The organism is Aminipila butyrica, from assembly GCF_010669305.1.
GTDB classification, from domain to species: domain Bacteria; phylum Bacillota; class Clostridia; order Peptostreptococcales; family Anaerovoracaceae; genus Aminipila; species Aminipila butyrica.
On the sequence record NZ_CP048649.1, the window covers coordinates 2,822,126 to 3,283,498 of the forward strand.

Consider the following 461,373-nt stretch of genomic DNA (forward strand, 5'->3'; position numbering starts at 1 on the left):
CAATCTGTGCCACTATATACGGCACAACTTTTTTCTTATCAAATCCGCCAAATGCAGCTAATGCGATAGTGACCGCTGGATTTAGGTGAGCCCCGCTTATGCCGGCAACTATGTAAATGGCTAGAGAGATTGCAACTCCCCAACAGGCAGCCATCCAGGGATAATTAATATCGCTCAAGCCCAGAACTAAAACTGCTACGGAACCAATACCTATCACTAAAAAGAAAAATGTACCAAACCATTCCGCCAGGCATTGAGCCCCTAATGAATCCTTTTTCATTTAAGCTCTCCTCCTTTACCATACAGGGGAAGTAACAGATAGCGGATTTTGTCCCATACCTCTTAATACACTTAACCCAACTTCTCTGGCTTCCAATACAGCTTGTCTCACCGCTCCTGCATCGCCTGTAAAAGTAACAATAATTTCACTAGAGAAGCAAGTACCTTGTGAAGGGCTTGCATAAGTTACAATGTCAACATTTGCGGTCTTGAGTGCCACATCCGCCATTAGCATACCAACGGCAGCCGGCGCGCCTACTGTGATGCCGAAGGCCTTGCCTACCGGCGCACTAAATGCTTTTTCCAATGCGAAGCTTGCTCTTGCCGTATAGTGCAATTCGATGTGTCCAGCATCACAGCCATACACATTTCCAAAATTCTCTTCTAATTCACCGAGCATAATTTCTACCGCTCTTCTTGAATCAGATACATCCTCTGAAGCAAAAATAATGGTACTCCCATGCCCTGCACCCCCCTTTGTATCTCTGGCAAATTCAACTGAGGCGATAATCGAGTTGGTGGCTTTTACTGCTGTGTCCGCAGACATAACGTGGGGAGCACCACCGGTTCTGGAACTTACGATTCCAATAGATCTGTACTTCGGATCCAACTTAATCCTTTCACGCAAATTTGCATCTAAATTTGCAATAACCAGTCCAACTGTATCCCCTATGCCAGCTCCTACAAATTCCGTCAGGCTGCAGGTACCACTATTCCCTGTCGGCCCAGCGGTACTGCTGCCATTTGTTTCTACAGCTTCCATAATCTTTTTTAAAAGATCGCTTTCCATACTTTTACCTCCACTTAAATTTGTAATTTTGGATAATCTAGCGTTTAGGCTTAGTTTACTCCACAATAAAAAGTATTTATTTCATAAAATTCACGAGTAATAGAAATAATACCACTCAGGAAATTGTACTTTTTCCACCTCAAAATTTTCCATAAGCCTGACGATTCCTTATCTGTAAGGGATTTTAGAAATAAGTTAACAGAAAATTTACAATTGTAAATACCTGTCCATTTGTTATATGATAGCACTATAACAATAATTATTCGTCTATACACGTTCAGTATAGGAGGTATCGATATGCAAGACTTCATCGGTAAATCATTGGAAGATATTCTTGATAAAGACGAATTTATGGCCGTTCAGGATGAACTGTCAAATTTACTTCAATTCTCCGTAATTACAGTAAATACAGGAGGGATTCCGATTGGACATTGGAATAATTTTACTGATTTTTGTCGCCTTATTCGCAGTTCTGAAAAGGGATATAAAAACTGCATAGAGTGTGACCGGGTAGCAAGTCTTCAAGCCGTCAAGCTAGGTGTCCCCCAAAGTTATATATGTCACTGTGGTCTTAGAGATTGTGCTGCTCCCATCATTGTTGAAGGGCAGCATCTAGGCAGTGTACTTGGCGGACAAGCCGTCACTTCCGAAGAAGAAAGAAATAACATTGATGTTGATAGGCTTTCTGAGCAATTTAGCATTTCTAAGGAAAAGTTAAATGACGCCATTGCCAAGCTGGAAGTTGTTTCCGAAGAGTATCTGCAAAGATGTATGAAGTTTTATAGTTTCATGGGGACATATCTGGCGGAAATAAGCATAAAAAAACTTACCCAGGAATCCTTGGCTAAGGAAACTAGTGAAAACTTTAAATTACTTCAATTAGTTAAAGAGCAGGAACTAAAGCGCATGAAAGCTCAAATGAATCCCCATTTTTTGTTTAATGCCCTTAATTCCATTGCTAGAACGGCATTACTTGAAAACGCCCCTAAAGCAGAGCAACTAATCTATGAACTGTCAGACTATCTTAGATATACCATTAAAAATGTAGAAGAAATGCCAACGATTCAACTGGAACTTGATAATTTGATGCATTATATTGCCATCCAAAATACTAGATTTGGAAACCGCATCTCTTTTTCTATTACAATTGATCCGCATATACTTGAATATAAAATTCCTTCTATGACTTTACAACCTCTTGTGGAAAATGCCATTGTACACGGAGTGGAATTACTAAAGGAAGGCGGAAAGATTACTATTACAGGCAAGAAAAAAGCAAAAGAATCGAACATTTATTTTTCAATTATGGATAATGGTGTTGGATTTCCGAATCACATCCTGCAATTATTTAATAGTAATTTAGATAAGAATGATAATACCTTGGGTTTAGGTTTATTAAATACTCATGCAAGAATTCAACAGAAATTTGGATTTGAATATGGATTAACTATTGAGAGTGAGCCCTTTGTCTCCAATTGTGTAACCATTAAGATTCCTTGTATCACATAAAAATAAATAAAAAGGTGGGTGCTCATGATGTATAAACTTTTAATTGCTGAAGATGAAGAGTTAGAAAGAATAGCGCTGAAGAAGATTATTGAGTCTAACTTTTCCAATATTAACGTTGTTAATTCTGCTAAAAATGGAGAAGAAGCAGTCAACCTGGCTCGGACCTATATGCCGGATATTCTCTTGATTGATATTCGTATGCCCGTAAAAAATGGTATTGAAGCGCATAAACAAATAATAAAATTTCATCCTACTATTAAAACCATTATTATTACTGCTCATAGTGAGTTTGTTTACGCACAAGAAGCTATTAAATACAATGTTTACGATTTCTTGCTAAAGCCGGTTTCGCCAAGCGTCATATGTAACTGCATTCAATCTATTATTTCTTCGACTGATAAAATTACTACGACTGTTGAAACACCTTTTAGTCAGGAGATTATTAATCAATGTCTCAATATCATTGAATTAAATTACTTGAATGACTTAAGTTTAGCCGATATCGCACAGCAGGTTCATTTAAGTGAGAAGTATTTTAGTAGATATTTTAAATGTAAAACGGGTCATACCTTTACGCAATATGTTCAAATGCTCAAAATTAATCGGGCAAAAACACTTTTGCTTAATCCTAATATGCCGATTTTTCGAATTGCAATGGATTTAAAATTTTCTGATTCTGCTTATTTTACAAAAGTATTTTTTAAACATGAAGGGCTCACACCAAGACAGTACCGACAGCAATACGTATCTAATAAGTTATAAGTCTATTTGTTTCCCCCTAATTCACCTATATTACTTAAATCTATAAGAAAAAAAATAGGGCCGCCTTGCATGAGGCGGCCCTATTAAGGCGTAATTATTTAAACATCTCTCCAGCAATCTGAGCTGCCAGCTTAGCGTTATTGAATACCAGCTGAATGTTGGCGTCCAAACTTTCCCCGCCGGTAATCTCCTTAATCTTAGCCAGCAGGAATGGTGTGGTCTCTTTACCCTTGATACCCTTTTCTTTAGCTTCTTCCACTGCTTCTTCAATACACTTATTGATGTAAGCTGAATCCATAGCATATTCCTGTGGAATCGGGTTAGTCACCAACATGCCACCTTTCATCTCTAAATCCAGTTTGGCTGTCCAAGCATCTGCGATCTCCTTCGGTGTCTCCATGCGATAGTCCACGTCAAAGGCACTGTCTCTGGTGTAGAATGCCGGCAGCGTCTTTGTCTGATAGCCAATCACCGGAACCCCCTTCGTTTCCAGGTATTCCAAAGTCAGGCCCAAATCCAAAATAGACTTAGCTCCTGCGCAGACAACCATTACTGGCGTCATCCCCAGCTCTTCCAGGTCAGCCGAAATGTCCATAGTTACCTCTGCTCCTCGGTGAACACCGCCGATTCCTCCTGTGGCAAAGACTTTAACGCCTGCCATAGCTGCTAGAATCATCGTTGTCGCTACAGTAGTCGCACCATCTTTCTTTGCTGCCACCAGCACAGGCACGTCTCTCCGACTAGCTTTGGTCACTTCCAGGCCTTTCTTACCTAAGTAATCAATTTCCTCTGGGGTGATGCCCACCTTCAAGCGTCCCTCTATGATAGCGATCGTAGCCGGAACGGCTCCTTGATCACGGATAATCTTTTCCACTTGCAAAGCCGTTTCCACATTTTGAGGATAAGGCATGCCATGAGAAATAATAGTAGATTCCAGCGCTACCACTGGCTTACCTGCCGCTAAAGCCTCCTGCACCTCAGGGGCTACATCTAAATGTTTGTTCCATGTATTCATTCGCTTAGACCTTCCTTTTCTTTTTGTTTTTCTTAAACAATTTGTTATTTTAAGTTGTATTCCATGTAATCGTTTCCTTGGAAATCCCTCCAGGTGAACCGGTTGCCTTCCAACAACATATAGCTCTGAGGGCTATTTTCTTTCGGTATGGACACGGAACCTGGATTCATGTAAATATAGTCAATCTGACCGCCTTCTCCATAGCCTACACATTTAGGAACATGGGTATGCCCATTGAGAAGGATGTCTCCCTTATTCAATGGGGGCAGATTGTCTGGATTGAACTGGTGACCGTGGGTAGCGTATAACATCCGACGACCCAGATAGAGGATGAAATAATCGGCTAATACTGGAAAATTCAGTACCATCTGGTCCACCTCTGCCTCACAGTTTCCCCGAACACAGAGGATTTCCCGGCTCATGCTGTTGAGCATGGCGATGACCTTTTTCGGGTCGTAGTCCCGCGGCAAATCATTTCGGGGGCCATGGTAGAGTATATCTCCCAACAGCAATAACTTTTCTGCCCCTTCTTCTCTGTAGGCTTCTACTAGTTTCTGACAGTAGTAAGCCGAGCCGTGTATGTCCGATGCGATCATTATTTTCATACAAATCCTCCTTCGCATTTCACTATCAATCCATATCCCGGAGTTCATTTTACCACAAAATGCGCTGAGTTGCACTCCTTCCATTACAAAAATCTATTTTGTTGCAAAAAAAGTGACTGTAAGGTGCTCTTCGCTTCTATATGCTGGTCTTTAGGCTCTAGTTTTTTGATATCTCCTATAGAGAAATCCTGCTGTGGGATAGACGGGTCTGTTCAAAAACAAGTTTGCAATCGGTATTGAACTTATCTTCAAAAAAGAGAAGGCCCGTAAAGTCTTTCGACTTTCGGGGCCTTCTCTTTTTATTGTAGTGAAATTGCCATGAAACAATTAACTGACAATCACCTATTTTTGTTTTCAGCTAGAGCTTACTCGATAACGGAAGCTACAACGCCGGAACCTACTGTTCTTCCACCTTCACGAATAGCGAACCGCAGTCCTTCTTCGATAGCGATTGGTGTGATCAGTGTGATGGTCATCTGGATGTTATCTCCAGGCATGCACATCTCTGTTCCTTCTGGTAACTGTAAATCTCCTGTTACGTCTGTTGTTCTGAAATAGAACTGTGGTCTGTATCCGTTGAAGAATGGAGTGTGTCTTCCACCTTCTTCCTTCTTCAGTACATATACCTCAGAAGTGAACTTTGTGTGTGGGTGGATTGTTCCTGGTGCGCACAGTACCTGGCCTCTTTCGATTTCAGTTCTCTGTACTCCTCTCAGCAACGCTCCGATGTTATCTCCTGTTTCAGCCTGATCTAACAGCTTTCTGAACATTTCGATACCTGTTACAACTACTTTTCTTCTCTCTTCTGTCAGTCCGATGATTTCTACTTCATCGCCTACCTTCAGCATTCCTCGCTCTACTCTTCCTGTTGCTACTGTACCACGTCCTGTGATAGAGAATACGTCTTCTACCGGCATGATGAACGGCTTGTCGTTGTCTCTCTCTGGCTCTGGAATGTAGGAGTCTACTGCTTCAAACAGTTCTACAATCTTGTCTCCCCATGGTCCTTCTGGATTTTCTAATGCACCCAGTGCGGATCCTCTGATGATTGGTGTATCATCTCCTGGGAATTCGTATTCGTCAAGAAGCTCTCTCACTTCCATTTCTACTAAGTCTAACAGTTCTTCGTCGTCTACCATGTCACACTTGTTTAAGAATACCAGGATATACGGTACGCCTACCTGTCTGGACAGCAGAATGTGCTCTCTTGTCTGTGGCATTGGTCCGTCTGTTGCTGCACAAACCAGGATTGCTCCATCCATCTGTGCTGCTCCTGTGATCATGTTCTTTACATAGTCAGCATGTCCCGGACAGTCTACGTGTGCGTAGTGTCTGTTCGGTGTTTCATATTCTACGTGAGAAGTAGAGATCGTGATACCTCTCTCTCTTTCTTCTGGCGCCTTGTCGATCATATCAAAGTCAACCTTCTGACCTAAACCATATCTCTGGTTTAATGTCTTTGTGATGGCTGCTGTAAGTGTCGTCTTACCGTGGTCTACGTGACCTATCGTTCCGATATTTACATGTGGCTTTGTTCTCTCAAATTTCTGCTTTGCCATTTTATATATTCTCCTTTATACAAATCTAATCAATTAGATAACCGTATTATTTGTTGATCTTTTCAATCAAGCTGTCAGGCAACTTTTCAAAGTGGTCCATCTGCATAACATATACACCACGGCCCTGAGTCTTGGAACGCAGGTCTGTTGCATAACCGAACATTTCTGAAAGCGGAACGAAACCTCTAACAGCAACGGCTCCGTTGTTCATGTCAGAACCTTCGATTCTTCCTCTTCTGGAGCTAATGTCGCCGATTACGTCGCCCATGTAGTCTTCCGGAACGGTAACTTCAACTTTGAAGATTGGTTCCAGAAGCACCGGCTTCGCTTTCTTGCAACCTTCTCTGAATGCCATGGAAGCGGCAATCTTGAAGGCCATTTCGGAGGAGTCGACTTCGTGGTAAGAACCGTCGTACAGTTCAACGCCCACGTCTACTACATTGTATCCAGCTAGTGGACCAGTCTGCATCGCTTCCTTGACACCTTCTTCAATCTTAGGAATATATTCTCTAGGAATGGAACCGCCCACGATGGCATTTTTAAATTCAAAGCCTTCGCCTGGTTGTCTCGGATAAACACGAATCTTAACGTGACCGTACTGGCCTCGTCCACCTGACTGCTTCGCATACTTGTGATCAATGTCAGCCAGCTGAGTGATGGTCTCCTTATAGGATACCTGTGGCTTACCAACATTCGCTTCAACCTTGAACTCTCTCAGCAATCTGTCTACAATGATTTCCAAATGAAGCTCACCCATGCCGGCGATAATAGTCTGTCCGGTTTCCGTATTGGTGTATGTCTTAAAAGTTGGATCTTCTTCAGCCAGCTTAGCTAAAGCAATACCCATCTTTTCCTGACCAGCCTTAGTCTTTGGCTCGATAGCGATTTCAATAACTGGATCCGGGAATTCCATGGATTCCAGAATGATTTCGTGCTTTTCATCACAGATAGTATCACCTGTGGTGGTATCTTTGAAGCCTACAGCCGCAGCAATATCACCGGAGTAAACCTGATCGATTTCCTCTCTCTTGTTGGCGTGCATCTGTAAGATTCGGCCGATTCTTTCCTTCTTGCCCTTTGTGGAGTTGTATACATAGGAACCAGACGTAACGGTACCGGAATACACTCTAAAGAAGGCCAGCTTTCCAACAAACGGGTCTGCCATAATCTTGAAAGCCAAAGCGGAGAACGGTGCTTTATCGTCAGCCGGTCTTTCAGCTTCTTCTTCAGTTTCAGGAATGATACCCTTGATTGGCGGAATATCCACCGGAGATGGCATGTAATCGATTACTGCATCAAGCATCATCTGAACGCCCTTGTTTCTGTAAGCAGAGCCACAGGTTACAGGAATCATCAGCCCCTCAATGGTGGCTTTCCGGATGGTATCCTTAATTTCCTGCTTTGTCAGCTCTTCTCCCTCTAAGAATTTCATGGTCAGTTCTTCATCGCATTCGGCAACGGCTTCAATCATCTTTTCCCGCCATTCGTTTGCCTGTTCCAGCATATCTGCCGGAATGTCTGTAATGTCAAACTCCTTACCCAAGTCATCCTTATATATCTCTGCTTTCATCTCTACTAAGTCGATAATTCCAATGAAACTATCTTCAACACCGATCGGTAACTGAATAGGAACTGCGTTCGCTTTCAATCTATCCTTAACCATATCAACAACTCGGAGAAAATTGGCTCCTAAAATGTCCATCTTGTTGATGAAAATCATTCTAGGAACACCGTACTTATCAGCCTGTCTCCAAACAGTTTCAGACTGAGGCTCTACGCCGCCCTTGGCGCACAGAACAGTTACAGCTCCGTCCAGAACTCTCAGAGAGCGTTCTACTTCCACTGTAAAGTCTACGTGTCCCGGTGTGTCGATAATATTGATTCTATGACCTTTCCATTGTGCCGTAGTAGCAGCAGAGGTTATTGTGATACCGCGTTCCTGCTCCTGCTCCATCCAGTCCATAGTAGCGCCGCCTTCATGAGTCTCCCCAATCTTGTGCGTTTTTCCTGTATAGAACAATATCCGTTCTGTTGTGGTGGTCTTACCAGCGTCAATATGCGCCATAATACCAATGTTTCTTGTTTTTTCTAACGTAAAAGCTCTAGGCATAATAACCCTCCCTTCTGCTATTCTTTGTTATTATTTATTTAAGAAATTACCATCTGTAATGTGCAAATGCCTTATTAGCCTCTGCCATCTTGTGGGTATCTTCCTTCTTCTTTACTGATCCGCCTGTACCGTTAGCAGCATCCATCAGCTCTTTGGCCAGTCTTTCGTACATGGTCTTTTCGCCTCTGGCTCTAGTGTACTTCGTCAACCATCTCAAACCCAGTGTCTGGCGTCTTTCAGCCCGAACTTCAATTGGAACCTGGTAGTTGGCACCGCCCACTCTTCTCGCTTTAACTTCTACAACCGGCATGATGTTGTTCATTGCTTTTTCAAATACTTCAATGGCTTCTTCCCCAGTCTGCTCCTTAATCATATCAAAAGCATTGTATACGATAGCCTGGGCTACGCCCTTCTTTCCGTCTAACATGATGCTGTTGATTAGCTTTGCGATGACTAAGTTTCCGTAAACCGGATCTGGAAGTACTTCTCTCTTTGGTGTATTACCTTTTCTTGGCACTTCTCTTCCCTCCTTGCTTGTTAATTTTCTGTTCTGCTGCGTTGCTCTCAGTCGCTGCGGTACTGGCGTACGTTTATGGTACGCTCCGTTCCTCGCTCCTTCGGCGCCTTGCATAACAAAAAATCACCCTGCGCCCCTTGCGGCGGCGCTTCATAAAACTTCGCTTCTTCGCAACTTCTATATTGCAAAAAGTTACTCTGCCTCTGCCCTCATTTCAGACAGGACAGTTCGCATGATCGGTACTCGACATTTTTACAAATGCCGTGGCGCACTTGATATATCTTTAAAAATAAATACATACTATTAACGCTATATCATGGCCTATTTAATCCGATTCTTACTTCTTTGCCTTTGGTCTCTTTGCACCGTACTTGGAACGAGCCTGTAATCTGTTGTTTACACCAGCAGTATCCAGCGTTCCTCGAACGATGTGGTAACGTACACCCGGAAGGTCTTTGATTCTTCCGCCTCTGATCAGTACCACACTGTGCTCCTGAAGGTTATGGCCAATACCTGGAATGTAAGCAGTTACTTCGATACCGTTTGTCAGACGTACTCTGGCAACCTTTCTCAAGGCTGAGTTCGGCTTCTTTGGTGTCACGGTCTTCACGGAAGTGCAAACGCCTCTCTTCTGAGGGGCAGCGATGTCTGTAGGCACTCTCTTAATAGAGTTTAATCCCTTCAGCAACGCCGGTGAGTTGGACTTCTTAACTACGGATTTTCTACCTTCACGTACTAATTGGTTAATAGTAGGCATTATTTTCTCCTTTCTTAAACACTTTAAACTTGTGCACTTAAGTATTCTTCCCTAAATGCACAAGTTTATTCGTAAATTCTATATTCTAAATCCCAATATTTCACAAATTTCTCGTAAAAATGAGTCTCAGAACCGAAAAATATTTTATCACATTTACAGATTTCATGTCAAGTTAATTATTCTGTATCCTCTAACTCCACAATCTCTGCTCCTGCAAAGTCAGTATCCACTACGGATTCCATATCTGCCAGATCTTCGAAGTCTTCTTCTTCATCTTCATCGTTATCTCTAGCAAAAGATTCCATTAACTCGGTGTTCACGCCGTAATCCAGGTCAATGCCCTTATACCGCTTCATGCCCGTACCTGCCGGTATGAGCTTACCGATGATAACATTTTCTTTCAGGCCCAGCAAGCCATCCTTCTTACCCTTGATCGCTGCATCTGTGAGAACTCTGGTGGTCTCCTGGAAAGATGCCGCTGACAGGAAGGAATTGGTAGCCAGGGAAGCCTTGGTGATACCCAGCAGCACGCGCTTGCCGTAAGCCGGCTCACCGCCATTTGCAACAGCCGCCGCATTTGCTTCGTCAATCTCAAATAAGCTGTACAGTCCGCCCGGAAGCAGTGAAGTATCTCCCGCTTCTTCAATCTTGCACTTAGACAACATCTGACTGACGATAACTTCTACATGCTTATCATTGATGTCTACACCCTGCTGCTTATATACCCGCTGTACTTCCTTCAGCAAGTACTGGTATACCCCTTCGACACCGTTTAACCGCAGAATGTCGTGTGGGTTCAACGGGCCCTTTGTGATGGAACCACCGGCCAGAATGTAATCACCTTCTCGCACATTGATTCTAGCACCGTACGGAACCACATAGGCCAATTCTTCTTCGCCGCGAATCTTGACTTCTGTCTTGTTATCTTTTCTGGTCTCAATGGAGATGACCGTACCGTCAGCCTCGCAGATTTCAGCCAGACCTTTCGGCTTTCTAGCTTCGAAAAGCTCCTCAACTCTCGGCAGACCCTGGGTAATATCGCTTCCCGCTACACCACCCGTATGGAAGGTTCTCATGGTCAGCTGTGTACCCGGTTCACCGATGGACTGAGCTGCTGTAATACCTACGGCTTCGCCGATGTTCACGGTTTCGCCAGTAGCCAGGTTTCTGCCGTAACACTTAGCGCAAATGCCAGAGGTGCTGTGGCAAGTCATAACGGAGCGGATAGCCACTGCCTCGATGCCGCAGTTCTCAATATGTTCTGCCGCCGCTTCGGAAATTTCTTCATTCTGCTCTACAATCAACGCTCCTGTATTTGGATCGTAAATGTCTGTCAGAGAAATTCTGCCGACGATACGCAGCTTCAGCGCTTCGATGACTTCTTTGCCGTCGGTGAAGGCCCGAACTTCGATACCTTCATCTGTACCGCAGTCTACTTCCCGAACGATTACGTTATGGGATACGTCTACCAAACGCCTGGTCAAGTATCCGGAGTCCGCAGTTCGCAGGGCAGTATCCGCCAGACCCTTTCGGGCACCGTTAGTAGAAATGAAGTATTCCAATACAGACAGTCCCTCACGGAAGTTAGCCTTGATAGGAATTTCAATCGTCTTACCGGAAGCGTTAGCCATCAGGCCTCGCATACCACCTACCTGCTTAATCTGGTTCTTACTTCCTCGAGCTCCGGAATGAGCCATGATAAACAAGTTATTCAAGGTTCCCAGAGAGTTCATCAGTGCATCGGCGATATCATCGGTAGCTTTATTCCAAATGCTGATAACTTTTTCATACCGCTCCTGGTTGGATACCAATCCGGCTCGATAAGCTTTTTCGTATTTGTCTACCTGCTCTCCTGCCTTAGCTAGGATTGCCGGCTTTTCATCTGGAATCTCCATGTCGGAAATGCTGATGGTTACAGCTCCCTTAGTAGAATAGTGGAAGCCCATGTCCTTGATGGCATCTAGCATAATCGCTGTTCCCGTGTTGCCGTGTACCCGGTAGCACTTGTCGATGATTTGACCCAGCTTTTTCTTGTCACACAAGAAATCTACTTCTAAGGAGTGTCTGTCACTCTTTCTGTCCACATAACCTAAATCCTGTGGAATATTAGCGTTGAAAATAAACCGGCCTACAGTAGATTCTACCAGCTTGCCTCTGCTATCTTCTTCGTCGCAGTATCTTCTCACCTTAACTCTGGCATGAAGTCCCACTACGCCGTTCTGATACGCCATCATCATTTCATCAAAGTCTGTAAATACTTTACCGTCACCCTTTTCAGCTTCCGTGCTCCGGTCGTCTATTCCTGGATGTGTCAGGTAATAGCTTCCCAAAATCATATCCTGAGTAGGTGTTGTAATCGGAGAGCCGTCCTTCGGCGCCAAAATATTGTTGACAGACAGCATGAGGAATCTGGCTTCTGCCTGAGCCTCAACAGATAACGGCACATGTACAGCCATCTGGTCTCCGTCAAAGTCTGCGTTGAAGGCCGTACATACCAGCGGGTGAAGCTTGATGGCTTTACCTTCTACCAGCACCGGCTCAAAAGCCTGGATTCCCAGTCTATGCAGGGTCGGAGCACGGTTCAGCATAACCGGATGCTCCTTGATAACGCTTTCTAAAACGTCCCAAACCTCCGGCTTCACCTTTTCCACCATTCGCTTAGCGCTCTTAATGTTATGAGCATGACCGTTCTGCACCAATTTCTTCATGATAAATGGCTTGAACAGCTCTAATGCCATCTTCTTTGGCAATCCGCACTGGTAGAACCGAAGTTCCGGTCCTACAACGATTACGGAACGTCCTGAGTAGTCTACACGCTTACCCAGCAAGTTCTGCCGGAATCGTCCCTGCTTTCCCTTCAGCATATCGGAAAGAGACTTCAGCGGTCTGGAACCAGGTCCCGTCACCGGACGGCCTCTTCTGCCGTTGTCGATAAGAGCGTCTACCGCTTCTTGAAGCATACGCTTTTCGTTTCGGACAATGATATCTGGTGCGCCCAACTCCAGAAGCCGCTTCAAACGGTTATTTCGGTTGATTACTCTTCTATATAAGTCGTTTAAGTCGGAGGTAGCAAAACGGCCACCATCCAACTGTACCATCGGTCTCAAATCCGGTGGAATAACTGGAATCACTTCCAGAATCATCCATTCCGGTTTGTTATTGGAGATTCTTAAGGCCTCAATAACTTCCAGTCGTCTGACAATTCGAATCTTTTTCTGTCCAGAAGCATCTTTCAGCTTTTTCCGCAAATCTTCCGCCAAATCCGGCAGGTCGATCTGCGCCAGCAAATCCCGAATAGCCTCTGCACCCATACCAGCCTTAAAGGCACTTCCATATCTTTCTTTGGCTTCTCTGTACTGCTGCTCCGTCAAAATCTCCTTGTAGCCGAAACTGGTGTCTCCTGGGTCGGTCACAATGTAAGCCGCAAAGTACAGCACCTTTTCCAGATTTCTAGGGGAAATATCCAGCACCAGGCCAATCCGGCTAGGAATGCCCTTAAAATACCAGATATGGGAGACTGGAGCCGCTAGGGCGATATGGCCCATGCGCTCTCTTCTCACCTTTGCCTTGGTCACTTCTACACCACAGCGGTCGCAGACAATGCCCTTATAACGGATGCGCTTGTACTTACCGCAGTGGCATTCCCAATCCTTAGTAGGTCCAAAAATCCGTTCACAGAATAATCCCTCTTTTTCCGGCTTCAAGGTCCGGTAATTGATGGTTTCTGGCTTTTTCACCTCGCCGTGTGACCAGCTGAGGATTTTGTCTGTAGAAGCCAAATTAATCTGTAGGGCTTCAAAATTATTTAATTCGTAGGTGTTATTATCGCTCAAGGAGTCCCTCCCCCTTTCTATAACTCATCATCAAGATCGTGGCTCTCTTCACTGTTTTCAAGATCCGTTATGTCGAAATCGTCATCCTCTTCCTCATCATCTTCTGCCTCTTCGCCGTCGTCCAAGAAATCTTCTTCAAAAGATTCCGTCTCTTCTCCGTCGTCTAAGTCGATGATATTCTCTAAGCTGGATATTCCCTCCAGCTCGGTGGATTCTCTAATCTCAATTTCTTCATCCGTTTCTGTGAGGACCTTCACGTCCAGACCTAAACTCTGCATTTCCTTAATCAGAACCTTAAAGGATTCTGGAATGCCCGGCTCAGGAATGTTTTCGCCCTTTACAATGGCTTCGTAAGTCTTTACACGACCTACCACGTCATCGGACTTCACTGTCAAGATTTCTTGCAGCACATGAGCAGCACCATAGGCCTCTAGAGCCCATACTTCCATCTCTCCGAAACGCTGTCCGCCGAACTGAGCTTTACCGCCCAGAGGCTGCTGTGTTACCAGGGAGTAAGGACCGGTACTTCTGGCGTGAATCTTGTCATCAACCAGATGGTGCAGTTTCAGCATATACATATAGCCTACTGTTACCGGATTGTCGAATGGCATACCAGAGCGGCCATCTCGCAGAGTCAGCTTTCCGGTTTCCGGATATCCGCATTCCTTCAGCAGGTTGATGATATCCCACTCGTTCGCTCCGTCAAATACTGGTGTGGCAATATACCAATCTTTGAAATTAGCAGCCAGCCCCAAGTGGACCTCCAATACCTGCCCAACGTTCATTCGAGAAGGTACGCCCAGCGGGTTCAACATAACCTGCAAAGGCTCGCCGTTTTCCATAAACGGCATATCCTCTTCCGGCAGAATCCGGGAGATAACACCCTTGTTACCGTGACGGCCGGCCATCTTGTCGCCTACGCTAATCTTTCTCTTCGTAATAATGTAGCAGCGCACTAGTTTATTCACTCCTGGAGGTAGCTCATCGCCGTTCTCCCGGGAGAAAATTTTAACGTCAACTACGATACCCGTCTCGCCGTGAGGCACCTTCAGGGACGTGTCTCGCACCTCTCTGGCCTTTTCACCGAAGATCGCCCGCAGCAACCGCTCTTCTGCCGTCAGTTCTGTTTCACCCTTTGGTGTCACCTTTCCCACCAGGATATCTCCCGGCTGAACCTCGGCACCGATACGGATAATGCCTTCTTCATCCAAATCTCGCAGTGCTTCCTCGCTGACATTCGGAATATCTCTCGTAATTTCCTCAGGCCCCAGCTTTGTATCTCTGGCTTCTGACTCATATTCCTCAATGTGGAGGGTAGTCAGCTTATCTTCCATAACCAAGCGCTCGTTAAGAATGATTGCATCCTCGTAATTGTAGCCTTCCCAAGTCATGAAGCCGATGAGCAGGTTCCTGCCCAAAGCAATCTCACCCAGGTCAGTGGACGGACCATCTGCGATGATCTCACCCTTTTCAATGTGCTCTCCATGGTTGACAATCGGTCGCTGATTGATACAAGTGCTCTGGTTGGCTCGCTTAAACTTCAGCATGGTGTAATGGTCCGTACCCGTTCCATCGTCCCGCTTAATGCGAATCTTCGTCGCATCTACGTATTCCACTGTACCAGCATTCTTGGCCAGAATGACTACACCGGAATCCCGAGCAGCCTTATATTCCATACCAGTACCTACATACGGTGCATCCGGAATCAAAAGAGGTACCGCCTGCCGCTGCATGTTGGATCCCATCAGGGCTCGGTTGGCGTCATCGTTTTCCAAGAATGGAATCATCGCTGTCGCTACGGATACAACCTGTTTCGGGGATACGTCCATGTAGTCGATCAGTTCTCTTGGAACCAAATCGATATCGCCGCCTACCCCTCTGGAGGCAACTTTATTGTTTACAAAATGGCTTTCAGAATCCAGCGGCTCATTTGCCTGAGCAATAATCAGCATTTCTTCTTCGTCAGCCGTCAAATATTCGATGTAATCCTTTACCACGCCGGTGGCTTTGTCTACCGGTCGGTAAGGCGCTTCTATAAAGCCGTATTCGTTGATCTTTCCATAGGTAGTCAGGGAACCAATCAAGCCGATGTTCGGACCTTCCGGTGTTTCAATTGGACACATTCTACCATAATGAGAATGGTGTACGTCTCGAACTTCGAAGCCAGCTCGCTCTCTGGACAATCCACCAGGTCCCAGGGCAGACAGTCTTCTCTTGTGAGTCAACTCCGCCAACGGATTAGTCTGGTCCATGAACTGAGACAGCTGGGAGCTTCCGAAGAACTCCTTGATAGCGGCAGTTACCGGACGGATGTTCATCAGCGCCTGTGGTGTCGTCACCTCAATGTCCTGAATGGTCATACGTTCCTTTACCACTCGCTCCATACGAGCCAAGCCGATACGGAACTGGTTTTGCAGCAGTTCTCCAACCGTTCTCAGTCTTCGATTGCCTAAATGGTCGATATCGTCCACCGCACCGATGCCAAAGTTCAAGTTGAGAATATAGCTGACAGAGGCGATAATATCATCTATAATAATGTGCTTTGGTGATAAATCATGTTTTCTCAAAACCAAAGCTTCCTTTATTTCCTCGTCCGTAGAGCATTCTGAAAGAATCTCCATCAGAACAGGGTAATAAACCTTTTCTTCAACCTTAATTCCAGACAAGTCAAAGTCTACGTAGGCTTTCAGCTCTACGAAACGGTTACCAATGATCTTGGTTACGTGATCCTCATCGTTCTTTCCGTAGGCGAAAATCTCCTTTACGCCGGCGTTTTCAATCTGGAATCCCAATTCTCTAGAAATCTTCTGACCTTTTTCTGCCAGAATCTCACCAGTATTTGGGTCAAACACGTCTTCAGCTGCTACTGCGCCAATAATCCGATTGGACAGCCCCAGCTTCTTATTGTACTTATACCGACCTACCTTTGCCAAGTCATACCGCTTCGGGTCAAAGAAGAGCGCATCTAAGAAAGACTTAGCGCTTTCTACTGTTGGCGGCTCGCCAGGTCGAAGTTTTTTATAAATTTCCTTGAGACCATCTTCGTAATTATCCGTCGGGTCCTTGTCCAAGGATTTGCGCAGTCTCGGGTCCTCACCAAAAATAGCTACAATCTCCTCGTCGGAGCCAAAGCCCAAAGCTCGCAGCAACGTAGTCACCGGTTGTTTTCTGGTTCGGTCCACTCGAACAGAGATAATTTCATTGGAATCCGTCTCGTATTCCAGCCAAGCTCCACGGTTCGGAATGATAGTGGTGGAATAGAGCTTATTGTTGGACTTATCCACAGTCACATCATAATACGGTCCAGGAGAACGTACTAACTGCGTTACCACGACTCTCTCCGCACCGTTATATATAAAGGTACCTTTTTCTGTCATCAGTGGGAAGTCACCCATGAACACTTCCTGTTCCTTCACTTCCCCAGTCTCTTTATTAATCAGTCGAACTTTTACTTTTAATGGAGCTGCATATGTTACGTCACGTTCCTTGCACTCTTCCTGCCCATACTTCGGTGGATCGCTTAAGGAATAATCGATAAATTCCAAGACTAAATTTCCTGCATAATCCTTGATGGGGGAAATGTCTTCAAAAACTTCGTATAGACCTTCTCTGATGAACCAGTCATAAGATTCGGTCTGAATTTCGATAAGATTAGGCATTTCAGCTACCTCATGGATCTTTGAGAAGCTCATGCGCTGTTTTCTACCTACTGTAACGGGTGTTAGCATATTCATCACTCCTTATATCATGGCCTCTCCGGAGAGAAACCACTCAAACTCAGATTCGTTAACTCCATGAACGCTTCTTATTTAAACATTCTTACCTACAGCACGTTCAGGATTCCCTATACAAATAACATTGTATGGCAGTCTACTATACTATCACAATCTGAAAATACAGTCAAGCTATTTTTTCTAGTTTCTTCAATTTTATTATGAACTTTCCAAACATATTTTATACGATTTTGGGCAGACTCTATAAAATTCTTTGCTGAATTTGTCTTTTTAGTAATATCACTGCCCTGTCCATATAGCAAATGGAGACGGTACATTTCTGTAGCCGTCTCCATTTTAGTCGCTTTTGTTTGGTAAATCTTATTTGATTTCTACAGCAGCGCCTACTTCTTCTAACTGCTTCTTCAGAGCTTCGGCTTCTGCCTTTTCGATGCCTTCCTTTAAGTTGGAAGGAGCTCCGTCTACTAATTCCTTTGCTTCCTTCAGACCCAGGCCAGTCAGTTCTCTAACAACCTTGATAACCTTGATCTTTTCTGCGCCAGCGCTAGTCAGTACAACAGTGAACTCAGTCTGCTCTTCAGCAGCCTCAGCAGCTCCGCCTGCACCTGCAACTGCTACTGGAGCTGCTGCGGATACGCCGAATTCTTCTTCACATGCTTTAACTAACTCATTTAATTCTAAAACTGTCATCGCTTTGATAGCTTCGATAATCTGTTCCTTGTTCATATTCATTCTCCTTTTATTTCTATTTCTCCGCCTTCAGGCGGTCTCTTTTAATTTTTCAAGCCCTTTTCCGCTGCTCAAGCAGTGAAAAAGAAACGTCTACGTGTTTTACGCCTCAGCTTCTGCCTTGGCATCTGCAATCGCCTGGAAAGTACGAACTGCCTTGGATACAGGGGACTGGATGCTTCCCATGAACTTGGCAATCAGTTCTTCTCTTGCCGGCAGGGAAGCGATAGCTTCGATGCCCTGAGCATCAAAGAACTTTCCTTCTACTACGCCAGCCTTAAAGGCCATCTTCTTGTATTCTTTAATCACGCCATTGATAACTCTGGCTGGAGCAACTGCATCCTCGTAGCTGATGGCTACGGCACTAGGTCCCTCCAATACTTCAGCAAGACCTTCATACTGAGTGCCCTGGATAGCCCGCTTTACAAGAGTATTCTTGTAAATAGTGTAATCCACGTTGGCAGCACGAAGCTTCTTTCTCATAGCATCCGCCTGAGCAACAGTAGTTCCGATGTAATCGATAACTACGGCTGACTGAGCTCGTTCCAGCTTATCCTTTATCTCGTCAATGATCAGTTGTTTTTCTTTCTGTGCTTCTATTGACATATACGACTCCTTTCTCCATCCGCCTGCAGGCCGATGATAGTGATTCACAGGGTACGCCATAAAAAATCCCTGCCAGGCGCAGACCCGGCAAGGACAATATATTTATATTGTACCTCGGCGGGAAATTAAGCATGTGCACCCGCTGTCTACGGTGATAATTCGATTTAATTGTTCTGGTTGCTACTAGTTAGAAAGCTTCATCGGATTCAGCTTGATGCCAGGGCCCATGGTTGAAGCAACTGTTACGCTTCTCAGGTACTGACCTTTTGCTGCTGCCGGCTTTGCCTTTACTACTGCTTCCAGTAAAGCTTTGAAGTTGTCTTCCAGCTTTTCTGCTCCGAAAGAAGCCTTACCGATTGGTGTGTGGATGATATTCGTCTTATCCAGACGGTATTCCACTTTACCAGCCTTAATTTCTTCCAGCGCCTTATTGATATCCATAGTTACCGTTCCAGACTTCGGGTTTGGCATCAGTCCCTTAGGACCCAGAACCTTACCAAGTCTACCAACGACACCCATCATATCCGGAGTGGCTACTACTACATCGAAGTCAAACCAGTTTTCAGTCTGAATCTTCTGAGCCAGTTCCTCTGCACCTACGTAATCTGCACCTGCTGCCTCTGCTTCCTGTGCCTTCGGACCCTTGGCGAATACCAGGACCTTCTTGGTCTTACCAGTTCCGTGAGGAAGCACGATAGCGCCTCTTACCTGCTGATCTGCATGTCTTCCGTCAACGCCCAGCTTAATGTGGACTTCAACAGTCTCGTCGAACTTCGCCTTGGATGTCTTCAAAATCAAATCCATAGCCTCGTTCACTTCATATAAATTTGTCTTATCAACTAATTTAGCTGATTCTTTGTACGCTTTGCCTCTCTTTGGCATATTTCTACCTCCTCGTGGTACAAACGACCTGTCGCCTTAAGCAACGTGGTCTCCCATCCTGTCTTAACCTTCTATAACGATACCCATGCTTCTTGCAGTACCCTTGACCATAGATGCTGCTGCATCCAAATCTGCTGCGTTTAAGTCTGGCATCTTAATCTTCGCAATCTCACGAACCTGCTCTTCTGTTAAAGTAGCTACTTTCTTCTTGTTCGGTTCGCCAGACGCTGCTGTTAAACCGGCTGCCTTCTTTAACAATACTGCTGCAGGAGGAGTCTTTGTGATGAATGTAAATGATCTGTCTGCATAAACGGTGATTACAACTGGAATAACCATTCCTGGCTGATCCTGGGTTCTAGCGTTGAACTGCTTACAGAAGTCCATGATATTCACGCCCTTCTGACCTAATGCCGGACCTACTGGAGGTGCTGGTGTTGCATTACCTGCTGCAATCTGTAATTTAATCAGACCTTCAACCTTCTTTGCCATATTCGTTCTCCTTTCCTTTAGATTTTATCTACTTGTCCAAATTCCAGCTCTACCGGGGTGTCTCTGCCAAACATAGAAATTCTCACCTTTAGGGTTTCCTTTTCTATATTGACTTCTTCCACTACGCCCATAAAGCTTTCAAATGGGCCATTGATAACTTTTACATTGTCGCCTGCTTCTACGTCAATCTCCACGTGGACCTTTTCGATTCCCATGCGTCGCACTTCTTCGTTAGTCAGTGGAATAGGCTCTGTGCCGTGTCCGACAAATCCAGTAACTCCTTGAGTATTTCTCACCAAGTACCAAGACTCGTTGGTAACGATCATCTTCACCAGAACATAGCCCGGAAAAATCTTTCTGGTCTTTACCTTGCGCTGTCCATTTTTCACTTCCACGCTGTCTTCCGTAGGAACAATGATATCCAAAACTAAATCCTGCATACCTCTGTTCTCGACAATCTTCTCAATATTTACTTTAACCTTGTTTTCATGCCCGGAATAAGTATGGACTACATACCACTTAGCAGGGCTGTCGGAACTATTCACGTAACCCTGATTTTCGTCATATGCGATACCCGAACTGGAAGAAACCTTCTGAACTTCAGCTACTGCTTCTTCTTGTTCCAGTTCTCCCTTATCTAGGTCTAAGTTGTTTTCTACATCTGACATCTTATACCCTCTGTTCTACTTTAAAGAAATGCCCAGAATGGCTTTCAGCGCTGCAAGAACGCCTAAGTCTACCAGCCAAAATCCAACTGCAAAAAACGCACAAGTAAATAGTACGACTACGGTGTAGGAACCCAATTCTTTCTTGGTAGGCCATATAACCTTTTTCATTTCGGTCCGGATGCCTTTGAAATATTCTCCTATACCAACTCTTTGTTTTTTAGGAGCAGCTACCGGCTTATTCTTAGCCTTTTCGTTTTCCATATTACTCACTCCTTATTTTGTTTCCTTATGAAGAGTGTGCTTCTTGCAGAATTTGCAATACTTATCTAACTCGATACGATCTGGGTCGTTTCTCTTGTTCTTCATAGTACTGTAATTTCTCTGTTTGCACTCTGTACATGCTAATGTAATTTTGACTCTTACTCCTGCTGCCACTTTATCCACCTCCTATTTGTGCTATCTGCTTTCAACGTAAATTCAGAGCACTCTCTCAGGCTCCGTATCTTCTCATATTTTGTGATCAGACCGCGCATATTTCCACATGATATACTCAGGTCATATCATACCAAATATCATAAAGTTGCTTATTAAGGATATCATCTGCTCTTGTCCATGTCAAGTTTTTTTTCCATTTCCTTAAAGGTCAATTTCCTCCGGGTCTTCCTCGTTGGTAAGCAGATACCACTCGGAATCTACAAAATCACCTTCGGCGATCTGACTGACAGGCATCTTCATATACTTGCCTGTAGCCTCTACCGCCACCGTGCCATCGGGCAGCAGAAGCTGGCCTTCTCCTTCAAAGATCTTTCTAGTGTTTCTAGTCATCCGGGCGATCCCCTTCAGGTTGGCCTCTGTGGGTACCGGCTTTTTATATTTCAGGTTTAATTCTACCGTTACCCCCCAGCAATCCGGCTCCTGGATACATACGGTCCGGCCGATAAGCTCATCTAATACCGCAGCTGATAAGCCTCCGTGGGTCCGCCCCGGATAACTCTGGTGCCAATCCTCTGTACGAAAAGTGCAGGTCAGATGTCCATCCTCCGTCTCGTAGAATCTGGTGTTTAAGCTGAGCTTGTTCTCTGTTCCGCAGACCACGCAGCGAGCACTGTTATTCTGCTTTTTTATCACCTTGTATCTCATGTTCTCTTACCTTCGTTTCCTCCATTTGAAAAGGGCGAACCGCCGGTCCTCCCTTTGTTCATCGTCTATTTACATTTTATACGAATTCAGCATTAAAATCCAGGCTAATTTAAGATTCATCTCCAATTATTTTCCAGTCCTCTCCGCCCTAGCTACTCTTTCAGCAGGTAGACCAGATTGCGGTCGTTAGAAAACTGAACCAAATTATATAAAAATAGAACATCTGTTATCTGCTTGTCTTCTGCCAGCTTCAGCAGACTTTCCTTGTAATACCGGGGATCCGCCACGTAAATTTCGTCAAAGTGAGCGGTTAGAAAAGGAACAAAGCAGTTGGCGTAGGAATCTTTGATTACCAACATTCTCCGCCCATTGTGAGCCGTTCCCGCGACGGTAGTTAAAGGATTATTTCCGCTGAGGAAGTAGGCGTACTTGTCCTTGGTGCTCAGATAGCTGGCATCATACAGGCTGTCAAACTGTTTTTCGCCTTCCGCGGTCTGAATAACCATCGCCGGCGAGGTTTCTTCTTCTGGTGCCAGTGTCTCTATGCGATCCGGCTGAACCGGATACCCTGCTGCCTTGGAATAGGTGGTGCCGTAGAAGTCCTTCGCCACCGTCTCCGCTTTCAGGTCTGCACGCTTCAAGGGCTCTAGCTGAACCGTTTCAGCCCAAGCCCGATAGGCATAATAAGCGCCTAAGGTGGTCCAGTGGTGGTCAGTCCGGTAATACAGATATTCGCCTTTATGCGCAGTCAGCTGAGAGGTGGGGTCCGTCAGTTGATTGCCGAAATCCGCAGCCAGCTGCTGCAATAAAACTTCCTGATTGGAAGTCGGAGCATACTGAGGCAGCAAATCCCGGTAGACGACTTCTCCGGTAGGGGCAATCAGCAGGGAGAAGTTCAGCGGGCGGCCTGCCTCCGCCAGCTTTTTTTCAAAGGCTGCCACATAGCCTTCATTCTTTTTCAGTTGCTTTTGATCCAAACTCTCTATCGGAAAGAGATAACCTTCCGCACCAAAATAGACGCTGCCGTTATCTTTCTTTCCCATGGTCATATCTGTACGGTTTTTTAGCTTAACCCACTCGTCCCGGACAGCCATGTGATCGGAAGCATACGCCTCAAAAGCCTTCATATATTGGCCTGAGGCTACTGCTGACAAAGACCAGGCCGGAAGCCCCTGCAAATTCCGATTCTCATTGCCGGAAAAAACCCGATCCGGTTCCAGCAGACACCAAAACAGAAATCCCATCAAAATCAGCACAAAACCAATGCCAGTCACCACATCCCTCTTACGGTCCATATACCCCTCCTATGGGCATCCCTATAAACAATCTGTCAAAGGGCTTAAAATCGAAAATATAAAAACGCTTTGTATGTAGATGCCACCACATAGGCGAAACTCACGAGGAATAACAACAGCAATGCTATATTCTCCACCAGAATCATCCCCCAGGACCGATCACACCCCTTCCTGTTCAGACACCGATGCCACAGCCGGGCAGGAAAGTTTGTAGCGCCTATCGCACATGCACCCAGCAGAAGCAGATTACTGCTCAGCAGATACCAGGTGCGGCAATCTGCCAGCCCAGCCCCCGACAGCCCCGCCATACTGGCTCCATAGCTGCCCAGCCAGCCCATATCCTCCGCTGCGAAAATGACCCAACTGACAGTCACTAATCCCATGGTATACAAGCTGGCCACTCCGCTGCCTAAATGAGGATGGCGCTCTCTGAAGCCTTCCAGGGCTTGCCCTATCACCAGCTTTTCTGCCACCAGAATGACAGCAAAATACAGTCCCCAAAGGACAAAGTTCCAGCTGGCTCCATGCCAGAGCCCTGTCAATCCCCAGACAATCAAAATGTTCAGCATCTGCCGCCCATTCCCCTGCCGGTTGCCCCCCAAAGGGATGTACACATATTCCTTGAACCAGCTGCCCAAAGAAATGTGCCATCTGCGCCAAAACTCAGTCACCGATTTAGATACATACGGATAATTAAAGTTTTCTAAAAAGGTAAACCCAAACATACGTCCCAGGCCAATAGCCATGTCAGAGTACCCGGAAAAATCAAAATAAATCTGCATGGTAAAGGCTAAGGCTCCTAGCCAGGCAGTGGCCACCGGCAATTCCCCCGGGCCAGAACCACTGATGGTCCCCCATAGCAGCCCCATGTTATCTGCCAGCAGCACTTTTTTCCCCAAGCCGACGGTAAACCGCCGGACACCAGAAGCAAATAAAGCCAAGTCAGCGGGACGATGAATCAATTGCTCCTCAATGGTCTGAATGCGCACGATAGGGCCCGCCACCAACTGCGGGAACATGGCCACATACGTACCAAAGGCAATGAGATCCCGCTGAGGCTTTACTTTGCCCCGATATAAATCGATGGTATAGGACACCAACTGAAAGGTGTAAAAAGAAATACCCACCGGCAGAGGCAATTCCAAAACCGATAGGTGGGTAGTAAATACCAAATTTATATTCTCTATTAAGAAATCGCTGTACTTGAAAAACCCCAGGATGCCTAAGTTTACCACCGCACTCACCGCAAAGATGCCTTTGGTTGCAGCGGTGCGCCCTCTCAGCCTCAGACTGCTGTCCAGCCAACGGCTGAGGCCATAATTAAACAAGATCGAAAAGATCATCAGAAAGACGTAAATCGGCTCTCCCCAGGCATAAAAAATCAGACTTGCCAGCAGTAAAACCGGGTTCTTCCAGGAGGCCGGGGCCAGGAAATGCAGGCAAATAACCACCGGCAGAAAATAAATCAAAAACGAAATGCTGCTAAAAACCATTGTCCGCCCCTAAGTCCTTCCCTTTTCCTATAACTCCTGTGCGCCATAGCCGTCTAACAGCTTTTTTGCCGCCTCTTTATCGTCACACACCACTAAGATGACCGTGTTGCCATAACTTTCTAAAATCGGATCTGACAGCTTGTCCAGTTCCCCCGGTACATAATTTTCAAAGCCCTCTTTCTGAGCCTGAATTCGATCCTCACAAGCCTGTAATACGTCTTCCACCTTGCCATCAGCCGCCTGAATAACGGCAACCTCTTCCGCAGTAGCCCCTGTGCTGGAATAAAGCACGGCTTCTGGAGCAATCTCCTCGCTTAAGTTATACAAGCTATAAAAAATCTCTCCGTCCACTTGACTTATGGAATCTTTAAACACTGTATTTTCTACTATGTACGCTGCCAGAGCCGACGGTTCCGCCTGCTCTAGAGCAGAGACATTCCCCGTTGTTTCCTTCGCCCCGCCGCAGCCTGCCAGCCCGGTCATCAATCCCAGCGCCATCATTACCATCACACTTTTCTTCCACTTTTTCATCGTCTCTTTCCCTCCATTATTAGATTAAACCTGCCAGACATTCCGCCCACACTTTGCAATAGGCGGCATTTAAATGAACCCCATCCGTAGTCGACTCCGGTATCAGATACCCTTCCTGATTGACCAGAGCTGCTGCCGGATTAACAAACTGCACGCCCTTATCCTGCGCCAGCTTAATGATGTTTTCGTTGTACCAGTAGACCTGTGCGTTGTTATGTACCTTATCACTGTCGTTTTTAGCCTTGGACACCGGCAACACCGCTTGCAAGTAGATCGTGGCTTCCGGCTGCCGCTGGCGAATCTCGTCAATCAACTGCCCGTAGTCGGCTAAAAAGGTCTCTATATGATTCCAGCCTAGTTCGTTGAGACCTACGCCTACAATCACTTTTTTATAAGAAGCTTTCTCCAGCATATCGTATACCGAGACAGCCTGCCCGCTTATGGTCACCTGCTTGCCCTCCACGATTTTATCGATGGTCATGGCCTTCATGCAGAAATAAGAAGCATTTTTTACCCCAGAATACAACTTAAAGCCTTCCACTCTGGAATCGCCAATAATCAAGGTATCGTTGTAAGCCGCATACAGTTGGTCTGGAGACAGTTCTTCTGGCACAACCACCGTCTTACTGCCATCGCTGGTTCCCTGAACGACGGGACTGCCGCTGTCGGATTCCGGCGTCGACTCTGGAGAATGATTCGCCCCTTTTCCCTCTTTTTCTCCTTCAACCTCTTCCTTTTTCTGATCTGAATTCGACGGATCTGCCGTTGAGTTATCGACCTGCTCTTTTTCCGAGGACTGCCCTACCGTCAAATTTCCCGAAGAATCTTGTTCATTCATCGTTGTCTTGAAGTAGGCTGTCATCGCCCAAACGCCACAGAAAACGAAAAGAATCAGCAAAATAAAGCTGATCATGAGAAATAATTGAAACCTTCTTTTATTTGTTATCTTTACCAAAGCCGCTGTTCACCCACCTAAAATCTATACTAAATTGCCCATAATTAACCATTTTTTCGGATTGATTTGTTTCATTCTTCATATATTCTAAATCCAAAGACGAAAAAAGGCAATGGGAATTTACCCATTGCCTAAAATTTCTTTTTTATGCCTATACGCTTACTCGATAACGGAAGCTACAACGCCGGAACCTACTGTTCTTCCACCTTCACGAATAGCGAACCGCAGTCCTTCTTCGATAGCGATTGGTGTGATCAGTGTAATGGTCATCTGGATGTTATCTCCAGGCATGCACATCTCTGTTCCTTCTGGTAACTGTAAATCTCCTGTTACGTCTGTTGTTCTGAAATAGAACTGTGGTCTGTATCCGTTGAAGAATGGAGTGTGTCTTCCACCTTCTTCCTTCTTCAGTACATATACCTCAGAAGTGAACTTTGTGTGTGGGTGGATTGTTCCTGGTGCGCACAGTACCTGGCCTCTTTCGATTTCAGTTCTCTGTACTCCTCTCAGCAGTGCTCCGATGTTATCTCCTGTTTCAGCCTGATCTAACAGCTTTCTGAACATTTCGATACCTGTTACAACTACTTTTCTTCTCTCTTCTGTCAGTCCGATGATTTCTACTTCATCGCCTACCTTCAGCATTCCCCGCTCTACTCTTCCTGTTGCTACTGTACCACGTCCTGTGATAGAGAATACGTCTTCTACCGGCATGATGAACGGCTTGTCGTTGTCTCTCTCTGGCTCTGGAATGTAGGAGTCTACTGCTTCAAACAGTTCTACAATCTTGTCTCCCCATGGACCTTCTGGGTTTTCTAATGCGCCCAGTGCGGATCCTCTGATGATTGGTGTGTCATCTCCTGGGAATTCATATTCGTCAAGAAGTTCTCTTACTTCCATTTCTACTAAGTCAAGCAGCTCTTCGTCGTCTACCATATCGCACTTGTTTAAGAATACCAGGATATACGGTACGCCTACCTGTCTGGACAGCAGAATGTGCTCTCTTGTCTGTGGCATTGGTCCGTCTGTTGCTGCACAAACCAGGATTGCTCCATCCATCTGTGCTGCTCCTGTGATCATGTTCTTTACATAGTCAGCATGTCCCGGGCAGTCTACGTGTGCGTAGTGTCTGTTCGGTGTTTCATATTCTACGTGAGAAGTAGAGATCGTGATACCTCTCTCTCTTTCTTCTGGCGCCTTGTCGATCATATCAAAGTCAACCTTCTGACCTAAACCATATCTCTGGTTTAATGTCTTTGTGATGGCTGCTGTAAGTGTCGTCTTACCGTGGTCTACGTGACCTATCGTTCCGATATTTACATGTGGCTTTGTTCTCTCAAATTTCTGCTTTGCCATTTTTGTTTTTCCTCCCCTTTGCATTCACTTGCAAATATTTTCTTTTTAAAATTGGAGCTGTTGAGCAGGCTTGAACTGCCGAACCTCTTCCTTACCAAGGAAGTGCTCTACCTACTGAGCTACAACAGCACGTTATTGACATTTTACAACAGACAATGGACTTAGTCAATAGGTGAATTTACATGTTTTTGTAAGTTTTCTTCCCACCCTTGATTTTTCATTCTTTTCCAGGGACGGATCTGCAACAAAGCAAAAGGAGAGTGTCAACTCCCCCGTAGCCAAACAGCCTGTTGAACTCTCCTTTTTGAACGACTGTTTTATGCTTGTCCACCCACTGCTGTCTGGTCTCTTCTCTACCCAAGCAGCGCGGGGTGCGCAGGCAAGGTGTCAGTCCACCTAACATTTGGTGCTATTCTTACATTCACTTATAATAATACAACAGGACAGGTATAAAACAAGTTCAAACCATGTACTATTTTTTCTCTTTCTTCGACCTATTTTGCAGGATTCGCTCTATTTAGCCCGGCTTATTTAGGCAGCGGGACAGCCTATCTCTTTTCACCCTCCACGCAAGTGTTCTTCTAATTTTTTCCTTATACGCTGGATGGCATTGTCAATGGACTTGGGTGGTTTATTCAGCAGCTTGCCAATCTCACTATAATTTTTCCCTTGAAGAAATTCTACCAGCACTCGGCTTTCCATCTGGCTAAAAAGGCTTTTACCCTCGCTTTCCAGGCCGGCCATCTTTTCCTTCATGAGCAGGATGGTCTCCGGATCTGCTTCGGAGCCAGAGCACAACGTATCTGCCAGACGAATGTCCTCCCGTTCATCCATCACCCGGTTCTCAATCGAAATAGAAGTATTCAAGGGGGAATACTTCATACGAGCTGCCTGCTTGACGGCAGAAAGAATCTGCCGATTAATACAGAGCTCCGCATAGGTGCGAAAGCTGGCATTGCGGTCGTTACGGTAGCTGCGGATGGCCTTAAAAAGCCCTAGCATCCCTTCTTGTATCACGTCCTCTGCATCAGCCCCCGCCACAAAATATAGCCGGGACTTACCTCTGATAACGGTCTTATACTTGCGAATCAGGGTTTCTTCTGCCAGCTGGTCCCCCGCTTGAGCCAGTGCCGCCAGCTCTTCGTCACTAAGCTCCTCGCCGATGTGGTTACACTCGTCCTGCATCTCTCTGTTTTCTTACCTCACACATTAAAATGGCAGCGGCGTTAGACGCGTTTAGAGACGTAATCTTTCCCACCATGGGAATTGATACGGCAAAGTCGCACTTTTCTCTCACCAGCCGGCTGATGCCGGCCCCTTCACTGCCTATGACGATAGCTGCCGGGCCTTTCAGGTCTGTCTTATAATACGTTTCTCCATCCATGTGGCAGGCATAAACCCACACGCCCTTTTCCTTCAAACTTTCGATGGTCTGAGCAATATTGGATACCTTGGCACAAGCCATATATTCCACCGCTCCAGCAGAAGCCTTCGCTACGACATCAGTAATGCCTACTGCCCGCCGTTTGGGAATAATAATGCCGTGAACCCCGCAGGCCTCCCCAGTCCGCATGATAGCCCCCAGGTTATGAGGATCTTCCAGGTTGTCCAAAATCATTATAAAAGGCGGTTCTTGCCGCTCCTTAGCAATATCCAAGATGTCCTCTACGTCACAGTAACTGTAGGAAGACACATAGGCTACCACCCCTTGGTGAGGTTGTCCCTCTGCCAAGCGATCCAAAGTGACCTTATCCACCAGAGTCATCGGGATGTGCTTTTCCTTGGCCATGCCGACAATCTTTTTAATCGAGCCTTCGGCTCCTTTTGCCACCAGCAGCTTTTCCATCTCCCGCTCATTTCGCAGAGCCTCTATCACCGGATTTCTACCCAAGATGATATTTTTATCGTTCTGTTCTGTTTCCAAACTATTCCCTCTCTATTTTCTCCTGTACTCTGTAAATTGATAGGTCAATCCTTGATATTCTTGGACGGGGCCTTCCCATACCAGCTCTAATTCCTGGCACTGGTCCAAGTTTCTAAAGTAGCGGTCTGCCGGAAAGGCTCGCTGAATTTTCGTCACAAAGTACGTATCACAACAGTCAAACAATTCCTCGTAAACCCTAGCCCCTCCGACGATATATACATCCTCTGAGTTATAAGCTTCCAAGGCCTGAAAAAGCTCCTCTAAACTGTGGTATACAGGGCAGCCTGGCTGATAGTCTTTATCCGAAGAAATCACTAGATTAGTCCGCCCAGGCAAAGGCTTCGCCTGAGGCAGAGACTCCAAGGTCTTCCGGCCCATGACCACCACCTTCCCCAGCGTCGTCTCCTTAAAATATTTTAAATCTCCTGGGATGTGAGCTAATAAGCCATTATCCCGGCCTATTCCCCAGTTTTCATCTACAGCTACGATTATTTTCATGGAGCGTTCTCCTCTTCTTTCAACCATCCATAGGTCTATGTTCAATTCCGATACCCTGACAAACGGACTTGCGTCGCTCTTTATATGGCAATAGGAATATTCTTAATCTGCGGGTTCTTCTGATAATTTTCAATCCGAATGTCCTCTACCGTAAAATCATAAAAATTCTTAATCTCTGGATTCAACGAAAAAGTCGGTGCCGGGAACTGCGGCCGCTGAATCATCTCCTCAATGACCGGTACGTGCCTGTCATAAATGTGGGCGTCCGCAATGACGTGAACCAGCTCTCCCACCTCAAAACCACACACCTGGGCCAACATGTGAACCAAAATGGAATACTGAGTTACATTCCAGTTATTAGCAGCCAAAATGTCCTGAGACCGCTGGTGCAGAACGGCATTAAGCTTTTTTCCAGTTACATTGAAGGTCACACTGTAAGCGCAAGGTTCCAGGTTCATCTCTGATAAATCTTGAAAATTAAAGATGTTGGTCAGAATCCGCCGGGAATAAGGCGTATTTTTTAGCTGCCAAATCACGTTGTCTACCTGGTCCATTTCTCCTTGGGCAAATTTATATTTCTTCCCCAGCTGATAGCCGTAGGCCTTGCCGATGGTTCCTTCTTCATCTGCCCACTCATCCCAGATGTGGCTGTTCAAATCGGCAATCCGATTAGACTTTCTCTGCCAAATCCAGAGAAGCTCGTCAAAGGCCGACTTAAGGGCAGTCGGCCGCAGGGTCAATGCTGGAAATTCCTCTTGTAAATTGTATCGGTTGACGATACCAAACTGCTTGATGGTATGAGCCGGTGTTCCGTCCTCCCACCTGGCCCGCACGAGCTGTCCTTCCGAAGAATAGCCGTTTTCTAATATGTCTTTGCACATATTTATAAATAATCCATCTGCTTTGCTCATGGTTCCGCCTTTCTCTCACACAGAATACCTGTCTTTCGCTTCTGCTTCCATTGATCATTCTATAACTTTTTTCGAACTTGGTTGATTTCTGCCTTGTCAATCAGCTCCATAGCCTGAGAAATCACTTCTTCTAATCGCTGCCTGTCCTCGGACAGATAGAGGTAACCAATCAGCGCCTCAAAGGCAGTGGCCAATTTGTAGGTCACCGGGTCAGCATGTTGGGGTTTGGAAGTAATTTTCCGGTTTCGGGCTCGCTTAACTAAGGAGAGCTCATGGTCAGGTAAGGATTCCATCATCTTCTTTACCGCTAAAGCCTGTCCTTCTGCTCGAACGAATTTTACTGCTAGTTTATTCTGCTTATTTACGTCTACCGAATTTTGCTCCAGCACGTACTTCCGCACGTAGACCTCATACACCGCATCCCCTATGTAGGCCAAGGCGGTGGTATTCATCTTCTTCACGTCCATTGCGCACCGCCTTGTCTATTCCTTTATAATCTGGACGCCCTGTGGCGTGTCCTTCAAGATAATACCCCGGGCCTTCAGCAAATCACGAATCTCATCGGACCGGGCGAAATCTTTGGCCTTTCTAGCCGCCTGTCGTTCCTCTACCAGTGCCTGAACCTCCGGGTCGATGCTGTCGTCATCTTCTTGCTGAAGCAGGCCCAGAACGCCAGTCAGCTCCGACAAGACCTTCCCCGCCTCAAGGGCAAACTCTTTAGAAGCACCGTCCTTTACAGCGGTATTAATATGAGTAATTAACTCAAACACAGCGGTGATGGCATCTGCGGTATTTAAATCATCTTCCATAGCCCGGATAAAGTCCTGCCGATAACGGTCAAAGTTTGCTGCCGCTTCTTGTTCCGCCTGGGTTGTCGTTTCACTGCCGTGCTCCGCCAGATATTTTAAGTTCGCTTTGGCATTTTCCATTCTGGCCAAACCGTTTTTTGCCTGTTCCATCAGCGTATCGCTAAAGTTAATGGGACTTCTATAGTGGCCGGACAGCAGGAAAAATCGCATGACTTCACCGCTGTAATTAGCCAAAATATCTCGGACGGTGAAAAAGTTTCCCTTAGACTTGGACATCTTTTCGTTGTCAATGGTAATATAACCGTTATGCATCCAGTAATTCGCAAAAGGGTGTCCATTGTGAGCTTCCGACTGAGCGATTTCATTCTCATGATGGGGGAAAGCCAAATCCTGTCCGCCTGCATGAATATCGATAGTCTCTCCCAGGAATTTTTTTGACATAGCGGAGCATTCGATATGCCAGCCAGGCCGACCCATGCCCCACGGAGATTCCCAAGCGATTTCATCCTCTGTTTTTCTGGCCTTCCACAGAGCGAAGTCCAACGGATCTTGCTTCTTCTCACCAACTTCAATTCGTGCTCCCGATTCTAAATCCTCAATATTCTGTTTGGACAGCTTACCGTAATCTGGAAACCTTCTGGTGCTGTAGTACACATCTCCTTCTGTCTCGTAGGCATAACCTTTTTGAATCAAGTCATCTACAAAAGAGATAATGTCCTCCATGGTCTCCGTAACCTTAGGATGCACGGTGGCCTTCTTTACGTTTAAGGCTGCTGCATCCTTGTAATATTCTTCAATGTATTTCTCACTGACCTGGCTGGCGCTGACGCCTTCTTCCCGAGCTTTATTAATAATTTTATCATCTACATCCGTGAAGTTCTGAACAAACTTCACCTTTTCACCGCGATATTCCAAATACCGTCTCAAGGTGTCAAAGACGACGAAAGGCCGGGCATTTCCTATGTGGAAATAGTTGTATACCGTAGGTCCGCAGACGTAAATCTTGATTTCATCTTTATCAATAGGAACAAACTCTTCTTTCTTCCTGGTCAGGGTATTATATATTTTCATTGCGCGCTCCTTTTCATACAAATATAGGGCAGGTAAACCTGCCCTAAAATTATACAATAATCTTATTTACTTGTATACCCAATTTGAACCGAATTCAAACAAGTATTGAGGAAACCTCTGACAAACTTTATAAATAATTTAGCGGATTTTGGGATACGCCGTTGATACGTACCTCAAAGTGAAGAACATTGCCGGTAGCATTTCCCGTGCTGCCCACCGTGCCCAAGGTCTGACCCTTAGTTACCTTCTGACCTGCAGTTACGGACATGCTGTTACAATGTGCGTAATAGGTCTGGAGGCCGCCGCCATGGTCTACCTTGACGATATTGCCATAAGAACCGGAATATCCAGCATAGATAACTACGCCATCAGCTGCCGCACCAAACGGTGTGCCTGCTGGATTTCTCAAATCAATCCCCTCATGACGTCTGCTGCCTCGGCTGGCACCATAAGTGGAGGAAACCTCCATGTGGGACATCGGAGACCACAGTATGCCACTGCTGGCCTTGCCGGAGCTGGCCGTTAAAGCCGGAACCGCAGCGGTCCCTTTCAAAGACACCTGATTCTGAGGTTCTGTGGTAACCTGCTCGCTAAGCACATTGGAAGCGACGATTACACCATTCTGTTTGATTACCTGGGAGGTTACGTTCTTGCTTCCTGACACTCCAGCTGTCTTTACCTTGGACTGACCCCTGTAAAGCGTGTTGCTGTCTTCGTAAACCGTCTCATATGGAATGCTTTCCGCTCCCACCAAAGTTTCTGTAGTGGTGATGGCAACGAAAGGTTTTGCGTCGTATAAATTAACAGTGGAACCAATCTGTAAACTAGAAGAAGTAATCCCCGGATTCATTTTTTCCAAATCCTCCACGGATATGCTGCTCTTCACGGCGATATCCCATACGGTGTCGCCGCCCTGAACCACATAGGTCTTCGGGGTAGTCGTTCCTTTTATAATATAAGCGATGGCGTCTGGTACGCTCATAACCCAAGCCGGATCTCCTCCTACCGCTTCCGCATCGTAAGGATCCCAACCGATTTCCTTGTCAAAGACTACCGTCGCGTTAGGATCGGTAGAACCATTTAGATAGTACGTCTTTAGTCCTTCAAATACTGCTTTTGCATCCTCTTCGGTGTTTACTGCCAGAACCGTCTTATCGCCGATTCTCACGAGCCACTGGATGTCGTTGGCTGCCTTTTCCTTATTGAGCGTATTCTGCTGGATAGCTGCCGTCTTTCCCAAGTGAGTGGCCGTGCCCAAATCAGACAGGGGACTAAAGGAAAGAATAGCGGCAATAGCTATAACGCCTACGGCTCCGCCGGCAATAATCTTTTGCTTTCGGGAAAAGTTTTTTGTCATCTCCCTAGCCTTCTCTAAAGTACACTTATCTTTCATAGCATTCATCGCTTGTTTTACTTTTTCATTCATACTCTAAATTCCTTTTTCGCTACTACATGGCGATTGTTTTTTCACGATCCCCTTTCATAAAGAGATACCTCGTATATTTAGTATGTTTCATATATTCCATCTCTATAGCATATTATTTTTTGCTACTCCGATATGTTACAGGATTGTTACAGCAAAGTCAACCCCTCCTACTCTTATTTCACAGAAACTTCAAATAAAAAACCCTTAAGTTCCTTGGAAATCCAGGGAATTTAAGGGTTCTTAAAATTTTCCAGTTAAGTTTTTAACAAATTATTCAGTCAATGAATATATTACAAACTTGTAACAATACCCGTATTTATTTGCGGTAGAAGACTGCTAGCCTACTCCACATCTTCCACGGTAACCGTTTTCATAACCTGGTTTTCCAGAGGCTTGTCAGAACCGTCTCTCTTAACTGCCACGATTTTATCAGCTGTCTCCAGGCCTTCGGTAATCTGTCCAAAAGCGGCATACTGCCCATCCAGGTGAGGGGAATCTGCCACCATAACAAAAAACTGCGAACCGGCAGAGTCTGGATTCATGGCTCTGGCCATGGATAGAACGCCCTTCGTATGCTTCAAATCGTTCTTAAAGCCATTAGCTGTGAATTCACCCTTGATCGTGTGGCCTGGGCCACCCATACCGGTTCCTGTCGGGTCTCCCCCCTGAATCATAAAGCCCGGAATGACCCGGTGAAAGATCAGGCCGTTATAAAACCCATCTTTCGCTAAAGTCTCAAAGTTTTTTACCGTCTCCGGTGCAATTTCCGGAAACAATTCCCCCTTCATTACGTCACCGTTTTCCATCTCAATGGTCACTACTTTTTTCATGCGATTTTCTCCTCTTCCTTCTTTATATTGATTTTCTTCATCTATAATACCCTGCTGCTATCGCAGCTTAAAGCTATCATATGTACGGTCCCGTTTTTTTAAAACCGACAGTACCTCTTTTTCCAATTGACCTTCAAACTTCTCTAGGCCAAAGAAATAGTCCATAAACTCCCAAATTTCTTCCCGCAGAGAATCCGGATAGATGTTCTCTAAGGTCCTCAACTCTTCTCGGGAAATATACCGAACTTCTTTCATGACCTGTTCTTGTCCTAACAGCTCTGGATCGTATCCCAGCGCCAAAGAACCGCCGCAGTTCTTGGCTAGAAAAAAGTTCACAAACCGCTGACCCCGGGCCTCGGAAACCTCTTCTACGTGCCAAATCAATTTCTCAATAGCCACGTCTAGTCCGGTCTCTTCCTTCACCTCTCGGACAGCGGCCTGCCGAGAATCTTCCCCATCCTCGATGGCTCCTCCCGGCAGCATCCAAATGTCCCTGTTCTCGTGGCGCTGCCTTACCATCAGCATCCGCCTATCCTGGTCAAATATGACCACGCGCACTCCACCAGCCCACATCCTGTACTCCTATCCGGAGAATCGACCCCATTTTATCAAGGTCTACTGCTCCTATCTTTCTTCGGCAACAATTTTAATAGCTCGGGCGATGGCTTCCTCCGTGGAAATCTCCTCTTTTTCACTTTCCCGTCGGAGCTTGTATTCCACCTGGCCTTGGGCAGCTCCCCGGCCCACCGTAACGCGTACCGGAATGCCGAGTAAATCTGCATCTTTAAACTTTACCCCAGGCCGCTCTTTTCTATCATCCAAAAGAACCTCAACCCTGGCCTGCAACAACTGCTGATAGATGTGTTCTGCCACTTCAGCCTGAATCTCATCTTCTGGGTTAACAAGCGTAATCACTACTTGGTATGGTGCTACCGACATCGGCCAAATAATACCGTTTTCATCGTGATGCTGCTCGACGATGGCCGCCAGTGTACGAGTAACACCGATGCCATAACAGCCCATGACGATTAGCTGATCTTGCTGGTTTTCATCTTTATAATAAGCTCCCATGGCCTCACTGTACTTGGTGCCCAGCTTAAACACCTGGCCCACCTCGATGCCACGAGCATGCTTCACAGCTGCTCCGCACACTGGGCAGGGGTCTCCTGCCTGAAGCAGCTTAATGTCTGCTACAATATCCGCCTGATAATCCCGTCCGTAGTTGACATTTTTCAAGTGGTAATCTGTTTTGCAGGCTCCTGCACACAGATTTTTCAAACCCGGAATTTCACTGTCTACTACGATTTTGCAGTCATGAAGACCGATTGGTCCTGTAAATCCGCCCACACAGTCAGTGGCTGCCGCCATCTTGTTTTCGTCAGCGAAAGCAATGGCGTGCTCCGGAATATTCAGTGCATTGACCAACTTAATCAGATTTAGCTCCCGGTCTCCTCGAATGAAGGCAGCTACATAGCCGTTTTCCTCGCCCTCATCATCGTAGGTAACAAAGAGCAGGGCTTTGAGAGTCTGCTTCTGATCCAGCCCCAGAAAATTGGCTACATCTTCAATGGTCTTTGTATTCGGTGTATGAACCTCCTCCATCGGCAACTGGGCTTCTGTGGACGGCACGGCATCAGCACACAGGGCCTTTTCCGTAGTTGCCGCCATATGGCAGCTTTCACAGTAAGCGATTTCGCTTTCTCCAACTTCCGATAAAGCAGTAAATTCGTGGGAGTTGCTGCCACCGATGGCGCCTGTATCTGCCTCTACCGGCCGGAAGGTCAGGCCGCAGCGAGTGAAAATCTCCCCATAGGCATCATACATATCCTGATAGCTCTTATCCAAGTCTTCATAGGATTTATCAAAGGAATAAGCGTCCTTCATGATAAACTCCCGGCTTCGCATCAGGCCGAACCGAGGACGGGCTTCGTCCCGATACTTAGTCTGAATCTGGTATAGATTCAGCGGCAGCTGTCGATGGGAGCTGACGTCATTGCGGACAACATCTGTAAAAATCTCTTCGTGGGTAGGTCCCAGGCAGAAATCTCTACCGTTTCGATCTTTTAACCGCCACAGCTCTGGTCCATACTTGGACCATCTGCCAGACTCCATCCACAGCTCTGCCGGCTGCACAGCGGACATCAGAATTTCCTGGCCGCCCTTGGCATCCATCTCCTGCCGGATAATTTCTTCAATCTTTCGCAGGGAACGCCAGCCTAGAGGCATAAAGCCATAGACCCCGGATACCAGTTTCTTAATCATCCCTGCCCGCAGCAGCAGGATGTGACTGGCAATTTCCGCCTCATTCGGCACCTCCCGCAAGGTTTTTACATGCATTTTTGATAATTTCATATGCTACTCGATCTCCTTCAATTTTTGTTCAATATGCACACAGCTTCTGAAGCCATGCCTTCCTTTCGTCCGGCAAAGCCCAATTTTTCTGTTGTCGTCGCTTTTATATTCACTTTATTATGACTTATTTTTAAAGTTTCAGCAATATTTATTTTCATCTGTGGAATAAAGGGAGCCATTTTCGGCTCCTGTGCCATGAGGGTCGCATCGATGTTCCCCACCTGATAGCCTTCTTGTTCCAGCAGCTGGCCAACTTCTTCCAGCAGCTTTATGCTGGAAATGCCTTTGTAGCGCTGGTCTGTATCTGGGAAATGGCGGCCAATATCCCCCAAGGCTGCCGCCCCTAATAAAGCATCCATGATAGCATGAACCAGTACATCTGCATCAGAATGACCTGCCAGCCCCAATTCATAAGGAACCTCCACCCCGCCTAAAATCAACCTTCTGTCTTTCTCTAATCGGTGTACATCGTACCCGATTCCTGCTCTTGTTTCCATGGGCATATCCTCTTTCGTGGTAATCTTAATGTTGGCATAGTCCCCCTCTACCAAGCAGACTGGAAATCCTGTTCGCTCCACCAACACGGAATCGTCCGTGCCATAAAACTTTTCTGCAAAAGCTTTCTCATAAGCATCCAGCAGCTGCTGCCGCCCAAAGGCCTGGGGGGTCTGAATACTCCGCAGACTCTGCCGTTCCAGGGTGCTTTCTACTAGCTCCCAGTCGGCCTTTTCTAGCGTTTTTTCCGTCTCTATGGTGCTTTTCACCGTCTTGACGGTGTCCTTCAAGGCCACTGCCGCCACAGCAGAGCCCTTTTCTACAGCCGTATGAACAATCCGTCGAATCAGGTCCTGAGACACAAAAGGCCTGGCAGCATCGTGAACTAACACCAAATCCATCTCCGTTGGCAGGGCCCGCAGCCCCTGGTACACCGAATCCTGCCGCTGATCCCCTCCAGGGATAATGGCCCGAACCTTTTCCATGCCAGCCAGCAGCTCTTCTGCCACCTCCACATAGTCCTGGGCCGCAACGACAAAAATGCCGTCAACATACGAATTCTGGCTGAAGGCCAAAACCGTCTCAACAAGCACCGGCTTACCCTGTATTCTTAAAAATTGTTTTGGAACGCCGCTGCCCATCCGTGTTCCGAATCCAGCAGCGGCTATAATCACAGCGATCTTTTTATTTTCATACATAAACTTCTATCTCTTTGGTTTTGCAAATATCATGCGGCCTGCGGAAGTTTGCAGGACACTGGTCACCGTTACCGAGATGTTCTGGCCGATATACCGTCTGCCTTCCTCTACCACGATCATGGTGCCGTCGTCCAAATAGGCCACCGCTTGATTGCTCTCCTTGCCTTCCTTGACCAGAAAGAGCTTCATATCTTCTCCTGGCAGCACCACCGGCTTTAAGGTGTTAGCCAGCTCATTAATATTCAGCACTTTTACACCCTTGATGCCCGCTACCTTATTCAGGTTAAAGTCGTTGGTCACTACTTTTCCATTCATAATCTGTGCCAGCTTCAACAGCTTTACATCCACCTCTGGAATTTCGTCCAAGGACTTTTCCGCCGTGGTGTTATAAATCTCAATACCATAGTCTTCCTGAATCTTATGGAGAATATCCAGTCCTCTGCGGCCTCGGTTTCGCTTCAAGCCATCAGAGGAATCAGCAATGTGCTGGAGTTCCAGAAGTACAAATTCCGGAATGACGATATTTCCTTCGATAAAGCCCGTCTTCATGATGTCCGATATGCGCCCATCGATGATGACACTGGTATCTAAAATCTTGGGGGACGCCTCCGCCAGCTTGTTTTTTGACTTTTGTGACTGACCCCCACGTCCTTTAGCTATCACCGCAAGGGCTCCCGTAATGTCTTTAAACCGCTTGGTGGCGATAATAACGCCCAGATAACCCATAATTAAATAAGTGATAACGGTGAGGATCGTCCCCATGTAAAAAAATTGAATGGTGGCATAAATCTGACTCACCAAAAAAGCGATAATCAGACCTACGATTAATCCAAAAGTTCCTGACAGGATGTCATTGGTTGACACCCCCTGCAGATCCGATTCGATTCCCTTGGCCACCTTGACGCTGTGCTTGCCTAAGCTAGGCGTCATTCTAAAAAATATAATTCCAAAAATAACAGTAGAACATAGTGCGGCTCCCGCCAGCTGTGTTTCTGTGAGAATACTCTCCAAATTCGTCCCCGTTAAGGCATATAAAAACTCAGCTAATAAGAACACGCCATAGCCTACTAAAGCGCCTATTACAGAAAATATACTCCTCAATAATTTCTTGATCAATAGTTTTCACCTCCTTTCTCCCCTCTTGCCTCTTTGTTAAAAGAGATTGCTAAACCCCCGACATGCTCTCAAGGCAAAATTATATCGCCTGGTCAATCATGTCGTTGGCCTCCCCCTGACCAATATCCTTTACCAGAATAATCTCGCTAAGCAAAATCTGCCTGGCGTTGGTCAGCAGCTTCTTTTCTCCTGTAGACAGTTTCTTCAGCCTGTCCATGCGGACCAGGTTTCGCACGACCTCTGCTACCTCCAGCACGTTTCCAGACTTCAGCTTCTCCATATTCTCCCGGTTCCGCCGATTCCAATTGCTAGGCATAGTGGTAGATGCTTCCTGCAAAATGTTCAGGACTTCTGTCAGTTCCTCTTCAGAAATAATTTCACGTACACCGATGTTGCCGCTGGCCTCCACCGGAATCATTACCTTCATGTCTCCACAAGGCAGTTTTAAGATGTAGTATTTTCGGATTTCCCCCAAAATTTTCTTTTCTTCTATTTTCTCAATAACTCCTGCCCCGTGCATGGGATATACGACCTTATCTCCTACGATATACATAACATTCCCTCCATTATATAATTCTAGTATATAATGGAGATTGATTCTCTGTCAAGCATACAAATTTTTAATCTTATCACAATGTTTTTTTCATGTCAACCACAAAATAGTGAATTCTATCGCAAATTTTGCAGACTTCTCTCCCGCCAAACAGAACATGCCAATACTCCTTATCATAATCCCTAGGGTTGTCTACATATACATAGAATTAAAGGAGGTAGACAAACTTATGAACTTAGCAAAATTACAGGAGGAAACGCCACGCCATCAAATGCCCTCAGGGCTTACAGAAGATGAAGTGAAATTTTCTCGTGAAAAGCACGGCAGGAATTGTATTACCCAAAAAAAGCGGCAAGGATTTTGGCGTAGCTTCATAGCCAGTTTTGGTGATCCCGTGATTAAAATTCTTCTAGCCGCTCTCGCCGTCAATGTTCTCTTTATTGCCCAGCATGCAAATTGGTTTGAATCCGTCGGCATTGCTTTAGCCATATTGCTTGCCACCCTGGTCTCCACACTTTCGGAATACGGAAGTGAATCTGCTTTTGAAAAGCTCCAAGAGGAAGCCAGCAAGATTCAATGCCGCGTTCAGCGTGCGTCAGGATTGCAAGAAATACCTGTAGATGAAATTGTTGTAGGTGACTTGATACTGCTTCAGGCTGGAGACCGCGTGCCCGCAGATGGGCGCATGTCGCAGGGCCAGCTGGAAGTTGACCAATCCGCCCTCAACGGGGAAAGCAAAGAAGCAAAGAAGCGTCCGGTTCCACTAGGTATCCACGATCCGGTGGAGAACAGCTTTTTAAACCCTGCTTTGGTTTTTTCTGGTACAGTAGTATGTGCCGGTGAAGGGATTATGGAAGTCACTCATGTAGGTGATCACACCTTTTATGGCCACATCGGTACTGAAATTCAGGAAGAAACCCGAGAAAGCCCTCTTCGTCACCGCCTAAACGGGCTGGCTGCCGATATTGGCAAATTTGGTTATATTGCTGCTACCATTTCTGTTCTGGCCTACTTATTTAACAGCATCGTTATCGATAACGGTTTTGACTTGGCTAGAATCAATGACATGCTCTCTTCTTGGCACTTCATGCTGCCCCTGTTGATTCAGGCCTGCACGCTGGGGGTAACCGTGGTGGTCATGGCGGTACCAGAGGGTCTGCCGATGATGATTACAGTAGTTTTGTCAGCTAACATGCGGCGCATGCTCAAAGATCACGTTTTAGTACGGAAACTAATCGGCATTGAAACCGCAGGCAGCCTAAACATCCTCTTTTCTGACAAGACCGGAACCCTCACCAGCGGCAAGCTGGAGGTTGTGCAATTTGCAGACGGAACAGGCCGGCTGCGGAGTCGAGAACAGCTGACACGACAGTCCACAGCCCTATGCGGCATCTTAAAAGACTCTATTCAATACAACTGTGCCGCTGCCTTGGAAAAACAACGAGCCATCGGCGGTAATGCAACAGACCGAGCAGTAATGGAATTTGCCGGGCAGCTTTCAGGGGGGCACGATCATCTGGAGAAGTTTACCTTGTTGCCTTTTTCCAGTCAAGATAAAATGATGATAACAGCTGTTTCGAAAGGCTGGAACGCAATTCTAGTAAAAGGAGCGCCAGAAAAAATATTGCCTCATTGCACCCATTACTACGATGAAACAGGTGAAGCGTGCGTCTTTACCAGCCGCTTTGCCGTGGAACGCATGCTGAAAGACTTCACAGAAAAAGCCATGCGGGTCATCGTCATCGCTGTAGCACCTCCGAAAACCCATACACCAGCTCAGCTGAAAGACTTAACGCTGGTGGGCTTGCTTGCCATTCGTGACGACATTCGCCCTCAGACCCTGAGCGGCGTTGCTCAAGTCCAGCGTGCAGGTGTGCAGACGGTTATGATTACCGGAGACTCTGCGGCCACCGCTACCGCTATCGCCAAGGAGCTAGGTCTGATTCAAAGTCCTGCCCATTTAGTCATCACCTCTGACCAGCTAAAAACCATGTCGGACGAAAAGCTGACAGAAATCCTGCCAGACATTCGCGTCATCGCCCGAGCACTGCCCTCTGATAAGAGCCGCCTGGTGCGAGTTGCCCAAGGCCGGGGATTTGTAGTAGGCATGACCGGTGATGGAGTCAACGATGCCCCTGCCCTAAAACTAGCCGATATTGGCTTTTCCATGGGCAGCGGAACAGAGGTAGCAAAAGAAGCCAGCGACATAGTCATCATGGACAACCGCTTTGATTCCATTGCCAAAGCCATCTGCTACGGCCGAACCATTTTTAAGAGTATCAGAAAGTTCATCATCTATCAGATGAGCACCTGTTTCTGTGCCGTGGGGGTAACCATCATCGGCCCTCTTATCAATGTAGACTTTCCCATCACCGTCATACAAATGCTTTGGATTAACATGGTGATGGATACCCTGTCTGGATTAGCTTTCAGCGGTGAAAAAGCCAGACAAGAATACATGGATGAGGCTCCTAAAAGCCGCAGCGAGGCTATTATCAATCCGTACATGAAAAACCAGATTGCCGTCAGCAGCATATACGCCATCATCTTGTGCCTGGCTTTCCTCAAAAGCTCTTACTTCAGCATGATGGACTCCCAGAGCCACTTATATAGTCTAACTGCTTTTTTTGCTCTGTTTATGTTCTGCACTATTTTCAGAAGTTTTAACGCCAGGACTCATAATTTTAATATTTTTTCTGGAATTTGTTCTAATTTATCTTTTCTCTGGATTATGGGGCTAATTACCTTGGCACAAATGGTTATTCTGTATTATGGCGGGTCCATTTTCCGTACCATCCCCCTCAGCCTTAAGGATTTAATTACTGTTGTATTGCTGGCTTTTACTGTCATTCCAGTAGACTTACTGCGTAAATACTGCATCCGTCACAGCAAATATCCCCAGAGCACCTAGCGTTCTCTGTCCAGTTCAACATAAAAGGTACTGCCTTCGCCTTCCTTGCTCTCTACCCCATAGCGACCGCCGTGGAGCTGCATGATTTCCTTGACAATGGAAAGACCCAGACCAGTTCCCCTTGTAGCCCGCACATGATGGGTACTGGTCTTGTAATACCGCTCCCAAATCTGATTGATTTCTTCCGGGGAAATGCCCATGCCGTGATCTGACACTTCGCAGCGGACGGTGTTTCCCTGAGAAGTGATACGAATATCTACCTCTTTGTCTGCCCCACAGTATTTCACCCCGTTGTTCAACAGATTGGCCAAAACCCGCTTGATCTTATTTTCATCGGCGTTGACCATAGCCGGCTCAGCAGGAACCTCCAGATTAAACTTATATCCGTCTCGGCTCTCATAAACCCCAAGGGAATTAATAATGCTTTGAGCCGCCTCCGCCAAATCAAAATCGCTTTTTTCCAAAGGCGTTACATTCGTCTGAAGCTGAGACAAGTCCAGCAGGTCGCTGACCAATAGATTCAACCGATCGGCTTCCTCAATAATAACTTCCAGATGAGCCCGCCGCTTTTCCGGATTGTCTCCTGACAAGTCCCGAATCATTTCCGCATAGGACTTAACCATGGTTAAGGGGGTCCTCAGGTCGTGAGACACATTGGCGATTAGATCCTTTCGCAGCTCATCGGTCTTTTTCAGTTCTGCCGAAGTCATGTTGAGGGTTTCCGACAACTGAATAATCTCGGTGTAGTGGCCTCCCTCAAAAGGCACCCCATACTCACCCGCTGCCAGCCGTTCCGCCGATTTAGTAATGCTGCGGATAGGCTTGGATATCCGATTAGATAAGTAGATAGACAAACTAAAGGCGATGCTCAGGGAGATGATGGTCACATAAATTAACTGATTCCTCAAAATACCCACAGTAGAGTCCACGGGAAACAGCGGAGAGAAAATGTAAAGAATGACCTTGCTGTCCGCCGTCCTTTCCAAAAAACTAGCATAAGCCAGAGTCTTGCGGTCGCCGTTACCCGGCCCTTTCTCTGGTATTATTACCGAGGCGCTCTGCTGATTATCCTGAAAAAGGAGTTTTCTCACGGTGCTCATCTCTGGCAAATACATATAAATCGGCATCCGTCCCGATTCATTGCCCGGGGAAAAGAGAATGGCATCGTCTGTTTCAATTTGAATGTACATATCGTTGGAGATAGACAAGGATCGGATGGTATCCACAAAGTCCTCTGTACCGTATTTCTCAGCGATAACCGTGGCGATACGGTTGGTCTCCGTAATCTTCATTTCCTGATAATACGTGTTGAGAAAGAAGATTTGCAGCAGCCATAAGAGGGACAGCAGCAGTGCCGCAAAAAGGACGAAGTAAGCCCACAGCTTATAGTTTATGCTGTTTTTATCAAAATGTATCTTTCGCAGTAACCGTGCTTTCATAAATAACTATGCCTCAAATTTATACCCTACCCCTCGCAATGTAACGATAAAGTCTCTGTATGGTCCCAAATTATTTCTTAGATTCTTGATATGGGTATCGATGGTCCGGTCATCGCCGAAGAAATCGTATCCCCAAATATCGGACAGCAGCTTGTCCCGGGACAGAGCCAAGTTACTGTTTTTAGCTAAATAAAATAGCAGGTCATACTCCTTTGGAGTCAGTTCCACCTTCTCCCCGTCTACTTGAACAGTTCTGGCTGGAATGTTGATGGACAAGCCGCTGAAATTGAGTACATCCTGCTCTACCGCCTGCACAGCGGCTTTTCTGGCCAGCACAGCATGTACCCTGGCCATGAGCTCCTTGGGACTGAACGGTTTGACTACATAGTCATCCACCCCCAGCTCAAAGCCAAACAGTTTATCGTATTCTTCCCCTCTGGCCGACAGCATAATTACTGGCGTATCCTTAAACTTTCTCAGCTCTTTACAGGTGGAAAATCCATCCAGCTTAGGCATCATTACATCCAGGATAATTAAGTCGTAATCGTTCAGCTTGCATAGGCCGATGGCCTCCATGCCGTCTGCCGCTTCGTCTACCTGATAATTGTTAAATTCTGCATATTCTTTGATGACCTCTCTTATTTTTATTTCGTCATCCACAACTAATAATTTACTCATAACGTACCTCATCCTATGATTGTTTTTTACACCTTCGCTCTCATGATACCTATCTTAACGGGCAAAGGTGACAGATTTGTGATAAAAGCAAATATATTCTATGTAATTTTACCATATCTCTTGTCGGAATTGATTAAGTTTTTATTGTTTATTTTTTGTCTTAATGCTAAAATAATTTTATTCTGGATTGTTTTTTTAACTAAATTGTGTAAGGAATGGGAGATAAACATGAACACTGAATTAAAAGAGAAATTTGGTCTCTTTACCGCCATCGCTTTGGTGGTTGGCATCGTTATCGGCAGCGGAGTCTTTTTCAAGGCGGAAAAAGTTCTCAACGCCACCGGCGGCGACCTGCCGCTAGGAATTCTAGCCTGGATTATCGGCGGTCTAATCATGATTGCCTGTGCCTACACCTTTGCTGTGATGGCCACCAGGTACCAGTATGTAAACGGAATTGTAGATTATGCAGAGGCAGCCATGGGCAGCACCTACGGCTATTATGTGGGCTGGTTTATGGCCCTGATTTATTATCCTACCCTCACCTCGGTCCTAGCCTGGGTATCCGCCCGCTACACTTGCGTGCTTTTCGGCTTTGATATTACCGGGGGAGCTTGTATGACCATTTCATGCTTCTTTTTAATTGCCAGCTTTGCTCTGAATACCTTATCTCCAGTAATCTCTGGTAAGTTTCAGGTAGCGACCACTATCATCAAGCTGATTCCTTTATTCCTCATGGCTATCATCGGCACCATCTTTGGTCTAAAGAGCGGCATGACGACGTATAACTTCACTACGGTAGTAACTCCGGTGGATACGTCTCAAGGTCTATTTACCGCTGTAGTAGCCACCGCTTTCGCCTATGAAGGCTGGATTGTGGCCACCAGTATTAATGCCGAGCTGAAAGATGCCAAGAAGAATCTACCTATCGCTTTAGTCTGCGGCACATTCATTATTATGGCTGTGTACATCTTGTATTATGTGGGACTAGCTGGTACGGTTACCAACGAAGTAATGATGGCCGGCGGTGAAGCCGGAGCCAAGCTGGCTTTTGAAAATCTATTTACCAGCGTTGGCGGCACCTTAATTTTCGTCTTCGTCATTATCTCTTGCTTGGGTACGCTGAATGGCCTTATGCTAGGCTGTACCAGAGGCATTTACTCGGTGGCTTCCCGAAAGCAAGGACCGGCTCCGGAAATCCTCGGACAGGTGGATCCGGTTACCAATATGCCAGTAAACTCTTCTGTAGTTGGTCTGTTGTTATGTGGCTTCTGGCTGGTATTCTTCTTCGGAGCAAACTTAGCCGATCCGAAATGGTTTGGATTTTTCAACTTTGATTCGTCGGAACTTCCTATTGTTTCCATCTATGGGCTTTACATTCCAATCTTTGTGATGTTGATGAAAAAGGAGAAAGACCTGTCTCCTTTCAAGCGATTCTTCATGCCAGCCTTGGCACTATTGGGCTGCGTATTCATGATTATAGCTGCTTGTTTCTCTCACGGATGGTCCGTTCCAGCCTATTTAATCGTCTTTGCTCTGTTCATGCTGGTAGGAGGCTTTTTCCGCAGAAAAAGAGAAACAGCCTAAGACGGCTATTAAACACAATTGATTTTTTACCCTGAAAAGCAGAAGCCCATTATTTACCACCAGCAATATAAATGGTAAATAATGGGCTCTATTTTTTTTAAATCAGAAATAGTTCGGTGGCTCTCAGCTGCTCATGTCATCAATCAATGCGTCTAATTCCTCCAAAGGAAACGGCCTATAATAATAGTAGCCCTGAAAGACATCACACCCTGACGATTCTAATAGCTTAACATTTTCTGCGGTTTCTACCCCTTCACAAACAATAGTTGTATTCAGCCCTTTTACAAGCTTTATCAGACCAATTAACAAATGCTCTTCCTCTTCCGCCGCGTCTTTTTTCATAAAAGCCCGATCAAATTTAATTTCGTCAAAATTCATCGGGTACAATGCCTTCAAAGAGGAATAGCCGCTGCCAAAGTCATCCATAGAAACCCGATAGCCTTTTGCGTACAAGCAGTCGATAAACCGCTCCGCAGAGTGGATTTCTTTTATGTATGCGCTTTCTGTCAGTTCAAAGGTAATCAGCGAAGTGGGGATGGGGTATTGTTCATGAAGCGCATTTATCCGTTCCATAAAATCTTCCAGCATGGAAAGGTGCACACGAGATACGTTGACGGACATTGGCAGGCTTGCTTTATTCTTTAACTGCCGATTGTAAAGATACTCAAATACCTTCTCATAAACATAGAAATCCAGATTAATGATGTCGCCCGATTGCTCCAATATAGGCACAAAAGTATCTGGTGAAAGAAACATCCCATCTCCTCTCTGCCAGCGGACCAGAGCTTCCGCTCCACAAACCTTCTTATCCCCACAAGAGACCTTAGGCTGTACATAAATCTGAAATTCTTGATTCTCCAGGGCTCGTTGAAAGGAATTTACAATGTCGCTGTGCAGCTTCATGGCCTGATTGAGTTTTTCAGAATAAACGACGATGTGGTTGAAAGCCGATTTGGAATTTTTACGGGCGCAGTCCGCGTTGTTTAGCATAGATTCCACCGATTCGGAAATATCTGAAATGAAATAAATGCCACTGTTTACAATAAAGCGGCTGCCTCGATAAGCTTGATCTACCATGGAAGAAAATTGTATATTCCAGTTACGAATCCTTTCTACAGCTTGTTCTTCTGAAAGCTGTGACAAATCCGCTAAAAAGGCAAAATTATCCGAATATAATCGGTAGGAACATAAGCAAAAAGGCTGCTGATTTAATTCCAGGGCAAACTGACGCAGCAGATGATCCCCTTCTTTGTGACCATACAAATCATTAAAATAGCGAAAGTTATGAACATCAGAGCAAACAAGCGCTAGCCGTGAATTGCTATTGTAAATTTGCAGCACTTTTTCAACAGTAGAAACAAAGGTATCATGACCAAAGGTTCCAGTTAAATCGTTCTTTTCTGCGGCATTCACTCGGTCTGCATCCAGTATTTTACTGATTTGATTTGTCTTCATAAGTTCTCCGGATTTAATCATTTTTTTATTTTCGTACATCCTTTTATCCGCTTCTTTAAGAAGCTCATCCATCAAGTAATAGTGTTCTCTGGTACTGATTGCATAACCACATGCATAACTGATGCGGATGCTGCTGGACCGATTATTTCTCTCTGTCTCCTTGCTGATGCGCTCAAAGAAGTTCAACATGCCCTTCTCTTCACAGTTCTGTATAATCACGATAAACTCATCCCCGCCGAACCGCCCAAGAAAATACTTTTTTTCAGCTGTCTGGCGAAGCAAAGCAACAAATTGCTGAATAAGCCGATCACCTTCTTCATGCCCATAAAAATCGTTGACCTTTTTCAGGTTGTTTAAGTCAAACATGGCCAGCCCGATATCCAATGTACTCTCCCGGCAATCCAAGATGCTCATCTGCTCTACACAAGCATGTTTATTCATAATCCCAGTGATGTCCGTATAAGCATTCCTCTTCTGTACGCGATCAAGGCTCTCTTTGACAAAGATTACAGTCATGGCAGAAGTCCCCAGGAACAGCGTAATAATCTGTCCGTAATAATACACCTTATGTTCTCCCATGGAGATATTGAAGGATAGGGACTCTTTCGATAGGATATAAATCTGGACGATACAGATAAAGGCTATAATGACAGCGTTGATATATGGTAATACAATCGTAGATTTATTTCTCATAGCAGACTCCTTCATTTTAAGATGATCTTTCTTCCAAATTCCTCACCAATGCCAATTCGAGAGCCCTTCACATTTAATAAAATATAGTCATTGAATCGGGATACGACTACAACCACCGTATCGGGAATAATCCCTAGTCCCTCCAAAAAATGTCTTTCTTTCTCTCCCCCTGCAATCCGGGCAATGATATATGGAACACCCACTTTAGCTAATGATAATGGCATAAAGACCTCCAACTAATTGTATATATTATAACAGCGGTTAGCATTAACTAACCGCTGTTATAATATACCATGTTTGTTTTCATTGGTCAAGAAATCTTTGGACAGGCCGAAATCACCAGCCTGAAGCCTGTCTTCCTATTTGCCGGAAAAGGCGGCGATGGCCTCCCGAATGTGAGAGACCCCTACCAGCTGCACCTTCTGAGGCGGCTCCTTGATGGCTTGCGCATTCTTTTTAGGCAGTATAATTCGCGAGAACCCCATGCGGCTGGCCTCTTTAATAATCTTCTCACAGTTCTGTACCGAGCGCAAATCTCCCGTCAAACCGATTTCTCCCAAGGCCAGAGTTCGATGGGAAGCGGCCATCCCCTTATAGGAAGAATAGATTGCCAGCACCGCTGCTAAATCAGTAGAAGTGCCCTCCGGTCTTAATCCTCCCACCACGTTTACATACACATCCTGGTTAATCAGAGATAGCCCTGCCTTTCGCTCCAGCACCGCTAGCAGCATATTCAGCCGATTATTGTCAATCCCGATGGCCGTTCTGCGGGCAAATCCAATGTTGGTTGGGGCCGTCAGGGCCTGAATTTCTAAGATCAAAGGCCGGGTGCCCTCGTATACTGCCGTAGCAATGGCCCCCTCAGCACCATCCTCCATGCCTTCCAGAAAAGTCTTGGATAAGTTCTCGATTTCCACCAAACCCTCCTCCATCATTTCAAAGGCACCAATTTCGCTGGTGTTACCAAAACGGTTTTTAAAGCACCGCAATATGCGCAGCTCTTGATTACGCTCTCCCGTAAAATTCAGTACGCAGTCCACCAGATGTTCTACAATCTTTGGTCCTGCCAAGTCCCCAGACTTGGTCACGTGAGCTACAATGAAGATGGGGATATTTTTGACCTTACCCATCTTCATCAGCTCATTTCCGCAGGCTCGAACCTGGGATACACTGCCGGGTGCGGACTCCAGCTCCGCCGAATACATGGTCTGAATGGAGTCAATGATGATAAACTCTGGTTTCAGCTCCTCCGTAATCTGGATAATGTTCTCCATGTTTGTTTCCGCCAGAATAAACAGGTTGCTGAGATTGCCTTTGCAAACCCGGTCCCCCCGCATCTTAATCTGTTCTTCAGATTCCTCCCCGGATACATAGAGTACCCGCCCGTATCTTTCTGCAATATTGGAGGCCGCTTGAATGATGATAGTGGATTTTCCAATACCCGGTTCTCCAGATATAAGGGTTAAAGAACCTTTCACCAGGCCCCCTCCCAGCACGCGATTTAGTTCCCCGATACCCGTATCAACTCTGGAAAAATTACCAGACTGAACCTCCGAAAGGGGAGCCGCCTTTACGCGAGGGCGACTGATGCCGCTGCCGCTATCCTCAACAACAGTTCGGCTCCTGCTGTCCCGACGGCTGTCCACCGGAAGGACCTTTTCTTCTGCCATGGCGTTCCAGGCACCGCAAATGCACTGACCCATCCATTTGGGCGATTCATAGCCACATTCCTGGCAAACGTATACTGTTTTCGCTTTTTTCATCTTGCACCTTCTCTATCTTTAGAAGTTCTTTTCCTTCTGAACTTACTCTTCTTTTTCTCAATTCTCGAATTCCATCTATACCAGATTCATTCCTTATAAGTATACCTCAGCCCCTGACGAAAACCAACGAAAAAGGAGCAATTTCTTGCTCCTTTTTCTATGATATAGCCTTAGGACTCGGTTTCTTGTTTATGCTTAGCAATAATCTTTTCTGCCATGTGCATCGGTACCTCTTCATACCGTTCAAATCGCTGGGTAAAGGATCCTCTAGCCTGAGTCATCGCCCGCAAGGACACGGAATAGTCGAAAATCTCCGCTTGGGGTGCTTCTGCCAACAGCTTCTGACCGCCGCCCTGCACCGGTTCCATACCTAATATCTTTCCTCTTCTCTTGTTCATGTCTCCCATGACATCACCCATGTATTCATCTGGCACAGTAATCTCCAGATGCATAACTGGCTCCAACAGACAAGGCTTAGCTTCCACGATACCTTTTTTGAAGGCCAGGGAGGCGGCAATCTTAAAGGACATTTCGTTGGAATCCACATCGTGGTAAGAACCATCATAAAATACAGCTTTAACATTTACTACCCGGCAGCCGGCCAGAGGGCCCTTTTGCATGGACTCCTGCAAGCCCTTTTCTACCGCAGGCACATAGTTCTTCGGTACGGAGCCGCCAAACAGCGCTTCCGAGAACTCAAATTCCTGATCCGATGGGGAGAATCGGATGTGCACATCACCATATTGCCCTGCTCCGCCAGACTGCTTCTTATGCTTACCCTGTACGTCCGATTGGCCTTTAATGGTCTCCCGATACGCAATCTTCTGCGGTACTGTCCTTACAGAAACACCAAATCGGTCTTTCAGCTTGGCGATAATGATGCTCAACTGGATCTCACCCTGGCCCCCTAGAAGGGTCTGGTGGGTTTCCGTATTTCTGCTGATAATGAAAGATGGATCTTCCTCTCTCAGCTTGTTCAGCCCCGTACCCATTTTTTCCTCATCGCCCTTTTCAGCTGCCTCAATAGCGATGAAATACGTAGGCTCCGGATAATCCAGCGGAAGATAGCGGATGATATCGCTCTTATCGCAAAGGGTATCTCCCGACAAGGTATACTGCAATTTTGCCACGGCTACGATGTCTCCGGCCTCCGCGTAATTCAATTCCAGCTGGTTTTTTCCTCGCAGGAAGAAAAGCTTGCCCAGTTTCTCCGCCCGACCTGTCCGCTCGTTGAGGACTTCTGTTCCAGAATTAATCTTACCCGTAACAACCTTCATAATGGAAATCTTACCCACAAATGGGTCTACGATGGTCTTAAATACAAAGGCAGACATGGGAGCATCTACCACTGAAAGTCGTTCAATATGCTCATTCTGATCATTAAATCCGAAATATGGACCGTGCTCCAGCGGCGTAGGTACGTATGTAATCAGCAGATCCAAAAGACCTTCAATGCCGTGACCCAGGGAGAAAGCGGAGGAACACACTGGTACGATAACCCCATCGGCGATGCCCCGTCTCAGCCCTGTGCGAATCTCTTCATCTGTAAAGTCGTCTCCGTTAAAATACTTGTCCATGAGGCTCTCATCCGTCATGGCGATCGCTTCTTTTAAGCCTTCGTCAATCTCCGCAGAGAGCGGCCAACTAAAAGGGATTAATGTATCTCCAAACTTTGCTTTCAATTCATCAAATGTTTTATAAAAATCAAACTCATCCTTATCTCGCTTATTTATAACAATAAATCTTGGTTTCTTATAGCGTTCGCAAGCCTTCCAGGCCTGCTCGGTACCTACCTGAATCCCGGAACCTGCATCAACCAGAATTACAGCGGCTTCCGCAGCTCGAAGTGCCGCATTGACTTCACCGATAAAGTCTAAGTAGCCCGGCGTATCGATAAAGTTAATCTTGCTGTCTTTCCATTCGACCGGAACTACCGACGTATTAATGGAATACCCTTTTTCGATTTCCATCTTATCGTAGTCGGATACGGTGTTTCCATCTTCAACTTTGCCCAGCCGGTTGATGACGCCGGTTTCCAGCAGCGCTGATTCCAGCAGCGTGGTCTTACCGCAGCCGCCGTGTCCAACAAGTGCAACGTTCCTGATCGTATCGCTCGTATAGCCCTTCATAAATAAGTCCTCCCCAAAATTATTTTTTGATAATGAGTCATCTTGTATACATTCATTACCAGTTCATTATACCATTAGAGACTATATATGGCAAATAAAAATCGTCAGAATATTTGATTTATCTGACGATTTTGCTGTAAGCCTTGCAAGCAATGAGCTCTGGGCTTTTATTCTTTTTTGCGTAACACCTATGCGTCTCTGGTCAGTTCTCCCCGGATATCCGTCTCCATAAGCAGCTTGATTTCCCGCTCTTCCTGATGCCGACTGAGCAAGTAGTAAAGCTTGGTGACGGCAGCCTCCACGGTCATATCGAAGCCGCACAGAGCCCCGGCCTCCGCCAGATTCTTGCTGGTTTCGTATTTGCCGATGGTGGCTGTGCCCCGGTGGCATTGAGTGCAGACGATGATGTAGGTCCCGTTCTCCTTAGCCTTCTGGAGCATCCGCAGCATGGAATCATCATTCTGAGGAATGTTGCCAGCGCCAAAGGCTTCAATGACAATACCTTTAAGCTTATCCGTCATGATGTTTTCAAAGATTTCAAATTGAATCCCCGGAAAGATTTTCAGCACGGCAATCTGGTTATTGGTAAACGGGCAGAAATTCAGCTCTCTGGCCTCCCGGCGGATTTGCTTCTGATTGATGGTAATATTAACCCCAGCCTCAGCTAAAGGTTCGTAGTTGGGGGAATCGAAAGCAATCATGGTATCCGAGCTGACCTTCGTAGAACGGTTGCCCCGTATGAGCTTGCCGCCGAAATAGATGCAAACCTCCGGTATCCCATAATCTGCTGCGATCATCATCGAGGTAATCAGATTCTCCCGGGCATCATTGCGCACTTTGCATAGAGGAATCTGCGAACCGGTAAGAATTACCGGCTTAGACAAGCCTTGAAGCATAAAAGACAAGGCAGAAGCCGTGTAAGCCATGGTATCCGTCCCGTGCATGACCACAAAACCATCGTAGTCAAAATACCGCTCCCGGATATCCGCCCCAATCTGATTCCAGTTGTCTACCGTGATGTTGGAAGAATCCAACAAAGGGCTGTACTCAATCAAATCGTAATCCGGGATTTCTGGGTCTTTCAGTTCCTGCATGCTCCCCAGAGTCTTTTTCATGTAACCGGGAGCCGGAGCATACCCGTAAGCCGTTTCCTCCATACCGATGGTGCCCCCGGTATAAATAATGCAGATTTTTTTCTTCACCGCTGTTCTCTCCTTAGAATTCAGCCGTCTTCGGCGTTCTCGGGAACGGCAGAACGTCCCGGATGTTGCTCATGCCGGTAACGTACATAATAATCCGCTCAAAGCCCAAACCATATCCGGCATGCTTCACGCCGCCGTACTTTCTTAAATCCATATACCACCAGTAATCCGCTTCGTCCAGGTTCATTTCCTTCATGCGGGCACAGAGCACATCATATCGCTCTTCCCTCTGACTGCCGCCAATGATTTCACCGACTCCTGGTACCAGCAGGTCGCAGGCAGCCACGGTCTTGCCGTCGTCGTTAATGCGCATATAGAAGGCCTTGATATCCTTTGGATAATCGGTAACGAACACGGGCTTTTTAAAGATTTCTTCCGTGATGTAGCGTTCGTGCTCCGTCTGCAAATCGATTCCCCACTGAACCGGATACTGAAATTCCTTACCGGATTTCAGCAGCAGGTCCACCGCTTCCGTATAGGTGACGCGGACGAAATCATTGCTGACGATGTTATTCAACCGATCGATCAGGCCCTTATCTACAAAGCTGTTAAAGAACTCCATCTCTTCTGGTGCATGCTCTAACACGTAGTTAATGATATATTTAATCATATCCTCTGCCAAATCCATGTTGTCCGCCAGATCGGCAAAAGCCACTTCCGGTTCAATCATCCAGAATTCGGAAGCATGTCTGGCGGTGTTGGAATTTTCCGCTCTAAAGGTTGGGCCAAAGGTGTACACATTGCGGAAAGCCATGGCGAAAGTCTCCGCCTCCAGCTGTCCGCTTACAGTAAGGCTGGTTTCTTTACCAAAAAAGTCCTGGCTGTAGTCAATATTTCCGTCTTCTCCCTTGGGCAGATTTTCCAAATCCAAGGTGGTGATGTGGAACATCTCTCCAGCACCTTCCGCATCGCTGCCGGTAACGATAGGCGTATGCACATAGACAAAGTGCTGATCTTGGAAGAACTGATGAATAGCATAAGCCACCAAAGACCGTACCCGGAATACAGCTGAAAAGGTATTGCTTCGTGGCCGCAGATGAGCAATTTCCCGCAGGAATTCCAGGCTATGCCGCTTTTTTTGCAGGGGGTAGTCCGCTTCTGATCCAGCCTCAATCACTACTTCCGCCGCCTTCAGCTCAAAAGGCTGCTTGGCTTCCGGTGTCAGGACCAGCGTGCCTCGAACCATCAAAGCTGCCGCTATAGGGGCCTTGGCAATTGCATCAAAATTATTAATCATATCCTGCTCGTATACCACTTGAACGGATTTAAAAAAGGAGCCGTCATTCAGCTCGATAAATCCAAATTTATTGGAACTTCTGTTCGTTCGCACCCAGCCCCGCAAGGTAACTTCCTGTCCAGCATAGGTTTCTGTCTCTCTGTAAAGCTCTCTTATCGTCGTATCTTTTCCCATCTTTACCAACTCCTCGATTTTTCTTTCTGCCCAAAAGGCTATATGCATTTATTGTATAGGAAAATACCCCCTTATGCAAGGGCTATCCTTTGAAAAGTATCTTGACAATCAAATTCAATGGAAAATAGCCCCTTGCGCAAGGGGCTATCTTCTATTATTTGTGTATCTGTCAAATTTATGTGGGTTTTATCTTCAATTTTCAAAAGTTTTATTAAATCCCAAACAGCTGCAATACCAGCCAACTGGATGCGTAGAAGGTCATGAACTGAACACCAGTGTGAACGCCGAAGAACTTGTTCAGAATTCCTCCAAAAATACCAATGGTGAGGGAAACGAGAATCCCCACCAGTCCAGCTTCATAGAAGGAAAGAACAATAATCAAGCCCATAAACATGCAGATAATGGCTTCTTGGCTGATATTTTTCAGAACCATGACACTAGCTTTTCTGGCGTAGTTCATGGAAAACGGATAGGCCACCAAGTACGCTACCAAGATACTGATAAATCCGAAAAGCATAAACTGAGACGGAGTCATCAGGGTATGCAGGTTGTTCACTGGATCGCTGGAAAAGATAGGTGCTGCGTTAAACAGCGGTCCTGCCGGTCCCAGTGCTACCGGGCTCAAAGGAATACCAAAGGCCACCAAGGGGATAACGACTTCTGCTATGTAGGTAGATTCCGTTACCGCATTCATTACCGACAAAGTCGTGGTTAGTCTCTGATACGTGCCTTTAACCTTGGAAGATATGATTTCTCCAGCCATTACCGTCATACCTACCGGGCTGAAGGTAAAAGTCAGAGAAGAAATACCTGCACCGAGGAGCGTAAATCCGGTCTGTTTCGGTGAAAGGATTTTTAAAGGGTTTGGGAAATACCCTTTCCAAGACTTCAGCTCCGGTGCCAGCCAGAATTCCCGAGGTGCTTTTCGAAGAAGCATCTGCCGGGTGACTGGTGAAAGCAGCGTCACGATGTCAGCAAACATGGGGCCAATAGCGATGCCCAAGAAAATACTAATGGATACTGAGTGTTCTGCTGCCACAGCCATCTTAATCAGCCCTTGCAGAAATACGGCAAAAGGAATTAAGACAAAGATACTAGCCCACTTCCCTTTTGATGTATAGGCAATAATCAAGGCAGCGATGATAAAGATAATGGGTGCCCAGGCCTTTACCAAGTCGCCGAAAGGTGCCAGCAGGGTCGCAAAGCCAATGGATACGGGTAGTGCAATAACGGCACCGACAATGGCACCGGATATCATCTTTCGCAGCGCCATGTGCGGCACGCCCAGCCTCCGCAAGACATTGGCATGCTCTAGCAGCGGAACGGCCATGGTATCCCCTGGTACACCCATAAGGGCTGTAGGAATGGCGTGGGTCATGTGCTTTGATACCGCGGCAGCCATAAAGAATCCAAAGATAGCCACCGGGGGAAAGCCCAATAGGATAATCAATAGAGTCAAAGGGGCTATAGTAGCCGTCTCATCCGTACCAGAGATTAAACCCATAAAGGAAAAGATAATACCGCCCAGCAGAGCGCCCCCCACGCCCCACATGAGATCGTGAATCAACATCGCGTCCATTTACACGTCCTCCTTTCCCGATTGGCTTTCGCCCGCAAACAGCTCATAGATCTTTAAGCTCTTCATCTCTTCCACAATGCAGCTTTCCGCTTTCTGCAAATATTCCCGTTCTTTATCCCGATCCAGTCCCAGTTCCTCCAGAACCTGAAGCTGATCCTCTTCTGCAAAGTGCTTTTCGTTGAGAATTCTTTTCGGTTTGAACAGCTTGGCAGATATGGCTGCACTGATTAGAGATCCTAAAATCCCCACCAGCAGGGCATAAGCCTTTATCAGGTTAGGGGCTACCCCATCCAGGCTCGTCTGCATAAAATGCCAGGCCGTACTGAACAGAGTCAGACTTACGACGATGCCAATGACCGCAGCAATGGCTAAATGACGGATGTCTACTGTATCACCCCATACGTCTGCATAGAAGTATTTTTTCTCTTCCATGGCTTCTTCCTCCTGTCCTTTATTTGGTATATTCTTTCAACAGCTCTTGGGCATATTCCAATCTTACCTTTTTCTCCTTTACCATCTTATCTACAATCTTATCCAGGATGTCTCCTTTTGCTCCGGTTACAGAAGCCAGATTTCTAGCATGGAGAGACATATGGCCCCGCTGAATACCTTCTGTGGCCAGCGCCTTAATGGCTGCCAGGTTCTGGGCCAAGCCTACGGAAGCAATAATTTCTCCCAGCTCCGCAGCACTCTTTACCCCCAGCATTTTTACCGCTACTTGAGCCGTCGGGTGAATCTTCGTAGCACCACCTACCAAGCCTACAGCCATAGGCAGTTCAATGGTTCCCACTAAATCTCCGTTCTGATCTTTTTCCCAAGTAGTTAACGACGTGTACTGCCCAGAGCGGGAAGCATACGCATGTGCTCCCGATTCGATGGCTCTGGTATCGTTTCCCGTCGCCAAGACCACCGGTACGATGCCGTTCATAATGCCCTTATTGTGCGTAGCCGCCCGGTATGGGTCTGCTGCCGCAAAGGCGTAGGCGGTAATAATCTGATTCACCACGTCTTCGCCTCCGATGGCCTCCTTCTTAATATGTACACGGGAACGAGCCAGACGGTGCACAGCCAAATTAGACAGAATCCTCAGGTGTACCGTCCCGCCGGAGACTTCCTCCAGGAATGGAGCTACCGCCTCAGCCATGGTGTTTACGGCATTGGCGCCCATAGCATCTAAGGTATTCACATGGAGGTGCACTACGACCATGTGGCCTACAGCACTGTTAATAATCCGCACATCCAAATCCTGCATGCCGCCGCCGTGCTGAACTAAGATGGGGTCCTTCTCATTACAGATTTCTATAATCTTCGCCTTATTCTCATAGATACGAATTTTAGCGGCATTGGGATCCGGCACGTCTAAAATCTGCACCTGAGCAATCATCACAGAACCAGAATTGCTGGCAAAGAAGCCTCCGCCATCTCGAGCCATCTTGGCAGCATTGCTGGCCGCAGCCACCACCGATGGTTCCTCTGTCACCATGGGAATCACGTAGTCCTTGCCATTTATCATGAAGTTTAATGCTACGCCCATGGGCAGCTGGAAGGTACCGATGACGTTTTCAATCATATGGTCTGCCTTATCCATATCCAGTGCTCCGGGCTGGCTGATAACCTCCTGGTCTGCCTGGGAAATTCCTGAAAATTCACTTACTTCTGCCAATCTCTCTGCCGGGGATAATTTATAAAATCCTGAATAACTGCTGGTTTTCATGGTATTCTCCTCTCATCTCACAACTCGTTGGTTAACGATTATTCCTCTGTATCAATTTTCATTCTCATAAAAGCTGAGCCCATAGATTTGCCCAAGGAATCCAACCGCAGAGAATGGGTAGCCCCGCCGCCCAAGGCGTGCTTCATGACAAAATTGAAGCCATGGAGGCTATCCACCTCATAGCGAGTAATTTCACCCTGTACCATATCTCCAAAGTGGGATTTCACCCGTTCCACGGTTAATATCCGCTTTAAGAACTCATAATCCTTGGGATCCCGCGCATACACACAAATGTTGCTGGTGTCCCCCTTGTCTCCAGATCTGCCGTGAGCTAACTGGTTTAAATATACCTGTGCCATTTATTTCACCTCCAGAATATTCGATTTCAGCTCTACGACGCTTCTCGGAATAAAGGTCGGCCACAAACCGATAACTTCTTGCACCTTAGCCCGTCCGCCGAAGAAACTTGCTCCGGGAGGACCGTTCAGCTGCAATGGAGAAATCTCCGGTACTAACTTCATCGCTTCTGATTTCTCCAGAGTCCGCACAGCGATTCGCAAGACCACCTCATTCATGTTCTTTACCAGTTCAGGGTCCATGCTGGCCACCCCTAAGTGCAGTGCATTCAGACCTAAGTAATCAATGCGAATTTCTTCTGCCTTTAAGCCTTTGCGCTTCATCTTCTTCATCAGGATATCTGCTGCATACTGCGCCTTCTCGTAAGCATCCGGCCAAGCAAAACTTAGATACGTCTCTACCTTGTAGCCGGCATGATAGCCAATACTCAGCTTCAAATTATCGGGCCTGGTCTTGCCCTTGATATTGCCCACTTTAACCCGATTGTCGCCGGATTGAGTCAGGGTTGCATGGCTGATATCCACGTTTACGTCCGGTGTAATGTAGTTGGCTGGGTCGTGAACCTCATACAGGAATTGCTCCTTGCAGCTCTGCTCGCTGATCAAGCCGCCGCAATCCTCCGCCTTGGTGATAAACATCTCCTGCTCTGTCAGCTCCGCAATCGGAAAGCCCAGTTCATCCATTCTTGGAACAGCTCTCCAATCATAGTCAAAGTTGCCGCCCGCTCCCTGGCCGCCGCATTCCAGCAGATGACCAGCCATAATGCCCCGGGCCAGATTATCATAATCGTCGGCAGCCCAGCCAAATTCGTGCTTTAACGGAGCTAAAAACAAGGCCGAATCTGCAGCTCTGCCTGTGACCACAATGTCTGCCCCCTGTTCCAGACACGCCACAATGGGCTCGTGTCCAAAGTAGACGTTGGCATTTAGTATTTTGTCTTCAATCTCTGAAAAATCGCCGTCGTGATCGATATTTTTAAAATCCAGACCCTGCGCCTTCAGCGCTGGTATCCGGTCCTTCATGTCGTCGCCCACAACGTAACCAATCTTATATCCAGAAAGGCCTTGATCCATAGCAGTCTGTTCAATAGCCTTGACGGCTCCGGTGATGTTCATGCCTCCGGCATTTGAAATAATCTTGATGCCCTTTTCATAACCTTCCTTACCGATGATTCTTACTAAATCGATAAAGTCTCTTGCATATCCGGCTTCTGGATTCCGATTCTTCTGCCTCTGCATGATGGATAAGGTCAGTTCTGCCAGATAATCACAGGCCATATAATTCAAATTGCCCTTTTTTATCATATGGATGGCGGCATCGTTGCTGTCTCCCCAGAAACCCTGACCGCCTCCTATACGAATTTTTTTACCGTCCATAACGTATCCTCCTTCTCTATGCTTTTTATTAAAGCAATATCCATGCCAAAGGTATAAACGGTTGAAATATCACTCTTTTTTCTGGTCTCTTTCATTTTCTGCACTTTTATTTACAAAAAAGGTGCCATAATTAGCACCTTTTCTGAACATTTTGCTTATTTTTTCGCCTTTTAATAGTGCCATTTTTGTCACTTAAGTGTCTTTTTCGCTACCATTGATTCCATACTCTTTTAATTTTCTATAAAAAGTCCGCTTGCTAACCTCTAATTCCTTCATAGCCCGAACCTTGCTTCCCCGATTCTGAGCGATAGCCTCTATAAGAATCTTTTTCTCCAAGGCCCCTAGTGCTTCTCGCAAAGGACCTCCCTGATAGCTCTGACCGACGGGCTGAACAGATGCACCAGCAAGCTCCATTACCTCAGCCCCGGCAGCTTCTTCGCTCCCCACAAGCTGCTTCATGTGAGGCGGCAGATGGCTGATACCGAACAGCTCTCCACTGCACATAATAACCGCATATTCCATGCAGTTCTTCAATTCACGTACGTTTCCCGGCCAACTGTAGGTATGAAGAAAGGTCAAGACTTCATGAGAAAAAGTCAGCTTTTTTTCATATCGTCGGTTGTATACCTGTAGAAAGTGGTTAGCCAAGAGACCGATATCCTCCCGCCGCTCCTTTAAGGACGGCACATCAATCTCCACAATATTTAGGCGAAAATACAAATCCTGACGAAAGGTTTTTTCTTGAATCATCTGCTCTAAGGGTTGATTGGTGGCGGCAATCAACCGCACATTTACCGGGATGTTCCGCTGGCGGCCAATCTTTTCAATTTCTCCCGCCTGTAGTACCCGCAGCAGCTTGGCCTGCATGGCCATGGGCATGTCCCCAATCTCGTCCAGAAATAAAGTTCCGCCGTTGGCCAGCTCAAACTTGCCCATCTTACCTCCGGCTTTAGCTCCTGTAAAAGAGCCTTCTTCGTAACCAAACAGTTCGCTTTCGATGAGGTTCTCCGGGATAGCCGCACAGTTGACCAGAATCATCGGCTTGGTCTTTCTCCCGCTGTTCTCGTGAATAATTTTAGCAATCATCTCTTTTCCTGCGCCGTTTTCTCCCTTAATCAACACAGAAGCCTCTGTCTTGGCCACAATAAGAGCCTGAGATACGGTTTTCATAAAGGCGGGACTTTTGCCGATGATTTCCAGCCGTGACATCTGTTCTTGGGCCTCTGCCTGCCGTTGATAGTTTAAAGCGATTTCATTGGCTTTAGCAACTGCCTCTCCCAATTTTACTTCCACGGTGGTGTCCTGAAAAATAGACACCACACCCAGAAACTCGCTCCCCCTCTCCAGCGGATAAATTCTGGCAGAAACGTACTTATCCAGCGTTTTAATATACTGTTTTTCCTGGAATACTGGAATCTTCTTTTCCAGCACATTGATAATCTCCGCTCCTGGCTCTACTTGGCGAATATCTCGGCCGATGAGCCTCCCCAGGGAAACCCCCAGTATTTTAGAATAGGAACTATTCAGATAAAATATCCGCCCGTGGCGATCAATGGCAATGACCGCCTCCTGAAATCGGTCCATAATTTCAGCCAGCATCCAGCTGGCTGACATGGACAGCAGGTACAGCAGCAGGTCCTTCTCCACCTGACCCACCTTCTGCCCCGCCGCATCTGTCACGCCAATCACCGGAGCATAGGATTTCAGTTCCTCCAATGTCAACTCTTGAAGACAGGTATCCATGCACAAGCTTTTTCCCCTCTTATCCGAATTTATGTTGTGGTCCTTTCCTGGTCCACTGTCCTCTCCAGCCTTCCAGACGTTCATCAGGTCTCCTAGTCGCATCGGTTCAGCCCTCCTTTTCCGCTCCGTAATCAGCCTTATACTTCCTTCATATTATAACACCTTTTATTTTTACTCTTTTCATTTTCTATATTGTAGCATTGATTGTTCTGCATTTCATCCGTAACTTTACCTTCTTTTAGTTCTAACTCAACAAATAAAATCTACTTATTCATATTTAAACTTAAAAAAATATGCTAAATTAGTGAGTGAAAACATCATTTTTTACGAATATATAGGTAAAGGGATTTTATATAAAGACAACATAATTAGCAATATTAGAAAGGGAGGACCCAATGAATGAAGATCAGCAGTTGATTTCACTTATCCGAGACAATCCCCAAGAGGGGTTGTCTAAAGCAATTGAGTTATACGGGGGAACTTTAAAATGGATTATCATAAAAATCCTCGGCAATTCCAGTCCCCAGGACGTGGAAGAATGTATGTCGGACGTCTTTGTCAAGCTATGGCAAAATATTGACTCTTTTAAAATAGAAAGAAAGGTACCCTTAAAAAGTTATTTGTTCGGCATAACCAGGTATACAGCCATCGACTATAGCAGAAAGAATAGCACTCAGATGGAATTTATACCCATTGAAGAAAGCGAGATCGGCGTATCCATTGACTTTACCGACGAATTAACCAAGGAACATAACTGTCAGATTCTCCAGGAAGCCATCGACGAACTGCCAGAGCCAGACAAAAAAATATTTATTCACCGCTACTACCTTCACCAACAGATCAATGCCATTGCTTCGCGGCTTTCTCTCAGCCCTAAAACAGTGGAAAATAAATTGTATCGCGGTAAACAGAAGCTGCGTCAATCGTTAATCGAAAGGGGAATTGTTCTATGAGCAAATTAGAAGATATGATGAAATACTATAATCTCAAAGAGGAAGACTTATTGGGTAGCGAAGCACTTTCGGAGGAAGAACGTGCACAGATTCTTGAAAAAACACTATTGAAGGCAGGTCTTACCCCAGAGCTAGAAGCCGATACTGCCTCACTCCCTACTTCGGACATCCCATTAAAGCCCAAGAAGCCTTACCGCAAGCGCTTTGCCCTGCTGACAGCAGCCTGCATCACTGTGCTTGCTTTAGGGGCTGTGTCCTTTGCCGCCACGTCCTTAAACAGCACGTTCTTAAACTTCTTCCATCCTCAAACTCAGGAAGAGACCGACCTGCTAAACGGCTTAGGGACAATCATCGATCAACAGGTGACCAACAATGGCCTCACCATCCACATAAAAGAAGCCTTGGGAGACCACAATGCCGTCTACGTGCTCTTTGACCTCATCGCCGCAGAAGGAACAGTGCTGGATCAAGAACAATATACCTTTGTTCTCCAAAACATCTCTCTTGAACAGGATTGGAGTTCCATAGGCCCTCATGGCGCTGGCTACAGTATTCAGGAAATGGAAGATCCGGATCCCACGGACAATATAAAGCCCATGATTTTATCCTTTTCTTCCAGTCAGAAGATCAGCGGTAAAAAAATGACCTTTGACTTCAAAGACTTTTCTACCTATAAGACCGGGGATGAACTGGAAAACCGTCCGGAAATGACCGAACCCGGTACTCCAGGGGATGAAAATGATATTTATAACATTCTGATTCCAGGGGAATGGAAGATTGAATTTCCTTTGAATTATCAGGATACTACGGTGGCTTATAAATTGAATGAAGCGCTGAAATATAAGGATATCTCCTTTACGCTGAAAGAGGTTCGCCTCTCACCAATATCCATCAGCATGAGTTTAGTTACATCTCAGGACATAAGCAGCGATCGGCTTCATGAGACTCCGCTGCTCCTCCACCTGAAGGACGGCACAACCATTGATACCCAGCAGTGCAGCCGAGGGACCAGCTCTGATACCTTTAGAACGGTCATCGATGCTCAGTTTGATGAAATCATCAATCCGACGGAAATCCAATCCATTGAGTATTGTGGAACGGTCCTTCCTATAAAATTTTAAACTTTCAACTTGTAAAAAAGGCGATCGGGGCACAAACTCTGGCCGCCTTTTTATATTTGCAAAATCCATAAAAGAAGGTTAGGAACAGAATTTCTTGATTGAGCTGTTTCGGAAACCAGCCGACAGCAAAGAACTATTTTACAGGCGAAAATAATTTATGCTATACTACAGGAGTGCTACCGGAAACACGGTAGGCAGTTATGCCCTTGCGAGAGGGTGATGCTTATGTCCACAACGGAAACGATAGCCTTACTGGCTTTACTGGTTAATGTTGTATTAGTTACATATACAATCACAAAAGAAAGGACGAGGTAATCCCTTTCCTTTCTTTTCTCTATATTGCAACTTATAAAAGCTATTTATATAGCTTTGTTTCTTTTTCGAATATATTCTTCAAATTGCGTTGTCATAATTTCATCTTTAAGTTGTTTTACTTTTGTTATTTCATCCAGATATACAACTTGATTTGCTTCAATGCCATCAGCATAATATAATTGCCCATTTTTATTCAACCTCAAAATATTATCATCAAATAATTTATGATGATTCTCGCAAAGCCAAAGTCCATTTTCTCCATTTGTAGCGTGAGTCAATTTTTCATCAAACGACAATAATACTTCTTTCTTTATTTCCGCCACAGGCCAAATATGAGCGCCTTGAATTATAGAAGGTATTTCGCAATTACAAAATGTACAATGTTTTTCTCCAAGTTTTCGACCCAAATTATATATATAGCTTGGAGACCTAAGGCTGTTATTTTCTTCAAATACTTTCTTCTCTAATGTTCTATCTGTTGCTACAATTTCTATAGCACCCATTGAACGAATAACATTTAAACTTGCTTCTGGTAATTCCTTTAAATCCCCTTCTAATATCTCATACAAGGTAATCGTATGCTCTTTTTTTCTAAGCATTGATAATGCATAACATATCATACTTGTTTCATATTTATTAGCGCCATACGTTTTGCCATATATATCAATTTGCAGAGGGCCACTCTTTGTAATATAAGTTGAATTATTACTTCTATTTTTCCCTGTGTTTATTCTTCTATTAAACATAATATCCTCAACCGAGGTATATGCACCTATTTTTGCAGAAAGAACCGCATCTGCATTCAAGAATTGACACCCTACCGTATGCATAAGTCGATACATTAAAATTTGGTAATCCGTTTCTGCATTTCCCTTCACATTTAAGAAGTAATAAAACAACCTTTTATTAGGATGCGGATTAGAATAATAAATATTAAATGCAGTCGGTACACTCTGAACACTTGAATTTCTGCCACCAATCTCTTTTTCAGAAAAAGTAATGTAATCTACACTATCCTTATACTGCATAATTGCCATACGACCTTTATTATACGATTTCGGAAGAAATTCATCTGAATATTCATTATCTACATATTCATATGTGAACTCATCCATATTAGCAATCCGATGACAAACATCTTTCAATATATCTGGTGTAGCTATATCACTGAAATACACACCAGTTTGCTTAGATTTTTGCAGATTCTTTTTTATTACAAAATGAGGTTTTTCTCTATAAATCATAATTAGTAATCAGCACTTCCTTTCGTCTACTTCCTGAAATACCTAATATATCTCCTAACGCTGTCAATCGGTAATTATTATTTTTAATCCAAGTTAAAACATCTTCGTTTCTTTGCCCTTTATGTTCAACAACATAGGATAACATAAATTTAATATTTTTTTCATTTAGAATATCTAAGTTCGTTAATAGGCTTCTTTCCAACTCTTTACTCCATCCATTAAATCCTCTTTTGCCATCATTATAAGTACCCGTTGTCATTTGATATGGTGGGTCTAAGTATACGAATGCTCTATCATCTAAATCATGTATTATTTCTTGGTAATCATCGCTGAGAAATATTATATTTTTTTCTTTTATTTCTCTTGAAAAGCTAATCATTTTTTCTAAAACTTTATCATTGAACCATCGCATTCCTACTGGATTATTAAATTCATGTCGACTATTAAATCTTATCTGTTGCTGATATCCATATAAAATTATTGTAAACAGTAACCGGGGATCTCTCTTTTTAATTGGCAGTAAGTTATAATATTTTCTCGCACTAATGTATGCATCCGCATTCGCTTTTTGCAACCCAAATTTTTTTATTATTTTTTTCATATAAATCAAATATTGATAAGTATCGTATTCTTTAAAAGAGCGTATGATTTCTTCAACAAAATAATTTATATCATTATAGAGGATTGTATCTGCAATACTATTTATACCAACATTGAATCCACCACCAAATATATCTGCAAATACATCAATACCAGCGGGTATTCTATTTCTTATATCAGTAACAATTCTCCCTTTACTTCCAACATAATTCAAAGGAGATTCAAAGAACACTTCTTTTTTTCCCTTCATTTCAACATAAAACAGATATTCAAAATGTTCTTTTTTATTTTGAGATTTCCAATTCTGATATTTTTTATATGAAATATCTATGCATTCATAAGTTTCTGGTTTCCCATATCTTTTCATTGATGCTTCAATAAAATCTTTTGACATAAAACCATCATTGTTATAACTCAAAATCACATATTTAGCCGTAGTTTTCGCCATAATTCTATCAAACAATATATTTGCTTTATATTCTTTTGACCAATCCGAACGCATTGGAGCAGTACTTCTTGAACCAGTTATTAGGCTTATTTCTGGTTGGTCATTCAATATCAGTGTTTCTAACAAATGATATTGTGTTCCATATTGATTTTGTGTATATGGTGGGTCTAAATACAAAATATCACATTTTACATCATTTATAATTTCCTCTATTTTTGAATTATAACTCATAAAGGACTTAATTGCATAACCTTTCGTATCAACCTTACTAAATATAATGTCATTTAATGCTCTTGAATCCCATTTCTTCAAAAATGCACCGTAGACCCCTGCTGTATTCGATACCGAAGAAACAGATTCAATTAAACAAGCTAACAAATAATAATATTCATTTTGAGTTAGCAGTTCATCGTTCCACCATTCCTCTATTTGAAATCTAAAATAATCGATTCTTCCTGCATTTTCCAAAGTAAAATACATTCTATCACATAACGCTGGACAATAGTTTTTATAATTAAACCCTTTAACCATTTCTTCGTTATTATTCAAATATTTAAATGGGTCAAATCCTAATTTTTCAAAGGTACATTCTATTGAACATATCCTTCCTTGGGCATATACTGTCGACCACTTTAAATTGTCGTTTATTATTATTCCGAAATACTTTTTAAAATAATCTGCAACAGTACCTGTACCACAAAACGCATCAAAAAAAATCATCTCTCTATCCAATAATCCTTTTTTCTGCAAAAGATTCTCTATATCTTGTAAAATGGATTCCTTATTACCTAAGTATCTCATTAATAATTCCTCACTCCTTGGCTTCTGGAAATTTTCCATACTACTATCAATAATGCATCAAAATATTTTATATTTTCAATATTTAATGTTTTATATAAATAAAAACACCTCGCTCTCAATGATTGAGGTGTTTTCACTTTGAACGTGTTCTCTTCATTTGTTCGTAAATCGGTCGTAAATCTTGCCCTATTCACTTGAAATCCTTGTAAAATAAAATACTATTTTTCAATCGGTTTCATGGTCGGGAAGAGCATAACATCTCTTATCGACGGTGCATCCGTAATCAGCATGATTATCCGGTCGATACCGATGCCCAATCCGCCTGTCGGAGGTAATCCTACCTCTAACGCGTTAACGAAGTCTTCGTCCATCGGATGTGCTTCATCGTCTGAACCATCGTCCAACTGAGCTTGCTGCTCCTTAAACCGCTCATACTGGTCGATTGGGTCGTTCAGCTCGGAGAAGGCGTTGCATACTTCCCAGCCGTTGATATAGCCTTCAAAACGTCTGGTAATCCTCGGATCATTGGCATCTCTCTTCGCCAGAGGAGAGATTTCTACCGGATGTCCCACGATAAATACGGGGCCGTCTAAATACTCCGGTACATCCTCACAAAATTCTTCAAACATCTCTGCCAGAATCTTGCCTCTAGTCATCTTCTTCACTTCATCCTTGTCCATACCCTGCTTAATAGCCGCGTCTCTGGCCTCTTCATCCGTGTTGATGACCGCAAAGTCCACTCCGGTAATTTCCTTGATGGCATCGGCCATGTTCAGCCGTCTCCACGGCGGGGTTAAGTCAAAACTCTTGCCCTGATATTCGATAACCATGCTTCCGGTAGCGGCCAAAGCTGCCTTGGAAATCACCTGCTCCGTTACATCCATCATGTCTTCCATGTTGCCGTAAGCCATATAGCATTCCATGGAGGTATACTCTGGATTGTGATTCCGGTCCATGCCCTCATTTCGAAACATCTTGCCCATCTCGTATACCCGGTCCAAGCCGCCAACAATCAGTCTCTTCAAGAATAACTCGTTGGAAATACGCATTTTCATGTCTAAATCCAACGTGTTGTGATGGGTAGCAAAAGGCCGCGCATTCGCCCCTCCTGCAATGGTGGTTAAAATCGGGGTATCTACTTCCAGGAAACCAAAGTCATCCTCCAACACTTTCTTGATGGTGTGACTAATCTTGGAACGCTGGATAAACGTATTTCTTACTTCCGGATTGACAATCAGGTCCACGTACCGCTGGCGATACCGCTGATCCTGATCCTTTAAGCCGTGGAACTTGTTCGGCAGCACCTGCAGAGACTTGGACAGCAGCACGAGTCGGGCTACCTTGATAGAAATCTCCCCATGGCGGGTCTTAAATACTTCGCCTTCAATGCCTACGATATCACCAATATCATAAGTCAGGAATATCTGATATTCCTCATCCGTAATGGCATCCTGTCTTACGTAAGCTTGAATCCTGCCCTGCTTATCCTGGATATCAATAAAAGAGGCTTTCCCCATGTGACGATTCGCCATCATACGTCCAGCCAAGGAAACGGCTTTTCCTTCCATTTCTTCAAAGTTTTCCTTGATGTCCATACTGAAAGCAGTTATATCCCAGCTTTCGACTAAAAACGGATTCCTACCCATGTCCTGAAGTTTTTTCAACTTCTCTCTCCGAATCATCCGCTGTTCGTTCAGTTTTTCCTCTGAAAGCTCTTCTTCTACTTCTGGGTTTACATTTCTGTTTTCTTCTGTACTCATCATATACCTCTTACCTCTTCTATACCTGTTGAAGCCTGGCAGTCAGGCTGCGTTTACACCATCTCTATTATTTATTGCCTAGAGGGCTTATTTATATATGTCTAAAATTTCATAATGTCTCAAACCGTCTGGCACCTGGATTTCTACGATGGCTCCCAGCTTCTGACGCATAAGGGCTCTGCCTACTGCTGATTCATTGGAAATCTTCCCTTCAAAAGGATCTGCCTCGGCGGAACCAACAATGACATATTCCGCTTCCATACCAGTCTCTTGAACTTTAATCTTGACTTTTAGACCAACATTGACGAAATCTTTTGGCATTTCGTTTTCATCTATAATCTTCGCTTTACGGATCATCGTCTCCAGTTTATGGATTCGTTCTTCCAGTTCCGCCTGCTCATTTTTCGCTGCATCATATTCCGCATTTTCAGATAAGTCGCCGTAAGAAATCGCTTCTTTCAGCCTTTCTGAAACTTCTTTACGTCTCACAGACACCAGTTCTTCATGCTCTGCCACAATTTTCTCGTAGCCTTCCTTGGTTAGCAATATTTCTTCTGCCATCTTTCCAATCTCCTTTCGACTCCTGTCGTATCGTAACATTATACTCTTTTACTCCTGCAAAGTCAACAAATATGACCTTCCGTTTCCATGGTTTGCGCCTGTACTAATTGTTCAGAAGACTTCTCTAACAACTTAAAAATTATCGTGCCGACTATTCCCGCCAATATGGAAGCGGCAATAATCCCTATTTTCGCTGTAGACAACGCCAGCTCCTCTGAAAAGGATAGAGATGTAATGAATAAGGACATGGTGAAACCGATACCCCCAAGAACACTGGCCCCATAAAGATGTTTCATGGTTACTTGGGAAGGCAGCTTGGCAACTTTCAATTTTATGAGCACATAGGACATGCCGAATATACCGACTTGTTTCCCCACAAAGAGGCCGAAGATAATGCCTAGGCTAACAGGTGAAGCTATAAGCTCCAGCAACTGATTAAAATCAATAGCAACACCGGCATTGGCTAAAGCGAACACTGGCATAATCAGAAAGGCAGACCACGGCCCTAACGCCTGTTCAAGCCTATGCAGCAAGGACGTGCGGTATTCCTCTATGTCTTTCCCCACTGGCAAGGACATGCCCAACAGCACGCCGGCAATGGTTGCATGTATCCCAGACTTCAACAGGCAAACCCACAAAATGATACCCAGAAGCAAATAAGCAGGTAGAAAAGTAACCTTCAAGCGATTGATCACTAATAGGAGAATAATAGCAATTAAACCCGCTACCAGGGCACTCCAGGAAAGTTGACTGGTATAAAAAATAGCAATGACGACTATTGCTCCTAAATCATCAATAATGGCAAAAGCCATCAGAAAGATTACGATTCCTCTAGGCGCTTTTCTGGCTGACAGAGATAGTATGCCTAAAGCAAAAGCAATATCCGTTGCCATGGGAATGCCCCATCCGGCAGCCGTTGGCTCCCGATAATTAAATAGCGCATATATGATGGCTGGGACAATCATCCCACCTATGGCAGCAGCGAAAGGCAAGATGGCCTTTTTTAAAGATTTCAACTCCCCAATCGCCAGTTCACGCTTTATTTCCATGCCCACTACCAGGAAAAATATAGCCATCAATCCGTCGTTAACCCAGTGGAGAACCGACATAGACAAGGAAAACTCTTTATACCCAACCCTTATTGTGCTATGAATGATGTGATTATATGCCTCTGCTACATATGAATTGGCTATTATCATGGCGATAATTGTACAGAGCAGAAGCAGGATGCCCCCCGCTGAATCGCTTTTAAAAAAGCGATTTACTGCAAGGGAAACATGATTATTTGTTCTCATTATAATGTCCTTTCTGTATTTTCATTCGGTGATGATAGTTCGTATATTTTGCAAAAGTTTTCTATTATTGTCTCCCTCCTTTTAATTTTCAACAAAAAAACTGCTTCCAACGAATCTAGGTGCTTCCCCCTAAGCTACCTAAAATACTTGAAAACAGTTTTCTGTCCAACCGATAAATGTTATTCTATTAATAGTTTTCTTTTCTAACCTCAAAGTAACTCTGTGGATGCGCACAAACCGGACACACCTGAGGGGCTTTTTTGCCCATTACCAGATGGCCGCAGTTTCGACATTCCCACATCGTTTCATCCGATTTTTCAAAGACTTTCTGCATGTCAACATTGTTAAGAAGTGCCCTGTATCTTTCCTCATGGTGCTTCTCAATCTCTGCAACCATTCTAAACTGTGCTGCAAGGGCTGTAAATCCTTCTTCTTCTGCCTCTTTGGCAAATCCATCATACATATCGGTCCACTCGTAATTTTCTCCCTCAGCTGCATGAAGCAGGTTGGCTGCTGTGTCTCCCAGTTCTCCCAGCGCCTTAAACCACATTTTTGCATGTTCTTTTTCATTGTTTGCTGTAGCTTCAAAGATGGCAGCAATCTGGTCATACCCTTCCTTTTTGGCAACTGACGCAAAATAAGTATATTTATTTCTTGCCTGAGATTCACCTGCAAATGCAGCTGCTAAATTTTTTTCTGTTTTTGTTCCTTTAATATTCATCTTGTTCTCTCCTTTTCTTTTATTATTTAATTTAGATTTTTTAACTGGTTAATAACTTTTAAACTTCTTCCGGGACCATTTGGCTTTTACATTCATTACAAATATACTTCAAGTTCAATTCATATGCCAAAATTTCAATATCTATTTGTTTTGCCAAATATGCCTTTAAATCTGGCACTGATACATCGGATAGTTTTCCGCAGTTCGCACAAATAAGGTGCTCATGAGGGCTCACGGATTTGTCATATCGATCAGGGGAATCTGGCATGCTGATTCGTCTTATTTCCCCGTCCGCCGTCATCAGGCCTAAATTGCGATAAACGGTTCCCATGGCAATGGAAGGCTGCTCTTTCTTTGCTTTCATGAAAATTTCTTCTGCTGTCATATGCTCCGAAGAGTCCTTTATTATTTCAAAAATTAGATTTCTGTGTTTCCCCAAATAAGCACCTCCTTATTTATAATAGGAATAGTTCTTAATATTATTTTATACAGCTTATATGTTTTTGTCAAGCGTAATCTATCAATATTAAAAATTTTTTTCAACTAAAAAGGACGTCAATCAAGATTGAAGGATTGACGTCCTCAAGACTTTTCATTATTTTTCTGACCTAACTCACGAAGGGCAGCGGAAGCGAGTTAACCCAACTGCTTTAACAGCTGATTGATTTCTTCAAAAGTTTTCTTCTGATTGATTTCTGCCCGCAGATGGGCCGAGCCTTTTATCCCTTTCAAATACCAGGAAATATGTTTTCTCATTTCCCGTACCCCGACATATTCGCCTTTTTCCGCCATCACATAAGCGCAATGCTGATCAATGACCGCCAGCCGCTCTGCTGTAGAAGGAGGTTCTGGCTTCTCCTGCCCTTCCCAAAGAGCTAGAGCTTCCCGGAAAATCCACGGATTGCCCTGAGCTCCCCGAGCAATCATCACCATATCACAACCCGTCTGATTCAGCATGCGAATAGCCTCCTCCCCAGAAAACACATCCCCATTGCCGATGACTGGCACAGACACGGCCTGCTTAATCTGCGCAATCATCGACCAATCTGCCTTCCCGGTATAATACTGCTCCCGAGTGCGCCCATGAACAGCTACTGCGGCGGCGCCGGCAGCTTCTGCTGCCCGGGCCACCTCTACACCATTGATGGAATTCTCATCAAAGCCAATGCGAATCTTCACGGTCACAGGCTTCTTTGCCTCGGCAACTGTTGCTTGAACCAGTCGGTACACCAAATCCGGGTCCTTCAGCAAAGCCGAGCCTTCCCCGTTTTTGACGATTTTCGGAACGGGACACCCCATATTGATATCCAACAGTACATTAGGACGGTCTGCCAGTTCCCTGGCTGCATAGGCCAAGATGTCCGGCTCACTGCCAAAGAGCTGATAAGCCACCGGCTCCTCGTCTTCATAGGTCTGCAACAGACGATCTGTATTCTTATCCTTATAAAAAAGTCCTTTACCGCTGACCATCTCCGAATAAACCATGGCTGCTCCCATCTGCCTACAGATACGCCGAAAAGAAGAATCCGTCACCCCTGCCAGCGGGGCCAGCAAAAAAGGGTTTTCCAGCTTTATTGTTCCGATGGCAATCTCTCTCATGCCTACACCTTCGTCCTTTCTTTAAAAAGGCTGTCTTACCCTTATAAGACAGCCTTTTTATTATCTATATATTATTCAGCCTTTTCTTTCTTATGGCATTTGTTCTTCTCATAGATCATCTGCAATCCCTCCAGGGTCAGCATTTTGTCTACATAGTCGATGCAGTCGATTCCCTGTTCGATTAAACTAGCCAGTCCGCCTGTAGCGACCACGGTGGCTTTTTTATGCTCAGGAGACAGGGCTTCCACTTCCTCTTTCATCTTTTTAGTGATGTAATCCACCATGCCCATGTGACCGTACACCAGACCGGATTGCATACTCTCGATGGTATTTTTGCAGATTACGTGGCCAGGCTCTTCCAGTTCTACTTTAGGCAGCTTCGCTGTCTTTTCAAAAAGAGCATCCGAAGCAATCTTTACGCCCGGAGCAATCGTTCCTCCTACATATTCGGCCTTCTCTGTCACCGCACAAAATGTAGTAGCCGTACCAAAGTCGATAATCACCAGCGGTCCTCCGTACTTCGCATACGCAGCCACCGCATTGACAATCCGGTCTGCCCCCACCTGTTTAGGATTATCGTACTTAACGATAAGACCCGTCTTGATGCCGGGGCCGATAACGATAGCCCGCTTGTTAAAATATTTCATCGATAGGTGTTGAAGGGTATACAGCACCGAAGGAACAACGGTAGAAATGATCACGTCCTTTACTTCCCGGGTATCCAAACCCTCATAGGTAAATAGTTGGTTAATGACCATACCGTACTCGTCGGCACTCTTGTTGTTGTCTGTCTCCAAGCGCCAGTTCTGAATCAGGGTTCCTCCCTTGAATACACCTAAAACAATATTGGTATTTCCTACGTCAAATGCTAGTAGCATGGTTTGTCTCCTTTGCTCATGCGAGAATAGTCCGGTCTCCCTCAGCTGAAGCTCTTTTGATCGTTTCCGTATCCTATGGGGTCTCAGCAGGATAACCATGGCTTTTTCTTGGTAAAAATTTAACTAACCTAGTATACCCTTTAAGCATTTGGATTTCAATCTATTTTTGCAAAATTCTTTGCCACATGAGATGCACTGGCTCTGCATATAGTGTAAGGGGGCGTTTGTGCCGCCAGAAAGGAGACTTTTTCATTGGACAAAAGGTTGATTGAAGTCTTGCAGACTTACATACGCACAGAGCTGTTGGATGCCGCTTTTTACCGGGAATTAGCGCTTATGGCCCCAGATGAAGCCCAGCGGGATTTTATTTTGCAAATAGCTGCCGACGAACAAAGCCACGCAGATGATTTTAAAATCCTTTACCGACAGTTGACCGGAGAAAATTACCATCCAGATCTCCCTCCTGTTCGCCTGGAAGGTCCCTATAACCAAATTCTACGGGACCGAGTAGTAGATGAAATTAGCGACTACCAAAAATACATGTACGAGCAGCAGGAATACTTCTACGAAAGTTCACTGCGGGAGGCCTTTCTTCGAGCTGCCGTAGACGAAAACGTCCACGCGGTTCGCCTGCTGGAACTGGCCGGTACCCAAACACCATAGCCATTCCTATAAAAGGTCTGTCCTTTTGAAACCTGCCACTCATTACGGCCGCTTTGCACAAGACCAGGTATCTTTCCCAAAGAAGGATGCCTGGTCTTTTCGCTATCTTTATTCTTCTATTTTAAATTAACTAACACGTCCTGAGCCTTGACGGAATCACCTGCTGACACCAGAACCGATTCCACCACACCGTTCTTAGGCGCCGTAATCTCATTCTCCATCTTCATGGCTTCCAGAATCAGCAAAACCTGTCCCGCATCTACGCTCTGTCCGGGTTCCACCTTGACAGCCAGCACCGTTCCCGGCATAGGTGCCGTTACCGATCCCGCACCTATTGCTCCAGAGGCTTTTGCTTTTGCTCCTGCTACAGCAGCCGCTGTAACGGCTGTAGCTGCCAGCTTAGGTGCGGAGGCTGTCGTTGAGGCTTCTGCAAGGGCCGATTTCTTTACCGCTGCCGGTGCCGGTTTCCCTGCGGGTGCAGAGGCTGCTGTTGAAGAAGCGCCTACCGCCTCTACCTCTACTTCGTAGACCGTTCCGTTGACCGTTATATTATATTTTTTCATTTGAACCTCTCCTTCTACAACCTGCCCTCAGGAAGGACAGACCTCTTTCCATCAATAGACCTTTCTGCTGTTGAGGCAGTCGGTAATGCCTGCTTGACCCCAAGGGTTATCCGGCAGTCTAGTTATCCGGCGAACGACAAAACCGCCTTCTGCTCCGCCCCACTCCTCTTCATAAGCGGATATGGCCGCAGCAATAACCGCCGTCAGCTCCTGATCTTTCAGCTGCTTTTCCGTTGTTGCTCCCATGTGCTCACCTCCTATTATAGCGGAATATTTCCATGCTTTTTGGCAGGCAGGGACTGGCGCTTAGACTTTAGCATATCGAAACCGCTGATAATCCGCTGGCGAGCAGTAGCCGGTTCGATGATATCGTCCACGTAGCCCATTTCTGCCGCCCGATACGGGTTATTAAACATCTCTTCGTATTGGGTAATCATTTCCTCTCGCTTGGCTCGAGGATCCTCCGCATTCTTAATTTCTTTCTTAAAGACGATGTTTGCTGCTCCGGCTGCACCCATAACGGCAATCTGTGCAGATGGCCAAGCCAGTACCAAATCTGCGCCCAGTTCCTTATTGCACATGCCGATATAGGCACCGCCATAAGCTTTTCGCAAAATCATGGTAATCTTCGGCACCGTCGCCTCACAATAGGCGTACAGCATTTTTGCCCCATGGCGGATGATACCACCAAATTCCTGGTTCTTGCCTGGCAAGAAGCCCGGCACATCCTCAATGGTCAGCAGTGGAATGTTAAAGGCATCGCATCGACGGATAAACCGAGCCGCTTTATCCGAAGCATTGATGTCCAGACATCCGGCTCCCACATGGGGTTGATTCGCAATAACGCCTACTGTCGTACCGTCCAGACGGATAAAGCAGGTGATAATATTTTTAGCATAAAGAGACATCACATCGAAGTAGCGACCATCGTCAGCTAGGTCCTGGATGATCTCATACATGTCGTAAGCCTTGTTGGGATTTTCCGGAATAATCTCATTGAATGTTGGAATCAATCGATTGGCCGAGTCCGTCGTCTCATAGACAGGCGCCTTCTCCAGATTGTTAGACGGCATGTAGGACAGCAGTTCCCGAACCTCCAGTAAGGTCTCTCTATCATCGGCACCAATAAAGTGGGCTACACCGCTGACAGAGTTGTGGGTCATGGCCCCGCCCAGAGTCTCCGCTGTAATATCTTCTCCCGTCACCGTCTTGATGACCTGAGGGCCAGTGATAAACATCTGGCTGGTCTGGTCCACCATGAAGATAAAGTCGGTAATGGCCGGGGAATAAACGGCTCCGCCGGCGCAAGGACCCATGATTACTGAAATCTGAGGAATAACTCCGGAGGAAATAGTATTGTTGTAAAAGATTTTTCCGAAACCGGACAGGGCATTAACCCCCTCCTGAATCCGGGCTCCGCCAGAATCGTTCAACCCCACGATAGGCGCTCCCATCTTCAAGGCCATCTCCTGAACCTTAACAATCTTTTCTGCATGGTATTCACCCAAAGAGCCTCCCAATACAGTAAAATCCTGAGCATAAGCAAAGACCAGCCGCCCATCTACCATGCCATATCCAGTAACGACTCCGTCTCCTGGGGCTTTTTTCCCTGCCAAGTCAAAATTGTGACTTCGGTGGGAAACGAACACGTCCATTTCCACAAAGCTGCCTTCATCGAAGAGAACGTCCAGCCGTTCCCGGGCCGTCAGCTTTCCGCTGGCATGCTGAATATCAATTTTAGCCTGTCCGCCACCCATGGCGATTTCCGCCTTGAATTGCAACAGTTCTTCAAGTTTGTTCATATATACCTCCTAACCAAAAGTAGGCTTTCTTCCTGTGTAATAAACAGTTCTGCATGAAATTAAATATATCTTATATTGGGATTTTTTGCAATAGGCTTTAATCCTTATACAGTAAGTCCGCCATTTCGATTAATTTCTCGGCCTGCTTTGAGGAAATCCGACAGTCCTCTGGCAAGAGAATCAGCAGGCCATTTTCTTCTATGTAGGTTCTTCCGGATACCTGGGCGATCAGCTCCCCGCCTCCCATGGTTTTTTCTCTGTATAGGGAAATGGGAACTGACAGCTTGCTGTTAGCCACGCCCCGGTGCAAGTAGTTGCCGTAGACCTGAGATATGGTCTTCTGCCCGTTCATAACCATGTACACGTATTTGGCCTTGTCCATGGTCACCGAATCTGCTCCCAACTGAGACAACGTCTCTGCCAGAGGTACGATGACGTTGCCGCTGGTGGACCGCTGGGCTGCCAGCAGTTCGTCCCCTACCCAATAGCTGCCATTCTGTCCTTCATTATAATAATAGTAATTTCCAGCCTTGGCGATGAAGGCTTGAGCCAGCAGCTCCCGGACTTGAACGTCCTTGTTGTTCTTATCAGCTTCTGCCAGAACGTCCTTCAACTTCGGCAGCTCTTTTAACTCTTTCAGCCGGTAGTCGTATTTTGTATCCAATACGCGCAGCTGGCCTTTGTTCTTGGTCACCGTGTAGGTCATGGTGTAAAAAGGCTGAGGGGCTTTGGCCGCAGCTTTGGATTTTGTGTCCCAGAGTTCGATGGTCAGCTGGTGGCCTTGAGATGGTGAGTCCTCCAGTTCTGCCAGTTGTGTTTCCAAGTCTTGGCCATCCAGTTTATAGGACAGCGCTTTATCGGTCAGATTGCCGTGAATGGGGATTTCTCGCAGTTGGCTGTCAGGCAGTTCCATGTCAGTCAACTTGATTGGAGCCCCTTTGCTGTCCTCCTGAGTCAAATAGTAGTCTGCCCCCCAGCCTGCCACCTCCGCAGGTATTAAATCGCTGGAGTAAACTCCGTAAGCTCCCTTGGCAAACTGCTCCTGAGCCTCCTCTATGGTATCCACCGGATGCGTGTAAACCGTCACGCCATCCCTGGACAGTTTTTCTGGCAACCCCTTAATCCAGTAATTTTTATCTATGGTCACCGCATAAACACCTTTGTCCTGAACGAAGTTCAGCAATTTGCTGTAGTTTATCGTATTTTGCATATATAGCGTAAAGATAATATCTTCATATCCGAGCGCCGCCACCGAATCAAATTCATTGTAATCATAAATCTGAGGAATGATCCGCTTTATGTACTGTGGATAGGTTTCAGCGATTTTGGTCAACAGCTTGACGTTGTCTTCCTTGGTGTCGGTAATAATCTGAACCTGAGGGTTTTCATCCAGGATTTTAGTCAACTTGTCAAAAGTCAGGGCCTCAAAGCGCCCGTATATCAGCTGGTTGTTGAATTCCCTCAGAGATAAAGGTTTATCAAACTTCCGTCCCAGGTAAGTGGTCACCGTTCTGTCCCAGTCATGAAGCATGATAATCTTACCATCAGAGGAAAACTCCAAATCCAGCTCAATCCATTTAAATCCATTTTGAATAGCCAATTTCATGGCGTCTACGGAACTGGAAGTAGGAAATCCCTCTACGGTTCCCGCCCCGTGGGCAATTAACTTCTCATAGGGCCGCAGCGCCTTTTCTGTTTGGCTGGATTCCGAATTAGAATCCTTTTTCGGCCCGTCCAGCTGCTGCTCGCCGGCTGCTGCTTGCCCTAACGATAAAGTAGTAGCTATTGCCACGGCAACAGCTACTACAAGGGTGTTCTTTATATATTTTCTTAATGATATCTTCATCTGTTTCCTGTTCCTATTTGATGAATCCTCAGCGGATTCCTCTTCTATCAGTGGACTACCCGTTCCAGCCTTTTCAGGGCCAAAGCGATGGTCAAGCCAGGGATAACCCGGTTTCCCGTTATTTCCACGTCTAGCACTTCGTTTATCTTCTTCAGCCGATATTGAACGGTATTGGTATGTATGCCCATGAACTCTGATGTTTTGGCGCTGTTCATACCTGCGTCCAGCACAAAGGTCTCCAAGGTCTCCAACAGCTGTCGGCCCTTGTTTTCCTTGGCCTCCTTAAACGGCTCTAAAAGCTCAATGTAATTCTTTTTGACATATCCGCCTTGAAGCTGAATGTTGATGCAATTACTTACCAGTGCCAGCTCGTACTTGGTAAACACGCGCTTGTATGGAAAGACGTTCTGTACAAAGCCCCAAGATTCACTGATCAGCCGATAGGCGTCCGCCGCGCCCTCGATTCCATCTACACCAGTAACGTGGAAAATCCGCACGGTCTTTTCCTCTTTCAGTTTATTAAACAGACTGATACAGCTGGCCCGCTTGGCCGACTTCATCTCTTCCGCCTGACCCTTGCGGTTGAGAATCATACCGTAGGTTTCTTCTCCCTCAGTAATTTTCATGATGCCTAAATCTTCGTCCTTTTCAAAATTCATCAGGATCTTATAGCCCTCTTCGTTTTCAATGCCTCTGGCAAAAAAGACACTCAGAAGGTTGTCACTCTCGATGCCTGCCTCCTCCTTCAAGGTATAGGCCAGACTTTTATTTCCCCGGCGCAGGGCCTTAATAAACTCCGCCCGAGCATCCCTTTCTGGCGTGTACTTCCACATCCCCATAGCCAGTTCTATAATCTCCGCCAGCTTGGTAATTTCTCCCGCCGAATAGGAATCTTCGTTGTCCACGATAAACATAAAATACTTTTCACCGCTGATCATCACCGGTCCCCAATAGGTGAGTACCCCGTTCACGTCAATCATGGTGTAAACTGCTGAACGCTCCACATCCCGCTCCCGACCCAAGTTAATGGCATCCTGGATGGTAGCCTTGTGCCGGGTCTCAATAGAGAGAATCGGGTTAAAATCTTCGCTGAGAAGTATCAACTGAAAATCGTTGTTGATAGCTGCCTCTCGGACTGCTGACTGAAAATTGCTGTGCTTCTCAAAGTTCAACAGGTGGAAGATGGTATTGCTAATCAGCCGATTGCCAAAATTATCCCCAAAAAGGATGTTCTCCATAACCTGCTTAATCACATCTGCATATTTGATATCCAGATCGTCTGGCATGACGATGATAGGCAGACCCACCCGGTCCGCCGTAGCCAGCACATCCGATTTCAGTTCTAATTCCGGAGAGCGGACGTAGAACAGGACCAAGGCTGCGGTACCCGCCTCAGACAGCGTGCGGATAATTTCAATCTGCTGATGTTCATCGGCTCTGGTGTTGAAGAAGCCCGACAGAACCATCTCACTGTCATGGGCGAAATGGTTGCGCACCTGCTCCACCTGGGTGGTCTCCAAAACGGACACGGTACGAACCCGGCGCTCCAGCTTCTTGGTGCCAGCTACTATTCGTGCATTTTTAAAAATCTCTAAAGCAAGACAATCATTTACTGTAACCTTCATATTCTTTACCTATACCTATTTCTTCTCTTCGTCCTGGGAATCCTGGCCGCTTTTATCCTTCTGCTGGTCCTGATTATCCTGGTCGTCTTGGTTCTCCGAATCGTGCTCTGTCTGCTCTGGTAACCCCTCTGCTGCCGCCTCATCCCGCATATAATCGGTATCAAAAGCTGCCAGCAAAGCTCGCTCCCGTTCTTCCTCTTCTTTCAGCAGCCGCTCTGTTTCTGCTGCTTCCTCAGCGTTAGCCAATTTCTTGACTTCTTCCTTTTCCCGGACATGAGCCAGCAACTCTTCGGAGGTATATTTTCCGGTGTACAGGTTTTCAAACTGTTCGCCGTCCAGTGTCTCAATCTCCAGCAGGGTTTTAGCCACCACGTGGAGCTTATCCATGTTGTCCGTCAGGAGGCGTTCTGCCTCTTCAAAGCAATCTTCGATAATGGCACGGATTTCGGCATCAATCTCCTTCGCAATCGCTTCGGAATAATTCTTTTTAGTTTGATAGTCGTTACCCAAGAATACTTCGTCGGTGGAACTGTAATTAATCGGTCCCAGCTTTTCACTGAATCCATATTTGGTCACCATGTCTCTGGCAATCTCTGTCGCCCGCATGATATCGTTGCTGGCTCCGGTGCTGATGTCATCCAAGGTAAGCTTTTCAGCTACCCGGCCGCCCAGCAAGTGGACAATCTGCTCCCGCATGGTAATCTTCGTGCCGTAAGAACGATCTTCTTTAGGCAGAATCATCGTAAATCCACCAGCTCGGCCTCTTGGAATAATGGTAATTTGATGAACTGGGTCCGTCTTTGGCAGGGAGCGAGCGACGATGGCGTGTCCAGCTTCGTGATAGGCTGTCAATTTGCGTTCGTCCTCATTGATAACCCGGCTCTTTTTCTCTGGCCCAGCGATAACCTTGGTAATAGCCTCTTCAATTTCATCCATTCGGATTTTTCTGCCATTTCTTCTGGCTGCCAGCAAGGCTGCCTCGTTCAGCAGGTTCTCAATGTCTGCCGGAGTAAAGCCTGGCGTTCTTCTGGCCATCACCTTCGGATTCACCGATTCATCTAACGGTTTGTTCCTGGAATGAACGGTAAATATCGCCTCCCGGCCTTTGATATCAGGAACACCAATGACAACCTGACGGTCAAATCGGCCTGGTCTCAGCAAGGCCGGGTCTAAAATGTCTGGTCGGTTAGTCGCCGCCAAAATGATGATACCAGTGTTTTCTCCAAACCCGTCCATCTCTACCAGCAGCTGATTCAATGTCTGTTCTCGTTCATCGTGTCCGCCGCCGATACCAGCACCCCGCTTTCGGCCTACTGCATCAATCTCATCGATAAAGATAATGCAAGGGGAACTCTTCTTGGCCTGCTCAAACAGGTCTCGAACACGAGAAGCACCCACACCCACGAACATTTCTACAAAGTCGGAGCCGCTGATGCTGAAAAACGGTACGCCTGCCTCACCAGCAGTAGCTTTAGACAAGTAGGTCTTACCCGTTCCCGGAGGGCCCACCAATAAAATCCCCTTGGGAATTCTGGCACCTAAATCCCGGTATTTCTTCGGATTCCGCAGGAAGTCAACGACTTCTGCCAATTCCTCTTTTTCTTCATCCAGTCCTGCTACTTCTTTGTAGGTGACCTTCTTTAATTCATCATCCTTATGCATCCTGGCTCGGCTTTTACCGAAGGACATGACCTTTCCGCCGCCGCCACTCTGATTCATCATGATGAACCAGAAGAAAACCAAGGCTAGAATCATGATTAAAGTCGGCAGCATAGAGATGTACCAAGGCGTAGCCTTTGGCTTATCGCTGTTGTAGATGATACCCTTTTCAATCTGCGGGTAGATGTAATTTTCATCAATCATGCTGATATCCATAATGGACGGCGCATAAGAAATAATCTTATCGCCATTTTTCAGCGTAGCCCGAACAGTACCATCGGTAATGTTGACCTCTTTCACATTCTCCTTTTGGAGCTGGGTCACAAAATTTGAAAAGTCTACGGTCTTTACTTCATTTTCCTGAGGTATCCCCTGGTAAGCCCAGGCCATGACCAGTACGATGACGAAAATCGCCACATAGATCCCCATATTTTTTGCTAATTTTTTCAACGGTCTAAATTCCCCCCATATATTTTGTTTATTTGTCTGTAATCTTACCCATGAATTGTGTGTTGCTAACAATTTTGATGGAATTTCACAACACAGTTTAATTATTTTATCATAATTTTTCTAAATATTCAAGCAGAACTATGTCCTTTGTGTCCCTGTCCAGCTTGTAATTTTCACTCATTCTGCCCCGCTTCATGCCAGTGGTATGTCCGCTTACATCATCACCCACAATCCAGATAACTTCATCACCAATGCAGACCATGGGAACTTGGTCCCGACACTCTTTGTAAACTTTCTCATCCACAAAGATATCCTGAAGCTTCTTGCGGCCTTTCATGCCCAAAGGCGCAATCCAATCACCCTGTCGTCGAGTCCGAACCTGAAGCATAATCTGAATTTCTTCGATTAATTTTTGCTGAAAATCTTTCTCTGCCTCTTCCTGCTTTGGACTTGCTTCAATGCGGTCGAAGTACGGAGTATCTCCGCTCCAGATTTTTTCCAGCAGCTTGCTCAAGTCCAACGCCGCAAATCGCCTCGTGCCATTCTTAGATATGTCTTTTAAGCTTCCCTCATTCTTTACTATTCTTATCCTCAGCCGAGATTTTAATTCAGCCTTTGACACATATCCCAAGGTAATGGGATCATTTTTGAAAAAACGCACCTCGCCATAAGAAACCGCTGCGCCATATCCCTTCGGAAAATCCGCGCTGGCTGAGTCGCTGCCGCCACCAATAATCCGATCCACCGCTTCCAGATGGGCTGCCGTAATGCCTTGATCTAATCCAATCGTTTCAAAAGCCTTCTTCACGACCCGATGGCGGATAGCCGGGTGCATCTCCTGCAAATGAGTTAAGCTAAAAGAAATAGCTTGTATTTCCTGGTCTCCTTCCTGACCGGATTGAATCTGATTTGCCCTCCCTTGATTCGAACCAGCTGCCACTACCGCCGCCTGCTCCATGGCCTCTGTAACTTGCAAATCAAAGTAGGCCTTATCATCTTTGGCGATTTTACTCAAGCGGTTGAGACCCTCCACCAACTGACTGTTAAACTCCCGCTCCAGCAGAGGAATGACCTGCAAGCGAATCTTATTCCGGGTATACACTGGCTGGCTGTTCGTTCGATCCACCCGAGGCTCCAGCTGATGCTCCTGGCAGTAGGCTTCAATCTCCCCTCTGGCTACGTCCAGCAGCGGACGGATAATCCGAGTTCCCAACTCACCGGCCCGGCTGTACTCGATGCCTGCCAAGCCATCCGTGCCAGTTCCGCGGATAATGCGCATAAGCAGTGTCTCCGCCTGATCGTTGAGGTTATGCGCCACCGCAATACCAATTTGTGACGGTTCATATCGTTTATTGTCGATCAGCTGTTTCGCCACCGCATAAAAAGAACCGTAGCGCACCAGCCGTCCCGCTTCCTCCCCACTGATTCCTTTTTCTTCAGCTATAGCTTGACAGTCGTGAACAAAGCTTTCACAAACGATTCCCTGCCGCCTGCACAAGTCTTCTACATAGGCCTGATCCTCCTCTGCCTCCCCCGGCCGGAATTTATGGTTTACATGGACGACGGAAAGGGTGAATTCCAAGTCCTCCCGTAGACTCATCAGTACATGAAAAAGGCACACCGAATCAGGGCCTCCAGAAAGACCCAGGATGATGTGCTGACCTTTTTCTATTAAGTTTTTATCTAAAATTGTTTTTCTTATTTTGTTCTCTATCATATCTCGTAGTATACCACAAAAGGTTACTGGTTCGCAATCTGCTCCACTAAATCATTTAGATAAACCCAACGATCCATCTTTTCCGTCAGCTCTGCCTCCAGCCGTTCTTTTTCCGCGGTCAGGTTTTGCAGCTTGACATAATCGCTGGTCTCTCCAGCCATCTGCTGCTGAATCTCCTGAACAGACTGCTCCAGCCGTTCAATATCGCTGTCGATGTTCTCCAGATCCCGCTGCTCGCGGTAAGATAGTTTCAGTTTTTTAGGTCGGTCAGCCTCAGCCCCTGCTGAAGGCTTCTTTCCGCCGCTGTTGGTTTGAACTTCCACTACCTGCTGTGCCCGAGCTTCTGCTTCCTCCAGCTGGCGAATTTCCGTCCAGTCGGTGTAGCCGCCGGGGTAATGACCGATTCGGCCCTCGCCTTCGTAGACGAAAGATCGAATGGCAATGCGGTCCACAAAATACCGATCGTGGGACACCAGAATGACCGCTCCAGCAAAGCTGTCCAAATAATCCTCCAGAATGGTCAGGGTGTCAATATCCAAGTCGTTGGTGGGCTCATCCAAAAGCAGCACATTAGGCGCCCGCATTAGGATTGCCAATAGATATAACCTCCGCCGTTCACCACCAGACAACTTATTTATTTTCACAGAATGAATATTTCGTGGGAATAAAAACCGTTCCAGCATTTGGGCGGCCGTAACCGTCCCTTCGGCGGTCTCCACATTGTAGGCGATACTCTGAACGTAATCGATAATTCGCAGAGAAATATCCATCCCTTCGCTCTCCTGAGAAAAATAACCGAACTTTACGGTTTCCCCTACCTCAATAGTCCCGCTGTCTGGATTCTCTTGGCCCATAATTAACCGCAGTAAGGTAGACTTTCCGCTGCCGTTTTCCCCCAAAATAGCAATGCGGTCATTTCGCAGGACGGTATAGGTAAAATCCTGGAGAAGCACTTTATTGCCGTAAGCTTTGCTTACCTGATGAATCTCCACTACCTTCCGACCCAGCCTGCTGGATAAGGAACTCAGTTGAACCTGCCCTGCCTCAGCAGATGGTGCGTTTTTTTCCAATTCTTCAAACCGCTGAATCCGCCCCTTTGCTTTCGTGCTCCTGGCCTGAGCTCCACGCCGTATCCATTCCAGCTCCCGCTTATAAAGAGTTCTCCGCTTGCGCTCCGTAGCCAGTTCCATCTCTTCCCTAGCCGCCTTATTTTCCAGATAGGCGGAATAGTCTCCCTCGTGGCGGTACAGCTTACCCTCATTTAATTCCAAGATGCGGTTAGATACCCGATCCAAAAAATATCGATCATGGGTCACCATGAAAATGGCCCCTTTAAAGTTTTTCAGATATCGTTCCAACCATTCAATGATTTGGCTGTCCAGATGGTTGGTAGGCTCGTCTAAAATCAACAAGTCCATATCCGTCACCAGTACAGCAGCCATCGCTACCCGCTTTTTTTCCCCTCCGGATAAATGTTTTACTGGTACCTCCAGATCATTGAGCCCCAAATCCATAAGCATGGCTCTGCATTGGTAGTCATCTACTTCCTGGCCATTCTGCCTGAGGGTGGCTTCCACTTGCTCGAGAATAGTGTTTTCTGAATCAAACACCGGCATCTGGGGCAGATAGCCGATTTTCACGCCTCTGGTCCTAGTCACCGTGCCCGTATCAGCTTCTTCCAGACCCGCGGTAATCCGCAGCAAGGTAGATTTCCCCGTTCCGTTTACCCCGATAAATCCAATTTTGTCTCCAGCATGTATACTGAAGGAGAGATCCGTCAACAAGGGCTTTTCTGTATAAGATTTTGAAATATTTGCAGCATTCAATAAAATCATGTGTTTTCCTCTTTATGTCTTCCTTTTCATCTTTTCTAGTTTACAGGAATGTCTGGTCATTTGCAAGGATTCACCTTTAGTTTTATGCCCTTTATAAGCTTTGTATTTAACAGAGTGTTTTCTGGAAAGCCTAGAAACACAAGCATTGGCACAACCCTAGGCATGCAGCGCAGCATTTTGTCGATTTATAGTATAATTATATACTTTTCTGTCGATTTGTAGTATATTGTATAATGGTACACAAAATAGCAAGAGAAAGTAATTTGGGTAATAATTATACAGAAGGAGACCATCTATGTTCTATAGCAAAGAAAATAAACACTCAACCAAAACCTCTTTGCCCGGCAAAGAAAACAAAAAAATCATTCAGATTTTTAAGCAAATCTTTCATACAGCCACATTAATCAGCAGTTTTGACTTAAAGCTTTCTTTTTTCTCCAATCAGGTTAAGGGAGCTGCCAGCAATTTGAATACAATCTCTTGTCAATCTGCGTCAGCAGCAAATGAAATCACCTCCTCCGTCACGGAAGTGGTGGCCGCAAATGAATCCCTCTCCCATTCCTTGCAGCAAATTACGCAGGATGCGAAAGCCCTGAATAAAAACACCTTGGCTAGCAATGAACTTCTGGAAAATGTCAGTCTTGAGAACCAAGGCTTGATTGCTTTTTCAAAGGAAATGCAAAATAGCATGGTTCAACTTGCCGGGGTTGTTTCTAAAGTCAATCAGGTTATCGCTGGAATTAATCAGATTTCATCACAAACCAAGCTGCTGTCTTTAAATGCTTCCATTGAGGCAGCCCGTGCAGGAGAAGCGGGGAAAGGCTTTAGTGTGGTAGCCGGGGAAATTAAACTTCTTTCCGAATCCACCGGTGAACTTACCGCCAATATTGACAGTCTTCTTGAGGAAATGCAAGAGATGGTGAATAAAAACCAATCTGACGTGGACCAGGCCATCCAGTCCATCAGCAATGCGGGCAAGCACGTAGATTCGGTCGTGACAATGATGCAGACCAATGTGCAGTATGTAGAGCATATTGCAAACAGTATTTCTGGTGCTGCTGCTTCCAGTGAACAGGTAAACACTGCTCTTCAGCAATCTTCTGCCTCACTGGAAACCGTTAACTTTGACTTGCAGTCTATCGCCTCTTCAGCGGCGGAATTAGATATCATCAGCCATTCCATCAACGATATATCCCTGTCGGTAAAAACTATTGAGGATGAGATCACTGGGCTGGCAGCTGAATCGGGCAAACTGGTTACCAACGGGCACTATCCTCTTTCCAATGAGGATTTCATTCACACCATAAAGGCCGCCATCCAAGCCCATATCCAATGGGTTGAAACAGTTTCTAAAATGACCTCTGCCATGAAGGTTTCCCCTATCCAGACCGATGAACACAAGTGTGGATTTGGCCATTTTTATTTCGCAGTAAGACCCTCTACTCCACGGTTATCCGGCTTGTGGGACAGCATTGATGCTTATCATCATGATCTTCACCAGCTGGGAGAAAAGATTATTCACCAAATTGATGAGAATAATCAACCAGATGCGATTCAATCTACACAAAAAGCTCAAAAGCTATCCGAGCAAATCATTGATCTTTTTGATAAAATTATTTTAGAAGTTCAAGATATGAGCCGCAACAATCAACAAGTTTTTTAAAGTCAATATTCCTGGAGGTGAAAGATTATGATTCGGCAAGCAACAGAAGAAGATTTCTCAGCCATCCTAGACATATATCAGCGAGCCCGGCAGTTTATGCGCGAGACAGGCAATCCGACGCAATGGGGCGATAATCATCCGGCTAAGGATCTGCTGGAGGATGATATCCATCAAGGCCAGCTGTATGTCTTCTTGGAAGAGGATGACATACATGGTGTCTTCGCCTTTATCCTAGGAGAGGACTCTACCTATACCAATATCGAGCAGGGCTCCTGGAAATCTGCGGCGCCCTATGGCACCATCCACCGAATTGCCGCCAGTGGCCTAATCAAAGGTGTTTTCGATCAGTGTATCACCTACTGCAAGACCCAGTGCGCCCATCTACGCATCGACACCCACTTTGATAACCAGGTCATGCAGCATCTAATCGTGAAAAATGGCTTTGAAAAGCGCGGAATCATTTACGTGGAGGATGGCTCGCCTCGGCTGGCTTATGAATATGAAGGCAATGCGGACAATAAAAAAAATGACTTCTTCAAGTAAGAGGTCATTTTTTATTATGAGTGTATTCATTTTGAGATAAATCCACAAGAGATTTGTTCCATATCAACAATTTATCATCCCCATTCATTAAATAAACCTTGTTGATGGGAGATGTGTCCAGACTCACTACCAATGAGAATCCACCATTTTTATGTAATAGGTTTGGCAAAGACTTTTTAATCTCTACATACAAAGAATCTCCATCCGTTTTAAAGGTATGCCCCCTATAAACCGATGAGCTAGATATGAATTCACCAGAAATGGTGACAGACTCATCCTTTACTAAAACCTTTTTTATTGACACTTCATCAAGTGATGCAGGACTTGTTTGAACTAGTATAGATATAATTGCACCTATAAATACCACTATAATAATTGTCGTGAAAACAAGAAAATTTTTCAATTATTATCACTACTCCTTTTTACTAGCTCAACAATGCATGTGCCTTACAAATAGGAAAGTACGAACACCTCAAAGGCAAACACAATATATATTAAAAACCATACTTCATGTTTTAAAACAAAAGGCATCTTACTATTTCTAACCCATGCAAAGCCATTTTTAATGATAGCAAATTTCTGCATGGCTCTAAAAATCAAATACCCCAGCCCTGCTCCAATGGTATTCATGAGTAAGTCATCAACATCTGTTATTCTCATATTAAATATTTGACTTATCTCTATTGTTAATGAAAAGATAAAACCAGTAAAGGCTACCTTCTTCAGGGTACGCTGATTTTCCCAAAGGATTGAACATAACAAGCCAAAGGGTGAAAATAAAACGATGTTTGTAACATATGGAAATACATCCGTCGTTAGAGAATTAAAAGGAATGAAGTTAAAGGTTTCCGGATGTATCTCAAAGCCAATGTAAAGAATACGTGCCAGAGAGGAAAAGGTAGTAAATTCAAGCATAAATATAATCAAATATACAAAAATCAAATCACCAAATATGTGCGCCTTTGGAATCTTTAAATTGCATCTCCTTGCATAAAACAACAGAATCATAACAAAAGGAAGAATAAACAATAAGCACTTTAGGAACGCTTCGATAGCAGAGAATAGATTCCCATAAATTATTCCAAACATTGCGCCTTACCTTGCTTTTTTAATCGAAAGACCTTCCTATATCTTTTCAAGCAGAAGAACCCGTATATACCTAAAACAAACTGAAAGTATTTGGTCGTATCATAAAGAATCGCGGGGAGCATTCCTACTGCGACGTAATAGTAATAAATCTTATAAAAAGACAAGAGAAACAAAATAGTAATCGAAATGATGTTTTGCTTAACATTTGAACGAAGTCTTATATCATTCATTAAAAATAAACCGAATATCATTCCTAGCGCAATATTACCAAGTAATTCAATCACAATAATCATCCACATCGGTAAAAAGAAATATGGAATTAAATCACGAAGAGCAATGTGGAGTAGATAAACGCCGATAACAGCAACTATTTTATAAATCAATATTTTAAATATTTCTATTATTTGTTTTTGATGCATAGCCAAACCTCGTTGAAATATTTCGTTAAACGATATTAAAACCTTTTTAACTGGCAATTTGAGATAAGATATCCTGCAACCATACTAGATATGCGAAATATAAAAACCCCAAGATATGTAGCGGATAAAAAAAATAGAAAAGCCATTTACAAGATTTACCTTTTCCCCATTGTACATCAAAATAGGCATTAAGGCAATAATCATCATACATTGAAAAACTATAGAAGGGAAATGCCCTTCCCCTATTGCCGGTGTAGGAATTCCTAATATTACTTCTATTTAATTAGTTCCTTTGCAGCTGATTTTTCTCCCTCCTATAATAATGCCTTCGAGGCCCGTTCCCTTACTACTTGTTCCGGCAAGTTTTCTAAACTCAATGATGTCATCTACTAAATGAACTGCGGATAATTTATGCGGTGTAAATATAATTTGGGCATATTCAATAAATACAATATAGCCAAAAGACGAAAATGTAAATATTTATAAAATTTATATTTTCGTCTTTTAAATTTATTTCTTGTTTATTTTTTTTAATATTATTTTATTGCATCTCAACACCAAAGAGGAATAATTACATTTTTATCTAATCAGTATTGACAACTATTCCAAGTGTCTCTTCTTAAAAATCATAAGTTACTGAATCTACAGTAATTGTATCAGAACTTGCATTTCTTATATATAAGAGTGTATTTCCTACCCAACCTAAATTATATTTCAATTTTCCATACCATGTTCCTTTTGTGGCTTTAAATTTGCCCATTATTTCAGAATTACTGTCTTCAACGAGCCTAGCTTCCCCTTGTAATCCAGTCACTTTTCCAACAGAGCAGCTTGCATACATAGTAATTGGACTAGCTGAATAGTAAACAGGCTCTGCTGTAATTAATGCACCATAACCATTTTTTAAAGTTACACTAGTATTAAACTGCCAATCGGCTCTTGTTCTTGGAACTATATTTCCATTTTCATCAAAAATGATTACATTTCGCATATCAATTGTTGTAATTTTTCCATCATGAATCATTATTATTTTGCCTTTTTGCATTTCAACTTCAGAACCAGCATCTGAATCTGCAAAAGATGCCATTGGCATACATGTAATAGTTAAAATTATTGCTAACATAGCAATAAAGTTTTTCCTAATGTTCATAGTTCTTCCTTTCTAATATAACACTATTTTATAACTACACCTTCTATTATAATTGGATCAGAGGACACGCAGTGTAAATAGAAGCTATAATCCCCTGGTGTTGATGCCTTAAAAGTAATCTTTTTATATTTATTAATTCTAAACTGCTCAATGGATGTTTCTTGTTTATTTAAACAATATCCGAATATTAGACTCCCTGGGCTATTAAAATAGTCTTCGTCAGCATAAATTTCAATTTCTAAAGTGTCCCCTTTTTCCAAATGCCAAGAACTAGATTTAAAATTTAAGTAGTAGGCTTTATCATTATTATCTAATATGTGAGGTAATGAAACATCATCCTCTATAGTAAAAGTATCTGTTGTCGGCCCACTAATACTTGAATCTGTTGTTTGTGGTATAATCGTCTTACTTTCTTCATCTGTTATAAACGTCAAACTATTACTATAATCTTCTCTTTCTGTTTCTTTATCAGATATTAACTGGTTTATTAAATCGCGATTCGCTTCAAGCTTTTGGTCGATTTCTTTTTGTGATAAACCTGCATTGATTTTAAAGAAAAGGAAGCATAAGAGTAGTAGAATAAAAATAGAAAAGAAAATTATAACTATTAATTTTTTTATATTCATTTTAAACATGTTACGTCCTTCCTAATACGCAATCTCGCATATAACTTGTTTTTTCTTGACACTTAAATTATATAAATATTGTTACCTCCAGATTTGTATATGAATCTTTGATTACCATTATCTTTTATTATGTATTCATTTTTTTAATTATATGGTAATATTTAATATGATTATATAATAGTATAATTAGTTGTATTTTGTCAATACATCATTATATATATTGACATTATTATTAACATAATTTATAGTATTTTATATTCTACTACGATTTTATGGAGGCTCTTTTATAAATTCAAATTCCTTCGTGCTGACAAAAAATGAACAGGGTTTATTACCAATGATAAGAGTCCGGACTCAATATCGCACTTGTTTGTGCCTGAGCGAATCGAAAGGGATGATAAAAATTATGAAAAAAATGCTCATTATCTTACTTTTAATTATATTCCTTACTTTTTATGGATGTACAGCTAACGAAAAAGTGATTTTAAAAGGCAGCTACCAAAGTGAAGTAAAAGAATCTGACAATGTAGTTTTACTGTCATTTCAAGAAGATGACAGTAGTTTTGTAGAATATATAGATAATAGGGAAGTTGATAAAGGAACATATGAAAAAATCAAAGATAATATATATAAAATTAAAAGCGATAAACAAGATTTTGAAATTACATTAGATAAAAATAACTCCTTTGAAATCATAATTAAAAAACTTAATGACGGCAACCCGATACGAATAGAAAATGTTGGAGATATACCGGTAAGTTTCACAGCAGAATTTAATGATACTAATCAATACAAAACTTTGCTAGATAGTGATTGAGGCTGAATAACAATCCACATAAAACAAATGAATGTTACGAGAAGTGAAGTAGTACTTTTCCCTACCCCTACTCTAATGTTAGCGTACATTTTGGTAATCCTTTTAGCCCTGACTACTAATGCGCTATCACTATTTTTTCTACATAAACAGTATACTTTGTTTGCCCTTTAAAGCAATAAATGAGTAAAAAGATATCTTCAAGTAAGCGACTTTTCGAATTATAGAGAAAATATCCTGGTACGACTCAAAGATGCCTAGTACCAGGATATTTTATTTTATTGTATTCTCTCACCAACTCTAGACGAAGAAAATACTTAGGTTGGAAAACATCTCTACACAAAGTAGCGCACTTGATTTAACAAAACATCAGTTATAATAATACTTTGATATTTTAGTCTTTATTTTTTCTATGCTTGTCTATAAAAATATAGACAAGCATACCAATCAACAATACTGGCATAAATGAAAGTATTTTAGTAACATCAAATAAATTTAGGTTTCTTTCATCCAAATATGACATAAAACCGATAATAAAAATAACTAACAAAACTTCCTCAATATAATTCTTGCTCATACTCTATTTCCTATTTCATAGGATATATTTCCCTATGAAATATATCCTTCTTGCGTTCTATAAATTTTACTCCTACAAATAATGTAATTTTACTCTCTAGAATCTAGGACACAATCATAGATATTAATGCTATTGATTTTAATTGATAGCGAGTCAAATTTTTTGACATCTTTTTTACCTAAAGCCGTCAAAGGCTAAGTAAAATTCTACACTATTCTTTGTATCAGAGACTTCTGTGTTAGGCTTGCTTCGCTTATATTATTTTTTAGAAAATTTATTTGCCATTCCGGCAATTTTTGTTCCTTTAGGCAGCAGACGCAATTCTTCATCAGTAATTGCCTTTGTCATAAGAATCATTGTGCTGTAGACCACTATGCCAAGTATAATGGCAATTATAGTGGAAAACGTATTCCCTAAATATCCATATGAAATATGGTAGCTGAACCAAGCTACTGCTCCCATTGCAAGGGTTGATGCAATAGGTTTCACATATGTCAGCACCACATCAAATGATACACCCGACAAACGTTTCACCGCACAGATATTTAATATTGATGCTACAATATATGCAGTCACTGTTCCTATAGCGGCTCCCTTTACATTAATTTCATAAAATCCCGTAAGGATATACGTCAGTATAACTTTAACGATAGCTCCAATAAAGAGATTTCTCACAGGTATCATTGGTTTTCCCAATCCCTGTAAGGCTCCCGTCAAGGTCTGAACAGTGGAGAGAAAAATGATCCCAAAAGCCATGACAAAAAGGCAGGATGCCGCTCCAACTGCACTAGCCTTTTGGAATGGATAAAGCAATACCATAATTGGCTCGGATAAAGTCATCATCCCAAATGCGCATGGAAGACCGACAAGCATAGCTATCCTAAAGCTTAATTTCAGATTGTAGTGCAAAAAAGTAGTGTCTTTTTGCTGATAAGCCACGGTTATAGCTGGAACTAAGCTCATCGCTACAGCCTGTGTAAACACTTGCGGCAAGCCGATCAAAGAGCCTGCAAATCCAGTAAGCTGCCCATATAGGGCCTTTGCTTCTCCATTGCTCCAGCCTGCATCCTGTAATCTCCCTAAAACCATAACTGAATCGATAGCATTCATAATCGGCATAATTGAAGCACCAATAGCAACAGGGATTACAATGAGAAGAATTTTACGCAAAATAGAGGTTGCAGACTCTGCTTTTCCACGATATCTGGTGCGCCGAATATCTCCCCATAGCTTCTTTCTTGCTAGGAAATATAAAATTATCATACATCCAAAGCCGCCAACAGCCCCTGCGGTAGCTCCAAATGAGGCACCTGCAGCGGCAAAGGCCTTTCCTTTATGCAAGAGTATATATGCAAGACTAAGTCCAGCAACAACCCGAAATAATTGTTCTGTTACTTGAGAAACCGCTGTTGGATGCATATCCTGCCTGCCTTGAAAATAGCCTCGATAAGCAGCCATTATTGGAACAAAAATCAGTGCTGGAGCGATGGCTATAAGCGAATATTCTACTTGCTCTAAATTTACCAACTGAGCAATCTTCTCAGCTCCGAAAAATAGAGCGGCGGCAGACAGAACGCCTACGCAAAGCAACCAGATTAAAGATATACGAAATATGCGATGAGCTTCATAATAGCGGCCTACAGCAACGCGTTCTGACACCATCTGCGAAATCGCAATTGGAATGCCCGCTGTGGACAAAGTCAAAAACAAAACATAAAAGGCATAGGACATTTGATAATATGCCATGCCCTCTGTCCCAATAAGATTTCCCAAGGGAATACGGAAAAATGCCCCCATCAGTTTAATAAGCACCCCTGCACTGCCAAGAACGACAGCACCTTGCACAAAAGATTTTCTCTTCATTCTAATTTAAGTCCTCCAAAATAGCTTCCTCCTTTTTCATTCTACCTTGAAACTATCCAAGCTGTTGTCACAAAACGGAAAAAGGTTGCACACAGGTAGATTCGCAAATCATCTGTGCGCAACTCCTTATTGAAAATACCACATTATGTAATCCCCGCCTAAGTCCTATCTTCTTTTCTCCTCTGGACTTTCACTTCTTCTTGCCATTTAAAAACCTCCTGGCTGCTATATTTAGCTTACATCAACCAAGAGATTTACCAAACTTTGAAACGGTCTCACAGGTAATAGCAATTATTATATAGAGAAATATTTTAAATGTCTCTATATATAAACGGAGCAGGACTGATAGCCATCTTTTCATTCCTTTGTACCAGCATGTTGCTGACATAAGTCCAATCTATGTCACTAAGATTTTTTTAAAATTACCTTACCATATATATTATTTTATCCGTTCCTTTCTTAAAATCTGTTTCCATAGTTATATAGCTTTTATTTTGAATTGCCCTTCCCAAAGTAAAAACATGCCGCTCTCCCAAATTTTCAATAAGTTTTGTTTCTGTCTGCTTTTCTATATTTATGCCCCATATTGCTCCTGCCTTATTATCATTCAAATAAACTATATTATCAGCTATATCAAAAGAAAAAACACTTATATTGTCTATATCTAATTCGGTCAAAATATTCTTACCTAAATCGTAAACATATATTTGTTCCATTATGTTTTCACCTTTTTTTATAGTAAACACTAAATACTTATCATTAGCAGCAGGAAATACAACAGGCTTATCGGATTGAATTTGATATAAAGTCTTCATTGATTTTATATCAAAAACTTGAATAACCTTTTTATTATCCTGCAAAGTCGTAAATGCAGTTATTCCATCGTTTACTAGTGCACGATTAAACATGGATGTGTTATTAATCTTATCACTGAGTAAATCCATTTTATTATTACTTATGTCATATACATATAAGGTAGTATTTTTACTGGCAGTTTCATACCACGTTAAAAAATCCCCATCTGTAGCCAAAAGTATTGGGCCTATATCGTCTGATAAAGTTTTAATAATTTCTATTTGGTCAGTTTCTAAATCATATTTTTGAATTTCCCTCTTCCCATTATGATCCAAAACCCAAAATAATGCTTTGTTAACCGCAAGTAACTCATTGAGTTGCATTCCCTTCTTATCAGATATTTCATAAATTAGTTTCTCATGATCAGCTTCTGAATCATATTCATATATTTTTGTTTTGACATCTGCATTACTCATATTCAACGGAATGGATTTCTGATAATAGATTTTCCTTCCTATCGCTGTTATGCACCCTGTATCCTCCGTCGTTAGATCGATTTCATGCTCTATAATGGTAATTTCTTTGTTTAAAGATTCGTCTTCTATATGTCTTGACATTTGTACATTTTCGTAATTAAAAGAATTGATTTTTGAATAATAAGATGTTTGCTTTTCATTCTGCCCGCAACTATTAAACACTATAATTAAAAGAAGCGTAAATATACAAAAAATAGTCTTGTGCATCATCTTCCTCCATATTTATGAGAAGAGGAAATACCCCCTCTTCTCACTTTAACTAGGTAACCTTTATTATAATGCTGCTGAGATTAGATAGCGCTCTGTTGCGCTGACAGCATCATGAGCTTGCGACATGGGAACTTCATGTGCTCCATAATAAGCGTCATCCCTATTAGTATCATGAAGCGTAACCGTTGTATATTTGCTATCATCTGCTACAATTGCAATATAATGTCCTGTATTATGTCCGTTATAGTAATCCAGATATTTCGTTTTAGCATGTAGGATTGGTGCCTTATCCTTGGCAACACTGTCTTCAATAGATACCATAAAATCCCAGGAATCCAAACGACTTCCTTTTTTATATGCATATCCACTAGTATAGGTATTTAGTACGTCGACCATTTTATATACCATTGTTCCATCTGATGAGTTTGAACCCATTGCTGTTTCTAATGTGGCCATTTTTTTTGCATTTGTACTTCCCTTTACATATCCATTCCAACCAGCTATTGCAATTAATGCTGATGCAGGCCCACAATTCCAAGTTTTCGATTGTTTAAAAATAACAGGATTTGACACGGACCATTTACTACTGGTGTTGGCAGCTAAACTATTTATACCAATACTATTAGATAAATCCTTATTAACAAGATTTTTTTCACGATTTATCCTGTTATCTATTATTGTTTGAATCATTTCTTCTGCTCCTGATGGATTTTCAGCATTTTGCATTAGATATTGTTCGTCATTTTCATATTCTTCTCGTACACTTTCTTCAATTCTTGCTCTTGTATCATCTATGCTCTCGCCTTCCATATCTGTCTTTATTTCTTTAATTTTTTCTGAAAGTACATCTTTGTCTACGCTATATTCTTCAAAACTAGTATTTCCTTTAACTGTAAGGGCTTCTGTATCGCATGTTACTGGAATTGGTGTGTCACTGCTAGCTGATACAATAATTTGATTGGATCCAGTTATTACTGCAACTAATAAAAATAGTATTAATGTTTTTTTCATTCTTCATTTCTCCCTTTTATTTATACATCATAAAATTTATACTTCCTGATTGCAAATTGTGCTCGCTAATCTCCATCCCAATGAAATCTTATCTAAAACATTAAAAATCACCCCCTGATATGATGTAGTCATAGCCCAGAGAACTATGCAAATCATCAATATTCTATATCTCAACCGGATATGGGACAGTCTCCAAAAGCTTCTTTTCCGGCATTGACGCTTAAATAAATTTAATTTTTACGTATATTTATTACTCTTAGAATTTGTCTCCAACATAATGTATTTTCTTTATTGGTCAGGACGAAAGGCGGAAGCCTCTTAAGGCACTCACTTCGTCTGGCAATAAAGGTTATCCTTTTTTCAATCAGCAAAAGTTAAAACTGTTTTATTGAATCCTATTGACAGCAACTCGCTGGCCCTTATATATTCTTTTTTCATATTATACAGTAATATAAATTATAACTAAATAATAATACAATCTCCTACAATTTGTCAATACATTATTTTATAATATGATATATATTGACATCATTATCAGCATAATTTATACTATTTTATATAAAACTACGATTTTAGGGAGGCTTTTTATGAATTCTACTTCTTTTACGCTAACGAAAAATGAACAGGAAATTATGGAACTTTTATGGTCGGAAAACCAGCCATTATCACGTTCTCAAATTATAGAATTATCAACCGAACGAACCTGGAAAGCTAGCTCCATTCATATATTGCTTAATCAACTATTAAAAAAGGGGGCAATTAAGGTGGACGGCTTTGTTAAGACAGGGAAAAATTACGGACGTACTTTTTCTGCTGCTGTTACCCCTGAAGAATATCAGATTATTCATTTCAAAAGCAGCAAATCTTATCTTCATTCTAAATCGGCTGCTATTGTTAACTTGGTGTCAAGCCTGGTGGAAGAAGAGGATATGGATGCTGAGACACTTAGCCGTTTAGAGGCTATACTAGAGGCAAAAAAGGAGAGTAAAAGGAAATAGAAATGGGTATTACAGTTTTCTCTTTCATGATGTCAGTCATTTGGTTTAACATATTTATTGCGATGATTTCTTTTATACGGTTACGCAGCAGTTTTATTCTTAATTTTAGCCTCGCACCTTTGCTTTTTTTAGTTGCTACATGTTTTTTTCGCTTGCTTTGCTCTTTTGAACTTCCCATTACATTTGTTATACATTCGGTGTGGATTTTTCCAACTATTATCGATTTTTTAACTATCTCTAGGTTCTCTATCTGGAATAATGGAATTGATCTTTCTTTATTAAATCTACTTATGATTTTGTGGGCATTAGGAAGTATATATTTTTTACAGGTATATATGCGACAATCTATTCAGTTAATGAAAATTATACGTACTGGAGAAGAAACACAGGATAAACAACTTCTTTCCTGCCTAAAGCAGATTCAGGAAACAGCACAACAGAACACTAAAGTAAAGTTTATTCGGGCCTCGTGGATTACCGTTCCCATGGTTACAGGTTTTTTTAAACCTACCATTTTTTTGCCCGATATTTCCTTTACAGATGCAGAGCTACAAAGCATACTGTTACATGAATGGAACCATTTTTTAAATAAAGATACTTGGATTAAGCTATACATGTGCTTAATCAGTATAATATTCTGGTGGAATCCCTTTATCTATATTTTAAAAGTAAATTTGAATCATATATTAGAAATCCGTTGTGACTTAAAGCTTACTAATCAGATGAGTGATGACAACCGATTAGAATATTTAAAAAGTATTACAAAAATTATTAAATTCCAGCTGAGCCTAAAAGAAAATTCTGAATACGACAAACTTCCTACTATGTCCTTTTTAGTAAGTACGAATAATATGAAAAAAATTGAACAAAGATTTATGCTGGTCTTGGATAATCAACCTACAAAAAAGAGAAAAGTTTCTTCGATTTTGGTATATGTTACGATTTTTCTGCTTTTTTTGGTTTCATATATGTTTGTTCTTCAACCGGCATATGAACCTACAGTTGAAGCCGGATATGAGCAATCTTTTTCCATCTCAGCAGAAAATGCATACATAAAAAATAACAGCGATGGTACTTATTCATTATACGTTAACAATCAGTATCAATTTAATATTACCGATATTTCTGAAGAACCATTTCTATCACTACCTATCAAGCAATAATTTATTGAACAAGGAGGAATTTATTTATGAAACGCAAAAAAGTTTTTGCCTATCTAATAGTTGGTCTACTTCTCTCTTCTGCAAACTGTATTTTAAATGAAAACAATATGGTCTACGCCTCTTCATTAGAGTTAAATACGCCCACTGAAAATAGTAAAATTATTTCTCTTCGCGCCGCTGAAACAGAATGGCGCTTTCGGACAGTAAACGGAAAAGGGCAAAAACGTTTATGGTCTATCACATACAACAAGTGGTTGACGGACTGGGAATGGGTAAAGTAAGCATTCATAAAAAAAATGGTTGTTGCATTTTAGTGCAACAGCCACTTTTTTACTACGTAAAATGATGCCTTAGATTAATTGCTCTACTTCCTGTCATACCCCAAGTAATACATCGCATTGGCCATCAAGCCATTTGTCGCATGATTGTAATAGCGGAAGGTAGGCACAATGCCGAACAACACGGCATCGTAATCCGGGTTTTCATCGTGCACCACGGCGTAAGCTCCAGCAATCTGCTGAGGCTGATTCCAGAATCCGGCCTTGTACATATCTGCTCCCGTTCCATAGCTGGCACTTACGGCCATTCCGCCCTTATGCTGGTGGTTGATAGCCGCCACCCAAAGAGGCTTAAAGGCAAAGACAGTCTCGTCTTTACCATAGCCATAACCGATGGGGTCTTGACTTCTTACATCAACGGTGCAGATGCCGTTTTCCGCCGTCTGATACTCATCTCCTCCAATATGGCCCATGACTACGCCCAACTTGCTCGTTTCCTCACTCAACTGGGCTCCGGCATAACCGGCGCCAATGTAATCGTGGCTTCGGGCGAAGTCGATGAGACTGGCGATTCCCCTAGCATCCAGTGACCATGTAGTACCAGAAGCGTCGTAGCTATCCGTCCATAATCCTTGGCTTCCGGATAAGACCAAAGCTTCAAAACCGTTTTTCTCCAGATCATAACCCTGATTTACCGCTTGATAGGAAATAGCCGTCACATCAAAGCCTAACTCCTTCATCGCCATGTAGGTACCGCCATCTTCCTCTACCACAGCCGTCTTTTTCAGTAACACTGGCTGCAAGGTAGCTTTGGTGGCACCGATGCCGGACACCTGAATCAGATGCTGACCCACCAGCTCCTTCAACCGCTGATCTACCCCTTTCTGAACTGGAATAATAAAGGTCCCTGCGGGATAGATTCCCGCCATATCCTTAGACCGGTATACACGAAATCCCTCTTTTACCAAGGTATTGGCGGCAAGATAAGCCTGATCGTTCTCTACTGGCAGCGCATAATTGACTCCAGCTCCCTCGCTATAGCTTCCCACCGGCAGATTTACATCTGCCACATTCTGGGTATCGGCTTGAAAGACAGCCTGTACGGCGGGTGCGTCAAAGCCGTTTAAGAGAGGAAACGAATAGGCCGAGATGTCGTACATCTTGTTGGCCAGTTTGGTCACGTCTTCTCCTTCCCACAACATGGTATTAGCCAGCCCTCGAAGTCCTTGATTCATGGGCACAATAAAAGTTCCCGTCGGATAGTTCACGCCCCCCGCCGTAAAGGAAGCCGAAGCCTGCGTGACAGTAATGCCGTTGTTCAGCAAATGCTGAACCATCCGATAGGCTTCATAGACATCTTTCTGCTGATCTTGGTTCACTGGAATTACATAGGCATAAGGGAAGTCCACATCTTTCTCCACATCTATGCCTTGGACCCCTCTTTTATAGATTTCAAATTGATTTTTCATCAGTTGGGGCTTATTTGCCACCGCATATTCCAAAGCGCCATAACAGGCAGCAAAATCAGCATTGATGCTTTCCTGATCGGCAAACTTAATCTCCAGCGTATGACTCACGGTGCCAAAATACATAAAATATTGCGGAGTGAAAATCGGCGGATAATCATCCCATCCGTCTTCCCAGATTTCCGCAGGAATATCCACATCCCAACCGGTGGTTTCAGTTATTGCTGTAGCCATGTATTTTGCGTGAGGCAGCAAACTGGCTGCTAACAGGTCGTATTCATAATTGGGATTATGGGGAATGGTGCAAGGCTCTAGTAAGATATTATCCGACCCCATGAATCCGTGGAGATCTAACATTGTTGTGGGATACCAAGCGGTGGCCACGTTTTTGACTACTGCTTGTGTCTCTGGCTGGCTTTGGGTGATATAATCTCGGTTTAAGTCGATGCCCGCCCCATTCTCTCTGCCTCCAGAAGCTCTTCCGTCTGGATTCTGAACTACATTAATCAGGACCACACAGTTTTTTAAAATCTGCTGAACCGACGTACTCTTGTCAGTGGTGAGCTTCTCGATCAGAGCTAACACGCCATCAACTCCAGGTGTCTCATTGCCATGAATAGAGGCGTTGAAAAAGACTGGGATCTTGTAATCCCCGGTTTTACTGATGTAGTCTATGGCAGCCTGCGGCTGCTGAACTGCCTCTTTCATAAAATCCTGATATTTTTGCAGCCTTTTCATGCCTTCCTTATCGGTGAGTGTGACCAAATAGAGATCTCGTCCTTGATGACTCTGACCAATGATTTGATAGTCCATCGTGCCGCCACTCTTACTTTTCAACTCTGCCAGCTTGTCCCCAATTTGAGAATAAAGAATCTGATTCCTAGGCAGTGGTTTTTCATAGACAGCCCCTTCATTGGTAGTTATCACGGTGGCAGTAGCTGCTGATCCAAATCCCGCTGATTTTACCGATGCTGCCGTGCCATAACTGAGAATTGTACTGCTGACCAGAATCCCCAAGGCCAGCGCACCGGCCCACAGCCGGAATGATCTGCTTCTCTTCATAGACATCCACACTCCTTTTTTCCCTTATTCTACCATACTACAAGCCTTTGTTGATGTTTTTCTAAGGATTTACATATCTTACTCTAAAACGGCGGTAACCACCGTCATATCATCCCGTTCTCGTATGCCATAGGCTTCCACTGCCCGGTTCATAATCAAGTCGGAAATAGTCTGTGGGTCGGAAGATTTGATAGCACGAATGACATCTTTTAGCCAATCCATCTCCAAATCCTGCCGATTGGCATCGGATACCCCATCAGAGATCATAATAATCTGGTCTCCTGCCCGCAAACGCAGATTGATGAAATCCACATGCAGACCATCAACGATGCCCATAGGCAATGCTGCCATCTTCACCACCGCCACTTTATCCCCTCGCTTGATGAAGGTTGCCGCCGCTCCAATTTTAAAGAGCCGCAATTTTCCTCCCATGCGGTCAATCAAGGCTAGGTCTACAGTAGAAAAAATTTCTTGCCCTTCTTGCTGGAGCAAAATGTTGTTGACGGTCTTTAATGCCAGCTTCACATCGAATCCAGAGCCGATTAAATCCATTAGCGTAGACACAGCCAACGTGCTCTCTGCTGAGGCGGCCTGCCCTTTACCCATGCCGTCGCTGATAAGGATGCCAAATTCCTCTCCTGAAATATCCTTATATTGAAAACTGTCCCCGGAGATTCCTGCTACCTGGCCGTAAGAAGCATGTCCTGCCCGAACTCGAAACTTAGGCTGCGGTTCAATCCAGGAAGTTCCTCGGTTCAAGGATTCAATTTCTCCTCTTAGGCTTTCCGTCACCTGAGCCATGCCCCGAAACTGATAGGCAATGATGGCCCGATTGCTCCTGGCGTTGCCGTACAGGTTGGCCAACCGATCGTAAGTTCGATAATGCTTGTCCAGAACCTTCACAATCTGCTGCTTATTCTCCAGATCCTCATGACCTTGGTCTTTGCTAATAGCTGAAAGTACTCCCTTGACTTCTAACAGATACCTTCGGGGAATCAACGCCAAAATAGCCGAAGCTGCCAGGGGCTCATAAGGAGGCAGGGATAGTTCCGGATAAGCCGTGATCATGCCTAACACCAAACAGGCGCCGCTAAAACAGATGGCACCCATGAAGCGGCTTTCCTGAGAAAATACCCCGGCGGTAAACCCCCCGGCCAGAAAGACCATCACCACCGAAGGGGAAAGTCCTGTACAGAGGACCAACGTTATAGCTGAGCCGGCCCCGGCGATAAGTCCAGCCCCGATGCCTCCAGCATAACCGCCCAGCAGCGTGACAAACAAAGCCCCAATCAGCGGCAAAGATAGTTTAGTCGGATCCAAAGCCCACAGGCCTGTCCCGCTTAGCAGCAGAACCCCTACGGAGGCAGCAGCACCTACCGCCTTTTCCACTCCAAGCTCACTCCGCTGACCCACATGAATTTCTCGATGACGAACCAGCTTTACAAAAGAGAAAAAACTATTAAATACGAAGATGAGCACGAAAATGAGCATGACTTCTGTCAGCAAAGTAAAAATGCTCAGCCGATAAGACATGTGCTGTAGTATGTAGTAGGCGCAGTTGCAAGTGACCGTTAAGATACCGGCGATAACGCCCCGTGCAGGTAATTCAATCCGTCGATTGCGGAAAAGTGCAAAGGCCGCTGCACATAGCACCATAGCCGTCATATCCCCATAAAACAAATAGTTACTTCCATAATAAGTAATGCTCCCTAAAACCATTGGCAGCAGCAAATATAAATTTAACCGATTACGGTACATGAGCACCGTCACCAGCGCTATTCCGCAGGGAAACATGCTGTTTAAAACGACAACCCTGCACACCAGAAAGGACATCACCGCTAGTCCAGAAATTTGCACCAACCCTGCGGCAACCTTTTCCCGTGATCTTACCATTTCCATTACGACACCCCCGATATTTTTCCATCATTTGTCCAATATTCCCGTATTGTTCCATTATAGCCAGAGGGGGTTGGTAAAATTTGTCCGAACCTGTAGTGGATGCCCGGAAATGTTCTATTTTTTCTGCGGGTTTTCTTCCCGCTCCTCGGAATTTCTCCCCGCTGCGCAAAAAAAGACTTGTTTCCAAGTCTTTTTTCTCGAAACAAGTCTTTGTCTGACAGGCCATTTATACGTTATGTGACATATTTTCCTGCTCCACCTATTCTGACTGATTAAGGGTGTTTAAAAGCAGGGCGGCGGTTTCGGCATGGGTCAGCACCGCACTTCCGTTAAAGCGGCCCTTCGTGTCCCCCTTCATGATGCCCAGCGCATAAGCGGCCGAAGCATACCCCAAGTATTCCTGGGCAACCTTGTCTGTGTACATGTTCTTAAACACAGCAGACTGCTTTGCCAGCTTGTCGATGCCGAGATAACGGGCGACAAACTTAGCGGCCTCTTGTCTGGTAATATTAGCTTTAGCATTGATCTCCGCCTTGGTGATAATCTTCCGATCTAAAAGCATCTTGTAAAAATCTTCATCATCGGCATAGTAGCTCTGTTCCGGGGAATAGAGATAGCGGAAAAATTCAACCTGAGTAGTGGCTGCTTTTGGTGCGAAGGTATCACCCTCCAGGTAATATCCATTATTCTTCAACTGTAAAATGATACTTTCAGCCCAATTTCCAGCAATGTCGGTGTAGGTTTTGTCCTGAACAGAATCTTTGTAGGCTTCTCCCCTATAATCTAGCCGAGTGCCTTTGAACGCGTCCAGGATAAAATTGCCTTCTTTCTGGAAGTCGTAAACCAAAACAACCTTGCCCTCGGCATCTTTCTTGTAAACTAAATTGAAGTCCCCAAGCTGATCAGCCACTTCCAGGGCCTTCTTCTGTTGAATGGCTCCTTCTAGTGCCGGGAATTCAGCCTTATCATACCAAGTCATGGAATAGGAAAGAAGCTTGCCGGTAGCCTTATCCACAGAAATGGAAATCTGATTGGAATCAAAATTCACCGCTCCTACTTGTCTGGTATAGGTAAAGGTATAAGAACCGTAACGACTATCCATCGTGTTTTCGTTAGTCCAAGTTACTTGGCTCTGCTTGTCGGCAGCTACCTTGTTCAAGTAGCCTTCAGCAATCCCCTTAGCCTTTTCTAGTCCGACGTCATTTTTAGATTCACTGTCAGAGCTGGAACTGAAACTAATTAGGGTTCCCGTCTTTCCATCTAAGATAACAAAATCTTTCTCATAATTTAAATACCACAGGTATTCTTGATTTGGGCCCCAATCCTGCCGCAGGCTGGTGGACTGGAGTTTCTGACTGCCAATGGTGCCGACCAAAGCTCTGGCGGTGCGGTCTGCCTGAGTTTTATCCAGCAGGTTTTGAGTCCGTTGAATCTCTTTGAGCTCCTCTTCCGTATACTTAATCTGATCGGCAGCACCATCCGCCTTCATGGATTCTGCCCCGGCATTTTTCGTGCCATAGCGGTATAAGGTATAGTTTTGGTACAGTTTGATGACCTTGCCGCTATTGGCATCGATAGCCCGATTCGTGTTATCCGTCTCATAGGCTGCGAAAACTTTTAACTTCTTTTTCGTATAGTCGTAGTTGGACAGGTATTTTAATTTTGGCCCGAGTTCTGTCAGGTAGATTTGCTCTGCCTGGCTCTTATCCAGTGCCGGATCTTTGGACGGGTAGTCTGCGACAGCTAAATCTTTAGCCTCTGCGTTAAGATTATAGCTGCTCAGCGTGCCGGTATACTTATTGATACCGATGTTGGTATAGATAAAGTCGCAAGGCAGACCGTTGACATACATTCGGTACATAAAGTTATAGTCTCTGGAATAGGTGTCAGCGGAACTGTCCTCCAGCTTGAAGGTACCTGCTGCACTGGGCAGAAGTTTAGGCAAATAGCCATCTGCTACCTTCTGAGCCTGTTCCTTGGTCACTTTTGCCAGACCGTTAGACTGAAACTCCGGTACAAAGTAATATAAGGCCGTAATCACACCCTGGTCGGTAACCGTAGCTGATGCACTAGAGCTGTCCTCCTTGTCAGACCAGCTCAGCTGTATGCTGCTTCCTTCTTCGGCATCTTCATCGTAATAATAACTAAACTCACTCATGGTATCTGGTATCTCCACCACCGTTTTCACCGCTGCAATGGCATTTTTCAGCTGAGTGCTGTCACTGGTCCCGGCATACGCCGGTGTAGCAGTGGATATGGATACCGCTGATGCCAGCAGTGTAAATGCCATCACGGCACATAATAATTTTTTCATGATTCCCTCCTGTGTTCCCTCCTGCAAAATTATTGTTCTACCATTATGACAGCAGTGGTTTCAATTTTGTTCCATATTTTAGTTACATTTCTCTAACTATTTTTTATTTATTTTATATTAAAGAAGCGCTTGGCGTTTTCACAGGTAATCCGTGCAACTTCTTCATAAGATATCTCCTTGATTTCAGCCACTTTTCTAGCCGTATATTCCACGTAAGGAGTCATGTTCCTCTTGCCTCGAAAAGGCTCCGGAGTCAAGTAGGGCGCATCTGTTTCGACCAAAAGAAACGTCAGAGGTACAGCCTTCACTACTTCTACAGCCTTGCGGGCATTCTTATAGGTGATTGGCCCAGCTATAGACAGCGTAGCTCCCAGCTTTACATACTGCTGACCTAGTTCCTTACTGCCGGAATAGCAGTGGAGCAATACTCGGGCATCAGGCAGCAGCTGGCCTTCTGGTCCGGGCCTTCTAGGAAACCAGCTCATACGCTCCTGGGAAAAAGCCCCCTCTTCTTTGAGGATATTCATCACCAGCTCATCTGCTTCCCGAGAATGAATAATAATAGGCAGCTTTAACTCATTAGCCAACCGGATTTGCTGGCGGAACCATTCCACCTGAATATCTCGCTCAGAAAAATCATAATGAAAGTCCAAGCCGATTTCGCCTATAGCCATAACCTTCTCTTTTTTTGTCAAACCTTTGATAAGAGCCAACTGAGCTGCATCCATGTGCTTGGTATCGTGAGGGTGGCAGCCTACTGCTGCATAGCACCAGGGATAACGTTCTGCATGGCTGGCTGCTAAAGCTGAACTGGCCAAGTCAAAGCCCACGTCCATAACATAATCGACTTCAGAGGCCTCAATTTTTTCCGCCAACTCTCTTCTGTCCTCTTCGCTAAGATCCTCGTTGTTCAAATGTGTATGTGAATCAAATAACATCTCTTTCTGTTCCTTTCTGAGGCTCCCCTGATGGGACACCTTTCTTCCAATCTTATCACATTTCTCCCCTTCTGTCCTCCCTCTTTTCCCCTTATCATCCCACTAATACCGCCCCTGAGCCGCGGGCTTTCTAAAAATCAACCACCGTTGTACAACGCAGCTGAACAGAAACAGTGTCAGCTCCACCACCACTTTAGCCTCTAACTGGTTGGGAATCCATGTGGCCACCAGATAAGACAGCAAGAGGGTGTTACAGATGAGAATTACCACCGCCAGGGCTGCATATTGAGCGGCTGTTTTGACTACCTGACCTTGATCTTTAAAGACAAACTTTCGGTTGATGGAATAATTTACCCCAGCACTGATCACCCGAGCAAGAATATTGCTTATGCTCACGCTTAAATGAACGGGCATCCCCTTAGTAATGACCAGCAGCAGCGCATACAACACATAGTCCACCAGAAATCCAATACCGGAGGAAAAACTGAACTTGAAAATTTCACGGTATATCTGATAAGAGTCTCGAAGCGGATGGAAGTGGCTGCCCACATTGTCATCTAAGTAAATAGTCTCTATCGGTTCTTCCCAAATTGTTCGCTCCGCCCGGCTCCAATAGAGCAGCATGTTCATCTCATACTCATATCGGCTGCCTTCGATGTTCAGCAGAACAGGCAAGTCCTTGCTGTCGAAGGCGCGAAGGCCTGTCTGCGTATCTCCTACTCTCCTTTTTAGTGACAGGGCGACCACCTGTGCCGTCAACGAATTACCGATGCGACTCTTTAGCGGAACTTTTCCTGCAAACCTTCGGCTACCCAGAGTTAACGCCCCCGGATGATTCCGCTGGGCCTCTGCCACTGCTGTAATATCCTCCAGCTGATGCTGCCCATCGGCGTCGGCAGTCACCACGACAGCTTCTCGCGCCATGGCTTGAATGGCTTTAAAAGCTGTTTTCAATGCACAGCCTTTGCCTTGGTTGCTCTCGTGCCGAATAACGATCGCATATTTCTCTGCTTCTGCAAACAGCCGCTGGTAATCCGGCCCGCTGCCGTCATCCACCACCAAGGTTGTAAACTCTCCCCGAGCTGAGACTTGTTTTAGCAGCTCAACCATCCGTTCATCTGGCTCATATGCAGGAATTACTAAAAATATTGTTTCTTTCCCTTGCACCTCTTCACCCCCATTGTTTCTTTCTTCTCTCTTTCGTAAACTGGAAAATATCAAGGAAAGTCTCCCATTTTAATTTAAACCTTAAAAGTGAAGAATTTATTACATAATTATGACAATAGTATAACATTTTTTTTACTTTATTATTATTGATATCTGTCACTAATGCGTATAAAATGAATACGCTAAACCGCTACCCTTCCATATAAAACGCCTGAACCCCACGGAGGCAGAAAAGAGGATGTTATGAAAAGTATCGTAGTCTTTTATTCCCTAGAGGGAAATTGTAAGCTGATTGGTCAAACCATAGCCAAAGCCACCGGCGCCGATGTGCTGGAATTAAAGTTAGAAAAGCCCGTACCAGACAAGGGTCCGCTTAAATATATATCTGGCGGTCACAGTGCCTTGAAAAAAATGACCCCCAAGCTGGCCGAACCTGTTCCCAACCTGTCGGACTACGAGCTGATTTTTGTGGGAGCGCCTGTCTGGGCCGGCACATTTGCCCCTGCCCTGCGAACCTTTGCCGCAAAGGCTCATCTAGAAAACAAGCTGATGTGTTTCTTCACCTGCTGCGGAGGAGGGTCTACTGAGAAATGTTTGGCAGACATGAAGGCCTTGTTTGAGGGAAATACTTTTCTGTCAGAAATTCAGTTCGTCAATCCCGCTTCTAAAAATCGGGAAGCCTGTATATTGAAAACTCAGAGTTGGATAGAAAATTTATCTGTTACTTTAAGCCCACAAGAGGGTAATTAAATAGGGAAATAATATTTTATCTACTTTTTCCAGCAAATAAAGGAGAAGACACCTATGTTTAAACAATTAAAAATTAAGGCAAAATTAGTACTATTTTTCGGCTTATTGATTCTAATTACCATTTTAGTTCAGGGTATCATCTCCTACGTGGAGCTGAGCAAAGCGCACAACTCCTCCATCCAAGCAGAGGAGCAGAAATTTGACACCACCATACAGACCAGTGTGGATACCGTCATCAGCGCGCTGTCGGTGAACCATCAGCAATATCTGGACGGAAAGATTACCCAGGAGCAGGAGATGATTCAGGCTGCCTCTATTGTTCGGGATACCCGCTATAATGGTGGGGACGGTTACTTTTGGGCTGACTTGAAAGACGGCACCTGTCAAGTGCACATGAATCCCGACTATGAGGGAACGATGCGCTGGAATAACACCGACCCCGAAGGCACTTACTTCATCCAGAACCTGATTGCGGCTGGAGATCAGAAAGGCGGCGGTTTCTCGGAATTTTATTTTACCAAACCCAACGAAGAGGGCAACTTTAAAAAGCGGGCATTTACAGAACTTTACGAGCCTTACGGCTGGTATATCAGCACCGGCAATTATTATGATGATATCGAAAAAACCATCGGTCAGTTTCAGCGGGCAAAGGTAATTTCAGAAATCGTCATCCTGATTTCCTCCCTGCTGATTGGCGTTCTAGGCATGATTAGCATGTACATCATGGCTGGGCGAATCTCCAAGCATTTAAAAGTGGTTACAGATCGTCTGAGCCTGCTAGGCCGAGGGGATCTTCATACCCCTGTACCGGAGGTCAACACCGGCGACGAACTAGAAACCCTAGCCCTGGCCACTAAAGATACCATCGGACACCTGGGTCTAGCAATCTACCACATTGACACCACCATGAAAGACTTTTCTAAAGGAAATTACATATTGGCTGATACAGAAGATTATGTGGGTGACTTGTCCGAGATTTATCAGTCTATCAAAGACTTCTCCTTGCAGATTTCCTATACCTTATCTCAGATTGACATGGCTTCTTCTGAGGTAGCCCTGGGCTCCGAACAGGTATCCAACGCCGCTCAGACCCTGGCACAAGGTTCTTCCGAACAATCCGGCTCGGTTCAGGAGCTCCAGACCTACGTGCAAAACATGGCTGCTCAGATTAACCAAACCGTAGAAAATACCGAAAAGGCGAAGCAGATTACCCTGGAAGCCAGTGCCACCACGGCTCAGGGACAAAAACAAATTGAAAAAATGATTGAATCGATGGAAGAAATCAGCCAAGCTTCTGCGGAGATTGGTAAAATCATTAAGAATATCGACGACATCGCGTTTCAAACCAACATCCTGGCCCTGAACGCCGCGGTGGAAGCCGCTCGGGCTGGAGAAGCCGGAAAAGGCTTTGCTGTCGTAGCCGACGAAGTCCGAAACCTGGCCAGCAAGTCCGCTGAAAGTGCAAAAAATACAGCAGAACTTATTGCCCGGTCTCAGTCTGCCATTGCCAACGGCTCTGCCATCGTCTCCGATACGGCGCAGTCTTTGGAAAATATTATCCTGGATTCAGAAAAGTCCGCAGATGTAATCCAGTATATCGTTGACGAAACCATGGAACAGAAGCAGTCTATCGTTCAGGTTACTGCCGGCCTTACCCAAGTCTCTGACGTGGTAGAGGTTAACAGTGCTACTGCCGAGGAAAGCGCCGCCATCAGTGAAGAACTGTCGGGGCAGGCTCAAATGCTGAAAGATCTCATCAGCCGCTTTCAATATCAGAATCCGACCAATTAATTTGGTTCGGTCGAAATCGAATTAGCTTGGCACCGAAAAACATGCAAAAATATTTTACTATTTTAATGTAACGAATTACCTCCAAAGCAGATATATGTTTAGGAGGTAATTTTATGTCTAGTAACATCCAATATGTAGATTCTGTACAGGCTGCGTTAAAAAAAATATAGGCTAGGAGGTAATGATGTGTGGGAGATGGATGAAATCTACAAGGAGTATGCCGATTTGATTTATAAATATCTGTTTTCGCTATCGCTCAATACTCATACGGCAGAAGAATTGACACAAGAGGCCTTTTACCGCGCCATATTATCCATAGATACATATAATGGCAGCTGTAAAATGTCTACGTGGCTCTGCCAGATTGCAAAACACTTATGGTATCAAGAATTGGAGAAAAACCGCCGAAGAAAAACGGAGGTGCTGGATGATTCACTGCCGGATGGGTCGCCATCAATTGAGTCAACTGTGCTAGCTCAGCAGGATAAATTGAGTATTTATCACCTGCTCCACAGCCTGCCTGATCCCATGCGAGAAGTGATGTATCTGCGGCTTTCAGGAGAGCTTAGTTACAAAGAAATTGGCGAAGTCTTAAATCAGTCTGAGACATGGGCACGAGTAACCTTTTACCGGGGCAAGAAAACTTTAATGGAGGGATTAGAATGAAAAATACATTGAATTGTCCTGTCGTTCGGGATCTGCTTCCTTTGTATGCTGAAAAGCTGACCAGCGAAGAGAGCAATGCCGCAATTCGGCAACATTTAGACGAATGTGAAAATTGCAGAAAAGACCTTGAAAGAATACAGCAACCGATTGACTGCCCCACCATGCCAAATACCGAAATAGACTATATGCGAAAAGCAAAACGTTCCCTTAAAGGAAGGTCTTATATTTTGGCTGGCGTGATTGCTGCTTCCTGCCTGGCGCTGCTTAGTATTTTTCTCCGTTTATTTATTATTGGCACCCCTGTATTTATTGAAGAGGCCGCCATCAATTATCAGTGGAATTACGATGCTGACAAGGCAGTATACTCCATACATGGCAGCCTTCAACAAACAAACACCAGTGCCAGAATTAACGTCTATGAGGATAAAGAAAACAATCAGATAAAGGTTAAACTGTATGAGGTTATACCTTCTGTCTTCTTCAACAGTAATCAGCTTTCGGCCAACATTTCTTGGAACGGCGAAAAAGACATTGTTTGGCAGGGAAAAGACAGGCAGCAGATTATCGCCAGCAGTCAATACCTGCCTCTGTCCATTACTCAATTTAAAGAGGGGCATTACACAAATATCATCGATGCCTTTGATATGAAAGGAGCTGCAAGGATTCAACAGCTATATGACCATGCCGCCGAGGTTTCCAGCAAGCAGCTGGCTGCTTTTGATGAGGCCAGCCATAGCCAATACCTGATTATCAGCATCCCCCCGACCAGTGGAACCTATTCCGTATGGATTAAAGCAGATGATGCCTTGCCAAAACAGGAATTAGATGACCGTATTTTTCTCTATCAAGAAGATGGGCAGTATTATTTCTACCAGCAGGGGCAGCCTTTGAAAAAACTATCTCCGGAAAACCTCCGGGGACTGTTGGATTATATAGACAAGAAAAAGCCGTAGGATTTTAAACCCCTACGGCTTTTCTTAAAGTTGTAAATATCGTTATATTTTTTCTTATTTTAATTAACCGAGTTGCCGTCCTCTGCTTCTGTAGTGACAAACTCCAGTCGCTCACCGTTGTCGGCAAATAGCAGCATGCCTCTGGACTCCATGCCTCGAAGTGCTCTTGGCTTCAAGTTAGCAACTACAACTACTTTTTTGCCCACACAATCCTCTGGCTTGAAATGCTCTGCTACGCCAGAAATGACCTGGCGAATCTCTGTACCCAGCTTGACCTTAAACACTAGCAGCTTGTCCGCCTTCGGATGTTTCTCTGCTTCAAGAATAGTTCCTACCCTCAGGTCAATCTTATCGAAATCTTCAAACTGAATTTCCGGCTTCAGTTCAAGTGGGACATTCTCCGGTTCTCCGCTCTTTTGTAAAGTCTCCAGCTCTGCCAATTCCTTTTCGATATCCAGCCGAGGGAAAATAGCTTCCCCCTTCTTTACCTGTTCTCCGTTCATCTGCTCAAATTGGAAAGCGTCTTCCCAGATAGGATCAGCAAACCACAGGCCCATCTGCTTGCGAATCTCCTTAGATGTAGTGTGCATGAAAGGATAAATCAATACCGATACAATGCGGATAGTCTCTGAGAGATTATGGAGCACGGTACACAAGCGATCTTTACCTTCTTCATCCTTAGCCAAAACCCAAGGGGCATTTTCATCGATATACTTGTTCGCTCGGCGAACCACCACCCAAATCTCTTCCAAGGCTTGGTTGAACTGGAATTTATCCATATGGTCGGCCACTTTCTGCGCGGCACCTGTAGCGATGTGTTTTAAGTCTGCATCGGTAGCCAGTCCCTCCGTGCCCGCCGTGCAATTTTCGTCTCCGCACACGCCAAAAGTACCGCAGAGTGCTGGCGGAACCTTACCGTCATTATATTTTTCAATCATAGACACGGTTCTGGATACCAGGTTGCCCAAGTCATTAGCCAAATCGTAATTCATCCGTTTCAGCATAACCTCATTGGTAAAAACACCGTCTTGTCCGAAGGTGTATTCCCGCAGCAGAAAATACTTCAACGCATCGACCCCATACCGCTCGATAAGCTTCACCGGGTCTACTACATTCCCTTTGGACTTAGACATTTTGCCGCCTTCCAGCAGCAGCCAGCCGTGGCCCAAAACCTTCTTCGGCAGCGGCACATCCATGGACATCAGCATAGCCGGCCAGATCACCGAGTGGAAACGCACGATTTCCTTGCCTACCAGATGAACGTCCGCAGGCCAATATTTATCATACAGTGACGTATCATCACTGCCGTAACCCAAAGCTGTAATATAGTTAGAAAGTGCATCCAGCCACACATAAATCACGTGCCTTTCATCAATAGGTACCGGAATCCCCCAGTCAAAAGTGGACCGAGAAATACACAAATCTTCCAGACCCTGTTTGACAAAAGCAATCATCTCATTTCGTCTGGTATCCGGCTGTAAAAATTCTGGATTGTTTTCAAATAAATCTAATAAGCGATCCTGATACTTGGAGAGTTTGAAGAAATAAGCCTCCTCCTTGGCCGGCTGAACAGGGCGGCCGCAGTCAGGACATTTCCCGTCTACCAGCTGACTCTCTGTCCAGAAGGATTCACAAGGGGTGCAGTAAAGTCCTTCGTATTCCCCTTTATAAATGTCGCCCTTCTCATAAATCTGCTTAAATATCTTCTGCACCCGTTTTACATGGCGAGGTTCCGTGGTGCGGATAAAGTCGTCATAGGAAATCTCCATGGTCTTCCACAGATCCTTGATGCCGCCTACAATGCGGTCTACATACTGCTGAGGTGTTACGCCTTCCTTGTTGGCCACAGTCTGAATTTTCTGTCCGTGCTCGTCCGTACCGGTTAAAAACCGCACGTCATAGCCCTGAAGCCGCTTAAAGCGGGCCATAGCATCGGCCATTACCGTACAGTAGGTGTGCCCAATATGCAAATTGGAGCTGGGATAATAAATAGGCGTTGTGATGTAATAGGTGCCTTTTGTCGTTGTCATATCGCAAATTCCTTCCTTATATTTATCTATCTGGCTAACATGCTGTCCAGTTCTTTATCGCTAGTACTTTCTCCGCTCTAAAAACTCTTCGATTACAGCAATGGTATCTTCCAAGCCAATATAACCGCTGTCCAGCGTCAAGTGGTAGTTTAGCACATCTCCCCACTTTCTGCCGGTGTGGTAAGCGTAATAATTGGTTCTAGCCTTGTCAATCTTCTTAATTTCGTTTTCTACCGTTGTTTCATCCATACCATATTCTTGAACCGCTCGCTGAATCCGGTTGTGCATCTCCGCACAGATGAAGATCTTGCTGGCTTCGTTCATATCCCGTAAAATGTAGTCCGCACAGCGCCCGACGATGACACAAGGACCTTCCTCTGCAATCTGTCGGATGACATTTACCTGAGCCAGAAAAAACTTGTCATTCAAGGAAAGGCCGTCAACACCGGCATCTCCGTTGCCGCCCAGACTGGTAGCCAGCGTATATAAAAAGCTGTTTTTTGCTCTCATCTCAGCATTTTCAATCAGGTCTTTAGAAAAGCCAGTCTCTTCTGCAATCCGGTCAATGAGTGCCTTATCGTAAAAAGGTACATCCATATCCTCTGCCAATTTCTGTCCGATTATTCTTCCGCCGCTTCCATAAGTACGGCTGATGGTAACAATTCTCTTTTTCATTCAGCACCTCCGCAAATAGTCATCTGCCCGTGTCCTCTTTCGATTTCGCTGCTGTATGCCTATCACTATATTTAAGATAATTATTTATTTTATCACAAATTGGCAATGAAAACCACAGTCAAATGAGAATTTTAGCCTTTAGCATGGAATGCTTCTGTTATTTTGTCTCATTCTTTGCTTAAAGATTCAGCTTCTATTGTAAACCTTTTTTATTTTTAAGGTTGACATTGTTCGTCCTAGCTTTTATACTGGGGTATATTGTTAAACTAAACGAGGTGAATTTCATGCATTATACGAAAACAACAAAACTTATTCTCTGTGCGGTCTTTGCCGCCATAACGGGCATTTGCTCGGGCATCATCATCCCCCTGCCCTTCACACCAGTGCCTATTACCCTGGCTACGTTAGCGGTCATGTTGACCGGCTCTCTCCTGGGCAGTCGATACGGCTCCCTCAGCATGATTGTCTACTTGCTGTTAGGCGCTTTTGGCGCTCCAGTATTCAAGGGCTATACGGGCGGGTTCGGCAATCTGGTAGGTCCTACAGGGGGTTATCTGCTGGGTTATCTTTTGACAGCTTTCCTCACAGGCCTTATAATAGAGAAGTTGAATAAGAAAAATAATCTGTACATCCATGCTGCAGCTATGGCTATCGGTCTTTCAACCTGTTATCTGCTGGGCACCGCCTGGTTTATGTTTTCCACCAACACAGACCTATGGACGGCGTTGGTTTCCTGCGTGCTGCCGTTTTTGCTGGCAGATGCACTGAAAATTACCGCAGGTGCACTGCTGACAGTAAAGCTGAGAGCCGCTCTGGACCGCTGATAGTAGTGGGTGTTTGCTGTAATAGGAGGAACATATGTCTGTGAAAGAGGAGATTATACGGGTCTTAGAGATGAACAAGGGGGAAAGCCTGTCCGGAGAAGCGTTGGCCAGCCAGCTGGGGGTCTCCAGATCGGCTGTTTGGAAGGCCATGCAGCATCTCCGCCAGGAGGGCTATCCCATCGAAGCGGTTACCAACAAAGGCTATGCCCTAAGGGATTCCAGCGATCTCCTGTCTGAGCAGGGTATCCGTCTCTATTTAGGGGAAACGGCAGCCCAACTGCCTCTGTACGTCTATAAGACGGTAGATTCCACCAACTCTGCTGCCAAAAGACTGGCCATGGAAGAGCCGGTCTCAGGAGCTCTGGTGGCTGCCAACGAGCAGACGAAAGGACGAGGCCGTTTGGGCCGGGACTTTTACTCCCCGGCATCTTCCGGCATTTATCTAACGCTGCTGTTGAAGCCGTCTTTTGATCTGTCTAAGTCGGTGCTGACCACCACAGCTGCTTCTGTGGCTGTGTGCCGGGCCATTCAGAAGGTCTCCGGTGCCGAGGCACAAATCAAATGGGTCAACGATGTCTATCTGGACGGGAAGAAGATTTGCGGTATCCTCACCGAGGCGATTACGGACTTTGAATCGGGTGCTATCGACTACATCGCTACCGGTATCGGCATCAACTGTCAGCTGCCGCCGGAGGGCTTTCCGGAGGAACTGCGCCAAAAGGCCGGTGTCCTGCCGGCATCCGTCTCCCGCAATCAGCTGGCAGCAGAGGTAGTCAATGAGCTGTTGGCAGTTTACCAGCAGTTGGAAAGCCGCAGCTTTCTCGAGGAATACAAAAGCCGCTCCCTTGTACTGGGCCGGGAGATTGATGTCATCAAGCATTACAGCAGTCAAGCCGGCCAAGGCCAGCCTCCCCAGTCTGTTCATGCCTTAGCTTTGGATATCGACCGGGATGGAGGCCTGCTGGTAGAATACGAAAACGGAACCCGAGAAGTGCTGAATACCGGAGAAATCAGTATAAGACTATAAAGATAAAGATGAATATACCTAAAACTAAAAGGCGGCTCATTCTTCTGTGAATGAGCCGCTTTATTCTTGAGATGATTTATGAATTTTTTTTCTGTTGTCTGCCAACTCCGAAGCGAATTACCTTTTTAGGGCAGCTATCCACACATTCCAGACAAGCGATACATTCTGTATGATCCATATTGCCTTTCCGCACCATCTCCTGAACTCCTATGCTCATCGGGCACTTTTTATCGCATTGCCCACAAGAAATGCAGGCATTGCTGTCCGCTTTTAATCGAAACCGAGGAATATGCAATAAGTCTGCGGTCTTCTCCCCTATTACCATAAAAGGCGCCATCCAGCAAATACTGTGACACATGCCCCTCTTCCCTGTGACAAGAGAAAAAAAGTAAATAATGCTGGCTACACCAGCATACACCAAAAGTCCGGCAAGTCCTCCGTTAAACATCTTGAAGAAATGTACTTCCAGCGGGCCATTTTTTATCCAGAGAAAAACCACAACGGAAAACCAGATACCCCATATGATATACTTCGATCGAATTTTAAACCGGCCAAACCAGGGTCTGCTGTTGGCATAGCCAGCCATATCCTGAACAGCTCCGCCTGGACAAAGCCATCCGCAATATAACCGACTGCCTACTATGGAGCTTAAAAACAGAAAAGCAAACATGACCCCACTGCCGCTAATAACGCCCATCCTGGCCGACACAATAATAATGTATGGCGATAGGAAGATAAAAGTGATGGGAAATAAGACTGCACTGTATGCAAGCATCCCTTTGCGGATTTTCTGTCTCATGGTTTACCAACCTTTCTTTCATAAATAATCTTTTTTGCCTCTAAGGCCCATTCCTTCATCGCTGTATACAAATATTTTCCGCTCAGCGCAGTCAGTTCCTTGTAGGTATGATCTTGCTCCTGCTCTTTCAGCTTGTCAAAATACAAGAGGAATTTATCCATCTCAAGAATACTTTCTTCATTCCTTCTGATGAAATCATCCAAATGTTTTAGGATCACCTGCGGCTCTGTACTTTCTCCAAAAGAAACCTTAATAAGAATCTCATAGCGAAGTTTTTCTACATCAGGTGCTTCTGCCAGCCATTGGGCCAAGAGCGTTCTGCCCGCTTCAGTAATGCCATACTGTTTCTGTCCTCTCCCATTGCTATGCTCTGGACTCTCTATGATTTCTGCCAGCCCTTCGCCCACCAGATGTTTCAGCGTCGGATAGATCTGCCCATAGCTTTCCTGCCAGAAGTGACTGTGCTCATATTCTATCGCCTTCTTCATGGTGTATCCGGTTTGCTGTCCATGGGCTAATAGGCCCAAAATAATATATTTTGTTTTTCCCGTATTTTCTCTCATAAGCTTCCTCTTTCGTCTTACCATACTCTCGCATTACATATCTTTATGATATATCATTATAATATATTACTTCAACATATATTTCAATCTTTTTTATTAAAAATTTGCAACTTTTATAGGACCACGCTTCGGTCTCTCGAGCAATAGCGTTTTCCCCCTTATTTGGCAATAAAAAAAGCGAGGCTGCAATTGTAAACAGTCTCACTTTTTAATGGAAGGGCTGGAATTACTCCTTATTTTCATAGGTGTAGATGCCCAGTCGGTTATTTGTTAAATATAAAAATGGCGTTAAAAGTCTTCTGAACCCTGGTAGCAAATATTTCAATTCATCGGTAAAGTTAATTAGCCCGATTTGCTTCATTTGAGGGCAGAGATGAACGATTTCTTTTCCATCTTTTACTCCCCACTGAAATTGCGCATTCATGTTCTTCACGGTGTCATGCTTACTGCCTTTATTAACAAGCATTTTATAGAGCAAATCAAAGTGCGCCTCAAAACTTTCAAAGCCATTTGTCAGGATCTCCAAAAAGTCTTTGATTTCTTTTTCTTTCAGATACATCAACATTCCCTCTGAAAGAATAAGAACTTCTCTCCCCTCTGCCTTCACGTCTTTTGGCCATGTTGGGTCTAAAGCCGACTTGGCTATGTTTTTTACTCTGCTGTTTTCTTCAAAAAACAGGGCTCGCTGTTCCATTACTTCTGGGAAGTCCAAATTGTACCATGTAATTTTGCCGTTATCTACACGTGAAAATCTCGTATCCAGGCCACAACCCACAGAAACAATCACACAATCAGGGTTTACTTCAATAAATTTCTTCACTTCCCGGTCCATTATTTTAGCCCTTGCCAAAACCCCATAATAAGACATCCATCCATTATCAAATTTTGAAAAATCATACTCAATATTCTTTACCATTTCCACGGCCTTTTTATCATTTATGACAGGCGTTTCACTCATGGCATCCTTTGCCCTAACGTAAAGGGTTATAAGTAATGTTTCCATCACTCCGTCAAGCTTTATTTGCATCGAACTCCCTCCTGCATCCAATCCTTTTTTTAACCAGCATTTATTTATGATATGGCAGTATCGTTAGCTATAGCTAACTGTTTTTCTCAAGCATACTCAGTATTTTTAAATTTGTCAAGTAAAAGGATATGACACAACGGTTAAATACTTTCCGGCATGGTTGCTGGTTTTGGCTTCTAACTAAAGGAAAAATGCTGGATTTTCAACATTCCAGCGTTCAGAAGATGTCTCTTTTAGATTTTTCGATTACAAGCGGATATTATTTTTACCCGCTGATTTTTTATTTTAGTGCAATGTAAATATTAATCTCGGCCACACCGTTATCATTGCTCAAATACTCTTCAAAATCACCAGAAAAACTTCGGTCTAAAGGCATGTCCCAGATTTTTCCCCAGGCCTCCGACACAGCCTTTACCACATCACCTTTCACATGAAATACTGCGTATTGTCCAGCGGAAATTCGTTTTTCAGTCAGCTTTGGGTTACTGTTTTCCAACACCTCGCAGCCAACGGTTACATCATAGGACGTTTCATCATAATCAGAATAAAGTCCGATACAATACGTATTCGCTTTATTCTCTATGGACTCCCAGATACCCTCAGCCATAAACTTCTGCCATAAGCCACCGATGATTTTAACGCAATCGGGATCATCATTACCGGTCCTTGCACAGGTGCCGACTACAATTTTCTCTTTCAATGTAACAACTTCATAATTCATTCGGATTACCTCTTTTCATATTTTGAGAATATCCATAGTATAACCCCACTAATATGACAACAGAATGTCATGTTATAAATAATTCTGTAAGGAATTTTGCAGCCTGCATTTCATCTGGGAAGCAGCCTCATCTGGGGAAAGAATGGTGCAGTACTCACCAAAGGAGGCGGCATAAGCACAAATCGTTCCCATATCGGGTAGAAAAAGCTCACATATAAAATCACCATTGTCCGTTAATTCATACTGGCTAATTTCATCATAAACCCGAAAGGCCATCTCTTGCGAAATTCGCAGCCTTGTCTTTACAAAGCACGCACAATCAAGCTGTTGATCTTCTAGCACATTAGCGGGAGCATTCAACTCAAAACCCACTGGTGTGATAGCAAGCTCCGTGATTCTTCTCAGTTTAAAAAAGCGATAATCCTTGCGCAGAGTGCAGAACCCGTAAAGATACCACGCTGCTCCTTTAAACACCATTTTCAGCGGCAGAACCTCCCGCAGCAACTTTTCAGCCTTTCCGCTTGCATAAAGAAAGGTGACGGCATATTTTTCAATGATGGCATTTTTCAGCATAGAAAAATACGCTCCATCCTTTTCAAAATAGCCCCATGACGAAAAATCAACTTCAATCCAATCCGCATTTTGTCCGCCCAGCATACAGCTAAGCTTATCCAGTGCTGTCTTGTTGCTCGCCAGATTTACGGCAGCAAACGCTCTCATAGAAGAAAGAATTTCGCTCTTTTCGGCCTCTGTGAGGAATGTTTTATTGAGGATAAAGTCTGGCAAAAGAGATATGCCGCCCCCCTTGCCCTTCCTCATGTAAATCGGTACACCTGCCTGAGAAAGCGCTTCTACATCCCGGTATATGGTTCTCACCGACACCTCAAAGCGCTCAGCAAACTCCACTGCGGTCACGGTAGGTTTCTCCAAAAGTATATATATCAGCTCAAAAAAACGATTTATCTGCATGAAATCCTCCTGCTACATGAGACATGCTTTGCCATATTATAATGCTTATTCCGATAATCTCCTATTATTATATCACGCATTTTTTGTTTTCGAGAACAGCAGGAGGTAAAAATTCTCTCCCAGCTCAAAATAGTCCATCTTGCTGAAGCCGTGCTGTAAGAATTCTTCCTCGACTTGTTCGGAGCTTATCCGGTGTTCAATCGGCGGCCCCATAGGAGTCTGCTTTTTATGAAATTCAATGATTGCCACAATCCCGTCACTGGTAAGAATCCGTTTTATTTCATCCAGCATGTCCTCCGGCTCACTCAGTTCATGTAAAACGGTGCAAAGGAGCACCCTCTGACAACAAGCGGAAGGAATCTCCCGAATATCTTTTTTCAGTATAATGTTTTCTGTGTTTCGTTCATGTTTTTTATTTTGCAATATAGCCAGCATTTCCGGAGATATTTCTACTGCGTAGACGTTGGCTTTAGTCCGTTCAGCCGCCTCAAAGGAAAAAATTCCAGTCCCAGCTCCGATATCACCAAAAGAATCTCCTGCCTTTAAACCAATCCGCCTCAGCGTATTGGCCGGATTTAATTCGTCAATCCGTTTAGGATTGTCTAGTTTATGATTCGTCATATTATCCTCCTTCATCTTTGACATTCTGCAAAACTTGTTCTTATTACTCCAGCTGATTCGTTTTTCGTACAGGACATGACAGCGCACTTATATCTTCCATCGGGGTTGCTGAATTTTTTCTCATTAGATAGATTGCGGCGGCAGCAGTCAGTGCATAAAGAGTCGTCATAATTAATACAATGATATCCGTATTCAGATCTAAGTCGTTTCTCATAACTTGATAGCTTCCTAACAAACCAAAGAAAATAAAAGCAGCAGCAGATATAAGCTTTATTTTTCGCTCTGGTATCTTCTTACATAAAACAACTCCGACGATAATTCCGATACCATCCGCGATTAACATGCCCATGGTCGTACCCAACAGTATCCAAATCGGGCTCGTAGGAAAACGTGTAGCCAGAGCGACTGTAGTCAACTGCGTTTTGTCCCCCATTTCCGCAATAAAGAACGCGATAGCGACCGTGGCGATAGCGCCGAATTTTGTTGTCCGATTTTCTTCGCCTTCTAGTTTATCCCCTCGAATCGTCCATAAGCCGAAAAAGATAAAAGATAGTACCGCAATTCCTTGAATCCAAACTTGAGCCGCAGAAAACCGCGTCAGCAGATGCCCAACCCCTACAGCCAATGCGTGATTTAAGATGGTTGCCACAAACACGCCGATCAGCACTTTGGTCGCCTTATACTTTGTTGCAAAGGCCATTGCCAAAAGCTGTGTTTTGTCACCCATCTCGGCCAAAACCACCGCACCCAATGAAAAAATTAATGCTGTTAAACCCATTTTCTTGTCCTCCAATTTGTGAAAATATTTACACATTGAAAAAACTCAGGCATAACCTTCACGGCTACACCTGAGTTAAAGACAAAATCCATTGAGAGATGATACGATGTCATGTATAGCCATTAAAGTTATACATGAGTCTCGTTATTTAAGACAAGCCAGACTGCAATCAGTCAGTATGTTGACTTGCCACGCACATTGTGCGTCAACTACTCCCTCACGAGTTTTTCAATTGTTCTAACCAATATATCACAGACTTGTTTACCTGTCAACCAAGATATGCAAGCCCTCATGGTAAAATGGCAGATTTCAAAGCATTATCGGCTTCCTCCACCGCCGCCGCCTGAAAACCCTCCACCGCCGCCGAAACCGGCAGCACCGCCAGTTCCGTTTGTATTTGGTGTTGTACTGCTTGAAATATGATTTGTCATAGCCATAAAGTACATCATCCGGTAAGAATTATAGCCGTACATACCTGCGAAAGTATCAAAGTAGACTGGATCAAGCGCTTTCATTTTATTTAACACCTGCTCACCCACTCCAAATAAAGCGGCAAACACCAGATAATCGCCCCACAGCTTTCTTGTAGCAGTATTGTCTTCCTTTAGCTTATGCATTTCTGCCAAATACTTCTGGAATCCCAACACTTTAACGGCCCGGTCAAACCCCGAGGCCGTAAATCGGAGAACACCTTTTTTATCCGCTTCCGCCACATGCCAATTGATTAATTCTTTTTCACCTGCTCGTTTCACATCTTCCGCCCATATTGTAAGCTTCTCATGCAACCTTTCCGCAGCTTCTTCTATATGGGAGTTCCAAAGAATTTCATCCGAATCTGCCTCTCTGATTAGAAGATCATACAAGGTTCTCTCCAATTCCTCGGCAGGCTTTTTCTCCGGATGAAAAACAATGACCTCCTCCGTTTTTGATTTGCCTTTATGGTTATTTGTTTGCCGCTCCTCGAGGCTGATAGCACCTGCCTCTTGCCAACGGACAAGATAGGCACCCATCAGCTTGTCACTGGCAATTCCTTTGCGCAGCAAACCCATTGCAGCATATACCGCTGAAATACTGCCCCCGAAAGGAATTGACCAGGTGCTTTCTAGCTGCTTCTTTCCGCCTAGCTTTGCCGTGGTACCGTCTGCCAGCTTATATCGCGAAAAAAAGAAAGCAGTCAAGATACCAGCTACAGCAATTACAACCCCTAACCCCGCAAGAAATACATAAGCAATCGTATTCGAGTTATCATTATCTGCGGATTTTTGCAGATTTTCAAAAGACATCTCTGCGGTGGCGGCCAGCGGGAATAATCCCTTGTCAAAACGGCAGAGCAGCTTCACCGAGTCCCCGCCATCTAAAGGTTCCGAGGAAAAAGCCGTGAGACTGCCATCCCCTGCAATATTTACGGTTCCCGGAAAGTCATATCCCCAGATACGGGCGTTCTTTTCTGTCAAGGCAGTATCTGCTGCCCGTATTTTAACAGAAAAAGCCTCTGGCGCACTTGAAAGATCTCCTAGAAATTGATGATAAAATCCAGCGTAGTCGCCGTAATTCTTCACCAAGCCTTCTACCACATACTGAATGGTGTATTGATGGTCCCCATAGCTGCCAATCCCCCAGCAAAGTTCATACCCCTCGGAGGTTTTCAATATGCCACAGGTATTGGCCTTTTCTTCTCTAGAAAGGTCTGTATTCCAGTTATCCAGCGTTCTGTATTGCTTTCCCGACTCATCCTTGACAACCAGAGAGTGAACGCTCATCCCTTCCATGTTGTTCAGTGCCTTATAATACTCTGTTCCACTGGACACACCGCGTACCGTCCACATCTCTGTTATAACCGCAGAACCATCACCTTGCACAATAACATCAATATCAATGGCCGGTATCGCGTCTTCCGCTGCAAATGCGGAATTCGCACTTATAAGAAACACTACTGTGAAAAATACAGAAAGTATTAATTGCCGTTTCGATTTATATTTCATAAGTCACTCCTATCTCCTTCCGGACAAAATCGCCACAATCAGCTCTATAGAAATCAAATTTATTTGTCCAAATTCGAATTTACTGTAAGGCTTATCCATAAGACTTGCCTGATTCTGCAATATAGGATTCCCTATATTGGCCTTTTCTAACTATAAATAATCTCAAATCCTAATTTTAATGAACATCGTACAATGAAAGAAGCCAATTACATTCTGTAATCAGCTTCTTTCGACACGCTCTTTGTATGGGTCAGTCAGTAGATATCATATGGAACATGTCTATTTTTTCAGGGCTGGTAGGGATGCTTGTCCGCAAGGAATTCGCAAATCCTTGCCCAAATTTGCTGTGTTTCAATATATTGCTGGTAATGTTTTTTTACATTCCTATGGTAATGTTCCAGTTCTTTAGAAATATTGCTAAACTCCTCCCGCTCAAAATAGGCACATACTTTAGGAAGTGTAGCAGCAAGGTGTTCACGCATCTCTTCAATCTTCTCTTCATAACATTCTCGCTGTGTAATATACAGCAGAAGGGGTTTATATCGAATCCAACCAATACAAGCAAGATAAAAGCGGGTAGCAATCGCTGCTGAGTCCGCTTGAATATACTTTAACTTAATGGGAAGCACGCCATCCATCAGATGATTATAAGTGGAAAACCCGTCATGGAAAGTATAGCAGGGTACGCGCAACACTTTCCGTTGGCTTAAGCAAGTACTCAAAAAAGTATCTTCACCTCGCGCACCAGGTGGGTTGTAAAATGGGCTTACCCTGTCTGGTTTGGTTAGATTAATACACAAATTTGCGCCGGATATAAATTTTGTATTATTTATCTCCTGCACTTCTTCTACTTCATTACTCACTAAAATTTTCGTATCTGCATAAGTAACGCCACCGTTTTTCATTACCGAGTGCACATTATCCCAATTGATAATATCGTTGCTTATTGCTTCAATAAACAGACGAAAATCCTGTTCTGTCATAATATCATTAAACTCAATATACGGAATGGGCGAGACATACCCGCAGTGATGTCCATTTGTGATATCTGCCTCTTCAATATTTTGCAAATGAGTCGCCAGCACATGCTGACCACCCCATATAGCAGAAGAATGAGTATTGGTAACAGCCATTGGATATTCGTCATCATCCAGAAAGACAAGATAATCCATATTATTTTTCAGGGCAGTATACAGCACTATATTACGTTTTGCCGCATAGCCTCTTCCAAAAACTAATCGACCTTCTTCCTGATTAATAACATTTTCCTGTATCAGATAATCAATTTCTGCTTGAATTGCCGATTTGCCAATAAAATAAGTGTCATCAATCAAATCCAACAATTTCGCACTGACATTAGTATAGTCTTTAGCTTTTGTGTTCGAATACTTCAAATCATATGCAGCCAATAGGTTTAAACGTATGTTTCTTTCTTTTGTCAATCCGCTTTCGCGCCAGTTATAGATATTAGTTTTCAATATTCGCTGAAAACTTTTACGTCCTGTTGCAAACCCAATTCCCACATTGATTTCCTTGTCCTGTTGCAAGATACCAGCTCCTTTCTCTTTAAAATTACATATCTTTTATGTAACAATAGACCTCCCGCTATTGACACAAAATGTCCAATTAAACTTTTTTACAAATAAATTATACCACAAAACAGGGACAAAGTCGATTCTCCCCCCGGTTAGCCTAAGTATACGATAACCCTTTGAAGGAAAATGTCAGGCTGGCTTTCCATAAAAATAGCAGGCTTTAAAGAAAGCCTGCTAAGCTGGCGGCACAGACGCTTCTGCCCAGCTCTTTAACGTAGATAACTCTTACATCTGTTCCGTATATTCTGGCCAAGACTTCTTCTTGTAACACCTCTTCGGCGGCGCCAATTTGAAGGCCACCATGATAATCCAAAATGCCGATCTTGCCCCCTAAAAGAAAGGCATGATCTGGCGAATGCGTTGTCATAATAACGCTATAACCGCGCTGGGTTAACGTCTTTATCAGTTTAAGTATCCGAATCTGATTGCCATAGTCTAAGTACGCTGTCGGTTCATCAAAAACAATTAATTCGGCCTCCTGGGCGATGGCTCGGGCAATGGTTACCAGTTGTCTTTCGCCTCCGCTTAATTTGGTATAAGGCTTCTCGGCCAGTTCCATGCTGTCTAGCTGAACCAACGCTGCTTTTGCAATATCATAATCTGCTTTTGTGGGTTTTTGAAACATCCCTAAATGGGGAGAACGACCCATTACAACAAAGTCCAAGGAGGTAAATTCATAAGTTGGAATATGCACTTGCGGTACATAAGCAATAGTTTTGGCTACTTGTTTCAAATCCATACCGCACATAAGCTGGTCTTTTAACCAAAGCTCTCCTCTTGTGGGTTTCAGCAGGTTTGTAATGCAATTTAGCAAGGTTGATTTCCCCGCACCATTCGGTCCTAGGATGGTAAGAAAACTGCCTTTATCTAACTCAAAATTAACATCTGAAAGAATTTTCTTTTTGTTTTCATAAGAAAATTCAACACCTTTAACCCTCAATATCATCGTAAATCTTTCCTTTGTTTTAGTAATAAGTAAAAGTAAAAAGGTGCGCCAATTAGTCCCGTTAAAATGCCCAGTGGTATTTCTGAGCTGCTGCTGACCCTTGCTATCGTATCTATGGCAACCATAAAGATGGCGCCTAAGATTGCAGCTACAGGAATTAGCTTTACATTATCGGGCCCCACAATCATTCTTCCCAAATGGGGAAGTACCAGTCCAATCCAGCCGATAGTTCCACTTATGCACACGGCACTAGCCGTCAATAAGGTGGAACAGATTATCAACACACCTCTCAAAAAAGTGGTGTCCATACCCAGGGTCTTAGCCTCTCTTTCTCCCAAAGATAAAATGTTAATCCGCCATCTAAGCAGATATAAAATACTTGCAGCTACCAGAATAATTGGGGTTACTACATATATTTCTTTGGATGTCACTTGAGCTAAGCTTCCCAGCTGCCAGTAAACAATTGATGCCAGTTGTGTCTCCGGGTCAGCCACATATTTAATCAGTCCCATAATGGAATTCATCATTCCGCCGACGATGATTCCTGAAAGTACAAGCATCATCATGGAATTGTTCTTTAATATTTTGGGGATGGTTGTGGTCAACATAACGGCTAAGAATCCGCCTAAAAAGGCACAAATCTGTATCAGCCCATTTCCGCCTCCCCCTAAGATTGCACAGGACGCTCCAATACAGGCCCCCGCAGATACCCCTAAAATATCCGGAGAAACCAAGGGATTTTGAAAAATCCCTTGGTATGAAGTTCCCGACAGAGCCAGGGCTCCGCCTACCAAGATTGCCGCCATGATTCGCGGAAGCCGTAAGGTAAAAATAATACTCTCGCACTGATCCGTCCAGGTCTGATGAATCGGAATCAGCTGAGCGAGCAAAATGTTTATCACCTGTAAGGGCATGATATGGTATCGGCCGATGCTGACCGACAACACGACGATTAAACCTAAAAGGGCACACAACATGATGATGAGCAGCGGATAAGGCCATTTCTGTTTTTTCTTATACATCCATTCACCTATCCTACTGGCTTTGTTTATTTGCATCTTCACTTAAAATTAGAGCCATGTCCTTTGCCGATAATTTATAATTAAAATAATCTTTATAATATGCCGTCAATTCTGTTTCCACGTCCTCATCGTTAAAAATATCCGGCTGAATAATCTGTGCCATCCATTTCATCATCAAAGGAGTTTCTACACCTGGTGCATCCCAGCGATATATACCTAAAGGTGTTTTATATACCTTCTTATTTTTTACTGCCGAAATGCTACTCCAATCCTGGCCCGGAATGGTGTTTTTATATAAATCTTCCGGCTCAAATTCATCAAAATTACTTAAAAAAATGATTTCTGGATCCCAGGCTAGAATTTCTTCCATGGTGGCATTACTCTTCACTTGAGACGCAACGTTATCTGCTCCTGCCAGCTCTAAGGCTTCTCGCATAAAGTTATCATTTCCCTGGATTTTTAATTGAGCATCTCGCAAATATAAAACTCTCGGTTTATCTGCCGTCTTTACGGCTTCTTGTTTCGCTTTCATATATTCATAGGTTTTCGTATAGGAATCAATAAATTGCTGGGCTCGTTCTTCCTTTCCCAATAATTCTCCAATGATTTTCATACTGGTCTGCAATTCATCAATGGTTTCATTTTTTATCATAATCGGGGCGATTCCAACTTCCTTTAGCTGAGCAGCTTCCGCCTCCTGATAATCCCAAATAATCATGACCTCTACACCATTCTTTGCCGTCTCTTCCATATTAATCGACAAATCACTGCCTATGCATGCCGTTGAAATATTACCATATTCCGGGTCCATGCTTTCCAGAAAATGACCCTTATATGCTTGCATGGCAGATGGGTTCATCGCACTTAAACGTGCGGAAGAATTATCAATACAATATATAACCGATGCCCAAGGAATGGGCACCACTCCTATTTTTTTTACCTCCATAGGAACTTCAACTTGATTGCCTGCCGCATCCACAATTACACGGGTCTGCACTTTATCTTCTGCCTTTAAATCGCTGTTTCCACAGCCATTTAACCCCACAAGCAAACAAATGCTTAAAACCACTAAAAATAATTTACTAAATCCTTTTTTCACGTTAATTCCTCCTGCTATTTCCTTTAAATAATTCAACAAATAGTTATAATCGCCGTACCCCAGCAGGTTACCATTCCAGTTGTCCATCTTGTTTTCCTCTCATGACACACAAAAACTCCGCATCTTTCGGATACGGAGTTTTATTTTTCTTATTTTAGACTTGAATCTATTCCAAGTATGAAACGATAAAACAAAGCCAAATTCAACTTTCCCAATAATCCGTCAGGTCGTTAATTCAAAACTATCGAAGTATCCTGGCTTAGATTCTCTGTACGCTGCAATGACTTCCCAGAATGATATTCCAGTGTCAATATTCTTTATCAGTTGCAACGACTCCTCTTCACAGTGGCGGTACCGCATCGGATTTTCACCGATTTCCATACAATAGCTCTATCTATTTTTTTCATTGTATCATAAGACAACAGAACATACAATCCAGCCCACAATAGACATTCTCCATTGTGGGCTATCAATTTTTTTGATAATATAATACTTACATAAGAAGAAGAAACCCCAAGAGAGGAGTATTTTATGACATTACAATCCATGAAATATATAATAGAAACGGCTAATCATCAGTCTTTTTCAGAAGCTGCTAAAGTGCTATTTATTTCTCAGTCCACTTTATCCACCGCAATAAAAGAAATGGAAAAAAATCTAGGTATCATTTTATTTTATCGCAACAATCGAGGTGTCACACTGACTGCGGACGGAGAAGATTTCTTAAAATATGCCAAAGAAATTGTTTATCAATCCGAGCAGCTGGAACAGCGGTATCGCTATCGAAAATATCTGCCCATGCGCTTTTCTGTTTCAACACAACGCCTTCCATTTGCCGTACGGTCCTTTACACAATTAATGAATACCTTAGACTTAGAGTCCTACGATATCGCCATTCGAGAATGCCCGACCTACTCCGTCATCCAGGATGTTGCTAACCGCCGAAGCGAACTGGGTATTCTTTCTATCCATCATACTCACCTTCGTTCCATCAAAAAGGTACTTGCCAGCTGTAAGCTCTGCTTTAATGAAATCCATCAGTTAAAACCTTATGTCTTTATTAATGCTTCCCATCCTCTTGCTTCTAAAAAAAGTATTTCTGTGGAAGCGCTGGAACCCTATCCATTTGTCACCTATGATCAAGAAATTGACATATCCCATTTTACGGAGGAAATGCTTTTCTACAAACTGTTGAATAGAAATATACATGTGAGCGACCGCTGCACTAAAATTGCACTGGTTCGCAATGGCACGTGCTTTAGCATTGGTCCCGATTTAACCAACAGCAATGCCGATATATTTCATAAAGGTCTGGGCGAAATAGTAGCAATTCCCTTAAAAGACTTTCCCCACCCCTTACACCTTGGATATATTTCTTTACTTTCTGAGCCCTTAAGCTTATTATCTAAAGAGTACCTAAAATATTTAGAAGCCGATATAAAAGCAATCGCCGGACTATAATATGTAGAAATCATCACATGACGTTCTAGTCCGCAACATTAAGGGGATGGATATGTTTAAGGGATTAAAAATATGGCTGGGGCTATGGGCAGTTCTAGCACTTATCGCTATGTATACAGGGCTGGATACCACGACCTCTGTGATTTTTTCTTATGAAAAAATGTGAGGCAATGTACTTCTTTTCACGCCAGCCTGCGCTATTTTATTTATCAGCATCCTTTTTCAATGGTTAAGCTTTCTCTTCAAGAAACTGCTTGTACCAGGGGTGATTTCTGCTGCCGGTTATTTTCTTGTATTGGTTGTCTTTCTCCCCTATACGCCTTTATCTTGTATTCTCTTAGGCTTTCTCGCAAGCCCCGTAGGCCTTTTTCATTATGCGGTCTCGGTTCACTTCTTAGGTCAAATTTATGAAATTTGACGTTGGACTGACAGCTTTTGAAACAATCTTTTGCTCCCCTTCTCCGTCTTTATCCAACCGATATAGGCCAGCAGATTCCTCTGGATTATCCCTGCTGGAAATATAGGTATCAAGTGCATTCCTTGCAGGATTAGAAGCAGAGTCTGGCTTTTGCTGTTCCGTACTCTTCTTCTCAGAAGCAGCTTCTGCTTTTAGCTGCTGAATCTGCTTGTTCAACTCTTCAATCCTCTTTTGCAAATTGGCATATTCTTCGCTCTGCTGTGCTGCAAAAGGATTTTTCTCCTCCTCTCGCTGTTTTTCAAGCTTGCTTCTTTCCTTCTCTAGTTTTTTAATCTGCTGTTCTGTATCTCTGGTATCACCTCCCGTGACATTTGGGCTGATGCCTGCCGCATTTGGATATCGAGGTGAAACGGCTCCCATACTGCTGATATTCATCGTAAATTCTCCTTTGTTTTTAAAGATACTCTGAATATATCTGCTATGTTAGTGCATTTCAATGGCTTTGTAATCAGATGTCGTCTGGTTGTCGTGGAATGACAAAAAGGATATTTAAGCGAAACATTTGTAAGTTTTTTTCTATACGCACCGTACCTTGATATTTTTTTACCACCGCTTTTATACTCTCTAGTCCAATCCCAGAACCTTTGGTAGGCATCATCTTATCTGTACGGCTATTTTCAATCTCAATCAGAAAGAATCCACTTTTTTGTACAGCCGAAAGCGTCAGATATCTATTAGATTGCACTACAGAGCTGCACGCATTTATGGCATTATCCACCGCATTTGAAAATACAATACACAAGTCCAAAGCATCTAGGAGATTACCCCCAGGAATTTTTACAGTGCAATTCACATCGATACCCTTCTGGCGAGCTAACCCTAATTTATTTGTCAATAACATATCTAAAGCAATATTTCCAGTTTGACAAGGAAAAGAAAGTTGGTCAGAAAAGCTCGTCAACTTACCTAGGTATTCTAAAGCATTTTGGCTTTCTCCTTCTTTTAAAAATCCACCCAATACGGTCCAATGTCCTTTTAGATCATGGCGAAATGCCCGAGTCTGTTCATAACGCAGTTGCATCTCTTGAATAGAAATGGCCTGAGTGTGCACCTGTTGCTCCAAAAGTGCGTTCCGCATTTGCAGTTCAAAGCCTTCTGACAATTTCTTATAGGCAAAAAGAACGGCAAATAAACAGAAGTATGCAGCGATTTGAATGCCTAACATGGTCCAGTCATTCACATTAGGAAAAATTCTGGTTCCCTCTGGGTTGATGACAACCATGTTGCCATATGCTGCAAAGACGTGCTGCATGACAAGAAGCACGAAAAAAATCGGCAACAGAAGAACCAAAACATACTGTAACAGAAAGATTCGTCTGCCATTCAGCCACGTTAAAACCAGTCGATAAGAAAAGAACACAACTACCATGACACTCAGACCACTAGCGGCCATCAGTATACTGGTATAGGAAAACAAGGTTGTAAAAACAATGCTCAACAAAGATTGAAAGATGCCGTTTGAAACCTGCATGATGCAAATTGCTAATACAGTTGTAATGGCAGATAAGGCTGGCTGGCATTTTAAGACTAGCCATCCAAATAAAAAGAGGGCCGCCAATTCAAAGGCTGTAGCCATCGGAAAAGAAAACTGAAAATGCATTTCAGTCACCGCCAAGGAGTAAATAATCAGCACATAGCCTGCATGATGACACCACGTTGCTGTGCAACTTGTAAATTTGCTGAAAAAGGAGATTTCCAACCAAGCCAGGCAAGCATTTAATATACAAAAGAAAAAAATAAAATCCAGCCAGCCGCTGAATAGTTCAGTTATCTGCATTTTATTTGTCCCCTTTCTTCATATACGTCAACATGGCTTCCATAAACTCCTGTTGGCGTAGCCTTGAAACCGGCAGATTCTCTCCATTACTTAACTTCGCCAAACCTTTTTCATAACCGCAGACAGCCCGGAGGTTTACCAGATAACTGCGATGACAGCAGAAGAAGTCGGGGGTCAGTTTCTTCTCTAATTCTTTCATTTTGAAATAATAGTCAATCACTTCCTGCTTGGTGTGAACAAAAATTTTTCTGTTAATGGCTTCACAATACAAAATGTCAACAAAGGGGATGGATTTGCACCATGTGCCCTTTTGGACAGTCAAAATAGAGCTTTGTTGATTTTGAATGGAGCGAAGAAGACGGTCTAGCGTGGCTCTAAAACGACAATCATCTAAAGGTTTTAATAAAAAACCGGATGCTTCCACGGAAAAAGCATCATAGACATATTCTTTAAGAATAGAAACAAAAACAAAAAAGCTTTCGGAGCCGGACTGTCTTAATCTTCTTGCGGCTTCCATACCGTTCATCCCTGTCATCTGTATATCAAGAAAAACGATATCAAAACTTTCATCACTTGAAAGCAAGTCTTCTCCACTAGAAAAGGAGCGTATTTGAGCCCTCTGGTGCTTCTCATCCATATAAGTGATGAGCTTATCTTTTAATTCGCCTATCATATTGCTATCGTCATCACATATTGCTATTCTAATCAAAATACACCCCTCGCTTATATTGCGTAATACACCATTTTAAGAATACCTTTGCTGTAACTGAAATTCAAGTGGAATGTAGTGAACTGTCATTTTATTGATTTCAACTGTATGGCCTGGGAACATCCGCAAAATTCCGCCACCTAAAAAGCAGTCTCCCTTCAACTTTAAGGCGACTGCTTTCTCTTCCTATTGATCTAAAATAAAATGCTTTTATCTTCGCTTTTCTTTTTTTAAAATGCCTGATAAGACACTGGCTTTCCATCTTCCATGCGAAGGGTATAGCCGTGACCAGGATCGGGTATCCACTTATAAAAGTGTTTATCCTCCTCTGGAAAACAGTCAGCCATGACCTCGGCAATAACGCCTCCGTGACAAACTACCACGGAGTGGGCTTCCTTGCCAGAATGGCGTGTAGAAAGTTCCTTTAACTGATGCAAATCGCCCAGTTTCTTAAATCCCTGAAGTACCCGGCTTTGAAAGACCTGCCTGCTCTCTCCGTTCGGAGGGCCTAGCTCCCCTGTCTCATCACTAATCCACTGCTGATATTCCGGGAGCTCCTTCAATTCCTCATAGGTAAACCGCTCATAATCCCCAAAGGAAATTTCTCGCAGTTCTTCTAGCACTCCGTGCTCCTGCTCCCCAAAAATAATCTGAAAGGTCTCCTCCGTTCGGAGCATGCCTGTGGTATAAAAGTCTGCTCCATCGACTCTCGGATAAATGCTGTCAGCCTTTAAGGCAGCCAGCAATTCCTTCCCTTCTTCCAGCAACGGTAGGTCTGATTGCCCATAATACCACCGTTTTACATTCCCCTCTGTAGTGCCATGGCGAATGATGTGAATGTAGGAAACCCGTTGCGCCGGTTTGGTCATGGCTGGCGCAGCCACTCCTTTCAGCACTTGTGGCAGACCGCAGAAAATCCGCGTCACCCGCTGAGCCTGACCGCATAGATAAATCAGCGCCCGGCCATTCATCTCTCGCCAAGCCCGCAGGGTCTTGTCCATAGGGACTACCCCTTGAGAGATGTCCGCACAGATCAGAATCTTATCCTTCAGTGCCTGCTCATGCTCCCGCAAATACTGACTAGCCTCCAAGCCCTGGGCTGTACAAGCATAAGTAAATTCCTCCAGCCCGTAAATCACCTTTTTAGAAAAGTCCAGTTCCACTGTGTCACTTTCTCTGCTGCAATAAAAAATTTCGTCTTCCTTTATATGAAATTGATTTTTGACGTAGTCCAGTTTGCCCTGGTATACACCACCAACGATTATCTCCATTTGTAGACTCCTCCTTTTGTTACCTGCCTGATTTGAATTTCTCTGTCTCCTGTCAACTCTCTGCTTATAAAACAGCTAACGTTAGTAAACCTGCACATTCAGCTATTGTCAGGGCATAGCCAGATATGTCACCGCTCATGCCCCCCAGCTGCCGTCTGCCATGACCCATCATCAGGTGATGAACGATGACAGTAATGCCGGCAGCAATGGCTGCTGTCAGCCCTTGCTTTAGCAAAAATGCCGGCAACAGAATCGCCGCTGCTATCATCAGGTTCAGCACAATACCATACTTCCTGTTGATCTGCTGGTCGTAGCTGGCCTTGTACTGGCTGTGACCGATCGGTACGAAGTTTAGTACCCCATAACCGGAGCATGCCCTGGATACCAAGGGTATGACCACCAACCCGGTCAATTTCCAGGAAACGTCCTCCATGGGTCCAGCTGCCGGATCCACCGCACACCAAGCAGCAGCGAAAGATAGGAGAAACAGAATGGCCACACTAATCACGGAAAAAGCGCCCACATGGGAATCTTTCAAAATCCGCTGACGTTCCGCCAAATCTCTCCGAGATAGAATGGCATCACAGCAGTCCATGAACCCATCCAAGTGAATAAATCCGCTAATGATAAACGGATAAATTGCCAGTACTGCCGCCTGCAAAGGCAGAGGGATTCCCACCAGAGCCATGACCCAATACAAGCCGTACCACAAGCCCCCCATCAAAAGGCCAATCAGTGGAAAAAAGACCAGCTGCAAACGCCTCAACTCATTGTCCCACCACTTGCAAGGGCAGGGCACCGCAAAAAAATTACCCCAAGCCATAAAAAAAGCCGTTAAATACTTCATCAAATACTCCTTGTCATCTGCTAAAACGTCTTATATTCCACCACATTACCAAAAGACACCTCCATGACCCGCTGGCAAGCCTCTGCCAAGGTTCGGTCAATGAGAGCCAAACTTTTTCGATAGGTTTCTGTCAAAGGATCGTAAGCAGCTGCCTCCCCATATATATAATCCGAAACGAAGACGGTATTACCTGTGCGCCGAGCAAACTCTCGCAGTTCCTCCGCAACCCGAATTCCGGCATCCAAATCCATGCTTCCGTCTGCTTTGAACATCTCATTAGACAGAAGCGCCGTCACGCTGTCCAAAAGAAATACACCTGCCGGATTTGCTTTCTCTTCAGCCCCGCTCTGACAAGGTTTCTCTAGGAGCTGTCCCTCTGACACTGGCTTCAAGCAGCACAGAATGTTCTCACTCTGTTCCAGGGTGGTAAAGCCCCACCCTTCCCGCTCACTGATATGCCGATCAATCCGCTTTAAATCTTCCTCATCCGTTGGCCTCATAGTGGCCAGATAGTACGACACCTTATCCTGTTCCTTGGCCATCTCTCTGGCGATGGTCTGGGCGTACATCGACTTGCCATTCTTACAGCCGCCGCTGATAAAAACATTCATGTTTCTGTTCTCCTACTCTCGTTTAGTCCCGCGTATGCTCTATAGCTTTCATTGTATCATAAATATCTCCAGGTTATAATGCCTTTGTGAGAATCTCCACCGCATACTCGACAAACTTTCTCACAGACGGAGATGCATTATTCAGGGAAGGAAGTGCAATCCCCATCTTAATCACATAAGGCGGCTCTGTGGGCAATGCGATAATATCTTTTCGCCAATCTTGTATGCTTATTTCATTCATTAAGCTGACCCCCAGCCCTTTACCCACCATAGCAATAGCTGTAAAAGAATCAAAGGTGGAAAGGTAAATATCTGGTGTAATTTGAAATTGATCTAAGATTTCAAAAACATCATAATCCTCGCCATGCTCCGGCATAATAAACCGCTCATGCCGAAAGGCTTCAATCGGAAAAACTGTCTCCCCTGCTAATGGGTGATTTTGAGGTAAAACAGCCAACATTCGATCCTCCATCAGCGGAATCCAATCATAATTCATCGGCTGTGAATCGTTAAAAAAGGCTACATCGGCAATCTTCGCATCAAGATACCCCATAATTCCTTGCTGGGTCCCTTCAAGAAGCTTAATCCGGATACCTGGGTATTTCTTGCAGAATCCGCTTATCAACTCGGGCATCCATACGGCCGCCAAGCAATGATAAGAAGCGACGTTTATATTTCCAATAGCCAACCCTTTCATATCCGCCGATAGCTGAAATAACCGACTTTCTTGAAGGAGCAGTTCTCGTATGATGGGCAGCAGCATGCTCCCTTCTTGTGTAAGGGTAACCCCTTTTTTGCCACGCTGTAATAGTATGATATCAAGTTCCTCTTCCAGTGCCTTTACCAGCTGGCTTACTCCAGATGGTGTATAACCTAACGTGTCGGCTGCTTTTTTCAAGCTGCCGGTATCTGCTGCTGTAAGAAACGCTTTATATCTTGAAGTGTCCATCACACCCGTCCTTTCCTTAAGTAAAACTTAACATAAGACCAACAAACTGTAGTTTTACTTTTCAATACCCCTATTTTATAATATCAATAGCTGTAATGCAAATATAAGATCCGCTTCATCTCTATTGAAGCAGGACTTTGCTGTAGACAGCCTGCATGTAGGGTAGTTCTATTGTATCGCAAGGACCCCTATGTTATAATAAACGCGCGATGATTTGTATTTTCATAGGCAGCGTTGCTGTAAGGAAGCGGTTATTGAATCATACGGCGGCTTTGCTTGTATGATATAAGACCACTCCTATTTATTTAGTAAAGGAAGTGTAATATGAATAGCAAAATAAGAGCTAATATTCTATTGCTGTTGACGGCCCTGATATGGGGTTCCGCTTTCGTTGCACAGATCAAGGGTATGGATAATCTAGGGCCATTCTCTTTTGCCTGTGTGCGAAATCTGGTAGGAGCAGTCTTTCTCATTCCGGTCATATTCATGCTGGATAAGCTGGAAGAAAAGAACCGTCCACAGGTACCATTAGCAGAGAAAACAGAAGAAGAAAAAAAGGCAGAACGAAAAGTGCTGATTACCGGCGGTATTTGCTGTGGCCTGGCCTTATTTGTGGCTGGTTCCTTGCAGCAAGTAGGGCTTATGTACACTACCGCAGGAAAGGGCGGCTTTATCACAGCCCTTTACATAGTTATCGTTCCCCTTTTAGGACTTTTCCTAAAAAAGAAAGTCCGTCCAGTGATTTGGGCTTGTGTAGCTGTGGCTGCTCTGGGTCTTTATCTGTTGTGCATCAAGGAAGGCTTTACCATTGGCAAGGGAGACTTGTTGATTCTCCTCTGTTCCCTTGGATTTTCAATGCACATTCTAATCATCGACCACTTTTCCCCAAAGACAGACGGCGTGCGCATGTCCTGTATCCAGTTCTTTGTAGTAGCCTTTCTGTCGGGCATCGTCATGTTTGCCATAGAAACGCCTACTGTTAACAATATCCTCATCTCCTGGATGCCAATTGTGTATTCCGGCGTACTCTCCTCTGGCGTAGCTTATACCTTGCAGATTGTGGCACAAAAAGATACGGACCCGACCGTAGCATCCCTGCTCCTCAGTCTGGAATCCGTATTTGCTGTTCTTGCTGGTATGATTGTACTCCACGAGGTCCTGTCGGGCCGTGAAATTCTGGGCTGCATCCTGATGTTTGCTGCCATCATTGTAGCACAGCTTCCTTCCAAGGAAGAGCGCTTGACTCAAACAAATGCACTCTGATAAAAGAGTTTGTTTCATCTTTATAGAATATTAATATAATCACGTAGGGGGATATCTTTCGCAAAGATATCTCCTTTTGCTTCATCACAGTTGCAATCCATCAGAAACGCCAGCTGAGACTGCTCGCTCACCCCGGTGACAATGGAGCCCGCCTGAAAAGATTGGACCATACCCAGGATGGAACGAATCATGGCTGCCGGGAAGTCCTGGGTCAATAAGCTCGGTCCAAACTTGATATAATCTGCCGGAAGCTGACTCATCTTCCCTAAAGACAAGGTTCTTCCCTGATATTCTCCAATGATGCAGCTAGACCCCATCTCATGGATGCTGTCGATAAGCTGTCTTAACAGGGATGACTTCTCATACAGCAATTCTTCCGTCACCTCAAAAGAGAGCAGTTCTCCCGGAATATTGTATCGTTCTTTAATCCGCTTAAATTTATCTATAAATTCCTCCACATTAAAATGGCTCCAATGAAGGGTAATAGATATAGGCATGCAATCTCTTCCCTTGTCCAGATGCTCCCTTAACAGCCGGCAAACCTCCTCAAATATGAAGGTGTCTAAGCGCATAACCAATCCACGCCGTTCAAAAACACTCAAGTACTGTTCCGGCATCAGCGGCCCTTTCTCCGGATGAATCCACACGGCATAAGCATCTCCATTACAAAGAGACCTCTTTTTCAACTGGTAACGCGGGGCGACGAAAATCTTAAATTCACTGTTTCTGAAAGCTCGATACATGGTCGTCTCCAGCTTTTTCTCAAAGATAATCTTTTCCAACAATTCCCCATCATAATAGGAAACAACTACGTTTTCCAGATTCTTTCCATTTTGCTCTTTTAGCGCTAAAGCTGTCCGCCGCTTAATCAAGCCCAAATCCATGGTCACATCTCTGATGACGCAAACGCCAAACTCCAATTTAAAGCTGGTCTCTATAATGCACTTGCCCATCTGAACCAGTCTTTTCTCCAACTGCTCCTTTCCCTCATACTTCATGAGAATCATCATGTGCTCTGCATAATAACGGCAGAGCAGCTCGTCACCATCAATCCGCTGAGCGATACCCAGAAACATCGTGCGAATCAGTTCATTTCCTCGGATGTGCCCATATCGTTCACTGTATTGCCCAAAATCCCGCAGATTCGTGTCCACCAGTACATACTGACATTGGACCTGTTTCACCAATTCCTTGGCCTGAAGATCAAAGTAATAACTGTTCATGCCTCCAGTCACATCGTCCACATAGGCCAGTTCCGCCAAGCCTGCCTTTTCTCCCTGAATCCGTCTAGACTGATAGCGGAATACAGACAACAAGAGCAGCAAACAGGCTCCCCAGGCAAGCCCAGCGAACAGCAGCTTTAGCTCCTCTGTACGTAACGTCTCCCCCTTTACCAAACTAATTAGATATAAGTCCTCAATCGGCAGCGGCATGTATGCGCCAAACCGACGCTGACCGTCCTCTACAAAATCAAAGGTCCCCGACTGCTTATCCGTCAAATGGTCAATTAAAACGGCTTGATTGTATGCCGGATTCAGCTCCAGCGAAGGTTGACTTAAATATTCAAAAAAGTTTTTTTGAGATTTCAGCTCAGGAATTTCCCCTCTTTTGCCCCAAAGGATATTGCCCGTTTGATCTACGATAACCAAATCCTGACCTTCCAAGTCTCCTGCCGTAAAGATGGAATTGCATAGCTTGTGCAAATCTAAGATGGTCACCAAGGAGTTGTAGCTATGACCTTCAAATTTTAATTCTTTCATTGGTATTTTATAACTGATAAAAGCTTTGCTATTAAAATAATCTGAAGCAACAAAAATACCTTCCGACCGGCTATAACTAAAGCTGGTCACTCCTCCTGATCCAGCTACTTTAGCCCCTTCCTGGTTGGATAAAACCCGACCCGCCGAATCGGCAAAGAAGATGCTTTCATATCCATATTCCATCTGCTCATCCATCAGGTATTGGAGACTTTGCTTCTTATCCAGCTGACCGCCTACAGTAGAAAGGAGATTTTTCAAAGTAAATAAATTGTGAGAAATGTCCTCCAGTTCCCCCTCAATAAACTGATTGGCGTTTTGACAATCCTGTAGGGTGGCATCAGCTACCTTGATAAGCCGCTGGTGGTAAAGGTTATAGAAGAAAAGCAAAGAAACTGTCATGCACAGCAGGCAAATAGCTATTGTAATAACCCGATACCTGCTCATGCGCCTCATGTGCAATTCTTTTCGATGGTCAAACTTGATGCCAAAATTATCTACAAACGGTTTTGGCGGCCTCTTTCTCTCTTTTTTCCGTATATCCTCTAACTGCTCCACCCGTTTATGAGAGACATCCTCCATGACAATTTTGATGATGTTGCTATCTTTGCTCTCCAGCAGCTTTATTTCGCACTTAAGAAATTTGTAATCCTCTCCGTCAAACAGCATACAGCACTCAAAGGTCTCGCTGCCTTTACCAGTCACCAGCATGTCTTGAAAGAACTCCATCGAAAAGTATTTTTGCAGCTGTGCCACATCGTTGTCCCGTCCACCATATTCTACAAAATACTGAAAATATTGGCTGGCATCGTATGTGCGACCTTCTCTTCCATCCTTTATCAGAACTACGGTCATACTGTCTATATCTACTTCAAGGGTCAAGAAAAACCTTTCCGCCGCTTTGAAAACCATACCAACTTCTCCTTGCTACTAATCGTGCTGCTATTCAGCTTAATCACAAATATTGTCGAATTATGGTTCTTTCTGTAAAATTATTCCATAATCCACATCAGTATCAATATAGCATTGAAACGTTGAAAAGTCAAGCTTTTGTTGGCAAGGCATTAAGTATAACTGAGGAAATAAATTCAAATAATTTGCATAATTTTGTCTATTAAAGAAGCTTCTCAAAAACAACAAAACGGCGGTTTAATTAACCGCCGCCGCTAAAGAAATGGATGGCAACTAGTTGAGTCGCCAAGACTTTCATATTTTTTTATAGACAGTTCCCGTTGGGTATCCTGTACCGCATCGTAGAGGATGTCCTTAATCAGCCCATTGGAATTATACGCGTGAACCAGCGTTTCTATGTAAAACGGGGTGGGCTGGGCCGGCTGGCTGCGCCGTTCCTCTGGCATAACATAAACCAAGGCCTCCAGAGTCTCCCGTCGGAACTTCACCTGAACCTGCTCCTTCACATACCGACCAGAAATCTTTCCCGCTAAGTCCATCGCTCGCTCACAGTGCTTTGTAATATACCACAAAACTACTGGCAAAGTCCCCCCTGAACAAGGCTCAATGTTAATCACGCCTTTATTTTTTCCTCTGAATGTCAGCTTATAATCTTCCAGCACGCCTACTCCCAGCAGCTTTGCAAAAGGACATATACGAAACCGCTTATACACGTCCATATTGCTGCCGAAAGCAGCATAAAGCTTATAGCTTCGTTTCATTTTTATCCCCCCCTTACACGAATACTTGCTTAAAAAACTCTTCCTTCTCGAATTGACTGAATATTCTAACTTTTCATTTATTATAATTCCTTTATAGGAAACATGAAACTCCCTTTTTTAAGCATTTTTCTTACTTTTTCTTTTAATTTCGACATTTGCTTGTTTTTCTACATTTAATATAGCTTTTATACATATGGTGAAATTCGTGCTTCGGGTCCTTGCTCTAAGTGTTTCATTTTATACATACCCCTAAATGCTCCAATCAAAACAACATATTTCAAGGAAAAATCATTATACCGCGGTCTTTTCTATCTGGTAGGAACTACTTCCATCCAATATCCGTCTGGATCAGCAATAAAGTAAATGCCCAGATCCTGATTTTCAAAGCAGATGATGCCCATCTCTTTATGCTTGCTATAGGCCGCTTCATAATCATCTACCTGAAAGCCTATATGCGACTCATTGTCACCTAAGTTGTAAGGCTCTTTCCGGTCCCTGTACCAAGTTAATTCCAGAAGCATCGGTTCTTGTGTGCCTTGCCCTTCTTGTGCTCCTAAAAACACGATAGAAAAAGAGCCGTCAGGAGCCTCTATCGTGCGAATAACCTTTAAGCCTAAAGCTTCCTCATAAAATTTCAATGATTTATCCAGATTTAAAACGGTAATACAGCTGTGATATGCTTTAAATTTCATTTTTTTGTTCTCCTTTTCTTTTTTTATTTTCCTATTTTATCATGAATTGGTTATATGTCAAATTGCAGGACCAACTGTTTCTGGCAAGCTCAGCCGGTACTTTTAACCAGTATGAAAAATTATTGTTTCACAGATACTATGTCCATGGAAGAGAATTTTGCAAGAAAAAAACAGAATAATTTAATGGAAGAATCCGTCAGAGACGCTCAGCCTCTCCGATCCTTTATCATATTTACTATAGGATTTTTAGGTTATGGTATTATTGAAGTGCTCTTTCGAGGATATACCCACTGGTCCATGTTGGTCACCGGAGGGGCCTGCCTGTTAACCCTCTGCTATTTAAACGACACTTATCGGGAGGCACCAATTTTGTTGAAGGCCCTGGTTGGTTCCTTGGTCATCACCGCCTATGAGCTAGCGGTAGGCCTAATCGTCAATCGGTTCTTTCATTTTAATGTATGGGATTACTCCAACCAGCCCTTTGACTTTTTAGGGCAAATCTGCCCCCTTTTTACTTTTTTGTGGTTTTTGCTGTGTCTGCCACTGTTGGCTGGAGCCCGATTTTTCTCTCAGAAGAACTGACAGCTACCTCCTCAAAGTGGCTGTATTGCTTTATTACAGCAAAATTTTACCTCAGCAAATCAAATAAAAAGAATTGTCTGAATTTTATTTAACCAAACAAGTATGCACAATTTTATTTGTTTTTGCATCCAAAATTTCTTTACTTTTCTGTAGAAAACAGGTACAATGGAAGGTATCTGAATAGAATATTGAGGAGGAAATTATCATGAGGAAGTTATCATTATTATTAGTATTGATTTTGGTCGTTTCAGCGGCCCTTGTCGGCTGCGGTTCCAAGGGATCGGACGGCGATGGGTCCACAGGTGTTACGGGAGTGACCATCACCGGAGACGTCATCAAAGTCGGCGTGTTCGAACCTACTACCGGTGAGAATGGCGGCGGCGGTATGCAGGAAGTCCTGGGTGCCCGCTACGCCAACCAGTTGATGCCGACCGTAGATATCAACGGCACTACTTATAAGATTCAATTAGAGGAAGTAGACAACCAGTCGGATAAGGCTGCTGCGGTTACTGCTGCTCAGTCCCTGATTAGTAAAGGGGTTGTCGCTGTTATCGGTTCCTACGGTTCTGGCGTATCTATCGCTGCCGGAGATACCTTTGCAGGAGCTGGCGTTCCGGCCATAGGTGCTTCTTGCACCAACCCACAGGTAACTTTAGGAAATGATTTCTACTTTAGAGCCTGCTTCCTGGACCCATTCCAGGGTACGGTTATGGCTTCTTATGCTACTGATTCGAAATATAAGACTGCCGCTGTAATCAGTCAGAATGGCGACGACTATTCCACAGGCCTGGCTGGCTATTTCAAGCAAGCGTTTGAAGCACAGGGAGGCACAATCGTTGCCGACGAAACGTACCAGACTAATGAATCAGACTTCAATGCAATCCTGACAAAGATTAAGTCCGCAAATCCAGACTGCATCTTTATCCCATCATCCATCAATACGGCTACGCTGATTCTGCCGCAGGTGGCTTCAAACGGAATTACCGCGCAGGTACTGGCTGGCGACACGTGGGAAAATGCAGCCATCATCTCTAAGGATGCCGTAGGTGTGGCACTGTCCACCTTCTTTGATGAAAACGATGTCAGCAATCCAGTTTCTGCGGAGTTTGTAAAAGGCTTCAAAGGATACTTGAACTCAGATCCGAAGAATATTACTTACAACGCTAACAGTGACACCGTAGCTGCAGTATCTGCGCTGGGCTATGATTGTTACACTGCTATTTACGAAGCGTTGAAGAGCCTGGACGGTACCGAAGGTGATTTGACTTCCGTAGCCATCCGCGATGCGCTGACGAAGGTAAGCTTTGACGGAGTAACAGGACACATTGCTTTCGATGAAAACGGGGATGCCATTAAGGATACCGCTTACATCAAGACAATAGACCAAGAGTCCTTGACCAGTAAGGAATTCAAGTTTGTTAAAACCCAGACAGTGAAATAATGGATTATTTCCAATTTCAGTTGTAGCTTTTTTCACAAAAATTAATCTGACAAAACAAATGCGGCAGGGAGGCAGAAGCGTGTCTTCCACCGCTTTGTTTCTTTATTAGGAGGCTTTTAAAACCATGACAGCAACAGCTTTTTTTTCATACTGCCTAGCGGGGCTATCCATTGGCAGTATCTATGCGCTGATTGCCATCGGCTATACCATGGTGTATGGAATACTCAGGCTCATCAATTTTGCTCACGGAGATATATTTATGATGGCCGCATACTTCATGATTTTTGCTATGGTAGATCATAACATTCCTTGGTACATATCCATGGTTATCATGATCGTCAGCACCGTACTTTTAGGGGTGGTCATCGAAAAACTGGCCTATAAACCTCTGCGAAGCGCCCCGAGAATGTCTATTATGATCTCGGCTATCGGCGTTTCCTATCTGCTTCAAAATCTAGCTACGTACCTGTTTTCCGCTTTGCCGAAGCAGTACCCATCTATTCCGATTTTGAACCAGACTATCACCTTGGGTAGTGTTTCCACCTCCCTGGTAACCTTTATCACACCGATTATCACCATCATCTTTGTTGTGCTGTTGATGCTTCTAATCAAATATACCAAGATTGGTATGGCCATGCGAGCCGTATCCAAGGATTTTGAAGCAGCACAATTGATGGGTATTAAAATCAACAGTGTTATCAGCTTTACCTTTATCATCGGCTGTTTTCTAGCCGCATTAGGTTCCATGCTGTATTTTACACCGAGACCATCCGTTTTCCCTTTGGCGGGTTCCCTGCCAGGCCTCAAGTGCTTCATCGCAGCGGTGTTCGGCGGCATCGGCAGTATCCCGGGAGCTGTTGTGGGCGGCTTCATCATCGGTTTCTCGGAAACCTTTATCAAGGCAGCCGGTTATTCGGAGTTCAGCGATGTGTTTACATTTGTCTTATTGATTGTCGTCCTCATGTTCAAACCGACTGGTTTGTTCGGTGAAAATTTAGCAGAGAAGGTGTAATTATGACAAAAAATCAAAAAAATATTTGCTCTATAATTGCCTTACTGGTGCTGGCTGGACTGATTTTTTCAGTGAACGAATTTGCTTCTCAGTCTTCCATGCTCCGCACAATTCTGCAATTAGGCGCGATCTATGCCTTAGCCTCCGTATCTATGAATCTGCTCAACGGGTTTACCGGACTCTTCTCACTGGGTCAAGCCGGATTTATGGCGATAGGAGCCTATGCTTTTGCTATATTTACCATTCCAGTCAAGAACAAGCCTATGGTCTATTACCTCTACGGCATATCTGACGGACTGGCTAATGTGGAACTGCCTAGCTGGCTGGGATTAATTCTGGCTGGTCTGATAGCTGCCTTGCTGGCAGCCCTCATCGGCGCTCCCGTCCTTCGATTGAAAAGCGACTACTTCGCCATCGCAACTCTGGGTTTTTCAGAAATTGTGCGAATACTAGTGGCCAGTTCGCCTTTCAACACCATTACCAACGGTTCCTTGGGCCTGAAGCTCATACCGGGATACAGTTCCTACTACACGCCATTTATTATCGTGTTCATCTGTATCGTCATTATTGTTCTGCTGATTAAGAGCTCTTATGGACGGGCGTTCAAAGCGATTCGAGAAGATGAAATCGCCGCTGAAGCCATGGGTATTAACCTGGCTAAGCATAAACAGCTTTCGTTCATCATCAGTTCCTTCTTCGCCGGGATAGCTGGAGCCCTGCTGGCCATGTACCTGGGTGCCATCACGTCCACCACCTTCCCGATTATGTTGACCTACAATATTTTGTTAATTGTCGTTATCGGCGGTATGGGCAGTGTTACAGGAAGTATCATTTCAGCATTTTTAGTAACCGCTGCCAAGGAATGGTGGCTGCGGTTCCTGGACCAGACCATGATTATTGCCGGAATCCAAGTTCCTTTCCTCCGGACCGGATTTCGTATGGTGGTCTTCTCCATCATTCTTATGGTAGTTGTCCTCTTCTGGAGACGTGGGATCATGGGTCAAAAGGAATTTTCCTGGGACGGTATTTACCGGTTCTTTACCCGAAAATCCCGCAAAGGAGGTGCTGTCAATGAGTAAGGAGAATCTGCTGCGGGTTTCTGATGCCACAATGCAGTTCGGCGGAGTTGTCGCCCTCAACAATCTAGACTTAGAGGTTAATAAGGGCGAAATTATCGGTCTCATCGGCCCTAACGGCGCAGGCAAGACTACCGCGTTCAACGTGATTACCGGCGTTTATGCGCCTACCAATGGAGAAATCAGCTTCGACGGTGAAGTGATTGCTACCAACTATCCTCATGGTAAGATGAAAACCCTCTATTCCGGCCAAAACGCTGGCAAATATACGAAAACGGTCATGCCTACACCGGATAAGATTACTAAAAAAGGCATTGCCCGAACATTCCAAAACATTCGCTTATTCAAGGATCTGACGGTGTTTGAAAACGTACTTATCGCCAAGCATCTGAACATCAAGGCCAACGTATTCTCTGCCACCTTCCTGCTCAATCGCAAGGAAGAAGCCAGAATGCGGGAAGAAACCATGGAGCTTCTGCGAATACTGGATTTGGAAAAAAATAAGGATGATATCGCCTGCTCCCTGCCCTACGGCAAGCAGCGCCACCTGGAAATCGCCAGAGCTCTGGCCACCAAACCAAAGCTGCTGCTTTTAGACGAACCCGCAGCTGGTATGAACCCACAGGAATCAGACGACTTGATGCGTTTCGTTTCCCGTATCAGAGATGATTTCCAGTTATCCATTCTCACCATCGAGCACCATATGCAGTTCGTTATGGGTATCTGTGATCGGATTTATGTGCTGGACTACGGTACCTTGATTGCACAAGGTATTCCATCAGAAATTCAAAATAACCCGAAGGTTATCGAGGCGTATTTGGGGGTAGACGAATAATGTTAAAAATAGAAAATTTACATGTGTTTTATGGCGGTATTCACGCCCTCCGAGGCATCAGTCTAGAAGTTCCCGATAAAAAGATTATCTCCCTCATAGGGGCCAATGGTGCCGGCAAAAGTACCACCTTGAAAGCCATCATGGGCCTGGTAAACCGGGCGGAAGGCTCTGTCTCCTTCAACGATAAAAATATCACCACCATGCAGACCAAGGACATCGTAGGCAGCGGCATCGTGCTCTGTCCCGAAGGCCGACGGGTCTTCCCAGACTTGACGATTGCCGAAAATCTTACCTTAGGTGCCTACCTGCGCAAAGATAAGGACCAGATTAAAAAGGATCGTCAATGGGTATATGAGCTGTTTCCCCGGCTTTTGGAGCGGGAATGGCAGCTGGCGGGCACCCTTTCTGGCGGTGAGCAGCAAATGCTGGCCGTCGGCCGGGCAATTATGAGCAAGCCAAAACTCCTCATGCTGGATGAACCTTCTTTGGGGCTGGCCCCTCTGGTAGTTAAGGATATCTTTTCTATCATCCGTCAGATTAACGCTGCTGGTGTCAACATCTTGCTTATTGAGCAAAACGCGAAAGCCGCACTGGAGATTGCCGACTACGCATACGTCATGGAGACCGGCAGCATCACCTTGGCTGGAACAGGCAAAGAGCTGTTGGCCAGCGATGCTGTGAAAAAAGCATATTTGGGCGAATAAACGATTTGCTCATTACCATGGAGCCAGGCAAGCCTGTCTGGCACATTCTCTCAATATTCTTATTCAAAATACCAACCGAAAAAATCGGTTGGTATTTTTTTGTGAAAACTGGCATGAACTTATGTAAAAAAGCATTTGATATGGTAGAATACGCTTATAAAAGCTTTGGGCTTGAGATTTTACTTGATTTATTTCATCCTACTATAAATTCACCGAAACAGGAGGATATCTGTATGGACGATTACCACAAGCTGACGACAAAGGCCGAGGAACTGAAACAGACATTAAGCAAAGAAAACGACAGGGATCCAGAAGGGATAACAGACATGCAACGGGCTTCTGCCGCAGAGGGAACAGCTTCAAATGCAGACGTGACAGGGACACCGAAGGAGCATCCACTGCGGAAAGGCATTTCCTATATCTTAGCCTCTTCTCTCGGGTTTAGCATTATCCCCATTCTAGCCTCCTTAGGCTTCTCGGCTAACGCTTCACCTGTTACCATGCTATTTTACCGGTTTCTCATTGCTGGAATCGTGTTTTTTACTTACTGCTTTATTCGGCAGCGATCATTTCTGCGGCAGAGCCGAAAAAATACAGTCCAGCTGGTAACGGCAGCAATCATCTACTCCATTCAGTGCATCTTATTTTTTTCCGCCTTTCAATACATACCGGCAGCCTTAGGGGAAGTAATTTTTTATATCTACCCTGTCTTCGTAGCTGCCTTATCCGTTCTCTTTCTTAAAGAACGGATGACCCGATACCGAGTTGTGGGCATTCTTACAGCATTACTGGGCATTTTCGTGGTCTTATATGCCCCAGCAGGCGGCTTGCACCTAAGAGGTGTGCTGCTGGTGTTGCTGGCCGCACTGGCCAGTTCCTGCTATTTTATCTTTAATAAGAAGTTCACCTCGGAAATCAGTGCTCCTGTGCTGATGACCTATGTATGCTTTACTTGCAGCTTTCTTTATCTGATCTACAGCTTGTTCACTGGAGAATTTACCGTACCTACGGAAGGAAAGGTCTGGCTGTATATCTTGCTGCTGGCGCTCTGGTCCACTTGCGTCGGCCTCTTCTGTCTGATGCAGGGGCTTAAACTGCTCAGTGCGGGGATCGTCTCTCTGCTCAGCCTCGCAGAACCCATCTTCACCATCCTGCTTTCGTTCTTGATTTTTGGCACAGCCCTGACACCTTCTCAGCTGCTGGGCTCCGGATTAGTCCTCGTTGCCATTTATATCTATGAAAAGAATTAAACGCTTCATTCTGTCCTATCGACGTCTAGGCTATGCTCTATATAAGAAAAGACGAGCTCTTCTCTTCCTACCGAGAACTCGTCTTTTTGTTTTAAGTACTTTATCATATTTGATAAGAAAAGGTTGCCTCCATTTCAAGCAATCGAACGTTACCCCTTCCAGATACTACAGCTTGCTGATATCCAACTGCTCATAGGCTGCCAGAAACGGCCTTAGCTTCTCCGCAATCTGCTTACAGCCCCCCGGCTGATTCGATTCAATGTTCAAAGGCATAATCGGATCATGAAGGGATTTCCGCAGCAGACACCAGCCGTCTCCGTGGCTTTGGTTGAAATTAATGCGCACACCTTCATAGTTCGGTTCCACCAGACTCATGCCGCAGTGGCAAAGAACACAGCTCCCTTCTTCCACCGCCTCAATTTCTCCATCAGCCTTGCGCTGGGCACAGTCTGACATAGAAGACCATTGGCGCAGCTCCTGCAAAATCCGATCTCCGTATGGACCGAAATCCTCACACGTAATAGGCAGCCGTATCTCTATGGCCTCAACTGGCTCTTCCAGCCGATTAATCAAGCTATCTAACGTTTTCCCCTCAGCAGCCAGTTGCGCTGCCTTGATGACAATCTTGGTAGCCAAATAGGCTCCATCATCTAAGAAATGGTTTTCTTTTAAAGCGGCATGGCCCGACGTCTCGATAGCTAGCTGGCTATCGATTCCTTCCTCATTGAGCCGGACAGCTTCATTAATTACGTTCTTGTATCCCCGCTTAAACCGCTTGTGTTTCAGCCCCAGCTCTTGTTCCAGAAAGACTGTCAGCTGATCACTGGTAATACTATCCGTGACCACCGTCGTCCCCGGATAGGTTTCTGCTACCAGCGCAGCAGCCATGGCAACAATACCATTTCGACTGATTTCCCGTCCCTGGTGATCCACCGCAGAGGAGCGGTCTACATCCGTGTCAAAAATCAGCCCCAAGTCGGACTGAGTCTCCAGCACCTGCTGGGAGATGGCGGCCATGGCGGCTTTGTCCTCCGGATTCGGTGCATGGTTAGGAAAGGTGCCGTCCGGCTCTAAAAACTGGCTGGCGGAAATATCTGCCCCCAGAGGAGCCAGGACCTGCTTGGCATAGAAGCCACCACCGCCGTTGCCGGCATCTACAACAATTTTCAGCCCTTTTAAAGGCTTTTCATAATCTAGACAGCTATTTACCCCCGCCTTGATTTTGTCCCGCAGAAATCGGCTGTAAACGCCCATGAGCCCTTGTTCTGACCGCTTCCAATCCTGCTCCGCCACCGGATCTCCCAAGGCTGCCAAGAACGCTTCCCCCTCCGCCCAGGCAATAATTTTCCCGATATCGTTCTTGTCCAAGCCGCCACCCCGATGAAAGTATTTAAATCCATTGCGGTTAAAAGGCAGGTGACTGGCAGTTATCATAATCGCCCCATGACAGGCAAACTCGGGAAAAACCGTGCTCATAAACATCGCCGGTGTAGAAGCCAGGCCGCAAGGTATCACCGTAGCCCCATGACGAGCTAGGCCTCGGATTACTGCTTCCAGCAGCATCTCTCCGGATATCCGAGGATCCCGTCCCACTGCCACCTTTAACTCACCGGGCTTCTTCCCCGTCTTTTCAGAAAGCCACAGCAGAAAGGCTGCCGACAGACGTTCCGCCTCTTCCGCCCCCAGATTAGGTACTTCTCCCGCTATTCCCTCCAGCGCAATGCCTCGAATGTCACTCCCATTTTGCAGCTTTTTATAATCACGTTTCATTCAACCTTCTCCTTTTCAATTCATAGAGTTCATTATAACATTCCCCACAAGGCTGCGCAAGGTAGCCCCAGGGGGATTTAAGCTGATTATCAATTTGACTGATTGGAACGCAAAAAATATTTAGTCAAGTACTTGACATCATTGCAAATTCGTAGTATTCTAATTTCAGTCAGGTACTTTACTAAAATGTTTTAAAGGAGAAAACTCTATGAATACAATAAAAGAAACGATTGATGAACAACTGCAACAGTTGCAAATGCTAATGCACCGCACTTGGTTCAGCCACTTCGCCGGTGCAGGAAAATCCCGCAACCCCCACCGAGGACAAGGACGGATATTGGCACTCCTCAAATTAAAGCCTCAAATTAGTCAGAAAGAGTTGACCTATTTACTGAACATGAGCAAGCAAGCTGTCGCTGAGTTGATTGCTAAGCTGGAAAGAAACGGATATATCACCCGTGAACCTTCCGAAGAAGATAAACGTGTTATGACTATCCGGTTGACAGAAGAAGGCGCGAAAGCTGCTGATCATGTAGATGACGCCGCCTCTGAGACGGTGAAGATTCTAGACTGCTTCAATGAGGAAGAGCTAATCACTTTCAGCGAATATCTGGGGCGCATTATCCAACAGTATGAAGAACAATTCCCGGATGAAGACTTTGAACAACGGCGGCGGCACATAGAAGCGTTCATGGCGCTTCACGGCGGCGGTTTCAGGCATGGATGCAAGTCCGATTTTGACGGGCAGGAACATGAACATGAGCACAGACACAGACAAGAGCATAGGCATGGGCATGGATTCGGACACGGACACAAACACGGTTTTGACCGGCACGGCCATGACAACTGCGAAGATTTCAAGGGGTGCGGACATCATCATGAGAAAACGGAGGAATCCCCTGCTGAGAAAAAACAATCGGATGAGGAGCATGAAAACCGATGCAAGAACACATGAAAGTACGCGAATCTGCGGAAAATTACTTAAAGACAATCCTGCTATTGCAAAGTGAACTTGGCGAAGTTCGTTCAATTGATGTGGCCAATGCTCTTGGCGTATCCAAGCCTAGTGTCAGCAATGCCATCAAAAAACTTCGCCGGGAAGGACTTGTGGTCATGGCAGAAAACTACAATCTCTTGCTGACAGAAGATGGCTTTAAATATGCTACTACTATATTTGAGCGTCATCAAATCATCGAAAAGTTTTTAACAGACAATCTTGGAATTGATAGAAAAACTGCGCATAAAGATTCCTGCCACATGGAGCATCTCTTAAGTCCGGAGACTTTGAGCAAAATTAAGGAAAATTACGAAGGAAATAAAATGGGTGCATCGCCGCTTTGACGATGCACCCATTTTTTGCTATTTATAATTAAACCCCTTTATTTACGTCCGATCCCCTGTTTTTATTCCATGTCCTTCACAAAACTATCTGCCACCATAGTCTGTCCTCCCTGTAAGACTACCGGCAAATCCATCTTCTCTACTTGGTCTAAAGCCTTTAAATCTTTTGTTTGATGCGTGAACTGAAAAGCATCGCTGCCAACGGTCAGCTGAATTTCCATATCGTTTTTAGTTAAAACAATAGGCTTTTCGTTGGAAGTCCACTTCACCTGATATCCTTTTGCCTCCGCCGCTGCTCTCAAAGAAACGTAGGCGGGAGCAGCCTGTTCTGGTGCGGCTTCCTCTAGCAGAATGACATTCTCTGGTGTGGTCTGAGCCGGAATACTCCGGGTGGATACCGTATAAAGAACGACACAAGTCTTATTTGCTATATCCTCTGCCGTATACAACCGCTTGCTGCCTTTCGTATCCAAAACCTTCGTTTTCTCAGACAAATTCAACTTCAATGTATTATCCTGATTTACCAAGGAATCATCATAAACGGAAACATTCAGTGAACTGCTGTCACTGCGGACGATAAAGGCCGTCACATGCCCCGTCTGAGCCGGAATACTCAACGTAACGGCTGCATTAGCTGGCAAAATGGCAGTCAGCCTCATATCTTTCTTCAAGTCCTGAACCGCAATCTGCTTTCCAGAAGCCTGATCAAACACAAAGAGGTCCGCTTTCACAAAGAAAATCATCCCCATGTTGTCGTTTTTAATTTGAATGCGATAGGCTTCGCCCTGGTCCGTTATCTGCTCAATAATGCCTTCTTCCACTACAAACTGTTGCTCCTGCTGCTGCACTTCCTGCACGTCATTCCCCCCGTCAGCCAAAACTGGTCCGGCCTGGACTCCCGTGTCTGCAAAAGCGGCTGTAGATGTAATCAGTGTCAGGCACAAAGCCCCTGTCAGTATCTTTAAAATAGCTTTCTTTTTCATTTCTTCTCCTTTTCCTGTGCTGCGTCCCAAAGGGGTACTCGCTGCTTCAATGACCTCTTTTCTTTTATTAGACGGCAAGCTACCAGAAAAAGTTCCCATTAAGCTGAATATTTCCCCTGCGTCTTTTATACGCCTTAAAAAATAGAGGGCAGCAGGAACGCAGAAACACAAAAGCCTGTCTTCCCGGCAGCCCTTGCAGGCATCCTCAAAAGACAGGCTCTCGTGTGTGAAAAGAGTTCTCTGCGCCTTACATTAGGCTGCAGATGGTGTTAGAAAATTCAATAGGGTCATCAATTGGCATTCCCTCGATGAGCAGAGCCTGGTTGTACAACAGCTTGGCGTAAGCCTTTACCTTCTCTGGGTCCTGTCCAAAAGCGGTTTTCAGTGACGCAAAGACCTTATGGTTGGCGTTAATCTCCAGCACCTTTTCTGCTGAAACCTTGTCGCTGTTAGCAGGAATCGCATTGAGCACCTTTTCCATCTCAATAGAAAGATCTCCATTGCTGGTCAGGCACACCGGATGGCTCTTCAGCCGCTGAGATACCCGAACCTCTGAAACCTTGCCTTCCAGGGCTTCCTTCATGGCTGCAAATAAATCCTTATTTTCCTCTGCTTGCTTTTCCAGAGCCTCTTTTTCTTCGGCGGTCTCTTCGATACCCAAATCATCACTGGAAACGGATTTAAAGGACTTTTCTTCTACCGCCCCGATAATTTTGATAGCAAATTCGTCGATTTCATCTGTGCAGTATAGGATCTCATACCCCTTATCCTTCAGCATTTCAGTCTGAGGCTGCTTATCCAGCTTCTCTCGGCTTTCGCCGCAAGCATAATAAATATATTTCTGGTCCTCTTTCATTCGGGACACGTACTCTGCAAAGGTCACCAGTTTCTTTTCCGAAGAGGAATAGAACATGAGCAATTCCTGCACCGCATCCTTGTGCATGCCAAACTCATTGTACGCACCAAATTTCAGCTGCATGCCAAAGTTCTCAAAGAAGGTCTCATACTTCTCCCGATCGGTGTGAAGCATATCTAATAGTTCAGCTTTAATCTTCTTCTCCAGCCGAACGGCAATCGCTTTTAACTGCCTATCGTGCTGTAACAACTCTCTGGAGATATTCAGGGACAAATCCTGTGAGTCCACCAGCCCTCTGACAAAACTGAAATAATCCGGTAGAAGATCGGCACACTTTTCCATGATTAAAACACCGCTGGAATAAAGCTGCAAGCCCTTTTCGTACTCCTTGGTGTAATAATTGTATGGCGTCCGAGCTGGAATATACATCAGCGCATTATAGGTCGACACGCCCTCGACATTGGTGTGAATCACCTTAGCCGGTTCTTCAAAATCGAAGAATTTTTCTTTATAAAATTGGTTGTAATCTTCCTCTGTAATAGTGCCTTTGCTCTTCTTCCAAATAGGCACCATGCTGTTCAAGGTTTCATCTTCTCTGTAGGTTTCGTATTCCGGCGTATAATCCTTATCCGCCTTCTGCTCTTCGCTTGCTTCCTTCATTCGATGCTTTTCCGCATTCATCTTGATAGGGTAGCGGATATAATCTGAGTATTTTTTAATCAGACCTTTCACCTTGTATTCTTCCAGGAACTCCCCGTACTTTTCATCTTCTGTATCTTCTTTGATATACAGGATAATTTCCGTTCCTGGGTTCTCTTTTTCGCATGGCTCTATGCTGTAGCCCTCTGCTCCAGTAGATTCCCATAGATGTGCCTGCTCTTGTCCATAGGCCTTGCTGACTACCTGAATCTTAGACGCAACCATAAAGGCCGAATAAAAGCCCACGCCAAATTGACCGATAATATCAATTTCTTCCTTGGCATCCATCTTATCTGCATTTTCTTCTTTAAATTGCAGCGATCCACTTTTCGCTATGGTGCCCAGATTGTTCTCCATTTCCTCTTTGGACATACCGATACCGTTATCGCTTATGGTTAAGGTGCGAGCTTCCTTATCCACCGCCAGCCGGATATAAAAATCATCTCTGGAGATACCTGTGTTCTCTGTTAAAGCCAGGTAGTAGAGTTTGTCGATGGCATCGCTGGCATTGGAGATTAGCTCTCTCAGGAATATTTCCTTGTGTGTGTAAATTGAATGAATCATCAAGTCCAACAGCCGCTTGGATTCTGCTTTAAATTGTTTCTTTTCCATATACAATTCCCTCTTTCTCTTTTATGTGATGCAATATTGCTGTATGTAAATACGTTATCAGCCTGTTTGGCACTCACTATATACGAGTGCTAACAAATATAATATACATTGCTTGTCACAAAAAATCAAGAGAAAAAGGGAAAAAAATATATAATGGATTTATCAAATAATACAAAATTTATATGGACGTTAACAATAAAAAAAGAAAACCATATTTTTAGAAAACAAAAGACCCAAGATTGCAATAATCTTGGGTCTTTTCCGTAAGCTTAAAATTAACGCTTGGAGAACTGAGATGCTCTTCTTGCCTTCTTTAAACCGTACTTCTTTCTTTCCTTCATACGAGGGTCTCTCGTTAAGAATCCTGCTGCTTTCAGCAGTGCTCTGAACGCTTCTTTGTCTGCTACGCACAGTGCTCTGGAGATACCATGTCTCAAAGCACCTGCCTGACCAGTGAAACCGCCACCGTTTACAGTAGCAATTACGTCAAACTTGCCTTCGCAGCCAGCCACCTCGAAAGGCCGTCTAACTTCTCTTTTAACAATTTCCATTCCGAAATATTCTTCCAGCGGCTTCTTGTTTACGATGATCTCACCTTTTCCAGGGATTAATCGAACTCTAGCAACTGAGGACTTTCTTCTTCCGGTTCCCTGATATTGAATCTTTGCCATTGTCTATTCCTCCCTTTCCTAAAATTCCCAAACTTCTGGCTTCTGAGCTGCATGATCGTGCTGTGTACCTGCATAAACCTTCAGTTTTTTGTACATCTGTCTGCCAAGCTTGCCGTTTGGCATCATGCCTTTTACAGCATGTCTGATTATTTCGTCTGGCTTCTTTGCCTGTAACTTTTCAAAAGTGATCTCACGAAGACCGCCTGGATATCCAGTATGTCTCTTATAAATCTTTTCTTTTCTCTTCTTACCTGTTACTTCTACCTTCTCTGCATTAATTACGATTACATAGTCTCCGCAATCAACGTGTGGTGTGTAGATTGGCTTTTTCTTACCTCTAAGAATAGCAGCAACTTCGGATGCAAGTCTACCAAGAGTCTTACCCTCAGCATCAATTACATACCACTTATGCTCTACTTCATGAGGCTTCGCGATAAATGATTTCATTTTTCCCTCCTCACCTACTAAAATTGGCACCTGCCAATCACTTTCGGCAACTTTACTATAACGTTGCGGGCCACGGCCGGTCTTTCCCAGCCTGCACCCTGTATGAAAAAGCCCTAAACGGATCTTTGACATTCTTTTCCGGCACCGTGTAACACACAATGCAGAATTAGTTTACACTTTTTGAGGGTTTAAGTCAATAAAAACTTCTATTTTCTTTTGGCCACTTCCACAATTTCCATGAACTTTTTCATGATATAACCGAAGTTCTCTTTTACATGAGGCAGCTTGCACTGACTGCAATCTTTAATGTTGTCTTCTGTATATCTAAAATTGCCCCCGCACTTGTCTCCCAGAGCATAGAGCGGGCAGTAGCAGAACAGGCAGTTGAACTCCTCCGGCTTACTGGTGGGATGACAGGGAAAATATTCACATTTGCTGTGATTAAAAAAGGAATATTGCTTGCCCACCCAATGAGGCTGCTCTTCCTGTCCACCCTTCACTTCTTTATTTTGATCTTCCATCGTTACTCCTCCTCTATATTCATGCATTTCCTATTCATAGATTTACCGGCCTGGAAATCAGCAGTGTTTCTGACAATTTAAGTCGCTCTCCTTTTTCCAAGGTATTCATCATACGCACCTCTCCTGGCTCCTCAATTCGCCGCAGCAGCTTCTCCCGCTGGAGCTTCCGCTGAAGCTGTCTGGCCGTGCCCATCCCTCCGTCATAAATTGCCACATTGCCGCCGATAACCTTGGCAATAATCTCTTTTATAAAGGGGTAATGGGTGCAGCCCAGTACCACAGCCTCCGTATTGTTCCGAAGGTTTGGTGGTAAAAGCTGTAATAAAAAGTTCTCCAACGGGTCTCCACTGAGAATCCCGTCTTCCACGAACTCCATCAGTCCGCCACAAGGTACTGGAATAATTGTAGCATATTCCTCGTACTTCTTCATCAGATTTTGAAACTTTCTCTCGGCCAAAGTCATAGGTGTGGCCATAACCAAAACCTTCCCCCCCTCATGATTCAAGGCCGCCGGTTTTAAGGCTGGCTCCACCCCAATGATGGGAAAGTCCTTATACTTGTTTCGCAGATATTCTGCTGCTGCACTGGTAGCCGTATTGCAGGCGATAACCACCGCCTTGGCCCCTTGCTCTATCAGAAATTTTACATTTTTTTCTGTCAGCTGCCGCACTTCTTCTGTGGTTCTTATTCCGTAGGGAGCGTTCTTTGAATCCCCAAAATAGATGTAGTTTTCATAAGGCATCATTCTGATGGCTTCATTTAACACGCTAATGCCTCCAACGCCCGAATCCAAGAAGGCAACCGGTTTATCATATTTTTCTATCATACTAGTCATACCTGTATCCCAATTTTAATTCTCTGTTTATTATTCCACTTACATTGCCAAAAATATCCGCCTATCCTGCTAAATCTCTGACTAAAATTCTTAGCGAACATATTACCATCATATACTTTATTCTCACAAATTTCACTAATAACTCTCATTTTTTATAAAAATTTTAGCAATAGAATAGAATAAAAGCGCAGCTATGGACTTTGCCCCTAGCTGCGCTTTTATTGTTTCAATTATTCTACTTCAATATATCGTTCATTCTCTGGAACATGGCTGCAACCTCAGCCCTTGTGGTAGTATCCTTAGGCGCCAGTTTACCGTCCTTTCCGTTGATGATGCCATTTCCTACGGCCCATGCCATCGACTCATTCGCATAAGAGGAAATCTGTGCATGATCACCAAATCCGCTCAGTTGTCCCGATTTGCTTACATCGATTTTCTTATACTGTGCATATCTGTACAGTATGCTTGCAAGCTGTTCTCTCGTCAGATCCCCCGAAGGGTTAAAGGCGTTTTCTCCGATTCCAGAGACAATGCTGTTACCACTCGCCCAGTTTACGGCTCCCTCATAATATTGGCCCGACTTCACATCGGCAAAGCCCGCTGCCGAGGCCTTAGGCTCGCCCTCCAGCCTGTAAAGCATGGTTACAACCATGGCCCGATTGGTCTTCTGGTTCGCTCCAAAACTATTTTCACTTACGCCATTCATAATGCCCTTATCCATAACGAACTGCACGGCCTCAGCAAACCAGCTGCTCTTCTTCACATCGGAGAATTTAGCTGTTGCCGATTTATCTGCCGCTGTTTCATTTCCTGGATTTACAGCCGGCTTCTCTTCCTTTACCGTGTTGTCCACCGCTTTACTTGAAGAAGAGGAATGCTTCTTGCCTCCACTTGGTATGCCTGTGCCGCCAACCATATCTATCGAATAGGAAGGCAGCTTGTTTTCTGTCAATACGGAAGGTATAAATATTTCTTCATCCGAAGGGTGATCTGCTATAAATCTTCGCAGCTCGGTAAGAATGGTCTTTGCATAGCCAAAGGCCTCCTCCGACACAGCTTTTCCCAACGCTGTCGCTTTTGTTTCTGCTAGGGCTGGACTGTAGACGTAAATGCGCTTCATCGAGTCATCTACGTTTTGCTGTTGTTCAATGAGCCTGTTCTGGTAATTCTTCCAGAACAGTTTTACATTTTCACCATATCGGTCTCGGTCATTGTCACACAAATCATTTATAGCTGCACATACCCAGTACATGGAGGTATCATCAGGAAAGTCTGTATCATCCAGTACGTCTTCTATATCAGCTGCATTCGGCAGGTATTCTGTCTTGTAAATCCCCGAAGTATCTGTCAGCAGATTTGAATAGAACGGAAGATATATGGAAAATTCGGCTCTGGACATGGCCTGCCACTGGATGACGGACAGTGCGTCCGGCATACTCTGCCTTATCTCAAATATATGACACTCAGCCTGCCGCTCATTTCCGATGGAATAAGTAGCCGATCCCTTGTTATGATCATACTCGGAGCCTTCACCCCTGTAAGCTAAAAACCGCAGGACCTCATAGGTATTGACCCTTTTGTCGGCAGTGAACCGCATCGGCGTATACACCGGGTCGATATACATGCCCTCTACACCTTTTCGTTCCTTTGTGCCCACCTCTATATCTGCGGCAAGTGCTGGATTGAGATAGTTCACACCTTGCCAGTATCGCACATACTGGCCTGCTCCGTGATCTCTGGTCGTGTATGTAGAGCCAATGTCAATCTTGTGAATGTCCCCAAGGGCAATCTCTGGATTTTCCGTCAGCTGGGAGGAAACCAGGAATTCGTGCTCAAAGGGAAGGCTGATTAAATCCTTGGAGGCCACCACGTTCTGTGTGTCATTTACATCTAATTCCACCGTTCCCAGCATGTTGGGATTGATGGCAACTTCATTTGCTTTCATCCGGACCGCTGCATACTGGTGTCCTGACAGGATTTCAAAATCCCATACCTCGTTTTTATCACTAATGCTCAGCTGATTACATTCCCCTGCACCGTACTGGTCCAGAATAGCTGCCAGCTTTTCCACACCGTCCTTTGCTGTCTTAGCCTGCATAAGAACAACCTGGGCTAGTGAAATTTCATGCAGCGCACCTTCCTTCTCCTCATAATACACAATCGGATCAGAATCCATAACATCATCATTACAATCAGTTGACACCGTTGCACTTACGGCAACGCCTTTTTCATTGACACCTGCCTCACCATAAGCTTCTGCAAGGATTTTCTCCCCATCCATCACGGTCTCGCCTGCTTCCACCGAGTCGCGCATGATGGTATATCGGTAGGTGTGTGCAGGATACGGCATGGAGAACCCATACTCATCCTTATACAGTTCCCCTGAGGCATGATCTGCGGCAGGTATTATCTCAAATACCTTATCGTAGAGCTTGCCTATGTCCTCAGAACGTCCCACATAAGCAGAACCATTCTCGGAAAAATCACTTCCCACGTATACCCCCGTACAGGCAAACGCCGTTGAAGCACCAGTGAAAAGCATAGCCGCCGTCAAGGACAGCGAAATTCCTCCTCTTAGGAGTTTTCCCCATTTTCTACAATAGTTCCTTTTCATTTTTCCTCCTCATATTGTTCTGTAATACTAAAGCACTGCTTTTAAAATAACAGAATTATTACAATTGTCAAACTAAATATTTTGCAATAAATTACTTTTTATGGGTTTTATTACATGTTATTCTCATATAAATTAATTTTGTATACAAAAAAAGTTGTTTTTTTTCAGATTCGAATGAAAAAACATACCCGATTTGCTAATTTTATTTATTTTTTTGAATTTACCATCTATTTAAATTTCTCAGACAAGTCATACTATTTTGCTGTGCCCCCACTATTTCTCGTTAATATACTGTCCATGCCATGCTCCCCACAAGTTCTCTATAAACAAATTATCTATCCATAGTAAAGCATCTCTCAATGCCTAACGAGGAAATTTATTCTCATAATATATTTGCCCTATAAATTTGGCTAGTAATCTTTATTGTTTGTATTTTTAGGAATATAGTTTTCTCTGTCGCGTGACATTCTCCGTTTCTCCTCTGTTTCATCACTAAATCTTTGCAATGGTAAAATATACTTTTCTCATTAGTAAACATGTAAATCGGAGGTAAAATCATGAAAAAAATTACTGTCTTTTTATTAATTGGTTCCTTAGCTGCTGCGGTGAGTTTAACCGGCTGTGGCTCCGCTGCCGGCACTACGGAGACAGACGGCACAACGCCCGCTGCGGTAGAAACGCAAAGGGAACAAGGGCTTCAATACGGTCAGATTAAATCCATTAGTGGTGATACCGTGACCATAGCCTTAGGTACTATGGCTGATGTGCGTCCCCCAGAAGGCAGAAATGGACAGCTGGAGAAGGATCAAACTACTACGCCTGCCCTTCAGGCCGACAGCGAAAGCACCCAATCCGACAGCGGAGACCAGCAGCGGCCAGCAAAGCCCGACGGTGAAGCTCCCGCAGACGGACAAACTCCACCAGATGGTGCAAACGGTGGCAAACGCCCCGATGGCCAGACTCCACCGGACGATGACACGGCTGGATTGACCGGTAAGAGTAACATCACTCTCACGGATGAAACACTGACGATTACTCTTACGGATGAAACTACCATCGGCTACATGAACGGCAGTACCTCTACAGCCGCCATTTCTGAACTGTCCGTAGGCACCACCATAGCAGTCAGCCTAGACGAAGATGGTAAAACCGCCACCCAAATTCTTATCATCAAATAAACAAAGAGCTGCATACAGATTACAAACTAAGCTGCTAGCAACAAATGGCCATAGGCTCCCGGAAAGGGCAGCCTATGGCCATTTGTTGCTATTATTTTCAGGAAGCAAGCCGCCTGGTTTTGTTATTCGTGAATATCCTTCTCTTTCTCAAGCAGGTACTTTGCTAAAATAATCCCTCCTATATAGAAGAAAAATATAGCCAGTAGTATAGGCGTTACGCCATCTATTAATTTTCCATCCGCGATAAAAGAGGTAACTCCTACTCGAGTATAAGCATTAAATGAAACAACTACATCCAATACGCCCAGCCCTATAAAAAGAAAGGCCTGTATTAGCGGAAATTTCGTTTTATTACTTAAGTAGGCATTTTTCAAAACGGTACATGTAACAAAATATAAAGTTGGTATCACTATAATTACAAAAGCTTGTATCATGGGAGATGCCGATGTATGGTCTGTTGAAATCCATCCATTTATCAGAACAAGAGTAAAAGTAATAAATAAAGATTGATAGGCTATTTTCTGCCTCGTGATGATCTGGTACTCATCAAAATTCTCTTTTTCCATATTAATTCTCCTCTCCAAATAATTCATCAAGGGTTTTCCCAAGGATTTTGCAAATTGCCCTGCAAAGTTTTATCGTTGGATTATACTCTCCCTGCTCAATAGCATTCATTGTTTGGCGGGAAATGCCAACCGCTTCGGCAAGTGCCTTTTGTGTCATATCTAATTCGGCTCTTGCAATTTTTATTTTAATATTTCGTGCCATTTCCTTACCTCCAACATTATAATAATATATATTTTAATTAATGTCAAATATATATTACATTTATTAAAACAAAAGAAGGCTCCTCCAGGATTCCTACGGATAGTCTCCGTGCTCCCGGCTGGGCCTTCTTCTTTCATTCTATTTTACCTTTTTTAATTCGTTAGTTCTCTGCCTATTCAAACGGCACAACAGCGCCATCGTACTTATTGTTGATGAACTCTTTGATTTCATCAGACTTCAGCACGTCCACCAGAGCCTTAACTCCTTCGTTATTCTCATTGCCTTCCTTAATAGCAATAATGTTTACATAATTCTTTGCCGCTTCGGAATCAGAGGTCTCGTAAGCCACCGCATCTGCCTTCACGGAGAAGCCTGCTTCTAGAGCATAGTTACCATTCAGGGTTACAAAAGCTACTTCACCGATTACTCGGGATAGCTGTGCTGCTTCCAACTCTTGAATCTTTACGCCGTATGGGTTATCTTTAATGTCGTTTACAGTAGCACTCAGACCAGCGCCTTCTTTTAAGGTGATGACACCGTTATCCTGAAGCAGCAGCAATGCTCTGGCTTCGTTAGTCGTATCGTTTGGAACCGCTATTACATCGCCCTTTTTCAGATCTGCCAAGTTCTTCTTCGTACCTGGATAAATACCAAATGGCTCATAGTGAATGTCTCCTGCATTTACCAAGTGGGTACCCTTCTGAGTATTAAAGTCATTCATGTAGGTGATATGCTGGAAATAGTTGGCATCAAAATCGCCGCTTTCCACTACATCGTTAGGCTGTACGTAATCATTAAAGACAGTTACCTGCAAATCCCAACCCTGCTTTGCCAGGATAGTTTTAGCTTCTTCCAGAATCTCTGCGTGAGGAGTCGCCGAAGCCGCTACCGTGATGGGCTTCAATTCTGCCACTTCTCCATTATCCTTATCCGTTTCCTTTGCACCGCAGCCTGCCAGCAGTCCTACTGCCAGAACAGCTGTCAAAGCGCCTGCTAAAATTTTCTTCTTCATAATAAATCCTCCTTCATTTTTTCTATTTTCTTTTATCTAAGCGGCTGGCCACTTTCATGCCTACCGTTTGGAACACTTGTACGAGAAAGACCAACAGAACTACTGTCACCAGCATGATGTCGCTTTCATACCTATAATACCCATATCTCACGGCAATATCCCCCAATCCACCGCCGCCTACGATTCCCGCCATAGCGGAATACCCTAAGATGGTCCCAGTGACGATGGTGGCCCCTACCGCAATGGAAGTTCTAGCTTCTACTAGTAATACCCGGGTGATGATGGAAAAGGTCCCGGCTCCCATGGACAAGGCTGCTTCCACCACCCCAGAATCCACCTCTTTTAGTGAAGACTCCACCATTCTAGCAATAAAGGGAACTGCTGCTACCACTAGGGGCACGATAGTGGCTGTCGAGCCATAGCTCTGACCTAATAAAAAACGAGTAACTGGAATAAGCAAAATCAGCAGAATCAAAAATGGAACACTCCGCACTACGTTGGACACCAGGTCCAGAGCCTTATATAGTTGTCCGTTAGGTTGCAGACCGTCCTTATCAGAAATAACCAAGAGGATACCCATAGGCAGCCCAAAGAGATATCCCAGCAAAGTGGAACCCAGAGTCATGTAGATGGTTTCCCCTGCTCCTCGAATCAGCATGTTAATTACTTCACTACTCCACATCCTCTGTCACCTCCTCTATTTCCAGTCCCCGTTGGGACAGGTACTCTTTCATTTGCCGCTGGACCTCTGGATCTTCTGGCACCCCCAGAATCATTTCTCCCTTGGCTACCCCTCCTACGTTCTTTGTATCTGCCTTGAGGATGTTTACCGGAGTGCCGAACTTCAAGACCATATTGCCAATAACCGGTTCAAAAGCCGAATTCTCCGAAAAGACGATACGAATTTTTCCAGTCTTTTCTAACAAATTCTTCTGTCGCTTTTCCCCTGGCCAGCTGTCGTCTTCTCGCTGACCGATAATCAGCTCTCTGGCTTTCTTAGACTTCGGGTGGTTAAAGATATCCACCATAGCTCCCTGTTCGATAATCTCACCCTTTTCCACAATAGCCACATGGGTGCAGATTTTCCTCACCACAGCCATCTCGTGGGTGATAATGACAATGGTGATACCATACCGACGATTAATTTCCTGAAGCAGATCCAGGATGGATTCAGTGGTCTGAGGGTCCAAGGCACTAGTCGCCTCGTCACACAACAGAATCTTCGGATTCACCGCCAAAGCCCTGGCGATGGCCACCCGCTGCTTCTGTCCACCCGACAATTGAGCGGGGTAAGCGTTGGCTTTATCGCTGAGACCTACGGTCTGAAGCAGTTCCTGTGCCCGCCGCCGGGCTTCTGCTTTTTTCACCCCCTGAATCAGCAGGGGAAAGGCGATATTATCTAGAACCTTTTTCTGCATGAGCAGGTTAAAGTGTTGGAAAATCATCGAGATTTCCCTCCGCTTCAACCGCAGTTGAGCCTCCGACAGTTCCCCCAAGTCTTCCCCTTCAATAAGCACATTGCCACTAGTTGGCCGCTCGAGATAGTTGAGGCAGCGGACCAAGGTACTCTTGCCCGCCCCCGACATGCCGATAATTCCGAAAATCTCTCCCCGTTGAATCTCTAGGTCGATATCCTTCAAGGCTTCCATCTCCACCCCCTTAGAACGAAACACCTTGGAGACTTTTTTCACTTCTATTACAGGATTCATCTTGCTTCTCCTTCAATAATAACCATAAATTAAAATTTTTTATCATTCAAAGATTGATAAAATTTCTGTATAGCACCTACCAAATTTACAGAGCAAATGTTTTATAGGTGCTATACAGAAAAATAGGGCAGATACACGCATGTACCTGCCCTATATAATCTATACACATCAGCCCAGAATTATAAGTCAGATAATCAGACGCACACGTAAACTTTCCATGATGCCGCACATGTCCATACACATGTAGCCATAGAAGCTCATCATTCCGGTTCTTCTGTTCTGACCGTTTGTAGCGTCCATGATTTCTCCTCCTTGTTATTTTGAATTTCATACTATTCCCGTAGGTTAATATGACTATAGCACGTAACTGGTTGATTGTCAACTATTTCTTGTCTTAAATCTGAAACTGAGAAGCTACTTCCTGCAAACTGTTGGCCTGCTTGGACAGTTCGTCGCTGGCAGCAGAACTTTCCTCTGCGGAAGCCGCATTGGTCTGAACCACAAAACTAATCTGCTCTACGCCGTCCAAGGTCTGCTTTAACGCTTCAGCCTGGCCTACAGATGCCTCCGATATCTGCTCAATCATGTTCACCGTATGAGATACCCCGGTCATAACCTGATTCAACATTTCACCTGTCTGATTGGCTAGGTCGGTACCATTAGCTACAGCACGAACAGTCTCTTCAATCAGGTGGGTAGTATCCTTCGCCGCCTCTGCGGACTTACTGGCCAGGTTTCGCACTTCATCTGCTACAACCGCAAAGCCCTTTCCGGCTTCTCCTGCTCTGGCAGCTTCTACCGCAGCGTTCAGAGCCAGAATGTTAGTCTGGAAGGCGATATCTTCAATGACTTTGATGATCTTACCGATTTCCGTAGATTTCTCATTAATTTCATCGATAGCTACCATCATCTCTTTCATCTGTGCATTACTCTGGTCGGCGGTATTTCCTACCAGCCGAACCTGATCGGCCGCTTCTACCGCATTCTTCGCATTGGTATTAACCCGATCAGACAACTCATGTATCGTAGCCGTCAGCTCTTCCGTGGTACTAGCCTGGTTGGCTGCCCCTTGCGCCATAGTCTGAGAAGCACTGGCAATTTCGCTGGAGCCGCTGGCTACTCGCTGGGAGGTAGCCGCCATTTGGCCGATGGTGTCTTTAAACACATCAGATACCTGATTCAGTGAACGCTTTATCTTGGCAAATTCACCGTCGTAAGCCTGGTTCAGCGTGATGTTCAGTCGTCCTTCAGCAAATTCATCTAACGAAGCAGAAATCTCATCTATATAATCAATGTACTGCCGCAGCCGTATCAGCAAGTCCCGCATGGAATCCGCCAATCGGCCGATCTCATCTTGGGTAGCAACATCCACTTCTGCATTCAAGTTACCTCGAGCCAGCTCATCTGTTACAGCCGTAAGCTTTTTTAAAGGAGCGACGATGCGCTGAGTTACGACAATCATAGTCAAAAATAAGATAATTATTGCGGCCACGTAGACAATAACAATATTCCGCTGGATAGCCTTGGTTGTCTGCATGAAATCTTTTTCCGGTATGATGTAGAGCACTTTCCAGTTTGCATGCTCCGTAGTCTTCACTACGCCAAAGCTAGCCTTGCCATTGTCGTCCATTTTAATCACCTTGCCAGAAGGATTCTTTGTTTCGTCCACCATACTCTGACTAAGGCCAACTTCACTAATATTCTTCAACAAAAGATTCTCATCTTTGCTGGATAAAATGGAATCAGTATTGGAAACTAACATTTTATATGCATCTTTATAGGTGGTTTTGGATTGAAGAACCCTATTACTCAGTTCATCAATAGTCACATCAAAAGCTGCTACACCGATAATCTTGGTATCGGTAGTGTCATATAAAGGCACTGCTACGGTGATAATCATGTTGCCCGTATCTGAATCTTGATATGGCTCCGAAATGATGTAACCAGCATCAATCTTCTCTTGTGTATCAAAAATATAGTCCCGGTCATAAAGACTAAAGCTGTCATCTGGTATCCATCCAGAGCCGTCCAAGCCTAAATTGGTATCTGCTGTCACGGCAAAAACAGATAGTATTTCATCCTCGTTGTGTTCGGTAATGTACTTGAAGGTCTCGAAGCAGTCTGCAAAAGCAGGGCTGGCCTTCATTTCTTCAATGCTCGTAGAGTTAGTCAGCAGATCTTTCAGCTCTTTATTGATAGCTACCTGCTGCACTAAAGCAATATACTCACTAAAATACTTATCGATTTCAGAGGTAACCGCTTCTGTAGATAGTTCAGAGATGCTCTGTTCATTGGCAATAGATGTTTTAACCACCGTATTGACTGTCACAAGGGCGGAAATCACCATGGCTAGGATTGCCACGCCTCCTATGGTCACCATGATTTTTGTCTTAAGACTTTTCATTTCTCTTTCATGCTCCTTTCACACTGGTACATTTGTACCCCCATGTAAATTCTAGGTAAATAAAATTCAGCTATTTCCTATACTAGCACCACATGGGTCAAAAATCCAGCAAAAGAACCCTCAAAGTCTCAATTTTTTGGGTTCTTTTGTATAGTTTACATATTTTATTGAATTTTTTGCATTTTATTGTCGTTTCTTGCTGTCGAATAATAAATCTACCTTTTTATAGGCGAAATTGTTGGGCCACATCTTTTAGGTTATTTGCCTGCTTGGACAACTCATCGCTGGCAGCAGAACTCTCCTCTGCCGTGGCCGCATTGGTCTGCACAACAAATCCAATTTGTTCCACTCCTTCCAGAGTTTGCTTTAAAGCTTTTGCCTGACCTACCGATGCCGAGGATATCTCATCAATTAAATTCACGGTCTGAGAAACCCCTTCGATAACCTGACCCAGCATTTCACCGGTCTGATTAGCAATCTGTGTACCGTTGGATACTGCCCTCACTGTCTCTTCAATCAGGCGAGTGGTATCCTTGGCTGCCTCTGCGGACTTGCTGGCCAAGTTTCGCACTTCGTCTGCTACTACGGCGAAGCCTTTTCCGGCTTCCCCTGCTCGTGCGGCTTCCACCGCAGCGTTTAGGGCTAGAATGTTAGTCTGGAAGGCAATGTCTTCAATGACTTTAATAATTTTGCCAATCTCCGTAGATTTTTCATTGATGTCAGCAATAGCGATAATCATTTCCCGCATTTGCTCGTTGCTCTGGTCGGCTGTCCCGCCCACCATCTTCACCTGCTCTGAGGCGTTAATGGCATAATCGGCGTTTTTACTAACTCGCTCGGACAGCTCATTGATGGTGGCAGTCAACTCTTGCGTTGTGCTAGCCTGATTCGCTGCTCCCTGTGCCAGCTGCTGGGAAGCGTTGGCGATTTCGCCTGACCCACTGGCCACTCGTTCAGAGGTCTCGATGATCTGCCCGATAGTGCCCTTAAACACACTGGACACCTGCTCCAGCGAAGTTTTCAGCTTAGCAAATTCTCCGTCATAAGCTTGTTTCAAAGAGATATCCAGATGTCCCTCTGCAAATTCATCTAAGGAATAAGATACCTCGTCTATGTAATCAATATATTGCTTCAGCCTCAATACCAGACAGCGCATGGAGTCCGCCAGCTTGCCCGTTTCATCCTGGGTGTTGATGTCAACATCCGCCTCCAGATTCCCTCCGGCCAGTTCATCGGTAACCTTTTGCAGTTTGCGCAGCGGTGCTACAATGCTGTTGGAAACTATGGCAATTACCGCAAATAATAAAATAATAGCAACTGTGTAAACAATAATGATGTTTCTCTGGGTGGCGTTGGCGGTTTTCATAAACTCACTATCCGAGACTCCCAGTACGACCTTCCAATTTGCTTCTCTGGTCGACATAGCTACGCCAAAGTATTTATCTCCATTGTCCTCAAAGTTGATAACCTGTCCCGAGGGCTTACCAATCTCCTTGACCATGTTGTCACTGAGGCCAATATCACTTATGTTCTTTAAGAGCATCTCTTCATCTTTGGAAGCTAGGATAGCTCCTGTTCCTGAGATTAAAAAGGTATATGCTCCATCTTTTGAATATCCGTTCTCTACATTTAGTACCATATCACTCAACGCATCTATACCCACGTCGATGCCGGCAATACCGATGACATTGTTCCCGGACATATCATAGATTGGAGCGGAAACCGTAATCACCATGGCTCCGGTAGCTACATCCTGGTAAGGCTCCGTAATCATAAAACCTTTTTCTAAATCTGCGGCATCTTTAAACCAGAAATCCTTTCCGCTTAAGTCATATCCCGGATCGGCCAGCCATACGTCTCCGTCAAAAGCTAAATCCGTTTTGCTGGAAGCAATGAAAGCAGATAAAATGTATTCAGTGTCTGCCATCATAATTTCATGCAGGGTCTTGTACGTGTCCTGATAGGTAGGTAATTGGGCATAAGATTCCCTGGATGTGACATCGATCAACACGTGCTTTACGTTGCTGTCTACCGCCATTTGCTGTGCAATTGTAATATACTTTGTGAAATACTCATCGATGTTCTGGGTTACGGTCTTTGTGGTAAGCTCCGAAACACGGCGCTCATTGCTTATCACCGTGTCCAACACCGTGTTTACAGTAACTAGGGCAGAGATAATCATTGCGACGACTGAAACTCCTCCAATTATTACCATAATCTTAGTTCTGATACTTTTCATGGCTAACTCCTTTTCTTCAAACGAATAAAAATAAGCAAATAATTTTTCTCTAACCTTACTGCTTCATTGAATCCCAGATTTTTAAGGAATTTATCACTTGCTGCTGTCGTTTTTGTAGACAGGGGTGTCAAGTTATAAAGAAATCCATTTTATTTTATAATTTTAACACTATTCAGACAACAAATAAAGAGGCTCCGCAAAATAATTTTTTTCTCGTTTATAAATATAGCACCAAGCTGTAAAACAACTTGGTGCCATATTTATAACCATTCTATAATTGTAGATATTTATTGCGGCCCGGCTAAAAGGATGACCTTCTTCATGGATACCTTATAGTAGACCACGATGCTGATTAAACTGAGAATCCAGGAAATCCAGTAAGTATAATAAACCACTAGAAGATTCTGCCCCAGTAAGTGGGCGGAAACAGGCAGAAAAATTACCCGAAATACGCACATAAAGAGAATATTGATAATCATAGGCATGATGGAATTGCCTGTCCCGGAAATAACACCGATAAAAACTCTCGCTGCTCCCAGCGTGAAATATAGTGGCACCATATAATATACCATATTGCAGGCGTAATCAATTACTGCCTCCGACTTGGTAAAAACGCTGAAGCAGGGCTCTGCACAAAGGATTACCAGTAATTCTAAGGCTATAGTGAAACCACAGCTGAGAATCAACCCGGCCTTGACACCTCCCAAAATCCGCTCTGGCTTTCTGGCTCCGAAGTTTTGCCCGGTAAAGGTCATGACTGCCAACCCGAAGCTTAACAACGGCAGGATAATAAAACCGTCCAGCCTGGAAAAAGCACTCCAAGCCGCCATTACGTCCGAGCCCAGACTGTTAATGTGGCTTTGAACCACTACATTGGAAAAGTTAATGACCACGCTTTGCATACCAATCGGCAGTCCCAATAGGGCCATGCGCTGAAACAGGTGCCAACCGTTCTCCTTCTCCTCCTGCTGAATCTGCTCTGTCTCCGGCAAACCGGCAGGTTGCCCTGCCAAAGGCCCCTCTCCAAAAGTTGCACCAGCTTCTGCGGTTTCTTCCGGTTCTGTCCCTTGCAGCTGGCTCATCTTCCGCCGAATAGCCAGAAAGACCAACACGGCCGCCATAGCCTGAGCCAAACAGGTGGCGATAGCCGTTCCTTCCACGTCCATACCCAGGACTTTAATAAACAATACATCCAGTACCACATTGACCACGCAAGCCACGCTCAGAAACCGCAACGGAGTCTTGGAATCCCCCATGGCCTGCATGCTGGCTGCTCCCATGTTATACATCAACATCGGCAGCATCCCTACAAAGCAGAAGGTCAAAAAGGCATTTGCTTGGCGAAAAACGTCTGCGGGGGTATCCATCCACTGCAAAAACAGGGGGGAGCACAGCAGGCCCACCACGGAGCACAGTAAACCAAAGCATACGGTAAACACCGCCGCCGTCCTAATGGTCTGATTCAGCTTCTTATAATCCCCTGCGCCCACGTATTGTGCTAAAATAATGCCCGCCCCGTTGGCCATACCCGTAAAGAAATTTACCATCAAAATCGTAATGGAGGAAGCCGTCCCTACCGCAGCCAGGGCGGTACTGCCAATCCACTGCCCCACGATGATGGAGTCTGTTATGTAATAGACCTGCTGTAACAGATTTCCCAATAACAGCGGCATGGCAAAAAAGAAAAGCTGCCTAAAAATATTACCCTCTGTCAGATTCTGAGCCGACAGTTTATTGCCAATTCTTGCAGACATCGATCCACTCCACATAGTTAGAATATTTTTCTATTTCCGAAAGGCTCAGCTCAATGGCGCTGTTGCTGCTGCCGCAGGCCGGAAACACCGTGTCAAATCGCTTTAGTGATTCGTCTAGGTAGACAGTGACGCCGTCGTTTATACCGAAAGGGCAAACTCCGCCGATAGCGTGCCCAATCATTTCCTCCACCTCATTGGGCTCCAACATCTTCGCTTTGGTGTGAAACATTCCCTTATATTTGCTGTTGTCAATTCGCGCATCTCCTGCGGTAACAATAAGGATAGGTTCCTCCATCAGTTTAAAAGACATGGTCTTGGCGATTCGTTCCGGTTTGCATCCTGCTGCCGCTGCGGCCAACTCTACTGTAGCACTGGACACGTCAAATTCTATGATACGGTCTTCCATATTAAACTTCTTAAAATACTCCCTGCACCTTTCTATAGCCATTTCTTCCTCCCTGTTCTTTTTAAATTTCTTTCTCCTGCTTACAAATTTTCCTCTTCATTCTATCACCCCTATACAAAAAAAGAAACCATGGTTATGGATGAAAACACCAAACCATGATTTCTTCTTGCAGATTTAAAGGGCTCTACTTAATAATATCTGTAACGGTATACCCGGCCTGCTCTACTGCCGATTTCAGCGCATCCGTGGATATGGTAGAGGGAATCTCCACCTTTGCTTCTTTGTGATCCAAGTTAACCTCCGCACTGGCTCCCTTAAAGGATTCCAGTGCTTCCTTCACGTGCTTTACGCAGTTTTGGCACATCATACCTTCGATTTTTAGTGTTACCATCTGATTCTCCTCCTGCTCTTCTATCTTTTTTAATTCTATAGCTTTCTTCTGGACCGCTTCTTCGGCCCTATATGAATTATTATTCCCAGGGTTTCCCCCTTTAAACATTTTCAGTCGCAGGGCATTGCTCACTACGAATACGCTGCTAAAACTCATGGCGGCCGCTGCAAACATAGGGCTCAACCGCAGGCCAAAGGCCGGATACAGCAGTCCCGCCGCTAGCGGAATACCCAAGCAGTTGTAAAAAAAGGCCCAAAACAAATTCTGCTTTATATTGCGGATCACCGCTCGGCTTAAGCGGATGGCCGTCACCACATCCAGCAAATCATTTTTCATTAAAATAATGTCTGCGCTTTCCATGGCAATGTCCGTGCCCGCACCGATGGCCATACCCACGTCAGCTCGGACTAGGGCTGGCGCATCGTTGATACCATCCCCTACCATAGCCACCTTTTTCCCTTGGGCTTGCAACCCGGCTAAAACCTTTTCCTTTTCCTGAGGCAGTACTTCGGCAATAACCTGGTTCAACGGCAGGCTTCTGCCGATGCCTTCTGCTGTCTTTTGATTGTCGCCGGTCAACATGGTGACTTCCATGTTCAAATCTCGCAGTGCCTGGATGGCCTCTCTGCTGGTAGCCTTGACTACATCCGCTACGGCTATAAGGCCAATCAGCCGACTGCTGGAAGCGAACATCATTGGCGTTTTCCCTTCCATGGCTAACTGGTCGATTTGTTCCTGATTGTCTGCCAGCTCTATGCCGTTTTCTTTCATTAATTTTTGATTGCCGGCGAAATAAACTTGCTCTCCCAAGGCCCCCCGGACACCTTTACCGGATATGGACTGGAAGTCCGCCACCTGATTTATTACAATGCCCTTCTGGGAACCATAATCTAGAATTGCTTCTGCCAAAGGGTGCTCACTTTTAGCTTCTAGGCTGCAAGCAATCTCCAGCAGTGCTTCTGGTGTGCCCCCCAAGGCGATTACGTCAGTGACCACAGGCCGCCCCTCGGTAATGGTTCCAGTCTTATCGAGCACCACAGAATCCAAGCTGTGGGCCAATTCCAAGGCTTCTCCCGATTTAATCAAAATACCGTGCTCTGCTCCCTTGCCGGTGCCCACCATGATAGCCACCGGAGTAGCCAAGCCCAAGGCACAAGGACAGGAAATGACCAATACCGATATTGCCATGGAAAGCGCGAATTCAAAATCCGCACCGGCCAACAGCCATACCAAGGCTGTAAGCAAGGCGATGGCCATGACCACTGGCACGAAAACGCCAGCTATTTTATCCGCCAGCTTAGCAATAGGTGCCTTTGTGGAACTGGCCTCCTCCACCAGGCGAATAATCTGTGAAAAAGTCGTGTCGGCGCCCACTTTAGTGGCTTCGATCTTTACAAATCCAGATTTGTTCGTTGTCGCAGCAATAACACTCATGCCGATTTCCTTGTATACCGGCAAGCTTTCGCCTGTAATGGCGGATTCATCAATACTGGTACTTCCCTCCCGTATAATTCCGTCCACCGGAATACTGCTGCCCGGCTTTACCACCACGGTCTCCCCTGCAAGAACCTCCTCTACAGGTACTTGGACCTCCCTGCCTTCTCGCTCCACCAGTGCGGTCTTCGGCGCTAAATCCATGAGCTTGGTCAGGGCTTCGCTGGTCTTTCCTTTTGACCGAGCTTCCAGCAGCTTCCCCAAAGTAATCAGGGTCAGAATCGTAGCCGCTGATTCAAAGTACAGGTCACTGCTGTAAGCCATAACCACATCCATGTTTTCCGCACCCAAACCATAGCTCATCCGATAGATGGCAAAAATCCCGTAAACCAATGCTGCCGAAGAGCCTACTGCAATGAGGCTGTCCATATTGGGGGCTCCATGGGCCAAGGTGCGGAACCCTTTGATAAAGTACTGCCGATTGGCGTAAACAATAGGCAAACACAGTAAAAACTGAGTAAAAGCAAAAGACACGGCATTTTCGTGGCCGTGAAGAAATCCCGGTAAGGGCAGTGAAATCATGTGTCCCATGGATATGTACATCAGGGGAATCAGAAATCCTAAAGAAAGGACAAAGCGTCCTTTCATTTCTCGCACCTGCTCTTCCATAGGGTTAGACGGAGTCCCTCCTGCAAGTTCTCCACGTGCTGAAGGGGCTTCATCTGCTGCGAGACTCTGACGGTTGGTGGTTTGCGCCAGTGCTGCTCCATATCCAGCCTGCTCCACCCTGTGGATGATATCTGACCGGGATAAATCTTTTTCTTCATATTCTACTTGCATGCTATTTGTTAATAAATTAACACTAACCTGTTTGACTCCCTCCAGCTTGCCTACGCTTTTCTCTACTCTGGACGAACAGGCTGAGCAAGTCATCCCTGTCACATTAAATTTTTCTTTCAACGATTTCACCTCCTGTCGGTCTTCTCTGATTTATTTTATAGAATACAGCCTGCTTCCAGCTGTTTTTATTCGCTCTCTGCTCATTTTATAATTTTACCTAACATCCCAATCAGTTCATCCACCTTTTCTTCTCGCTCTCTGGCTGTATCCGCATTGTTCACACAAAACTTCAAGTGAGCGGATAATACCTCCCGATTAACCGTATTTAAAATAGCTGCTGTAGCCATAAGCTGCTGAGAAATATCTATGCAGTATCGGTCTTCCTCTACCATTTTGATAATGCCATCCATTTGGCCTCTGGCTGTCTTTAAAAGCTTCAAAACTTTTTTTTCTTCTGCTTTCATCTGGCAATCTCCTTTCACCGTCTTCTGGCTGTCTTCCCGCTTCCTTTGAAAAAGGCAGGTATCTTGCCGAGCTTTTATACACCCCACCGGGGTGTAGTTATACGATAATATAAAAAAAGTCTCCTGTCAAGAGACTTTCTTTGATTTTATTTCTGCTGCTCTTCCATATAATCCATGTATTCATGTCCCCATGTTTCTAAGCTATCTAAAACGACCTGAAACCGCTGTCCGATCGAACTGAGGGAATATTCCACCTTAGGCGGCAGCTGCTGATATTCTTTGCGAACCACTAACCCGTTACCCTCTAATCCTTTCAGTTGTTTGGACAACGTAGCCTGAGTCAAATGCGGCAGACGCCGCTGCAATTCGTTGAAGCGCACAGGTCCGTTACTCAAGTGATATAAAATCAACAGAGACCATTTTCCCGTCAATACCTTTTGCGATGTCACATAGGGGCAGATGCCGAATAATTCTGTATCTTCTTTCATATTTCTCTCCTTTCCATGCCGTTTTTTCAATTTCAGTATCCTATTTGATACCAGTATACAAAATAATCGTACTTGTATATTGTACAATAATTTATATAATTAAACCATAAATATTTTATCATACCTAAGAGAAAGGAACAATCCTATGGAAAAAGTATTAAATTATTTGTGAGAAAATCCATTTTTTATTGCTACCTGTGATGGAGATCAGCCTCGAGTACGGCCTTTCGGTGCCGTATCTGAATTGGACGGACGGATTTATATTATCACCAACAACCAGAAAAAATGCTATCAGCAGATGATGGCCAATCCTAAAGTAGAAATCAGCGCAATGGGAAAGGATGGCACCTGGATCCGTTTGGAATGCCAAGTCGTTCGAGATGAACGCGTAGAAGCTAAGGAACAGATGCTGAAAGAAAATGAGATGCTCCGCAGCATGTATTTCCCAGAAGACGGCATCATGGAAGTCCTCTATATAAAGGATGCTACTGCTACTTTTTGTTCTTTTACCGGGGAGCCGGAAACAATCCGCTTCTAGGCCCACCTTCCCACTATTTAAAGAAACAAAATCCTTGCTAAAAAAGATATAAAGACTAAAACAGCACCTCGATTCAGACAGATATCCGTCTGCCAGTCTTCCAAGGTGCTGTTTTTTATTATGTAGGAAATATCGCTGCCCATACAGCTGTAACAGGCCGCAAAGAAATCCCTTACTTTATTTAAATATTTTAATAGTACCCGTATCATTCAAGTGCCTCAACAAAGACAAGGTGATAGGGAACCCGAAAAGACCAATGATTCCAAACAAGTTGGCACCAATAAACATGCATAGCAGCGTGGCTATCGGATGAAGCCCTAGCTGGCTGCCCACAATTTTAGGTTCAATAATATTGCGAACGATGGTGATAAAGAGGTATAGGATGAACAATCCCACCGCCACCTGATAATTGCCCTGCAAGCAGCTGATTAAAGTCCAAGGAATCATGATGCCTCCAGTGCCCAGCACTGGCAGGATATCAAACACAGCCACCATCATGGCAATGAGGACAGCGTTGTTGATGCCGATTATGGATAAACCAGCAAACAGCTCCAAAAAGGTGATTGTCACAATCAGCGCATAGGAACGAATAACCACAAACAGCGTGCCAATCACATAGCGCTTAATGCTCACAATAATTTTCTGCCCTTTAACCGGAAATTGTTTCAAAATGAAAGCGGAGAGAATGTCGTAGTCCGCCGCAATGAAAAAAGTAGAAATTACCATAATCAAAGTCTTGATAAAAAAGGCCGGCAGAGAAGAGGCGATGTTGGAGATGGCTCCAATCAAAGATAGTGACATGTTGGTCACATTGGACCCCAAAGAGTTCACCAGCTGGTCAAAATCTGTATTGAACTTTTCCACCAGCACAGGTGCTCTGTCTGATACAACCTTTTCCAGTCCGTGCAGACCGTTGAGCAAAAAAGGCTCCAGCTGCTGCTTATAGAGCACTGGGAGCTGCATGACTAAATCCGTAGCCGTGGCAATCAGCTTGACTCCCAGCAACACAAGCAGCAGACCGATGGTACAGTAAAACAAGGTTACCAGCGCAATAGAAATCCAGCGGACTGGTATCCTGGTCAAAGCTGACAGTTTTTTAGCTGGGGTCTTTAGCAAATAAGCTATGCCAAAAGCAAACAGAAACGGACTGATCAAATTAAATACATATTTCAGAGAAATATATACCAGTAAGGCGATCAGCATTATATAAACGACATTTACAATAAATGATTTTTTTCTCGTGTATTGAGATTCCATATTTCCTCCAGCAAAATTCAAACTATGCCCATGGTTAAACTGCTTTTATTCTATCATATTCTCCAATTATTATAAAGATTCCTTTCTAAAAAATTGCAGATTTTTTAACATTTAAGCAATTTATTTCGACAAATTCCCCCTGTCTCAAGAGGCTTACAAAAATTAGCTCCACATTAGTCCCTCACTCTACGGACCGTAGATTGATTGAAGAGCCCTTTTCCCTTATGATAAAAGTATGCATATGAACACGGCCCTGTGCCCAGTAAAAAAAAGAGGTAAAAATAGATGAATACATTATCAAAAAAAGAACGACGCAAGCAGTACAACACCCGTCAAGTGATTGGCGGAATCTATGTTATTCGCTGTCAGGGAAATGGCCGCACTTGGCTCAAATCTACATCTGACCTGAAAGGTGAGCAAAATCGTTTTCAATTCGCCCTTTCCAACAATTCCTCTCCCACGCCAGCTATGCTGCGGGAATGGAACCAGTATGGAGCGAAATCCTTTTCCTTGCAAGTCTTGGAGGCGTTAGAAAAGAAAGATACACAGACAGATCGGGAGTTTGCTGATGATGTGCAGGCGCTGCTGGAACTGTGGAAAGAGAAAGAGCAAATGGAAATCCAGTAGACATAACGTAAGCCAGTCCCGCTCATTTGCCGGGACTGGCTTAGTTTTTACTTTTTGATTTAGTTTTATTTACTTTTTAAGTCACGGAACGACGGCTGCTCCTGCGGGGTCTTTTTCGCACAGAGACTGCGCACATAATATTTCTTATTCTCCCGAAATGGCCAAATCCAATATTTTTCATAAGGCTCATAGGCCTGGGCCCAGCAGCGCAAGTCTTGATAGCCTTGTCTTGCCCCAGCTACTCCTCCCCCTTGGAGGAATAATTCATCAATTTGAGCATACTCCTCCTGAGCCAGTAAACCGCCGATGATCTCTTCGTAAGCCAACAGCCCGCTGCGGTCCGATAATTCCGCGCTGTCACAGTAAGCAAACAGCCACCCATCCTCGGCGACCAGCTTAGTCAGGCAGCGGTTGTAGATTTCTGCCAGCCGGTCAGCCATTGATGCTGCTTCCCCCATCAAGGCAGACGTGTAATCGGGATTGGCCGCGGCCAGTTCTGCGTAAGGAACAATCAATTGTGAGTGAACAGCTCCAGAAATTACTAAATCGTAAGCGGGCTGCTCCAGTTGGTGAATCCACTCCGGGTCGGCCTCAGCCAACTGCTGCCGTATTTGAGCCAAAATTTGCTCCGCTGGGCGTTTTTCCTTCATCTGCCCCTCTATGTGACGAAGGAAAGCCTCTTGATAAAAACCAGTGAATTCCAGTCCGCCCTGTAGGTGAATTTGCTGGCGTTCCTGGCTGGTTAGCTGTTGACGCTCCAGAGCCCGCTCCATGCTTCCGGTATCATAATCCATCAGGGTCAACGTATCCACCCTCTTCAACAGAAATTTCAGGTCCAGATCTTCGCAGCGGCCCGCGCCTAAAACGGCGGCATGCTGAAGGCTCCCCCTGGCAAAGACTTTAGCTGCCAGGATGGCGCTGATTGTATTTCGGTGATGTTCCCATCTCTTCCATCGCTGGGAACAGTGCTGATCCGCATTATACGTTTCATAAATATCTAATATCATCTATCTATCCTCTATCTGACTTTCAACCATTGTCTGACTCATATCCACATACCAACACTTGCCGCTCATCCTTCTTGCAGCTCTGCCACAAGCCCGACTACAAAATTTGCTGACCTACTGGCTGCTTCTGCAAAATTGGCCTCGAAATTTGCCAATCCATTGTGTTCCTCTGTATCCGTAATACTCCGAACCGCCATAAAAGGAACCTGATTTACATAACACACATGAGCTATCGCCCCAGTCTCCATATCTGCACAGAGAGGTTCAAAGGTGTCATTAATAGCCGGACGCTCCTTGTCCACAATGAACTGTTCTCCTGTAGCCATGCGCCCAAAGTGAATTTTCTGCAAAAAAGTGCCGCTAGCTGCTACCTTTCTGGCTGCTTGCAACATTCTCCCGTCCACTTGAAAGTAAGGTTTGTCCGAGTCCATAAAGGGGTGTAGCTTCACTAGATTTAACAAATTCACATCGTGGTAGCAGATGTCGGTAGATACCACGGTCTCCAACAATTTCACTTGACTGGCCATACCCCCAGCCGTTCCGGAGTTAATAATCCCCTCCACTTGATACACATTCACCAAAATTTGAGCTGCAATGGCCGCATTTACCTTACATACACCCGAAACCACAGCAACCACAGGCTGGTCAGCCAATTCTCCTTCCAAGAACTCGATGCCAGCCCTCAGATGCCGGCTCTTTTCCTTAAAATATCTTTCATATGGCGCCCATTCCTCTTCACACGGACAAATTAGTCCAAGCAACTTCATCCACTGATACCGCCTTTCTTTCATCCTCTTCTTTCCGTATATGTAATAAAAAAATGAATCTTATAAATTGGTTCATTCGTATTATAGTTAAATTGTTAAGAGATGGCAAGAGGCGGACAAATAGAAAACTGTATAATAAGGTTTAAAAAACAAAAAATATCAGCAGGCATGATTCCCAAATCGAAATAAAAAGCAACTATTTCTCTAATGTATTTGTAAAAGGGAAAGGATAACAACTATGTATTGGTTCAGCAATTTAGATTTTAAATCGGTGCAGCTCGACATGGCTGCCAAGACACTGGAGGTCATCACGGTAATCGCTCTGGTTGGCTCCATCTTCTATGATTTGTTTTAACGATTGAAAGGACCGTTAGCGATTGGCTGATGATCCTTTTTTATTCTCTAATTTTCTGTTCTATCCCCAGGGCTCTTTAGGAAAACTCAAAGTACTGCTATAACCCGTCCGTCTGTTTGCTGATGTTGTCGGCCGCCTCATGGAAAGTCAAAAGAAGTTGACGATAATGTTCATACTGTTTTTTTCGAGCAGCCAATTCCAATGATAAATTTTCTTCCTCTTCGGCGATGTTATCCAAAATTTTAACAATCTCATGCTGTATGGGCAGAGACGGCAGCGGAATGCCCATCTTACTGTAATACCCTGCCCACAGATTGCTCTTTTCATCTCCCCTGCGTTCAATTCGCTTCATCATGTAATACAGATATCGAAAATCTGCCATCGCCTTGTCCTTAGCAGTCAAAAGCTTCATAGCCGGAGATTCCACCTTAAAGTTAAATTCTACCCAACGAAAAGCACCGCTGTTATCATCAAAGAGAACCACGGGTTCTGCCGGGGATGCCTGGAACACCCCTGTTTTCTCGCCAGTATATCCTAAAATAAAGGAGGTTCCCGCTTCCAGAACTGGCGTAAAAAACTCATCCTGGTATTCCTTGCTTTCTACCATACAGGTTTCAGACGGTTCACAGACCATCACGTCTCCCAGCTCCACCATATCCACCCCCTGGGGACATAGCTCCTGGATTAGTATTCTCAATCTGCTCATTGTTGTGTGCCTCCTGTCGATGCCGCCTCTAGCATCCTCTTATTCATGTTCTCCATTGTAACACACAAAGTTCTTTTCTGAAATGGCTATAAAAGGTCTCATGGGGTGTCTTTTTGTCCATTATTACCATATGTTTCCTTTCAAAGTCAAAAAGTGTCAGGTCTTAAAACTTTTAATCCCTGACACTTTCACGGTCGGCTATATTATTCTTGATGGAGCGGCCCATAGCCCCTCTTTTTCCCTGGAGCTCTTAGCAGCTGCCGCCGCTATTCTCAACAGCAGGTGTAATAATTAGTCACGATGTAATCAAAAATCAGCTTCGCTGCCACGGTGCTGGTCATATTTCGATAATCCGTCATGGGATTGACCTCTACAATATCGAAAACGTCCACATATGGCGCTACTTCCTTAACAAATTTAAACAGTTGCCAAGTACTGATGCCTCCTGGCTCGTTGGCTCCGGACCCTGGTGCGAAAGCCGAATCCAGTACATCGATATCCAATGTAAAATAGATCTTGTCTACGCCCTCAGAAGCCCATTCCACAGCCTTTTTAGCCACTTGTGCCGCTCCCTCTTCAAAAAAAGCGTCCGGGGTGATAACATGCAGGTTATTTTCTTTTATAAAGTGGTAATGCTCGGCATAATTATAGCCCCGGATGCCAATTTGAACGATATTGTTGCCATCTACTCGTTCCAGCTCTGCTGCCCGGCGAATCTCACTGCTGCCAGAAAACTTTCCCTGCACCGCCGAATCCTCTACCAGGTCCAAATGGGTGTCCAAGTGAATAATACCCATCTTGCCTTCTGTGTGCTCATAGAGAGAACGGATGCCCGGCCAAGTCACCGAATGGTCTCCCCCTAAAAGAATCGGAGAAAACCCTGCGTCGATGACTTGGTCAATCTGCTGCTTCATCTCCTCCCCACTCTTTTCGTGGTCGTAACGACTGATGGACAGGTTGCCGAAATCTCGAATCTCTACCTTTGACATATCCACTAACCTGTTTTTTTCCGTATCGAAGATTTCATTGTCTCGGATTCGATTTAATATCCACTTGAGGGATTGACGAATTTGATCAGGGGCATATCTTGCTCCTGGCCAGCCCAAACCCGCCGAGGTATCGTAATCCAGTCCCAGAATTCCAAACTTGTTTTTTTTACTTTCCTTTAACATCTTGCTCCTCCTATTTCTTGTCATAATTTATTTATAAGAACCTGTTAAAGTGGCTCTTCTAAGGAATTTATCTCTTTATTCTGCATTCTCATGTATACAAAGAATGGAATGCCGGCTAGCATAAGAATGAAGCCCCACATAACCGCATTCGCCCCTATTCCATAAATCGCATAAAGCGTATAGGCAAAGGCCAGCAGAGACATAGAACTGCTCTTGACGAAGATAAACAGATTGAACTGGCTGGACCGCTTAGCCAGTAGAATGATCTCTCCAGCTGCGCTGAAGGCATAGGCCGGCAGAAAAGCCAGGGTACCAATCAGCACCATAAAGTTGTAAGCCGAGCGAAGGCTGCCCGCCGCATTGAGAATCAAAAGAATGTTGGCTGCCACAGCGCTGATTACCAAGGCATTGACTGGGGTATGGGTCTTTGGGCTGATCTTGCTAAAGACTTTTGGAAATAAGTTTTCCTGCCCAGCCGACAAAGCAATTCGTCCAGTGATGAGAATCCATCCAGAAGTAGCACCCAGGGTAGCAATGATAGCTCCCATGGCTACAAAGCCGCCGCCCCAAGCTGACCCAGTGGCAATGTTAATAACTTCTGCTAATGGTGCGGTAGAATTGGCCAATTGGGTTTGACTGATAGCTCCCATGGCAAAGACGTTGATGCCCATGTAGATGATGGCCGTACCCACGATGCCTAGTAACGTAGCTCTCTTCACGTTTTTTTGCGGATTCTTGATATCCCCTGCCGCCACGCTGGCTGAATCCAGGCCCAAAAAAGCCCACAGGGTGATGCCCACCGCCACGGAAATCGTGTTGGCTCCCTCCAGCTCTGGCGCCGATGCACTGGCAAAATTAGCCGAGTCAAAGTGCAGGGCTGCAATGATAATGAAGATAATCAGAGGGATAATCTTACAGACCGTGGTGATTAGCCCTACAATGCCCACTTGCTTAGAGCCCTTGATGTTAATCCAGGTGAAAAACCACAAGGTCAGCGTGGAGGCTCCAAAAGCCAGCAGCTTGCTCTCTCGGAGGACTGGTACGAAAAAAGACAGATAGCTTAAAAATCCGGTGATGACTGCCGCATCACAAATCCAGGCCCCAATCCAATAGGTCCAGGCGATGAGAAAAGCGGCAAAGCTGCCGAAAGACTTTCTCGCGTAAAAAACTGGACCCCCGGTGGCGGGATACTTTTCTCCCAGCCTGGCGAATACCAGGGCCACGATGATGGAGCCGATGGAGGTGATGACCCAAGCGATCATAGTAGATTTTGGATTTGATGCGCTGGCCAGAGTCTGAGGCGTCATGTAGATGCCGGAGCCGATCATGTTTCCCACCACAATGGATATGGCAGCAGCAAGTCCAATTTCCTTTTTTAGCTCTACTTTGTTGTCGGAATGGTTTAAGTTTTCGCTACTCATTTGCATGGTCTCCTTTTCATAAATTTGTTACTCTATATAAGAGCAATAAACGTGCCAACTTTGAACGCCTTGGAATTTCACAAACACCCATTTAAACTGTATAAAAACTGTACAAAAATTCGTCACTCAATCCTTGCTCTAAAGGCAGTAAAGGTATAAAATAAAAACAATAGCGGGAAGTGACCAAATATAGTACAGTATGTATGAAATCCCATCACATATATGGAATCCTATCCTAGGAGGTGTAGTCATGTACGAGCAGGCTCTATCAGAAATGCGAAATTCCTTGAAAAATACCGATTTGATCATCGTCATCGATACCCAGGGAACCGTTATGTATTATAATGATTTCAACGATATCTACAACGAGGCAGGCAATCAGGACAATATCGGCAAATCCATATTCCAACTCTATCCCTGGCTGACAAAAGAAAACAGCACTATATTTAAAGTTATTGAATCCGGAGAGCCCCTGGTCAACCAGTTTCAGGCCATCAAAACCACCGACAATAAGCCGGTGTCGGCTATCAATTCAGTATTCCCCTTAATCAGCGGAAACAAACTCCTAGGTGCTATCGAAATCTCTTCCAACATCGACGGCAGCAAGCAGCCAAATAAAAATAAGCGCAATTATGCTATCTTTAATGCCAAATATGACTTCGACAATATTATTACAGAAAGCACCAGCATGAAAGAACTGATACTGCGCATGAAAAATATGGCCAAATCTAATTCCAGCGTCTTAATATACGGAGAGACTGGCACGGGAAAGGAAATTGCTGCCCACGCCATCCACAACGCCAGCCGTCGCTGGGATAAACCCTTTGTAACCCAAAACTGCGCGGCCATTCCCAGCACAATCATCGAAAGTATCCTCTTTGGCTCCGTCAAAGGCAGCTTTACTGGCGCCGAAGACAAAGCCGGGCTGTTTGAAACAGCCAACGGCGGCACCATCTACCTAGACGAAATTAACTCTATGCCGCTGGAGATGCAATCCAAGCTCCTGCGGACCCTGGAAGACCGAAAAATCCGTCGAGTAGGCGATAACAAAGACCTAGACGTGGATATACGAATTATTGCCTCCACCAACGAAAAGCCCCAAGATCTCCTATCGCAAAATAAGTTCCGCCCTGATCTCTTCTATCGACTTAGCGTAGTCACGGTGGAATTACCGCCTCTGCGGGAGCGGCCAGAGGACATTGACCCTCTGTGCCAGTACTTCATTCAATACTACAACAACCTTTTTCACAAGCAGGTTCAGGGCATCACTCCCGAACTAAAATCCCTCCTTACCCGATATCAATGGCCGGGCAACGTGCGGGAATTAAAGAATTGTATAGAAAGTGCCTATAACTTCGCGGATCAAGACTGGCTGGATATCCCCCACATGCCGCCTTACATTTTGCAAGCCTTGAGGGATAACGGACAGACTACACTTCATGATGAAAAAGGCCTGTCCCATCTGCTGGAGGAATACGAGGCAGCGCTCATTGGCAGAGCCTTACATGCCAATAAGTATAACATTATTAAGACTGCAAAAGAACTTAAACTGCCTCGGCAAACCCTGTATTACAAGTTGAAAAAATATGGACTGATGAAGGGAGAAATCTGATAATCTTCCGCGGCGAGATCATCTCAGCCTTGGTGATTGGCCCATTATTGTTCAGCAAATTCTAAACAACTATATAAAAGTTAATTTTGAAAAATCTCAGTAATACTGCTGAGATTTTTTTAATATATCGAATTGACAAATGCAGAATTAAGTTATATATTGATAATTGATATATCAAGTAACGATATATCAATTATTTACTTAAACAATTGGACTAAACAGTAAAAGATATCGGGAATAGACAAGGGCATTAGGGGGAGGCGTGAATGAAGCATATTTTCAGGAGCTTTAATTTTGGAACACTTGAGTATAAAGAAGCAGAAAGCTTTTTGAACCAGATGGCAGAAAAAGGCTATGAATTTAAAAGTACGGGAAAAGGATGGCTTCGGAATATAGCCATATTTGAAAAAAGTGAGCGAGCAAAAAAAATGAAGTATGTCATTGATGTAGCCAAGAGAACGGAATGGGAAAAAAGTGAATATTACCAGTTCTATAAAGATTCAGGATGGGAAAAAGTTGATTGCTTTAATAAGAGACTCTACATATTCGCTGCGCAAAAAGACAATGCGGTGCCCTTATATACGGATGACGCCTCTGAGAGAAACATGCTGAGAAAAGCCGTGGTGAATAATGGCGAATTGCTCAATCATTCCTTTCAGCTTCTTTGTATGCTGATCATCTTGAAAGCTTTGTTTTTCATAAAGAATCGAGAAGAAGCACTTTATTATGGTTTTTACGCAACTCTTTTTCTTTGCTGCTTGACCGGAGTATATTATGTATTGCACATAACAGCTAAATTGATATATCGGGTAAGCGGATGGCAAGTAAATAGCAATGCTATAGGAAAGAAAATGGCGCAGTTACTGCGAGTTTCCTGCGACTTGTTCGGGAGTGCTTTTCTTGCGTCTTTAGTCCTGGCCGCCTTTTATGTTATCTGGAAAAGAGGCTTTTTCCCAAACAGCTTTGGAGAAATAAGCTTGGAATTTGTGCAGACCCTGATATTTATAGGTTCTGTTCCGGTGATATTGGTAACCACTTACCTGCTGGCCCTGCACCCTGAAAGAGAACAACTTAAAGTATTAAATTATATTGGCGCATTTATGTTTTTTTGGGGATTGATCGGCTTCTTTTCCTATATCCTTTAAAAATATTATCATAAAATAATTATGAATTTGTGGAGGCAAAAATGGCAAGAGAACAATTAAAAACGTTAACAGAACCCATGTATTACGTTCTTCTTTCCCTCATCAAGGAAAATCATGGCTATGGAATCATGCAGATGATACGGGAACTGACAGAGGAAAGAGTTACGGTCGGAGCGGGAACACTATATACCCTTTTAGGAAGATTTGAAAAAGAAGAAATCATTGTTCAAGTTGCGGAAGAAAACCGCAGAAAGATTTACAAGTTATCCGAAAAAGGAGAAAACATCTTAAAAGAAGAATTGGAGCGATTAAATAAGATGGTCTGTGATGGCCAAAAGTTTATGGAGGCTGACGGACAAAGACCAGAACCTCCAGAGGATAAAACAGGAAATGGGATTTCAATCCCCATCAGTGAAACAGACCACCAACAGGAAAGTATTCCGTCCTCAGAAGAACAGCCATCAAAGGATAGTAAAAACCCGTTACGTGACGGAGAAACGGAAAATGGTTTCGGAAGTGGTGGATTCAGAAAAGGAGTATTGATTCCTACCTGATGAAAAATAAAAATTTCTCCTGTATATGACATATAGTCGTCATATTAGGTATGGTACTATTTTAAAAAACATTAGGAGGTTTTTAAATTATGTTAAATTATGATAACTTTTTTTTGCCAGTTGACAACATGGAAAGCGCTATAAGATACTACTCTGAAACCCTTGGCCTAAAAGTAAAATTTAATTTTGCCGACATTGGAATGGTTGCTTTTAGTGTAGGAAATGAAGAACCAGCCATCATTTTAAAGGATACAAAAAAATATATTGATACTAAACCAACAATATGGTTCGTAGTAGACGATGTTTTGGTAGAATACAATAAATTGAAAACCAAAGGAGTGAAATTCTTAACCGAACCTTTCAAAATTCACACAGGCATGGCTGTTGAATTTGAAGATGAATTTGGCAATAGGCTAGGTATCACGGATTATACAAAAGAGAATGATCCGAGAGCTGAAAAATAAGGATGGCTCTACCAAGCGTCCTTTCTGTCGCTTTAAATCCCCTTGACCCACCACAACCAAAAAGAGACGTACTACCTTCTCGGTAATACGTCTTATCGCCCCTTTTGGATTATTGTAAGTTTTTCATCTGCTTTAGACAGAATAATTTTGTAATCATCATAAAAATAATAAGTATTGAATAAGTCTTCTTCTGAAAACCCTTCCTTATACTTAAATGGGATAGATTCTTTAATTTGAAGAATGCCATGCTGCTTATCAACTGTGTATTGCTCTGACAGTGCAATCGGGTCAGTATCAATAATTTTCTCCAAACTCTTAGGCAGGTCGATAGCAACGTTTAAGTCTTTAACTTCTTTTCCGTAATTCTTTAAACTCAGATCAATATTTATGGTATTGCCATCTGGTTCATTGGAAAAAGAATAGTCACTTTCTACTACATCAATTGACTTAAGTCCACTACTTAACACATAATATGGTATTTTTATTACATCCATTGCTTTGAAGGTAAACGGCACTAGTATGAAAAACATGACAAGAAATATTGTGATCTTACCGCTTTTAAAGTAGTTGCTCTTCACGATTTCCTTATAGCTCCACAATAACAGAACAAGAGGAAGTACTCCATTTAAATACAACCTTGATCCTGGACTCAATTTTATTGCTGGTATTAATAAATCAAATATAGCCTTATCTTGATGTGGCAGTTTCATCGCACAAAAGGCAGTAATTAAAACCACTACAACAGCTCTAAGATATCTCTGAACACCGTTCTCCAATTTGTCTTCCCCCGATTTATGCTTTATAAAAAACTTAATGAATGAATCAAATGTAAAAGCACCTGTAAATATCCACTCGTATTTTTGTTATCTGCGGTATTTCTGTACTACTTCTATTTAAACAGGGTTTTACAGTATTTTCAATGCTCTGAGGAAAATTTTATCAAATTTGTTTTTGATTCTGTGGGAAAGCACTTGCTCAGAACCGTCTCTCCAAAAACAAGAAAAATGTTGGGATAATTTTATTTACCCCAACATTTATTATAGATCCGTATATTCCCCAAACCATTCTCTCATTTATCCTTCTGTTCCAACTTTCTCACAGAAGAAATCAAAGTATCTGATTATAGCATATAGTCACACGTGCCATCTTGATTTTTTTGTATTTTTACAGTTTGGCCAATTTTAATTTCCTGATTAGGATTATAGCCGCTTAGGCGGACAGGAAAGCGTAAGCCATCCTCCTGTTCCAAGATGGCAGCAACATACGGAACATCCTTGTTAAATTCACCAAAAGATGTATATAAAACGCTGAATGTATAAATTCTCGTGTTATTCATAGTCTTTACTCCAATCTTATTTGTTTTTACAACTACAAACCCTTAAAAATATTGATGATTGCAGTTGCCGCAGTACCACCTAGATTATGTGTTAGTCCGATATCATTCTTCTTTAACTGACGCTTTCCTGCATCACCTCGTAACTGTGTAACAACCTCAAATATCTGGCTGATGCCGGTTGCTCCGATGGGATGTCCTTTTGCCTTTAAACCTCCGCTTACGTTAATTGGTTTGCTTCCTTCTATGGATATACCACCTTCTGCAACCAAATCTCCTCCATGTCCCGGTTCCGCAAATCCCAAATCTTCTATATTAATAATCTGGGTGATTGTAAAACAATCATGAACTTCTGCAAAATCAATATCTGCCGGCTTTAAATTCGCTTGTGTATAAGCCTGCTTCGCCGCCTCTTTTGCCGCTGCAAAGCTGGTCATGGTTTTCTTTGAAAAAAGTGTTAAGGTATCCCCTGCATGTCCAGATCCTATCACTTCAACAACTCTATTTTGAGAAATTTGTTTTGCCCGTTCCGTCGTAGTCAATACTAAAAATGCTGCGCCATCCGTAATAAGTGAACAATCAAATAAGCTTAGAGGGCTGGCAATGGTATCCGCAGCAAGAACTTTATTTAAGTCTAACTCTTTCGGCATCTGCGCATCCGGATTTAATGTTGCATTATGATGCGCATTTACTGCACACATTGCCATTTCCTTTTTTACATTCCGATGTTCATAAAAATATCTGTTTGCAATCATTGCGAAATTTGCAGGGAACGTATATCCTTGCATGGCTTCCAGATTGTAATCCATGGCAGATGCAATGGATTCAGTTACTTGCGGAGTAGCCTGATGGGTCATTTTTTCTGCGCCTCCAACCAAAACCGTATCATACATGCCACTTGCTACTGCAATTAATGCACTTCTAAAAGCCAGTCCTCCTGATGCACAGGCTCCCTCCATTCGTATGGCAGGAATGTGACCTAAGCCAAGAGTTTCAGAAACAAGCGCACCCATATGCCCCTGGCCTGTAAGCTGCTGACCGACAAAATTGCCAAAAAAGATTGCTTGTATCTCTTTTTTTTCTACCCCTGCATCTTTTATCGCCGTATTCCCTGCCTCAGAAATCATCTCTCTAAGGGTTCTGTTTGGGAAGTTTCCCATTTTTGTTTCACCGATTCCGATGATTGATACTGAACGCATAATTTTTGCCTCCTATCATCGTGACATCTCACGAAGGTCTTTGCTAATAATTAAATTTGCTCCTGTCTTTTGTATGACTTCTTCAACACTTACACCAGGTGCTACTTCTTTCAAACATAAACCTTCCTTTGTGACCTCAATATAGGCAAGTTCTGTAATGATTGTATTTACTACACCATATCCGGTCAAAGGAAAAGTACACTTTTCTAATATTTTAGGGGTTCCGTCCTTTGCACAATGCTCCGTCGCTACAATGACTCGCTCTGCACCCTCAACCAAATCCATTGCACCGCCCATACCTGCAACTTTTCCACCTGGAATCATCCAATTGGCAATGCTTCCTTCTGCGTCCACCTGCATAGTACCCAGAACTGTAATTTTCAGATGTTTTCCTCTTATTAAACCAAAAGCAGTACAGCTGTCTACCACACATCCTGCCGCAGTAATGGAGATTGGCTGTTCACCTGCATCGGTGCAAAATGGGTCAACGGGCAAATCCGGATTCGCTTTTTCAAACCCTACAATACCATTTTCTGAGCAAAGATGCACTTGCACATCTTCAGGGATATAGTTAACTGCCAAAGTAGGAAGCCCCGCTCCTAAATTTACAATATCTCCATCACGAAATTCTTTTGCGACTCTGCTTGCAATCTGCTGTTTACTGTTCATTTTTTTCTCCCTGTACAAGAATATTGACAACCACTCCAGGCACATGGATTTCAGACGGATGAAAACTGCCCGCAGGTTCAATTTTTTGGTTTACTTCCACAATCACCAGATCTGCTGCAAAGCACATCACGGTAGCAAAAGATCTCTGGGTCAAATGAAAAATTAAATTTCCGGCTTCATCAGCCCGATCCGCTTCTATAATTGCTACATTTCCTCTGATTGGTTCATGATACAGCCAATCCTTTCCCTTTAACGTTACACGCTCTGCCATTGTCTCTTCTACAATTGTATTTAATCCGGTCCTGGTCAGTACGCCTCCTAAGCCATATCCTCCACAACGTATCCGCTCTGCTAAGGTTCCCTGAGGACAAAGCTCCAATTCCATTTTTCCTTCTTCAGCAAGCTGTGGTGCAATTGGCAGCCTTCCACACCAAGAACAAACTAATTTCTTGGTTTGGCCACTGGCGACTAATCGGCCCACTCCTTTTTCTACCGTATTACCATCGTTATTGACAATAGTAAGACTTTTTTGACCCTGTCGAATCAATTCATCAACAATTAATTTTGGCGTTCCATTTCCATAAAACCCCCCAGCTAAAATGCTGTCTCCATCTTTGATAAAGGAAACTGCTTCTGTTAGACTCTTTATTTTAGACAATCACGTCACACTCCTCAAGAATAAGTCCTGCAATAAGAAAAATCCATGCTATTGGCTTACTGCAGGACAATTGGTTATATTGCTCAGAAATTTAAGCTTATTATGCTTCTATCGCTTCCTCTTTCTGATCCTGTTTTCGAAACGTCTCTGGCAAGAAAAATGCCAACAGCCCTCCGCATAAATAAATACATCCAGCAACGGTAATTGCTCCTTTTAGTCCGATTACAGCTCCTAATGCACCCAGTGTAAAAGGTGCTAAAGCAGAAAGCATACGCCCAAAATTAAAAGTGAAACCATATGCTAAGCTTCTTATTCTTGCAGGGTACATTTCCGGATACCAGGTGGTAAATAGACCTGGATAGGTAAATAGTAACATCATAATTATGCTACCAATATAAAGCATACTTAAACTTTGCTGTGCAACATAGAATGGCAGCCAGCATCCTCCGGCAATCATGATAATCATCATTGCTTTCTTTCTTCCAATTTTATCGGCCAGTAAACCCACACAAGGTCCTCCAGCGATTAATCCGATTTGTCCGGTGGCTATGATTCCAGCGGCAACAAGTGCGGAGATTCCTCTTTCCTGAATGAGCATAGTTGGCAGCCAATACATGTATCCCCAAAAGCCCATCTGTGCTGCAAATGCCACGATAGTACCTAAAATTGTCTTTTTGCGGTGTTCAGCAGAAAATAATTCTCCAATGTCCTGCATAAATGTGCTGTTCTTTTTCGCTCCGGAAATAATTCCTTCCTTCTTGTCCTGCTGTAATTTCAACCAGACAGGAGACTCTGGAACAAAAATAAGTACATAAACCGCTGCAACCAGTCCAATTAGCGCAAAGAAAAACAAAGATCTCCATCCATATACCGGCAGCATCACTTTTACCAATGTAGATGCCATCACAATCCCAAATCCAGAAGAGGTCATGACAATGGTCGTCGCTCTTGCTCTTATGGCTGCAGGCCAGGTTTCAGACATATAGGTTCCAACCGTTATAATTACTCCTCCAAGGCACACTCCGGCTAAAAATCTTAAGAGTAAGATATGGATATAAGTCGTTGAAAATCCAATGGCTGCTGTTAGAATACTGAATCCGATCAGGGAAAATAGTAATGATGTTTTTCTTCCTTTATGGTCCGAAATCCATCCCGTTATCAAAATGCTGATACCACACCCAACCAGAGTAAGGGTTCCCAGCATACCTGCCTGCGAGAGGGATAAATCAAATTCTTTTGTAATAAAGGTAAGGATGAGGGATAATATTGTTAAATCATAAAAATCAAATAGGTTTCCGCAGAAGCAACCAACAGCGGTATGGTATTTTGCTCTGGGATTGGTTTTAATTAATTTATCCATAATAGATCTCCATTTCATGGGGAAAATTTAAAATTTGAAAAGCTGTTTGCAGTGAAAACTTCTATTTCTTCAATGTTTCTTTAACAATTTGCTCTACACGGAACTCTGAAATCAAGTTCTTAATCAGCATTGATTCTTCTTTTACAGCCAGAAGAATTTGTTGAATTTGTTCTTCAGTTGCTTCCAGATTCATTTTTTGTACGAACCTCTTTATCATATTTCTGCCAGCACCTTTTCCATAAACGGTTGTGAATGGTGGTTGTCCAACTAACTCTGGTCTGAATGGCAGGAAGCAGTTTTCATTCCCATCTACAGCTAATCTAGATAGCGCTTCTACGATAATTCCGGAGCCCATCATGAAAGTTTCTTCCCCCGTGACCGGTTTCTTTCCACCAACAGGTTTCTTTGTAATCTCGCCAATCTTTTTGCTTAGCGGGTATAGGCTCGCCAAATTAATTCCTGATTTGATGCCCATGTTTACTTCCAGATTTAAAGCAACCTCATCAATTGCAGCATTACCTGCACGTTCACCTAGATTGTTAAATCCAACCTGCACTCGTTTTGCACCTGCTGCTACTGCTGCTAAGGTACTTGCCGTTGCAAGACCATAATCATTATGGAAGTGACATGATATGATGGTATCCGGACCTGCCCACTCTCTGTATTTCTTTATCATATAATGGGTAGTCCAAGGAAGTGTGTAGCCAAAAGTATCTGCATAACAAATATCTTCTGCACCGGCTTCTGCCAAAGCTCTCACCCATTTTTCTACGACACTGATATCTTCCACTTTTCCAATATCCCACGGGCAAGCGGTAACTGTCATACCGTGATCGTGTGCAACCTTAATCGTATCCACAAAGGACTGGATGATTTCATCCACACTTTTATAATTCATGGTTCCTGCCGTAATCATATTTCCCGCGCCCTCAAGAAAGATGTGCTGAGCATGAGTTTTGATTGCCAGTTCCATGTCTATTGTTCTTGGACGAACCAGAGCGGAAACTTTAGCGTGCTTTAACATATTGTTAGAAACCAACTCGTTGACAACCCACTCATCGTCCTTGGAAACGGCTGGGAAAAATTCTATAAAATCCACTCCCAGCTTATCCAATTCGATTGCGATTGCAATCTGCTCCTCCTTACGCATAACGCATCCCGGCGTCTGATTTCCTTCTCGAAGTGTTAAATCATAAATGGATACCGCTGTAGGCATATCAACCATTTTTTTTACATCTTCTAAAAAGTTAAAATCTCCAAGGCAATAGTTTTCGTTTTTAATAATCATTCTTCTATCTTCCTTTCTTGTTAGGGATTCAATAAAATATCCCTGTTACAAATACAAAAGGCAAAATCTATGCCAATACATTTTAAATTCTGATAAAAAACAAATTACTACTTTTTAAAATTGTGATTTTCATTGCAATATAAAGGTTTTGAATTTGATTTTTAATTTTTTAAAATTTTTATATTTTTGTTTTTTATAAGAGAGGCTATTCTGTTTGCATTTCAAATGACAAATTTATAATTTTAACAATAAAAAACGTGTTAGGCAACCAAGACATGTCTTGTTTTCCCAACACAGCTTCCGTTCCCCATTTCACAAGCTTCTCCTGTTCTGAGACCCGAATTTGTAACGAAGCCCTTACACTTCCCTTTATGCGTTTTATCTCTTAAGCCCCTTAAAGCCACACAATCACTATGCTTGAGGCCATAATTCAGCTTGGCATGTTTTTTGCTCAATATTATTTACTGATACCAAGTTATCAATCAATTACGTTGGAAGGAGACTATTATGAATTACGGTCGAATTATTACGAAAAATCTGCTTAAGTACTATGAGGTAGCACCTGATGTTTTTGCTGCAATCACCCCAAATAGAGGCTTATGCTGGTCGAATGCTGGATTTATCAACAAAGGAAAAGGTCTTGTTTATGACACCTTTTTTGATTTAAATCATGCCGCAGAATTAAAGGCCTTTTGTACAGATCTACAGGGACATGGCCCTCAATATGTAGTAAATTCTCATTATAACTGCGATCATACATGGGGCAACCAGGTGTTTTCCGATTCAGTAATCATCATGCATAAAAACGCCGTTCAAGAAAGACTAAGCGAGGACCCCAAAATGTGGGATCGCATTATTCGTGAAGGTCATAAGGGCGGAGTAGGTGAACAATGGATTCAGAACCAAATAAAAGGGTTTGATTTAACAGGCGTAAAATGGCAGGACCCAGATATACTCATTGAAGCAAATACCAAAATCATGCTGGATGATATGGAAGTTGATATTATTAATGTTGCACCGTCCCATTCTGAAAGTGATTTGCTGCTTTGGCTTCCGAAAGAAAAAGTAGTTTACTGCGGCGATGTAGTATTTGGCGGAGCAATTGCTTATTCTGCAGAGGGAATGAAATTATGGTCAAAGGCACTTGACTTTATTGTGGATGAGCTGAAACCAGAAATAGTGATTCCTGGTCATGGCGGAATCTGCGGTATTGAATTTGTCAAAGAGTGCAAGGATTATTTCTCAACGGTAATGTCAGAATTTGAAAAGCATTATGAAGATGACTTGTCTCCATTAGAGATTGCTAAAAAATGTGATATTTCCGAATTCTTACATTGGCTGCAGCCTTATCGCCTCTTTATTAATATTCTGGCACTTACCAATGATCGCCGGGGATTGCCTACTCCAGCCGATTGGAACTACTTTGCGGCTGAAATGTCCAATCTAAAGGCTTTCCAAGATCAAAAATACGGTGTCATTCCTTGGGATCCGATGTCCTCCTGGGCGGAGTAATCAACTATCCTAAATAAATTCCATATAACCCCTCATCATATATCCTATACCTTACAGAACAGAATTTATTTTGCTCTGTAAGGTTATCTTTAATATCTGATGTAAAAATCCAACTCCTTACATTGAAGCAGCAAATAATACAAGTTGCTTTTTTTAATTTGAGATTATATGATTGGAGATAGCAGATATATCTATATAAAAGTTGTATTCATAGGTAAGTTTCTATACTTAGGATGGAGTGATTTTTTGGATAATAATTTGAATTTGGAACAGGCAAAGCAATTCATTAATTCGATTGTCATGGCAGTGGTGGATCGTGACGGGAAATATACCTTTGTCAGCGATGGCTGGGTTAAAGTAATCGGAATTCCTGCAGAGCATGTAATCTCTAAGTATTCCTGGCACATATTGCCGGATACCCATACCAAACAAGTGCTAAAGACCGGCAAACCTTTAGTAGCAAAATCGGTCTTCAGTACCAATGGTTCCCCTTTATTTACGAATTACATTCCCATATACGATGAAAATGGTGCGGTTAACGGATGTTACTTGTTTGCTTCTTTAATAGGAATGGAGGATGCCCGCGATACAGCACAAGAAATTATCCGCTTGTCCAATCAAGTTGATTATTATAAAGACGAGCTTTCCAAAGAACGTGGGGCCAAGTACCGCATTGACCAGATTATTGGCCAAAGCCCTCTCATTAAAGAAATGAAAAATCAAATTATTGCAGCCTCCCGCTCCTCTTCTACCGTATTGATTGAAGGAGAAACAGGAACTGGAAAAGAACTGGTCGCACACTCTGTCCATGCATTAAGCAGCCGTAGAGCCGGGAACTTTATCCGAGTAAATTGTTCCGCCATTCCAATCGAACTAATGGAATCCGAATTCTTTGGATATAAAGGAGGATCCTTTACCGGGGCCAACCGTGGTGGCAAAGTAGGCCGATTTGAATTGGCCAACGAAGGAAGTATCTTTTTCGACGAAATCAATGCACTATCCCCGGTTATCCAGCCAAAGTTCCTGCGTGTTCTGCAAGAAAGAGAAATCGACCCAATCGGCGGCGGACAAAGTATCCCTATTGATGTACGGGTTATCGCTGCCTCAAATGCTCCCCTGGAGCAACTTGTAGAATCCGGGAACTTTCGTCAGGACCTTTATTATCGGCTGAATGTAATAAAAATTACCATTCCTCCTTTAAGAGAAAGAAAAGAAGACATCCCTCTTATTGCAGAATATTTATTGAAACAGTTAAATTGCGAACTCTCCATGATGATTACCGGCTTTGATCCAACCGCTATGGAATTGTTAATGCAATATGACTGGCCTGGCAACATCCGTGAGCTGCGTAATTCTATTGAATCTGCCATGAATAAGACCGGCGATTTCGCATTGCAGGCTGCTGATTTTGACAGGCTATCTGAGCGTGGCTTTCAAAAAATTAAAAACCGGGCCTTGATTTCAAAAAGCTTTAACTTGAAGCAATCAAAGGAAAGCCTCGAGTATGATATGATTTGCGCCGCACTAAAGCATACTGGCGGAAATCGTTCCAATGCCGCAAAATTGCTAGGTATTTCCCGCCCTGTTTTATATGAAAAAATCGAAAAATTAGGAATTGCAAGTGAAGAAGGGAAACAACGCAATTAATCCGGCTTGTACGCCATAGCTGATATAATTAAAAACTCAAAAGCTATGGACAATAAAAATATTTGCATTACTGCCCTTACTTCTCCACTATTCTCAGCAATAAGGGAAAGAAAGAAGACCCTGAAAGGAGCCAGATTTGGCTCTTCTCAAGGTCTATTTCTTTATTTTCTATCTTTTCATTCAGGTTGGTTCACTTTGCCCCCTAGAGGAGGATGGGGTTTGCCCTTTGACATTTTTGTTTATTCCATTTCTATCGTCGCAGGCGGTTTACCCGTACAATCGTAGAACACCCGGTTTACCCCGGCTACTTCGTTTACAATTCGCGTCGTCACCTTGCCCAACACTTCCCACGGAATCTCTGCGGACTCCGCCGTCATGAAATCCGTCGTCGTCACGGCCCGGAGCACTACTGCGTAATCGTAAGTACGGAAATCGCCCATTACGCCTACCGACCGCATATTGGTCAGTGCCGCAAAATACTGGTTGATATCCTTATCCACGCCCGCCTTGGCGATTTCTTCCCGCCAGATAAAATCTGCTTCCTGAACAATCTTCACCTTCTCAGCAGTCACCTCACCGATAATTCGGATGCCAAGACCCGGACCCGGAAACGGCTGCCGGTATACTAAATATTCTGGAATACCCAGTTCCAGACCCGCCTTGCGAACCTCGTCCTTAAACAACATGCGGAGAGGCTCAACGATTTCCTTGAAATCCACGTGATCCGGGAGACCGCCCACGTTGTGATGGGACTTGATTACCGCCGACTTGCCAAGACCGCTTTCGATTACATCTGGATAGATGGTTCCCTGAACCAGAAAATCAACAGCACCAATCTTCTTTGCTTCTTCTTCAAACACCCGAATAAACTCTGCTCCGATGATCTTTCGCTTCTGCTCCGGTTCCTCTACGCCAGCCAGCTGCTTGTAAAACCGCTCCTGGGCCTTTACGCGGACAAAGTTCAAATCGTAATGTCCTTTCGGTCCGAATACAGCCTCCACCTCGTCGCCTTCATCCTTTCGAAGCAGGCCGTGGTCCACGAACACACAAGTCAGCTGCTTGCCCACTGCTTTAGACAACAACACAGCTGCTACAGAAGAATCCACTCCGCCGGAAAGGGCGCAAAGCACTTTTCCTGTTCCAACCTTTTCCTTGATGGACTTAATTGTTTCCTCTACGAAAGAATCCATCTTCCAATCTCCCTTACAGCCGCAGACATCTTTCACGAAAGCCTCCAGCATCTTAGTGCCTTCTACCGTGTGATTTACCTCTGGATGGTGCTGCATGGCATAAAAACCCTTTTCCGGGCACTGCATGGCTGCAATTGGACAGCTATCGGTAGATGCCACTACCTGGAAACCCTCCGGTGCCTTTGAGATATAGTCCGTATGACTCATCCAGACCACAGTCTTTTCTGCAACATTCTTAAAAAGCACGGAATCCTTGTTGACGGTCAGCTCTGTCTTGCCATATTCAGAAACGGGCGCAGTTTCCACCTTTCCCCCCAACTGATGTGCCAAAAGCTGAGCACCGTAGCAAAGGCCTAAAATAGGAATCCCCAGCTTATATAATTCCTCTGGACACTGAGGGGAATCCTCCCCATAAACGCTATTCGGTCCGCCGGTAAAAATAATCCCTTTTGGTGCCAGCTCTTTAATCTTTTCCAGACTCACTGTATACGGATGAACCTCGCAATACACATTGCATTCCCGTACCCGCCTTGCGATTAGCTGATTATACTGGCCGCCAAAGTCTAGTACAATAATCTTTTCCTGTTGCATCTTTCTCCTCTTTCTCTATTTCCGGGAATCTTTTCACAATCCCTTTACTTGGATCAGGTATAGGGAACCCCTATACCTGATATATACAAATCATACTCTACCGAGCAAATACTGCTGCCATACAGCTGAAACACAGCAATTACGTGCTCCCATCATCGCAGAAGAATGCTCCGTCTCTGCAACCCCATTTGCGTGCTCTGCCCGCTTCAAGGCTTGCTCTCAGCTAGCCTTTTTTATCGAACAGAACTGTTGTCGGTGTTCTTCAAGATAACGTCGTGTGCTCCGCCTTCCACGATGCTGGTAGCTGAAACCAAGGTAATCTTCGAATCCCGCTGCAATTCTGGAATAGACAGGGATCCGCAGTTACACATGGTGGATTTCACCTTGTTTAAAGAAAGGGTCACGTTGTCTTTAAGACTTCCGGCATATGGCACATAGGAATCCACGCCTTCTTCAAATTTCAACTTGCTGTCGCCGCCCAAATCATACCGCTGCCAGTTCCGAGCTCGATTGGACCCTTCGCCCCAGTATTCCTTTACATACGTACCATTGACCATCAACTTGTTGGTCGGTGATTCATCAAATCTGGAGAAATACCGGCCCAGCATGATAAAATCTGAACCCATGGCCAGGGCCAGGGTCATGTGGTAATCGTAAACGATGCCGCCGTCAGAGCAGATTGGAATGTAAATACCTGTCTCTTCAAAATATTTGTTCCGAGCCTCTGCCACGTCGATGGTAGCAGTAGCCTGTCCGCGGCCAATACCCTTTTGTTCTCTGGTAATGCAGATAGACCCGCCGCCGATACCGATTTTAATAAAGTCCGCCCCGGCTTCTGCCAAGTAGCGGAAACCCTCGCCATCCACCACATTGCCAGCACCGATTTTCACGGTATCGCCGTATTTAGCCCGTACAAAGGCAATGGTCTCCTTCTGCCATTCCGAGAAACCCTCCGAAGAGTCGATGCACAGCACGTCTGCTCCGGCTTCTACCAGAGCTGGAATCCGCTCTTCAAAGTCTCTGGTATTCACGCCAGCGCCTACCACATACCGCTTGTGGTCGTCCAGCAACTCATTTGGATTGTCCTTATGAGAATCGTAGTCCTTGCGGAATACGAAGTGAGTCAGCCGCTGATTCTTATCGATGATTGGCAAAGCGTTCAGTTTGTGATCCCATAGCATATCGTTAGCCTCGGACAAGGTGCATCCTTCCTCCGCGTAAATCAATGCAGAAAATGGAGTCATGAATTCCGAGATCTTAGTGGTTGGGCTTAATCTGCTCACCCGGTAATCTCTGCTGGTGACAATGCCCTGAATCTTACCGGCTGCCGTACCGTCGTCCGTAATAGCAATGGTGGAATGTCCGCTTCGCGCTTTCAATTCCAGTACATCTGCCAGGGTCTGATCTGGTCGCAGGTTCGAATCGCTGGTTACAAAACCGGCCTTATGGCTCTTCACTTTACGGACCATAGCCACCTGACTTTCAATGGACTGAGAACCGAATATAAAGGAGACTCCGCCTTCCTTTGCTAAGGCCACAGCCATCCTGTCGTCAGATACCGACTGCATGATGGCAGACACCAACGGAATATTCATGGTAATTGCCGGTTCCTCCCCTTTTTTGAACTTGACGATGGGAGTCCGCAGGCTCACGTTGTCCGGTGTGCAATTCTTATCAGAATACCCCGGTATCAACAGATATTCGTTAAATGTTCTCGATGGTTCGTCAAAATAATGTGCCATTCTAAATCTCCTTCTCTACATACTCTTCGAGGGTCAGTCCCTCATCGAAAATTTCCTTTGCCGCTGTTTTACCTACGTAACGGATATGCCACGGCTCGTACACATACCCGGTAATGTCCTCTTTTCCCTTGGGAAAGCGGATGATAAAGCCAAACTTATAGGCGTTGTCATTGAGCCACTTTCCTTCTGGGGTATCAATGTAATCTCTGGTCAGCTGATACTGCACAGACGGCGAGCTGACATCTGCGGCCAACCCAGTCTGATGTTCACTTTTCCCCGGCTGAGCACTAAAGGTGTCTGCTTCTGCTTGTCCATGAGTTTTCACGTAATTGCTATACAAGGTCTCTTGAAAACCGTACGAGCGGTAAGCCGTGGTAACGATGATTTCGTACCCCTCTGCTGCCGCTGCCTCGGATAGTTCATGGAAAGCATCTGCGGCCTTTGCCCGTAAATAACGTCCCTGCTCCGGCCTGTCTGGTGCAAAATATTTGACTGCTGTCAAATCCTCCGGTTTATAATCCCGGCTTACTGAATTTTCCTTATTAACCAGAAGAAAAAGTCCTTGCTCCAGGTCTTTCTTTAATGCTGCCCTTCTTTTCACACTTTCCGAAGATTCTACCACTACCGGAGGCTTTCCATTCTCGGAACCCTTCGGTGAATCGTTTGCTTGCTTGGAACCTTCTCCGCCCAGCCCAAAGAAAGACCCCTCCTTCAGATGCCCGACTGCATACCCGCCTAAAAGCAGAAGTGCTACCAGTGCCACAGATAGATAGATGATCCTTTTTTGCCTTTTCAATTTTGTTTTCCGCCTTTGACTGTGATAATAATAGAAGTTTAATTATTAATTGTATAACAAATTCCGGCTTTTTTCAACAGCTAACTTCCATTCTCTCCTTTATAGTTCGCTCTACCCAAACAAGGCCGGCTGTGATACAATAAATTTATATGATTGAGGAATATTATCACCAGTTTTCTTACGAAAGATGCCATTTGTTGCAAAGTTGCCTGGGGAGGACGTTATGAGCCAAGAAAAAAATCTCTTACACCTATGTGAAAATTGCCTGCAAGGGCTGCACGCTGTCATGGACACAGCTAAACCTCAGAGCGCTAATCCCTTGTTGAATCAAAAGCTCTTTTTGCTGGAAACCGCCTTGTCGGAATTTCAAAAAAAGCATATTGATTTTGAACAAATCTGCGACCGCCTGAGCGACGCACTTTATATAACCGATAAAGACGGAACTGCCACTTACGCCAATGTAGCCTACCAAAATCTTCGTCATTTGATAACGTCATCACTGGAGGAAAAAAGCTACCTGGAGATCAACAACCCACAGCTTGGTTCCGATACTTATACCGCCCAAGTTCTGGCCCAGGTCCTCCAAAGTGGAAAGCCTGCCCAAATTCAGATTTCTTTATCCAAAGCAAATCAAACTGCTTACATATCTGCAAGCCCTATTTTTGACGAACTGGGTGTGCTCCAATACGCTGCCGCCCAAGGCTGCCTTCTTCCTGCTGCACAAACTGCTTCCAGCCTTCAAAATACAGGCGTTACGGCATCCATATCTCATGAGAAAGCCTCCACAGATCAAACCGGACAAGCACCTTACACCCCTTACCTGGAGAGGTCCGACTATAGTCTAAAAAAGTCTGTAGAGAATTTTGAACGAGAGATTCTTTTGGATACGATTGCCCAGTACGGCTCCAAGCGGAAAGCTGCTGCTGCCTTAAAAATGGACCATTCTACCTTAATAAAAAAATGTCAACGCTACGGGATTTAACTCAAAAGAAGAAAAAAGCTGGGGTAACACCCAGCTTTATTTTTAAAACATCTTATGTTCCTGATAAAAGGCCTTCAATTCTGCCTTCCGATCTTTTTCCAAAAAGATCTTCTTTACCCCTTGCAAAGCACCTTCTAAAGCCAGCAGCCGATGAATACAGGCCGATTCATCGATTTCCTGTATCTTTAGCCAGGCTTGTTCCGCCCCCAGCTCCTGCAACTCTTCTATGCTCTCGATGCCCACATCTATCAGCTGGCGTTCCACTTCCTTACCAATATTGGGCAGCTTGGACAATTCTCCCATGGGCTCTTCACTCCTCTTTTATTTTCGGTTGCCTGACATGGCCAGACCACTAAAACCTTCCACTATATCCATACGACCTGATTTCGTCCGTTCCCCTTCGCCTTGTAAAGCATCTGATCTGCTATCGCGGTGAAAGCCTCTACCGAATCTCTCGGCGAAGGGACGATGGTGCTGCCGCCGATGCTGATGGTCACCTTAATCTCCTGCTCCTGCCCCGGCTCTTCGCAAGGCTTAACGATATGGTTATTGGCTACCGCCAGGCAGGTTCCCTGAATGATATTGGTTACCCGGTCCTTCGGTTCTCCTACTAAAATCAGGTAGAATTCTTCTCCTCCCATGCGAGCCACATAGTTATTATCTTCTGGCAAAGCCTTTTTCATAACATTAGCCACACTGTTGAGCACTCGGTCACCTTCCTGGTGTCCATACGTGTCATTGACCCGTTTGAAGAAATCAATATCCGCAATGCCCAGAGAAAAGGGCAACTTATTGTCAATGCAATGCTTCCACTGTCTGCTGATGTAATCTAAACAGTGCTTTCTCGTATATAACCCCGTCAGTACATCAATGTACATCTGAGTCTCCAGCATTTTTCTATACTTAAACATGTTGATGTGGGTGCGCACTCTGGCACAGACCACATTGGCAGAAAAAGGTTTACGGATATAGTCTACAGCCCCGCAGAAAAAAGCCTTTTCTTCTGTGAGCGTATCGTCCACACCGGTAAGGAATACCACCGGAAGCTGCTGCGTCTCTTTAGAAGACTGCAATCGCTCCATGACTTCAAACCCGTTCAGTCCCGGCATCTCAATGTCCAGCAGAATGAGGGAAGGCTGCATATCTCTGGCAATTTCAATGCCCTTTTTCCCCTCACTGGCGTATATGATGTTGTACTCCTTTTGCAATATTCCTTTCAGTAACTGAATATTAAACAAACTATCATCAATGATTAGTATGGTTTCCACCTTTATACCTGCCTTTATTTTTTGCTGTTTATCCTTTTAATGTACCACACTCAGGAGGGTATTTCAATAAGATATTGGCAAGTGTCCGTACACCTGTCGTACATTTGAGAGCTACGCTCTGGAAATTTATCGGTATGAGGTATTTTGTTCGATATAAAAAACTTTTCATATAAAAGTTAATATTTTCTACCCTAGCACAAAAAAATGGCCTGTAACCAGACCATCTTTTTATTTGACTATTTTCTTTTCTAAGGTTATTGCAGTTGGACTGCAATACGCCTTCATTTCCTTTACCTGATGAGTGAAGTCTGCTCGGCTTACATCATGCCTGGCATACCGCCGCCCATTGGAGGCATAGGTGGTTCATCTTTCTTGATGTCCACAATGCCAGCTTCTGTAGTCAGTAGCATAGCAGATGCGGAGGACGCATTCTGCAATGCAGAACGGGTTACCTTAGCCGGATCTACAATCCCAGCTTCCATCATATCTACATATTCTTCTGTAGAAGCATTGAAGCCTACACCTGCTTTATTGTTCTTCACTTCTGCCACGATGACAGAACCTTCAAATCCAGCATTCTCAGCGATTTGACGAACTGGCTCTTCCAAAGCCCGCATGATGATAGCAGCGCCTGTCTTTTCGTCGCCAGACAATGTCTCTACGTACTTCTGAACAGCCGGAATAGCATTCACTAGAGCTACACCGCCGCCGGCTACAATACCTTCTTCTACGGCTGCCTTCGTTGCGTTCAACGCATCTTCAATGCGAAGCTTTCTTTCCTTCAGCTCTGTTTCTGTCGCTGCACCTACCTGAATAACGGCTACGCCGCCTGCCAGCTTGGCCAGTCTTTCCTGGAGCTTTTCTTTATCAAATTCGGAAGTGGATTCTTCATACTGGTGCTTAATCTGTTTGATGCGGTTCTGAATCTCTGTTGCATCGCCAGCGCCATCCACAATAACCGTATTTTCCTTTGTTACTTTCACGGAAGCGGCTGTTCCCAGCATATCTAAAGTAGCTTCCTTCAAATCGTAGCCCACTTCTTCAGAAATCACTGTACCACCAGTCAGGGCAGCGATGTCTTCCATCATGGCCTTTCTTCTGTCACCGAAGCCCGGAGCCTTTACTGCTACGCAGTCGAAAGTCCCTCTCAGCTTATTCACTACCAAAGTAGCCAGCGCTTCGCCGTCTACATCTTCTGCAATGATTAAAAGTCTTCTGCCCTGCTGAACAATCTGCTCTAAGATTGGTAAAATTTCCTGGATATTAGAAATCTTCTTGTCTGTCAGCAGGATGTACGGGTTCTGCATGTTAGCTTCCATCTTTTCTGTATCGTTTACCATGTAGGCGGAGAGGTATCCTCTGTCAAACTGCATACCTTCTACTACTTCCAAAGTCGTACCCATGGACTTGGATTCTTCCACGGTGATAACACCGTCCTTGCCAACCTTTTCCATGGCCTCTGCGATCAGTTCACCAATGTTAGCATCTGCCGCGGAAACAGAAGCTACCTGAGCAATGCTGCCCTTGCTTTCAACAGTCTTGGAGATATTCTTAATTTCATCTACGGCTACATCTACGGCACCCTGAATACCCTTCTTGAGGATCATTGGGTTTGCACCGGCTGCCACGTTTTTAAAGCCTTCTTTGATAATAATCTGAGCCAGCAGGGTAGCTGTAGTCGTACCGTCTCCAGCCACGTCATTGGTCTTGGTAGCAACTTCCTTTACCAGCTGTGCACCCATGTTCTCTACGGCATCTTCCAGTTCGATTTCTCTGGCGATAGTTACACCGTCGTTAGTAATCAGCGGGGAGCCAAACTTCTTTTCAATCAGCACATTTCTGCCCTTAGGTCCCAGCGTAATCTTCACTGTATCAGCCAGCTGATCTACACCTGACTGCAATTTTCTTCTAGCGTCTTCTCCGTAATGTAATTCCTTAGCCATCTTTATTACCCCTTTCTTATTTTACAACTGCCAAAATGTCTTTCTGACCCATGATGATGTATTCTTCACCTTCATACTTAATCTCTGTACCTGCGTACTTAGCGAATACCACCTTATCGCCGGCCTTCACTTCCATCTTTTCTTCTTCTGTTCCAGGGCCTACAGCGATTACCTCAGCAATCTGAGGCTGTTCCTTAGCCTGACCGGCCAGCACGATGCCGCTTTTTGTCTTCTCTTCGGCTTCAACCATCTTAATCACTACTCTAGCGCCCAGCGGCTTGATTCCAAAACTCATTTTCTATACCTCCCGTTTGATATCTATAAAATTTATGTTTTACAATTTGTTAGCACTCATCATTCCTGAGTGCTAATTATATTTTAAACGAATCTTTTGCAAAGTCAATAGTTTTTTTGATTTTATAGGCAAAAAGTGTAAATAGCAGAGCAGAAAAAAGCACAACGAGTCTATTCACGTTGTGCACATAATAATATTTATGTAATCTTATCAAAATAAGCTCTCTAGTCCTATGAAGAGCCACGGCAGAAAGATAGCAGGAATTAAATTGGCGACCTTAATTTCTTTGACCTCCATGAAGTTAAACCCGATTGCGGCAATGAGCAGACTGCCCACTGCTGACATCTCTGTGATAATCTCCTCGGTCAGCCAATCCCTCATATAGGTGGCACCCAAAGTAATAGCGCCCTCGTAGAGCAGTACCGGCAGGGCAGAAAAGGCCACCCCTGCCCCCATCTGAGAAGCAAAGACGATAGCAATAATCCCGTCCAAGATTGCTTTGGCGAAAAGCATTTCGTGATCTCCTTGCAACCCACTTTCCAGGGCGCCAACGATAGCCATAGAACCGGTGCAAAAGAGAATGGAGGCTGATACAAAGCCTTTGGCAAAGCCTCCTTCAGAAAACCCTAACCGCTTTTCCACCCATAGACCAAACCGATTCATCTGCCGATCGATATTCATCGCTTCCCCAAGGACAGCACCCAGGACCAAACTGAGAATGAGAACCATCACTCGCTGATTTTCTAAAGCTCCAGAAATACCAATGTAAATCAAGGCTAGTGCCACAGCTTTCATCACTAGGTTTTCAAACCGTTCCGGCACGCCCTTTATGACGTAAGTTCCCCCCAGCCCGCATAAAATGATGGCAGCGGCGTTCACAATGGGTCCAAGCATATGTATATCAACTCCTTGTCTATTTGTTCTCTTCCTGCCTAATATGATAGAAGAGATATTGCTGCGCCACACCGCCGTGGCTGCCGAAGTGACTGGCCGCGTAGGCGTTCATAGCTTTTAAATCCTTTTCCTCCATCCCGTACAGCCGACTCATGACCCGGCGAACCCACACGTCGATAGGGAAACTCTCGTGTTTGCCTAATCCGAATAGAAGGATACAGTTGGCCACCTTAGGACCCACCCCGCATAAGTTGGTCAGGTATTGATATGCCTGTTCCAGCTCTGCTTCGGCCAGCCTGTCCAAGGTAAGGATTTCGGTTTTTCCCACAGCTATAGCCCGGTCCGCCGCTACCTGACGAGCTGTTTCAATAATGTATTTTGCCCGGTACCCCAATTTAATAGAGGCCAAGTCCGTTTCTGTGAGCCGCGCCAGCGTTTGCGCCGTGGGGAAAGAAAAATAGTCTTTGCCCCGAAAGCTGCCGGCTGGCTGCCCAAACTGACTACACAAGCCTTGGATACACTTTTTTATTCGTGGAATATTGTTATTCTGTGAGATAATAAAGGAGACTACAGTTTCCCACGGCTCCTGCCGCAGGATTCGGATGCCCGGTCCAGATTGGATGGCTCGGCCCATGATTTCGTCCTGATCCGCCAAAGCCTCTTTAATCCGCCCATAATCCCGGTTTAAATCCAAATAGTCCTGCCAATAGGAAGTAAATTCGCTTTCCTCGACGTTTTCCACGGTCAACCGTCCGGCCGCGCCCCCTTCTTCGTAGGGCTCAAAACAAATATTGACCGGCCGCCCGAAGGCGATTCCGGTATAGCTGCCGTCTGCCTCCCGTTCCCAGCGGAAGCACTGACCGCAGTCAAATATATGATCGGTATTAAAATCTCTAATGTTTTCTCGAACTACCATTCGCTTTTCTCTCCTCCCCTCTCCAACTGGCCACAGGAAATTTGCTTGCATTTCGACTCTACACCAGCCCCCTCACCTCTACATCCACCGAGTGGATGTGAAAGGCCGTCATGGCGGCTACGTGCTCCGCAATTTCCCGCTGAAGTTCTCTGGCACATTCCATGACCTGATTGCCATACTTCATGTTGACCAGTACAGTCAAGCTTACCCCTGTTTTTGTGTTCTGCGTCAGCACACGCAGGACAGAATGTACCCCCTTGTTTTTTCGTCCCAGATAGTAGACAATATCGTTGACCACCTTGTCAGAAATAAAAAATTCTCCCAGATAGCTGTACGTCGGCCGCACCACAGACCGTTCCTGAAAATTATCTTTGCTGCCGAAGCCAAAGCCTCTTATCATACGGATGGGATGAAGGAAGTACCCGGAAAAGTCCATCTTCAGCTGCCCTGCGGGTGCCGGAATTACGTGCTTACCCAACTCCACCCGCTGTTTTCGAGCTGCCTTTCTCTGCGCCTCTGTGGTGATGTCCTCAATGAAAATCCATTCCTCAATCTCCGGCAATTCCAGTCGCTCCGCAATCTTCTTCACCATTCCCGTGGAAGTACCTAAGATTAACAGCTTCTCTGGGTTTACCTCACGGATTTTCTCCGCTACGGAAGCCCGGTGCTCTTCATCTGTGAAAAGAGCCGTCTTGATGGCTCCAATCTTCGTAGACTGTCTTTTAGCTGATTGGCCTTGCAAAATCCGGCTTTCATATATGAAAAGGCCATCGTCGATGATGGCAGAAATGTCTTTTTTCCCGCAGAGGGACATGGCTTGATAGCTCTTTCCCGTTCCGCTTTTTCCTACAAGAGAATAAACTTTCATCTTTACTTCTCCTTTTCCTTTTGCTATAATCTATATAGCTTTTAAGCACTAAAAAATAAGGAGGATCATACCATGGCTTACAAAATTACAGATGCTTGCATCAACTGCGGAGCTTGCGAACCAGAATGTCCAGTAGAAGCTATTTCTGAAGAGAGCAACGCTAGAGTTATCAATGCAGATACTTGTATTGACTGTGGCGCATGTGCCAATGTGTGCCCTGTTGATTGCATTTTAGAAGGTTAATTTAGTACAAGTTCTACTATAACCAATAACCGTTTCCAAGGAAACGGTTATTTTCTTTTTTCTATGATATTTTAATGGGTTTAGGATTCAACCCGTTCATGGTGATTCCGATTAATGTGGTAAGCCAGAGAATGCAGACCGTCACTTAGGTGAACATTTTCTACCGCTACCGATTCCGGCATCTCCAAATCTACTGCCGCAAAATTCCAGATACCCTTCACACCAGCAAAGGCCATCTTGTCTGCCACCTCTTGGGCGGCATCCTTCGTCGTGCAGATGATACCGATATCCACTTTATTTTCTTCGATATAAGCCACCAGTTCTTCACAGTCCCGTACGTCGATGTCATTAATCTTGATACCGATTAGCTTTGGATTGACTTCAAACAGGGAATAAACCACGAAACCGGCCTTGTAATAAGACGTGTGATTAGCGATGGCCTGGCCCAGATTGCCTGCTCCTACGATGACCATCTTATATTCCTTGTCCAGCCCCAAGATGCTGCTGATCTCGTTGTACAGGGCCTCTACATTGTAACCGTAGCCCTGCTGGCCGAAGCCGCCAAAATTGTTCAAGTCCTGCCTGATTTGAGAAGCGGTATAGCCAATCAAATCACTTAATTCTCGGGAAGAGATCTTGTCCACACCCTTTTTGTGAAGCTCATTGAGGTATCTTCTGTATCGGGGCAAACGCTTGATGACTGCATTTGATATTTTTGAACCTTTTTTCATATACGCACGATTTCCTTCTCACTCGACTTCCAGCCATTTGGCGCAACTAAAAGACTTCCTTATACTCCAACCCGCCCTTTATCTTTTAAGTACGGATAAGTGCTGAATAACGAAAACCCGCATCTTGCGGGCTTTCATCTGACAACTAGTTCAGTTTTTCTTCAACATACTTTACGATGTCGCCCACAGACTGGAACTTTTCTGCGTCTTCGTCGGGAACTTCGATATCGAATTCATCTTCGATAGCCATGATGATTTCCACAGCATCCAGTGAATCTGCTTCCAAATCCTTCATCAGATGAGTTTCCAGAGAAACCTGTGCTTCATCTACGCTCAGCTGTTCCATGATAATTTCCTTTATCTTGTCAAATGTCATTTAATTAACCTCCACACTTTAGAAACTATATATCTCTATAGATTTCATTTCGTTTTTTTTATGTCCTATTGACTAAAATTCATTATAATTTACTGTTATAGGATATGCAAGTGCATTTTAAAAAAATTTGTATAAAATTTAACATAATCCGGCGCAATTTTCAAACAACTTGGCCGTTTTCGCTGCTATTCTTCCTGTAATTCCAACCAACTATCGTAGGTCTCTGTCAGCTTGTTCTTGCAGTTTTCGCTCTTGTCGTGGTATTCCGCCAGCAACAGGTGATCGCTGAATATTTCTTCTTTGCACATTTCTGCCTCTAAGTCAGCAATTTCCTTTTCCAGGGCCGCAATTTCGTCTTCCAGCCGCTTCTGCTCCCGCTCTCGCCTTCTAGCCTTGGCCTCCAGTTCTTTGTTGATTCTCCGCTGTTCGCTGGCGCTCAAATTAGCTCCTGCATCCAGGTTCTCTTCCCCACTTCCTGCATTCTCCATGTTTTGAGCTCCAGCACTTCCCTGGGTTGTGCTCAACTGGTTCAGATACTTTTTGCCCGATTCAATTTCCTGCTTTTTTTCCATGTAATAGTCGTAGGATCCCAAGTAATCCATGGCTCCTTCTGTCTCCAGTTCCAGAATCCTAGTGGGAATCTTGTTTAGGAAGTACCGGTCATGGGATACAACGATAACGGTGCCGGGAAAATCAAGCAGGGCATCTTCAAAGACTTCTTTGGAATTGATGTCTAAGTGGTTGGTGGGTTCATCCAATACCAGCACGTTGGACCCTGACAGCATGAGTTTCAGCAGGGACAGCCGGGCTTTCTCCCCGCCGCTGAGAGTGCCTACGTTGAGAAAGACACTTTCGTTGCGGAAAAGAAATCGACCCAAAAGGCTGCGCATTTCCGTATCCGTATACAGTCGGTAGGAATCTTTCATTTCGTCGAAGACGGTGTTGGCGGGATTTAGGTTCTGCTGCTCCTGATCGTAGTACCCGAAGATTACGTTGTGACCGATTTTTAGTCGTCCGCCATCGGCATCCTGCTCCCCCATAAGGATTTTCAGCAGTGTGGTCTTGCCCACGCCGTTAGCACCAACAATACAAATGCGCTCTCCCCGCTTAATATCCAGGTCTACTCCTCGAAAAAGTTCTTTCCGCCGCTGGCCGTAGCCAAACCCCTTTTCCAGTCCCTCAGCAAAGAGCACGTCGTTGCCGCTTTTAAACTCCTGCTTAAAGTGAATTTTCATCTTGCCGGCCAAGGCTTCTGGCTTTTCTACCAGTTCCAGCCTCTCCAGCCGCTTTTCCCTAGACTGCGCCCGCTTTGCCAGCTTTTCTGTGCCATGCTGCTTAAATCGGCGGATAATTTCCTCCTGACGGGCAATTTCTTTCTGCTGCCCGTCATACTTCCGCAGTTCTTCTTCTCGCCGCTGGCGCTTTTTCTCTGCGTAGGTGGAATATCCTCCCTGGTATGTATACAGCTTGTGGTTTTCTACCTCAAAGATGCGGTTTACCGTCTGATCTAAGAAGTACCGGTCATGAGAAATCAGCACAATGGTGCCGCTGTACGATTTTAGATACTGCTCCAGCCATTTCAAGGTTCCAATATCCAAGTGGTTGGTCGGTTCGTCTAGGAATAGCAAATCCGGCTTTTTCAGCAACAGGCAGGCCAAAGCCAGTCGCGTCTTCTCGCCGCCGCTGAGCATGGAAATCTTTTTGTCGTAGAAGTTTTCCGTAAATGCCATGCTATTTAATATGCCTGTTATTTCGCTTTTATAACTATATCCGTTGCTTCGGTTATAAGCTTCCATCAGCTCGTCGTACCGATGCAGCAATTTTTCTACATTTTCACCTTTAGAAGACTTTTCCGATATCTCATGAGATAAAGCCGCCATTTCCGCTTCCATGTCCGCCACATGGCTGAAAATAGCGGTGACCTCTTCCATAAGGGTATTGTCTGTGTTAAAATTGGCACTCTGCTTTAAGTAGCCTACCGTGGTATTGGCAGAAATAAAGATATTTCCGCTATCGTAAGGCATCTCTCCGCAGAGAATATTCAGCAGCGTGGTCTTTCCCGCACCATTATTGCCTACGATACCTATTCGATCTCCCTGATTCACATGGAAGGAGACGTCTTTCAGTATTATGTCAACTCCGTAGGACTTTGCAATATTCGTTGCCGAAAGTATAATCATCTTATATCTCCATTACTTGTACTCATTTCATTTACTCTTGCAGCGCTGTCAAGGGAAGATTTGGATAAGCGTCCAGAGTCAGATCACTAACAAAGCCTCCTTTATATTTGTAATAAGCTGCACAGGCAATCATGGCTGCATTGTCCGTACAGAGCACCGGTGCAGGTCGATACAGTTGGATGCCGTTTTTCCGGCACTGTTCCTCCAGCATCTCTCGCAGCTTGCTGTTGGCAGCCACACCCCCGGCCAGAACCAACTTATCTTTTTTCATCGTTTTAGCCGCCGTCACTGCCTTTTTCACAATTACGTCCAGCACCGCCTGCTGAAAGCTGGCGGCTACATCAGCCTGATTGACCTCTCGTCCCGCCTGCTTTTCCGAATTTAAGTAGTTCAACACCCCGGTCTTAATACCGCTGAAGCTGAAATCATAACTATCTTTTTCCAAAAATACCCGCTTAAAAGGAACGGCCTGAGGATTGCCCTCTCGGGCCAGCTTGTCGATTCGAGGCCCACCTGGATATCCCAGGCCCAGCACTCTAGCCACCTTGTCAAAGGCCTCCCCTACCGCATCATCTCTCGTACCACCCAGAACCTGAAATCCATTGTAGTCTCGCACTTCCACAATGTTCGTGTGGCCGCCGGAAACGACCAAGGCCATAAAAGGCGGCTCCAATTCCGGATATTCTATGTAATTGGCACTGATGTGCCCCTGTATATGGTGCACCCCCACCAGCGGAATATCCTTGGCGAAGGCATAAGCCTTGGCCGAAGCCAGTCCAATGAGCAGCGCTCCCACCAAACCGGGGCCGCAAGTAACACCAATCAAATCCACCTGATCTAAGGTAACTCCTGCCTGATTCAACGCCTCTTCCGTCACCTGATTGATATTCTCCAGGTGATGCCTGGAAGCGATTTCCGGCACTACCCCCCCAAAGACCTGATGCACCTTGATTTGGGAAGAAATCACATTAGAGAGAACCTGGCGTCCCTCCAAAAGGAGGGCCACCGAGGTCTCATCACAGCTGGATTCAATTCCCATGGTTAAAAATTTTCCGTCTTTCATTCCATTCTCCCGACCGTTGAATCCCCCGGACGATGCAGCGGTCGTCCGCAGATAAGTGTCTGCAATTTTCACAGGACATGTAATCCGACATGTTAAACATGTTGAAATCATGTCGTCTCTCAAAGCGGCTGCAATGAGACACAGGATTGGTCATATCATCGTAATAATCATCGCTTTCGCTGTGATAGCGACCGCTGACGTTTTTGTTATCTCCATAATATCGGATCATGTACCTACCTCCGGCATACTATTTTTTCTCCCGCCTTATTTTCCAAGAAACCTCTGGAAGAATAGTATTAGTATGTCAAAGGCTGGCGCTTTTATTCACGGCCCCGCCACATGATAACAGCGTTTTCGCCGTTATCATGATAATAACCCTTGCGGATGCCCGCTGGCTTAAAATCCAATTCCGTATACAACTTCTGAGCCGGCAGATTGGATTCCCGCACTTCTAGAGTGAAGCTGGTCAGGCCGTTTTCTTCCGCCACCTCCATAAGCGACGTCACCAAAGCCCGCCCAATGCCTTTTCGCCGGTATTCCGGAGCTACTGCCACGTTCGTGATGTGGCCCTCGTCCAAAATGGCCCAAAGTCCAGCATAGCCTACCAGCCGACCCTCAATCTCAGCAGCAATGTAAAAAGCCCGCTGATTTAATTTCAGCTCATAAGCAAAAGATTCTTCGCTCCAAGGGTCTGCAAAGCAAACTCGGTCCAATCCGGCCATCTCCTGAACATCGTCCTCTTGAGCAGATCGGATAATCAATTGACTCATGTCATTCACCGCTTTCCATCTGAACGTTTACTGGAAGGTTCTGAGCTTCTTGCCGCTTCCTCTCTGCTTCGGCCTCTTCCAGCTTCCGTTCTGCCTCTGCCTTTCTCATGTAATTCGGTGTCAGTGCCTGCGGGGAACAGACTTCCCCTTTTTTATATAATTCCAGGGCCAATTTGGCAACAGAAGACGCATTTTGATAGCGAATTCCTGGTTCTGCAAACTTGACTCGTATATTGCTATTTAACGATGAATTTTGCCATTGCTCGATTTGAGCCGCATAGGCTTCGACACCATCTCCAAAGAAAGTAATCTCTGCCGACTGAGCTCCCAGCACTTCTTGCAAATTCTCCAGCAGCTGAGCCAGCAGGCAAGCACTGCCCTTCACGACCTCTACCGGGGTTCCATCTTCTCTCCACCGATAGGCACCACCATAAACCTGCCCTCTCCTAGCGTTGAAAATGGGGCAGTAAATACCTTTTTGTCGCTCCCCATTATAAAGAAAAGTCTCTAGTGTGGGGACTCCAATGCAGGGTAATTCTAAAGCCTGAGCCAATGCCCGAGCGGTGGACACGCCGATACGAATACCCGTAAAAGAACCGGGCCCCTGAGAGGCTGCAATCGCTGTCAAATTGTTTATCTGCAATTTACTTTTTTCGAGGATCTCTCCCACCATGGGCATTAAAACCTGCAAATGATTCAGCGTTTCCGAAGAACGGACTTCGAAAATCTGCCCTTGTTCATCGATTACCGCTACGGATGCCGACGCCCCCGTAGTCTCAATAGCTAATATATTCATTCTGCCGCCTCCAGTCCTTCTATGTCGTAAATTCGCTCCCCTTCCTGAGAGCCATACGCAATACGAATCACAATGGCCTCCTCCGGCAACAGCTCTAAAATCAAATCTGCCCATTCCACCACAGATACGCCCTGTCCGAAAAAGTATTCTTCATAGCCGATCTCAAAGAGCTCATCGGGATCGCTGACCCGGTACACGTCAAAATGGTACAGTGGCAGTCGACCTTGGTGATACTCCTGTACAATAGTAAAGGTAGGGCTGGTGATGGCCTCCTGGATACCCAAACCCTGGGCAATATATTTAGTCAGAGCCGTCTTACCAGTGCCCAAGTCTCCGATGAGGGCCACCAGGCTGCCGGGACGTAATCGGTCCGCCAGTTTCAAGCCGAATTCTTTTGTCTCTTGTTCGTTTTTTATCACTAATTTATTCATACCTTTTATTGTACCACAAGATAGACACTAATAAAATACAAAAAGCCTCTGGCCGTGGTTTTGCAGGATAGCTTTTCATCTAATACACACTAAATAAAAAGCCGCCAACAAAAGCCGGCGGTCTTCCTATACACTATAGTTACAAAATAGGGGCAAAACATTTCCCCCATTTCGGCCTTTACAAAGAAGCCTTGATATTTATCCGCTGAGTCTCCTGCTCCCAAGTAACGTCTGCTCCAATGCTTTCAGCAATAAACCGAACGGGAACCATAACCCGGCTGTTTAAATTTCTGGCTGGTACGTCCAAGAAGATTTCTTCTGGTGCTCTGCCATCGTCAAAAATATTGACAACGGCCTTGTCTTCTCCAACCTTCAATTGTATGATTCTACTATTATTCTGCAACGTCGCCGTGTTCGTTGAAGCATCCCAATCTACATTATAATCCAATGCTTCAGCAATTCCTCGCAGGGGAGCCAGTGTTCGGTTATTATCCAGAACTGGTTCTTGGTCCAGATAAAGCCATTTATTATTCACATACACGTTGATCTTTCGAGACTGTTTGATGGGACTTTCAATGGTTAGCTCCTTATTATCGGCAGTATAGGCTGTCGCATATCCATTTGTAAACCCCTGGGTAGCCGTATATTGACAAGGAATAACCAGATTTCCGCTCCGATCAATATAGCCCCATTTTCCATCTTTCAATACTTCTGCTAAGCCTTCCGAATAATCCTCAACGTTATCATAAATCAATCCGGTTATCGGATTGCCTGCCCCATCAATAATACCGTATTTACCGGCTTTCCCAAGACGACCTCTGTCTCCACTAAATCCCCCGATAAAATCATACACTGGAGGCACCAAGACTTTTCCATCGATGCCGATATATCCCCCGATTCCGTATAATTGTTTTTCAGCAGCAACAACGCCAGAAGTATTGCTGGCTGTATTCCAGAAAGTAGCATACTCAAAGGCCGTGAGGATATTGCCATGCCAGTCGATGACCCCGTATTTATCATTGCTCATCGCCCCAATTCCGCGAAAACTTGAAAAAGGATCGTAAAGTAATTTCTGATATCCCCTAGAAGCAAGCTTTCCGTCCTGATCCATAAGGTACATCAGCCCATCTTTTGTCGCAATCCCTTTTTCTCCATCAAAGTAGCTCACCGAAGTAAAGCTGGAATCAAAGGTTTTTATCTTCTCCCCTTTGGTATTGATTGCAAAAATGGTGTTTCCCTCTTGCAGAGTACCAATCCCATTGGTAAAGTCAGAAGCTTCTTTGTATCGGCATTCTGCCAGCACCTTTCCTTCTTCATCAATATAGCCGTATTTATAATCAGGGGTACCTAAATACATGATAACCTTCCGAACGCCATCATAGGAGGGGCCTACGGAATCATAAGTTTCGGCTCCAGTCTCTGCGGATACGCTGATACTGGACAGGATTAATAAAAGGGATATGGATAAACATATTCTTTTTTTCATAGCGCTCTCCTCTTTTTTATTTTAGATTGTCTTACATCCGCGCTCAAGGCCAATCCTCATTCCTCTTCGGAACTATTCACCGGGCGATAAGGCGCAATCCTAAGAAAAGAGGCCATCCAGAAGCTATTTTTTTGAAATTAATTATATCATATTTTCAACTATTTTTACATATTTTTTATCCAAAATCAAGCAATTTTAAGATATGATTTCAGCACCCAAATGATTGATGAATTCTATGTCATGGGTAATAACAATCACAATTTTTCCTTGCGCGGCTAAACCCTGAATCATATGACTGACTCTTTCCATGTTATCTAAGTCAAGGCCGCTTGTGGGTTCATCAAAAATAAGAATACTTTTCTGACATAAACAGCCATCCACAACCGCTAATCGTTGCTTTTGCCCCCCAGATAGGGCCATTGGGTGCATTTCGGCAAAGGAGTCTAATTGCATTTGCGCTAGTACACTCATAGCGGCTTCACCCGCAACATCATTTCCCAGTTTTGCCTCTGATAAAACGCTTTCTGCAAACAACTGATGATTTACATCCTGCATAATCAAAAAGCTATTTTGGCGCAGAGCTTTTGCGGTCATCGGTTTCCCATTCAAATAGATGTTGCCATGTTTGCAGGAACGCAATCCGCACAGCACCTGTGCCAATGTAGTTTTACCGGCTCCGTTTCGGCCAACAATCGCGATTGCTTTTCCCTTTGGCGCATAAAAGGAAAGGTCCTTCCACAGCAGCTTTTGATTTCGTTTTATTTGCACATTATTGATTCTCAGACCACTGTTATCAGGCTCTCCATTTTCAGCAGTCAAAAGGGTCACCGGTTGTATCGAGCGAAGCCCATAGTTAGCGCGCTCCTTTGTGCCAAGTGCACTGAATTGCTTATTTGTCCATTCCCTGACGATTTTACCATTCTCCATATAAACAGCACGATCCAATAATTCCGCCAAATACCATACACGATGCTCGGCAATAATGACGGTTTTCCCCGCCCGCTTTAGCTGACGGAGTAGTGTTTTCAAACGGTGAATTTCCTCCTGATCCAGATTAGCCGAGGGCTCATCCAACACGTAGACATCAGGGTTTCCCATATAAGCAGAGGCAATGGCAATTTTCTGCTTTTCCCCTCCTGATAACTCAAAAACGCTTTTGTTCACCAGACTTTCAAGTCTATATTCCATAAGCACATGCTCCAAACGAGATGCCATCTGCTCCTGCGGCAGTCCCATATTCTCGATTCCAAAGACCAGTTCACTTGTTGTATCTAAATTAAAAAACTGTGTCTTCGGATTTTGAAAGACAGAACCTACCGATAGAGAAGTCTTCCATATTGGCTGCTCTGTAATATCCTGTTTGTCAATATAGACATGCCCTGACAACATTCCCTCTGTCTGTGAAGGAATTATGCCATTAAGCAGTTTTGTCAAAGTAGTTTTTCCGCAGCCACTCTTTCCACAAAGTAAAACGAACTCTCCTTTGGAGACATTTAACGAGCAGGCACAAAGACTTGGTTTTTCGCTCCCCTCATAGCAATAAGAGACTTTTTTTAATCGCACCATTTTCTCACCCCCGAATTATTGTAAATGCCGTCAGTCCACCAAAATACAGTAATGCCAGCGCATCTCTCAAGCGGAACTTAATTGTTATATAGGAAGTTTTAGATGCAGGATTCTCAATCCCCCGGGTAACCGCAGACCTTGCTAACTCTTCACCTGTGTTAACGGCACTCATCAATAGTGGAACATAGAGGCTTTCAACCTTCTGTTCCAAGCGCTTGATATTGCGAAGACGCATAGCTCCCCAGATTGCAAGGGTATCATCCTTTAGGGCGGGAAAGTATCTGGCAGAAACCACAGCTGCTATGGAAACAGGCAACGGAACATGCATCCTGCGAAAGGCTTCTAATAATACTCTTACTGGCGTAGTACCCACAAAAAGGGCCACCATGGCACTGCATGGCAGTATCATTTTGAAGTAAATAAAAATAGATAAAATACTAGCGAGCGTAACATGTACTCTTGGGATCAAAAGTAGTTGTATCGCGAAGAGAAAGGCATAGCTAACCAGCAGATTAACCATTGCCTTTCTCATATCAAACAACCACATGCAAATAAAAATGCTGCCCATTAAAATCCATTCCGTGTATACTTCTGGATGTGAAAACACAATAACTACTGACAAAACAATTAAAATCATGCCGATTCGTGGATCAAAACCCTTGTGCTTTATCCGATTCATTTCGTCCCCATGGCAATGCCTGCCTTTATAAAATGCTTCTTCATCAGCTTAAATCCAAATAGTCCACCTATTATAGCTCCAATGGCAATACTCGCTATGATAAGCAGAATAGTTGAAGTGGAGACCAACTGGTCAAGGGCCGCAAGGTAATCGGCATTCATCCCGAAATTTGCGGAATATTCCAGGAAAGCAGCTTTATTGACCCAAAGTTGATAGAAATCACCGATAAAGCCAAAGGAAAAAATCACATAGGACAACAGAATCCAGGACTCCTTTTGAAATCTGCCACATCTTAAACATATTTCAGCTAAAAAGCCTGCAATGATTCCGGAGATCAGTATGTATATGGATGCCATTGTAAAAATAACTCCGGTAATTAAACTAATAATAAAAATGGGACCGGTATGTCTGGTCTTTGCTACAATTAGCATATAAACCGGACCGATGAAAAGCGCATCTAAAGCGTGAGAGGCAAACCATGCAACCGGAAAAATCCCCCCCAGAATCATAAATATAAATCGGATAGCGACACACACCACCCCTAAAACCGACGCCATAACAATGTCTTTTGTTGTTAATTTGCTGCGTAATTCACTACTCACTTCTATATCCTCCTGTACTATTTGTTTGTTGAAATGACAAATTCTTAAAAATTATTTGAGCATCATCTTTCTGCCACCAACGGTTATCTTATGCTAACATTTAAAGGATATTATCATATTTCAAGAAGGTTTTCTATGCTTGTTTAAGTTATTTAGGTTCATATAGCAACCAATGTTTGCGTTGACAGCCCCACAGGCCTAATCTATAATGAACTAAAATAAACGGAGATTTTACAGCAGTAAAGGTTATTCTTATGCAAGCAATTATGAATGATATTTTAACGAAAAGCAGCTCACTTCCTGGGGTGACCCTTAGAAAAGGCCCAGACAGCAATGAACTCATCTTGCATACAGCAAATGGAGAGGGAAGGATGGTTTTTTATACTCTTTTTTCCGGAATACATTTAGCTTATATTAATGTTGAAGCTTTAAGCTGGCCCGAATCAGACACAAATGCTGAGTGTAAACCTTTACTGATTAATTATTGTGTCAGTGGACGAAGTGAATTGCTCTTAGTAGATAATACCTATATCTATATGAAGGGAAAGGATTTATCGGTTAGCAAACAAACCGCACAAAAAGAATACATTTTTCCAACCAAAAATTACGAAGGTCTAAAAATGTACTTTGATTTAGATTTAATTGATAAGGAGAGTAAAGACCTATTGCAATCTTTTGATATTGATATGAGAAAGCTTGAGCAGATTTATTGCAGAAATGGAAAAACCTATATTGTAGAAGGGACTAATAGAGTTGAAGGCATTCTCAAACGAATCTGGGATCTATCCGAACACCCCTCGATTTTTCATATGCGAATGTATGTGTTAGAATTAATCGATCTCTTGCTTAAAGACCCATTATATTCTTTAAGGCCTTGTACTTTTTATACAGGAGTTCAAGTTGAAATTGCAAAAAAAGCAGAAAACATTTTAATCACTAATTTGCATAAACATTATCCCATAAAAAAATTAGCAGAACGATTTTCAATCAGTGAAACAAGTTTGAAAAATTATTTTAGAGGCGTTTACGGGCAAAATATTTCAGTATATCTGCGTGAGTATCGAATGAATAAGGGCGCTCAACTCTTAGCTGAAACACAAAAACCAATTTCTGAAATATCCGCACAAATAGGATATACCAATCAAGGCAAATTCGCCGCGTTATTTAAACAGCAGTTTAATATGACACCACTAGAATATCGACGTGTAAAGCGATTAGAGAAGATTTAAGTTGTTTATAAGATGTTTTTGCTAGCAAACAGCCGCCTGTAGGCGGCTGTTTGCTTAATATGCTGGAATCTAAGAGACCGCTGCAACCTATCGGTGCAAAAAACCAGAGATACGCTTGTACAGGAAAAAGGTTATCACGGCGTTCAGCCCTGCCTTTACGACGTTGAAGCCGACAATGAAACCCATCACATCTTTGACTGCACTCACCGGCCAGCCGGTGAAAATAGGCGTAATAACCAGGTTAGCGCCCACCATGACCACCGTCATAACAAGGACCCCCACGGTCAGCGCAAGGGCTGCTTCTTTCTTGCCCTTTCGTCCTCGGTAAATAAACCCGGATGCCAACACGAAAGACCCTGTAGCCAACGTGTGCATGATGATGCCGTATATACCGCTGCCTGCACTGACCGTAGTGCCCTGAAGCACCGCCGTGACTACGGTCAGCAGAAGGCCTGCCATAGGGCCAAAGGCAAAAGTGCCGATGAAGATGGGGATGTCTGCCGGATCGTATTCCATAAAGGCTACCGCTGGGAATATGGGAAAATGTACAAGATATACTAAGACCACGGAAATGGCTACCAGCATACCCATTTTAGCTAATTTTACGGTTTTGTTTTGTGCTGTCATTTAAGTTCTCCTTTTCTTTCCAGTCGGGGTTCTCGCCGGACACATGAAAGCCCATACAAAAAACCCTGAGACTGCTCTCAGGGTTTGCTAAACTGAAATAGATGTCCATCCAAAGGACAAACCTGTTTCTTTCATCCGGACTATACCGTCGGTATGGGAATCTAACCCATTCTGCCTGTTGGCTCGCGGACTTGTAGCTCTTGCGCTCATTACCGCCGGTGAGGACTTACACCTCCCCCTGAAACATTCTTTATTATATTTTATTTGTTAAACAACAACATTATATACTTACTGCGCCAATCTGTAAATAGCATCCGCAAAAATTTTCGCATTTAGCACCAACTTGTCTACTTCCACGTACTCATTGGCTTGGTGGGACAAATCCAAATCACCAGGGAATACGCTGCCGAAAGCGACCAGATTTTCTGCGGCTCGTGCGTAAGTACCTCCACCGATGACCAGTGGCTCTCCTGTTTGATCTCCAGTGTGTTCCCGGTAGACTGCCATCAAGGTTTGAAGCAGCCAATCCTCCTTAGCTCGGTAGAGAGGCGGCTGGTGCTTCAGCTTAACAATGCCCATATTATATTGGTTAACTAGCGGCATCATGGCCTCATAGACCACTTCATCACTATAGGTCACCGGATAGCGGATATTAATTGTCAAAATCAAGGCTTCGCCGTCCAAGTCTACCTTACCTACATTGAATATCAGCTTTCCCGACTCGTGATCAGACAGGCCGCAGTCCATAGCGGTCCCGTCTAGTTCAAACCCGATATGCTGACGGTAAAACTGCACAAATTCATTTACATCATCGTTGATTATGTCAATTCGGCCTAAAAAATCTAACAGCAGCGAAATGGCGTTGAGGCCTTTCTCCGGCTCTGCTCCATGAGCCGATACTCCGCAGGCGGCGATTTCCAAGCTCTTTCCCACGCCCTTACAAGTCAGCTTGCCTCCATAAGCGGGCTTCCCTTCCTGCTCGCATTGCTCCGCCCGATATTTGGCCGCCAATTCTCGAACCTTATCGTAAGCCCCTGGCTTCTCCGAGCGAATAACAGCCCTGGCGTAATCTGCTACCGAGTTGGCCGCCGTGCCGCCGCTGAGGCTCCGAAGCTGGATTCCCTTGCCTACAGTCTTGCCAATCTTCTTGGCTAGCTGAAAGACCAGAATACCCTTTTCCCCTTGTATGGCGGGATAATCTGCATCCGGTGTAAACCCCAGGTCCGGGGCTTTTTCCTTCGACAGGTAATATTCCATGCCCTTCCAATTCGTTTCTTCATCCAAGCCAATGATTAGCCGGACCTTTTTTTCCGGCACAAAACCGCTTTCCTTTAAAGCTTTCATGGCATAATAAGCAGCTACCATCGGTCCCTTATTATCGAGGGCCCCTCTGCCATAAATCTTTCCACCGTCAAGAACCCCGCCGTAAGGGTCATAATCCCAGCCGGAACCTTCTGGCACTACGTCCAAATGACCCAAAATGCCCAACACTTGGTCACTGGTGCCGACAATCTGGCCTTCCTCGTCCAGCATATACCCGCCGAATTCCAAATGGCCGCCATAGTTATCCACGTTTTCCACCTCAAAGCCATCGGCCTGAGCCTTCTTCAACAGATACTGAAAGGCTTCGGCTACGCCGATTCCAAATGGCGCTCCTTCAACAGGCTGGTCCTCCACGCTTTTAATGGCGATTAACTCCTGCAAGGTTTTCACCATATCATCTCTTGATTCTTCAATTATTTTTAAGTAGTCCATTGGCATCCTCCAACGCCGCCTCTGCCCGGGATAAGTGCCCAGAAGCTTTCAAAGTCTCATTGTCTTGCAATTTCTCATCTAGCGGAATAATCTCATAGACCGGCTTATCTCCCAGGTGATATTTTTCTACCCAGGTAGGAACAGCACTCATGGAAATCTCTGTAATCTTCTTTTCAGACTTCATGTACTTCAGTTTCACCTGAGCCATCATACCTTCTTCTGTATAGCGGTTATCTAGCGTCTCCGTCCGCTGGTTGGAAATAAAGTTACCCATGCTGTAAAAAACAGGAACAGTTTTGCCGGTCTCCGCATTTTTCAGGTATTCCATCTCCTGAAGCACGTGAGGATGGGAGGCAAAAATGACGTCTACATCCATCTGATCCACTGTTTTCTGGGCCATGGATTTCTGCCATTGGTTAGCCGCCGTCTGATATTCCTCTCCCCAGTGGTAATAAATCAGTACGATGTCTGCCCCAGCAGCTCGAGCTTGGCCACAGACTTCCTTAATCTGCTCCAGGTCCTCGTCCAAGGTTTGATAATTAAAGGAATTAATCAGGGCTGCATCCGTATCTGATATCGCCCGCCCATTTATACCAGTTGTGCTTCCGCCGGTAGGCGTCTCAAAAGTATAAGGAATTACCGCTACCTGAAGACCTTTGACCTCAGTCATGGCATAGCGAAGTTCCTGCTGATCCAGCCGGCTGCCGGCGGTGACGAACCCTTTAGCTCGCAACACCTCCAGAGTCCGCTTCATCCCAGCCCCGCCCCGGTCCATCATGTGATTGTTGGAGGTAATGGCTACATCAAAACCTGCATCTTTCAACGCGTCTGCCAGCTCGTCCGGTGCACAGAACTGTGGGTATCCGGAATAAGGCGGACCGGCAAAAGTGGTCTCTAGGTTGCACAAAGCCAAGTCTGCCTGGCTGATGTAGTCCTTTACATATTTATAATTGTTGGTATAATCATATCTCCCCGTCTGCTGGTTATATTGACCTTCCAGCTGCGGCTTGTGTACCATCACATCTCCTACGGCCAAGATGCTCAAGTCAATGGGCAGCTCCTGCTCCTGCTGAACAGGGCTCTCCTGCCCGTTCCCCCCTGCTGTTCCCCCGCTGCACCCACTAAAAAGCAGTGGAAATGCCACTAGACACCCCACTGCGATCCAAGTCCATAGGAGAAGCGCTGTCTTTCTTTGTTTTCTTTCAGCGTTTTCCATCATAATCCTCTACTATACGTTTTCCACTCCGGCGATTTCTGGGTAAGATTCCTTTAGCAGCCGTTCAACTACAGCCTTTAAGGTCATCGTAGCCCCTGGGCAGCCGGCACAGTGTCCCTGCAAACGAACCTTAACGATATTCTCCGGGGTTAACTCTACAAACTCAATATCTCCGCCGTCTCTCTGCAAGTAAGGACGAATATTTTCTAAAGCATCTTTAATTTTATCTTCCATATTGTATTTCTCCTTTTTTCTGCTTTTCTGGGTTGTTATTATTTTACCACAAAATCAATGGATTCAACACTAAATATTTCTTTTTTCCTTTTCGCTACTCAACTATTTTGTTCAAGTTCCGTGAAGCTAGTATAAGCTAACGATAGCCGGTTCCATCGTGTAGGCAGATATAGCTTGCCCATTTACGATTTTTTTCACTACCACGGATTTAATAGGATCTCCATTCATGTCAAAGGTGATGGTTCCAGATGCTCCTGGGAATTCCCTGGTACTAGCAATGGTCTTGCGCAGGGCTTCTCCATCTAAAGCTGTACCAGCCTTGTTCAAAGAATCCACGGCAATCATGTAAGCATCAAAACCTAAGGCCGCTGAACTATCTGGAACAGCATCCTGCCCATATTTTGCCTTGTACGCTTTTTTGAAATTGTCCGACATGATAGTCGTGCTGGTGTTGGGATCGAAAATCGTGGAGAAAGACACACCCTCTGCTGCCTCTTTTCCAGCCAGCTCAATCAGCTTCTGGGAATCCCACTGGTCGGTGCCTAAGAATAAAGCGGTAACCCCGACTTTCTTCGCTTCCTTTAAGATTTCCGCAGCCGCCTCCAGCTTTACCGGCAGAAAGACCACTTGAGCGCCCGATTCCTTAATCTTTCGCAGATTGGCTTCCAATTTGTCCTGTTGGTCCATATCATAGTCGCTGGAGACGACTACCGCATTGGCGTTGCCTGTCATCTGGATAAACTTGTCCGAAAAAGTCTGCGATACGGCGATAGCGTAATCATCATTCTCCGGCCTCATGATGGCCGCGGTGCTCACCCCCAGAGATTCCACTGCGTATTTAGCCAATACCACGCCTTGGAAGGAGTCCAACAAGCAGACCCTAAAGTAAAAAGGGTTATAGCTGGTCACCAGGGGGTTGGTGTTGGTAATGGCAATAGCCGGCAGCTGGGCCGCCTCGAAAATCTTCACTGCCGCCAGAGAATTAGCGCTGCCGTAGCTGCCCAAGACAATGGATACCCGCTTGTCCACCATCTCCCGGGCCACGCTCTCTGCCACATTAATATCCGATTTATTATCTCCGTAAACTAACTCTACCTCCTTACCCAAAGCTTTGGGAAACATGGCGTGGGCTAGTTCAATGCCTCGCGTCTCCATTTCACCCATTTCCTTGTCTTTCCCGCTCAAGGGTTCAAAGATGCCAATTCGTACGGTGGATTCCGGCTCCTTCTCTTTATCAATAAAGGTCCCTTTAAAGTTGTCAAAGGTAGCACAGCCTGCCAGATTTAATGCCAGAACTAAAGCCGCCGCTGCCAAAACCGTCTGTTTCACTTTACCGGGACGCCTTGCTTTGTTGTATATTTTAGCTTCATCAGATTTCTTCGTCATAGTCGTTCTCCCTTTTCACCCTCAATCCATTCCTGGCAAGCACTTTACAGAGGTTTCTCCTCTTGTCTCATCCAGTAATAGAACATTCCCATCATACCAAATTCCAGGCCTTTTTTCAAGTCGTTTGCACTGCTCCGCTCTATTCCCTTCTATTCTGGCCTAAACCCGCTTGTAAGCAAGCTTTAAGCAGCTTCTTTGCTTATTGCTTTACCCCGATGCTCCCCTGTCTTTAAGGCGGGGTTTGCTATAAAAGCTTAAAAAATATGTTTAGTTTGTTTATTTCAAGGTATAAATGAAGTATAATGAATACAATAACGTACAGCTCCTGCAAGCTTGTTTTACCAGCCTTGCGGGTAAGCTGGCGAAAAGTAATGTTGAAAATGGAGGATGAAATTATGAAATGGACTTGTTCAGTTTGCGGTTACACTCACGAAGGTGCTGAGGCACCAGAAAAATGTCCACAGTGCGGCGTTCCTGCTGAGAAATTTATCAAGGTAGAGGATGGCGCCAGAGAATGGGCTGACCAGCATGTAGTAGGCGTAGCGAAGGGTGTTGATCCTGAAATCATCGAAGGTCTTCGTGCGAACTTTACTGGTGAATGTACCGAAGTAGGCATGTATCTGGCTATGGCTAGAGTGGCTCATCGAGAAGGCTATCCAGAGATTGGTCTGTACTGGGAAAAGGCTGCCTGGGAAGAAGCGGAGCACGCAGCTAAGTTTGCAGAGCTTCTGGGTGAAGTAGTTACTGATTCCACAAAGAAGAATCTGGAGATGCGTATTGAAGCCGAAAACGGTGCTTGTGCAGGGAAGAAGATGCTGGCAGCGAAGGCGAAAGAACAGAACTTAGATGCCATCCATGATACCGTACATGAAATGGCCAAGGATGAAGCTAGGCACGGCTGTGCATTTGAAGGACTTTACAACAGATATTTTAAATAAGAGAAATCCGAACATATTAAGCCCCTTGCTAGCAGGAGATATCCTGTTGGCAAGGGGGTTTCGTATTTTTACATAAATCAATTTTAGAAAACATCTTATAAAATATAGCCTTCTTCCTTTTCACTATCGCCTTTCATATAAACTGCCTGTATACTTCTAGCTGGTGCAGGTGTAAAATATTATATACTTTATCTGACAAAAGGAGAAATAACATGTCAAAGAAAAAAGATTCCTCTAATTCTGGATTAGCTATTGGCTTAAGTTTCGGTCTGATAGCTGGTTTACTTTTTAATAATCTAGCATTAGGCCTGTCTTTAGGGTTAGTCTTTGGCTTATCATTTGGTAAAATTTTCACTAAATAATCTTAATAAATTGCCGTCATCTGTACCTGATTTTGTAGAGATTCTCCTTGATTTTCCGTTCAAGACAAGACCTCCCGCTTGCTTTCTATCTTAAATAGATTCCTGGAGCAGTGCCAGCATATGCGGGCACAATTGTTAAACAAAAAAGGCTGCCCACTAAAAGCCCGACTTCTGCGTTTCATTGACTTATGAATGGTATTATGTTAGCCTTAGATGAACACCATGATAAAATCTATTTTATTGAAGGAGAAGCCATTACTATGCCCCAGATTTTTGATGAACACGGGCGGGAAAAGCTCCGGGTACAAATGCTTGAAAATGGATTTGAGCTAATTAAGCGTTTCGGTCTGAAAAAAACCTCTGTAAAAGATATTACAACAGCATCCGGCATTGCCACAGGCACATTTTATAATTTCTTTAAAACAAAAGAAGAATTTGTTTATCAAATTATTCTGCATAAACGGGAGCAATCAAAAGCCAGCTTTCAGGCGCTAATTGATCAGAGCGACATGCTGGACAGAGCGGCCTTTCGGCAATTATTACAGACTATTTTCTTTGCCGACAACAATATCTTTGAATATTTAAAGCCGGAAGAAGTAGCCATGCTATATGCCCGCTGGCCAGAAAATTACATGAAAAAAGAAGGCACTGCCGAACAGACAACGATGTGGATATTAAACCATGTTTCCCATAAAAAAATGATTGTGACTGGAAAGTCTTTGCGAATTTCTGCAAAGCCGTGTCACTCATTCGATATGGCAAAGAAAACCTCTACCATGAGGCTTATGATGAAATGATGGAGCATATCATCAACATGGTTCTAGATTATGTGATAGGAGAAGAATCTTGAATCTGGTGCTCTACAGCCTTATAAAGTAAATAAAAATTCCCTGTAAATTAGATCAGTTAAAAATAACTGCCCATTTTACGGGGAATTTTTTAATTCTACCCAGATGTTTCTAGTTTCTCACCCCAGTTATGCCGCTGCCATCACAAGAAACAACAGCGCAATTGCGGAAACCATAACCCAAAATGGATCCTACAATCACATCGCTGTCTGCCTGAATCGTACCGCTGGCTTGGCAGTTTACAAGGTGCATAGCCGAGGAAGCAGGATAGTATTTATTGTAATTCGGACCGCAGAAGCCGCTGCCCACGATACCGCCGATACGGTTGGCCCCTGCCCCTGCCTGAAGTGTCAAGCCAGTTACCTCACAGTCTTTAATCAGCGTAAAGTTCTCGGCATTGCCATCAGCAGCCGCTGCTCCTTCATTAACAATACCGGCATAGCCCAACAAACCACCAATCATGATTGCATTGGCACCAACCTTAATTGTAACATTTTCTGCTTTGCAGTTGATTACCTTATCACTTTCAAACGCACAGCCGGCCAGGCCACCGATGCCGCTGACTCCCATTGTGATGCCTTCATCGTGCATCGCTTCCGTTGCCGTAACTGTACCGGTGACAGTGCAATTGGACAGACTGCCGCCCTCCAGACCACCACCTAAAATGCCTGCGCCGCTTCCCCCCGCAGAAGTTAAGAGCACATCCGCCTCTACGGTGCAGTTTTTCATATTGGTATTTTGGGCACTACCAACAAGACCTGCCGCATAAAAGCTGCCGGCAACTTTGTTTTTGCCTGAAATGGAGATATCCTTAATCGTAATCCCGCTTTCAGCAGAAGGCATCGACATCCCTACAAGCGCACCGGTACAAGACCCTGTAGAAAAAATGGTTGCATTCTTTATTTTCAGGTTCTGGATAGAAGCCTCCCCTGCCAATCCGCCGAACAAACCAGTCCCGCTCATATCACGCTGGCCCACCTCTTCCCGGTTAATGGTTAAATTTGAAATTGTATAACCGCCGCCGTCAAAGCTGCCGGTAAAAGCCTCCTCCGGAATAGCACTGACATCCCCATTATCGGGGTCCCTTGGTACATATGCACCAATAGGAATCCAATTGTATCCGGTCAAATCGATGTTGTCTATCAAGACAAAATGCTTGTCCAAATAATTGTGAACACGAGCTAACTGTTCCTTGGTAGCAATTTGCCAAGGATTTTCTTTTGAGCCGTCCCCCTCAGCAAAAGCGTCAGCAGCAGCCAATACAGCGGTTACTGTCGGGCCCGTATAAGTCCCCGCCGACTCTGATTCCAGTGTTTGAACCGCATCTACCTCTGCCAAGATTACAGCTTTTGCCGCATCCCCTGCCCCTACTTGATTACCTGCACCGGTTATCCCGCTGCCATCACACGAAACAACAATACAGTTGCGGAAGGCATAACCCAAGATGGAACCTACGATAACATCGCTATCAGCTTGAATGGTACCAGTAGCCTGACAATCCACAAGGTGCATTGCAGAGGAAGCAGGATAGAAACTATTGTAATTCGGTCCGCAGAAGCCGCTGCCCACAATGCCGCCGATGCGATTGGCACCGGCACCTGCCTGAATCTCCAAGCCGGTTACCTCACATTCTTTAATCAGAGTAAAGCCCTCGCCATTGCCATCAGCGGCTAATACGCCCTCATTGACAATACCGGCATATCCTAATAACCCACCTATCATGATTGCATTAGCGCCAACTTTAATCGTAACATCCTCTGCCCGGCAGTTAATGACCTCCTCGCTTTCAAAAGCGCAGCCAGCCAGACCTCCGATACCGCTAACCCCCATTGTTGTACCTTTGTAATTCATGGCTTCGGTTGCTGTAACCGTACCCGTCACTATGCAGTTGGACAGGTTGCCACCTTCCAAGCCGCCCCCCAGAAGTCCGGCTCCGCTTCCTCCCGCAGAAGTTAAAGTGACGTCAGCCTCTACGGCGCAATCCTCCATATTGGTATCTTGAGCACTGCCAAGAAGACCTGCTACATAAAAACTGCCGGCGATTTTGTTGTTCCCCGATAGATTGATATTCTGAATAGCCTCCTCGTTATCCTCAGCAGACATGGACATGCCGACAAGGGCCCCCGTACAAGATCCGGAGGAAAAAATCTCTACATCTTCAAGATTTAAATCATAGATGGAAAAGTCATCTGCCGTTCCGCCAAACAAGCCAGTGCCAGACATGTCTCGTTGCTCCAGGTCGTCCCGGTTAATGGTTAAATTAGAAATTGTATGACCGCCGCCGTCAAAACTCCCTGTAAAGGCCACCTCCAACGTCGCGCTGACATCTCCCGCATCTGGATCCTTCGGCACATATTTGCCGATAGGAACCCAATTATATCCATCCAAGTCGATATCTCCAGTCAACAGAAAGTGTCCATCCAAATGCTCTTGCATCAAGGCCAGTTCTTCTGCCGTATCAATCTCCCAAGGACTTCCGCTTGATCCATCTCCGCCGCCATCAAACGATGCTGCGACCTCTATCTGCTTTGTTACATCTGGACCAGTATACACTTCCGTGGAATCCTCTTCCACGGTCTGAACAGAGTCCACCTTTGCCAGAATTACTGCTATCGCCGCATCTATCGCCCCAACTTGGTTGCTCACATCGAGCTTGTTACTGGAGCTGCCTTTGGACTTGCCGCTCGATTTGCTGCTGACAGGAGTCGTTGCTGGAGCAGTAGCACTACCGTTAGTGGTGACAGTGCCTGTCCCTGTTATCGCAGAAACTTTCCCTTCCCCTTTTGTGGTCATATCTACAGAGGTAGCCAGTTTATCTACATTTGCATCCTTTGCTACTTCTAAGCTGGTTCCTTTAGCCGTGCTTGTCACTTCTACGGTCTTCACGGTACCAGTTACCGCCAGCTCGGAGTTAGGCGCCGCATTCACTAAGGTAGTAACAGTCCCTGCTACTGACACCTTCGCACCTTCTGCTGCCTGCGCGACGTTAATCGTTGTTACCGACGCTTCTTTTGCTACGGTTAGATTCGCAGCCTCTATCGTAATACTTAAAGTAGTAATACTGGCCTTTTGTACTACCACCGGTACATCTGAGACCGCAACTACCAGCGCCCCCACCTTACCTTCTACCAATACATTCTTTTTGCCATCATTGACCACGATTTGACTTACCGTTGAATCTTCTGAGGCTGCAACCCGTACATTGCCATCGACTTTGGCAATCACCAGATTTTCAATTGAACTATTTCCTGTAATGCTGACAGAATTGATGCCGCCGCCTCTGACAATGGTCTTCCCCGTAACCTTAACATTATCAAGAGTAATCTCTCCGCTGCCGACACCATCACCAAGGATTAAGTCCCCATTAACGATAAGGTTCTTTAAGGTAACATCTGGTACATTAACCATCACATTGCCCGCAGCTACTACTTCCGTAAGTGTTCCAGCCGTGTTAATATACTGCTTAACCATGTTGTCCATGATTTTTGCAAATTCCGCTCTTGTAATATAGTCTGTTGGCTTGATCAAGCCGTTCGTTCCTGAAAGTACTCCTTTTTCCACAAGTGCACTGATACTTGGTGCTGCCCATGTCGCAATACTGCTTTTATCCTTAAAGGAAGTTAAAGCTGTACTCGATCCATCAGCGGCTTCCATTTTGAAGGCCCTTGTTAAAATAGTAAAGGCTTCCTGTCTGGTGATTTTATCGTTTGGTCTCATCGTTGCAGCAAGCTTCATGGTTCCCATATGGACAGCTTTTGCCATATCTCCCGCATACCAGGCCCCAGATCCCACGTCGCTTACGCCGTTTAAATCCGTTGTTTCTTCTGCCCCAAAGGCTCTATTTACTACGGCAGCCATTTCTGCTCTGCTCAATGTACCTCTTGGCTTAATATGTAATCCGTCTGTTTGTGGATAGCCTTTCAGCAGGCCATTTGCTACTGCATTGGAAAGGGCCTCTGTAGACCAATCCTTTGGCATATCTGCAAAGGTAGCCTCTTGAACATCCGCAGCAACTGCCGTTTCTGCATCAGCAAAAACTATAGTGGGCGTATAACAAAAGGCCACGGCAAAAGCCAAAAAAGCTGCCAAGAATCTTTTTGTTCTTTTCATGTTTTTCTCCTTTAAGTATATGATTTAATGAATATATAAAGATATTTGTTCATGCAAACATCATCATGTTAGCATAAGCTAACCATACTGTCAATCTATTTCTTTGTTTACATACCTTTCTGTCTGGGTATAAATCTTTTGTAAAACAATGGAAAATTCCCCTTGCCATGGATATTTTTCATGGGTATAATAAACTCTATAGATTATATTCGGCATTGCCGCAAGGGAGCGTTCATTAAATCATGCTATAGCATAGCTTACATGGTACAATGATAACAAAAGTATGTAAAATAACACATTGCACAAAGGAGAGTACGAATATGAAATACACTTGGAGCAGCGATTTAGAAACAGGAAACAACACGATTGACCAACAGCACAAACAGCTAATTACCGCCATAAACGATTTGCTGGATGCCTGTTCACAGGGAAGAGGCAGAGATGCCTTAAAAGAGACCACGAAATTTTTATATGATTATACGGCAAAGCACTTTGCTGACGAGGAACGTTTACAGCTAGCCAGTCAGTATCCAGATTACATAAACCACAAGCAGTATCACGAGGGCTTCAAAAAAGTAGTAGCGGAAATCGTCGATCAGCTAGACAAAGAAGGACCGACTCTGGCCTTGGTTAGCAAGGTTAACACCAGCATTGGAGGATGGCTGCTCAATCACATCAAAAAAGAAGATGTAAAAGTTGCCGCTCACATCCAATCTAAGCAGTAAGACTAAATAGTTATCAACACTATACCGCCTGAGCATCACCTAAACTTGGGCGGTATTTTTGTGCGCTAGAAAGCTTAAAAATTATTCTGCAAACCCACTTTTATTGGCAAATATAATATGATATGATTTAGGAGATATAAAAGATTTTTATTTGGCGAAAGGTATGGAGTACCGCCCGCTGCAACTGCTGATTTTATTAAATAACGAAAGGAAATTTCTATGAGCACAAATGTGACAAGGTACCCTCTGCTGGAGGTGGATTTAAAAAAGTTCAGAGAAAACATTGATTGTATGACTAAACTTTGTCAGGACAAAGGCATTGATGTGGCCGGCGTAATAAAAGGATTTCACGCTATCCCCGAGATGGTGAAGGAATTTGACAAATCTGCTTGCAAATACATCGCCAGCTCTCGGATGGAGCAGATTATCGATGCCAAAGAAGACGGTTGTGAAAAGCCCTTTTTTCTGATTCGACTGCCCATGCTCAGCGAGGTAGCCGACCTGGTAAAATACGTGGATTACAGCTTGAATAGCGAACGGACCGTATTGGACAAGATTAACGAAGAATGCCAAAAACAGGGAAAGCGCCATGGAGTTGTTCTGATGGTAGACTTAGGCGATTTGCGGGAAGGCTTCTGGGATGAAACCGAGTTGATTGATACCGCCCGTTATGTGGACAGTCAGCTGGACGCCATAGATTTACTAGGCATTGGCACGAATCTTGGCTGCTATGGCTCCATCAAGGCCACGCCAGAAAAGATGAACGATCTGATTTGTCTGGCAGAAAAAATTGAAGCAGTTATTGGTCGGCGGTTGGATATCATTTCTGGCGGCGGCACCACTTCTGCCATCATGGTCTTTGATGACACCATGCCAGAACGTATCAACCACTTGCGGATTGGCGAAGGCATCATTCTGGCTCACGATTATGAATCCCTCTTCGGCGTGAAGGCGGATTTTCTAAATCAAGATGTTTTTACCCTGAAAGCTCAGATTATTGAAGTCAAAGACAAACCGAGCTATCCTGTAGGCGAGCTGTCATTTGACGCCTTTGGCCATGTTCAGACCTATGAGGATCGTGGTATCCGTCGACGAGCCTTAGCGGCTTTAGGCAAGGTAGACTTCGGCGATCCAGAGATGCTAATTCCGAAAAATGATAAACTGGAGATTCTGGGTGCCAGCAGCGATCACCTCATCTTAGATGTGGAAAACTGCAAGGATGACATCAACGTAGGCGACATCGTGGAATTTGACCTGTGCTATGCCACCATGGTATACCTGACCAGCTCTAAGAACGTGCATATCGTTGCCAAATAATCATATAAAAGTGACCACCAAAAAGGGCTGCCTCATGCAGCCCTTTTCTTATTATTTCGTTGTTTCCACTGTTTATCCTCTTATAGTTTACTGTTTATTATATTCTGTAAACCGCTTAATCTTCTTCGAGGTACTTTTTTCAAACTCTTCCTTGCGCAAGACTACTCGCTTTATTTTCTTAAAATATGGAGAGGTTTCATTAAGTTGGTCTACTTCCCGCCACAGCAGCTCTTCCACCATATCGTCTGTATACCCTCCGCCTAAGCTAAGGGCGACCTCCTCTTCATCAATGCGAATAGCAGCTACAATCACGGTATCCAGCCCATCCTCTGATTCGCGGTCATAAACCAAGGATTCCAGCACATAAGGGATATTGCTCAGATAATATTCCAGCTCTTCCGGGTAGACGTTCTTGCCGTTCTTGGTAATGATGACGTTCTTCTTTCGCCCAGTGATATAGGCGTAGCCCTCCTTATCCATGTAGCCCAGGTCTCCCGTGTAAAACCAGCCGTCTTTCAAGACTTCCGCCGTCGCCTGAGGCATGTTGTAATACCCCAGCATGATGTTGCTGCCTTTTAAGCAGATTTCACCGATTCCTTCCTCGTTCATATCCTCTATCTTCATATCAAAGTTAGGTAAAGCCCGTCCAATAGAGGCGGATCTAGCTGCCCGATCGGGATTTAAAGCACCAATCGGCGCACATTCCGTCAAGCCGTACCCTTGTATAGCCATGATACCGAAGTCCTGCAAGCCTTCCAGTATATCTGGATTGATGGCTGCACCTCCGCAGACCATCAGCCGCATACGGCCCCCGAAGATGGCCCGAATGTCCTTTAAAAATACCTTTCCTAAATCTATGCCCACCCGTTTGGTCGCTCGATTTGCCTTGATAATCCGCTTCAACAGGGTTTCTTTCCCTTGTTTGCGTACATTCTGCCAAATTTTCCGGTATAAATTCTCAAATAAAATCGGCACACCCAAAAATACAGTCGGCTTTATTTCTGCCAGGTTCTTGGTCATGTATTTTAACCCTTCGCAGTGAGCAATGGCTGCACCCTTGTATAGCGGCAGTAAAAAGCCGCAGGTACATTCGTAAGTGTGATGGATGGGCAGGATAGAGAAAAAAGTGTCCTCAGCCCTGATATTCATTACTGTAGGTGCAGACATGAGGTCGTCCACAATATTCCGATGGCATAGCATGACCCCTTTGGAAACCCCCGTGGTTCCCGACGTAAACAGCAGGATGCTCATAGCCTCCTCGTCAATAACCGCGTCTAGAAAGGCTCGGCTGCCTTCGTCAATAGCTTCTTGGCCCTCCCGCAGCAGCTCTTTCAGAGAAAGGATACCATAGCCGCTGGTTTCTGACTCTAAGTTTACCAGCATCTTCACCAGAGTCTCCCCGCTGTCTTGCATCTCCTTAAATATCCGCTCGAATTTAGCATCAAAAAACACACAGCTCACCTCTGCATTAACCACCAGCTGCATCAGCTCATTGGCGTTCAATTCCTTATCCAATGGAACTACCACACCGGTACCGCCAACTGCCGCTAAATAAGAGATAGACCATTCATAACTGTTCTCTCCGATGATGGCGATGCGCTTGTCCTTCATCCCTCTGGCCAGCAAAGCCGTCCCTAACGCATTGACATGATTCAGCGTTTCCTTGTAGGTAATCGGCTCATACGCTCCCCCTTTGACTTTTTTAACCCAAAAAGCCGTATTGTCTGGATACAGCGCCGTACTGGATTCCAACATCTGCTTGATATTGCAGATAGGCCTGCTATCCTTGTAGCGGATATGAGGGTCTTTGCTCTCGTTGATTTGTCTGATAAATTCTTCCGCGTGTATCATAGTTGCTTTCACTCCTCTATATTGGACTGGTTAAATCGCTTAATCTTTCTGGTGGTGGTTTTCTCGAATTCCGTCTCCCTTATGCCAAAACGCTTCACTCTTTTATATAAAGGCATCTCCTCATTGATCTTGTCGATTTCTTTTTTAATAAATGTTCTTAACTCTGCTGTAGATAAATTGCCAGCAGCCTCTTTGATGGCCTCTCCATCCAGATAAACCTCCGCCTTAACCACCGTATCTCCCGACTTTTCGTCTGCCACTCCGTGGACTAACGCCTCTTGGATAAATTCACTCTGGGTCAGGTAGAATTCCACCTCTTCCGGAAATATATTCTTACCATTTTTGGTAACTATAACACTCTTTTTTCTTCCACAGACATACAGAAAGCCTTCCCGGTCGAAATATCCGTAATCGCCTGTGTGAAGCCACCCGTCAATCAGCACCTTGTCGGTCTCTTCCGGGTCATTATAATAGCCCAACATAACAGAATCTCCTCGGCAGATGATTTCTCCTACGCCGCTCTTGTCCTTGTCAATAATCTGAATGTCCGTTCCAGGCATCGGCAGGCCTACTGCCGCCGGTTTACTGTATCGGTCCTTGTTGACAGCGATAATCGGTGCATTTTCCGTCATGCCATAACCCTGAATCATGGGAATGCCCATGGCCTGGAAGCTCTCAATGACGTTGGGATCGATAGCTGCCCCTCCGGCGATAAAGAGATTCATATGATTCCCCATAGCTGTATGGACATCTTTAAAAATCCCCTTAATCAGTTGCGGATGATTGTACAGCTTCAACCGTCGGGAAACCGCCATCATCTTTTTCATCTTACCCAGCTTTCCGGAGGTCTGCGCCTGCTTCATCAGCTTCTTATGCATCGATTCAAAGACTAACGGTACGCCCAGCATTACACCAGCCGGAGCCTCTCCCATATTCTTCAAAATGTGTTTCAACCCTTCACAGATGGCCACGGTCATTCCTTGATAAATGCCGGTGAAAATATGGCAGGTCAACTCGTAGGAATGGTGCATCGGCAGCACGGAAAGGCCAAAATCTTCGCAAGGAATAGCCACATACTTAGACATGTTGTAAACATTAGCTGAAATATTCTTGTGAGACAGCATAACACCCTTAGCCATACCTGTCGTTCCCGAGGTAAATAACAAAGAGCACATGGCTTCCCGGTCAATCTCCGCATCGACAAAGGCTCGCTCCCCTTCAGCCAGCCGCTCACCACCTTGGTCAATTAAGTGACCCATCTCTAAAACGCCGCTTTCCGCCGTCTCTCCCATACAAATCTGATATGGAATGGCAAACGACAGATGCGCTACCGTTTCCATGACTTGCCGCTCCATCTTCTTCGAATAAACGATGGCACTGACTTCTGCCCGCTCCAACAGATTGCTCATCTCCTGAGGAGGCAGTTCCCGGTCCAGAGGCACAATCACCCCCGTGCCGTTGGTCACCGCCAGATACGTAACGACCCATTCATAACTGTTTTCCCCTACCACAGCCACTTTTTTGCCTTTAAGGCCCATGTGAATCAGTTCTGTCCCCAATCCATCAATATCCGCTTTAAATTTCTTATATTTAATAGGGGTGTATTCTCCGCCCGGTACAAGCTTCACTAGGTAAGCGTCCTTTTCGGCAAATAGCTCCGCACTGGAATCCACCATGTCTTTCAAGTCACTGATTTCTCTAAATTCATATAAGACATCCCTATATTTTTTATCGTTCATTACATTCCCCCACTTCGCTAGAAGCCCTTTTCGCTTATTATCTTATTCATTGTAACACATTTTCTGTGCGGTTACTATTTTTTGTTGCAGCCCGTCCTCAGAAGTTAAAAAGGAGCCATTTATCAAATATTATTTGACTGATGACTCCTTTTTATATCCTCTTCTTCAAATTAAATCTGAAAAAGTCTTTTGTGATTATTTGTTTTCCATGAAGTTTTTAATCATCTGTGCGATTTCTGCTCTTGTTGCCTGTCCTTTTGGATCCAGAATATTGCTTCCTTTTCCCTTAATAATATTTTTATTTAAAGCCCAAGCTACCCCATCCTTCGCCCAGGATGAGATTTCTCCGGAATCCGTCATTTTTTCTGCTGCCCCTGGATTCCCTTCTACATTCATTTTCTTAAATGAAGCATAGTTGTAGAGCATCACGGCAACCTGCTCCCTGGTCAGATTTGTTTCCGGCATAAAGGCATTCGTACTCATGCCCTTGACAATTTTTTGCTGAGAGGCCCAAATAACTGGTGCCCCATACCAAGCCTGTCCATCCACATCTGCGAAGGGACTTTCTGCCTTCATCTCTGGCTTGCCCTCTGCATTGTAGAGGATCGTGGTCAGCATAGCTCTGGTGGTTTTATCACTTGGTTTAAACGCTGTAGTGCTGACCCCCTTCATGAGGTTGTTTTTTACCGCATAAGACACCGCTTCTGCATACCAAGCATCAGCGGATACGTCGGTAAAAGTCATCGTCTCTTCATATCCTACTGCATAATAAGAAAAATGGTCGGTGGTAAATTCAACCCGTTCATTTTTATACTTGGAATCTGCCATCTTTGTCATCGTGCCATCGCTGCTGATATAATAAGCAGCTACACCTTCCGGTTTCTCATTTGCCTGAAGCTTATACGGCATAGAAATTGTGATCTTTCCGTCAAATTGCGTGAGGCTTTCGTTTCCAGACTGCATAGTGAAGTCGAAGACAGGGCGGCTGCCAATCCGTTCCTCTATGCTATTCTTCTTTTCCTGCGAGAGTTTTTCATTGCTGGTCATGAATTTTTGTGCGTTTGTTTTCTCTGCTGCAACCTTTATATCGCCTTTGAGATTTCCTGCAATTTGCTTTAACGTCTTGCTGTCCAGGCTTATATTAGCCAGCGGCGTATTTACCTGAACTTCATCCACTTTCTTGCCAAGTTCTGTCACCGCTGATTTTGCGATAACGGTTTCCACCTTTACCGCTTTCGTATCAGCCTTCACTTCAATGGCAATGCTCTTAAGCAAGTCTTTTTTGCTTTCGGCTACTTTATTCAACAGATCTTTTATAGCCGAAGAAATATCCTTATCTGCTATAGTCGCATTGGCTACCCCATTGGCATTTGTCTTGGCCTCTGCTTCGACTTTGCCTACAGCCGTACTAGTTTTTTCTTCCGTTATAGGTTTCGCAGAACTTCCCCCCATGGCTTCGATAGCGCCGGGGTCCTTTGTCCAGTCATTGGTATAATACCAAACAATTTTATCTCCATTGCTCAAGGTATACGCCTTTAAGCCTACATTTGGAAGGGTTCCATTCACCTTATATAACCAGCCTGAATCAGGGCCATTGGTGAATTCAGCTAAGGTTGTCCCATTTTTATGCGTAATGGATGAAACATAATTCTTATTTGCTCCAACGTAAGTAAAGCCTGCATCATCTAGAACCTTTACAAAAGCATGATATACTTTTGAATCCTCTTTCAGGGTAACCGAAGTGGTCGGTATCCAGGTTCCCTTGTCCCCTTTCATGGTAAAGGAGACTGTGATATCCTTCCCCTCTTCAGGGCCTGCCGGCACGTCGTCGTCTCCTACAATGGTTCCGTTGGCGTAAGCTGCCGTTTTAACACCCTTGCTGAAATCGTATACACTGTAGTCCTTTCCCGAATCCATCACATTCAAGGTTGAAATTAACCCCAGCAGCCCCTGATAAGTAGACATTTCATTCAAGGTATTCTTATCTTTGTACCCGAAACCCTTGTTGTCGTCGGTTTTATAAAGAAGCAGTCCATCCAGAAGACTGTTGTCCCCTTTTATAAAGCGGCTGTCGCTGGCTGGATTAATCCCCAGCTGCGCCAAAGTAATCATAACCATGGCATCGGAGTTGGCATTGCCGAAGCTTCCGTTTTCTCCTTGCAGGGCCGACAACTTGGTGACTGCCGTATCCAAGACAGCTTTTACATCCGCCTGATTATAGTATGGCGTCAGTCCCTGCATCATCATAGCTGGATAATCTACCACAATGGTCCAATTTGAATCCTGCTTCAATTCCTCCAGCAAATATTTAATGTGCTCCGCTTCCTGCTGCGCTGTATTATAATTGCCCTGTCTGAATGCAGTCAGTACATACGGAGCTATCGTCCTATAGTTTTTGTTTTGTACATCATTAATAGATATAGCCTTTAACTTTTCAACTGCACTAATCTTAGAATGATTTACCGTCCAAAGATTGGTCGCATCATATCCCAGCGCACTTAATCCGTTTATAACGTTGGCCTGAGTGTTGGCATTTCGTATAGAATCGGTATCTCCTTCTACAGAGTAGGCAATCATTTTGTTGACAAAGGCCTGCTTTGCTTCTTTGGAGAGCATATTTTCCGTGTCTGGCTGGTAGTCTTTATACGCTTCCATACCTAAGACATGCCAGAAAGTACCGCTGTCAGCTTTCCCCCACCACGCTGCGTCCTTGGCTGCATATTGAGAGGTAATTGCCTTCGTCAGCGCAAGTGCTTCTGCTTTTAACCCTGCCGCAGCATCAGAATCAGCCAGAACTGTGACGTCGAAACTCTTGCTGACGCTCATGTTATCTTTAAATAGAGTTACCGTTAATTTGCCGACAGCATCTTCTGCTCCAATCGGGCGAGACACCTTAGCTCGGAGGGTATTGACTGTAATAGCCGGATTGTCAGTAGACCAAGTCACCTTAATGCCACTGTCTCCATATCCACTCTTTTTATCAAAATCATACAGATGCAGATCATCCATTACTGCCGTTAAATCTGCCGCCACTCCACTATCTTTTCCATTATGATATGCTGTTATTTTTTCGCTTCCAATGGAGCTTAAAGCTGCATTCAATGTATTCTTAATCGCTTCTTTTTCTTCATCTGTAAGAGGGTTTACTACAACAGTAATGACCTTGGTCATGTTGCCCTCTGGCATAACTCCTGGTGGCAACGTGCCCATGAAACTGTCGTATTCTGTATTATAACCAAATGTGCCCGTAAGTTTGACGGTAGTCTTCGTCTGAGGCCGAATAATTTCCGTCTTATACACAGCATTATAGTTGGTTTCTGAACTTGAAATGGTATAGCTAGGAACTTTAACTATGTCTGGATGATCGGAACTCCATGTAGCGCTAATTTCTGCCATCGAATAGAGGTCTTCGTCCACATCCAATTCATTAGGTAAAAGTAGTGGCAATCGCACATCACCATCGGTGAGATTCTCTCCTTTTATTTGCTCAAATTCCACCTGATTCATGGTCTCTGCCATGTATTCCTGCTTGTTTTTCAGATGAGTCGGAACGGTGACTCTGACGGTGTGCTGCTGAGTCTGCCCCCCTATGGACAGTCCAAACACCACATCCTCCGTCACAGCACTACTTCCATAAGTAATTTTCCCGTCAGCATTGATAGCGCTGTTAGCTGAGCTGTCGATAGAAATACGGATTTCCGGATTTTTTACTACTGCAATAGCTTTCGTCAACAAACTAGTATCCAGTTCCTTTGAATCGGTATAATAGCCTTGCTTGTATTGACTGTCAAATCCATCATATTCCATCGGTACAAGTGCTTCAGAGGTTAACTTGGATTTGGCCTTATTCAGGCTTTCCACAGCTTCATCATCCGTCAAAGCCGGTACCTGCACAGTAAATTCTTTACTCTCACTTACACCGCCACAGGATATGTCAGCAGTGAGTTTAACCATATGTGCCTGAGAATCTCTGATAATCTGTCCATCAGCGGTAATAACCGATGGGGTATCCGACCGCCAACTGATAACTGTTTTTCCACTAGTGCCTCGAGTAACTAATGTCAGTTCACCGCCTAATAAGGTCCCATCTGGATTCAGCCCATCCACAACCAAATCCGTTTTGTCCTGCGATACTGCTGCCTGCTTTTCCTCTTCTGTCATAGCACCGGACACAATAACTTTACACCAAGCTGGATATAAAGTCTTGCCCTCACAAGTGTCGCCCGACAAGATGAAGAAGGTTCCATCTTCTGTGAAATGCAAGGTAAAGCTGCCATCGTCTTTAGTCTGCACAGTGGAGACAATCTTGTCGCCAGATAATTTACCATCCTTATCCATCACCCCAACTGGCACACCGGCTGCCGGTGGAGTATCTTTCTGCTCATGTCCAGGGGCTTTCAAGAGACTTAGAGTAAGCGTTCCATCTTCTGTAACTTCCTCAGCAGTGAAACTGCCATCTTTGTAAAAATTAGCGGTAGCACTTCCATCCCAGTTTCCGTAGTTGTACAGATATACAATGTCGCCATCTTTTAATGTAGCTTCATTGGCATAGCCATCACTATATTCCCCATTGATATAATGACCAAAATAGGTATTTTGCCCATTTCCATGTCCGAAAAGCTTGGTCAGTCCGCTATTCATATAATTATTTGCGGTAGCGGTCGTGAATGCCTCCCCATACTTTTGCTCATGGGCTGTTACTGCTGCATCTAAGACCGTTGGCACTTTCGATGCCTCTCCTATGCTGAATCGCGCAGCCTCTCCTGCCTTTACTGTCATCTCAACAGGCTGAACCTCAAATGTTCCATCATAAGCAAAGGCAAGCTGAATTGTTGCACTGTCTTTTTCTGGATCTGGTGTTCCCCCTGTCCCTTTGACAGTATAAGTAGCATTAACTTCATTTTTATAAAAATCTTTAAATGCTTTATAAAGTTCTTTATTCTCAGAAGTAGCACTGTCTGCCGCTCCATATTTTCCCCAATACCGCCCCAATTGTGGGTCCGTCAACCAGGCAGTGATGGTGACTTGCTTATCTTGCGGTACACTTCCTACCAACTTAAGCGTCTCATGTGCAATGGTTTTGTCCTGACTAGACTTAAATGTCCGGACACCCCCGCTGTAAACCTTCATGGGATCATAGCCCGGGAACTCATCCGCAATCAGATATCTGCCAGTAGGAACTGTATTATCAGAATTGAATATTAACTTCTCATTCTGCAAAGTAACCTTACGAAACGGCGCAAGGCTTTCGGTTATATTGTCAGCTGTATTCTTTGTCCCCTGAAGCAAAGCGGCCCCATAATCAGCCTTTGCCTGAGTCATCAGTTTTGTTGCCTCTGCAATAGCGTTGTCCAGCTCCTGTTGTTCCCATGGCGCAATCTGGAAAGCCAGCGTCTTACTGGCACTGATACTTTTATCGTTCACCTTGCTCATAGTTACGGTTATCTGAACCGTTGCTACGCTTTGTCCCGGTAACGGGCGATACACGTTGATAATCGGATAAGACGCAACGGAATATTGGGAATCCGCAACCGTGGCTGTAAAATCGTAATTACGCCCTGTACTGCTTTCCGAATTCGGATCGGTGATGTCTGTAGCGAATTCCAACCCCGAAGCTTCATCGAACCAGTCTCTAGAATGAGTGGGTACCTTTACATCCCCATGAACCGGATCTGTAAGCTTTTCTCCTGTTGAAACCAGAGTCAGACAATCCGCTGGATAATGCTTGTCCAGCATAGCCTGCATCTTCTGCTGCTCCGAGAGAGACGTGCCGTCACCCTTTACCTTAAGATTGATAGTCTTTGTGGCAATAATAATAATGTCTCCGCCCTTCGGACTCTGAGCAGAAACCGTAAGGACAACCGATTGATCTTCTGCCTGGCGTTTTACTGTAGCCGCCAGTGGATTATCGCTACCTAATTCTCCTTTAGCAATTTGAATCACACTAGTATCGCTGCTGCTCCAAGTAAGGTTAGCCAGCAACGTATTTTGGTTATCCCTCTTGCGTACCGGTAAACTTAACGAAGACGTAACCTCCTGAGAATCGGTGTTGCTTTCTTTGATGCTGTCCCAGGTAATCGTATCCAGCACCGCCTCCGTAAGCCAGTTTTTGACCTTTCCTTCATCCCAGTCCAGTCGAGCCCTTTTAGTAACCTCTTGACTGGCATTTCCTTTAGAGAAATTCAACTTAATGTCGTCAACAAACACATATGGTGTATTATAACCAAGCAAAGATGGCTGCTGATAAAAATAGGTAATATCTCCGTTGGCTGCAATACTACCAACATCGGCTTTTCCAGGTGTTCCCGGACTTGTAAGGGTCACAGTAATACCAGTAATCCCTTTCTTTTCTAAAAGGCGATTAACATAGGAAATTAGATTTGTATCAACTCCATTTTCAGGAACCAAAAGACTCATTGGAAGACTTTGTATTGCTGCCGCTACAGCTTCTGCATCAGCATTTCCGCTTTTAGCCGCTACTGTAAAGGCAAAAGCTTTTGTGTCCTCCACGCCGTTTTTAGATATAGTCGCCGTCAGGGTAACCTTTGTCTCCTTATTAGGTGGATTGAGCACACCACTATCAGAAAGAACAGCCGCCGTGTCAGAACTCCAAGAAATGAAAGTACCGTTTATACCTGTTAATGGAAGCGTAAGATTCTCTGTTACTGGCTCTGATGTATTTAGAGTTAGTGCTGCAACAGCTCCGGCTACGGCTTCTTCATCAGTCATCTCCGGAGGCACCTCAGATTGCTGCCACTGATGTACCGGATATTCCCCATCTACACCTACAAACTTAGCATCCTCAGGCGGATTGCTGCCATTAATTAAATCGACAAAATCACTAGATTGTATTTCGGCAGCACTTTTGGAAGCATTTGTTACAGGAACCGCATCGGCTTCAATATTTCCAATCCCTTTCTCCGCCGAGCTATCTAACCAGTAGCAGTCACTAACCGTGTCCTTCCCTGACGTAAAAAATCCAACTAAAGAGCCTACGTTGCCAGTTCCTATAATACGTCCCGTATTATAGCTGTTCTTTAAGGTAATACCATTATAGGTATACCCTAAAAGGCCTCCCGCAAATTTTGCTGCCGTGCTGATATCTCCGCTATTATAGCAGTAGCTCACCTCTGCATATTGGGCATACCCAATAATGCCGCCGGTCTGCTGTTTCCCTGACACCGAGCCTGCATTAAAAGACCCTGATATCTTAGCACTGGCTTTCGTACCACCTACCAGTCCGCCTACCGTGCCCCCGTCTGTAGCAATAATATCAGTATAATTGGCACAATTCACAATCTGACTGCCTGCACCGGCGCAGCCCACCAAGCCGCCCGTATAAGTTGCTCCGCTGGCTTGGGTGTAAATACTTCCTTCTACAGACAGATTTTTCACGGTGCCATTAGTTCCTAGGTTCCCAATAACCCCGAGATATTTACCATCATCTTTATAAGACTCCGGCCTAGTGTCGATACAAAGTCCACTTACAGTATGCCCCTGTCCGTCAAAGGTTCCTGTGTAAGCGTTGCTGCTGCTACCGATTGGCTTCCATTGGTTACTATCGTTTCCGTCTAGCTCAATATCGTCTTCAAGAACAGCACATGCTCCTGGCTTTGTACCAACCGTTTCTGCAAACCAAACCAGCTCCTCAGCGGTTCGGATAAGGTAAGGGCTCCCAGGTGATCCATCCCCTTCTGCTGGAGCACTGGCTGTACTGACAAGGATTTCACTGTCGTCATCTGCATAGGCATGTAACGTGCCGTATCCCGGCATAGAAAATCCTGTAAAAATCATGGCCAGAGTCAACAACAGAGCTAGAAATTTACTTGCTTTATTCGTTTCAAAAAACATTGCTTTTTCTTCTCCTTCTCTTATTTTTATCTATGTCATCGCTAATTGCGTTATTCTGATAAGAAGATAAAACCTTTATTCTTTTCCACGGTAAATCAAGGGCCTAGGCCATGCTGCTGACTGATTTTTCTGCATACAAAAAGACTGTAGTACCAACATACTACAGTCCGTTTTTCCTGCATATAAAAACAATGATGTATCGCACATGGATATATATCCCATAAGTATAACCGATTTCCCGCGGAATACTGCGCTTTCGCTTCATGCAGGTCTTCTGGCTCACGAATCCGTGCTTTTTCTAACCTTCCCAAGATTTTCTCAGTGGCATGACAGAAAAGCTTCTCGTTTACAGCGGCGGGACCGCGCAGGTCTTTCACCTGCTTCCCTCTTAGCCATTCCAATTCAACATTTAAGTGAATCAAAACGGAACATGAAACAATTATTAAATTATTGTCAAGTTCTTCACACATTGAAATACTATCACTAAGCGGACTTTGTGTCAATAGCACCGTTGTCGATTTATGTAGAATCTGCTTGTAAAACACCTCTTCAACTGCTACGAGTTGAAGAGGTATTTATAACCGAATCACTTAATCCCACAAAATAAGTATGCTCCGTGCTCCACGCAGTAATCCCGGTTTGCAGGTCATGCTCCGTGCCTTGTAAACGTCGTACGTTTAATCCATCAGACTGTCTAGCCGCTGGAACATAGCTGCAACTTCAGCCCTCGTGGCAGTTCCCTTCGGATCCAATTGACCGCTTGACTTGCCATTCATCAAACCGGTTCCAATCGCCCAGGTGACGGCCTCCTTTGCATAAGCGGAAATTTGTCCTTGATCATGGAAGGATGCCAGATTACCTTTTCCAGTTGTATCCAGCTTCTTATACCCTGCATATCGGTATAAAATAGAAGCAAGCTGCTCTCTGGTGATAGCCTTGCTTGGCTGGAATTGACCATTTTCATATCCGGTTACCAGACCATTGCCATTGGCCCAAGCGACTGGCTCACTGTACCACACGCCTCCTGCTACATCAGGAAAAGCTGCAGTACCTCCCGCTGGCTGTCCTTCCAGCCGGTAAAGCATGGTCACAATCATAGCTCGGTCGGTCTGCATATTCGGCCCGAAGGTCTGACTATCCATTCCCTTCATGATACCTTTTTGCAGCACATAGTCTACGGAAGCATGGAACCAGCTGGAAGCAGAAACGTCTTTAAACGTCCAGTTAGCCTTGTTCTCTGTGGATGTGTCTCCACTCTGCTTAAAAGTAGCTTTAATACTGTGTACAGCTGTCACACTATTAAATTTATAGGTACTTACCGCACCAACACTCTTCCCATCCACTGTTACATCCGCTATGACATATCCCTTGTCTGCTTTGATGGAAAAGTTCTGATTACTTCCCTTTGCTACACTGGCAGAGGCTGGACTAATAGTGCCGCCCTTTCCCGCAGATACCGTGATTTTGTAAGTTTGATTTGTACTAGTATTTTTACTGCCGCTTTTTCCACTGCTTTCGGCGTATCCGGTTATTTCAGTCAATGCTCCCGGCAAACTGTCATAGATGGCATTAGATAACAATCTGAACTGGTGGGTATTATGGGCCTTATTCGTAATGTGGCTGGCAAATGCAGTGATTTTCGCATTTCCTGCCTGATCCTGCATGATGTAGGTTTTACCCTTAACCTCTTGGTGGTTCGGCCACCAGCCTGCCACATAGAAGTCTGCCTGTTCACTGATAGTCCCCAGTACCTTGGCCGTAGCCGGTGCACTTTCAATCCAGGAACCTGTATTATTGTATAGAATGTCCTTCTCATTGTATCGACCGGTGATTACGCTGTCCGTATTCAGGTCTGCTCGCAGGACTCCTTCGTAATAGTCGTCAAAGCCACCCATCTTAAACCCTGGCAAGAGGCCGCTGTTTTGCAGCGCAGACATGCCATATGCGCCTACGGCCACATAGGAGGTCCCGCCCTGGATGGCCTGCTTCATATCTGAAGTCATGCTGTAGCTGCTGTCATCAGCAATAACGTCAGCTCCCCCATAAGTATCCTCCGGCAGAAGTTGGAATCCAAGGCCCTGAAGCACATAGCGCATTTCGTCACCTACAGCCGCTATATTCGACTGCCTCAGAGATTTTACAGATGCCTTTCCCTTAAATGGAGACAATTCCAAGAAGTATTTATCCTTGATAGCCTCCACATCTTTCTTATCTACAATAAAGTCTCCCTTGTTAAAACCCTCCCCTGCGGAATAAGTCATGGCTACGGGAAGATTGTTTTTCAACAATTCATTAACCGCCTTTACGGCATCATTATTCGTATTTTTAATTACCAGCTGCACAGTCCCCGATGGAATCGCCATAGCTGGCACTCTTACCTGTTCTACTGCAACAGTCTTGCCCTCAAAGGCTCCCGCTGTGCGCACCTCATATTTATCGAATCCCCTCAGCTGCGGGAAGCACATAGTCACTTCCGCATACATAGCAGCAAAGTCAGAGAAATCGGATCCGTCGTATAGTACGCAGTTGGCCAGACCTCGCTTAGCCTGGTGCATAGATACCAAAAAACTTCCTGCCGGATAAGTCGTCGAACCGATTTGCACGGCCTCGGAGGTCTTCTCCACCCGTATTCCATTATTTATGAGGAACTCGGCCATTTCATAGGCTGCCAATGGATTCTTCTGTAACTCTCCTGAAACCGGGAGCACATAATATTCTGGGAAGAAATTATTATTTTGTTCTCTCTGCCTTCCGACAGCCTCCCCAGCAGCATTAATCAGCCAGCTGTCTACTTTAGGCGAATCTTCATTCTCTACACCTCGTCGGTAGATTTCCAGCTGGTTGCTAAATAACTGCTTTCTGTTTTCTAAAGCATAGTTCAAGGAACCCAGGCCTGCATATAGAAAGGCGTTATTAGATTCCTGATTCAACTCTGGCACCTCTATGGTGTGCCCCAGTGCTCCGTGCATCTGTGCTAATACCGCCGCATACATAGGTGCCCCATCATCCCAACCATCTTTGTAATCATCTAATGGAATGATGTAGTGGTCATATTTAGTGTTGGCAATGCCGGATTTCCCCATGGCGTTAGCATGTGGAATGGCCCCAGCCATCAACAGATCATATTCAAAGTTTGGATCGTGAGGCGGCGTACACGGCTCAATTAAGAAATCCGCTACGAAGCCGTGAAAGTCGTTACAAATCATTGGTGACCACTTAGCCAGAGCCTGGAACACCGCTTCAGTCTCCACCTGGGTCTGATAAGTCACATCCCGGTTAGGATCAAAGCCTGAGGCTGTCTCTCTGGTGTTGTAATGTCGGCCATCCGGATTGTTGTTCAGGCTGAACACGATGATAAACTGATCCAGCAGTTCCTGTACATCCAGCGTGAATTCGTCCGTGTCGCCGGTCTCGTACTGGCCAATCTTTCCCCCCGCATCCTTCTCTGTTTTGCTGGCACTTTCAAAAGTGATTTCATTAGCTCGGGATAACTTTCTCAGCAAGTCCAACTGCGCATCTACGCCGTTGGCTTCGTCTGAATGGATGTTGTTAAACCAGATGACCGGCTTATATCCATCTGCCGTCCCTGCCTCTATCTTCGCTAGAAAGTCCCCCGGACTATTCAGCATCATTGGCAAAGTCTGGCTAAAATATTTATCAATGTCGCTTTCTTCTCTAGACAGAATAACAAATGGAATATCCCTGCCTTCAGCAGACTTGCCCAAAGGCGCGTATTCTAGATAGCGATCCTCTCTGGCCGTGCGAATGATATTCTCCACTTCAGGCTTGATATCCAGTTGCTGATGATAGGAATCAAAAGCATTGTAAGTCATGGAAGTCTCCACCTGTCTGCCTGATTTAGAATCGGTCACCGCCAAGTCGTACTGACCCAACAGTTCTGTATAAATTCGCCGTGGATAAGGCCGGAGGGATAAGTTCTCTGTGCCAAAAGGCAAATTGAACTCAAGAGAAGCCACAATGCGGTCGCCTTCCACTTTCGGCTCTTCAGCAAAAGTTATAAATGGAATCTCGGTTTCCTCTTTTGTGCTACGTCCATCCCGGCCTTCACACTTGATGACTTTCCACTGCTCGAAAGCCTTGCCTCCAAAAGTCCATTCTAAATCCGCTAGGTCAGGCAGTTGGGTGAATTCCACAGATACCTCAACCTTACCTTTTTCCGACATGGACAGACGGTCTGTATTGACTACGATGCTGTCTTCCGCTAAGTTTGGATTTATTTCATCCAGCAGGTGAATCAGCAGCGTGGTATAAGTATATAATCGATCTTCCATTCGCTCTGGATAATTTTCATCCATAAACTCCATGGAGTCTCGCTTGGTGTGCATAATCTCGCCGAATTTTTTAGTTTCTCGGTCCCCTTCGGAATAAGTACCGTCCTCTTGGAGCAAATCCCAGTTGGTGCTTTCAAAGTACAGCCACGGCAAACCTAGCTTTCGGAACGGTGCGTGGTCACTCCAATCTCCTGTCGTTCCCTTGGGGTATGCTTCGTTGAGGCCCTGTTGGGTCACCACATCGAGATCTAACCTGTCGGCTAAATCCAAAGCCTGTCTGCATAACCAACTATCTTTTCCCAGACTCCCGTAAGCATACATCTTATCACCAAACAAGACGGTGTCCAGGTTGATCATGGCTATAGTATTATCAATGTCTGTGTCGTCCATCTTATTCGCATAATAGGTGGAGCCCTTCAATCCCACCTCCTCAGCTCCAAAAGCGACAAAGCGGATGGTGTAGTCTGTTTCCACACCCTTTAAAGCTTCTGCCGCCGCCAGCATTACGGATACGCCAGAAGCATTATCGCTGGCGCCCTTAGCCGTATTCACGGAATCGTAATGCGCTCCTACAATAACCTCCTCAGCTGATTTCCCCTGCTTTATAGCTACCAGGTTACTGGAATCCCCTTCCTTGACGACGATGCCACTTTTATTCGTCACCTCCCAATGGAAAGGCTGAACTTCAACCGCATAACCCGCAGCTTGCAAAGTGTCTTTTATATAATCTCCCGCAGCCTTTTCTGCATCAGATCCTGCCAGCCTAGGACCGATGGTCTGAGACAGTTCCGTCAGATGACGATACATGACGGACTCCTTCGTCCGATCCACCACCAGCTCCTGGTTGATAATAGCCGCCGGACTGATTACAGCAGCCTCATTGGTAATCGCAGGCGGACTGATTAATTCTTCTTCCGATGGCGTACCTAAATCTCCCGGCACTTCTTCACCGTTGTCTACCGCAGTCCCCTCCGTACCACTGTTCAGACCCTTTTCTGATGCCTTATCCTCATCTCCTTCTGAATTCGGGACACTGCTCTCCTCCCCACCAGAAAGACTACCCTCATCGGCCGCAGATACCCCCGCTCCCGGCGGCTGTCCAGAATCAACTCCCGTATCCCCTGCAAAAGCCATGGGAACAGACGAAGTCAGCATCACAGCCGCTGCAAGCAAGGCTGCTAATTTCTTTTTTAACATGAATGGTTCCTCCTGTTATTTTTCTATTTTATTCATCATCGGCAGCTGCCTTCGGCAAAACTTACCCATGTTGAGCAAAACCCCTTTAATACGGTCATTGGCGGCCGCACCCCTTTATCTTTTGGGGAAACACACACACTTTAACAAATTTGATTTGGTTTATCGCCTCTTGTACAGACTTCTGCCATCCATTTTCCAGCCTCCCTCTTCAAGCCTGCACACTAGCACCATTTCTCTGATTTTTTGACCTATGTCCAGCAAACATTGAGCCAGCCCCCGGGCTTCCTCTTTTTGCACCTCAATCCATTGAACCTCTATCAACAAACCTATATCCACGTCAAAGCTAGAATGAGTCTTGTATACCTCTAGAGAAAAATGGTTTTGGAAGGACCAGTCCAAGCAGCTGTACATTCTTTCCGTATCCCCTTGACAATAGGCTTTATAAAAATCTTCTATAAGGTGCCTTATGCGCTGCTGCTGGATTTGCTGAACCTTAAACAGATTGTCCATATGACTATATGCCTCCTTTCATTCTTTCATGCGCAAAAGTTTGTACCTCTTGCCAAGCTCGTCCATCGTTGCCCTTGTCTCCCCTGCAAACTCCAATTTTCGAAAAAGTAAGTTTCATTTTTTTATTTATTAAGAAAATATTTTTTATAAACTCTATGATTATCCGAAAAAATTCATACAAATAAATCTTCGCATTCTTTTTTAAAAATCCCATGGCTCCCAATACCTCCACAGCAAATCCCAGCGAATATTGCTGATTAAAATAGAAACCGCCGTTATTTGCCCACAAAAAAACATAGGCGTGGTAGATGCCTATGTTTATACTTTCCCATAATATATTTTCTGTATACCAACTTAACGAAAACGATTATCCGCCTGGGGACTACCCTTTTTAAACATCTGCCTGTCCAGACCCTATTGTCAACCGTCCTCTCCTTCCACAGACTCGAGCCTGCTGACCCGGTCATTCCAGACGCACCAGAGGCTGATTGAGACAATAACGACTACCGCCCCAATCAAGGCGAAGAAGCCAGGAGCTTCTCCCGTAAAGAGAACAACCCACACGGGATTTAACAGGGGCTCAATGGCCCCAATCAAATTACAAGCCAGGGCTGACCCATTTTTCATGGCCAAACCAAACAACACATAAGGAATACCCAGCTGAAATATTCCCAAGGCCAACAGGCTAAACACCACCGTACCATTGACGGGCGTTTCTGTGAGAAACACTGCAGGCAGACCGATAGCCGCCGTAAACAACTGCCCCAGTAAAATACCCGTCATGCGAGTCTCTTCATCAACTTGCCCCACCACTAAGTAAGCGCAAGCCACCATCAAACCATCCAAAATAGCAAAGCAGTTTCCCAGCATGCCTCCTGGGGTTAACTGGTCAAAGAAAAACAGAGAAATACCTGCCAAGGTCATACCTACCACCACTAGGTCTCCTCTTCGGCATTTCTTATGCAGAAAGACTGCCGATAAGATAAGAATAAAAACTGGCGATACAAACTGTAAAACAATAGCATTGGCGGCAGTGGTCAGCTTATTAGCAATAACAAAACTAAAAAATATCCCGCTCATAAATAGACCAGAAGCAAAAGCCCCTGGAACAAACTTCAAGGAAATCCCTCTATGACGAATATAGCTGTACACAATCAAGGCGGCGATGGCGCTGCGAACTCCTGCAATGGCAAAAGGATTCCAAGGCACTAACTTGATAAAGATCCCTCCGATGCTCCACAGAGAAGCACAGATCACCATATATAGGATAGACTCCCTCTGCTCTGCCTTCGTTGGTCCAGGCTTTCCTGCTGGACTTTTTAATTCTGCACCGTTTGATGCAGCTGTTGCGGTGTTCATAGCTTCTGTGCCTCCATTTCATAATCTCTTCCATTATAGCGGAATCACACTTATTTTTCTTCTCTTTTTTATCTTTTTTTTATTTATGTTATGATTTGGCATTCACTGTAATATTAGATTTGATGTTTTAATTCATGCCTTTGCCTGCTGCAGGTACAGAACAAATTTTGAGCACAAAAAAACCGCCATTGCGGTATTTTTGTTTACTGTCGAGCTTTGCCGACATTCATGCGCCTGCATGTAAGGGCTGTCTGTTTCAAGCTGTCAATGGGTGAGGCCCATCCTTGTAGCATATTATGACGTGACGATGACAGACAGTAATAGGATGACTGCCTACTGGCGTCTTTCCTTTTCTGTCATGTCAACAGTCACGTCACGTGAAAGAGAAAAATTATTAACTTTAGTGTATACCATCCCCTACTCCAGCGTGGGACATTTTATAGCGTTTTTTATGGATTTTATCCCTAATTTCCCTGCCTCAATCAGCCGCAAGATTTTATTGCCTGTATAGGAAATTTTGGTATTTACAGACAAGCAAATTAGGAGTATAATTAATTTTAGGCTTAAATTTATTTAGATTATAATTTAAGGCCAGACAGATGCAGGCATAGTTTAGTGGTAAAATATTAGCTTCCCAAGCTGAGGTTGCGAGTTCGATTCTCGCTGCCTGCTCCAAAAAAAACGTACAGTTTTCAATACTGTACGTTTTTTATTGCACATTTAGTCAACTATTACTTAGGCAATAATCTACTCTTATCTCTACCCCGCTAGGAACAAAAGGTGCTAAAATGAAAATACACTATAAGCGACTGTGAACACTTTAGAATCATAAGGGTAGAAAAATTAGTAGTTCTTAGATAGCCTCTCAATGTGGTAATTTAAGATCAGGTTCAATATTTATAGTGTACTTAAAAGTAAAGCTTTCTTTATTTTCCATAGCCCAATTAAACATAGCCTCAATAACAGGATTTAAGCTGCGCCCTAGTGGAGTAAGCGTGTATTCCACCCTTGGAGGTACTTCTGGATAAACTTTTCTAGTTATAAAGCCATCGTTCTCTAAAGCACGAAGCTGTTTTGCAAGCATTTTCTGGTTGATATTAGTGATTGAACGAAATATTTCGTTGAACCTTTTTGTTCCTTTAAACAGTTGACAAAGGATAAGTATCTTCCACTTATCCCCTAATAAGGCAAGAGTAAGTTCAACCGGGTAATTTATTATTTCTTTTTCCATATCTATGTCTCCTCAATTATATCAATAGTTACCTTTAGGTTAGTAAATAACCAAAAATCAGTACTTGAACAAAGTTTAGCTGTTGAGTATTATATATTAATAATACTGTAAATTCAAATGTTTCTATGGAGGTTTAAGGTTTTATGCGCAAGCAATTAAGTATAATTTTTTTTAGTGCTACCGGCGGCACCGCAAAAATTGTCAAAAGTATCACAGCTGGAATCGGTGGTAACTATGAGGAATATAATATTACTTTACCAGCTAACCGGGAGAAAGGAATTACTTTTGATGCTAGTGATTTAGTAATAATTGGTGTGCCTGTATATGCAGGCAGGGTACCAGACTTCTTAATTGATTTTTTTGCCAATGTAAAAGGAAATCATACACCTGCGGTTTTTATTGCCGTATATGGGAATCGAGATTATGATGATGCTCTTATTGAGTTGAAAGATACTTTTGAGCGTAATGGTTTTATCGGAATAGCTGCTGGCGCGTTTATTGCAGAACATTCAAATACTTTAAAGGTAGGAACAAACAGACCTGATAGCAAGGACTTAGACGCAGCAAAACAATTTGGTGCTGATATCAAAATTAAATTCGAGGATTCAGATGCTATTTTACAATCACCCAAGCTTATTGTAAAAGGAAATATCCCGTACAAGGAAAGAATGTCTGCACCTCCAATAGCTCCTGACACAAGTGGTGATTGTATCAATTGTGGCATATGTGCAAAGCACTGTCCAAAGGGAGCAATCAGCCTTTATAATTTTAAAGAGGTAGAGGCTGCAAATTGTGTACGTTGCTGCAGCTGCATTAAAAAATGTCCTGTACAGGCAAAGTCTATTCATCACGAGGTATTTAATAAAATTACTAGGGCATTAATTGATAGCTTTAGCACAATTAGGCATGAACCGGAATACTTTTTATAAAACTTTTTAGTTGATTTACTTATTTAAAAATGATAAAATAAATTTACTTGTCAGAGGACTTGTAATCATAAATTGATTATTGAAGTGGGATAAGACTTAAAAAGGTCTTATCCCACTTTTGTTTTTTAATTAAAATTTCTAAGTTTTTATTCTTAGAAATTTAAATTGATGCTCACAGAAGGCATTCAAGGCTTTGAAATCAAAGGAGAAAAACATGTATATTGAAACCACTCGGATTATCCTCCGAAATTTTGAGAAAAAAGATGTAGAGGGATTATATGAATATCTTGCTGAACCACCTGTAAATTGTTTTTACAGTGAAAAAGTAAATTCTTACGAAGAAGCAGCAAAAAAATTAGAGGAAAAACAAAACGAAGGTATTTATGGGAATTGTTATGCTATTTGTTTGCGCGAATCAGACTTTATTATTGGTGAAGTGTTTGCAAAGAAAGAATCTCCAGACACTTATAGTGTAGGTTGGAACTTTAATTTAAATTATGGTGGAAAAGGGTATGCGACAGAAGCAGTGAAGGAAATCTTTAACTATCTCTTTGAAAGCGATGCAAGAAGAATTTATGCCTATACAGAAGACAATAATATCCCATCGCAAAAGCTTTGTGAACGACTGGGCATGAGGAAAGAGGGATTGTTTCTAGAGTTTATATCCTTCATAAATAATTCAGATGGAATGCCACATTATGAAAATACTTATCAGTATGCTATTTTAAAAAAAGAATGGGACCTTTTAAATTAGAACATTGTGGAAATGCCCTTAACCTGATTTGAAAAAATAAATTGAAATCAGCCATAAAAAATGTTATGCTATCAAGAGATAGCCTCAAAAGTATAATCTTCACTACTTATAGATAGATAACTACATTATGATTGAAAATAATATATTGAAGAGCTTATTTTATAAGCTCTTTTTTAGTGATAAAGAAAGGTAATTATATGATAAAAGTTGAGAACGTATCCTTTTCATTTCCGCAAAAGGATTTATTTCATAATATTTCATTTACATTAGAAGAAGGCCAGCATTGTGCCTTTATCGGAGCAAGTGGAAGTGGAAAAAGCACATTAATAGAGATCATCATAGATCCAGAAAAATACCTGTTCGATGGAAAGCTCGAGATAGCTCCCCATTGCAGAATTGGGTATGTAAGTCAATTATCCCAACTAGACCAACAAGGTGAATTGACTGTTTTTGAATATATAGGAAAAGAATTTCTCCAGCTGCAAGGTGAAATTGCCTCTATTTGTACCGAAATGGAAACGTCATCGGATATTGACTCTTTACTAGAAAAGTACCAGCAAGCTTTGGACGCTTTTCAGGCAATTGGTGGGGATGACTTTGAAAGCAACATCAATAAGAAACTAAATTTAGCAAACCTAAACCATCATCGAGATTTAATGATATCTAAGCTTAGCGGAGGAGAATTTAAACTCATTCAAGTGATTAAGGAAATGCTAACGGGTTCCGATTTGATGATTATGGATGAACCTGATGTGTTTTTAGACTTTGAGAACCTTAATGCACTTAAAAATTTAATTAATTCGCATAAAGGAATCTTGTTAATTGCTACTCACAGTAGATATTTATTGCACCATTGTTTTAATAAAGTTTTACACCTGGAAAACAAGGAACTTCAAGAGTTTAATGGAAGATATATTGATTATAACTTTTCATTACTGCAAAGTAAAATTGAGTTACAGGAGCTGTCTATGGCTGATACAGAAGAAATCGAGAGAAATGAGGTATTAATCGATAGACTAAGAGCTAATGCAACCTATAATTCTGAAGCCTCTAGAGGAAAAGCTCTAAATGCTCGAGTTAAAATTCAAGAAAGACTAGAAGCTCGCAGAATTAAATTACCATTTGTGGATATCAAACAACCGGAAATTAATTTTACTATCGAGAAGGAAATGGAAGAAACCATTGCTTTAAAGGTCAAGGATTACAGCGTTGCCTTTGATGATATCCTTTTAGAAAAGGTTAACTTTGAGATTGAATCCACCGATAAGGTCGCTCTTATCGGTCCAAATGGTACAGGCAAAACCACTTTATTGCGAGAAATTTTTAAAAACAACCATCCTTCTATTGAAATAAATAGTGATATTAGCGTGTCTTATTTATCTCAACTGCAAGGCGAAATGATAAATGAGGACAATACCATCCTGGAAGAGTTCTTCGAGACAGGCTTTAAAACAGAGCAAGAGATTATGTCATACGTTTCGAGCTATGGGTTTAGCGAGGAAATAGTTAGGCAAAAAATAGGCTCTTTGTCTGGGGGAGAAAAAAACCTACTCCAAATCGCTAAAATTTCTGTTAGAAAAGCCAACATATTATTGCTTGATGAGCCCACCAGTCATTTAGATACCTATTCTCAATTGGCACTGGAAAAAGCCATCGAGAGCTATAAGGGCGCAATTTTAATGATCTCTCATGATTATTATACGATAGCAAACTGCATGGACTATGTTTTAATCATTGAAAATAAAACCGTTCGGAAAATGAATATTCGAAAATTTAGGAAGCTAATTTATGCGAGCCATTTCAACAAAGATTATTTAGAAATAGAGCAAAAGAGAAAAGCTTTAGAGATGAACATACAGTTGGCTTTAAACGATAATAATTTTGTGCTGGCAAAGACCACTTCTGAAGAGTTAGAAGCCCTAATTAAGCTATCTTAAACACACTAAAAATGGGCCTCTCAAGAGGCCCATTTTCTTCTATTCATCTAATTTTCTCATCCTGCCACGCAGTTTATAGCAATGCCTGCTGGTGTAACTAAGAATGGGTTTTCTGGCTTGATGGTGGTTAATCCCGTCTCCTTCTCGAAGATCTGTTCAATGCCAGTCAGACAACAGGTACCACCACAGAGGTACAGGGTGTCCATTTGCTTCGGGTCTACATACTTCTTCACAATAGAAGCCATTTTTTCCACCACCGCCTTGACGATAGGCAGAATCTCCCGATGCTTGCTGTAATCCTGCTTGATAACTTCTGCTTCTGCGAAGGTTATATGGTAATTTCCTGCTAAGACCAGAGATACGTGGGTACCGCCTGTCGGCTCATCCTCAATCTGTACCACCTTCCGATCTCGCAGAATAGCCAGACCTGTTGTACCGCCGCCGATATCCACCACCACGCCGTTTTCGATCTGGTAGATGGAATTGGCTGCCGTAGGCTCGTCCAACACGTTAGTCACTTCAAATCCTGCGCCCTCGGCTACATAAGAGTGGGTCTTCATGCTAGACTCGGTTCCTGCCGGCATGGCAATAGCACAATTAATCAGCTCTCTGCCCCCTAACCGCTTTTCCAGCTTGGCCTTCAGTTCCCGAACGATAGCTAAAGCCCCCGTATAGTCTACCACAATACCGTCTCGCAGCACGGATGCCGCCTGCTTTTCACAGGCAATAGGATTGTCCTCTTCATCCAGAACTACCAACACGATAAAGGCTGTTCCCAGGTCCAGCCCCACCTTCAGCTTGCTTCCTACCGGCTTAAAAGTCTCTTTTTCAGAAGCCTCGATTCTCCTCATGTATTCATTTACTCGCTCTAAATCCATCATATCTTTTTTACTCTTCCTCCTGCTACTATCCTATTCTTATCTGATGCTGCTGCCGACTGAAAGTCTCTCTTATCCGGCCGTTCCCTTCCTCTGGAAATTAGCACTTCTTATAATTTTTCTCCGCCCATTTTGCCGCATAAGGACAGGTAAACTTAGGGGTCTTATGGGACCGCTCAATCTCCTCTACCGCCATCTGGACCAACTTACCTGCGATACCCTGGCCCTTCAGGGAATCATCCACCACCGTATGAGTGATATTAGCTATGTTTCCCTCCTCGTAGGGAAATAGAATTTCAGCAAGGACCTTCCCCTGCTGATTAGCATGGTAAATTCGATTGGATTGATATTTAAAAATCATCGCCCTTTTCATATGTTGTGTCCATACTTAGGCACACCATATATCTCCTTTCTCGACTACTTCTATTCTCCTAGTTAATAGCTACTACAGATAATCTATGTATCTTATAGTATACCACAACTTTCCTCTTCTTCCTAGTAAAAAAAGCCTCCGCTTTAGCTCACATCTGCTGGCTTCTATCCCATCAAGCGGGCAGAAAAGGACCACCATCAAGCTTCTCTGCCGGATAGTGGTCCCTGCCTGTATCAGGCTTCCTGCGCCTAGTTGTATTTTGGCTTTCTGTTGAACGCATTGACGATCAGCAGCAGTACTACAGCTCCTGCACAGGCCACCAACAGGCTCCATAAATTAAACCCGGTGATGCCGATACCGCCGACTAAATTCATAATCAGGCCGCCGACAAAACCGCCGATGATACCCACCATGATATTCATGAGGGCTCCCATTTCCTTATTATTGCCCGTGACCATACTGGCAATCCAGCCAGCTAATGCGCCTATGATAATCCAGCCTATAATGCCCATATTATCACCTCCTTTGTCCTTAGTATTGACAAAAAAAGGGTTCTCATACATAAAACCCGCTGTTCTCTTCGGTGAACCTGTCAAAACAACCAAAAAGAGCTGCTTCCCACAGGCACTGGTGAAGGTTACCCATGAGAATCAGCTCTGTTAATTAGGCCTGATGCCTATATGAAAGGAGTTATTTTGCTATGCTAAATCCTGCCAGTTTGCCGGATATACAAAATATGCATATCTAGTGCTGTCAGGGGTGCTGAAATGAATGTGGCTGTTCTTTGGAATAAGGATAATATCTCCCTTATTTCCGCGAATCACATTGCCGCCGTCGACTTTGATATCCAAGGTACCGTCAATGACGTAGTCAAACTCATCGTAAGTCAGAGTCCACTCAAAATCTGCTCCATTATCCAGTTCCATGATGCCTGCACCCATTCTCGGTGCCTCATCTAAGGAAACGATATCCTTTAAGCGCACATCTTCTCTGCCGTCAAAACCTTCGGTTTTAACAGTATCCGTGCGAACTACCAAAATACCGCTGTTCTTATCAGTCTGTTTTACAAAGTCGTCTCCGCCCTTTGCTTTGGACTGCTTTAACAGCTCCTCTATAATGGCTTTTATTAAATCTTCACTGATATTCATTGTTTCTCCTCCTTTTTACAAAATGTTATTCTGCACTATCATCAACAACTTCAATCTTGCTCAGCAGCTTAGGTGCCAGCACGTTGGCTAAGATTAAAGCAGTAATACCGGCTACCAGCTTACCTACAACTACTGGGAAGATCATATCTGGGTTGTTACCTGCGGTAAAGCCAAGGTGGTCACCAAATACAAAAGCTGCTGATACAGCAAAAGCAACGTTTAACAGTTTTGCCTTTGGATTCATATCACCCATGATATTGAACATCGCAATGTTATTTGCTAAAGTAGCTACCATACCGGCTGAACCAGATTCGTTCATGCCCAAAGTACCACCGATTTTTTCCAGAGCAGTTCCGAAGGTCTTTGTAATCCATTTAACCATCGGGAAAGCACCCACTAATACGCAAGCAATCTGTCCGCAAACCAGAAGACCAGATTCTAAGCCGTTTACACCGCCATTTTTGTCTGGGTCTACCATGATGTCAAACAGCGGGAACATGATGCCAGTCTCATACTGGAAGATAGCGATAGCGGTAAAAATAGTAATGATAACAGTAACTGCTGTTCCGAACTTGTTGAAGCCGTTAATCATGCTGGCCGGCTTGAACCACAGACCTAAAACGATAAGACCGGCTACAATAATAACTGGAATCAAGTTGATTAAAATAGTAAGCATGCTGATCTTGTATGGAGTCATGTTCATAACCAGACCACCAGCGATACAGCCAATTGGAATCGTGATCAGACCAGCCAGGATACCGGCTGCCAGATACGGTCTGTCCTTCTTTTTAATGATGGACAGCGCTACCGGAATGGTAAATACAATCGTAGGACCCATCATCGAGCCTAAAATCAATCCGGCGAAGTTGCCCATGGTCTCATTTTCCGCCAACTGCATAGCCAGCGGATATCCGCCCATGTCGCAAGCCAGCAAAGTAGTGGCAAACATGGCTGGATCTGCTCCAACCAGCGTATAAATCGGTGCAATGATTGGCTTTAATAAGATGGATAATACCGGAGCCGCTGCTACAACACCAGCCATTGCAATGGCCAAAGGACCCATAGCCATGAAACCTTCGTCAAACTGTTCGCCATACCCCAGCTTATTGCCGCGGATTTTATCAATGGCGCCTATCAGCATGAAGATGGTCATGATTGTTATGATAACTGAGTTTACTGTTAAATTTTCAACATACGCCTGCAGACTATTCGTCAGCACCGATACATCGAAAGCATTGATTAATTCATCAAACATCTCTTTCCTCCTATCTGTTATGTCCGGCAGAGCTACAAAACATGCTCGTGGATTTCTTTATCATCTACAATTCCTACAACTGTAGCATCTACCGGTATAGCGGTATTCCCTACTGCGCTCCTAGCTGAGCTTCCTGAAACGTACAGGACAGTTTCTCCCACTCCAGCTCCAATTACGTCTGCAGCCACGATGGGCGTCTGATATCGATCCTCATGTAAAAGGTCGATGGGAACCAGAATCATCAGTTTTAACCCTGATAAGCTTTCATCCTTTCTGGTAGCCCATATATTTCCGATCACCTTTGCCACTTTCATCTGCGTCCACCCTCTCTTCCTGCAAAGCCCGAAGCCTTAGTATTGAAACCTTCATCAGCCTTTTATAAATGAAATACCTTTCTGTTCTGCATATTCCCTGGCCAGATCTGTAATAATGGTCTTCGCCTCTATGTAAATCTTTGCAATTCCATGTTGGCAAGCCTGTCGAAGATCCTGCTCCGTGAGAATCTTCTTCGTGCATTTCATTTCACTGGCAATCTCACTGCTGTCAGTTGCCGTCTTTTCCTCCATCACTTCTGGTTCCTTGGCACAAGACCTGCTTTCCTCTGAGACAGGCGTGCCCATAATTAAACTTTCCAGCTGCCCGCAGCTGCAAAAGCGAACTCCTGCATTTTTCAGATAGTCTACCTTCTGCAACATCATGCTGTAGTAAAGTTTAGGAGCCGTCTCCCGATATTCATACAGCTCCAGTTCCTCTTCTGGGATAATCAGCTGCTTGCCCATGAGGATGGCCTGAATGACCAACTCGGTGAAAGGCGTGTCACCAATCCCCTGAGCCACTTTAGCTAAAGAAGTATTGCTGAAATTTCTCAGCACAATCATTTCCACAGATTCCAAGTCACAAGCGTAGTTTGAATCGGCTGCACAAACCACGTCAAACTTCTGTTTGATGGAATCTTTTTCGAAGAATGGGAGACAAAGCTCATCATGGCTTTCTGAAAGAATCAGCAGTTTAGGTTTTTGGCAACTCTCTCCTTCTGAGCATCCCAGAAGCTCTGCCAGCTGAATGCCTCCCTCCATATCGGAAAGCCGTTCTGCTACCTTTGCTGCGATCTGCTCCACTAAATCATTGAGTTCCATTTACGTCCTCCTTTCTGGCTGACTTCTTTAAGCCTGTCTGCCGCACCCCACACCCGAAAGTCGCGTCTTCGGCAGACAGGTTTTCTGCAAATTTACGAACTATACTGACCAGCCAGCCATTTGCACATCATCACGTGAAGAGCGCTGGACAGCCGATTCAGTTCCTGAACAATATCGCTTCTGATGCACTTTCCGTTCTGATAATATGCTGTCACCGCTGCCACCTCTACTTCCCGGATAGCTGCTCTCAATTGATTCAAAAGCGCATAAGCTGTACCCATGGTGTAGTTTGGCATAATCATCTGCTTGATTCCGAAGAACTTCATCGGATCGTGAGAACGGTCGTGAAGTTCTTTACTCGTCAGCCCCAAAACCAATCCGGCTTCCAACTCTTGATCCAGCACATCACAGCGCATGATGTTCTGCATGGCCAACAGCACACTATTCAAGTCTTCCACCACTTTCAAAGATGCTCCTAAATCCACCATTCTAGCTTGATCTAAGATAATCTGACTCTGAATGGAATCCAACTTGCCTCGAAATAGAATCCTTGGATGGCATTTTGCAACCAACAGATTTCCCGACAGCTGGCACATGTGTTCCGGTTTTTTTACATAGAATGCACCTGTTTCGTAGTCGATATACTTGGGTGTCCAATCCTCTGCTGGCGGGTTTGCCGCCGTCTCTTGAACCGCAGGACCTACTTTTTTTTCTGGCTCCGACGGCACTGGGGGTTCTTTGACAATTTTGATTTTACGCTGCTGTAAATATTCCCGCCCTGCCGGGGATAGGAGCACGCCTTCTGGAACACAGTAGTATTCCGGCGTATGACTTCGGAGCTCATCCCGCAGAGAAGTTTCTGTTATGACCTTCAACGCGTTCACCTCCCGCCTTTACTTTTCATAAAAATGGCTATTTCCCTGCGGGAAGAATTGCTTCTACTTCATTGTGCGGTCTTGGTATCACGTGGACGGAAATCAACTCGCCTACCCGCTCTGCTGCCGCTGCTCCCGCATCAGTAGCTGCCTTTACAGCACCTACATCTCCTCTGACCATGACAGTCACCAGACCGCCTCCGACAAATTCTTTGCCAATCAAAGTTACGTTGGCTGCTTTTACCATCGCATCAGCTGCCTCGATGGAGCCTACCAGGCCCTTTGTCTCTATCATGCCTAAAGCTTGCATTTGCATAGTCCTTGTCCTCCTTATTTTGTTTCTGGAAGTATGGCTTCTACTTCGTTATGCGGTCTAGGGATTACGTGAACAGAAATCAACTCGCCTACCCGCTGAGCTGCCGCTGCTCCTGCATCAGTAGCTGCCTTTACCGCACCTACATCTCCTCTGACCATAACGGTTACCAAACCGCCTCCGACGAATTCCTTACCGATTAATGTCACGTTGGCTGCCTTTACCATAGCGTCGGCTGCCTCGATGGAGCCTACCAGCCCCTTTGTTTCAATCATACCTAATGCCTGCATCGTTAACATTTATTTTCCTCCCTGCTCGATCGCTTTCAAGGATGATTTCTCCTTATTGGCGATCTTCTTCGCTAAATTTGCAGATTGCCTGAATCAACTGATCCTTCTTTGCAAATTTGATTTCATTTTTTGTCATGGTGCCCATATGCAGCTTCCTGGCGATATTTCTCAGTTCGCCTACGGTCTTATCTTCCAGCGCATCTCTGCTTAGGACTGCGGGAGATGCTGGGTCGCCCTCTTCTGGAAAAGCGGATTCCGCTTGTACGTTCAGCTCCTGTTGTGGCACTTCTGGCTCCAGCTTAGCTTCTGTTTCCTGATCCACCGCCTGTATGAGTTCCAAGCTTGCGGCGGTCTCCGCTGGAGCAGCTTCCGGTTCCGCAATCGGCTCTGGGACTTCTGCCTCAGCTTCTGGCTGCGCTGTTACCACTTTTGTGGCTTCCGAGCCTCCTGCCGGAGGGGCCGTCATGTCAAACACCTCTTTGGCAGGTCTCGGAATAACGTGAATGGAAATCACTCTGCCAACTCGCTGGGCAGCAGCAGCGGAAGCGTCCATGGCTGCTTTGACAGCTCCCACGTCCCCGGTCACCATAACAGTCACCAGACCGCCCTTAACCTTTGTCACACTTTGAAGCGATACGTTAGCCGCTTTCAGCGCACTGTCCAACGCCTCTACTGCACACAGATAGCCATAGACCTCGATCATTCCTAATGCTTCCATAGCTTACATCCTTCCCCTCTTATACAAGAGGATTGTCTGCAACAAATTCTACCGCTGCGGCAAACGCTTCGCAAGCAGCTTTGCAGGCCGACTGGCTTCCAGTCAGCAATGCACCACCGAAGTTGGTCTCTGATGGCGGAGCATACAGCACGCACATAGTTACGTCTGCGGCCTTCATCGCTGCATCTACCGCATACATGGCTTCCAGCGGAGGTGCGATTAGATACGCCAGGGCTTCGCCTTCTGGAATACCTGCGCCCTCTGACAGATAGGAACCTGTTCTGGAAATACAGTGTGCATAATACACGATGGTATCATCTTCATTAGCAGAAATAAAGTGTGCAGAGTTTTCAATAAAATCTACACAAGCCTTCAACCCACTTTTCACTTCTGCCGGGTTTGGTCCTGCTAAAATGCCGATAATTTCACCAGCCAGCTTCGTGTTGGCATTGGCAGCACCACCGTAAAAACTTTTCGCATAAACTACTTGTACAGCTGCGGCCTTGGTTGCTTCATCTAACGCAGTATACGTCACATCATCACAGTCTACCGTAATCAAGCCCAGGGACCTCTGCTCTGGTGTTAAGTTCAACTGAGCAGCCAATTCAGGGTTTACATTAGGAATAATCTTTGTTGACAGTACTGTGGATATCAAAGGATCTCTTTTCATCTTCCATAACCTCCTTCATTACAGCTTCAAATTTGTTCCGCTGGCCTTCTTTTCAAGCATAAGCTTGATAATGTCAGCAATGTGGGCGCCCGCCTCTACCGGCATGGTCCCTGATCTATGAATATTTGATACGACAGTTCTTCTGGCTTCTGGCATACCTACAGTTGCCTTGTAAGCAATATATGCGCTCATGGATTCTGCGGTAATTAAGCCCGGTCTCTCACCAATCAGTGTGCAAGTCACTTCTGCCCCTGTCAGTTCAGAGATTTCATCCATAACAGCAACACGGCCATATTTTACGAAGAATGGGGTACCCGTCTCAATACCTGAGCTCTGAAGTCCCTGCAAGATAGCTGGCAGCAGGTCCTTTACATTGGCTGCCACCGATGCAGAAGACAGGCCGTCTGCCACATAAATCTGCACCGTTGGATTCTTCTTGCACTTTTCCTTTATGGTCTGTACATCTTCCGGAGCCAGCTTTCTGCCTAAGTCTGGTCTGGTCAGGTAGGTGTCCTTGCTGTCGCACTGCGTGTGTACGGTAAATAAGTTCATGCTCTCTACAAACTCTTCATCTACATCGCTAAATACGGCATCTTGTGCTGCGGAGTGGGCTGCTCTAAACTGAAGCAGCGGATCTGTTTTATATCTGGCCCCCGCTTTGCCAATGCCCAGCCGACAAGGTGCATACTGCTTTAATTCCAAATATTCCTCACCGTGCTGCGGATTCTTTACTAAATACTGAGTACGGATGTCTACCTGTGTTACATCTGGAATGCATCCATCCTCTATAGCTGGGCCGCTCTGTACCTCGGCTGTCTGTACTGCCGGGCTGTTGGCCAATTTCATATCTTGAATTACCTGCTCTATAAGCTGTTTTAAATCTAACTGTTCCATGTTGAGACCCCCTTCCTACTTTCTCATAAATACTGAAGCATCTCCTGCAAGCGGAGTCAGTTTTCCATTTTCTGAAAAGCCCATCTTTTCCAGCCACATATCAAATTCTTTGATTGGACGAAGGCCAAATACTTCTCTCAGTGCAGCAGCTTCGTGGTAACCAGTGCACTGATACATCAGCATGCAGTCGTCTCCCTGAGGAACACCCATGATGTAGTTGCAGCCTGCGGCAACCAGCAGCGTAGCCAGGTTTTCGATATCATTCTGGTCAGCCTTCATGTGGTTGGTATAGCAAGCGTCGCAGCCCATCGGGATACCTGTTAGCTTACCCATGAAGTGATCTTCCAGACCAGCACGGATAACCTGCTTTGAATCGTATAAGTATTCCGGTCCGATAAATCCTACTACCGTGTTTACCAGGAATGGATTATACTTCTTGGCAAACCCATAGCAACGAGCTTCCATGGTTACCTGGTCCCAGCCGTGGTGGGCATCGGAAGACAGCTCAGAACCTTGTCCTGTTTCAAAATACATCACGTTTGGTCCAGTGGAGGTTCCTCTCTTCAACATCATGTCCTGGCCTTCCTGCAGCATGGCAGCGGTTAGACCAAAAGCCTCATTTCCTTTCTGAGAACCAGCGATAGACTGGAACATCAGGTCAATCGGTGCGTTGAATTTATCTGCGGCCTCTGTCTGAGTAGTCACGTGAGCCAACACGCAGATTTGAGTAGGTACTTCCCATTTATTCTTAAATTCGTCAAAACTCTTGAGTATTCTAGCAACACTCTCCGCAGAATCGTCTACCGGATTCAGACCGATTACAGCATCACCACAGCCTAAACTGAGGCCTTCCATAACGGAAGCCATGATGCCCTTCGGGTCGTCCGTAGTGTGATTTGGCTGTAAACGGGCGGAAAAAGTACCCGGCAAACCGATTGTAGTATTGCAGTGTGCAGATATGCGGATTTTCTTTGCCCCATAAATCAGGTCCAGGTTGCTCATCAGCTTGCATACAGCAGCAACAATTTCACTGGTAATCCCTCTGGATGCCCGGCTGATCATTAGAGATGTAGTCTTTTCATCCAGAATCCATTCCCGGAATTCGGCAACGGTCATATGCTTAAACTCATTGTAAATGGTTTCGTTGACTCCATCCTGAATAATTCGGGTTACTTCATCCTCCTCATATGGGACTGCTGGGTTGTTGCGGATTTCCTCCAGTGTTATGTGTGATAATACCACCTTTGCTGCCACCCGTTCCTCTGCGGATTCAGCGGCGACTCCGGCCAGATTGTCTCCAGATCTCTCTTCGTTTGCCTTGGCCATCACTTCTCTGAGGGACTTAAACTCATAGTTGTGTCCAAATAGCTTTGTTCTTAGTATCATTCCCTTTCACCTTTTCTTTCCTTTCCTTATTTATTGATAACTCCGAGCGGAGTGATCTATGAATTAAAGATCAATGTCTTGACCACTACCGGCAGAACGTATCCACCTCCTACCGGTTCTCCGATATCAATGTAATCGCCCGTCTTGCTGCGAACACCATCGATACAGATAACATCTTTTTGCTTGTTCAGTCCGATATTAAGAGCATTGCCCAAGGCCTTGCCCACATCAAACTCCAACACTACAATCAGTGGGAAAGATTCCTTAATCAAATCTGCCGCACCTTCAATGATGGCCCCAGCCAACGCCTGTATCTTTTCAAAGCCGTCATAAGGTCTGCCCGACAGGGCAATCGCCACTGGCTCTTTCCTGCCCTCCTGCTGGTAGATTGGCAGCTGTGCCTTGATGGCTGCCTGCACCGACTGAGGGGTTTCCTCATCTATTCTAGACAGTTTCAGCACCGGAACATTCTTAATCGGCAACTGATCCCGCTGGTAGAAAATGGTGCTCCCGCTGATTTCTGTCGTATGGGTTCCTGCCCCTACTACCGTAGCTCGAATCGTCTCTTCCGAACGGTAGCAATCCAAAGAATCCAGCAGGCCGCTCTCTGCGATGGCCTGCCCCAGCAGGATTCCTATGTCTCCGTATCGGAATACATCCTCTTCTGTGGGTTCATATACATAGTTGGCTACCCCGCCGGAGAAAGTCAAAGCATCGATAGCAATATCCTCTGCCAGCCCTTTGCCCTGGTTCGTGTACAGATTTCTATGATAATTGGACGCTGGAGCCAAGTGCAGACACGCCTTTAGTTCCTCTGCCATCAACTTGCACACTGCTTTCAAGGCTGACGGGTTCGCCGGGTCTCCTTCTCGGATGCTGATGCCGTTTGCAGCGGCCAGCTCCTGGGTCTTCTTGTATATATAAGAAATCCTGCCGTTTTCCACCTTGATCAGGCGGCCGCCGATATCCAGGCAAGTAACGCCTTGCAGGCTGCCCTTGCGGAATACGGCAATATTGGTTGTGCCTCCACCGATGTCCAGATTGGCTACCACGTTGCGATGCTCTTCGCTGAACACATCCGTCCCTGCCCCCCGGCCGGACAAAACCGATTCTAGATCTGGGCCTGCCGTAGCTACGACGAAATCTCCCGCTAAATCGCTGAGGCTGTTCAGCACCAGATTGGCATTTTGCTTTCTGGCTGTTTCCCCGGTGATGATAACCGCACCGGTGCTGACTTCTTCTGGCTTCACGCCCGCCTTCTCGTATTCTGAACGGATGATGGCACTGACCCGCTCTCCGTCAATCTCGGTATTAGAGATTAGAGGGGTAAAATAAATATCACTGCAATAGATGACTTCTTTGTCCACAATCTCCACCCGGGGGACCATGTAACCTGCCGCCTTATTTTCTATAGTCAGCTTACTGAAAATTAACTGAGTGGTGGATGTTCCGATGTCGATACCAACGCTAATTACCGTTTCCTTCACCTTATTTCCTCCCTCCTTCTTACAAAAAAAGCAGCTTAGACACAGATAAAAAATATCTGCACCTAAGCTGCGTCGCTTGGCAATAGGGATAATGTTACGTCACATTATCGATTGTATTGGTTATTTTATCTTTAAAATCAAAGGCGATGCAAGTCCCTAAATCGCTGGACCGTACATGAATGGTGCCTTTCAACTTATCTTTTACGATGGAAAAAACAATGCTCAATCCCAAACTGTCTTCTCTTATGGTATTAATGTCAAATCCCTTGCCATTATCGGAAACTGAAATGTGGGAATAAATCCCTCTTTTCTCAATCTTGATGATGATTTCTCCTTTTTCCCGCCCATCATCAAAGGCGTACTGCAAGGAGTTGTGCAGCAACTCGCTGACCACTAGTGCCACCGAGGTGGAAATCTCCGAATCCACTTGAAATCCGTCTCCTTTTATAGCCACAGTCACATCCATGGAAGGCTCCAGAAAGTACCTCAGCGTACTGTCTTTAATGTTTTCCAGCACCTCTCGAAGATTGACTTGATCTACCCCTACCTTAGCCAGCAGTTCATGGGTGCTGGCGATAGCCAAGACCCGACTCATGCTCTCCTCCAGGACCTTTTTAGCCCCTGGGTTCTTTGCCCGTCGTCCCTGTAAGCGAAGCAGGCTAGCAATCATCTGTAAACTGTTCTTTACTCGGTGATGAATCTCTTTGACAGCCACCGATTTTAAGATGATTTCCTTTTCCTTCTCTCGAAGGGTGGTAATGTCCTGTATCATGACGGCGAAATCTACATTATTGTTCTTAAGAGCTATCTGTTTTACCATTAAGGTCAAATCTGACGTGTTGACTTCGATACCAGAATAATTTGCATCCTGGTCAAACCACTCCAGATTAGAGCCGTGTAGCGCAACAACCCGATAAGCTCGTCCTAGGATATCCGTGGTATAACCTAATCTTGAATACAAGTCGTAGGCAATCTTATTCCGATAGCTGACGTAGCCGTCCATATCCACTAGGATTAAAGCTTCGTCAATACATTCCGCCAGCCATAGGCTTTCATCTGTAAGCCGAGTTAACATGCTGGCAATCTTTTCATAACTCTGATTGCTGAAACGAATTCGATCCCGCATTTCATCGTTTTCATCGGCATGTTTTTCTTCGATGAGTACGCCGATCACCCGACCTTCAAACCAGATAGGTTCTACAGTCTGAATCACGTGGGCCTGCTCCTGTGTAACCGCCTTCATCTGTTTGGTCGGCAGCCCCAGCTTAAAGGTTCTGGCTACCGCAGGCTCATTTTGCGGCTCTGCCAACAATCCCACCACCGTCTTCTTGTACGAGGAAGGGACATTTTGCGGCTTAGCCTCCGCCACAACAATGGCCGTGGCATCGTCAGTTGTGAGACAATCTATGAAAAAATCCGCATCTGCTAGGTTGGCCATGGTCTGGAGGCCGACCTCTATTTTCTTGATCAGCTCAATTTCTTCATCTGTCAGATTGGTGTACGTCTTACATAAGTTTTCAATAGTATCCGGCATATCTCTGCTTCCTTTAGGCTAATATAATCTCTGCAATGCGCTTCATGGAGACCTTTTTTTCCTTGCTCAGATTTTTTATATACTCGTAAGCTTCGTTTTCTGTCATTCGCATGGATACCATCAACTGGCCTTTGGCCTTTTCAATGATAGTACGATTTTCCAAACGCTCTGTAATAGCTTCACATTGCTGCCTAATCTGATATACTTCCCGGCTTCTAGCTAAAGCAATCTCAATATTGGGTACTAATGCTCTTTCATCGATGGGCTTCACGATATAACCAGAAGCGCCAATCTTAGCAGCTCGGCTGATAAACTCTTCATCGCTGTAAGCGGTGAGCAGAATCACCGTTCCTGCCGTCCGTTCCTCGGTGATAACTTTGGCTGCTGACAGGCCATCCAGCAAAGGCATCTTGATGTCCAGTATGACTACATCCGGATTAATTCTTTTGCACATCTCAATGGCATCAAATCCTTCCGTCGCTTCTCCTGCCACACTGTATCCGGCATCCAACAGCATCTCCTTCAAATCCATCCTCGTGATCGGCTCATCTTCAGCGATGACAATCCGAATATCTTTTCTTCCCTTTTCCTTCATGTGCAACTCCCGGCAGGCTCCGCTGTACGTTCAGCATCTCATTGCCTGCTTTCATTATGATCGACTAATCTCCGCCCGAGCAAACCCCATTTTATCACAGAGCATGCTCATCACGTCCCGGATGCCCGCCTCTACAGCAGACACATCCCCCAGGATGACCAGCGATCCATTGAAACGATCCACAAACCCGATTGAAATATTGGCGGCCTTCGATGCAACATCCGCTGCAATCATGGCGCCTTCACTTGGAGTAATAGTTAATATGCCAATGGCCCCTTCATTTTGAATCATTCCCAGCTTCGGATACAAATCCTTGATGGGATTGGCAATGACATGAGCCAGCGTGACCTGTTTGCCAGGAACAAATTCCTGGATAATACGTTGTTTGTTGTCCTCCAATGCCTCACTTCCTTTCAGCACGGATTTTTAATTGGCTTGACTGATTCGACAAAAAAAGCACCTAAACAACTCTATGTGTCCAGACGCTACTTCGCAATCCTATGTTTCCAAGCCCTACACTACGCCGCATAGTGCTCTTACAAACTATGTGTTAATCATACCTAATTTCCTCAGTTCTGTCAATAATATTATTAAATTTTTCTATGGATTTATTTCTTTGAAAATTATGACAAATTCATTTAGCGCTTCTTGTCTATTTTTCCCTCAACCAATCCTTTAGCTGATCCATTCCTTCTCCGGTCATGCTGCTCACCCAAAAACGGGTAGATGCTCCCGCCTGTTCCAGATATAAGTCTGCCCGCCGAACCTGCTCGGGGCTGGCTTCGTCAATTTTGGTAACAATTCCCATCACAGGTTTGCCGAAGAACATGCTCCCAAAATTAGGTGCAAACATGGTGCTCTCATCTACTGCCGACTGCACCAAAGCGATAATATCTACATCGGCAGCCGTCACAGATAATGCTCCGTAAAAGCCCCGCTGTTCCATATATTCCCCTGGCGTATCGATAAACTGACCCTCTACCACCTGTACGGTTTGGGTTTTGTGATAACTCAACTGCTGATCGGTCATATATTGCGTTAAGGTGGTCTTTCCCGCCTGAGATCGGCCAACCAGTATGATTCGTTGCTTTCTGTCTTCCATCTTTGTCCCTCCCGTAGAAATGACAAAAATGTATCACAAAAAAATGCCCTTGTCAATCCGTGGACTAGACAAAGGCACTTTTTATACGTAAATTGAATTGGGCTCCGCCCCCAAAAACGTTCTTATTTTTTAGCTTGGACAAAAGACACAAAAGCTTCTGCCTGTGCTTCTAAAAACGGTTTACTGGAGGTAAGGGCCAGCTTGCCCTGCTCGTCCAGCTGCTGCATAGCACTAGGAACCGTCAACCTTGGCATGTTCATCACCTGCATATTTAAGAAGCTGATGAGCGTCACCAGATGATCCTGCGCAATAGCGGTGCCGGACATGCCCAGAGAAATACCGCTGATCGCTGCCGGTTTTCCAGCCAGCACCTGAGGCTCACTCTGACTGATTGGTCTGGACAACCAGTCAATAAGGTTTTTCAGCACACCTGAAAAATAATGATTGTATTCCGGTGTAAAGAACCAGATACCATCTGCGGCCTTAACCTTTTCACGAACTCTGCTCACTGCCTCAGGTGCAGGAAACTCAATGTCCTGATTCATCATAGGCACATCAGCAAAATCCAAGATTTCTAACTCTGCCTGCTGACCTAGCGCTGCCTGAGCTGCCAAGGCCAACTGCCGATTGAAAGACTCTTTTCTAAGAGATCCAACAATAGCTAAAATTTTTACTTTTTCCATATTCTTTCCCCTTTCTGTCTATGCCTCCTCTGAAGGCTTTGGAAGAAGTGGTTTCATGCTGGCTGCACTGATGCCCATGGTGGACAGGTTGTGGAGCAGCGCAGAAGTAGCCGGCGTAATGATGCCGCCCATTCCCAGGAGCAGCAAGCTGGTATTAAAACCCAGTATCGCTCCATAATTATAGTTAATTCGCCGCATCATGTTCATGCTTAACCGGCGGAGGGTCACCAATTCACCTAAATGAGAAGCCAATAAGGTAATATCCGCTACCTCTTTGGCAATATCAGAAGAATCCTTCATAGACACCGATACGTCTGCTGCTGCCAAAGCTGGGGAGTCGTTGATGCCGTCTCCTACCATGATGACTCTGTGGCCGGCCTGTTTAAGGCTTTCCACAATAGCCGCCTTATCTTCCGGCAGAATCTGAGCATAATAGCTGTCGATACCCAACTCCTGCGCCACTTTATTGGCCGCTTTTTCGCTATCTCCAGTCAGCATAATAATCTGCTCGATTCCCAGTTCCCTCAGGCTGCCCAGGATTTCCTTCGTACCGCCCCGCACAGGGTCCTCGATGCAAAGAAATCCGGCCAACTGGCCTCCAATGGCCAGATAGACCACGGAATTGTCATCGCTTTCCTGGTGAATAAGTTTCTTGTCTTCTTCTGTCAATGGCACCTGCTCGTCTTCAAAAATGAAATGATAGCTGCCGATCAGCGTTCGCTTGCCGTGAAGGGACGTAGCAATCCCATGCGCCACCAAATATTCTACCTCGGCATGTTCCTCTTCGTGATTAAGATTTTCCTCCTGTGCTTTGCGAACGATAGCTCTGGCTACGCTGTGAGGGAAATGCTCTTCCATACAGGCGGCTGTCCGCAGAACTTCTTCCCTAGTATAGCTTCCGCAGGGGATGACCTTTTCCACTTGAGGGCTGGCTACAGTTAGGGTACCCGTTTTATCAAAAATAATAATATCCGCCTTCGCATAAGCCTCTAAATGCTTACCGCCCTTGACTACAATTTTATGGGAAGAAGCTTCCCTCATAGCCGAAATAATGGTAATCGGTGTAGATAGCTTCAAGGCACAGGAATAATCTACCATCAGTACGGAAATAGCCTTTGTCAGGTTTCTGGTCAGTAAGAAGGTCAAGCCCGACAGCAGAAAACTGAATGGTACGATAGCATCCGCTAGGGTTTCTGCCTTTCCTTGAATCTTGGCTTTTAAACTTTCCGAGTGATGAATCAAATCGATGATTTTGTTAATCCGGGTCTCGTTGCTGAGTGCTGTCACCCGGATAACCAGGGAACCTTCCTCCACTACTGTGCCGGCAAAAACTGTAGAATCTTCATTCTTTCTCACTGCCAGCGGCTCTCCCGTCATGGAAGACTCGTTGACCATAGCTTCTCCATCGCAAACGGTGCCATCGATTGGAATCATGGAACCGGTGCGCACTAAGATTTGATCCCCCAGCTTTAAATCTGAAATGGCCACAGGCCTCAACGTGCTGCCCTCTTGCAGCCAGGCGAAATCTACATTGATTCGCAGACTTTCTGTCAGTTCGTTGCTAGCTTTCTTGCGGGTATAGTCCTCTAAAAGATCCGACAAGGATAACAGGAACATGATAGAAGCTGCCGTATTGGTATCCCGCTGAACCAGAGATACCGCTATGGAAGTAGCCTCCAACACCTTCACATCCAGCTTGCCCTTTTCCAGACTGCGCAACCCCAGCTTCATGAACTTGTAGGCTCGCAGCAGAGTAAGGGCCGTGCGGATGGGGGCTGGTACCAGCCACTTCATCAGATAGCGCCTTCCTACCATGACCGCCAGCTTACGCTGGAAATCTGTGGTAATATCTCGGGCCTGATTCCGCTCACCCTGAGGCACCAGAACCAGCTCTCTGGCTTTCAAAGCAGTCAGCTGCTCCAGAACCCGAGCCCGTTTTTCTTTTTCGTAGAGTACCAGAATGCTGCCATTGGCGACAGAGGCTTCCGCAGAATAGACAAAATTCAAATCCTCTAACGTTTTGACAATGCTATAACTTTCATCTTTGCTAAAGGCATCCCGACCGCAGCGGACCCGGATGCGCCCTGGCAAGTCATGGACAATCTTAAATCTCATTCTTCTGCTCTGCCTGTGCTTCTGCCTCTTCGTTCTCTATTTCGCCTTCTGCTTCCATTCTAGCCTCATAGCACAGATCTTCCGCATCCTCCTTTAGGTTCTGGAAACCGACCTTCACATCCTTCTGTACTTTCATGCCCTGGGCCATAGCCGTAACGCAGGCCTTTCTCATCCCAGCACTCTTAAAAAGCAGCTTTCCAGCAATGGCTACAGCAACGCCTCCTGCAAAAAAATATGCGTTTTGACAATTCATACAATTCATTTTATTTGACATATTCCTATCCTCTTTCTTTCTTATTTTTTGTACTGGCTACGCCGTTAGCACAATCTAACTGAATTTTATCACGATTTTCCAGCTTCTTCAAGCGGGAAAAGGGATAAACCGACAAAATACCTCAGCAAAATTTAACCTTTACTGGGTGAGGCTCACAGCTGTCTTAACCCAGATATCAATTCTTCAAACCATTTTCCTCTTTTTCTGCTTGGAGCAATTCCAAGAATATATGCACGATATCCGGATCAAACTGAGTCCCCGCATTTCGCTCCAGTTCGCAGACTGCCTCCAGACGGTTCAGGGCCTTCCGATAGACCCTGTCATTCGTCATCGCATCAAAGGCATCCGTTACTGCTAATATCCTGCAAGCCAAAGGAATGCTTTCGCCCTGGATGCCTCGTGGGTAGCCGGTTCCATCCCAGCGCTCGTGATGGGCCAGAATCAGTTCAGAAACAGTGGCCAGCTCCGGAGTAGCCTGAGCGATTCGATAGCCGATTTCTGGGTGCCTCTTCATCTCCTGCCATTCTGTCTCGTTCAAGGCCCCTGGCTTTTTTAGAATGTCCGGATCAATGCTGACCTTTCCGATGTCGTGAAGTAACGCCAGCACAGACAACTCGTTTAGCTCTTTAGAGGAAAGCTGAAAGCGTTTGCCAATGGAATAACAATATTCCTCCATCCGCTTAGAATGCTCCTCTGTTTCGTTGCTCTTTTCGTAGAGGGTTGCCAACAGCGTATTAATGATGCCGTTGCGATAACTTTTGCCGTCCAGCAGTTTTTGATGATACATGTATTCCTCTGCTTTGCTCAGCGTTGCCTCTACCCTGCCTTCTGTGGTGCAATGAACGGCACAGCCCAGAGACAGGCTTACATTCAAGTCACTGCCCTCTATGGACACTTGAGCATTTTTAAGCTTGTCAAGAATTTCCTCTGCCCGCTTTAAACCAGTCTGGGGCATAAAGATAATAAACTCGTCACCGCCCCAGCGGGCCACCATATCCTTCTGTTTACAGCTCCGTCGCAGCAGCTTGGCTACGCTGCGAAGCAGCATATCTCCAGACTGATGCCCAAAAACATCATTCGTAATCTTCAGTCCATTTATATCCCCCATAATAATTGCTAGGGGCAGATTTTCCTGATTATTCAGCTCGTTCATCATCCCTTCAACATAACGCCTGTTATATAGTCCGGTCAGGGGGTCTCGATAGCTTAGAAATTCAATCTGCTTATTGTACTGTTTCTCACTGCTGACGTCCCGGAAAACCATAACCGCTCCGGCAGGACTATCGCTGTCCAAGGAAAGGGGTGCTGTACGGTCAGCAATAGGGATGCACTTGCCCTGATGGCTAATCAGTTCCGCATCATCATCCAACTCTACCACACATCCAGTCTGGAGGACCTTTTGAATGGGGCTCTCTACAGGTAAGCCGGTCTCCTCACTCTGAAGAATAATCACCTCGGAAAAATGGCAGCCTACTGCTTGCTCTCTTTTCCAACCGGTAAGCTCCTCCCCTACATGATTCAGGCTGGTAATAATACCATTCTGGTCGGTAACCACCACGCCATCGCCGATGGACCGCAGTGTAATTTCCAGCAAGTCTCGCTCCTGCAACATTTGGCTTCGATAAGCCTCCCGGCCGGTAACATCAAAACCAAGTGCGTGCATCAGCTGTCGATCTTGATGAAAAAAAGAACTGGCATAGAAATCCAACAGCCGCACTTCACCACTTTTCAACCGGGAAGGCAGGGATTCATAATACTGGTAGCCCATCAGCTCTCTGTGAAAACGCTCCTCTAGCTTCTGAGGCGGCAGCAGGCTGATGTGCCGCAGCTGCCGGCTGCACAGTTCTTCCTTAGAGTAGCCATAAAATTGGCAGGCTGCCCGATTGGCGTTTACAATCTCGCCTGAAAAAGGATCATAAATCAACTGCATAGCCTGATGTTGGTCAAACATGACCTTTAACCACTGGGTAAGCTCCTCATTTTCCTTTTGTATCTTTGTTATATCCGTCGCATCTTTATTGAAAAGCAGCAGGTAGCCGATGCCCTCCTGACTAAAGCTAGGAATCATTTCAATTTCCCACATCCGCTTTTGTCCTTGCAAAGCTACAATGTGCACGTAGTGCGCCGGCCTTCCTGAATTTAAACAGTCATCATAAAGCTGGCGAAAATTAGCATAGTCCGCTGGGCCGAACACCTCCCCCGGAGTCAAGCCTTCAATTTTGGCAAAACCAGTAGCCTCTTGATGCCGCTGGTTGTCCCGTACATAATAATACTCGCCGTCCCGCTTCTCCAGCATAGCCACTGCATCGCGGCTGCTGTCAAAAATAGCATCCAACATGCCGCCCCAACCGATAGACTTCTGCTGATTTAAGCGGATAGCCTCTGGAGTCGCCTCCTTTAAAAAGATGGTGAAATGATTGTCTTCTGCCGGAATAACAGAAATCGACAGATATCGTTTCAACTCCTTCATATAGTGAATCATCTCCTGAGTCCGACCTGACTGCATCACACTGGCATAAAAAGAAAGCCAGTATTGCCTAGTCTCTTCTTTACCGACCAGGACCTCTGATGCCTTTTTGTTTAAAAGTTCAGTTCTTTTCCAACCTGATAACTTTTCGAAAGCCGGATTGAGATCTAAAAACACGTAGTCAACAGCCATCTGATTGCTGTTGAGCAACAATTTAAAATACCCAATTCCAAAAGGAAGAATGTCTAGCATATTCTGTGTATACTTGTCCTGCATACTCTCTGCTCCTTCTGTTTTCTTTCTATTGAGCAAATATTTTCCCCATTTGCCACTCTTCTAATACGCTTATATTAATTATATACCAGAATCCTTCGTAATTCCACCCAATATTAGGGAGGGATGAGAGAATTCAGCGAGACAAAAAGGTGTGGCTTCTTCCATGAGATTTCATTGCAGATTTCTTATTTTTCTATTAAAACGATTGACAAAATAAACAACAGGATTTAAAATAACATCGTTATCCGATAACATAGTTATTTTAAAAAGGAGTTTTTTATGCGCCCATTTAATGAAAAGCTGGCCGCCGATTTATTGAAGGCGGGAAAGCAAGAATTTATGACTCATGGTTTTTTAGGGGCAAACATGAGGAATATCGCCTCGGCAGCTAAAGTGACCACCGGCGCACTCTATCGATATTATAGCGATAAAGAAGCTTTATTTATCGAACTAGTGGATGAGCCTGCACGAGTTTTTGCTGACCGCTATCGGGAACGCCAGATGTCATTTGCTGCTCAACCATTGGAAAGCCAATTAAAGAGAATGCCAGAGATTACTGATCGGGAATCAGACTGGATGATGGCCTATCTCTACGATCATTTTGATGCCTTTAAACTGATTGCCTGTTGTTCTGCCGGGACTCGCTATGCTTATTATATTGATACCCTAATTGAAATCGAATCCGAAGCCGGGCGGCAGCTCATAGCCCGGATGAGCGAAGCTGGATTTCCGGCACAGGATATGGACGATGGACTCATCCATATTTTATCCGGAACCCTGTTTAATGGTATGTTTGAGACCATACAGCATGATATGCCGCGAGAGAAAGCCATGGAGTATATGAACAGTTTGAGAGATTTTTATTCGGCAGGATGGTTTAAGGTTTTGGGGCTCTCGGGAGACTAGAGGCTCCCTTTCTTTTGCACAAAAGTTAGCCATAGCTAACATAAATATAGTAAGGAGATGTTTTTATGAAAGAAAAAAAAGTTCCTTCCCCTTTCGCAACGCTTTGGGGTTGGGCCGAACTGTATCACACAAGCCTTTACAGCTCTGTGGTCTTGGCCATACTGGGTGTGGGCTGCAATATGCTTGCGTATTTTTGTGTAGCCGCAATAATCCGACTGTTACTGGCGGGCGCTAATATAAACGCGTGCTGGCCATGGTGCGGGCTAATGCTGGCGGGCTACGTGGGAAAGGCTCTATTTTTAGCTCGCTCTACTGCACTCTCCCATACCGCAACCTACCACACCCTGCGGGATCTGCGCAAGTGCTTACTAAGCAAACTTTCCAGAGTGCCTATGGGAACCATCCTAGGGACTCCATCTGGTCAATATAAGACCACAATTGTAGACAGAGTGGAAGGTATGGAGCCTACACTTGCCCATCTGATTCCAGAAATGACGTCCAACCTGCTGGTGCCTCTGGCGATTACCGTTTACATTTTTATGCTGGACTGGCGAATGGGTCTTGCTTCGCTGGTCACCCCGGTTCTGGGGCTGTTCATTGTGGCTCAGAGCGGAAAAACTTATGGGGCCCGTTGGCAGGGGGCGGTAGAAACCGGTCGTCGTATGACGAACGCCATTGTGGAGTATGTCGGTGGTATTCAGGTGGTCAAGGCCTTCAGCCAAAGCGCAGGCTCTTATAAAAAATACGCCCGCGCAGTGGAAGACAACGCGCAATATTTCGTGGATTGGATGCATGCCAACCAGAAGTACATGGCTTCCTGGCAAAGCATCTTGCCTGCCGTGCTGGTCACCGTGCTGCCCACAGGCCTTCTTCTATGGAATGGCGGCAGCCTTGCAGCCGGAAACTTCCTAACGATTATTGTCCTCTCACTAGGACTTACCGGACCACTAATCGCTGCCATGAGCTTTGTGGATGAATTGGCCGTTGTGGGAACAAACGTAGGCGAAATTACCAAAATTCTAGACGCCCCAGAGCTAAATCGGCCAGAACAGCCTGTCCCAATAGCTGGCAATGCTGTACAGCTGAAAGGGGTTTCCTTTACTTACGGAAAAACAGATGCAGAAGTCATCCACGATATCAGTTTAGACATTCCCCCTGGAACCGTCACGGCACTGGTAGGACCCTCTGGCTCCGGCAAATCTACCATGGCCAAGCTGATTGCCGGATTCTGGGATGTGACAGCCGGCACCATTACATTGGGAGGAATTAATTTAAAAGAAATTCCCTTAGCGCAGCTTAATCAACAGATTGCCTATGTCTCACAGGACAACTACCTTTTTGACCGAACCATTCGCGAAAATATTCGCATGGGCCGTCCGGAAGCCACCGATGCGGAGGTGGAGGCCGTATCGAAAGCTGCGGGATGCGATAGCTTTATTCGAGCATTAGCTCATGGATACGATACCCTCTGCGGCAGCGGTGGCGGACATCTTTCTGGCGGGGAGAAACAGCGCATTTCTATTGCACGGGCCATGCTCAAAGATGCACCGATTGTGATTTTAGATGAAGCAACCGCCAGCATAGACCCTGAAAATGAGGCTCTCATTCAGCGAGCGATTTCAGCCTTAACAAAAGGTAAGACACTCATCGTTATTGCTCACCATCTGGGCACCATTGTCAATGCAGACAATATCGTTGTCGTAGATAAAGGCCGAATCGCGGCCCAAGGCAAACAAGCGGAGTTACAGGAAAGCTGCCCGTTATATGCGCTGATGTGGCAAGCATACCTGGGCAGCCGGGATGCGGCCTGAAAGGAGAAATTGCTATGTTTGGTATTTTAAAAAAGATAATTGACTTTGCTGGCGCCAAGCGGAATCTGCTAAAAAAGGCGATGGCTGTCTCCTTTCTGGGAGCCCTCTTTGCCGCCCTCCAATTTATATCGCTGATGCTAGCACTGGATATAGTAGTGAGCAGCACAGAAACTCCAGTTTGGATGGTTACTGCAATTATGCTGATATCCATTGTCGGACGTATCGCCTGCGCCTACTATTCCACCAATGCCGAAACAGATACGGGCTTTCATATGGTGGCCGAAAAACGAATTCATATCGGAGATCGGCTGCGGTACATCCCCATGGGCTATTTTAATGATAACAGCCTAGGAAATATTACGGCTGTGGTCACCACTACACTGGGCGATGTAGAAAACAGTGCTGCTCGCTGCCTAGTACTGGTGATTGGGGGCTTCCTTAACACCCTTGCCCTGTGTTTAATGCTGCTGTTTGCTGACTGGCGGCTGGGACTGGTATCTATGGCAGGTCTCCTCTGCTATCTTGCCGTAACAGAGGCGTCCCAGCGTTCCTCCGCCAAAACGGGTCCAGAGCGCCAGCGGATTCAAGAATCTCTGGTGGAAAAGGTTCTAGAGTATGTGCAAGGAATGATGGTAGTAAAAGCATACGGACTAGAAAAAGACAGCAGCCAAGGGGTATTCCAGACCATAGACGACAGCTGTCGGAAAGCGCTGGCCCTGGTGCACACATCTACCCCATGGGCTGCAATCCGGCAGATTGCAGTACGGATATTCAGCGTAGCCCTTGCTGGAGCCTCTCTTATTTTTTATGGGGACGGCACCTTGCCGCTGGCCCGGTGTCTGCTTATGCTGATTGCATCGTTCTTAATCTATGCGGAGTTGGAAAGTGCCGGTAATATGTCCGACCAGCTTCAGATGCTAGGGGCTTCTATGGATAAGGCCAATTCTATTGATAACACCCCAACGATGGACATCGACGGCAAGGCGCTAGCACCCGCCAGCACAGATATTGAATTTCAAAACGTACACTTTTCCTATGGTGACCGAGCTATCCTCAATGGAATCAGCCTTGCCATCCCGGAGAAATCCACTACCGCCATTGTAGGTCCCTCAGGCGGCGGCAAAACCACCCTGTGCAATCTCATCGCCCGATTTTGGGATGTGGACAGCGGTGCAATTCTTTTAGGCGGCGGCGATGTACGGGAATACAAATTGGACAGCCTGATGAAAAACATTTCTATGGTGTTCCAAAACGTCTATTTATTTAATGATACGATTGAAAACAATATCAAGTTCGGACGTCCAAACGCAACGCATGAGCAGGTGGTGGCAGCTGCTAAACAGGCCTGTTGTCACGATTTTATTACTGCACTGCCAGATGCCTATGACACCGTCCTAGACGAAGGCGGCAGCACCCTCTCTGGGGGTGAAAAGCAGCGCATATCCATCGCCAGAGCTATTCTCAAGAACGCACCGATTATTATTTTAGACGAAGCAACTGCCAGTGTAGACCCGGAAAACGAAGCAGAACTGCAAACAGCCATCCAAGCGCTGACCCATGACAAAACGATTATTATGATTGCACACAGACTTAAAACTGTCCGCAATGCTGATCAGATTCTAGTATTAAATGGCGGGCATATTGTGCAAAGGGGGACCCATGAGGAACTGATAAATCAAGCTGGACTATATGCAAACTTCATCGGAATGAGGGAGGAAGCGGCCAATTGGAAAGTTTCTTAGCCAGCGTTTCTTGTTTCTTTTCTTACATGGGTTTCACAAATCTAAGGCCATAATAAAAAACAGCGCCGTTGAAATAAATTTTTTCAACGGCGCTGCTTTGTTCTTTTAAAATTCTACTAGATGCTTACTATTCTGAAGCTTCTACCTGTATTTGAAGGATGATATCCGGTAGATTGTACCCCGTAGTTCCTGTAATCCTAACCGTCACACTCTCCCCAATTTTTTCAGTAAAATGAGACCCCGCTGGGATGACCAATACCTTTGATCCAGAAGAAGGCTTTATCAAGCCAGTTACTTCGACCTCATCGACAAAGACCTTTCCTACATAATAATAAGAGGAGGTTCCCTCTGATAAATTAATTTTTAGCTTCCCATCTTCCCAAACTTCCTGCTTGTTAAAATCATCGGAACTCTTGCCATAAATAGTGATATTGCTCAACTGCTTCGTGTAATATCCGTCTGCATAGATTTTAATGGTATACCCAGTTCCGGCGCTCACATAAAGAAGCCCTTTTAGTTTGCTGGCTGAAATAGTGATATTGCCGTCTTCAATGGTTAGCTCGGATGCTTCCAAAGAAGAAAAATAAGTTTTGCCAATCTCAACTTTAGTTACTGCATCTGCCCAATTCCCGTCGTTGGAAGTTAATACCAGTTCCTTGGTCAAAGCCACTTCCTGCGGCAGAGTCACTTCAGGGGCCTGATTGATAGCACTAATGTTAAAAGTTGTTTTATAATCTGCATAACCTGTGGCTGTAATCACCACATCACACTGCCCCGCCGGGAAGTTGCTCTTGTCAAGAGCAACTGGATTGCTCGAGGTAGAGAAGTCTGTACCCTTATTCAGAACCGTTCCATCTATTTTAATCGTCTGGATGGAAGAGCGGTAACTGTAATCTGAAATATTTAGTACAACTCCTGCTTCAGCAGCTTCCAATGTCACATTAGGCACTGCCTTTACAAAAGTGATTGGCATAGAAGCAGCTAGATATCCTTCTGCATAAATTTTCAGCGTATAGCTTCCAGCCGTCGCACTAGTCTTTGCTGCAAAGGTCACATTGCCTTCCTCTGAGGCCACAATATCCGAAGCGGCATAAGTTATAGAGGTATAGGTATCTGTTAATTTTGCTGAGGTAACCTTTTTAGCCCAATTGCTATCTGTCGACGCGATGGTAAACGTTTGCTTTTCCAACGGGCTGATTGGAGCGCTCAGCGTTGGCACGTCCTGTGCATCGGTGTTCACCGAGAAACTATAATCGGCATATCCCTCTGCTTTCAGCACAACCGCATAAGCCTTTTTATCAGGAAAAGCTGTTGCTGGAATGGTCAGCTTGCCGCTTCCTTTTTCTACAGAAACCGTGTTACCGTTTACGGTGACAGCGATTTTTCCAAGATACGTACTGCTTGAAACTGCAACGACAAGGCTGCCATCACTCTGGAGTTCAGAAGTCACAGTCCCCGGTACAGCGGCAACCAATTCAAGTGCCATCGTCAGGTCGCTGTAACCTGTAGCCTTAATAATTAAGGTTCCCTTACCTGTAGTGGAAGGCGCCGCGGCCGTTAACTTGCCTTCGGACTTCGTCAGCGTCAGACTGCGGTCCGATCCGCTGTCAGGTCTGAAAATTGCAGAAGCAATTGCCTCTCTCCATGGGCTGTCATCCGTAAATGTCAGAGCGATGTTACCGCCGGACAGTACACGGTTTTGCTCCAGCTGTGTCACCGGAGGCTGCTTGATGGCACTAAGGTTAAAGTTTGTTGTGTAATCGCCATACCCCGTTGCATAAATAGCAATAGCTGCGTCTCCCTGCGGAAATTTGCTCTTGCTTAGTGAAATAGGGTTACTTCCTGTGGAGAAATCGGTATCTTTCACCAGTGTCGTATTGCCCACTTGAATGGTCTGAATTGCTGTACGATAGCTGTAATCTGAAACATTTAACAGCACATTATCTCCAGATACTTCAAAGAGAGTCCCCTGGGGAACAGCCTTGACAAAGGTTATATTCACAGACGTGTTAAGGTATCCATCTGCATAAATTTTTAAGGTATAGTTTCCGGACGAAGCCATGGACTTTGCTGCAAACGTAACATTACCATCTTGTACACTAATATCTGCCGCTTTTGTATATTGCACGTAAGGCGTGGTGCTATAGTACAAGGTCGCCCCCGTAATCTTATTTGCCCAGTCGCTGTTTTCTGAAGTAACCGTGAAGGCTTGCTTCTCAAACGGCTTAACCGGCGCAGTTACAGTAGGTGTCGTCTGTATATCCGTATTTACAGAAAAGGCATAGTCCGCATAGCCCTCAGCCTGTAAAATGACTTCATACATCTTCTTCGTCAGGAAAGCACTTGACGGAATGGTCAGTTTGTTGGTGCCTTTCGTCACATTAATGGTATTGCCTTCCACAAGAACAGAAACTTTACCCAGATAGGTACTATTAGACACTGCAACGGAAACACTTCCGTCTCCTTGAATTTCTGAAGTCACGGTCCCCGGAACCTCTGTAGTCAATTCAATAGGAACAAGAACATCTCGATAGCCTTCTGCCTTAATAATAAGCGAACCCTTGCCAGTCGTATAGGTAGGCGCCTTCATGGTCAGCTTGCCAGCTGTAGCTGTATCTGGGGTTAGCTTACTGTCCGTAGTGCTATTGTCTGGCCGGTAAACCACCGATGTGATGTGTTCACGCCAACTACTGTCATCGGTGAAGTTGAGAACAATATTGCCGCCAGATAGCACACGGTTCTGCTCTAGCTGAACTTCCGGAGCATACACACGCTGTTTATGTCCTTCTGGGATATCAATAGTGCGAATAAAGTCTGAATAACCGTCTGCACTGATGGTCACAACAGCCTTCATACCGCCATTAAAATACTCAGATGGAATAATCATGGTGTATGGCGATAAAGTAGTTATGGTAAACATTGATACTGGATAGGCTGTCCCGTTAATGGTGACTGTCTTAAGCTTACTCTTTGACAAATATGTACTGTCAGAGGAAGTTAAGACCACACTGCCATCCTGTTCATAGGTCAGCACGTTGCTTGACGGCATCCCTCGCACAATTTGCACCGGCAGAGAGACATCTCCATATCCTCGAGCCTTAAATAAAAGGGTATAATTGCCCTCTGTACTTAAATAGTTAAAAGTCTTATTGATAATAGTAACGGTCTTATTTTCATCTCCAATGGTGCGATTGTAATCTGTCGTAATATCGCGTTGAACACCGGCGCTATCTATCCAGAATACCTTTTGAATATTAGCAAACCAGCCATCTACCGCAGCTTCAGAGCGAAGGATAATATCCGATCCTCTCACAATACCACCCTGATAGGCCGTGCTTCCGTCTTGCAGCTGCTCCCTGTTTAGGGTAAATACAGGAGCTTCACTCTTGTCTGCATTTGTAATGGTGAATTGGAACACGGTATCCGGATGTCCAAGGCGCTTGAGACGCAGTTCATGCTGTCCGGCGGCGAGATCATCCGTATAATAAGAAAGGGCTTTGCCGTTCTGTGTGTATTTGGTTGCATCATCCTTTCCACCAGCCTTAGGAATCAGGCGCCCGTCAATCCAAACTGCGCTAAACTCCCCGGGGGTGTTGATTGAATTTTTCATCCGGCTTTCTACCAAAATGACCGCACCTTGAGCAACCTCCCTGTTTTCAGAAAGGAGTGTATCGGTATCCTGGTTTTTGGCTGTAGCATCAACCATCCAGTCAGACAGGTCTTCTACTGGGATGTTAAGTACAGCATCCTCATAACCATGGGCCATAACCGTAATGGTGTTATCTCCGATACGGAACTTTTGGCTTAGACGAATAATGAACTCTTCTGTATTTTTAGCACTGCTGCCTTTTAGGAAGCTGGTTTCTCCATTGATTACCGTGGAACTTGCATGATTGCCTGTTTCACCGGAAATCAAACCGGTACCGTTTACGGTAATTGCATATACCTCATTAGCCCAGTCCTTATTATTTTCAAAGTTTATTTTAATGCGATTGTTTTTATTGGCCTTGTCATTGTTATAAGTCTCATCCAGTGACAGAGCCGGAGCCGCCTTAGCATCGGCATCGCTGACAAGGAATCCCTTACCAAATTCACCGGTTTCTAAAATATACTTAACACGGTAAGGCGGTATGCTCGGTGCAGTCTCCGCTAATTCCTTTATAAAAGCATTCCAGCTAAACTCAGGCGAATCAGCAGCCTCATTGGCCACAGTACTATAGGGAACATATAAAACCTTGCCTTCGTTTAAGGTCACTTTAACTACACTCTTATCGATTGGATAAGTAATATCCGTTTTGCTGTTACCGAGCAATGTGGTTTTATACCCCTCTTGCCACGTTTGCAAAATCTTTGTAATGGATGTATTTTTTAGTCCTTGTGCATCCATAATCACGCAATCTGCCAGCAGGCTGAAGTCCATAGCCGTAGTGATATCCACCGGCAGGTTGTCATACATGTTGTAGGTGGCTTGGCTTACGGCGTCAACAGTGGCTCCCGTGATGACATCTGGCTTTTCGGCGTTATTCTCCGTCAAATAAAAGTCCCAGATATTCATCTTTGCCTTACCATACACGTCAATAGACATAGCCGAAGCGGTAGACAGAGAAGACAAAGTCATTGCAGCCACAAGGACAGTCGATAATATTATTTTTTTCAACAGTGTTTACCCCTTTCTTAGTTTTTTACAGACAGACCAAGCCCATTCAGGGTGATGATCATATATTCTTTGTCACGGACAAGCTTGAGCTCTTGGTCAGCCCCATTGTTATCCAGCAAAACTTTTATAATCAAACGGTTTTGTGTCGGCAATGATACAACTTTGGTCACATCCTTCTCTATCTCCTTTTTTACGCCATTGATATAATACGTGTATACATCAAAGTCGTTGCCTGTACCCATAGCATCCAAGTTCAATGAGATTGTCGCATATCTTAAGAAATCCACATCAACAATCCCGGTCTGGCTAACTCCAACCCAATCTCCAGAAGTCTTTGTCATGTTGTCTGGATTTTCATTTCCATTCCCGTTGTTTCCATTGTTGCCATTATTCCCGCTGCTGCCACCACTAGAACCTCCACTGCCTCCGGTACTAGTAGCTGTTTTTTCTCCTACGGTGGCCACCGTGCCTCCGGGTACAGCCGTATCGCCAGCTGCGGTTCCCGTTACGCCCTTGGCTACACTGACCACTGCTCCAGGCACCGTGATGCTGGCGTTATTCGCCTGTACCCGGACCTGTTGAAGTTTTCCTAATCCAGAAGCCTTGACGTTTTCTCCTTCAATGCTCAACGTACCAATTACCGCACCAGTACCCACATTAATTTGTGCCCCTGCCCCCGTATCTGCTACCATGGCATTTGTCACCGTTCCACTTCGCTGCTCCAGACGCACGGGTGCAGTTAACGTCAGTTCGGAAACATTTGCATCCAGGATAAGATCGCTTTTAACCCGAAGTTGACTGATATCTGTGGTATTCTCTGAGAAAATACGCACAGTATGATTTATGTTATGTACAACAACTTCGCCTTTAATGTCAGATCCCACCAGTTTTACTGTATTCGAGCCACCGCCTCGCACCACAAGACGACCAGAAATGTGAACGTTTTCCAGCGTAACATCTCCATTACCAATGCCATCGGCTAAAATCAGGTCACCAGAAACAGTGGTGTTTCGAATGATTGTATCTGGCTTAGATACAACCATATTTCCATCAATCGTACCAGCCTCGTTAGCAGCAGCTTCTCCAACAAAGGTATCTGCCAAATTGCTCATAACTTGTGCAAACTCAGCACGTGTAATGGTCTTAGCTGGCAGAAGCTTTCCCTCTGCACCTCCCACATAACCAGCCTGAACCATAGCGGCTATACTGCCGCGGGCCCAAGAGGCTACCGTGCTGCCATCCGTAAATTTGTTTAGTTCTGTAACATCTCCCGCTTGTATCTCAAACACTCGGGCGAGCACAGTAAAAGCCTCCTCACGAGTAATGGCACGGTCCGGGTTCATCTTCCCATCACTTCCCGTAAAGGCCTCCATTTGAAGCGATTTAGCCATATCACTATAGTACCATTTACTTTGTGCCACATCACTGTACCCTGACAGGGATGCCTCCTTCGCCGCTCCAAAAGTACGGTTGATAATTGCTGCCATCTCAGCGCGTGTCAAGGCACGCTCCGGATAGACTTTCCCCTCATAAGGTGTAAGGAGGCCATTTTCAAGGGCCTTCTCAACTGCTGGTTTGGACCAGTTTTCCGGTAAATCAGTTGCGCGCTCTGCCGCAAAGACTCCGCTTTGCATTCCGGCAGCAACAAGTACCGTTAAAAGAATAAAACCTGCTCTTTTCATTTCGTCTCCCTTCCATGTCGATTATTAGAAGCCAACTAATTTTTGTTAGCTCATGCTAACCAATGATGTAAAATAATGGTTAGCTGAGGCTAACCATTTTAAGCATTATATCGTCATTTTTCGACAAAGTCAATGCAATTTATGGCAAGAAAGTTTACAAAAATTTTATATAAAAGACTTGACATCAGCCTTATTCTTACATATTTAATAATTAGCTTGACATTTGACGCTTATTCACGTACACTAAGTATAATTCTAAATGTATTAATTGATTATCATAGATTTAAGTCAATTTCCATTTCGACTTACAAATCTATGTTTTTTTTGCACCAGAATAATATTTTTTAAGGAGGTATCTGCATGAATTATGGTACTGTAAAATGGTTTAACGAGAGTAAAGGTTTTGGTTTCATTTCAAATGACGACGGCGGCGAAGACATTTTTGTTCACTTCTCCTCTATTCAGGGTGAAGGATTCAAGTCCTTGTCCGAAGGTCAGAAAGTGACTTATGACACGGAAGCTGATCCTAGAGATTCCAAAAAGATGCGTGCAATCAACGTTCGCACAGTCTAGCAATAAAAAACCGTTCCTGCATAGGAACGGTTTTTTATTGCTGTTTTCGCTCGGATATAGCTCATCGGCCTTTTGGTCCCGCTCTGAGGAACAGACTGGCTGTTTTATGTTTTTTAGGCTTGTAACCTGCTTGCGGAGGCTTTGTGCATATCACCATCACACTTGTAAGCAAAAGCATCACTATTAAGGATAACAGGGACAAGATGCGGCTTCCGGCTTCGGATGTATTCATAAAGGTTCCCGTATCAAAGCCTATGACTGTCAAGCCTGACAAAATTGGATACAGACTGCGCATGGCGACATTTTTTATAAACATGGCACTATATCCAAAAATAAAGGATACCATCACGCCGCCCATGAAAATTCCCGGCTTCCGGCTTGTAAACGCAAGGATGGGCAAAATAGCCATGTAAGTGAAAAATGCAATCCCTACCGTCTGAAAAAGCCCAGTGAATAAAACGGCAATATTCAATCCCGAAATACCGGCAAACACCCCCACAACCAACGTTACAGCATAGCTATAAACCCCAAACAAAATGCTTAAGATGCCCATTGCCAGCAGTTTTCCCCATAATAATCGCTGAAAGCTTATCGGCACAGGCAAGATATTTTTTAAGGTATTATCGGTGTATTCCCGATGGATTAGATATCCCCCTATCAATGTAAAAATAACAGGCATGAAAATGGTTGCACTATTCCATATGGTGCTGCTGAAAAGCGCCGAAAAGTCAAACACTTCTACGGTGGTCTCTGGAATGGCCACGGCTTGGGTGAAGATAGACAAAACGGCCGGAAGGGTCATTCCAATGAGACCAATCATCAAAATATGGAATCTTTTCAATTTTAAAAACTCGGTTTTTATAATAGGAAGCATAAAAGTTTCCTCCTTTCATTAAACTTCTCTGCGCCGATAAATACGTGCCATGAAGAAGATACAAACGGCCGCTTCCGCTAAAAGCACTCCAAAGCATACGGGTGAGGACACAAAATATTGACTGAAACGGTTGTAAAACTCTGTTTGGATTTCTCCAATCGGCGTGTAAAATTGATACAGCCATCGAAAAATGATCGGCACGGGCATAAGGGTTCCTGCATTAATGCCGAGAGGCTGCATGATAACTGTATTGCTAAAATGCAGGGCATAATTTAGCAGCGTGTAAAAGAACACAATAATCACCGAAAGGATATAACTTTTATTAAACCAGACAACCAGCGCAATACAAGGCAAGGCCGCCGCCCACATGAGTACCGCCGTTGAGGCGGTGAGCAAAAGTTGAAAAGCAAAATGGTTGAGAGGGATATTCTGCACAACGGCAAGGACTGTACTGACTGCAAAGCCCGTTAATTGAAATGAAACAGAGAAAATCAACAAAACCAATAACTTTACAACCACCAGCTGGGTTGTTGATATCGGTATGCAAAGGAGATTTTTTAAGGTATCATTGTCCTGTTCCACAAAAAAAAGATTTACTGCCAAGATAATCAGCAAGGGCATCAAAAGTAAGAAAGCATTATCTTCTCTGACCCCGGACTGAATGCTGGCAAAGTCGGAATCTGACAGCAGCACAGCATTGAATAGCGGAAAAATAAAAGCAGCCACAATACCAAAGAAAAATAGTTTCTTCCTTTTAAACTTTTTTAATTCACTGAGAAGCAGGTTACGCAATGCCCTCACCTCCAGTTATGCGCTTAAAGTAATCCTCTAGGGTATCTTCACAGGTGTGAACTTCGGATACCTCCAATCCGCTTTCCATCAAGCCGCGATTAAGGGCAGATACAACCAAATTGTTATCATATAGGCGCAAACTATAATCATTTTCTATTACAAAATTTTTTAACCCAAAGTTCCTCTCCAAGACTCTGGCCGCCTGAGCAGTGTCGGAAACTATCAAATGAATGTATTTTTTATTTTTCTCTTCCAACTCAGCAAGGCTTTCTTCTTCCACCAACATACCCTGATCAATGATACCAATGTCATCTACCAGCAACGAAATTTCTGAAAGAATATGACTGGAGATTAAAATGGTTTTCCCTTTTACATCGCAGAGTTCCCGAATAAATGAACGGACTTCGGCAATACCAATTGGATCAAGTCCATTGATGGGTTCATCCAAAATCAACAGCTCCGGATCGTGCATAATAGCAAGAGCAATCGCTAAACGCTGTTTCATACCCAGCGAATATTGGGCAAATAACTTTTTATCCCCATAGGCAAGCCCCACAACTGCCAGAGCATCCTTGACAGCCGAACGCCTGGAAACCCCTCTCAGTTGGGCAAAGATTTTCAGGTTTTCCGTCCCGGTCAGATTCGGATAAAATCCTGGTGCTTCAATTAAACTACCGATGCGGGGTAGAATTTTCTTTTCATTTCCCTGAATATTTTTGCCAAAAATTTGAACCTCGCCAAAGGTCGGCTTCGTCAGATTTAAGAGCATTTTCATGGTGGTGGTTTTGCCTGCACCATTTCTGCCGAGCAAACCATAGATACGACCTTTTTTTACATGGATGTTCAAGTTGGAAACACTTTTTTGATCCCCATATTGTTTGGTAAGATTTTTTGTTTCAATAATAAAATCACTCAAATTAAGACCCCCCTTTTCTTTATAGTTCTAGTCTATCCTATCAAGCTTGCATAAACCTTGCCGCAACCTTGCATTAACCTTGCCATTTACAAAAACAAACCCCTGCCGCCAGACAGGGATTCTCTCAATTATTCAAGGAAAACGAAATGTTAAAAATTGTATACTTATTTCGTTCACTTTCTACCGTGATGCGGCCATTCATTTTTTCTACCATCTGCCGGACAATGGCCAACCCTAATCCACTTCCCTTGTTCGACCGTCCTTTGTCACATTTATATAACCGCTCAAATAGGTGTTGCAGATCTGCTTTGTCTATGCCGATACCATTGTCCTCTATTACGATCTCGATTTCAGATTCTTTCTGGGACATATGCATTTTCATTTGTGTCGCCTGGCTATGATTGATAACATTCTGCACTACATTATTAATGATGCGCGCATATCCATCTACATCCACGTTTGCCAGCAACGGTTTTTCTGGAAGCTCGATTTCATAATCCAACATTTTCTCTTCAAAAATAGGGACCCAGTCTTTCAAAATATGGCGGGTTAGCTCTGAAAGCTCTACCGGTTCTATGGATAAAGAAAACTCACTGGAATTCAGTTTAAACCAGTCAAATAAAATATCAATATAGTCTTTCAAGTCATGGGCTTTTCTCCTGGCAATCTCCAGGTAATCCCCCCGATCCTTTCCCATGAGCTCTTCTCTATGAATTGCATCCAAGTATCCCAGCAGCGTAGTAAGGGGAGTTCTTAGATCATGGGAAAGACTGGTCATAAGCTGACGATTGGTTTCGTCCGCCGCTCGCAGCTGTGAAAGCTGTTCCTCGTAGCCATAAACAATCCCATTCATTTTAAAAGAAAGCTCTGCTGTCAACTCGTTGTCTGCCACAAGAATCTTTCGATTTCCATTTCCTCCCTGGATATCATTCAGTGCCTCTGTCATGTTCTGAAGCTGTCGTTTTACAGCAATCAGTTTTGTGAAGCACACCATGCCAAACAAGAGCGCGAGGCATAATAATAGGCCTAAAAGCACATTCAAAAGCATTCCTTACACCTCCTTGTTAAAACGATAACCGATCCCTTTGACCGTTTGGATATAAAGCGGTGTACTGGATTCCTCTTCAATCTTTTTACGCAGGCGGCTAATAATGGCCATAATGTTGCTATCATCATAGACATATGGCTCCCCCCAAACTTCCTCGTAAATCTGCTGTTTTGTTAATATTTTCCCCTGATTTTTAGCGCAAAATAATAACAAATCAAATTCTTTCGGCGGCAATTCAAAGGTATCATGTTGGGTGGTGACACTTCGATTGTCAAAATCTATTGTCAGCCCTTTGTACACAAGGGGCTGTGAGTAATTGTCTGCTAAATTAAAGCGTGTAGCTCTGCGTATCAAGGAGAGAATCCGAGCAATCAGTTCTTCCATATCAAAGGGTTTTGTTAAATAGTCATCTGCACCAGAACGCAGACCTTGCACTTTTGACATGCTGTCATCTTTGGAAGTCAACATAAGAATGGGGATGTTGCTTTGCGCCCGGATTTTCTCCAGAGTCTGAAACCCATCTATTCCTGGCATCATCACATCTAAAAGAATCAGCTGGTAATTGTCTTTTTCAAGGAGTTCCAGCCCTTTTGTCCCGGAATGGCAGTAATCGGCATTTATTCTCTCTTTTGCTACACTTTGCCTGATTAAGGCGCATAACTCTTTGTCATCATCTATCACTAAAATATGATAATCCAAGTTCCCCCTCCTCCTATTGTCTTCTTTTTTATCAAATGAAAATAAACTTATTTTCTGTGTTCTCTTAGTCTGTTGCCTGTATCCATGCCTTTCAGTGTATACATCGAAATAAATAAAATCAATAGACTAAATCTTAACTTTATCAATCTGTATCATCTTCTCAGGTTTAGATGCTTTTGTGTTATACTATAATAAAGTCTGAAGGAGCCCGCCTCTATTTAATTTCAGTTTATATTGGATTGCTACACTGCCTCGGTTATGTGGTTAACCCCAGAAAGGAGCCTTATAGTGAATAAGATTTTAGTTGTTGACGATGACCCGCATTTTCGTGAGTTGGTCAAGGTAGTTTTGCGGGAAGAGGGCTTTATCCTATATGAGGCCAGCGATGGTCTGGACGCCCTTTCTAAATTGGAAACCATAAAAGTTGATTTAGCTATTCTCGATGTAATGATGCCCAATATGGACGGGTTTGAGCTGTGCCGGGAACTTCGGGAATATTACGATATTCCCTTGCTCATGCTGACAGCAAAGGGAGAAACTTCACAGAAAGTAAAAGGCTTTCAGCTCGGAACAGATGATTATTTGGTGAAACCTTTTGAACCGATGGAATTGGTGGTCAGGGTCAAGGCCTTGTTAAAACGCTATCAGATCATCGCTTCTCAACGGGTGCAAATCGGGAGATTGGTGATGAACCAAAAGAATTATGAAGTAACTGCCGGTCAAGAGAAAATTACACTACCCCTTAAAGAATTTGAGCTTTTGTTCAAATTAGCCGGGCAACCCGGACGGACCTTCTCTCGTGATACGCTGATTGAAGATATATGGGGCTATGATTTTGAAGGAAACGAACGGACTCTGGATGTGCATATCAACCGTTTGCGCCAGCGTTTCCCAGAGGAAAAATGTGCTTTTAGAATCACAACCATCCGAGGCTTGGGCTATCGCTTGGAGGTGGATTTATGAAAAAAAATAAGCTTGTCGGCTTTGCAGAAGACACGATTTCAGAGTTGTCCGGGCTAATCATCTGCTTTGCTATTGCTTTTACCACTACCGTTACTGTGGGCTTTATAATGGTTTTACTTTCAGGGCGGGAAATAACAGATGACATGGTTTCCCCTTTTTATGTGTTTGCTTTTGCGGCGTGGATATTAACGTATTGGTTAGCCAAAAAAAATAAAAAAATCAGGTCATTATTTGGGATTGAGTTTAACTCCAAAATAATAAATATCCGCAAGATTGCCTTAGTTTTAATGATCATTGGGATTCTGCTGATTTGTTTTGCCGTTGCCCATGGGCTCACCAGTATCAGCTACGGAATCATTCGGTTTATGCCAGAAGCCCAAACCACTCGTGAGTTTTGGAGTCTTAACATCCTACTCTGGGTGCTCCTTTTGTTTCTGGTCAAAAAGTTCCTATGGGCCAAGCTGCCTTTTGGTAACCGATTTATCAGCAGAAGGGAAATTGTTCAGGGCGTAGCCATAACGGTTGTAAGCGCGGCGGTCATTTTGGGGGGATTGGTTGTTGCTTACTTTTTGGCTTTTGTTCTGTACGCTCTTTTTATGGGGCAAGGCGTGCCAGATGAGGCTCCCCCATTTTTTCATCTTCTTTGGTATTACTCCTGTATACTGGTCTTTTTCTTGCTTCGTTGGTATCTCAAGCATTCTAGTTTTACAAGCAATATTCGTTTGCTCTCTGAGGTGATGGACACATTGGAACGCATCGCCAAGGGTGATTTTAGCGTTCAGCTCAATCACAGCCTGAAAGAAGATGAACCTTTTGCAAAATTAGTTAAGGGTGTCAACGAGATGGCCTTGAATTTGAAGCAGACGGAAAATATGCGACAGGAGTTTATCTCTAACGTGTCCCACGAAATACAATCTCCCCTTGCTTCAATCAAAGGGTTTACCCATGTACTTCACCATGATGAATTAACACCGGAAGAACGAAAACATTACCTGGATATTATTGAAACTGAAATAATGCGGTTATCCAGATTAAGTGAGAACCTGCTAAAACTTGCTGCCTTGGATTCGGACAGCGTAAAATTTCAACCCCAACCATATCGGTTAGATAAACAGCTTCGATCCTTAATCCTAAGCTGTGAACCACAATGGGTCGAAAAAAAGATTAATATGACGGCCTTTCTTGACAGTGTAACCGTCACAGCGGATGAGGATATGATGAGCCAAGTGTGGGTAAACCTCATTCATAACAGTATTAAGTTTACACCGGAGGGTGGAAGTATACAGGTGGATTTACACCAGCTGGAAAATATTGTGGAATGTAAAATATCTGACACCGGCATTGGGATTGACACGGAGGCGCAGCAACATATTTTTGAACGATTTTACAAAGCGGACAAATCAAGGGAACGCACGAAAAAAGGAAGCGGTCTGGGACTTTCCATCGTAAAAAAAACGGTGGAAACCCACGGCGGCAAAATCACCGTGCAAAGCGAGCCAGGAGCAGGAACATCCTTTACAGTATCCCTGCCCCTATAGGTATACCGTGTTTCTTCACACAGATAAAAAATAATTTTATCTTTTAGGTAAAATTGTTTTTTATTTTTTGATTTAAATTCAATTTACACGACATCGGTATGATGGTTTTACAACAATAGAAGTATCGCTTTTATCTTATAAATAAAATCTGGAGATGATTGGAATGAAACGACTGTATGGCCTCGATAACACTGCAAAGCTCTATCCTGCGGTGACCAAGAATGCAAACACTTGTGTTTTTCGTCTTTCGGCAATATTGACCGAAAACGTTGACCACCACGCACTTCAGCAAGCTGCTGAAATAACAATCAAACGCTTCCACACAATGGCCGTCAAATTAAAACAAGGATTTTTTTGGGTTTACCTTTATGAAAATAGCAATCCGCTGGTAGTACAAAAAGAATCCAATTATCCTTGTGGGCCGATTATGGGAATCAAAGAAAACAATGAGTACTTATTTAAAATCATGTATCTGGACCGCCGAATTACCTTGGAGTGTTTCCACACGCTTACAGATGGCATGGGCGCGATGGAATTTTTAAAATCGTTAGTATATCAATACTTACTCCTAATTGGAAAAGATGTTCAGGATGAGGGAATAATCCTGCTGCCAGAAAGTGTACCGGATCAACAGGAGGAAGAGGATGGTTGTTTAAGGTATTATCAGAAACACGTCAAAAAATCAAAATTTGAGACACGAAAAGCCCGTGCCATTAAGGGAACCGTTCTTGCAAACCCTAGGACGAATGTCATTCATGGTGTCATCTCTAGTTTACCTCTTAAGAATTATGTACACCATCAAGGAACCACCATAACAGGGTATTTGACCACGGTATTCGCCCAAGCGATTTCTTCATCCGCTTCTCAGCAGGGTCAAAGCCATCACCCTATTCGGATTGGTATACCTGTTAACCTGCGGGGGCTGTTCCCGTCAAAAACCCTGAGAAATTTTGTTTCGCAAATCAGTGTAAGTCTTCCGGCAGCTTCTGAACAAACCTTTGATGAACAGATGAATTCTGTAACTACACAAATGAAATCTTCTATAACAAAAGAAAATTTATCCGGCAGGATAAATACCTTTGTGGGATATGAAAAAATGCTGGCTGGACGGATTCTGCCCTGGTTCATAAAAAAAGCAGCAATCGATTTTGTATCAAAACGATCGAACCGGGCGACAACTGCTCTCTTGAGCAACCTGGGGAATATCAAGCTGCCCCAGTCGATGGCACAATATATTGACATGATAGAGGTGGTTCCCTCTCCTAAAAAAGCGGCCTCTATTACCTGTGGTATCTGTTCCGTGGGGGGTAAATTAAATATTTCTTTTGCCAGCAATATCGTTGAATCCGATGTAATAGAACTTTTTTTCCATTTGATTTCCGAGCAAACAGGACTGGACGTTGAAATCTACTCCAATGGCTGGATTGAAACCGATACGCTGCCAGCAGACGGCAGAATCCGCTATCCGGCTTACGCGGCGGCAGAGACTAAGCCTCCCCAAATAAGCTTTAAACCTCCGTCCCGCTTGCTGCACGAGTTAATTCCTATACGGTGGATATAAATACTAAGAAAACTGAAAATAGGAGGACCTCAAAGGGGCCTCCTATTTTTAAATCGTTAAATACATTTCTCGTCTTAATCTACTTAGTCGTTCATATTTTCAATCGCCTGTGCAAAGTCGGCTTTCAAATCCGCAATGTCCTCCAACCCTACGCTGATACGAATCAAATCATCGTAAACACCCGCATTTTGCTTCTGTTTCTCTGAAGCATGTAGGTAAATCGTAGAGGCCGGATGAATGACCAGTGTGCGGACGTCTCCGATATTGGTGGCGATACGAGCATATTTCAGGCTGTTGATCAGTCTGAAGGCTTTTTCCTTAGTCCCCGTACAAACCGTCAGAATTGCGCCGCCCATCCCCTTTTCCATCTGGCCGTCAATCAACGGTTTATATGGGCTTGCGTTTAGTCCCGGATAATTTACACACTGGATGGCCTGAAATTTTGATAGGAATTCCGCCAGATTCAAAGCGTTTTCACAAAGCCTTTTCATTCGTATTCCCAGAGTCTCCAATCCGATACAATTGAGGTAGGCGTTCTGGGGGGCCAAACAGGCCCCAAAATTTCGCCAGATGTCCTGCCTCAGCCGGGCGGTGTAGGCAAATTGCCCCATTGCTCTGTATTTTGCAAGAGGAATGAACTTTTCAACATTCCATTTAAATTTCCCACCATCCACAATAACACCGGAAATAGCGTCTCCGCTTCCGTTTATGTATTTAGAGGAAGAATGGATTACGATGTGGGCTCCGTGCTCAAGGGGCCGAATCAGGGCTGGCGTCGCGGTGGTGCTGTCAATGATTAGCGGAATATTATTCGCTTCTGCAACATCCGCCAGTGCCCGAATGTTCACTACATCAAGGCGGGGATTGCCGATTAGTTCGGTAAAAATCACCCTGGTTTTGTCGGTGATATTTTTTCCCGCTTCCTTCGCTGTCATATGCTCTAAAAAGCGAGTGGTGATGCCAAAGAACTCCAGGTCTTTAAGCAGATCCAGCGTGCCGCCGAAAAGCCCGCTTCCAGAGAGGATTTCATCCCCACTTTGCAGGATATTCAAAAGGGCCATGGATACCGCTGCCATGCCGGATGCACAAGAAACCGCATCCACACCGCCTTCAATTTGAGCCATCCGCTTTTCAAAGGCAAGAGTCGTCGGATTGGAAATACGCGTGTAGGCAAACCCTGGTGATTTGCCTGCGAATACGCTTTCCAGCTTTTCCGCGGATTCATGAGCAAAGGCTGAAGCCTGATAAATGGGTGGCAAGGTGGAGCCTGTCGGCTCAAGAGGATGTGACGTCCCTTGCAGAAGCCTCGTATTTAATCCCATTCCTTGCTCCTTGTCTGGCCGGGAGACTTGACTTGACTCCCGTTCTGCCGTTTTATTTGCCTGTTGAATGATGCCACAGGCTGCTGTGGTGTGAGCTATCCGATCAATCAGAATCAGCTCACCCAGTGCCTTATGTACAGCAAATTCCGCAAAAGGAATATGTAGTGGTACAGTAATATCACACAAAGCGATTTCATTCTTACGCAAGCTCTGGATTGGAAGATGTGCTCCACTGTTGATATCGACCTTGTATTGAATGCTGCTCACAATACAGGTATGCACCTTCGTGCCGATTTTAATCCAATATTCTTTTCCCACGGTCAGCGGGCTCTCATCCATCCACAGCAAAAAGGAGGAAAAGCTGTTCCCAACCCTCAGCCTTGCACCCTTTTCAAGCACACATCCCCGGGAAACATCTACCTCCCGGTCCAGCTGTATGGTGGCTGGCTGTCCAGCAGAAGCCCATTCAGCCATCCTGTCTGCCACCAGGATGCTTTTCACTACTGCGGTCTCGCCGCTGGGCCAGGCAGTAATTTCATCGCCAGTATGAACGCTGCCCGCTTCAATCTGACCCTGAAAACCCCGAAAGGTATGATCCGGACGGCACACTCGCTGGACAGGCATGTAAAACCCCGGCTCTGGCAGATTTCCGGCAATATCTACAGTTTCCAGATGCTGCAGCAAGGTTGGACCCTGGTACCAAGACATGTTTGCCGAGGGTTTTGTTACATTGTCGCCCTCGGTAGCCGATATTGGAATTATCATTACATTTTCCAGAGATAATTCCTCACGCAGTTGGGATATCTCCACAGATATGCGATCAACGTGTTCCTTTTCATATCCCACCAAATCCATCTTATTGACTGCAAATATAAAGTGCTTAATTCCCATCAGTGCGCAGATTCTTGCGTGACGCCGAGTCTGTAATAGCACCCCTTGAGATGCGTTCAAAAGAATTACCGCCAAATCGGCAAAGGAAGCCCCTACCGCCATATTGCGGGTGTATTCCTCATGCCCCGGCGTGTCAGCCACAATAAAGCTGCGGGCTTCTGTGGTAAAATAGCGGTAGGCCACATCAATGGTGATGCCCTGTTCCCGCTCAGCCATCAACCCATCCAGCAGCAGAGAGTAGTCAATTTCGCCGCCCCGGCTGCCCACCTGACTGTCTAGGACGAGAGCCTGCTCCTGATCCGCATACAGAAGCTTTGAATCGTATAGAATATGCCCGATCAAAGTGGATTTTCCATCGTCCACACTGCCGCAGGTAATAAATTTTAAAAGTCCATTTTCTACTTTGCTCATTAAAAATATCCCTCTCTCTTTCGGCGCTCCATGCTGCCTGCAGCTTCCTTGTCAATCACGCGGCTGGTGCGCTCACTTGTCGCCGCCGCCAAAGTTTCGGTGATGACCTCATCCAGCGTCTCTGCATGGGACTCCACTCCCCCGGTAAGTGGATAGCAGCCCAGCGTACGGAAGCGTACTTTTTTGAGCTCCGGCTTTTCTCCTGGCAGCAATCTCATCCGGTCGTCGTCCACCATGATCAGGTTGCCGTCTCGGTATACAACGGGGCGCTCCTTTGCAAAGTAGAGCGGTACGATGTCGATTTCTTCCTGCTGAATATATTGCCAGATATCCTTTTCCGTCCAGTTGGAAATCGGGAACACCCGCATACTTTCCCCCTTATAAAGCTGGGTATTGTAAAGCTTCCACATCTCCGGCCGCTGATTTTTTGGGTCCCATGCGTGATGCTCGTTGCGGAAGGAGAAGATCCGTTCTTTAGCACGGGATTTTTCCTCGTCTCGCCGTCCTCCACCGAAAGCTGCCGTAAACTGATAGGTCGTCAGTGCTTCCTTGAGAGCCTGAGTTTTCATAATATCGGTATATGCGGCCCCATGGTCAAACGGATTAATGCCCTGGGCAATGGCTTCCTCGTTCCGATAAACCAACATATTAATTCCCAATTCCTTCGCCCGTCTGTCTCGGAACTCTATCATCTCGCGAAACTTCCAGCTTGTATCAATATGTAAAAACGGGAAAGGCGGCTTTTCAGGATAAAAAGCCTTCAAAGCCAGATGCAGCATAACCGAGGAATCTTTGCCGATGGAATAGAGCATGACCGGCTTCTCACACTCGGCGGCTACTTCCCGAAAGATATAAATCGCTTCGGCTTCCAGTTTATTTAAATGTGTCAACACTTCTTCACTTCTCCTAACATGTCATATTTTCAAAACCAGGGAAATCGTTATACTATTTTTTCTTTTGGCAGGGCCAGCTGCAACTTAAATTTAAAATAGTATAAAAGGCCCCTAATATTTATTGGAATCTCTGCCATCTACCGTAATGGTCTCCAGCTTCCCGTCAGTTTTTTTCACGGTCCAGTGAAGCAGCTGTTTTTCACGCCGAACGGTCAACTTACCTCCGAGACCATTTAAATCCCCACCGAGATAAAAGCAAATCGCTTCACAGGGACATTCCTTAATACAGGACGTGCAGCCCCAACAGCGTTCAGGGTACTTTATATGCGCTTTGCCATCGGCCGTCAATCGAATTAAAGTTCCGGGGCATACCGTGGTACACTTCCCACAGCCGATACAGCTTTCCCGCAGGATCTCAATACTCATCTCTGCTGCCCTCCTTATCTGCTCCTTTAGGGGGCCTTTTCCCCAACCTCTTATTGGAGTCTTTATCTGGCGCCGGATTCAGCGAACGGTAAAGAATGTGAAGCCTTCCTGCTTTATCCTGCCTGGAATTAACAAATTTCAGCCACTCATCACTTTTTTCTGGATAGTCCAGATGCTCGGCGAAGGTATGCCAACGGGTTTCCTTCCGTGCCTTCAGATGAGCAATCACCGATTTGCATAAGGTCAAGCGTTCCCGGAGCTCCAATATATATACCAGTTCCTGCATGTCTTCTGCTGGCAGAGAAACCAGCTGACGTTCCAACTCACGAATTTTGGCTGCCGCCTTTTTCAGTGAGAGTTCATCGTAACGATAAGACTGACTGATGCCGCCGGCGTATTCATCCATGACCTCCTGCATCTGCTGCTCCAGGTTATCGCTTGTCGGTGACATCTCTTTACTGTTTAAGAAATCCTCCAGCCATTGTTTTTTTACTTCTATTGCCTTTCTGTCCAGGAGGAAACCGACAGGGCTTGCCGCTGAATCTAAGCCACTCGTCGGCTCCAAAACAGCCCTTTTACCTGTGGGCGCCTGCGTATATTTTAAGGCGGCCTTGGCGGCGATCTCTCCTTCCACAAAGGCACCGGTGACATATTTCTGTGGGCAGCCGCCTGCCACATCCCCTGCTGCGAACAAGCCTCTAATCGTTGTCTCCCGGCAGACATCTACCCAATATCCGCTGGCGGTGTGCCCTCCTACGATATAGGGCTCAGTGCCCTCAATTTCTACATTTTGTACGCTGGGCGTCAATCCGCTTTCCAGCCATCTCAGGGTTTGGCTGGGTGCCATGTTAAGATAGGCCTTCTGCAAATCCTGGTCCTGCTCCTTGGTAATGCCCACCGTGCGGAGATAGCAGGGCCCTCGGCCTTCCAGGTTTTCAGTCACCGTCCCATGCACCCGCTGGGAGGTGGTGATTCCATATCTCTGCTCATATACCTCACCTCTGCTGTTAATCTGTTTTGCGCCTACCCCCTGGGCCAGTGTGCCTGTGGGAGCAATGGTATCCTTGCATCTTAAGGCAATAAATCGCATCTCAAAAGTGGTCATTTCTGCCCCCGCCCGAATGCCCATGGCATAACCGGCTCCAGTGTTAAAGGGCGGATACCACATTTTATGCCGGGAAAAACCGGGGTGGTTTGGCTTATACAGCCCAGAAGCACCGCCGGTAGCGCACAGCACCGCCTTTGCCGAGAGGACATACAGTATGGGTTCATCCACGCTTATACCATACGCACCGAGAACCCGGTTGTCTTTCACGATGTACTCAAATACATTAACACGGTTTAAAACCGTAATCTGCTCTTGTTCGGAAACTGCCTCCGCCAGAATAGGTTTGATGTTTTCACCGTTGATTTTAATGTTACGGTTTCCCCGGGTTACATATTTTCCCTGTTCATCCTTTAGAATGGTAAGGCCAAGCTTTTCCAATTTTTTCGCTGTACGATTAAGCCCTTCTGCCATGGTAAGAAGTAAATCCTCCCGCACAATTTCCTGGGCATCCACTCGGGCATACTCCACATAATCTTGAGGGGATTTCCCCGGAACAATGTAAGCATTGATGGCGTTAACACCGGCAGCCAAGCATCCGCTCCGTTTAATATCTGCCTTTTCAGCGATCAGCACACTTCCCGCCGAGTGCTCGCAAAAGGTCAGTGCTGAGTAGCATCCTGCCGTACCTCCGCCGATGATTAAAAAATCTGTATTAAGGTATTCTGTCTTTAGAAACATGTTATTTCCTACTTATCATACAATTTTAGTATAGTATAGTATCACTATTAGAGAAAATCTAGTGTAATTTACGCAAACGTTATACCCCTTTCGTGCTGATTTCATCACAGTTTAATCGCGCAAACGTTATACATTTAATTTTGTAAACAGAAGCGATTTCACTTGTAAAAGTCATCAATTCGTTGTAATATTACAAAAACCACATAAACATATATGAATACTATGATATAGAAAAGAGGACCCACAGATGACATTGAAAGAAATTGCGGTGCTTGCAGGGGTATCGGTTTCCACTGTTTCGCGGATCATCAATTCTCCTGATGACAGCTTTGCTCGAAAAGAGGTGCGGGAAAGAGTCTGGGCGATTATTAAAGAGACTGGCTACGTTCCCAATCAAAGTGCCCGAGCGCTGAAACTAAAACAGAACCGTTCTGCCTCCAGCAATCCCTATACCTTAACCTGCATCTTAGGCAGAACAAAAACCCTGGAAGATAATCCATTTTTTGCTCAGGTAGCCCGGTCCATAGAGCAACAGGCATTAAACCTAGGCTGCTGCGTATGCCACAGCTATTCGATCTTTGATGTCGATAGTGCCGGCCTGCAGCTTCGCACAAATACTCCAGAAACCGACGGTGCAATTGTCTTAGGCCGGTTCAGTGCTGAAGCCATGAGCTATATTGATAAGCACTACAGGAACAAGGTGTATGTCGGCCGAAACGTGATGGATTGCAATTGGGATCAAGTAATTTGCGATGGCTACAGTGCGACGAAGATTGCGCTGGAGTATCTGATTTCCTGCGGGCATAAACGAATTGGTTACCTTGGAGAATCTGTCAATGAAGTCCGATACCAAGCTTTTTCAGATATGGTGACTAAGCACGGACTGGATTCTGACGGAAACTTGGTCTGTCGGTGTCAGCAGAACGGCGACGGTGGCTATATGGGCGCGGACAAAATGATTAAACAGGCAAAGCCACTTCCCACGGCCATCTTCTGTGCCACGGATATTACAGCCATTGCCGCGGTCCGCAGATTCAGCGAAGAAGGAATCAAAATTCCCAGCCAGCTTTCAGTGATCAGTATGGACAACATCGAACTTTCCGCCTATGTCTCTCCCATGCTGACCACGGTGGAAATGCCCATTGTAGAACTTGGTAACATCGCGGTGCAAACACTGCTAGATCGAATCAACAAGCGCCACAGGCTGCCGATGAAAATCTTTCTGCCCAATAAGCTGATGATTCGAGAGAGTGTGGTAAAATATCCTGCTTCTACTTAAAACAGCCCCTTTCCGCTGCCTTCTCCGCATATTCTACATATAAGCAAGAGAACTTAAAGGTTCGTGTCTTCCCTTGGGAATTCACGAACCTTTTTATCAGATGACAATGGTATTGTCACTTTTCAATGACGCGTTTTCCACCAACAATACCTCTTCATCATTATAGAGATATAGCCGATAAATCAAGACGTTGACCTTATCTCCTACTGCCAATGCTTCATCCTCAAGAGAACGGTACGCTATAAGTTTTTTATCACCAATATTTAGATGTAGTTCAAAATTATTTCCTCGAAAGAAAATGTCTTCAATGATGCCCTGCTCCGAGGCATGGGGATAAATCACCTTATTAACCTTTGATACGCTGATAAATTCAGGGCGTATTACTGCACTGTCGTACTTCTCATGGCGTTTAAATCCATGAAGCTCACCATAGTTTTCAATGGTCAAGGACTCCCCGATAAACCTGGCAGCAAAGGGGGAAGAAGGATTTTTATAAATTTCCACCGGAGTACCAATCTGCTCGATGCGTCCACGGTTGGTAATGATGATTTCATCCGCAATCTCTACCGCCTCGTCCTGATCGTGGGTAACAAAGATGCTGGTGATGCCCACCTTATTGATGGTTTCACGAAGCCATGTACGCAGCTCCTTTCTAACCTTTGCATCAATTGCAGCAAAAGGCTCGTCAAGAAGCAGCAGATGTGGATTGGGGGCCAGGGCCCGGGCGAAAGCAACCCGCTGTTTCTGTCCCCCCGAAAGCTGATGTGGCCGCCGTTGTTCCAGCCCTTCAAGCTGGGTCAACCGAACCAATTCATTAACCCGCTGGCGTATGTATGCTTTATCCTTTTTCTGCACCTCAAGACCAAAAGCGATATTATCGAATACGGTCATATAACGGAAAAGAGCGTAATTTTGAAATACAAAGCCAATTCCCCGCTGACTGGCCGGAATATCGTTCACCCGTTTTCCGTCGATGAGAATATCCCCGCTATCGGGGTTCTCCAACCCTGCAAGCATGCGAAGGATAGTGGTTTTGCCGCTGCCAGAAGGGCCAAGAAGTCCAATCAGTTTCCCCTTTTGGATGGAAAAACTCACATTATCTGATGCCTGATACCCACCAAATTTTTTATTAATGCCTTTTAATTCAACATACATAACATCACCCTTCCTTGCTCTTAACACGACGCTCGACAATGAAGCGCAAAATCAGAATAATCACCGCAAATACCACTAATATGGAAGAAACCGCAAATGCCGCCGTGAGATTAAATTCGTTAAACAAGATCTCCACGTGCAAGGGCAGTGTGTTGGTTTTCCCTCTCAAATGGCCTGACACAACAGAAACTGCACCAAATTCCCCCAGTGCACGGGCAGTGCACAGAATCACACCGTAGAGCAGACTCCATTTGATATGTGGAAAAGTAATCTTGCGAAAAATTCGAAACCCATTGGCTCCCATCAATGCGGCGGCTTCTTCCTCATCGCTGCCCTGGGCCTGCATCAGCGGAATCAATTCACGAGAAACAAAAGGAAATGTCACAAAAATTGTGGCCAGTACAATTCCGGGGACGGCAAAGACTATTTTGGCTCCCAACGCCTCTACCAGGGGATTAGCCCAGCCAATGCGCCCAAAAACCAGTATAAACACGAGACCAGCAATGATAGGCGAGATGGAAAAGGGAATATCAATCAACGTCGTCAAGGCCTGCTTGCCCCGGAATCGAAACTTGGTGATTGCCCAGGCCGCAAATAGCCCAAACACGGTATTAATCACAACCGTGATAGACGTAGCAAAAAGAGTAAGTTCCATGGCTTTGACGGCATAATCATCGGTAATTGCTGCCCCAAAGGTCTCCCAGCCCTGCCTAAGAGCGTAAACCAACACCGTAATCAGCGGCAAGATCAGCATGACAACCAGAAAGGCTATGCCTAAACCAATCAACACGATTTGAACGATTTTACTTTTCAAACTACGACCCCCTTGCTACTTTGTTTATTGCTGCCTGGAGTACATTGATTCCAAACAATATCACGAATGCAAATAGAATCATCACCAGGGCAATTGACGTTGCAGCAGCATAGTTAAACTGCTCTAGCTTACTCATGATAATCAACGGCGTTATCTGCGTTTTGTAGGGGATATTCCCTGCAATAAACACGACACTCCCATATTCACCGATAGCCCGTGCAAAAGCCAGACCGAAGCCAGTTAACGCCGCCGGCAAGATCTCTGGTAAAATGACTTTACAAAAGATACGGAATCTACTGGCACCCAACACCGTAGCCGCTTCCTCAAACTGTGGGTCAAGCTTTTCCAGTACAGGCTGGATTGACCGCACAACAAAAGGAATGCCGATAAAGACCATGGCGATAGTGATTCCTATGGTAGTATAGGAAATCTTTACATCGATTTTATCAAACAGGGCGCCGATCCAGCCCTTGTCAGAATACAACGTAGTAAGGGCGATACCTGCAACTGCGGTGGGCAAAGCGAAGGGCAATTCAATCAAGCCATCCAGCAAGCTTTTCAAGGGGAATTGGTAACGTGTTAAAATCCAAGCTAGAAGAATCCCAAAACTGACATTGATGACAGCCGCAATTAACGCACAAGAAAAGCTGACTTTATAAGTGGCCATAGTCTGCTCATCTGTAATATTCTGCCAGAAACCTGCAAAAGTTGTATCCGAAAGAGTGAGCAGTACCGAGCATAAAGGGATAAGTACAATCAGACTGAGCATCGTAATGGTGATGCCCATGGAAAGTCCGAATCCCGGAATTACTGTATTATTTCTTTTTCTTTTATTTTTCAGGCTGAGCATATGCACATCCCCCAATATCATTCTCTCATTTCAATTGCCGTGGCTGACTAGAACTGCAAAATGCAATTTGCCGAACACGCCAATGATTGTTCAAGGAATTATTTGCTATAAATCTGGTCAAAAATGGCCCCGTCTGCGAAAAACTTCTCCGTTGCGGCCGTCCAGCCGCCAAATTCGTCGTCGATATTAACCAGGGTGACCTTGAGATCAAATACATCGCTGAATTCCTTCAGGATGTCTGGATTGGAAGGCCGATAATAATTCTTCCCTTCCAGCCGCTGTGCTTCGTCGGAATAAAGGTACTCCAGGTACGCCTTTGACACTTCCTCCGTTCCGTGCTTTTCAACATTGGCATCGACAATCGCCACGGAAGGCTGCGCTAAAATACTCAGGCTGGGTGTAATGATTTCAAATTCACCCGGATGCTCCTTGATGGCTAGAAAAGCTTCATTTTCCCATGCGAGAAGCACATCCCCCTGACCGTTTTCAACAAACGTGGTGGTCGCCCCTCGTGCTCCGGAATCCAGAACTGTCACGTTGGCATAAAGCTTCTTTAAGAACAGCTTGCTCTTTGCTTCATCCCCTCCGTAGAGCTTATCGGCAAACGCCCAGGCCGCCAGGAAATTCCATCTAGCCCCTCCAGAAGTTTTAGGGTCTGGTGTGATCACTTCGATACCAGGTTTCACAATATCGGACCAGTCATTCAGCTTCTTGGGATTGTCTTTGCGAACCAGGAAGACGATGGTAGAGGTGTACGGAGCACTATTCTTGGAGAATTCCTGCACCCAGCCGTCATTGATTAATCCAGCCTTGCGCACTTCATCCACATCCCCTTCCAGAGCCAAAGTCACCACATCGGCTTCGTTGCCTTCAATCACCGAGCGAGCCTGTTTCCCCGATCCACCGTGGGATTGTGTAATCTCCACCTCTTGACCTTTTGTCTCTTTCCAATAATCTTGAAAAAGCTTATTGTACTGCTCGTAAAGCTCGCGGGTTGGATCATAAGATACGTTTGTGATTTCGACCTTGGCCAGTGCTTTCCCGTCGGCATTTCCGTCTTCATTTGCGCCAGGACTGCCATTTCCTACACAACCAGTGAAAACTCCTGTCATCAGCGCAAGACTCAATGTTGCAGCCAGCAGTTTTTTGGCAGACAAAGATTTGTTTTTCATAGATAATACCCTCATTTCTTTTATATTTTTTGTTTCTATATTATGAGAAAAGCCTCTGAGAGGCATTCTTCGCTCACCTACGTTCGCATTTAAGCTGTAGCTTTTCTTGATATTCTGGTCATATCACATTCCTTCATTTCATATGACCAGTTGGGCAAATTCATATTATTCCTGTATGTTTAGTATGAAATACATCATATAAAAAAATCTATTCACTTGCAACAGTAAATTTGTAAATCGTTTGCGTGCCGCTACAGAGCCTTTACTACTCGTTCGTCTTCAGTGTCATGCTTTTCTTTTAAATAAATATCTTAACTAACAACAAAAGAAGCATAGTTCAACCTATGCTTCTTTCCAACTGTAGCCAAGCTTTTTCTTGTCTACCCTTTTTTCTTTGTCTGATAATCTTTTATTCTTAAAATCTACGAGGCCTGGACTTCATGGAGGCGAGAGAATATACCGCCTCTGCCAATCAACTCATCATGTGTCCCCATCTCTGCAATACCCGTTCCCTCCAGCACAACAATCAAATCAGCATCCCGCGTCGTAGAAAGCCGATGGGCAATCACCAATGTCGTTCGCTCCTTTGAAATCTCGTCTAAAGCCGCCTGAATCTCCCTCTCTGTTTTTGTATCCAAAGCAGAAGTCGCTTCATCTAAAATTAAAATAGGAGAATCCCTTAAAATTGCACGAGCAATAGCAAGCCGCTGTTTTTGTCCGCCAGACAGTAAGATGCCGCGTTCGCCAATAATCGTATCATAGCCCCTTTCCATTTTCTCAATGAAATCATGAGCATTTGCTGCTTTTGCTGCCGCAATAACATCTTCTCTTGTAGCATCTTTCCAACCATACACAATGTTTTCATATACGGTACCATTAAAAAGAAAGGTATCTTGAAGAACCATGGAGATGTTATCCCGTAAGCTGGAGAGGGTCACTTCCCGAATATCAACTCCATCAATTAGAACCGCCCCCTCTTGAGGGTCATAAAACCGATTAATTAAGTTGGCAATGGTACTCTTACCGACACCTGTTGTCCCAACCAAAGCCACCGTTTGCCCTGCATGAATGGTAAGGTTTATATTTTCCATTACCGGAATTTCTTCCTGATAAGCAAAAGAGAGGTCTTTCAGCACGATTTCACCTTGGACTTGCTGAAATATTTTTGCATTCTTTTTTTCTTTTACTTCTGGGATTTCATCAAGAACATCAAATACCCTGCGGCATCCCGCCCCCGCTTCTCCTGCCTTTTCTACAAGACCAGAAAAACTCTTTACCGGCCCATAAAACATCGAAAGGTACATGATAAATCCAACAATATCCGCAATGCTCACCTCTTCAATTCCCACTAAATAGCCACCATAAACGACTACAATCACCGTTCCCAGCGCCGTGACAAAGGCCAGCAATGGATAGGTTGTTTCAAAAAAGAAACTTGCGCGGAGATAGGCTAAACTGTGGCGTAAAGAAAGCTCTGCCACTTTGCGTTCTTCATGGCTTTGCTGGTTAAAGATTTGAATTTCCTTGATGCCCGAAAGGTTATCCTGTACAGTCCCTGCAAGTTCTCCTCTAACCCTGGAATTTTCTTTCCAGGTTGGCGACACATGACGGCTCTGCCAAAGGGTAATCCCCAGTAGAAAAGGAATCGTAATCAAACTCATCAAGGCAAGTTTTGCGTTAATCGTAAACAGCAAAGCTCCCACGCCAATAAAGGTCAGAATATTTACCAGAAAATCTGGGATCACGTGGGCTAAAAGCACTTCTGCATCCAGGGCATCATTCACTACACGACCGGTCAAGTCCCCTGTTCTGCTTTTATGGAAATATCGCAGGCTCATATGCTGTAACTTCCCGTAGAGCCGCTTGCGCAGATCTGCCACATAATGAAGAGCCGCATAATGATTCAGATATCCTGCCGCAGAGTTGCCTGCCGCTTGAAGCGCCGTAGCACCTAGAAGAAAAAGACCGATACGCAAGGTTTGTGTTTGAAAATCGCTGCTTCCTTCCGTGGCCAGTGCCGTTAATTCTCTTAATGCCCACGGAGTATAAAATCCGGCTACCGTGGATACCACGAGGGCACAAACCGCAAGAATCAGATAAATCCAGTACGTTCTTGCCTCTCGAAATATCCTCAGTGCAGTTTTCATACAGCCATCGCCTCCTTTACAGAAAAGCTTTTTGTATGTAAGAGGTCATAGGTCAAGCATACCGGTCGTCCGGTTCTTGGATCTCTGACAATTTCAGCATCAATGGAGAAAGCCTCCTTTAATACAGGGGGGACCATTACGTCCTCCGGGCTGCCATGCTGAATCATTTTTCCGCCGCGCACGGCAATCATGTAATCAGAAAAACGGGCTGCCAAATTCAAGTCATGTAAAACCATGGCAATGGTGCATTCCTGGCTGCGGTTCAGTTCGTGAAGCAGCTCCAGCACTTCAAGCTGATGGGCTAAATCGAGATAAGTTGTGGGCTCGTCAAGCAAAATTAAATCCGTCTGCTGAGCAAGTGCCATGGCAATCCACACTCTTTGCCGCTGCCCGCCAGACAGCGTATCCACTTCCCGATGCTCTAAATCCATAAGTTTGGTTACCGATATAGCCCATTGCACAATTTTTTTGTCTTCAGCGGTCAACTTTCCAAATCCCTTTTGGTGGGGGAATCTTCCATATGCAACCAGCTCACTTACCGTCAAGCCGCTGGGCGCACTAGGTGTCTGCGGTAAGATTGCCATCTTTTTAGCGATTTCCTTTGTAGAAAGTGTTGAAATATCTTCTCCGCTCAAATATACCATGCCATTCTTCGGTTTAAGAATGCGCCCAACCGCTTTTAATATAGTAGACTTTCCACATCCGTTGGGCCCAATGATGGAAGTAATTTTTTTATGAGGAATGGCTAAATTTAAATTTTCTACAATCACGGCATCATCGTAGGCAATGTCTAAATCTTTTGTTTCAATACTGTTCATATTGCCCTCCTTAATTTGCTTTCGCCAATAGATATAAAAAGTATGGTGTACTCAACACTGTAATTACAATGCCCGTAGGTACATCTGCTCCCAGACTGATAGTTCTTGTCAGTGTATCTGCAAACAGTACAACAATTGCACCACAAAGGGCAGATGCAGGGAGTAGAAGTTTATGATTTGGCCCCACTAATTTTCTTGCCATATGGGGAGAAATCATGCCTACAAAGAAAAAGTTTCCTCCTAGGGATACACTTCCCGAAGAAAGTGCTACAGCTGCTACAGATAAACCTATAAATTCAGGTTTTACTGCCACCCCAAGTCCGGCGGCCGTTTCATTGCCGAGGTTTAGCGTATTTAAGATATGTGCTTTATAAAATACATATCCGCATAAAATCAACGTCCATGGAATCAAAACAGCAAGATACTGCCATTCATCGCCCCATAAACTGCCTGCACTCCATCGCTGGATGAAATCCATCTGATTCTGATCCAGCTTGAGGGTAAGCAGCGTGGTTAGGGCTCCATATCCACTTCCCAGAGCAACACCCATTAAAATCAATCCAGTAGGAGAGATGTCTTTGCCCTTTCGGTAAGAAAGCAGAAAAATCAAGCCAGCGGCAGTCATTCCACCGAAAAAAGAAAGTAATGGCATTAAGCTAGCAGAAGAGGCTGTCTTTGCAGAAAACAATATAACAAAAATGAGCACGAATAAACCGGAGCCAGAGCTGATGCCTAACGTACCAGGACTTGCCATATCGTTTCGAAGCAGGCTCTGCATAATGCAGCCAGAAATGCCCATTCCAACACCAACAAGGATAGCTAAGATAATGCGCGGAAGGCGAAATTCATAAATAATCAAATTTTGTTTTGCGGTACCTTTTCCTAAGATAACATCCCAGACTTCCAACGGAGTAAGATTCATCTTGCCTGAGTTCATGCTGATTACGGCAACTACTACCACCATGACAGCCATGACTAGCAAAAGAAACATTCCGTGATTTAGGGAGTAACGCTGTTTTTTCATTCAAATTCCCTCCTTTGCTTCCTTGCAAGGTAGAGAAAATACGGTACACCGATTACAGCAAAAATAATGCCAATTGGGGTCTCATAGGGCTTGTTGATTAATCTTCCTACTAGATCTGCAAAAACGGTGAGTACGGCGCCATAAAGTCCAGACGCTGGAATGATATACCGATAATCTACACCGACCAGATACCGCACAATATGGGGAGTAATCAGTCCAACAAAGCCAACCGGCCCAACAATAATGACAGAGATTCCTGTAAGCAGCAAGACAATCAGTGTAGAAATCCCTTTGACAAAGCGAGTTTTTAAGCCCAATCCTGTTGCTACCTCGTCCCCCAGGCTCAATACAGTAACTGAAGGCGAGAGCCCAATGGCTGTCAACACACCTACTGCGAAAAGCGGCAAAATCATCAAAAGTTCGCTCCATTTAGCACCTGCCGTTCCGCCTGCGGTCCAATAGGCCAGCGCATGGCCCAGATGGTACTTTATAGAAATGTACTGACTGAATGCGCCAAAGAGCATAGAAATAGAAATCCCTGCCAGAACAAGGCGCTGGGGTGTCATCCCGCTTTTGCCAAAAGACGCAATGAAATAGGTTATGGCAGTGGTTACTGCCGCGCCGATACAGGCAAACAGCATGGTTTGTCCATACGTGCGGGCCGGTAAAAATGCCATACACAAGGCCATAGCGAAAGTGGCACCGGAACTGATTCCCATCAATCCAGAGTCAGCAAGGGGGTTGCGCGTCGTTCCCTGCATAATGGCTCCGCAAATTGCCAGGCTGCACCCCACAATGAGGTCAGCGGCAGTTCGGGGAAGGCGAAGGGTTTGAATAATCTGATGTTCTGTCAAGTTTGGATCAAATCGAAAAATTGCCTCCCAAGCGGTAGAAAGCCGCATCTCAGCAGCACCAAAGGAAATAGATGCAGCGGATAGGAAAATTAAAAGTCCAAATCCAAGAAGCATATAAAGAGTAAAGCCAGCGGAGCCTTTGCGCCGCTGCTTCATGGATAAAAGTTTCATAGAAGTCTGTTCCTTTCCGGGGAAGCGTTCCAGTTACTCTGGCATAGCTAACATCGCATCTAGAAGATACTCCAGTTGTACACTAGAAGAATAAATATCGATATCGTAAAATAATGTAAAATCAATTGGAATCGTTCTGCCATTCTTTACTGCGGGAAGAGAATCCCAAATAGGGTTTCCATTCAGTTGATTGGTTTCTCCTGACAGGATTAAATAGTCTCCTGCATAATCTGGGATTACTTCCATGGAGACTTCTCGGTACTGATCCTTTGCAATAATCTCATTTTGAACAATCTCTGGAGCTTTAAATCCCAGGTGGCTGTAAATCAAGTCCCCGCCGCGGCCCCATTTGTCCCCAAACACCCACAGTCCTCCGTTTGCATCTTTCTCAAAAATGCTTACGGTTTTATCTAAAATCCCTTTTTCCTGTAGTGTTTCTTTTGCTTGGTTGAGTTGTTCCTCAAACTTTTCGATGGCCTCTTCCGCCTCCTGCTGGCGGTTTAGTACCTCCCCTAAGAAAGTCACCCGTTCTTCCATTGATAATTCTGTAAACGGAAGTAATACTGTAGGCGCAATCTTGGAAGCGACATCATACTGCTCCTGGTTCACCACTATAATTAAATCCGGATCATAAGATAAAATTTCTTCTGCTTCAAATTTACGCCAAACCGGTAAACCTTCCACTTCTTTTTCATATGCGGTTCCTACAACGTCATAAGTTGCCACGGGCTTCACCCCAAGGGCTAAGACATCCCCCATGCAATAAGTAACAAGAATCCGCTGCGGATCTGCTGGTAGTTCTACCTCTCCATGTGCAGTCTTTACCATTCTCGTTTCACCGCCAGTTTGTACTTCTGTATCGCATGCAGAAAAGACAAGCCCAATGACCAGCACCAGGAGAAATATTGCGATATATTTTTTTTTCCTAAACATGAAAATTACTTCCTCTCACTCTATTCTGACATGCTCTTAATGGCAGACACCGTATAATCCAGTTGTGCCGTTAAGCTAGCTACATCAGAATAATAGAACAAACCTTGGTATATTGCTGGAATTTCTGCAATTCGGCCTTCTGCAACTGCCGGAATGCTCTTCCAGATGTCGGTCTTTGCATATTCAGACTCTTTGCCTTCCTGCTGAAACCATAAAATATAGTCTCCAAAATATTCATGGGCAACCTCATAGCTTAACGTCCCTCTACCGTTTCCAGATTCTGCAATCAGACTCTCCAGCTTTGCTGGTTTTTTCAACCCAAGATAATTGTAAACTAAAGTACCGCCTCTGGAACCCGTCTCATATGCGATCCCGTTCCAATCACCGGATGGCCCCCAGTCTTCCATAATACTAAAGGTCTTTCCCTGGTACTTTTCACCGTTTAGTTCTGCTTTTGCTGCTGCCAGTTTCTCTTCAAAATTTGCAATTAAAGCTTCCGCTTCTTTCTCTTTGCCTGTAGCCTCACCAATGATCTGTAGACGCTCAATGGAGCTTACCCCTTCTTCTGGGATAACCAATACGGGTGCAATTTTACCAAACTTCTCAAAATCCTCTGCTTGGTATGTAATAATTAAATCAGGCTCTACTGCCATAATATCTTCTGCTGCCCAACTTTTCATTTTTGCCGCAGAAGAAAACTTTTCATAAAAAGGCATGGTTTCTTGCTCCCAAGCACTGTATCCAACTACATTTAAATCCAAAGAAAGCACATCTCCTATGTACCAGTTTACAACTACACGCTGGGGCTCTTTGGGAACCTCAAGGTCTCCCATCACTGTACTGATTGTGTGCATATCTGACGTTTCAGGCCCTTCTACGGCTGAGCCGCCGCATCCTGTCAGTACAAATAAAAGTAAACACAAAACACAAAATATGGATACATGTTTCTTCATATCAATTCTCCTTAAAATTATATGGTCTCTTCTCCTCAGAAAAGTAAGCGCTTACTTTCTTTCCATCTCCGAAGTTAGTCTAAGCTAACTCTTTGAAATACTAACATGAAAAAATTTATCTGTCAATATAGCCTACGCCTATTAACAAGAAGTGGTATTTTCTTATTATCCCTTAAATCCTAGTTTTCTGAATTGACATATGACTTTTATCACCATTTACTTTAATATATATGGAGTATAACTAAATCAAATTGGAGTATTATATTCTTGTTATTTTTTCTTTTTCAAGGTATAATTTGCCGATACATAATTTAGAAAGGGAGCAATCATGCGATGAATCAATATCAAACCGCCTCATGGGGTGCCATGGCGAAAAAATATAATTTAAATCAGCGCACTTACGGTCAGGGAACGGGGTATGACTTCCCCCCTCACTGGTCGAATGGATGGATTGTTGAATCATGCCCCGCAGAAGGCTTGTTCGTCTCCAGCGCCTGGTTTACGCCCGAAAAAAAAATTGTCCACACTGTGGACATAAAGAAGCCATGTTTATGGATTTTCTGCATAGACTGCGGAGACCTGATTTATTCCCAGCAAGGAAAATCAGCAGTGACCTTTACACCAATTACTCACGTGTTGATTAACCCCCAACGACCATTTCATTTGACCTTCCCTTCAGGAATTCATACTTGCTTTACCAGCGTTTTAGTATTTGATGATTTTTTACAGCCTTTTTTGCAATCAAAAACAACCCCGCCTAAAATCAGCATCGAAGATGCAAAATCGTGGGAAACAGAGCATTATAATACGCCGAATACCATGCTGATATTAGAGCAGATTCGCTGGGCATTGCGCAATGCAGATATGCCGCTGCTTGCTTATGAAGGGATGGTACTTCACTTGCTGTGCTCCATCGCCCGGAACTATCCTGCCGTTCCCGATCGAAGAAGTAATCGCCGAAACTACGTAACATGGGAAAATGAACAAAAAATTTATGCGGTTAAATTAAAAATTGACGAGAATATTCTTCAAGTTCCACCGATGGAAGAATTGGTAAAAACAGCCGGCATGAGCGAGAGCAAGCTACGGCTTAGTTTTAAAAACACCTATCAGATTCCCCTTTATGATTATATCCGCAGAGAAAAAATGAAACGAGCCATGCAGCTCTTATCCGCAGACCATCTTAGTATTCGCGATATTTCGGAGAGATGCGGCTACAAGAATGCAGCCAAATTTTCAGCTGCATTTCAAGATGTTCACGGGATGACTCCAAGTGAATTCAGAAAAGCTTTTAATTTGTGAATTTACACACACCAATTCTTACAAGCATACAATAAATAAGCGGAACGATAAAGGCCAACATGGTCACTATTTATTGTTGCGTATCAAGCCCGACCGCCCTATATAGAGTATAAAGTATTTACGCTAAAAAACATTTACTTTGGGAGGGATATCTTTGTCCAATATTGAAAGTCGCGTGTCAGAGCTGCTCTCAATGAAGCTTGACACGCTTGTTTTCTCCATGTATGAGGAAACCCTAGATGAAAACGAAAAAACTCGTCTTGATCCGTTGTCCATTCCCCAGTTTACCGAAGATTTGCTCATTCCCGATGTTTTTGATCCTGTGACAGAATGGAAATGCGGTCATGCAACGCATTCCTACGCCGTGGATATCAGTGAATTTAAACAGCAGGTCCTCCCCACCGGAATGCCCCAAACCCCCGTTTATGGTTATGGCGGCGTAGTTAAAGACCGTGAAACGGGCGAATGTGTATATAAACGATCCTCGCCGGGTCCGACCTTTGAAGCGGTACGCGGTCAGACTATACAGGTGCAATATATCAACCGCCTTGTCCGCCCCCATATGCTGGCTGTGGATCCGACGCTCCATTGGGCAAACCCTAATAACATGCCAATGGAACCGCCAAAACCGTGGCCTCTCTTTCCACCGGGATTTCCCAAGGCGCAGGCCCCGATTCCAACGGTCACACACCTACACGGCGGCGAAAACCCCGCTATTTATGATGGGCATCCCGACGCATGGTTTACGTCAGGAGAGGAGCGAGGCAGTGCCTTTGTGACAACAAAAATGATCTATGAGAATACCCAGCCGCCCGCCACTTTGTGGTATCACGATCATGCGATGGGAATCACACGGCTGAACGTCGTTGCCGGGCTTGCTGGCTTTTATTTGCTACGTGATCCTGCCGACCCGTGGGACTCGCCACAAGCACCTTTTGGCTCTCCTCTGCCTCATGGCAAATATGAAATTCCGCTTGTTTTACAGGACCGTATATTTAATACCGATGGTTCCGTCTATTATCCACAGGAAGGGGTTGCTCCTTCTGTCCATCCGTATTGGGTGCCGGGTTATATCGGTGATTGCCTCCTGGTAAATGGGAAAGTGTGGCCCCGTCTCTCAGTTGAACGCAAACGGTATCGCTTCCGGCTGCTTAACGGTTCAAATGAACGTGTATATAATCTAAGCTTTTCAACAGGTATGACCTTTTGGGCCATCGGAAGTGACAGTGGCTATCTGGAGCGTCCTGTCGAGTTAACCTCGCTGCTCATTGCTCCTGGTGAACGTTATGACTTGGTGGTGGATTTTTCATTCTGCCAGCCGGGTGAACAAATCTTTTTAAGAAATGATGCGCGAGCACCTTACCCTGCCGGTGATCCGGTGGAGGAGGCTACAACAGCCCGTGTGATGCGTTTTGATATCGGCACAGAGCCATGCCTGACGGGGCCACGCTTCTGTCTCCCGTCTTATTTGCAGCAGATTCCGCCGCTCCGGCAGGATAGTCCAGCTCGATTAATTGTTCTCAATGCCCAGGAATACGGGAGCACGGTTCTGATGATGACTCTCAACGGACTTCCGTGGATGGCCCCTGTGACGGAAACTCCTCGCGTTGGCTCCACCGAAGACTGGTTTATCATTAACCTTTTAGGCGGTGCTCACCCCATTCATCTTCACCTCGTACCATTTCAAATTATTTCGCGACAAGCAATTGATGCGGATGCCTACCAGAAAAAATGGCAGGAGCTAAACGGAACCCCTCCGATTATGAACGCGCCGCTCGCCGTTCCGTTTGAGCCTTATCTCACGGGTCCGCCTATGCCTCCAGCACCTCAAGAGTCTGCTTGGAAAGATACCGTGCTTGTAAACGTCAATGAGGTGCTGCATTTTCGGATACGCTTTGCCCCTCAGAGCGTATCTCCTTGTGCGGCAAGGCCTGGGGTTAATCTCTTCCCGTTTAATCCTAGCGCAGCACCAGGTTATGTCTGGCACTGTCATATCCTGGACCATGAGGATAATGAGATGATGCGCCCACTGCAAATTCTTCCCTAAGGCAAAAACCATATTAGATTTGTTGCCTTAAAGAAAACCCAAAGGACCGTCGATAAATATCGACGGTCCTTTTAATAAACTATCTGGATTTTTGTGGATACCAGCTCTGAACTACACTTACAAACAACTCGCTCCGCTGATATAGGGAAACGGTCCAGGTTTCAGCTTCCCAGTCTATATCACTGCCACTCTCTGATGATGGCTCTCCCAGCTTTTCTACAATCTGGCTGTCAAGCGAACTATAAAGCCCTTGGATATCGCTTTCTTCGCCAAGATATTGAGCCATCAAATCTGGAACAAAGGATTGTGTCACGCTATCCAATCTGTCGTTTTCAGCTCAGATCCGACAAGCTTATAATTCCATAAAAAAGAAACATTGAATCTTCAACCTTTCAATGCAAGCCACGTCAAATCTGGATATCATACTATTATCAGATGAGGATTTGAACTATTACTGCTTCAAACAATATAATCAAAAATTCAAATAATTATGGTTCTTCAAACAGTGGGCTATGGGCAGAATGCTCAAAGGTGTAAAACCCCTTAAGTGGAGTCTTGAGCTGAACATAATACTCTTTTTGCACCATCTTTTGGTTACTACGCGTGACATATTCCGTTACGGCAATCACGTCCTGCACAAACTGATCAGTAGTGTAGGCATTCGCCTTGCAGTCAGATGAGTAGGAGAGAGCGGTTTCGTAATAATTCCAATAGCAAACAGTAAAAATGCCCTCCAATCCGGTATCTATTTCTCCAGCCAAAAAGTAGTCTGGAATACCTGGCTCTCCAGACAGAAACAACAGTACGGTATTTATATTGTCTTTTCCTTTTAGAAACGCCCCCAGTAAGCGGTATTCCACTAGTATCACGATATAGTCTTGGCTTTCCACTACCGGGCGGGAATATAACCATGATGCCCACAAACAGGGCAAAAATCAGCAGGGTAACCCACACGCTTCGTTTCCTCCTTTGTCCGGATTTTAGTATAGATAAACAAAAATTCATGTATAGGTTCAAATCCTTATACATGACTTTAACTTGTATCATTAGGTCAAAAAAGATGTACTGGTAGTATATTTTAATCTGGTTAGAGCCTATTGTTGGAATTCATATGATGATCTCACTCATCGCTTACTTATTGATATGCTTCTCTCCCCACTGATACATAAGGTCAAGGATAGGAATAAGTGTTTTGCCTTCATTAGTCAATGAGTATTCAACTTTGGGGGGTACTTCATTATACTGCTCCCGATGAATTAACTTGCTTGTTTCCAGCTCCTTCAACTGTTTGCTCAATGTTTTATGTGCAATTGGCTGTAATTCTTCTCTCAATTTATTGTATCGTATTACTTTTGCCTTATAAATTTCCCATAAGATAATCCATTTCCATTTGCCCTCTACGACTGACATTGTGTAGTACATGGGGCATTTCCCATACTTGCTTTCAAAATCTATCATAAGAACCTCCTTACTAACCAAAAGTTTAGTATATAACAAATATGTGCGTACTTGTTTGTTTTTCCATAAGCATATATAATCTGAATTGCAAAGTCAAGGTTAATATTAGGAGGATAATTTGATGAAAGTTATAGCGATAAACGGAAGCCCCAGAAAAACCCAGAATACAGCAACTTTGCTCGAAAAAGCTCTTGAAGGTGCGAAATCGCAAGGAGCTGAAACAGAGTTAATTCATCTTTACGACTTGGAGTATAAAGGATGCGTCAGTTGTTTTGCCTGCAAACTTAAAGACGGAAAAAGCTACGGGAAATGTGCCTATCGTGATGGACTGACAATGGTATTAAAGAAAATTGAGAAGGTAGATGCTATCATCCTCGGATCACCAATTTATTTTGAATCTGTTACAGGAGAGATGCGATCATTTTTGGAACGTCTGATGTTTCCTTATCAGACATATACCGAAGGATATAGAAGTATATTTGGTCGAAAGATACACACCGGTTTCATTTACACTATGAATGTAACTTCGGAGCAAATGGATAAATCAAGTTACATGCAGGGATTGCAGTTTGCAGAAGCGGATTTAAAACGTGTATTCGGCCATTTTGAAGCCTTGATAGTAAATGATACCTATCAGTTTGATGATTACTCAAAATATGTGGTTACTACCTTCAACGGTAATGAAAAAGCCAAAGTAAAGGAAAAGCAATTCCCTGAACACTGCAACAAAGCATTTAATTTAGGCCTCAGATTTGCTCAACAAGAAGAGTTGTTATAAGGATCGCAGACCGAAGATAAATGTAAATTATCGACCTATTGTAGCAAAACTACACAAAAGAGGAACCAGACCCGAAGGTTTGATTCCTCTTTTCATTTGGTCGGGACGACAGGATTCGAACCTGCGGCCTATTACTCCCGAAGCAATCGCGCTACCAAGCTGCGCCACGTCCCGCGGGAAAATGGAGCTACTGACAAGAATCGAACTTGCGACCTGCACGTTACGAATGTGCTGCTCTACCGACTGAGCTACAGTAGCCTAATTGACGCAACCTTCGCATCAACATCATATATTCTACTATATTTTTTTCTATTATGCAATAGTTCTCACAGCTCCCTCAAAATTTTTTTGTAGGACAGGATGTGTTCCTATTGTTTTGGTTAAGTAATATATTGCGATTGTTCATCATAATTTTAACAAGATATCCATGTATCAATGTAACAGGCCACATCCGTCTCTGCTATACCAAAAACTTAGAAAGGAGCACATGATTACACTGGTTTTTCTATGTGTACATCATATCAGGTATCTAAATGAAAACACAAGAAATCAAATTAAAAGAAATCTTAAAACAACGAGGGATTGACATGAGGGATATTGATAGCCAGCTGGAAGGCAACATTCCCGAAGCAAAAGAAAGCTCCCAGCGCCTTATGGAAACGTATTATACCCTAAAAGTGTCTGCCGATATGGAGGCAGCTTACTGGTACAACAGAACCTGGTGGGAAAATGATGGAGATCTCATTGAAGTCAGACGAGCCAAGGCAGTAGCGGCATGTTTGTCCCATATGACACCTACCATTCAACCTTATGAAAAGCTTGTCATGAATAAAACAAAATACGTCAGAGGTGGATTTCCTTTTCCTTGGACCACAGCCAGCTTCTTTAATGCGCAGGCGGAAGCGTTAATGGCGGAGGTTGATGCTCCGGCAGAAAGCGAAGCTGATGCAGTCAGCGTAGTTGGCGCAGGCGGAGGAAATGTAACAGAAAGTTATGGAGACGTAATTTCCATTGCTAAAAAATTTGGTATGCGCAAGGAAGATATACCGGTCCTTGTAAAAACCTCCCGCCCTTGGGCTGGCATTTCAGTGGAAGAATTAAGCGATAAATATTCGAAAATGACCCCTGGATATGAACAGTACCGTCAAATTATGGACAGTGTCATCTGCATGTTTGATTCCTTTGCCATCACACAAGGGAGGGAAGTAATCAATTATTATCTGCCCCTTCAATATGGCTTTGACCGGATTATTGAATTATGTGATGAAAAAATTTCTGAGCTCATGGGTGAAGCTGGCGATGATGGGGATTTTGGCATGAGCAAAGCGTATTACTATGTAGCTATGAAAGAAATTACCAAAGGATTAAGCACTTGGTGTGATAATTATTCAAAACAGGCCAAATATTTAGCGTCCATTGAAAAAGAAGAAGAATTAAGAATAAATTATGAAAAAATCGCTGAAGTTATGCATCATGTTGCCCATAAGAAGCCGGACAGTTTCTGGGAGGCCATTCAAATGACACTTTGCTGTCATTTAGGGGTTACGAATGAAGATGCCATGTCCGGTTTATCCATCGGTAGGCTTGGCCAAATTTTGCAGCCCTATTATGATAAAGATATTCGTGAAGGTATCATGAATGACGAAGAGATTATCGAACTGCTTGAACTATACAGAATCAAGATTACCTGCATTGAATGTTTTGCTTCGGCCGGTGTCTCTGGTGGAGTTCTTTCTGGTAATACTTTTAACAATCTTTCTCTGGGAGGTTTAAATTACGATGGCCTCACCGCAGTGACGCCTTTGGAATATTTAATCGTGGAAGCCGGTATGCGGAATAGAACTCCTCAGCCTACTTTAAGTGTGTTGTTCGATGAAAAAACACCAGAAGATTTCCTGATGAAAACCGCAGCCTGTACCAAACTAGGCCTTGGGTATCCGGCCTGGATGAACAATCAGGTTGGTATAAACTTTATGTTGAGTAATTATGGACCAGAGGGAATGGATCTTCATGATGCCCGAGCCTGGTGTCTAGGCGGCTGCCTGGAGTCTGCACCGGGTTGTTTTCAGCCCCTTGACTACGATGGAAAGGTTACCATGATTCCAGGAGGTGCGTCACCTAGCTGCTCTACTGGCATTCATTTTATTGCATTACCAAAAATATTAGAGCTAGTTTTGACCAACGGGTTGGATAAAAGAACCGGCAAACAAGTCTATCCTCCGCATAATTTGAAACTCGATTCATATGAAACCGTAATAAAGCAATGGAAAAGATATCTTGAACGGACTACTGATGTGTTGAATCGCTGCAACAATATTCAGATGGATATTTGGCGCAAGCACGCTATGCCAGTTGTCAACTCCTTACTGAAACCTGACTGTTTTGCCAAAGGCCGGCATATGGGAACACTGGGAGCTCGCTACAATGCCTCAGCTAACTTTGAATCCTGCGGTACCATAACTCTTATCAATTCATTAAGCGCTTTAAAGAAAATTGTTTTCGACGATCGACAGTTTACTGTTGGGGAAATGACAGAAGCCTTACTGGATAACTTTGGTTTTAAGACGGCTTATGACACCGGCGTATTTTCACCAGATTTCAGAGAAAGTACGGAAAACAGTGAGAAGTATGAAGAAATCTTTGCGGCCAGCTTAAATGCTCCTAAATATGGTAATGCCGATCCATATGCGGATGCTATTTTAAAGAATTACGAAAATTATATGTACAATATGCTTCGCACATTTAAATCCTATTACGGCAAACCTTTATATCTATGTCAGATCTCTGTATCAACACATGGCCCTCAAGGCTTTATTACCTTGGCCACAGCCGACGGAAGACTAGCTGGAACAACGTATGCAGATGGGTCCTTATCTGCGGCAGCAGGAACGGATAAGAACGGCCTATATGCCATTTTTGAATCAGCAACGGTTTACGATCACTCTCTGCATCAAAATTCTCAGATGAATTTAAAGCTTCATCCAAGCGCAGTAAAAGGAATGAACGGAACGCGAAAGCTATTGGACGTTATACGGGCCTATATGCGTAAGGGCGGATTCCATGTCCAATTTAATGTCGTTGATTCTAACACCTTGCGGAATGCCCAGAGCACACCGGAAAAATATAGAGATCTAATGGTACGGGTGGCCGGCTTTACCCAATACTGGTGTGAAATCGGCAAACCAATTCAAGATGAAGTTATTTTTAGAACGCAATATGAAGAAGCGTAAGAATAATCGCCCAAAAGGAGATAAATGTGATGAGACATTATGATTGTAAAAATTATATCAATCTAGACTGTGAGAAAGGCATGTGTGCGTTAAATAAAGGGATTTTGCCCATTGACGGGGAAGGCAGCAAGGTCTGTCCTCAGTTCACACCAGCAGAAAAATGCGGCAACTGCAAGCAATTCATTAATCCGGATAAGTATGGTATCGGAACGTGCACCGGTCTGCAAAAAGAAAACTGGGCCTATGCTACGTGTGGGGCTTCCACCTGCCCTGGTTATAAATCTGTGTAAATCCTATGAATGAAAAAGGTATTTTATTTGACATCCAAAGCTTTTGTGTTCATGATGGTCCAGGATGCAGAACCACTGTATTTTTTTCGGGCTGCCCCCTTTCCTGTAAATGGTGTGCAAATCCGGAAAGCTGGAAGATGCAAAAACAGCTTCTGTTTGCCGATACCGTATGCAAATGGGAAAAGGGCTGCAGGGCATGCAAAACGGTATGCCCTCATGGCTCAATTCAATTTACCGATAATGGCAAACCTGAAATCAACAGGGATATCTGCAAACACTGCACGACCTTTGAGTGTACCGATATTTGCCCTAATAATGCCTTACGGAAGTGCGGTAAAGAATATACAGTGGATGAATTGATGGATATTCTGCGCCGGGACTTTAATAACTGGGGTTGTGAAGGCGGTGTAACATTTTCTGGCGGAGAGCCGTTACTACATCATCCATTTCTCCTAGAAGTATTAAAAAGGTGTTATACCTTGCAAATCAATACCGCAATTGAAACCTGCGCTTATGCAGAGCCGGAAATATTTTTAGAAATTATGAAATACATTCATTTTGCTTTTATTGATGTTAAAAATATGGATCAAGAAAAACATCTAGAAGGCACAGGATTCTCTAATGATTTAATACTTTCAAATATTGAACTGCTTAAAAAATCCGGCTGGAACGGCCGATTGGTTTTAAGGCAGCCAACCATAGCAGGATACAATGACAGTCAAGAAAATGCTCGCAAGCTAATGGAATTCATGGTAAAAAATGAATTATATGAAATTAATCTACTGAAATTTCACAAACTTGGCCTGTCTAAATGGAATCAATTAGGAAAGCCATGTGCATATCATGCACATGGCTATGTGACGGATGAAAAGATGCAATCTCTCCAAGCCTTCTATTTAGATCATGATATCGCCTGTTACGTTGGTGATCATACATCTTTTTAACAGGCCCTTAGAATTTTAGTCTCTAAACACCTGATTTCCCGCTGCAAAAAAACGAATCATCTCGGCGGTCAGGGCAATCTTCTCCTCGTTGATGGGAATATCCTCCCTGGCGAACCAGGTGCCCTCCGCCAATTCTCCATCCTCTAGCGTGACGGCATTGTCCCCGTCCAGCCGAGCAAAGAAGCCTACTAACAGGGTGTCGGAGAAAGACCAGGGTTGACTCTTATAGTAGGTAATATCCTTAACTTTCAGACCTACCTCCTCCATGACCTCCCGATGCACAGTGGCCTCCAGGCTTTCCCCCACTTCACTAAACCCAGCAATCAAAGCATACTTCTTGTAGGCCCTGCCTGCATATCGGGTCATCAGCAGCTTATCACCATCGACGATGCCCACGATGATGGCCGGAGATATTCTAGGATATTCTGTAATATTACAGTTTTCACAAACCATACATCGCTCGTTCTCGCTGTAATGCAAGGGCTTTCCGCAGCGTCCGCAGTGCCGATGGTTCACCAGCCAGCGATTTATCTGTGCCGCCGTAATCCCTGCAAAGCCTCGTTCCATCTCTTCCAGGGAACGAAAGGCCTCCTGAGCATACCAGCTCAGCACCATTTCTGGTCCAGCCTCCAAGTCTTCTTTTCCTAACTCTTCCGCTCTTAGGTTTACAGAAAAATATTTATAGTCATCTATAGAAAACAAGTAGTTGGCCCGCTCTTTCCATCCGGAGACCTTTTCCTCCTGCTTCCAATCTGTCAAGGCAGCTACCTCCCCAAAGGTAAGAAATTCTGCCGCATTCTCCTGCCCTTCTGGATGTTTCATTAGGACGGCATCTTCGTAAAATAACAAGGCATAGTCGTTGTCTGCCGCTTTTCTATTTCTATAGGTAATATCAAATTTATGTGGTTCAATATCCTGTATCATCTGACTGCCTTCTTTCTCTTACATGGTATAAAAATCTTGGGCTCGAATTTGCAACTCCACCCCATCACGGATGATGTAACCCCGAGCTACCTTTTCCAGCACTCTGTCCTTTCGCAGTCCATCAAAGGTCCGCAGCAGATGCCGATAACTGGTGCCCAACAGTTCTGCCACCTCCGTGAGATTTTCGTTAAACAAGCCCTCTTCACTGGTCATCAGCACGTAAGAACATAGTCGAGTCTCCAGCGGAAGCAAAATATTAATCGCACCGTTTCTGGCGCACCGATCCAGCTTTCGAGCCAGATGTGCCCCTACAAAATTCATAAAGGTGACGTTCTTTCGCAGTCGTTCTCCGCCGTAACTCATGGGAATGCCCATGCAGGTGACTTCGGTCAAGGCCTGAACATTGGTGGTGCAGACCCCGTCGGTCATCAACTCAATATCCCCTAAGATGCCCGATTTGGTGTAAAAAGCCAGCAATAGAGATTTGCCATTGCTGACGTTAATAAAAGTCTTCGCCTTGCCGCTAATCATAAACAAGAGGTATTCCATAGGAAAGCCCTCTCGGCAAAGATACTGCCCTTTTTCAAACTTTAATACCCGCACATCTCCGGTCTCAAAATCCGATAAGCCGTACTTCTGCAATTCACTTTTCATCGTCACTGTTAAACTGCTGTTTGACATAATTATCGCTCCTTTCCACCTGTTCCAAACTCTGCTTTGCCCACATATTTTTCTTCAATTATGACATATGTCATATGTAAATTCAAGAGTTTTTGTTATCCTATAGAAAATATCGCCCAAAGCGATATGGATAGAATAAAAAAAGCTGCCGCTTACTCGCAAGGGGAAAGGAAACGCAATATGTATTATTTTTTATCGGTGCTGGCCGGCGCTATTATCGCTGTCATGATTGCTGTCAATGGCGTACTGACTGCTCACTGCAACATTTACGTTGCTACAGTGATCATCCATGTGATGGGCCTGATTATGATCTCTCTCATCCTCATTCGCCACCGGGAAAATCCCATGCCTTGGAAGAATAAGAAACTGCCACTTTTGCTCTACTCCGGGGGGCTGGTGGGTGTGGCTACCACTGTTTTCAACAATATGGCCTTTGGAAAAATCAGCATGTCAGCGATTTTAGCCATCGTCCTGCTGGGTCAAAGCGTCACGTCTATCGTCATCGATCATTTTGGCTGGCTGGATATGCCGCATCAATCCTTTAATAAGAAAAAACTTATCGGCTTATCCTTTATCGTTTTAGGGATCGGCCTGATTATGTTTCTATAATGTCAACCTAAAAGAGAAACTGCCACTATGATCTCTATCCTCATAAATTCAGAAAATAGGAGAAATATGTTATGCTTACTGCAATTATCGTTTCATTTTTGGCCGGCGTGACTGTAGTGGTCTCCAGAACCACCAACGCTCGGCTGGCTGCCGAAACCAGCCTGCTGAAGAGCACTTTTTACAACTACGTAATAGGTCTTACCTGCTCTCTTCTGGTACTGTTCTTTCTGCATCTCTTTATATCTGCCCAGTTCTCGGGGCTTTCCCTGCCTTTGCAGCCTTGGAGCCAGCTTTGGATTTACTTGGGTGGAGCCATGGGTGTATGCACGGTGAGCATTTCCAATGCAGTGGTTACTCGGATTTCCTCCTTCTACGTGACCTTACTCATGTTCGTCGGTCAAGTCTTCGCTGGAATCCTTTTGGATGTAATCATCAGTCATACCCTCTCCCTGGGAATCCTTCTGGGAGGCACCTGTGTAGCTATCGGCCTGGTAATAAACCTGTGGATTGATAAGCGGCAACAAGCAAAGAAATTTATTTCCTCCCGTGTCTAATGGAAACAAGCCTTACTTTACCACCCGGTAAGCACAGCCTTCAAAAGCCACATCAAACTTGCAGACACTCTTATACATACAGTAGGTACACGCCGTCTCATTGCCAGACTTGCCCGGAGATACATCTACTCGCCCCTCCCCCAACTGGCTGCACAGCTCGGTAATCTTCTGATCTACCGCCTGCTGCAATTCGGCGAATTCCTCACTGGTGAGAAGCTTATCTTTTCCGGTACCTACGATGGCCCCGTCCTTATTCCGACGAACCGGCACGATATCCGAACTGCCTTCGAACTCTCCGGCGATGCTGTCCAGCACAGCCGGCTCATCCACCAGGATTCCATCCAGCTTAAAAGACTTTCTAAATTCTGCTTGTACCTTCTTTTGCAAAGCCTGACTATCCCAATCACTGGCATCGAAAATTGGCTCATCCAGCTTAAAGTAGAAGGCCCCCGCAGGACGATGCTCCGATAAGGATCTCTCATTCTCCCCCCTAGCAGAACCAGCTTCCTGCTTTCCTGCTTCTGCTCCCGGGTCTCCCAACGCAGCCTTCAAATACAGCATTAATTGCAGCCGCCAGCCCGCCTTGGCCTCCTGGAGGTCAAATTTTTCATTGCCCGATTTATAGTCAATAATCTTTACATACTCCCCTGGCAGCATGTCCACTCGGTCAATCTTCCCCTCGATGAGAACGCTTCCCAAGGCAGTCTTCACCTGAATAGGTGGGAACGACTTTCTGGAGGCCTGGCCAAACTCTGCTTCAAAAAATACCTCCTGAATCTTCCCCTGCTGAACGTGCTCCACCAAAATCCAAGCCGCATCGGTACACACCCGCTTCATGCGGCCAGCCTTGTAGCTCTCCTCATTACCGCCGTACAGCAAGCCTTCTTTGTACTGAGCGCCCTCCCCTTCCATAAAGTCGGCTACAAAAGCCCCACATTCTGCCGGGGTCATGGTCATCCACTTTGAATCTGGATTAGTGATGGGTATACCTTTCTCTGTCAGATGCTCCGACAGCCGCATGAGGCACAGGTGATAGATGTCCCCCATCTCCCGGCCTGCAATTTCAAATACCCGCTTTTCCTCCGGCCGCAGTCCATAAGATAAAAAGTGCGCAAAGGGACATCTTGCAAATTTCTCCAGCCTAGAAGGGCTAAGGGATAGCTCCCGCCGCTCGTCTCTCTTGTAAAGTTGCTCCGCTAAAGCCGTATTCATGCGTTCCTCTCGGATTTTAAAGAATAAGCCCTCTTCTACCTGCCTTAAGGAGTCTCCCTCATTAAGCCGATACCAATCCAGTGCCGCTTTAAAACAGTCCCTGACTGGCTCTCCTTCGAGATTCTTTCGCAGGGCTTCCGTCAGATGCTTTACGCCGTTATTGCGGGATTCCAGCAACAACAGTGGATTTCTTTGACTGATGATATCTCTGCGAATCTCCACCTGCGGAAAAATGGCAGTCAGTTTATTAAATACAGTAGAAGGCTTCAACTCTCTGCCGTCGTTATCCGACACTGCGTAGCTGACGAACAAATAGCGCTCTGGTTTAGCCAGCGTCCGATACAGTGCCATCTTTTCTTCCATGGCCCGCAGCTCATCCAGTTTGCACATTTCTACTGAACGGTTATAGAGTGCCATCTTCTCATCGTCGTTTAAAATGCCGTCTCCGCTGACCGCAGAAGGCAGAATACCATCATTAGCACCTACCACCACCAAGGCTTGAATCTGCCCGGTTCTGGTCCGCTGCATCGTTCCCACGATGATTTCATCTATGGTAGCCGGGAGCATCCCCAATTCTACCGATTCAAAGCCTGCACGCAGCACCGTCTCTAACTGGTCCAAGCTCAACCGCTCACTGCCGAGAACGGTCACCAGCTGATCATAAAGTTCCATGAGAATCTTCCAGATTTGCGTCATCTCAAAAGCCTGTTCATAGTACCCTTTCTGATTCTGCTCCTCCATCATCCGCTGGATGTGCTCCGGAACTTGGAGGTGATTTTTTAAGTAATCGTAGAAGACAGCAATTTTTTCCTTGACGGTCTCTGCTGTTTTTAAAGGCTCTGAAAAGGCGACCATAGCTTCCACTATCTGCTGCCTGGCCTGATTAATCTCTTGGAATTCTTCTGGCAGGTAATCCCCTGCCCCCTTGGCAAAGGGCTTCTTCCACATGCTGCCCCGTATTTTAAACTTGTAGGCGTAATTCTCCAGCTGCTCTGCCTGATCTTGAGAGAGGCCCATCAGTCCAGTCTTGATTAAGCCCACGACAGTATCTGCGTTCAATCGGCCTCTGGCCATCTGCATCAGATAAACATGGAGACTGATAACAGGGTTATGAAGTATACTTCTCTTTCGGTCCATAAAAGGGTGCAGTCCATATTCCTGAAAAACTCGGCTAAGAATGGAGCCTCGCACCTCTAAATCATTACAGATGACGGCGATATCCCTGTAGCGCAATCCCTCTTCCCGCAACAGCCGCAGAATATAGGCTGCTGCCGTTTCCGCTTCGGCATAAGGGTTAGCTGCCCGGACCAAGGTAACGGCTTCCGCCTTCTTCGTCCATTTGCGAGCGGGTATGGCAAACAGTTCGGTTTCAATAGCAGACAGTTCGGGGGCCGCTGGCTGTCTGAAGTAATCTGTTTCCCTAATTTGCTGGGTGGTATAGGGTTTAGAGAGCCCTTCCGACAGTTGCTCCAGCTTGCGAATCATCGCTCCGGTCAGCTCAAAAATCTCACTGTCCCGATCCCCCTGACTGTAGGTTAAGACTACGTTTACGTGGATAGCCCGAGCAATCAGCTCCCCTATAAGGTCCAGATTTTGAGGCGCGAAATAATCGAATCCGTAGACCCATATTTCGCAGTGCTGAATCATCTTCGAATCCTTTATCCGCTGGATGCAGTGCTGTAAATAGTCTTCTGTATCAATAAAGCTGCCTGCTATAGACTGTTCATATCTTTCGTAAATCAGCTGTACATCTTTTAGCTTTTCTTTCAATATTGATTTTTCTTCTAATTTATTTAGAATTTCAGGTAGTGCTTCTGGCGGCGTATTATACTGCTTCATCTCCGAAATCAAATCGTTCATCAAGTCAATAAAGGCCGCCTTATTCTCCAGTCCTCTGAATACCTGCAAATGGTCTTTTTCCTCAGCGATAATCTTAGACAGCAGCATATGACGTCCATACTTGTCCAACCGAGAAACCTTTTCACCTCCTACCTCCTGGAGAACCCGCAGTCCTAACCGGGAAGGGCTAATAACCTCCAGGTCCATAAGTCCCTGAACCCCCAGACATTGAAAAGCGTTTCGCTCCGCCTGGAGGGTAAACTGGTCTGGCACCAACACCAAAGTCCGTCCTTGAACCCGCCCGAATATAAATTTATCCTTATCAATATGTTCTCTTCCATAATAAATATTCAGCATCTCTTACGCCACTTCCTCTTCTTTCCTGGGGTTTGCAGTTGCTACTGTTGCTAGCCTGTCCAAGCTGTGCGGCTTGCTGACAGACGCATGCAAGTAAATCACCACTCTTCGATTTGTAGATTTCTACTGCTGCCAGCCTGTCCAAGCTGTATTGCGGTTTGCCGACAGACTCATGCAAGGAAATCACAAATCTTTGATTTGTAGATTTCTACTGCTGCCAGCCTGTCCAAGCTGCATTGCGGTTTGCCGACAGACTCATGCAAGGAAATCACAAATCTCTGATTTGTAGATTTCTACTGCTGTCAGCCTGTCCAAGCTGTATTGCGGCTTGCTGACAGACTCATGCAAGGAAATCACAAATCTCTGATTTGTAGATTTCTACTGCTGTCAGCCTGTCCAAGCTGTATTGCGGCTTGCTGACAGACTCATGCAAGGAAATCACAAATCTCTGATTTGTAGATTTCTACTGCTGCCAGCCTGTCCAAGCTGTATTGCGGCTTGCCGACAGACTCATGCAAGGAAATCACAAATCTTTGATTTGTAGATTTCTACTGCTAAGTATATCAAATCCCCTGACCTTTAGCCACCGCCACCATAAAAAAAAAGTCCCGGTAAGAAACGCTTAGCGTTTCACCTGGACTTTTTCTATATTTTTTAATTCTCTTCTGCTTCGGTCCCCGTCAAGTCATCAAAGACATCTTTGACCTTAACGATTCGGTCCACTAAATGGGCATTGCTGCCGCAGAATACCAACCCGTTTTCCGCATCACCGTTAGCTGCCGCAATCAGGGCTTCTGTAATGCAGTAAGGCGCCACTTTAGGATTGCAGGCTGACATACAGCCGTTGCAACGCTCAATGGGCCGCTTTTCTTCCCATTCCGCTACTTCTTTAACGAATTTGTTGCGGATAGCCCGGCCCGGCATGCCTACAGGGCTTTTAATAATGGCGATATCACTTTTTTGACAGTCCACATAAGCCTGCTTGAAGCTGTCCGGTGCATCACACTCTTCTGTGGCCACAAACCGGGTTCCTACCTGAACCCCATCGGCTCCGTAGGACAGTGCAGTCTGTACATCCTCCCGAGAAAAGATGCCGCCGCCTACGATAAGCTTACATTCAGGAATGCTGGCAATCTCTGCCTTAATCTCCATCAACGTCTTATAAAAGTTTTCATCGGCAATCTCTAGCTGCTCTTCTTTATATCCCAGGTGTCCGCCAGCCTTCGGGCCTTCAAAGACGAAAGCATCTGGCATGCGGTTGTGTTTCTTGGCCCAGCTGCGGATAATCAGTGCTGCGGCTCTGGCAGAGGATACGATAGGAATCAGTTTGATATCTTTCCCCTTTACCATGCCTGGCAGCGCCGTCGGCAGTCCTGCTCCCGAGATGATAACTTTTGCGCCCGCTTCCACCGCCGCCTTGACGATTTCCTCATAATTTCTGGCCACGCACATCATGTTGATGCCAATAGGACCAGCTCCTGGCACTCCCTTTACCGCTTCCACCGCCCGCTCTACCTGACGTCGAATAGCCCGCACATTTGCTGACAGCGGATCCGTATAAAAGTCTGTCTCCATGTAACCAGGCTGCGCAGCAGATATAACCCCTACGCCGCCGCATTTGGCTACTGCCGATGCCAGCTTCCACATGGAAATGCCGATGCCCATGCCTCCCTGAAAGATGGGTATAGGTATGCTCAACCCATTCAAATTCATTGATTTAAGTTCCATAGCTCCCTCGCTTCTGACCGGCTTGATGAGCTGCATTCTGAAAAAGTCCCGCAAGCCTTCTAACGACTTGAGAAGAACCTCTACTTCAGCATCTGTCATGTTCGCCGTAATATCTTCAATCATATTATGATGGAAAGCCTGATGCTCTGCCACCACATCTTTCCCCGTCTGGGTCAGCCCAATCTTTACAATCCGCCTGTCCTCCGGGATTCTGCACCGCTCTACGTAGCCTTTTTTCACCAGCTTGTTCACGGCCACGGTCAAGGTGCTGACGCTAATCTTTAAAGCGCCTGCCACCTGAGTCATAGTTTTCAGCTTTCCGGCGCCAATAGCCTCCAAGGTATGAATCTCCGTCATGGAAAGATCAATGTTGCTCGATTCCTTGATGGACTGCTCCTCTACCTTGAGTACGCTGTTCATAAGACTGACCAGTATTTCATTTAGCTTTGTATTTCTTTCCACCATCTGCTCCTTGTTCCTCAGCCTATGGCAAAAGTGATTTCACACTTACACGCCACTTTATCCCCTAAAAAGGCCGTAGCTACACCTTTTCCGGTGCTGCTGCGCAGGCGGTCCAACTCTACGTGCAGTCGGAGCGTATCTCCCGGTACCACTTTATGACGGAAGCGAGCATCCTTGATCCCCCCGAAATAGGCAATCTTTCCCCGATGTTCCGGCATAGAAAGGATGGCTACCGCCCCAGCCTGGGCCAGTGCTTCTATAATCAGTACCCCTGGCATAACCTTCTCCTGAGGAAAATGCCCTGCAAAATAATATTCCTTCTCATCTACGTGTTTGATGGCAGTAATGCTCTTGCCTTCCTCCATCTCTTCCACTTCATCGATCAGCAGAAATGGATCCCGGTGTGGCAAGACCTCCATGATCTGCTCGCGGTTCATCAACATATTTTTTGTTCCTTTCCAAGGTTATATCCATTATTTTTCAAACTTTTTAAAGAGAACGGTGCCGTTGTGACCGCCAAATCCTAGGGAATTAGACAGTACAAAGTTCAGTTCCTTTGCCCGGCCTACATTTGGTACATAGTCCAAATCCAGCAGCTCGTCTGGCACCTGGTAATTGATGGTCGGTGGAATAAAGTTATCCACCAGGGCCTTGGCACAGATAACCGCTTCAATGGCTCCTGCCGCTCCCAGCAAATGTCCAGTCATACTCTTGGTGGAGCTGACAGGCACCTTAGTATCTTCTCCAAAGACCAACTTGATGGCCTTTGTCTCAAACTCATCGTTATATGGTGTTCCCGTACCGTGGGCATTAATATAGTCCACCTCTGCCGGCTGGATGCCCGCCTCGTCGATAGCCATCTTCATAGCAGCTGCTCCACCTTCTCCGGTAGGCGATGGTGAAGTCACGTGATAGGCGTCACTCGTTGTACCGTAACCCACCACTTCTCCGTAAATCTTGGCATTTCTGGCCAGCGCGTGCTCCAACTCCTCCAACACTAAGAAACCAGAGCCTTCACCCATAACGAAGCCATCCCGCTCCTTATCAAAGGGAATGGAAGCCCTGTCTTTATCCTTTTTCGTGGATAAAGCAGTCATGTTAGCAAAGCCTGCAAAACATACTGGTGAAAAAGATGCTTCTGCACCGCCTGCCAGCATAACATCTGCGTAACCGTGCTTAATGTAGCGGAAAGCTTCCCCCACACTATGAGTACCAGCAGAACAGGCAGTTACGATGCCGATGCTAGTGCCTTTAGCCTGTACGGCGATGGAGACATTTCCCGCCATAATATTGGGAATAACCATTGGCACCAGCAGCGCCGATACACGGGAATATCCCTTTTCTTCACCTTTTAAGGCAGCCTTTCTGGCTTCCTCCTCCAGAGTCATGATGCCACCGATACCGGTTCCGGCCATAACCCCAAATCGGTATGGATCTACATTTTCGCCGCTGACAATGCCGCTGTCAGCCATGGCCTCCTTAGCTGCGGTCAGTCCAAACTGAGAATACCGATCCAGGCGCTTAGCCGCCCGTTTGTCTTCATACTCAAAGTTTTTCACTTCACCGCCCATGATGGCTTTCTGATAAGTGGTATCAAAAAGGGTAATCTGATCAATGCCATTTTTTCCGTTTTTGATGCCTTCCCAAAACTCCGGTGCATTGTTGCCCACTGGTGTAATGGCACCTAGTCCGGTTATCACTACTCTTTTCATAAATTCCTCCAAAATTTAATTATATCTGTTCAGCAAAATCACTTTTATTAAATGCTCATACCGCCATCTATACAAATGGTCTGTGCCGTCACATAGGCAGACAAGTCGCTAGCCAAAAATAAGGCAACGTTGGCTACATCTTCCGGTGTCCCCATCCGGCCCAAGCTGATAACTTCATTCATCTTGGACTTCTGGCTGTCGTTTAATTCATCGGTCATATCTGTTTCAATAAAACCGGGTGCAATGGCGTTAACCCGGATATTTCTCCGACCCAGTTCCTTAGCAGCTGACATGGTCATGCCAACCACTCCAGCTTTAGAAGCCGCATAGTTCACCTGACCTGGATTACCTTTTAGCCCCACGATCGAGGATAGGTTGATGATATTCCCTGACCGTTGCTTGATCATCACTCCGCTGGCGGCCTTTAGGAAGTAGAAGGAGCCCTTGAGGTTCGTATCAATAACGCTATCAAAATCCTCACTCTTCATTTGAAGCATCAGTTTGTCTTTGGTAATACCCGCATTGTTGACCAGAATATCCAGTGTCCCAAAGTCCGCCTTAGCCTTTGCTACCGCTTCTACTGCAAATTCCGCATTGGCCACATCGCCTTTGAGAATTTCTACCTTCGTGCCGTATTTAGCCAACTCATCCTGGGTCTTTTCTGCTGCCGCATCATTGCTGCGGTAGCACAGAAGCACATTAGCGCCGTTTTTGCAGAAAAGCTCTGCAATGGCTCGCCCGATACCACGGACTCCTCCTGTAATAATGGCATTTTTTCCTTTTAACATGTTTTCCTCCAGCTATTTATACATAGGCCCATTCCCGAGCCGTCTTCTATTTATTTAGGAAGCCTTTCAGCCTCTTTTTTACTTATTTTCAAGCAATGTATTTACTGTATTTTTCAAGCTTTCTGTATCCTGAATATTTAGCGTCATCATCTCCGGTTTAATCTTTTTTACAATACCGCAGAGGGTCGTGCCAGGTCCCATTTCAATAAGACAATCCACCCCATCGGCAGCCATATGTTCGATGATTTCCTGCCAGTAGACCGGGCTCATGGCCTGTCTGCCCATGAGATCTGCAATAAAGCGGCCTGTGGCCTCTTCATCCAGCCCTTCCGCCCCTTTCATCATGTCCTCTGCCGTCACGTTAGAATAAACTTTCTTGCTTGGGGCTTTTAGTCCGCACTCCTCCAGAAGCCCCCGCAGCTTTTCCGCTGCCGGCTTCATCATCTGGCTATGGAAAGCGGTGCCCACACTGAGGGGAATGACTTTTATTTTTCTGCTCTTCGCTTCTATCTTGAAACGCTCCAGAGATTCCTTGTCTCCAGCCACTACAGTCTGCACTGGGGAATTGAAATTGACTCCCTGAAGGATACCATCTCCTCTTACGGCTTCCACACAATCCAAGATGGCCTGTCGCTCACCAAAAGCTGCGGCCATACTGCCCTGCTGGCTGCCTTCACTGTCTAATCCGGCTTCGTTCATCCAGGTACCTCTTTTGGTGACAATATCCATACCTTTATGAATGTCATCGATGGTTCCAGCTGCCGTCAAAGCGGCGTATTCCCCCAGACTGAATCCTGCCAGGCCAACAATCTCCAAATCTGCCTGTATAGAGGGGCTTGCTTTCTCTAACTCTTCAAAGAATGCGGCATAGGCGGCCATGGTCACTGTATATACACAAGGCTGGGTAATATGGGTCTGACGAAGCATCTCCTTCGTCCCTTCGAAGCACCAATCCTTTACCTGTTCTCCTGCCAAATCTAAGACCTCTCTGGCCTTTTGAGAATGATCGTACAGTCCCTTTCCCATGCCAGGGTACTGAGCTCCCTGTCCAGCAAAAATCAACCCAATTTTCATCTCTCTCCTACCTCCTAAAACAGCGATGCTCTGTCTGCATAAATCGCTGCTGCCTCTGCAAACATCTCACGAATCATTTCTGCGGCTGGCTGCTCTTTCCGCACCATTCCCGCGATCTGTCCAGACATGACAGAACCCCGCTCTATATCACCAGCAAACACCGCTGCACTTAAAGCGCCGATGCCGACCTGGTCGATGGCTGCTTGAGCCTCCTCCCCGGTACTGGCCTTTTCAATCGCCAGAATTTCTCTGGCCAGCTTATTCTTAATCACCCGCACCGGATGTCCCGTAGATCTTCCCGTCGCACAGGTATCTGTATCTCTAGCTTTGATGATGGCATCCTTGTAATTCTGGGAAACAATACATTCACTGGCCACCACGAAGCGGGTGCCAACCTGAACGCCTCTAGCACCTAGCATATAGGCTGCTGCCACTCCTCTGCCATCTGCAATACCTCCGGCAGCAAGTACCGGAATGGATACAGCATCTACGACCTGAGGGGTCAATGCCATCGTGGCAATTTCCCCAATATGGCCTCCAGCTTCTGTGCCTTCAGCAATGACGGCGTCAGCTCCGGCTCGTTCCACCCGGATGGCCAAAGCAACCGAAGCAACTACCGGAATCACCTTGATACCAGCTTCTTTCAGCGTTTTCATATACTTGCCCGGATTGCCTGCGCCTGTGGTCACTACTGGAACCTTTTCTGCACAAACTACCTGAATCAACTCTTCAATGTTCGGCATGAGCAGCATCAAATTTACGCCAAAAGGTTTATCGGTCAGTTTCCGTACCGTTCGGATCTCGTTTCTCAGCCAGTCCGCATCGTATCCGCCGCTGGCGATGATACCCAGGCCCCCGCCATTGCTCACCGCTGCGGCCAGGGAGCTCTCTGCAATTCTGGCCATAGCTCCCTGTATAATTGGATATTCTGTTCCTAAGATCTGACATACGTCATTCATATATTTTCCTCCCAATTTGTCTATACTTCAAAAATCACTGCTCCCGCGCTGAGGCCTCCGCCAAAGCCCATAAGCATGACTTTATCTCCCTTTTTTAGTTTATCCGCATTCATGATATCGTATAAGGCCATAGGTACGCTGGCAGCTGACACATTGCCGGTCTCTCCTAGGCTGATCTGAAACTTTTCCAGGGGCTGGCGAAACCGCTTGGCCGCTGAGGAGATAATCCGCAAATTTGCCTGATGCGGAACGAAATAGTCAATATCGTTCGCCGTCAGCCCGGCTAATTCCAAAGATTGCTCCATGACCTCACCGATAGCGTTTACAGCAAATTTAAAGACCTGGCTGCCTTGCATGGATAAAACCTGTCTTTCCGGGTTATCCCGGCTTTCATCTGTAAATGGCGTGGCCAAATATTCTATGCCACAGGTCAACGAGTCTGTTAAATCATCGTAATTCTTCACGTAAGAAGACAAGATACCGGTCTCTGAAGGGTTACATTCCAGCAAAGCTGCCCCAGCTCCGTCTCCGAAAAGGATACAAGTACTCCGATCTGTCCAGTCCACAATTCGGCTCAGCCGTTCTACGCCGATGACCAGGGCTTTCTGAATCACATTCGTTCGTACAGGATTGCCCGTCCCAGCCATGCCGCCTTTAATCAGCGCCTCAGCAATCCACAGCCCATAAATAAATCCGCTGCAAGCTGTATTGATATCAAAGGCTACCGCATTCTCTAAGCCTAATTTTCGCTTGACCAAAGCTCCCATGGAGGGCACTAGTTTATCTGGTGTGACGGTAGCTACTATTACCAGCCCAATCTGGTCGTAGTCCTCGCCTTCCAAGGCCAGTCTGCCCGCAGCGGCAGCCAAATCCAAAGCCGATTCGTCGGTGGCTACACGACGCTCCTGGATGCCAGTCCTCGCCACAATCCATTCGTTGTCCGTCTCTACAAACTGAGTCAAATCCTCATTCTTCACAATCCGCTCTGGCAGAGCTTTACCAACCTTTTTTATAGTTATTCCCAATGCAGCCTCCCTTTTATTATTTGAAATTTATTTTGATTATCAAATTATTTTATTATATTATATTTAGATTCATATAAAAAGTCAAGCAGACTTGTTTTTCATGGAAAACCCGCTGCTCTATTTAAGAAAATTTTAAGAAAAGTTCACAAATATTTCATGGACTTTCCACCCCATTTATGAAACAATATACCTTGGGAGATTAGGAGGGATTAAACATGAAAATATTAATAACCACCGACTGGTACAAGCCAGTCATCAACGGAGTAGTTACTTCCGTCATCAATTTAAAATCCGAACTGGAAAAGGCCGGCCACGAGGTGCGAGTCTTGACTCTGTCTCCAGACGGTCGTCAGCATTTCCAGGATGATATATATTATCTGAAATCATTTCGCGTGAAAATTTACCCACAGGCCAGAGCGACCTATAATTTTCACAGTAAATACCTTCCGGAGATCCTTCAATGGCAGCCGGACATCATCCATTCCCAGTGTGAATGGGTCTCTTTTTATTTTGCTAAATATCTGGCTCTAAAATTGAATATTCCCATTGTACACACATATCACACTATCTATGAGGATTATACCCATTACATCCTGCGAAGTAAGCGTCTCAGTAAGAGTATCGTGCTCTTTGGCTCCAATCGGGCCATCAATGCTACAGACTATGTAATTGCTCCCACCAATAAGGCTCGGGACCTGCTGCTCTCCTACGGCATCAATAATCCCATCTTTACCGTTCCTACCGGTATCGATCTAAACAAATATAAACCTCGGATTTCAGAAGAGCGGCGCCAAGAGCTGCTGGCGGCCTGTGGCATCAGCCCAGACAAGACCGTGCTGGTCAGCATCGGGCGGCTGGCTCTGGAAAAGAACGTGGATGAGCTGCTGGATAACATGAAAATATTAATTCAGTCTCATCCAGAGATGGTCCTGCTGATTGTCGGGGGCGGTCCTTACGAAGACGCGCTGCGGGAACTGGTTGTCCACATGAATTTGGAGGACCATGTGATATTCACTGGTATGGTCTCCCCTCAGGTGGTACCGGAATATTTCCAGCTGGGCAAACTGTTCGTCTGCGCCTCTCAGAGCGAAGCTCAAGGCCTTACTTATATTGAAGCCCTGGCCAGCGGGATTCCCCTGCTATGCAAATACGACCCTTGCTTGGAAAATGTCCTTACTGAGGGCAAAAATGGCTTCTACTTTGACAACTCTCAGGAATTCATCCACAAGTTGCTGCTGACCCTGGAAGACCCGCGACGGTATCGAATGCTGTGCCATAATGCGGAACGAGTAGCTGAAAGTTACTCTAAAGAAGCCTTTGGCCGACGCGTTCTCAAAGTTTACGAAACGGCAATCCGCATGTTTCCCGGCCACCATTTGCTGCCCATCCGCCTGATTCCTGCCCTACGGCGTCACGCATAAAAGGCATACAAGGGACATTTCCTTGAATGATTGACAGCGAAGTCCCTTTCTAAAGTTAAACAACAGGCACCATTCAGATGGATATGCTGTTCATAGACAGCAGCCTTCACCTGTCTGGTGCCTGTTTTCTTCGCTGGGCTAGTTTACAGCTAACACCCTAAAATCTCCAATACGTCTTCTGCCTTCTGAATCACATAATCTGGCTTAAAGATGCCTTCTTGCTCTTTGTCGTAGATAGCAACTGCCCAATCTACCAGCACAGAGGTCACACCTGCATTGTTGGCGCAGCCGATATCGAACTTGCTGTCTCCCACCATCAATGCTTCCTCGGGTTTAGCGCTTAGCTTTTTCAAGGCGATTTGAGCTGGCTCTGGGTCTGGTTTATGTCTGGTACAGTCCTCTACGGTGACGATAGCATCCAGGATCTGATCCAAGCCATATTTCTGCAAGCCTTCCATGGTGGTGGGCTTCAGGCGAGAAGTAACTACTGCCGTCTTATAACCTTTTTGGTGCAGGTCCTTTATCAGTTCCAGCATCCCCGGAAAAGGCGAGATGGCATCAGCAAATCGGCCTGTCTGATAATTGCGGTAGATGTCAATCGCGTCTTCCAAAGGGAAATCGGGGAAAAAGTCCACCATGCTTTTAGCCAAGGTCTCTCCAAAGGTCCGGTGGATGACCTGCGGATCAGCCTCCTGTCCAGTGATAGCCTTAAAGGTATGCTGCCAAGACCCTAAAATCAGGTCGTTGGTATTCATAACCGTCCCGTCAAAATCGAATAATATCGTGTTGATTTGTTTCGTATCTTTCTTTATGTTCTCGTTCATATCCTTCTCCCTAACTTCATATCTCTGTTATCTTATCACAATTTACCCAGGGATACAAGCAAGGCCACATCCGAAGTATGCCAGCTGCCTGTCCAGCGTCTTCCTGTAATATACAACAAAGCGACATGGCCTTTATGGTCATGTCGCTTGCTATAGGAATATTTTTTATCCGTTACTCGTCCGCCGCTCCGGCAGCCAACTGGCTCCGGTTTAGAGCCATTTCTTCCCCGGTAACGGCTCCACTGCTGCTATCTGATTTAGTGGCTTGGGCTGCTTCCGCTGCGGCTACCTCTGCTGCCCGCCTTGCTAATTCCGTATTCTTCTGAATCGCTGTGATGCTCCCCTCGTCTACCAAATCGTTCAGCTCATCTTCCGTATAAGAAGATAATACGGGTGTCGTCGTCGTTTCATCCGCTTCATCTGTTTCTCCGGCCGCACTGGTGCTTAGGTCCGAAGCTGCCGTCTGAATCGTTTCAACTTGACTTGCGTTCTTCTGTAGGGATTGAGCCATTCCCTCTTCACTGATTTCAATGGTATCGTACTGAGGAGGTCTGGTCTTTACCTCAGCGGTATCAGAAATCTGCTGCTGGGATTCGGTGATAGCGGCAACGTCTCCTGATGCTCCCGCTTCTTTTGTTTCCGCACTTCTTACACTATTTTCCCGGCTGTAGGCCAGCTCTCGTTCCTGCCTGGCATAGTCTGTTATGCTGCTTCCCAAGGATTCAATCATATTATCCCTTCTTTCTCTTCACTTTCGTAAACTGCAACAGGTCCTTTTCCTCAGTATATCCCACCTAGGGAGAAATTGGTAGTACCTACACCTATTTCACATACAAATTTCACCAAAAGCACAAACTGCAAGGAGCAACACGTTTGCTGCCGATCTTTTATGTGAAAAACAACAAATTAAAAACAGCTCTGGCTCTACCATCACAGGCAAAGCCAAAGCTGTCTTCTACTTCTTCTTATATTTTCATGGTCAAGGATATCTTTTGCCGCTGGTGATCCACGCCGAGAATCCGCACCTTCACCGTGTCTCCTACAGAAACTGCATCCATGGGATGCTTGATAAATTTATTGCTGATCTCTGAGATGTGCACCAGACCGTCATTTTTCACGCCGATATCTACAAAGGCTCCGAAATCCACCACATTGCGGACGGTGCCCATAAGCTCCATGCCCGCTTTCAAATCCTCAAAGCTTCTAACATCATTGCGGAATACTACCGCCGGTGCGTCCTCACGAGGGTCCCTGGCTGGCTTCTTGATTTCGTCCACGATGTCCTTCAAGGTAAGAACGCCAATGCCGGCTTCCTCCGCCAATTTTTCCAGGCTTTTGCTCAGCCCCTTCTTCGGATCTTCCTTCTTCGTTTCCTTCAGCACCGCCAGAGCGGCTAAGCCTTTTGTTCCTGGCTCCACCTTTGCCGCCTTTTTCACCGTGGGATAGACTTGACAAATTTTCTCTTCAATGTCTTGAACGCCCCCCTGTCGAATCTGCTCCCCTTCAATACCCAGCTTAGCCAACACCAAGTTGGCAGCTTCATAAGATTCCGGGTGAACGGAAGTAGAATCCAGGGGATTCTTGCCTTCGGTTATGCGCATGAACCCGGCACACTGCTTATAGGTTTTTTCCCCCAGCTTAGCGACTTTCAACAATTCTCTTCTGCTGGAGAACTGGCCGATTTCTTCTCGATACGCCACAATGTTCTTGGCGATGGAACCGTTGATGCCAGCAATATAGGAAAGCAAGGAAGGGGAAGCGGTATTCAAATCCACACCTACCCGGTTCACACAGTCCTCTACCACGTTGGTCAAAGCTCCGTCCAGCAGGTTCTGATCAATATCATGCTGGTACTGACCTACGCCGATGCTCTTAGGGGAAATCTTCACCAACTCTGCCAGCGGGTCCTGAAGCCGTCTGCCCAGAGACATCGCCCCTCTGGTCGTCACGTCCAAATCCGGATATTCCTCTGTCGCCAGCTTGGAAGCCGAGTAGACCGATGCCCCCGCCTCATTGACGATGGTGTATTGAATGTCATAGTCGTTCTTGTTGAGGAATTCTGCCACCACTTCTTCCGTCTCTCTGGAAGCGGTGCCGTTGCCGATGACAATGGTGTTAATCTGATGCTTGTCAATCAGTTTCTTTAAGACGGCTTCTGTACCCTTCACGTCCTTTCGCGGCTCTGTGGGATAGACTGTAGTATAGGCTAGCAGCTTGCCGGTTTCGTTTAATACCGCCACCTTGCAGCCTGTCCGATAACCTGGGTCGATACTGATGATCCGAGTGCCCTTTACCGGGGGCACCATCAACAGCTTTTCCGTATTTTTAGCGAAGACCTTAACCGCATCGAGCTCTGCCCGTTCCGTCAACAGGTTGCGCATTTCCCTCTCCATAGAAGGAGCCATCAGCCGCTTGTACGCGTCTATAATAGTTTCCCGCAACTTCTCCGTAAAAATCGACCGCTCGTTGGTGATGACTTCTTTTTCCAGCAGCTGCTGGAGCTCTTCGATTGGAGCAACAACCTTTACCTTGAGTTTCTTTTCCTTTTCACCCCGATTAATAGCCAGCACCCGGTGGTTAGGAATTTTAGCAAGGCTTTCCTGGTGCCCATAGTACATATCATAGACGGTTTTTTCTTCTGAATCCACCGCCTCTGTTGCCATGAGGCCGGACTTCTGGGTCTTTTCCCGAACCATAGCCGTCAGTTCCGGATGGTCTGCTACCATTTCTGCAATGATATCCAGGGCTCCCTGAATGGCCTGTTCCGCCGTTTCCACGCCCTTCTCTTCATCGATATAAGGAGCGGCTAAATCCGCCATCGCTCCCTCTTCCAGCTTCTGTTCATAGAAAATCAGCGCGAGGGGCTCCAGTCCCTTCTCTCTGGCCTTAGAAGCCCTGGTAGCCTTTTTTTGCTTGTACGGCTTATACAGGTCTTCTACCCGCTGCAAGACTTCCGCTTTTTCAATCGCGGCCTGCAAGTCCTCCGTCAGTTTGCCCTGTTCCTGAATGAGACGGAGAACTTCTTCCTTTCTGCCTTCCAGGTTTCTCAGATAAGTAAGTCGCTCGTCCATGTCCCGCAGCGTTACATCGGAAAGATCTCCCGTAACTTCTTTTCGGTAGCGGGCAATAAACGGAATGGTATTGCCTTCATCAATGAGCTGAACGGTATTTTCCACCTGAGATAGCTTGACAGAAAATTCCTGCGCTAATTTTTCAATTATGTTCATTTCTTTTCCCTTAATTTCCTTTTCTTACGGTTTGAGCTTTAATTTCTCATTGATAAAATAATCAATTTCTCCGTCCATGACTGCCTGCACATTGCCTACCTCTGCACCCGTCCGATGGTCCTTTACCATGGTGTAAGGTTGAAACACATAGGATCGAATCTGACTGCCCCAAGTATTCTGGGAAAAGTCCCCCTTCAGTTCCCGCAGGTTATCCTTGTGCTCTTGCTCCGCCAGCTCCGTCAGTTTCGCCTTAAGCAGTTTCATCGCCATATCCTTGTTCTGATGCTGACTGCGTTCATTCTGGCAAGTAACGACGATGTTGGTAGGCAAGTGGGTGATGCGAATAGCAGAATCCGTCTTGTTTACGTGCTGACCGCCGGCCCCGCTGGAGCGATAGGTATCAATCCGCAAATCCTCCGGATCAATGTCCACATGAATATCCTCATCCAGCTCAGGCATAACCTCCAATAGGGCAAAAGAAGTCTGCCTCTTCCCCTGGGAGTTAAAAGGGGAAATCCGCACCAGTCGGTGAACACCCCGCTCATTTTTCAAATATCCGTAGGCGTTTTCTCCCTCTACGATAACCGTAGCACTTTTAATACCTGCCTCCGTGTCATCTTGCAAGTCGATAACCTTCGTCTTGTAACCCTTTTTTTCTGACCAGCGTGTATACATTCGCAGAAGCATCTCTGCCCAATCCATGGCATCGACACCGCCTGTGCCTGCGTGAATGGTAAAGATGGCACTGCTGCGGTCATATTCCCCGGTTAAGAGGGTATTTAGCCGCATGCTTTCCAGCGTTGATTTATATTGCTCATAGGCTTCGCGAATTTCCGCTGCAATCTGGGCATTTTCTTCGCCGGTAGAATGGGCTTCGCTTTCCTCGGCCATTTCAATGAGAACCTGAATATCTTCTAAATCCTGTTCCAGTCCCTCATACCCATTTATTTTATTTTCTAAAGACTTCTTTTCCTTCAATAGCTTTTGGGCAGCCTCCCGGTCTTCCCAAAAGCCTTCTACTTGAGTCTTAATATCAATTTCTTCCAGTCTGCTCTTCAACCCAGCCAGGTCAAAGAGAGTCACCTACTTCCATCAAATTTGCCTTGGACTCAGGCAGTTCATATTTGATCTGATCTAACTCAACCATCTCACACATCCTTCCTTTCTTGGTAATTTCTTTATATTATAGTCAGATTACGACTCTTTGTTCATGCAGCAGTTCTTATATTTTTTGCCGCTGCCACACGGACAAGGGTCATTTCTGCCAATTTTCTCCTCTGTTCTACGGATTGGCTCATGGTGCTGCTCTCGGTCCGGTACCTCCGTTTCATCTGGCAGGCCACTAGAGATTCCGCTGGCCACCCCTTCTCCCTGGTACTCGTCTTTTCTGCCCTCGCCGGCCTCCATCACTTTCTTTCTCTCCGCATTGGTTTGGACGGTTACATTATAGCAGAACTTAACCGTATCTTCCTTGATAGCCTGAATCATCAGCTCGAACATATCGAAGCCTTCGTTGGAATAAGCTGCTGCCGGATCCTGCTGGCCCAAAGCCCGCAGATTAATACCATTTCGCAGCTGATCCATATCGTCGATGTGATCCATCCACTTATTGTCTACTACCCGAATAAGAATCATCCGCTCCAGCTCACGCATGCGCTCTTCGCCGATTTCCGCTTCCTTCTCCTCGTAGAGTTTTTCAAAGACCTCATAAGCATCATTTTTCAGCTGCTCTGCTGTCAGCTGGTGAACATCCTCTTCTTTGTACGGCAGATTTTCATCAAAGCGGGCGCACAGTTTTTTCAAATTCTTGCCCAGGGTGTCTAAATCCCATTCTTCCGCATAGCGGGAAGCTACCGTAATCGGATCTACCTGCTCATCGATAAGCTCCTGGGTCATGTTACGAATGTAACTCCGCAAATCTTCCCCGAAAAGAACCCGCCGTCTTTCCTCGTAAATAATCTGGCGCTGCTTGTTCATCACGTTATCGTATTGCAACACGTATTTTCGGATATAGAAATTCTTGCCTTCTACCTTTTTCTGAGCCGCCTCAATCCGCTTAGTCAGCATACCTGCCTCGATGGCTTCATCTTCTTCCACGCCCAGTTTTTCCACCAGTCCCTGGATTTTCTCACCACCAAACAAGCGCATCAACTCATCCTCTAAAGAAAGGAAGAACTGAGTGCAACCTGGATCTCCCTGACGACCTGCACGGCCTCGCAGCTGGTTGTCAATACGCCGGGATTCATGGCGCTCTGTACCAATGATACAAAGACCGCCCAACTCCCGCACCTGCTGCTGTTCATCGGAACGTTCTGTCTTATATTGTTCATTCAACTGATTGAATGTGGTTCTAGCCTGTATCAGTTCCGGGTCCTCTGTGGACACGAAGGAGGTAGAGAAAGAGATGGCTTCATCGCTGAAACCTTGCCGCTTCATCTCGCGCTTCGCTTCAAATTCTGGGTTTCCGCCCAGCAGAATATCTGTACCTCGACCAGCCATGTTGGTAGCAATGGTTACTGCGCCCAGACGTCCGGCTTCTGCAACAATCTCTGCTTCCTTTTCGTGCTGCTTGGCGTTTAAGACGTTATGCTTCACGCCTCGCCGTTTTAGCATGTCGCTGATTAATTCTGACCGCTCAATAGAGATGGTACCTACCAGCACTGGCTGTCCAGTGGCGTGAACTTCCGCAATCCGCTCTGCGATAGCCTTAAACTTGCCTCGCTCCTTGGCATAGATGGAGTCCTGCAAATCCATTCTGGCAATCTGCCGGTTAGTAGGAATCACCACAACGTCCATGTTATAGATTTCCCGGAATTCATCCTCTTCCGTCTTGGCCGTACCGGTCATACCAGACAACTTTTTGTACATACGGAAATAGTTTTGCAGGGTTATGGTAGCCAGGGTCTTGGACTCTGATCGAACCAGCAGCCCTTCCTTGGCTTCAATAGCCTGGTGCAGTCCGTTACTGTACCGTCGTCCAAACATGAGACGGCCGGTAAACTCGTCAACGATAACGATCTCACCATCCTTGACGATGTAGTCCACATCCCGCTTCATGAGGTTGCGGGCTTTTAGGGCCTGCAATACATGGTGGTTAATTTCCATGTTCTCTGGATCAGAAAAGTTTTCGATGCCGAATTCCCGCTCGCACTTGGCTACACCTTCTTCTGTAAGTGCCACCGTCTTATCCTTTTCTTCTATCGTAAAGTCTTCTTCGTTGCGCAGACGAATGACGAATTTATCAGCGATACCGTACAGGTCGGTGGATTTGTCCCCTTGCCCAGAAATAATCAGCGGTGTTCTAGCTTCGTCGATGAGAATGGAGTCCACCTCATCCACGATAGCATAGTTTAATTCCTCCCGCTGAGACATCTCTTCCCGGTAGGTAACCATGTTGTCCCGCAAGTAGTCAAAACCAAACTCGTTGTTGGTTCCATAGGTAATATCGGCATCATAAGCTGCCTTTCTAGCTGTTCCCGTTACCTCGTGGATGACACAGCCCACAGTCAAGCCCAAGAAGGTGTACAACTTACCCATCCATTCCATGTCTCGCTTGGCCAGATAGTCATTGACTGTAACAACGTGAACACCTTCGCCGCTCAAAGCATTTAAATAGGCCGCTAGAGTAGCCACCAGGGTCTTACCTTCACCAGTTTTCATTTCGGCAATACGGCCCTGGTGCAGAACCACGCCGCCGATGAGCTGTACACGAAAGTGCTTCATGCCTAAGCTTCGCACGGCACCTTCCCGGCACACAGCAAACGCTTCCGGCAAAATGTCATCCAGCGTCTCGCCTTTTTGCACTCTCTCCTTGAACTCCGCCGTTTTTTCTTTCAGCTGCTGGTCCGTCAAGGCCTGCATCTGTTCGTCTAAAGCCTCAATCTTGTCCACTATTTTCTCAACTTTTTTAACTTCTTTTACATTTAGATCTCCAAAGATCTTTTCCATCAATCCCATTATTTTAGTCCTTCTACCCTTTCTGTTTCTTGAGGCGTCACCACCACATTTATTTCTAAGGCCCGTTTTCCATCGGCCTTGGTCACTTTAACTTTTAGATTCTCATATTCAAAGGCGTCTCCTACCTCTGGCAGCTTGTCCAGATTCACGACTACCCAGCCATTAGCTGTCGTCACGTCCATTTCCTGATATTCCAGCTCAAAAAAGTCAAACATCTTTTCCACGCTGGCACCGCCAAAAACTTTATAGCTTCCATCGTATAGCTGAATGATTTCTTGGGACGCTGTGCCGTCGTGTTCATCAAAGATTTCGCCGACCAGCTCTTCAATGATGTCCTCCATGGTGACAATGCCTTCGGTTCCCCCATATTCATCCACTACAATAGCGATATGGGTTTTGGCCTTTTGCATCTTTTTCAGCAAGGCGGCAATTCTGACAGAGCCTGGGGTAAATACTACCGGTGTCACATAGTCTGCAATCTCTCTTTTTTGGCCAATAACAAAGTTGTGAAAATCCTTTTGGTTGAGCACCCCCACAATCTTGTCCATATTTTCTTCATAGACCGGCAGCCGGGAAAATCCCGTCTCCAGAAAAATTCGACCTACCTCGTCCTTTTCTTCGTCTACCTCGATGGCTTCCACATCCACTCGAGGAGTCAATACGTCGTAAGCCTCTAGTTCATTAAATTCAATGGCATTTTGAATCAGCTCGCTTCTGTCCACATCGATGCTGCCTTCGGTTTCTGCTTCTTCTACAATATTAATCAGCTGATCCTCAGTTATCGGTCGCTCCTCGTGAACCTTAAACGCCCTGCGCATAAGCCGTTTCCACTGTAAAAACAGTAGATTTAGCGGATTTAAAATGGTCACCAGCAAGCGGAGCAGTGGCACAGAAAACATGGCCATCTTTTCTGGCGATTCCTTGGCCGCAGTCCGGGGCGTAATCTCCCCAAACAATAAAATCAGTACGGTAATCCCCACAATGGAGAGCACCCCGCCCAGAATGCCATACAGTTCAGTCAGCAACAAGGCACCTATAGCGGCCATAGCCGCATTGGTAATCGTTCGTCCCACTAAAACAGTGGTCAGAAGTTTATCTTCATTTTCTTCCATCCTCAGGACATGCTTGGCTTTTTTGCTGCCGGAACCGGTCAGGTTTTTCAGCTGCGTCCGGTTTAGCGATGTAAAAGCTTCTTCCGCTCCCGAAAAATAGGCGGACAAAAGGATTAATCCCCCCAAGGCCGCTATTGAAGTAAAAATACTTCCTTCCATTTATACCTCCTGTATAAACTATCTGTCCTTCGTGTTTATGCACGCTTCTTCGTTTTTGTATACCATAGCATAATATTATACCCTATTTATAAGAAAAAGAAAAGAGGGCAATGCCCTCTATCACCTAATTTTCACTTAATAGTCTGAAAATTTATCCTTATTTGTTTATATTTTCTACATCTTGCTCAAATCATAAGGGGTCTCCTGGTAAACATAGTAGTTTAGCCAGTTAGTAAAGAGCATACTGGCGTGCCCCCGCCAGCGCATAACCACGTCCTTGCCGGGCTGCTCGTCCTTAAAATAATTCTTCGGTACCTGTACGGAGCCGCCTTTCCGCACATCCCGGTAATATTCTAAGCCCAAGGTTTCCCGGTCATACTCCTGATGGCCAATGACGAAAATCTGCCTGCCGTTGTCGGTGGCCAGTATGTGCGGTCCGGCCTCCTCAGATTCCGCTAAAATGCGAATCTCGTCATGGGCCTCCAGCTCCGACCGTAAAACCTGTGTATATCGAGAATGGGGAGCCCAAAATACGTCATCAAAGCCTCTGACCAACGGGGTGTGAGGCCGAAGGACCTTATGCTCAAAGACCCCAAAGATTTTCTCCTTTAAAGGCTTCTTCTGAATGCCGTAATGGTAATATAAGCCTGCTTGCGCTCCCCAGCAGATGAACATGCTGCTGTATACATGAGTCTTGGCGTATTCCATGATGGCGCACAGTTCCTCCCAATAGTCCACCTCTTCAAATTCCAAGGTTTCCACTGGGGCGCCTGTAAGAATCATGCCGTCAAACCGCTCCTCGCGAATCTCCTCGAAAGTTTTGTAGAACATCTCTAGATATTCCTCTAGCACGTTTTTGGCATCATGGGTACCCATGCGAACCAGGGTCAGTTCTACTTGCAACGGTGAATTGGCCAGTACTCGGGCCAATTGAGTCTCTGTTGCCGCTTTATCTGGCATGAGGTTTACCATCAATATCCGCAGCGGCCGAATATCCTGGCTGGTAGCGGCTCCATCGTGCATCACAAAGATATTTTCCTTTTGCAGCAGATCTCCTGCTGGCAATTTGTCTGGTATAATCAGTGGCATAAGGTTCCACCCCTTTCTTTAAGCAGGTTGCACACGGGGCCTGCCCCAATTCCAGTTGAAAAAGCAGCAGACCTTCAGGCCCGCTGCTGTGTGCCTCAAGCCTCCGCTTTTTCCACGAAGGCGTTGTAAATTGCCTGGATGGCTTGATTGAAATGTTTGGTCTCCACACCGACGATGATGTTCATTTCGCTAGAACCCTGGTCAATCATCCGCACATTAACTCCGGACTCGGCCAAAGCCGTAAATAAGGTGGCGGATACCCCCAACCGCTTGGACATCCCTGCCCCTACGGTAGCAATTAAGGACATATCGTCGAAAACCTCGATGCTGTCCGGATCCAGTTTCCGCTTGATTTCCTCGATGACCTCATCCAGTTTTCCATCAATGCTATGATCCGAAACGACAATAGATAAGGTGTCGATGCCACTCGGCATGTGCTCGATGGAAATATTGTAATCCTCCAGAATACTGCTGAGCCGACGGATAAAGCCGCTTTCTTGGCTGAGCCCATTCTTGTAGATGGCAATAACCGAAAAGTCCTTGCTTCCGGCAATGCCAGTAATAATCTGCCCTTTCTGGATGTTAACCTCGGCGTCAATGGTCGTACCCGGGTCTGTGGGCCGGTTGGTATTGCGGATATTAATTGGAATACCCGCTACTCTGGCCGGATAAATTGCATCCTCATGAAGGACAGAAGCTCCCATATAAGAAAGTTCTCTCAATTCTTTATAGGATATCCGGCTAATTGGCCGGGGATTTTTCACGACTCGAGGGTCAGCCATGAGAAAGCCTGATACATCCGTCCAGTTTTCATACACATCCGCCCCTACCGCTCTGGCTACAATAGCACCAGTAATATCAGAACCGCCTCTGGAAAAAGTCTTAATCTTTCCGCTTGGATAGGTTCCATAAAAGCCTGGCAATACCGCCCGCTCATGCTTTTTCAACACCTCTCCCAGCACCTTATTTGTCTCTTCTTCTAAGAAGCGTCCCTTCTCGTCAAAGAGAATCAGTCCCGCAGTGTCCACGAAGTCATAACCCAGCATGGCCGCCGTCATCAGGGCATTCAAGTATTCGCCCCTGCTGGCAATATAATCGGAAGAAGCCCCTTCCTGAAGATTTCTTTTAATCTCATCAAATTCCTTTAACAAATCTACCTCTACGCCCAAGTTGATTTCCATGGCCATATACCGGTCACAGATAACCTGGAAGACCTGCTCATAGGGCAGATTGTGTTCAATGTGAGTCTTGCACAGATATAAAAGGTCTGTAATCTTGTTGTCTTGATCGTATCGTTTTCCGGGAGCAGATACTACCACATACCTTCTCTCTTGATCCGCTTCAATGATCTCTTTCGTCTTTGTCAGCTGTATGGCATCAGCCACAGATGAGCCGCCAAACTTTGCAACTTTGATTCCCACCGGAAAATTCCTCCTCTATCCTCTATACATTGGTTCGTTCTATATCCTATTCACAATTTTTTGCAGTGCTAAAACTCAGCCCGGTCAAAATTTAGTTTTTGTATACTTTTTTTATTATACGCAGATTTTTTGTGAATTGCAACAATTTTTGATTTTTTTTTGTGACCAAACAACAAAAGCCGTCCCGTAGATGGGGACGGCTTTTTCAGTCTTCTGTTTTACAGACCAGCTTCCTGTTTCAAGATAGCTGCCTTGTCCGTTTTTTCCCAAGGCACATCGATATCAACCCGTCCAAAGTGGCCGTAAGCTGCTACCTGCCTGTAAATTGGTCTTCTGAGATCCAAATCTCGGATGATCGCAGCAGGTCTCAAATCAAAGTGCTTGTTTACCAGCTCTGTAATCTGCTCATCGGAAATTTTGCCAGTGCCAAAGGTATCTACCAGAACAGATACCGGCTTCGCCACACCAATGGCGTAGGCCAGTTCCAGTTCGCACTTATCTGCCAAGCCAGCCGCTACAATGTTCTTTGCCACGTATCTAGCTGCATAAGTAGCAGAACGGTCTACCTTTGTAGGATCTTTACCGCTGAAAGCACCGCCGCCGTGACGAGCGTACCCGCCATAGGTATCAACAATGATCTTTCTTCCTGTCAATCCGGAATCTCCGTGAGGACCGCCGATAACAAACCGTCCCGTAGGGTTTACAAAATACTTTGTTTCGTCATCCAACAATTCTGCCGGAATCACAGGCTTGATAACCTTTTCCAGCAAGTCTGCCCGAATCTGCTCCTGCGTAGCCTCTGGATCGTGCTGCGTGGAAATTAAAACCGTATCCACCCGCTTTACCTTGTCTCCATCGTATTCCACGGTGACCTGAGTCTTGCCATCCGGTCTCAGATAGGCAAGGGTGCCATCCTTACGAACCTTCGTCAGCTGTAAAGCCAGCTTATGAGCCAGAGAAATCGGCATTGGCATCAGCTCCGGCGTCTCGTTGCAGGCAAAGCCGAACATAATACCTTGGTCTCCCGCTCCGGTCTCTTCAATCGCATCGTTTAAGGCACCTTCTTTGTATTCCAGCGCTTTATCCACACCCATGGCGATATCGCCAGACTGCTCATCAATGGCGGTTAAAACGGCGCAGGTGTTTCCATCAAATCCGTATTCGCCTTTGTCATAGCCGATATCACAAATGACACCTCGAACAATCTTTGGAATGTCAATGTAGCAATTTGTGGTAATCTCTCCCATAACCATGGCATAGCCAGTAGTGGTGGTGCTCTCAGCAGCTACTCGTCCATAAGGATCTTGAGCGTAAATCGCATCTAGAATTGCATCAGAAATCTGGTCGCAAATTTTATCTGGATGTCCTTCTGTTACAGATTCGGAAGTAAATAATCTTTTCATGATATACCGTCCTTTCTTCTTTTCTAAAAATAACTTGCAATGAATTTTTTTGTTCAAAAACTAAAATAACCTCTTAGGAAAGAGGTCTGATTTTTCATATTGACAATCTTTCCTCATCTTTCAGAATACCACTTCTGTAGGATTTAGCACCTTTTATATTGATCTGCTTGCGCATCCAAGTACACAGGTTGCTGGGCATCGTCGGGCCTATTCCCTCCGCCGCTCTTGATAAGGGGTTATTTAAGAAACGACCGGCACTTGTACCTTTCGCCTCAATTGTTGTTTTCTTATTATATTATATCTAGAAATAGCATATTGTCAATATATAACCTTTTGGGGTATACTAAATTTATATTAGTAAAGAAAAGGATAGGTAATCTTGGAGAGAAAATTTAAAGTTATCAGAGGCGGTATGGATTCTCCTCTGCACAGCAGTAAACAGTTTATCAGCGCATATGTCACCGACACGCGGCTGATGGGCGTCACCGGCCTTTATATACATTGGGGGATTGAGGATGAAAGCCTGAGTTCAGATTTTCATCAATTTTTTTACTTTGACGCCGAAGAGTACGGCTTTGAAACCTATAAAAGCATCATGGGCAATGATATTGAAGAAATTACTGTCATCGAAAGTGCCCTGCTGGGCGGTTTGGGGGGGAAAAAGGTCAAGCTTACAGAAAAGGAAGCCTGCTACCTGGTTCAGGAATACGCCCGGACCAATTTTCGGTTGGCTATTTCTCTGCCAAAAGGCCGGGAGGAATACGACTTTATCCTGCAAAAGGACATTACCCTCAGTGCAAAGGAAAAAAGCGCGCTGATGAAAAAGATGTGCGATCCCATTCATTCGGAAAATCAGCTAATCAATTATTTCTTAATGCGCTGCTTCGGACGGGATTTAGAAGCGGCCGCCTTCCTTACGGACGGCACAGCCTCTCTGGAGGCGTACAGCAGTTATCCCATCTCCACCCTGTGCAAAAACACCATCGATGTCTGTGACGGGGAAGCTGGCACCTATCTATGCGAGTCTCTCATTGAAAGTGGGAGCAACTACCGGATTGTTATCTCCGAAGTGGCCTTAGATGGGTTAACCATCACCAGTCTGACCAAGCGATCGGATTTCAAGGTCACCGCTGCGGAAGCAGCCATGATGCTGTCACGGCCGGAGTTTATCACCGTTTATGACCTGGCCACTGACAATGATGAGTTCATCGACGGCTGCCTGGCGGAAATTACCACCAACGCTATGATGACGGTTCACGAAAACGGCCGGTTGTTTCTAGCCTTTAATAAGAATAACGCCCATGTAGATCAAGCGGTCTTCCGGCTCAACGAAGATGTTTATGGGATGTTCTACATCTCTGATTTCGGTCAGATGATTATCGCCAGCTATCAGGTATCCAGTATTCAATCCTTGGAACTAGATCTTCGCAAGAGCAACCTGCGGAACTACCTGAACATGACGTCCAAGTACGAGTTCAAAGAACCAGTTCTCTATGAATTTATCCAGAGCGACTTCGACGACTTTGAGGATTTCCTGGAGTTCATCCGGGAATAACGAATGGTCGATACAGCCGACATATCTTTTCCTATAACAAAGGCTCTTAAAAGAAACCCCTTCCGGGTTTCCTTTAAGAGCCTTTTCGTTTTCTGACCTTTTTTCTGTCTCTATTCCAGCCCTTAGCCCCGCCCTGGATGCTGCCGATCGATTAAGATAATCTCTGCACTGATACCTCTCATGGTGGAACGTACGCTGAGAGCCTCAGAAGTGGTGATAGCGCTGAATTCTACATCAGGTAAGGTAGACCAACTACTAATCAAAGTTTCTCGCTTGCTGGCCACTCCTGGCGCCCGTAGGCCCTCCTGATAAGCCGTGACAATGTTATTCTGAGAAATCTTATAGCGGCTTACATGAAAATCCCCTGACAAGCCTTGACATTTAATCAGGAACTCGCCTTCTTCTTCATATTGGGAACAAATCTCATGGATCTTCTCTCGATTCTCTGCACCCTCCAGCTCTTTGCGAATAAAGTCGTTGATGTTGTATACGAGAATACTGATGCTGTTGATGTCCGCTGCCTTACCACTACTGGTGGTAATAATGTAATTAACACCGGAGACCAACACGGTCTCCTTTAAACTCTTCATCAAGTTATAGGGCCTGGCGATTGGTTTCATATCGTCCCGCTCCAATAACTGACACATGAACAGGTCTTCCTTATCCTGCTGTTCCAAAGCCAGCTGAATATCTAGAGAAACAATCACCGGATCTGGCTTCTTTCCTTTGATATATTCGCTATATACGCCCTTGGTCTGCTTGCGGATAGCCTCCTCGATTTCCTGAGGTGAACAGCGCACATACCTAGCCATGCTTTTACGCACATGAGGCTTGTCCCCACATTTTTTCCGGTATTCCTGAGGGTGCATATCGAACCACGTCTTAAAGTGCTTGATGTAATACCGCACGGCAGAAAAACCCATCTCTTCAGAGATGGCACCAATCTTTTTATTGGTGCCCAGCAGCAGCTTCTCTGACTCCTCTACCCGGATGAAACTGAGCAAGTCCTGAAAACTTAAGCCAGTAGCCTCCTTGATTACATGGGACAAATAGTAAATACTTAGCCGCTCCCGCTCGGCAATCTCGTTAAGCGTCAGCTTTCTGGTATAATTTTCGTACATGTAATCTGTAATCCGTCTCAGCCGTCCCGCCAGTACCTTGTTTGCCTTGTTTTTTGTCTCACTGGTAAACTTGCCGTCCTCCGCGATGAAGTATTGGAAATCGGACAACAAACAGGCCAAAAGGTTGTGGGTGCTCTCAATGACCTTGTGCTCGTATCCATAACCCTTTTCAATGACTTCCATCATGATACGGCCCAAGATATTCCGCAGCACATCTAGACTTTCTTCATCATCGTGCATGTCTGTTACGAAGAAGTTATTTTTCAAATCGCCATAATAATTGGAGAAGTAAGCCAGATCCATCTGCAGCATCATGACCATGTTATCCTCTTCAGTACGGCTGAAGCTGTGAATCTCTCGGTCGTTTAAAATAAAAATGTCCCCCTGTTTCAGCAGGTAGTTGTAATAACCGTTTTTCACATTGATTGAACCATCTAACACATAGAGCACTTCCAAATCGTCATGAAAGTGAGTGGGATATTCCTCAATATGAGCAGTGATGACATTGATGGGTAATTCCTCTCTAAAGTGGCTTTTTTCTTTTAACATGTGTACCTCCAAAAAATCTCGTTCATGTGTCCAGAATCTCCTCATTATATAAACCATCGCTTACCTGTTCGAAACATTTTTCAACAGCCCGCCAATTGGAGTATTTATGGGCTTACCACAGTTTTCCACACCTAAATTCAAAATTGTATACAATTTTATACACGGAGTGTTGTGGATAATTTAATCATTCCTAACCAGGTATTTTTCAACGTTTTATCTATATTTGTACTTTTTTTGTTCTCTACTTATCCACAAGTTATCCCCTTACTGATAGGGACTGTTCTATAAGCTGTCTAGGACTTTTACTTTCTTCTTCGCTTCTTTGTGGCTAAAATCCATAACGCCCTGATAGATGGAGGCCGCGATGTCTTTCTGGTACTGGACATCCTCCAGCTTTTCTGCTTCTTGGCTGTTGGACAGGAAGCCACATTCTATAATAGTGATGGGTGAAACAGGATTTTTTAAGATCAGTACACCGCTTTTAGAAAGCGCTGTCCGTTCTTCTTCCGGCTGAAGCTGCTGATTTAGTTGTTCCTGAATAGCCTCCGCCAGCCGTTTACTCTCTGCAATCACCGCTTCTGTCTCCGAACCCGCCGGATAAAAAGCTTGGGCTCCGTGAACCCGCCGATCTTCTCTAAAGCTGTTCAAGTGAATGCTGATGGCCGCCGTAGGCTTGACTTCTGCCAAAATGCGCTTCCGCTCCAGCAAATCTTTAGTCTTCTTGCTGCGAATAGAGCCTTTAGCCTCTTCGCCCAGACTGATATCTTCTTCTCTAGTAAGTACCACCGTCCAGCCGTCCGCCTGGGCCAACTGCTGGATCTCCTTGGAAATAGCCAAATTGATATTTTTTTCACAGATGCCCTTTGCGCTTTCCGCCCCCCCATCCATGCCTCCGTGTCCCGGATCGATGAGCAGCACGTCAGCGGACGTGAGCTGTTCGACACTTCGGAGCACCTCATGGTACATGGGTACGGCAGCTGTCACTAAGCAGAGCACGCCTATGCAGACTGCGTATTTCAGCTTGTTGATTGGGTTATTTCCTCTCATATCCTCCGCCTCCTGCCTCATATATATGCGACAGGCTTTTTGTCCTATTCCTTTGGGAAAACATAAGAGCAAACTAGTACATCTTTAAATTTATTATATAACACAATCTCTTCTTTGTGTTATAATAATTTAAGAATTGTGAGGAGAAAATTTATGAAGACCAGAAAGCTCTATCAAAAAGACCCTTATCAAAAAAATTGCACGGCCATCATCGTCGATATCCTTGAAACGGAAAAGTTTTCCATCCTAGTTTTAGACCAAACCGTGTTTTTTCCCACTGGCGGAGGCCAAAGCTGTGACCAAGGAGAAATAAATGATTTAGCGGTTTTGGATGTATATGAAAAAGAAGGAATAATATTTCATAAAATAGAAGATTCTAACAGCAACATCGTTTGGAATACGGGGGATGAAGTTTTCTGCAAGATAGACTGGAATCATCGTTTTTTGAACATGCAGCGTCATTGTGGAGAGCACATTCTATCCGGTATACTCTATAGAGAATACGGCGGCATAAACCGCGGTTTTCACATGGGTGAAAATTATATGACTATTGATATCAGTCTGGAAGAGAACCCAACATTTCAAACGCTGACCTGGGATATGGCTCAGCAGGCTGAACAGTTAACAAATCAAGTAATCTGGGCCGATACACCGGTCATCATCCGCCACTTTGACACCAAAGAGGAAGCGGAAACGCTACCTTTGAGAAAAGTCCTGGTCCTGGAGGAGGACATCACCATCGTCTGCGTAGGCGATGTCACCCAGCCAGCAGACTGTGTAGCCTGCTGCGGAACCCATCCCAAATCTGCCGCCCAGGTAGGACTGCTGAAAATACTGAAAGTAGAAAACTATAAAGGCATGTTCCGCCTCTACTGCGAGGCGGGCAGCAAGGCCATGGAGCTCTTTGATCAATATCACCAGGTTCTCTCCAGACTTAATCAGCGCTATTCGGCCAATTCTGACGATTTACCGGATAAAATAGCTGCCCAGGAGGAAAAGTACAAGCTGGTGAAAAATGAGCTTTACCAGCTCAAACAGAGCCTCATAAGAGACCGTATAAGCCAGATTTCTGAGGAACTCAACGATTCAAAGGCTAGCCACCAGCGAATTCTGGTTAAAGAATACAGTGACTTGAAGGTAGAGGACCTGCTGCATATCGGCCGTCCGTTGATTCCGACCTTGTCTCGGCTGCTGCTTCTTCTGTCTCGAGCCGAAAACACCGTGCTCTTGTTCTCCGACGGCAAACTGGACTGCGGCAAGCTGGTAAAGGAAAATGCCGACATCTATCAAGGAAAAGGCGGCGGTAATTCTACCAACGCCAGAGCTATTTTTCCAAAGGTCGAATATGTGGATACGTTCATCGACCTCTTGGATAAACATCTGCGGTAGCGGGCTATTCTAAATGAAACATAAACAACCCCCGATTAGCTATTGTCTCTAATCGGGGGTTTCTTTTTACGCAGACTTCCTGCTGTTCTCTTCTAAAAATATAAAACGGCCCCTCCGAGATATAGTCAGAGAAACCGCCTTATTACTATAAATATTTTTGAACTGAAAAGTTCTTATTCTTCATCCATCGCTTTCAAATCTGGGCTGATAATCAGCTCGCAGCCTGTAGCAGCCTTTATGTCTTCTAGGGTGAAATCTGGGTGAAGCTCTGTCAGCACGATCCCTTTATCGGTTACTTCCATAACGCCCATTTCAGTGATAATCATGTCTACCACTTTCAATGCGGTGTACGGCAGGGTGCATTCTTTAAGGATTTTGTGGGCACCCTTTTGCGTGTGGAGCATGGCGATGATAACCTTCTTCGCTCCTACTACCAAGTCCATGGCACCGCCCATGCCTGCTACCATCTTACCTGGAACAATCCAGTTGGCCAGGTTGCCGTGCTCGTCTACTTCCATCGCTCCCAGCACTGTAGCATCTACGTGCCCGCCTCGGATGATAGAAAAGCTTTCTTCGGAACCAAAGAAGTTGCCTGATGGAATATACGTTACATACGCTCCACCAGAATTGATAACATCGACATCTTCCTGACCCTTTTCCGCTGCGCCAGCCAGTCCGGTAAATCCATTTTCAGAGTGGAGCATGATGTGTACGCCCTCTGGCAGGTAGTTAGCTACTAAGGTAGGAAGTCCGATACCCAGGTTTGCTACGTCGCCATCTTTAAACTCTTTTGCTGCTCTCTGAGCAATTCTCGCTTTTAAATCTGCCATGGTTCTTCTCCTCCTACAATGTATTTTACGTAGATCCCTGCTGTGGTAAAGGTATCTACATCTACTTCACCTACGCCTACCACCTTTTCAGATGCCAGGATCACTGTGTCTGCTGCCATAGCCATCACGTGGTTGAAGTTCTTGGTAGCCTTGGAGCAAGAGAAGTTGCCGTATTCGTCGCAGATGGATGCCCGACAGAATGCGAAGTCTGCATGCAGCGGCTTTTCCAGCAGGTAATCCTTTCCGTCTACAGTGATGACTTCTTTCTTTTCGGAAATGCTGATTTCCCGCTCTCCAGTGGACACTTTTTCACCAGTCTGAATCAGTGTACCTACACCGGTTGGAGTCAACACGCCACCCAGTCCGGCTCCCGCCGCACGGATTTTCTCTGCCAGGCTGCCCTGTGGCACCAAAGTGCACTGTAAGCTTCCATCGTTCATGCCCTTACCCACTATCGGATTCATTCCTACGTGGGAAGCGATCAAGTGATCTACCATGCCTGCTGAAAGCAGCTTAGCCACGCCTCTGTCTGTAGTGCCAGTTGCAGATGCAGGCAAACCTGCATCATTGGCGATAATGGTTAAATGCTTTACACCTTTTTCCACCAATGCGTCGATTAAGATTTCAGGAGTACCTGTGCCGAGGAAGCCGGATACCATGATAGTTGCTCCATCCTGGATGCCTGCTACCGCTTCTTGGGCTGTTCTGATTTTATTAATCATCAAAAACACGACCTTTCTTTTCATATTATTTGTTAAATGATAAACGATTCTATAATATAAACACCTGCCCGGGCACTTGCCGCCCGAGCAGGTGTATTCCCTCTATATTACTAGATTCTGCCTCTCTTTACGATCTCTGTGATTACGTAAGATGCTACGTGCTCAGCATAAGTGTGCGGGCCAAAACCTGCATCGTAACCCAATTCCTGAGCTAATTCATGAGAGATTCGCGGACCGCCGCAAATCAGAAGAATCTTATCTCTCACGCCTTCTGCTTCCATCAGCTCAACCATGTTAGTCAAGTTCTGAATGTGAACATCCTTCTGAGTTACTGTCTGGGAAACTAAGATCGCATCAGCTTTCACTTCGATAGCTTTTGCAATCAGTTCTTCATTCGGCACCTGGCTTCCCATGTTAATGGCGTTAACGCCCTTAAACCGCTCCAGACCAAAGTGTCCGTGGAAACCCTTCATGTTCATGATCGCATCGATACCTACTGTATGTGCATCTGTACCTGTGCTGGCTCCAACCATAACAACTTCTCTTTTAATGTTCTGCTCAATGTATTCGCCACACTCTACTCTGTCCATGATTTCTACATCAACCTTTGGAACCTTGATTGTTGTATAGTCAATTGTGTGCTGTGCTTTTCCGTAAACGATGAAGAACGTAAATCCGCCGCCCATGTCCTTGGAGTAAACACAAGAAGGTTCATTAACACCCATCTGCTTTACATAGTTCTTAGCTGCTTCATTTGCTTCATCTCCGTAAGGAACTGGTAATGTGAAGGCAAACTCCATCTGTCCGTCGTTCAGTGTATCTCCATAAGGTTTAACCTTTGTCAAATCAATGTTGTTATTTGCTGTGTTGCAAGTAGCTGTCATTATTTTGCACCTCCCATCATTAGCGGAATAAATGGATTGAAGTATCCTGCATCCTTAACGCATACGCCTTCAAGTCCCTTTCCTCCGTCTCTCGGTCTCTTAATTCCGCCGAAAATACCCTTTTCAATTGTTGTAAATAAGCTTTCTGACTCTACTTCTTTCAGCAAATCGTCTGCCTTATCCAGAACATCCTGTGCTCTCTTTTGGATAATACCATCCTTCTTAAATTCAACTTCTTCGCCCAGGTCTCTTGCATTGTTAAAGATATACTGTGCGTTTTCAATGGAAAGGTATCTGTCGTGCATGTGAGGGGTGTGAATAGCTTCTGTCGGCATACCTAACAACTGGAGGGACTGACCTGTCCATACAGCGATCAGGTTAAACAGTGCATCCTGAATGTGGCCCTTGAAGATGTTACCAGTCATAAACTTTGTAGGCGGCATGTACTTCAGGGAAGCATTCGGGAAGATTTCCTTGGCCATTTCAGCCTGAGCTAATTCATATAAGAAACCATTTTCGATATCTGGTTCCATTTCAAAAGCATGGCCCAGACCCATCTGGTGTTCTTTTACGTTTGCAATGACAGCAAACTGTTCGTTCATAAACTGAGATGCAAGTACGGTATGAGCCGCTTCGTATGCATCATCTGTAGTCAGGTAGTTATCTTCTCCGGAATTGAAGATGATGTCGCAGTAGCCGATGATGACTCTGGAGAAGAACTGGTCTACCAATGTTCTCTGCATGTTGATGTCACGGAACAGGATACCATAAATGGCGTCGTTCAGCATAACATCCAATCTTTCTAATGCACCCATAGCAGCAATTTCTGGCATACACATGCCGGAAGAGTAGTTACACAGACGGATATATCTGCCTACTTCTTCACCCACTTCGTCCAGGGCTCTTCTCATGATGCGGAAGTTTTCCTGTGTAGCGTAGGTACCGCCGAAACCTTCTGTAGTCGGGCCATAAGGAACATAGTCCAGCAAGCTCTGTGCAGTAGTTCGGATTACAGCAATGATGTCTGCACCCTGTCTTGCAGCAGCCTGAGCCTGAGTTACGTCCTCATAGATGTTTCCAGTAGCTACGATTACGTACAGGTACGGTCTTCTGCCTTCTCCCAGAGTTGCTATATACTCATTTCTCTTTGCAGTCTGAGCCTTAATCTTTTCCAAAGCAGCCATTACTACTGGTAAAATCTTTGCTTCTGCATCTTCTTTAGATGCAGTATCCAGCTTCGTGATTTCCAGCTGTCCAGCAGCCATCTTCTCTGCGATTTCCTGCGGCTGTAAACCAGTCTGGATCATAGCATTTCCCATCCAGTAAGCAACGCCTCTAGGCAGTCCGCCGGCTTCCTTGATCTGATCTACTACTACGTTTGGCAGAGGTGTTTCTACATCATCTATGCCATCTACGCCCAACAGACGCAGAATAGTTCTTTCTGTACTTACTGTTGTGTGTCTGTCGATGAATTCCTGCATGCTCTGAGCAATTCTTCCAGCGCAAGAACGTGCGCTGTCAATTTTCTTTGGATCTAAGTTTAGCTTATTTGCTGCCATCCTTTTCATTCCTCCTCTTTGCTTGCATTTCTCTTGCGAAAAATGTCTGCAATAAAATAACTTATTTTATTTGATTAAATCTCTGGCTCGGTTGATGATTTCATCACTTAGCCCCAAAATCTTGGCGATGTTCAGGGCATCTTTTGGTATTTCTTCTTCCCGTTCCACCGTCTTTAATCTATAGTCCATATATCTGGAAATAATGTTGATGCGCTCTTTCCTGTTGGCATATTTAATCTCTTTGTCCAACTTGTTGAAATCTGCGTTTTCCAGGCCGATGACCTGCATGGTTTTCACCATATTCCGCTGGGCAACATTGTCAAAGTGAGTAGTTATCAGCGTGATGTATGGTTTGTCTTGGAGATATTCGATTAAACTTTGTGTGAGAGCCAACCCTTCCACCGGATTGGTCCCGCTGGCGATTTCATCGATCAGGATTAACGACTGGGATTTGCTGTTATCCAATATCTCTTTTAGTTCTTCCATTTCACTGCCGAAGCTGGACAAGCCTCTTTCCAAACTCTGACTATCGCCAATAAGAATTTGAACAAAGTTGCACAGTCCCACCTTGGCCCAATCGCAAGGGACAAAGAATCCGTACTGAGCTAACAGCTGCACCAGGCCCGCCAGCTTAAGGCTGATGGTCTTGCCGCCCATGTTAGCACCTGTAATGCAGGAAACCCCATTGGCTAGGTTCATGCTCACCGGACAGTAGATCTTTTCTTTGGACAGCAATATATCCTCTACTTCCAGATGACGGCCTTCCCCAAACTCCAGGATATGCTCTGCTACAATTTCCGGCTTGATACACCGGTGCTGCTCCGCATACACCGTCTTGCCCATAATAAAATCCAGCTGCCCCATCCGCTTGCAGTTTTCAGCAATTAGATTGCGGTGCTTGAAAATTTCTTTGGACAGCTGCTCCCGCACTTCCAGCTCTGCTTCCTCAATCTCCGCTGTCAGTTCATTCATCTTGGTGATAAACTGATCCGCTTCCTCAGAAGGCTTAATGCTAAAAGTCACGTTCACATAGTCTTGATCTTTGATGATCAGCTCCGGCACCTCTCTCAACAGGTCTACCTGCTCAGTCTTCGCCTTGGAAATGATACATTCAAACTTGGGTGATATATCCAGATTATATTTTTCTTCCAAATACAGCTTCGTCTTCTTCTGCGCTTTGCGGACAGCGATTTCATATTCGCGTCTCTGCTTGCGCAGAGGCCCCAAGCGCGGGGAAAACTGGTCGTATATGTAAAATGTATTGATTCTTTCCATGGCAGGATCTAGCTGATTCAGGATACTATCCACATCTTCCAATATGAATTCCTCCAGCACCGCTTCCGGCTTAGAAAGAAACAGTTTTTTAATCTTTTCCATAATCAACAGCAAACTCTTTATCTCAAAGAGCTCCACCACTGATAATGTGCTATTTTCAGACCGTTCCAAGGTATAGCTGCAATCCTTGGTCTCCATAAAGCATTCGTAAAGAATGTCCTGCCACTTAGGATTCTCTTTCAGCATCTCCGACATCTTTTCCATTCTGGAAAATTCCTCTCGAAGAGCCTCCTCTTCCCCTGGCATATAGGGCGCCAATTCCTTCATGATCTTGGTGCCGAAAGGAGTAGCCGTGTAGATATTCTGCATGACGTAACTCAGTCCAGTTTCTCGTCTCGTCTTCACATTCGCCAGTCTCATCTGTCCTATACCTCCTTCAACCCGTCAATCACTTACTCGTTATACTTTACGTCTATCACCGGGATGTCGCCTACTGCTGCCTTCATGGCGTCAATCATGGCCTTGTGCTCAAAAGAGTAGCCCAAAGGAGCATAAGGATTGACTGTAATAGCCGCCACCTTAATGTTCCGAAGCACCTCCACACAAAAGCCCTGTTTTTTCAGCTGGCCCCAGCGAATAGAATCAATAAAAATCTTGGTAGGGTCCTTCAATACAAACTTGATTTTTTTAAACTTTTTGGGATGGATATCCGCTACTACGCTGTCCGTTAATGCCCCCGGGATATAGATATAATCTGTATCACCGCCGATAGCTCCATCAATGATGCGGCTGGCACCCAAGCCCGTTTTCAATTCTAGCTTGTCTACCTTCTCACCGGAGAACAACAGCACGTTGCGGTTTTTATTTTCGTCTTCTATGTTTTCACGAACAAAAGCGTCATTAACAACCGGCAGGCTGTACAACTCCAAGGTATGAGCAGTCTCATCCACCACCTTGTTCAGGCTTCTGGAGAGCACGGCTCCCGTAGAAAGGATGATGGCATCCGAGGTTTCCGGTGATGCAATGGATTTTCTGTCAATGGCTCCGTCAATAAGAATCAGTTCTGCTCCCAAGGAAAGCATTTCCTTGCATAGCTCCCGATGTTCCGCCGTGCTCACCGGCCCGGCAATCTGAACGTAACCGCTTTCCACCACCCGGCACAGAAGAAGCTGCCCTAAAGCCGTGGAGTATTTGCTCAGTTTGAGGATTTCCAAACCCGCATCTGCCAAATCATACAGCTGTTTCGGCACAGAAACGATGGTTCCCTCATCCAAAAATATCCGGGGCTTTTCCGTCCCCGTCACCAGATCAACGGTCTCGCCATCTCTTCCCGTGGAGGTGATGCCTAAAATCACGCCCTCGTCCATGGCCTCTTCAATGATATAGTTAAGGGCCGTGGTCTTGCCTGCGTTCTTTGACATGCCCACGATAGAAAGGGTTTTATATTGATCTTGTAATTTATCTAGTAAGCCCATAATATTCCCATTTCCCGTTTTCATTGCAATATAGAAAACACATGCACCTTGCTGCTTAGGCAAGCGGCTCGGTGCATATATTTCAGTGTCATTATCCCAAAGTGCCTATGGCACTATTAGGCTTAGTGCTTATTTCTTTCGTGACGAAGCAGTCCCTGTGGTTCCATGGCCATTCTTTCGCCCTGTTCCAGACCAGCAACACCTTCATAGTGGTAGTCTTCCACGTTCTTGCAGTTTTCATAGCTGCACTGAAGCTTAGGCAGACCAACTGGTTCTGTATACGTAGTGATAACGCCTTCGTAGTTTCTCAGGATTACCTTGTCCGGAGTCTGAGAAATAATGTACTGAGGCATTACCGGAGTCTTTCCGCCGCCACCAGGAGCGTCTACTACGAATGTCGGTACAGCGTAGCCAGAAGTGTGACCTCTCAAACCTTCGATGATCTCGATACCCTTGGATACCGGTGTTCTGAAGTGTTCGATACCTAAGGACAGGTCGCACTGATAAATGTAGTAAGGACGAACTCTGTTCTTTACCAGGTGGTGCATCAGGTTTCTCATAACGTGTACGTCATCGTTTACACCTCTCAGCAATACGGACTGGTTGCCTAGTGGAATACCTGCGTCAGCCAGCTTTCTAAGAGCTTCCATAGCTTCTGGAGTCATTTCCTTCGGGTGGTTGAAGTGTGTATTTAACCAGATTGGGTGATACTTCTTCAGCATGTTAACCAGCTTGTCCGTAATTCTCTGTGGCATAACCACTGGAGTTCTGGATCCCAGTCTTACGATTTCTACGTGCGGAATCTTTCTCAGTTCGCTGATGATGTATTCTAACACGTCGTCTTCTACGCACAGACAGTCACCGCCGGAAAGCAGAACGTCTCTAACTACTGGAGTCTTCTTGATGTATGCGATGCATGCATCGATGTCTTCTCTGGATCTAGCGCCATCTGTTTCACCAGCCATTCTTCTTCTAGTGCAGTGTCTGCAGTACATGGAGCACTGGTCAGTGATCAAGAATAATACGCGGTCTGGGTACCGATGAGTTAATCCTGGAGCTGGAGAATCTTCATCCTCATGCAGCGGGTCCAGCATGTCAGCATCACTTCGGTGAGTCTCAGTCAGGATAGGCACAGCCTGCATTCTAACTGGACATCCCTCGTCTTCTGGATCCATCAAGGAAGCATAGTAAGGAGTGATTCCTACTCGGAATCCAGCCATTACCTTCTTGATATCTTCTTCTTCCTTTGCAGTCAGCTTTACAACCTTCTGAATGTCCTCTACAGAGTTTAATCGGTTGTCTACCTGCCAGTGCCAGTCGTTCCACTGTTCATCCGTAACATCTTTCCACAGGGGGATGTCTTTCCAATTTCTTCTGTCAGCCATTTGACTTTCTCCTTTTCATCGTAAAAAATTAAAATTTAAACGGACACTATTTATATATAAAATCAGCAAATTGTCGGCCTTCCCCAAGACCGTATATATCCTTGGTCCATCATCAGGCGACCCAATAGCTGCGCCGCCTGAGATTATGATCTTTTTTTATTATGCGTACAGTTCCTGGAACATCTTTCTGATTGCTTCGCTCTCTCTCAGGATCTGCAGTGTGATGTCTGCGTGGCCCTTGCAGTAGCCGTTTCCTACGATCATATCGATGTCCTTGCCTACGCCTTCTGCGCCCAAAGCAGCCTTTGTGAAGCTAGTTGCCATGGAGAAGAAGTAAACCAGTCCATTATCCTTACAAGCCAGGATACAAGACATTTCTGTGTTTTCAATGTTTACACAGTTGATAACCAGATCAGCCAATTTGCCGTCTGTCAGTTCCATTACCTTTTCGTAGATGCCAACAGCGTCTGTAGCATCTGCCAGTACGTAGTGGTCTGCATAGCCTAGCTTCTTTGCCCGGTCTAAGGACTTGTCAAAACCGTCAACGCAAATTACGTTACCAGTGATGCCAGCTCTCTTCTTTGCTTCATATACGCACAGAAGACCGGACTTTCCGCCGCCGCCTACTACTACTACTGTATCTCCAGGCTTAACAAACTTAGCAGTCTGAGCAGGAGCACCAGCTACGTCTAAAGCGGACAGAGCCAATCCTTCTGGAATATCTGTCGGCAGCTTTGCGTATAAACCGCTCTGGAATAAGATAGCCTGTCCTTTTATGTCAACCTGGTCAATATCAGGTCGAACGTCAATGATTTCGTCGATTTTCAGCGGAGTCAGGGAAAGGGAAACAAGTGTTGCAATCTTATCTCCTACCTTTAAGTCGCCTTCGTAAGCAGGTCCGATTTCCTTTACAGTACCAATCAGCATACCGCCGGAACCAGTTACCGGATTCTTGTGCTTACCAGCCTTTTCTACAATGCCCAGCATAATCTTCTTGATTTCTTCAACATCGTGGTTAGCCTGTTCTTCGATTTGAGTGAAACTAGCGGAGTCAATATTTAAAGTCTGAACATCGATAAGAACTTCGTTGTCGTAAATCTCCATAGTATTATCGATGACATCTGCCGGCTGTGGTAATACTCCTTTTGGTGAAATAACTCTGTGTGTTCCGTATGGGCTTCCCTTTTTCATAGTGTTTTTCTTCCTCCTACTAAAACTTAGTGCGAAATAAAATCAGCGAAATCAGCTATCTTATTTCTTCATTTAATCTTTAAGCATACATCTCCTGGAACAATGCTCTGAGTGGCTCGCATTCTCGGAGCTCCTGAAGCGTGATTTCAGCGTGGCCCTGGCAATATCCATTGCCGACAATCATTTGAACGTCTTTGCCCACGCCTTCGGCACCTAATGCTGCTTTTGTAAAACTTGTAGCCATGGAAAAGAAATAAACTGTTCCATGCTCTTTGCAAGAAAGAATTGAAGCCATCTCCGTATTTTCTATATTCACGCAGTTAATGACCACATCCGCCAGCTTGCCTTTAGTCAGTTCCATGATTTTCTCATAAACTTCCACAGCCTTGGTGGCGTTTGCCGTCACATATTCATCTGCGAGATGGAGATTTCTGGCTCTTGTGGTAGACTTCTCCGAACCGCCTATGCAAATGACTTTCCCTGTCACACCGGCTCTCTTCTTTGCTTCATACAAGCAGAGAAGACCGGATTTGCCGCCGCCGCCAATTACTACTACCGTATCCCCAGACTTGACCAACTTTGCGGTCTGAGCAGGGGCACCGGCCACATCTAAAGCGGACAGCGCCAATCCCTCAGGCATATCCTGGGGAAGCTTTGCATAGATCCCGCTCTGAAATAGAATCGCCAGTCCCTTGATGTCCACCTGATCAATATCAGGGCGAACCTCAAGGATTTCATCAATTCTAAGCGGAGTAAGTGAAAGCGAAACAAGAGTTGCAATCTTATCGCCTACCTTTAAATCACCTACATAAGCAGGACCAATTTCTTTGACGGTACCCATCAGCATGCCGCCGGAGCCAGTCCAAGGGTTCTTATGCTTGCCAGCCTTCTCCACGATACCGAGCATAATCTTTTTAATCTCTTCAATATTTCCTGCAGCTCTCTTTTCAATTTCTGTAAACGATGCTGAGTCAATGTTTAAAGTCTTTACGTCGATCAATACTTCGTTGTCGTAAATCTCCATGTTGTTGTCGAGCACATCAGCCGGTTGCGGCAGCACTCCCTTTGGAGAAATAACCCTGTGTGTTCCGTACGGACATCCTTTTTTCATAATGAATACCCCCTAAAAAAAATTTATTCATAAAAAATTAAAAGTAATTTTTATGGATCAATCCTCTTTATGGCATTTCAAAATTCTTGCGCCAATATATAAAGCAATATCCATGCCATAATGGTGAAAATTTTTATAATAAATCTATTCCTACATATTATATACAGTTAAACAAAAATTAATGACTATTTTGCTTTGCCAAGCCCTTTTTATGTCCACTTTCTCTAGAAGCCCTCTATAACCTGCAACTATTGCTTCATCGCCTCTTTCTATTTGAACCGTTTTGTGTTCAAATAGAAAATAACGCGAACCGTTTAAGGTTCACGTTATTTTCATTTAAACTTTTCTGGTATTTAAGCCATTTTTCTATCGTCATCTTCTCTGTATTTTTTCGCTTTTTCGACAGTCCATCCTCGCTTCGTTTACTGAATTCCGTACTTCTTCTTTTTCCGCACCAGCTGCGTCTGACTGATACCGATGGCTTGAGCGGTCTTTCTCGTGGAACCGTACCGCTCGCAGGCGTACCGCAGCAGATTCTTTTCAAAGCTCTCCACCAGAGGCTCCAGGGCAAAATCTCTGCTAATCAACTCCTCAAAGTTATCTTCCCCGCTGAAATCTACCTGTTCAAAGGAATCATCATTGAGGCACTTGATTACATCGATTAAGGTGATGTTTTCCCCCTTAGCGCTGATGAGAATCCGCTGGACGGAGTTTTCCAGCTCTCGGATATTTCCTACCCATTTTCGTTCTTTCAGGTAATCTACCGCTTCTTCGTCGATACCACGATTAATCTCATACTTTTTATTGTAAGTCTTGACAAAATGCTGCACTAAGGCTGGAATTTCAGCCTTTCGCTCTTTAAGAGATGGGATCCGCACAGGAAACACATTGAGCCTGTAATACAGATCTTGACGAAATTCTTTCTTTTCAATCTGTTCCAGCAGATTCCTATTGGTAGCAGAAATAATCCGCACATTCGTCTTAATCGGCGTAGTACCACCCACCCTGTACAGCTCTCCGTCTTGGGTGACTCGCAGCAACTTGGCTTGGATGTCCAGAGGCAGTTCCCCCACCTCATCCAGAAAGATGATACCGTTGTCCGCAGATTCAAAATAGCCCTTTTTCCCCGAGGCGTTGGCGCCGGTAAAAGAACCTTTTTCGTAACCGAAAAACTCCGATTCCATCAAGTTTGGTGCAATTGCTGCACAGTTGATTTTAATAAAAGGCTGCATATTCCGCACGCTGTTTTTTTGGATGATGTTGGCAATCTTATCCTTACCAACACCAGTTTCTCCCGTAATCAACACATTGCAATCGTACTTGGACACCTTCAACACTTCTTCTAATACTACCGCCATAGCCCTGCTTTCGCAGATGAAATTCTCTGCCATGCTGTGCCGATAGCCTTCGCTGGACAGGACACGATCCTCTCGAATCAACGGATAGGCCAGATCGTCCTCAAAAATGGCCGTAGAAGAAGCGGCATCTTTGATGTAAGGCGCCAGCTCCCGCACCACCTCAATATCAAACTCATCGTACTTTTCCAAGTACCCGTCCGCGCATTTCAACTCCAGGTGCTTGGAGATGGATTCAGTGATATAGAGGGCAATGTTATAGTTATTGATAAAGTTGGCAAAGATAACAGTACCGCTGGATTTGGTAGCCAAAATGTTGATTGTCTCCGCTCCCGGGATGTCTGCACAGTTGACAGTCATTTCAAATCGAGAATCGATACTGAGTTTTTCCAGGCATTCCATCGGACGCAGGATGTTTACGTAATGAACCTCATCAAAGACCTCGGACAGCAGTTTATCAATGGATTTACCTACGATGACCAAGTCGGTCTTCTTATCGAACAAACACATGATTTCTGCATCCGGCCCTGCCGTCTTGCGAATAACATATCCGTACATCAAATTGGTCATGATGTTGTTGCCTAGAACCAGAAAGCTTTTTCTGCCTTCAATCTCCCGGCTGACCCGGTACAGGGTGCCGGATTCGTTGAAAATAAACAGCAATAGATTAAGGGGGACTCCTTCTGGCTTTCGCACTACGGGAATTTTATCAAAGACGATAGCATACCCCTCTACCTCTACCTGTTTGTAGGCCCGGTCGATGCTAATAATGCGATTGATGTACAGGGGCACGCCGGCCAAAGAGGTGTTACAGAGCACTTCATCCCCCGGCAGAAAGCCCTTTTCGTTATTGTAGGCCTCCCCCACTTCATCTACGATACCATAGAGCAGCCCCCCCGTATCTGTAACCGGATTGTGGAATTTCCCCCGTTTCAGCACGATGTCCATAATCTTATCCTTGATTTGCTCCTCATGGTTATTGGCTTCCAGACAAATCTGTTTAAAGCAAGTTGTCTCCAAATGTAACCGCCTTATGGAGATACGCATTTCTTCTGGAGCAATCTCTCTGGAGTTGTCCAGCTTCCATGCAGAAGTGGGCAGCACATATTTAGGTTCCAAAACCCGCCGTATTCCATAATTTAGCATATACTGTGTTCTCCTTCCATTTATCCTTGAACCAAAATCGGTTCGTTTTTATCTATTTTCAATCATAACCTATTGGCACGGGATTTGCAATTAATATTTATGCCTGTATTCAGCAGGCGGAAAACGACTTTATTGGAAAATCATCATTTTTACAAAGGAGAATGGTATAATGGAAAAGATTTCAGCAACATTACGATTAAGAATGTCACATAAGGATGCTCACTACGGTGGAAGCCTGGTAGACGGAGCTCACATGGTTCACCTGTTCGGAGACCTGGCTACAGAATTACTGATTAAGGCAGATGGAGATGAAGGTCTTTTTTTACGATATGACGAAGTAGAATTCCTGGCTCCTACTTATGCCGGAGACTATATTGAAGTTTATGGAGAAATTACTAAAATGGGTAACACTTCCAGAACAATGGCCTTTGAAGCAAAAAAGGTTGTTGCAGCTAGACCGGACATCAGCCCATCTGCTGCTGATTCCCTGGAAGAGCCAATTGTTGTGGCTAGAGCAAAGGGTGTCTGCGTAACACCGAAGGAATCCAAGAGAAAGTAATCGACCACATATCTTTTAATAAGATACATCAATTCACACATATAATAAAATAAATCTTGTGACCGGGACATGCTGCGGCAGTTTTCTGCGGCATAGCCGGTCCATCGCAAACTTTGGTTATGTGAATTATGCGATTTCCTCATCGCATATGAGCTTAACATATATGTCCGAATCTTTCGGACGATCCTTCATCATCTTTTTTATTTTATGCAAAAAAACCTCTGTTCCTCCAGAGGTTTTTTTGCGTCGTTTTTGAAGTTCATCCGTTCTTTTCTGTCTAATTTTATTATTGCTAGGACATCCTTCTCATCATCCTTTTTATGCTATAGGCCTAAAGGATCAAGTCCTAATACTTCCTATATTTCATAAAAAGATATCATCTACAAGTCCTCTGCTCCCACTTTTGTTCCTCCGAGAGTCAGCGGCTCTGCTGTAACTGGCAGGTCACAAGACCGCAGCCTGCCAGTCTAGCGCTCTTTACTCCATCGTCTCTTGACCTCTTTCCGCTGTTTCTTCCAGCCAGCGACGGCCAACCTGAATCTGCCGCAACACTTCCGACGGAGCCGTGCCCCCGAAAGACACCCGGGCCTCTACACAACCCTTGATGCTCAAATCTGGCAGCTTGTCCCCAGCCAGCCATTCATCAATCTGTTTCAAATCATTTTCGGTCAGATCAGCAAAGTCCTTATCTTGCTGTTCGCAGAACTTAACCATCTTGCCGACCACCTCATGGGCCTCCCGGAAAGGCATTCCCTGTTTTACAAAGTGCTCAGCAATGTCTGTAGCATTTAAAAAGCCCTTGTGCAAATGCTTGGCGATCTGGTCTAAGCGGAATTCCGTTTTTTCTAACATCTTCGCAAAAATTTGCAACGAGTCTTTCCATGTGTCCAAGGCATCGAACAAGCCTTCCTTATCCTCCTGGAAATCCTTATTGTAAGCCAGCGGCGTCCCCTTCATCACCGTCAGCATCTGTACCAAATGGCCGTATACCCGACCTACCTTTCCTCTCAGAAGCTCCGCCATATCCGGATTTTTCTTCTGAGGCATGATGCTGCTTCCTGTACAAAAGCTATCATCAATAGCAATATAACTAAACTCCTGTGAATTCCACCAGACAAATTCTTCAGCAAAACGGCTGATGTGCATCATCGAAATCGCCGCATTGCTGAGAAACTCGATTACGTAGTCTCGATCGCTGACGCTGTCCATGGCATTTTCCGTAGGGCCTTTAAAGCCCAGCAATTCAGCAGTAAAATGACGATCTGTCGGCAAGGTGGTCCCTGCCAGCGCACAAGCGCCTAATGGGCAGTAGTCCATCCTCTCATAGGTGTCTTCCAACCTTTGAATGTCCCGCTTGAACATCTGGAAATAGGCCATCAGGTGGAACCCTACCGTTACCGGCTGAGCATGCTGCACGTGAGTAAACCCAATCATAATACTGTCGGCATACTTCGCCGCTTTTTCCAACAGAACCTGCTCCATATACAGTAAACGGCCAAGGACCTCCCCAATCTGTTCCTTCATATACAGCCGAGTATCTACCGCCACCTGGTCATTCCTGCTCCTAGCGGTGTGCAGCCGTTTTCCCGTGTCCCCCAGTTCCTGAATCAGAGCGCCCTCCACCGCCATGTGGATGTCCTCCTGCTTCACGTAAAACTGAAATTCTCCGGCATCAATCTGCTCTTTGATTCGCTGAAGCCCGGCGATGATTTGATCCTTTTCGACTTCTGCCACGATGCCCTGCTTGGCCAGCATCGTCACATGGGCAATACTTCCCTGTATATCACAGGCATACAGCCTTTTATCCACGCCGATAGAAGCATTGAACTTCTCTACGATTTCATCCATGCTTTTCTCAAACCGACCGCTCCATAAATTTGCCATAAACCTTCTCCCTTACACTTTCTGCATGACTGCTCTTTTCTTCATTTTCTGATTTTAACATATCCAACAAATAATTTCTACATTTTTGTGTATTTTAACAAATTTTATTCTTCTTTTTTCCTTATGTTATTAATTGCCCTTTTTCAGTGGACTTATTTACAAATTTTTGTATTTTTAATATCCACTAACTTATATTTCAAAGTGGGATTTCTGCCTTTGTCTGCTATGCAAAGTACGTATCCCTGTTAAAGCACAGGACAGAATGTTAAAAAACACGTCTAAGACGTGTTTTTTAACATTTTTTCTATATAAATCATGGCAGCAAAGACTGCTGCCAAAGTCCAGAGGTCCTTCATCTATAGACCAAAGGAAGTCCTTATCTCCCCGTTTTATCGCTTGGCGGCTAGTTCTTCCATCATTTCCTTATACGTTTTCTTCTCCTCGCTGTCCTTTTGAGGTGACTTTTTAGAAACCGGCTTAGGGAGTTCCGCCTGCTGCTGCATGGCCGCCAACAGCTGTGCTTCAGCGCACTGCTCCAGCCGCAGTCGATTCAATAGGTTGTTGCCTTCTGAAAGAAGCTCCTCCGCCTGCTGATCAAACTCGGTCTTGCTGTAGTCGTCTCCCTCCGGAAGAAATAGATGGCTTCCTATATTAAAATACATAACACACACTCCCGTCTACACGAAATATAAGGAATAGGAAAAGACAGGAAGCCTGAACTCCTTCTTCATATTCCTCATACTAATATATCGGAAGGAAGTACCCCTTACTTAAGCTCTGCCAGCAACTGCACTAACAACTCCCACATGCGTTTTACCGATGAAAGGCTCATTCGCTCTGCCGGAGAATGAAATCCCCAGCAGTTAGGTCCGATGGCGATAGCATCTAAATGAGGCATGGTCTTCAACAGGCAACCACATTCAATGCCTGCATGAATAACCACCGGCTTCATCTCTCTGCCAAACTGTTGTTGGAATACTTCCATGGTCTTCTCCCGCAGCGGAGAATGGAGATGAAAAGGCCAGGAAGGATAACCTGCAAAGAAAGAAATCTCTGCGCCAAATACCTGCCCTAAAAGCACTACCTGATTTTTAATGTGCTGGCCGGTGGATTCAAAGGTTGCCCGCAGCTCCGCTTCTACGTCCAGCCCAGCCTTCCCCAAGCGAATAACGCCCAGGTTAATAGAGCTTTCCACTAGTCCCGTCATAACCCCGTTCATATTCTCGATACCATCCGGAAATAAATATAAAAACTGAATCAGCTTGTCCAAGCTGGTATCAGTCAAAACCTCTGCATTCGAGTTCTCCAGCTCTGTCCATTCCAGCACTAGCTGTTGGCATACACCCTGATATTCCGTCTGAAAGGTCTCCTCCAACTGCTTTACCGTGGCGTTCACCTGCTGACCCATGAGTTCTGGTACCAGCAGAATGGCCTCTGCCTCTCGGGAAATGGCCAGTCTATAACTCCCACCACTCATTTCCGCTAGACGAATATCAAACAATCCCTTAAGGGCATACAACGCCCGCACCAACAAGCCGATAGCCGTGCCGTGACCGCGATGAATATCCTCACCAGAATGGCCGCCCAGCAGACCGCTGACTCCCAAGCGGAACGCAGAAAAACCTTTCGGCGTTATCTCCCATTCCAGCGGCAAAGTCCCTTTTACCCCAGATCCGCCACAACTGCCCGCTAAAATTTGATCCTCCTCCGCCTGATCCAAGTTAATCAGCTTATTGGCCTGAAATAAATCAGCGGTAACCGTATTAGCCCCTTTAAAGGTAGACTCTTCCTCGGTTGTCAACAGAATCTCCAAAGGCGGATGCTGTAACTCGGCAGCTTCCAAAACCGCCATGCAGTAAGCAACCCCGATACCATTGTCGGCTCCTAAGGTGGTTCCTCCTGCTGAAGCAATTAAATCTCCTTCTAGTTTCAGTAAAATCGGGTCCTTTAAAAAATCGTGTCCGCTGTCGCTGTTCTTTTCGCAGACCATGTCCATATGGGCCTGGAGCATGACCGTCTCGGACTGTTCGTAACCCGGAGCAGCTGGTTTTTTAATGATTACATTCAGTGCACTATCCTGATAAGCTTCCAACCCTTTTTCTCTGGCCCAGCCGTATATGTAATCACTGACAGCCTTTTCGTTTCCGCTTCCTCGGGGAATCTGAGATATTCGTTCAAAGTGAGTCAGAACCCCTTCCGGTTCCAGCCCTTTCAAGACTTGTTCCATTGCCGCCCTTTTCCCTTCTTTCTATACTCATTCCTGCATAGCCGTAATCAGCTGCGGGATAACCTGCTTCTTTCTGGAGACAATATTTTTCATCGTCAGAGAAGCTTCCTCTGCCTCTGCGCCAAAGGCCCGCTCCACCACAGCTTTAGCATTTTCTCCCACAAACAACAGCTCTGTGGATTCCTGTATCACATCGGTAAGCATGAAAAATAGCATATCGGCACTGGAAGTCTTGCAAGCGTTTTCCATAAAAGGCAACAGCTTCGGCTTTAAGGCCGCCAGCTCCTGACCGTCTAGCGAAGTAATCTGACCAGCGCCAAACTTAATATTATTGCTGACAAATTTCTTATAGTCCTGGTAAAAAATTTCTTCCGTAGATTTATCTTGAAGCGAACTGCCTGCCCGGAACATCTTCTCCGCGTGATCTTGTATGTCAACGCCCGCAATCTCCGCCAGCTTTTCCGCTGCCCCTTTGTCCGGCTCCATGCAAGTTGGCGAACGGAACATCAGGGTATCCGATAAAATAGCAGAACATAACAACCCGGCCATTTTAGGATCAATTTCTACCCCCAGTTCCAGATACATCTGATAGACAATTGTAGCTGTGCAGCCTAAAGGCTGGTTTCGGAAGTATACAGGAGCCAAGGTCTCTAAATTACCGATTCGGTGGTGGTCGATAATCTCCAGAATTTCTGCTTCGTCAATACCATCTACTGCCTGAGATTTTTCGTTGTGATCCACTAGAATAAGCTGTTTGCGATTCATATTAATCAGAGAGCGCCTGGAAAGCATGCCGCAGTAGTTTCCAAACTTATCTACAACCGGAAAATCCCGGTATCGAATTTTGGTAAGAGTTTCCCGCATATCGCTGATGTAATCATCTTCCTCAAAACTGACGATTTTTTCTTTCCGCATAAAGTAGCGGATGGGTGTGCTCTGACTGATGAGCCGAGCGGCCACATAAGTCTCATAAGGCGTGCTGATAATCCGGCAGCCGCTTTGGCTGGCTAACTTTTTAATGGTCTTAGATACTGGCGCATCCATGCAGACCACAATGCACCCAGCATTCATTTCGATAGCACAAAGATGAGATTCAAAACGATTTCCTGTAATAAGGATATCCCCTTTTTCGATATAATCTTCCATCAGATCTGGGTTGGCCGCTCCGATAAGAATTTTGCCGCTTTCCACCATGCCTTCTTCATCACCTACCACCATGGTTCCTTCTAAGGTATCAAGAATATTCCGGTATGGAGTCTTCGATAACGCTAAAATTCCTGTCTCGTAGATGTCCATGTTGGCTGTGGCAATATCGTTGACGGAAATAATCCCCTCCAGCTTGCCCTCCAAGGTTACCGGCAAGGTAGAATTGGAGGTATCTTTCATCATATTCCAAGCTTTTTTCAGGGAAATTCCACTAGGTATACCCTCAATCTTCTTGATGGCCACATCTCGAATCTGGGTGCCGACATCATCAATTAATTCCGGCGTATCCATCTGGAAATATTCCAGCACATATTTTGTTTCGTTGTTAACCTGTCCAGCCCGCCGAGCTTCATAGGGCCTGTCTGAAATTTTATTCTTCAAGGCTGCATAAGCCATGGCCGAACAGATGGAATCCGTGTCCGGATTTTTATGTCCAATCACGTAAACTGGTTTGTTCAACTGTAGTTCCTCCATTAATCTTTCCTCTATGTTTTCGTCCGGCTATGCCGCCGATTTTTTTCTTCTGAATACATACTTATTTTATTTATCTTATACTGATTGAAAATAAACTGCAAGTCTTTGATTTTTTCTTGACAAATTTCCAAAGAGGGGATAGACTAAATAAGTCCGAAATCGGACTATCGTTTATTGAGGAGGTAGAATATGAAAGACTGTCCAGAGGATTCAACAGATATTCGGGAAATGTTAGAATCTTATTACGACGTATACTTTGGTGTAGATGCGGTTTATGAGCAGTTTGCCAAGCTTCACGGGCTGACCAGCAGTTCCCTTTTTATCTTAACCATGATTTATCAGCATCCCAAGGAATGCACGCAGCATTTTATCTGCGACAAGCTGTTTTATCCGAAACAGACAGTTAATACGATTCTGGATTCCTTTGAAAAAAAAGGATATATATTTAAGGAAAAAAATGTTCAGGATAAACGCAATAAGAATGTGCATCTGACCGAGGCCGGTCAGCAGTATGCAGATGTCATCCTCTCTGATATGCGTTATCTGGAAGAGACGGCCCTGACGAACATGAGACCGGAAGAACGAACCGCCATGCTCCAAGGGGAGCAGGCCTTTTTAACCCAGCTGACGCAAGCCCTTAGCACATTGAACAAACAAGGAGATCTTCCATGAAATATTTACTGAAATATTTTAAAACTAGAAAAGGCATCTTGGCTTTGATTTTTTTCACTTGCCTGGCGGAAGCCTTTGGAACCCTGCTGGTTCCCTATTTTGTAGCAGAAATTATCGATGTGGGCATTGCCCAGCAAAGCGTTTCCACCATCATTACCTTGGGCTTTCAAATGCTGGTTGCTGCCTGTGCTGCCGCTTTGATTTCCCTGATAAGCAGCTATTTTAGTGCCGAATTGTCCGCCTCTACCGGCCGATATCTGCGAGAGAAGCTTTTCAATCAGGCTCAACTGCTTACCCTAAAGGAATTCAACGGCTTTGGCACAGCCTCGATGATTACCCGAACCACTGGGGATATCACGGTCATTCAGCAGACCATTATTATGGCTGCTCAGATGATTTTACCCACACCGCTGATTGCCGTAGCCGCCATCGTCATGACCGCTATTATTCACCCCTCTCTGATATACATTCCCCTGACCGCTTTAGCAGTGTTTTTGGTGGTAGTCTTTATCCTCTTAAAAAAATCGGCTGCCATTTCTTTCACCATTCAGGGGCGAGTAGACTCCGTTAACCGCGTTGTTCGGGAGGCCTTGACAGGCATTCGGGTTATTCGCGCTTTTGACAACACAGAATATGAAAAAGAACGAATGGATACAGCGTTTTCAGCTTATGCGGACAATGTAATCCGGCTGAATAAAATCTTTGCCTACTTCAATCCGCTGGTTTGGATGATTATGGGCCTCGTTATGGTTGCGGTTGCGTGGTTCGGCGGTCATTTGGTCCTTCTAGGCAAAATTCAGATTGGCAGTATATTAGCCGTCACCGAATATGTCATCCTTATGTTGACTTATTTTATTATGACAGCTATGGTGCTGGTCATGCTCCCACGAATGACGGCCTGCTTGAGGCGGGTGGCAGAAGTGTTAGATACCGTGCCGGAAATCACGGACGAAAAAGCTGAAACGGCAGGAACCACAGGTGAAGAATCGACGGCACGGTCTGTTCAAGCGGATAGCAAATCCCTGACCGGTCTCCAGTTCCGCCATGTGACCTTCGCCTACCGCGGTGCAGAAGAGCCTGTTTTAAATGACCTGAATTTCAGCTGTCAACCAGGAAAGACCACGGCTATTATCGGCGGCACTGGCTCCGGCAAAAGCACCGTAGCAGGCCTTATGCTTCGGCTATATGATATTCAACAAGGTCACATCCTCTTAGACGGACAAGATATCCGGCACATGACTCAACACCGGCTTCGGGAGCACATGGGTTACGTCCCTCAGAAATCTGTTCTCTTTGGTGGAACCATCGCTCACAACCTGCGGATGGGGGCACCTGATGCCAGCGAAGACGACCTGCGTCAAGCCGCCCGCATTGCCCAAGCGGACACCTTTATTGAAAGTCTGGAAGACGGTTACCACAGCCATGTGGCTCAGGGAGGCACCAACTTCTCCGGTGGCCAGAAGCAGCGGCTGTGCATCGCCCGAGCCTTAGTTAAAAAAGCTCCTATCTATATTTTTGATGACAGCTTTTCTGCTCTAGATTTTAAAACCGATGCCGCCCTGCGAAAAGCACTGAAGGCGCAGATGCGAGATGCGGCACTAATCATTATTGCCCAGCGGATCAGCACCATTATGGACGCCGATCAAATTATCGTATTAGATGCTGGAAAAATCGCCGGAATGGGCACGCACCAAGAACTTATGGCAACCTGCCGCATATACCGAGAGATTGCCGATTCACAGATTACGGGAAAGGAGGCAGACCGCCATGGAAAATAACGACAAGCAACTAGATATAAACACCCCTACTGATTACGATCTGGCGGAAGTCCCTAAACACACCCTGCCCACACTGAAACGGCTGCTGGGCCTGCTGGCTGCTCAGAAAAAATCCCTGATTATTCTGTTGACATCTGTGCTGACCGGCATTGCTCTTTATTCTGCGACCCCGTTGATCATGGGTGTTGCCATTGACCGGCTGGTAAATCACATTCGCCTCCAAGGCATCACGGGAAACGTAGAAGCCCTAGGGTCCATCTTAGGCCCGCCATTACTGATTTTGCTGGCAGCTTATTCCCTTAGTTCCCTGTTTTCTTTTATCCAGGAATACACCATGGCCAGCGTAGGGGAAACTCTAGTACTGTCCATAAGGAAACAGATGAGTGAAAAGATTAACAAACTGCCTCTAGGCTATTACGATTCCAAACAGACCGGTGAATTATTGAGCCGTGTCACCAACGACCTGGATCGGGTAGCTGAGGTGTTGACCACGGGCGCTTCTCAATTTATCAACGCAGTGGTCACCATTACCCTCAGCGTCGGCCTCATGCTTCTTCTTCACCCCTTGCTGACAATTCTTATCCTGCTGTCCATGGCTGCCAGCCTTTGGGCCGCCAGCTGGATTGCCGGTAAAAATTTTCAGGTAGCTTCGGAGAATCAGACAGTACTAGGAGAGCTCAACGGCAAAATTGAAGAATTCTATTCTGGAAATTTAATCCTCAAGAGTTTCAACCAGCAAGAGGAAGCCGCGCGAATTGTGGAAGAAATCAGTCAACGGCAGTACCAAGTCAGCAAAAAAGCCCAATTTCTGCTGTACGCCATCTATCCGATCATCCGTTTCTTAACTCAAACCGGCTTCGTGATGACGGCTATCGTCGGCGGCATCTTCGTGGTTCGAGGTACGCTGACCATTGGCACCGTGCAGGCATTTTTGCAGTACGTCAATCAGATTTCCGAGCCCATCACTCAATCCTCTTATTTCATCAATTCCCTGCAGACGGGACTGGCTTCAGCAGAACGCGTTTTTGAATTTCTCGACGAGAAGGAGGAGAACCCAGATACCACTGACTTTGAGCCGGTGACCGCTCCAAAGGGTACGGTGGAGTTTCAGCATGTCCGCTTCGGCTACCACCCAGACTCCCTATTGATGAAGGATATTAGTTTCTCGGTCAATGCCAATGAGATGGTAGCGATCGTCGGCCCTACAGGAGCAGGCAAGACCACCTTGGTCAATCTGCTCATGCGGTTTTACGAGTTAAATGGCGGGAAAATCTGTATCGATGGAGTAGACATCCACAGTCTGCCAAAAAAAGAACTGCGAAAGCTGATTGGTATCGTCCTTCAAGATACCTGGCTGTTTAAAGGTACCATTGCCCAAAATATCGCCTACGGCAGAATGGACGCCACTCAAAAGGAAATCGTCCAAGCGGCAAAAGCTGCTCGCTGTGACCATTTTATCCGCACGCTGGAACATGGATATGATACCATCCTCTCCAGTGAGGACAGCAGTATATCCCAGGGCCAAATGCAGCTTTTGACCATAGCCCGGGCCATCCTGGCAGACCCTGCGCTGATGATTCTGGACGAAGCCACCTCCAGCGTGGATACCAGAACGGAAACAGAGATTCAAAAAGCCATGTCCTATGTCATGAAAGGAAAAACGAGTTTTGTTATTGCTCACCGCCTGTCCACCATCAAGTCAGCAGATTTGATTCTGGTCATGAAGGACGGAAACATTATCGAAAAAGGCACCCATGATGAGCTGCTCAGCGGAGACACCTTCTATGCAGACTTGTACAACAGCCAGTTTACCGCCCCAAGCAATAGCACAAATTAATATTTTTGCCTATTAAAGTGGAAACAAAGAGACCTAACCTGCTCCCTTCCCCGGTCAGCATGTTAGGTCTCTCTTCCATTCTTGTATATTGCTTCTTCATTTATAGTAAAATTTATGCCAGTTTCTCTTGCTCCGCATTCTTCAATAATTTTCCATGAACGGCGATTAATTCCCCACAGTACGGACATCTTATATAACCCTTCTCCAAAGAAACAGCCAGATTCTCCAAGAAGTATCTCATACAATGTGTACACTTTATCATGTTCATTTCCTCCATTCTTTTATCCCATAACACATGTTCCATATACCACTATACACGGATATTTTCTTAAATAAAGGCTTGACTTTTTTAATCTGCCTGTCCCTGCTGAATGCAGGCGAAAAAATTTTTATTCCGTTTAAGTTCTTACCTAAAAACAAAAGAGGAACTGCCGCCTCAGTCCCTCTTTTATCTGTTTTTTTAATATGTTATATAATTTTCTCCTGGTATATCCCTCTCAGTCCAACCCGGTCCACTCGTCGGCTGATTTCCTCCGAATCAATACTGTATAGTTGCTGCTCTTGCATACGCTGGAAAAATTCAGCTCCTGCAAAGGTGTATCGGTTCATAAGCCCTTCTCGGGTTTCCAGGCGCTCATTCGCATAGGCAATCAAATCTCCTACAGCCAGCTGTCGAGGCATTTCCATCGGTTTTAAACCCTTTAAGAAGCGGGCACTGTTGTATCCAGCCAGACTGCCTGTGGAAATAGCCTCTGTGTGGCCCACAAATAAGCCCGACTTTTCTCCGCCGCACAGCAGATTTTCAATGCGTCGAACCTTCATGGTATCATCTCGTTCCGTCACCGACAAATAACGGATGGAATTACCCTTTCCTCCTGCATACGGATCCGCATAACGGGCATTTTCCAACCCCGGCACTTGGCGCAGCTTCTCCAAAGGAAAGAATGGTGTCATAATCTTCGCGTAACCCGTATCCAACAACACGATATTTTCCGCATATTCGGTGAGGGCGTATTGTTGACATACCTTTAAGTTTAGCTTCTCCTTGGCCACATCCTTTTCTGCCAGCGGAATAACCACCACACCGGTTTCATTCAGTTCTTGCTGAATCTCCTCTGACAAGGAACCCTTCTCTAACTTTCCGGATCCGCTGAAAGCGCCCCAGGCACCATCTTTCCGCATGCCCATAATGTCCATTACTCCTGCTTTTTGCGAAATGCTGACTCGAGGGCCAAAAGCAGGGCATCGGAGGATACACATACAGCATCCATTACCGTAAGCAAGGCAATTTCCCATAGGTCCCGTAGATCCTGTACACTCAATAAAAACATCCCCCTCTATGGTCTCCAGGTCTGTACTTCGCTGTCCCAGGCCTGCTCCATTGGTCACAATCAACCCTTTTATGCGCTTATGCGGTCCTTCTGACGTATGATTAAGTTCCTCTGTAACCACATCGATTACTCGCGCCACCAAGCGAATCTCCACGCCCATCTCTTGGAGCAGCCGCCGTACCTGGGGCTCCACTTTCATCACATCGTATAGACTGGCATGCTTGTGCCCGGGAAAGTCGATATTCCGATGGCGAGAGCAGTTGTCTGTTATGGAAAACAACTCCGATGCACCCAAGGCGATGTTTTCCTCCGCAGCCGTGTATCGCCCGTTATTGCGCATGATGCCGCCTACATTGCCCAAACCTAAAAGCAAATCTGTTTTTTCCACCAGCACCACCGAAGCGCCCGCCTTCCGGGCAGCCAAAGCCGCTGCGCAGCCCGACCAGCCGCCGCCGATCACTACAACCTTATACATGAAAAAACCTCCTCTGAATGGGATTTAACTATCCACATATTAAGATATTCCCTCCAACGGGCGGTTATGTTTGCTAAAAATACCTCTTTTCTTGGACGTATCCGTCCTTTATCAGTTGACCTACATAAAGCAATTTAGCCACTCTTTTCCTGTAAGCGTATGAAGGAAAGGGATTTTTAGTGGCATTATTGCATGTACATGTTATAATTTCTATATGAAAAAGCGGTTCCCCCTCTTTTTCATAAGGATACAGATTGCTGATAAACTATTTCATCCATTTCTATAAGAGAAGAAGCAGAAGGGCTCAAAGTTATGCAGACTAAAAACAATATGGCCAATACGCTAGTTCAACGGGTTAGAGCCATAAAGATACAAGATATTATATTATTTCTCATCATCATGATTGTTTTAATTTTAGGCGTCATTACAGTGTTTCATAATTATAATTGGTACGATACCACTATTGTTAAAATTGAAAAAGTGCAAAACCTCCCAGTTAATCAATTTAATGGAGATAACACAAAAGAAAAGCATTATATTCAGAAAATAAATGGAATTATCATGAACGGAAAACACCAGGGTCAAGAGATACGTTTAAAAAACCAATATGCTTCTTCTAATGTGCTAAGTGAGGAATATAGCCCTGGCAACGAGGTCTTTATTAAGCTCCATCAAGGAAATCAGGAAGAGCTTTCTGGATTAATCTTGGGCTTAAAAAGAGATAAATATATGTCTGTTGTGCTAGCTTTTTTTATTTTTCTGCTCGTTATGGTAACCAGAAAAAAGGCATTTTTCTCCCTCCTGTCTCTGGTAGCAAATATAGCGGTGCTCTTGATTGCTTTAGACTTCAATTACAAAGGGTACAATATATTGAGAATAAGCATTTTGCTGGTTATGTTCTTTACCTTTGCTTCCCTGCTTTTTATAAGTGGCTTTAAAAAGAAAACCCTTGCTGCGATATTATCCACATTGCTCTCCTTAGGAATTACAATCAGTCTCTATCTGATTTTTGTAAAGCTGACAGGCGGTGTGGACTATACGTACATGGAATATATTGCAGGACAAAATTATCAGTCAGAGCTGTTTATGTCTCAAATTCTGCTTGGAGGCTTAGGTGCAATCATGGATGTAGCGATTACCGAAGCTTCCGCCATGAACGAATTACTAACGATAAATGAGAATATTGCTTTAAAAGAATTAATTCAGTCTGGACGGGAAGTGGGCTTTGATATTATGGGAACCATGATTAATATCATGCTCTTTACATATGTCTGCAGCATCATTCCCATCATTGTCTTAAAATTAAAAAATGGCATTAAATTAAGTACCATTATACGATTGCAAATCCCAATGGAACTTTACGGATTCATCATCGGAAGCATCGGCGTACTCCTGGCCATTCCCATCTCCGTATTTATTTCTATCGCTATCTTTAAAAGACGGAGGAAACTTGCATGATTCAGCTGTTAACCATTGTTTTTCTTTTGCTATTATATTGGATTGGTAAAGAACGGGGCCTCATCACCTTGAAGTCCCTTGGTTTTAACCTTGCCATTCTTTGTGTTTTGATTCTGCTTATGTCCCATGGCTGGAATCCGGTCCTGGTGACCTTTCCCAGTTGCCTAATCATTTGCTATATCACGTTGTTTTATCAGAATGGATGGACTGCTAAAACGATGGCCTCTTTCGCGGCTGTTCTTTTTATCCTTTCTGTTCTGTTTCTAATAGCCTACTATATTGGACAGGTATCTCATCTCGGAGGAATCAATGAAATCATGCGAAACGAGGATGAAATCGCCATGTTGTCCCCTTATATTAACATGAATATGAACCAAATAGCTGTTTCCGTGATTATTACAGGCTTAATTGGTGCAGCTCTGGATGCATCCGTCGCGGTAGCTTCTGCCGTTTACGAGGTCTATATCAATAACAGAGATCTATGCTTAGCCAAGCTGTTCCAATCCGGGCTTCATATCGGTAGCGATGTCCTGGGGGCAACCATGAATACACTATATTTTGCATGCTTAGGTGAATCCCTAACGCTGTTTATCCTATTTAAGAATTACCACTATACAATCCTGGAAGTAATCAACTCAAAGGCTTTTTGCCAGGAGTTTGTTATCCTTATTTTTAGCTGCACGGCCTGTATCCTGGTCATCCCACTCACTGCGGTCACCATTTCTTACATCTTAAAGAACCTGAACCGCTTTGAAAAATATCTGCTGGATGAGGAATTATTCTTTGATTGAATTAAAAAAAGAAAAGTCAGGATTTTAATATTGCTTCTGTTGTCTCTCATCCTATGGCGTTTCAATGCCGTATTTCTGTTTTTTACGCATGAGCTTCGGCTGAGAAATCTGCAAGAACTCCGCCGCTTTCCTGGTAGTACCAAACTTTTTCAAAGCATATTCGATTAGCTGCCGCTCTTGCTGCTCAACAATCTTCTCAAAATTCAAAGATGCTGAATATTTAACGCTTCGCTTCAAGTCTATCACCAAATCAGCATACAAGTTTTCATGCAAGACTTCTTGAATATCTTCTCCAGTGATTACGTGCTCCCGAACGCTGATTACCGCCCGGTGAATAAAGTTTTCCAGCTCTCGCACATTCCCCGGCCAACTATATCCTGTCAATGCTGCCAGCGCTGTAACATCCAATTCCCGATCAAGGTTGTATTGCTGGCAATAACTTTTTAGAAAAGATATCGACAAAGCAGCGATGTCCTCTCTCCGTTCCCTCAGCGGCGGCACGGTGATGGTACAGATGTTCAGCCGATAATACAGGTCTTCTCGAAACGCTCCCTGCTCCACTAGCTGTCTTAAAGGGATGTTATTGGCACAGATAACCCGCACGTTGATATGAACCGAAGTAGTTCCTCCCACTTTATAGAACTGGCTTTCCTGTAAAACCCGCAGCAGCTTGGACTGCAAGTTTAAGGACAGGGTGCCTACCTCATCTAAGAAAAGAATACCTCCGTTAGCCAGTTCAAAATAGCCCTTTTTACCGTGTGCCTGAGCTCCGGTAAAGGCACCCGCCTCATAGCCAAAAAACTCACTTTCCGCCAGATTCTCCTGAATCGTGGCACAGTTAATCTTAATGCAAGGCTTATTCTTACGAATACTGTTTTTATGAATTAAATCTAGAATCTTCTCCTTGCCCACACCAGTCTCTCCTTGAAGGATAATGTTGCAATCGTACTGGGCAATATTTAAGGCTTCGTCCACCAGGGCTTTGGTCTCTGGGCTGCTAAATACGAAATCGCCAATCCGGCCGCTCTTCTCCAAATCAGCGGCGTGGGCTTGCTTGGCGGCTTGGCGAAAGGAAATGGCCTGAGTATCATACAGCTGATTGATTCGATCCAGATCCTTTGATATGGAAAGCAATAACGACAAGGTATAATTTTCATACCCCAAAATGAACTGGCCCAGTAGATAGGTGTCCAGTTCCTTGCTCATGCTCTCAGCGATAAGGATGGATTGGGTGTAGCTGTTTTTAATGCTAGTAAAATACAGCTGCCCCTTGTTTCGGGTTAAGAGCACGCTTAGCACCTCAGAGCCCATCACGTCTTCACAATTGATGGTCACATCGTAAGGCTGCTCTTCTTTTTCTAAAACCTCGTCTGCACATTGAACCGGTTGATCTACATTTAGGATGTAAGCAGTATTCGTCCACCGACTCAGTTCTTGTTTTACCTGCTGAGGAGTCAGTGTTCCGACACCAGCCTCATCCAAAATGACGGTCATGTAGCCGTCCGTGCCCACCGCCTGACGGATGGCCGAAACGTAGGTGATACTGGAAACCAAGTCTTTTCCGACAATCAGATACCGCTTCCCTTTTTTGGCTATGGTATAGATGCTATACAAACTGGCCGCCTCATCAAAAGTAGCCATGGTGTAATTCAACTGCAAACTTTCCGGTATGGTTGTCATTGGGGACCCCTGAAAGGCAATTGCGTAACCGGTCACGGTCAATTCCCCGTAATTGTAGTCAATCTTGTGTATCTTCTGAATGAAAACCGGATGAGCGGTCATCGTGGTCAGACAAAATACCGGCTGTCCAATCTTGTAGCCGGAATGTCTGGCAAATCCGCTGCCCATCTCTTCGATAATCCCGTAAAATTGCCCTGCCGTGTTGGTAAAGGGGTTATGCAGCTTTCCTCTGCGGCTGATCAGCTCCAGTATTTTTGCGATAATCTTTTCTTCGTCAAAGCTGCATTCGCTGCAGAGTTGTTGGAAACAGTCTCGTTCCAGGTGAATTCGCTCTAGGGTAATCCGGCATTCTGTCGATGATATGTCTCTATGATTGTCCACCCTCCACGCCGTCACCGGAACGGCAGTCTTCGGTTCTATGACTCTGCTGAGTCCAAAGATGTCTTTCGTCGTCTCCATAGCTCTTCCTCCTCTCTTTATTATACGTGCCTCCGCTGTTCTTGTCCACGGGTTTGAATCGGTTTTACACAGTTTTAAACACTATTGAATCGATATTAATTCACCAAGTGTTTATTTATATTTGTTTGATGCATCTAATCATCCGCTAAATTTCAACACATTACAAGGTATTTTTGAATTTGCTCCATGTTGGCACGACACTTGCGGATAATATAGAGAATAATTCACGAGGAAATGGAGGTACTACTATTATGCAAAAGAAAAAACGCAGTGAATTAATGTTGATTTTAACAGCACTCATATGGGGCACAGCCTTTGTAGCCCAACGGGCAGGAATGGAATATATTGGCCCTTTTACCTTAAACGGGCTTCGGTGTCTCTTGGGGGCCCTGGTCCTGCTGCCTGTCATCCTGATTATGGACCGACAGCAAAAACGAGAAGCAATAAAGACTGGAGCCTTGCAGCCTACTGAAGCAGAGCGCAAATCAGAAAAAAGAACGCTGATAACAGGGGGCCTAGCTTGCGGGTTGATTTTTTTCGTCTCCAGCTCCCTGCAGCAGTTGGGTATGGTCTACACCACCGCCGGAAAGGCAGGATTTATTACATCCCTATATATTGTCATCGTGCCTATTTTAGGCATATTTCTCAAACAGAAGGTTCGCCCTGTACTATGGGCTTGCGTGGCTCTGGCCATAGGAGGGCTGTACCTGCTCTGTATTCAGGAAGGCTTTTCCATGGGTAAAGGAGATTTCCTTGTGCTGATCTGTGCCTTGGGCTTCTCCTTGCATATTCTGGCCATCGACTATTATTCCCCTAAGACCAATGGGGTTAAGCTATCCTGTGTGCAGTTTCTGGTCTGCGGCCTGATTTCCCTGCCCTGCATGTTCTTGTTTGAGACAGTCTACTGGTCCGATGTGTTGCGCTGCTGGCTTCCGCTTATCTACGCTGGCGTCATGTCTTGCGGCCTCGCCTACACCCTACAGGTAGTGGCACAAAAATACACCGAGCCTACAGTTACATCCTTGCTCCTCAGCTTGGAATCGGTATTTGCAGTTATTGCAGGAATTATTTTGCTCCAGGAACAGATTTCCATGCGAGAAGGAGTTGGATGTATTATAATGTTTGTAGCCATCATCCTCGCACAACTTCCTGTCAAAGGAGAAGGGCTGATTAAAGAAGCGACAATGTTAAAACAGGGATAGTCCCCTTATCCAAAACGAGAAAAGGCAGATAATCATTTAACTGCTGATTTTATAGATAATATAAAGGAAAAGAAAGAAAAGGAGATACGCTATGACAAAGTTTATGATTACCGATGATTTTTGGGCATTATTCCCCCAAGCCGAGATTTCCGTCATCCTAGCAAAAGGGATTAACAATACGGAAGAATATGTGGCCGAAGTTCGGCCGGAAATCAATCAGCTGCTGAAACAAAGCAACCAAGAGGCCAACAAGTTCTTAACTGCCGGCACGTTCAGCGAGAACAAGGTAATTTCCGTCTGGCGAAAGGCTTATCAACAGTTTAAAACAAAAAAAGGCGTCCGCTGCTCCATCGAAGCCCTGCTAAAACGTATTGAAAAAGGCTCTGGCGTATCTACGATTAATCCCTTGGTAGACATTTACAACGCAGTCTCCTTGACTTACGGACTCCCTTGTGGCGGCGAAGACATGGACACCTTTAAGGGCGATTTGCTCCTCACTCAAGCAGAAGGCGGCGAGCTCTTTCTGGCTTTAGGCGATGAGGCACATGATAACGCCCTGCCCGGAGAAATCCTCTACAAGGACGACGAAGGTGCGGTATGCCGCTGCTGGAATTGGCGTGACGGACAGCGGACTATGCTGACGAAAAACACGGTCAATGCCTTCCTCATCATCGAATCCGTTGATCCGGGCAAGAGCGATGATTTGAAGGCTGCTGCCATCAAGCTGGCTGAACTGACCACAAAATATCTAGGGGGCACCACCGAGGTGGTTCACTTGAACCAGTCTAATCGAGAAATGACCCTGTAATGAACCTTTATTGAAACTAAAATAATTTCCTTAGATAAAAATACATTTAGCGAAGGACTTCCCGGCTATAGCATTCAGTTTAAACCTTAGAAAGCTCCTGAGATTTAAACACCCGTCCCCTTGCTGGGAAGTTTTTCGCGTGTCTTGCTTTTTATGCTTTTGAAATAGGGCTTTTATAGCCCTACTTACCGTAAGCTGCCATAGCTGACAGCACAAAGCTGTTGTCCCGGCAGGCCCCTGCCATTTCCCCGCCATTCATAGTGCTGTCCACCACCCAGACTCAACAAATCCTCAAAAGGAAGCGCTTCGCTTTTCCCCCAGCCAGCAGCTAAACTAAATTGATATCGTTCCTCTCTACCGCATCCATTATCGAAACTCCTGTCAAAGAAACATGCATTGCTTTCTTTCATTTGTGGACCCCCTTTGTCCTTTTTATTGAATTATTTTACATTTCATACTATTTTTATATCATATTCCTTTTTACTTATCCTGTCAATATTTTACATGTAATATTCAGAAAAATCTTTATATTTTTAGAAAAGATATAAAAATTCTTAAAAAATTAAATCAGCCTCTTGATTTATACTATAAAATATATTACTATAAATTATAGTAATATATAGGAGGGTTTTATGTCATCCATTGATTTAGTAATATTAGGCATGCTGCTAGAAAAACCGCAGAGTGCCTATGATCTTCAAAAAGATGTTGAATACCATCACTTATCCAGATGGACCAAAATCAGCGTGCCGTCTATTTACAAAAAGGTTCTGCAACTAAAAGAAAAAGGATATCTGCAAAGCCAATCTATTAAAGGGAACAAACTTGCAGAAAAAGTCCTGTATACTATTACCAAGGAAGGCAAAGAGTACTTTGACCAGCTCATGAATACTTACGCCGAACAACAAATATCCTTTCTTTTCGATTTTAACGTAGTTATTGCTAATTTAAATAAAATGGAAAAGAATGAAGCGCTTGTATTGATTGAAAAGTTGCAAAAAAATATTTGTCTTTCCACGGAGAAAGTTCAAAGCTATGAAGCAGACTATACGGATATTCCCTTGGTTGCAAAGACCATCTTCGAGCAGCAGCGGCGGCTCTATCACTGCCTGTCCCAATGGCTAGACCACTTTCACAGTCAATTCAAAGGGGCGAAATAGCATGGCTATCACTAGTAGCTTAACCATTTTATTTGAAGATCCGTTTTGGATTGGTCTCTATGAACGCACCGAAAGCTGCCGTTATGAAGTTTGTAAAATTACCTTTGGGCCAGAACCAAAGAATTATGAAGTTTATGAGTTTCTACGCTGTAATTGGCATAGTCTAAAATTCAGCCCCTCTGTTCATGTCCATAAAGCTGATCAGCGGCACGTCAATCCAAAGCGCTTGCAGCGGAAAATTAGCAGCCAGCTCCAAGAGCGCAATGTCAGCACCAAAGCCCAGCAGGCTTTGCAACTCCAACATGAGCAGGGAAAGTTACAGCGAAAGGACAAAAGTCAGGAGGAAAAAGAAACCGAAAAGGAAAGAAAATATGAGTTGCGACAAGAAAAAAGGAAAGCAAAGCATAAAGGGCGCTAAGCTTCACATAACAGGATACCCAGACCAGCGGGCCACTTCACGGTTATCACAGCAGCATATTTTTATGCTGCTTTTTTTCCGTTATCTATAATTTTCTTGTTCCATACAGGGTTGACAAGTTTTTGGAATTATTGTATCATAAATGCAGTTAAGAGGGAGTAATTGATATACAAAGTCAACATCCTGACAGAGCAGTCTGCCTGGCTTTGTAGCCGTTTTTTATGGTAATGAGACTTTTAACATGACTTAGAATTAAAGTCGTGTTGAAAGTCTTTTTTGGTCACTGAATCATTTAAACTTAAAGGAGAAATTATATGATCATCAATGTAGTAATGCTTATTTTGAGCCTGGCCCTAATTCTAGTTGCCTGCTTTGTGTTTACCAACGCCATCGAATGGTTTGGCAAAAGGCTGAACCTAGGTGAAGGCGTTGTGGGCAGTGTGTTGGCTGCCATCGGTACAGCCCTTCCGGAGACCGTCATCCCTATTATCGCTATCGTATTTTATACAAGTGATGGCGCAGAGGATATCGGTGTAGGCGCCATCGCCGGAGCCCCTTTTATGCTGGGGTCTTTAGCACTGTTCGTCGTTGGTGCGGCAGTCTGTATTTACACGCTGCTGGGCAAGCGAAGTCTGCGAATGACCGCAGATGTCAATGTCATCTCCCGAGACTTAAAATATTTCATCATCATTTACGGTATTGCCATCCTGACCAGCCAAATTTACACCCATCTCATGGTTAAGGCAGTTATTGCTATCATTCTGATGCTGTCTTATTTCTTATACTTAAAAAATACCTTCTGTGAAGAAAGTCAGCAGCTGTGCGACTTAGATCCCCTCTACGTATGCCGCATCTGCCGGACTCGGACCAACATGTTCTGGATTATCGTTCAGCTGGTTCTAGCCCTGATAGCAATCGTCTGGGGAGCGCACCTGTTTGTAGGCTATGTAGAAGGCCTGTCCACAGTTCTGGGTATTACTCCGCTGGTGCTGTCCATGATTATTACCCCAATTGCGACAGAGCTGCCGGAAAAACTGAATTCAGTTATCTGGACGGGACGCAGAAAAGATACCTTAGCGCTAGGTAATATTACAGGGGCGATGATTTTCCAGAGCTGCTTCCCGGTGGTTTTCGGAATGTTATTTACTCCTTGGCACCTGGAAGGCGCTACCATGTTGTCTGCAATCTTAGCCTTGACTTCTGCCGCTTTCCATCTGCTTTGGATGAAAATTTTTAAGACGGTCAATGCCATCGTGCTGATGCTCAGCGGGTTGCTTTACCTGATTTTCATCTTCTACTTATTTGGTTAAGATCGGAAAACTTTGATAAAGGTGCCCCTTTCTTTGACACACTAAAAACCACGCATAAATGCGTGGTTTTTTTGTACAATTTATTCTAGTATACAAGCGGTGCTCCTGTATCGTTTCCCTAAGGAGTTCTTACCACACCGTGATCTTTATGGCAGAGATTTTCTATAAGCTTCCTTCGATTTCTTTTCTCGATAAGTCCATCTCTTCCAACGGTACAATCTTAGTCTTCTTTACAATTTTACGCACGATATACAACGCAATCATAATTGGCAAACCAATGTAAGCCACCAGGATGCCATACCAATCTACTCCAGAAGCAGAAAAGGCGTAATATCCCTGGCCTAAGATTACGGCCCCGGATATAATCAGGGAAAGGATGGTTCCATATGGATACCATTTCGTCCTATATTTCAGTACAGACAAGTCCTTTCCTTGCTTGGCGAAGCCCCGGCGGAACCGCAGATGGCAGATACAAACCCCAAACCACGTCATAAATCCAGTCAGCCCGGTAGCATTATACAACCAGGTGTACACCTGACTGTCCCCCGCAAAAGAGGTAAGAAAGCAAAGGCAGGCAATCACCAGGGTGCCTAGCACTGCATAAATTGGAACGCCTTTTCGGCTAGTAACTGCAAATACTTTCGGTGCATGGTTGGATAAGGCCATGGAGTACAGCAGACGACTGGCAGAATACAATGTTGAGTTTCCGCAAGATAAAATCGAGGTCAGGATAACTGCATTCATCAAGGATGCGGCCATAGCAATCCCGCTCCGCTCAAAGACCATGGTAAAAGGGCTTACCGCCACATTATCTACATCTGCACCGAGCAGATTTGAATCCGTATATGGAATCAGCGTAGCCACTATGAAAATGGCTCCAATATAAAAAATTAAAATCCGCCAGAACACGCTGTTAATGGCTTTTGGCACCGTTTTAGCTGGATTAACGCATTCTCCCGCGGCAATGGCGGTAGCCTCTACGCCGACAAAGGAAAACCCCGCTACCATCAAAATGCTGAAAACCCCGAAAGCTCCGCCTACAAAAGGTGCTTCTCCCACTGTCCAGTTGGAAAAGCCCGGGCTATCATTAGAAAAAACACCCAATATCATCAGCACGCCCACTACTAAAAAGATAATAATGGTGACCACTTTGATGCCGGCAAACCAGAACTCCGATTCACCGAATATGCTGACAGAAAATAAATTTAAACCTAACAGCAGCAAGATAAAAATGGAACTCCACATAGCCGACGAGCTATCCGGAAACCAAAACTTCATGACGATGGCGGAAGCAACTAACTCCGTCGCAATTGTCATTGTGCTGCAATACCAATAATTCCATCCCATGGCAAACCCGAAAGCCGGATCCACATATTTCTTGGAATACAATTCGAACGCACCGGCTACCGGCAGATACGTCGCCATCTCCCCCAACGCCGTCATCATAAAATATACGGCGATACCAATGATTAAATAGGCCACCATCGTGCCGCCAGAGCCTGCCGAACTGATGGAGGAACCGGTGGCTACAAACAACCCGGTTCCAATCGCTCCGCCGATAGCAATCATATTCATCTGCCTTGGCTTTAATTTTCGTTCCAGCCCGCTTCCGGCTGGCAATTCTTTAGTTTTATTCTCCATACATCTTCTCCTTATCTTATATCTCTCACCTCTTTAAATCTTACCAGTTCAGCAGCAAGCTCACTGCTTCATCAATAATATCTGGGGTACGGTGGTACAGATCCTCCTCATACACCCGCTCCGTCAGTTTATGAAAATCCTTCCCCCACGGGCCGATGTTAATGCAAGGCATGGATACCTCCTCCAGCTCTTCGATAGGAATGGCATAGAACGAGCCAAACAATGGCATGTATGTATTTAAAGCTCGAACCGTCTCTTTCCCCTCCCGTATGCTGGTATAACTGAGATCCGATATGCCTGTATAAAAATCCTCCACTTCATACGTCTGCCCGAAGTGGGCCTCCGTATAATGGCAAAGCTGACCGGATAAGTCGGCAATATCCGGCGCCAGCCCCGTATAATACCGATTGGAAACATTGGGGTAATAAGGCGGCACTAAGCCATACACAATCCGTGGGGAAATATCATCGATATATTGATATATAAATTCTACCAATTCAAAATTGCACTCGATGATACTGCACAGCCCTTGATTAAATCGCTTCTTAATCTCCTGGAGTTTTTCCCCATAAGGTCCGGTGAAAGCCTCTCCATAGTTATCACAGGCTTCTTCATACAACTTGGTAAAATCTGTTACCTGCACCGTCCAGGGCAGCTTTTCTTCCGGCAACTGTTTCACTTGAGCAAACTGCTGATATCTTTTCTGCATTTCCGCCAGCACCGTCTCAAAGGATTGGCGGCAGATTTCCTCTACCTGCTCCATGACTCCCTGGGGCGTGCGATTTAAAGTTAAAATGCTGAAGCAGCCAGACACCGACAAGGGCATGGATACATCATACTGCTTTTTATTATCCTTCAAATACAGCCAGGTAGGCGGCGGTGCCATTTCACGGCCTTCCACATCGCTGAAGGCCAGATTCAACTCTGTCCGCCGTAAGATTTCACTCATGACATTCAGTGGATTAAGTCCTTCAAAGACCTTGCCGATGTGGGACAAATATCCTCGCGCATAAATAAAAGGCATGAGCTTTCCTACCGAGCCTTCGGAAAAGATTCCTTTATCCGCTTCCTTCCGCTGGTGAGGCTCCGAATTTATCATCATCCGGTAATTCAACCCATATTGCTGCTTCAGCTCTTTTAGCAGGCTGACAGCGGCCCGCATCCCTGCGGACAAGTTCTCCTCATCTGGCACGGCCAATAGCAGGATGTTGCCTTTCAGCCCCCGAACCCGGCTGTACCGCTCCAAAAGCGCCAGTTGTATCGCTCCGCCCCCTTTCATGTCGCAAACCCCTCGGCCAAACAGGTAGTCCCCAGACAATAGGTCAAGCTGTGCTTCCTCTGGCAGAGAATCCTTTATTTTCAGCAGCTCTTCTTTTAAGGGCTCTGGCGAAAAGGCATAAGGCTTCAGCAGTTTATAATCCCCTATTTCTACTACATCATTGTGGTGAATAAACACTACCGTATCTGGCCCTTCTCCCTTGACCAACCCATAAGAAACCGCTCGCTCAAAAGGATCTTCCGGAATAGCATAGGTGCCAAAATACTCCGGGTGTTGCTTAAAATAAGGGATGTCGGAAAAGTGCTTCATGAGGAAATCCTCTGCCGCCTTTTCCCCGCTGCTGAAAGTAAAGCTTTCCGCCTTAATATAGGACAGCAGAATTTTTCGGATGTCCTGCCCGATTTCCTCCAGCCTTTCTTTCTTCTCATCCATAATTGTTTAACCTTCCTTTCTGCCGTTCTTTCTCACCCTCTGTTTAGATGACTTTCTACGTTAAATTCTGTACAAAGGAGCGGTCAGACAAGTCGGTCCGCCAGTACCCCGATAAGAAAGTTCCTTTCCTTCATAGGTCAGCACCTCTACCCCCAAGTCCTCTAATTGCTTCTGAACCTTTGGACAGCCTTTGATGAAGACCACCTGGCCCGGCTTCAAGGCCAGCAGATTCGTTCCCAAGTAATCGTATTCCTCATCATCGGCCTCGATTAAAGTAATCCCTTTGTCAATTAAGTACTCTCGGAAGAACACCGGCATGTACTTGGAGTAGACCACCGCCTTATCGCGGTCCACAAAACTGATGATGCTCATCAGGTGCAGACAGGCATCTACGCCATCTCCGTGAGGCATAGGTATGATTATGTATTCCTCCACCACATCCTTGGTCAGTTCCTTAAACTGACGAATACCTTCATCATTCGTCCGGTAACCTCGTCCGATGGCCACCGTCTTTTCATCAATCCAGAGAACATCCCCGCCCTCCATTTTGCCAGGAGCTTGTATCTCCCCTAAGGTTGGAATGCCAATGCTCTCTAAATATGCCTTTGTAGCAAGATATTCCTTGCTTCTCAGCTCTTTGCCCATAGGAAAGTAGATGGCCCCTTTTTTCGTTATTTTCAGCGGGTCGTGAGCATAAATGGAATCCAGTCCAGTTCTCTCATCAGCAGGCAGGGTATAAACCTCCTTTACATGCTTGCGAATAATCTGCTCAAAGACTTCATATTCTTTCAGCACGGTTGCATAATCGGGACAACCAAAATATTTAAAGTTTTTCCAATTCTCATCCAGATGCTCCTGACTGATAAACGCCTCCTGTGGCCGCTTGATTAAAATTGCCTGAATCTCTTCCACCATGGACTGACAACCATATTTCATATTTCTTTACCTCCTTGCATACACAGTAACAAAATAACAGCGCTTTACTTTTTTGTTTTTAGAAAAGAGCAAATATTGTGCCAACTTTATAGTTAATTGACATTTTGAATAAATATACAACACTTCTCCTTCATATTGCAAGCTTTATTGCATATTTATTTTATTTTTTTATTTATTATTTATTTCTTTTTTAATTTTCACTGTACCTTTTTTCGCAAAAAAATAATAACAAGGTAAAATTTTTTGCACTTTTTTCGCAAAATTTTTTACCTTGCTACTTCCATTCACTCTTTTCTTAATCTACGTGTAGTCCGTTCCACCTTGAGCATGCTCATAGACCATGCTTTTTTATCTTATAGTTCAGTACCTGTCTGCTGACTCCCAGCTTGTCCGCCGCTTCTGTAACGCTGGCGCTGCCCTCCAGCACCTGATTGAGAATCTGCTTTTCATAGTCATCCAGCAAAGCCCCCAAGGTCGCACCGTTTTCCAATACGGTCTCCCAATCCACACCCTGCTCGTCCCCTTGCTGATTCAAAGCCACATCGAGGCCTAAAAGGTCCCCTGTCAAGCCAGAAGCTTCCTGCTCTTTACGCCTCTTATCATAGACCAAGTGCTCCGGCAAATTGTTGATGGTGATGTCCCGTCCCCTGGTCATATTAAAGGCATATTCGATGACATTCTTCAACTCCCGCACGTTTCCCGGCCAATCGTAATCCATCAGCAGACGCTCCGCTAACTGGCTGCATTCCTCAATTTTCCGCTGTCCCTTCTTATTGTAATACTGGATAAAATGTTGGATGAGCAAAGGCACATCTTCTCTCCGCTCCTTCAGCAGCGGCAGCTCAATTTGAAATACACCCAATCTGTAATATAGGTCTTTACGCATTTTCTCCTTCTCCAGAACCTGCGCCACCCCTTCATTGATGGCAGAAATAATCCGTACATCAATCTTTCGTTCTTTTTCCGACCCCAACCTACGAATCTTTTGTTCTTCCACTGCTTTGAGGATTTTTCCTTGCAATTCAATGTTCATGGAGTTCAGCTCATCCAAAAATAACGTCCCCTTATCTGCCAGTTCCAGAAGGCCTTTGCGGTCTTCCGCTCCCGTATAACTCCCGCGCACCGTGCCAAATAGCGTACTCTCCAGCAAGCTCTCCGGGATGGCCGAGCAGTTCTGGGAAATAAAAGCCTGATCTCTACGGCTGCTGTGGCTGTGGATGGCCTGAGCTGCAATCTCTTTGCCAGTTCCCGTCTCTCCCACAATGAGCACGGTGGAATCCCCCTCTGCCGCCCGCAGAATCTTCTCCTTGACCGCCTGAATTCGGCTGCTGTGGCCAATCATATCTTCTACCTGATAGAGAGAATGTCCAACCGAACTGCTTTCTTCCTTTATTCGCTTACTGTAAGGCTTCCCTCCTTCTGCCAAAATCACCGTTCCCTCGATGGCCCCAACGATTTTCCCCTCTACTTCAATGGGATAAGTATTGCTTACAAAAGTCAGCTTCATACCATTCAGATCGGTTACCGTCTGAACCTCATCCAGGACGGCTTTTCCCGTCCTCATAGCCCGAAAATGAGTACTGGTCTCCCGAGTCAGTTCTGGATATACATCCAGCAAGTATTTTCCGGTATACCCCTCATTTTTAATGGAATGGTCTTTTTCATCAAAGATGGCCGAATATTCCACAACTCCTTCCAGGTTGGTAATCAGGACAGAATCCATGGTATTGTATATGTGCATCATCTTTTCCAAGTAATTTGTCATCATCTTCGGCTACCTTTCTTTTTCATGTCAAACTTCCTTGGCATGTTTATTAACTATATTTATTTTATCATTTTTTCTCGCTGACAACCATTAATAATTTTCCGAATATACAGAATTATTTTAGAAAATCTTAGAAATTTATGGTATAAACCTTCATCCTTAGGGGAATGTTTTTTTACGCCGCTTTTGAACAGTTCAAAGCAGACTTGGACAACTTTTGACAAATTTATTCATTGAAAAAGATCTTTACCTTAAAATTCTCCGGTTTTTTAGTGAGAAATCAACAATAATATTTTTAAAAAATTTTAAAAATAACTCTTGACCTTTGAGTATAGGGAATCCCCTATACTATAGGTAGATGATACAACTACTCAAAAATTTCGTTCAATTAAAAGCATGTTATAATCCATCCGATTATGGCGTGCTTTTAATTTTTTGTTCGTAAAAGCTGCCTCATCCCTATACGCCAGTAAACGTTCTGTGGTATGATAATATCATATTTCAGGATTACAGATGTTGAGGTTTGAGAATGAAAAAGGAACGAGATTATTATTCGGTGGGGCAGGCCAGCAAGCTTTGCAATATTTCCACGGATACCCTGCGTTTTTACGATAAAATAGGGCTAATCCGCCCGGATAAGTTGGGGGAAAACAATTACCGCTTTTACAGCAAGGAAGCCCTGGCCTATGTTCCCGTAATCAAATATTACAAACAGATGGGCTTCTCCCTAGAAGAGATTAAAGACCTTATTGATGAGAACTCTTTTGTCAAGCACGAAAAATTTTTTAAGGAAAAAACAGAAAAATTAAAAGGCCGCAGGAAAGAGATTTACATGAAATACGCCTCCATAGAAGGCTGGCTGCGGCTTATCATTGAAGCCGATTTGATTCGAAAAAATGATGTACGTCAGGTGTCCTTGAAGTATCTGGAAAGGGGCTGCTATTCCTATCTGGAGACACCGTTCGCTGACTACCAAGAAGCAATCGTCAACATTGATTATAGCAATTACATCGAAGAAACAGGGGAGCCGGTAGGCGGCGCCCTGCTGCTGCATTTCCCCTCTATCGAAAAAAAATTGCTAGGAGAAAAGACTCCTGTAGTTATTATGCAACAGACGCTGCTGAAAACCAGCAATCCTGCCAGCGTGTGGACCTTCGGGGGGCAAATCTATGCGTCCTGTTATCACCTAGGCCCTTTTGAGGACATTGATAAGACCTACAAGAAAATATTTCAATGGACCCAATCAAATGGCTATACCTGTGACAAAGGCTCCTATGAGCGTTCCCTAATCGACTATTGGACTACGCAAAACACCAGCCTCTTCGTGGTCGAAGTGCTGGTGCCGGTGGAAAAAATATTCTCATAAGGGTAACGTTGTGGTTCGTGGCAATTTACGCTTTTTTACTCTGTAACTTCATTTGATGGAGAGCTTTTTCAGCCTGATAATACCCCTCGCCAAAGGAGTTCTCCCCCTGGGGAAGCATGGCAATGCCTGCTGAAAGCGTTAATCCGTGAAACTTATTTGCCTCCAAACGCCCTTCCAACTCCAAGCAGATTGTTTGAATCCGCTGTTCTGCTTCTGCTTCAGACGTAACCTCCGGCAAGTAAATCATAAAGATATCTGCCGCTTCTCTGGCTGCCAGCTCCGGCTCCCTAATCAAATCCTTAAAAGCTTCTCCCACTACCTGCAAACAATGATTTCCCTGCTGATAGCCTAGAGCGTCGTTAATCAAGCGAAAGTGGTCCAAGTTCATTACGGCCAGCGCCCCTGCAGGTCGTTTTTGGCACTCTTGCTCAATCTGCCTCTCGATACGCCTCCTATTCCATAATCCTGTCACCGGGTCGCGATTGCTCTCCAAAGCCTGTTCCTCTAAATGCTCCTGCAACTCCAGTACCATTTTGATTCGCTGAAGCATCACCAGCTCATTGAAAGGCTTTGTAATAAAGTCTCTGGCTCCCAGCCCCAAACAGGTTTTCTCTACCTCATGGTCGCACAAACCCGTCAAAAATATAATGGGAATCCGAGACAGCCGGGCATCCTTCTTCAGCATCTTTACCGTTTCGATGCCGCTGAATTCCGGCATTTCTATATCCATTAAAATTAAATCTATGGGGTTATGCCGGACAAACTGTATGCCCTCTTTCCCGCTGAGGCACGTATGCACCTCATATTCATTCTCTAAAGCCTTCTGTACTACCATTAAATTGAACTGACTGTCATCTACTACCAAAATTCTTTTCATGGACACTACCCTCCACTTTGAAAACTCCAACAAGATTCTGTCTTATTCTTCCATTATATCACACTTTTCTCTCTTTTTCCTGAATTTGTTTTTAATTTTTCCTGCTAAGGTATAATGAATCTTGAAAAAGGAGCTGACTACCAAGAGTCCTACGGAAATACTACCTGCCATAAGCAGAGTCTCTGTACCAGTAGTTGCTGCCTGCTCCAGCTGCCCACTAATGAGGTACAAGGTGGTGTAGTACATGCCCGCTCCCGGCACCAAAGGAATAATCCCTGGAATGGTAAATACGGTGGCAGTTTCCTTAAAAACTCGGGAACAAATGCCCGCAAAAAAGCCCACAACACAGGCGGCGAGAAAGCAGCCCAACAAGGCTCCGCCATAATCACTGCGGCAATAGGCAAAGACCACCCAGCCCATGCCGCCGATGAGGCTGGCTACAAAGATATGCCGTTTAGGTACGTGAAAAAGAATGGCAAATCCCACGGTGGCGACTAGACCAAATATAAACTGCCAAAGGTATGTCATAAAATAGTACCTCCCATCAGAACCCATAGCCGCATAACGACACCTGCTCCGGTAGCTAGAGATATAGCGATGAAAAAGGCTTCTGAGGTTCTAGCCAATCCCGACAACATATCACCCGCTAAAAAGTCCCGAATAGCATTGGTGATAGCCACCCCGGGAACAAACAGCATTAATGCCCCAATGGTAGTAGGACCTGAGGTATTACCCAATCCCGAAGCCGCACAAATCAAGGCCAAAAAGGCAGCAAAAGCCGTACAACAAAAGCCCTTGATAAAATAATTGGTTTCAAAACCATCGAAGATTGCTGACAGCAAATAGCTAGCCGCACCAATGATGAAGGCACAAACAAAATCTTGAATCGTACCCTTAAACATTAAGCAGAAAAAGGCGCAGGTCAGAGCTGCTCCCAAGAGCTTGATGCCCAGGGGATAGGGCTTCCTTTTAGAAATCTGTTTCAATCGAGCCATACCATCCTCCACGGACAAATCCGTGCTGACAAAATCTCGAGAAAACTGATTAATTTCAGAAATCTTTCCCAGATCCGTGGCCGAGCCTCGAATCCTCTTGATAAAGGTAAACATCTCGTTATCTTCCCCGCCCTTATCCAGAGAAAGAAAAATGCCTGTTGGGGTAGCGAAAGCCTCCACATACGGAATTTTGCAGGCCTTACAAATCCTAGTAATGGTATCTTCCACCCGGTAAATCTCTGCACCGCTCTTCATCATCAGCTCGCCTGCCAGCAGAGCCATAATCAATATTCTTTTTTGCAGTTGTTTCGTCATGTCATCCCGACCCTTCTATATTAAATTCACAAGATAACTCCATTCATCCCTGATTACAGTCCTAAGTATACCATAAAAGCCTTTAAATTCCTTTGCTTTCGCCTAATTTTTATAAAATCCAAAAACCCCCTTGACTTTTTCGTTTTATCGCTTTATTATAATAACGTAATAACTTATTAAATCGATAAATATTCTAAACAAAAGTCAGGAGGTTGGGACCATGAAAGCCGATACAAAAAAATATTCCGCTAAAGTTGACAAGAAAAAAGACCTCTCCAAAGAAGAGCTCAGCGCTTATATTTTATACAGCATCAACGGCTGTTCTCAGGTTCAAGCGGAACCTTTGCGTCCAGCGTTTGTTGGCTCCTATCATTAAGCGTTTATCTATTATATAGTTACCCATTCTTTAAAAGTCCAGCTTGTTTTCAGTCAACTGGACTTTTATTCCGTTTTTTGATATACTACTCCCATAATCAAGTTATGAAATAAAAGAAAGATATTTAGGAGAACGGTATAGATGAGACTGAATAAATACATCGCTCAGGCAGGCCTTGCCAGCAGGCGAAAAGCAGACGAGCTGACTGCCAACGGAAACGTAAAAATAAACGGACTGGTAGTCAAAGAAATGGGCTACGACGTTCAGGAAGGTGATGTGGTAGAAGTCAACGGCCGTCGTATTGACAAGATAGAAAAAAAGTCGGTTTACGTGATGCTAAACAAGCCGCTGGGCTTTATCACCTCCTCTGCCGATGAAAAAGGCCGGCCCACAGTACAGGACTTGGTAGCTGACGTAGATGCCCGCCTCTTTCCAGTGGGACGACTGGATTACAACACCACCGGGCTGCTGATTATGACCAATGACGGGGATACAGCCTACCGGATTACACACCCCAAGCACCACGTTTACAAAACTTACCGAGCTCGGGTAGCAGGCGTCTTATCTGCTGCCAAAGTTGCCCGCTTGGAAAAAGGAGTGGATATCGGCGGCTTTGTTACTGCCCCGGCTCACGTGAAAGTCCTAAAGCAAGGCGAACGCTCTGCCATCGTGGAGATTCAGATTTATGAAGGCAAGAATCGCCAGGTCCGCAAGATGTTTGCCGCTGTAGGAAACAAAGTTCAGGAGTTAGACCGAGTAGCTATAGGCGAGCTCTACCTGGGACGCTTGATGATTGGTCATTACAGGAAATTAACCCCTAAAGAAATCGAATATCTAAAAAATGTGTGACCCCTATCCGCCTCGCCTTGGCGGTTAACAGCAAAAAAGCAAGACGTCTAATCCAAAAGGATTGGTTCGCCTTGCTTTTTCTTTATTTTTATGCCTCAGCAAAAGTCAGCAGTATTCTGTACCTGTACCCTTACTGTGTGATATAGATTTCTACCCGTCGGTTCTTGGCTCGGCCTTCCTCCGTATCATTGTTCCCTACAGGAGAATAGTGAGAATACCCTTCTATAGAGAATTTATCCCCAGACATGCCGTTGGCCGCTAAGAAGTTAACTACCGTCAACGCTCGGTTGGCAGACAGCTGCCAGGAGAACTGCTCATTGGTCCCCGACACGAAGGCCGTATGCCCGCGAATACTGATATGACGTACTTGAGAATAATATTCACCCATAAGGTCTTTCAACTCTAGGAGTACGGTACTGTTTCCGTCAATAAGCTGGTCGCTGTCAGGGATGAACAGCAGTGTATCCTTTAAGTCAATTTTTACATAGGAATCCGTACCCGTAACCTCTACCTGCCCTTGAAGGTTGTTCTTCTTAATATAGCTCTTTACCTCTTTAGCCAGCCGTTCCATATCGGTAATTTTTTCCCCATCGCTTTTCTCATCCGAGGTAGGAGCCTCCACCATCTTGGGGTTATTTAACGCTTGCCCCATGCTCTCTGCCACAGCCTTAAACTTGGCCGCATCGATAGTGCTCATGGAGTACATAATGATAAATAAGGCCAGCAGCAAGGTAATCATATCCGAATAGGTCAGCAGCCACCTCTCATTGTTATTCTTTTTTTCTTCTTCCTCGTAGGATGCTGGTCTCTTCCTCAATGTATCTCCACCTGTTCACAATCTCTTCTAAAATCAATTTTCAATGTTTTCTATATATTTGGACGAGCCGTCCGGAAATGCGTGATAATAAAGGGATAATTCGTTGCGTACGCTGCGGCTAAGGGCGCCGTTGGCAATCATGCAGACACCGTCCAAAATCATTTCCTTTAAGAGCCGTTGTCTTTTCAAGTACACTTTAATTTTGTTGGCCATAGGAAAGTAAATCAGATTAGCAAAAGACACCCCGTATAAAGTGGCTACGAAAGCCACCGCTATGGAGGAAGTCAGCTCTTCTGGGCTACTGAAATTGGACAGCACCTGAATCAACCCCAAAACGGTACCAATAATGCCTAAAGTTGGTGAAAACCCGCCAGCTGATTCAAACACATCTATTTCCACTTGTTTCTGGGCCACATAGGACCGTATATCCGCCTCCAAAATATACTGAATCTCCTCCGTCGTCTTCCGCTCTAATATAAGAATCAATCCTTCCTTCAACAGCAGGTATTGCTCCCCGCTGAGCGCCGGATCCGTCAAGGCCGTTTCCACCTTAATAAAACCGTCCCGCCTGCAGGCATCTGAAAGTTCTGCAATAATTTGAATAATTTCCTCCGGGTCTCCATATGCCTTAGGATTAAATGTCTTTCTCAAAGTCTTAAAGGCCTGCTGAAGATCGTGAAAAGAAGAGGATGCCACTACGGCACCTATGGTACCGCCCAACACGATAATCATCGGACTCAACAACAGCAGAGAAAGCAGCTTTCCTCCCTCCAGCAGGAAACCAACCAGCAGAGAGATTAAGGCAAAGCCTATACCTATAAGCAACGAAATATCCATATAAAAACTCCTTGTCCACGTGTCAATCTAGTCTGCAACTTGCAGAGCCTCTGCTAAATATTTTATTTCATTATCGAAAAATGTCAAGTTATACAGCAAAACTGCCGGAATAAATCCGGCAGTTTTTATGCTAAGGAAACTAAATACTCATATCCTGTTCTTTAAGAATATCTTGCTTACGCGGCTTCTTTCGGTGCAGCATAGCATAATACACCGGAAGGAAAACCATGGACAACACAGTGGAAGAAATAACTCCTCCAATATTTACCAAAGCCATACCTTGCATCATCTGCCCATCTCTAGCCAATGGAATCATGGATAGAACCATAACTAAGGCGGTCATAACGATTGGTCTCATACGAGTAACCCCGGCTTCAATCAGAGCTTTATCAAGCGGCATTTCCTCTTCATACTGTCTGGCCGTATCCACGTATAAGATACCGTGGTTTACTACGTTACCAATCAGCATCAAGAACCCGAGCAGAGACGTCATACTGATGGATGCATTCATCAAGAACAACAGCAGGAAGGACCCGATTAAGGCCAACGGTACCGCCGTCATAATCATCAGCGAGTACCTTGGTGACTCAAACTGAGCGGCCATAACTACGAATACCAGGAAGAGTGCAGTCAGCATCGCTGTACCCAGGGAGCCGAACTCTTCACTCATCATTTCATCCATGGAGTTAACCCCAGTAGAAACGGTCTCCGACATATACTTTCCCGCTACCTCATCGTCCAACAGTGCCTTGGTCTTCTTATCAGCCTTATCGGTGTAGTCTGCATCGATGGTCACGGTATATTGTTTATTCTCTCTAGAGATCGTGCTTGGACTGTCCTCGTAGTGAATATTTGCCACATCGGTCAAAGCAACAGAGCCACCGGTTCCAGTAGATAGGATGATTCCCTGAACCTTATCCAGCGTATCGTACTCCCCATTGGCAAATTCTACTTTCACGTCCGTATCTTCCCCATTGACCTTCATGGAGGTAGCAGTTGCCCCACTGAGCATGTTGTTGACAGTCTGGCCGATTGCTAACGGGGACAAACCCTCCGCCTTTGCCTTAACGGAGTCCACAGAAATCTTGACTACCGGAGCTGCATTTTCCAGGGTGGAATGAACCTTGGTCACTTCCGGCCTGGTCTTCAACTCTTCCACAATCTTGTCGGAAGCTTTCTTCAATTCATCATACTGAGTACTCTTCAAGATGATTTCATATCCGTCACCGGACTGAGTCATCGACATGGAGGACCCTACATCCATAGTAATATTGGCATTCTTGATGGCATGCATAGACGGTCTCCAGTCATCTATAACCACTTCGGAATCCTTTACTTTATCTTTTAAATAAGCGGTCAGCGTCGCCCCAGAACTGCCTGACATGGACAAGGCACTTCCGCCATAAGTCACCATGTAGGAATCCACTCGCTCGTCGCCCACGATAACCTTTTCCACATCTTTCAGGGTCTGGTCAACCTTATCCAAGCTGGCCCCCGGCCTAGTTTCAATGGTAACAGAGATGGAACCGTCATCATCGGCCGGCATCAATTCCATGTTAAGCTGCGTGGCCAGCAAGCCAGACACAACCAGCACACCGATGGACATGAAGATGACAAGCTTTCTTTTAGGCATCAACCCTCTCATCAGTTTTCTGTAACGAATCTGAATCGTACGAATCGGCCGCTGAGCCGGTGCCTTCGTCTTTTCCTCCGGTCTATACATAAAGTAGCACAATGGCACGATAGTAACGGCGGAAATATAGGATGCCAGCATACAAAATACAATAGTAAAACCTAAAGGCTTAAAAAACTGGCCAGTTAAACCGGATAAAAATGCCAACGGTAGGAATACAACGGAGATGGTTGCCGTCGAAGCAAATACGGCCAAAAGAACGGTTTTCGTTCCGTCGATGGCTGCGTTTTTATAACTCCGATTCAACACGCTGCCCTTGCTAGCGGCATCTACGTAACCCGAATCATATTCATCATCTGGGATGGCGTGAATTGCTCTAAAGCAACTTTCCAGTACAACGATGGAGTTATCTACCATCAAACCTACACCCAGAACCAGTGCACCCATGGTGATCGTATTTAGGGAGAAATTCATGAAATTCATCATGATTAAGGCGACGAAAATAGATATCGGTATGGATGTCCCGACGATTAACGAGGCCTTTAAGTCTCCAAAGAACAGATAGATGATGGCCATGGAGATAATGATGGCTAAGATTAACGTCTCAAATACGGAGTTTAAGGACTCCATAATGGTATCCTTGGTATCATTGACCACGGTAATCTTCAGATTCTGGTCGGAAGCTTCCAGCTTCGCCTTCACTTTCATAACTTCGTTAGAAACATCTACCGCACTGCTGCTCTGTTGTTTCTTAACATCAATGGAAATAGTGTCTTCTCCATTATATCGGCTGATACTGCTCTTATCTTCCAGTGCCTCGTATACCGTAGCTACATCCTGAAGCTGCACAACACTTCCGTTTGCTACATTTATTGGAATCCCCTTAAGACTTTCTATATCATCGTAATCAGCTCCAGTGGTTACAGAGTACTCCATATCACCGGTCTGGGTGGTTCCCGCCGGATAGGAGAAATCACCGCTGGCAATGGCCTGAGACACAGCGCTCAGGTTTAACCCATACTGATTTAATTTTTCAGCATTCAGTTCTACCTTTACGTAAGACGCCTGTCCCCCGGAGATGTCTACACTGGCTACAGAACCGATTTTTTCAAACTCAGGTACAATTTTATTATCTACGTAATTATACAGGTTGGATTGAGCCTTGTTGCTGACAGACATGGTTACAACCGCCGTATCAGACAAATTGATTTCCATGATGTTCGGAGTCTTAGCATCGTCTGGAAGTTCAGAAACCAAACCGTCCATCTTCTTCTTCAAGTCGAGATAGGCTTCGTCCATATCTGTACCATATTTGTACTGAATCATAACGATAGAACTATTTTCGTTAGATGAAGACGTGACTGAATCCAAACCACTCAGCGTATCGACGGCATCCTCCACTGGCTGAGTCACCAGTTCGTTGATATCGTCTGGGCTGGCCCCTGCATAAATGGTGCTGACAATCATAATCGGCATGTTGATCTCAGGCGTTTCCTCTAACGTACTGCTCGCTACAGAGGAAAGTCCGAAAACTACCAGGCAGAGTACGCATAGGACAGCTGTTACCGGCCTTTTTAAGACGAATTTAGTTAACCCCATTTACTGCCGCCCCCTCATAAAGCTCTGAACTCCAAGTTGCAATGACCTTGTCGGAGCTGCTTAAACCGGAAATGACTTGTATATTTTCATCATCAGCAATACCCGCTTCAATAAATACCTTTTTGGCCTTCCCCTTCTCATAGGTGTATACCAGAGCCTGACCGTCTTCGTAATACACCGCATCTGCCGGAATCGTCATAACGTTTTCTACCTTGTCAGAGATTACATTGACGGTAGCTGAGGTTCCTGTAGCTAAGGCAGCCTTGGCATCAATTTTAGCCTTTACCTTAAATAGCCCAGAAGCGGAATCCACCATGGTGCTGATTTCACTGACAGTGCCCACATAAGAGCTGCCCCCTTTTTCCACAGTTAACGTATCGCCCACCTTCATATTCTTGGTTACTCGCTCTGTGGCATCAAAAGAAACGACCTTATCGCTTCCGCCGGAGATAACGCAAATTTTTGTCTGCGGACCTACGTTGTCATACACGTCTACGTCACAGGATTCCACCAGACCGCTGGTAGATGCAGTAACTACACTATACTCTGATTCGTTGTTATATGTATTGGTAGCGGATTGATAATTCAGCTGGGCTCTGGATAAAGCGTTTTTCGCATCCTCATAGCTCTGCGTAGAAATGTCTCCACTGGTGTAGAGGGCTTCGGCCCTTTCCATAGCAGTTCTGGCATCAGACAAGTTTACCTGTGCTGACTGCACACCGATACCGGCAGATTCCAGCTGCTTATTCTCGATGGTGCAGATTACCTGCCCAGCAGATACCGTCTGTCCCGCCGTTACCTTCACGCTGGTCACTTGACCTGATATCTTCGGATAAATCTCCTCATAATTGGCTGGCTCCACCTTCCCAATCAGCGAACTTTTCAGCTCAATATTTCCCACTTGCGGGCTTGCCAGCTGTACTGAAGGAGGTGTGGCTTCTTCGTAGTTCTCCTGTCTGTCTGCAATTATTCTAGGCACAAGTACCACAGCCAGCACTAGGACTACTGCGACACTTACGATTATTTTCATCTTGCCTTTTAATTTGCCTTTCATATATTCTCCCTTCCTTTACCTGTCTCTATAGCTCTTGTTCCATGAAAAAGTGACAGCATGTTGGGTAAGTTCAGTAGTATATTTTTAATCAACAAAAAAATGTTGCTTCTCCACTGTCACATATATAACAATAAAGTATAATCAGAAACTCAATATAAACAAATTGGTAAAATTTAAAAATAATGCGCTTGAAAATAGGGACTTTTTATTCATATTCCCAAGAATATAAGTAAAGAATTCCATTTTGTTTATATTCGTGTAATCAAATTGTGTTACAATAACAAAAATAATAAGATTATTTAACATTAAAAGGTGGTGTATATATATTGCAAGCTCCCGCTCAAACCGGCATCCGCTCCCGGATTCGTTCCCGGATGGCAAAAAAGGCTCTTACCTTTATGCTTTCCCTGCTGGTCTTTATCATCTTGCTTCTGACCATGTGTATTATCAGTGTGGCCATTATCCTGTTGTACCGATATGGGGTTCTAAAAGAAATTACCGAACCAGCTATCGTCGGCCCCATCCTGCTCTTGATTATCAGCAGCATCCTGATCGGTACCATCTTGACTGGTATTCTAAGCAAGATCCCCCTGCGGCCTATACGCAAGGTAGTAGCGGCCTGCAACCAAGTGGCAGATGGGGATTTCTCCATTCGGCTGCCACTATCCCCCATCGATGAGTTTAACGTTTTTTCCAAAAGCTTTAACCGCATGGTTGAGGAACTGGGCAGCCTGGAAATCTTGCGCTCCGACTTTGTTAACAACTTTTCCCACGAGTTCAAAACGCCCATTGTATCCTTGCGAGGCTTTGCCAAAATCCTGAAATACTCTGATTTAACCGAGGAAGAACGAAATGAATACTTGGATATTATCATCAGTGAATCCAATCGGCTCGCTGAGCTATCTACCAACGTACTTACCTTGACAGCCTTAGAAAACTTGAACATTATTTCTTCTAAAGAAGACTTTGATCTATCGGAGCAAGTGCGCCGAAGCGTATTGCTGCTAGAGTCCAAGTGGTCTAATAAAAGCCTGGAGCTGATTATTGATTTAGACGACCTGACCTACAACGGCAATGAAGATTTGCTCAATCAGGTGTGGATTAATCTTATTGACAATGCAATCAAGTTCTCCCCAGACAAAGGTAAGATTAAGATTAAGCTGAAATCCCTGGGGGATCGGGTCATGTTCACCGTGATGGACAACGGCTACGGTATGGATGACGAAAGCCAAAAGCACATCTTCGATAAGTTTTATCAGGGTGACCTATCTCATTCTACGGAAGGTAATGGCTTGGGGCTAGCCATTGTCAACAAAATTGTCAAACTTCACCAGGGAGAAATTACGATGGAAAGTGAGCCAGGCATTGGCACCAACTTTTCGGTGGTTCTGCCAGTGTAGTGTTCGATCATCTACACAGTCTTACTAACATATAAATCATAATGGGCTATATTCTTTTCTGCTGCAAATTATCACAGCTTTATTTGACTGACATCTCCACCGAATTCTTTCCATTTATTAAAATAACTCAACACAACTCCAGACAGATTGAGGTTGTGTTGAGTTGAAGTATATAGTTTTTATACAGATAAACCTTCTATTATTTTTATTATCTTTACCAGTTCATCTAAGCTTTTTTTATACTTAACGATTGTTTTAACAGATTCTGATTGCTCTTTTATACTTTCTAAAATACTGTTAAGTTTTTCATCATGAGTCCAATAACCTCCCACTTTATTTTTGCCTGTTCCTGTTTGAATTTTAATGCCTTTAGTTTCATTCTTTAGCGTTACCTCAGCGCCAAGCTTTTTGTTCTTTTTGAAGAAATACATAGCATCATTAGTATATTGTTCTAAAGTTCTTCTGTTTCCATGTCTTGCTAGATGATATTCTACAGAATTCTCTATCGTATCAAATGTTGCTTTATGCCATTTACTCACTGGTTGCCCCTGAGATGTAAAGTTTGTCTTTTGAAACCCAAGATCCTTAGCTGCTTTAATGCCGTTTTTTTTCAATCTCATTAACAAATCTCATCTTTCAAGGCTTTTCGAACGTGAACTAAACAATCAGCCGAAATTGCGCCTATTCTTTTATAATTCTCCCGAGCGTTATTCAGACTAATATCATTTGCTCCACTTCCCAATAACACACTGGACAAATTTCAAATGTTCCTGGCAGTTTAATACTTAATGTACAGTTGCCACAACATACACATTTATATTTTTTCATGTAAAATAATCTCCTATTTTATAACTTACCCAGCATGATGGCATTTTACCGGATACGATACAAAATAACCTTGACGGATATGGTATGACAACTCCATCATTATCTTTTAAACGATAAAGGACAAAGTCACCTACTGAATTACTAAACAAAGATATAGATTTATCATAGAATTCAATTGCTAATGCCACATATTCTTTCCCTATTGTGAGCGTCAGGTATTTTCCATCTTCATTTAATTTCTCTGTATTTATGCATTTTACCTTCATCTCGTATGTCGATATTGTCCTGTTTTTACGTTTTGATAAAAATGAACTTGAAAACTCCCGCTTGGACTTTTAAATGTTTTCGTAGACATCTTAGCCCAATCATTAATGGAACTGCCATCACGGGTTAGAGCTTTAATGACATTGTGGCTGTTAAGTTTACTACCATGCATAATTTTATTTGAATTCTTTATAACTTCAGCGCGTAATGTACCACCATTTGTAAACACTGAGCGTGCTTCTTCATATGTCAATTTTACATTAAGTTTTGGCATATTAACAATATTGTTAGCACCGGTCTTACCAGCGCCCTTAACTGTCATCTTCCCAGCTGTTGTCGTAACTGATGTCTTGGGAACTGCACTCTTATATGCACCATATCCACCAGCAAAAGTAGTTACTACCGCAGCACTATCTATCCAATGCTGCATTGATAAAGGCTTTTCGGGATTGACTGCACCATTTTTTAATCTTCAACGATTTCCCTTTAACCTCTGTATGAAAATATTTCCTTATTAACTCTTTATTTTATGTCACTTTCTTTAACAGTAAGTATATCTATAGTACCCTTAGTTTCTATTATTACCTTATCATTTAAGTTTATCTTAGCCCTTACGATATCGTACTCTTGGAACATATTATATTCCGCCTCCCTGTTCACATAAAGCTTATAGTAATCAGCATTCCGCAATTATTTCTTAGTTGGTATTGCAGTTACCAATCTTACTACTCCACCGTTATTTTTAATCCAAACAAATAAAACATCAATAGTAGATTCCTCCGCAATACCTGAATGGATTGATATCGATAGAAGCAAGATGCGCAAAGGGGTCATTCCTAACCCCTTTGCCTATTAATGAAATGTATGAAAACAGGCATGTCTACAATTGCTCTAATTGACCTCCTACACCATAATCATCTCTTTAATGATTGTATAAACCTGTTATACCATTCCATATCGGAATTATAATTATTTTTATTATACTCCCAATGTGCTTGGAAATTATTTAAGGAACTATTAAATTCAGGGTATTTTGCTTTAAACTCATCTAAAAATTCAATACTCCCCCCAATTACAGCATGTTCTTCATGCGATATAATGATTCCCCATCTACCTTGCGATGAATAAATTGCATTTTCAACGTTAACATCTATTTGCATATATTCATCATAAGAAGTAGATAAATCAAAAGACCAGTGCTTTAACTCATATTTAGAAACATCACAATTTTGTTTAAATATATCTCCTATTGCCTCTTTCTCAATTTCTGAAATATATACTTCTTCATCAATATAAAGATTACTTAAAGCAATCTTTAAAGCAGTATATTGCTTTCGTGTCATATAATATCCATCAACTGGATATAACAATTCTACCTTTTCAATTTCCTTTTTAAAACAATCCTCGAAAGGGTTATTCCCTGAGAATACATTAAAATACGATTTAGCTATTCTATCGAATGAAGATTCCGATAAGGTTTTAATCATTTTGTCGCACCTCTATCAATGAATCTAATAGATATGTAATGTACTTGGTATATTATTTGCCTCATAGACCTATTACAACATATCTTATTTCTCGTATGAGCAAGCCATGGTTTTCGCGGTATGTCAGTAACAACATCGGTTTTCAAGTGGGGTAAGGGTACTGCCTTCATCACCAAAAAAGATGGCCACATTATCTGAAACTATGTGGCCATACAGCTTTTATTCCTGAAGCAGCATTTCCCGTTCAGCTTTTTCAAACTCATCTATAGCAGTATCCTCATCGTTATAATAATCTTCCCAAAACCCCAATCTTGACCACAGTTTAGGCAATATAGAATATGACCCGTCCTTTTCTTTATTCACCACCCAGCACGCGGATAGTTCCTCTGAGGTAATTTCAAATAATTTTGCGGGGAAAGGTATAACAATACCATCATTATCCTTTATTCGATAAAGAATAAAATCTCCAATAGATTCACTAAAAGATGATTCTGATTTGTCATAGAATTCTATAGCTAAAACGGTATATTCCATACCTACTTTTAAACTCTGATATTGCCCCTCCCCATCTAATCTTTTCGTATCAATGCACCTAACTTTCATCTTGCATTCCTCCTTACTTATTAAATTTTACTTTCATCTCGTATGTCGATATTTGTCCTGTTTTTACGTTTTGATAAAAATGAACTTGAAAACTTCCGCTTGGACTTTTAAATGTTCTCGTAGACATCTTAGCCCAATCATTAATGGAACTACCATCACGGGTTAGAGCTTTAATGACATTGGAGCTGTTAAGTTTACTACCAGGCATAATTTTATTTGAATTCTTTATAACTTCAGCGCGTAATGTACCACTATTTGTAAATATCGAGCTTGCTTCTTCATATGTCAATTTTACATTAAGTTTTGGCATATTAGCAATATTGTTAGCACCGGTCTTGCCAGCACCGCTAACTACCGTCTTCCCAGCCGTCGTGGTAACTGATGTTCTTGGGACTGCACTCTTATATGCACCATATCCTCCAGCAAAGGTAGTCACTACCGCAGCGCTATCTATCCAGTGCTGCATTGATAAAGGCTTTTCGGGATTAACTGCACCATTTACCGTATCGAAGAATCCCATAGACAGCCAATTGCCCACATTGTATGCACTTGGATTGTCCCGCATAGTATCGGCTCGATATACCATTCCATGCCAAACATCATCAAATATATATTTGTTGCCACTGGGGTCTATATACAATATTGGGTTATTTCGGCAGTACGTATACAGATTCAAACTTAACGGGTCATTTACATCTCCAGTAAAACTGTCTTCACTGATAAATCTTCCTATTTCCGGATCATAATATCTTGCTCTAAGATAAATATCCCCCGTCTCTTTGTCAAAATACTCCCCACAATACCTGAATGGATTGCTGTCGTTTGAATCAATGTTTTTCTCATTTCCAAAGGCATCATACACATACCCTTTCGTGACATTCCCAGCACCATCGGCTAACTGTACTACATCCCCATGGGTGTTGAACAGATACCATCCATTTTGGTCACTTTTAATCAGTCCATTCCCTCGGATGTAACGGTTGGTAACAGCATTGCTTCCGTCAAGCTCTAAGGCTATATCCTGTCCTTCCCATACCTGTGTAGTTTTTATGCCGTTTACTGTCTTTGATATACGAAGTCCATCTGGTTTATAAGCATAAGCAATATCTCCTACGTCATTTTTCACTGCCGTCATTCGATCAAAGCCGTCATAGGTGTAAGCCTCATTGCTTGCAAGCTGCCTTTCGGCTCCCTCATTTACGGTCTCCGTTTTCTTGCTGATTGTATTTCCGTTAGCATCGTACTGATAGTCGGTAATATCCTTCTTACCTCCTGCCTGCTTGGTTTCCTCCGTCAGCCTGTTGTTCAGGTCATACGTATAACCTACAATGTAGGCTTCTGCGCCGCTGACGGCCATTGCGCTGCGATTATTGGCCCTGTCAAAAGTGTATGTCTTGGTGATGGCATCAGAAACTCCGCTTTCCGCTTCTTTCGTCAACCTACCAAGTCCATCATAACTGTAGCTTGTCTGTCTGCCCTTATTGTCCCTCTTCGTGGCCTGATTTCCATCTAGATAATAGGTATAGTCATAGCTGGACAAAACATCTGACCCCTTTTTATTGTTTAAGGAGGTGACCATGTTTGCCAGGTTATAGGTATATGCTGAGCTGTCTCCGTTTCCATAGCTCAGGCTGTTTCTGTTTCCATTGGCATCATAGGAATAGGTTGCTACCAGCATTCCCGCTTCATAGACCTGAATTAGTCTGTCTTTTTTATCATAAGTATAAGCCAATTCCTTCTTTGAGGTTCCATTTACTTTAACCACAGAAGTCTTTACATTTCCTGCTGTATCATAGGTATACACCTTTTCAACACCGTTTGAATCGGTTTCCTTGACTTTTCTTCCTTGATCGTCGTAAATATAATCTGTCCGCAGATTCTCATTCTGAGTAAAAGCCAGTGCTCCTGTCTGCGTATAACCCATGGTCTCTGACTGAGTCGCTTCGTTCTTTGTCACACTCTGACTAAGCTTTCTTGACAGCCCATCATACGCATATCTTGTGACAACACCGTTTTTATCCGTCTTTGACGTCATGTTTCCATTGATGTCATAGATATACGTTTCTTTTTTCCCAAGCGGATCCGTCAAAACAGTCAGGTGTCCGTATTGGTCATATTCATATTTCGTCAGTTGTGCACCCTGTGCGGTTTTCATCGCCGTCAGATTTCCGGCTACATCATAAGTGTATTCCACCTGATTTGCCAAAGCACTTCCATTATAATTTTTGACCTGTGTCAGCTTATTCTTATTGTTATAGACATTCTCAATCTTTGTAGAAGCTTCCTCTGCGCCCGGCAAATTATTTTTTATCTGTTTTCGGATCAAGTTTCCATTGGCATCGTAATAATACTTGGTTACAGCCATGGATGTTTCCGTAAAAGGCGTTTCTTCCTTTGCCAATCTTCCAAGAGCGTCATAGGTGTATAAAGTCTTATACGTTCCACCCGCCGCATTGCTTCTGGCATCTGTTACAGCAGTTTTTCGCCCTGCTGCATCGTAGCCTGTCGTAACGCAGTTGCCATTGACATCATACTGCCGGATAACATTTCCTGCATGATCATATTCATTCCTTGCAGTAAAGTGTTCCGAATAGTTCTCCGTATTGGCTCTTGCCGATTTTTCCTTGACTGCCTGCCCTAGATAATTATACTCAAACGTGTGGAATACTTCCGTCCCGTTAATGATCTGGCCCTTCTTGGTCACTCTGCCGTATTTATCATTATATTCCGTGGTTTGGAGGGAACTGCAATCTGCTCCTCCTTCCACAGTCTTGATGATTTTATCATCATAGTATGCGGTAGATTCTTGAGCCAGTGTTTTATTGGTTTGGTCAGCAGAGCGCTTTAAGATGATGCGGTCTTTATTATCGTAGCCATAAGTGGTTACACTTCCACCCGCCGCCAGATCGTTTTGTTCCTTTGCTATCCTGTATGCACTGTCATACTCATTGGCCTTGAGAAGGATTTCTTTGCCCCCCTCTACACGGTATACCCCGGTTAGATTTCCTGCAGGGTCATACTGATAACGGGTCACTTGTCCCAGCTCGTCGGTTTCTGTGGTTATATTTGCTGGTGTATTATAGACATATATTTTGGTGCTGTTATCTGGATACTGAACTTTCGTTACTCTTCCGGACTTGTCATAGGTGTAATGGGTTACATTGCCATTGCCATCGGTTTCTGTCAAAATTCTCCCATAGATATCGTGGGTCGCCTGTCTTGATATGCTTCCCAGATTCTTTCCGTCCGCATCTGTTACGTTTTGAACGGTAATACCGGTTAAATACGCACCGTCCTTATAGGTGTTGCCCGTTCCAATGAATGTTCCGGCAGCTACATCCGTATACCTATTGCTCTGAATAACATTTCCATACGAATCATAAGCAAAATCACTTTTTGCCTTTAACTGCCCATTTTCATAAACCAAGGACTGTGCAACGGTCTTTTTATCGGCTGATGGCAGATTCTGTTCAGAAATAACCGTAGCGGCATCCCTTTTATAGGACTTGCCTGTCACATAGTTGTACTGGCTATCGTAGGTCAAGGATACTTTATACTCCGCATCTCCAGTGTTACCTTCTGAGAGAGACGGCCAATAGGAAACGGCATTGCCTTTATCATCATAAGCATAGCACTCAATATTTTTAAATGCCTGCTTGTTTGATGTGTCATATCTTTCTGTGGTTATCTTTGTCTTGGAAGGATGCACAAGCTGATTATACACATTGTACGTATTGGATGTAGACTGAACTAATTTCACGCCGGCATCATACACTTTTTCATAAGTGCAATATCCTCGATGATAATCAAAGCCATATTCTTTCGTAATATTCCGAGATACATCTTTTTCTTTTACATACCAATCATTCCATATTTCAAAAGGATCCTTATCTGGAAGTTCTTTGCTGTAGCCATCCGCATTATATAAGGCATCTCTTAGCTGCCCATTTTTCTTGTATTGATAGGAGTATTCATACTCCTTTCTGTTGTACTCTTTTCCATTCTGACTATCAAATCGGCTTTTGATGGCAATATCCATGATGCAGCCATAGTCATGCCAGGCATTGCTTCTTGGATAATATTCATAATTAACCGTCAGCCCCGTGGGATAAGTGATCTTGGATAACCCTGCATAGTAGTTTGGATAATATTTATCATCGTCACCAAAACTATCTACACCCATAAATTTGTTGCGGTCGGACAGTTTAAAACGTGCCCCAAAATCTGCTCCGCACAAAATATCAGTATAATTATAAGTAGTTACTTCTCCTGCCGGATTCGTCACTTGAGACAAGTTATATTCATTAAACTGCCCCGGATATTTTTCATATCCCCGCATCTTGTCCAGTTCTCTTGCTTTGTTTCGGTTGACCGTATAAGTAATGGTCTGACCATCAGGCATCGTTAAAACTTTGTCATAGCCCGCTCCAGAAGTCTTATTTGTAATCGCGGTGACTCTTCCAAGTGAGTCTGTTATATTGACATCTGTCATGTTGTTGATGGTAGCATACACAAAAGATATGGTATTTCCAAACCGATCGACGATTGCAATCAATTTGCCGTCCCCGTTGAAATATTCTTTTTTTCCATCTGCATAAGTCACACTGTGGGCAGACTTCTGGCCTCTCACCTCTTTTGCCTCATTGGCGAAGATGACATCTTTATAGGTGTAATGCCCCAGATTGTTCACCCAATTTGGTGATATGCAGAATGTCCTGCCGTCAGACAAATGAAGTTTCATATAATCATAATAAAAGGTATCTTTGTCTATATATGAAAAATTGAATTTCCATCCTGTTCCCAATCCCCATATTTTGTCATTTACCGTAGATGGATTTGAAACTTGCTTACCTGATATGGTATTAGTGGTTGCTGACGTCATGGCAATTTTATAGATATAGGCAGAATAAGAATCTCCGTCTGCTTTTATTTTTTGCTGACTGTACAGCCCTCTTAAAGCATCCGAATCAATTACTTCATCGTCACCTTGGGGCTTATATTTTTTTGTCTCAATGCAATTTCCCATGGTTCCATCTGGATTCTTGGCAAATTGCTTTTCTCTTTCATAGACCTTCATGGTCGAGTATATGGGTTTACCTTTTTTGTTGGTACCATATTGTATTTTTCCATTGATATTGTAATAGTTTGCTTGATCTGTACTGTACTGTCTTGTTATATCTAAATCCATCCCCCCTGCTCCGGGCAAAATGACATCTGTCACATTATAATCGAGAGTCCCCGAGCTTAAGTTGATTTGTTCGTTTGCCCCCTCATTATGCTTAAAAGGCGCACTCAACAGTTTTTCCGGATTATATTTTACCTCTGAGAAATCATCTCCGCTTGCCGTCAAAGCAGCCCGACGAAAACGCTTTTCATAAAGAGAATCTACTGTTTCCTGTGCTTTTTCATCTAATACCTCATCTCTGGTTCCCTGTTGAATTGCCTCTTTAATCTCTTCTTCTGTCAGCCCATAGCTAATCATATCTGAATAGGTGAGCAGCGCAGCTTCTATATTTTCTCCCTGCTGTCCAGAATATCTAAAGAATTCATCGCTGACTCCAAAAAAGTCACATACTTTTAATTTGTTTTCATCAGACAGTTCCTCATATGTCATATTGGAACTTGATAAAATTCGGATAATTTCATTGGTCGCATCCAATAGCTCTTGTCTTGTTCCTATATAACCGGTCATCCCGTAATAGATCTGCCGGGACAACTGCTCCGAAATAGCCGAGGTATCCAGTTCATCGCATATTTCTTCTGCTACAAAGTCAGGTACATTGCTACCTCCGGTATAGTTCGCTATACCATAGTCAGAAAAGTCTTCTGCACTATTGCCTGATTCATCACAGAGAAGACTCCCCGTTTGATTGGCAGTATAATCCAAAGTAACCGCCGTATTAGGGGTTACAGCCTCACCAAGTGTTAAAATAGCCTTATTATTGAATATATCGATTTCCGTTATTGCGGTTTCATCTGCAGATATTGGATAAATGGTTGTATTTCCTGAGATGGTATAGGCTGGATTGGAAGGCTTCTGATAGACTGGATCTATATTCTTTATATCCTCTGTTTTTTTAGGGTTATTATAGATCATCTTTACTTTAAAATCTTTTGGTAACGGAAGTTTATTCGCATCCAAGATTTTATTAAAATTTAAGGTCAGAATATTCCCATTGACAAACGCACTGTTTATCAATAAAGGCATTTCATCTCCTTCTATCGTTTTTTTATCGGGTAATTTAAGCTCACCGTCATCCTGTTCCGCTACCTGAAGCTTGCTCTCACCCGTACTAAAATTAGTTTCAACCTTGTCTTTCGTGCTTAATGATTCTGTACTTGTTAAAGCTGTGTCTGCATCATCTGTTTCTTCACGAAACAACTTATCATGACTTGACATCTCTACATCTATGTTGTTACCATCAGACAAAAACGCCTCTGCATGTACCGTCTGAAAACCCATGAACGTGATAGTTAGGCACGTAATAATAAGAAAACTTGTAACTTTCTTTATTATTTTCATTATTCTCCCCCTTTGTAAAATAGACCTTCTGTTTATCTCTTCATTCCCTTGTCTCCCACACTTTCAACGCTGCATTCCTTGCAATTTCAGTCACAGCTTTGAAAGCTTCTTTTAACGTATCTTGTTGCCCCCCTTTCTTACAGGATTTAAGGTAAATATCTAGATATTTGCCCTAAGATAAGTATAAGTCTAAATTTCTACTTTTTTCTGGCTTATCTTTTTCTATTTTCTACCAATATTCGATATTTTTTAACACTAAAAAGCACCTGCCAATATCGGCAGGTGCTTAACTTAAACCCTTTTTCTTTTAAATAATTTCGTTCCTTCTGAGCTCAGCCAACTACAACGCAGCCGGTGAAATACCTACTCCAGTAGACAACTTGTAGCTTTCCACTGCTAAGTTGTAGCCCAATAGAGCTCCAGCTTGACTTAGTTTAGCACTGTTCAATGCCAGCTGTACCTGCTGTACATCGGAAGAAGTCACCATACCCAACTGAAATCTTCTATTTATGGTATTTAGGCTGTCTTCAGCATTTTTCAAAGTCTTTTTACCAGTCTGTACCGTGTTATAAGCATCCATCATAGCGTCGTACTTAGAACGTACATCTAATTCAATATCCGTCGGTTTGTTCTGTAAGGCAATCTGAGCGTTTAGCAGTTGAGTCTTGGCATCAATATACTTAGATGAACTGCTGGGATAAGCTTTATAACTGTTAAAATTTAATTGAGACAACTCTACATTATAAGTAGCTGTCTTCATTTCAATACGGTTTTTCAGTGCAGCCTCTACAGCCTGAGCCAAAGTCGTCTCTGGCAATTCGACCTCCTGAATACTGTCCGTCAATACAACCTCCTGAGAAATGTTATAGCCCAAATAGTCGTTAAAACTCTGTTTTAACTGCTGCAAGGAACTCTTTGCAGCCTCTAAATCAGTTTGCGCACTCTGGACCTCTTTATCCATCGCATCTACTTCGCTTTTGGAGGCAGAACCCACCTGATATCTTCTCTCGGTAGTAGCCAGTAAACTCTTTTTCAGCGTCAAGCCTTCATTGACAAGATTCACCTGATTTTCTGTGTTTTTCAAGGTGTAATATTTTTGCATTAAGCCCTGCTTTAAGGCATTCATTCGGGCTTCGTCATTTTTGTCCACCATGGACCTAGCAAAGTCTCGTCTGGACTGAAGCAACTTTTTATTAGAGGTATCAAAACCAGTAATAACGGCATCTACTTTTTCCAGTTTGCTCAGACTACTGGAGTTTTCGCCATAGCCCTTAGCTGCACTGTCATCACTCTGCTTCTGCAGCTTAATCAGTTCCATGGTCTTACTGTTATCCAGCTGTTTATAGGCCCCTTCCAGAGACAACTGAATAGGCTCTAGCTTAACAGCAGCCTCCGTAGTGGTTTCTTCATTGCCTTCTGCGGTTTGCGCAGGAGCCTCCGTTGCTGCTGCGCTCTCTGTCGCCGCTGCCTTAGTGGATGCTGGCGCAGTGCTGGCTGTATCGGCAAAGGCCAGCGAAGCGGTGGACATAGTAACGGCCATGCAGATGGACAGAGTCCATAAAATATATTTCTTCTTCATTTCTAAATTTCTCCCTTAGCTTTATGTATCGCTGAAAAACAAAAGTGTTTCACACTAAATTACATCTTATTAAAATCATTATACCTGCGGAATATTAACTGAAAATAAATTTTTTGTTTATGTTGGCTTAATATTCCTGCTCTATTATATATAAGGATAGCCTTTTGCTTTTAGCAAGAAGGCCCTTTTATATACCGTGCAGACTGCATTCCTCAAAATAAACCAGCGAATGGGGCTCTGCACCAGACAATATACAAGCGTTTGCGTTCATGATAAAATAAGTGGATTGGAGGTGTATCATGTTTCGAATTTTAGTTGTAGAGGATGATACCAATACAAGAAAATTGATGAAGGCCGTTTTATCAGCCAACGGTTATCTGCCCTTGACGGCCTCAGACGGCTTACAGGCCTTGGATATTCTGGATTCTGAGCACATAGATTTAATCATTCTCGATGTGATGATGCCTCATATGGACGGCTACGAGTTAACCCAGGAGCTTCGCAGTTCCGGTTACGAACTGCCTATTTTAATGGTTACAGCCAAACAACTGCCTGCGGACAAGCGAAAAGGCTTTATAGTAGGCACGGACGATTATATGACGAAACCAGTAGACGAAGAGGAGATGCTTCTGCGCATCAAAGCCCTTCTGCGCAGGGCCCAAATCGTCAATGACCACAAACTGACGATCGGCGAAGTCGTTTTAGACTACGATGCCTTAACCGTACAGCGGGGAGAAGAGGTCCAAACTCTACCGCAGAAAGAATTTTATCTGCTCTACAAGTTATTGGCCTATCCCAACAAGATATTTACCCGTATTCAGCTCATGGATGAAATCTGGGGTATGGAATCGGAATCCACTGATTACACGGTCAATGTCCATATCAACCGACTGCGAAAACGGTTTGAAAAATATCCCGAATTTACGATTGAAACTATCCGCGGACTAGGTTATAAAGCCGTGAAAAACGTATAGCCTATTGGCTCTTCCATTCGCAACCCCTTCCAGCTACCTTTTATAAAATCTCCCGTTCCACCGACACCACCTGGGCCTCTGTGTTGCTTTCTATAAAGTTCAGTACGTTGTCCAGGATGCTGTTGGCATGGGCAGTCTCATCTGTTACGCAGGATATGCCGATGACAATAGCCTGATGCATATCCTGTTTGTCGACCTCCGCAATAGAAATATTGAACTTGTTCCCAGCCTTTGCGCACAGGCTCTTCACCACCATACGCTTCTCTTTTAAGGAATGTACCCAGGGTGCATGCAACTCAATCAGCATGGTTCCTATAATCATCTGTATCTATCCTCCCTCTATTTTCTATCTATTTTATCATCTTTTACCCCTTCGCACCAGCCCTTCTAGGTGCTCTATTGGCAGTATTTATAGAATCACCAAACCAGTCTCCCACTATTTGGAATACTAGATTGCCTGTTTTTTTATTTTATGGTATATTATTAATAGTGTAGTCGAAAATCATCGGAATAAACAAGGTCCTGTCGCTTGCTTTGTCCGCATGGTTTTATGTCTTATGAGAAACTGGATTTATGACAGAAGCACGGCCAAATATGCCTGGTTACTAATCGGATAAAGTCAGCATGTTTGTGTTCGAAAGAAAAATGCCCCGGTGCTCAGTATAGAACTGCCAACAGTTTAATTAATTTTTAAGGGGGCATAAAGAACATGAAATATTTAAAAAACAAATTATTACTTTTTATTTCTGTACTATTAGTTTTGACAACTTTATTTTTAACTATAATCTCTTCTACGCTCTTTTACCAAAGCTCTATGTCAGAAGCTAAAAACAATTCCCTATATCTGGCTGAGGCTTATCAACAGCGAGTTGATGCCGTGCTTAGTATTTACCGGGATGCGGTTTCCAAAACTTCTGTTAAAAGCTTTTTAACCGACGGAGCTACTCCGGAGGCAGAACAGAGGCGTCTGCTGCAAGAAGAAGCAGACGTATCTGGCTTTGACTATCTAACAATAGCCGACGCCCAAGGGAATAATGAAAAAGGGGATCAAATCAGTGACCAGGAATTTTTTCAACAGGCTCAAAATGGCGTGCCATATATGTCTCGTCCCGTTCTGAGTGCAGAACAAAAACTGGTTCTCTATATTGCCGCACCTATTGAAAACACGGACAAGATTCTTTATGGCGTCGTGCCATACGAAGTCATTAATACAAAGCTTTCTGAAATTAAAATTGGGGAAAGCGGGTATGCTTTCGTTATTGACAAAGATGGACTGACAACGATTCACCCTGATGAAGAGAACGTATCCAATCCAAAAGACTATTTTGAACTGGCCAAAGAGGATGACAATTACATACCAACATCCAAAATTTTTGGCGAGATGATTGAGGGAAAAACCGGCACCGGATTCAGCTATTACAACGGTCAACGCCGTTTAGTGGGCTACACTCCTCTGGACGGTCCAGAAGGCTGGTCGATTGCCGTTACCACGCCTTTAACACAAATCGAAGCTAGCCTGAGAACTACACTTCTTATTTGTATTCTCGTAGGAATCATTCAGCTGGCAGTCGCCTTCGTTATTACCCGGGTATTTGCTCAAAAGATTACCCAACCGATAGTTGAAGCCACCCGCAGAATCGAAAGACTGGCAGAGGGAGATTTAACAGAAGACATACAGCTGTCCAACGGAAAAGATGAAAGTGCCCGCCTAATACAAGCCTTGCAAAACACAGTTCATGGACTGCGGTCTTATATCATAGATATTTCTACCGTGCTTGATGGGGTGGCCTCTAAAAACTTAACTGTTTTCAGTCAGGTGGACTATAAGGGTGATTTTGTTCCCATTCAGACATCTTTGAACCAGATTCTCCATACATTAAACAGCACTCTTGGCGATATTTCCGGAGCAACCGAACAAGTTCGGGCGAGCTCCTCTCAGGTAGCTCTCGGTGGTCAGAACCTGGCAGAAAATTCTACGGAACAGGCTTCCACCACAGAGACCCTTACTCTTTCTCTAGAAGAGGTTTCAAAGCGGATTCAGGAGAATGCTGATGATGCGCTTTCCATGAAAAACATTACGCAAGAAGCCCTTTTAGAAACACAGCGTGGAGATGATGAGATGCAGCGGCTTAAACAGTCTATGGCCAGCATTGATACCTCTGCCAAAAAGATTCAGAGCATTATCCGCATTATTGATGATATCGCTTTTCAGACCAATATTTTAGCGTTGAATGCGGCAGTAGAAGCTGCTCGTGCCGGAGAAGCCGGAAAAGGATTCTCCGTAGTAGCTGATGAAGTCCGGGCTCTGGCTTCTAAGAGTGCGGATGCAGCCAAGCAGACGACGGATTTGATTAACAGTACGATTCAGTCTGTGGTTCAGGGGAAACAAAATACGGAACAAACTGCCGATGTTTTCCAAAAGATTGTCGAACAGACTAGCACCGTTAATTCCTTTGTAACAAAAATTTCTGATTCTCTTGAAAAGCAGGCGGCCAGCGTCTCCGAATTAGAAGATGGCATGCAGCGTATTTCCATGGTAACGCAAGCCAACTCAGCTACAGCAGAGGAAAGTGCTGCAACCAGCGAAGAATTACTGGGTCAGATGCAGTTGCTGCAAGAACGAATTGCCCAATTTCAAATTTCTGAATCATGCAAATAACAAATCGCTGCCACCCGTAAAACGGGTGGTTCGATCCAGGCTATAAGCCTGTAATACTGGCCAGCGTCTCAAGGCGCTGGCTTTAACTACGTTCAAGCCACATTGCCCTTGCCCCTTTTGCTACCCCTCAAAGGGGCTATTTGAATGGGTCTGTATATTCCCTAATGCTTAATTTATCCATTGCCATATCATGCTTTTCCTGTTCTTGAATATATTTCTTTATTGTTGCTTCATTTAATCCTACAGTACTTACATAATATCCTTCTGCCCAAAAGTGTCTATTTCCAAATTTATATTTTAGATTTGCATGCCTTTCAAACATCATCAATGCGCTTTTTCCTTTGAGGTATCCCATGAAATTTGCTACACTTATTTTTGGCGGTATGGATACCAAAAGATGAACATGATCTGGCATCATATGACCTTCAACGATTGTCACCCCTTTATATTTACAAAGTAGCTTTATTATTTCTATCAGACTTTGACGATATTGATTATAGATCACTTTTCGTCTATACTTTGGAGTGAACACAATGTGGTACTTGCACATCCATCTTGTGTGCGCTAAGCTATTCACCTTAGCCGCCATAAAAATCACCTGCCTTTGCTATTTTGTGGCTTGAACAACCTTATTATAGCAAATAGGTGATTTTTTTGTATAACAGCTGACGCGTACCCGCATAGCGGGTAGTTTTATGTTTCGCTCACTTCGTGTGCTCAACAGGCTTATAAGCCCAAAATAAGAAATCCCCCAGAGAACAGACTGTTCTTTGGGGGATTTGTTCTATACACAATTCAAATCTTATTATTTTTTTAATATTAAACCAATATCACGTCGAACCTGCATACCTTCAAAATGGATTTTGTCCACATTGGCAAAAGCCTTTGCTCGCGCTTCTTCATGGGTATCTCCTAGCACCGCTACCCCCAACACCCGGCCGCCGTTGGTAAGTACGGTTTGTCCCTGGCTTAACTTTGTGCCGGCATGGAAGACCAAAACTTCTTCCTCCACTTGCTCCAGTCCGGTGATCTCCTTCCCCTTTTCGTAGGTACCCGGGTAGCCTCCCGAAGCCAACACGACACAGACAGCCTTTTTCGGGCTCCATGCCAAGCTTATCTCCTCTAATCTATTATCAATTACGGCATTGAACACATCCAGCAAGTCTGTTTCCAATCGCAGAAGTACAGACTGCGTCTCTGGATCGCCGAACCGATTGTTAAACTCGATAACTTTAGGACCATCCTCTCCAATCATCAGTCCAATAAACAAGACTCCCTTAAAGTCCAGCCCATCTTTCTGAAACCCTGCCAGCGTAGGCAGCAAGATTTCTCTGCGAATGCGCTCTTCTAGTTCTTCATTAAAGAGTAAACTAGGGGAATAGGTTCCCATACCGCCGGTGTTGGGCCCCTTGTCCCCATCAAAGATCCGCTTATAATCCTGTGCTGATTCCATGGGAACAATGGTGTTCTGATCGACAAAGCAAAGCATCGAGGCTTCCACCCCAGTCAGATATTCTTCCACCACAACCTTTTCTCCCGCAGCACCAAAGATTTTATCGCCCATCATCTCCTGGATGGCCTGAACAGCCTCCTCCTGGTTTTCAGCGATTACAACACCCTTGCCAGCCGCCAAACCATCGGCTTTGAGGACCATCGGATAGCCATATAGGCCTACCGCTTTCAGCAGTTCTTCTTTATCGGTAAACTCTTGATACCCTGCTGTAGGAATGTGATGACGATCCAGAAAAGCTTTGGTAAAGGCTTTGCTGGCTTCCAGCTGGGCACATTTCTTATTGGGCCCAAAGGCTCTCACCCCAACCTTCTCCAATTCATCGACAATGCCTAAAGCTAACGGCACCTCCGGTCCAATGACAGCCAAATCCACTGCTTTCTCCTTGGCCAACTGACAGATACCGACTATGTCTTCTGCGGCAACGGGCAGGCACTCCGCCACTTGGGCAATGCCCCCGTTACCAGGCGCACAATAGAGCTTCTCCACCTGATCGCTCTGAGCCAGTTTCCAAGCGATAGCATGCTCCCGACCCCCATTGCCTACGATCAATACTTTCATAACAAAATTCCTTTCCCTGTCATTTTCCACCAACGTACCAAAGCTTATATACACGCCCTAATGCTTAAAGTGGCGAACACCCGAAAATACCATAGCAATGCCCAGCTCGTTTGCTTTCTTGATCGATTCTTCATCCCGAACAGAACCACCCGGCTGAATAATAGCCGTAACCCCGGCAGCCCCTGCCGCACTGACGCAATCGTCAAAAGGAAAGAACGCATCGGAGGCCAACACCGAATCCTGCAACGGGAAGTTGGACTGCTTCACCGCATTTTCTACGGCCCAAATCCGATTCACCTGACCGGGCCCGATTCCTAAAGTTCTGCCATCCTTGGCGATAACGATGCCGTTAGACTTGATGTGCTTCACAACCTTCATGGCCAGCTTCATGTCCTCCAGTTCTCGCTCCGTCGGAATCCGGTCGGTAACTACCCGAAGTTCTTCTTCCTGAAAGAGCACATCATCCGTATTCTGCACCAATAGTCCCCCGGAAACCTTCTTCACATCCAGTTGTCGTTCTGCCTTCTGTCCAATGTCTTCTAGTTTTAACAACCGCAAATTCTTCTTTTCAGTGAGAACAGACAAAGCTTCCTCTGTAAAATCCGGTGCCAGAATAATCTCCAAGAAAATCTTGCTCATCTCCCTAGCCGTTCCCTCATCAATGGTCCGGTTGGCTGCCACAATCCCCCCGAAGATGGACGTCGGATCGCATTCATATGCCTTCTTGTAGGCAGCAAGAATATCAAAACCCGTGCCCACACCACATGGATTGGCATGTTTTACCGCCACCACCGTAGGCTCTTCAAATTCTTTCAAGGTGGCCAACGCGCCCTGGGTATCGTTAATATTGTTAAACGACAGTTCTTTGCCGTGAAGCTGCACAGCGCCTACCAAACTTCCAGCCGGAGCTTGAATCTCTCGGTAATACGCCGCCTTCTGGTGGGGATTCTCTCCATATCTCAGGTCCTGAATCTTTTCATAAGTCAGTGTCAAATTGTCTGGCAGCTCTGCACCAATCTGTTTCCTCAAGTAATCGGAAATCATCGCATCATAGGCTGCCGTGTGCTGAAATACCTTTAAGGCCAGCCGATATTTTGTATCTATGGAAATGCTCCCCTGCTGACTCAATTCCGTCAATACTTTGTCGTAATCCGACGGGTCGCAGATTACCGCTACATCCCGATGGTTCTTAGCCGCAGAGCGGAGCATTGTAGGGCCTCCGATATCGATATTTTCAATAGCCTCCTCCAGTGTTACATCTGGTTTCAAAATAGTTTCTTTAAAAGGATACAGGTTGATTGCTACAATATCGATGGTCTGAATACCCAATTCTGCCAGCTGGTTCATGTGCTCCGGCTTCTCTCTTCTGGCCAGAATTCCTCCATGTACTGCCGGATGCAAAGTTTTCACCCGCCCATCTAGGCATTCTGGAAAACCGGTCACCTGAGAAACGCCCTTAACCGCTATACCATTGTCCGCCAGCCGCTGGTGCGTCCCTCCTGTGGATATAATTTCTATTCCCATATCGGATAAAGCCTTCGCAAAATCCACCACACCGGTCTTATCCGAAACACTTATTAACGCTCTCATGATTTTCCTCCGTATATGTATAACCGCTACCGCGGTTTTATTTACCCTTTAAACTGCCTCTTTTCAATGACAATGTCGGCAGCACCTGCTGAATAGCTTCCGCCAGAATCTGATGTTCTACCGCCAGCACTCGTGCTGCCAGCGTATCCGTGGTATCGCCTGCCAGAACAGGTACTTTACGCTGAAGAATAATCGGCCCGGTGTCCACCCCTTCATCTACAAAGTGAACCGTCGCACCACTTTCCTTCTCTCCTGCCGCCAGCACCGCTTCATGAACTCGCTGTCCGTAAAAACCCTTTCCGCAGTACTGCGGAATCAGGGATGGGTGAATATTAATAATTCGTCCCCCATAAGCCTGGATAAGCTCCGGCTCCAACACGCTCATGTAACCCGCCAGCACCACCAGGTCCGTTTCTGCCTCTTCCAAGGCATCCAACAGCGCTTTAGTCCTCATAGATGTCGCTGGAAACTGCTCCTTTCCGATGACCCGGGTGGGAATACCGTGTTGTTCCCCCCGCTTTAAGGCAAAAACTCCAGCCTTGCTGGCAAGGATACAACCAATCTCCGCCCCTTGAATCTGCCCAGACTCTACGGCATCAATGACGGCTTGGAGATTGGTGCCTCCGCCGGAAACTAACACAGAAATCCTCAGCATAAGGTAACACCCTTCCCCTCTGCAATCTGACCGATGACAGAAGCTGTCTCACCTGCTGCTTTCAGCGAAGCTAGCACAGCCTCCACGTCGGCTTTGGGAACCACCATCATCATGCCTATCCCCATATTATAAGTAGAGAACATATCCACTTGCTGAATGCTCCCACACTTCTGAATATAACCAAAGATAGCAGGAACTTCCCAAGAGCCTACCTGAATTTGGACCCCCAGTCCCGCCGGAATAATCCGCGGGATATTCTCAAAAAAACCACCGCCGGTAATATGAATAATGCCATGAATGGGATGTTTGCCTACCACCGCGTCACAAGCCGCCGCATAAATCTTCGTCGGCGTCAGCAGGGCTTCTCCTAACGTCATCCCCAGCTCTTCCACATAGCTCTCCACCTTCATCTGCATTTTTTCAAAGAAAACTTTTCGCACTAGTGAATAACCGTTGCTGTGGATGCCGCTGGAAGCAAGGCCGATTACCGCATCCCCCGCTTGTATGCTGGCTCCGGTAATCATCTTTTCTCGGTCTACTACGCCCACAGAAAATCCGGCCATGTCGTATTCTCCATCTTGATAGAAGTCTGGCATTTCCGCCGTTTCACCTCCTACCAGCGCACTGCCGCTCTGATAGCAGCCTTCGGCAATGCCCTTGACGATTTCGGCAATCTTTTCTGCTTGAACTTTTCCCGTAGCAATATAGTCTAAGAAAAACAGGGGCTTTGCCCCTTGGCAAAGCACGTCATTAACACACATGGCTACGCAGTCGATGCCCACCGTATCGTGCTTGTCCATCAAAAAGGCAATTTTCAGCTTTGTACCTACCCCATCGGTGCCAGATACTAAAACAGGTTCCGCCATGTGAGTGGTATCTAATTTAAATAGGCTGCCAAAGCCTCCTAGCCCGGTCAGCACATTTTCGTTAAAGGTCCGCTTTACATGAGGCTTCATGAGATCTACGGCCCGCTCCCCTTCTTTTGTATCGACCCCTGCATCTTTATAAGTTAATTTGCTATCCATAAGTTCCTCCCTTATTCTTCAAACTTCATACCCAGTTCAGGCAATTCCAGGGGATAATCCCCCGTAAAACAGGCGGTACAAATTTTGTCTGGCCCCAAAGAAATAGCCTCCAGCATGCCTTCCACACTGAGGTATCCCAGGGAGTCGGCTCCCATGCCTTGCCGGATTTCTTCAATCGTATGGGTGGCGGCTATGAGCTTGCTCTTGTCCGGCGTATCAATACCGAAGAAACAAGGGTCGGTTACCGGCGGCGACGCGACCCGCACGTGAACCTCTTTTGCTCCAGCCTCCTTTAGCATGCGAACAATCTTTGCGCTGGTGGTGCCTCGGACAATGGAGTCATCAATCATGATTACCCGCTTACCTGCTACATTTTCCTTGAGCACGTTCAGCTTCAACCGCACGCTTAACTCCCGCATCCGCTGATCTGGCTGAATAAAAGTCCGGCCTACATAGCGATTCTTGATGAAGCCTTCCCCATAAGGGATACCCGATTCCTTAGCATATCCGATAGCCGCCACCGTACCAGAATCTGGCACAGAGATGACCACATCTGCCTCTACCGGATGTTCCTTGGCCAGAATTTTGCCGCAGAGGTTTCTGGCTGTATAGACGTTCCGCTGGTCGATATCGCTGTCTGGTCTGGAAAAATAGACGTATTCAAAAGCACAAGAGGCTCTCTTCCCCGCCTTAGCATAACGGTATGATTTTATTTCATGGTTTTCAATAATTACCATTTCGCCCGGCTCCACATCCCGAATCATCTGAGCGCCCAGCAGAGAAAAGATACAGCTTTCAGAGGAAAGCACAAAGCCTTTTTCCGTCTTGCCAATACACAGCGGCCGAATACCATTTGGGTCCCGGACACCAATCAGTTTGTTGGCAGAGGTAATGACCAAGGCATATGCCCCTTGAACCACTTGCAAGGTTTGGTTGATGGCCTCTTCAATCGTGCTGTTCTTTAAATGTCTGGCGATAAGGGCCGCTATAACTTCTGAATCGATGGAAGTCTGGAAAATCACCCCATCGTCCTGCATTTCTTCCCGCAGGATTCGGGCGTTAACCAGATTGCCATTGTGGGCCAAAGCCAAAGGGCCTCCTTTGTGGTAGACCACCAGCGGCATAGCATTAGAAGCATGGCTTTCACCAGCCGTGCTGTATCGCACGTGGCCGATAGCAATATCCCCTTGCAGACGCTGAATAATCTCATCATTGAAGATTTCCTGCACCAGGCCCATCTCTTTATAATACTGAATCTTGCCCCCCAGGTTGACGGCAATTCCCGCACTCTCCTGTCCCCGGTGCTGTAAGGAATGCAAGCCAAAGTAGACGGCGCGGGCATTTTCCTGACTGCCAGGCTCATAGACCCCCACCACGCCGCATTCGTCGTGGAATTTTTCCTCTTCAAACATCTTCAATTCCTGATTTATATCAATCATTCTTTTCTCCAATTTCCTTCTATTCCCATGGAATGCAAAAGCTGCTGATTCCAGGTGGCTTTCAGCCTACTGCTTTACTCTGCTGAACACTTCCTGATACGTCTCTTCTACGTTTCCCAAATCTCTTCGGAAGCGGTCTTTGTCCATCTTTTCGTTGGTATTCACATCCCACAGTCTACAGGTATCTGGTGAAATCTCATCTGCCAGAATGACCTGCCCTTCGCAAAGACCGAACTCAATCTTAAAGTCAATCAGCTTTAAATCCCTTTCCAGAAAGAATTCCTTTAACCCTTCGTTGACAGCATAAGCATATTTTTTCACATGGGCTAGCTGCTCTGGGGTAGCCAACTCCAAAGCCAAGATGTGGTCGTCGTTAATCAAGGGATCGCCTAAATCGTCGTTCTTATAAGAAAATTCCAGCACCGGCTGTTTAAATACAATGCCTTCCTCTACGCCATACCGCTTAGAAAAAGAGCCGGCGGATACGTTGCGGATAATGACTTCCAACGGCAGGATTGTCACGGCCTTTACCAGGGTCTCCCGCTCGCTGAGCTGTTCGACCAAATGCGTTGGAATGCCCTTTTCCTCCAGCATCTTAAAGATAATATTAGCCATGGTGTTATTGACCACGCCCTTGCCGGCAATCTGCCCCTTTTTCAATCCGTTGAAAGCAGTCGCATCGTCCTTGTAATCTACGATAAATAGCTTTGGATCCGCTGTCTTAAATACTTTTTTGGCTTTTCCTTCATAGAGCATTTCTAATTTTTCCATGGTTCATTCCTCCTGATCTTTCCTTTAAGGGAATCGGTAAATTGTTTTTTATGATATATAATATAAATATTTCCTATGCGTTCATCTCTGCATCCAGAGCCATGATTTCTTCTTCCATCTTTATTTTGTACGCCTTCATCTTCTGCCGAAGCTCCGGATATTTGATGCTGAGCATCTGCACGGCCAGCAAAGCCGCGTTTTCTGCCCCGTCAATAGCTACGGTAGCCACCGGTACTCCTTTAGGCATCTGCACTACGGAAAGAAGGGAATCCAGACCGTCCATGGTGCTGGACTTCATGGGAATTCCAATGATTGGAAGGGGTGTGGTCGCTGCCAGCACACCGGCTAAGTGCGCCGCCTTTCCCGCCGCAGCGATGATGACCTCAATACCCTTTTCCTCTGCGGTTCGAGAAAATTCCTCTGCCGCCCGGGGAGTCCGATGGGCGGAAATAATCCGTACCGAACAATCCACACCAAATTCCTGTAGCAACGCTTCTGCCTTTTGCACCACCGGATAGTCTGATTTGCTTCCCATTACGATTGCTGCTTTCATCTTTTTATCCTCCATACATCCAGTAAAGTCTTTTTTATTTAAAATATCTTACACCGGCTTCAAAAATCTGCTGATCCTTGTCCCCCGGCACATTCTTATATACATTAGTGCCAATACGCTCCGAATGCCCCATCTTGCCAAAGATTCGACCATCCGGCGAAGTAATACCCTCGATAGCACAGGTAGAATAGTTGGGATTGAAGGCAATGTCCATAGAAGGCTGGCCCCCAAAATCTACGTACTGAGTAGCCACCTGCCCATTTGCCATGAGCTGAGCTATCCACTCCTGGCTGGCGATAAAGCGGCCTTCTCCATGAGACATGGCTACCCGGTGAATCTGGCCGGGCTCTGCCTTTGCCAGCCACGGTGATTTGTTGGAAGCAATTCTGGTGTTTACCAGACAGGATACGTGGCGACCAATTTTATTGTAGGTCAGGGTTGGCGAATCCTCATCCATATCTGTGATTCGGCCATAAGGCACCAGCCCCAGCTTAATCAAGGCCTGGAATCCATTGCAGATCCCCAGCATCAAACCGTCTCTGTTCTCCAACAGATGGCTGACGGCCTCTTGTACCCCCGGATTTCGGAAAACCGCCGTGATAAACTTGGCAGAACCGTCTGGCTCGTCGCCTCCAGAGAACCCGCCTGGCAGGAAGATAATTTGACTTTCCCGAATCTTCTCTTCCAATTCTCGAATGGAAGCAATCAACTGCTCCTGATTCAGATTGCGCATGATGTGAATGTCTGCCTGGGCCCCAGCCCGCTCAAAGGCCCGCTTAGAATCCATCTCGCAGTTCGTACCCGGGAAGGCCGGTATCAACACCCTTGGCTTGGCGATCTTGATAGCCGGCGAAGCCCAGCTGTCCGTCTTATAGCTGATGACTGGAACGTCCGTCTTATCTTCTTCCCCCTTGAAGTCCCCAGTACGCACTGGAAATACACCTTCCAGCGGTGTCGTCCACTGGCGGAGAATCTCCTCTAGCGTTTTTTCTACAGAGATTGTCTGTTCCTCCGTATCTGCTTTAGCTCCCGCATCCTCACAGTCAGCAAGCTCCGTCACCTTGGCGGTCAGCTTTCCGCTATTCGCCGTGGCCCCAACTCGCTTATATGGCAATCCGCCAAACAGGGTCTCTGGGTCTGCCTCTCCGTCGATTTCCAGCAGCAAGGCACCATATTGAGGCTGACAGAATTCGTCTCTGGTTATCTGCTCCAGTGTGACCCCCAGCTTATTGCCAACGGCCATTTTTACGGCGGTCATAAACACCCCGCCTTTTCCCACCGTATTGGCAGAAAGAATATGGCCAGCTGCCGTCAGTTCTTGTATTCGATCCATGTTGTCTCGATATTGCTTGAAATCAGGAAGCTGATTGGCGTTCCGAGAAATCGGCAAGTAGATTAAGTGGCTTCCCGCCTTTTTAAATTCTGTGGATACGACTTGTCCGGCCTCTATTACCGCTACGGCAAAGGATACCAGCGTTGGCGGCACATTGATGTCCATAAACGTTCCAGACATGCTGTCCTTGCCTCCGATGGCGGGAATGCTCAGTTCCGTCTGCACCTTTAGGGCTCCCAGCAAAGCCATAAAAGGCTTACTCCAGCTCTGGGAATCTTCCGTCATCCGCTGAAAATATTCCTGGAAGGTCAGTCGGACCTTTCTCCGATCACCGCCCATGGCTACGATTTTGGTTACTGAATCCAGCACCGCATACAAGGCACCATGATAAGGTGAGCTCTTGGCCAGCTGTGGGTCGAATCCGTAAGTCATCAGCGTGGCCGTAGTGGTCTCTCCAGTAGTCACTGGCAGCTTACAGGCCATGCCTGCCGCCGGTGACAGCTGATATTTTCCGCCCAGGGGCATAAGCACTGTAGCCCCGCCAATAGTACTGTCAAACCGCTCCAGAAGGCCTTTCTGACTGCAACAGTTCAGGTCAGCCAAGCAGTCTTCCATCCAACAATCCAGTTCTTTCAAAGGCCCATTCATAAAGTCTAAGGACTGATCCTTTACCAGCACCTTTGCTTTCTGCGTGACCCCATTTGTATTTAAAAATTCTCTGCTCAAGTCTAAAATACAGCTGCCCCGCCAGAACATGCGAAACCGTCCGCTGTCCGTTACCTGAGCTACTGCCACCGCCTCCAGATTTTCCTCTTGGGCCAGAGCTATAAACGACTTGGCATCGGCTTCCGATACGACTACCGCCATCCGTTCCTGGGATTCCGAAATAGCCAGCTCTGTGCCGTCCAAACCTTCGTACTTTTTCAGTACCAAGTCCAGATTCACATCCAGACTGTCCGCTAATTCGCCGATGGCAACAGATACGCCCCCTGCTCCGAAATCATTACAGCGTTTAATCAGGGTAGCCGCTTCTTTTCTGCGGAACAGCCGCTGAATGTTCCGTTCAACCGGTGGATTGCCTTTCTGAACCTCGGCACCGCAGTTGAGGATGGATTCTTCTGTATGCTCCTTAGAGGAGCCGGTAGCTCCACCACAGCCGTCTCGTCCGGTCCGACCTCCTACCAATACGATGACATCCCCCGGTTCAGGCCGCTCTCTGCGTACATGACTGGCAGGAGCTGCTCCGATGACGGCTCCGATTTCCATGCGCTTGGCGACGTAGTCTTCATGGTAAACCTCTGCTACCTGCCCGGTGGCCAGGCCAATCTGGTTTCCGTAAGAGCTGTATCCAGCCGCTGCCCCTTGGGTAATTTTTCGTTGTGGCAGTTTGCCAGGCAGCGTATCCTGAATTGGAGTCCGCGGATCAGCAGAACCGGTCACCCGCATGGCCTGATAGACGTAAACCCTGCCTGATAGCGGGTCTCTTATGGCGCCTCCCAAACAAGTAGCTGCACCGCCGAAGGGTTCAATCTCTGTGGGATGATTGTGAGTCTCATTTTTAAACATCACCAACCAATCTTCTTCCTGTCCGTCAATATTGGCCTTCACCTTTATACTGCACGCATTGATTTCTTCTGATTCATCTAGGTCAGGCACTAGACCCTTTTTCTTTAGATATTTTGTGCCGATGCAGGCCAAGTCCATCAGACAGATGTCCTTCCCTCCCTCTTGAAGGGCTTTAAAAATCCGGTCCCCGTAGACCTCTTGCCGTATAGCCAAATATTCGTCGAAGGATTCTTCAATTAACTGGGCATATGCACCTTGTTCAAACTGAATATCCGTCAGACTAGTCATGAAGGTTGTGTGCCGGCAATGATCGGACCAATAGGTATCAATCACCTTCAGCTCCGTCATGCTGGGTTCTCTCTTTTCTGCACTCTTGAAATATTTCTGGATAAAACCAATGTCCTCACTGCTCATGGCAAAACCCTGCTCTCGCCGAAAAACGTCCAACTGAACCTCACTCATGGTAGTAAATCCCTCTATCACCGCTACATCTGCTGGTACAGCACTGTTCATGGACAAGTGCTCTGGCTTTTCCATGTCGGCCTCTTGCGAATCTACTGGATTGATGCAATAGTCCTTCACCTGGATTAATTGATTTTGATCTACCTCTCCCTGCAAAACAATGATTTTGGCAAACTTCACCATAGGTTGGGCCTGAGCATTCATCATTTTAATGCACTGAGCTGCCGAATCTGCCCGCTGATCATACTGGCCAGGGAGAAACTCCACTGCAAACAGCGTTTCCCCCAGTCCTTCCGGCAGCTGCTCTTCATAGACCCAATCTACCGCTGGTTCTGAAAAGACCGTATGTCTAGCCTTCTCATAGGTCTGCTCATCAATCCCATCTATGTCATATCTGTTTAAAATCCGAATGTTCGATAATCCTGTTAAGTGGAGATTTTGTCTGACATCTTCTCTTAGCCCTTGAGCCTCCACATCAAAGCCTTTCTTTTTTTCAACAAAGATCCGTTTTACCATACAAGCGATCCTTTCTCCGTACATTCAATCCATTTATTTTATTTAATGTTCGTATTTTATTATTTTATTTGTCTTAATGACTAAAGACTAGCACACTTTTTCCGTCATTACAAGAAACATCTGCAATTTTATTAAAAAATTTTATAAAAACACGAACTTTATTCATCCATCTTTTTTTAATTGTTCATATATGTGCAATTGCGCACAAAAAAAGCGGGGGGGCAAACCCTCGCCTTTTTCATATCACTAAAATGTCTTTTTTAATTGTATGGGCCAGATATCATTCTAAATCCCTTTGTTGTCTTCCTTCCATCGCCAGCTGGCTTCCCCATAGGCCAAAATCAACTCAGCTGCTTGCTGAATGCCGATACGCCCGCTGTCCAAAGACAGCTGATAACCTCGGGAATCGCCCCATTCTTCCCCGGTGTACTGCCGATGGAACTCGGCCCGCCCTCGGTCCGTCTCTTGAATCAGTACCTTGGTAGCTTTCTCACTGATGCCGTTGGATTGAGCAATCCGCTGAATGCGCCAATCTAAATCTGCGTGGACAAAGACGCTGATATGGTCTTCTTGTTGGCGGAAGATGGCATTAGCGCACCGCCCTACCAGAACACAAGGCCGCGTCCCAATCAACCTGCGAATTTCCTCAAAAGGCTTCCTGCTCAACCGGTCATCTGCTTCCTCCCTGGCGATAGCGTATAGCAGACTATTGGCGGGTTTCTCTTCAAAAAAAGTCTGAACCTCTTCATAGTCCCCTAACTCTTTCAGCCGTTCAGCCAGGTATTCTTTATCATAGAGCTCAACCCCCAGCTTTTCTGCCAGCTTCTCGCCGATGTCGTGTCCGCCGCTTCCATATTCCCGTCCGATGGTAATAATCATATTCCTCACCTCACTATATAAAATGTGCAAAGATAGCTGCACCTACTACCGTTAGCAGGCCCGTCACCGCAATGGCCAAACTGCTGATGGCCCCTTCTACTTCGCCCATTTCCATAGCCCGGGCTGTGCCGATGGCGTGAGCCGCTGTTCCCAGCGCCAACCCCTTAGCCACCGGCTGCTTGATGCGGAAAAGCTTGCACAGCCATTCCCCCATGACATTGCCAAGAATTCCTGTAATGATAATCACCGCTACGGTGATGGTAACCATACCGCCCAACTCCTCTGAAACGCCCATGCCTATAGCTGTAGTGATGGATTTAGGCAACAAGGTCACATATTCCTCATGGCTGAGTCCAAAGGCCTTAGACAAAGCCCAGACACTGCCCAACGCGGACAATACCCCTGCCAGACTGCCTATGAGAATGGCCGCCCCATGCCGCTTCAACAAACTCCGCTGCTGGTATAGCGGCAGCGCCAGACACACGGTGGCCGGGGTCAGCAGATAACTGATGTATGTTGCCCCTTCGTTGTAGCGGTCGTATTGAACGCCGCAGAGCAGCAACACGACAATAACAAAGACAACAGCAATCAGTAACGGGTTGAAAGCCGGATGCTTAAATTTTCTCTTTAGATACAATCCCAGCAGGTAGCCAATCAAACTGATGACTACCCCAAAAAAAGTAGAATCTTCCAAAAAACTATTCATGCTATTTCCTCTTTTCCATGTTGATGACCAATTGCGTTACGCCTCCTGTCACCGCCAAAACGATGACCGTGGTTACAAAGGTAATCACGGCAATGGGGATAAAGATTGGCTTCAACGCCGCCCAGGAATCCATCAGCCCCACCGCTGCCGGGATAAACATTACCGGCATAATTTCAATGAGAAAGACTCCTGCATCCTGAACGCTGTCCAACTTAATAAGCCCGGTTTGCAGGGCCAGAAGCATGAGCACCAGCCCATAGATGCTGGCTGGTATAGTCAACGGAATAAATGCCTTTAAGACTTCTCCGATAAATGTAATCAATAAAATAATGGCAAACTGTTTTAAATATTTCATTGTTGCTCCCCACCAAATTGTTCTGCCACCTGAAGCATGATAGCACATTCAATTCTTTTCTTGTGAAGCTGACAGCCGAAATCGTAGACTCCTTGAATGCTGCCGGTGGTGTGGTAGGCGTTAGCCGCACAGCCGCCGCTGCAATACATCCGGGCAAAGCAATCCCGGCATTCTTCATGAGAATAGATGTTGCAGGACTTAAACTGGTGGCAAGCATTCTGGTTTTGAATACCCTCAAAGACGGTTCCCAGCAAGAACTCCGGGTCCCCGACAAACTGATGACAGGGATACAAATCCCCCTCCGGAGTCACCGCCAGATATTCTGTACCTACTCCACAGCCGGATATCCGTTTGACAATGCACGGACCGCCTGTCAAATCAATGGTGTAGTGGTAGAAACGGAAGTCCTTTCCTTCCTTCTTTCGCTGAAGCATCGCCTGGGCCAGCCGATCGTATTCCGCCAACAGCTGAGGCAAATCCGCCTCCGTCAGGGCGTAGTCTGCTCCCGGCTCCGCTACCACAGGCTCCATGGACAGCTCTTTGAATCCTAAGTCTGCCAGATGGAGAATGTCACTGGCAAAGTCCGTATTATGATGGGTATAGGTTCCACGAATATAGTAGTTTTCCTGGTTTCTGGACTCTGCCAGTTTGAGGAATTTAGGCAAAATCGTGTCGTAGGAGCCTTTACCATTTCTAGATACCCGCAAGCGGTCGTTAACCTCTTTTCGTCCATCCATGCTCAATACCACATTGCTCATCTCTCGGTTGGCGAATTCGATTACCTCCTCATCCAGCAAAATGCCATTGGTGGTCAACGTAAAGCGAAAGTTTTTATTGTGCAGCTTCTCCTGCTGCCGCCCATAGGCCACTAAGTCTTTGACCACTTGCCAGTTCATAAGCGGTTCCCCGCCAAAGAAATCCACTTCCAAGTTCTTTCTGGTCCCAGAGTTTTCAATCAAAAAATCCAAGGCCTTTTTCCCCACTTCATAAGACATGAGCCCCCGGTGTCCCTGCTGGTACTCTCCCTCTTCCGCAAAACAATATTTACAGGCCATGTTACAGTCGTGGGCCACATGAAGACAGATGGCCTTCACCACAGACTGCCTGTCCTTAAACTCCCCAGACATCTCCTGATAGATGTCCACAGAAAACAACTTTCCCTGCCTCTTCAACTCCTCTATATCCGCAAAGACCAACTCGATTTCTTCTGCGGTTACCTCGGGCAAATGGCCGTACTTGCTCAAAATATCTGCCGTAATAGCCCTTCTTTCTTCTCCTGCCTCCAGCTTTTCAATCACATCGTAGGCCACCTCGTCCACACAGTGAACCGCCCCGCTGTTCACGTCCAGAACGATGTTGTACCCGTTATTTTTATATGTATGTACCATAAAAGGTCATCCTTTCCTTTTTTATCTATCTATAAATTTGTATCTGGCACCTGCCAAAACTTTCTACTGCAAGTTCCTTTCAGTGCGCAACTGAAAAAATCGCCATAAGCCCTGCAGCCTATAGCGATTTGAAAAGTTGTGCTTATTTCTTTAGCTGTTCGCACTGCTGATTTGCAACGCTGCAAGAAGTCTTGCTTGCGGACTGGCAAGATGTCTGGCATTCGCCGCAGCCGCCCTTTTTGGCTGAATCCACAAGGTTTCTCGTTTCGATAGTCTGTATTCTCTTCATTTTTTACCTCCAACCTGGCGTTCTGGTCCGAGCCAAACTGCGCCAAGACTATGTGTTTTAAAATTGCTCCCATTATATTACCACAGCTGAGTCATTTTATCAAGCCATCCCACTATAAAGTTTTTCATAATGGAGAAAAATTGAGAATACATTTACTAAATGGAGGATTGACCAATGAAATTACGTAAATTCAAAGGACTAAAAAAATTTCCGGCTGTCCATAAGCCCTCTTTGTCTCGCAAGGGGCTTTTTCTGGGGTTGTTTATCGCTCTGGCAAGTTTTGCCGCTGTCGTGTACCTGGTACCCCAGGCTCTAAGCCGAGAGACTGCTGCACTGCCGGCACCTTCCATATCAGCTGCCCAGGCCATACTCCTGGACGCCGATACAGGTCGGGTGCTCTATGAAAAAAATGCGGAGGAAAAAGCCTATCCTGCCAGTACCACGAAGATTTTAACCGCTCTGCTGACCATTGAACGGGTGGAAGAGCTAAAAAGCGACTTAACCCAACAGGTAAAAATTCCTCCTGAGGCCGTGGGTGTGGAAGGCTCCTCCATCTATCTGGCGGCCCAAGAGCCCGTCACCATTGAAGATCTGTTATATGGGATGATGCTCCGCTCCGGCAACGATGCCGCTACTGCTCTGGCCGTGATTATCGGCGGTGATCAGCAGCATTTTATTGATGAGATGAACCGCAGAGCTCAGGAGCTGGGCTGCACAGGCAGCCAATTTCTAAATCCCAGCGGCCTCTTTGACGAAAACCATTACACCACCGTTGCCGACATGGGGCGCATCGCTCAAGCTGCCATGAAAAACAAGACCTTCCGTCGGATTGCTGCCACAGAAGAATGGAATGCCAGCCGAGCCCCTGACAAATACAACTACTTCTACAACAAAAATAAAGTTGTCCACCAATACGAAGGTGGGAATGGCATTAAAATTGGTTACACCAAAGCCTCTGGACGAACCCTCGTGGCCTCGGCCCGCCGAGATGGCCGACAGCTTATCTGCGTCGTGATGGGGGCCCCCGATTGGTTTAACGACTCCTACAGGCTTATGGACTATGGATTTTCTTTAAAGCCCTAGCACCTCTTCCTCCCGGTGAAAATATACTGATAGGATAATAGTATAATCAGGTGGGAGGATATTCATGAACGCGACAACAAATATGGACTGCATCGACAGCGGTACCGAAAACTGCCCCTGCTATCTGGCTGCCACAGGGGACTGCCTCATATGCAGCAGATTGCAGGGAAAAGACTACTGTGACTGCCTGTGGAAAGGCGTTTGCATATACAACGAATTTACTCAAAACGGGGAACGCATCAACAACCCCCGCCGGGACTTCAGCGCCCGAATTCTATCTAAAGAAACGTATTTGGAAGACCTATTTGCCTTAACCCTGTCTGTCGGACGAGGCTTTGCTCTAAAAGCAGCCGTCCCTGGCAGCTACGTATTCTTACAGGCTCCCGATACCCCAGCCTATTACCAAACGCCCATTTCCGTTATGAGCGCCGATGGAGCCCAAGGTACCATCACGCTGCTGATCAAAGGTATTTCCGCCAAGACCAAAGCCATCTGTGCCCAGGAGGAAGAGCTGATTCTTCGGGGAGTTTACCGAGGAGGCATTTCCCAGCTGGAGTCCATTCGAGGCAGGTTTGGTCGTCTTTTACCAGATAGCAAACTGCTAGTCTTGACAAAAGGTGTAGGCTTTGCCCCCGCTGTCAACCTGCTGCACTGGGCAGGCAAGGAGGCGGTATCCGCTCTATTAGTGGATACCGATAAGCTGGCAGAGGCGGCGGTTTGGGAGAACCTGCCGTCGGACTTCCCTCGGGAGCAGGTTCGGTTAACCAGCCTAAGCGAGTATCTGGAAGCAGAGAAATTTCAACAATTGATAGAGGAAACCCGTTGTACGGCCTTGGTGGTTTTAGCCTCCGATTTCTACATCGAAGAGATTCGCCGCTTGCTGGCTAGTATGCCAGAGCCTCCGGCCTTAATTTCCAGTAAAAATGCGAATCTATGCTGTGGAGAAGGTATATGCGGAGCCTGCAGCTGCGTATCTGCCGACGGAACCGTCCATAAGCGCTGCAAGTGCCTATAATTCGTCAGCAACAGAAAAAAATCCGGATAAGAGAACAACCTTTTATGGTTTCTTGTCCGGCATTTTTGTTATTAGGATTATTCTATTTCAGGAGAAACTTAAATCTAATTCCCGGTTTTGTTTATCTACACAACCGGTTTTCACCTCACATTGAAAAAGTTTGTTTAGAGCAACGGATAACTCAAGGGCGACCTGTTCTACCATAGCATGATTAAAACCAATAAAGCCGTCAATGGGAAAAAATACATAAGACGTTTTCCCCGTTATCTTCCCATGCTCACTTTGGCGCCATGTCCAACGTCTGGTTCGAACCTGATGACCAACGGCATAGACTACTTCTCCGGGCGAGACGACTTCTTCCTCGTTTGCTCCAAAAGGTAAAAAGGTGTCGCCGTCTACGGAATAGCGCATTTCAATATCTTCCGGAGAGCAGCCAAGGTCATGGGTTCCCATGGGGATTACATGTTTCAGGGAAATGGCATTATTTAAATCGACTAAAGGGTTGATATGCGGAAGCTCTTTTCCTTTTGCAATCCGAGAGAACATGGCTTCAACTGAGCAACGAAACTTATTGGGATTCATCCCAAGTGCTTGGAACGCTTCTCGGTAAGGCAATATCTCCTCTGCCTCCTTTACCTTGATATTCTCAAACTTTACCTTCGCAGAGGCCACAGCCTCGTCTAACAAGGTTGCAATCTGTGGGTTTATATTACTGTTATCGACACCTTTTGCAACAACAACGCCAACCATTAAGTCGGGAATCCGATCAAAAATTTCTTTTTCTATTCTAAATTTCACAGTTTGTGCTCCTTTCGGCTCTTGTCTTTAGTACCAATCCGCTCAAATTGCCCTTATGATGCTGGACTTAGAAACAGCAGTCTGCTTTTAGTCGCTTATTTGCTTTCCAACAGGTACACGTCATCCGGAGTAATCCGCCGTTCTGGCGTGTAAATAGCCCAATCGGTTATGAGTTCCCAGGGATATTGACCCGTATCTCCCTTGTGGAGATCAGCTATGTAATAAGGCTCCTGGGTCAACTTGGCGGTCATTCCTTCCCGCCCCATCCCCAAGACTTCAAACCAGATGTGCTCCGTGGACAAATCTTCTGAGCGATGGGCTTCATCAATCTCCAAGCCCAATTTCACCTGAATAGTACTTTCTTCCTTGCCAAAGGCCTTCTGCATGTATTCCAGCCGCTCCAACGCCAAAGCCTTCATCCGCTTCGTCTCTCCAGTGGTCAGCATATAGATCGGGTTGCCCGCCAAATGCTCGTCATAGAGAGATAAGGCACCGTAAGTCCCCTGCTGAAAGTCCTCATAGGATGGATAAACAAAAATAGCACTGGTATGACCGTTGTGGCTTTCCTCTCGATCGTTCTTTCCCCCCAGCATATGGGGGGCATATAGTTCCACCGCCTGCTCCCATGGTACTAAAGTACCTACCAGGCTTTCCTCACTGGTGAGATGGGCCAGGAATAGGGGCTCCAAAGGCCCCAAGGGTTCTTCCATCTCCAGCAGCCGGTTGGCCATCATCTCCATTACCGAATAATGGCTTTGATACACGGCTTTGGAGGAATGGAGCACTTCCAGTTCTGTAATCCCGCAGCGGTTCAATCCATGGCTGTGAAGCCACACTAAATCGTCCTCGGGGTCACTTACAGCTTGAACGGTGTAAATATACCGGGGAGCCGGCGGAATCTTGGAGGAAGCCGCCAGGGCTGCCCAGCGGCCGGATAAAATCTTTTCTGAGCTGTCGTCAAAGACGGCCAGCTTCTCTGGTAACAGGGCGTGGATAATCCGCAGCTGTGCATGGTAAGAAGCCAAGGCATCTGCCCCGTAGGTCATCTCCACCGCCAAACCAATTTCCATCTGCTGCAAAGCCTCTATATCTACGTCAGGAAAAGCGTGCAAAGATCGGTACAACTCCGGAACTTGAAATCCTGTGGGATATAGCTCCACCGAATAGTCTGCCTGATCTATCTGGAGCCGCAGCTTCATCACTTCCTCTTCCATCGTCGCCTGGCAGATTTGGATGCCATCTGCTTGGGAGAGTCTGGTCATCATGCCGTCCAAATCCATCAACTCTTCCTCCAGGACGGGTACAGCCAACATATGGGATATGTCCCTCATGATTTACCTCCATCTTACTTTTTAACTATTATTATTACTACCCATCAAAAGTCTAACTTAATTTGTTGGGCATACACCTCATCCTCTGGATCCTCTGCCGTAACAGCGCTTTCTATGTTCTCAATGTCCGGCAAATCTCGGATATTTTCAAACCCAAAATGTCCTAAAAAGGCATCGGTCGTCCCGTATAAGATAGGGCGGCCAATACCATTGGAACGGCCCTTTTCTTGAATTAACTCCTTTTTCAACAGGCCTTCTATCACCCGGTCGCACTTAATGCCTCGGATGGAATCAATTTCGCCTTTTGTGATGGGTTGCTTATAGGCAATGATTGCCAAGACCTCCAAAGCCGACTGAGACAGCTTTTTCTCTTTTACTGGCGTACACAGCCGTTCAATGTAAGGCGCATTGTCTCCATTCGTAATAAATTGAAAGGTCTTGTTAATCTCAATAATGCGGATGCCCCGCCCCTCCTGCTCATATTCCTGTTTTAATTCCAAGAAACAGTCGTAAGCCTCCTTCCAGCTGATATCGAACACATCTGCTGCGGTCTTCACGTCCAGAGGCTCCCCCCAGACAAACATCATGGATTCAAAGGCGGACTTAATCGTCTTTTTGGTCGTCATTCGCTTCTCCTTTTTCCCCGTATTCTTCTTCCCCAGGAAGGACTAATTCCAAGGACATCTCTCCAAAGGAGTGATGCTGCTCCACGCGCACCAGACGGTCTCGAATCATCTGCAGCATAGACGTGAAGGTCAGCACCACGTCATATCGGTTTCCAGATGGAGGAACCAATTCCTTAAAAAACACCTGCCGGAAGCTATGTCTTTTAAAGAAATCTACAATATATTGAACCTTCATCTCGACACTCTGTTTCTGCCGCTCTACTCTGGTATAATGACGGCGCACTTCATCTACCCGCTGTTTCTTCCGCAGGAACAAGTTGAAGGCCGATACAAACCGCCGGATGTCCAGGGATAACAGCTGGTCTGCTTCTCCCACGTAAGGCTGTAAGTCTTCTTTAGGTTTCTGAAAGCAACGCATTTTTTCCTGCTGATACGTCTCCAGCAGGCTGGCAGCTGCCTTGAATTTTTTATATTCCAAGATTTGCTCCACCAGTTCATTCCGAGGGTCTTCTTCCTGTTCAAATCCATTCTCCAGAGGTACGCTCCGGGGCAAAAGCATCTTGGATTTAATCTCAATAAGAGATGCGGCCAGCACCATAAATTCCGTTGCCACATTGACATCAGCTTCCTTCATCTGTTCCACATAGGATAGATACTGGCTGGTAATCTCCGCTACCTGTATATCATATATGTTCATTTCTGCCCGCTCAATCAGATAGACCAGCAGGTCAAAAGGTCCTTCAAAGATATCCAGTTTTACTTTATACCCCATGATGATCCCCCTCATGTCTGGTGTAGTAAGTCACCCCGGCTACGATAGTCAGCCCGCCGATCACCTGCCACAGGGAAGGAATCTCCGCAAAGAGCACTACCGCCAAACCAGTGGCAATAAAGGTCTCCAAATTTTCGCAGGTAGCTATGTAGAGTGCCGAGGTATAGCCTAGACACCAGTTGAAGACTGCGTGTGCCCCAATCTGACACACCATAGCCATAACAAATATCCAGAACATATCCTCCGTGCTATAGCCGGTAAAGGGGGTCTTGGTTACCAGCATGCCCAAGGCAAAGGTCAGCCAGCAGAAGAAAAATACAAAGAACACATACACCGCCGCCGGGATGCCCTTGCGGAACTTATTCCCCGCCATCAGATACAGGCCGATGAACAAGGCTGCAAACAAGCTCATAACGTCCCCAAACAACACCTCCGAGGATATGCTATAATCGCTGCCGGAGATAATAACACTGCCGATAAAGGCGACGACGACCCCCGCCACCGCTTTTTTATTGGTTTTCTCCTTAAAGATAAATACAGAAATCAACAAAATCATAAAGGGATCGGTCATGGCGAGGACGGTGGCACTGGCCACGCTGGTGTGCCCTACGCCCGTAAACCAGGAGAAAAAATGGCCTGCCAGAAATATCCCGGCTATAGCACAGCCGCCCAGCTGTTTCTTGGTCAGGGTCATCACTTCTTGCCGATGCCGAACCAGCGTAATTCCTGCAAAAATAGGAAGGGCAAAGGTCAGCCGGTAAAAACCAATAGCCATAGGGGGTGCAGAGGTCAGCCGTACAAAGATAGATGAAAAGGCGGCTGCTATAACTGCTAAAATTACAACTTTTTTTACATTTCGTTCAAAGATATTCATGCTTTTTCCTCGCTTGCAGGCCCTTGCTCGGCAAAGAGCTTGGGCAAATTCACGTCATAAGGTGGATAGACAATGCTTTTTTCCGTAACCACGGCAGTAATGTATTTAGCGTCAGTCACATCGAAAGCTGGATTATAGGTCTTGATTCCATCTGGAGCCATGGGCTTTTCATACCACATTTTGTATACCTCTTCCCCCTTGCGCTCCTCAATATGGATGTCTGCACCCGTAGGCGTGTTCAGGTCGATAGTCGACGTTGGTACAAACATATAGAAGGGGATATTGTATTCTCGCGCCAGAATAGCCACGCCAGAGGTGCCGATTTTGTTGGCTCCGTCTCCGTTAGCCGCCATCCGATCGCAACCTACCACTACTGCCTGAATCCAGCCATTTTTCATCACGATGGAAGCCATGTTATCGCAGATTAGCGTCACATCCATCCCAGCCTTGTCCAACTCCCAAGCCGTTAGTCTGGCTCCTTGAAGCAGCGGCCTGGTTTCATCGGCAAAGACCTTAAAATCATAGCCTTGCTCTTGTCCCAAATAAAGAGGAGCCAAACAAGTCCCGTATTTGGCTGTGGCAATCGTGCCCGCATTACAGTGGGTGAGGATGCCCATCCCCGGTTTTAGCAGAGAAAGGCCATAGGTGCCCATGGCGTGGCAGGCGGCCACGTCTTCCTCATAAATGCACTTCGCTTCTTCTTTCAACTGCTGCTTTATGTGCTCCAAGTCCCAAGCAGCTCCCCGCATGGAGAGCAGCTTGTCCTCCATGCGGTTTAGGGCCCAAAACAAGTTTACCGCTGTGGGCCGGGAAGTAGCCAGGTATTCCTTTACCTCATGAAATTGCTGAAAAAAGTCCTCAAAATCTGCTCCCTGCAACTCCCTGGTGCAAACGTAGAGCCCCCAGGCTGCCGCCACACCAATAGCCGGCGCCCCCCGAACTTTCAGCTTGTAGATAGCCTCCCACAAGTCTTCCTTGGTCCGAATAGGCTCGTATACCTCCTGTCCTGGCAGCAGCGTTTGGTCCAATAAATACAGAGTCTCTTCTTCATATTTTATAGGCGATACAAAAGATGTCATCTCTCCTCCTCCACATGGCAAATCCGTCTTTTCAAATTATTTGTTATTCATATTTTCCATTAGTTTCACGGCGCTTTCAGTGGCTGCAATCCCCCCCAAGGCGGTCTCTCGCAGCTGCATCGGCAGCATCTTGCCCACTTTATACATGGCTTCCACTACCTCATCTGCGTCCATGTAGCTCTGAACGCCGGCCATGGCCAAGTCTGCACTGAGCAATGCGTTTACCGCTTGAGACGCATTCCGCTGGGCACAGGGAATCTGTACCAAGCCGCCCACTGGATCACAGACCAGCCCCATGATATTCATCAGGCAAAGGCTGAAAGCAATCACGGACTGGGCCGGGGTACCACCCCACAGTTCCACTGCAGCTGCCGAAGCCATGGCAGCTGCCACGCCGCATTCGGCCTGACAGCCACCTTCTGCTCCGGCCACAGTAGCATTTTCCGTGACGATAGCCCCCAGACCGGAAGCCGTCAGCAAAGCCAGCAAAGTCTTCTCCTCCGAAGCCCCTTGCCGTTCTGCCACCGATAGAATGACCGCCGGAACGATTCCGCAGGATCCCGCTGTAGGCATGGCACAGATTTTTCCCATAGAAGCATTCACCTCGCTGGAGGATAAGGCTCTGGCCATAACCAAATTAACAAAAGATCCGCAGAGGGTATCTGACTGGCCGGTAGCGTATCCGTACTGGGCAGCAGCGATGCCGCAGATTAAATTGCCCTCTGGGCTGGTGGGCTGCTCCAGCGCCTTTTCCGCTGAGTTCTTCATGACCTCATAGCGAGAAGCCATAACCGACAAAATTTCCGCCGGGCTCTTCTCACTGTGCTTGACTTCATTATCTAATATAATCTGAGATAGACTCACTTGCCTGTCTTCCGCCAGAGCCAGCAGCCCTTTAATGTTTTTATACATAATGCTTCCTTTCTCCTTTATGCACAGGCAATGAACCGCACAATTTGAATGTACGGGTGCTCCTTGAGCTTTTGCAAAATGGTTTCATCAATGGAGTCATCAATTTCGATAACACAGATGGCATCTTGCTTCTTCTGCATGCGGCTGACCTTCATGGTAGCAATATTGATATCGCTGTCTGCCAGCACGGTAGCCACATGACTGATAACGCCTTTTTGATCGTTCTGTTTAACGAAAATAGTGGGCAGCTGACCGCTGATACCAATTTCATAGCCATCAATCTTGACGATACGCACATTCCCTCCGCCGATGGAGGCCCCTTGAACCGTCGTCTTTACCTGACCTTCCTTAAAGAAGGTAATCAGCACGGAGTTTTCGTGGGCACCATCCAGTTCCACCGGATAAAACTCAAACTCAATTTGGGCTTGTCCCGCCAGTTCAAAGGAACGAGAAATGTCCTCATCATCCTCCCGAATGCCCAAGACTCCCGCCAATAAGGCCTTGTCTGTGCCGTGGCCTTTGCCGGTCTTCTCAAAGGAACCGTAAAGTCCGAAAGTCACCCGCTCAAAATCTCCGTTGACAATCTGACGGGCAATGCGGCCAATCTTGGCAGCTCCCGCCGTATGAGAGCTGGAAGGTCCGATCATTACCGGCCCTGCCACCTGAAAAATGCTGGTATTCATCTATCTGATTCTCCTTTCGTTGCTTCCCCCGTTAAAAGCCCTTGACCCATCTATCTTCTGCCGGCTTTTTCTTATTCTGCCCGCATTTTAATCACATACTAGTATTATACTTGCAGCCATGAAGATTTACAAATTTTTCTTCATGGAAACACCCATATTTTCACCGACCTATTTGTTTATATGGATTGAAATATATTTAGGCAGGCAGCAAAAAACCGAGGCATGGCCCCGGTCTTCTGCTTTTCTATACTATATGCTTTTATGGTCGTGATTTTTTTAATTTTCTTTCTGCTTCAGCGGTCGTTCTCCCGCATGGGCCCACTGTTCAGTTAATTATATCCGTTTACAGAAAGAAAATTTTGTACTCCGCTGTATGCCGACATAACTCTAGTGGCATAGGCGTTGGAGTAGGTTCCCCGGCTGACGCTGGCGGAGCCTTGGTTGTACGCAGACAGCGCTTTCGCCCGGTCTCCGTTGTAATTTGTCAAGCCAGTGCCGATCATGCAGGCCCCCACCGTAATGTTGGTCCGCGGATCTTTCAGCTGCTGAGCTGACACGCCGAATCCAGCTGCCGTAGACGGCATAATCTGCATCATTCCAATGGCTCCACTTCTGGATACCACTCCGGCGTTGAAGGTACTCTCCTTCTGTGCAATAGCCAGAAGCAGGTTGACATCTACCTTGTATACAGTAGCGGCCCGCTGAAACATGAACACTAAGTCCTGTGCATACGAGGTCGACAAACTGCCGTTGTAATTTAATATATAGTTGACCAGCCCTCGGTTGTGCCTGGATGCCGATTCGCTCCAGAAGCTTTGGGCGGACTTGCCTTCAACGGTGCTCATACATAGGCCGTAGTACGGATCGTAGTATAAGTTCCAGTTGAAAACTTTGGTGTTGCCCATCGCCTTTGCAGGGATGAACACATACTTTCCAATTGCCAATACTGGCATTCCTTCTAAATTCACTTCTTCGACTAATATTTCAGGCGCTTCTATTACTTCACCGTCCTCCTCTTGGACTTCGGCTACTGCCTCTTTTTCATCTGAAAGTTCTTGATAAGCTAATACTTTGACATCGGGCAGAATCTGCAGCTTGATATCATAGCCGTTGTTCTTGGCCCAATCCTTTGTGATGGTCTTTTGAGTTTCTTCCGTTTTTAGAAGTTTTAATGTGCGGCTTTCCCAGTCCATTTCTGCTTTAAATCCACAGATATTTCCCATATCTGCACTTAATGGAATGTAAGTCGTGCCTTTATAAAGGAAGAACGGATATTGAAGGTTGTAGTTTACAACCTCACTTCCATTTATAACGACTTTCTTGTTAAAAAAATCTCCTTGAACGTAGTCTTCAGCATATATAGAAATTGATGAGAAAAGTACAATGGTCAATGAAAGCCACACAGATATAAGCTTCTTTGCCATACCTTGCTTTCCCTCTCTTTCTTTCTTGTCTTTTCATAAGACATTTTTTATTATAGCACTTATAAACAAAAAGTATACCTTTTTGCTTATTTTCAGAAAATTATACCATATGTAAGCCATAACTAACTCGTGCATTTTTCAAGGTTTGCTTCTACTATGTTCTTTTAAAAAAACTTTATTTTAGGTATTGACATAACAAATATGCGCTTCCTTATTTGTAATAATATTCCTAAATTTCCACCCTTTCAAACCCCTATTTTCTCCTTAAATCGGCTCTGTTTATCTACTGGAAATTGGCATATATGCCCTCAGTTCGGCCACGTCTTTGTAGGCTGGCCGAATAATTTTTCCGGCATTAATCAACTCTTCAATTCGGTGAGCGCTCCATCCCGCCATCCTGGCGATAGCAAAAATCGGCGTATAGAGAGCCAGCGGTAAATCCAGCATGCTGTATACAAATCCACTGTAAAAGTCGATGTTAGCACTAACTCCTTTATAGATTTTCCGTTCAGCGGCGATGAGCTCAGCGGCGATGCGTTCGATGCTGGCGTACAGCTTGTATTCATGCTCCCGATTCTTTTCTTTGGCCAAATTCTCCACGAATTTCTTAAAAATTTCTGCTCTCGGATCCGATAGAGAATAGACCGCATGTCCCATACCATAAATCAGACCGGTCTTATCAAAGCCTTCTCCGTGAAGAAGCTTTTGCAAATAATCTCGAATCTGCTCCTCATTGCTCCAGTCAGTAACATGCTCTTTCAAGTCATCAAACATCTGTACCACCTTGATATTCGCACCGCCGTGCTTAGGCCCTTTTAGCGACCCCAAAGCCGCGGCAATGGCCGAATAGGTATCTGTGCCAGAAGAAGAGACTACATGTGTGGTAAAGGTAGAGTTATTTCCGCCTCCGTGCTCAGCGTGGAGCACCAACGCCAAATCCAACAGCCGGGCTTCCAATTCGCTGTATTTGCTGTCCGGCCTCAACATATGAAGAATATTTTCCGCAGTAGACAATTCTGGTTTTGGTATATGAATGTATAAGCTTTCTCTGTAATGATAATGCCTAGACGCCTGAAACCCATAGACCGCCAATAGCGGAAATACTGCTGTCAGCAGCAGGCACTGCCGCAGCACATTAGGGATAGACGTATCGTTAGGCTTGTTATCATAGGAATGCAAGGTCAGCACTCCTCTCGCCAAGCTATTCATCATATCCGTACTGGGCGCTTTCATGATAATGTCTCGTACAAAACTAGGCGGCAGTGTTCGGTATTCTGCCAAAAGGCAGTTGAAGTCCGCCAGCTGATCCTTGCTGGGCAAGGTGCCAAAAATGAGCAGGTAAGCTACCTCCTCAAAGCCAAACCGTTTTTCCTCCACGAAACCGCGGACGATATCGTTGATGTTGTATCCCCGATAATATAGCCTACCCGGTGCAGGAGTCTTCTCCCCGGTTTCCTTGTTAATATCAAAAGCGTAAATACCGGAAATCTCCGTTAACCCGGTTAGTACGCCATTTCCTTTCAGATCTCGAAGGCCCCTGTTCACTTCGTATTTCTTGTACAGGGAGTTGTCGATGGTACTGTTCATCACGCACTTGTCCGCCAACTTCTGTATCTCATCTGTTATCCTAGAATATTTATCGTCTAATATTTCTCCGTACATATTTGTACCCCCTCTCGCAGCATCTGAGCAAACTAATCTATTTTCGACGCTTTTCTACGTTTTCCCCTTAAAGTGGAACTCTTCATTTCAAGGTTTCTTTGTATATTATAAAGAATAATCGTTTTATTGTAAAGACAAATTAGTTCCCATATTTTGAACTCCCTCATTTATCCCCCCTCTTTTTTTCTATATTTTCTACCATTGAAAAAAGCTGAGGCCTTCCCTTGTCCGGCCTCAGCTCTGCTAGCTGCACACTTTGGCCTCCTATATTTCCATACAGATGACCGCTTTATTTTTTCCTGTTTCCTTTGCCTGGTACAAAGCCCCATCAGCCTTTTCATACAGTTCTTTAAAACTATAGCTCTCCGCTCCAAAGAGAGTCACGCCGACACTGGCAGAAATATTTTGCCATTTTTCATTCTCCTGTGAGATTGAGCTGAGAGTTCTTCGAATGATATCTGCCCACATTTTAGCTTCTGTCTTGCCGTCAATATTCTTAAACAGAAAGACGAACTCATCTCCCCCTAGGCGTCCCACTAGATTCTCTTCCCCTACTACTTGCTCCAGTTCTGTGGCAATCCGCTTCAGCAGCGTATCGCCCTCGGGATGCCCATAACGGTCATTAATTAGTTTAAATCCATCCAGATCAATTATCATCAAACTGTGAAGCCCCTGTCCCGGCTCGTCATTATTTTGCAGACGAATCTGCTCGTCCACACTTATTTTCAGCAGAAATTCCCGGACTTCCGCTTCAATTTTCCGCCGGTTGAACAGGCCTGTGAGCATATCCCGGTCCGCCTCGCTGCGCAAGGAGTTTTCCATACGACTTTTTTCAATGTTAAGAAACTCAATCATCTTCAAGTTGGTAGCGTTCATCTTGTTTTTCAGCATAATCAAATATGTCAGCACCCCAATAGCGGCAGCCACCAAAACGATGATAGAGCCCAAAAAGAAAGCCGGGTTGGAATAGTATAACTTTCTGAACTTTGGCTGTTCATACACCACATAATTTTTCAAAATAATATTAGATAATTCCATGTCCGAAATGCAGTGCAGGCCTTTGTTTAAAATATTCAGCAGTTCAATATCTTCCTGATTAGATACACCCAAGGATAAATCCTCGGAATAGCCAATCATAGCTTGGCTGATTAAATTCACAAACTTAGGATTAGCTAAATAATAATTGGCTGCATAGGCATTTGCAATAGTGGCATCAGCCTCCCCAGAATTGACCGCCTCAAAGCAGTCCTCCACCGTGTCGTACTCCTTAACCTTGTAATGCTTTAGGATATCTACATAGTAATCTTTAGGCATGGCCACCTGCTCAATACCATCAAAGTTTCGCTCTTTAGCTACTACCCCCACCAGAGAGGCATTGATACAGATGCTGGTGGTGTAGATCCCCCGCTTCTCTGACACATTGTAATCGTGCGACACCAAGCTAATCATGTCCGTCCGCCCGGTCTTCACATCATCTAAGGCTTCACTCAAATCAGTCGCCCGAACAAATTCAAACTTTAACCCCGTATATCTAGACAGCAGATCAAATAAGTCCTTGGTAACTCCCTTGATGGTTCCTGTCTTTTCATCGTAATATTCGATGGGCTGCCAACCCTGATCATAAGAGACCTTCACGGTACCTTTTTTCTTAATATATTCCAATTCCTCCGCCGTAAAGGATGGGGAGGCAATATTTTCTTTAATAAAATATTTATTTTGTATTTGAAGGTCATAGGATGGATTGCTATTTTTAATATTCTGCATGGATTGATTGAGTTCATTCAAAAGGCCTTGATTCTTTTTATTAACTCCATAATATAGCTGGTGTTGGTCCATGCTGCCAATAACTTTGCTATATTTTTTGTTGGTCTCTCCTGAGGTGAGAATGGCCCGCACCTCGCCCTTTTCTAAAGCATTCTCCATGTCCTGCAAGGTGGCGTAATATTTTTTTTCAAAGGTAATATGATGCTGACTGGCGTAATCGTCAAGGTAGGTTTCGTGGTAGTCCTTCGCCGGGACGCCTACAGCAATACCATCCATTTTCTCAAAATCGTCAAAATTCAAATCTTCGTCGGAAGCTTTGACGTACAGCAAGGTATCAGAAATTCGGTTGGAGAGATGAGAATAAGCAATTTTATCTGATTGAAGTGCTTCTTTGTCCAAACCACCTACAATATCTACCTCCCCCTTTTCCAGCATCTGAATACAATCTGGAAAAGACGCCTGGATAAATTCGTATTCCCAATTGGCAAACTGAGATATTTCCTTCAAGTAGTCATACCCATAACCAGAATAGACTCCTTCTCCGTCTACCTCCTGGTAGCCCTCGTACAGATAGTACCCTACCCGCACGACCTTTTTGTCTATTCCCGCCTTGGTCTGACCAAAAGAAAGGTCTGCCGGCATCAAGAAAGCAAGCGCGGTCAATAAAGCTAAGAGAGCAAGCAAAATTCGGATTGTTGTGCACCTTATGCGCTGATTATTTTTTACCATCATATTGCATCTCCTTCAATAGGGACTTTGCTATAGTATATTAAATTTTGTGACAATTTTCCAGGTCTTTTCAAACTTTCAAACAATTTTCTCATGAAATTATTTTTAATCAGACGTCGCGCTTATATCATTCTTCCTTTCATGGTCAATCAAAAACACTTAAAAAAGGCTAAAAAAATAAAAGGTGGAACGTTCCACCTTTTATTTTATTTATCGTTTTCTTCTGGCGCCGTTTGAGGCCAGGCTCATTCTGCTGATCTGCTTCATCAGACTGACCTGTGCTCTGGCGAGTTCGCTTTCTTCTGCGTTCGTCAGGTCATGGCATTCCAGCCACTCTTCCACGATGGCCTTTCTCTTGGCAGCTCGGTCCACGTCGATCTCTTCAACCCATTCCGCTGCATCGGTATATATGACAATGTTTTCTTTTACGTCTATATATCCACTTGCTATGGAAGCAGCCTTAAATTCATTAGAGCCTTCCTCTTTGATCCACATAACTCCAACATCCAGGAGCTTACATGCCCAAGTATGGCCTGCCATAAATCCTTCTTCGCCTGTTAAGGTGCGGACTATAACCATCTCAACCTTATCTTTATAGAATAGTTTTGAAGGTGTTATAACTTCAAGTAATACACTCTTAGCCATGTTCTTATCTCCCTTCCCGGCGAAAAATTACTTTGACGCCTTAAACTTTTCTACAACCTCATCAATACCGCCTGCTAACAGGAATAAAGATTCCGGAATTTCATCGTGTTTGCCTTCCAGAATTTCCTTAAAGCCACGAATAGTTTCCTTTAATGGCAGGTACTTCCCTTCCATGCCGGTAAACTGTTCTGCAACGCTGAACGGCTGAGACAGGAACCGCTGAATCTTTCTTGCTCTGGAAACGGTCAGCTTATCTGAATCAGACAGTTCATCCATACCCAAGATGGCAATGATATCCTGCAGATCCTTATACCTCTGGAGCACTTCCTGTACGTTTCTGGCTGTATCGTAATGTTCTTCTCCCAGAATGTTCGGGTCCATGATTCTTGAAGTGGATTCCAACGGGTCAACGGCTGGGTAAATACCCAGCGCACTGATGGAACGAGACAATACTGTCGTCGCATCCAAGTGAGCAAAAGTCGTTGCCGGTGCCGGGTCCGTCAAGTCATCCGCCGGTACATAGATAGCCTGTACCGATGTGATAGAGCCCTTCTTGGTGGAAGTGATACGCTCCTGAAGCGCACCCATTTCTGTGGCCAGTGTCGGTTGATAGCCTACTGCTGATGGTACACGCCCCAGTAGTGCCGATACCTCTGAACCTGCTTGTGTAAATCGGAAGATGTTGTCGATGAACAGAAGCACGTCCTGTCCTTCCACATCTCTAAAATATTCAGCCATCGTCAAACCTGTCAGGGCCACTCGCATTCTGGCTCCCGGCGGTTCATTCATCTGTCCAAATACCATTGCTGTCTTATCGATAACGCCTGACTCAATCATTTCATAATACAGGTCATTACCTTCTCTTGTTCTTTCTCCAACACCAGCAAATACAGAGATACCACCATGTTCTCTGGCGATATTACTGATCAGCTCCTGGATCAGAACGGTTTTACCAACGCCCGCTCCACCGAAAAGGCCAACCTTTCCTCCTCGAGTATATGGTGCGATTAAGTCGATAACTTTGATACCGGTTTCAAATATCTTTGCACTGGTATCCTGCTCTTCAAAAGGCGGTGCTTCTCGATGAATCGAGTGCTTCTCCGCCGTTGCAACCGGTCCCTTTTCGTC

The 461,373-nt window shown here is 44.9% G+C and carries 392 protein-coding genes, 4 tRNA genes, 3 pseudogenes, 4 riboswitches and 1 other annotated feature (2 of these 404 only partly in view); of the genes and pseudogenes, 89 read left to right on the top strand and 310 right to left on the bottom strand.

Annotated features, from left to right (window positions below):
- Both Ami103574_RS13375 and pduB read right to left on the bottom strand, forming a co-directional pair.
- Positions 1–280 carry the beginning of an MIP/aquaporin family protein gene (locus tag Ami103574_RS13375; RefSeq protein ID WP_163067465.1) on the bottom strand. It extends 497 nt beyond the left edge of the window, so the window shows 280 of its 777 coding nt (coding positions 1–280); its start codon is at positions 278–280; the stop codon falls past the left edge of the window.
- A gap of 15 nt (positions 281–295) precedes the next feature.
- Entirely contained in the window at positions 296–1,069 is a 774-nt protein-coding gene (pduB, locus tag Ami103574_RS13380; protein ID WP_163067466.1) for a propanediol utilization microcompartment protein PduB, read from the bottom strand.
- Between the two features lie 297 nt (positions 1,070–1,366).
- On the opposite strand from pduB, the gene Ami103574_RS13385 reads away from it, so the two are divergent.
- Both Ami103574_RS13385 and Ami103574_RS13390 read left to right on the top strand, forming a co-directional pair.
- Positions 1,367–2,578 (top strand): sensor histidine kinase, encoded by a 1,212-nt coding sequence (locus Ami103574_RS13385; RefSeq protein WP_163067467.1) that lies wholly within the window; start codon positions 1,367–1,369, stop codon positions 2,576–2,578.
- 24 nt (positions 2,579–2,602) lie between these two features.
- Positions 2,603–3,340 (top strand): response regulator transcription factor, encoded by a 738-nt coding sequence (locus tag Ami103574_RS13390; protein ID WP_207710502.1) that lies wholly within the window; start codon positions 2,603–2,605, stop codon positions 3,338–3,340.
- Between the two features lie 94 nt (positions 3,341–3,434).
- Here Ami103574_RS13390 and Ami103574_RS13395 read toward each other — a convergent pair whose 3' ends face one another.
- The 36 genes and pseudogenes from Ami103574_RS13395 to Ami103574_RS13565 all read right to left on the bottom strand — a co-directional run bounded on the left by Ami103574_RS13395 (position 3,435) and on the right by Ami103574_RS13565 (position 40,294).
- Positions 3,435–4,355, bottom strand: coding sequence for a pseudouridine-5'-phosphate glycosidase (locus tag Ami103574_RS13395; RefSeq protein ID WP_163067468.1), 921 nt, complete (start codon positions 4,353–4,355; stop codon positions 3,435–3,437).
- A 44-nt stretch (positions 4,356–4,399) separates the two neighbouring features.
- Positions 4,400–4,960: a phosphodiesterase gene (gene yfcE, locus Ami103574_RS13400; protein ID WP_163067469.1), complete on the bottom strand. Its 561-nt coding sequence runs from the start codon at positions 4,958–4,960 to the stop codon at positions 4,400–4,402.
- 365 nt (positions 4,961–5,325) lie between these two features.
- On the bottom strand, positions 5,326–6,519 hold the full coding sequence (gene tuf, locus Ami103574_RS13405) for an elongation factor Tu (protein WP_163067470.1): 1,194 nt from the start codon (positions 6,517–6,519) through the stop codon (positions 5,326–5,328).
- Positions 6,520–6,565: 46 nt separating this feature from the next.
- Positions 6,566–8,629, bottom strand: coding sequence for an elongation factor G (gene fusA / locus Ami103574_RS13410; protein ID WP_163067471.1), 2,064 nt, complete (start codon positions 8,627–8,629; stop codon positions 6,566–6,568).
- 46 nt (positions 8,630–8,675) lie between these two features.
- Positions 8,676–9,146, bottom strand: a complete 471-nt coding sequence (rpsG, locus tag Ami103574_RS13415) for a 30S ribosomal protein S7 (RefSeq protein ID WP_163067472.1) — start codon at positions 9,144–9,146, stop codon at positions 8,676–8,678.
- A 337-nt stretch (positions 9,147–9,483) separates the two neighbouring features.
- Positions 9,484–9,903: a 30S ribosomal protein S12 gene (gene rpsL, locus Ami103574_RS13420; protein ID WP_163067473.1), complete on the bottom strand. Its 420-nt coding sequence runs from the start codon at positions 9,901–9,903 to the stop codon at positions 9,484–9,486.
- A gap of 176 nt (positions 9,904–10,079) precedes the next feature.
- Positions 10,080–13,736, bottom strand: a complete 3,657-nt coding sequence (gene rpoC / locus Ami103574_RS13425) for a DNA-directed RNA polymerase subunit beta' (RefSeq protein ID WP_163067474.1) — start codon at positions 13,734–13,736, stop codon at positions 10,080–10,082.
- Positions 13,737–13,753: 17 nt separating this feature from the next.
- A complete protein-coding gene (gene rpoB / locus Ami103574_RS13430; RefSeq protein WP_163067475.1) occupies positions 13,754–17,464 on the bottom strand; it encodes a DNA-directed RNA polymerase subunit beta in 3,711 nt (1,236 codons plus the stop codon).
- 366 nt (positions 17,465–17,830) lie between these two features.
- Positions 17,831–18,196, bottom strand: coding sequence for a 50S ribosomal protein L7/L12 (gene rplL / locus Ami103574_RS13435; protein ID WP_163067476.1), 366 nt, complete (start codon positions 18,194–18,196; stop codon positions 17,831–17,833).
- A gap of 105 nt (positions 18,197–18,301) precedes the next feature.
- On the bottom strand, positions 18,302–18,805 hold the full coding sequence (rplJ, locus tag Ami103574_RS13440; protein ID WP_163067477.1) for a 50S ribosomal protein L10: 504 nt from the start codon (positions 18,803–18,805) through the stop codon (positions 18,302–18,304).
- A 51-nt stretch (positions 18,806–18,856) separates the two neighbouring features.
- Positions 18,857–18,975 (bottom strand) — a sequence feature (ribosomal protein L10 leader region).
- Positions 18,976–18,988: 13 nt separating this feature from the next.
- Entirely contained in the window at positions 18,989–19,687 is a 699-nt protein-coding gene (gene rplA, locus Ami103574_RS13445; protein ID WP_163067478.1) for a 50S ribosomal protein L1, read from the bottom strand.
- A gap of 63 nt (positions 19,688–19,750) precedes the next feature.
- Positions 19,751–20,176, bottom strand: a complete 426-nt coding sequence (rplK, locus tag Ami103574_RS13450; RefSeq protein WP_163067479.1) for a 50S ribosomal protein L11 — start codon at positions 20,174–20,176, stop codon at positions 19,751–19,753.
- Between the two features lie 17 nt (positions 20,177–20,193).
- Positions 20,194–20,844: a transcription termination/antitermination protein NusG gene (gene nusG / locus Ami103574_RS13455; RefSeq protein WP_163067480.1), complete on the bottom strand. Its 651-nt coding sequence runs from the start codon at positions 20,842–20,844 to the stop codon at positions 20,194–20,196.
- Between the two features lie 15 nt (positions 20,845–20,859).
- Positions 20,860–21,105, bottom strand: coding sequence for a preprotein translocase subunit SecE (secE, locus tag Ami103574_RS15880; RefSeq protein ID WP_163067481.1), 246 nt, complete (start codon positions 21,103–21,105; stop codon positions 20,860–20,862).
- 12 nt (positions 21,106–21,117) lie between these two features.
- Positions 21,118–21,279, bottom strand: a complete 162-nt coding sequence (gene rpmG / locus Ami103574_RS13465; protein WP_163067482.1) for a 50S ribosomal protein L33 — start codon at positions 21,277–21,279, stop codon at positions 21,118–21,120.
- Between the two features lie 201 nt (positions 21,280–21,480).
- Entirely contained in the window at positions 21,481–21,984 is a 504-nt protein-coding gene (locus Ami103574_RS13470) for a PaaI family thioesterase (protein ID WP_163067483.1), read from the bottom strand.
- A 152-nt stretch (positions 21,985–22,136) separates the two neighbouring features.
- Positions 22,137–23,279: a DHHW family protein gene (locus tag Ami103574_RS13475; RefSeq protein ID WP_163067484.1), complete on the bottom strand. Its 1,143-nt coding sequence runs from the start codon at positions 23,277–23,279 to the stop codon at positions 22,137–22,139.
- Positions 23,280–23,323: 44 nt separating this feature from the next.
- Positions 23,324–24,772: an MBOAT family O-acyltransferase gene (locus tag Ami103574_RS13480; protein WP_163067485.1), complete on the bottom strand. Its 1,449-nt coding sequence runs from the start codon at positions 24,770–24,772 to the stop codon at positions 23,324–23,326.
- A 27-nt stretch (positions 24,773–24,799) separates the two neighbouring features.
- Positions 24,800–25,303, bottom strand: coding sequence for a DUF4358 domain-containing protein (locus Ami103574_RS13485; RefSeq protein ID WP_163067486.1), 504 nt, complete (start codon positions 25,301–25,303; stop codon positions 24,800–24,802).
- A gap of 19 nt (positions 25,304–25,322) precedes the next feature.
- Positions 25,323–26,258: a GDSL-type esterase/lipase family protein gene (locus Ami103574_RS13490; protein WP_163067487.1), complete on the bottom strand. Its 936-nt coding sequence runs from the start codon at positions 26,256–26,258 to the stop codon at positions 25,323–25,325.
- Between the two features lie 159 nt (positions 26,259–26,417).
- Positions 26,418–27,611, bottom strand: coding sequence for an elongation factor Tu (gene tuf, locus Ami103574_RS13495; protein WP_163067470.1), 1,194 nt, complete (start codon positions 27,609–27,611; stop codon positions 26,418–26,420).
- A gap of 52 nt (positions 27,612–27,663) precedes the next feature.
- Positions 27,664–27,740, bottom strand: a tRNA-Thr gene (locus Ami103574_RS13500).
- Between the two features lie 429 nt (positions 27,741–28,169).
- Positions 28,170–28,796: an RNA polymerase sporulation sigma factor SigH gene (gene sigH / locus Ami103574_RS13505; protein ID WP_163067488.1), complete on the bottom strand. Its 627-nt coding sequence runs from the start codon at positions 28,794–28,796 to the stop codon at positions 28,170–28,172.
- Positions 28,780–29,535, bottom strand: a complete 756-nt coding sequence (rlmB, locus tag Ami103574_RS13510) for a 23S rRNA (guanosine(2251)-2'-O)-methyltransferase RlmB (protein WP_281350929.1) — start codon at positions 29,533–29,535, stop codon at positions 28,780–28,782. The genes sigH and rlmB overlap by 17 nt, the downstream gene beginning before the upstream one ends.
- A 12-nt stretch (positions 29,536–29,547) precedes the next feature.
- A complete protein-coding gene (locus tag Ami103574_RS13515; RefSeq protein ID WP_163067489.1) occupies positions 29,548–30,033 on the bottom strand; it encodes a dihydrofolate reductase in 486 nt (161 codons plus the stop codon).
- 80 nt (positions 30,034–30,113) lie between these two features.
- Positions 30,114–30,944 (bottom strand): thymidylate synthase, encoded by an 831-nt coding sequence (thyA, locus tag Ami103574_RS13520; RefSeq protein WP_163067490.1) that lies wholly within the window; start codon positions 30,942–30,944, stop codon positions 30,114–30,116.
- 59 nt (positions 30,945–31,003) lie between these two features.
- Positions 31,004–31,411 carry a Mini-ribonuclease 3 gene (locus Ami103574_RS13525; RefSeq protein ID WP_163067491.1) on the bottom strand — a complete coding sequence of 136 codons (408 nt, stop codon included), beginning with the start codon at positions 31,409–31,411 and terminating at the stop codon, positions 31,004–31,006.
- Positions 31,412–31,426: 15 nt separating this feature from the next.
- Positions 31,427–32,824 carry a cysteine--tRNA ligase gene (gene cysS, locus Ami103574_RS13530; protein WP_163067492.1) on the bottom strand — a complete coding sequence of 466 codons (1,398 nt, stop codon included), beginning with the start codon at positions 32,822–32,824 and terminating at the stop codon, positions 31,427–31,429.
- Positions 32,825–32,951: 127 nt separating this feature from the next.
- Complete coding sequence (locus Ami103574_RS13535) at positions 32,952–34,250, bottom strand: M23 family metallopeptidase (RefSeq protein WP_163067493.1); 1,299 nt, start codon at positions 34,248–34,250, stop codon at positions 32,952–32,954.
- A 341-nt stretch (positions 34,251–34,591) separates the two neighbouring features.
- A complete protein-coding gene (locus Ami103574_RS13540; RefSeq protein ID WP_163067494.1) occupies positions 34,592–35,080 on the bottom strand; it encodes a peptidylprolyl isomerase in 489 nt (162 codons plus the stop codon).
- Between the two features lie 57 nt (positions 35,081–35,137).
- The gene (locus Ami103574_RS13545) at positions 35,138–35,653 is read right to left on the bottom strand and encodes an NUDIX domain-containing protein (RefSeq protein WP_163067495.1); all 516 of its coding nucleotides are present in this window, start codon (positions 35,651–35,653) and stop codon (positions 35,138–35,140) included.
- 51 nt (positions 35,654–35,704) lie between these two features.
- Positions 35,705–37,432, bottom strand: a complete 1,728-nt coding sequence (locus Ami103574_RS13550) for a proline--tRNA ligase (protein ID WP_163067496.1) — start codon at positions 37,430–37,432, stop codon at positions 35,705–35,707.
- 17 nt (positions 37,433–37,449) lie between these two features.
- Positions 37,450–37,935 (bottom strand): 2-C-methyl-D-erythritol 2,4-cyclodiphosphate synthase, encoded by a 486-nt coding sequence (gene ispF, locus Ami103574_RS16105; RefSeq protein ID WP_334297165.1) that lies wholly within the window; start codon positions 37,933–37,935, stop codon positions 37,450–37,452.
- Between the two features lie 3 nt (positions 37,936–37,938).
- Positions 37,939–38,625 (bottom strand): annotated as a pseudogene (gene ispD, locus Ami103574_RS16110) (2-C-methyl-D-erythritol 4-phosphate cytidylyltransferase); the annotation flags it as partial.
- 6 nt (positions 38,626–38,631) lie between these two features.
- Positions 38,632–39,741, bottom strand: a complete 1,110-nt coding sequence (locus Ami103574_RS13560) for a PIN/TRAM domain-containing protein (RefSeq protein WP_163067498.1) — start codon at positions 39,739–39,741, stop codon at positions 38,632–38,634.
- 79 nt (positions 39,742–39,820) lie between these two features.
- Complete coding sequence (locus Ami103574_RS13565; protein ID WP_163067499.1) at positions 39,821–40,294, bottom strand: CarD family transcriptional regulator; 474 nt, start codon at positions 40,292–40,294, stop codon at positions 39,821–39,823.
- A 229-nt stretch (positions 40,295–40,523) separates the two neighbouring features.
- Between Ami103574_RS13565 and Ami103574_RS13570 the strand changes: the two genes are divergently transcribed.
- Positions 40,524–43,205: a calcium-translocating P-type ATPase, PMCA-type gene (locus Ami103574_RS13570; RefSeq protein WP_246213152.1), complete on the top strand. Its 2,682-nt coding sequence runs from the start codon at positions 40,524–40,526 to the stop codon at positions 43,203–43,205.
- Here Ami103574_RS13570 and Ami103574_RS13575 read toward each other — a convergent pair.
- Positions 43,202–44,644 (bottom strand): sensor histidine kinase, encoded by a 1,443-nt coding sequence (locus Ami103574_RS13575; protein WP_163067500.1) that lies wholly within the window; start codon positions 44,642–44,644, stop codon positions 43,202–43,204. The two genes, Ami103574_RS13570 and Ami103574_RS13575, sit on opposite strands and share 4 nt — an antisense overlap.
- 6 nt (positions 44,645–44,650) lie before the next feature.
- Entirely contained in the window at positions 44,651–45,322 is a 672-nt protein-coding gene (locus tag Ami103574_RS13580) for a response regulator transcription factor (protein WP_163067501.1), read from the bottom strand.
- Between the two features lie 228 nt (positions 45,323–45,550).
- Between Ami103574_RS13580 and Ami103574_RS13585 the strand changes: the two genes are divergently transcribed.
- Entirely contained in the window at positions 45,551–46,906 is a 1,356-nt protein-coding gene (locus Ami103574_RS13585; RefSeq protein ID WP_163067502.1) for an APC family permease, read from the top strand.
- Positions 46,907–47,029: 123 nt separating this feature from the next.
- Here Ami103574_RS13585 and Ami103574_RS13590 read toward each other — a convergent pair whose 3' ends face one another.
- The 12 genes from Ami103574_RS13590 to Ami103574_RS13645 form a co-directional block, all read right to left on the bottom strand.
- Positions 47,030–49,054, bottom strand: a complete 2,025-nt coding sequence (locus Ami103574_RS13590; protein ID WP_163067503.1) for a bifunctional diguanylate cyclase/phosphodiesterase — start codon at positions 49,052–49,054, stop codon at positions 47,030–47,032.
- Positions 49,055–49,065: 11 nt separating this feature from the next.
- Positions 49,066–49,278: a FeoA family protein gene (locus Ami103574_RS13595; RefSeq protein ID WP_163067504.1), complete on the bottom strand. Its 213-nt coding sequence runs from the start codon at positions 49,276–49,278 to the stop codon at positions 49,066–49,068.
- Between the two features lie 135 nt (positions 49,279–49,413).
- Positions 49,414–50,817 (bottom strand): DNA repair protein RadA, encoded by a 1,404-nt coding sequence (gene radA, locus Ami103574_RS13600; protein WP_163067505.1) that lies wholly within the window; start codon positions 50,815–50,817, stop codon positions 49,414–49,416.
- 170 nt (positions 50,818–50,987) lie between these two features.
- Positions 50,988–52,946 (bottom strand): elongation factor G, encoded by a 1,959-nt coding sequence (locus Ami103574_RS13605; protein ID WP_163067506.1) that lies wholly within the window; start codon positions 52,944–52,946, stop codon positions 50,988–50,990.
- Between the two features lie 188 nt (positions 52,947–53,134).
- Positions 53,135–54,148, bottom strand: coding sequence for an asparaginase (gene ansA / locus Ami103574_RS13610; protein ID WP_163067507.1), 1,014 nt, complete (start codon positions 54,146–54,148; stop codon positions 53,135–53,137).
- Between the two features lie 13 nt (positions 54,149–54,161).
- Positions 54,162–55,559: an asparagine--tRNA ligase gene (gene asnS / locus Ami103574_RS13615; RefSeq protein WP_163067508.1), complete on the bottom strand. Its 1,398-nt coding sequence runs from the start codon at positions 55,557–55,559 to the stop codon at positions 54,162–54,164.
- 211 nt (positions 55,560–55,770) lie between these two features.
- Complete coding sequence (locus Ami103574_RS13620) at positions 55,771–57,138, bottom strand: tripartite tricarboxylate transporter permease (protein ID WP_163067509.1); 1,368 nt, start codon at positions 57,136–57,138, stop codon at positions 55,771–55,773.
- Complete coding sequence (locus tag Ami103574_RS13625; RefSeq protein ID WP_163067510.1) at positions 57,139–57,570, bottom strand: hypothetical protein; 432 nt, start codon at positions 57,568–57,570, stop codon at positions 57,139–57,141.
- 19 nt (positions 57,571–57,589) lie between these two features.
- Entirely contained in the window at positions 57,590–58,852 is a 1,263-nt protein-coding gene (locus tag Ami103574_RS13630; protein WP_163067511.1) for a hydroxymethylglutaryl-CoA reductase, degradative, read from the bottom strand.
- A 38-nt stretch (positions 58,853–58,890) separates the two neighbouring features.
- Positions 58,891–59,211 carry an AtuA-related protein gene (locus tag Ami103574_RS13635; RefSeq protein WP_163067512.1) on the bottom strand — a complete coding sequence of 107 codons (321 nt, stop codon included), beginning with the start codon at positions 59,209–59,211 and terminating at the stop codon, positions 58,891–58,893.
- The gene (locus Ami103574_RS13640) at positions 59,212–60,585 is read right to left on the bottom strand and encodes an acyclic terpene utilization AtuA family protein (RefSeq protein WP_163067513.1); all 1,374 of its coding nucleotides are present in this window, start codon (positions 60,583–60,585) and stop codon (positions 59,212–59,214) included.
- A gap of 192 nt (positions 60,586–60,777) precedes the next feature.
- A complete protein-coding gene (locus tag Ami103574_RS13645; RefSeq protein WP_246213153.1) occupies positions 60,778–62,430 on the bottom strand; it encodes a sigma-54 interaction domain-containing protein in 1,653 nt (550 codons plus the stop codon).
- Positions 62,431–62,723: 293 nt separating this feature from the next.
- Here Ami103574_RS13645 and Ami103574_RS13650 point away from each other — a divergent pair, with 293 nt between their 5' ends.
- Together Ami103574_RS13650 and Ami103574_RS13655 are read left to right on the top strand one after the other, a co-directional pair.
- Positions 62,724–63,281, top strand: coding sequence for an RNA polymerase sigma factor (locus tag Ami103574_RS13650; protein WP_163067514.1), 558 nt, complete (start codon positions 62,724–62,726; stop codon positions 63,279–63,281).
- Positions 63,278–64,402, top strand: a complete 1,125-nt coding sequence (locus Ami103574_RS13655; RefSeq protein ID WP_163067515.1) for a DUF4179 domain-containing protein — start codon at positions 63,278–63,280, stop codon at positions 64,400–64,402. Before Ami103574_RS13650 ends, Ami103574_RS13655 begins: the two co-directional genes overlap by 4 nt.
- Positions 64,403–64,761: 359 nt before the next feature.
- On the opposite strand, the gene Ami103574_RS13660 is transcribed toward Ami103574_RS13655, so the two are convergent.
- The 9 genes from Ami103574_RS13660 to Ami103574_RS13700 all read right to left on the bottom strand — a co-directional run bounded on the left by Ami103574_RS13660 (position 64,762) and on the right by Ami103574_RS13700 (position 74,624).
- Positions 64,762–65,961, bottom strand: a complete 1,200-nt coding sequence (locus tag Ami103574_RS13660; RefSeq protein ID WP_163067516.1) for an HNH endonuclease signature motif containing protein — start codon at positions 65,959–65,961, stop codon at positions 64,762–64,764.
- Complete coding sequence (locus Ami103574_RS13665) at positions 65,951–67,810, bottom strand: DNA adenine methylase (RefSeq protein ID WP_163067517.1); 1,860 nt, start codon at positions 67,808–67,810, stop codon at positions 65,951–65,953. The genes Ami103574_RS13660 and Ami103574_RS13665 overlap by 11 nt, the downstream gene beginning before the upstream one ends.
- 218 nt (positions 67,811–68,028) lie before the next feature.
- On the bottom strand, positions 68,029–69,573 hold the full coding sequence (gene lysS / locus Ami103574_RS13670) for a lysine--tRNA ligase (protein ID WP_408609088.1): 1,545 nt from the start codon (positions 69,571–69,573) through the stop codon (positions 68,029–68,031).
- Positions 69,574–69,657: 84 nt separating this feature from the next.
- The gene (gene greA, locus Ami103574_RS13675) at positions 69,658–70,131 is read right to left on the bottom strand and encodes a transcription elongation factor GreA (RefSeq protein WP_163067518.1); all 474 of its coding nucleotides are present in this window, start codon (positions 70,129–70,131) and stop codon (positions 69,658–69,660) included.
- A 62-nt stretch (positions 70,132–70,193) separates the two neighbouring features.
- Positions 70,194–71,426 (bottom strand): Na+/H+ antiporter NhaA, encoded by a 1,233-nt coding sequence (gene nhaA / locus Ami103574_RS13680; RefSeq protein WP_163067519.1) that lies wholly within the window; start codon positions 71,424–71,426, stop codon positions 70,194–70,196.
- 187 nt (positions 71,427–71,613) lie between these two features.
- Positions 71,614–72,147, bottom strand: coding sequence for a rubrerythrin (rbr, locus tag Ami103574_RS13685; protein ID WP_163067520.1), 534 nt, complete (start codon positions 72,145–72,147; stop codon positions 71,614–71,616).
- Between the two features lie 58 nt (positions 72,148–72,205).
- Positions 72,206–72,586, bottom strand: coding sequence for a Fur family transcriptional regulator (locus Ami103574_RS13690; protein WP_163067521.1), 381 nt, complete (start codon positions 72,584–72,586; stop codon positions 72,206–72,208).
- 197 nt (positions 72,587–72,783) lie between these two features.
- Positions 72,784–73,737 (bottom strand): tRNA dihydrouridine synthase DusB, encoded by a 954-nt coding sequence (dusB, locus tag Ami103574_RS13695; RefSeq protein WP_456298136.1) that lies wholly within the window; start codon positions 73,735–73,737, stop codon positions 72,784–72,786.
- Between the two features lie 80 nt (positions 73,738–73,817).
- The gene (locus tag Ami103574_RS13700) at positions 73,818–74,624 is read right to left on the bottom strand and encodes a type III pantothenate kinase (RefSeq protein ID WP_163067523.1); all 807 of its coding nucleotides are present in this window, start codon (positions 74,622–74,624) and stop codon (positions 73,818–73,820) included.
- Positions 74,625–74,876: 252 nt separating this feature from the next.
- On the opposite strand from Ami103574_RS13700, the gene Ami103574_RS13705 reads away from it, so the two are divergent.
- Positions 74,877–75,287 carry a ferritin family protein gene (locus Ami103574_RS13705; RefSeq protein ID WP_163067524.1) on the top strand — a complete coding sequence of 137 codons (411 nt, stop codon included), beginning with the start codon at positions 74,877–74,879 and terminating at the stop codon, positions 75,285–75,287.
- Positions 75,288–75,403: 116 nt separating this feature from the next.
- On the opposite strand, the gene Ami103574_RS13710 is transcribed toward Ami103574_RS13705, so the two are convergent.
- From Ami103574_RS13710 to Ami103574_RS13745, 8 genes are all read right to left on the bottom strand, one after another.
- A complete protein-coding gene (locus Ami103574_RS13710; RefSeq protein WP_163067525.1) occupies positions 75,404–75,850 on the bottom strand; it encodes a biotin/lipoyl-containing protein in 447 nt (148 codons plus the stop codon).
- 51 nt (positions 75,851–75,901) lie between these two features.
- Complete coding sequence (locus Ami103574_RS13715) at positions 75,902–76,096, bottom strand: hypothetical protein (protein WP_163067526.1); 195 nt, start codon at positions 76,094–76,096, stop codon at positions 75,902–75,904.
- Positions 76,097–76,110: 14 nt separating this feature from the next.
- Positions 76,111–77,652, bottom strand: coding sequence for an acyl-CoA carboxylase subunit beta (locus Ami103574_RS13720; RefSeq protein ID WP_163067527.1), 1,542 nt, complete (start codon positions 77,650–77,652; stop codon positions 76,111–76,113).
- 97 nt (positions 77,653–77,749) lie between these two features.
- Entirely contained in the window at positions 77,750–79,498 is a 1,749-nt protein-coding gene (locus Ami103574_RS13725) for a glycerophosphodiester phosphodiesterase family protein (protein ID WP_163067528.1), read from the bottom strand.
- A 47-nt stretch (positions 79,499–79,545) separates the two neighbouring features.
- A complete protein-coding gene (locus Ami103574_RS13730; RefSeq protein ID WP_163067529.1) occupies positions 79,546–81,123 on the bottom strand; it encodes a PucR family transcriptional regulator in 1,578 nt (525 codons plus the stop codon).
- 15 nt (positions 81,124–81,138) lie between these two features.
- A complete protein-coding gene (ftsH, locus tag Ami103574_RS13735; protein ID WP_246213154.1) occupies positions 81,139–83,232 on the bottom strand; it encodes an ATP-dependent zinc metalloprotease FtsH in 2,094 nt (697 codons plus the stop codon).
- A gap of 109 nt (positions 83,233–83,341) precedes the next feature.
- Entirely contained in the window at positions 83,342–84,949 is a 1,608-nt protein-coding gene (tilS, locus tag Ami103574_RS13740; protein WP_163067530.1) for a tRNA lysidine(34) synthetase TilS, read from the bottom strand.
- 23 nt (positions 84,950–84,972) lie between these two features.
- Positions 84,973–86,784 carry an ABC-F family ATP-binding cassette domain-containing protein gene (locus tag Ami103574_RS13745; RefSeq protein WP_163067531.1) on the bottom strand — a complete coding sequence of 604 codons (1,812 nt, stop codon included), beginning with the start codon at positions 86,782–86,784 and terminating at the stop codon, positions 84,973–84,975.
- Positions 86,785–87,079: 295 nt separating this feature from the next.
- Here Ami103574_RS13745 and Ami103574_RS13750 point away from each other — a divergent pair, with 295 nt between their 5' ends.
- Together Ami103574_RS13750 and Ami103574_RS13755 are read left to right on the top strand one after the other, a co-directional pair.
- Positions 87,080–88,447, top strand: coding sequence for a methyl-accepting chemotaxis protein (locus Ami103574_RS13750; RefSeq protein ID WP_163067532.1), 1,368 nt, complete (start codon positions 87,080–87,082; stop codon positions 88,445–88,447).
- 27 nt (positions 88,448–88,474) lie between these two features.
- Positions 88,475–88,990, top strand: coding sequence for a GNAT family N-acetyltransferase (locus Ami103574_RS13755; RefSeq protein WP_163067533.1), 516 nt, complete (start codon positions 88,475–88,477; stop codon positions 88,988–88,990).
- 4 nt (positions 88,991–88,994) lie between these two features.
- On the opposite strand, the gene Ami103574_RS13760 is transcribed toward Ami103574_RS13755, so the two are convergent.
- The 5 genes from Ami103574_RS13760 to Ami103574_RS13780 all read right to left on the bottom strand — a co-directional run bounded on the left by Ami103574_RS13760 (position 88,995) and on the right by Ami103574_RS13780 (position 92,283).
- On the bottom strand, positions 88,995–89,393 hold the full coding sequence (locus tag Ami103574_RS13760; RefSeq protein ID WP_163067534.1) for a hypothetical protein: 399 nt from the start codon (positions 89,391–89,393) through the stop codon (positions 88,995–88,997).
- Positions 89,394–89,437: 44 nt separating this feature from the next.
- On the bottom strand, positions 89,438–90,079 hold the full coding sequence (locus Ami103574_RS13765) for a VanZ family protein (protein WP_163067535.1): 642 nt from the start codon (positions 90,077–90,079) through the stop codon (positions 89,438–89,440).
- Complete coding sequence (locus Ami103574_RS13770; RefSeq protein ID WP_163067536.1) at positions 90,067–90,498, bottom strand: hypothetical protein; 432 nt, start codon at positions 90,496–90,498, stop codon at positions 90,067–90,069. The genes Ami103574_RS13765 and Ami103574_RS13770 overlap by 13 nt, the downstream gene beginning before the upstream one ends.
- A 619-nt stretch (positions 90,499–91,117) precedes the next feature.
- On the bottom strand, positions 91,118–91,648 hold the full coding sequence (locus Ami103574_RS13775) for a hypothetical protein (RefSeq protein WP_163067537.1): 531 nt from the start codon (positions 91,646–91,648) through the stop codon (positions 91,118–91,120).
- 23 nt (positions 91,649–91,671) lie between these two features.
- Positions 91,672–92,283 (bottom strand): hypothetical protein, encoded by a 612-nt coding sequence (locus Ami103574_RS13780; protein WP_163067538.1) that lies wholly within the window; start codon positions 92,281–92,283, stop codon positions 91,672–91,674.
- Between the two features lie 397 nt (positions 92,284–92,680).
- On the opposite strand from Ami103574_RS13780, the gene Ami103574_RS13785 reads away from it, so the two are divergent.
- A complete protein-coding gene (locus Ami103574_RS13785; RefSeq protein WP_163067539.1) occupies positions 92,681–93,091 on the top strand; it encodes a hypothetical protein in 411 nt (136 codons plus the stop codon).
- Positions 93,092–93,482: 391 nt separating this feature from the next.
- Here Ami103574_RS13785 and Ami103574_RS13790 read toward each other — a convergent pair whose 3' ends face one another.
- The 4 genes from Ami103574_RS13790 to Ami103574_RS13805 form a co-directional block, all read right to left on the bottom strand.
- Positions 93,483–93,665: a hypothetical protein gene (locus Ami103574_RS13790; RefSeq protein ID WP_163067540.1), complete on the bottom strand. Its 183-nt coding sequence runs from the start codon at positions 93,663–93,665 to the stop codon at positions 93,483–93,485.
- 258 nt (positions 93,666–93,923) lie between these two features.
- On the bottom strand, positions 93,924–95,528 hold the full coding sequence (locus tag Ami103574_RS13795) for a putative polysaccharide biosynthesis protein (RefSeq protein ID WP_163067541.1): 1,605 nt from the start codon (positions 95,526–95,528) through the stop codon (positions 93,924–93,926).
- A gap of 422 nt (positions 95,529–95,950) precedes the next feature.
- On the bottom strand, positions 95,951–97,066 hold the full coding sequence (locus Ami103574_RS13800; RefSeq protein ID WP_163067542.1) for a YncE family protein: 1,116 nt from the start codon (positions 97,064–97,066) through the stop codon (positions 95,951–95,953).
- A 66-nt stretch (positions 97,067–97,132) separates the two neighbouring features.
- Positions 97,133–98,080, bottom strand: a complete 948-nt coding sequence (locus tag Ami103574_RS13805) for a C39 family peptidase (protein ID WP_163067543.1) — start codon at positions 98,078–98,080, stop codon at positions 97,133–97,135.
- A gap of 587 nt (positions 98,081–98,667) precedes the next feature.
- On the opposite strand from Ami103574_RS13805, the gene Ami103574_RS13810 reads away from it, so the two are divergent.
- From Ami103574_RS13810 to Ami103574_RS13820, 3 genes are read left to right on the top strand one after another with little or no spacing between them, the layout of a single operon-like run.
- The gene (locus Ami103574_RS13810; protein WP_163067544.1) at positions 98,668–99,078 is read left to right on the top strand and encodes a BlaI/MecI/CopY family transcriptional regulator; all 411 of its coding nucleotides are present in this window, start codon (positions 98,668–98,670) and stop codon (positions 99,076–99,078) included.
- A 2-nt stretch (positions 99,079–99,080) separates the two neighbouring features.
- Positions 99,081–100,241, top strand: a complete 1,161-nt coding sequence (locus tag Ami103574_RS13815; protein WP_163067545.1) for a M56 family metallopeptidase — start codon at positions 99,081–99,083, stop codon at positions 100,239–100,241.
- A 26-nt stretch (positions 100,242–100,267) separates the two neighbouring features.
- Positions 100,268–100,522, top strand: a complete 255-nt coding sequence (locus Ami103574_RS13820; RefSeq protein ID WP_163067546.1) for a hypothetical protein — start codon at positions 100,268–100,270, stop codon at positions 100,520–100,522.
- 83 nt (positions 100,523–100,605) lie between these two features.
- Here the strand turns inward: Ami103574_RS13820 and Ami103574_RS13825 are convergent, their stop codons facing one another.
- From Ami103574_RS13825 to Ami103574_RS13845, 5 genes are all read right to left on the bottom strand, one after another.
- Positions 100,606–103,047: a M14 family zinc carboxypeptidase gene (locus Ami103574_RS13825; RefSeq protein ID WP_163067547.1), complete on the bottom strand. Its 2,442-nt coding sequence runs from the start codon at positions 103,045–103,047 to the stop codon at positions 100,606–100,608.
- Between the two features lie 78 nt (positions 103,048–103,125).
- Positions 103,126–104,946, bottom strand: coding sequence for a SpoIIE family protein phosphatase (locus Ami103574_RS13830; RefSeq protein WP_163067548.1), 1,821 nt, complete (start codon positions 104,944–104,946; stop codon positions 103,126–103,128).
- Between the two features lie 259 nt (positions 104,947–105,205).
- On the bottom strand, positions 105,206–107,260 hold the full coding sequence (locus Ami103574_RS13835) for an S-layer homology domain-containing protein (protein WP_163067549.1): 2,055 nt from the start codon (positions 107,258–107,260) through the stop codon (positions 105,206–105,208).
- A 107-nt stretch (positions 107,261–107,367) separates the two neighbouring features.
- Entirely contained in the window at positions 107,368–108,198 is an 831-nt protein-coding gene (locus Ami103574_RS13840) for a TatD family hydrolase (RefSeq protein WP_163067550.1), read from the bottom strand.
- Positions 108,199–108,300: 102 nt separating this feature from the next.
- Positions 108,301–109,419: a bifunctional glycosyltransferase family 2/GtrA family protein gene (locus tag Ami103574_RS13845; protein WP_163067551.1), complete on the bottom strand. Its 1,119-nt coding sequence runs from the start codon at positions 109,417–109,419 to the stop codon at positions 108,301–108,303.
- A 189-nt stretch (positions 109,420–109,608) separates the two neighbouring features.
- On the opposite strand from Ami103574_RS13845, the gene Ami103574_RS13850 reads away from it, so the two are divergent.
- From Ami103574_RS13850 to Ami103574_RS13865, 4 genes are all read left to right on the top strand, one after another.
- On the top strand, positions 109,609–110,115 hold the full coding sequence (locus Ami103574_RS13850; protein WP_163067552.1) for a flavodoxin family protein: 507 nt from the start codon (positions 109,609–109,611) through the stop codon (positions 110,113–110,115).
- A 54-nt stretch (positions 110,116–110,169) separates the two neighbouring features.
- Positions 110,170–111,906 carry a methyl-accepting chemotaxis protein gene (locus Ami103574_RS13855; protein ID WP_163067553.1) on the top strand — a complete coding sequence of 579 codons (1,737 nt, stop codon included), beginning with the start codon at positions 110,170–110,172 and terminating at the stop codon, positions 111,904–111,906.
- 195 nt (positions 111,907–112,101) lie between these two features.
- Positions 112,102–112,572 carry an RNA polymerase sigma factor gene (locus tag Ami103574_RS13860; protein WP_163068019.1) on the top strand — a complete coding sequence of 157 codons (471 nt, stop codon included), beginning with the start codon at positions 112,102–112,104 and terminating at the stop codon, positions 112,570–112,572.
- Complete coding sequence (locus tag Ami103574_RS13865) at positions 112,569–113,525, top strand: zf-HC2 domain-containing protein (RefSeq protein WP_163067554.1); 957 nt, start codon at positions 112,569–112,571, stop codon at positions 113,523–113,525. The genes Ami103574_RS13860 and Ami103574_RS13865 overlap by 4 nt, the downstream gene beginning before the upstream one ends.
- Positions 113,526–113,584: 59 nt before the next feature.
- Here Ami103574_RS13865 and metG read toward each other — a convergent pair whose 3' ends face one another.
- Together metG and Ami103574_RS13875 are read right to left on the bottom strand one after the other, a co-directional pair.
- Positions 113,585–115,555, bottom strand: coding sequence for a methionine--tRNA ligase (gene metG / locus Ami103574_RS13870; RefSeq protein WP_163067555.1), 1,971 nt, complete (start codon positions 115,553–115,555; stop codon positions 113,585–113,587).
- Positions 115,556–115,615: 60 nt separating this feature from the next.
- Positions 115,616–116,230 (bottom strand): cytidylate kinase-like family protein, encoded by a 615-nt coding sequence (locus tag Ami103574_RS13875; RefSeq protein ID WP_163067556.1) that lies wholly within the window; start codon positions 116,228–116,230, stop codon positions 115,616–115,618.
- 284 nt (positions 116,231–116,514) lie between these two features.
- Between Ami103574_RS13875 and Ami103574_RS13880 the strand changes: the two genes are divergently transcribed.
- Together Ami103574_RS13880 and Ami103574_RS13885 are read left to right on the top strand one after the other, a co-directional pair.
- Positions 116,515–117,054 (top strand): biotin transporter BioY, encoded by a 540-nt coding sequence (locus Ami103574_RS13880; RefSeq protein WP_163067557.1) that lies wholly within the window; start codon positions 116,515–116,517, stop codon positions 117,052–117,054.
- Positions 117,055–117,088: 34 nt separating this feature from the next.
- Positions 117,089–118,081, top strand: coding sequence for a biotin--[acetyl-CoA-carboxylase] ligase (locus tag Ami103574_RS13885; RefSeq protein WP_163067558.1), 993 nt, complete (start codon positions 117,089–117,091; stop codon positions 118,079–118,081).
- A 76-nt stretch (positions 118,082–118,157) separates the two neighbouring features.
- On the opposite strand, the gene Ami103574_RS13890 is transcribed toward Ami103574_RS13885, so the two are convergent.
- From Ami103574_RS13890 to Ami103574_RS13945, 12 genes are all read right to left on the bottom strand, one after another.
- Positions 118,158–118,880 (bottom strand): 4Fe-4S binding protein, encoded by a 723-nt coding sequence (locus tag Ami103574_RS13890; RefSeq protein WP_163067559.1) that lies wholly within the window; start codon positions 118,878–118,880, stop codon positions 118,158–118,160.
- Positions 118,877–119,443 (bottom strand): PadR family transcriptional regulator, encoded by a 567-nt coding sequence (locus tag Ami103574_RS13895; RefSeq protein WP_163067560.1) that lies wholly within the window; start codon positions 119,441–119,443, stop codon positions 118,877–118,879. The genes Ami103574_RS13890 and Ami103574_RS13895 overlap by 4 nt, the downstream gene beginning before the upstream one ends.
- 226 nt (positions 119,444–119,669) lie before the next feature.
- Positions 119,670–120,491 (bottom strand): class I SAM-dependent methyltransferase, encoded by an 822-nt coding sequence (locus tag Ami103574_RS13900; RefSeq protein WP_330587101.1) that lies wholly within the window; start codon positions 120,489–120,491, stop codon positions 119,670–119,672.
- A gap of 259 nt (positions 120,492–120,750) precedes the next feature.
- The gene (locus Ami103574_RS13905) at positions 120,751–121,191 is read right to left on the bottom strand and encodes a GyrI-like domain-containing protein (protein WP_163067561.1); all 441 of its coding nucleotides are present in this window, start codon (positions 121,189–121,191) and stop codon (positions 120,751–120,753) included.
- Between the two features lie 72 nt (positions 121,192–121,263).
- Positions 121,264–122,160 carry a helix-turn-helix transcriptional regulator gene (locus tag Ami103574_RS13910; protein ID WP_163067562.1) on the bottom strand — a complete coding sequence of 299 codons (897 nt, stop codon included), beginning with the start codon at positions 122,158–122,160 and terminating at the stop codon, positions 121,264–121,266.
- A gap of 72 nt (positions 122,161–122,232) precedes the next feature.
- Positions 122,233–122,781, bottom strand: coding sequence for a class I SAM-dependent methyltransferase (locus tag Ami103574_RS13915; RefSeq protein ID WP_163067563.1), 549 nt, complete (start codon positions 122,779–122,781; stop codon positions 122,233–122,235).
- Positions 122,782–122,824: 43 nt separating this feature from the next.
- Complete coding sequence (locus Ami103574_RS13920; protein ID WP_163067564.1) at positions 122,825–123,559, bottom strand: TMEM165/GDT1 family protein; 735 nt, start codon at positions 123,557–123,559, stop codon at positions 122,825–122,827.
- 317 nt (positions 123,560–123,876) lie between these two features.
- The gene (locus tag Ami103574_RS13925; protein ID WP_163067565.1) at positions 123,877–125,541 is read right to left on the bottom strand and encodes a DUF2207 family protein; all 1,665 of its coding nucleotides are present in this window, start codon (positions 125,539–125,541) and stop codon (positions 123,877–123,879) included.
- Between the two features lie 287 nt (positions 125,542–125,828).
- Positions 125,829–127,088, bottom strand: a complete 1,260-nt coding sequence (locus Ami103574_RS13930) for a hypothetical protein (RefSeq protein ID WP_163067566.1) — start codon at positions 127,086–127,088, stop codon at positions 125,829–125,831.
- A 208-nt stretch (positions 127,089–127,296) separates the two neighbouring features.
- The gene (locus Ami103574_RS13935; RefSeq protein WP_163067567.1) at positions 127,297–128,082 is read right to left on the bottom strand and encodes an ABC transporter ATP-binding protein; all 786 of its coding nucleotides are present in this window, start codon (positions 128,080–128,082) and stop codon (positions 127,297–127,299) included.
- Positions 128,079–129,104, bottom strand: a complete 1,026-nt coding sequence (locus tag Ami103574_RS13940) for a FecCD family ABC transporter permease (RefSeq protein ID WP_163067568.1) — start codon at positions 129,102–129,104, stop codon at positions 128,079–128,081. Before Ami103574_RS13940 ends, Ami103574_RS13935 begins: the two co-directional genes overlap by 4 nt.
- A gap of 13 nt (positions 129,105–129,117) precedes the next feature.
- Positions 129,118–130,290, bottom strand: a complete 1,173-nt coding sequence (locus Ami103574_RS13945) for an ABC transporter substrate-binding protein (protein WP_207710503.1) — start codon at positions 130,288–130,290, stop codon at positions 129,118–129,120.
- 162 nt (positions 130,291–130,452) lie between these two features.
- A riboswitch (cobalamin riboswitch) is annotated at positions 130,453–130,582 on the bottom strand.
- Positions 130,583–130,734: 152 nt separating this feature from the next.
- Between Ami103574_RS13945 and Ami103574_RS13950 the strand changes: the two genes are divergently transcribed.
- A complete protein-coding gene (locus Ami103574_RS13950; protein ID WP_163067569.1) occupies positions 130,735–131,664 on the top strand; it encodes a LysR family transcriptional regulator in 930 nt (309 codons plus the stop codon).
- Between the two features lie 394 nt (positions 131,665–132,058).
- Here the strand turns inward: Ami103574_RS13950 and Ami103574_RS13955 are convergent, their stop codons facing one another.
- From Ami103574_RS13955 to Ami103574_RS13985, 7 genes are all read right to left on the bottom strand, one after another.
- Positions 132,059–132,517, bottom strand: a complete 459-nt coding sequence (locus Ami103574_RS13955) for a FlxA-like family protein (protein ID WP_163067570.1) — start codon at positions 132,515–132,517, stop codon at positions 132,059–132,061.
- 73 nt (positions 132,518–132,590) lie between these two features.
- Positions 132,591–133,919 (bottom strand): sensor histidine kinase, encoded by a 1,329-nt coding sequence (locus Ami103574_RS13960; protein WP_163067571.1) that lies wholly within the window; start codon positions 133,917–133,919, stop codon positions 132,591–132,593.
- A 1-nt stretch (position 133,920) separates the two neighbouring features.
- Positions 133,921–134,628 carry a LytR/AlgR family response regulator transcription factor gene (locus Ami103574_RS13965; protein WP_163067572.1) on the bottom strand — a complete coding sequence of 236 codons (708 nt, stop codon included), beginning with the start codon at positions 134,626–134,628 and terminating at the stop codon, positions 133,921–133,923.
- Positions 134,629–134,858: 230 nt separating this feature from the next.
- Positions 134,859–135,899: a histidine phosphatase family protein gene (locus Ami103574_RS13970; RefSeq protein WP_163067573.1), complete on the bottom strand. Its 1,041-nt coding sequence runs from the start codon at positions 135,897–135,899 to the stop codon at positions 134,859–134,861.
- A gap of 64 nt (positions 135,900–135,963) precedes the next feature.
- Positions 135,964–136,746 carry an adenosylcobinamide-GDP ribazoletransferase gene (locus Ami103574_RS13975; RefSeq protein WP_163067574.1) on the bottom strand — a complete coding sequence of 261 codons (783 nt, stop codon included), beginning with the start codon at positions 136,744–136,746 and terminating at the stop codon, positions 135,964–135,966.
- A gap of 20 nt (positions 136,747–136,766) precedes the next feature.
- Complete coding sequence (locus tag Ami103574_RS13980; RefSeq protein ID WP_163067575.1) at positions 136,767–137,357, bottom strand: bifunctional adenosylcobinamide kinase/adenosylcobinamide-phosphate guanylyltransferase; 591 nt, start codon at positions 137,355–137,357, stop codon at positions 136,767–136,769.
- A 73-nt stretch (positions 137,358–137,430) separates the two neighbouring features.
- Entirely contained in the window at positions 137,431–138,306 is an 876-nt protein-coding gene (locus Ami103574_RS13985; protein ID WP_163067576.1) for a LysR family transcriptional regulator, read from the bottom strand.
- 324 nt (positions 138,307–138,630) lie between these two features.
- Here Ami103574_RS13985 and Ami103574_RS13990 point away from each other — a divergent pair, with 324 nt between their 5' ends.
- Positions 138,631–139,569 (top strand): DMT family transporter, encoded by a 939-nt coding sequence (locus Ami103574_RS13990; RefSeq protein WP_163067577.1) that lies wholly within the window; start codon positions 138,631–138,633, stop codon positions 139,567–139,569.
- 20 nt (positions 139,570–139,589) lie between these two features.
- Here the strand turns inward: Ami103574_RS13990 and Ami103574_RS13995 are convergent, their stop codons facing one another.
- From Ami103574_RS13995 to Ami103574_RS14005, 3 genes are all read right to left on the bottom strand, one after another.
- Positions 139,590–142,238, bottom strand: a complete 2,649-nt coding sequence (locus Ami103574_RS13995; RefSeq protein ID WP_163067578.1) for an EAL domain-containing protein — start codon at positions 142,236–142,238, stop codon at positions 139,590–139,592.
- 254 nt (positions 142,239–142,492) lie between these two features.
- Positions 142,493–142,999 carry a gamma-glutamylcyclotransferase family protein gene (locus Ami103574_RS14000; protein WP_163067579.1) on the bottom strand — a complete coding sequence of 169 codons (507 nt, stop codon included), beginning with the start codon at positions 142,997–142,999 and terminating at the stop codon, positions 142,493–142,495.
- Positions 143,000–143,307: 308 nt separating this feature from the next.
- Positions 143,308–143,691, bottom strand: coding sequence for a VOC family protein (locus Ami103574_RS14005; protein WP_163067580.1), 384 nt, complete (start codon positions 143,689–143,691; stop codon positions 143,308–143,310).
- A gap of 54 nt (positions 143,692–143,745) precedes the next feature.
- On the opposite strand from Ami103574_RS14005, the gene Ami103574_RS14010 reads away from it, so the two are divergent.
- The 7 genes from Ami103574_RS14010 (at position 143,746) to Ami103574_RS14040 (ending at position 150,591) form a co-directional block, all read left to right on the top strand.
- Positions 143,746–144,273: a putative ABC transporter permease gene (locus Ami103574_RS14010; protein WP_163067581.1), complete on the top strand. Its 528-nt coding sequence runs from the start codon at positions 143,746–143,748 to the stop codon at positions 144,271–144,273.
- Between the two features lie 205 nt (positions 144,274–144,478).
- Positions 144,479–145,714 carry an ABC transporter substrate-binding protein gene (locus tag Ami103574_RS14015; RefSeq protein WP_330587102.1) on the top strand — a complete coding sequence of 412 codons (1,236 nt, stop codon included), beginning with the start codon at positions 144,479–144,481 and terminating at the stop codon, positions 145,712–145,714.
- A gap of 124 nt (positions 145,715–145,838) precedes the next feature.
- On the top strand, positions 145,839–146,726 hold the full coding sequence (locus Ami103574_RS14020; protein ID WP_163067582.1) for a branched-chain amino acid ABC transporter permease: 888 nt from the start codon (positions 145,839–145,841) through the stop codon (positions 146,724–146,726).
- 2 nt (positions 146,727–146,728) lie between these two features.
- Positions 146,729–147,805: a branched-chain amino acid ABC transporter permease gene (locus Ami103574_RS14025; protein ID WP_163067583.1), complete on the top strand. Its 1,077-nt coding sequence runs from the start codon at positions 146,729–146,731 to the stop codon at positions 147,803–147,805.
- Entirely contained in the window at positions 147,798–148,637 is an 840-nt protein-coding gene (locus tag Ami103574_RS14030; protein WP_163067584.1) for an ABC transporter ATP-binding protein, read from the top strand. The genes Ami103574_RS14025 and Ami103574_RS14030 overlap by 8 nt, the downstream gene beginning before the upstream one ends.
- Positions 148,637–149,341, top strand: a complete 705-nt coding sequence (locus Ami103574_RS14035) for an ABC transporter ATP-binding protein (RefSeq protein ID WP_163067585.1) — start codon at positions 148,637–148,639, stop codon at positions 149,339–149,341. The genes Ami103574_RS14030 and Ami103574_RS14035 overlap by 1 nt, the downstream gene beginning before the upstream one ends.
- A gap of 233 nt (positions 149,342–149,574) precedes the next feature.
- Positions 149,575–150,591, top strand: a complete 1,017-nt coding sequence (locus Ami103574_RS14040) for a DMT family transporter (protein WP_163067586.1) — start codon at positions 149,575–149,577, stop codon at positions 150,589–150,591.
- 165 nt (positions 150,592–150,756) lie between these two features.
- Here the strand turns inward: Ami103574_RS14040 and Ami103574_RS14045 are convergent, their stop codons facing one another.
- Positions 150,757–152,361: a phosphohexomutase domain-containing protein gene (locus Ami103574_RS14045; RefSeq protein WP_163067587.1), complete on the bottom strand. Its 1,605-nt coding sequence runs from the start codon at positions 152,359–152,361 to the stop codon at positions 150,757–150,759.
- 208 nt (positions 152,362–152,569) lie between these two features.
- On the opposite strand from Ami103574_RS14045, the gene Ami103574_RS15725 reads away from it, so the two are divergent.
- Both Ami103574_RS15725 and Ami103574_RS14055 read left to right on the top strand, forming a co-directional pair.
- Complete coding sequence (locus Ami103574_RS15725) at positions 152,570–153,316, top strand: MarR family winged helix-turn-helix transcriptional regulator (RefSeq protein WP_207710504.1); 747 nt, start codon at positions 152,570–152,572, stop codon at positions 153,314–153,316.
- The gene (locus Ami103574_RS14055; RefSeq protein ID WP_246213155.1) at positions 153,301–153,702 is read left to right on the top strand and encodes a metal-dependent transcriptional regulator; all 402 of its coding nucleotides are present in this window, start codon (positions 153,301–153,303) and stop codon (positions 153,700–153,702) included. The genes Ami103574_RS15725 and Ami103574_RS14055 overlap by 16 nt, the downstream gene beginning before the upstream one ends.
- A 62-nt stretch (positions 153,703–153,764) precedes the next feature.
- Here the strand turns inward: Ami103574_RS14055 and Ami103574_RS14060 are convergent, their stop codons facing one another.
- The 7 genes from Ami103574_RS14060 to Ami103574_RS14090 form a co-directional block, all read right to left on the bottom strand.
- Positions 153,765–154,685 (bottom strand): copper amine oxidase N-terminal domain-containing protein, encoded by a 921-nt coding sequence (locus Ami103574_RS14060; protein WP_163067588.1) that lies wholly within the window; start codon positions 154,683–154,685, stop codon positions 153,765–153,767.
- Positions 154,686–154,932: 247 nt separating this feature from the next.
- On the bottom strand, positions 154,933–156,852 hold the full coding sequence (htpG, locus tag Ami103574_RS14065; RefSeq protein WP_163067589.1) for a molecular chaperone HtpG: 1,920 nt from the start codon (positions 156,850–156,852) through the stop codon (positions 154,933–154,935).
- A 275-nt stretch (positions 156,853–157,127) separates the two neighbouring features.
- On the bottom strand, positions 157,128–157,523 hold the full coding sequence (gene rpsI / locus Ami103574_RS14070; RefSeq protein WP_163067590.1) for a 30S ribosomal protein S9: 396 nt from the start codon (positions 157,521–157,523) through the stop codon (positions 157,128–157,130).
- 18 nt (positions 157,524–157,541) lie between these two features.
- Positions 157,542–157,970, bottom strand: coding sequence for a 50S ribosomal protein L13 (gene rplM / locus Ami103574_RS14075; RefSeq protein ID WP_163067591.1), 429 nt, complete (start codon positions 157,968–157,970; stop codon positions 157,542–157,544).
- Positions 157,971–158,176: 206 nt separating this feature from the next.
- A complete protein-coding gene (locus Ami103574_RS14080; RefSeq protein WP_334297166.1) occupies positions 158,177–158,437 on the bottom strand; it encodes a cysteine-rich small domain-containing protein in 261 nt (86 codons plus the stop codon).
- 88 nt (positions 158,438–158,525) lie between these two features.
- Entirely contained in the window at positions 158,526–159,326 is an 801-nt protein-coding gene (murI, locus tag Ami103574_RS14085) for a glutamate racemase (RefSeq protein WP_330587103.1), read from the bottom strand.
- 235 nt (positions 159,327–159,561) lie between these two features.
- Positions 159,562–161,940 carry a C69 family dipeptidase gene (locus Ami103574_RS14090; protein ID WP_163067593.1) on the bottom strand — a complete coding sequence of 793 codons (2,379 nt, stop codon included), beginning with the start codon at positions 161,938–161,940 and terminating at the stop codon, positions 159,562–159,564.
- A 557-nt stretch (positions 161,941–162,497) separates the two neighbouring features.
- Here Ami103574_RS14090 and Ami103574_RS14095 point away from each other — a divergent pair.
- On the top strand, positions 162,498–163,118 hold the full coding sequence (locus tag Ami103574_RS14095; protein ID WP_163067594.1) for a hypothetical protein: 621 nt from the start codon (positions 162,498–162,500) through the stop codon (positions 163,116–163,118).
- A 122-nt stretch (positions 163,119–163,240) separates the two neighbouring features.
- Here the strand turns inward: Ami103574_RS14095 and Ami103574_RS14100 are convergent, their stop codons facing one another.
- From Ami103574_RS14100 to Ami103574_RS14155, 12 genes are all read right to left on the bottom strand, one after another.
- Entirely contained in the window at positions 163,241–163,684 is a 444-nt protein-coding gene (locus Ami103574_RS14100; RefSeq protein WP_163067595.1) for a hypothetical protein, read from the bottom strand.
- 1 nt (position 163,685) lies between these two features.
- Entirely contained in the window at positions 163,686–163,886 is a 201-nt protein-coding gene (locus Ami103574_RS14105; protein WP_163067596.1) for a helix-turn-helix transcriptional regulator, read from the bottom strand.
- Positions 163,887–164,058: 172 nt separating this feature from the next.
- Positions 164,059–164,898 carry a MetQ/NlpA family ABC transporter substrate-binding protein gene (locus Ami103574_RS14110; RefSeq protein WP_163067597.1) on the bottom strand — a complete coding sequence of 280 codons (840 nt, stop codon included), beginning with the start codon at positions 164,896–164,898 and terminating at the stop codon, positions 164,059–164,061.
- Positions 164,899–164,920: 22 nt separating this feature from the next.
- A complete protein-coding gene (locus tag Ami103574_RS14115; RefSeq protein WP_163067598.1) occupies positions 164,921–165,580 on the bottom strand; it encodes a methionine ABC transporter permease in 660 nt (219 codons plus the stop codon).
- On the bottom strand, positions 165,570–166,607 hold the full coding sequence (locus tag Ami103574_RS14120; RefSeq protein WP_163067599.1) for a methionine ABC transporter ATP-binding protein: 1,038 nt from the start codon (positions 166,605–166,607) through the stop codon (positions 165,570–165,572). Before Ami103574_RS14120 ends, Ami103574_RS14115 begins: the two co-directional genes overlap by 11 nt.
- A gap of 394 nt (positions 166,608–167,001) precedes the next feature.
- A complete protein-coding gene (locus Ami103574_RS14125) occupies positions 167,002–169,011 on the bottom strand; it encodes a methyl-accepting chemotaxis protein (protein WP_163067600.1) in 2,010 nt (669 codons plus the stop codon).
- A gap of 223 nt (positions 169,012–169,234) precedes the next feature.
- Positions 169,235–171,250, bottom strand: coding sequence for a methyl-accepting chemotaxis protein (locus Ami103574_RS14130; protein WP_163067601.1), 2,016 nt, complete (start codon positions 171,248–171,250; stop codon positions 169,235–169,237).
- Positions 171,251–171,537: 287 nt separating this feature from the next.
- On the bottom strand, positions 171,538–173,004 hold the full coding sequence (locus Ami103574_RS14135; RefSeq protein ID WP_163067602.1) for an MATE family efflux transporter: 1,467 nt from the start codon (positions 173,002–173,004) through the stop codon (positions 171,538–171,540).
- Positions 172,982–173,452 (bottom strand): YbaK/EbsC family protein, encoded by a 471-nt coding sequence (locus Ami103574_RS14140; protein ID WP_163067603.1) that lies wholly within the window; start codon positions 173,450–173,452, stop codon positions 172,982–172,984. The genes Ami103574_RS14135 and Ami103574_RS14140 overlap by 23 nt, the downstream gene beginning before the upstream one ends.
- A 142-nt stretch (positions 173,453–173,594) precedes the next feature.
- Positions 173,595–176,204 carry a heavy metal translocating P-type ATPase gene (locus Ami103574_RS14145; protein WP_334297158.1) on the bottom strand — a complete coding sequence of 870 codons (2,610 nt, stop codon included), beginning with the start codon at positions 176,202–176,204 and terminating at the stop codon, positions 173,595–173,597.
- Positions 176,205–176,275: 71 nt separating this feature from the next.
- The gene (locus Ami103574_RS14150; RefSeq protein WP_163067605.1) at positions 176,276–176,539 is read right to left on the bottom strand and encodes a metal-sensing transcriptional repressor; all 264 of its coding nucleotides are present in this window, start codon (positions 176,537–176,539) and stop codon (positions 176,276–176,278) included.
- Positions 176,540–176,685: 146 nt separating this feature from the next.
- On the bottom strand, positions 176,686–177,027 hold the full coding sequence (locus Ami103574_RS14155) for a winged helix-turn-helix transcriptional regulator (RefSeq protein ID WP_163067606.1): 342 nt from the start codon (positions 177,025–177,027) through the stop codon (positions 176,686–176,688).
- Between the two features lie 187 nt (positions 177,028–177,214).
- On the opposite strand from Ami103574_RS14155, the gene Ami103574_RS14160 reads away from it, so the two are divergent.
- Positions 177,215–177,565, top strand: a complete 351-nt coding sequence (locus tag Ami103574_RS14160) for a pyridoxamine 5'-phosphate oxidase family protein (protein ID WP_246213238.1) — start codon at positions 177,215–177,217, stop codon at positions 177,563–177,565.
- A gap of 177 nt (positions 177,566–177,742) precedes the next feature.
- On the opposite strand, the gene ytvI is transcribed toward Ami103574_RS14160, so the two are convergent.
- On the bottom strand, positions 177,743–178,822 hold the full coding sequence (gene ytvI, locus Ami103574_RS14165) for a sporulation integral membrane protein YtvI (protein WP_163067607.1): 1,080 nt from the start codon (positions 178,820–178,822) through the stop codon (positions 177,743–177,745).
- A gap of 285 nt (positions 178,823–179,107) precedes the next feature.
- Between ytvI and Ami103574_RS14170 the strand changes: the two genes are divergently transcribed.
- Positions 179,108–179,449: a GIY-YIG nuclease family protein gene (locus Ami103574_RS14170; RefSeq protein ID WP_163067608.1), complete on the top strand. Its 342-nt coding sequence runs from the start codon at positions 179,108–179,110 to the stop codon at positions 179,447–179,449.
- A gap of 65 nt (positions 179,450–179,514) precedes the next feature.
- On the opposite strand, the gene Ami103574_RS14175 is transcribed toward Ami103574_RS14170, so the two are convergent.
- The 5 genes from Ami103574_RS14175 to Ami103574_RS14195 all read right to left on the bottom strand — a co-directional run bounded on the left by Ami103574_RS14175 (position 179,515) and on the right by Ami103574_RS14195 (position 184,877).
- Positions 179,515–180,456 carry a hypothetical protein gene (locus tag Ami103574_RS14175; RefSeq protein WP_163067609.1) on the bottom strand — a complete coding sequence of 314 codons (942 nt, stop codon included), beginning with the start codon at positions 180,454–180,456 and terminating at the stop codon, positions 179,515–179,517.
- A 65-nt stretch (positions 180,457–180,521) separates the two neighbouring features.
- The gene (gene mtnN, locus Ami103574_RS14180; protein WP_163067610.1) at positions 180,522–181,223 is read right to left on the bottom strand and encodes a 5'-methylthioadenosine/S-adenosylhomocysteine nucleosidase; all 702 of its coding nucleotides are present in this window, start codon (positions 181,221–181,223) and stop codon (positions 180,522–180,524) included.
- 452 nt (positions 181,224–181,675) lie between these two features.
- Complete coding sequence (locus Ami103574_RS14185; protein WP_163067611.1) at positions 181,676–182,284, bottom strand: restriction endonuclease subunit S; 609 nt, start codon at positions 182,282–182,284, stop codon at positions 181,676–181,678.
- Positions 182,285–182,556: 272 nt separating this feature from the next.
- Positions 182,557–183,456: an agmatinase family protein gene (locus tag Ami103574_RS14190; protein WP_163067612.1), complete on the bottom strand. Its 900-nt coding sequence runs from the start codon at positions 183,454–183,456 to the stop codon at positions 182,557–182,559.
- 44 nt (positions 183,457–183,500) lie between these two features.
- Positions 183,501–184,877, bottom strand: a complete 1,377-nt coding sequence (locus Ami103574_RS14195) for an amino acid permease (protein WP_163067613.1) — start codon at positions 184,875–184,877, stop codon at positions 183,501–183,503.
- A gap of 250 nt (positions 184,878–185,127) precedes the next feature.
- On the opposite strand from Ami103574_RS14195, the gene Ami103574_RS14200 reads away from it, so the two are divergent.
- From Ami103574_RS14200 to Ami103574_RS14215, 4 genes are all read left to right on the top strand, one after another.
- On the top strand, positions 185,128–186,489 hold the full coding sequence (locus Ami103574_RS14200; RefSeq protein WP_163067614.1) for a sigma-54 interaction domain-containing protein: 1,362 nt from the start codon (positions 185,128–185,130) through the stop codon (positions 186,487–186,489).
- 266 nt (positions 186,490–186,755) lie between these two features.
- Complete coding sequence (locus Ami103574_RS14205; protein ID WP_163067615.1) at positions 186,756–187,634, top strand: DUF2812 domain-containing protein; 879 nt, start codon at positions 186,756–186,758, stop codon at positions 187,632–187,634.
- A gap of 41 nt (positions 187,635–187,675) precedes the next feature.
- A complete protein-coding gene (locus Ami103574_RS14210; protein ID WP_163067616.1) occupies positions 187,676–188,188 on the top strand; it encodes a PadR family transcriptional regulator in 513 nt (170 codons plus the stop codon).
- Positions 188,189–188,277: 89 nt separating this feature from the next.
- Positions 188,278–188,652 carry a VOC family protein gene (locus Ami103574_RS14215; protein WP_163067617.1) on the top strand — a complete coding sequence of 125 codons (375 nt, stop codon included), beginning with the start codon at positions 188,278–188,280 and terminating at the stop codon, positions 188,650–188,652.
- A gap of 92 nt (positions 188,653–188,744) precedes the next feature.
- Here the strand turns inward: Ami103574_RS14215 and Ami103574_RS14220 are convergent, their stop codons facing one another.
- The 7 genes from Ami103574_RS14220 to Ami103574_RS14250 form a co-directional block, all read right to left on the bottom strand.
- Positions 188,745–189,428 (bottom strand): hypothetical protein, encoded by a 684-nt coding sequence (locus tag Ami103574_RS14220; protein WP_163067618.1) that lies wholly within the window; start codon positions 189,426–189,428, stop codon positions 188,745–188,747.
- A 344-nt stretch (positions 189,429–189,772) separates the two neighbouring features.
- Entirely contained in the window at positions 189,773–189,988 is a 216-nt protein-coding gene (locus Ami103574_RS14225) for an OB-fold domain-containing protein (protein WP_163067619.1), read from the bottom strand.
- Positions 189,989–190,020: 32 nt separating this feature from the next.
- On the bottom strand, positions 190,021–191,184 hold the full coding sequence (locus Ami103574_RS14230) for a thiolase domain-containing protein (RefSeq protein WP_163067620.1): 1,164 nt from the start codon (positions 191,182–191,184) through the stop codon (positions 190,021–190,023).
- A gap of 15 nt (positions 191,185–191,199) precedes the next feature.
- Positions 191,200–191,853, bottom strand: a complete 654-nt coding sequence (locus Ami103574_RS14235; RefSeq protein ID WP_163067621.1) for a 3-oxoacid CoA-transferase subunit B — start codon at positions 191,851–191,853, stop codon at positions 191,200–191,202.
- Positions 191,843–192,511 carry a CoA transferase subunit A gene (locus Ami103574_RS14240; RefSeq protein ID WP_163067622.1) on the bottom strand — a complete coding sequence of 223 codons (669 nt, stop codon included), beginning with the start codon at positions 192,509–192,511 and terminating at the stop codon, positions 191,843–191,845. Before Ami103574_RS14240 ends, Ami103574_RS14235 begins: the two co-directional genes overlap by 11 nt.
- A 100-nt stretch (positions 192,512–192,611) precedes the next feature.
- Positions 192,612–193,871 carry an MFS transporter gene (locus tag Ami103574_RS14245; RefSeq protein ID WP_163067623.1) on the bottom strand — a complete coding sequence of 420 codons (1,260 nt, stop codon included), beginning with the start codon at positions 193,869–193,871 and terminating at the stop codon, positions 192,612–192,614.
- 61 nt (positions 193,872–193,932) lie between these two features.
- Positions 193,933–195,159, bottom strand: a complete 1,227-nt coding sequence (locus Ami103574_RS14250) for a LeuA family protein (protein WP_163067624.1) — start codon at positions 195,157–195,159, stop codon at positions 193,933–193,935.
- 507 nt (positions 195,160–195,666) lie between these two features.
- Here Ami103574_RS14250 and Ami103574_RS14255 point away from each other — a divergent pair.
- Both Ami103574_RS14255 and Ami103574_RS14260 read left to right on the top strand, forming a co-directional pair.
- Positions 195,667–196,671: an MBL fold metallo-hydrolase gene (locus Ami103574_RS14255; RefSeq protein ID WP_163067625.1), complete on the top strand. Its 1,005-nt coding sequence runs from the start codon at positions 195,667–195,669 to the stop codon at positions 196,669–196,671.
- Positions 196,672–196,917: 246 nt separating this feature from the next.
- Entirely contained in the window at positions 196,918–198,318 is a 1,401-nt protein-coding gene (locus Ami103574_RS14260) for a sigma-54 interaction domain-containing protein (RefSeq protein ID WP_246213156.1), read from the top strand.
- A gap of 239 nt (positions 198,319–198,557) precedes the next feature.
- Here the strand turns inward: Ami103574_RS14260 and guaA are convergent, their stop codons facing one another.
- The 3 genes from guaA to Ami103574_RS14275 all read right to left on the bottom strand — a co-directional run bounded on the left by guaA (position 198,558) and on the right by Ami103574_RS14275 (position 202,637).
- Entirely contained in the window at positions 198,558–200,099 is a 1,542-nt protein-coding gene (gene guaA, locus Ami103574_RS14265) for a glutamine-hydrolyzing GMP synthase (RefSeq protein ID WP_163067627.1), read from the bottom strand.
- A gap of 233 nt (positions 200,100–200,332) precedes the next feature.
- Positions 200,333–201,841 carry an IMP dehydrogenase gene (locus tag Ami103574_RS14270; RefSeq protein WP_163067628.1) on the bottom strand — a complete coding sequence of 503 codons (1,509 nt, stop codon included), beginning with the start codon at positions 201,839–201,841 and terminating at the stop codon, positions 200,333–200,335.
- 1 nt (position 201,842) lies between these two features.
- A complete protein-coding gene (locus tag Ami103574_RS14275) occupies positions 201,843–202,637 on the bottom strand; it encodes a M15 family metallopeptidase (RefSeq protein WP_163067629.1) in 795 nt (264 codons plus the stop codon).
- A 223-nt stretch (positions 202,638–202,860) separates the two neighbouring features.
- Between Ami103574_RS14275 and Ami103574_RS14280 the strand changes: the two genes are divergently transcribed.
- The gene (locus Ami103574_RS14280) at positions 202,861–203,619 is read left to right on the top strand and encodes a transcriptional regulator (protein ID WP_163067630.1); all 759 of its coding nucleotides are present in this window, start codon (positions 202,861–202,863) and stop codon (positions 203,617–203,619) included.
- 42 nt (positions 203,620–203,661) lie between these two features.
- Here Ami103574_RS14280 and Ami103574_RS14285 read toward each other — a convergent pair whose 3' ends face one another.
- From Ami103574_RS14285 to Ami103574_RS14315, 7 genes are all read right to left on the bottom strand, one after another.
- Positions 203,662–203,922 (bottom strand): TfoX/Sxy family protein, encoded by a 261-nt coding sequence (locus tag Ami103574_RS14285; RefSeq protein WP_163067631.1) that lies wholly within the window; start codon positions 203,920–203,922, stop codon positions 203,662–203,664.
- 62 nt (positions 203,923–203,984) lie between these two features.
- The gene (locus Ami103574_RS14290; RefSeq protein WP_163067632.1) at positions 203,985–204,887 is read right to left on the bottom strand and encodes a GGDEF domain-containing response regulator; all 903 of its coding nucleotides are present in this window, start codon (positions 204,885–204,887) and stop codon (positions 203,985–203,987) included.
- 317 nt (positions 204,888–205,204) lie between these two features.
- Positions 205,205–206,830 (bottom strand): chaperonin GroEL, encoded by a 1,626-nt coding sequence (groL, locus tag Ami103574_RS14295; protein ID WP_163067633.1) that lies wholly within the window; start codon positions 206,828–206,830, stop codon positions 205,205–205,207.
- A 16-nt stretch (positions 206,831–206,846) separates the two neighbouring features.
- Positions 206,847–207,125 (bottom strand): co-chaperone GroES, encoded by a 279-nt coding sequence (locus Ami103574_RS14300; RefSeq protein WP_163067634.1) that lies wholly within the window; start codon positions 207,123–207,125, stop codon positions 206,847–206,849.
- Between the two features lie 210 nt (positions 207,126–207,335).
- Positions 207,336–208,019, bottom strand: a complete 684-nt coding sequence (locus Ami103574_RS14305) for a DUF554 domain-containing protein (protein ID WP_163067635.1) — start codon at positions 208,017–208,019, stop codon at positions 207,336–207,338.
- 19 nt (positions 208,020–208,038) lie between these two features.
- Positions 208,039–208,935 carry a DNA-3-methyladenine glycosylase family protein gene (locus tag Ami103574_RS14310; RefSeq protein WP_163067636.1) on the bottom strand — a complete coding sequence of 299 codons (897 nt, stop codon included), beginning with the start codon at positions 208,933–208,935 and terminating at the stop codon, positions 208,039–208,041.
- A 58-nt stretch (positions 208,936–208,993) separates the two neighbouring features.
- The gene (locus Ami103574_RS14315; protein WP_163067637.1) at positions 208,994–209,803 is read right to left on the bottom strand and encodes an Asp23/Gls24 family envelope stress response protein; all 810 of its coding nucleotides are present in this window, start codon (positions 209,801–209,803) and stop codon (positions 208,994–208,996) included.
- A 72-nt stretch (positions 209,804–209,875) separates the two neighbouring features.
- On the opposite strand from Ami103574_RS14315, the gene Ami103574_RS14320 reads away from it, so the two are divergent.
- Positions 209,876–210,046 (top strand): 4Fe-4S binding protein, encoded by a 171-nt coding sequence (locus tag Ami103574_RS14320; RefSeq protein ID WP_163067638.1) that lies wholly within the window; start codon positions 209,876–209,878, stop codon positions 210,044–210,046.
- 80 nt (positions 210,047–210,126) lie between these two features.
- Here the strand turns inward: Ami103574_RS14320 and Ami103574_RS14325 are convergent, their stop codons facing one another.
- From Ami103574_RS14325 to Ami103574_RS14380, 12 genes are all read right to left on the bottom strand, one after another.
- Positions 210,127–210,777 (bottom strand): redox-sensing transcriptional repressor Rex, encoded by a 651-nt coding sequence (locus tag Ami103574_RS14325; RefSeq protein WP_163067639.1) that lies wholly within the window; start codon positions 210,775–210,777, stop codon positions 210,127–210,129.
- 145 nt (positions 210,778–210,922) lie between these two features.
- Positions 210,923–211,153, bottom strand: coding sequence for an acyl carrier protein (acpP, locus tag Ami103574_RS14330; RefSeq protein WP_163067640.1), 231 nt, complete (start codon positions 211,151–211,153; stop codon positions 210,923–210,925).
- A gap of 185 nt (positions 211,154–211,338) precedes the next feature.
- Complete coding sequence (gene abc-f, locus Ami103574_RS14335) at positions 211,339–213,333, bottom strand: ribosomal protection-like ABC-F family protein (protein WP_163067641.1); 1,995 nt, start codon at positions 213,331–213,333, stop codon at positions 211,339–211,341.
- 31 nt (positions 213,334–213,364) lie between these two features.
- A complete protein-coding gene (tsaD, locus tag Ami103574_RS14340) occupies positions 213,365–214,396 on the bottom strand; it encodes a tRNA (adenosine(37)-N6)-threonylcarbamoyltransferase complex transferase subunit TsaD (RefSeq protein ID WP_163067642.1) in 1,032 nt (343 codons plus the stop codon).
- On the bottom strand, positions 214,362–214,625 hold the full coding sequence (locus tag Ami103574_RS14345) for a hypothetical protein (RefSeq protein WP_163067643.1): 264 nt from the start codon (positions 214,623–214,625) through the stop codon (positions 214,362–214,364). The genes tsaD and Ami103574_RS14345 overlap by 35 nt, the downstream gene beginning before the upstream one ends.
- 91 nt (positions 214,626–214,716) lie before the next feature.
- On the bottom strand, positions 214,717–215,166 hold the full coding sequence (rimI, locus tag Ami103574_RS14350) for a ribosomal protein S18-alanine N-acetyltransferase (RefSeq protein WP_163067644.1): 450 nt from the start codon (positions 215,164–215,166) through the stop codon (positions 214,717–214,719).
- A 1-nt stretch (position 215,167) separates the two neighbouring features.
- A complete protein-coding gene (tsaB, locus tag Ami103574_RS14355) occupies positions 215,168–215,962 on the bottom strand; it encodes a tRNA (adenosine(37)-N6)-threonylcarbamoyltransferase complex dimerization subunit type 1 TsaB (protein WP_163067645.1) in 795 nt (264 codons plus the stop codon).
- The gene (gene tsaE, locus Ami103574_RS14360) at positions 215,959–216,393 is read right to left on the bottom strand and encodes a tRNA (adenosine(37)-N6)-threonylcarbamoyltransferase complex ATPase subunit type 1 TsaE (RefSeq protein WP_163067646.1); all 435 of its coding nucleotides are present in this window, start codon (positions 216,391–216,393) and stop codon (positions 215,959–215,961) included. Before tsaE ends, tsaB begins: the two co-directional genes overlap by 4 nt.
- 178 nt (positions 216,394–216,571) lie before the next feature.
- Positions 216,572–217,879 (bottom strand): WG repeat-containing protein, encoded by a 1,308-nt coding sequence (locus Ami103574_RS14365; protein WP_163067647.1) that lies wholly within the window; start codon positions 217,877–217,879, stop codon positions 216,572–216,574.
- A gap of 195 nt (positions 217,880–218,074) precedes the next feature.
- Complete coding sequence (locus Ami103574_RS14370; RefSeq protein ID WP_163067648.1) at positions 218,075–219,445, bottom strand: ABC transporter ATP-binding protein; 1,371 nt, start codon at positions 219,443–219,445, stop codon at positions 218,075–218,077.
- Between the two features lie 4 nt (positions 219,446–219,449).
- Positions 219,450–220,124, bottom strand: coding sequence for an energy-coupling factor transporter transmembrane component T (locus Ami103574_RS14375; protein WP_163067649.1), 675 nt, complete (start codon positions 220,122–220,124; stop codon positions 219,450–219,452).
- A complete protein-coding gene (locus tag Ami103574_RS14380; RefSeq protein WP_163067650.1) occupies positions 220,121–220,726 on the bottom strand; it encodes an MptD family putative ECF transporter S component in 606 nt (201 codons plus the stop codon). The genes Ami103574_RS14375 and Ami103574_RS14380 overlap by 4 nt, the downstream gene beginning before the upstream one ends.
- A 254-nt stretch (positions 220,727–220,980) precedes the next feature.
- Between Ami103574_RS14380 and Ami103574_RS14385 the strand changes: the two genes are divergently transcribed.
- On the top strand, positions 220,981–221,955 hold the full coding sequence (locus Ami103574_RS14385; RefSeq protein WP_246213157.1) for a helix-turn-helix domain-containing protein: 975 nt from the start codon (positions 220,981–220,983) through the stop codon (positions 221,953–221,955).
- Between the two features lie 87 nt (positions 221,956–222,042).
- Here the strand turns inward: Ami103574_RS14385 and Ami103574_RS14390 are convergent, their stop codons facing one another.
- The 5 genes from Ami103574_RS14390 to Ami103574_RS14410 form a co-directional block, all read right to left on the bottom strand.
- Entirely contained in the window at positions 222,043–222,582 is a 540-nt protein-coding gene (locus tag Ami103574_RS14390; protein WP_163067651.1) for an ECF transporter S component, read from the bottom strand.
- Between the two features lie 119 nt (positions 222,583–222,701).
- Positions 222,702–222,832: riboswitch (FMN riboswitch) on the bottom strand.
- 38 nt (positions 222,833–222,870) lie between these two features.
- Complete coding sequence (gene pepV, locus Ami103574_RS14395) at positions 222,871–224,337, bottom strand: dipeptidase PepV (protein WP_163067652.1); 1,467 nt, start codon at positions 224,335–224,337, stop codon at positions 222,871–222,873.
- Entirely contained in the window at positions 224,315–225,553 is a 1,239-nt protein-coding gene (locus Ami103574_RS14400) for a CapA family protein (RefSeq protein WP_163067653.1), read from the bottom strand. Before Ami103574_RS14400 ends, pepV begins: the two co-directional genes overlap by 23 nt.
- Before the next feature lie 12 nt (positions 225,554–225,565).
- Positions 225,566–225,787 carry a NifU family protein gene (locus Ami103574_RS14405; RefSeq protein WP_163067654.1) on the bottom strand — a complete coding sequence of 74 codons (222 nt, stop codon included), beginning with the start codon at positions 225,785–225,787 and terminating at the stop codon, positions 225,566–225,568.
- Between the two features lie 126 nt (positions 225,788–225,913).
- A complete protein-coding gene (locus Ami103574_RS14410) occupies positions 225,914–227,173 on the bottom strand; it encodes an ABC transporter substrate-binding protein (RefSeq protein WP_163067655.1) in 1,260 nt (419 codons plus the stop codon).
- Between the two features lie 395 nt (positions 227,174–227,568).
- Between Ami103574_RS14410 and Ami103574_RS14415 the strand changes: the two genes are divergently transcribed.
- The 3 genes from Ami103574_RS14415 to Ami103574_RS14420 all read left to right on the top strand — a co-directional run bounded on the left by Ami103574_RS14415 (position 227,569) and on the right by Ami103574_RS14420 (position 229,270).
- On the top strand, positions 227,569–228,111 hold the full coding sequence (locus Ami103574_RS14415; RefSeq protein WP_330587107.1) for an NADH peroxidase: 543 nt from the start codon (positions 227,569–227,571) through the stop codon (positions 228,109–228,111).
- Positions 228,112–228,323: 212 nt separating this feature from the next.
- On the top strand, positions 228,324–228,473 hold the full coding sequence (locus Ami103574_RS15685; RefSeq protein ID WP_170295613.1) for a hypothetical protein: 150 nt from the start codon (positions 228,324–228,326) through the stop codon (positions 228,471–228,473).
- A gap of 308 nt (positions 228,474–228,781) precedes the next feature.
- A complete protein-coding gene (locus Ami103574_RS14420; RefSeq protein WP_163067656.1) occupies positions 228,782–229,270 on the top strand; it encodes a TetR/AcrR family transcriptional regulator in 489 nt (162 codons plus the stop codon).
- 162 nt (positions 229,271–229,432) lie between these two features.
- On the opposite strand, the gene Ami103574_RS14425 is transcribed toward Ami103574_RS14420, so the two are convergent.
- Entirely contained in the window at positions 229,433–233,431 is a 3,999-nt protein-coding gene (locus Ami103574_RS14425) for an S-layer homology domain-containing protein (RefSeq protein WP_163067657.1), read from the bottom strand.
- A 320-nt stretch (positions 233,432–233,751) separates the two neighbouring features.
- Between Ami103574_RS14425 and Ami103574_RS14430 the strand changes: the two genes are divergently transcribed.
- Entirely contained in the window at positions 233,752–234,156 is a 405-nt protein-coding gene (locus Ami103574_RS14430) for a bacteriohemerythrin (protein WP_163067658.1), read from the top strand.
- A 219-nt stretch (positions 234,157–234,375) separates the two neighbouring features.
- Positions 234,376–235,473, top strand: coding sequence for an alanine racemase (locus Ami103574_RS14435; RefSeq protein ID WP_163067659.1), 1,098 nt, complete (start codon positions 234,376–234,378; stop codon positions 235,471–235,473).
- An 87-nt stretch (positions 235,474–235,560) separates the two neighbouring features.
- On the opposite strand, the gene Ami103574_RS14440 is transcribed toward Ami103574_RS14435, so the two are convergent.
- The 7 genes from Ami103574_RS14440 to Ami103574_RS14470 all read right to left on the bottom strand — a co-directional run bounded on the left by Ami103574_RS14440 (position 235,561) and on the right by Ami103574_RS14470 (position 254,272).
- A complete protein-coding gene (locus tag Ami103574_RS14440) occupies positions 235,561–237,324 on the bottom strand; it encodes an AMP-dependent synthetase/ligase (protein WP_163067660.1) in 1,764 nt (587 codons plus the stop codon).
- A gap of 8 nt (positions 237,325–237,332) precedes the next feature.
- Complete coding sequence (locus tag Ami103574_RS14445) at positions 237,333–239,063, bottom strand: AMP-dependent synthetase/ligase (protein WP_163067661.1); 1,731 nt, start codon at positions 239,061–239,063, stop codon at positions 237,333–237,335.
- A gap of 195 nt (positions 239,064–239,258) precedes the next feature.
- Positions 239,259–246,914, bottom strand: coding sequence for an immunoglobulin-like domain-containing protein (locus Ami103574_RS14450; protein ID WP_163067662.1), 7,656 nt, complete (start codon positions 246,912–246,914; stop codon positions 239,259–239,261).
- Positions 246,915–247,161: 247 nt separating this feature from the next.
- A riboswitch (cobalamin riboswitch) is annotated at positions 247,162–247,363 on the bottom strand.
- 228 nt (positions 247,364–247,591) lie between these two features.
- Complete coding sequence (locus Ami103574_RS14455; RefSeq protein ID WP_163067663.1) at positions 247,592–252,403, bottom strand: M28 family peptidase; 4,812 nt, start codon at positions 252,401–252,403, stop codon at positions 247,592–247,594.
- Positions 252,404–252,562: 159 nt separating this feature from the next.
- On the bottom strand, positions 252,563–252,913 hold the full coding sequence (locus Ami103574_RS14460; RefSeq protein ID WP_163067664.1) for a hypothetical protein: 351 nt from the start codon (positions 252,911–252,913) through the stop codon (positions 252,563–252,565).
- 4 nt (positions 252,914–252,917) lie between these two features.
- The gene (locus tag Ami103574_RS14465; RefSeq protein ID WP_163067665.1) at positions 252,918–253,127 is read right to left on the bottom strand and encodes a hypothetical protein; all 210 of its coding nucleotides are present in this window, start codon (positions 253,125–253,127) and stop codon (positions 252,918–252,920) included.
- Between the two features lie 206 nt (positions 253,128–253,333).
- Positions 253,334–254,272, bottom strand: coding sequence for a DMT family transporter (locus tag Ami103574_RS14470; protein WP_163067666.1), 939 nt, complete (start codon positions 254,270–254,272; stop codon positions 253,334–253,336).
- Between the two features lie 601 nt (positions 254,273–254,873).
- Between Ami103574_RS14470 and Ami103574_RS14475 the strand changes: the two genes are divergently transcribed.
- Positions 254,874–254,947 (top strand) — tRNA-Gly (locus Ami103574_RS14475).
- 190 nt (positions 254,948–255,137) lie between these two features.
- Here Ami103574_RS14475 and Ami103574_RS14480 read toward each other — a convergent pair.
- Positions 255,138–255,503, bottom strand: coding sequence for a winged helix-turn-helix transcriptional regulator (locus Ami103574_RS14480; protein WP_163067667.1), 366 nt, complete (start codon positions 255,501–255,503; stop codon positions 255,138–255,140).
- Positions 255,504–255,646: 143 nt separating this feature from the next.
- Here Ami103574_RS14480 and Ami103574_RS14485 point away from each other — a divergent pair, with 143 nt between their 5' ends.
- The 3 genes from Ami103574_RS14485 to Ami103574_RS14495 all read left to right on the top strand — a co-directional run bounded on the left by Ami103574_RS14485 (position 255,647) and on the right by Ami103574_RS14495 (position 259,123).
- On the top strand, positions 255,647–256,432 hold the full coding sequence (locus Ami103574_RS14485) for an EFR1 family ferrodoxin (RefSeq protein ID WP_163067668.1): 786 nt from the start codon (positions 255,647–255,649) through the stop codon (positions 256,430–256,432).
- Between the two features lie 214 nt (positions 256,433–256,646).
- On the top strand, positions 256,647–257,186 hold the full coding sequence (locus Ami103574_RS14490; RefSeq protein WP_163067669.1) for a GNAT family N-acetyltransferase: 540 nt from the start codon (positions 256,647–256,649) through the stop codon (positions 257,184–257,186).
- 197 nt (positions 257,187–257,383) lie between these two features.
- Positions 257,384–259,123, top strand: a complete 1,740-nt coding sequence (locus Ami103574_RS14495; protein WP_163067670.1) for an ABC-F family ATP-binding cassette domain-containing protein — start codon at positions 257,384–257,386, stop codon at positions 259,121–259,123.
- A 56-nt stretch (positions 259,124–259,179) separates the two neighbouring features.
- Here the strand turns inward: Ami103574_RS14495 and eutJ are convergent, their stop codons facing one another.
- From eutJ to Ami103574_RS14610, 23 genes and pseudogenes are all read right to left on the bottom strand, one after another.
- The gene (gene eutJ, locus Ami103574_RS14500; protein ID WP_163067671.1) at positions 259,180–260,004 is read right to left on the bottom strand and encodes an ethanolamine utilization protein EutJ; all 825 of its coding nucleotides are present in this window, start codon (positions 260,002–260,004) and stop codon (positions 259,180–259,182) included.
- Between the two features lie 97 nt (positions 260,005–260,101).
- Complete coding sequence (locus Ami103574_RS14505; protein WP_207710505.1) at positions 260,102–260,374, bottom strand: GNAT family N-acetyltransferase; 273 nt, start codon at positions 260,372–260,374, stop codon at positions 260,102–260,104.
- A gap of 248 nt (positions 260,375–260,622) precedes the next feature.
- Positions 260,623–260,886 carry a GlsB/YeaQ/YmgE family stress response membrane protein gene (locus Ami103574_RS14510; protein ID WP_163067672.1) on the bottom strand — a complete coding sequence of 88 codons (264 nt, stop codon included), beginning with the start codon at positions 260,884–260,886 and terminating at the stop codon, positions 260,623–260,625.
- Between the two features lie 186 nt (positions 260,887–261,072).
- Positions 261,073–261,522 carry a cupin domain-containing protein gene (locus Ami103574_RS14515; RefSeq protein ID WP_163067673.1) on the bottom strand — a complete coding sequence of 150 codons (450 nt, stop codon included), beginning with the start codon at positions 261,520–261,522 and terminating at the stop codon, positions 261,073–261,075.
- A 25-nt stretch (positions 261,523–261,547) separates the two neighbouring features.
- The gene (locus tag Ami103574_RS14520; RefSeq protein ID WP_163067674.1) at positions 261,548–262,777 is read right to left on the bottom strand and encodes an ethanolamine utilization protein EutH; all 1,230 of its coding nucleotides are present in this window, start codon (positions 262,775–262,777) and stop codon (positions 261,548–261,550) included.
- A 32-nt stretch (positions 262,778–262,809) separates the two neighbouring features.
- The gene (locus Ami103574_RS14525) at positions 262,810–263,091 is read right to left on the bottom strand and encodes a EutN/CcmL family microcompartment protein (RefSeq protein ID WP_163067675.1); all 282 of its coding nucleotides are present in this window, start codon (positions 263,089–263,091) and stop codon (positions 262,810–262,812) included.
- A 54-nt stretch (positions 263,092–263,145) separates the two neighbouring features.
- Positions 263,146–263,913, bottom strand: a complete 768-nt coding sequence (locus Ami103574_RS14530; RefSeq protein WP_163067676.1) for a hypothetical protein — start codon at positions 263,911–263,913, stop codon at positions 263,146–263,148.
- Between the two features lie 92 nt (positions 263,914–264,005).
- Positions 264,006–264,788, bottom strand: coding sequence for an ATP-binding protein (locus tag Ami103574_RS14535; protein WP_163067677.1), 783 nt, complete (start codon positions 264,786–264,788; stop codon positions 264,006–264,008).
- A gap of 37 nt (positions 264,789–264,825) precedes the next feature.
- Positions 264,826–265,104, bottom strand: coding sequence for an ethanolamine utilization microcompartment protein EutM (eutM, locus tag Ami103574_RS14540; RefSeq protein WP_163067678.1), 279 nt, complete (start codon positions 265,102–265,104; stop codon positions 264,826–264,828).
- Positions 265,105–265,118: 14 nt separating this feature from the next.
- Positions 265,119–265,400: an ethanolamine utilization microcompartment protein EutM gene (gene eutM, locus Ami103574_RS14545; protein WP_163067679.1), complete on the bottom strand. Its 282-nt coding sequence runs from the start codon at positions 265,398–265,400 to the stop codon at positions 265,119–265,121.
- 463 nt (positions 265,401–265,863) lie between these two features.
- Positions 265,864–266,109 (bottom strand): annotated as a pseudogene (locus Ami103574_RS16115) (BMC domain-containing protein); the annotation flags it as partial.
- A 19-nt stretch (positions 266,110–266,128) separates the two neighbouring features.
- Positions 266,129–266,779, bottom strand: a complete 651-nt coding sequence (gene eutL, locus Ami103574_RS14555) for an ethanolamine utilization microcompartment protein EutL (protein WP_163067681.1) — start codon at positions 266,777–266,779, stop codon at positions 266,129–266,131.
- A gap of 18 nt (positions 266,780–266,797) precedes the next feature.
- Positions 266,798–267,673, bottom strand: a complete 876-nt coding sequence (gene eutC, locus Ami103574_RS14560; protein ID WP_163067682.1) for an ethanolamine ammonia-lyase subunit EutC — start codon at positions 267,671–267,673, stop codon at positions 266,798–266,800.
- A gap of 15 nt (positions 267,674–267,688) precedes the next feature.
- Positions 267,689–269,059: an ethanolamine ammonia-lyase subunit EutB gene (locus tag Ami103574_RS14565; protein WP_163067683.1), complete on the bottom strand. Its 1,371-nt coding sequence runs from the start codon at positions 269,057–269,059 to the stop codon at positions 267,689–267,691.
- A 56-nt stretch (positions 269,060–269,115) separates the two neighbouring features.
- Entirely contained in the window at positions 269,116–270,546 is a 1,431-nt protein-coding gene (gene eutA / locus Ami103574_RS14570) for an ethanolamine ammonia-lyase reactivating factor EutA (RefSeq protein ID WP_163067684.1), read from the bottom strand.
- 94 nt (positions 270,547–270,640) lie between these two features.
- Entirely contained in the window at positions 270,641–272,080 is a 1,440-nt protein-coding gene (locus Ami103574_RS14575) for a sensor histidine kinase (RefSeq protein ID WP_163067685.1), read from the bottom strand.
- 13 nt (positions 272,081–272,093) lie between these two features.
- Positions 272,094–272,675, bottom strand: coding sequence for an ANTAR domain-containing response regulator (locus tag Ami103574_RS14580; protein WP_163067686.1), 582 nt, complete (start codon positions 272,673–272,675; stop codon positions 272,094–272,096).
- Between the two features lie 54 nt (positions 272,676–272,729).
- On the bottom strand, positions 272,730–273,074 hold the full coding sequence (locus Ami103574_RS14585; protein WP_163067687.1) for a BMC domain-containing protein: 345 nt from the start codon (positions 273,072–273,074) through the stop codon (positions 272,730–272,732).
- A 253-nt stretch (positions 273,075–273,327) separates the two neighbouring features.
- Complete coding sequence (locus tag Ami103574_RS14590; protein WP_163067688.1) at positions 273,328–273,777, bottom strand: EutP/PduV family microcompartment system protein; 450 nt, start codon at positions 273,775–273,777, stop codon at positions 273,328–273,330.
- Positions 273,778–273,899: 122 nt separating this feature from the next.
- A complete protein-coding gene (locus Ami103574_RS14595) occupies positions 273,900–274,460 on the bottom strand; it encodes an NADPH-dependent FMN reductase (RefSeq protein WP_163067689.1) in 561 nt (186 codons plus the stop codon).
- Positions 274,461–274,478: 18 nt separating this feature from the next.
- The gene (locus Ami103574_RS14600) at positions 274,479–276,575 is read right to left on the bottom strand and encodes a heavy metal translocating P-type ATPase (RefSeq protein ID WP_163067690.1); all 2,097 of its coding nucleotides are present in this window, start codon (positions 276,573–276,575) and stop codon (positions 274,479–274,481) included.
- The gene (locus tag Ami103574_RS14605) at positions 276,565–276,849 is read right to left on the bottom strand and encodes a DUF1490 domain-containing protein (protein ID WP_246213159.1); all 285 of its coding nucleotides are present in this window, start codon (positions 276,847–276,849) and stop codon (positions 276,565–276,567) included. The genes Ami103574_RS14600 and Ami103574_RS14605 overlap by 11 nt, the downstream gene beginning before the upstream one ends.
- Before the next feature lie 175 nt (positions 276,850–277,024).
- The gene (locus Ami103574_RS14610; RefSeq protein WP_163067691.1) at positions 277,025–279,592 is read right to left on the bottom strand and encodes an HD domain-containing phosphohydrolase; all 2,568 of its coding nucleotides are present in this window, start codon (positions 279,590–279,592) and stop codon (positions 277,025–277,027) included.
- Positions 279,593–279,871: 279 nt separating this feature from the next.
- Here Ami103574_RS14610 and Ami103574_RS14615 point away from each other — a divergent pair, with 279 nt between their 5' ends.
- The 3 genes from Ami103574_RS14615 to Ami103574_RS14625 all read left to right on the top strand — a co-directional run bounded on the left by Ami103574_RS14615 (position 279,872) and on the right by Ami103574_RS14625 (position 284,051).
- On the top strand, positions 279,872–280,498 hold the full coding sequence (locus Ami103574_RS14615; protein ID WP_163067692.1) for a TetR/AcrR family transcriptional regulator: 627 nt from the start codon (positions 279,872–279,874) through the stop codon (positions 280,496–280,498).
- A gap of 65 nt (positions 280,499–280,563) precedes the next feature.
- Positions 280,564–282,309, top strand: coding sequence for an ABC transporter ATP-binding protein (locus Ami103574_RS14620; protein WP_163067693.1), 1,746 nt, complete (start codon positions 280,564–280,566; stop codon positions 282,307–282,309).
- 14 nt (positions 282,310–282,323) lie between these two features.
- Positions 282,324–284,051 (top strand): ABC transporter ATP-binding protein, encoded by a 1,728-nt coding sequence (locus Ami103574_RS14625; protein ID WP_163067694.1) that lies wholly within the window; start codon positions 282,324–282,326, stop codon positions 284,049–284,051.
- A gap of 127 nt (positions 284,052–284,178) precedes the next feature.
- Here the strand turns inward: Ami103574_RS14625 and Ami103574_RS14630 are convergent, their stop codons facing one another.
- Together Ami103574_RS14630 and Ami103574_RS14635 are read right to left on the bottom strand one after the other, a co-directional pair.
- On the bottom strand, positions 284,179–288,708 hold the full coding sequence (locus Ami103574_RS14630) for a hemoblobin-interacting domain-containing protein (protein WP_163067695.1): 4,530 nt from the start codon (positions 288,706–288,708) through the stop codon (positions 284,179–284,181).
- Between the two features lie 17 nt (positions 288,709–288,725).
- Positions 288,726–290,390, bottom strand: coding sequence for an S-layer homology domain-containing protein (locus Ami103574_RS14635; protein WP_163067696.1), 1,665 nt, complete (start codon positions 290,388–290,390; stop codon positions 288,726–288,728).
- Positions 290,391–290,750: 360 nt separating this feature from the next.
- Here Ami103574_RS14635 and Ami103574_RS14640 point away from each other — a divergent pair, with 360 nt between their 5' ends.
- Positions 290,751–290,963, top strand: coding sequence for a cold-shock protein (locus Ami103574_RS14640; RefSeq protein WP_163067697.1), 213 nt, complete (start codon positions 290,751–290,753; stop codon positions 290,961–290,963).
- A gap of 61 nt (positions 290,964–291,024) precedes the next feature.
- Here Ami103574_RS14640 and Ami103574_RS14645 read toward each other — a convergent pair whose 3' ends face one another.
- The 5 genes from Ami103574_RS14645 to Ami103574_RS14665 form a co-directional block, all read right to left on the bottom strand.
- Entirely contained in the window at positions 291,025–291,837 is an 813-nt protein-coding gene (locus Ami103574_RS14645; protein WP_163067698.1) for an ABC transporter permease, read from the bottom strand.
- Positions 291,838–291,855: 18 nt separating this feature from the next.
- Positions 291,856–292,629, bottom strand: coding sequence for an ABC transporter permease (locus tag Ami103574_RS14650; protein WP_163067699.1), 774 nt, complete (start codon positions 292,627–292,629; stop codon positions 291,856–291,858).
- Positions 292,622–293,545, bottom strand: a complete 924-nt coding sequence (locus Ami103574_RS14655; protein ID WP_163067700.1) for an ABC transporter ATP-binding protein — start codon at positions 293,543–293,545, stop codon at positions 292,622–292,624. The genes Ami103574_RS14650 and Ami103574_RS14655 overlap by 8 nt, the downstream gene beginning before the upstream one ends.
- Before the next feature lie 124 nt (positions 293,546–293,669).
- Positions 293,670–294,593 (bottom strand): sensor histidine kinase, encoded by a 924-nt coding sequence (locus tag Ami103574_RS14660; RefSeq protein WP_163067701.1) that lies wholly within the window; start codon positions 294,591–294,593, stop codon positions 293,670–293,672.
- 3 nt (positions 294,594–294,596) lie between these two features.
- Entirely contained in the window at positions 294,597–295,292 is a 696-nt protein-coding gene (locus Ami103574_RS14665; RefSeq protein ID WP_163067702.1) for a response regulator transcription factor, read from the bottom strand.
- Positions 295,293–295,580: 288 nt separating this feature from the next.
- Between Ami103574_RS14665 and Ami103574_RS14670 the strand changes: the two genes are divergently transcribed.
- From Ami103574_RS14670 to Ami103574_RS14680, 3 genes are all read left to right on the top strand, one after another.
- Positions 295,581–296,255, top strand: coding sequence for a response regulator transcription factor (locus Ami103574_RS14670; protein ID WP_207710506.1), 675 nt, complete (start codon positions 295,581–295,583; stop codon positions 296,253–296,255).
- Positions 296,252–297,793 carry a sensor histidine kinase gene (locus Ami103574_RS14675; RefSeq protein WP_163067704.1) on the top strand — a complete coding sequence of 514 codons (1,542 nt, stop codon included), beginning with the start codon at positions 296,252–296,254 and terminating at the stop codon, positions 297,791–297,793. Before Ami103574_RS14670 ends, Ami103574_RS14675 begins: the two co-directional genes overlap by 4 nt.
- A 154-nt stretch (positions 297,794–297,947) precedes the next feature.
- Entirely contained in the window at positions 297,948–299,354 is a 1,407-nt protein-coding gene (locus Ami103574_RS14680; protein WP_207710507.1) for an alcohol acetyltransferase, read from the top strand.
- An 83-nt stretch (positions 299,355–299,437) separates the two neighbouring features.
- Here Ami103574_RS14680 and Ami103574_RS14685 read toward each other — a convergent pair whose 3' ends face one another.
- The 4 genes from Ami103574_RS14685 to Ami103574_RS14700 form a co-directional block, all read right to left on the bottom strand.
- The gene (locus Ami103574_RS14685) at positions 299,438–301,978 is read right to left on the bottom strand and encodes a PLP-dependent transferase (RefSeq protein WP_163067705.1); all 2,541 of its coding nucleotides are present in this window, start codon (positions 301,976–301,978) and stop codon (positions 299,438–299,440) included.
- A complete protein-coding gene (gene cysD, locus Ami103574_RS14690; protein WP_163067706.1) occupies positions 301,978–302,871 on the bottom strand; it encodes a sulfate adenylyltransferase subunit CysD in 894 nt (297 codons plus the stop codon). Before cysD ends, Ami103574_RS14685 begins: the two co-directional genes overlap by 1 nt.
- Before the next feature lie 111 nt (positions 302,872–302,982).
- Positions 302,983–303,297: a 4Fe-4S dicluster domain-containing protein gene (locus tag Ami103574_RS14695; RefSeq protein WP_163067707.1), complete on the bottom strand. Its 315-nt coding sequence runs from the start codon at positions 303,295–303,297 to the stop codon at positions 302,983–302,985.
- Entirely contained in the window at positions 303,287–305,083 is a 1,797-nt protein-coding gene (locus Ami103574_RS14700) for an adenylyl-sulfate reductase subunit alpha (RefSeq protein ID WP_163067708.1), read from the bottom strand. The genes Ami103574_RS14695 and Ami103574_RS14700 overlap by 11 nt, the downstream gene beginning before the upstream one ends.
- Before the next feature lie 247 nt (positions 305,084–305,330).
- Between Ami103574_RS14700 and Ami103574_RS14705 the strand changes: the two genes are divergently transcribed.
- Positions 305,331–306,362 (top strand): LacI family DNA-binding transcriptional regulator, encoded by a 1,032-nt coding sequence (locus Ami103574_RS14705; RefSeq protein WP_163067709.1) that lies wholly within the window; start codon positions 305,331–305,333, stop codon positions 306,360–306,362.
- A 96-nt stretch (positions 306,363–306,458) separates the two neighbouring features.
- On the opposite strand, the gene Ami103574_RS14710 is transcribed toward Ami103574_RS14705, so the two are convergent.
- The 10 genes from Ami103574_RS14710 to Ami103574_RS14755 form a co-directional block, all read right to left on the bottom strand.
- Positions 306,459–307,517, bottom strand: a complete 1,059-nt coding sequence (locus tag Ami103574_RS14710; RefSeq protein WP_163067710.1) for an ABC transporter ATP-binding protein — start codon at positions 307,515–307,517, stop codon at positions 306,459–306,461.
- Between the two features lie 4 nt (positions 307,518–307,521).
- On the bottom strand, positions 307,522–308,331 hold the full coding sequence (gene cysW, locus Ami103574_RS14715; RefSeq protein WP_163067711.1) for a sulfate ABC transporter permease subunit CysW: 810 nt from the start codon (positions 308,329–308,331) through the stop codon (positions 307,522–307,524).
- 1 nt (position 308,332) lies between these two features.
- A complete protein-coding gene (cysT, locus tag Ami103574_RS14720) occupies positions 308,333–309,181 on the bottom strand; it encodes a sulfate ABC transporter permease subunit CysT (RefSeq protein WP_163067712.1) in 849 nt (282 codons plus the stop codon).
- 98 nt (positions 309,182–309,279) lie between these two features.
- A complete protein-coding gene (locus Ami103574_RS14725; RefSeq protein WP_170295614.1) occupies positions 309,280–310,353 on the bottom strand; it encodes a sulfate ABC transporter substrate-binding protein in 1,074 nt (357 codons plus the stop codon).
- A gap of 422 nt (positions 310,354–310,775) precedes the next feature.
- Positions 310,776–312,500 (bottom strand): ABC transporter ATP-binding protein, encoded by a 1,725-nt coding sequence (locus Ami103574_RS14730; protein WP_163067713.1) that lies wholly within the window; start codon positions 312,498–312,500, stop codon positions 310,776–310,778.
- Entirely contained in the window at positions 312,497–313,318 is an 822-nt protein-coding gene (locus Ami103574_RS14735; protein WP_163067714.1) for an ABC transporter ATP-binding protein, read from the bottom strand. Before Ami103574_RS14735 ends, Ami103574_RS14730 begins: the two co-directional genes overlap by 4 nt.
- A gap of 10 nt (positions 313,319–313,328) precedes the next feature.
- Positions 313,329–314,342, bottom strand: coding sequence for a FecCD family ABC transporter permease (locus tag Ami103574_RS14740; RefSeq protein WP_163067715.1), 1,014 nt, complete (start codon positions 314,340–314,342; stop codon positions 313,329–313,331).
- Positions 314,339–315,367: a FecCD family ABC transporter permease gene (locus Ami103574_RS14745; protein WP_163067716.1), complete on the bottom strand. Its 1,029-nt coding sequence runs from the start codon at positions 315,365–315,367 to the stop codon at positions 314,339–314,341. Before Ami103574_RS14745 ends, Ami103574_RS14740 begins: the two co-directional genes overlap by 4 nt.
- Before the next feature lie 33 nt (positions 315,368–315,400).
- Positions 315,401–316,300 (bottom strand): ABC transporter substrate-binding protein, encoded by a 900-nt coding sequence (locus Ami103574_RS14750; protein WP_163067717.1) that lies wholly within the window; start codon positions 316,298–316,300, stop codon positions 315,401–315,403.
- 20 nt (positions 316,301–316,320) lie between these two features.
- The gene (locus Ami103574_RS14755; protein ID WP_163067718.1) at positions 316,321–317,253 is read right to left on the bottom strand and encodes an ABC transporter substrate-binding protein; all 933 of its coding nucleotides are present in this window, start codon (positions 317,251–317,253) and stop codon (positions 316,321–316,323) included.
- A 333-nt stretch (positions 317,254–317,586) separates the two neighbouring features.
- Here Ami103574_RS14755 and Ami103574_RS14760 point away from each other — a divergent pair, with 333 nt between their 5' ends.
- Positions 317,587–318,555, top strand: a complete 969-nt coding sequence (locus Ami103574_RS14760) for a helix-turn-helix domain-containing protein (protein WP_163067719.1) — start codon at positions 317,587–317,589, stop codon at positions 318,553–318,555.
- Positions 318,556–318,709: 154 nt separating this feature from the next.
- The gene (locus tag Ami103574_RS14765) at positions 318,710–320,602 is read left to right on the top strand and encodes a multicopper oxidase family protein (protein ID WP_330587116.1); all 1,893 of its coding nucleotides are present in this window, start codon (positions 318,710–318,712) and stop codon (positions 320,600–320,602) included.
- A 79-nt stretch (positions 320,603–320,681) separates the two neighbouring features.
- Here the strand turns inward: Ami103574_RS14765 and Ami103574_RS14770 are convergent, their stop codons facing one another.
- The 3 genes from Ami103574_RS14770 to Ami103574_RS14780 all read right to left on the bottom strand — a co-directional run bounded on the left by Ami103574_RS14770 (position 320,682) and on the right by Ami103574_RS14780 (position 322,060).
- On the bottom strand, positions 320,682–320,924 hold the full coding sequence (locus Ami103574_RS14770; protein WP_163067720.1) for a hypothetical protein: 243 nt from the start codon (positions 320,922–320,924) through the stop codon (positions 320,682–320,684).
- Positions 320,925–321,090: 166 nt separating this feature from the next.
- Positions 321,091–321,471 carry a hypothetical protein gene (locus tag Ami103574_RS14775; protein WP_163067721.1) on the bottom strand — a complete coding sequence of 127 codons (381 nt, stop codon included), beginning with the start codon at positions 321,469–321,471 and terminating at the stop codon, positions 321,091–321,093.
- A gap of 262 nt (positions 321,472–321,733) precedes the next feature.
- Complete coding sequence (locus tag Ami103574_RS14780) at positions 321,734–322,060, bottom strand: winged helix-turn-helix transcriptional regulator (RefSeq protein WP_158375165.1); 327 nt, start codon at positions 322,058–322,060, stop codon at positions 321,734–321,736.
- A gap of 121 nt (positions 322,061–322,181) precedes the next feature.
- Here Ami103574_RS14780 and Ami103574_RS14785 point away from each other — a divergent pair, with 121 nt between their 5' ends.
- On the top strand, positions 322,182–322,838 hold the full coding sequence (locus tag Ami103574_RS14785) for a flavodoxin family protein (RefSeq protein ID WP_163067722.1): 657 nt from the start codon (positions 322,182–322,184) through the stop codon (positions 322,836–322,838).
- Between the two features lie 97 nt (positions 322,839–322,935).
- Here the strand turns inward: Ami103574_RS14785 and Ami103574_RS14790 are convergent.
- Positions 322,936–323,012: transfer RNA gene (locus Ami103574_RS14790), tRNA-Pro, on the bottom strand.
- A gap of 8 nt (positions 323,013–323,020) precedes the next feature.
- Positions 323,021–323,096, bottom strand: a tRNA-Thr gene (locus tag Ami103574_RS14795).
- A 275-nt stretch (positions 323,097–323,371) separates the two neighbouring features.
- Between Ami103574_RS14795 and hpdB the strand changes: the two genes are divergently transcribed.
- The 3 genes from hpdB to hpdA are packed head-to-tail and all read left to right on the top strand — an operon-like array spanning position 323,372 to position 327,302.
- The gene (gene hpdB / locus Ami103574_RS14800) at positions 323,372–326,068 is read left to right on the top strand and encodes a 4-hydroxyphenylacetate decarboxylase large subunit (protein WP_163067723.1); all 2,697 of its coding nucleotides are present in this window, start codon (positions 323,372–323,374) and stop codon (positions 326,066–326,068) included.
- A gap of 29 nt (positions 326,069–326,097) precedes the next feature.
- Entirely contained in the window at positions 326,098–326,358 is a 261-nt protein-coding gene (gene hpdC, locus Ami103574_RS14805) for a 4-hydroxyphenylacetate decarboxylase small subunit (protein WP_163067724.1), read from the top strand.
- A 5-nt stretch (positions 326,359–326,363) separates the two neighbouring features.
- Positions 326,364–327,302 carry a 4-hydroxyphenylacetate decarboxylase activase gene (gene hpdA, locus Ami103574_RS14810; protein ID WP_163067725.1) on the top strand — a complete coding sequence of 313 codons (939 nt, stop codon included), beginning with the start codon at positions 326,364–326,366 and terminating at the stop codon, positions 327,300–327,302.
- 15 nt (positions 327,303–327,317) lie between these two features.
- Here hpdA and nudC read toward each other — a convergent pair whose 3' ends face one another.
- Both nudC and Ami103574_RS14820 read right to left on the bottom strand, forming a co-directional pair.
- Complete coding sequence (gene nudC / locus Ami103574_RS14815; RefSeq protein ID WP_163067726.1) at positions 327,318–328,226, bottom strand: NAD(+) diphosphatase; 909 nt, start codon at positions 328,224–328,226, stop codon at positions 327,318–327,320.
- Positions 328,227–328,244: 18 nt separating this feature from the next.
- Complete coding sequence (locus tag Ami103574_RS14820) at positions 328,245–328,907, bottom strand: cyclic nucleotide-binding domain-containing protein (protein ID WP_163067727.1); 663 nt, start codon at positions 328,905–328,907, stop codon at positions 328,245–328,247.
- A 180-nt stretch (positions 328,908–329,087) separates the two neighbouring features.
- Here Ami103574_RS14820 and Ami103574_RS14825 point away from each other — a divergent pair, with 180 nt between their 5' ends.
- Positions 329,088–329,516: a DMT family transporter gene (locus Ami103574_RS14825; protein WP_163067728.1), complete on the top strand. Its 429-nt coding sequence runs from the start codon at positions 329,088–329,090 to the stop codon at positions 329,514–329,516.
- Between the two features lie 71 nt (positions 329,517–329,587).
- Positions 329,588–330,070 carry a DMT family transporter gene (locus Ami103574_RS14830; RefSeq protein WP_163067729.1) on the top strand — a complete coding sequence of 161 codons (483 nt, stop codon included), beginning with the start codon at positions 329,588–329,590 and terminating at the stop codon, positions 330,068–330,070.
- A gap of 12 nt (positions 330,071–330,082) precedes the next feature.
- Here the strand turns inward: Ami103574_RS14830 and Ami103574_RS14835 are convergent, their stop codons facing one another.
- The 8 genes from Ami103574_RS14835 to Ami103574_RS14870 form a co-directional block, all read right to left on the bottom strand.
- Positions 330,083–333,478 carry a PD-(D/E)XK nuclease family protein gene (locus Ami103574_RS14835; RefSeq protein WP_163067730.1) on the bottom strand — a complete coding sequence of 1,132 codons (3,396 nt, stop codon included), beginning with the start codon at positions 333,476–333,478 and terminating at the stop codon, positions 330,083–330,085.
- Positions 333,479–334,132: 654 nt separating this feature from the next.
- Positions 334,133–335,668 carry a nitronate monooxygenase gene (locus tag Ami103574_RS14840; protein WP_163067731.1) on the bottom strand — a complete coding sequence of 512 codons (1,536 nt, stop codon included), beginning with the start codon at positions 335,666–335,668 and terminating at the stop codon, positions 334,133–334,135.
- A gap of 17 nt (positions 335,669–335,685) precedes the next feature.
- Complete coding sequence (fabZ, locus tag Ami103574_RS14845) at positions 335,686–336,111, bottom strand: 3-hydroxyacyl-ACP dehydratase FabZ (RefSeq protein ID WP_207710508.1); 426 nt, start codon at positions 336,109–336,111, stop codon at positions 335,686–335,688.
- A 30-nt stretch (positions 336,112–336,141) separates the two neighbouring features.
- On the bottom strand, positions 336,142–337,380 hold the full coding sequence (fabF, locus tag Ami103574_RS14850; RefSeq protein ID WP_163067732.1) for a beta-ketoacyl-ACP synthase II: 1,239 nt from the start codon (positions 337,378–337,380) through the stop codon (positions 336,142–336,144).
- A gap of 47 nt (positions 337,381–337,427) precedes the next feature.
- A complete protein-coding gene (fabG, locus tag Ami103574_RS14855) occupies positions 337,428–338,168 on the bottom strand; it encodes a 3-oxoacyl-[acyl-carrier-protein] reductase (RefSeq protein WP_163067733.1) in 741 nt (246 codons plus the stop codon).
- 78 nt (positions 338,169–338,246) lie between these two features.
- Positions 338,247–339,242 (bottom strand): ACP S-malonyltransferase, encoded by a 996-nt coding sequence (locus tag Ami103574_RS14860; RefSeq protein WP_163067734.1) that lies wholly within the window; start codon positions 339,240–339,242, stop codon positions 338,247–338,249.
- Between the two features lie 14 nt (positions 339,243–339,256).
- Complete coding sequence (fabK, locus tag Ami103574_RS14865; protein WP_163067735.1) at positions 339,257–340,201, bottom strand: enoyl-[acyl-carrier-protein] reductase FabK; 945 nt, start codon at positions 340,199–340,201, stop codon at positions 339,257–339,259.
- Positions 340,202–340,221: 20 nt separating this feature from the next.
- The gene (locus tag Ami103574_RS14870) at positions 340,222–341,226 is read right to left on the bottom strand and encodes a beta-ketoacyl-ACP synthase III (RefSeq protein WP_163067736.1); all 1,005 of its coding nucleotides are present in this window, start codon (positions 341,224–341,226) and stop codon (positions 340,222–340,224) included.
- A 215-nt stretch (positions 341,227–341,441) separates the two neighbouring features.
- Here Ami103574_RS14870 and Ami103574_RS14875 point away from each other — a divergent pair, with 215 nt between their 5' ends.
- Positions 341,442–342,647 carry a glycosyltransferase family 4 protein gene (locus Ami103574_RS14875; protein WP_163067737.1) on the top strand — a complete coding sequence of 402 codons (1,206 nt, stop codon included), beginning with the start codon at positions 341,442–341,444 and terminating at the stop codon, positions 342,645–342,647.
- A 149-nt stretch (positions 342,648–342,796) separates the two neighbouring features.
- On the opposite strand, the gene Ami103574_RS14880 is transcribed toward Ami103574_RS14875, so the two are convergent.
- The 9 genes from Ami103574_RS14880 to metK all read right to left on the bottom strand — a co-directional run bounded on the left by Ami103574_RS14880 (position 342,797) and on the right by metK (position 355,842).
- A complete protein-coding gene (locus Ami103574_RS14880; protein WP_163067738.1) occupies positions 342,797–343,471 on the bottom strand; it encodes an HAD-IA family hydrolase in 675 nt (224 codons plus the stop codon).
- 172 nt (positions 343,472–343,643) lie between these two features.
- Positions 343,644–344,201 (bottom strand): hypothetical protein, encoded by a 558-nt coding sequence (locus tag Ami103574_RS14885; protein ID WP_163067739.1) that lies wholly within the window; start codon positions 344,199–344,201, stop codon positions 343,644–343,646.
- 235 nt (positions 344,202–344,436) lie between these two features.
- A complete protein-coding gene (locus Ami103574_RS14890) occupies positions 344,437–346,698 on the bottom strand; it encodes a Tex family protein (RefSeq protein WP_163067740.1) in 2,262 nt (753 codons plus the stop codon).
- Between the two features lie 24 nt (positions 346,699–346,722).
- Positions 346,723–347,845, bottom strand: a protein-coding gene (gene prfB, locus Ami103574_RS14895; protein ID WP_163067741.1) for a peptide chain release factor 2 whose coding sequence is annotated in 2 segments (ribosomal slippage) — positions 346,723–347,769 and positions 347,771–347,845 — 1,122 coding nt in all. Because the reading frame shifts where the segments join, the coding sequence is not laid out codon by codon here.
- A gap of 47 nt (positions 347,846–347,892) precedes the next feature.
- Positions 347,893–350,655, bottom strand: coding sequence for a preprotein translocase subunit SecA (gene secA / locus Ami103574_RS14900; protein ID WP_163067742.1), 2,763 nt, complete (start codon positions 350,653–350,655; stop codon positions 347,893–347,895).
- Positions 350,655–351,926: an HlyC/CorC family transporter gene (locus Ami103574_RS14905; protein ID WP_163067743.1), complete on the bottom strand. Its 1,272-nt coding sequence runs from the start codon at positions 351,924–351,926 to the stop codon at positions 350,655–350,657. Before Ami103574_RS14905 ends, secA begins: the two co-directional genes overlap by 1 nt.
- 174 nt (positions 351,927–352,100) lie before the next feature.
- Entirely contained in the window at positions 352,101–353,015 is a 915-nt protein-coding gene (gene metA, locus Ami103574_RS14910) for a homoserine O-acetyltransferase MetA (protein ID WP_163067744.1), read from the bottom strand.
- A 95-nt stretch (positions 353,016–353,110) separates the two neighbouring features.
- On the bottom strand, positions 353,111–354,436 hold the full coding sequence (locus Ami103574_RS14915) for an aspartate kinase (protein WP_163067745.1): 1,326 nt from the start codon (positions 354,434–354,436) through the stop codon (positions 353,111–353,113).
- Positions 354,437–354,654: 218 nt separating this feature from the next.
- On the bottom strand, positions 354,655–355,842 hold the full coding sequence (gene metK / locus Ami103574_RS14920; RefSeq protein WP_216859252.1) for a methionine adenosyltransferase: 1,188 nt from the start codon (positions 355,840–355,842) through the stop codon (positions 354,655–354,657).
- 107 nt (positions 355,843–355,949) lie between these two features.
- Positions 355,950–356,074: riboswitch (SAM riboswitch) on the bottom strand.
- A 144-nt stretch (positions 356,075–356,218) separates the two neighbouring features.
- Between metK and Ami103574_RS14925 the strand changes: the two genes are divergently transcribed.
- Entirely contained in the window at positions 356,219–357,394 is a 1,176-nt protein-coding gene (locus Ami103574_RS14925; RefSeq protein WP_163067747.1) for a hypothetical protein, read from the top strand.
- Between the two features lie 122 nt (positions 357,395–357,516).
- Here the strand turns inward: Ami103574_RS14925 and Ami103574_RS14930 are convergent, their stop codons facing one another.
- Positions 357,517–359,064, bottom strand: a complete 1,548-nt coding sequence (locus Ami103574_RS14930; RefSeq protein WP_163067748.1) for an AraC family transcriptional regulator — start codon at positions 359,062–359,064, stop codon at positions 357,517–357,519.
- A gap of 282 nt (positions 359,065–359,346) precedes the next feature.
- The gene (locus Ami103574_RS14935; RefSeq protein WP_163067749.1) at positions 359,347–360,111 is read right to left on the bottom strand and encodes an N-acetylmuramoyl-L-alanine amidase; all 765 of its coding nucleotides are present in this window, start codon (positions 360,109–360,111) and stop codon (positions 359,347–359,349) included.
- Positions 360,112–360,264: 153 nt separating this feature from the next.
- Here Ami103574_RS14935 and Ami103574_RS14940 point away from each other — a divergent pair, with 153 nt between their 5' ends.
- Complete coding sequence (locus Ami103574_RS14940) at positions 360,265–361,500, top strand: alanyl-tRNA editing protein (protein ID WP_163067750.1); 1,236 nt, start codon at positions 360,265–360,267, stop codon at positions 361,498–361,500.
- A gap of 173 nt (positions 361,501–361,673) precedes the next feature.
- Here the strand turns inward: Ami103574_RS14940 and Ami103574_RS14945 are convergent, their stop codons facing one another.
- From Ami103574_RS14945 to Ami103574_RS15900, 10 genes are all read right to left on the bottom strand, one after another.
- The gene (locus Ami103574_RS14945; protein WP_163067751.1) at positions 361,674–362,330 is read right to left on the bottom strand and encodes a 3-oxoacid CoA-transferase subunit B; all 657 of its coding nucleotides are present in this window, start codon (positions 362,328–362,330) and stop codon (positions 361,674–361,676) included.
- Positions 362,318–363,052, bottom strand: coding sequence for a CoA transferase subunit A (locus Ami103574_RS14950; RefSeq protein ID WP_163067752.1), 735 nt, complete (start codon positions 363,050–363,052; stop codon positions 362,318–362,320). The genes Ami103574_RS14945 and Ami103574_RS14950 overlap by 13 nt, the downstream gene beginning before the upstream one ends.
- 110 nt (positions 363,053–363,162) lie before the next feature.
- Complete coding sequence (kamE, locus tag Ami103574_RS14955) at positions 363,163–363,936, bottom strand: lysine 5,6-aminomutase subunit beta (protein WP_163067753.1); 774 nt, start codon at positions 363,934–363,936, stop codon at positions 363,163–363,165.
- The gene (gene kamD / locus Ami103574_RS14960; protein ID WP_163067754.1) at positions 363,936–365,495 is read right to left on the bottom strand and encodes a lysine 5,6-aminomutase subunit alpha; all 1,560 of its coding nucleotides are present in this window, start codon (positions 365,493–365,495) and stop codon (positions 363,936–363,938) included. Before kamD ends, kamE begins: the two co-directional genes overlap by 1 nt.
- 66 nt (positions 365,496–365,561) lie before the next feature.
- The gene (gene kamC / locus Ami103574_RS14965; protein ID WP_163067755.1) at positions 365,562–367,190 is read right to left on the bottom strand and encodes a lysine 5,6-aminomutase reactivase ATPase KamC; all 1,629 of its coding nucleotides are present in this window, start codon (positions 367,188–367,190) and stop codon (positions 365,562–365,564) included.
- Positions 367,191–367,222: 32 nt separating this feature from the next.
- A complete protein-coding gene (gene kamB / locus Ami103574_RS14970) occupies positions 367,223–368,245 on the bottom strand; it encodes a lysine 5,6-aminomutase reactivase subunit KamB (protein ID WP_163067756.1) in 1,023 nt (340 codons plus the stop codon).
- Between the two features lie 122 nt (positions 368,246–368,367).
- Positions 368,368–369,630 carry a lysine 2,3-aminomutase gene (gene kamA, locus Ami103574_RS14975; RefSeq protein WP_163067757.1) on the bottom strand — a complete coding sequence of 421 codons (1,263 nt, stop codon included), beginning with the start codon at positions 369,628–369,630 and terminating at the stop codon, positions 368,368–368,370.
- Positions 369,631–369,789: 159 nt separating this feature from the next.
- Complete coding sequence (kdd, locus tag Ami103574_RS14980) at positions 369,790–370,821, bottom strand: L-erythro-3,5-diaminohexanoate dehydrogenase (RefSeq protein ID WP_163067758.1); 1,032 nt, start codon at positions 370,819–370,821, stop codon at positions 369,790–369,792.
- 79 nt (positions 370,822–370,900) lie between these two features.
- Positions 370,901–371,932, bottom strand: coding sequence for an L-erythro-3,5-diaminohexanoate dehydrogenase (gene kdd / locus Ami103574_RS14985; protein ID WP_163067759.1), 1,032 nt, complete (start codon positions 371,930–371,932; stop codon positions 370,901–370,903).
- A gap of 422 nt (positions 371,933–372,354) precedes the next feature.
- On the bottom strand, positions 372,355–374,433 hold the full coding sequence (locus tag Ami103574_RS15900; RefSeq protein ID WP_246213160.1) for a sigma-54 interaction domain-containing protein: 2,079 nt from the start codon (positions 374,431–374,433) through the stop codon (positions 372,355–372,357).
- A 169-nt stretch (positions 374,434–374,602) separates the two neighbouring features.
- Between Ami103574_RS15900 and kal the strand changes: the two genes are divergently transcribed.
- Positions 374,603–374,992, top strand: coding sequence for a 3-aminobutyryl-CoA ammonia lyase (kal, locus tag Ami103574_RS14995; protein WP_163067760.1), 390 nt, complete (start codon positions 374,603–374,605; stop codon positions 374,990–374,992).
- Between the two features lie 477 nt (positions 374,993–375,469).
- Here the strand turns inward: kal and argH are convergent, their stop codons facing one another.
- From argH to Ami103574_RS15015, 4 genes are all read right to left on the bottom strand, one after another.
- On the bottom strand, positions 375,470–376,876 hold the full coding sequence (argH, locus tag Ami103574_RS15000) for an argininosuccinate lyase (protein ID WP_163067761.1): 1,407 nt from the start codon (positions 376,874–376,876) through the stop codon (positions 375,470–375,472).
- 389 nt (positions 376,877–377,265) lie between these two features.
- On the bottom strand, positions 377,266–377,538 hold the full coding sequence (locus tag Ami103574_RS15005) for a hypothetical protein (protein ID WP_163067762.1): 273 nt from the start codon (positions 377,536–377,538) through the stop codon (positions 377,266–377,268).
- 104 nt (positions 377,539–377,642) lie between these two features.
- Positions 377,643–379,103, bottom strand: coding sequence for a beta-Ala-His dipeptidase (pepD, locus tag Ami103574_RS15010; protein WP_163067763.1), 1,461 nt, complete (start codon positions 379,101–379,103; stop codon positions 377,643–377,645).
- Positions 379,104–379,130: 27 nt separating this feature from the next.
- On the bottom strand, positions 379,131–380,768 hold the full coding sequence (locus Ami103574_RS15015) for a putative manganese-dependent inorganic diphosphatase (RefSeq protein WP_330587119.1): 1,638 nt from the start codon (positions 380,766–380,768) through the stop codon (positions 379,131–379,133).
- A 204-nt stretch (positions 380,769–380,972) separates the two neighbouring features.
- Between Ami103574_RS15015 and Ami103574_RS15020 the strand changes: the two genes are divergently transcribed.
- The 3 genes from Ami103574_RS15020 to Ami103574_RS15030 are packed head-to-tail and all read left to right on the top strand — an operon-like array spanning position 380,973 to position 385,070.
- Positions 380,973–381,455 (top strand): MarR family winged helix-turn-helix transcriptional regulator, encoded by a 483-nt coding sequence (locus Ami103574_RS15020; protein WP_163067765.1) that lies wholly within the window; start codon positions 380,973–380,975, stop codon positions 381,453–381,455.
- Positions 381,452–383,233 carry an ABC transporter ATP-binding protein gene (locus Ami103574_RS15025; protein WP_163067766.1) on the top strand — a complete coding sequence of 594 codons (1,782 nt, stop codon included), beginning with the start codon at positions 381,452–381,454 and terminating at the stop codon, positions 383,231–383,233. Before Ami103574_RS15020 ends, Ami103574_RS15025 begins: the two co-directional genes overlap by 4 nt.
- Entirely contained in the window at positions 383,223–385,070 is a 1,848-nt protein-coding gene (locus Ami103574_RS15030; RefSeq protein WP_163067767.1) for an ABC transporter ATP-binding protein, read from the top strand. Before Ami103574_RS15025 ends, Ami103574_RS15030 begins: the two co-directional genes overlap by 11 nt.
- Before the next feature lie 112 nt (positions 385,071–385,182).
- Here the strand turns inward: Ami103574_RS15030 and Ami103574_RS15035 are convergent, their stop codons facing one another.
- Both Ami103574_RS15035 and Ami103574_RS15040 read right to left on the bottom strand, forming a co-directional pair.
- The gene (locus tag Ami103574_RS15035) at positions 385,183–385,332 is read right to left on the bottom strand and encodes a hypothetical protein (RefSeq protein WP_163067768.1); all 150 of its coding nucleotides are present in this window, start codon (positions 385,330–385,332) and stop codon (positions 385,183–385,185) included.
- Between the two features lie 206 nt (positions 385,333–385,538).
- On the bottom strand, positions 385,539–386,876 hold the full coding sequence (locus Ami103574_RS15040; RefSeq protein ID WP_163067769.1) for an FAD-dependent oxidoreductase: 1,338 nt from the start codon (positions 386,874–386,876) through the stop codon (positions 385,539–385,541).
- 312 nt (positions 386,877–387,188) lie between these two features.
- On the opposite strand from Ami103574_RS15040, the gene Ami103574_RS15045 reads away from it, so the two are divergent.
- The gene (locus Ami103574_RS15045) at positions 387,189–388,334 is read left to right on the top strand and encodes a YibE/F family protein (protein ID WP_163067770.1); all 1,146 of its coding nucleotides are present in this window, start codon (positions 387,189–387,191) and stop codon (positions 388,332–388,334) included.
- Positions 388,331–389,125 carry a YibE/F family protein gene (locus tag Ami103574_RS15050; protein WP_163067771.1) on the top strand — a complete coding sequence of 265 codons (795 nt, stop codon included), beginning with the start codon at positions 388,331–388,333 and terminating at the stop codon, positions 389,123–389,125. Before Ami103574_RS15045 ends, Ami103574_RS15050 begins: the two co-directional genes overlap by 4 nt.
- 51 nt (positions 389,126–389,176) lie before the next feature.
- Here Ami103574_RS15050 and Ami103574_RS15055 read toward each other — a convergent pair whose 3' ends face one another.
- Positions 389,177–391,264: a sigma-54 interaction domain-containing protein gene (locus tag Ami103574_RS15055; protein ID WP_163067772.1), complete on the bottom strand. Its 2,088-nt coding sequence runs from the start codon at positions 391,262–391,264 to the stop codon at positions 389,177–389,179.
- A gap of 251 nt (positions 391,265–391,515) precedes the next feature.
- Here Ami103574_RS15055 and Ami103574_RS15060 point away from each other — a divergent pair, with 251 nt between their 5' ends.
- Both Ami103574_RS15060 and Ami103574_RS15065 read left to right on the top strand, forming a co-directional pair.
- A complete protein-coding gene (locus tag Ami103574_RS15060) occupies positions 391,516–392,466 on the top strand; it encodes a DMT family transporter (protein WP_163067773.1) in 951 nt (316 codons plus the stop codon).
- A gap of 91 nt (positions 392,467–392,557) precedes the next feature.
- Positions 392,558–393,274 carry a B3/B4 domain-containing protein gene (locus Ami103574_RS15065; protein ID WP_163067774.1) on the top strand — a complete coding sequence of 239 codons (717 nt, stop codon included), beginning with the start codon at positions 392,558–392,560 and terminating at the stop codon, positions 393,272–393,274.
- A gap of 185 nt (positions 393,275–393,459) precedes the next feature.
- Here the strand turns inward: Ami103574_RS15065 and Ami103574_RS15070 are convergent, their stop codons facing one another.
- Entirely contained in the window at positions 393,460–393,684 is a 225-nt protein-coding gene (locus Ami103574_RS15070; RefSeq protein WP_163067775.1) for a hypothetical protein, read from the bottom strand.
- A gap of 222 nt (positions 393,685–393,906) precedes the next feature.
- On the opposite strand from Ami103574_RS15070, the gene Ami103574_RS15075 reads away from it, so the two are divergent.
- The 3 genes from Ami103574_RS15075 (at position 393,907) to Ami103574_RS15085 (ending at position 396,162) form a co-directional block, all read left to right on the top strand.
- Positions 393,907–394,434 (top strand): PadR family transcriptional regulator, encoded by a 528-nt coding sequence (locus tag Ami103574_RS15075; protein ID WP_163067776.1) that lies wholly within the window; start codon positions 393,907–393,909, stop codon positions 394,432–394,434.
- Position 394,435: 1 nt separating this feature from the next.
- Entirely contained in the window at positions 394,436–394,852 is a 417-nt protein-coding gene (locus tag Ami103574_RS15080) for a YjdF family protein (protein WP_163067777.1), read from the top strand.
- Positions 394,853–395,166: 314 nt separating this feature from the next.
- Positions 395,167–396,162: a sodium:calcium antiporter gene (locus tag Ami103574_RS15085; RefSeq protein ID WP_163067778.1), complete on the top strand. Its 996-nt coding sequence runs from the start codon at positions 395,167–395,169 to the stop codon at positions 396,160–396,162.
- A 162-nt stretch (positions 396,163–396,324) separates the two neighbouring features.
- Here Ami103574_RS15085 and Ami103574_RS15090 read toward each other — a convergent pair whose 3' ends face one another.
- From Ami103574_RS15090 to Ami103574_RS15105, 4 genes are all read right to left on the bottom strand, one after another.
- The gene (locus tag Ami103574_RS15090) at positions 396,325–397,803 is read right to left on the bottom strand and encodes an amino acid permease (protein WP_163067779.1); all 1,479 of its coding nucleotides are present in this window, start codon (positions 397,801–397,803) and stop codon (positions 396,325–396,327) included.
- 40 nt (positions 397,804–397,843) lie between these two features.
- Entirely contained in the window at positions 397,844–399,514 is a 1,671-nt protein-coding gene (locus Ami103574_RS15095) for a M20/M25/M40 family metallo-hydrolase (protein WP_163067780.1), read from the bottom strand.
- Positions 399,515–399,574: 60 nt separating this feature from the next.
- Positions 399,575–400,450, bottom strand: a complete 876-nt coding sequence (locus Ami103574_RS15100) for a dimethylarginine dimethylaminohydrolase family protein (protein WP_163067781.1) — start codon at positions 400,448–400,450, stop codon at positions 399,575–399,577.
- 331 nt (positions 400,451–400,781) lie between these two features.
- On the bottom strand, positions 400,782–402,218 hold the full coding sequence (locus Ami103574_RS15105) for a sigma-54 interaction domain-containing protein (protein WP_163067782.1): 1,437 nt from the start codon (positions 402,216–402,218) through the stop codon (positions 400,782–400,784).
- Positions 402,219–402,744: 526 nt separating this feature from the next.
- On the opposite strand from Ami103574_RS15105, the gene Ami103574_RS15110 reads away from it, so the two are divergent.
- Complete coding sequence (locus tag Ami103574_RS15110; protein WP_163067783.1) at positions 402,745–403,581, top strand: MerR family transcriptional regulator; 837 nt, start codon at positions 402,745–402,747, stop codon at positions 403,579–403,581.
- 25 nt (positions 403,582–403,606) lie between these two features.
- Here Ami103574_RS15110 and Ami103574_RS15115 read toward each other — a convergent pair whose 3' ends face one another.
- Genes Ami103574_RS15115 through Ami103574_RS15125 form a run of 3 tightly spaced genes read right to left on the bottom strand, consistent with a single transcriptional unit; the run spans position 403,607 to position 405,768 of the window.
- The gene (locus Ami103574_RS15115) at positions 403,607–404,458 is read right to left on the bottom strand and encodes a GGDEF domain-containing response regulator (RefSeq protein ID WP_163067784.1); all 852 of its coding nucleotides are present in this window, start codon (positions 404,456–404,458) and stop codon (positions 403,607–403,609) included.
- A 42-nt stretch (positions 404,459–404,500) separates the two neighbouring features.
- Positions 404,501–404,986, bottom strand: coding sequence for a threonine/serine exporter family protein (locus Ami103574_RS15120; protein WP_163067785.1), 486 nt, complete (start codon positions 404,984–404,986; stop codon positions 404,501–404,503).
- Positions 404,983–405,768, bottom strand: a complete 786-nt coding sequence (locus Ami103574_RS15125) for a threonine/serine exporter family protein (protein WP_163067786.1) — start codon at positions 405,766–405,768, stop codon at positions 404,983–404,985. Before Ami103574_RS15125 ends, Ami103574_RS15120 begins: the two co-directional genes overlap by 4 nt.
- A 220-nt stretch (positions 405,769–405,988) precedes the next feature.
- Between Ami103574_RS15125 and Ami103574_RS15130 the strand changes: the two genes are divergently transcribed.
- A complete protein-coding gene (locus Ami103574_RS15130; protein WP_163067787.1) occupies positions 405,989–406,144 on the top strand; it encodes a hypothetical protein in 156 nt (51 codons plus the stop codon).
- 141 nt (positions 406,145–406,285) lie between these two features.
- Entirely contained in the window at positions 406,286–406,993 is a 708-nt protein-coding gene (locus tag Ami103574_RS15135; RefSeq protein WP_163067788.1) for a pseudouridine synthase, read from the top strand.
- 130 nt (positions 406,994–407,123) lie between these two features.
- Here the strand turns inward: Ami103574_RS15135 and Ami103574_RS15140 are convergent, their stop codons facing one another.
- The 4 genes from Ami103574_RS15140 to Ami103574_RS15155 form a co-directional block, all read right to left on the bottom strand.
- Positions 407,124–407,810 carry an OmpA/MotB family protein gene (locus Ami103574_RS15140; protein ID WP_163067789.1) on the bottom strand — a complete coding sequence of 229 codons (687 nt, stop codon included), beginning with the start codon at positions 407,808–407,810 and terminating at the stop codon, positions 407,124–407,126.
- 33 nt (positions 407,811–407,843) lie between these two features.
- Complete coding sequence (locus tag Ami103574_RS15145; protein WP_163067790.1) at positions 407,844–408,647, bottom strand: motility protein A; 804 nt, start codon at positions 408,645–408,647, stop codon at positions 407,844–407,846.
- Between the two features lie 139 nt (positions 408,648–408,786).
- Complete coding sequence (locus Ami103574_RS15150) at positions 408,787–411,879, bottom strand: efflux RND transporter permease subunit (RefSeq protein WP_163067791.1); 3,093 nt, start codon at positions 411,877–411,879, stop codon at positions 408,787–408,789.
- On the bottom strand, positions 411,866–412,933 hold the full coding sequence (locus tag Ami103574_RS15155) for an efflux RND transporter periplasmic adaptor subunit (RefSeq protein ID WP_163067792.1): 1,068 nt from the start codon (positions 412,931–412,933) through the stop codon (positions 411,866–411,868). The genes Ami103574_RS15150 and Ami103574_RS15155 overlap by 14 nt, the downstream gene beginning before the upstream one ends.
- A gap of 326 nt (positions 412,934–413,259) precedes the next feature.
- Here Ami103574_RS15155 and Ami103574_RS15160 point away from each other — a divergent pair, with 326 nt between their 5' ends.
- Complete coding sequence (locus tag Ami103574_RS15160) at positions 413,260–414,333, top strand: HAMP domain-containing sensor histidine kinase (protein ID WP_330587121.1); 1,074 nt, start codon at positions 413,260–413,262, stop codon at positions 414,331–414,333.
- Positions 414,334–414,512: 179 nt separating this feature from the next.
- Here Ami103574_RS15160 and Ami103574_RS15165 read toward each other — a convergent pair whose 3' ends face one another.
- The 7 genes and pseudogenes from Ami103574_RS15165 to Ami103574_RS15195 form a co-directional block, all read right to left on the bottom strand.
- On the bottom strand, positions 414,513–414,953 hold the full coding sequence (locus Ami103574_RS15165) for a hypothetical protein (protein ID WP_163067793.1): 441 nt from the start codon (positions 414,951–414,953) through the stop codon (positions 414,513–414,515).
- Positions 414,953–415,161 (bottom strand): annotated as a pseudogene (locus Ami103574_RS16205) (CPCC family cysteine-rich protein). Before Ami103574_RS16205 ends, Ami103574_RS15165 begins: the two are co-directional and overlap by 1 nt.
- 262 nt (positions 415,162–415,423) lie before the next feature.
- Positions 415,424–415,855 (bottom strand): hypothetical protein, encoded by a 432-nt coding sequence (locus Ami103574_RS15175; RefSeq protein ID WP_163067794.1) that lies wholly within the window; start codon positions 415,853–415,855, stop codon positions 415,424–415,426.
- A 484-nt stretch (positions 415,856–416,339) separates the two neighbouring features.
- Entirely contained in the window at positions 416,340–416,912 is a 573-nt protein-coding gene (locus tag Ami103574_RS15180; protein ID WP_163067795.1) for a hypothetical protein, read from the bottom strand.
- A gap of 219 nt (positions 416,913–417,131) precedes the next feature.
- Positions 417,132–417,515 (bottom strand): hypothetical protein, encoded by a 384-nt coding sequence (locus Ami103574_RS15185; RefSeq protein ID WP_163067796.1) that lies wholly within the window; start codon positions 417,513–417,515, stop codon positions 417,132–417,134.
- Between the two features lie 13 nt (positions 417,516–417,528).
- A complete protein-coding gene (locus tag Ami103574_RS15190) occupies positions 417,529–424,038 on the bottom strand; it encodes an RHS repeat domain-containing protein (RefSeq protein WP_163067797.1) in 6,510 nt (2,169 codons plus the stop codon).
- A 340-nt stretch (positions 424,039–424,378) separates the two neighbouring features.
- Entirely contained in the window at positions 424,379–425,617 is a 1,239-nt protein-coding gene (locus Ami103574_RS15195; protein WP_163067798.1) for a TolC family protein, read from the bottom strand.
- Between the two features lie 299 nt (positions 425,618–425,916).
- Here Ami103574_RS15195 and Ami103574_RS15200 point away from each other — a divergent pair, with 299 nt between their 5' ends.
- Positions 425,917–426,591: a response regulator transcription factor gene (locus Ami103574_RS15200; RefSeq protein ID WP_163067799.1), complete on the top strand. Its 675-nt coding sequence runs from the start codon at positions 425,917–425,919 to the stop codon at positions 426,589–426,591.
- A 40-nt stretch (positions 426,592–426,631) separates the two neighbouring features.
- On the opposite strand, the gene Ami103574_RS15205 is transcribed toward Ami103574_RS15200, so the two are convergent.
- Entirely contained in the window at positions 426,632–426,913 is a 282-nt protein-coding gene (locus Ami103574_RS15205; protein WP_163067800.1) for a DUF503 domain-containing protein, read from the bottom strand.
- A 387-nt stretch (positions 426,914–427,300) separates the two neighbouring features.
- Between Ami103574_RS15205 and Ami103574_RS15210 the strand changes: the two genes are divergently transcribed.
- On the top strand, positions 427,301–429,250 hold the full coding sequence (locus tag Ami103574_RS15210; RefSeq protein ID WP_163067801.1) for a methyl-accepting chemotaxis protein: 1,950 nt from the start codon (positions 427,301–427,303) through the stop codon (positions 429,248–429,250).
- A gap of 136 nt (positions 429,251–429,386) precedes the next feature.
- Here the strand turns inward: Ami103574_RS15210 and tnpA are convergent, their stop codons facing one another.
- The 14 genes from tnpA to scfA form a co-directional block, all read right to left on the bottom strand.
- Complete coding sequence (gene tnpA / locus Ami103574_RS15215) at positions 429,387–429,839, bottom strand: IS200/IS605 family transposase (RefSeq protein WP_163066716.1); 453 nt, start codon at positions 429,837–429,839, stop codon at positions 429,387–429,389.
- Between the two features lie 216 nt (positions 429,840–430,055).
- Positions 430,056–431,321 (bottom strand): phosphoribosylamine--glycine ligase, encoded by a 1,266-nt coding sequence (gene purD / locus Ami103574_RS15220; RefSeq protein WP_163067802.1) that lies wholly within the window; start codon positions 431,319–431,321, stop codon positions 430,056–430,058.
- 57 nt (positions 431,322–431,378) lie between these two features.
- Positions 431,379–432,911, bottom strand: a complete 1,533-nt coding sequence (purH, locus tag Ami103574_RS15225; RefSeq protein ID WP_163067803.1) for a bifunctional phosphoribosylaminoimidazolecarboxamide formyltransferase/IMP cyclohydrolase — start codon at positions 432,909–432,911, stop codon at positions 431,379–431,381.
- Positions 432,912–432,948: 37 nt separating this feature from the next.
- Positions 432,949–433,566, bottom strand: a complete 618-nt coding sequence (gene purN, locus Ami103574_RS15230) for a phosphoribosylglycinamide formyltransferase (protein ID WP_163067804.1) — start codon at positions 433,564–433,566, stop codon at positions 432,949–432,951.
- Entirely contained in the window at positions 433,560–434,591 is a 1,032-nt protein-coding gene (purM, locus tag Ami103574_RS15235) for a phosphoribosylformylglycinamidine cyclo-ligase (RefSeq protein WP_163067805.1), read from the bottom strand. The genes purN and purM overlap by 7 nt, the downstream gene beginning before the upstream one ends.
- An 11-nt stretch (positions 434,592–434,602) precedes the next feature.
- A complete protein-coding gene (purF, locus tag Ami103574_RS15240) occupies positions 434,603–436,030 on the bottom strand; it encodes an amidophosphoribosyltransferase (protein WP_246213161.1) in 1,428 nt (475 codons plus the stop codon).
- Positions 436,031–436,096: 66 nt separating this feature from the next.
- Positions 436,097–436,801 (bottom strand): phosphoribosylaminoimidazolesuccinocarboxamide synthase, encoded by a 705-nt coding sequence (purC, locus tag Ami103574_RS15245; protein WP_163067806.1) that lies wholly within the window; start codon positions 436,799–436,801, stop codon positions 436,097–436,099.
- A 73-nt stretch (positions 436,802–436,874) separates the two neighbouring features.
- Entirely contained in the window at positions 436,875–437,354 is a 480-nt protein-coding gene (gene purE, locus Ami103574_RS15250) for a 5-(carboxyamino)imidazole ribonucleotide mutase (protein ID WP_163067807.1), read from the bottom strand.
- A gap of 34 nt (positions 437,355–437,388) precedes the next feature.
- Positions 437,389–441,231: a phosphoribosylformylglycinamidine synthase gene (locus Ami103574_RS15255; protein ID WP_163067808.1), complete on the bottom strand. Its 3,843-nt coding sequence runs from the start codon at positions 441,229–441,231 to the stop codon at positions 437,389–437,391.
- 285 nt (positions 441,232–441,516) lie between these two features.
- Positions 441,517–442,110, bottom strand: coding sequence for a cytidylate kinase-like family protein (locus tag Ami103574_RS15260; RefSeq protein ID WP_163067809.1), 594 nt, complete (start codon positions 442,108–442,110; stop codon positions 441,517–441,519).
- Between the two features lie 13 nt (positions 442,111–442,123).
- Positions 442,124–442,816, bottom strand: coding sequence for an LrgB family protein (locus Ami103574_RS15265; protein ID WP_163067810.1), 693 nt, complete (start codon positions 442,814–442,816; stop codon positions 442,124–442,126).
- A 1-nt stretch (position 442,817) separates the two neighbouring features.
- Positions 442,818–443,171 (bottom strand): CidA/LrgA family protein, encoded by a 354-nt coding sequence (locus Ami103574_RS15270; RefSeq protein WP_163067811.1) that lies wholly within the window; start codon positions 443,169–443,171, stop codon positions 442,818–442,820.
- On the bottom strand, positions 443,168–444,559 hold the full coding sequence (gene scfB / locus Ami103574_RS15275; RefSeq protein WP_163067812.1) for a thioether cross-link-forming SCIFF peptide maturase: 1,392 nt from the start codon (positions 444,557–444,559) through the stop codon (positions 443,168–443,170). Before scfB ends, Ami103574_RS15270 begins: the two co-directional genes overlap by 4 nt.
- 142 nt (positions 444,560–444,701) lie before the next feature.
- On the bottom strand, positions 444,702–444,848 hold the full coding sequence (gene scfA / locus Ami103574_RS15280) for a six-cysteine ranthipeptide SCIFF (RefSeq protein WP_128746578.1): 147 nt from the start codon (positions 444,846–444,848) through the stop codon (positions 444,702–444,704).
- 174 nt (positions 444,849–445,022) lie between these two features.
- Here scfA and Ami103574_RS15285 point away from each other — a divergent pair, with 174 nt between their 5' ends.
- Together Ami103574_RS15285 and Ami103574_RS15290 are read left to right on the top strand one after the other, a co-directional pair.
- Positions 445,023–445,931 (top strand): D-alanyl-D-alanine carboxypeptidase family protein, encoded by a 909-nt coding sequence (locus Ami103574_RS15285; protein ID WP_163067813.1) that lies wholly within the window; start codon positions 445,023–445,025, stop codon positions 445,929–445,931.
- A 64-nt stretch (positions 445,932–445,995) separates the two neighbouring features.
- On the top strand, positions 445,996–446,946 hold the full coding sequence (locus Ami103574_RS15290; RefSeq protein ID WP_163067814.1) for a hypothetical protein: 951 nt from the start codon (positions 445,996–445,998) through the stop codon (positions 446,944–446,946).
- An 87-nt stretch (positions 446,947–447,033) separates the two neighbouring features.
- Here Ami103574_RS15290 and Ami103574_RS15295 read toward each other — a convergent pair whose 3' ends face one another.
- The 13 genes from Ami103574_RS15295 to atpD form a co-directional block, all read right to left on the bottom strand.
- Complete coding sequence (locus Ami103574_RS15295) at positions 447,034–447,744, bottom strand: B3/B4 domain-containing protein (protein ID WP_163067815.1); 711 nt, start codon at positions 447,742–447,744, stop codon at positions 447,034–447,036.
- A gap of 95 nt (positions 447,745–447,839) precedes the next feature.
- Positions 447,840–449,075, bottom strand: a complete 1,236-nt coding sequence (locus Ami103574_RS15300) for a DUF4026 domain-containing protein (protein ID WP_163067816.1) — start codon at positions 449,073–449,075, stop codon at positions 447,840–447,842.
- Positions 449,076–449,119: 44 nt separating this feature from the next.
- On the bottom strand, positions 449,120–449,701 hold the full coding sequence (gene scpB / locus Ami103574_RS15305; RefSeq protein WP_163067817.1) for an SMC-Scp complex subunit ScpB: 582 nt from the start codon (positions 449,699–449,701) through the stop codon (positions 449,120–449,122).
- Positions 449,679–450,473, bottom strand: a complete 795-nt coding sequence (locus tag Ami103574_RS15310; RefSeq protein WP_163067818.1) for a segregation and condensation protein A — start codon at positions 450,471–450,473, stop codon at positions 449,679–449,681. Before Ami103574_RS15310 ends, scpB begins: the two co-directional genes overlap by 23 nt.
- Positions 450,463–451,347: a DMT family transporter gene (locus Ami103574_RS15315; RefSeq protein WP_163067819.1), complete on the bottom strand. Its 885-nt coding sequence runs from the start codon at positions 451,345–451,347 to the stop codon at positions 450,463–450,465. Before Ami103574_RS15315 ends, Ami103574_RS15310 begins: the two co-directional genes overlap by 11 nt.
- A complete protein-coding gene (mtnA, locus tag Ami103574_RS15320; RefSeq protein WP_163067820.1) occupies positions 451,344–452,426 on the bottom strand; it encodes an S-methyl-5-thioribose-1-phosphate isomerase in 1,083 nt (360 codons plus the stop codon). The genes Ami103574_RS15315 and mtnA overlap by 4 nt, the downstream gene beginning before the upstream one ends.
- A gap of 36 nt (positions 452,427–452,462) precedes the next feature.
- Entirely contained in the window at positions 452,463–453,338 is an 876-nt protein-coding gene (gene sdaAA / locus Ami103574_RS15325; protein WP_163067821.1) for an L-serine ammonia-lyase, iron-sulfur-dependent, subunit alpha, read from the bottom strand.
- 17 nt (positions 453,339–453,355) lie between these two features.
- The gene (sdaAB, locus tag Ami103574_RS15330) at positions 453,356–454,021 is read right to left on the bottom strand and encodes an L-serine ammonia-lyase, iron-sulfur-dependent subunit beta (protein WP_163067822.1); all 666 of its coding nucleotides are present in this window, start codon (positions 454,019–454,021) and stop codon (positions 453,356–453,358) included.
- Between the two features lie 329 nt (positions 454,022–454,350).
- A complete protein-coding gene (locus Ami103574_RS15335; protein WP_163067823.1) occupies positions 454,351–455,445 on the bottom strand; it encodes a lytic transglycosylase domain-containing protein in 1,095 nt (364 codons plus the stop codon).
- A gap of 279 nt (positions 455,446–455,724) precedes the next feature.
- The gene (locus tag Ami103574_RS15340; RefSeq protein WP_163067824.1) at positions 455,725–457,107 is read right to left on the bottom strand and encodes a citrate/2-methylcitrate synthase; all 1,383 of its coding nucleotides are present in this window, start codon (positions 457,105–457,107) and stop codon (positions 455,725–455,727) included.
- A 264-nt stretch (positions 457,108–457,371) separates the two neighbouring features.
- The gene (locus tag Ami103574_RS15345; RefSeq protein ID WP_163067825.1) at positions 457,372–459,603 is read right to left on the bottom strand and encodes a transporter substrate-binding domain-containing diguanylate cyclase; all 2,232 of its coding nucleotides are present in this window, start codon (positions 459,601–459,603) and stop codon (positions 457,372–457,374) included.
- A 207-nt stretch (positions 459,604–459,810) separates the two neighbouring features.
- Complete coding sequence (locus Ami103574_RS15350) at positions 459,811–460,245, bottom strand: F0F1 ATP synthase subunit epsilon (RefSeq protein ID WP_163067826.1); 435 nt, start codon at positions 460,243–460,245, stop codon at positions 459,811–459,813.
- A gap of 27 nt (positions 460,246–460,272) precedes the next feature.
- Positions 460,273–461,373, bottom strand: partial view of a F0F1 ATP synthase subunit beta gene (atpD, locus tag Ami103574_RS15355; RefSeq protein ID WP_163067827.1) — the 3' portion only. The gene runs 294 nt beyond the window's last position; 1,101 of the gene's 1,395 nt are visible here — the last part of the coding sequence; its start codon lies beyond the right edge, outside the window; its stop codon occupies positions 460,273–460,275.

Bases quoted from the DNA above. Each gene is read 5' to 3' on its own strand.
- Ami103574_RS13715 (WP_163067526.1), bottom strand. From the start codon at position 76,096: ATGGGAGCAACAACGGAAAAGCAGCTGAAAGATCAGGAGCTGACGGCG.
- Ami103574_RS13970 (WP_163067573.1), bottom strand. From the start codon at position 135,899: ATGGAGATAATCGTTGGTGGTGTATACCAGGGCAAACTGGACTACGTC.
- Ami103574_RS13935 (WP_163067567.1), bottom strand. From the start codon at position 128,082: ATGATATTGAGGGTTAAAGGTGTTGAATTTTCTTATGAAAACAAAAAG.
- Ami103574_RS14520 (WP_163067674.1), bottom strand. From the start codon at position 262,777: ATGTTTGATGAATTAATCAATGCTTTCGATGTATCGGTGCTGACGAAT.
- Ami103574_RS14125 (WP_163067600.1), bottom strand. From the start codon at position 169,011: ATGAAAAGTCTTAAGACAAAAATCATGGTGACCATAGGAGGCGTGGCA.
- Ami103574_RS15135 (WP_163067788.1), top strand. From the start codon at position 406,286: ATGAGACTGAATAAATACATCGCTCAGGCAGGCCTTGCCAGCAGGCGA.
- Ami103574_RS13660 (WP_163067516.1), bottom strand. From the start codon at position 65,961: ATGATTTATAGAGAAAAACCTCATTTTGTAATAAAAAAGAATCTGCAA.
- Ami103574_RS13730 (WP_163067529.1), bottom strand. From the start codon at position 81,123: ATGAAGGTTACAGTAAATGATTGTCTTGCTTTAGAGATTTTTAAAAAT.
- Ami103574_RS14905 (WP_163067743.1), bottom strand. From the start codon at position 351,926: ATGGAAGGAAGTATTTTTACTTCAATAGCGGCCTTGGGGGGATTAATC.
- Ami103574_RS14010 (WP_163067581.1), top strand. From the start codon at position 143,746: ATGTCAAATTGCAGGACCAACTGTTTCTGGCAAGCTCAGCCGGTACTT.
- Ami103574_RS14705 (WP_163067709.1), top strand. From the start codon at position 305,331: ATGACATTGAAAGAAATTGCGGTGCTTGCAGGGGTATCGGTTTCCACT.
- secE (WP_163067481.1), bottom strand. From the start codon at position 21,105: ATGGAAAACGAAAAGGCTAAGAATAAGCCGGTAGCTGCTCCTAAAAAA.
- Ami103574_RS14405 (WP_163067654.1), bottom strand. From the start codon at position 225,787: ATGGAAGATAAAATTAAAGATGCTTTAGAAAATATTCGTCCTTACTTG.
- Ami103574_RS14890 (WP_163067740.1), bottom strand. From the start codon at position 346,698: ATGAACATAATTGAAAAATTAGCGCAGGAATTTTCTGTCAAGCTATCT.
- Ami103574_RS14245 (WP_163067623.1), bottom strand. From the start codon at position 193,871: ATGGATAAATTAATTAAAACCAATCCCAGAGCAAAATACCATACCGCT.
- sdaAB (WP_163067822.1), bottom strand. From the start codon at position 454,021: ATGAATACCAGCATTTTTCAGGTGGCAGGGCCGGTAATGATCGGACCT.
- Ami103574_RS13785 (WP_163067539.1), top strand. From the start codon at position 92,681: ATGAAAAAAATGCTCATTATCTTACTTTTAATTATATTCCTTACTTTT.
- scpB (WP_163067817.1), bottom strand. From the start codon at position 449,701: ATGACGACCAAAAAGACGATTAAGTCCGCCTTTGAATCCATGATGTTT.
- Ami103574_RS14945 (WP_163067751.1), bottom strand. From the start codon at position 362,330: ATGGCAGATTTAAAAGCGAGAATTGCTCAGAGAGCAGCAAAAGAGTTT.
- eutM (WP_163067678.1), bottom strand. From the start codon at position 265,104: ATGCAAATGCAAGCTTTAGGCATGATAGAGACAAAGGGCCTGGTAGGC.
- Ami103574_RS14435 (WP_163067659.1), top strand. From the start codon at position 234,376: ATGAGCACAAATGTGACAAGGTACCCTCTGCTGGAGGTGGATTTAAAA.
- kdd (WP_163067759.1), bottom strand. From the start codon at position 371,932: ATGAAAAAAGGATGTCCGTACGGAACACACAGGGTTATTTCTCCAAAG.
- Ami103574_RS14600 (WP_163067690.1), bottom strand. From the start codon at position 276,575: ATGAGATTTAAGATTGTCCATGACTTGCCAGGGCGCATCCGGGTCCGC.
- Ami103574_RS14645 (WP_163067698.1), bottom strand. From the start codon at position 291,837: ATGCTTCCTATTATAAAAACCGAGTTTTTAAAATTGAAAAGATTCCAT.
- Ami103574_RS14025 (WP_163067583.1), top strand. From the start codon at position 146,729: ATGACAAAAAATCAAAAAAATATTTGCTCTATAATTGCCTTACTGGTG.
- Ami103574_RS13470 (WP_163067483.1), bottom strand. From the start codon at position 21,984: ATGAGATACAAGGTGATAAAAAAGCAGAATAACAGTGCTCGCTGCGTG.
- rplK (WP_163067479.1), bottom strand. From the start codon at position 20,176: ATGGCAAAGAAGGTTGAAGGTCTGATTAAATTACAGATTGCAGCAGGT.
- Ami103574_RS14385 (WP_246213157.1), top strand. From the start codon at position 220,981: ATGCAAGCAATTATGAATGATATTTTAACGAAAAGCAGCTCACTTCCT.
- Ami103574_RS13875 (WP_163067556.1), bottom strand. From the start codon at position 116,230: ATGAAAAAGAGAATTGTTACCATCAGCCGTACTTATGGAAGCGGCGGA.
- Ami103574_RS14780 (WP_158375165.1), bottom strand. From the start codon at position 322,060: ATGATAGATTTTGAAAGCAAGTATGGGAAATGCCCCATGTACTACACA.
- yfcE (WP_163067469.1), bottom strand. From the start codon at position 4,960: ATGAAAATAATGATCGCATCGGACATACACGGCTCGGCTTACTACTGT.
- kal (WP_163067760.1), top strand. From the start codon at position 374,603: ATGGAAAAGATTTCAGCAACATTACGATTAAGAATGTCACATAAGGAT.
- Ami103574_RS14090 (WP_163067593.1), bottom strand. From the start codon at position 161,940: ATGAAAAGGAACTATTGTAGAAAATGGGGAAAACTCCTAAGAGGAGGA.
- Ami103574_RS15340 (WP_163067824.1), bottom strand. From the start codon at position 457,107: ATGTACGGAGAAATATTAGACGATAAATATTCTAGGATAACAGATGAG.
- scfB (WP_163067812.1), bottom strand. From the start codon at position 444,559: ATGGTACATACATATAAAAATAACGGGTACAACATCGTTCTGGACGTG.
- Ami103574_RS13990 (WP_163067577.1), top strand. From the start codon at position 138,631: ATGAATAGCAAAATAAGAGCTAATATTCTATTGCTGTTGACGGCCCTG.
- htpG (WP_163067589.1), bottom strand. From the start codon at position 156,852: ATGGAAAAGAAACAATTTAAAGCAGAATCCAAGCGGCTGTTGGACTTG.
- Ami103574_RS13765 (WP_163067535.1), bottom strand. From the start codon at position 90,079: ATGTTTGGAATAATTTATGGGAATCTATTCTCTGCTATCGAAGCGTTC.
- eutM (WP_163067679.1), bottom strand. From the start codon at position 265,400: ATGTTAACGATGCAGGCATTAGGTATGATTGAAACAAAGGGGCTGGTA.
- Ami103574_RS14725 (WP_170295614.1), bottom strand. From the start codon at position 310,353: ATGAAAAACAAATCTTTGTCTGCCAAAAAACTGCTGGCTGCAACATTG.
- Ami103574_RS15150 (WP_163067791.1), bottom strand. From the start codon at position 411,879: ATGGGGTTAACTAAATTCGTCTTAAAAAGGCCGGTAACAGCTGTCCTA.
- tsaD (WP_163067642.1), bottom strand. From the start codon at position 214,396: ATGAAAGACGGAAAATTTTTAACCATGGGAATTGAATCCAGCTGTGAT.
- Ami103574_RS14060 (WP_163067588.1), bottom strand. From the start codon at position 154,685: ATGAAAAAGAAAGCTATTTTAAAGATACTGACAGGGGCTTTGTGCCTG.
- Ami103574_RS14940 (WP_163067750.1), top strand. From the start codon at position 360,265: ATGAAGACCAGAAAGCTCTATCAAAAAGACCCTTATCAAAAAAATTGC.
- rplJ (WP_163067477.1), bottom strand. From the start codon at position 18,805: ATGTCAATAGAAGCACAGAAAGAAAAACAACTGATCATTGACGAGATA.
- sigH (WP_163067488.1), bottom strand. From the start codon at position 28,796: ATGCAGGACGAGTGTAACCACATCGGCGAGGAGCTTAGTGACGAAGAG.
- radA (WP_163067505.1), bottom strand. From the start codon at position 50,817: ATGAAAAAAGCGAAAACAGTATACGTTTGCCAGGAATGTGGCTATGAA.
- Ami103574_RS14685 (WP_163067705.1), bottom strand. From the start codon at position 301,978: ATGAGCAAAGTAGAAAATGGACTTTTAAAATTTATTACCTGCGGCAGT.
- Ami103574_RS14595 (WP_163067689.1), bottom strand. From the start codon at position 274,460: ATGGAAAAAGTAAAAATTTTAGCTATTGTTGGATCTCTTAGAAAAGAG.
- Ami103574_RS14590 (WP_163067688.1), bottom strand. From the start codon at position 273,777: ATGGAAGACAGAAAGCAACGAATCATACTGGTTGGCCGATCTCAGGCG.
- secA (WP_163067742.1), bottom strand. From the start codon at position 350,655: ATGGGATTGATGGAAAAGATCTTTGGAGATCTAAATGTAAAAGAAGTT.
- Ami103574_RS13390 (WP_207710502.1), top strand. From the start codon at position 2,603: ATGATGTATAAACTTTTAATTGCTGAAGATGAAGAGTTAGAAAGAATA.
- Ami103574_RS13865 (WP_163067554.1), top strand. From the start codon at position 112,569: ATGAAAAATACATTGAATTGTCCTGTCGTTCGGGATCTGCTTCCTTTG.
- eutL (WP_163067681.1), bottom strand. From the start codon at position 266,779: ATGAAAAGAGATCCTTTGATATCCACAGTACTGTCAACAAAGATTATT.
- ytvI (WP_163067607.1), bottom strand. From the start codon at position 178,822: ATGGAATCTCAATACACGAGAAAAAAATCATTTATTGTAAATGTCGTT.
- Ami103574_RS14045 (WP_163067587.1), bottom strand. From the start codon at position 152,361: ATGAAACGTGATTATAAAAAGCTGCAAAATGGGAGTGACATTCGAGGC.
- Ami103574_RS14345 (WP_163067643.1), bottom strand. From the start codon at position 214,625: ATGATCCGATATTATGGAGATAACAAAAACGTCAGCGGTCGCTATCAC.
- Ami103574_RS14370 (WP_163067648.1), bottom strand. From the start codon at position 219,445: ATGGTGCGATTAAAAAAAGTCTCTTATTGCTATGAGGGGAGCGAAAAA.
- Ami103574_RS14170 (WP_163067608.1), top strand. From the start codon at position 179,108: ATGAATACATTATCAAAAAAAGAACGACGCAAGCAGTACAACACCCGT.
- Ami103574_RS13920 (WP_163067564.1), bottom strand. From the start codon at position 123,559: ATGGGTTTAACAGCATTAATTTTTTCATTGGGTGCGGTGGTTTTGGCC.
- Ami103574_RS14880 (WP_163067738.1), bottom strand. From the start codon at position 343,471: ATGAACGAGAACATAAAGAAAGATACGAAACAAATCAACACGATATTA.
- Ami103574_RS15025 (WP_163067766.1), top strand. From the start codon at position 381,452: ATGAAATATTTACTGAAATATTTTAAAACTAGAAAAGGCATCTTGGCT.
- Ami103574_RS15050 (WP_163067771.1), top strand. From the start codon at position 388,331: ATGATTCAGCTGTTAACCATTGTTTTTCTTTTGCTATTATATTGGATT.
- Ami103574_RS14465 (WP_163067665.1), bottom strand. From the start codon at position 253,127: ATGGGATTTTTAAAAAAGAATGCGAAGATTTATTTGTATGAATTTTTT.
- Ami103574_RS14430 (WP_163067658.1), top strand. From the start codon at position 233,752: ATGAAATACACTTGGAGCAGCGATTTAGAAACAGGAAACAACACGATT.
- Ami103574_RS13665 (WP_163067517.1), bottom strand. From the start codon at position 67,810: ATGAGATACTTAGGTAATAAGGAATCCATTTTACAAGATATAGAGAAT.
- Ami103574_RS13750 (WP_163067532.1), top strand. From the start codon at position 87,080: ATGTTCTATAGCAAAGAAAATAAACACTCAACCAAAACCTCTTTGCCC.
- mtnN (WP_163067610.1), bottom strand. From the start codon at position 181,223: ATGAAGTTGCTTGGACTAATTTGTCCGTGTGAAGAGGAATGGGCGCCA.
- Ami103574_RS14730 (WP_163067713.1), bottom strand. From the start codon at position 312,500: ATGAAAACTGCACTGAGGATATTTCGAGAGGCAAGAACGTACTGGATT.
- Ami103574_RS15085 (WP_163067778.1), top strand. From the start codon at position 395,167: ATGATCATCAATGTAGTAATGCTTATTTTGAGCCTGGCCCTAATTCTA.
- Ami103574_RS14000 (WP_163067579.1), bottom strand. From the start codon at position 142,999: ATGAAACGAAGCTATAAGCTTTATGCTGCTTTCGGCAGCAATATGGAC.
- Ami103574_RS14100 (WP_163067595.1), bottom strand. From the start codon at position 163,684: ATGGAAAAAGAGAATTTTGATGAGTACCAGATCATCACGAGGCAGAAA.
- cysT (WP_163067712.1), bottom strand. From the start codon at position 309,181: ATGCTCAGCCTGAAAAATAAAAGAAAAAGAAATAATACAGTAATTCCG.
- Ami103574_RS14455 (WP_163067663.1), bottom strand. From the start codon at position 252,403: ATGTTAAAAAAGAAATTAGCAGCCTTGCTTGCAGCGGCTGTGATGCTG.
- tsaE (WP_163067646.1), bottom strand. From the start codon at position 216,393: ATGAATAAATTAGTGATAAAAAACGAACAAGAGACAAAAGAATTCGGC.
- Ami103574_RS14175 (WP_163067609.1), bottom strand. From the start codon at position 180,456: ATGATATTAGATATTTATGAAACGTATAATGCGGATCAGCACTGTTCC.
- rplM (WP_163067591.1), bottom strand. From the start codon at position 157,970: ATGAAATCATTTATCGCGAAGCCTCATGAAGTAGAGCATAAGTGGTAT.
- kamD (WP_163067754.1), bottom strand. From the start codon at position 365,495: ATGGCAGCAAATAAGCTAAACTTAGATCCAAAGAAAATTGACAGCGCA.
- Ami103574_RS13545 (WP_163067495.1), bottom strand. From the start codon at position 35,653: ATGTGGGCTGGTGGAGTGCGCGTGGTCATATTTGACCAGGATAGGCGG.
- Ami103574_RS13550 (WP_163067496.1), bottom strand. From the start codon at position 37,432: ATGAAATTATCAAAAATGCATGTAAAAACCTTGCGGGAGGTGCCGAAT.
- Ami103574_RS14935 (WP_163067749.1), bottom strand. From the start codon at position 360,111: ATGAGAGGAAATAACCCAATCAACAAGCTGAAATACGCAGTCTGCATA.
- Ami103574_RS14515 (WP_163067673.1), bottom strand. From the start codon at position 261,522: ATGAATATCAGTGAAGATTTAATAAAAGCCATTATAGAGGAGCTGTTA.
- Ami103574_RS15335 (WP_163067823.1), bottom strand. From the start codon at position 455,445: ATGGCAAAGAAGCTTATATCTGTGTGGCTTTCATTGACCATTGTACTT.
- Ami103574_RS14195 (WP_163067613.1), bottom strand. From the start codon at position 184,877: ATGAGTAGCGAAAACTTAAACCATTCCGACAACAAAGTAGAGCTAAAA.
- Ami103574_RS15185 (WP_163067796.1), bottom strand. From the start codon at position 417,515: ATGAAAGTTAGGTGCATTGATACGAAAAGATTAGATGGGGAGGGGCAA.
- purD (WP_163067802.1), bottom strand. From the start codon at position 431,321: ATGAAAGTATTGATCGTAGGCAATGGGGGTCGGGAGCATGCTATCGCT.
- Ami103574_RS15165 (WP_163067793.1), bottom strand. From the start codon at position 414,953: ATGAGATTGAAAAAAAACGGCATTAAAGCAGCTAAGGATCTTGGGTTT.
- Ami103574_RS14605 (WP_246213159.1), bottom strand. From the start codon at position 276,849: ATGTCAAATAAAATGAATTGTATGAATTGTCAAAACGCATATTTTTTT.
- Ami103574_RS14785 (WP_163067722.1), top strand. From the start codon at position 322,182: ATGAAAGTTATAGCGATAAACGGAAGCCCCAGAAAAACCCAGAATACA.
- argH (WP_163067761.1), bottom strand. From the start codon at position 376,876: ATGGCAAATTTATGGAGCGGTCGGTTTGAGAAAAGCATGGATGAAATC.
- Ami103574_RS13940 (WP_163067568.1), bottom strand. From the start codon at position 129,104: ATGTATAAGAAAAAACAGAAATGGCCTTATCCGCTGCTCATCATCATG.
- Ami103574_RS15260 (WP_163067809.1), bottom strand. From the start codon at position 442,110: ATGATTATTACCATCGGACGGGAATATGGAAGCGGCGGACACGACATC.
- Ami103574_RS13860 (WP_163068019.1), top strand. From the start codon at position 112,102: ATGGATGAAATCTACAAGGAGTATGCCGATTTGATTTATAAATATCTG.
- Ami103574_RS14115 (WP_163067598.1), bottom strand. From the start codon at position 165,580: ATGTGGAGTAGTGAAGTAATTAACATGCTGATTCGAGGAGCAGGGGAA.
- Ami103574_RS14005 (WP_163067580.1), bottom strand. From the start codon at position 143,691: ATGAAATTTAAAGCATATCACAGCTGTATTACCGTTTTAAATCTGGAT.
- Ami103574_RS15195 (WP_163067798.1), bottom strand. From the start codon at position 425,617: ATGAAGAAGAAATATATTTTATGGACTCTGTCCATCTGCATGGCCGTT.
- fusA (WP_163067471.1), bottom strand. From the start codon at position 8,629: ATGCCTAGAGCTTTTACGTTAGAAAAAACAAGAAACATTGGTATTATG.
- Ami103574_RS14255 (WP_163067625.1), top strand. From the start codon at position 195,667: ATGAATTACGGTCGAATTATTACGAAAAATCTGCTTAAGTACTATGAG.
- Ami103574_RS14660 (WP_163067701.1), bottom strand. From the start codon at position 294,593: ATGCTTTTGAATGTGCTTTTAGGCCTATTATTATGCCTCGCGCTCTTG.
- rpsL (WP_163067473.1), bottom strand. From the start codon at position 9,903: ATGCCTACTATTAACCAATTAGTACGTGAAGGTAGAAAATCCGTAGTT.
- Ami103574_RS13565 (WP_163067499.1), bottom strand. From the start codon at position 40,294: ATGTATATCGTAGGAGATAAGGTCGTATATCCCATGCACGGGGCAGGA.
- cysS (WP_163067492.1), bottom strand. From the start codon at position 32,824: ATGAAAATATATAATACCCTGACCAGGAAGAAAGAAGAGTTTGTTCCT.
- Ami103574_RS14280 (WP_163067630.1), top strand. From the start codon at position 202,861: ATGAGCCAAGAAAAAAATCTCTTACACCTATGTGAAAATTGCCTGCAA.
- Ami103574_RS14140 (WP_163067603.1), bottom strand. From the start codon at position 173,452: ATGGCTATAGAAAGGTGCAGGGAGTATTTTAAGAAGTTTAATATGGAA.
- Ami103574_RS13620 (WP_163067509.1), bottom strand. From the start codon at position 57,138: ATGGACGCGATGTTGATTCACGATCTCATGTGGGGCGTGGGGGGCGCT.
- Ami103574_RS13800 (WP_163067542.1), bottom strand. From the start codon at position 97,066: ATGCACAAGACTATTTTTTGTATATTTACGCTTCTTTTAATTATAGTG.
- Ami103574_RS14575 (WP_163067685.1), bottom strand. From the start codon at position 272,080: ATGCCGGATACTATTGAAAACTTATGTAAGACGTACACCAATCTGACA.
- Ami103574_RS14415 (WP_330587107.1), top strand. From the start codon at position 227,569: ATGAAATGGACTTGTTCAGTTTGCGGTTACACTCACGAAGGTGCTGAG.
- Ami103574_RS13840 (WP_163067550.1), bottom strand. From the start codon at position 108,198: ATGTTATTTGATTCACATACACATTTGAACAACGAGGATCTTAGCGAA.
- purC (WP_163067806.1), bottom strand. From the start codon at position 436,801: ATGGAAAAATTAGAAATGCTCTATGAAGGAAAAGCCAAAAAAGTATTT.
- Ami103574_RS13710 (WP_163067525.1), bottom strand. From the start codon at position 75,850: ATGAAAAAATATAATATAACGGTCAACGGAACGGTCTACGAAGTAGAG.
- eutC (WP_163067682.1), bottom strand. From the start codon at position 267,673: ATGGAACAGTTAGATTTAAAACAGCTTATAGAGCAGGTAATTCAAGAT.
- Ami103574_RS15155 (WP_163067792.1), bottom strand. From the start codon at position 412,933: ATGAAAGGCAAATTAAAAGGCAAGATGAAAATAATCGTAAGTGTCGCA.
- Ami103574_RS14205 (WP_163067615.1), top strand. From the start codon at position 186,756: ATGAAGCATATTTTCAGGAGCTTTAATTTTGGAACACTTGAGTATAAA.
- kamE (WP_163067753.1), bottom strand. From the start codon at position 363,936: ATGACAGCTACTTGCAACACAGCAAATAACAACATTGATTTGACAAAG.
- Ami103574_RS15020 (WP_163067765.1), top strand. From the start codon at position 380,973: ATGAAAGACTGTCCAGAGGATTCAACAGATATTCGGGAAATGTTAGAA.
- nhaA (WP_163067519.1), bottom strand. From the start codon at position 71,426: ATGAGAACAAATAATCATGTTTCCCTTGCAGTAAATCGCTTTTTTAAA.
- fabG (WP_163067733.1), bottom strand. From the start codon at position 338,168: ATGTTAAAAGGAAAAAATGCCATTATTACAGGAGGAGTCCGTGGTATC.
- Ami103574_RS14695 (WP_163067707.1), bottom strand. From the start codon at position 303,297: ATGAGTATTGAGATCCTGCGGGAAAGCTGTATCGGCTGTGGGAAGTGT.
- Ami103574_RS13775 (WP_163067537.1), bottom strand. From the start codon at position 91,648: ATGAACATTAGGAAAAACTTTATTGCTATGTTAGCAATAATTTTAACT.
- Ami103574_RS13795 (WP_163067541.1), bottom strand. From the start codon at position 95,528: ATGAAGAGAAAATCTTTTGTGCAAGGTGCTGTCGTTCTTGGCAGTGCA.
- Ami103574_RS14315 (WP_163067637.1), bottom strand. From the start codon at position 209,803: ATGAAAGTTTATTCTCTTGTAGGAAAAAGCGGAACGGGAAAGAGCTAT.
- Ami103574_RS14480 (WP_163067667.1), bottom strand. From the start codon at position 255,503: ATGGAAAAAGAAATAATAAATTACCCGGTTGAACTTACTCTTGCCTTA.
- Ami103574_RS14285 (WP_163067631.1), bottom strand. From the start codon at position 203,922: ATGGGAGAATTGTCCAAGCTGCCCAATATTGGTAAGGAAGTGGAACGC.
- Ami103574_RS14375 (WP_163067649.1), bottom strand. From the start codon at position 220,124: ATGAATCGGATAAAGCACAAGGGTTTTGATCCACGAATCGGCATGATT.
- Ami103574_RS15095 (WP_163067780.1), bottom strand. From the start codon at position 399,514: ATGGATGAGAAGAAAGAAAGGCTGGAGGAAATCGGGCAGGACATCCGA.
- fabK (WP_163067735.1), bottom strand. From the start codon at position 340,201: ATGAATGACGTATGTCAGATCTTAGGAACAGAATATCCAATTATACAG.
- Ami103574_RS14710 (WP_163067710.1), bottom strand. From the start codon at position 307,517: ATGTATGTTGAATTAAAAGGCATTAATAAAAAATTTGGTGGGTATCAG.
- pduB (WP_163067466.1), bottom strand. From the start codon at position 1,069: ATGGAAAGCGATCTTTTAAAAAAGATTATGGAAGCTGTAGAAACAAAT.
- purH (WP_163067803.1), bottom strand. From the start codon at position 432,911: ATGAGAGCGTTAATAAGTGTTTCGGATAAGACCGGTGTGGTGGATTTT.
- Ami103574_RS14215 (WP_163067617.1), top strand. From the start codon at position 188,278: ATGTTAAATTATGATAACTTTTTTTTGCCAGTTGACAACATGGAAAGC.
- Ami103574_RS15175 (WP_163067794.1), bottom strand. From the start codon at position 415,855: ATGCAGCATTGGATAGATAGTGCTGCGGTAGTAACTACTTTTGCTGGT.
- Ami103574_RS13850 (WP_163067552.1), top strand. From the start codon at position 109,609: ATGAAAAGTATCGTAGTCTTTTATTCCCTAGAGGGAAATTGTAAGCTG.
- Ami103574_RS14875 (WP_163067737.1), top strand. From the start codon at position 341,442: ATGAAAATATTAATAACCACCGACTGGTACAAGCCAGTCATCAACGGA.
- Ami103574_RS13895 (WP_163067560.1), bottom strand. From the start codon at position 119,443: ATGAGAGAAAATACGGGAAAAACAAAATATATTATTTTGGGCCTATTA.
- Ami103574_RS14200 (WP_163067614.1), top strand. From the start codon at position 185,128: ATGTACGAGCAGGCTCTATCAGAAATGCGAAATTCCTTGAAAAATACC.
- Ami103574_RS14625 (WP_163067694.1), top strand. From the start codon at position 282,324: ATGTTTGGTATTTTAAAAAAGATAATTGACTTTGCTGGCGCCAAGCGG.
- groL (WP_163067633.1), bottom strand. From the start codon at position 206,830: ATGGCTAAGGAATTACATTACGGAGAAGACGCTAGAAGAAAATTGCAG.
- Ami103574_RS15200 (WP_163067799.1), top strand. From the start codon at position 425,917: ATGTTTCGAATTTTAGTTGTAGAGGATGATACCAATACAAGAAAATTG.
- Ami103574_RS14825 (WP_163067728.1), top strand. From the start codon at position 329,088: ATGTATTATTTTTTATCGGTGCTGGCCGGCGCTATTATCGCTGTCATG.
- Ami103574_RS15125 (WP_163067786.1), bottom strand. From the start codon at position 405,768: ATGACGAAACAACTGCAAAAAAGAATATTGATTATGGCTCTGCTGGCA.
- Ami103574_RS13825 (WP_163067547.1), bottom strand. From the start codon at position 103,047: ATGAAGAGAAGCAGATCATTCCGGCTGTGGGCCGGTGCGCTGGCCTTG.
- rbr (WP_163067520.1), bottom strand. From the start codon at position 72,147: ATGAATATTAAAGGAACAAAAACAGAAAAAAATTTAGCAGCTGCATTT.
- Ami103574_RS15255 (WP_163067808.1), bottom strand. From the start codon at position 441,231: ATGGTAAAACGGATCTTTGTTGAAAAAAAGAAAGGCTTTGATGTGGAG.
- Ami103574_RS13975 (WP_163067574.1), bottom strand. From the start codon at position 136,746: ATGAAGTATTTAACGGCTTTTTTTATGGCTTGGGGTAATTTTTTTGCG.
- Ami103574_RS13535 (WP_163067493.1), bottom strand. From the start codon at position 34,250: ATGAATGAAAAAGTAAAACAAGCGATGAATGCTATGAAAGATAAGTGT.
- Ami103574_RS13905 (WP_163067561.1), bottom strand. From the start codon at position 121,191: ATGAATTATGAAGTTGTTACATTGAAAGAGAAAATTGTAGTCGGCACC.
- Ami103574_RS13835 (WP_163067549.1), bottom strand. From the start codon at position 107,260: ATGAAAAAATTATTATGTGCCGTGATGGCATTTACACTGCTGGCATCA.
- Ami103574_RS15350 (WP_163067826.1), bottom strand. From the start codon at position 460,245: ATGGCTAAGAGTGTATTACTTGAAGTTATAACACCTTCAAAACTATTC.
- lysS (WP_408609088.1), bottom strand. From the start codon at position 69,573: ATGATGAGTACAGAAGAAAACAGAAATGTAAACCCAGAAGTAGAAGAA.
- Ami103574_RS14365 (WP_163067647.1), bottom strand. From the start codon at position 217,879: ATGAAAAAAAGAATATGTTTATCCATATCCCTTTTATTAATCCTGTCC.
- Ami103574_RS15110 (WP_163067783.1), top strand. From the start codon at position 402,745: ATGAAAAAGGAACGAGATTATTATTCGGTGGGGCAGGCCAGCAAGCTT.
- sdaAA (WP_163067821.1), bottom strand. From the start codon at position 453,338: ATGTATAAAAACATTAAAGGGCTGCTGGCTCTGGCGGAAGACAGGCAA.
- Ami103574_RS15145 (WP_163067790.1), bottom strand. From the start codon at position 408,647: ATGGATATTTCGTTGCTTATAGGTATAGGCTTTGCCTTAATCTCTCTG.
- Ami103574_RS14190 (WP_163067612.1), bottom strand. From the start codon at position 183,456: ATGTTAAAGGAAAGTAAAAAAAACAAGTTTGGAATTCTGGGACTGGAT.
- Ami103574_RS13575 (WP_163067500.1), bottom strand. From the start codon at position 44,644: ATGAAAGCACGGTTACTGCGAAAGATACATTTTGATAAAAACAGCATA.
- fabF (WP_163067732.1), bottom strand. From the start codon at position 337,380: ATGAAAAGAGTAGTGATAACCGGACTAGGTGCCATTACACCAGTGGGC.
- hpdA (WP_163067725.1), top strand. From the start codon at position 326,364: ATGAATGAAAAAGGTATTTTATTTGACATCCAAAGCTTTTGTGTTCAT.
- Ami103574_RS13790 (WP_163067540.1), bottom strand. From the start codon at position 93,665: ATGAGCAAGAATTATATTGAGGAAGTTTTGTTAGTTATTTTTATTATC.
- Ami103574_RS14525 (WP_163067675.1), bottom strand. From the start codon at position 263,091: ATGAAAGTGGCAAAGGTGATCGGAAATATATGGGCTACCAGAAAGGAT.
- kamB (WP_163067756.1), bottom strand. From the start codon at position 368,245: ATGGGCTTACTAGATAAATTACAAGATCAATATAAAACCCTTTCTATC.
- Ami103574_RS14210 (WP_163067616.1), top strand. From the start codon at position 187,676: ATGGCAAGAGAACAATTAAAAACGTTAACAGAACCCATGTATTACGTT.
- Ami103574_RS13890 (WP_163067559.1), bottom strand. From the start codon at position 118,880: ATGAGACAGAAAATCCGCAAAGGGATGCTTGCATACAGTGCAGTCTTA.
- Ami103574_RS14130 (WP_163067601.1), bottom strand. From the start codon at position 171,250: ATGAAAAGTATCAGAACTAAGATTATGGTAATAATTGGAGGAGTTTCA.
- Ami103574_RS13995 (WP_163067578.1), bottom strand. From the start codon at position 142,238: ATGGTTTTCAAAGCGGCGGAAAGGTTTTTCTTGACCCTTGAAGTAGAT.
- Ami103574_RS14580 (WP_163067686.1), bottom strand. From the start codon at position 272,675: ATGAAGGAAAAGGGAAGAAAAGATATTCGGATTGTCATCGCTGAAGAT.
- Ami103574_RS14640 (WP_163067697.1), top strand. From the start codon at position 290,751: ATGAATTATGGTACTGTAAAATGGTTTAACGAGAGTAAAGGTTTTGGT.
- Ami103574_RS13580 (WP_163067501.1), bottom strand. From the start codon at position 45,322: ATGAGTAAATTATTAGTTGTGGATGACGAAATAAAAATAAGAGAGGTC.
- Ami103574_RS13650 (WP_163067514.1), top strand. From the start codon at position 62,724: ATGAATGAAGATCAGCAGTTGATTTCACTTATCCGAGACAATCCCCAA.
- Ami103574_RS13385 (WP_163067467.1), top strand. From the start codon at position 1,367: ATGCAAGACTTCATCGGTAAATCATTGGAAGATATTCTTGATAAAGAC.
- Ami103574_RS14745 (WP_163067716.1), bottom strand. From the start codon at position 315,367: ATGAAACTTTTATCCATGAAGCAGCGGCGCAAAGGCTCCGCTGGCTTT.
- murI (WP_330587103.1), bottom strand. From the start codon at position 159,326: ATGACTAGTATGATAGAAAAATATGATAAACCGGTTGCCTTCTTGGAT.
- rpsI (WP_163067590.1), bottom strand. From the start codon at position 157,523: ATGGCAAAGATTCAATATCAGGGAACCGGAAGAAGAAAGTCCTCAGTT.
- ispF (WP_334297165.1), bottom strand. From the start codon at position 37,935: ATGCCCATGGAAACAAGAGCAGGAATCGGGTACGATGTACACCGATTA.
- Ami103574_RS13475 (WP_163067484.1), bottom strand. From the start codon at position 23,279: ATGGACCGTAAGAGGGATGTGGTGACTGGCATTGGTTTTGTGCTGATT.
- Ami103574_RS15725 (WP_207710504.1), top strand. From the start codon at position 152,570: ATGAATACAATAAAAGAAACGATTGATGAACAACTGCAACAGTTGCAA.
- Ami103574_RS13725 (WP_163067528.1), bottom strand. From the start codon at position 79,498: ATGAAGATATCATTAAGAAAATATATAAAGAACACCCTTGTAGTAGCT.
- Ami103574_RS14510 (WP_163067672.1), bottom strand. From the start codon at position 260,886: ATGGGCATTATAGGCTGGATTATCATAGGCGCATTAGCTGGCTGGATT.
- Ami103574_RS13640 (WP_163067513.1), bottom strand. From the start codon at position 60,585: ATGGACGGTAAAAAAATTCGTATAGGAGGCGGTCAGGGTTTCTGGGGA.
- Ami103574_RS14950 (WP_163067752.1), bottom strand. From the start codon at position 363,052: ATGATTAATAAAATCAGAACAGCCCAAGAAGCGGTAGCAGGCATCCAG.
- scfA (WP_128746578.1), bottom strand. From the start codon at position 444,848: ATGAAGAGAATACAGACTATCGAAACGAGAAACCTTGTGGATTCAGCC.
- Ami103574_RS14105 (WP_163067596.1), bottom strand. From the start codon at position 163,886: ATGGCACGAAATATTAAAATAAAAATTGCAAGAGCCGAATTAGATATG.
- Ami103574_RS15035 (WP_163067768.1), bottom strand. From the start codon at position 385,332: ATGATAAAGTGTACACATTGTATGAGATACTTCTTGGAGAATCTGGCT.
- Ami103574_RS14400 (WP_163067653.1), bottom strand. From the start codon at position 225,553: ATGGAAAACGCTGAAAGAAAACAAAGAAAGACAGCGCTTCTCCTATGG.
- Ami103574_RS13815 (WP_163067545.1), top strand. From the start codon at position 99,081: ATGGGTATTACAGTTTTCTCTTTCATGATGTCAGTCATTTGGTTTAAC.
- pepV (WP_163067652.1), bottom strand. From the start codon at position 224,337: ATGGACTACTTAAAAATAATTGAAGAATCAAGAGATGATATGGTGAAA.
- Ami103574_RS13745 (WP_163067531.1), bottom strand. From the start codon at position 86,784: ATGATTTTATTGAATGCTGCAAATATTTCAAAATCTTATACAGAAAAG.
- Ami103574_RS14235 (WP_163067621.1), bottom strand. From the start codon at position 191,853: ATGAACAGTAAACAGCAGATTGCAAGCAGAGTCGCAAAAGAATTTCGT.
- guaA (WP_163067627.1), bottom strand. From the start codon at position 200,099: ATGCAACAGGAAAAGATTATTGTACTAGACTTTGGCGGCCAGTATAAT.
- kdd (WP_163067758.1), bottom strand. From the start codon at position 370,821: ATGAAAAAGGGAAGCCCATACGGAACACACAGAGTTATTTCACCAAAA.
- Ami103574_RS13395 (WP_163067468.1), bottom strand. From the start codon at position 4,355: ATGAATACATGGAACAAACATTTAGATGTAGCCCCTGAGGTGCAGGAG.
- Ami103574_RS13485 (WP_163067486.1), bottom strand. From the start codon at position 25,303: ATGAAAAAGTGGAAGAAAAGTGTGATGGTAATGATGGCGCTGGGATTG.
- Ami103574_RS14230 (WP_163067620.1), bottom strand. From the start codon at position 191,184: ATGCGTTCAGTATCAATCATCGGAATCGGTGAAACAAAAATGGGAAAC.
- Ami103574_RS14450 (WP_163067662.1), bottom strand. From the start codon at position 246,914: ATGTTTTTTGAAACGAATAAAGCAAGTAAATTTCTAGCTCTGTTGTTG.
- rpoB (WP_163067475.1), bottom strand. From the start codon at position 17,464: ATGCTAACACCCGTTACAGTAGGTAGAAAACAGCGCATGAGCTTCTCA.
- Ami103574_RS14740 (WP_163067715.1), bottom strand. From the start codon at position 314,342: ATGAAAAAACAGCGTTACTCCCTAAATCACGGAATGTTTCTTTTGCTA.
- Ami103574_RS13700 (WP_163067523.1), bottom strand. From the start codon at position 74,624: ATGCTACTAGCATTTGACGTAGGAAATACCAATATTGTTTTAGGTGTA.
- purN (WP_163067804.1), bottom strand. From the start codon at position 433,566: ATGCTGAGGATTTCTGTGTTAGTTTCCGGCGGAGGCACCAATCTCCAA.
- Ami103574_RS14305 (WP_163067635.1), bottom strand. From the start codon at position 208,019: ATGCTTGGACCCATTGTGAACGCCGCTGCCATCATTTTATGCGGGCTG.
- Ami103574_RS13780 (WP_163067538.1), bottom strand. From the start codon at position 92,283: ATGTTTAAAATGAATATAAAAAAATTAATAGTTATAATTTTCTTTTCT.
- Ami103574_RS15105 (WP_163067782.1), bottom strand. From the start codon at position 402,218: ATGATGACAAATTACTTGGAAAAGATGATGCACATATACAATACCATG.
- Ami103574_RS13885 (WP_163067558.1), top strand. From the start codon at position 117,089: ATGTCTGTGAAAGAGGAGATTATACGGGTCTTAGAGATGAACAAGGGG.
- Ami103574_RS14020 (WP_163067582.1), top strand. From the start codon at position 145,839: ATGACAGCAACAGCTTTTTTTTCATACTGCCTAGCGGGGCTATCCATT.
- Ami103574_RS15290 (WP_163067814.1), top strand. From the start codon at position 445,996: ATGAACGCGACAACAAATATGGACTGCATCGACAGCGGTACCGAAAAC.
- rimI (WP_163067644.1), bottom strand. From the start codon at position 215,166: ATGAGTCAATTGATTATCCGATCTGCTCAAGAGGACGATGTTCAGGAG.
- purM (WP_163067805.1), bottom strand. From the start codon at position 434,591: ATGGATAGCAAATTAACTTATAAAGATGCAGGGGTCGATACAAAAGAA.
- Ami103574_RS15130 (WP_163067787.1), top strand. From the start codon at position 405,989: ATGAAAGCCGATACAAAAAAATATTCCGCTAAAGTTGACAAGAAAAAA.
- Ami103574_RS13595 (WP_163067504.1), bottom strand. From the start codon at position 49,278: ATGCCATTATCATTAGCTAAAGTGGGTGTTCCATATATCATTGCCCGG.
- purF (WP_246213161.1), bottom strand. From the start codon at position 436,030: ATGATTGATATAAATCAGGAATTGAAGATGTTTGAAGAGGAAAAATTC.
- asnS (WP_163067508.1), bottom strand. From the start codon at position 55,559: ATGGGAAAAGATACGACGATAAGAGAGCTTTACAGAGAGACAGAAACC.
- Ami103574_RS15005 (WP_163067762.1), bottom strand. From the start codon at position 377,538: ATGTATTTTAATATAGGAAGCCATCTATTTCTTCCGGAGGGAGACGAC.
- Ami103574_RS14150 (WP_163067605.1), bottom strand. From the start codon at position 176,539: ATGAAAGCAGAAGAAAAAAAAGTTTTGAAGCTTTTAAAGACAGCCAGA.
- Ami103574_RS14325 (WP_163067639.1), bottom strand. From the start codon at position 210,777: ATGAAAAAAGGTTCAAAAATATCAAATGCAGTCATCAAGCGTTTGCCC.
- Ami103574_RS14185 (WP_163067611.1), bottom strand. From the start codon at position 182,284: ATGAGCAGATTGAGAATACTAATCCAGGAGCTATGTCCCCAGGGGGTG.
- Ami103574_RS13630 (WP_163067511.1), bottom strand. From the start codon at position 58,852: ATGAAAACCAGCAGTTATTCAGGATTTTATAAATTATCCCCGGCAGAG.
- fabZ (WP_207710508.1), bottom strand. From the start codon at position 336,111: ATGTTGATGAACCGCGAGCAGATCATGGAGGTCTTGCCACACCGGGAT.
- Ami103574_RS14225 (WP_163067619.1), bottom strand. From the start codon at position 189,988: ATGAATAACACGAGAATTTATACATTCAGCGTTTTATATACATCTTTT.
- Ami103574_RS13805 (WP_163067543.1), bottom strand. From the start codon at position 98,080: ATGAAAAAAACATTAATACTATTTTTATTAGTTGCAGTAATAACTGGA.
- Ami103574_RS15685 (WP_170295613.1), top strand. From the start codon at position 228,324: ATGTCAAAGAAAAAAGATTCCTCTAATTCTGGATTAGCTATTGGCTTA.
- abc-f (WP_163067641.1), bottom strand. From the start codon at position 213,333: ATGATTATACTTTCGGCAACGAATATTGCAAAGTCCTACGGAGTTGAC.
- Ami103574_RS15265 (WP_163067810.1), bottom strand. From the start codon at position 442,816: ATGAATAGTTTTTTGGAAGATTCTACTTTTTTTGGGGTAGTCATCAGT.
- Ami103574_RS14610 (WP_163067691.1), bottom strand. From the start codon at position 279,592: ATGCAGGACAAGTATACACAGAATATGCTAGACATTCTTCCTTTTGGA.
- Ami103574_RS13515 (WP_163067489.1), bottom strand. From the start codon at position 30,033: ATGAAAATAATCGTAGCTGTAGATGAAAACTGGGGAATAGGCCGGGAT.
- Ami103574_RS14410 (WP_163067655.1), bottom strand. From the start codon at position 227,173: ATGACGAAGAAATCTGATGAAGCTAAAATATACAACAAAGCAAGGCGT.
- Ami103574_RS15120 (WP_163067785.1), bottom strand. From the start codon at position 404,986: ATGACATACCTTTGGCAGTTTATATTTGGTCTAGTCGCCACCGTGGGA.
- Ami103574_RS15045 (WP_163067770.1), top strand. From the start codon at position 387,189: ATGCAGACTAAAAACAATATGGCCAATACGCTAGTTCAACGGGTTAGA.
- Ami103574_RS14490 (WP_163067669.1), top strand. From the start codon at position 256,647: ATGTATATTGAAACCACTCGGATTATCCTCCGAAATTTTGAGAAAAAA.
- nudC (WP_163067726.1), bottom strand. From the start codon at position 328,226: ATGATACAGGATATTGAACCACATAAATTTGATATTACCTATAGAAAT.
- Ami103574_RS14270 (WP_163067628.1), bottom strand. From the start codon at position 201,841: ATGGCACATTATTTTGACGAACCATCGAGAACATTTAACGAATATCTG.
- Ami103574_RS15285 (WP_163067813.1), top strand. From the start codon at position 445,023: ATGAAATTACGTAAATTCAAAGGACTAAAAAAATTTCCGGCTGTCCAT.
- Ami103574_RS13570 (WP_246213152.1), top strand. From the start codon at position 40,524: ATGAACTTAGCAAAATTACAGGAGGAAACGCCACGCCATCAAATGCCC.
- Ami103574_RS13985 (WP_163067576.1), bottom strand. From the start codon at position 138,306: ATGGACACTTCAAGATATAAAGCGTTTCTTACAGCAGCAGATACCGGC.
- Ami103574_RS14390 (WP_163067651.1), bottom strand. From the start codon at position 222,582: ATGACAGCACAAAACAAAACCGTAAAATTAGCTAAAATGGGTATGCTG.
- Ami103574_RS14310 (WP_163067636.1), bottom strand. From the start codon at position 208,935: ATGGTAGTTCGAGAAAACATTAGAGATTTTAATACCGATCATATATTT.
- Ami103574_RS15080 (WP_163067777.1), top strand. From the start codon at position 394,436: ATGGCTATCACTAGTAGCTTAACCATTTTATTTGAAGATCCGTTTTGG.
- eutJ (WP_163067671.1), bottom strand. From the start codon at position 260,004: ATGATGGATTTAGAGCGAGTAAATGAATACATGAGGAGAATCGAGGCT.
- Ami103574_RS14930 (WP_163067748.1), bottom strand. From the start codon at position 359,064: ATGTTAAAAGAAAAAAGCCACTTTAGAGAGGAATTACCCATCAATGTC.
- Ami103574_RS14420 (WP_163067656.1), top strand. From the start codon at position 228,782: ATGCTTGAAAATGGATTTGAGCTAATTAAGCGTTTCGGTCTGAAAAAA.
- Ami103574_RS15900 (WP_246213160.1), bottom strand. From the start codon at position 374,433: ATGCTAAATTATGGAATACGGCGGGTTTTGGAACCTAAATATGTGCTG.
- Ami103574_RS15310 (WP_163067818.1), bottom strand. From the start codon at position 450,473: ATGGGGTATAAAGTAAAACTGGATATCTTTGAAGGACCTTTTGACCTG.
- nusG (WP_163067480.1), bottom strand. From the start codon at position 20,844: ATGTCAGATGTAGAAAACAACTTAGACCTAGATAAGGGAGAACTGGAA.
- Ami103574_RS14320 (WP_163067638.1), top strand. From the start codon at position 209,876: ATGGCTTACAAAATTACAGATGCTTGCATCAACTGCGGAGCTTGCGAA.
- Ami103574_RS14135 (WP_163067602.1), bottom strand. From the start codon at position 173,004: ATGTCTGCAAGAATTGGCAATAAACTGTCGGCTCAGAATCTGACAGAG.
- thyA (WP_163067490.1), bottom strand. From the start codon at position 30,944: ATGAGCAAAGCAGATGGATTATTTATAAATATGTGCAAAGACATATTA.
- Ami103574_RS14700 (WP_163067708.1), bottom strand. From the start codon at position 305,083: ATGTTTCTAAAGACAGAATACCTTAATACAGATTTTTTAATCATCGGC.
- Ami103574_RS13625 (WP_163067510.1), bottom strand. From the start codon at position 57,570: ATGGAAGAGAAAAAATACTTCTATGCAGACGTATGGGGTGATACAGTA.
- Ami103574_RS13585 (WP_163067502.1), top strand. From the start codon at position 45,551: ATGAACACTGAATTAAAAGAGAAATTTGGTCTCTTTACCGCCATCGCT.
- Ami103574_RS14830 (WP_163067729.1), top strand. From the start codon at position 329,588: ATGCTTACTGCAATTATCGTTTCATTTTTGGCCGGCGTGACTGTAGTG.
- Ami103574_RS13925 (WP_163067565.1), bottom strand. From the start codon at position 125,541: ATGAAATATAAATCGAAACGGCAATTAATACTTTCTGTATTTTTCACA.
- Ami103574_RS14035 (WP_163067585.1), top strand. From the start codon at position 148,637: ATGTTAAAAATAGAAAATTTACATGTGTTTTATGGCGGTATTCACGCC.
- Ami103574_RS13525 (WP_163067491.1), bottom strand. From the start codon at position 31,411: ATGGACGTGAAGAAGATGAATACCACCGCCTTGGCCTACATAGGGGAT.
- Ami103574_RS15345 (WP_163067825.1), bottom strand. From the start codon at position 459,603: ATGATGGTAAAAAATAATCAGCGCATAAGGTGCACAACAATCCGAATT.
- Ami103574_RS15040 (WP_163067769.1), bottom strand. From the start codon at position 386,876: ATGTATAAGGTTGTAGTGATCGGCGGCGGCTGGTCGGGCTGCGCAGCG.
- Ami103574_RS15300 (WP_163067816.1), bottom strand. From the start codon at position 449,075: ATGAGGGACATATCCCATATGTTGGCTGTACCCGTCCTGGAGGAAGAG.
- Ami103574_RS14055 (WP_246213155.1), top strand. From the start codon at position 153,301: ATGCAAGAACACATGAAAGTACGCGAATCTGCGGAAAATTACTTAAAG.
- Ami103574_RS14530 (WP_163067676.1), bottom strand. From the start codon at position 263,913: ATGGAACTCAATGATTTAGTGGAGCAGATCGCAGCAAAGGTAGCAGAA.
- hpdC (WP_163067724.1), top strand. From the start codon at position 326,098: ATGAGACATTATGATTGTAAAAATTATATCAATCTAGACTGTGAGAAA.
- mtnA (WP_163067820.1), bottom strand. From the start codon at position 452,426: ATGACATCTTTTGTATCGCCTATAAAATATGAAGAAGAGACTCTGTAT.
- Ami103574_RS13810 (WP_163067544.1), top strand. From the start codon at position 98,668: ATGAATTCTACTTCTTTTACGCTAACGAAAAATGAACAGGAAATTATG.
- tilS (WP_163067530.1), bottom strand. From the start codon at position 84,949: ATGATAGAGAACAAAATAAGAAAAACAATTTTAGATAAAAACTTAATA.
- kamC (WP_163067755.1), bottom strand. From the start codon at position 367,190: ATGAGACTGGCGAATGTGAAGACGAGACGAGAAACTGGACTGAGTTAC.
- tuf (WP_163067470.1), bottom strand. From the start codon at position 27,611: ATGGCAAAGCAGAAATTTGAGAGAACAAAGCCACATGTAAATATCGGA.
- Ami103574_RS14425 (WP_163067657.1), bottom strand. From the start codon at position 233,431: ATGAAAAGAACAAAAAGATTCTTGGCAGCTTTTTTGGCTTTTGCCGTG.
- Ami103574_RS14505 (WP_207710505.1), bottom strand. From the start codon at position 260,374: ATGAAAAGGGCGATGATTTTTAAATATCAATCCAATCGAATTTACCAT.
- Ami103574_RS13820 (WP_163067546.1), top strand. From the start codon at position 100,268: ATGAAACGCAAAAAAGTTTTTGCCTATCTAATAGTTGGTCTACTTCTC.
- Ami103574_RS14485 (WP_163067668.1), top strand. From the start codon at position 255,647: ATGCGCAAGCAATTAAGTATAATTTTTTTTAGTGCTACCGGCGGCACC.
- Ami103574_RS13770 (WP_163067536.1), bottom strand. From the start codon at position 90,498: ATGCATCAAAAACAAATAATAGAAATATTTAAAATATTGATTTATAAA.
- Ami103574_RS14300 (WP_163067634.1), bottom strand. From the start codon at position 207,125: ATGAGTTTTGGAATCAAGCCGCTGGGCGCTAGAGTAGTGATTAAGATG.
- hpdB (WP_163067723.1), top strand. From the start codon at position 323,372: ATGAAAACACAAGAAATCAAATTAAAAGAAATCTTAAAACAACGAGGG.
- Ami103574_RS13950 (WP_163067569.1), top strand. From the start codon at position 130,735: ATGACATTACAATCCATGAAATATATAATAGAAACGGCTAATCATCAG.
- Ami103574_RS15060 (WP_163067773.1), top strand. From the start codon at position 391,516: ATGCAAAAGAAAAAACGCAGTGAATTAATGTTGATTTTAACAGCACTC.
- Ami103574_RS13645 (WP_246213153.1), bottom strand. From the start codon at position 62,430: ATGCGACTAGGAGACCTGATGAACGTCTGGAAGGCTGGAGAGGACAGT.
- Ami103574_RS15090 (WP_163067779.1), bottom strand. From the start codon at position 397,803: ATGGAGAATAAAACTAAAGAATTGCCAGCCGGAAGCGGGCTGGAACGA.
- Ami103574_RS14760 (WP_163067719.1), top strand. From the start codon at position 317,587: ATGAATCAATATCAAACCGCCTCATGGGGTGCCATGGCGAAAAAATAT.
- Ami103574_RS13910 (WP_163067562.1), bottom strand. From the start codon at position 122,160: ATGCAGATAAATCGTTTTTTTGAGCTGATATATATACTTTTGGAGAAA.
- Ami103574_RS13590 (WP_163067503.1), bottom strand. From the start codon at position 49,054: ATGAGAAATAAATCTACGATTGTATTACCATATATCAACGCTGTCATT.
- Ami103574_RS15070 (WP_163067775.1), bottom strand. From the start codon at position 393,684: ATGAAAGAAAGCAATGCATGTTTCTTTGACAGGAGTTTCGATAATGGA.
- Ami103574_RS13880 (WP_163067557.1), top strand. From the start codon at position 116,515: ATGCATTATACGAAAACAACAAAACTTATTCTCTGTGCGGTCTTTGCC.
- Ami103574_RS14460 (WP_163067664.1), bottom strand. From the start codon at position 252,913: ATGGACAATCTGTTTAAGGTTCAGCAAATCCAGCAGCAGCGCATAAGG.
- tsaB (WP_163067645.1), bottom strand. From the start codon at position 215,962: ATGAATATATTAGCTATTGAGACTACGGGGGCGTCGGCATCCGTAGCG.
- Ami103574_RS14110 (WP_163067597.1), bottom strand. From the start codon at position 164,898: ATGAAGAAGAAAATTTTAGCAGGCGCTTTGACAGCTGTTCTGGCAGTA.
- Ami103574_RS14615 (WP_163067692.1), top strand. From the start codon at position 279,872: ATGCGCCCATTTAATGAAAAGCTGGCCGCCGATTTATTGAAGGCGGGA.
- Ami103574_RS15205 (WP_163067800.1), bottom strand. From the start codon at position 426,913: ATGATTATAGGAACCATGCTGATTGAGTTGCATGCACCCTGGGTACAT.
- Ami103574_RS14445 (WP_163067661.1), bottom strand. From the start codon at position 239,063: ATGAACGATAAAAAATATAGGGATGTCTTATATGAATTTAGAGAAATC.
- Ami103574_RS13830 (WP_163067548.1), bottom strand. From the start codon at position 104,946: ATGGAAATGGTAAGATCACGGGAAAAGGTTGCCGCAGGGTTGGTGCAA.
- Ami103574_RS14040 (WP_163067586.1), top strand. From the start codon at position 149,575: ATGGACGATTACCACAAGCTGACGACAAAGGCCGAGGAACTGAAACAG.
- Ami103574_RS14635 (WP_163067696.1), bottom strand. From the start codon at position 290,390: ATGAAAAGAGCAGGTTTTATTCTTTTAACGGTACTTGTTGCTGCCGGA.
- greA (WP_163067518.1), bottom strand. From the start codon at position 70,131: ATGGCAGAAGAAATATTGCTAACCAAGGAAGGCTACGAGAAAATTGTG.
- tuf (WP_163067470.1), bottom strand. From the start codon at position 6,519: ATGGCAAAGCAGAAATTTGAGAGAACAAAGCCACATGTAAATATCGGA.
- Ami103574_RS15075 (WP_163067776.1), top strand. From the start codon at position 393,907: ATGTCATCCATTGATTTAGTAATATTAGGCATGCTGCTAGAAAAACCG.
- Ami103574_RS14835 (WP_163067730.1), bottom strand. From the start codon at position 333,478: ATGCTGAATATTTATTATGGAAGAGAACATATTGATAAGGATAAATTT.
- Ami103574_RS13720 (WP_163067527.1), bottom strand. From the start codon at position 77,652: ATGAACAAACTTGAAGAACTGTTGCAATTCAAGGCGGAAATCGCCATG.
- Ami103574_RS13755 (WP_163067533.1), top strand. From the start codon at position 88,475: ATGATTCGGCAAGCAACAGAAGAAGATTTCTCAGCCATCCTAGACATA.
- rplL (WP_163067476.1), bottom strand. From the start codon at position 18,196: ATGAACAAGGAACAGATTATCGAAGCTATCAAAGCGATGACAGTTTTA.
- rplA (WP_163067478.1), bottom strand. From the start codon at position 19,687: ATGCCAAAGAGAGGCAAAGCGTACAAAGAATCAGCTAAATTAGTTGAT.
- purE (WP_163067807.1), bottom strand. From the start codon at position 437,354: ATGAAAGCAGCAATCGTAATGGGAAGCAAATCAGACTATCCGGTGGTG.
- Ami103574_RS15115 (WP_163067784.1), bottom strand. From the start codon at position 404,458: ATGAAAAGAATTTTGGTAGTAGATGACAGTCAGTTCAATTTAATGGTA.
- Ami103574_RS15055 (WP_163067772.1), bottom strand. From the start codon at position 391,264: ATGGAGACGACGAAAGACATCTTTGGACTCAGCAGAGTCATAGAACCG.
- kamA (WP_163067757.1), bottom strand. From the start codon at position 369,630: ATGGCTGACAGAAGAAATTGGAAAGACATCCCCCTGTGGAAAGATGTT.
- Ami103574_RS15100 (WP_163067781.1), bottom strand. From the start codon at position 400,450: ATGAAATATGGTTGTCAGTCCATGGTGGAAGAGATTCAGGCAATTTTA.
- Ami103574_RS15315 (WP_163067819.1), bottom strand. From the start codon at position 451,347: ATGAATATCTTTGAACGAAATGTAAAAAAAGTTGTAATTTTAGCAGTT.
- Ami103574_RS13945 (WP_207710503.1), bottom strand. From the start codon at position 130,290: ATGGACAACTGGAATGGTAACCTGCTGGGGTACGGCGATTATAACTAT.
- Ami103574_RS14120 (WP_163067599.1), bottom strand. From the start codon at position 166,607: ATGAATCCTGTAATAGAAGTGAAAAAAGTCTCCAAGGTGTTTCGTTCT.
- Ami103574_RS15030 (WP_163067767.1), top strand. From the start codon at position 383,223: ATGGAAAATAACGACAAGCAACTAGATATAAACACCCCTACTGATTAC.
- Ami103574_RS13960 (WP_163067571.1), bottom strand. From the start codon at position 133,919: ATGCAGATAACTGAACTATTCAGCGGCTGGCTGGATTTTATTTTTTTC.
- Ami103574_RS14155 (WP_163067606.1), bottom strand. From the start codon at position 177,027: ATGAAAGAAGATACAGAATTATTCGGCATCTGCCCCTATGTGACATCG.
- Ami103574_RS13955 (WP_163067570.1), bottom strand. From the start codon at position 132,517: ATGAATATCAGCAGTATGGGAGCCGTTTCACCTCGATATCCAAATGCG.
- Ami103574_RS14860 (WP_163067734.1), bottom strand. From the start codon at position 339,242: ATGAAAATTGGGTTGATTTTTGCTGGACAGGGAGCTCAGTACCCTGGC.
- pepD (WP_163067763.1), bottom strand. From the start codon at position 379,103: ATGGAACAAGTCTTGAAAGGGCTGGAACCGGAAGGGGTTCTGACTCAC.
- Ami103574_RS14620 (WP_163067693.1), top strand. From the start codon at position 280,564: ATGAAAGAAAAAAAAGTTCCTTCCCCTTTCGCAACGCTTTGGGGTTGG.
- Ami103574_RS15210 (WP_163067801.1), top strand. From the start codon at position 427,301: ATGAAATATTTAAAAAACAAATTATTACTTTTTATTTCTGTACTATTA.
- Ami103574_RS14250 (WP_163067624.1), bottom strand. From the start codon at position 195,159: ATGATTATTAAAAACGAAAACTATTGCCTTGGAGATTTTAACTTTTTA.
- Ami103574_RS13855 (WP_163067553.1), top strand. From the start codon at position 110,170: ATGTTTAAACAATTAAAAATTAAGGCAAAATTAGTACTATTTTTCGGC.
- Ami103574_RS14820 (WP_163067727.1), bottom strand. From the start codon at position 328,907: ATGTCAAACAGCAGTTTAACAGTGACGATGAAAAGTGAATTGCAGAAG.
- metG (WP_163067555.1), bottom strand. From the start codon at position 115,555: ATGACAACGACAAAAGGCACCTATTACATCACAACGCCTATTTATTAT.
- Ami103574_RS13915 (WP_163067563.1), bottom strand. From the start codon at position 122,781: ATGACGAATCATAAACTAGACAATCCTAAACGGATTGACGAATTAAAT.
- Ami103574_RS14735 (WP_163067714.1), bottom strand. From the start codon at position 313,318: ATGAACAGTATTGAAACAAAAGATTTAGACATTGCCTACGATGATGCC.
- Ami103574_RS14440 (WP_163067660.1), bottom strand. From the start codon at position 237,324: ATGATACACGCGGAAGAATTTATCAGACAAATCAACGAGAGCAAAGAC.
- tnpA (WP_163066716.1), bottom strand. From the start codon at position 429,839: ATGGCGGCTAAGGTGAATAGCTTAGCGCACACAAGATGGATGTGCAAG.
- Ami103574_RS14095 (WP_163067594.1), top strand. From the start codon at position 162,498: ATGAAAAAAATTACTGTCTTTTTATTAATTGGTTCCTTAGCTGCTGCG.
- Ami103574_RS14495 (WP_163067670.1), top strand. From the start codon at position 257,384: ATGATAAAAGTTGAGAACGTATCCTTTTCATTTCCGCAAAAGGATTTA.
- Ami103574_RS14750 (WP_163067717.1), bottom strand. From the start codon at position 316,300: ATGTTTAGGAAAAAAAAATATATCGCAATATTTCTCCTGGTGCTGGTC.
- Ami103574_RS14675 (WP_163067704.1), top strand. From the start codon at position 296,252: ATGAAAAAAAATAAGCTTGTCGGCTTTGCAGAAGACACGATTTCAGAG.
- Ami103574_RS14680 (WP_207710507.1), top strand. From the start codon at position 297,948: ATGATTGGAATGAAACGACTGTATGGCCTCGATAACACTGCAAAGCTC.
- Ami103574_RS13540 (WP_163067494.1), bottom strand. From the start codon at position 35,080: ATGAAAAAAGTAGTGACCATTGAGATGGAAAACGGTGACGTAATGAAG.
- metA (WP_163067744.1), bottom strand. From the start codon at position 353,015: ATGCCACTGATTATACCAGACAAATTGCCAGCAGGAGATCTGCTGCAA.
- Ami103574_RS13635 (WP_163067512.1), bottom strand. From the start codon at position 59,211: ATGGCACAGGTATATTTAAACCAGTTAGCTCACGGCAGATCTGGAGAC.
- Ami103574_RS15190 (WP_163067797.1), bottom strand. From the start codon at position 424,038: ATGAAAATAATAAAGAAAGTTACAAGTTTTCTTATTATTACGTGCCTA.
- Ami103574_RS15180 (WP_163067795.1), bottom strand. From the start codon at position 416,912: ATGATTAAAACCTTATCGGAATCTTCATTCGATAGAATAGCTAAATCG.
- Ami103574_RS14030 (WP_163067584.1), top strand. From the start codon at position 147,798: ATGAGTAAGGAGAATCTGCTGCGGGTTTCTGATGCCACAATGCAGTTC.
- Ami103574_RS14755 (WP_163067718.1), bottom strand. From the start codon at position 317,253: ATGAAGAAACATGTATCCATATTTTGTGTTTTGTGTTTACTTTTATTT.
- Ami103574_RS13655 (WP_163067515.1), top strand. From the start codon at position 63,278: ATGAGCAAATTAGAAGATATGATGAAATACTATAATCTCAAAGAGGAA.
- Ami103574_RS13980 (WP_163067575.1), bottom strand. From the start codon at position 137,357: ATGAATGTTTTTATCAGCGGCGGCTGTAAGAATGGCAAGTCGATGTAC.
- Ami103574_RS13480 (WP_163067485.1), bottom strand. From the start codon at position 24,772: ATGGTTTTTAGCAGCATTTCGTTTTTGATTTATTTTCTGCCGGTGGTT.
- Ami103574_RS15065 (WP_163067774.1), top strand. From the start codon at position 392,558: ATGACAAAGTTTATGATTACCGATGATTTTTGGGCATTATTCCCCCAA.
- Ami103574_RS14885 (WP_163067739.1), bottom strand. From the start codon at position 344,201: ATGATTGAATCCTTGGGAAGCAGCATAACAGACTATGCCAGGCAGGAA.
- Ami103574_RS13605 (WP_163067506.1), bottom strand. From the start codon at position 52,946: ATGAAGGGCTATACGAGCGATACGATCAGGAACGTTGCACTTGTTGGA.
- Ami103574_RS15270 (WP_163067811.1), bottom strand. From the start codon at position 443,171: ATGAAATATTTAAAACAGTTTGCCATTATTTTATTGATTACATTTATC.
- Ami103574_RS14565 (WP_163067683.1), bottom strand. From the start codon at position 269,059: ATGATACTAAGAACAAAGCTATTTGGACACAACTATGAGTTTAAGTCC.
- Ami103574_RS14470 (WP_163067666.1), bottom strand. From the start codon at position 254,272: ATGAACACCGCAACAGCTGCATCAAACGGTGCAGAATTAAAAAGTCCA.
- acpP (WP_163067640.1), bottom strand. From the start codon at position 211,153: ATGACATTTGACAAGATAAAGGAAATTATCATGGAACAGCTGAGCGTA.
- Ami103574_RS14015 (WP_330587102.1), top strand. From the start codon at position 144,479: ATGAGGAAGTTATCATTATTATTAGTATTGATTTTGGTCGTTTCAGCG.